The following is a 366,449-nucleotide window of genomic DNA, read 5'->3' on the forward strand; positions in this document are numbered from 1 at the left end:
ACGCCTGCAGCGCTGGCAAATAGTTCGTCGGTGGCACTCCCCATCCCGGCCGCCGTGGCATCCGCTATCGGAGTGCCGGCAGACACGCGAAGACTCGGTGCGGTGACACCAATACTCAAGTAGGACATTACGAATCACACGGCCCCGTCTCCCACGTGATGAGGGGGTGGGTAATGTTCGTATCCCGCTATAAGTGGGAAGGATCGTGAGCAGCACCGACGTGCCTGACAGTTCGATCCCCAGTGGCCGCTCGGGCGGGCAACGGCTCGCTCAATAGGCGCCACTGGAGCCGAACACTGCTTTGGCAGTCTTCGCGAGGATCATGAGGTCCCTCACAGCCGACCAGTTGTCGACGTAGTAGAGGTCGAGACGAACTGTATCTTCCCATGAAAGGTTTGAGCGTCCGGAGACCTGCCACAGTCCCGTCAGTCCGGGGCGAACGTGAAGGCGCCTCATCGTGTCGCTGTCATATTGGGCGACCTCGCGAGGCAGGGCAGGACGGGGACCGACGAGGCTCATGTCGCCGCGAAGTGTGTTCCACAGTTGAGGGAGTTCGTCGATCGAAAAGCGACGGATGAATTTTCCGACAGTGGTGATTCGTGGATCGTTGGTCATCTTGAAAAGGACTCCTGCCCCTTCGTTCTGGGACTGAAGTGCTGCAATCTTCGCCTCTGCGTCAATGCACATACTCCTCAGCTTTAAGCAGTCGAACTCCTCGCCGTTCAAGCCAACGCGTCGCTGCCGAAATATTACCGGCCCGCCGTCTTCCAGTTTGACAGCCACAGCCGTGATCAGGAGTAGGGGCGCCGCCAGCAAGAGCAAAAGAGCGGAGGCCACGACGTCTGCCGCTCTTTTTGACCAGCGAAGCGACTTGAGTGCCCGGGGCCGAGCCACGTGTACGAGCGGGAGGCCGGCCATGGGTGAGAACTCGAGGCGCTCAGCGCTGACATCAGCGAGCGTCGGTACCACCATCATCTGGACTTGACACTCCTCAAGCTGCCACGCCAAGCGGCGGAACTCTTCAGGGCACGTGAATGAGCCTTCTGCAAAGATCACCGTGGCTATACCCTGCGTCGAAATCACCTCTGCCAAATTGCTGAACTCTCCAAGGACGGGGAGGCCGGTGGCTGTAGTAAGGCGACGCTCTCGCGTGACAGCGCCGACGATTTTGTAACCCGCCCAGCGAGCGCGTCTGAGCGCCCTGTGGACCTCGTCGACGTGATGGTCTGCTCCAACGACAAGGACAGGAGTCTGAAGAAGCCCCCGGAGGTGCAGTCGGTGCATTATCTGGCGTCGGGTGTAGCGCACCACCAGGAGAACCAGCAGTCCCATTGCAACCCATACGGCGAATGTCAGACGTGGGTAGTCATATTTGAACAGGAAACAAGCGATGCCGAAGATGCCCGCAGCGATGGCCGTGGCGTTGACCACGCGCTTGTACTCATCCGCCCCGGCTCCCAAGTGTATGACGGAGTAGGCCCCAGTGAGTCGGAGCCCCATCAGCCAGATCAGGATGAGGGCCCCCGTCGCCAGCGTTGCCTCCGTGCTGATCGCCGTCTCAGGGGAGCCGCGGAGTCTGGTGCTTGTGACGTTCGCAAGGATGAAGGTTGCCCCGACCAGAATCGCGTCCACACCAACGAGAATTAGCAGTTGGTACTGGGCAGCCGGCACCCAGCGCACGCTTGGTGCTCCTGTGGTTGCCGCGGTTGGTTTAGAGCGCGCTAAAAAGCCGCTTACGGTCATGAGATCCCCCCGAATCTGATCATGCCCTAGCCATGACAGGGTGGCTTAACGTCCACCTACTGCCATAGTTCGAAGTATTGCTGTCGATTATGTCGCACGATCACGAGGAGCGCAACCCCGCGAACTTGGGAGGAGGAGTGAACAGGCACTGGAGCGCCGTCAAGGCTGCCGGCGAGGCTCAACATCCAGTGCGACCCAACGTGCTAACGTCTTGTCTGTTTAAACCGCCGTAAACCCGGATCCTCTCGTCAAGAGATGGTGCTTCCGGGCGGTGTCAATGTCTCCGGGCGTGCCGATCTCCTAAGGAGGACGCCTTGAGGGTCCGTAGCCGTGCTCCTCGACCCCCGGATCTGTTCGGAGTGGAATATAGTCCACGTGGGAAGGTTCAAACCTGCCACTTTATGGAAAGCTCTCACACAAGCGACCCCGCGGATCGTTGCAAGTTCATCCAGCGCTTCGCTTACTGTCCGGAGGAATGATAGTGATCAATGACCGAACTCGCGCGATGCGCATTGCCATGATCGGTACTCGGGGGGTTCCAGCAGCCTACGGCGGATTTGAGACGGCGGTCGAAGAGGTCTCACGAAGGCTGGTGGATAGGGGCCATGAAGTGACTGTCTACACGCGTGGATCCGCGCAGCGTCAGCCGAGCCACCTCGGGATTCGTTTGGTTCACCTACCTGCGGTCCCTCAGAAACAGTTGGAGACCCTCAGTCACACAGGGATTTCGACCCTGCACGCTGTCCTGGGACGACCGCCCGAGGTTGCATTCGTGTTCAATGCCGCCAACGCGCCATTTCTGCCGTTGCTGCGCGTGCGCGGTATTCCAGTCGCACTCCACATGGATGGTTTGGAGTGGAAGCGCGCCAAATGGGGGAAACGAGGGCGCGAGTACTACCGTTGGGCTGAGGAGTTCGGGGTCCGCAATGCCGACGCGCTTATTGCTGATGCGCCTGGCATCGCCGACTACTACGCACATCAGTTCGGGATAGCAACTGAACTCATTAGATACGGTGCGCCCATCCAAGAGAAGGTGCCGACTGGAGAACTGGACCGCTTAGGGCTGGTGCCGGATGGTTATCACCTTGTCGTGGCTCGGTTTGAGCCTGAGAATCACGTGCTGGATATCGTGCAGGGATATCACTCGTCGTCAGCGTCAAAGGCTCTCGTGGTTGTAGGTTCAGCACCTTATTCAGCCGCTTACAAGCAGGCGATCGAAGCGATTGCAAATTCCGACCGTCGGATCCGGCTTCTCGGTGGTGTATATGACCAAGACGTCTTGGACGCGCTATATTTTCACGCCTACTCGTACCTCCATGGTCATTCTGTAGGAGGGACCAACCCATCGCTGCTGCGGGCGATGGGTGCTGGTACAGCTGTGATCGCCTACGACGTGGTCTTCAACAGGGAGGTGCTCAGTGATCGGGGCTGGTACTTCCGGGAAGCTGAGGGTGTCACTGCCGCCTTGGCTCTGACGGAGTCGGACGAGGATCAAGTTCACTTGCTGGGAGAGCAGTTGAGGGTCTCGGCAAGCCGGGACTTCTCTTGGAACGATGTTGCCCTTGCGTACGAGGACCTCGCGCATCGACTCGCGCAGGGGCAGACCCTGCGATCGGTCGGGAGGCGTCCCCGGCGCGTGAGTGTGGACTGGGATGCTTGAACCTTGATGTCCGTCAGTTTTGGGAACGTTGACCTTGGAATCGAACCAGACTCAGCACAAGGTCTGTTGTCTCCGTCCGCAGGGATCTGAGCATCTTCCCATGGGCAGAAGGGCGACCCAGGTGTGCATCTGGTACGTCAAGCGGGTCGAGGCGCTGTCGCCGGGAGTATCGGGCCGGCGGATGGATGAGCGTGCCCCGGCGGCGGTGGAGAAGGTTTGGAAAGCCCTGTAGCGGGAGTGGGGAACCCTTGGCCTGCTCAGTTTTGAGGATGAAGGCGGATTCGTTGGGGGAGGCGGGCGAAGCGCTGAGAAGGACGGCCTCGCGGAGCGTGAAGGTAACGGTCCGCAGGGCAGGGGCGTAGCGCGCTAGGATGGCTCGCTCTGCCCGCGTTGCTACGATGATCAGATCTGGCTCCGCCAAATCGGAGGGCCCAAGAGGCGCGGACAGATGATCATTCGCAAAACGTCGCCCCTCCTCGGATTCCTGCATCAGAGTGGCGCTCTGCGCGCAGATGCCTTTCCCCGAACTTGCGTTGACGCCGCGGCTCGTTGAGTGGAAGTGTTGCCGTTCGGATTCAGGAAGGCCTTCCGTAAATATCCATTGCATAAACGGCGAACGGCATACATTCATGGAGCATACGAACAGCACGGCGTTGGTCATCTGATTAGCCTCCCGAAAGATCGTCGTCTGGATCATGTCACAACGATGAGCACATCATGGAATGATCGGTCCATGGCAACATGTCTTCTCGTGCACCCGGGTGCTGAACTTTTCGGTGCTGACCGCATGCTCCTTGAGAGTGCTATCGCTGTCAGGGAGTCTGGGATGAGCTGCCTCGTGGCGCTGCCTGAGGGTGGGCCGCTCGTGGATGCTCTCGAGGCTCAGGGGATCCCGACTGTGATCGTCCCCATGTTGGTGTTGAGAAAGGCTCTACTACGACCCCGGAACTGGCTGAAACTGCTCGGCGGGTGGATGGCAGGGCTGGTGTCCAGTTGGAAGCTGATCACCCGGACTGCGCCAGCCTGTATTTATGTCAGCACAGTCACGTTGCCGCAATGGCCGCTGGTGGCGAGGCTCCGTCGGATCCCGTGCATCACGCACGTCCACGAGGCCGAGGGATCGGCGAGGAGGTGGGCCAATCTTGCGCTGTACATCCCCCACCTGGCGTCAACCTCCGTTCTCGTTAACAGTCACTTCAGCCTGCGCACAATCGCGAAGAGCCTGCCGATGCTGGCCGAGCGAGCCCGAGTGGTGGCCAACGGTGTCGCCGGCCCCCCAATCGCACCTACATTGCCCCGCCGAGAACTGGGTGGGTTTCTCCGAGTCCTCTACTTGGGGCGGCTGTCGCCGCGTAAGGGACCGGATCTTATCGTGGAGGCTGCGAAGATTCTGCGTGGTCGCGTCGAACTCGAAATGGTGTTTGCCGGTTCAACGTTCAGCGGATACGAATCCTATGAGTCGGAGTTGCGCTCAGCTCTGAAGGAGGGGGGCTACTCCGACGAGGAAGTCCTTGTGGGGTTCAGACCCGAGATCTGGCCTCTGCTTGAGCACTGCGACGTGCTCGTGGTTCCGAGTCGGCTCGACGAACCTTTTGGAAACACTGCAGTCGAGGGCGTCCTTGCTCAACGCCCGGTCATCGTCAGTGATACCACCGGCCTTCGCGAGGCCGCGGCTGGATACCCCAGCGCGCATCTAGTGCGCAGGAATGATCCCGAAGCCCTCGCGGAGGCACTTCAGGACCTCGTCGACCAATGGGCCACGGTGCGCGGACTTGTGGAGACCAGCGCAAGAATGGCGCAAGAGAGACACGACCCCGTCGCGTATCGTCGAAGGATCAGTGACGCTGTTGCGCAGCAGCTCGTGTCGCTGCTGAATACTGAAAGCTGAAGGGGAAGACATGTCGTTACAGGACTACCTGAAGACCATCCTGCGCAACTGGGTGCTGATTTTCGTGGTTGGCGTGATCGGGGCAGCGGTGGGTTTCGGGGTCGCCTTGACGACTCCGGAGCAGTACAGATCGACGAGTTCACTGTTGGTGACCAGCGACAGGGGTGACAGCCCATCGGAACTCGTCCAGGGCAGTACGTATGCCGAGAATCTGGTCACCACTTACGTGGTACTCGCAAAGACGGAAATTGTTCTGCAACCCGTCATCGACGAGCTAGGACTGGCCAGCACAGTGCAATCTTTGGCGAGCGTGGTCTCCGCTGATTCACCTCTCAATACGGTCATCATCGATATCCATGCAGACAGCCAAGATCCGGCACTCTCACAGCGAATCTCTTCTGCGGTGGCCGCAAGCCTCGTCCGAGTGGTTACGAGCGAAGTCTCGCCCACGGCCGAGGACGGAACTGCGACGATCAAGCTCACGACCATCCAGAGCGCCAACCTTCCCAAGTATCCCTTCGCACCGAATAAGCGACTCCACGTTCTCGTGGGGGAACTACTTGGGCTCGCTGTGGGCGTGATCTTCGCTATCACCCGTTCAGTGTTCCGACAGACGGTGCGCTCACGGGACGACGTCGCCCAGGTGACAGCGGTACCAGTCGTCGGGGAAGTGATTGGATCACCCAAAGGCGTGACTCTACCGGTGAACGTGTTGGGGGATCCGCAAGGAATTCAGGCGGAATCTGTACGAAGTCTGGCTGCGAACCTGAGCTTCCTCAGCATGGGTGAGCAGCTACGTTCTTTCGTCATCACTTCCGCCTCACCTGCAGAGTCGAAAAGCTCCATCGTCTCCTCTCTGGGGCTCGCCGTCGCCGAAACCCAGCGCGTCCTCCTTATTGATGGTGATCTGCGTCGACCGTCCCTCGCCAACCTGACGCAGCTCGAGGGCGCCACCGGACTGACCAATGTATTGCGCGGTGAGATCAGTCTGCAGGATGCTGTGCAGCCGTGGGCGAAGGACGGGTTACACGTATTGACGTCCGGGGCCCTACCGCCGAACCCTGCTCAACTACTGGCAAGCAGCGCTATGCGCTCGCTCATTTCACAAGCACGCGATGAGTATGACCTCGTCATTATTGACTCGGCGCCAGCACTGTCTGTGACTGACGCCAAGTGGTTGGGACACATGACAGATGGTGCACTGATCGCCTCGCGTTACGGAAAGACATCCACCAGGGCCATTCGCAAAGTCATCGAAGCTATGGAGGCTGCGTCCGTGCCGGTGCTCGGAGTCATCATCACCAGCGTGCCTCGGACGTCTCAATCGCGCTATGGCGAGGCGGGGCGTGAGTCAACCGAGACGGTTGTCCGGAGTTTGGAGGAGTCGACCGTTGCGGAGCCAAGGCACCCGTCAGAGCAGGCAGAGCGACCGCCAGGGTCAAAGGCAGAAGCGGCATCGCGCTTGCAATAGGACTGAAGGCAAAGTCCCAAGCCAGCCGAAGCACCAGAAAGGTGGTAATCGTCGTGGCCGCCCCCCGACTCAAGAGGTCACCCAACCCGAAGAGGGCAAACGCTGCGACGGTCACGGCGAGCAGTGCGCCCGCGAAGCCAAATAGGATCCAGAGGTCACCGAGTACCGAGTGAACTTCTATGCCGTATCCAAACATGTACTTCTCGACGTACCCGTTGTTCGGATCGTAGCCGAGCGAATGCATACCCGTCTTGCCCAACATGATGTTCGCATAGGTGGCCAATGTGCCAGCCCCGTAACCCCAAGGCCGGTCTGTTACAAGCGCCAGAGCCGCTCCCATCTCTGGCCGCCCCCCCACGAGTGAGGATCCTGATTGGGAGATTTGGGCGATGGTGCGGTTTCGGGCCGATTCCCCGAGCATCCCATCCAGAATGGCCGACTGGACAATGAGGAACCCGCCTGCGCCGACAAGTGCGACCCGCGCAAGTGCTGTCCATGCACGCCACCCGTCCCTTGTCCCGGGCCATTGGGCTCCGCTCTGGGTGACCGCTCCCCTCTGGGTGACCGTCAGAGCGATCGCCACGAGCAGCAGACCTGCTGCTGATCGTGAGTCGTTGAGCGCTGACACCGCCACCAACATCAGGGCCATTCCCACCTGTCCCCACCTGTGCCGGCTGATCCCAGGGAGACTCAGCAGAATAAGAGTGATGGGAACCGAAAGCGAGAACTTCCAAACGTTGTCTGAGTTCACGCCCGAGACCACGAGGGAGACAAGGCTTCCCAAACCAAATACGAGGATGAGCCGTGGAATGCCAAGGAGGGATCGTGCCCAAAGGAGAGCGGCGAGTACCAGTGCCAGCCCAACCATCCGGGCGGTCTGTACAAGAGCGAGGGATCCGCTGACGTTGCCCAACGACACGTGGCCCATGGTCAGCAGCAGACCCGATATAGCAGATAGAAGGGCGAGGACAGAGATGGTCACAGCGCCGCGATATCGGGAGAGGTGGCGCAGGGTGACGGGTATCACACAAGCGGCCAGTAGGAAGCCGATCGGCACATCCGGAGAGAACCGGTAGCGGATTGCAATGATGAACACGGCCGCATGCGCGGCCGCGACTTCCCAACCGTCCACCGCCTTAGATGGGCGCGATAGAGGGTGCAAGGTCATGCCTCGACGCTACCCTCCGATTCGGCATTGTTTCGGCGGCGTGCCAAGTCGCGCTGCACATATATGAAGTTGGGTACGACCTGACAGACCAGAACGCCCGAGGACACCGCGATCACACTTCCGGCCGCACCGACAATCGGAATCAGCCACCACGACAACCCCAGTGATGTGGGCACCATGACGAGGGTGGGTATCACTTGGAAGGACAGGCCTTTCGCGTCTGTCATGTACATGCCAAGGGGGTACTTGAGCGCCTGGAGAGCTACGAAAAATACGAAGGCACATACAAGAACTACGTCGAGGGATAGTTTTCCGGCCGATGCGATACTCACCAGCCAAGGCGAAACCAGCGCCATCCCTCCCGCGAGCATCAGACCTCCAACGAGGAACCACGCCGCTGGGCGCACCGGCGATTCGATTCTTCCCTCCGCCCGCGCGCGTGCATACAAAGGCCACAGCGCCACTCCGGCAGCTGCCACGGTCTGGGTGGCGATTCCGAACAGCTGGGAAGCAAGATTATATTCGGCGAGTTCTCGGGAGCCCCCCAAATGGCTCACCATGATGCGCGCGGTTTGCATCGCCACTGGCAGCGCGAGCATCTGGACAAGCATTGGGCCTGCAAGATCCATCACCTTGGAACTCGGGTGCGCACGTCGGTGGGGGACCTGTCGGAACATCTCCGACACTTGTGGAGAAATAAGCCTCGCTGCACTGAGCAGGCAGACCGTTGAAACGACGATGCCGGCGATGTAAGTGAAAAGCGCCAAGTAGTCGCTAGCAGGAACCTGCAGGACCACCGTGGCCCCCACGAGTATCAGGACGATGGGTGCTGCGATGCCTTGAAGAGTGATTTGGAGCGTGTTCTTCTGAAGTCCCACCAACAGCCTGGGTCCGATGGTTAGGGGCAGGCCCAAGCCGAAAAGTGCCATGGCTGCACCCGCTGTCCACCCTCCGTCCTCCATCAAGCCCGGTCCGAGGATGACAGGCCACAAATTTAGTGCGGTGATCGCCGCCGATACGAGAACCAGCGTGCCGCCGGATATGAACAGAACGCGGGTAGCACTCAGCAGTGCTCGCCTGAGTCTGGGATCCCGGGCGGGATCCAACGACTCCGCCGCCGCGTTGATGACCACGGCTGCAAGGCCTAGATCCGCGAACGGTAGTAGAGACGGCAGGCTGTTCAGGAGCCCGTATTGTGCATAGGCCGCTATCCCGTAGTGCTGCAAGATGAGGCGGCTCGTGATGAGTCCCAAGAAGCCGGCGATTCCCATGACGACGACTTTGGCAATCGCGGCACTGCCCACGTTCCGCCAGCGGATACCAGCCCGAATCGCCGGGCCAGCGGTCGACTTGCTTGGGGAGTTGGTCAATACGACGGCAGAAGACTTACCGGATCCCTGTCGGCCATTGGTGTCCTCTGTTTCGGCCCCCACATCTCGCTTCGCCGCCTCGTCTGTTCTGGTGCTTCTCACTGACTCCCCGCTCCTTTCACGTCAACCGATGGCTGGGTCGGTGACGGTGATGGTGTCGAAGGAGACGGTAGAGGGTGCCTGGGTGGTGTTGGGGAGGTAGCTGAACACGGAGACGGCGCCGGCAGCTTGCAGGGCTGGATCGACGTTGCTGCTCTGGACCTGCCACGTCGGTTCGGTGCCCCCGAATGGGTAGAACTTGGCTTTGAGTGCAGTGGGGGCAGTGCCGATGGTTTCCAGGACGATTGTGTATTTCTGGCCAGGAGTGATGGTCCCAGCTGGAATGGTCAGGAAGGGTGCGAGAGAAGTGGAATTGTCGAGCAGGTAGAGCTTGGCACCGCCGTCAGATTGAAGGCGCAGCCGAGCAATGTAGCTGTTGGGGCCGATTCGGCGTCCCACAACGGCGACGTACTGTGCCTCAACCAGTTTATCGACGCTGAATACGGCCTCGACCCGGGTTGAGGTGGAGGAGATCTGGTTGAGGTCGGCGTAGAGTGTGCTGGCGGAAGGGACGGAGATGTTCCCGGCGCCGTTGGCGACGTTAAACCGCGATGCGGTGCCGCGCAAAGTCCAGGGGCCACCGATGTTGGCTGTGCCCCATCCTGTTGCGCTGGTTCGTTCGAATTTATCCTGTGCGAGGATCCCGGAAACGGGGTTCACGACGGTAACGCTGTTGGTTCTCGTTGCCGTGGCGTTTGCGTTGTCAGTGACCGTGAGTATGACGCTGTAGCTGCCAGGGCTGGTATATGTGTGTGTAGTTGTCACACCTGCGGCGCTGCTTCCGTCGCCGAGATCCCACTGGTACGTCGTGATGGTTCCGTCGGGGTCGTTGGAGGCAGCGGCGTTGAGAGATACGGACAAGCCGTTGACGGCAGAGGTGAAGGACGCGATTGGCGCTTGATTCGGCCCCACTGCTACCACGTCCTTGGTGGTTGAGCCGGATAGACCCTTGTCGTCTTTCACAATGAGCGTGATGGTGTGGCTGCCCGCTGCCGCATAAGTGTGAGTGGCCGTGGCGGTGGCTGCTGTGGTGCCGTCTCCGAAGTCCCATGCCCATGACGCAATGGAGCCGTCTGGGTCCGTGGATCCGTTGCCGTCGACACTCACAGAGAGGCCGTTGGTGGCGACGGTGAAGGAAGCTGTGGGAGCCACATTGGGGGCGGTTGCTGTGATTTCGCGAGTGGTTGTTGCCGTGGCGGACTTGTCATCCGTGACGGTCAACGTGATGGTGTGAGCACCTGCCGTTGAGTAGGTGTGTGTCGTCGTGATGCCGGTACCGGTGGTGCCGTCACCGAAGTCCCATCCGTAGATATTGACGGAGCCGTCTGAATCAGTTGAAGCGGAGGCATCGACATCCACCTTGAGATCGGTGGCCGTGGCGATGAAGGAAGCCGTCGGCGGCTGGTTGGGAGCCGCAGCGCCGCTCCCAACCGCGAAGTGCGTTGCGGCTTCAGTAGCAGTAAGGGCTCGTCCGTATACCGCAGTCTCATCGAAACTGCCGATCAGGTTGGGGGAGCTCGAACCCCAAGTTGAGTCGCCACCAACCCTCCAGTAACCGATGAAGTTCTGTGCGGCCGTCGCCGGGTTGGTGCCTTGAGAAATGCCGTCGACGTAGAGGTTCATCCCAGAGGCGTCCTGCGTGGCCACAACGTGGTGCCACAGGCCATCGTTCAAGGGGGAGGCTGTGAAGATGGTATTCGTTTGTCCACTCCACGTCCCGAATACGAGCTTGCCATCGTTTTGCATGTATACGTGCCGGTCATAATTCGATGACCCGCCGGTTTGGGCATCCCCAAGCCCGATCAGTTTCCCTCCGGACGTTGTGGTGGTGCGGAACCAGGTCTCGAGGCTGTAGGCGTTGGGGCCTACGAAGTTAATTGTGGAGAACGCATTGCCGCCGTTGGTGGGCGTACAACCCATCTGCCACCAGTTGCACGAGGTTTGCTTGAAGGTGATGGCTTTGCCTGTGCCTCCAACCAGCGCTCCGGGTTCGTTGCGTTGGAAGTCGCCAGCCAACTGTCCGGGTACACCTTGCTCGCCAGCGTCTGAGAGAGCAGGGCCAGAGGATTCGTCATAGCGCCAGTAGAGTTCCGGGTCGGCCTCGTGTACGAGCGCGCCGTAAGCATCAACCGGAGCAGGTGGAACGTCGACGGTCCGACCGGAGGCGACGTAGTGGGCCCGAATGTCGCTCACGGTCAATGGAGCGGCATAGACGGCAACGTCGTCGATGCTTCCCGAGAAGTAGTTGGACGTTGGTTGATTCGTCCACCCATTAAGGTTGTCACCACCGATCCGCCAGTTGCCTGAATAGCTCTGAGCAGAGGTGACGGTAACGTCTTGTCCTACGCGCTTTCCGTCGACATACAGGCGCATCCCTTCGGAACCAAGACTGGCGACTACGTGGTGCCACTGGCCGTCGTTGAAGGAAGCAGTGCTGCTCACTGTCTTCACCGCGCCCGGATAGACGCCGAACAGAATCCGACCAGCGTTGTCCATGTAGACGTGACGGTCGTAGCTGCCTGAGTCGCCGGTTGCTGCCCCGCCGAAGCCGATGATCTTTCCGCCTGACGTCGTCGTGGTCTGGATCCAAGCCTCAACGGCAAAAGAGGAGGGGCCGTCTGTGGTCACACCGGTGGAGGCGTACCCGCCTGCGAATGTAGTCGCCTTGTCACTATCGGCAGCGACGGCGCCGGCAGTGCCGCGCGACGCGCCTCCCTGAATTGTTAGGTCCGTGGAACCGACCCAGTCAACAGCCGTGTCGCCGCTTGCCTCGCCCAGACGCCAATAGGACTGCGCCTCGTCGTTGTAAACAGCAAGGGCATAGGGGGAGAGTGCGGTGGAGGAAACGGTCACGTTGACCCAGTCCGAACGCAAAACGTTGTTCCAGGGGTCAGTTGCCGTGACGCGGTAGCGGTGCGTGCTGGCCGGTGTCAGGTTGCCGTCCATCAAACGAACAGACTCCGGTTTCCAGAACACATTGCTCTTGAGGCGCTCGTCGACGAGTCCGGCGGGGTTCTCAGAGTCGCGATACACGCGGTAGGTGAGATTGAGATCGTCGCGGTCCCAAACTGTTGAATAGCCAATCCTGACCGAACCCGAAGATGCTGATGTGACGGAAGGCGCCCATGACGTCTGATTCCGCAGGAACCGCGGTCCCTGCAGATTAGGTGCCTTGTCCCTCACTGCGTAGCGCACAAGTCCCTGCTGGGTCTTTCCGTTGACACGGGGGAACTCTCCTCCGTAAATGACGTAGTCATCGGTTCCGTCAACGGTCCAGACGGCCTGAGACTTGCCGGTGTAGGTGCCGACGTCAGTCTGCGGGAACCAATTGAGAATGTCTGGGCGTGGCGTACCGGGGTGGTCCGGGTATCCGTAGATGTCGCTCGTGTTGACGCCCTCGACGGTTTTGGTGACGGCTGTCGAATGGTAGAAAGACCAGGGCTCCGTCTGCGGGAAACCGCCACTATTACCGCAGTAATGCTTATGACTGGCCAAGTAAACAACGTCCTTGGTGGGGGCGATGTCGTAGCTGTCCCCGTGGCAGTCTTCGAGCCATTTCAGTGTGCCATCGCTCCAGTTCGCCGAGAAAGCTCCCTCCGAGTTGCCGCCAGAGCCGAAGTGCCAGCCCACGCCGTAGAAGTTTGTGCCGTCGCTCTTCAATCGGGTGATCCCGGAGTTCTGGCCTGCGTTACGTACCTCAGAGTTGACCGGAAGCGGTAACTGGTTCCCGGTAACACCGTCGACGCGAGAGAGGCCGTAACCGGGGTTGGTGGAACCACCTGCAACGGAAGTGAAGCTTCCGGCCAGGACTAACGAGCTGCCGTCTGGACTGGCGGCAAGCGCCTGTACCATCCCGTTGTCGACAATGGGTTTGAATGGTAAAAGCGATCCATTCGATGCTCGGACGGCGGCGATTCGGGCTCGAGCGCTATTGTTGACGGCACTGAAGTACCCCCCAACATAGATGGTGTCGTTGGTAGCTGCCACTGACTGCGTCGTGCCGTTGATGTTGGGCACCACGGTGGAATTCAAGTTTCCGCTGGGCAGGTCGAAGACAGCGATGCGGTTGCGCGTCAGACCGTTGACCGTCGTGAAGTTTCCGACGACGTACAGTTTCGTCTTGTCCGGTGACGCTGTTATGTCGTTGATTCGTCCATTGAAGCTCGGGGCCATTGAAGATACAAGGACCCCGGTGCTGATGCTGAATGCCAAGAAATTGGATCGCGGAATCAGATTTGTACCGACGGCAGCTCCGGCCGGACGGGCGTTGGTGAACTCTCCACCAACGTATGCAATATCACCCACGATCTCACTTGCCCAAATAACGCCTTTGTCAATTTGGACAGTTGGAAGGCCGTCCGCTGAAACCGTCGCAGGCAGAGGAATAGGTTCAGCGGCAGCCGCCTTTTCCATGCTCGCAGCGAATCCCGCGACCAGCGCAGTGGTAGTGATGATGGCGCACATGCGCGCGCAAAATTGCTTTATCGACACGGTTCCAAGCCCCCCAGCTCGTGTCTGAATCCCATGGAGAAACGTTTCTCAGCGACGGAGATTCAGTGACTGGATCATACGGCCGTGGGGGCGAGGATGGCAAGTGTCAATCCCTAATTCACCTTGCCTTGGAACAGAACTATGGGTGTACCAACGGCGAGGTCTACCTCGATGGTGATGTCATCTCGGTCATCTGGCCCCACTGTGAACAGGTAAATGCCCTCCGCTGAGGCCCGGGGCGCGATCTTGTCCGGGAAAGCACGGCTCCCCGGATTGAGCAACGAACCCGCGGGTGAACGAGCTGCTCCCTTGTAGAGATTCACGACTACCGCTGGGGTGTCGAAGTCTTCCGGCGTGCTGTTCGTCACCTCGAGGGTGATGCGTAGGGCTGGTCCGCCCACCTCACCCGGTATCGCCACTTCTCCTGTGACGGACTCGATGCGCACGAGGCTTGCTTGGATCCCCTCCATCGGAGTTGCGACGGCCGTGATCCCGATGGGGTCTCGGGTTTCTCGAGGCGCCGAATCCTCGTTCTCGGTAGGTTGTTCCCGCGGAGTGATGGACGACGTGGCGGTCGGCGAGGTGGTCGGCGAGGCGGTCGGCGAGGCGGGCGTGCTCCCTGGGACTACCTGGATCGTCGGCGATACCGCATCAGAAGGGACGGGGGAGCCTTGGACGGGTCCGGTCGTTCCTGCGATCGTGGGGCTGAGGGGGCCAGAAGGAGTCTGAGCAGGCTGCGGAGTGAGTTGGGGCGCGATAAGCGCCACAGCCAACACGGCAACGGCGGTGGCTGCGGCAGCAACCAGCCAGCCGCGGCGACGTAGGGGCTGACTCGACGGGGGTGTGCTTTCGGTCATGTCTGCCTCTCGGATCCATCATTCTTGAGCGCGAAGGCCGCGAGGGCCATGCCCTCCCGCAGGCCCCGCCAAGCTGCCCGTGCGGGGGCCACTGGATGCAGGAACTGCCGGCGACCGCCTTGGAGTAGAACCGCCCAAGCATTGGTCACCGATGCTCGTCGCCACCGTCTGATGCCCTCGGCGTCCAGGTGTTTGGTGGCGAACATCAGGCGGTTTCGGATCATGTAGTGATAGTAGGTGCCGGACTTCCCGCGGCCTTCCACTTGATCCTTGTGGGTGCCTCCCTCTTCGTGGAGGACTGTTGCCTCCTGCACAACGATGAGGCGTCCTCCCCGGGCGGTGACGCGCCGTGACAGGTCGACGTCCTCCCAATAGAGGAAGTAGGACTCGTCGAATCCCCCGACTGCGTCCCAAAGCTGCATGCTGAGCATCATGCAGGCGCCCGAGATCCACTCCCAAATGCCATCCGTGGCCTCGGGCAATCTTGCAGACCGACCGCTGGTGGCGCCGTCGCTGAGGTGTAGGACAGCACCCGCGAACCATGTTTTACCCTCTGCGTCGACCACGCGCGGTGCCACCAATGCGTCCGGATATTCTGCCGCGACGGTGCTCAGAAGATCGAGGGCTGACGAGTCGATGCGTGCGTCCGGGTTGATGAGGAGCAGTTGGGTGGCCCCTAGCTGGCGGGCCCGCGCAGCACCTGCGTTCATTCCACCTCCGAATCCTCGATTGTCGGGCAGAGACACAAGGTCCCATCCCTCGGCCGCAGATAGCTCGGTCACCCGCTGACGCTCGTCTTCACCAGACCAACAGTCGACAACGACCACAACATCAGGACGGCACTCGCGCACAGCCGGGGCGAGGTTGCGTGCGAGAAGGGTGCTGGACCCAAAATTAACGACGAGGAAAGCAAGACGCGTGTTCTGATTGTTGCCGTTCACAGCTTTTGCATTTCCCGAAACCACTTGACCGATGCCAACAAAAGAAAGCCGGAGGCTGCGAGGAGAAGCAAGCCGTAGAGAATGAAGAAGGGCGACGGCCAGTGCTGCCAGCCAGGGTAGCCCCAGAAGACGAAGACTAGGCAGACCAGCCCGAAGTCGGTCGGCAGCAATAAGAGGGAGCGGATTGCGGTTCCCCCACCCCTTTGATGTGTGCTGGCGCCGCCGTGACTCGATTTGATGAGGTCGTTGAGCAGCATCCCGAAGAACGTGACTGTTGCCACTACAGAGAAAAGAAGTGGCAGTAGTAACCACCACGAGTCACGCAGCGGCATATGGAACCAAGCCGCGATGAGGACAGAAAGGTGGAGCGATGAGATCTTGATGGCATCAACGAAGTGGTCGAGCCACTCGCCCGCAGGCGAACCCTGCCCGGTCAACCGGGCGATTTGACCATCAGCCGAGTCCCACGCGTATCCGAGGACAAGCAAGACGGCCACAACTACACCGGTCAACGGTACGGCTGGGAGGACCATGAGCAATGCGATCCCCAAAAAGGTATGTGCAGCGCTGATGCCGGTGGCCATATTGGGTGTGAGTCCGCGCGTATAGGCCCAAGCGGCCAGTATCCGGCCCAAACGTCGGTTGACGTAGACCGAGTACGCGGGTGCTCCTCGGGCGTGACCCTTCTGCGCGCGAGCCAAGTGCGCGTAAGCCTGACGAACTGTGAGCCGGGACTCATGCATTTTACTGTTCCCCCCAAGGCTGTGGTGCCGGTCAGGTTACACTGTCTCAATATTATCCGTTACGGATGATGTGTCAGATTGGGGACCGGAATGAGCACTCGGGATCCGACCCGCCCACGCGTCCTTATGGGCGCATATGCGTTTGGGCCCTCAGACGAGCCCGAAGCGAGCGCGGGGTGGGCGTTCGCCGCTGCTGCCGCCGTTGACCACGACGTCTGGGTATTGTGCCGCTCTCGTTTCGTCGACGAGATTGCCGAGCGCCTCGGCGCGGACGCAACGCTCGCGGAGCATCTGCATGTAGTTCATATCGATCTTCCTGATTGGGTCTTTCGAGCAAAGCGTCATGCCTGGGACCTGTACTGGTACTACTGTCTGTGGCAGATGTTGGCCGCGCGGACTGCCAAGCGTCTGCACGCGGAGCTTGGCTTCGACCTGGCCCACCACGTCACGTTCGCCAACGACTGGCTTCCTTCGGGGCTTGCCGGTATGCCAGGCGTGCCCTTCGTATGGGGCCCTGTGGGGGGTGCGTCGCGCTTGCCGATCTGGAAGCTGCGTCACTGGCTGGGGGCGCGTGGGGTGGCCATCGAAGTCGCAAGAATCGGGCTCACTTCACTGCCAAGATGGATCTTCGGGGACAGTAGTGCTCGCTCCGCCAGTGTCGTGGTGGCGCAGAACGCTGACGTCGCGCACCGCTTTCGACGTGCTCGCCGGGTGGTCGTTGAGCCGAATGCTTCACTGGATAGGGCATCACTTCCGGAACGCGTCCCTTGCGCAACCGGAGGGCGCAGAGCGGTCTTCGTCGGACGCCTCATCTACTGGAAGGGCGCTTCGTTGGCGCTGGAGGCCATGGCGCGCAAGGACGCGCGTGACTGGACATTGGAGATATACGGTGCAGGTCGCGAACGATCCGCGCTCGATGCGTTGACGTCGCGTCTCGGTCTGGGCGACCGGGTCCTGTTTCTTGGACACCGTCCCCGGCATGAAATTCTGGAATCGATGGCGAGAGCGGACATCTTGTTGTTCCCTTCGATGCACGACCAAGCAGGCTGGGTGGCGGCAGAGGCGAGTTCCATGGGTACACCTGTGGTGTGCCTTCCTCTCGGCGGCCCTCCAACGTTGGCAGAGCCCAATGCATTCACAACGTCGCTTCACGGTGACATTGTCGGGAATCTTGTCACGACGATGAACCGTGCGGCAGCCACGGGGGGCACCCCCCACGACCGTTGGTCGTCCGAACGCTTGCCTGCCCTCATGTCTGATTGGTACAACGATGCTCGAGCCTGACAATGCCCTTTTTGAATCTCACTGTCTTCTCGAGTGTCCGGGATGAGTTGAGCGAGTTCGAAGAGCATCACCTTGGTGTTGCGGGTCCTACATGAGTGCCGCACTCCTAGCGGGTGAGGCGCCTACATCGGCGAGGTGCGACGCTCCTTCTGGGCGCCGGGCTGGCACACTGTAACGATGACGCGAGAGAACACGACGCCAACCACTCGAAGGCTGAGGGTCATGCAGTCTTTCGGTGCGCCGCGCCCGACGACCAATCCTTACATCCACATGCTGGATGAGTCACTGGCCAAGGAACCCGGAATAGAACACCTGCGTTTCGATTACAAGAGGGCACTTCTCGGAAAGTACGATGTTCTTCATTTCCACTGGCCGGAAACCCTCTTGGGTGGAACCACTCGACCCAAAAGGCTTGTGCGCGCGCTGCTGGCCAGTGCCCTGCTGCTTCGCTTGCGTTGGGGAAAGGTGACCGTGGTCCGCACGGTACACAACGTTGAATTACCCAGCGGCATCAGCCGATGGGAACGCTGGTTCCTGCAAGGCGTTGAGGACCACACGAGCTACCGCATCGCACTCAACCAGCATTCTGCATCGTTTGGTCAGCGGTCCTGCGTCATCCCGCACGGACACTACATTGATTGGTTTGCGGGGGTTCCGCCCGTTGAGGCGGAGGACGACACGCTCGGATTTGTTGGTTTGATCCGGCAGTATAAAGGCGTCGAGAGCCTCATAGGGGCGTTTAAGGGCACGCTGGAGAGCCTGCCTGACACCATTTTGAGAATCTGCGGTAATCCCACAAGTGAGTTGATGCGGCAGGAGGTCGAATCACTCGCTCGTGAGGACAGTCGAATCATTTTGGACCTGCGATACCTCTCTGAGGAGGCCTTTGCGACGGCCATCATGGGCATGCGAGGTGTGGTTCTGCCCTACCGATTCATGCACAACTCCGGGGCTGTTCTGGCCGCGTTGTCCCTTGGCCGGCCAGTACTTGTCCCGGACAACGAGATGAACCGCGACCTGGCGTCAGAGGTCGGACCCGGCTGGATCCACCATTTCAGTGATGACCTGACCCCCGGTGACGTGATCGCTTTTCGCGAAGCAGTTTCTGCCTTGCCGGTTGAGCCACCCCGTCTTGGGGCGCGCGGATGGGCTGATGCAGGGCGCCGCCATGCGGAGGCCTACGCCACGGCAAGCAGACGCCGTGCCTGACCGCCATGACATTGGGCGGCTTCGGCTCGCCGTGGCAATTCCCACCTACCGACGTTTGGAATCCTTGGAGAAGCTTCTGGGAGTTCTCGCTGAGCGGGTTTCGGAATTGTCTGACCGCTTCGAGGTCTCAGTCATCGTCGTTGACAACGATTCTGATGCATCCGCGCGCGACATCGTGACTCAGGGGAGTTGGGGTGTTCCTGTTCATTATGCCCACGAGCCCACACCCGGCATCGCCGCGGCTCGGAGCCGTCTCCTAGCGGAGGCTTCGGAGCATGGGCTGCTGGTGTTTATCGACGATGACGAGTGGCCCACCCCGGGGTGGCTGACGGAGCTTGTGCACATGTGGGAGAAGACTGGTGCCACTGCGGTCATGGGAAGGGTGGAGACGATCCTGCCGAAAGACGTCGACCCGTGGGTGCGTGCCGTGGGGATTTTCGAGAGGGCGAAGCGGCTGCCGGGAGAGCGGCTTCCCGCCGCGGCGACCGGAAATCTCCTCCTGGACCTGAATCAGGTTCGGCATTTCAACGTTGACTTCGATCCGACGCTGGGAACCAGCGGCGGGGAAGACACACTCTTCACGCGAACTCTGGTGGCTCGTGGCGGCACGATCGTCGCCTGCCCGGCATCGGTGGCGCTTGATGAGCCCGGGTTGGAGAGGGCGACGCGATCGTTCACCCTGAGGCGGGCTCGCTTCCATGGCGTTACGCAGGCCGACATCGACCTTCGTCTGGCGACAAGTCCCGGCCGGCGACTGTTCTCCCGGCTTCGCTCGACAGCCAAGGGTTCTGTGTGGATCGCACTGGGCTCCCTGCGCGGGCTGAAAAGTCTGGTGAGTCAGTCGCTGGCGGACAGCGCCTGGAGTGCCAGGCGTATTCAGCGAGGCCTTGGTCTGCTCCACGGGGCTTGGGGGTCGCCCCCGGGGGAGTACGCACGCGGTCCGAAGTTGTCGCACGCGGTGCGTCTCTCGCATCTCAAGTCCAAAGTGCGTTCCGCGTCGCCGTTCTTTCGTTCGGTAGTGGGGGTGGATGTCGCCAAACCTGTCGTGGTGCTGACCCTCGACGACGGCCCCGATCCCCACTGGACCCCGCTCATTCTGGACCTGTTGAAGAGCCGGGGCGTCAGTGCAACATTCTTCGTTCTCCTGACACGCGTCCGCCGACACCCGGAACTCTTGGCTCGGATTGTCAAGGAGGGCCACGACGTTGGGCTGCACGGCATCGATCACCGGAGGATCACAACGCTCAACCGGCGGGATCTCGCGGCGCAACTGAACGCAGGGCGCCGTGAGTTGGAGGCAGCCATCGGTGCGCCGGTGCGGTGGTACCGGCCGCCCTACGGGGCAATGACCCCCACGGGATGGTTGGTCGTGCGTCGTGCTGGGTTGACCCCAGTGCTCTGGGCAGCAACAGCCCTCGACGGCCGCGATGCCACGATGGAAGAGCGGATCGGTAGCGCGGTGTGTGTTCGGGCGGGGGACATCGTCCTGGCCCATGACTCGAGGGCTGGACACGAGGATGGTGCCGACGATCCTTTGATCTCGTACATTGACCGCGTCGCACTGATTGAAGCAATCCTTGATGCTTGGGCCGCCCGGAACCTCACGGCGCTGTCTCTAGAAAAAGCCTGGATTGGCGGTCCGCCCCGTCGCGCCATGGTGATGGCGTTGAAAAGGCGTTCCTGAGACCGGGCTGTGCTGGGGCGCGATGTCCTGACCAGCCACCCCTGCCTTTGAGCTTCGGCGTATATAGGGGCCCATCGGCTCTGCCGCCTGCAGCTATATACGGCGCCTGGTTGGGGAGACCCATGCCTGAAGATGAATTCTCATAGTTTGCGGGCGGGTCAGCTCTTTTCGGCAGATGGGCCTGTGGCAGTGTCGGGCATCAGTCCTTCGGGTCGTGCGCTGCCCCACCCCGTCACTCGTCCCACTTCCACGGCGGGGTTTCCAGCCACGACGGCACCTGCCGCAACGTCGCGACGCACAACGGCACCCGCAGCCACCACGGCCCCTCGTCCAACGGTGACGCCCTTGAGGAGCATGGCGCCTGTCCCGACGAGGACGTCACCTTCGATGACAATGGGGCGCGTGTGGGGTCGAATTCGTCCGTCTTCGCCCCGCAACCAATGAAAGTCAGTGTCCAGAATCTGAACGTTCCATGACACCCGCGTATTTGGGCCCAAAATCACTTCGGACTCGACGTTGACGATGCAACGATCGCCCAGTTTGGCGCCCGGCATAAGGGTGAGTGTCGCTCCCTCGCCGACCCAAATCCTCACGTCGTCGGTAATCGTGCTGCCGCGTCGAAGGTCATAGGTTCCTGGACCTCCCATCTTCACACCTCGGCCAACGCGAGCTCCCAGATGCCCCCGCCCGGCCGCCCTCAGATAGGCCCAGAAGTGCCGACGTAGGTTCCCGAGATTGACTTTGTGGATCATTGGTCCCCCGCCTCAAACATCCAGTCCTCCGCAGCCTCGCGTCCGTCCTGCTTCGGCAAGTCTTGAACAACCGACCGCGGACTGCGCTCCTGCATGAGAGCGGCGACGGTCGCCTGGGCGATGGCCGACACGTTCCCGGACTCGGCCACAACCCAATGACCGCGCGTGGAGAGCCACTGCGCCAGACCCGTTTCATCCGTGGTAACAATGACACAGCCCATACTGAGTCCCTCCACGATGGGTAGTCCAACCTGTTCTCGCCACAGCTTGGTGGGTTGCGAGGGGAGAATGAGTACCTTTGCAGCGGACATCTCTTCAAAGATCCTCGGCCTCGCGGGATCCACTTCCACCCGAACCCGGTCATCGCAGGATGCCAGGTGGAGTGCATCATTCACACCAACGCCCTTTCCCAGAAGCACCAACGACGCGTCCGGCACGGCCTCCCGTACCCGTGGCCACGCTGACAACACCTTGTCGAAGCCCTTGCGAGCCGAGAAGTCTCCAACGAAGATCAGGGACCTTGCCCGCGTCGCGTCCCCTCGTCCCGCGATGCGTGCGACGGGGAGGGCGTCTATGGTGCAGTGAGTTGGCCAGCGTCGGCTGTCAGGGAACCATGAGCGGTAAAGGTCATACGAATGTGACGTGCCGAACACCAATCGGTCCAGGTGGCGCCACACCGCCGGAATAAGAAGGGCCTCCAGTCGCCACTTCCATCGTGACTTCATCGGCAGGGCGTTAGCAACAATCCGCGGGTCCTTATTCGCGATCGCATAGGAGACTACTCGGGCACTGGAGGTGCGCAGTACCGCTGCTCTAATCCGGTTGGCAGTCATGATCGCCAAGGCGCGAGGCGCGGCTCTGGCGACGAGCGGTTCATTGATTTCGATGACGTCGACATCATTGGTCAGTCCAAAACAAAAGGCGCCCAGGACACCAGCGGCGCGCAGGTCCACTGTGCTGGCCAGCTCCTTATCGAAGTCATATCGTTGGAACCGGTGGAGGATTGTGGTTGCGGCTCCCCCCCTCACGCGCTCGAGATGTGCAGTGCGGACTACGTCGTACAGCTTCACTATGCGAGGGGGGCCGGGGTCGGAGCCAGAACCCTGCGCTCGAGATGACGATTCAGTGACCGCGTCACCAGTGTCCTTATTGCTCATCCCTCAACATTAGTCTGACAGGCTCGCCTGGCGCCGCGGCTCTCCGCAGTGAAAAGTGGGTACTCGTGCCCGCTCCCTGCTACGGGAGGCACGGCTGCGACCTGGTGAGGATATCGGAATGTGGGACTTAAGATCCTCGACTCTGTACGTTCAGCGGTTGCAAAGTCGAGTTGCCCTCCCATGCATGACGCGGTATCGACCAAGTTTCTCACCGTGGAATAGGCCGTAGGGTCATCCGGTCTTCAGGAAGCTGGAACGAGCACAGGGGGGGTCGACCTGTCGCCCAAAAACCTAAGGCATCGTGACAGACTCCTCATCGAACCGCTAGTGTAGGTACGAGTGCAGTCCGGGGGGGCTGCGCACTGGGGTGAGGGAATCATGACTTTACGCATCGGCTATGCCGCTGGCGGGTACGACCTGTTCCATGTTGGGCATCTGAACATACTGCGTCGTGCCAAGGATCACTGTGATGTTCTCATCGCAGGGGTGGTCAGCGATGAGATGCTCCTTCAGGTCAAGGGGGTTCACTCCGTCGTTCCCACTGAAGAGCGCGCCGAGATCGTCCGCAACATCAAGTGTGTGGATGAGGTCTACATAGAGCGGGTGCCCGACAAATTGGACGTCTGGAGGGAAGTCGGCTTCACGCACTTCTTCAAGGGCGACGACTGGCGGGGCACCGAGAAGGGTCGACGCCTTGAGGACAAGTTTGCAACCGTTGGTGTCGAGATCGTCTACTTCCCGTACACAGCCCACACCTCGAGTACGGGGCTCAGGCGATCGTTGGAACTTCTCCAAGGCGGAGCTCAGGTTCTCAGAGGAAGCGTCAGCTACGCCTGATCGAGGCTTCGGCGCCTCTCTGTCCATCGCGTAGCCGCTTCCCGTGATGTGGCGAAGCCTCTCTCGGCACTGCACATCATGGATATGCGCACGTAATCCAACCACCAGCAGGCAGAGACTCATTCGGTGAACACTTGGGCTCAGCCGGCCGCAGCCTCATCCAACTCCCCTCTGGGAGTCCGGAATCTGTAATAACTCACGGAGGTAGCTGCCGTACCCTGACTTCTCCAACTGGGCTGCACGTTCCTCCAGCTCTGAGTCGGTCAAGAAGCCCTGTCGCCACGCTGCCTCCTCGGGACATCCCACCTGGAGTCCCTGCCGCGCCTGAATCGTTCGGACAAAGCTACTTGCGTCGTTGAGGGAATCGAAGGTCCCGGTGTCCAGCCACGCTGTGCCGCGCGGCAGGATAGAGACCTGCAACCGGCCCTGCTCCATGTACACACGGTTCACATCCGTGATCTCGTACTCTCCACGCGCCGATGGCGCGAGCCCGGATGCGATCTCCACGACGTCGGCGTCGTAGAAGTACAGCCCTGGTACCGCGTAGTGGGACTTCGGGTGGGCAGGCTTCTCTTCTATCGAGATTGCCCTGCCGGAGGCGTCAAACTCCACCACGCCGTAGGCGCCCGGGTCGGACACCCAGTAGCCGAACACGGCAGCCCCGTCGATGTCGATGCACTTCTGCAACTGGGTGCCGACGCCGTGGCCGTAGAAGATGTTGTCACCCAGAACCAGGCAGACCTTCTCGCCTCCCAAGAAGTTGGCGCCGATGGTGAACGCCTGCGCCAGCCCGTTCGGTTCAGGCTGCGTCGCGTACTCGATGGTGATGCCAAACTGGCTGCCGTCCCCCAGCAGGCGCCGGAACGCCTCCTGCTCGTGAGGAGTGGTGATGACCAGCACCTCTCTGATTCCCGCAAGAATGAGGGTTGTCAGTGGGTAATAAATCATGGGCTTGTCGTAGACCGGAACCAGTTGTTTGCTGTTTGCGAGCGTGATCGGGTGCAAACGAGTGCCCGAACCGCCAGCCAGAATGATGCCACGCATAATTGAGTCTCCCACGCCGTTGTTCCCTAGACTGCGCGCATGGCCAAAATGTTGTGCACAGGGGGAGCCGGGTTCATCGGCAGTAATTTCGTCCGGCTGGTGCTCGAGACAACCGACGACCACGTCACTGTCCTCGATGCATTGACCTATGCCGGGCACCGCGAGTCGTTGTCGGATCTCGACCCGAAACGCGTGACGTTCGTGCATGGATCCGTCACTGACGCAGACTTGGTGGACGAGTTGGTGGGCGACCACGACGTCGTGGTCCACTTCGCGGCGGAATCTCACAATGACAATTCCCTCAATGACCCGAGCCCCTTCATCCGGACAAACATCGTGGGCACGTTCGAACTACTGGAGGCGGTGCGCCGACATGGGCGGCGCTACCACCACATCTCCACTGACGAGGTCTACGGCGACCTGGAACTGGACGATCCGCAACGATTCACCGAGACCACCCCGTACAACCCCTCGAGCCCATACTCGGCGTCCAAGGCATCATCAGACCTGCTGGTCCGCGCGTGGGTGCGCTCCTTCGGCGTCCAGGCGACTCTGAGCAACTGTTCCAACAACTACGGGCCGCGCCAGCACGTCGAGAAGTTCATCCCGCGCCAGATCACCAACCTCATCGACGGTATACATCCGCGCCTTTACGGCGCAGGGCTGAACGTGCGGGACTGGATCCATGTGGACGACCACAACCGGGCAGTACTGCGGATCATTGAAGCCGGCAGGATCGGGGAGACATATCTCATCGGGGCCGACGGGGAGATGGACAACAAGTCCGTCATCGAGTTGATCCTGGAGCTGATGGGCGAGGACCGCAGCGCGTACGACCATGTCGCCGACAGGCCTGGGCATGACCTGCGCTATGCCATCGATGCCGCGATGCTGCGGAGGGAACTGGGGTGGGAGCCCCACTTCAAGGATTTCCGCTCCGGCCTGGCGGCCACCATCGACTGGTACCGCGCCAACGAGTCGTGGTGGCGCCCCATGAAGGAGGCCACCGAGGCCAAGTACGCCGCGGCGGGACACTGATGGGCCCCGATCGCACTGCTGCGGTCCGCAGCACGGCCATTCCGGGTCTTCTGGTGGTTGATCTGATCCTTCACGGCGATGATCGGGGCTGGTTCAAGGAGAACTGGCAGCGGGCAAAGATGACACAGCTCGGTCTTCCCGACTTCGGGCCGGTGCAGCACAGTGTGGCCATGAACCACACGGCGGGTGTGACCCGCGGGTTCCATGCCGAACCATGGGACAAGCTGGTGTCGATCGCCTCCGGACGGATTTTCGGCGCTTGGGTGGACCTTCGAGCCGGTGCGACCTTCGGGACGGCGGTGACGATGGAACTTGGTCCGGACACGGCTGTGTTCGTGCCCAGGGGCGTCGCCAACGGCTACCAGACGCTGAACGACGAGACGGTGTACTCGTACCTGGTGAATGACCACTGGAGTCCCGAGAAGCGCGACGCTTACGCCTACGTGAACCTCGCCGACGAGACGCTCGCGATCCCCTGGCCGATCCCGCTGTCCGAGGCGACCATGTCCGACGCCGACGTGGCCCATCCGCGACTGGTTGACGCGCAACCCGCACAGGAGCGCGGAACGGTGGTGATCGGTGCGGGCGGTCAACTCGGCGGTGCGCTCATGGCTCGCCTGCCCAAGGCCGTCGGCGTGACCAGGACGTCGCTCGACCTTGGCGACCCGAACTCGTTCACGTCCGTTGACTGGTCCCAGTTGGACACCATCATCAATGCCGCCGCCTATACCGCCGTCGACGATGCCGAGACCGGCAGTGGTCGCCAGACTGCCTGGGCGACGAACGTCACAGGCGTGGCCCAGCTGTGTCGAATTGCGGCGGAACACCGCATAACGTTGGTTCACGTTTCCAGTGACTATGTGTTCGACGGTACGGCGCAGGAGTACGACGAGTATGAGCCGCCGTCGCCCCTGGGTGTCTACGGGCAGACGAAGGCCGCAGGTGACGCTCTCGTGGGACAACTGGACAGCCACCTCCTGCTACGCACGAGTTGGGTGATCGGGGAGGGCCGCAACTTCGTCTCCACCATGGTGGACCTGGCACTACGCGGCATCTCACCAACAGTGGTGAATGACCAGTTCGGGCGCCTGACCTTCACCGAGGATCTCGCCGCGGGTATCGCGCACCTGCTGGACGCGGGTGCTCCGTCCGGAACATGGAATCTCACCAACGCGGGACCGGTGCAGACCTGGGCCGACATCGCCGCCGACGTTTTCGAGCTGTGTGGACGGGACCGCAAGGACGTACGACCCGTAACGACCCAGCAGTATGCACTTCAGCAGCCACAACGGCTCACGGCCCCTCGGCCCCGCAGGAGCGCCTTGCGACTGGATCGGATCGTCGCGGCCGGATTCCAGCCCCCGGAGGCCCGGGAGCGACTGACAACCTACGTGGCGGCCCTGCTCGGTGCGCGCTGACGGGACGGACCTCTTCGAGTGCCTCCCCACCGGGCGGATACGGTGAGGTCATGCGCACGTTGACGCTGGTTCCGCACCCTGCGAGCAGCCTGCTCGGCGCCACGGCTTCTCCAGAGGACTGACATGAACGACGACGATCCCACCCCCGTCCTGCACCCCGACCTGGACGCTGCACGCTACGGCGCCAAGCACGACGGCGACCGCTTCGTGGGTTTCTGGCTGTCTCTGGTGATGGAAGGCCGGCAGTACCGCCTGCGACCCAATGCCCGCCAGACGCGGCGCATCATGGACCGCTTCTACGCAGGGAAGGACGTGGTGAAGGCGTTCGACACCGTTGGTCAGGATGCCGTGAACGAACAGCTTCGGCTGGCCGCGTCCGTGTACTTCACCTCCTGCCTCACCGACCCCCAGTACGCGAACACTCTGTGGCGCATGAACCGGATCGAACCGGAAAAGCTGCGGGACAAGATGGCTCGCGACACCGTCAACACGCTGGCAATGCTGGGCGGCAGCGGGGGACTGGTGGGGCGAGCCGTGAGGCTGCCAGCTCTGCTGACGGACGGGCTGCTCGACTCACTGGCACCCAAGGGTGCCGAGGAACTGGCCAGAGCGCTGGAGGGCAACCCGGCAGCGATGCGGGCCATGGAGATCACCGAAGGAGCCTGAGGTCCCGCCCCATTCGGCTCCGCTAGGCCGCGTGGTGGCGCGCCACCCGCAGATCGATCAGGGCGTGGGCGACGCACACGACAATGACGCCGAGGGCGGCGCCGCTGATGGATGACGTGACCGTCGTGAACACCATTGCACGACGATCCGTGGGGTCGTGCATGGTGGTCACCCGGAGCGCCACGGCCAGCAGCGCGGCGGCGATCACGATCGCGGGTGCCGCGGCGGCCGTGCCCGGCTGGCGGCGAGGACCGGGGCTCCTCGGGGGTTGACGGAAACCCACCCAGAGCAGCACCGCCAGACCGAGGGCACCGCTGGCGTACTGCAGGTAGCTGTACCCGTGGTGCCGACCGAGTGGGCTGTCGTGGATGGCGGCCAGTGGGCCGATCACGCTCGTCAGGTATCCCGCGTGGGTGAGCGCATCCCACAGGATGTGCGTGGCCGAGCCGACCACCACGGCGGCCACCACCCCGAGCCATGCAGGGTCTTGTCCCGTGGGTGGTGTCCACCGGGTGCGGACAGGGCGTGGTGCCACGTCGTGCACGATGGGCGCCACCCACCGCCACACCAACCACAGGGCCATGCCGAACAGGAGGTCCCATGTGGGGATGCTCCACACGCTGTGCGTGACGTGCCGCGGGATCGATCCGCTGAAGGGCAGGAAATAGGGGAGGTCCGGGCTCATGCTGCCGGCGGCCAGGGCCGCGAATGGGAAATAGGGCCGTCCCCGCAACGGCAGGACGGCGGCGACGTGGGCTGGTGTGAACGGCATTGCTCTGCAGGATAGCCGCGATCCCCGTCCTGCCCCATCTCGCAAGTGCAGTTGGCAGCGAACACCTCGAAGTTGCTGAGGGGTGACGACCTCCCGACGTCACTCAGTCCGGGGTCTTGTCAGTCGCGACCGTAAATGTCGCGCGTGTAGACCTTGTCGGCGACGTCGTCCAGGTCGTCGGTGCGCCGATTGGCAAGAATGACGTCCGAGCGTTGCTTGAACTCCTCGAAATCCGTGACCACTTCAGAATTGAAGAAAGAGTCCTGCTCGAGCGCTGGCTCGTAGATTATGACGTCGATGCCTTTGGCCTTCACACGTTTCATAATCCCCTGAATGGCCGACGTCCGGAAGTTGTCAGAGCCCGACTTCATCACGAGGCGATAGATCCCCACCGTCGCGGGATTGCGACGGAGTACCTCCGCCGCGATGAAGTCTTTGCGAGTCCTGTTTGCATCCACGACTGCGGCGATGAGGTTCTGGGGAACGTCGGAGTAGTTGGCCAGCAGTTGCTTGGTGTCCTTGGGCAGGCAATAGCCGCCGTATCCGAAGGAGGGGTTGTTGTAGTGGATGCCGATCCGCGGATCCAGCCCGACTCCCTCGATGATCTGAGCACTATCCAGCCCACGGGAGGCGGCGAAGGTGTCCAGTTCATTGAAATAGGCCACCCGCAGCGCCAAGTAGGTGTTGGCGAACAGTTTGATGGCCTCTGCCTCGGTGGAACCCGTCAATAAAATGGGTACGTTCTCGGCCAGGGCCCCTTCAGCCAGTAGATCGGCGAACCGCTGTCCCCGTTCAGATCGGTCACCCACAACGATTCGGGAGGGGTGGAGGTTGTCGTACAACGCACGTCCCTCGCGCAGGAACTCGGGCGAGAAGAGGATCGATGCACCGGGGTGCCGCTCACGGAGGTTGGCCGTAAAGCCCACGGGTACCGTGGACTTGATGACTACGGTCGCGTTTGGGGCCACCGCGAAGACGTCCGCAATGACCGACTCCACAGAGTCAGTGTTGAAGAAGTTGGTCTGTGGGTCGTAGTCGGTGGGCGTAGCCACGATGACGAAGTCGGCGCCGCAATAGGCAGCTGCGCCATCGGTGGTTGCCTCGAGATCCAGCGGGATGCTCGCAAGGTATTCTTGGAGTTCCAGATCGTCGATGGGCGACTCTCGGCGACTGATTTGTTCCACTCTCCCCGGATTGATGTCGACGGCGGTCACGGCATGGTTCTGGGCAAGAACCACTGCATTGGACAACCCGACATACCCAGTTCCCACAACAACAATCTTCATCAGTTTGTGCTCCTTCAGGTGCTCCGCGTCACGCTATCCCACTGGCGCGGGTCGAGCCTGAAAGTGATGCACGATTCATGGGGGATTGCCGCTCTGGAGTTCAGCCCAGCCGCTCTGTGATGTCGGATTCGTTGCATCACGCGGTAGTGCATGTGTGAACGCCAGGGAGAGGAGGTTCGGGGTCCGCGATGCTGGCCGCGAGGGCACTGAACTGCATGCGCCACTGTGCCTTCAGTGGCTGGCCCGTCACGCCCCGGATTGTCCCAAGCGCGCCCGTTGTCACAGGAGGGGAGCGAAGACCCGCAGCATGGCCTGCAGCAGCCGCTTGACCATGGTGGTGTCCGTGAGGTCCTCCATGGTGATCCGGCGGGACACGGCGACGGTGGCCTCCACGTCGCTGCGCAACTCCGCGAGGGCTGCGCTCTGATGCATCCAGACGGCGCACTCCTGGTGCAGGTAGAAGCTGCGGAAGTCGAAGTTGATGGTGCCCACCAAGCCCAGTTCGTCGTCGACGAGCATCGACTTGGCGTGGATGAATCCGGGTGTGTATTCGTACACCTCGATGCCCGCCTCCATGAGGGGGCGGTAATAGGAGTGGGTTGCCAGGCTGACGTACCACTTGTCGGGGATGCCGGGCACCACGATTCGCACCCGCACACCGGAGCGTGAGGTGGCGGCCAGTTGCGCCACCATCGAGTCGCTGAGCACCAGGTACGGGGTGAAGATGTCGACGCTGTGCTTGGCCGCCTGCATGAGGTGCTGGTAGATGTCCGAGCCCAGCGACAGGTCGTCGAACGGCGTGTCGTCGAAGGGGGCCACGTGCCCGCGTTCCGGCTCCTCGACGGCGGGGACGTGGGTGAGGGCCTTCGCATCCTCGACGGGGCGGGCCTCGAGGGCATCCTGGGTGGCGGGGAGGAAGCTGGCGTAGTCGACCTGGGCCCTGCTCGCGAGCTCCCACATCTGCAGGAACATCACGGCGAGACCCCACGCGCCGGGGCCCTCCAGCCGCAGCACCGTGTCCTTCCAGTGGCCGAATCGGACGATCTCATTGATGTACTCGTCGGCAATGTTGATCCCGCCCGTGAAGGCGACCCTGCCGTCGATGCTCAGGATCTTGCGGTGGTCCCGGTTCTGAAAGGTGATGGTGAACCCGAGACCCACGGGGTTCACGGGAATTATCGCGATGCCGGCGGCCTCGCACCGCTCCTTGAGGTTCACGGGGAGGGTGAAGAAGCTACCGAGGTCGTCGTAGAGAAACCGAACGTCAACGCCCTCGGCGGCCTTGGCTGCGAGCGCGTCGATGAGTCGGTCCAGCATCTTGCCCCCCGCCACGATGAAGTACTCGGCGAAGACGTAGTGCCGGGCCCGGCCGATGGCCTCGATCATGGCGTCGAAGCCGAGCTCTCCCACGGGGTAGTAGGCCGTGTCGGTGGCGTCGAAGACCCTGTACTGGCTGATGCTCTCCAGGTACGTGAGCTGTCGCCTCACGGGGGAGGGGACCTCGCCCGGCGGCAGGTGGGTGGGTGGGAGCAGCCGGAGGGCGTCGCGGGCGCGCTGCGTGGCCGCGTCGAACCGCTCCCGCTGCGACCGGGTCATCACGGTGGCGCCGTAGAACAGGTAGAAGACGGACCCCAGCAGCGGCAGCGTCAGGACCGGGATGATCCACGCCAGCTTGTAGGTGGTCTCGCGGCGACCGTTGAGGATGAACAGCATCACGATGATGGCCAGCACGCTCTGCGCGGCGAGGATGGCCGAGGACCACTCCGTCAGGAAGGTGAGGACTGCGACGAGCAGCAGCATCTGTACGGAGAACGCGAGAGCGATGATGGCCGCCCTGCCCCACGTCGTCGCCCATCGCCGCAGACGGGAGTGCTTGGATGCACGGACGACTTCGGGCTTCGAGGTCTGGTGCAGGGCCGTGGAGGTCATGGCCCCCATTGTGGCGTCTGCACGGCCCTGAACGACAGTGCCGCCGCCGGACCTGGCGGCGGCACTGACGTTGCCGGGGTCGTCAGGGTGTGAGGACGACCTTGATGCATCCGTCGGACTTCTCCTGGAACATCTTGTAGGCCTCGGGGGCCTTCTCCAGCGGCAGATGATGCGTGGTGAGGTCGTCGACGCCGAACGGGTCGGAGTCCACCAGCTTCTCCAGCAGGTCGGCTGTCCACCGCTTCACGTTGCACTGCCCCATGCGCATGGTGATGCCCTTGTCGAACATTGTCATGAGCGGCATGGGGTCGATGGCCCCGCCGTAGACGCCCGAGAGCGAGACGGTGCCGCCGCGACGCACCGCGTCGATGGCGGTGTGGAGGGCGTCGAGGCGATCGATGCCGGCCTTCTCGATGGCGGGCTGCGCCAGCGGCTTGGGGAGCCTGGACGCCATGGCGATGATCCGCTTGGCGACGGGGTTCCCGTGGGCCTCCATGCCGACGGCGTCCACGACGGAGTCGGGGCCGCGGCCCTGCGTCATCTCCTTCAGGGTGTGTGCGACGTCGCCGTCGCCCAGGTCAATGACCTCGGCACCGAGGCGGCGTGCCCGCTCCAGTCGCTCGGGGACGAGGTCGACGCCGATGACCCGGCCCGCACCCTGCTCCTGCGCGCAGCGCACGGCGAGTTGGCCCACGGGGCCGAGACCGAGGATGGCGACGGTGGAACCCGGCTCCACGTCGGCGTAGGCCACGCCCTGCCAGGCGGTGGGAAGGATGTCGGAGAGGAACAGGAAGCGCTCGTCGGGCAGCCCCTCGGGAACCTTGATGGGCCCGAAGTCGGCGTGCGGGACCCGCACGTACTCCGCCTGCCCGCCCGGCACCTGGCCATACAGGCTCGTGTAGCCGAACAGGCTGGCGCCCTTGTCGTACTCACGCACCTGGGTGGTCTCGCACTGCGAGAAGAGCCCGCGCTGACACATCCAGCACTTCCCGCAGGAGATGGTGAACGGCACGACGACGCGGTCGCCGACGGAGAGGTTGCTGACGTTGGCCCCGAGCTCCTGGACGACGCCCATGAACTCGTGGCCGATGATGTCGCCCGGGGTAAGGTATGGCGCCAGGACGCCGTAGAGGTGCAGGTCCGACCCACAGATGGCCGTGGAGGTGACGCGCACGATGGCATCGGTGGGATCCACGATCCTCGGATCCGGCACCTCCTCCACGCGCACGTCCCCGAGGCCCTGCCAGGTCAGCGCCCTCATGACTGGACGTCAGCGTCGACGACGCCCGATTCCCCGCCATCAGGCTGGGTGTGGGTGATGAGACCCTTCACCATGGAGATCATGGACCCTGCCGTGCTGGGGGTGTCCCAGTAGCCGATGGTGTGGGCCGTGACCTTGATGAGTGACACCTGGGGGTCCTCGGCCTTGCACTGCAGCCAGGACTCCGCGAACGGGTTCCACAGCTCGCGCTGCTTCGCGACATCCTGCACCACCTCGGCGGTGCCCTCCACGGAGAGGTAGTCGCCGTCCGCGTAGGTCACGTTCACCCGGCCGTCGGCCTCGATCTGCTGGGCCTTCTCGGACCCGGTCTGGGTGAAGAACCAGAGGGTGCCGTCCTCGTCGGGTTCCTGCGCACCCATGGGGCGGCTCACGAGCTTGTCGCCGTCGAAGGTGGTGAGCATGGCGGTGTGCTGCTTCTTGAGAAGTTCCATCACGTCGTCAAGGGACTTGCCTGCGTCATTGTTCATGTCTGCACTCTTCCACCACGGCGGCTCACGCGGGCAGAAACATCCCCCACCCCTACGGGTAGGGGTCAGTGGGGGATGCCGATGTCGGTGCGGTGGAAGCCGTCGGCGAAATCCACCTCGGCGAGCTTCGCGTAGGCATGGGCGCGTGCCGTCTCGAGGTCAACCCCGACGCCGACCATGCCCAGCACCCGGCCACCCGTGCTGACGAGCTGGCCGTCCACCTCGGCGGTGCCTGCCTGCAGCGCCCACGCCTCGGGGCTGTCTGCCGGGAGGTGGATGGGGCACCCGGTGCGCGGGGTCCCGGGGTATCCGGATGCTGCCTCCACCACCACGACGGCGCTGCCCGTGTCCCATTCCAGATCGCCGACGGTGTCCAGCTCGCCACGCGCGGCGGCGCGCAGGACGCCCGCCAGGGGTGTGCGGAGCAGGGCCAGGACCGCCTGGGTCTCGGGGTCGCCGAAGCGGACGTTGAACTCCACCACCTGCATCCCCGAGCGGGTGGTCAGGGCGAGGCCGACGTAGAGCAGGCCGATGAAGGGGGTGCCGCGGCGGCGCATCTCGGCCAGCGTGGGTGCCACCACACGCTCCATGACCTCGTCGACGAGACCTTCGGGTGCCCAGGGCAGCGGGGCGTAGGCGCCCATCCCCCCGGTGTTGGGGCCGGCATCGCCGTCGCCCACCCGCTTGAAGTCCTGAGCCGGCAGCAGCGGGAGGCCGCGTTCGCCGTCGCAGATGACGAACAGGGACACCTCGGGGCCGTCGAGGAACGCCTCGATGACCACCCGACCGCAGGATGCTGCGTGGGCGATGGCGGTCTCGCGGTCGTCGGTGACGACGACGCCCTTGCCGGCGGCGAGGCCGTCGTTCTTCACCACGTGGGTGGGGCCGAACTCGTCGATGGCCTCGGTGGTCTGCTCCACGGTGTCGCAGACCCGGGACTCCGCCGTCGGGACGCCGGCGGCGGCCATGACCTCCTTGGCGAACGCCTTGGAGCCCTCCAACACAGCAGCCTCCCGCGACGGGCCGAAGCAGTCGATGCCGGCCTCGCGCAACGCGTCCGCCACACCCGCCACCAGAGGTGCCTCGGGCCCGATGACCACCAGCTCCACTCCCAGTTCCCGGGCCAGCGCGACCACGGCGGCCGGGTCTGCAGGGTCGATGAGGTGGCGCGTACCCAGCGCAGAGAGCCCCGGGTTTCCGGGGGCGATGTGCAGGTGCCCGACGGCGGGGTCCGCCGCCAGGGAGCGGCCGAGGGCGTGCTCGCGGCCACCGGCGCCGAGCAGGAGGATGTCGAATGATCTCACGCGGGCAACCCTAGTGGGGCGCTCGAGGACCACCTGCAGGCGGGTGGTTGCCGAGACGCTCCGTCACGCGGACCCGGGCAGCCGCAGCCCGGTGGCGGCCGGTTCCGCCAACCCGTCGTCGACGAGAGAGGCGGCGCAGCGGCGCCGTTGGTCGTCGTCGGCCCACACGATGTCGGCCAGCGCCACGGTGGCCGTCGATGCACGAAGGGCTGCCATGATCCGGCCCCGGCACTGGCGGTCGGTGCCGTCCCACGGCTGCGCGACGCGCTCGGGACCGTCCCATGCCGGGCGTCCGAGCGCCAGCCAGGTGCAGTGGGTTGCCACGGGACATGCCGGGCAGCGGGGGCTGCGCGCCGTGCACACTGTGGCGCCCAGCTCCATGGCGGCGGCGGACCACGTGGCGGCGTCGCGGTCGCCGTCGGGCACCCACTGCCATGCACGGCGGCGTTCCTGGGCGGTCTCGCTCCGGGCCGGGTGCTCGACGCCACCGTCGAGCCGGGCCAGGACGCGGCGGATGTTGACGTCCAGGACCAGGGATCGGCGACCGAAGGCGAACGCACGCACCGCAGCGGCGGTGTAGCTGCCGATCCCCGGCAATGCCCTCAGAGCGTCCTCGTTGTCAGGGACGTCGCCGCCGTGGTGGTCGACGATGGCGCGGGCAGCCTGCTGCAGGCGCAGGGCGCGGCGCGGGTAGCCGAGCCGATCCCATGCGCGCAGGACGTCGTCGGTGCCGGCCGCCGCCAGGTCGGCGGGGGAGGGCCAGCGCGCCATCCACGCCTGCCACGGCGTCACGACGCGGGAGGCGGGGGTCTGCTGCAGCATGATCTCGCTGACGAGCACACCCCACGCTGTGGTCTGGGGGGATCGCCACGGCAGGTCGCGTGAGGAACGGGCGAACCATGCGGACACCGTGGACGTCACCTCGGCGATCGGGGTCTCGTCGTGCACGTCCGGCATCAGCGTCCCGACGCGTCGAGCTCCCGGTCCAGGCGTTCGGCCGCCTCGGCGGAGCGCTGGACCAGCACACGGAACCCGATGATCGCCAGCACGAACACGCCGCCGATGGGCACGGCCCACCACCAGCCCCATTCGATGTCGTCCTGCATGAGCGCTATGACGACGGTGCCGACCATGAACAGCGACATGAGGGTCACCACGAGGGTGACGAGCGCCTTCGTGGACAACGCGTCAGACCAGGTCGTTGATCATGACTGACTGCTCACGGCCCGGGCCCACACCGATGCCGGAGATGCGGCAGCCGATGAGTTCTTCGAGGCGGTGGACGTAGGCCTGGCAGTTGGGGGGCAGGTCGTCGAAGCGGCGGGCGCCGGAGATGTCCTCGGTCCAGCCGTCCAGGTACTCGTAGATGGGCTTGGCGTGGTGGAAGTCGCTCTGCGTGATGGGCATGAAGTCGTGGCGGACGCCGTCAACCTCGTAGGCCACGCAGACCGGCACCTTCTCCCAGCCGCTCAGGATGTCGAGTTTGGTGAGGAAGATGTCGGTGAAGGCGTTGATCTTGGCGGCCTGCTCCACGAGCACCGCGTCGAACCAGCCGCACCGGCGGGGGCGGCCCGTGGTGGCGCCGAACTCGCTGCCGATGGCACGCAGCTTCTCGCCGTCCTCGTCGAAGAGTTCGGTGGGGAACGGACCCTCACCCACGCGGGTGGTGTAGGCCTTGGCGATGCCGATGGAACGGTCGATCCGGGTGGGGCCGACGCCGGCGCCGATGCAGGCGCCCGCCGCGATCGGGTTGGACGACGTGACGTAGGGGTAGGTGCCGTGGTCGACGTCCAGGAAGTGTGCCTGGGCGCCCTCGAAGAGCACCACCTTGCCGTCATCGAGGCCGTCGTTGATGTAGCGGCCCGAGTCGATGACGTAGGGGCGCAGTCGCTCGGCATGCGACAGGAGGCTCTGGACGATCTCTTCTGAGTTGATCTCGCGACGGTTGTACACCTTCACCAGCAGCTGGTTCTTCTGGTCCAGCGCGGCCTCCACCTTCTGGCGGAGGATGGACTCGTCGAAGATGTCCTGGATGCGGATGCCCATCCGGTTGACCTTGTCCGAGTACGCGGGTCCGACGCCGCGGCCGGTGGTGCCGATCTTCCGCTTGCCGAGGAAGCGCTCCGTCACCTTGTCCATCACCTTGTGGTACTCGGTGATGATGTGCGCGTTGGCGCTGATCAGGGGGTGCGGCACCACGACGCCGCGGGCAGCCAGTTCGTCCAGCTCCTCCTGGAACACGTCCAGGTCCACGACGACGCCGTTGCCGATGATCGTGGTGGTCTGGGTGTTGAGGATGCCGGAGGGCAACAGGTGGAGGACGAACTTCTCTCCATTCACCACGAGAGTGTGGCCCGCGTTGTTCCCGCCGGAAAAGCGGACGCACAGGTCCACCCGCTCCCCGAGCTGGTCCGTCGCCTTGCCCTTGCCCTCATCGCCCCACTGGGCCCCGACCACAACAACGCTTGGCATCTATGCCACCTCCACACATGGATGAAGCCCCGCTCAATACAGGTTGGTAGCAGGGCCTTACGGCACGAGTGTAGTGGGAGGGTGCCGACATCGCGGAACTCTGCCCCGCCGACAACCGTGGCTTCAGCTGGCGCGACCCTCGCGCCAGTACCCCATGATCGCCACCTGCTCCTTGGTCAACCCGGCAGGTCCGAGCAGCCACCGCCGCAGCTGTTTCAGCATCCCCGCCTCACCCGCCACCCAGGCATAGCGTTCCGCAGGGTTGTGCGGGCTCGTCTCCCACAGGATGGTGTCCTCGGCGTCCACCTCGTCGAGGGGATGCCACGGCACCCTGGTGGCCGGCGGCGCGGCGTCGGCCACGGCCCCCGTCAGCAGGGTCCCGCGCGGTGCACCCTCGCGGGGCAGCCACGTGACCTCGACCCCGTCGGGGGCCGTGATGTCCAACCGGTCACCGCGGAGCGGCACCTCCAACAGGGCCTGCCCGCTCCATTCGTGGGCATCCGGCCGGGTCGAGAGGTGGGTGAGGATCCCGGTGATGGCCGGGACGGCCGTCTCATCGCCAGCAAGGAGGATGCGACGTGCAGTGCCGGGGCGCCATTCGATGCCCCCGTAGTCGTTCCCGCGGATCGCGCGGTTGGGTCCGATGACGGCCACGGGTGAACCCGGAGCGGCACTGGCGGCCCACACCGTCGCCGGGCCGCCCTCCGGCCGGCCGTTGCTGACATCCACGTGGAGCACGAAGTCGATGACCAGTTCCGTGCCGGAGGGGGTGTGGCGCAGCTCACGCGCCGTGTAGGTCCGGATGGCGCCACGCTCGAACTCCGGTTTGGCCAGCCAGGACCGGTACCAGCCGGTGTCCTCGCCCGCATCCGCCAGGGGGCGGATGTCGGCGAGGGAGTCCAGGACCGTGCGTGGGGTGGCGCCGGCGTTCGGCAGCACCAGTTTCAGTCGCAGATCGAGCGTGGGGCCGTCGACGCCGAAGTGCATCAGCTCGGGGCCACCGAGCGTGATCCGGCGAAGGGTGGGGCACAAGTCCTCCACGGAGACCACGTGCGCCGCCATGGCGAGTGTGGGGCAGTTGTCGCAGCGGCGAAGCGCGGAGGTCATGCCGCACCACCCATCGGTGCAACCCGCGCCCGGCCGATCGGCACCACGAGCGGTGTGTGGGAGACGGGGTCGGAGATCACCTTCGCTGCGAGGGAGAAGGCGCTGGAGAGAAGGTCCTCGGTGAGGACCTCCGCGGGTGTTCCCTGGGCGATGAGTCGTCCGTCGGCCATGGCCATGAGGTGGTCGGCGTAGCGGGCGGCGAGGTTCAGGTCGTGCAGGACCATGACGACGGTGCAGCCCTGCTGCAGGTTGAGGTCCGAGATGGTGTCCAGCACCTCGACGGCGTGGGCCATGTCCAGGAACGTCGTCGGCTCATCCAGCAGCAGCACCCCCGTCTCCTGGGCCAGGACCATGGCGATCCACGCCCGCTGCCTCTGGCCGCCGGAGAGTTCGTCCACCACCCGATCCGCAAGCTCTGTGGTCCCCGTGAGGGCGAGGGCCCTTTCGACGGCCTGCCTGTCCGCCTTCGACGGCCTGGACAGCCAGCTCTGGTGGGGCGCCCTGCCCAGGGCGACCAGTTCGGTGACGGTGATCCCGCCGGGCGCAAGCGGGGCCTGGGGGAGCAGCCCCAGCTTGCGGGCCAGCTCCCTGGCCCCGAGGCGGTGGATGTCGGTGCCCTCCAGCAGGACGGTCCCGGAGCTGGGCCGCAGCAGACGGGTCAGGCCGCGCAGCAGCGTCGACTTGCCGCAGCCGTTGGGTCCGATGAGCGCCGTGATGCGGCCCTCGGGGACGCGGAGGCTGAGGTCGACCACCACCGGTGTGCGGTCGTACCCAAGGCTGACGTTCTCGGCAGCCAGTCCATGGACGGTCATGCTTGGTCCTTACTCTCATACCCGCCGGGAGCGGATCAACAGGATCATCAGGAAGGGTGCGCCGAGGGCGCCCGTGACCACACCGACGGGTAACACAACGGTACCGAAGGCGGTGTGGGCGACGGTCTCGGCGACCAGCACCAGGGCTGCCCCGCAGAGACCGGAAAGCAGCAGCGACGTGCGGCCGCGATTCAGCAGCCGGGCCAACGGACCGGCCATGAACGAGACGAAGGCCAGCGGGCCGGTGAAGGCCACAGCTGCAGCGCAGAGGGCGGAGCCGAGCACCACCAGGGTCAACCGCGCAGGCTCCACCCGCACCCCCAGGCTGGCGGCGGCTTCGTCGCCCAGTTCGAGGAGCCGGAGCCACCTTCCGGCCAACAGGGCAGCGGGGACCAGGACCAGCAGCGTGGCGCCCAGCAGCGCCAGGTGGGGCCACGTCGAGGAGTTGAGTGAACCCGTCAGCCAGCGAAACGTGTCGCCGACGACGCGCTCATCCGCGCGGGTGAGGACGAACTGGATCACCGCCTGCAGCATGGCAGCCACGGCGATGCCCGTCAGGATGAGTGCTCCACCCACGTCGTGTCCGCGTTTGGAAACCAGGTGGATGCCGAGTGCAACCAGCACGGCGCCCAGAAAGGTGAAGCCGATCAGGGACAGCCCCTGCAGACCCCACACCACCATGGCGAACACGGCGGCGGCGGAGCCACCCAGGCTGATGCCGATGACGTCGGGGCTTGTCAGCGGATTGCGCAGCAGTGACTGGAACAGGGCGCCACCCACGCCGAGGGCCACGCCCGCGAGCAACCCCGTCAGTGCGTTGGGCAGACGGTTGTTCATTACGATGAAGTCCACCCCGCCACGGGCGGTGCCCCGTTGGATGGCGAGGAAGTCGTCGAAGCCCACGAACCGTGACCCGAGCATGACAGCGAGCAGGGTCGCCACCGCAACCACCGCCAGCAGGATCAGGTTCAGGCGCAGCGTTCTCACAGCGACACCCGTCCCCGGCCCCGCACCAGGGCAATCATCACGGGGGCGCCCACGATGGCGGTCATGATGCCGACCTGCACCTCGCCCGGAGGTGCGATGACCCGCCCCACCGTGTCGGCGGCCAGGAGTAGCACGGGTCCCGCCAGCAGGCTCATGGGTAGGAGTGCGCGGTAGTCGGTGCCCACCCACAGGCGCAGCACGTGCGGGACGACGAGGCCAACGAATGCGACGGGACCCACGAGGGCTGTGGAGGTGCCGGCCAGCAGGGCAGCCCCCAGCGCCGATGCTGTCCGCGCGAGCTGGACACGGGATCCCAGTGCGCTGGCGGCGTCGTCGCCCAGCGCCATGAGGTTGAGGGATCGACCGCCGGCCAGGCACAGTGCGGCGCCGCCGCCGAGGAGCCACAGCGTGGCAGGCAGCTCACTGAGGCCGCGGACTCCGAGGGTGCCCACCTGCCAGAAACGGAACCGTTCCAGCGCTGCCGGATGCAGCAGCAACCAGCCGGACGTGACACTCGAGAGCCCCGCGTTGATGGCGGCGCCCACCAACGCCAGCTTGATGGGCTGGGCGCCACCCGGGGCGGCCGCCGCCACCGCATACACCAGCGCGAATGCCCCCAGCGCGCCCAGCGTTCCGGCGACGGCCATCGACGTGACGCCGGAGAGCTGGAACGTGGAGAGCACCAGCACGATGGCGGCGGCCGCACCGGCATTGACGCCGAGGATGCCGGGGTCCGCCAACGGGTTACGGGTGATGCCCTGCATGGAGGAACCGGCCAGACCGAGTGCGGCACCGACGACGAGTGCATCCACCGTTCGTGCGATCCTGGCGCGCACCACCAGATGGTCGCCCAGCGTCGACGTGGGATCCAGCAGCGCCTGCCACACCACGTCCAGAGGTGTGTGACGGGCGCCCACGGCCAGCGACGCCGCCGTCAGCACCCCCACGAGAAGCAGGAGTGCGACGGCGAGCGCCACGGACCGGCGCGCGGTCGGGCGTCGCATGCGTGGGCTCGTCAGCCCTGCGCGACGCGTGCAGTGGCGTCGACGAAGAGCGGAACGATCCTGTCGAGGGCGTACGGCACACTCAGCGGGCTGAGGGCGGAGATGGCCAGAACGTCCGCCTCGTCGGCAATGACCACGAGGCCGCCCTTCTTCACGGCGGGTATCTGCCCCAGGAGCGCATCTGCTGCCACGTCCTTCTCCGTTGTCCCGGCGGGCAGCCAGGTGAAGAAGATGTCGGATTCGATCTCGTTGGCCCGTTCAGTGGACCAATTGAAGAAGAACTGGTCCTTCGGCGCGTTCTCCGGCACGAAGGGCGCCAGTGGGATGCCCAACATGTCCAGGAAGCGGCTGCGGTTGTCCCCGGGACCGTAGATGTTGATACCTCCGACGGCCACGTCGAGATTGCCGGCAATGGCCGTGAACTCTGCGAATTCGGGGTGCGCCGTGACGCCACTCGCGGCCACCAGGTCCTCAGTGGCCGTGATGAGCTGGGACGCCTCGTCGGACTTGCCCAGTGCATCGCCGATCATCTGCGTCGACTGCTGCCAAGGGGTCTGGTAGCTCTCGACGCCGGGGCCGACGACGGGCGCGATTTTACTCAGCTTGTCGTACTCCTCCTGCGTGAGGCCGGAGTATGCGGCCGCGATCAGGTCAGGGGTGGCTTCGGCGATGGCATCGAAGTTGATGCCGTTGGTGGCATCGAAGAGCACAGGCGCGTTCTCGGAGCCGATGGGGGCGCCGAGCTCCTCGAGCTTCGAGTTCTTCCACGCGGTGGAGCCGTCCTCGGTGTTGCCGTAGGTGTCCCTGTCCATGCCGACGGGCACGACGCCCAGGGCCAGGAGAATGTCGGAATTGACCCAGGAGATGGTGGCGACGCGCTGGGGCTGCGACTCGACGACGGTCTCACCGTACACATGTGTGATTCTCACGGGGAAGGCAGAGGTTTCCGCTGTGGTCGCTTCCGTTGGCGAGGAGGCTGCGCCGGGTTCCTGTGTGCCGGAACAGGCTGTGGTGGACAGGAGCAGGGCGCCGCCCAATGCGGCGATGGCGGTGCGACGTGAGAGCTTCATGAGTACTTCCGTGGGACGGCGATGTGGGCTTAGGTTAGCCTTACCTTCCATGATTTCTGCAATCGTCTCGTCAGCCCCGAGGGCTTTGTTGCCCGGCCAAACGCTGAGATGATCGACCCATGAAAACTCCGGCTGCAGACGCGCTCTGCCCGTGTGGAGGCGGTCCGTTCGGCGAGTGTTGCGGCCCCCTTCTGGAGGGCACCGCCCGCGCATGGACTGCGGAGGCGCTCATGCGTTCGCGCTACACCGCTTTCGCGCTCGGTGATACGGATCATCTGTGGCGCACGTGGCACCCCAGCACGCGCCCCGCGAAGGTCATGCCCTCTGGCAACCAGTGGCTGGGGCTGCGGATAGTCGACGTCGTCGACGGGAACCCCGGAGACCCGACGGGCATCGTGGAGTTCGAGGCGACCTTTCGGGAGTCGAACTGGCGGACGAGGCTCCAGCACGAGCGGTCCCTGTTCGAGTTCCGCGCCAACCGGTGGATGTACGTGTCGGCCGAGGGGTCCTGACGGGGGCTGTGCCACCTTCTGGTTCCCAGAAGAGGTGCTGCTTCACCCGGGCGGTGCCCAAGTGCAGGAATTATTTTCATAAAATAGATCACCTGTTCAAAAAATGTCAGTGGTGGTCCGTAGGTTTGGTTCATGGAGCAGGGGTGGCGGGACACGGCGGAGGCGCTGACTGCGCTGGAGGCTGTGATGTCCTCGATCGATCACGATGCGCGGGTCAGGCTGTCTGCGCCGGAGCGGCTGGTGTTGATGAAGAGGGCCCGGAGTTTTGAGGATCGGGCGGTGTCGTTGGCGTGTGTGCTCACCGATGAGGCGTCGCAGAGTTCGGTGGCCGCGACGGGCACCCCGATCACGTCGCTGATCGGGGTGGATGAGGGCCGCGACAGCGGCGACGCGGCACGGCAGGTGTTCCAGGCACGCGACCTCGCCCGGCACAAGGCGGTCAAGGAGGCGGCCCTGGCCGGAAAAGTGTCGTCCCGGCACGCGGCCGCCATCGGCAAAGGGATGGCGCAGTTGCCGTCGGAGCTGACCACCGAGCAGACGTTGCGGGCGGAGCAGGCGTTCCTGGACCGGGCTGCCAGGAACACGCCGAGGCGGTTGGCGGAGTTGGCGCCGCAGGTCCTGGCCGAGGTGGCACCCGAACTGGTGCCCACTGTGGAGGATGAGGCGGCCCGGTTGGAGCGGCAACGCCGACGGGCATTCAGCAAGCGGTCTTTGCGGTGGGGTGATGACGGGGACGGGTCGACGTGGTTGCACGGGTCCCTGCCGCATCTGGAGGCGGCACCGCTGATCAGTCTGGTGGAGGCCTATGTGGAGTCGGATCGCCGTGCGGCCAGGGACAGGGTCAGGTCCACCCGCGCCACCGACCCCGGACCCCGCGTGATGCGGGACCAGGCCGAGGACTTTGGCCGGAGTCCGGGGCAGCGCCGCGCCGATGCCCTCATCCAGATCGTGGTCGACCACCGTGACGCCCCGAGCAGTGTGGGGGACCGGCCCCGGATCGTGGTCACCATCCGGGAGCAGGACCTGAGGGAGCGTGCAGAGCAGGCAGGGGTGCTGGCCAAGGGGGCCACGATCACCGCCGGGGACCTGCGCAGGTTGTGCTGCGACGCTGACCTCATGCCCGTCGTTCTCGGCGGCCCCTCGGAGATCCTGGACGTGGGCCGCACACAGCGCCTGGTGACCCCGGCCATCCGGAAAGCCCTGAGCCTGCGCGACGGTGGATGCGTGTTTCCCCAGTGCAGCGCCCCGGACTCGGCCTGCGAGGCGCACCATCTGCAGCCGTGGTGGGCCGGCGGTGCCACAGCGTTGTGGAATTTGGTGTTGTTGTGTCCGCATCACCACCAACTCGTGGAGCCGGACCGGTGGAGCCGCCCCGGGGACCGCTGGGTCATCCACATCGACCCGGACACCGGTCAGGCTGTGGTGACGCCACCCGGCCGAACCCAGCGATTCACCAGCCGGGCATCCCCGCCCCCCACCACGGACGAGGCGGCCCGCGGATCCCGACCACCACCGCTCCACTCGCCCGCCGAACCGGGAGCCCCGCCCCCCACCACGGACGAGGCGGCCCGCGGATCCCGACCACCACCGCTCCACTCGCCCGCCGAACCGGGAGCCCCGCCCCCCACCACGGACGAGGCGGCCCGCGGATCCCGGCCACCACCGCTCCACTCGCCCGCCGAACCGGGTGCCCCGCCCCTGCGTCATGCCTCCGCATGATTGCTGCGGAGCGCCGAGAGCCCGGCTCGGGGTAGCACTTCATCGAACCGGCAACCAGGTGCGGACTGGCTGGCAGCGGTGGGGGGGGGGGGCGGGTGCGGCGACCGTCGCGTCGCGTCAACCGTCTTCAAGTCCATAGACTGGCGGCCATGACTGTGCCCAACGTGCTCGCCAACCGTTATGCCTCTGCCGAGATGCGCGACATCTGGGCGCCGGAGGCGAAGGTGGTCGCGGAGAGGCGGTTGTGGCTGGCCGTGCTCCGCGCGCAGCGCGACCTGGGCGTCGACTTCGGCGGCGCCGACGCGAACGCTGTCATCGCGGACTACGAGGGCGTCGTTGAGGACGTGGACCTCGGCTCCATCGCGGAGCGGGAGCGGGTCACCAAGCACGATGTCAAGGCGCGCATCGAGGAGTTCAACGACCTTGCGGGCCACGAGCAGGTCCACAAGGGCATGACCTCGCGCGACCTGACCGAGAACATCGAGCAGTACCAGGTGCTGGCCTCCCTGCGCGTCATCCGCACCCGCGTCATCGCAACGCTTGCGCAACTCGCGCGGCTGGCCATCGAGCACGGCGACCAGCCCCTCACCGGCAGGTCCCACAACGTGGCAGCCCAGATCACCACCCTGGGCAAGCGTTTCGCCACGGCCGCTGACGAACTGCTCGTGGCTTTTCGACGCATCGACGAACTGATCCACCGCTACCCGGCCCGTGGCATCAAGGGCCCGGTGGGTACTGCGCAGGACATGCTCGACCTCATGGGCGGCGACGCCGGCAAGCTCGCCGAGCTGGAGCGGCGCATCGCCGCCGAGTTGGGCTTCGAGGAGGTCCTGACCTCCACGGGGCAGGTGTACCCCCGCTCTCTCGACTACGACGTGGTCACCGCCCTGGCACAGACCGCGGCGGCGCCGTCGAACGTGGCCACGACCATCCGCCTCATGGCCGGCCTGGAACTGGTCACCGAGGGCTTCAAGGAGGGACAGGTGGGGTCCTCCGCCATGCCCCACAAGATGAACACCCGGTCCTGCGAGCGGGTCAACGGCCTGTCCGTGGTGATCCGCGGCTACGTTGCGATGGTGGGGGAACTGGCGGGGGACCAGTGGAATGAGGGCGACGTGTCCTGTTCCGTGGTGCGGCGAGTCGCGCTGCCTGACGCCTTCTACGCCCTCGACGGACTGTTCGAGACCTTCCTGACGGTACTCACCGACTTCGGGGCCTTCCCCGCGGTCATCGACGCCGAACTGGAGCGGTACCTGCCGTTCCTCACCACCACCAAGGTGCTGATGGGTGCAATCCGCAAGGGTGTGGGGCGGGAGACGGCGCACGAAGCCATCAAGGAGCATTCCGTCGCCGTGGCGCTGGGCATGCGCAAGGGGCAGGCGCACAACGACCTGCTCGACAGGCTCGCCGCTGACCCGCGCCTCGGCATGAGCCGGGAGGAACTGGGATCGCTGGTGTCCAGCCCACTGGAGTTGGCCGGCACCGCGCAGCAGCAGGTGGCGCAGGTGGCCGAGCACGTTGCGCGCATCGTCGAAGCCAACCCCGAGGCCGCCGCCTACACCCCCGGCGCGGTGCTGTGATGGCGGCGACGTCGCAGTTCGCGTCACTCGGCCTGCCGTTGCGCCACCGTGGCAAGGTACGGGAACTCTACGACGTGACCGTGGACGGCCGGCCCCGCATCCTCATGGTGGCCACCGACAACATCTCCGCCTTCGACCATGTCCTGGAGACGCTCATCCCCGACAAGGGCGCCATCCTGACGCAGCTGTCGCTGTGGTGGTTCAACCAGCTCGACGACATCGTCGACAATCACGTGGTCTCCACCGCCGTGCCGAAGGTTGTGGCGGGCCGGGCCACGATCGTCGAGTTGCTCGACATGATCGACGTCGAATGCGTCGCCCGCGGCTACCTGACCGGATCCGGCTGGGTGGAGTACCAGCAGTCCTCGACCGTGTGCGGCGTGCCCCTTCCTGCCGGGCTGCGCGACGGTGACAAGCTGCCCGAGCCGATCTTCACGCCCGCCATCAAGGCCCCCATGGGCGAGCACGACGAGAACGTCGACTTCGCCACCATCATGCGCATCCACGGCGAGGAGGTGGCCACAACTCTGCGCGACCTGACGCTGGCGCTGTACTCCCGTGCAGCGGGCATCGCTGCCGGGCGTGGCATCATCCTCGCCGACACCAAGTTCGAGTTCGGCCGCCGCCCCGACGACACCATCGTGCTGGCCGACGAGGTACTGACCCCCGACTCCTCCAGGTTCTGGGATGCCTCCCTGTGGGCGCCGGGCGAGGCGCTGCCGAGCTTCGACAAGCAGTACGTCCGCGACTGGCTCGCGCATGATTCCGGCTGGGACCGCGCTTCGGACACCCCACCGCCCGCACTGCCCGCGGACGTCGTCGCCGTGACACGTGGCCGCTACCTGGAAGCCTACGAGCGCCTCACGGGATCCGGTTTCACGTCAGCCTGACGTCCGGCGTGGCCGTTTCGTCGGAAACTGCCTCCGACATCCGGTTGCGCCCCACGGGATCACGGGCGGATCGACGTGGTGATCAAGAACGTCGGCATGTCAGACCAGCAGCCCCTCGACGAACGTGACGTGGCCTCGATCCGTCGCGAGCCGGAGGTCAACGTCCTCTCCCCTGTGGTGCTCAGCCGTTTGGCCATCCCGCTGATGCGAAAGGTGGACGACCCGCGCATCATCAGCACGTCTCCCTCTGCGGCATCTTTCCCCTGGGGGAGACCCCCATCCAGACCGCCTCCACGTTCCTGCGCGGGGCGATGCCCTCCATCGGACTCAACCTGGCCGCCAAGGAAATCAGGGTGTCCTCCGTCCTGCCCTTCGCTACCGACACCCGGATGCTGCGGTGGGAGGCGGTGGAGGCGGCAACGCCCTGCAGTTCCAGGAACCGCCGCCGCCCAGCGCCGTCGCCAAGGCGATGAAGGGCCTTGTGGACAGGCCCCGACGGGAGGCCAACCCGCGGTTTTCGGACTCCTTGCTCGTGCGTTTCGGGACGCTTTGCCCCAACCACCTTCCCCGGCTGATGACGCTGTTCCGCAAGAAGGGTGAGCGCGGACTGGCCACCTACGTGCGTCGGCTGGAGACCGAGGGGCACGTCGTTCGCACAGCCGATGGCCGGGAACTGGCGGAGACCGACCGAGTGATCCGCCATCCCGGAGGAAAGTGATTTTACTCGGGAGGTCCTCTCTGCCATCCTTCAGCCGGGGAGTCGACGTTGACTCCCAGCACTGGCGGCAGGGGGTCGCCACTGCATGTCAGGGGGAACAACAATGAAGCTTCGTCGAATTCTGGTGGCACTGGCTGCTGTGGCCGTGGGTTTCGGCTCCGGTGCCCTCGTCCCGGCCCAGGCGGATGTGGTCACCACCGCACAGCAGATCTACTCCACGCCGGGTGTGCACCTTGTCAACGGCAGGTACTGGCGCACGACCTGCGCGGTCTACTCCTCCACGGTGGTGCGGTGCACCACCGACATCTACGCCACGAAGGTGTTCCTCGACAGGGGACGCTGGTACACCAACAACGACTGGGTCTTCAACAACCTCAGCTACCTGCCATCGCCGCGCGCGAACTGGGCCACCAACAACCTGGGCAACCCCGGTTCCTGGGCGGGAGCTGACGGTCGCCAGTGGCGCTCCGAGTGCGAGACCCCCAAAACCGGACGAGGTGCCTGCCGCAACTATGCATTCGCGACCGTGGCGTCGTTGAAGAACGGCAAGGTGGTGCAGGAGAAGGTTGAGGTGTTCAACAGCGTGGTGCTGTTCGCGACATCCTCATCGCCGTGGGTGAAATCGATCCCCGCCGCGGCCCCGGCCCGCAGCGACGTGCCTGTGGCGACGGCGCCCCGCCCGGTCTTCGTGGCACCGCCTGCAGGTGTCACCCGGCCGGTCACCCCGACCCCGCCGGTCAGGCCGTCCGGCGGCGTGGCGCCGATCTCCAGGAACAGCTGCCCGGCGTCAGCGCCCATCAAGGGCAATGCCGACTCCGGGATCTACCACAAGCCCGGCCAGCAGTTCTACGCGAGGACCAACCCCGAGGTGTGCTTCGCCTCGGACAGCGACGCCGTCCGCGCGGGCTTCCGCAAGTCCAAGCGCTGATCGGCTGAGAGACGACGCGTCGGGGCCTGCCCTCAGGGGTGGGCCCCGGCGTCGGAGGCGATGGCAAAGGTGCCCTGCGCCCGACGAACGCCTTCCACTGCGTGGCGGGGGACGATGTCGTCCATGAACCCGTAGCGGAAGCAGAGTTCCACGGCCTTCGGGTCACCCTCGGCGGCGCGTGCCTTGGCGCAGCGCCACCAGTCGGACAGGTCACCCCAGCCGGGGGCTGCCAGCGACCCGCCGAACTCCCGCACCGCCAGTGACGAACTGAGCGAGGCCAGACGCAGCCGCTGCTCCAACGGCCACCCGGCCAGGGTGCCGAGGAGGCACGACGCTGCGAACACGTCACCGGCCCCCGTCGGGTCGATGGCGTCGACGGTGAGCGCGGGGCAGGAGGTCTCCTCGCCGGTGGTCTGGTCGATGGCGTGGCTGCCGGCGGCGCCGTCGGTGACGATGGCCAGGGGAACGAGGTCGGCCAGCTTGTGCAGGGCGTCCTTCGGTGACGACGTGTGGGTGTAGGCCATGGCCTCGACGGCGTTGGGGGTGAAGGCGTGGCACCGGTCGAGGCCGCCGAGGTCCGCACTGTCCCAGCGTTCCGTCTCGTCGAAGCCCACGTCGGCGAAGACGAGGGTTCCGCGCCGGGCCAGCTCGTCGAGCCACGAGTTGTCGCCTGTGAGGTCGATGACGGCCGCCTTGGAGTGTGGCACCTGGGAGACATCCTCCAGCAATGGCTCGGGGAGTGCGTGCCCATGGCTGACCATGCCCCGGTCCCCCTGGAATGCCAGCGAGACGGTGGTGGCGGAGTGGGAGTCCGCGAACACCCGCGAGGCGGACAGGTCGATGTGCTCCTGACCGGCCAGCGTGGTGCGCATCCAGAAGCCATAGGCGTCGTCACCGAAGCCCGTCACGAGCCCCGTCCGCATACCGAGGCGTGCAGACGCCGTCGCCAGGTTCGCGATACCTCCGGGGCACGATCCCATGCCGGCGCTCCACAGCTCCTCCCCGGGGCGGGGCAGGCGTGGAAGGCCGGTGAAGATGATGTCGAAGAACACCATGCCCGTGGTGATGACGTCGAGCGGCGGGTCGTCATCCTGGCGGATGGACGCGAGCGGATCCCACCGCCAACAGCTGGGGCAGAACTCGTCGTCGTGGTCGTGGTCGTCGTGGAGGTTCTCGGTCATTCCTTGGCCGCCCCTTCGAGCATTCCGTTGATGAAGTACCGCTGCAGGAGTAGGAAGACCACCACGATGGGGGCGGCGATGATCACTCCGGCGGAGGCGATGAGGGCGGAGTCCGCGGTGTACTGCCCCTTGAAGACGGCCAGGCCGAGTGGTGCGGTGCGCCATGTTGCACCGGGTGACATCACCAGGGGGATCAGGAACTCATTCCAGGTCCACATGAACATCAGGACCGTCACCGTCGCGATGGACGGCATCGATGGCGGCACCACGATCCGCCACAGCGTGCGCATGCCGCTGGCACCGTCGATGGCTGCCGCCTCGATCAGGTTGGGGGGCAGGGCCCGGAACTGGGCACGCATCCAGAACGTCCCGAACGCGACGGACTGCGCGATCTGGGGCAAGGACACGGCCCAGATGGTGTCGGTCAGGCCTAGGGCCCGCAGGTCGAAGAACAGGGGAATGATGATGGCCTCGGCGGGGATCATCAGACCGAGCAGGAACAGGTAGAACAGCACGGTGGAACCGCGGAACCGCATGGTGCCGAAGGCGTAGCCGGCAAGGATCGACAGCAGCAGCGCCGAGCTCACCACCAGCAGCGCCACCATCACGGAGCGTCCGAGGGCCGGGCCGAACTGCCCGATGTTCCACGCGTCGACGATGTTCTCGAAGTGCAGCCCGCCGGTCTGCACCCGGGTCTGGGGGCCGAGCGCGGTGAGGATCACGGTGATGATGGGGGTGATGGCGAACAGTGCGAACAGGCCCAGAACGATGTAGTTGAGGGTCTTCTCAGTCGTGGAGACAGTCATCGTGGTGTCCTTCGTTCTTCACCGATGCGGGACACAGCGATGTTGATGAGGAAGACCATGATTGTCAGGACGATCGCCACCGCCGATGCGGATCCGACCTCCTTGAGGTTGAACGCTCGGTTGTACACCTCGTAGCTGGGCACGGTGGTGGACGTGCCGGGCCCGCCGGAGGTGGTGAGGTACACCAGGTCGAAGGTCTTCAGGGCGGCGATGATGGTCAGGACCAGGGCGGTCGTGATCTCTCCGCGGACGCTGGGCAGGGTGATCGCGAAGAACTCCCGCACCGGGCCCGCGCCGTCGAGACGGGCGGCCTCGAACAACTGATTTGAAATCCGTCCCATGCCGGCGAGCAGCAACAGCATCACCAGACCGGTTTCCAGCCAGAAGCCGATGACACCGACGGCTGGCAGGGCAAGGATGGGGTCGCCCAACCATCCCCGGGCCAGACCCCCCAGCCCGATGGCGCCCAGCAGGTCGTTCAGGGTTCCGTTGGGGGAGTAGATCTGGCGCCATGCGACGGCAACCACCACGAGTGCGATCACCTGTGGCATGAAGATCATGACCCTGAAGAAGCCGAGCCCTCGCACGCTGCCGCGGCGCAGCACAGCCGCCAGGACGAGGCCGATCACCAGGGGCAGGATGGAGTAGAACAGGATCAGGATCAGGGCGTGGCTGATGGAGGCGAGGAACCGATCATCCGACAGGAGGTCGATGTAGTTGCCGAATCCCACGAACGTGGAGGGGCCGAAGCCCGGCCAGTCGAACAGCGAGAACTGACCCGCCCGCACGAGCGGGTACAACATGAACGCTGCGTAGACGACAAAGGCCGGGAGCAGGTACAGATACGGGGTCGCGCTGTGACGCACGACCGCCGATGGCCGCTCCCGGCCTCGTCTGGTGCGCAGGTCAGGCACCGGTGAACTTCGTGTAGTCGTCCTCGAATGCCTTCAGAACCTCGGCGCCCGTCTTCTGGGCTCCCAGGACCTCTTGGAGTCCCTGGCCGGCCGTGTCGGAGAACGACGGTGTGGCGTAGTCCAGGTACGGCAGCAGGGTGCCGTTGTTGGAGACGTCATCGAAGGCCTCGAAGATCTCCTTCTGCACGCCGCTGGCCGGAGCGAGTTCCTTGGTGCGCAGCACGGGCATGCCACCGTTGTCGGCGATGATCTGCATGGCGTCATCGTTGGTGATGAAGTCGATGTAGGCCGCTGCAGCATCGATGTTCTTGGCCTTGGCGGGAACCGAGAAGGGGATGCCGGTGCCACCCGTGGTGGCGAGCTTGCCTTCCTTGGAGGGCGGTGGGGCCATGAAGTGCAGGTCGTCCTTCATGGTGGCCTCCATGTCGGTGCCCAGCCAGGAGCCTCCCGGCAGGAACACACCGGTGCCCTTGGTGAATTCGGTCCAGGCCGGGTCGTAGTCGAGGCCGTTGGGGGAGGTGCCGAGGTACTTCTTCTCGCCCCACTCCTGGAACTTGTCCATGGCGGCGGTGTTCGGCTCGTCCGTCCAGCTGGCACCGGCGTTGCCCATGCCGAGCTTCACGACCTCGTCGGCAGCGACGAAGTAGCCCTGCAGTGGCCCGTAGACGTGGAGCGCCGGCCACTTCTCGATGTTGCCGAGCACCATGGGCTGCTCGCCAGCAGCCATGGCCTTGTCGAGGAGGGAGAAGTAGTCATCCCACGTCTCGGGTTCCTTGCCCCCGATGGATTCGAGCTTCTTGGTGGAGTAGAAAATGCCGACGATTTCACCGGTCTGGGGGAGCCCGTAGAGGTTGCCCTCCCCGAAAGTGGTGGAGTCAGCGGAGTAGCGGACCTTGCTGAGTACCGACGGCGAGAAACGCTCCTCCCACTTGTAGGCGGTGGCGTACGGCGACAGGTCGACGAGCTGACCCGCCTTCACGAACTGCCCCATGTCGCCACGGGCGTTGTTGACCTGCACGACGTCGGGTACGTCGTTGCCCGACAGCGCCAGTGTGACCTGCGCCTTCAGGTCGTCGGTCCCCTGGCTGAGTCGCTTGATGGTGATGTTGGGATACTTGTCCTGGAATGCCTTGTTCAGGGCCACCAGCGAGTCGTTCTGGCTGCCACGTACCTCCTGGTCCCACACCACGAGCTCCAGGTCACCCATGGAGGCGGGGTCGGTGGCGATGTCAGAGGGTGCGGGTGCCGAGGGCTGGTCGGTGGGCGTGGAGCCGGGGGCGCAGCCGGAGAGGACTGCAGCCCCTGCGAGGCCGGCGGTCCCCGCCATGAAGAAACGTCGGTTGAAAGGGCGGAGCGTCATTGGTTCCTCCTGGTTGGGTTCGACGAAACAAACTGTGCCAGATCCTGACAGATTCTGCTCTAAGCCGTCCCAAAGTGCGTGGAGATGACGCCAAACTGTTACCGTTTTGAGCATGTTGACCGAGATCCGACAGCAGCATGCCCTGGAGTTGGTCCGCGCCAAGGGCTCGGTTTCCGTGCCGGTTCTTGCCGATTCGCTGGACGTCTCGGAGGCCACGGTGCGCCGTGACCTCGACGTCCTGGCGGGGCAGGGGTTGGTGGACCGCATCCGCGGCGGTGCCTGCACCCCGAGGGCGCAGATCCGTCCGGAGGCTGACGCGCACTCCTTCCGGATCGTCGCCGCCCAGTCATCCGAGGAGAAGAGGCGGATCGCGCGGGTCGCGGCGTCCCTGGTCTCCGACGGCGATGTCGTGGCCCTCGACATCGGCACCACCGTCTTCGCCATGTGCGAGCACCTGCGCCACCTCAACATCACTGTCGTCACGGCCTCGCTGGCCGTGGTGCGTGCCCTGTCCGACGCGCCCACCATTGACCTGGTGGTGATGGGGGGCATGCTGCGGTCCAACTACGAATCCATGGTGGGTGTCCTGACCGAGTCCTGCCTGCGCCAGGTGCGCGCCGATGTCGCCTTCCTCGGTGCTGCCGGCGTGAGGGCAGACTGCTCGGTTCTGGACTCCACACCCAGCGAAGTGCCCATCAAACGGGCCATGCTGGACATCTCGACCCGGTCCTGGTTGCTGGCGGACCATGACAAGTTTCCCGGCTCCGGTTTCCTCGAGATAGCCCCCCTGACGGACTTCACGGGACTGGTCACCGATCAACGTCCCGGAGCACACCAGCTTTCCCTCTCACCCGATTCAACCCTGGAGGTCCTGACCCCATGAAGCTCACCATCCTTGGCGGCGGAGGCTTCAGGGTCCCGCTCATCCACGACGCCGTCGTCACGAACGCACTCGCCGCCGCAGGGCGACCCAGCATCAGCATCGACGAGATCGCCCTGCATGACTCCTCGCCGGAGCGGCTTCGCAGCATCGTCCAGATTCTGGAGGAGCGAACCGCCCAACTGCCCGACCCCTCCGGGGCTCCCCACATCACCGCCACCACCGATGTGCGCGAGGCGCTCCGGGGGGCGGACTTCGTGTTCTCGGCCATTCGCGTCGGCGGCTCGGCGGGGCGTGCCCTGGACGAGCGGGTGGCGCTGGGGCTGGGCCTGCTGGGGCAGGAGACCATCGGACCCGGGGGGCTTGCCTACGCCCTGCGCACCATTCCTGTGATGCACGATGTGGCCAGGACCATCGCCGAGGTGGCGCCGAACGCATGGACCATCAACTTCACGAACCCCGCTGGCATCGTCACCCAGGCCATGCGGGGTGTGCTGGGCAACAAGGTGGTGGGTATCTGCGACACGCCCATCGGGCTGGTGCGGCGGGTGTCGCGACTGCTGGGGGTCTCTCTTGAGAACGACCAGGACCGCGTGGAGTACGACTACGTGGGCCTCAACCACATGGGCTGGCTGCGCTCCGTCAGGATCGATGGCGTGGAGCGGTTGCCGGCGGTGTTGGCGGACGACGCTGCCCTCGAGCACATCGAGGAGGCGCGGCTCATCGGCAAGGACTGGGTGCGGGCCATCAAAGCGTTGCCCAACGAGTACCTGTACTACTACTGGCACACGGACGAGGCCATCGCGAACATTCTTTCGGCGGGACAGACGCGCGGGGAATTCCTCGCCGATGAGCAGCGCCGATTCGAGGAGAGCCTCGCGTGCTGCACTTCGCCGTTGCAGGCATGGCGGGAGGCGCTGCACGAGCGCGAGTCCACCTACATGGCAGAGGCGCGCGACGAGGAACGGCGCGAGGAGGACATCGCGGGCGGCGGCTACCAGGAGGTGGCGCTGCGCCTCATGACGGCGCTGGCAACGGGCTCGCCCGAGCGAATGATCCTCGACGTCGGAAACGATTCCGGCGGCGGGCTCGTCGTGCCGGAGCTTCCTGCAGACCTGGTCCTGGAGGTGGGGTGCCTCGTGGATGACAAGGGCATCCACCCGTTGCCGGTGGCACCGCTGAACCTGTCCCAACTCGGCATGATGGCGCGCCTGCGTGCGTCGGAGGCCGCCATCTCCGAGGCTGCCCTCACCGGGTCCGCAGAGAAGGCGTGGGAGGGCTTTGCCATCCATCCGCTGGTCGATTCCCCCCGGTTGGGGAAGGAACTCCTGGCGGGATATCGGAAGGCGCACCCGTCGATCGAGACGCTCTTCAACCGGTGACGTTTTGTGCAGTTTCAGTCAATATCATGCAAACCCTTGCGGAAGACTGCAGGTTCTTCCTAGTCTGAGCCCGTCAGCGGCACTCACAGGAGCGAACGAAGGCGTTCGCAGTCGGAGGTTTGCACAATGCAACAACGCAATTGGGGACGCAGGGCGCTCATAGCGGCCAGCGCTCTGGTGATAGGGCTCACGACGGCGGTTCCCGCCTCGGGGGCGCCACCCACATCCCTCACGGTCGACGAGCCGTCCATCTCGACGGAGGTCAATCCGAACAAGATCGACGTCATGGGTCTCTGGGCCCACCCGGACGATGACGCAGGCTTCATCACGCCGTGCGGCGTCTGGCATGACCGCTACGGCGTGGACTGCGGCATCATCATGCTCACCCGCGGTGAGGGCGGTTCAAACTCCGTGGGTGATGAGGCCGGCCCGGATCTTGGGCTGCGCCGCGAGAACGAGGACCGGGCATCCCACTACCGCTCCGGCACCGTGGACATCTTCAACATCGACGCCGTCGACTTCTACTACAACACGAGCGCTGCCCTCACCGAGGAGGTCTGGGGCTCCGAGCGCGTCCAGCGCCAGGTGGTGCACGTCATCCGGCAGACCCAACCGGACATCCTCACAGGATTCTCTCCCTCCCTGGCCGTCGGCCACGGCAACCACCAGTACGCCGGCCGCGTGATCTGGGAGGCCGCCGCCATGGCTGCCGACCCGAACGTGTTCCCCGAACAGCTCACCGGCACTGACCCCGTCGACACCTGGCAGGTGAAGATGATCACCAGCGGCGGCTCCACGACGGGGACCGGCGGCCAGCCCGCGCCCGACTGCAATGCAGGATTCATCCCCGCCGCGACAAACCCCTACACCGTCGTCGGCACGTGGACCGGCTACGACTCTCCCTACACCTGGGTGGAGGGCAACATCCAGGGCCAGGCCGCTGGCTCCCCGATGACGTGGGCGCAGGTGGGACGCGAAGGTTTCATGGCCCACGCCACACAGGCGCGGCCCAAGTTCTTCGACCTTCGGGAACCGGCATGCCAGCGTTTCGGCATCGCCCGGTCCATCGTGCCGTTCCAGCCGAACGGCTCCGAGGCGAATGCGCATGACGACGCCATCCTCTTCGGCTCGGTCATTGCGGATCCCGGTGGCATGCCGCTGGGCTCCACCTACACCATCGATGCGGACAACTACTTCCAGGCGCCCGGAGTCCCCTTCCAGGTCACGGTTTCGGCGCGTTCAGGAGCCGGGACGCTCGCCAAGGGCGCTGTTTCCCTCCAGGTTCCGGCAGGCTGGGATGTCACCAGCGGTGTGCAGCTCGGACCCATCACCGGTGCCGCGGATGCCACCTCCACCTTCACCGTCACGCCGCCGGCCGACGCGGCGCTGACTTCCCAGAAGATCTCGGCAAAGTTCAGCAACGGGTCGGTCTCGGCCTACAACGACACGCGCGTCGAACTCGTGGCGGGCGTTGAGGGACGTTTCCAGCGCTGGGGCAACTTCGCCGAATACGAGGAGTGGGCAGCCGACTACACCTGGGTGGGTGGACGTTCCACCGCCGAGCGACAGATCGGCGCCGGTGAGAGCATCACGGTCCCCGTGGTTGTCACCAACCGCACCACCGCACCCCAGTCCGGCAACGTGAGCCTCACCCTGCCGGCAGGACTCGTGGCAGATGCGGCGAGCAAGCCCTACGCGAGCCTCGCGGCGGGCGAGCAGACCACCGTCGACTTCGTGGTCACCCACACCATCCCCACCGATCCCGGTGGGCAGCGCGTGGTGGTCAAGATCACCACCACCGCCGCCCCGGCAGGTTCCACCAGCGAGGAGTCGTTGAACCTCGTGGTTGCACCGAGTACCACCATCCCCGAGGTGGCGACAGCCCCCACGCTGGACGGTACGGCCGACGACGGGTACGGACCCGTTCTGGACATCGGGCGCAAGTGGGAGGGCGCGGACTGCAATCCCAACGGCACCGACTGTGGTGCGGGAAGCACCCTGCAGATGGCATGGAGCGGCGACGATCTCTACGTGATCGCACGCGTCGTCGATGACAAGGCGGGCGCAGCAGCACCCCCCGAGCGTTGCTTCGGCCACTGGCTCGTCGACTCCGTCGAAGTGCTGCTCGACCCTGTGGGTGGTTCACGCGACACCTCCACCACGTACAAGTCCGGCATCATGCCGCTGACGGACGACGCCTCCGGCGCTGCCGGCAACGGTGTCAACGGGCCCTGCTGGAGCCGCGATGCGGACAACCACCAGGGATTCTCCTCCGGGCCGCTGGCCTCCACCATCAAGGATGCGCCCAATGCTCCCGGCCAGAAGGTTGCCGTGCAGATCACGCGCAATGCCGACGGCACCTACGTTGGCGGCGGGTACACCATCGAGACGAAGATTGCACTGGCCGACCTCCCGGCGGCCGTGGTGACTGGTACCTCACCCACGGGTGATGCCACCACCAATGACGTGGACCCCGACTACCTCGGCCTCAACGTGACCCCGTATGACTCGGACACGACCGACTACATCGGCAAGACACGCCTCGCCTGGTCGCCATTCGGCAGCCAGCAGTCCGAGCCCTACCGATGGGGCCATGCCTACCTGGAGGGCTACACCGCACCGGCTGATCGTTCCACGACACCCGACGTCCCGATCATTCCGGACACGGCACTGATGGGTGTGGCTTCGCCGCAGACCGTGGCCCAGTCCGCTCTCCGGGGTGTGACGATTGCGGGCCTGCCCGCAACGAGGGCGCTCACGGTGGATGGCGTCACGATCGGTGACGATGCTGCCGCCATCAAGGTCAAGAGCACCGAAGCAGGGACGCTCCGGGCTTATGCCTGGCACGGTGACTTCGGGATGGTGCCGGTCTGGGCCACGAGTTGCGTCGGTGACGAACTCGGCTTCTCCGTCTGCTCACCGGACGACGTGACGACCGCTCCGTGGGGCGACGACATGGGAGGCCGCCTGCTCGCCAGCGCGACGGCACAGGTGGGAACCGGTACGGGCACCGTGACGCTGCCATTGACGGCGTCGGCCCTGACGAGCCTCGCCGAGGACGGGACGATACTCCTGTCGTTCGAGTCCGCCTCCGGTGCCGTCAACGCCTGGGCGTACCCGGTGGTGGAGGACGAAACACCGCCGAGCAGCCCACCGCCGAGCCCCTCGCCGAGCCCTTCGCCGAGCTCCTCGCCGAGCACGCCGGGACAGTTCGTGCCGAGCGCGCCCTACACGCTGCCAGGTCTGCACAATGTCAACGGTCGCACCTGGTTCACCACGTGTGAGCCGTACTCGCAGACCGTGCGGTGCCGCACCAACATCTGGGCCACCACCGTGGTCCGGGAACGCGGGAGCTTCACCATCAAGCAGGGTTGGGTGTTCAACAACCTCACCTACCTGCCCTACATGAAGCGTGCACAGTGGGCCACCAACCCGCTGGGCCACAACGGTAGCTGGACGGCTGCTGACGGGCGGATGTGGCGCACCGAGTGCGACACCGCCGCCACCGGGCGGGGCGGCTGCCGCTCCTTCGCGAAGGTGACCGTGTACAAGGCCACGGCGAAGCCGGGGGGTGGCTACGCCTTCAGCCAGTCCGATGAGTGGGTCTTCAACAACATCGTGATGTTCAGGCCCAACTGATCCTGATCCCCACCATGCCAGGGCCCCGTCGCACATGCGACGGGGCCCTTGGCGTCTCCCATGGGCCGTGACGGCGATCCGGTGAGAGAACCAGGCGTCGCCTCGACTACGTGAGGGCGCTCGTGCTGCGGACGATCAGCTGGGGCTGCAGGACGATCTGCTGATGGTGGTGCTCGGGGTCGCCGACGGCGTGCTCGAGCAGCAATTGTGCCGCCAGGCGGCCCATTTCCTGCGTGGGTTGCCGTACCGAGGAGAGGGGGACGATCCAGCTCTCCGCGAACTCCACGTCGTCGTAGCCCACGAGGGCGACATCCTCAGGTATGCGAACGCCGTGGCGTCGCAGCTCGCGAAACACACCGAACGCAAGCATGTCGTTGCCGCAGCAGATTCCGCTCGGCAGCCCGTCCTCCAACAGGCGCAGGGCCGCCCTGGTCCCGCTCTCGAGGCCGATGCCCTCCTCGTGGACCGCCACGAGGGCCTCGGCCGGGTCCAGGCCTGCATCGACGATGGCCTCGTGCATGCCCCTCGCGCGGAGTTCGAACTGCTGCAGACCGGGAAGTCCGCCGACGAAGGCCAATTTCTTGTGCCCCAGGGACAACAGGTGCTGGGCGGCGAGACGGCCTCCGGCCACGTGGTCGACGGACACGGAGCATCCCGTGGAGGATTCCTTGTAGTCGAGGTAGACCACGGGGAACCCGTGCAAGCCGTCGACCGTGGGGTCCCCACCTCCGGCAGGGGTGAGCAGTGCGCCCCGGACGCGCTGCGCCGCCAGCATCTGGAGGAGCGTGAACTCCTTGGCATGGTCATTCTCGGAATTGCAGAGGATCACCACGTGCCCCGCCTCGCGGGCAGCCCGTTCGACGGCGTGTGCGATCTCCATGAAGAAGGGGCTCAACACGTCCACCACCACGAGACCGATCACGTTGTTCGGGGCACCCATCAGCACGCGAGCCTGTTGGTTCGGAACGAAACCGAGATCGCGAATGGCGTCGCGCACCACGGCCTGCGTGTCAGGGGACACACGCTCCGGGTGGTTGATGGTGTTGGAGACGGTCCCGACGGAAACGCCTGCACGCTCGGCCACCTCGCGGATGCGCACGCGTGGCGAACCGTCACTGCTGATGGCTCCTGTTCGGTCGGACGTCATGTGGTCTTCCTGTCCCGGCCTTGGGGCCACGTCACGGAATGGTCTCGGTTGTGCCATCACCATGGTCACAGGCCACGTGGGTCCTGTAGTGTCGAGCATAGACAGTTGAAGCGCTTCAATCGAGCAGAGCGGCCCGATTGATGACTCAACACAAACGTTGAAGGACACACCATGAAGCAGCGACGCTTACTCAGCAAGATCGCGGGCCTGACACTGGCATCAGCCCTCGCACTGACCGCATGTGGTGGCGATGGAGCCACAACACCCGGGGACGGCGGCGACACGGGCGACAGCAAACACACCATCGTGATCGTGCCGAAGGACTCCACCAACCCGTGGTTCGTCCGCATGGAGACGGGCGTCAAGAAGTACGCCGCCGACACCGGCCTCGACGTCTACCAGAAGGGTCCGGCGGAGACCGACGCCACGATGCAGGTGCAGGTCATCCGGGACCTCATCGCACAGAAGGTCGACGCCATCGGCGTGATCCCCGTCGACCCCGGCGCCCTGGAGCCTGTCCTCAAGGAAGCCATGGACGCCGGCATCGTGGTGGTGACCCACGAGGGTGCGTCACAGCAGAACACCCAGTACAACATCGAGGCGTTCAACAACAGCGCCTACGGCGGCTTCATCATGGACAACCTCGCCGAGGCCATGGGTGAGGAGGGCACCTACACCACCATGGTGGGTCACGTCACCAATGCCTCCCACAACGAGTGGGCTGACGGTGGTGTTGCCCAGCAGAAGGAGAAGTATCCCAACATGAAGCTCCTGGAGGCGGAGCCCCGTGTCGAGTCCCAGGACGATGGCGAGGTCGCCTACCAGAAGGCGAAGGAACTGTTCAAGAAGTACCCGGACCTCAAGGGCATCATGGGCACGTCGTCCTTCGACGCCCCCGGTGTCGCACGGGCCATCGAAGAACTGGGCCTCAAGGACAAGGTGTTCACAGCCGGCACCGGCCTCCCGGAGGCCAACAAGGAGATCCTGGACAAGGGTCTGGTCCACGCACTGACCCTGTGGGATCCCGCCGACGCCGGGTACGCACTGGCCGAAATGGCACGCAAGGTCCTGGACGGCGAGGAGATCAAGGATGGGATCGATCTCAAGGTCAAGGGCTGGGACAATATGAAGTTTGCTGAGGGTAGCGACAAGGTCCTCGAAGGTGAGGGCTGGATCGTCATCAACGGCGAGAACGTCGACTCGTTCGGCTTCTGATGCCTGGCGGGGGAGTGGTTGGTCCGCAGGCCGGCCACTCACCCGCAACACCGCAGACGCTGTGACCCGTTCGTGGCGCAGCGGGACACGCGCCCAACCGACTTTAAGGATCGTTGATGGTGGAGACAGTCATATCGGTACGGGACCTGAGCAAGTCGTTCGCCGGGGTCAAGGCGCTCGACGGGGTCAACCTCGAGATCAGGGCGGGGGAGATCCACTGCCTCGCCGGTGAGAACGGAAGCGGCAAGTCCACGCTCATCAAGGTCATCTCGGGCGTGTACCAACCCGACGAGGGCACCATCGAACTCAATGGGACACGCCACGACAAGCTCACCCCCATCGAGGCGATCCGCGGGGGTGTTCAGGTGATCTACCAGGACTTCTCCATCTTCCCCAACCTGAGCGTGATGGAGAACCTGGCCCTCAACCATGAACTCTCGCAGGGGCGGAAACTGGTCAACTGGCGGCGGTTTCGCACGATCGCCAAGGAGGCCATCGCGAAGATCAACTTCCACGTGGACCTCGATGCCCGGGTCGGTGACCTGTCGGTGGCCGACAAGCAACTGGTGGCCATCTCCCGGGCGCTCCTCCACGACACGAAGCTCATCATCATGGACGAGCCCACCACCGCGCTGACCAACAGGGAGGTGGAGGCACTCTTCCGGGTCATCCTCGACCTGAAGTCACGCGGCATCGCCATCCTGTTCGTCAGCCACAAACTTGGCGAGGTCTTCGAGATCAGTGAGCGGTTCACGATCATCCGCAACGGCAAGTTGGTTGTCACGAGCCTGCCCGAGGAACTGGATCACAAGAAGTTTGCGCATTACATGACGGGGCGGGAGGTCGACGACGTGCGCTTCGAGCAGCCCGAAACCGTAGGAGAACCCGTGCTGGAGGTGGAGGGCCTGGGGCTCGAGGGTGCTCTGGAGGACATCACCTTCACCCTGCACGCCGGTGAGGTCCTGGGAATCACCGGCCTCCTCGGCTCCGGACGCACCGAGTTGGCGCTCACGCTCTTCGGGCTCTTCCCGACGGATTCCGGGAAAATCCGGGTGAAGGGCAGGGCGGTGAGGCTGGGAGGGATCCGGGACGCCATCGCCAACGGCATCGCCTACGTACCCGAGGACCGGCTGACGGAGGGTCTGATGCTGGAGCGCTCCATCGCCGACAACATCGTGGTTGCGGAACTCGACGAATTCACGTCACCGCTCGGAATGATGGACTCGACCCGTCGGCAGTCGGAGGTCGACCGCTGGGTGGCGGATCTCAAAATTGCCACCGCGAACGCGGAGAATCCGGTGAACACGCTCTCGGGCGGCAACCAGCAACGCGTCGTGCTGGCGAAGTGGCTCGCCACCAACCCGGACATCCTCATCCTCAACGGGCCCACCGTCGGCGTCGACATCGGCTCCAAGAGCGACATCCACCTGATCCTGCAGGATCTCGCGCGCGGTGGCATGGGCATCATCGTCATCTCCGACGACATCCCCGAACTGCTGCAGACGTGCCGGCGGATCCTGATTCTCGACGAGGGACGCGTCACCGCCGAGGTGGACCCGGACACCACGACGGAGCAGGAGTTGTCGGACCTGATCACGGGCGCCATCACCGCAGGGGTGGGGGTCTGACATGGGAGCCATCATGAAGCGCATCCTCAGGAGCACCGAGTTCTACGTGTTCCTCGTGGTGGTGGCCATCAGCATCATCATCCAGGCACGCAGCGGGCAGTTTTTCACCGCCAACAACCTGGTGGACATCGCCAACGCCATGGTGGTGCCGGGACTGTTCGCCATCGGCGCCTACATGGTCTTGGTCTCGGGCGGCATCGACGTCTCCTTCCCGGCGCTGGCGTCCCTTGCCGTCTACGCGGCCACACGATTCCTCGTGGACATCGGCTACGAGGGCAGCATCCTGCTCCCGTTCGCCATCGTGATCGTCCTCGGAGCGTTGCTCGGGGCCTTCAACGGGCTGTTCACGACGTTCCTCGTCATCCCGACGCTGATCATCACCCTCGGCACCGCCAACGTGTTCTCCGGCATCATGCAGGGCGCGCTGAACTCGGTGCAGATCTCGACGCTGCCGCCGTCCATGAACGCCTTCGGCCGAGCGAACCTCTTCGTGGCCACCAACCCCACGTCAGGCCTGACGTCATCGATGCCCGTGTCGTTCCTCATCCTCGTGGCCGTTGCGGTCATCATCTTCTTCGTCATGAAATTCACCATGTTCGGACGTGGCATCTACGCCATCGGCGGCGACGAGGCCTCCGCCATCCGCGCCGGGTTCAAGGTCAAGGCCATCAAGTTCTGGCTCTACGTGGTGGTCGGCGTCATTGCCGCGCTGGCCGGACTCATCCGCACCACTTCCATGGGTCAGATGCACCCCACCAACCTGCTGGGCATGGAGATCATGGTCATCGCCGCGGTGGTGCTCGGTGGTGTGGCCATCACCGGCGGCACGGGATCCCTGACAGGGGTCATGCTGGGGACCCTGCTGATCGTCATCGTCCAGAACAGCATGATCCTCGTCGGGGTCCCGACGTACTGGCAGCGCTTCGCGCTGGGCACCCTCATCATCGTCGGCACCGGTGTCTCGGCCGTGCAACTCATGCGCCGACGCACACGTCAGCGACTCGTGAGTGCGTGAAAGGGATATGACCATGGAATCCACAACCCTCCTCTCCAGGCCCCTCGCTCTGGCACGCCGCGACCCCTACGTCGCTCGACTCTTCGTCATCCTCGTCACGCTCGTGGCCTTCTTCCTGATCGTCCGGACCGACAACTTCCTCAGCTTCGGGACCTGGCAGTCCATGGGCGTCCAGTTCCCCGAGTTCGGACTCATGGCGCTGGGGGTGATGATCACGATGATCACCGGGGGCATCGACCTCTCCGTGGTGGGCATCGCCAACATGACGTCGATAGCTGCAGCATCCATCATGCTGAGCATGGTCCCGCCGGATGCGAGCGGTGGCCAGGCCACCGTCGGCATCCTGGTGGCAGTGGCAGTGTCCCTGGTGACCGGGGCACTGGCCGGCGCCTTCAACGGGTTCCTCGTGTCCGTCGTCAAGATCCCCGCGATCCTTGTCACGCTCGGAACCCTGGAGTTGTTCACCGGTATCGCCATCATCATCACCGCTGGCAAACCCCTGAGCGGGCTGCCTGCGCTGTACGGGCAGACGTTCGGGGCGAGGCTGTTCGGCGTTGTTCCGGTGCCCCTGCTGATCTTCGTCGTGGTGGCCATCGCCATGGGCGTGGTGATGCACAAAATGTCCTTCGGCTCCAAGCTCTACATGCTGGGCACCAATGCCACTGCCGCCCGCTTCAGCGGTCTGCACTCGGCGCGGCTGCTGATCCAGACCTACACGATCTCCGGCGTGTGTGCCGCGATCGCCGGGCTTGTCCTGCTCGCCAACTACAACTCGGCCAAGGCGGACTACGGCGTGGCCTACACCCTGCTGACCGTGCTGATCGTCGTCCTGGGCGGCGTCGATCCCAACGGGGGCAAGGGCAAGCTGCTGGGCGTGGTTCTGGCCATTGTCATCCTGCAGATCCTGTCCTCGGGCCTCAACATGTTCCCGGCCATCAGCAACTTCTACCGGCCCCTCATCTACGGCGGAGTCCTGCTCGTGGTGATTTCCATCAGCGAGGGCAAGGGCAGGTTCTGGAAGCGGCTGAACACCCGAAAGAAGACGAAGGAAGAGGTGGTGGTGTCATGAGGACAGCCCGGGACAAGCAGGTGGTGATCGGCGCCGACTTCGCGGGTTTCCCCCTGAAGGAGTATGTGCGCCTGCACCTCATCGGCAAGGGGTGGGAGGTCACCGACCTCACCCCCATCAAGGAGGAGGCGCCCATGTACCAGCGTGTCGGTTTCGCGCTCGGATCCCGCATCGCCGAGGGCGAGTTCGAGAAGGCCCTCGCATTCTGCGGCACAGGCATGGGAATCCACGTGGCGGCCAGCAAATGCCCCCACGTCCACGCCGCCGTGGCGGAGAGCGTCCGGGCCGCCCGACGCAGTGCCACGGCCAACAGCTGCAACCTGCTCGCCATGGGCGGTTTCTGGATTGCACCGCGTCTGGGAATGGCCATGGCTGATGCCTTCCTGGAGGGATCCCTCGGCGATGGGTACGAGGGTTGGGAGGGATTCGAGGAGTACCACGAGATCGGGTACCGGGAATGCGAGGACTTCGACTACGAGGCGTACAGGGCCAATGGCTTCTCCGTGGTGAATCCGCGTGAGGCGGTGCTGGGTCCCGAACCGGAGGGCCTGGCCTTCTGAGGGGTGGAAATCGACGCCGCGGGCGCGTGCTGCCAAGGTGAGTCGGGCCCGGTAGGCTGTGGGCCATGCCCCGCGTCGTCGTGAACGTCATGCCCAAGCCCGAGATCCTGGACCCCCAGGGCAAGGCCGTCACCGGAGCCCTCGGCCGTCTCGGCTTCGTGGGCATGTCTGTGCGCCAGGGCAAACGCTTCGAGATTGAGGTGGACGGCGACGTCACACCCGAGAAGCTGGCACAGATCGAGCAGGCGGCTGAGCGACTGCTTGCCAACACCGTCATTGAATCCTTCGAAGTGGTGACCGACTGATGCCCCGCATCGGCGTCGTCACCTTTCCGGGTTCCCTGGACGACCAGGACGCCCTGCGCGCCGTGGAACTCTCCGGCGCCGAGGCGGTGCCCCTGTGGCACGGGTCCGACTCCATCGACGGCGTCGACGCCATCATCCTCCCCGGGGGTTTCTCCTACGGCGACTACCTGCGCTGCGGGGCCATTGCGCGGTTCAGTCCCGTCATGGACACGGTCATCGATGCCGCCAACAAGGGCATGCCCGTGCTGGGTATCTGCAACGGATTCCAACTCCTGTGCGAGGCACACCTCCTCGACGGGGCCATGATCCGCAACGCCGGCCAGCACTTCATCTGCCGTGACGAACGCCTCCGCGTGGAGACGGTTGACACTGTGTGGACCTGCGACTTCAGGGCCGGCGACGAGATCACCATCGTGCTGAAGAACGGTGAGGGCAACTACCAGGCCGACCCCGAGACGCTGAAGCGCCTCGAGGACAACGACCAGGTGGTGTTCCGCTACCTCGACAACCCCAACGGTTCCGCCGGAGACATCGCGGGCATCACGAACCTCCGCGGCAACGTGGTGGGCCTCATGCCGCACCCCGAGCACAACGTCGAGGAACTCACCTCACCGTCGCTGGACGGCAAGCCCTTCTTCTCCTCGGTGCTGAACTTCCTCTCCGCCCGGGTCTGACGCCCCGGCAAGGCGGAGCTAGCGCGCTTCCGCGGCCCCCGCGAGCCATGTGACGGCGTTGTCGAACAACCTCGGGTAGCCCTCCCAGTCCATGAACTCCTGTGGTGCCCAGTGGGGTGAGATGTCCGAGGCGTACGCCAGCGTCCGGCCCCGGCCCACAGTCCGGACCGCCAGCAGGGGATGACCGTCGATGCGCGCCAGCACGGTGGCGTCCTCGCGGGCCACCAGTTTCTGGAAGCCCAGAAGGTGGGGCCACTCCTGGTCAAGCCCGTGCGTGACGGGATGGGACTGGTCGGTGAGGACCCCCACCGCACCCTCTGGTGCTTCGACGCGGTCGTCCCACGGGAGGATCTCCACGGGCAGAACGTCTTCGACGGGAGTGCCGTGGTAGTTGGCCTTGGCCTGAAATCCCTGGAAGCTGAGGTATCCGCCAGCCATCATTAGCCCGCCGCCGGCGTGCACCCATTCCCGTAGCAGTTTCAGGCGGTTGGGGGTGCGCTGGCCCTGCTCGAACACCTGGGGTGGAAGGAGGAGAGAGTTCGCTCCGATGTCGGAAAGGATGACGACGTCGTGGGCGGCCAACTCGTCGAGGGTCAGCGGGAAGTCCTCGGCCACGTCATGGGACTTCAGGTGGGTCACCACATGGCCGGCGCCACGCAGCGCCGCCAACAGTTCTGCGCAGCCGATGTGCACCTGGGTGTGGGAGAAGACGTCGTAGCCCTTGTGGTCGTCGACGGCGCTCACCCACGACTCGCCGGCCAGTAGAACCCTGCTCATGGTGCTCCTTGAAGCCCGTGCCGGCACCGTTGCGCAGCATCGTGGCCCAACCCTAGCGGAGGTGACAATCCCGGTGACGCATGTGGAGTAGGTGCCGTTCCGCTGGGATGGCATGGGGCCCTGGTTGGTGGTCATGCACCCCTGACCGCACCCCTGTTGTAGGCCCTGATAGGTTCTCGCGAACGACCCGGAGCCACAGTGGCCCGGGAGTCGAAGAACTCAGGGAGCGCGATGAAGCGCAAGGTCGCATGGGCACTGGCAGCCGTGATGGTGGCAGTCTCTGCCGCGATGGGTGGCACGGTGCCCGCCAGGGCAGACGTCAACCCGTACATCACCGAGGGGACACACCACGTCAACGGACGTGACTGGCGCACAACCTGCGAGCCGTACTCGCAGACGACGCGCTGCCGCACCGAGATCAAGGCCACGCAGGTGTCGGAGGTCGGGGGTCGCTTCGTCGTTAGGACCGGCTGGTACTTCAACAACCTCACGTACCTCCCCTCGTCCCGCTCGCTGTGGAAGAAGAACCCGCTCGGCTCCACGGGCACGTTCACGGGTGCCGACGGCCGCACATGGAGCACCGTCTGCGACACCGCGGAGACCGGTCGCAACGGCTGCCGCACCTACGCCGAGGCGAGGGTCATTGAGCCCTACCAGGTGAACGGCGTGTGGCACTACAAGTGGGTGACCAGATCCATCTTCAACAACATCGTCCAGTTCACCGTCGCCCCGGTCGTGAAGCCGAGCGCCCCGCCCGTCACCACGGCGTCGGTCACGCTGCCGGACGCCAAGCTGCGCGAGTGCATCAATGTGAGCCTGCGCAAGCCCATCACGTCGGCCATCCCTGTGAAGGTCGCCGCAACCATCACGGACCTCGACTGCACCGAGTCCAAGGTGTCCAACCTCACCGGGTTGGAGCAGTTCAAGAACCTGGAGACGCTGTACCTCGACTTCAACCAGATCAGCAACCTGGCCCCCCTCAGGGGACTGTCGAAGCTGCAGAATCTGAGCCTTGCAGGCAACGCCATCTCCGATCTCAGGCCTCTGGGCCCCCTCACGGGTCTGCTCAGCCTCGACGTGAGCGACAACCGGATCGTGGATGCCTCCCCGGTCAGAACTCTCACCTCCCTGGAATTGCTGTCCCTGTCGACCAACCAGGTGCGGAACGTGGCACCAGTGACCGGCCTCATCGCGCTCACCTTCCTGGACCTGAGCGAGAACGACATCTCGGACGTATCAGGTCTCAGGGCGCTCACCCGTCTCGAGGGGCTGTCGATGGCGTTCACCAGCGTCGATTCGTTGGCGCCGTTGGCGGGGATGAAGAAGCTGGGCTTCCTGGACGTGACAAACGCACAGATTTCCGACGTGTCCGCCCTCACATCCCTCACAGCTCTCGAGGCACTCTTCCTCGACGGAAACTCCGTGGAGGATGTCACTGACCTGGCGGGTCTGAAGAAGCTGTCGATGCTGTCGCTCTCGGGGAACGGGATCACGGACGTGGCGCCACTGGCCAAGCTCGTGAACCTGGAATGGCTGATGCTGGCCATCAACGACATCACCGTGGTGAAGCCACTGGCGACTCTGCCGAAACTGCACATCCTCGGGCTGTGGGACAACCCCATCCTTGACAGGGCCTCGCTCGACCCGCTGGTCGCGCGTGGCTGCATGGTCATGTTCGACGAGCCGGACGATCAGGACGACAGCTGGTTGCCCGGCATCCAGGCGGTGTCCCAGATGCCTGCCCGCCGCTGAACTGCCCGACGTCCGCTCTCCGACCTGCGCCCTGCACCCCGCTCCGGGATGTGGGGCGCTGGTCGTGGACCCCGACATGGCCTCCCGGGGAGCGTGGGGCGACGAAGCCGTCTGGTTGGATGGATGGCATGGGAGCAAATCTGACGCGTGAAGAAACAGCGGCCCGGGCCAGGGCCATCCACATAGAGCATCAGCGCGTCAGCGTGGACGTCTGCGACGCTGAGGACCTGTCGCAACCGACCTATCCCGTGGACACCACCATCACGCTCACCACCAGCGAGCCGGAGACGTGGCTGGACTACCAGGGCGATGCCGTCACGGCCGTGCTCGTCGACGGCCAGCCGCGCGCCATCGAGTTCGACGGGGCGCGGATCCGGTTGCGGGACCTCCCCACGGGAGTCCCGTGCGTGATCGACGTCCAGGGCGCCAGCCGCTACTCCCGTTCAGGGGAGGGGATGCACCGCTTCCGTGACCCCGTCGACGGGGAGACCTACCTCTACACACAGTACGAGCCGGCCGATGCGCGCCGCGTCTTTCCGTGCTTCGAGCAGCCCGACATCAAACCCCACTTCACCTTTGAACTCACGGGCCCCTCGGGATGGCAGTTGCTGTCCAACCAGCCCGAAGTTTCACGGCAGCCCGTGGGCAACGGCATGGACCACGTCACCTTCGCCCCCACCCCACCGCTGTCCACCTATCTCACCTGCCTGGTGGCGGGGCCCTACCACCGCGTCGACGGCCAGTGGGCGTCGCGCCGCGGCGACGTCGAGTTGGCGTGGTTGTGCCGCGCTTCGCTGGCGCAGTACCTGGATACCGAGGAACTGTTGCGGATCACGACATCCGGCCTCGACCACCTCGACGTCGTATTCGGTGACTACGTGTGGGGCAAGTACCACCAGGTGATGGTCCCCGAGTACAACCTCGGCGCCATGGAGAACCCCGGCCTCGTCACCTACACCGAGGGCTACGTCTTCCGCTCCCCTGCCACACCCGCCCAGCACCAGGCCCGCGCCAACACGATTCTCCACGAGATGAGCCACATGTGGTTCGGCGACCTCGTCACACCCCGCTGGTGGAGCGACCTGTGGCTCAAGGAGTCCTTCGCCGAATTCATGGGCGCCCACCTGTCGAAGGAGGCGGCCGGCTTCGACGATGCCTGGCTGAACTTCACGGGTGGCCGCAAGGCCCGCGCCCACGTGGCTGACTCCATGCCGACGACGCACCCCATCGTGGCCGACATCACCGACCTCGAGGCCGCCAAGAACAACTTCGACGCCATCACCTACTCCAAGGGCGCATCCGCGCTCACGCAATTGGTGCACTACGTCGGCCTCGAGTCCTTCTTCGCAGGCTGCCGGCTCTACTTCGAGCGTCACGCCTATGGCAACGCCACACTCACCGACTTCCTGGCCGCGCTGACGGAGACCTCCGGGCGCGACCTGCAGTCCTGGGCCGACGCGTGGCTCAAGACCCGCGGCCACGACGAGCTCACCGCCGACGTCCTCGAGTCGGGCGGCCTGCTGGAGACGCTGAGTATCCGGCGAGGACCCGGCCCCATGGATGACGGCACCCGACCCCACGCCACCACCATCGGTCTGTACGACCTCGTCGACGGCCGCCTGCAACTCCGAGCGCGGCACGATGTGCTCATCGAGGCCGACGCCACCGAGGTCCCCGGCGTCGCGGGGCAGCCCGTCCCGGCCGCGATCCTTCCCAACGACACGGACCAGACCTTCGTCCGTGTCCGACTCGACGACGGTTCGAGGCAGGCGCTCCTGTCCCACATCAGCGACCTCGAGCCCCTCGTGCGCGCCACGTCCTGGGCTGCCCTGTTCTCCGATGTCCGCGACACGGGCCTGCACGTCGCGGACTACGTGGCCGCCGTCATCCAGCACGGTCCGCTGGAGGACCGCACCGGGACGCTGGCGGCGCTCATCGGGCACGTGGAGGACGCCCTGGAACGCTTCGTGCCCGACGACGCGGAACTGGCAGAGCGCTGGCGTGACACCTGCCGCGCCGTGGCACAGGACTCCGAGCCCGGATCCATGCGCCAACTGCAGTGGGCCAAGGCCCACATCCGCGCGGCCGCGCTGGCGCCGTCGGACGTCACATGGATCCTGAACGGCGAGCTGGCGGGGCTGCGACTCACCGACGATCTCCGCTGGCTCGCCTGGCAGTCCCTGGCTGTGCAGGGCAGGGTGTCTGCAGACGACCTCGACGGGGCTCTGGCCGCTGACGACACCGCCGCCGGCCGGGTGGCGCACCTGCGGGCGTGGTACTCCCGGCCCGAGCAGTCACTGAAGCAGCAGGCCTGGGATCGAGCCCACGTCGTCGACGGGGAGACCAATGATGACGTCGACGCCCTCCTGGACGGGATCTTCGCCCCGGGCCAGGAGTCGTTGACGGAGGTGTTCGCGGAGCCGTACTTCGCATCGCTGCCCGACGTGTGGCGCGACCATCCCATCGAGATCGCCCGGCGCCTGGTGCTGGGTGGATTCCCCACCGACGTCGCGCACCTCGGCCGTGCACGCACGTGGCTGGACGAGAACCCCGCGGCGCCCCCGGCGCTGCGGCGGTTGGTCATCGAGTGCGAGGCCGAGCTGCGTGTCGCCGCCCACGTCCGCCGAGCCAACGGCTGTCGGGGGGCGGACTCCGGCGCTGTTGCTGGGCTCGATCGGGGACAAGCCACGTCGTTCGATCTCGGAGCCGTTGGTACTTGAACTGGACTTCTCAGCGCCGTTGGCACCCGGAACCCTGGAGCTGCGCAACGCCAACAACACGCTGGTGCGCACCATCGTCACCCCGGCCAGCGCTGACGGGTCGCTGCGTCTGGTGTGGGACGTCCGCGATGACAAGGGTGAGCCTGTATACCCAACGGCAGTTACACCTGGAGGTTCAGGGGCAAGGACACCTCAGGCCGGGAGGTGGCCGGCGCGACCCCGACAACCGACCTCCTGGGCGCCGTCGACGTCACGCGGAACCAGTTCGCCACCACCGGCACGCCCAGATACCTGATCCCGTGCGGCCGCGTCGAGTCACGCCTGGACCTGCCCACCACCACAGGGGTCACCTACGGGTACAGCTACGGTGAGGGCACCGCGACGGTGACGGCTGAGGCGGAGCAGGGCTGGGTGATCACCGGCCAGAGGAGCTGGATGCTGCCGCTGGTCAAGCAGTCCTGCGAGGGCATCGTCTCGGCGCCCACGTTCGTGGACAAGCCCGGCACCTACCACGACAAGTTGGTGATCCCGAAGGCAGTCGACCCCGTCAGAGGGTACGAGGTCAATGGCCAGTACATGCCCGCCGGGGAGCACTCCCTGATGACGGGCACCGTGACCGTGGCAGCCCTCTTCGAGGACGACGTGGCGCCCATGACGTGGCGGCACACGTGCGGCATCGGCGGAATCATCGACGTCTACACCACTCCCGGCGAGCACGTCGTGAACGGGCGCCGCTGGGACACCCGCTGTGAGCCGTACTCCACCACCACCCGATGCTTCACCAACATCTGGGCCACGACGGTGGAGCAGCGGGGCTCCACTTTTCACCAGTCCAACGGCTGGGTGTTCAACAACCTGACCTACATGCCGATTCCACGCAAGCAGTGGGGCAGCAACCCGTTGGCGAACAATGGCGCCTGGACCGCAGCCGACGCACGGCAGTGGCGCACCGAGTGCGACACCCCGAAGACTGGCCGCAACGGATGTCGGAGCTGGATCCAGGCCCGCGTGGTCGTGGCATCGCCCAGGACCGGAGGCGGGTACAGCTACAGGTGGGAAACCAGAGAGATCCTCAACAACATCGTCCGGTTCGGCTGAGCCACTCCCGCTGGCGTGTGGGGCGTTGGGTGGCGGCGGCTCCCGGCGGATACGCTGCGGGGATGGACCGACCCGACCTTGATGATGCCCGCGACAAGGCACACGAGGTGGGCGACTCCACCGCCTACCAATGGCTGGTGCGCGGGGGACTGGTGGCCTTCGGTGTCGTCCACCTCCTCGTGGCGTACCTGGCGGCACGGCTGGCATTCGGGGCCACGTCCGAGGACGCCTCCCAGACGGGGGCGCTGCGGGAGCTCGCCGGTGCGCCACTGGGGCCGTTCCTGCTGTGGGGCACGAGCCTCGGCCTGTTCGTGATTTCGCTGTGGCAGCTGCTCAGCGCGTTCGTGGGTCACCTGCACCTCTCAGGCACGGTCCGCACCCGTCGCAGGGCCGCGTCGGTGGGCCGCGCCGCTGTCTACGGCGCACTGGGCTGGAACGCGGCCAGCATCGCCACGGGCGGTTCAGGGGGCGACGGCGGGGACACAGCATCCGCGACGCTGCTGTCGCTGCCTTTCGGGCAGATCCTGGTGGGGCTCGTGGGCGTGGTGATCGGCATCGTCGGCGTCTCACAGATCATGAAGGGCGTTCGCGACAAGTACGAGGAGGAGTTGAAGGGCTCCCTGTCGGCTGCACAGAAGTGGGTGGCGCGCGTCGGCCACGTGGGCAAGGGCGCCGCCATCATGATCGTGGCGGCACTGTTCGTGTGGGCCGCCTGGACCTATGACGCCACGTCCGCCGGCGGCCTGGACACCGCACTGCAGACGGTTCGGACAGCTCCCTTCGGCCCCGTCATCCTCCTGGCGATCGCGGCAGGGTTTGCCTGCTACGGGCTGTACTGCTTCATCTGGGCGAGGCACGCCCGGTTCCACTGAGGTCAGCGTCGGTACGAAGGCGCCGGCAACACCGTCGGATCAGGGTTGGCCAGGACCCACTGGACACCCAGCTCCGCGAGTCGCAGGACGTCGCCCTCCACCCCAATCCCGGTGCGCAGTCCCACCGCCAGACGTCTGGCCTCGGCGAGCGCGGGGGCGGGCAGGGGCACCCCCGTGCCGAGGTGGATCATCAACGCCGCCAGCATGAGCTGAAAACCCGCGTCCCAGTTGATGCCGCCGTTCTCGTTGATCTCGATGGCCACGCGCCCCGTGATCCTGATCACCTCGCCCTGCACCGTCCTGCTCGCACCGGTCCCCGGTACGAGCAGTCCCCAGAGCTCCTGGTGCTGGTCGGTTGGGTCGCTCCCGGTGACCGTGATGGGGGATATCCCGTCATGGACGCGGTGTGGTCGAGCAGGTGTGGCCCCCACCAGCTCGTACAGAGCCCTCAGCGTCGGCTCCTGGGCGGCGAAATGGGGTTCGTTCTCACCGTGGGAGCGGTAGAACTCCCAGTCCCGGCCCACGGACTCGACGTCGCCGCGCATGATGGCGCTCACCTCTGCCCCAGCAGAGCGCAGCAGTTCCGCGACCGCAAGCGCCTGCTCCAGGCTGGTGGTGGTGGCGATCTCCAGCGCCACGGCCAGCGGTGTCTGTCCGCGTGAGTTCTTCGCGTGCACGTTGGCACCGCGGGACATCAGCATTGTGACCGCGTCGGCATCGAGACTTCTGGCAGCGGCATGCAAGGGCGTGTTGCCGACGTGGTCCTGCGCAGAGATGTCTGCGCCCGAGTTCAGCAGCAGCGCCATGACCTCGAGGTCGCGTCCCCGGTGGTGGAGCGGGGTGTGGCCGCCCCGGTCTGCTGTGTTCGGGTCGGCACCATGCTCCAGCAACCACCGGGCCAGGTCAACGGAGCAGTTGTAGAAGCTGAGTGCGGCCTTCTTGCCGTAGCCGTCATGGGCGTCCACCTCCCGGTTGTCGAAGACCGCCACCAGTTCGTCCGTGGAGGCGGTGGTCAACAAGTCGTGGAAGTCCTTCGGCAGGGTCGTGCGTTTCCGCTGTGCCATGGGAGTCTGCTCCTTCGCTGGTGGGCCTGTCGTGATCCTAGGGAGCGGCCGGTCCCCTTCACCCCGCAGGACCGGTAGATTGGGCGCGTGGCCGACACCGTTGAAGATGCAATCAGCACCCCCGACCTCGCACAGCCGTACGCGGCGCTCGGCGTGAAGGACGAGGAGTACGCACAGATTCGCGAGATCCTCGGACGACGTCCCACCGGCGCAGAGCTGGCGATGTACTCCGTGATGTGGTCCGAGCACTGCTCCTACAAGTCCTCCAAAGTGCACCTGAAGCGCTTCGGAGAGCTCAGCCAGGACACCCCACGCGGTCCGTTGCTCGCCGGGATCGGCGAGAACGCGGGCGTCGTCGACATCGGCCAGGGCTGGGCCGTCACGTTCAAGGCGGAGAGCCACAACCACCCGTCCTACGTTGAGCCCTACCAGGGCGCCGCCACCGGCGTCGGAGGCATCGTCCGCGACATCCTCGCCATGGGCGCCCGCCCCATCGGTGTCATGGACTCCCTGCGGTTCGGTCCGCTGCATGCCGACGACACGGCTCGTGTCCTGCCCGGCATCGTCGCCGGCGTGGGCGGCTACGGCAACTGCCTGGGCCTGCCCAACATTGGTGGGGAGGTCCAGTTCCACGAGTCCTACCTCGGCAACCCACTCGTCAACGCCCTGTGCGTTGGTGTCCTGCGACACGAGGACCTCCACCTGGCCCACGCCTCGGGCGTCGGCAACCAGGTGATCCTGTTCGGCGCCGCGACCGGTGGTGACGGTATCGGCGGCGCCTCCATCCTCGCCTCCGAGACCTTCGACGAGACGGGTCCCGCCAAGAGGCCCAGCGTTCAGGTCGGCGACCCCTTCATGGAGAAGCTCCTCATCGAGTGCACCCTCGAGCTGTTCCAGGCCGGCATCATCAACGGCATCCAGGACTTCGGCGCCGCCGGCATCTCCTGCGCCACCTCCGAGCTGGCCTCCGCCGGGGACGGTGGCATGTTCGTGGAGCTCGACAGGGTGCCGCTGCGCGACCCCTCCCTCGCACCGGAGGAAATCCTCATGAGCGAGTCACAGGAGCGCATGATGGCCGTGGTGGAGCCCCACAACGTGGAGCGCTTCATGGAGATCTGCGCCAAGTGGGACGTGCTTGCCACCGTCGTCGGTGAGGTCATCGAGGGCGACCGGCTCATTATCCAGTGGCACGGGGAGACCATCGTCGACGTCGACCCGAAGACGGTCGCCCATGACGGCCCCGTGTACGAGCGCCCCTTCCACCGGCCCACCTGGCTTGACGCCCTCAACGCCGACCGGGCCGAGGACCTGCCCCGCGACAACACCGTCGACGCGCTGCGTTCGGCGCTGCTGCAGGTGATGGCGCACCCCAACATCGCCGACAAGTCCTGGATCACCAACCAGTACGACCGCTACGTGCGCGGCAACTCCGTCCTGGCCCAGCCCGAGGACGCCGGCATGCTGCGCATCGACGAGGAGTCCGGGCTCGGCATCGCGCTGGCCCTGGACGCCAACTCCCGCTTCACGCACCTGAACCCGTACCTGGGGGCGCAGCTGTCGCTGGCGGAGGCGTACCGCAACGTGGCCGTCACCGGCGCCGAACCCGTCGCCATCACCGACTGTCTGAACTTCGGCTCCCCGGAGGACCCCGAGGTGATGTGGACCTTCGTGGAGGCCATCCTTGGTCTCGTCGACGGCTGCAAGCAGTTGGGCGTCCCTGTCACCGGCGGCAACGTCAGCCTCTACAACCAGACGGCATCCACGCCCATTCTGCCCACCCCCACCGTGGGTGTGCTGGGCGTCATCGACGACGTCACCACCCGTATCCGCTCCGGCTTCACGCACCCCGGCGACGCCATCGTCCTGCTGGGCGCCACGCGCGAGGAGCTGTCCGGCTCCATCTGGGCCGACGCCCTGCACGACGGGCACCTCGGGGGCCTGCCGCCGAAGGTGGACCTGCGCGCCGAGCAGGGGCTGGCCCGCGTCATGGCGGCGTCCGCCCACGAGGGCCTGCTCACCTCCGCGCACGACCTGTCCGAGGGTGGTCTCGGCGTGGCCATCGTGGAGTGTGCGCTCCGCAACGACTGCGGCTTCGCTGTCACCCTGCCCTCCGACGACGCCACCGTGGCGCTCTTCTCGGAGTCGGCGGCGCGTGCCGTGGTGTCCCTCTCGGGCCAGAACCTCAAGCGCTTCGAGTCACTGTGTGTCGAGCACGATGTTGTCGTGGCGCGTCTGGGTGAGGTCACGGGCGACGACGTTGCCGAGTTCGTGGGGACGTTCAGCGTCCCCTTGGCTGAGCTCCGCGACGCCTGGCAGCGCACCCTCCCGGCGGCGCTCGCCGTCTGAACTGCGCGGCCCCGTCCGGGGGTGGTGCACGTTTCCGGGCCCGACGTGGGTGAGGGGCTGGCCGTGTGAGACAGCTGGGGGGCCGCTGTTTCGAGGCATAGGGTTGGTGAGAAATGAGCCGAACATTCGCCAGCCTCCGCATCTACAACTACCGATGCTTCGCTGCGGGCGCCCTGGCGAGCAACATCGGCACCTGGATGGCCCGCACGGCGCAGGACTGGCTCGTCCTCACCGAACTGACCGACCGCTCGTCCATTGCGCTCGGCATCGTGACGGGACTGCAGTTCCTGCCGATCCCCCTGCTGGCCCCCTACGCAGGGTTGATCGCGGACAGGATGAGCAAGGTCCGCCTGCTCAAGATCACTCAGGCTGCCCTCTCCCTGAACGCCCTGGCGCTGTTCATCCTCGTGGGAACCGGTACGGCGCAGCTCTGGCACGTGTACCTGCTGGCCTTCATCCAGGGCATCGCCGTCTCCTTCGACAACCCCGCCCGCCAGGCCTTCGTGAACGAACTGGTGCCGCATGAGTTGGTCCCCAACGCCGTGGGGCTGAACTCGGCGTCGTTCAACAGTGCCCGCCTCTTCGGACCCGCACTGGCGGGGATCGTCATCGGGCTGTGGGGGGTGGCGCCCGCCCTGGCCATCAACGCGGCGAGCTTCGGTGCGGTCCTGTTGAGCCTGTTCCTCATCCGTGAGGCGGAGTTGCTGCTGTCACCGCCCCGCACCACCCGAGGCACCGTCGCGGAGGGCATTGCCTACGTGCGGGCCAGACCTGACCTGGTGCTCATCTTCGCCGTGATCTTCATGCTGGGCACCTTCGGCATGAACTTCCAGATCACCATGGCGCTGATGGCCACCAAGGTCTACGGCAAGGGTGCAGCGGAGTTCGGCCTCCTGGGCTCCTTCATGGCCATCGGCACCCTGGCAGGGGCGCTCATGGCCGCGCGTCGGGGCACGCCGCGCCTTCGCACGCTGCTGGGAGCTCTGGGGGCCTTTTCCGTCGCCTGCTTCCTGGCCGGCCTCGCGCCCAGCTACTCCATTTTTGCCCTCCTGCTCATCCCGTGTGGACTGTTCGCCCTGACCGTCATGACGACGGCGAACTCCACTGTCCAACTGTCCACGCAGCCGGAGTTCAGGGGTCGCGTCATGGCCCTCTACATGGCCATCTTCATGGGCGGGACGCCGTTGGGCGCCCCCATCATCGGGTGGGTGGGTGACGCGTTCGGTCCGCGGTGGACGCTGCTCGTGGGGGCCATCGCCTGCTGGATCACGTTCCTCGCGGTCGGGTGGTTCCTCATCTTCCGGCGCAATCTTCGCGCCCGCCTGCGCCTGCGCTGGCCGCTGCGCCTTGAGGTCTGGCACAAGCAGGACTGAGCCCCAGAAGGGCGGCGGTGCACCGGCTGACCTGCCCACCCGTTAGGTTGATGGCGCCAGCCTGATCTTTTGCACCCGAAAGGCGCATCACCCATGAGCGAGCGTGTCCACACCGACGAGCACGAGGTCATCACACTGCGACTGGGCGAGCAGGGAATCGAGTCCGTGGCCTTCGGCAACACGTGGCGATCGTTCTATCCGGGCGCCGTCGAACTCTCCCGGGCACTCACCGCACTCATCGTCGAGGGGCTGCCACCGGCCACGGATGAGCAGGCGGAGACGCTGGAGGACTTCGGCCCCATGGTTGGCCCCATGCCGGACCAGCAGTGGAACGGCTTCTGGAACGAATTCAGCCTCTGGCGGGAGAAGTCGAAGCGGCTGCGGGCACGAGTGTCGGCCGGGGAGAGTGTGGCGCCCGCACCACTCGACGAGGTCATCGACCCACGGGAGAGGATCTTCGTCGGATACACGGGCGGACGGTTCACCACCCTGGCGTTCCAGCCGGACTGGGTGGAGCGGGCAGGCATCCAGGAACTGAGCGACGTGGCAAGCGAGTTCCTCCGCACCATCGACCTCGTTTCGCCCCGGCCCGTGGCACCCGAGATTGCCGAAATCAACGAGCACAGGCGCAATGCGCTGCGCTTCCTCCGCTGATCCTCCACTGAAGGGAACATCCCATGAGCATCACCACCACGATTTCTCAGATCAACCAGGCGTGCGAGGACCTCCAGGACGCCTACCAGGACCTGGCGGAGGAGGCACTGCCGGCCTACGACCGGCTCAACTCCAGCATCGGCCGTCTCACGCAATGGGAGGTGATGGTCTCCTCGGGCGGTTACGGCGGGGCCACCACCTTCTACCAGGACTCAAAGCCCAGATGGTGGGAGAAGTTCGTGGGTGTGATCACGGTGGGGGAGGTGCCTCATCCCGACGCGGACAAGGCACGCGACGCCGCCAAGGTGTTGTTCGGTGACATCGCCACCAACGACGACGTCTACAGTGCACGCTCGGAAGACATTGCCTCGACGCCGAAGGACCTCGGCGAGATCATGGGTGAGTGGCTGGGGATCGTCGACGTCTTCGACTCCCAGGTGGCACAGGCCATTCCCTCCAGCACCGCCTACATCCCCACGTCGGGGGGCCTGGACGGGTGGCGCAGCCCGCGGGCCAGCAGCGGTTACGAGGCCACGGCCAGCTCGCAGAACTCCGCCGCGGAAACCACAGCAGAGGTTGTCAGGGCGCTCCTGGAGAACTGCGCCGGATTCCTGGAACACCTCAAGTCGAGTCTCGTGGCGTTCGCGACCCTCACCATGGACCAGAACCGTTTCTACAGCGAGACCCTCACGAGCATTCCCACCGAGATCAGCCTGGACGCGGTGCTCGGCCTCATCGAGACAGGGGCCAACATCGTCAACACGCTCAAGGAGGCCGAACTCAAGCAGGCCGAGGCCATGGGATCCGATCTCACGTCCACCATCACGGCGTTGTTGAACATCTCCGCCCTCGACGGGCAGATCACCAGGATGGGGGAGACCAGCGGGGATGGGGGCTGGCCACAGCCGGCGCCCATGGACCCGGCGCACGGTGGGTCGAACGGCCCGGCCGCCCGTGACGAGCTCTCGTACAACACGCAGTACTTCAAGGACCACATCGACTTCTGGGACGGCATCTCGGAGACCATGACACCTCTGGGTCAGCAGGCCACCGGGATCCCGGAGCTGCCGGTGATGTTCCTGAGGCTGCCCAGCTTCTCGGCCAACCAGTCCACGGCCCTGAACTCCCTGGGGGACCGGGTCGCCAGCGACTGCCTCGTCAAGGGCTCGACGGCCACCGCCACAGTTGCCACAAAGCTGGGTGAGACCATCCGTTCCTACGTGAGGACGGAAGCAGCCAACGAGGCCATCGCCAACCGGATCATCAACGACCACTTCGGTGGCTGAGGGCCGCGGCGCCCGGTTGGCGGCGTCGGCTGTCCGCCGGATGAGGTCGACGAGCCCGTCACGGGCTCTGGTGGCCGGCGCCTCTGCGCTGGGATGCCTGATGATGGTGGCGGGGTGCTCACAGGACAGTCCCATCGACGCGGCACGGGACGGGCTCGAGAACCTGCTCCTGCAGGAGCAGAGCCCGGTCTCCCGCGTGGTGGTGTCGCAGGACAGGGTGTTCGTCTCGCTCATCCGGGACGGGCGGGCAACCCCATGGGACGTGTTCCCGGAGCGCGTCCAGCGAGATGCGTTCGACGTTGTGGCGCCCGCCATGGCGGTCGCCGACTTCCCCGTGTCCGATGTTCTGGCACGCGCCGCGCACCTGGTGGAGGACTGCACCGCCGACACCTACGAGGCGGACGCGACGGTTGCCTCGGGCACCGCGATCCTGACCCGCCTCGGATGTGGTGACGAGGCCCCCCGCGTCCTGCTCAACAATCGGCAGCTGAACGCCCTCCCCGGAGACTGGAGCGTTGAGACGCTGCGGATCCTCTGGGAGGAGCTGGCTGAACTCACCACGGCCACGCGTGTGGAGAGCCTCTTCCTCGAGGGGGAAGTGGCATTCGTCGGACTCGTGCCGGAACCCGGCACGAATGCCGAGTGCCGACTCCTGTGGCGTCGCGACGTCGCCGATCCGGCCAACAGCCTGACCGAATGCCGCGGTCAGCGACCCCCCGTCGAGGTGTTCGATCTCCACCGCATGACCCCGGAGCGTCTGGCGGGGACCATCCTGGGCGCCAAGTCAGAGCTCGGGCTGTCCTACGACGCCGCGCTGGACTCGGTGCTGGTGGTCTCGGTGAACGGGGAACCCTCCGTGCAGGCCACCCACGGCGACCAGCAGGTCACGCTCCCCATCCGCTGAGCATTCCATCCGTCGGGGCCGCGTTGCTGTGAGGCAGAGTGCACTGGGGGGTGGTTGCCCACCCCCCCAGTGCACTGCGCCTCGAGGGTTTCGTCAGCTTCGCTTCATCCAGATGGTGGCGTCGCGGGGGAGTTCGCGGTCCACCGCGGTGCTGGCCAACAGGACCTCACCGTCCGGGAGCGACACGGGGGAGCCGCTGACGTTGGTCAGCACCGTCACCTCCCCGTTGGTGAATGCCACGACGTCGTCCCCGAAACCACCGACCCACTCCAGGGCCCCGTCTCCCAGCGCCATGGACTTCCTCGCCGACAGAGCGTCCCGGTACAGGGACCATGTCGATCCGGGTACCCCCACCTGCTGGTCGGCGGCGAGTCCGCGGTAGGACTCGGGTTGCGGCAGCCACGTCTCACCGGTGGGGGAGAAGCCCAGGCCCGGGGCGTCAGCGGACCACGGCATGGGGATGCGGCAGCCGTCGCGACCCACCTGCTCGTGGTTGGAGCGCTCCCACACCGGGTCCTGGCGGTACTCATGCGGCAGGGTGGTGTGCTCGGGCAGGCCGAGTTCCTCGCCCTGGTAGAGGTAGGCCGAGCCGGGCAGCGCCAGCATCATGAGTGAGGCCGCGCGTGCCCGACGCAGGCCCAGCGCGTTGTCGGGTTGCGGCTCCCCGGGGCCGGCGCCGTTGCGGTCGGAGGTGTCGATGCGACCCAGCCGGCTGGCGTGCCGCATGACGTCGTGGTTGCTCAGCACCCAAGTGGTGGGGGCGCCCACGGCGTCGTTGGCTGCCATGCTGTCGGTGATGACACGGCGGTAGGTGGCGGCATCCCACGGCGCGGTGAGGAAGTCGAAGTTGAAGGCCTGCTGCATCTCGTCGGGACGGACGTAGCGGGCGAGGCGGTCGAGGTCCGGTACCCAGGCCTCCGCCGTGAGCGCTCGTTCCCCGTCGTACTCGCCGAGGATCCTGTGCCAGCGGCGGTAGATCTCGTGGACGCCGTCCTGGTCCCACATGGGCCCCATGTTGGTGCCGAGCAACTCGGTGACCTCCTCCTGGTCCGGAAGCCCCTTTTCCTTCACGAGCCCGTGGGCCACGTCGACGCGGAACCCGTCGACCCCGGCCTCGAGCCAGTGCCGCAGGACGTCGTCGAAGGCGACGCGGACGCGCTCATTGGTCCAGTCCAGGTCTGGTTGCTTGATGTCGAAGAGGTGCAGGTACCACTGCTCGGGCGTGCCGTCCGGACGGTGCAGACGGGTCCACCCCGGACCGCCGAACACGCTGCTCCAGTTGTTGGGCGGCAGTTCGCCGTCGGTGCCGCGGCCGTCGCGGAACATGTACATGGCCCGCTCGGGGGAACCGGGGGCTGACGCCACCGCGGCCCTGAACCACTCGTGCTCGTCGGAGGTGTGGTTGGGCACGAGGTCGATGAAGACCTTCAGCCCCTTGTCGTGGGCCTCACTGATGAGGCTGTAGGCATCGGCCGTCTCACCGAAGAGGGGGTCCACCACGGTGTAGTCGGCGACGTCGTAGCCACCGTCAGCCATGGGGGAGAGGTAGAAGGGGGACAGCCAGAGAGCATCCACTCCGAGGTCCTTGAGGTAGGGCAACCGGTCCATGACGCCGGGGAGGTCGCCGTACCCGTCGCCGGAGGCGTCGGCGAAGGAGCGGGGGTAGATCTGGTAAATGACGGCGTTGCGCCACCACTGGTTCTGGGTGCTCAAGGTGTTCCTCTTCATCGTGTCGCTGGTTGTCCGGGGTACCCGCAACCCTACCGACAGGCCAACGGTGGGGGTTGTTGACGAGTACGGTGAGGGCCATGTCGAACCTTGCCTGGGCCGTCGAACGAGTCCTCCCCGAGACCATTGCGGACCTCATCGAACTGGTCAGCATCCCGTCGGTGTCCTCACAGGAGGAGCACGACGGTGACGTGCTGGCCGCCGCGGACCACGTGGCAGGCCTGCTGACGCGCGCCGGTTGCCCCGAGGTGCGGATGCTGGAGGCAGGCGGCAAGCCGGCCGTCTACGGCCACTATCCGGCGCCCGAGGGTAAACCCACGATCCTGCTGTACGCGCACTACGACGTCCAGCCCACCGGAGACCCGGCGGCGTGGACGTCCCCCGCCTTCGTCCCCTCCGAGAGGGATGGTCGCATGTACGCGCGGGGCGCCGCCGACGACAAGGGTGGCATCGCCATCCACCTGGCCGCCCTGAGGGTGTTCAACGGCGAGCCCCCCGTGGGTGTGAAGCTGTTCATCGAGGGTGAGGAGGAGATCGGCTCCCCGTCGATGCCTGCACTGCTCGACGCGTACGCCGACGAACTCACCGCGGATGTCTACGTCATCGCCGATTCCGTGAACTGGGCCGTCGGCGAACCGAGCCTGACCACCACACTGCGTGGTGTCGTCGACGCCGTGGTGCACGTCGACACCCTGAAGACGGGCCTGCATTCCGGCCAGTTCGGCGGTGTCGTCCCCGACGCCCTCACCTCCCTGTGCCGGCTCATGGCCACGCTGCACGACGACCGTGGCAACGTGGCCATCGAGGGTCTCGTCCAGGGCCCGGGGCCGGACCTGGACTACCCCATGGATCGACTGCAGAGGGAGACGGGTCTGCTGGAGGGGGTCGAACTCATCGGCGACGGTTCAGTGGTGGAGCGCCTGTGGACCAAGCCCGCGGCGTCGGTGCTGGCCATCGACACCACGCGCATCGCCGATGCCTCCAACACCCTGATCCCCAGCGCCAGCGCCAAGGTGAGCATTCGGCTGGCACCGGGACAGGACCCCGCCGCCGCCGAGGAGGCGCTCCATCGTCACCTGAAGGCTCACGCGCCGTGGGGCGCGACCGTCAGGGTGGAACCGGGGCAGCGGGGCGGGTCCAGCGCCATCGAACTCAGCGGCCCCCACGCGCAGGCTGCCAGGGACGCGTTCACCGAGGCGTTCGGCGTCGCCCCCGTTGACATGGGGTGCGGTGGCAGCATCCCCATCGTTGCCGAGTTCGCGGAGCGCCACCCGCAGGCCACGGTGTTGGTGACGGCCGTCACCGACCCTGATTCCCGCATGCACGGCATCGACGAGAGCGTCGACCTGGCGGATCTCGCGAAGGCGGCGCTGGCGGAGACGCTGCTGCTCGAGTACCTCGGCCGTTGATCCTGCGGGAGGACGCGTTCAGCCGGTCGGGGAGCCTCCTGTGAGCACCGCCAGGAGGGCGTTGCCGTAGGCGTTCTCCACGTCCTCATCGGCGAACGTGTGCTCCCCGGCGGGATGGTCGATGGTGACGACGAACCCCTCGTCCCCACGCTCCAGTGCGCGAAACGCCGGACCGAGGGCGACGCGGAGGTGGCTCTCACCGGGAAGCCACACCGTCTTGTCCTGGTCCACGGAGTCCAGAGCCCATTCGGTGGTGCCGTTGAAGGCGAAGATGGTGCCCGTCTCCAGGCGGCGGGCCTCGATGACCATGTCTGCCAGGTGGAAGATGTCGCCCGCCATCTCGGGGGCGGTGACGGTGAAGCGGTCGCCCGCCTCGGGCTCCCATTGCAGTCCGGCTTCGCGCAGTGCGAGTGCGAGTGACATGTCGATCATCGGGGCCTCCTGGGCTGTGGTCAGCGTCGTTGTTCAGGGTACGCTGTTCCAGTGCTTCGCCCGGATGGCCGCCTGAGCCTCGACATTGATCCCGACGAGCGCTCGCCCCAAGACGCCTGTGGTGTCTTTGGTGTGTGGGCGCCCGGTGAGGACGTGAGCCAGCTCACGTACTACGGGCTGTTTGCTCTGCAGCACCGCGGGCAGGAGTCGGCTGGCATCGCCGTGTCGAACGGCCGGCGCATCATGGTGTTCAAGGACATGGGGCTCGTGGCCCAGGTGTTCGACGAGGCCACGCTCAGCTCGCTCAAGGGCCGGTTGGCCGTCGGACACACCCGGTACTCCACCACGGGGGCCTCCATCTGGCACAACGCGCAGCCGACGTTCCGCGCCACCGCCAACGGTGGGTTGGCCCTGGCCCACAACGGCAACCTCACGAACACGCATGAACTGGAGGCGTGGCTCGCGGAACTGAACCCCGCAGAGCACGTCCCCGAGAAGAAGACCATGGACTCCACCAACGACACGTCACTGGTGACGGCGCTGTTGGTCAGTGTCAGCGACGATCTCGAGAAGGCCGCGCTGGATGTTCTTCCCCGCCTGAAGGGGGCATTCTGCCTCACCTTCATGACGGAGACCACACTGTTCGCCGCCCGCGATCCCCAGGGGATCCGTCCTCTGGTGCTCGGTCGGCTGGACAGCGGCTGGGTGGTGGCCTCCGAGACCGCGGCCCTCGACATCGTCGGCGCCAGCTTCGTGCGCGAGGTGGAGCCCGGTGAGTTCATCGCCATCGACGAAGCGGGGCTCCGCGCCCAGCGTTTTGCACCGGCGGATCCGAAGGGCTGCCTCTTCGAGTACGTCTACCTCGCCCGACCCGACACCACCATCGCCGGGCAGGGCGTCCACGCCACCCGCGTGGAGATCGGCCGCCAGCTCGCCCGCGAGCACCCCGTGGACGCGGACCTGGTGATCCCGGTGCCCGAATCCGGCACACCTTCGGCCATCGGGTACGCACAGGAGTCCCGCCTGCCCTATGGGCAGGGGCTCGTGAAGAACTCCTATGTGGGGCGCACATTCATCCAGCCCAGCCAGACGATCCGTCAACTGGGCATCCGACTCAAGCTGAACCCGCTGCGCGAGGTCATCGCCGGCAAGCGGCTCGTGGTCGTGGACGACTCCATCGTGCGCGGCAACACCCAGCGCGCGCTCGTGCGGATGCTGCGGGAGGCCGGCGCCAAAGAGGTGCACGTCCGCATCTCGTCACCGCCCGTGCAGTGGCCGTGCTTCTACGGGATCGACTTCGCCACCCGGGCCGAACTCATCGCGCCCGGTCTGACGGTTGAGGAGGTGTGCCGCTCCATCGGTGCGGACACACTCGGCTACGTTTCACTGGAGGGCCTGACCGCCTCCACCCACATTCCGGCCGGGCAACTGTGCCGCGCCTGTTTCGACGGTTCCTATCCCGTGGCGATCCCGCCCGGCCAGGCGGAACTGCTGCACCTGGAGGACTCGTGACCCACAGCCCGCAATCTGCCTACGCCTCCGCCGGCGTCGACATCGAAGCCGGTGACCGTGCCGTCGAGCTGATGAAGGCCTCTGTCATCCGGACACGACGCCCCGAGGTTCTGGGTGGTCTGGGGGGCTTTGCGGGCTTCTTCGACGCGAGCGCGCTGAAGAGTTACCGGCAGCCGGTTCTTGCGACCTCCACCGACGGCGTCGGTACCAAGGTGGCCATCGCCCAGGCCATGGACAAGCACGACACCATCGGTCAGGACCTCATCGGCATGCTCGTCGACGACCTGGTGGTCAGCGGCGCCGAGCCCCTGTTCGTCACCGATTACATCGCCTGCGGTCGGGTGGTACCCGAACGCATCGCGGCCATCGTCTCCGGCATCGCCGACGCCTGCGTGTTGGCCGGCTGTTCGCTCGTCGGCGGCGAGACCGCGGAGCACCCCGGCCTGCTGGGGCCGGACGAGTACGACATCGCTGGCGCCACCACCGGCGTGGTGGAGCGCGACTCCATCCTCGGCCCCGACCGCGTCAAGCCCGGCGACGCCATCATCGGCATGGTGTCCTCGGGTCTGCACTCCAACGGCTACTCCCTGGTGCGCCACGTCCTGCTGAAGCAGGCCGGCTGGTCGCTGGAGCGCCACGTCGACGAGCTGGGACGCACGCTCGGCGAGGAACTGCTGGAGCCCACCCGGATCTACGCCCTCGACGTCATGGACCTGATCGTCAAGGCGGAGATCCACGCCATGAGCCACATCACCGGGGGAGGGCTCGCCAACAACGTCGCCCGCGTCATCCCCGACGGCATGCGCGCCGTGCTGCAGCGCTCGTCCTGGACGCCCCCCGCCATCTTCCAGCTCGTGCAGTCCGTGGGTTCACTCAGCCAGAGGGACGTCGATGCCACCCTGAACATGGGCGTGGGCATGGTCGCGATCCTGCCGCAGGACCAGGTGCCTGCCGCGCTGGCCGCGCTGCAGGCCCGGGGCGTGCGGAGCTGGGTGCTGGGCGAGATCGTCGAGCACGACGGACCGGGCGCCGCCGAACTCGTGTGAGCCACGCCTGGATCGACTCGGCTGAACCCTGACCCTGACAGACGCAGGAAGCCCCCGGCTGAGGCCGGGGGCTTCCTGCGTTGCTCGCTCAGATGATGGCGTCAATCACCTTGTTGAGCGTGGCTGAGGGCCGCATGACGGCGGTCACCTTGGCATCATCGGGGCGGAAGTAGCCACCGATGTCGGCCGGGGATCCCTGCACCGCCAGCAACTCGGAGACAATCTGCTCCTCATGGGCTGCGAGCTGCTCGGCGATGGGGCAGAACGCCTCTGCGAGCGCGGCGTCGGCGTCCTGGGTTGCGAGTTCCTGGGCCCAGTACAGGGCCAGGTAGAAGTGCGACCCGCGGTTGTCGATGCCTCCGACGCGGCGGGTGGGGGACTTGTCCTGGTCAAGGAACGTGCCCGTGGCCCGATCCAGGGTGTCGGCAAGTACCTGGGCGCGTGGATTGTCCTGGGTGGTGGCCAGGTGCTCCAGCGACGCGGCCAGGGCCAGGAATTCGCCGAGGGAGTCCCAGCGCAGGTAGTTCTCGGACACGAGCTGCTGCACGTGCTTGGGGGCCGAGCCGCCGGCACCGGTCTCGAAGAGGCCGCCGCCGGCCATGAGTGGGACCACCGACAACATCTTGGCGGAGGTGCCCAGTTCCAGGATGGGGAACAGGTCCGTGAGGTAGTCGCGCAGCACGTTGCCGGTCACGGAGATGGTGTTCTCTCCGCGTCGGATCCTCTCGATGGTGAACTTGGTGGCGGACACCGGGTCCATGATCTCGATCTGCAGACCGTCCGTGTCGTGCTTGGCCAGTTCCGCCTTCACCTTGTCCGCGATGGTGCGGTCGTGGGCGCGGACGTCGTCGAGCCAGAACACGGTCGGCCACCCCGTGGCCCGGGCGCGCGTCACGGCGAGCTTCACCCAGTCGGCGATGGGGGCGTCCTTGGTCTGGCAGGCCCGCCAGATGTCGCCGGCTGCGACGTCGTGGGACATGAGAACCTCACCGGCGGAGTTGAGAACCTCCACGCGGCCGTCGGACTTCACCTCGAAGGTCTTGTCGTGGCTGCCGTACTCCTCGGCCTTCTGCGCCATGAGGCCCACGTTGGGAACGGTGCCCATGGTTGTCGGATCGTAGGCGCCGTGCTCGCGGCAGTCGTCGATCACGGCCTGGTACACCCCGGCGTACGACGAGTCCGGCAGCACCGCGAGGGTGTCCGCCTCTTCCCCGCTGGGACCCCACATGCGTCCCGAGGTGCGGATCATCGCCGGCATGGAGGCGTCGACGATGACGTCACTGGGGACATGGAGGTTGGTGATGCCCTTGTCCGAGTTCACCATGGCGAGCTTCGGGCCCCGGGCGAGTCCAGCCTCGAACGCCTCGCGAATCTCGGCGCCGTTGTCCAGCGAATCCAGGCCGGCCAGAATGGCGCCAAGACCGTCGTTGGGGGAGAGGCCTGCCGCAGCGAGGTCGTCGCCGTAGCGGGCGAAGACGTCGGGGAAGAAGGTGCGGATGACGTGGCCGAAGATGATGGGGTCCGAAACCTTCATCATGGTGGCCTTCAGGTGCACGGAGAACAGCACGCCGGAGGACTTGGCTGCCGCGATCTGCTCCCGCAGGAACGCATCAAGCTCGGCGACCCGCATCACGGTGCCGTCCACCACCTCGCCGGCCAGAACTGTGAGGCCGTCCTTGAGGATGGTGGGCTCGCCCTGCGTGGGCACGAGGCGGATGGTCAGCACGTCGTCACTCGGCAACACGACGGACTGTTCACCTGCGCGGAAGTCGCCGCTGGACATGGTGGCGACGTTCGTCTGCGAATCCGACGACCAGGCACCCATACGGTGGGGGTTCTTGCGGGCGTAACTCTTGACGGATTCGGGGGCGCGCCTGTCGGAGTTGCCCTCGCGCAGGACCGGGTTCACGGCGGAACCCATGACCCGGCCGTAGCGGGTCAGCACCTCGCGGTCCGCGTCGGTCTGCGGGTCCTCCGGGTAGTTCGGCAGCGCGAAGCCCTGGGACTGCAGTTCCGTGATGGCGGCCTTCAGCTGCGGCACCGAGGCGGAGATGTTGGGAAGTTTGATGATGTTGGCCCCGGGCGTCTTGGCGAGTTCCCCGAGTTCCCCGAGTGTGTCGGGCAGTTGCTGGCCATCAGGCAGGACATCGGCGAACTGCGCAACGATGCGCGCGGACAGGGAGATGTCGCGCGTCTCCACCTCCACATCTGCCCGCGAGGCGTAGGCCTGGATGATCGGCAGCAGCGAGTGGGTGGCCAGCAGCGGTGCTTCGTCGGTCAGGGTGTAGATGATCTTGCCCATGTGAACTCCTCGTCGTCGGACTTCTCATTCAGTCGGGCGCCAGCCTATCGGTTCGCCACCCGGCGCCCTGGCTCCGGGCGGAGCTGACAGACAGCCCGTTTGCGGATTCTTTGGACAACTTGGGTACCTCGGGTAGCCTATGGCCCACGAGTTATTGACACATTTCCGCGGCATGTCCGCGAGGACAAAGCGAGGGGGTCGACCCGATATGGGACGCGGCCGTGCAAAGGCGAAGCAGACCAAGGTCGCACGCGACTTGAAGTATCGCCCGATGGACACTGATTTTGCCTCTCTGGAGCGCGAGCTCCGTGGCGGTAGCTACTCCGGTCCGCCCGAATCCGAAGGGATTCCTGAGGAGTACGCGGACCTGGCAGAGGAGTACGGTGCCTCAGTGAAGCGCCACGACGACGAGGTTCACGACTCGCGTCTTTGACGCGACCACCACCATGACGACGTGGGCTCGAGACACCCTGTTGGCGTCCTTCGAGCAAACCACCATTGAGTTGCCCGACGCCTCCGTGTACGCCAACGAGGACGAGGGCTCCCTGTGTGCCACGCTCGTGCGGCGGAACCCGTCCCGCCGTCGCCAGGCAATGCTGTACATCCACGGCTGGAGCGACTACTTCTTCCAGGCGCACCTCGCCGACGAGATGAACGCGCTCGGCTACGACTTCTACGCCCTGGACCTGAGGCGCTACGGCCGGTCGCTGCGCCAGAGGCAGCTCGCCGGCTTCGTCACGGACCTCTCGGCGTACCACACTGAACTCGACGAGGCCGTCCGGATCATCACGGCCGAGGGGCACGACGAGCTCGTGGTGATGGGGCACTCCACAGGGGGCCTCATCGCCGCACTGTGGGCCGACGAGCATCCCGGGCAGGTCTCGGCCGTCGTCCTGAACTCGCCGTGGCTCGAGCTCCAGGGCTATCCCGCCGTCCGGCCCGCGCTGCTGCCGATGTTCAGCGCTGCCCGCTCACTCTCTCCCACCGCTGTGCTGCCGCTCAGTGAGACCGGGTTCTACCGGCGCTGCATTTCCAGCACGCAGGACGGCGTCTGGGACTACAACCTCAACCTGAAGGGCGACAAGGCCTTCGCCGTCCGCGTGGGGTGGTTGGCGGCCATCATGCAGGGTCAAGCCAGGGTGGGGGCGGGCCTCACCATCGACGCCCCAGTGTTGACTCTGATCTCCGATCGCAGCGACTTCCGCCGCAAGTGGAGCGAGGAACTGCGCAGCGCCGACGTCGTCCTCGACGTGGAGACGCTGGCGTCCCGCACGGCGAACCTGGGGCGCCACACCACCCTGGTGAGGATCGAGGGCGGCATGCATGACCTGGCGCTGTCCGACGAGCCCGCACGCGGCCGGTACTTCTCTGAGATGAGTCGCTGGCTCGCGACCTACGGCCGCCCCTGAGGGGGAAGCGCACAACCCCCGCAGGGCGGTGGCACGATGCATGGACAACGTTGCAGGGTGCGCAATCCGGACGGTGTCGTGGTGATCATGCACCCAGACTCGTCGGGGCAAGAGCAGCGTTGTGCCGGGAAAGCTCCCGTGACGCCCGGAACTCTTCTGCGGATGCTCCGTTGTGTATTCGACGACTGCAACTCTGTGATCACGCAGCGCGGCCAGGACCTCTTCGGGTATGGAGTAGAAGAACGCGCCGGGTCATGCCGATCTTCACGACGTTGGCTCCCATGGAACCCTGATGGCACATGACATGGACGTAGCCCCGCTCGGACGTTGGCAGCACGGTCACCAACGTCCGGGATGGCCCGTTCGATCTCTTCCCGTTGTGATCGGGGCTCCGCCGCACCCTGTTCATCCCCTCGAGTGACCAGGGCATTGAGTGCGTTGGAGTAGTGATCACGGTCCTTGTCGAGCTTTTCTCTTTCACGCCGAAGTTCGTCCTCGGCTCGCTTTGCGTCCCGCGGTTCTTCGACATCTCATGGATGAACTTCGTTCCTTGGCTCCTGGAGTTGTTGACGGTGAAGTCACTGGCCGCCGTGGTGGCTTCTTTGTCAGTCACACAGCGGCGAAATTCACGTCGAACAGCCGACAGGTCGGCGCCCAGTGTTGCTGAAGCCTCGGCGGGGTGTTCGACCTCGTTACGTCAGCCGGATCGAGAGCTCCGATCTGCTCCACCGTGTGCCTGAGTTGGTCGTTTTCCACGTAAAAAAAACCCCGCCACGAGGGCGGGGTTTGGTGGCCAGGGCCGGGATCGAACCGGCGACCTTTCACTTTTCAGGCGAACGCTGCTACCAGCTGAGCTACCTGGCCAGATGGTTGCTGCGCTTGCTGCGCCGCACCAGCGACCCCGACGGGACTCGAACCCGCGACCTCCGCCGTGACAGGGCGGCGCGCTAACCAACTGCGCTACGGGGCCAATTTCTTGACCATGCTGGCTGGGCCAGCGAGGAAACTCTAGCGGTCTTTCCCGGTGATGTGAAATCAGCCGCCAACCACCTTCTTCGAGCGTGGAGAGCGGCCAGAAAACGGTGGCCGGTGCGCCCACTGGGGCTCGAACCCAGGACCCGAGGCTTAAAAGGCCCCTGCTCTACCAACTGAGCTACAGGCGCGCAGAATCAATCTCGCGTGGCAAGTGTAGTGCAACGTGGCGTTGCGCGCCGGTGGCAGGCTTGGGGGCATGGGTGACTGGATGGGTGTCGTTGTTGCGGTGGCCATCGGCGTGCCGCTTCTGCTGCTGGCCGTGTGGGTGGATGCTCGCCGGCGCCGTCGGATGGACGAGGAGTTGGCGTCCGCGCCGCTGAGGGGGGATCCGCGGGTCGATGCACTGATTCCCGGCTACGTCACCCAGGAGGCCGTCGACGCCCTGCCGCGGCCGGGTGGGTCCCAGGCGCCGCCCCCCGGCCCCGCGCACGGAGTGCGGATGGGTTTCGGTCACCTTGACCCCGACTTCGCCACCGACGGTGGCGTGGCCGCTCTGACAGACGCAGCGGTCCTGATGGTGGGTGATGACGTCGAGACAATGCGGGAGTTGTTGGGGCCCTTGGCCACCGCAACCCCTGAGCGACCCCTCGTCATCGTGGCAAGCGCCTTCCATCCCGACGTCCTCGCATCGCTGAAGGCCAACCGGCGGGTGACGCACCTCCCCGTGGTGGCGGTGGCCGCCAATCCTGCGGAGCTCATGCAGTTGCAGGACCTGGTGGGGGGCGAGGTCCTCTCCAGTGCCGATCTGAAGGCGGGATGGCTTCCGTCGGGGGCGTGGGGTCGCGCGCTGTCGTGGCGCAGCGACATGGCGTCCACGCACGTGGTGGGCGACCACCGCCCCAAAGGTTGAACCTGAAGTGCCACTTGAGGTGGACTCGGATGCGGGAGAACCTTGGGGTTCTCAGGTTGCTCTCATACTCCAAATATTTTCTTCGGACGCTGGGTCTGATGGCCACAGGGCCTAGTCAGAGCTACTTGTTCGCGTAAACACGGTGGGAATCCCATTGATGTGATTCCCGCTTCGCGTCGCAGATGCCGCAGCACGCAAACCCGGCTTTCTCTCATCTTGAGGTTGTGGACCCAACGCGCCAGTGCCTACTGTCCGGCAGCGGATGGACGTGTCGGAAGCTCCGGCTTCGAGGAAGCGCCACGTCGATCCATTCCCCCCAGCAAGAAACCCCGAAGGGATCCGACGACGTGAACCCCATTCTGAAGGGCCTGCGAGGCACAGTGATTGCTGTGGCCGTGGCCGGCCTCGTCCAATCCGTCGGCTCCATCGCGCTCGGCCCGTTCGCTGATGCAAGCAGCAGCCAGATGACGGCCACCACCGCCGTCAACGTTCGGGCCGGAGCCTCCACCGGCTCGGCGCGCGTCGGGATCCTGTACCGCGGTGAGCGGGTCCAGGCCGTGAGCGCCAGCAACGGCTGGACTGCCGTCACCCACAGGGGCACCACGGCCTACGTCGCCTCTGCCTACCTGACCTCCAGTTCCGTCGTCGTGGAGAAGCCGTCCACGTCCCAGCCCACCGGGAACGTGTTCGCCGTCGCGACGCTGAACCTGCGTGCGGGCCCCAGCCTCGCCGATACCGTGTCACAGGTGGTGACCAAGGGGACCAAGCTCGGTCTCACCGGCACCATCAGCGGCTCCTACAGCCAGGTGGCTCACAACGGCAGGACTCTGTGGGCCGCCACCTCCTACCTTGCCGCCAGCGTTGGCGCGCCGACCCAGTCGCTGCCCGCCGTCACCGGCAAGGTGAGGGCCACCGCGGCCCTGATGATCCGCACCACCGGCGACCGCAACTTCACGTCGCTGGGCGACGTGCCCACCGGTACGCTCCTCGACGTCACGGGTGTGGTGAGCAACGGCCTGGCCCAGGTGGTCTGGCAGGGCAACGTCCGCTGGGTGAACAACTCCTACGTGACGAAGGTCTCCGGCTCCACGACGTCGCCGGTGGCGCCCGCGCCCCCCAAGACCAGCACGCAGTACGCCACCGCCAATCTCAACGTGTGGCACGCTGCCACGGGGACGGCCCACAGCGGCGAGATCGGTCACGGGTCCGCCGTCGCCGTCACCGGGGTCGTGACCTCCGGGCGCGCCCAGATCGTCGTCAGTGGCGCGGTGCGCTGGGTCACGGCGAAGTACCTCAGCGCCTCGAAGCCCTCCGCGACCCCCGGCGGCGGCACCGGTGGTGGAGGCAGCCTGAACCACGGCTTCTCCAGCGGACTGGACCAGACGAACGCCAACGTCAAGAACGTGGTCCGCCACATCTGGGCCAACTACCCGGCCATCAAAACGATGTACGGCTGGCGCCGTGACGTGACGCCCGACCATCCGGCGGGCCGCGCCGTCGACGTGATGATCCCCAACTACAGGTCCAACAGCGCCCAGGGTTGGGAGATCGCGCGGTACTTCCGTGCCAACGCCAAGCAGTTCGGCATCAGCTACATCATCTTCGACCAGCAGATCTGGAGCGTTGCCCGCGACAAGGAGGGCTGGCGGAAGATGGCCGGCCGCGGCGGTGACACCGCCAACCACAAGGACCACGTGCACATCAACACGCACGGCTGAGTCCGGGCCACCCGGCCCTCCCCACAAGACGAGCGGTCAGTGTCCTGCCCCCACAAGACACTGGCCGCTTCTGTACCCCCGGCGTCACGGCCCGGGTTGTGTCCCGGTGTCTCCGGTGCACTATGCTGGCGAATCGAAAGACAGGTCCCCATCGTCTAGTGGCCTAGGACTCCGCCCTTTCACGGCGGCAACACGGGTTCGAATCCCGTTGGGGATGCAAGTGGCCCACCCGGCTCGGGTGGGCTTTGTGCGTTGCCCCGCAGCTGTGGCTGCGTCAGCGCGCGATCTCACCCAGCGGAAGCCACGGTGGCTCCACCTGGGGCGTGGTGGCGCGTGGCTCGAACGTCCTGAACCAGCGTTCCGCGCCCTGTGGCAGGGCGGCCGTGTCGCACAGCGACACCAGGTCCCGGATCTCCGCCTTGGCCTGCCGGAGCGTGTCCACCAGGGCGCCGGGACCGTCGTGGTGCGCCAGCCACTGCTGCTCGAGGCGTAGGCAGCGCATGCGCAGCACCATGAGTCGGCTGTGGCGGGCAACCTCCTCCTCGTCATGTGCCAGGACCGCTTCGGCTGCGCGCAGCCAGCCGTAGTCCATGTTGATGGCGATGAGACCGGGATCAACCGTCATGGGGTCGTGGATGTCGAGCACGGGTCGGATGACCACGGCGTCGGTTGTGGCCGAGTACTGCAGTTCATCGCGACCGGCCTCGTCGATGAGGATCTCCGTGGAGCGCATCATGATGGCGAACAGGTCGGCGTCGCGCATGGACGCTCGGGTGGGCAACCCCTCACCCATGGAACTGACGACGTAGGTCCTGTCGGCGCCGAGGTGCTCGATGGACAACTGGGTAGGCAGGTTTTCGCGGACGCCACCGTCGACGTACGTCTCGTTGCCCAACGGGATCGGGCGGAACACCGCGGGGATGGAGCAGGAGGCCAGCACTCCCGTGTCGAGCGGATGGGGGCCCCTGTCGTAGACGCGGTCGTAGCGATCGACGAGCACTCCGTCCTGGCGCATGAATCGCAGCTCGCCGGACTCCAACGAGACCATCGCGATGCGCAGGGTCGTGCCCGCTGCCGTGACGCGTTCGGGGTCGAACACCGTGGGGTCGAGCAGTTCGAGCATCACCTTGCCCGGCCGGTACAGGGACTTGCTCGCCTCCATCCCACGGTGAATGGCCCACAGGTCGCTGCCGATGCGGGGGAGTTTGCCGATGTTGCTGAACAGCGACGTGAGTGTCCCGAATGACCACGCCGGATTGACCTCCTCATCCGGTGTCATCGCCATCTCGAGCGCGTCGAGCGGCTGCGGCGGGGAGTTCGGCGACATGGGGGCGTCCGAGTGCAGAAAGGGCAGCTTCACCAGCGAACGGGTGGGTGCGGCGGGTGCAGGGACGGGCGGATTCACGAGGTTGAGCCAGGCGGGTGCCTCGTTCTTGGCGCGTACCAGCCAGGGGCGGGGCGCGAACATCTGCTCCGGGTCCGTGAGCCCGCGCCAGATTTCCGTGAGTTGTCGAACGGATCGGTGCTGCTCATCGCGATCGCTGGACTGGGCCAGCACAGCGGCGAGGATCGCCCCCGCTGATGCGCCGACGAAAATACTTGGGGTGAATTCGGGATCGTGGCGGTAGAGGAAGTCCAGGGCGCCCAGCTGGAAACTGGCGCGGGAGCCACCGCCCGAGAGAACGCAGGACACCGTCGGCGCCGGGCGATCCCGACCCAGCAGGGGGATCGAGAGCCAGTGCGGATGGGGCATGATCCGAGAGTCTACTGTCCACATGTTGCGCCTGCGTGGAAGCCTGTCACCATGGTTGCGTGAACAACGACGCGCCTCGACGCGACCTCAGCATCTTCGGATGGCTGGCCGTGGGTGCCGCGGTCGCCACCATCACCCTCAAGACGTGGGCGTGGTGGGTGACCGGTTCCGTGGGCCTGCTGTCCGATGCCGCGGAATCGGTGGTGAACCTCGTGGCTGCCGTGGTGGCGCTCATTGCCCTGAAGGTGGCGTCCAAGCCTGCCGACAAGAACCACCACTTCGGCCACTCCAAGGCCGAGTACCTGTCGGCCGCGGTGGAAGGCATCATGATTTTCGTGGCGGCCGCCGTCATCATCGTTCTGGCAATCCAGCGGCTGATGGCGCCGCAGGGCCTCACCGAGGTGGGTCTCGGCCTGCTGATCTCGATGGTGGCTGCCGCCGTCAACGGCGTGGTGGCCGTGATCCTGCTCCGGGCGGCACGCACGTACCGCTCCATCACGCTGAAGGCTGACGGCCAGCACCTCATGACCGACCTGTGGACGACGGTGGGCGTGGTGGTGGGTGTGTTCCTGGTGTGGGCCACCGGATGGAACTGGCTCGATCCTGTGGTGGCCATCGGCGTGGGCATCAACATTTTGTGGACGGGATACCGCCTCATCAAGGAGTCCACGGAGGGGCTCATGGACATTTCACTGCCCAAGGAGGACAACGCCCGGCTGCGTGAAATTCTGGCTTCGCATGCGGGGGAGGGTATGGACTTCCACGCCATCCGGACCCGCGAGTCCGGTGCGAAGCAGTTCATGGAGATGCACATGCTCGTGCCGGGGGCGTGGACGGTGCAGGAGGGTCACGACGCCATGGAGGATCTCATCGACGAGATCAACGCGGAGTTCCCGGACCTGCGCGTCACGGGGCACCTGGAGCCCATCGAGGACCCCCGCAGCTACGAGGACATGCACCTCTGAGCCGCCCGCCGCGGGGCAGCCCAGAGGGCGGTGTCAGAGGCGGCGCGCCGGGCCGCCGGAGCGGGTGACGAGCACGCTGGCCCGGCCCTGAACCCCGGGGTACTCACTGGTGTAGCGCGCAAGCCATTCCTCACCGAAGGCCTCGGCGTCGGAGGTGCCCGTCAGCGCCCACACCGACCCGCCGAACCCGGCACCGAAGCTGGAGGCGCCATGCGCACCCAACTCGCGGGCCAATGCCTGCAGACGGTTGGTCTCCGGCACCTGGTTGCCCAACTGCTTGTCGGCGTTCTTCTGCGACAGGTCGGACAGGTGCCCGAAGGTTTCGAGGTCGCCGGTGCGCAGCGCAGCGGTGGCGGCCGGGATGAGATCCTCTGACTCGGTGAGGAAGGCCCGCAAGCGCGACGTCAGTTCGGGTGAGTGACCCACCACGGCGCGCAGACCCTCAGAGGCATCCTCGTCGGAGGCCAGGGCATCCGCGATGGTGACGTCCTCGCGACCCGTGGCATCGTTCCACGCCGCGACGATCTCCCGTGTGCGGATGGATGCCTGATTGTAGGACGCCAGTGCCGCGCCGGTCTTCTCCGCCAGCAGTCCGGAGACCGCCACCACGAACGACAGGTCATCGGGCACCAGCACCGACTCGCCCTCCACGATGGGGCAGAAGCGGAACTGGGTGAGGTGGTCGGCCTTGCAGCACAGCATCGCCGTGTGGTCCTCCGACCCCCCGAACGTGCCGACGCCACGCACGCCATCCAGCGTGCCGAAGGTCATGCCGTTTTCGAAGCACGCCATGTAACCAGCCAGGTCGATGTCGTTGTGGATGTTCTCCCTCCACTGCGGGGTGTCGCGCAAACCGTTGTGGTCGATGAGGCTCAACGCCAGCGCCACCACCAGTGCGGAGGACGACGACATGCCACTGGCCAGGGGCAGATCGGAGTCGACGTGCAACCGTACGGGCCTGATCTCACCGAAGTTGAGACGGAGACGCTCCACCACGGCCGACACGTAGCCGCCCCAGTGCCCGGACGGCAGGTCCGGGGTCTCACCGTTGCGAAGAACGACGTCACCGGAGCTCGCCGTGGTGCTGGCGGTGGTGTGCGCGTCGGCGTCGCTGAGGTCGATGGTGACACCGCGGTCCACTGCAGCCAGCAGCGAGTTCCCGCCTGCATAGTCGGTGTGCTTGCCGAACACCTCCAATCGACCGGGGACGAACCAGCGTGTCACAGGCGGACCGCCACGTCTCCGAGGGCATGCATGACGGAGGCGATGTCCCCACGGCTGGACATGTCGAGCACGCCCACGTCGGCGCGCACGACACGGTAGGGGTCTCCGCCGTCGATGGCGGCGCGGACGGCGTCGGTGATCTCGTACTCGCCGCGGGCCGACTTGGGGATGGCCCGGGCGGCGTCGAAGATGGCGGGGGAGCAGAGCCAGCAGTTCATGGACAGGACGGCGCTGTCACCGAGACGCTCGATGGTGGCGTCGTCCGGCTTCTCGACGAGTTCGTCCAGGTTGCCCTCGGCATCCGCGGTGGCCAGGGCGAAGGCGGCGATCCGGTCGGCGGCGATGTTGGAGCGCTCCAGCATGGCGGTGCGCTCGAACCCGACGAGGGCGGAGCCGGGTACGTCGGCGAGGAGGCGCAGCGCCTCGGCGGGGTAGTAGTTGTCCGAGTTGATGACGAGCACGCGGTCGTCGCCTGCGAACTCCTCGGCGCCGAGCACGGCGTTGGCGGTGCCGAGAGGCTCCTCCTGCACGCCGAAGGAGATGGTGACGCGCTGCTTCTCCACCCCGTTGTAGTAGTCGCGGATCATGTCATGCTCGGGGCCGATCACGAGGCAGACGTCGGTGAAGCCCGCGTCGGCCAGGGCGCTGATGACGAAGTCGAGGAACGGGCGTTCACCGCCCACTGAGATCATGGCCTTGACGCCGGCGTCGGCAGCGGCGCTCTGGCTGGAGTCCAGGGCCACACCTTCGGCCTCCTTGCGCATCCGGGAGCCGAGGCCGCGGGCGAGAATGACCGCCTTGTGCGGGGGGACAGGAGTGTTGTGCGACATGGCTCCGATCCTAGGGCGCGGTACCCCGGAGCGCTGCACGGGTGGCCCGAACCGCGCGAAACGGTTGGGCGTTCAGCTGATGTGACGGGCCGCGCTGGCGAGGATGAGGGCGGAGGAGATGGCCCCCGGATCGAGGTGGCCGATGCTGCGCTCTCCGAGGTAGCTTGCGCGACCACGGCGGGCCAGCATGCCACGGGTGGCCTGGGCGCCATCATGAGCGGCCTGTGCGCCGAGACGCAGGGCCATCTCCAGCGGCAACTGCTTGGCTGCGGAGTCGTCGAGGGACGCCACTGCTGGCGCGAGGGCATCCACCATGGTCTTGTCACCCTCCACGGCCTTGCCGCGTGCCATGACACCCTCGAGTCCGGCGCGAACGGCCGTGGCGATGCCGCTGGTGGTGGAGGGCGTCTCCCAGTTCTGCCCGACGCGGAGGAAGAAGGTGCCGAACAGGGGACCCGAGGCGCCGCCCACGGTACTGACGAGTGCCATGCCCACCCTCTTGAGTGAGTCGGTGGGTGACATGTCCTCGTCGATGGGGATGGTGAGGGCCGTCTCGAGGCCGCGGGACATGTTGGTGCCGTGGTCACCGTCGCCGATGGCGCGGTCCAGCTCGTTCAACTCTCCTGCGTGCTCTGCGAAGACCTCAGCGGCGTCTCGGAGCCATTCCTGCACTGCGTTTCCGGTTCCCATGTGGCGATCCTTCCGGAGTCGATTGCGGGCCGACCGGAATGATAGCCGAGCGACCTGTGTCCACCACCGTTGTTGGGCGTCGTCTCAGCGCAGGCCGCGCAGGAAGTCCTCGTCGTCGTCGGGCCCCAGCGCATGGCGTCGGGGGGTGTTCTCCGGTCGCCCGGCCAGAAGCCATGTGACAGGCCCGATCACGGGCACGCAGATGACGACGAAGGCCCACAACCACTTGGGCATGACCCGGATTCGCGACGGCTGGGACTGGGCGACCTCGACGACGCAATAGATCGTCAACATCACGACTGCGAGGATGATGAGGATGCGGCCCATGGGCCAAGGGTATCTGGTCACCCAACCCCGCCCTTGCTCGGCCCCGGTGGCGGCCCACAGGGCAGGTTGGGCAGAAGGTGCTAGTTTCGATGCTCGCACTGTGTCCGCGGTGCGGAAGGGGATGGCAGTGAGCGAGAACAACCAGGATTCGCAGTGGAACGCTGGCGATGGCGAAGCCCAGCGTGGGCCATCCTTCGAGGACCCCACGCAGCCGGCGACGCCCGCCCCTGCAGCGCCCGAGCAGGGGTTCCAGCAGACATGGGGACAGGGCGGTGCGGTCCAGCCTGAGGGTGGCGCATCCCGGCAGGGTCAGCCGGCCGGCGACCCGGGATGGGGTGGCCAGCCCGACCCGGCCAACCCCAACGGCTCAGCCCCGCAACAGCACAACCCTTACGGCGCCCAGCCGGACCCCTACGCGGCCCAGCAGGGCTCCTACGCGACGCAGCAGAACCCCTACGGCGCCCAGCCGGACCCCTATGCGCAGCAGGGCTCCTACGCGACGCAGCAGAACCCCTACGGCGCCCAGCCGGACCCCTATGCGGCCCAGCAGAACCCCTACGCCGCGCAGCAGTACCCCGGCCAGGGTCTCTACGGACCCACGGACCCCTACCAGCAGCCCTATGGGTCCTACGGCGGATACGGCACCTATGCCTATGCCGGTCCCGCCAAGTCCAAGGTGGCCGCCGCACTGCTGGCGTTCTTCCTGGGCGGGCTCGGCGCCCACAGCTTCTACCTCAACAAGAACAACCTGGGCTTCATCCACCTGGGGTTGGGGATCGGCTCGTTCATCCTCCTGATCATCGTCGGCATATGGAGCGACTCGGCCCCCTATTCGGCGCAGGCAGGTCTCGGAATGCTGGGGCTGCTCGCCGGCCTCATGTCGACGGCCAACGGCATCTGGGCGTTCGTGGAGTTCATCATGATCCTCGTCAAGCCCGAGCACGAGCTCGGGCGCTGACCGCCGGAGGACAGATGGATGTCGGTGGACAGGTCCGGCCAGCCCCCGTCCGGGAATCCCGGGCGTGACCACAGCGCAGGACGCCTCGGCCCGCGTTGCCACCATGCTGGAGGGTGGTCCAGCGTTGTGGTTGGCTGCGGGGCAACCTCCCTCGCCCCTGCCGGACGCGGTGGGGGCCGTTGTGCAGACGAGTGGATCCACAGGGGACGGCAAGCGTGTGGTGTTGTCCCGCGCCGCGTTGCTCGCGGGAGCGCAGGCGTCGCGTTGCGCACTGGGCGCGGACCTCACGTGGCACCTGGTCCTGCCCCACCGCTACGTGGCGGGACTCATGGTGCTCGTCCGCTCGCTCGCGGCCGACCGCAGGCCCGTCGTCTCGTCCACCGACCTGTCGGATCTGCAAGCCACAGGTGATGGTGACGGCGTGTCCATCGTCGCCACCCAGCTGCACCGGGCGCTGGAGGACCCCGTCCTCACCCGGCGCCTCACCCACTTCGACGCCGTACTCGTCGGCGGGGCAGCGCTGTCACCGGAGCTGCGACGGCGCGCCCGGGACGCAGGTATCAACGTCACGGAGACCTACGGCATGAGCGAGACCTGTGGTGGCGTGGTGTGGGACGGCGCGGCACTACCCGGGACCTTCGTCGCTGTTGTGGACGACGAGCGCGCCCCACGGGGCACGGGCCGGATCGCGTTGGGTGGACCCACGCTGTGCGACGGCTACCTTGATGACTCCGGCGCACTCGCACCGGCGGCACACGACGGCCTGCTCGTCACCGCCGACTGGGGAAGCATGCGCGATGGGCGCCTCACGGTGGGTGGCCGTCTGGACGACGTGGTCATCACGGGCGGGGTCAACGTGGATCTGGCAGTCGTGCGTCGCGCCGTCGAGGCCGTGGATCCGGAGGCCGCCGTGCTGGGAGTGGACGACCCGGAGTGGGGGACGCGGATCGTGCTGTTCGCGTCCGAGGGCACCCTCTCGGGTTGGCGTGACCTGCTGGCACCGACCCTTGGTCGCACGGCGTTGCCACGACAGTTCGTGCGCGTGGCGGAAATGCCGCGCACCCCCGGTGGTAAACCGGAGCGCCGCGCTCTCCTAGCATTGGCGGCACGATGACTGACTCCTTCTCCGTGTGGATGGCCGGCGCCCGGCCCCGCACACTCCCCGCCGCACTCGCGCCCATCCTCGCTGGGATCGCGTCCGCGCTCGCTGTGTCGCAGGCCCCCCTCACCGGCCGGTTCTGGGGGATCGCCGCGCTGTGTTTCGTGGTGGCCCTGGCCCTGCAGGTGGGCGTCAACTACGCGAATGACTACTCCGACGGCATCCGCGGCACCGACGATGACCGCGTCGGTCCCACACGGCTCGTGGCCTCGGGCCTCGCGAGTCCTGCAGCCGTGAAGGGGGCCGCGTTCGCCAGCTTCGGTGTGGCGGCGGTCGCTGGACTGGTCGTGGTCCTCCTCACCGGGCACTGGTGGCTCCTGGCCATCGGGGCGGCAGCCATTGTCGCCGCCTGGTTCTACACCGGCGGAAGTCATCCGTACGGCTACCTGGGGCTGGGTGAGGTGTTCGTCTTCGTCTTCTTCGGACTGGTGGCCACCGTCGGCACCACCTACGTACTGCTGGACCGCGCCCCCGCCTGGAGTTGGGTGGCCGCCGTCGCCATCGGTTCGCTGGCCAGCGCGCTGCTGGTCGTGAACAACCTGCGCGACGTCGAGACGGACAGGCGCTCCGGCAAGCGGACGCTTGCCACCAAGCTGGGGGACGGGTCCACCCGATGGTTCTACGTCGCTCTCGTGGCAGTCGCCGTCGGCGGTGTCGTGGTGTTCGCCAGCCTGACCACATGGTGGGCGCTGGTGGCGCTGCTGGCGTTCGGCGTCCTCGTTCTGCCCATCCGTGACCTGCTCATGGGTGCCCGGGGGCGGGCGCTCATCGGCACCCTGCAGGCCACCGGGATGGCGGAGCTCGGGGTGGGTCTCGGGCTTCTCGTCGGCGTCTTCATCGGCTGACCTCGTGCGCCCCCACGTCTTCGACATCCCCCTGACCACGCGATTCCGTGGGATCACGCGCCGTCAGGGCATCCTGCTGGAGGGCCCCCGCGGCTGGGCGGAATGGAGCCCCTTTCCCGAGTACGACGACATCGAGTCGGCGTCGTGGCTGTGTGCCGCGCTGGAGGCAGCCACCACCGACTGGCCACGGGCGCTCCGCGATGAGGTGCCCGTCAATGCCATCGTCCCCGCACTGCCCCCCGCCGCCGCTGCTGCGCGGGTGCGCGCATCCGGCTGCTCCACGGCCAAGGTGAAGGTGGCCGAGAGGGGGGAGACACTCGAGGATGACATCGCACGCGTGGCCGCAGTGCGTGAGGTGCTGGGCAAGGACGGACGAATCCGGGTGGACGCCAACGGGGGCTGGGACCTGCAGCAGGCGGCCACGGCCATTGCCGAACTGGCCCCCTTCGGCCTCGAGTATGCGGAACAGCCGTGCCAGGACGTCGAGTCACTGGCGGCGCTCCGCCGTGTCCTGTCCGCCCGCGGCATCGCCGTCCCCATCGCCGCAGACGAGTCCATCCGCCGCGCCGGTGACCCCCTGCGCGTCCGTGACGCCGGTGCTGCCGACATAGCCATCCTCAAGGTGCAGCCACTCGGTGGGGTGCGTCGGTGCCTGGAACTGGCCGAGGTCCTGGGCATGCCCGTGGTGGTGTCCAGTGCGCTGGAGACATCGGTGGGTTTGCGAGCCGGGGTGGCTCTGGCTGCCGCGCTGCCCTCCCTTGACCACGCATGCGGACTGGAGACCGGTAGCCTGCTGCTCGACGACGTGACGACGGTCCCGCTGCGCGCCCGGCATGGGAGGTTGCCCGTGGAAGACTTCGTGGTGGACCCGGAAGCACTGCTGCGGACCCGCGCCGACGACGACGTGGCGCTCTGGTGGCTGGAGCGGCTGCGTCGTGTGGCCGCGTTGCTGCCGCAATGGCCCTCGACGAAGGACCTGACGTGAACTCGCCCCTCCTGGGTGCCACCATCGTGTCCGCGCTCGTCGCATGCGGGGTGACCGACGTGGTACTCGCCCCGGGATCCCGCAACGCTGCCCTCGCGCTGGCCCTCCACCGGGCCGACGCCCACGGGGACCTCCGGTTGCACGTGCGCATCGACGAGAGGGTCGCCGCGTTCACGGCCCTGGGCCTGGCCAAGGGGTCGGGGCGCGTGGTCGCCGTCGTCACCACGTCCGGCTCCGCCGTCGGCAATCTCGTGCCCGCCGCCATGGAGGCACGGGCCGCCGGTGTGGGGCTGATGCTCATCACGGCGGATCGTCCCGCCGAGGCGATCGGTACCGGGGCCAACCAGACCGGCGAGCAGGTGGGGGCCTTCGGCCCGGCCGCCCTGGCCACGGTCAGGGTGTCCTCCCACGGCAACGAGGCCGCCTGGGGGGCCGCCGTGCAGCGCGCCCACGTGACCGCCGCCGGGCTGCGCACACGACGGCCCGGCCCCGTCCACCTCAATGCCGAATTCAGTCCACCGCTCGTGGGTGCCGTCCCCGCACCCGCTTTCCGTGCCGCGGAGGTCCACGGCAGCCACGGTGTGACCGTGTACGAGACCTCCGACGCCCGCGACACCGTCGTGCTCGTGGGCGACGCGTCCTGGACGGCGGGCGTCGAGGCCCGGGCTCTGGCGGAGCTGGCCGGGCTGCCGCTGCTGGCCGAGCCCAGCAGCAACGCCCGCACCGGCCCCTGCGCCATCGCCCACTACCGCCTCCTGCTCGACTCCGCGGTGGGTCAGCGGATCCGCCGTGTCGTGTGCTTCGGTCACCCCACCCTGTCGCGCCCCGTGAATGCACTGCTGTCCAGGCAGGGGGTGGAGGTGATCGTGGTCGCCGACCGCGCCGAGTGGGGGGACGTCTCGTCCCGCGCCGCCGCCGTGGTGGATCGTGTGCTGATGCCTGAGGGTGACCCCGCGTGGCTGGACGCGTGGAGGACCGCCGACATGCACGTGGCGCAGCGACGCGGACACGGCTGGGACGGGCACACCGTCGCCGCCGCGGTCGTGGCGTCCGTGGGCCGGGGTGACGCGCTCTTCCTCGGCTCCAGCCAGAGCATCCGCGACGCCGACCTGGCACCGATCAGCGCGCGCCCCGCCCGCACCTGGGCCAACCGGGGACTCGCCGGCATCGACGGCACCCTCAGCACCGCCACCGGGGTCGCCCTGGCCACGGGGCTCCCCACCACCGTCCTGCTGGGCGACCTCACGCTGCAGCACGACATGGGCGCGCTCGTGGCCCCCCCCCTGGAGCCGGGCTGCGACATCCGCGTCGTCGTGGTCCACGACGACGGTGGGGCCATCTTCTCCACCCTGGAGCAGGGCGGCACGGCGTACGACGAGGCCTTCGAGCGGGTGTTCGGCACCCCGCAGGGCGTCGACCTTGCAGCCGTCGCCACAGCCCTGGGGTGGCAGACCTCCAGCGTCGCCGACCCGCTCGCGCTGGAGGCTGCCCTCGCAGGTCCCGTGAGTGGGCGACAGATGGTGATCGCCTCCCTCACCCGGGATGGGCGACGCGCCGCCGAGGCCTCGCTGCACGAGTTGGGCCGCGACGCCGGCTGAGCGGGCAGGGAGTCCACGGGGCACCCCGCCGACGTGACGGGTGCGGGCACGCGTTACGGTTCACACCATGCAGATCGGAATCCCCCTCGAGGTGACGCCCGGTGAGAACCGCGTCGCTGCGACCCCGAAGACCGTCCGCCAGCTCATCGCGTTGGGCTATGACGTCGTCGTTCAGGAGGGCGCCGGATCCCGCGCAGCCTTCGACGACGCCGGGTACGCCGAGGCCGGAGCCAGCGTGGCCGACGTGAACGCAGCCTGGCACAGCGACGTCGTCCTGGCCGTCAACCCTCCCACCGACGACCAGATCGCCGCGCTACGCGTCGGCGCCACCCTCATCACGTTCCTCGCTCCCCGGCAGGACGCCGAACTCACCGCGAAGCTGTCCGCCCAGGGCGTCACGGCGCTGAGCATGGACATGGTGCCGCGCACCAGTCGCGCCCAGGCGCTCGACGCGCTCAGCGCCATGGCCAACATCTCCGGATACCGCGCCGTCGTGGAGGCAGCCCATGCCTTCGGTCGCTTCTTCACGGGCCAGGTCACCGCCGCCGGCAAGGTGCCGCCCGCCAAGGTGCTGGTCGCGGGGACCGGCGTGGCCGGTCTCGCCGCCATCGGCGCAGCCAACGCCATGGGTGCCATCGTGCGCGCCACCGACGTCCGCCCGGAGACCGCCGAACAGGTGGAGTCCATGGGCGCCACCTTCCTGCACGTCCGCTCCGAGGACCAGGGCGTCAGCTCCGACGGGTACGCGAAGGAGGTGGGCGCCGACTACGCCGATCGTGCCCGGCAGTTGTACGCCGAGCAGGCCGCCGACGTGGACATCATCATCACCACGGCCGCCATCCCCGGCCGGCCGTCCCCTAAACTCATCACCGCCGACATGGTGGCCTCGATGCACAACGGCTCCGTGATCGTCGACCTGGCCGCCCAGGGCGGAGGCAACTGCGAGCTGACGAAGCCGGGCGAGAGCTGGGTCACGGACAACGGCGTGACCATCATCGGCTGGACGGACCTGGCGAGCCGCCTGCCCGGCCAGTCCTCACAGCTGTACGGCACCAACCTCGTCAACGCGCTGACGCTCATGACGCCCGCCAAGGACGGCCAGCTCGTCCTGGACTTCGACGACGACGTGGTGCGCACCATGACGACGGTGCGCAACGGCGAGATCACGTTCCCGCCGCCCCCCATCGAGGTGTCGGCGGCCGCGCCGGCCGTGGTGGTCCGGGCCGCGCCCGCACCGCCGCCGAAGCCGAAGAAACCCGGGCCGTGGTGGTTGCCCGTGGTGTGGGTGGGGCTCGCCGGCATGGCGCTCATTGCCCTGCTGACGATCTCGCCCAGCAATTTCGTGACCCTGTTCGGCATCTTCGTGCTGGCTGGTGTCGTCGGCTACTACGTGGTCTGGAACGTGACCTACGCCCTCCACACGCCTCTCATGAGCGTCACCAACGCCATCAGCGGCATCATCATCGTGGGCGCCATGACGCAACTGGCCGACGAGAACCCCGTCGTCAAGGGCATCTCCTTCGTGGCGATCGTGCTTGCCGCCATCAACGTCTTCGGCGGATTCACCGTGACCCATCGCATGCTGACCATGTTCCGGAAGGGCTGAGCCGTGCTGAGCAACTTCATCAACGCCACCTACATCGTCTCCGGCCTGATGTTCATCCTCGCGTTGGCAGGGCTGAGCAAGCACGAGACCGCCAAACGGGGCAACGCGTTCGGCATCCTCGGCATGGTGCTGGCCATCGTGGCCACCAACTTCGCCATCGCCTACAAGGACTACGCCAACCACGAGCTGCAGCCGGTCTCGGCGGTGCTGCTCTACGCGGCGCTGGCCATCGGTGCCGCCATCGGCATCTGGCGGGCCCGCAAGGTGGAGATGACGGGGATGCCCGAACTCATCGCCCTCCTGCACAGCTTCGTCGGTGCAGCCGCCGTGATGGTCGGATTCAACGCCTACCTCCAACGCCCCGACTCCACCGGCTTCCAACAGATCGAGGTGTTCCTGGGCGTGTTCATCGGCGCCGTCACCTTCACGGGGTCGCTCGTGGCGTGGGGCAAGCTCAACGGCAAGCTGGCCTCGAAGGCCCTGGCGCTGCCGGGGCGCAACTGGCTGAACCTCGGCGCCGTGATCGTGCTGGGACTGCTCGGCTGGTGGTTCGTGGCCTCGCACTCGCTCCTTCCGCTGCTCCTGGCGACGATCCTGTCGCTGGTGCTCGGCATCCACCTCGTGGCCTCCATCGGCGGCGCGGACATGCCCGTGGTGATCTCCATGCTGAACTCCTACTCAGGCTGGGCCGCCGCCTTCACCGGCTTCACCCTCGGGCTGAGCATCCTCGTCATCACGGGTGCGCTCGTCGGCGCCTCCGGAGCCATCCTCAGTTTCATCATGTGCCGTGCCATGAACCGATCGTTCATCTCCGTCATCCTGGGCGGGTTCGGGGAGTCCATGGTGCAGGGACCCGTTCTCGAGGGCGAGCACAGGGAAGCCTCGACAGCCGACGTCGCCCAGCTGCTGGACGAGGCGCGGAAGGTCATCATCGTCCCGGGGTACGGCATGGCCGTGGCGCAGGCGCAGCACCTGGTGGCGGAGCTGACCACCTCGCTGCAGGCCAGGGGCACCGACGTGCGGTTCGCCATCCACCCGGTGGCCGGCCGCCTCCCGGGCCACATGAACGTCCTGCTGGCAGAGGCCCGGGTCCCCTACGACATCGTCGAGGAGATGGACGACATCAACGGCGACTTCGCCACCACCGACGTCGTGCTCGTGATCGGCGCCAACGACACCGTCAACCCTGCCGCCATGGAGGAGGGCTCGCCCATCTCCGGCATGCCCGTCCTTCACGTTTGGGAGGCCGAAACCGTCGTGGTGTTCAAGCGTTCCATGAACGCGGGCTACGCGGGGGTGCAGAACCCGCTGTTCTTCAACGAGAACACGCTGATGTGCTTCGGCGACGCCAAGGCCTCAGCGCAGGCGATCGTCTCGCAGCTGCCACAGCTGGAGGGTGCTCGCCGCTGACGGATGGGCTCTCGGGGCGAGCTGCCGCCAGAGGTGGCAGGCCCGTGCTGTGGCCCCAACGGGTTCCCACGGGGAGGTCGGCGGTGTTCATGGGTGTCCTCCTCCGGTGTTCTCAGCGACAGCTGGTGGTGGGGCCGTCGAGGGCCAGGTCCGCCAGCACGGTGCTGAGACCTGCGGGCTGGCCGTCGCAGGTGCCCTGGTACTCGATGGTGAACACCGGCTTGCCCAGAGCCACGAGTGGCGCATAGGTGTCGCACTCGTCGTACTGCTGGCACTGTTCGTTGACGGCGAAGTCGATCTCGTCCGCCAGTTGCGGAATCAGTTCCATGGTGTTCTTCAACCCGATGGCGAGTCCCCGGTCGTGGGCGAGGGCGATGAGTGCCCGCTGGTATGCCAGGGCGTCGGCTGCGGTCAGCGGGAAGCCCGTGTCGTTGGCGAACCCGTTGAGGTTGTCGGGATCCACGGCGTCGAAGCCCTTGTCGCGGCACTGGTCCATGCGGAGGCCCATGATGGGAAGCAGCACGTCCAGCCGGCGCACGTCGAGCCATCGCTCGCCCGGCCAGTCGTCCAGGGGGTTGCCCTGCACCTCGTCGGGAAATGAGGTGAAGTCGTCGCGGAAGTCCTCCGAGCCCCCCGCGTTGACGTAGCAGAGGGCGTGCCCGCCCGCGGCGTGCAGGGCTTCCACCTGCGAGGCGGGGGTTCCGACGCCGTCGAGGTTGAGGACGGCCACCTCAGGAGTGCCCATCTCACCCTGGTACTGGATGTGCCAGGCCATGGTGCCGGTGGGCCGCCAGCGATCGGCGGCCGTTGTGACGGCCGCCGATGCGGGACGTGAAGATGCGGTCCGTGGGGGGTCCGCGGGACGTGAGGGTGACGCGGGGACCGTCGTGCACCCCGGCAGTGCCAGGAGCAGGACGGCGACGCCGAGGGTGTCGAGCGTCCTAGTCCTGGTCACGCTTCGAACGTGTCGCCGGACGGCTGGACTGACCAGCTTCGGTCAGCTCGATGAGCTGGCCCGAGATGCGGGTCGACTGCAACTTCTCCCAGGCGCCCGGGGGCAACTGCGCGGGCAGTTCGACGAGGGAGTAGTCCATGCGGATGTCAATGTGCCCGAAGTCCTCGCGGCCCAGACCCCCCTCGTTGGCGATGGCACCCACGATCTGGCGGGGCTCCACCCTCTGCCGCTTGCCTACCTCGATGCGGTAGGTGGCGTAGGACACGTCGGAGCGGCCGCGTCGCGGATCGGCCGAGCGTCCAGGCCTCTCGTCGCGCTGCCACGGCTTGCCGCCGGCGTCGCCGCGGTTGCCATCATCTCGACGGGAACTGCGCTCTCCACGGTCGTTGCGGGGACTCCTGTCGCTCCGGTCCCCGGCGCCGCGGTCGCGATCGAAGGACTGCCGACGCTCGGACTCCGGGTCCAGGAGCAGCGGCTGGTCACCCTGCAGCACCACTGCGAGCGCGGCGGCGACGTCGACCTCCGGCACGTTGTACTCGCCGACGTAGTGCGCCACCACATCCCGGAGGAAGTCGACCTTCTCGGAGGCCAGAGCCTCGGTGATGGCGTCGTCGAAGCGGCTGAGCCGTGTGGCGTTGACGTCGTCGACGGTGGGCAACTGCATCTGCGTGAGTGTGTTCTTGTTGGCCTTCTCGATGGCCCGCAGGAGGTGGCGCTCGCGCGGGGTGACGAACGAGATGGCGTCACCGGCGCGGCCGGCGCGCCCCGTACGCCCGATGCGGTGCGTGTAGGACTCGGTGTCGGTGGGGATGTCGTAGTTGACGACGTGGCTGATGCGCTCCACGTCGAGGCCACGAGCGGCCACGTCGGTGGCCACGAGGATGTCGAGCTTGCCGGACTTCAACTGCCCGACCGTCCGCTCGCGCTGGGCCTGGACAATGTCACCGTTGATGGCCATCGCCGAGAAACCCCGTGCCCGCAGCTTCTCCGCCAGCGTTTCGGTCTCGTTCTTGGTGCGGACGAAGACGATCATGCCCTCGAAGTTCTCCACCTCGAGGATGCGGGTCAGGGCGTCGACCTTCTGCGGGTAGGACACCATGAGGTAGCGCTGCGTGATGTTGGGTGTGGTCTGCTTCGAGGCCTTGACGGTGACCTCGACGGGATCATTGAGGTACTTCTTGGAGATGCGCCGGATCTGGCTGGGCATCGTCGCGGAGAACAGGGCAACGTTCTTGTCCGCGGGGGTGTCGGCGAGAATGGTCTCGACATCCTCGGCGAAGCCCATCTTGAGCATCTCGTCAGCCTCGTCGAGCACGAGGAAGCGGAGCTCGGAAAGGTCAAGCGTGCCCTTGTCGAGGTGGTCCATGATCCGGCCGGGGGTACCGACCACGATGTGGACGCCGCGACGCAGGGCGCTCAGCTGGACGCCGTAGCCCTGACCGCCGTACACGGGCAGCACACGGACGCCGGGCATCTTCGCGGAGTAGCTCTCGAAGGCCTCGCAGACCTGCAGGGCGAGCTCGCGCGTCGGCGCCAGCACGAGTGCCTGGGGCGTCTTCTGCTTGTGGTCGAGCTGGCTGAGGATCGGCAGCGCGAAGGCGGCCGTCTTGCCGGTACCGGTCTGGGCGAGTCCGACGACGTCGCGTCCAGCCAGCAGGTGTGGAATGGTGGCCGCCTGGATCGGCGAGGGGTGCTCGTAACCGAGGTCACGGACAGCGCGGACGAGCCGCTCGTCAAGGCCGAAGGCCGCAAAAGTGTCGTCGTCAACGGCGTCCTGTGGTGCGTCCGTCGCGGTCACTTCGGACTCTTCGGACACCTCGGGCGCGCTGGATGGGATGGTTTCAATCTCGTCGCTCACCCTATGACGGTAGTCGGTGGCCGCTCCCGCCGCCACCACTGACCATGGTGGATGGGTTGTTACGCGTGAATCACTGGTCGAGTGACTCGAGCCAATCACGCACGGCGAGGGTGGCACGCACGTCGTCCTCGTTGTACTCCAGCACCCGGTTCGCGGTGGCGGCGCGCACATCCGGATCGGGCGAGTGCACGGCAGTTTCGTACCATGCCTGCGACGCCAGACCATTGGGCTCCTCGTCGCGCCAGGTGAACCCGGCACCCTTGGTCGCCACCACCTTGAGGCCGAGGCCGTCAACGGCCACCATGGAGTCGCGCACATACTGGAAGAGGTCCACGAAGTGCTCACGCACCAGGGCGCACAGCGCGATGAGGTCGGGGTGCTGGCTGCGGTCCGCCAGCCTGCGAAGGTGCACGGTCTCGTAGTCGCTGTAGTGGTAGACGCGCAGGCCGGGGTGCTCCTCGATGAGGGACAGGAGCCAGCGCGCGAAGGACACTGCCAGTGCCACTTCGCCGTCGGCGTCCATCTCCTGGAAGGAACTGGTGTGGTGGAACTCAGAGCGGCCGACGCGCCGATCCGTCACCAGCGCCCCCCACAGGTACGTGGTGTCGCCCTCGGCCGTCTCGATGTCGAGGTCCACCTCGACGTCTGCCCGGGGTACGCGTATCGGGTCAGAGGAGATGCGCTCCAACGACACCCCGTCAGCCAGCATCCGGGCCCGCTGTGCCGCCTGGCGGAGCCTGGAGGCGGAGCGGTCGCGGTGGGACGTCAACGGCAGGTAGTCCGGCAGCAGGGCATCGACGTCGGCCCCCGCCAGTTCCGTCACGGTCCTGATGCCGAGCGACACCAGAGCCTGCAGCTCGCGGACGTCCAGGGGGGCTTTGGAGATGCGCAGCGACAGGTCGTCGTCGTCCATCTGGCCGCGGCAGACCTCCCACCAGGCACACCACTCGCACTCCTTGACGCGGATGGGTCGCACCACAGGGGCGACGGTGTCGTCATCGCCGCGGCGGAGTGCCTGCTGGGCCACGTGGATGCGGAACCCGTGCTCGTGGTCGTAGCGTTCCATGGCCGAGCGGAGACGGTGGCCGGACGCGGCCGAGCGGGAGAACGTGCGGATGAACCGCAGATCCAGCGGCACCCAGGTCACCACGGTGCCGTTGCCCTCACTGGGCAGCCGGTCCGTGCCGACGACACCGCCGAAGCGATCGGTGGAGGCGTGGCCGCAGGCCTCCAGGAGACGCCAGTGGTGCGCCAACTCCAGCAACGCACCCTCGCGCCGGCCCCGGTAGCGCAGGTCGGGCAGGCAAGCGTGGACTGTCAGGGCCTCCAGGCAGGAGTACTGGAGGTCCGTGCAGCCCAGTTGCTTCTCCAGCACCCGGTAGGGCTTGATGCGAACAGGCAGGTACCCCGGTCGGCCATCCGTGGTGTCGGCGCCGCGGACCAGCAGGTCCGGCCGCCCGCTGCGTCGACCCTCCAGGTCCAGGGGAAGTACACCCCCGATAATGATGGGTGCGCCCTGCTCCATGGCGGCGATGCAGGCGGTCTCCATCACGGTCCAGCCGGCTTCAGTGGCCCGGCGGTGGCGGAGGTCGACGGCGGTGCTGTTGCGGTGGAGGATTGCGGAAAGAGTCAGCTCGAGGAAGTCGTGGCCCCCATCGAAGGATCCACGCAGCGATTCGTCGAGCGGCGCGGCAGGCTTGCTGAGCGTCGGGTTGAACGCGTTGAAAGTCTTGACGGGGCAGCTGCGTGCCGCGTACGCGTCGAGGACGAATTCCTTCATACGCGCTTCCAGCCGCGGTGCAGCGCCACGATCCCTCCCGCGAGGTTCTTCCACTCGACGCGGTCCCACCCGGAGGAGGACATGACATCGGCGAGTCCCCGCTGGTCGGGCCACGCCAGGATGGATTCGGCGAGGTACCCGTAGGCGGCGGGGTTGCTGGAGATTTTCGCGGCCAGCGGCACGATCCGCAGCGCAACCTCCTGGTACAGGAGGCGGAAGGCGGGATGGGTGGGGGTGGAGAACTCGGCGATCACCACCCGGCCGCCGGGCTTCGTGACGCGCAGCATCTCCTCCAGCGCCTGCGACGTGCGCTCCACGTTGCGCAGTCCGTAGGAGATGGTCACGGCGTCGAAGGAGTCGTCGGCGAAGGGAAGTTGCAGGGCATCGCCTGCCACGAAGTCCAGACTGGGGTACTGCCCCTTGCCCACCTTCAGCATGCCCATGCTGATGTCGGTGGGAAACACGGCGGCGCCCGCCTCGGCGAACGGGACCGAGGAGGTGCCGGTGCCGGCAGCCAGATCCAGAATGCGCTCCCCACGCTCCGGCGCGACAGCCGCGGCAGTGTGGCGTCGCCACCCGCCCACGAGGCCGAACGTGAGGACGTCGTTCAGCAGGTCGTAGCGTTTGGCCACGCCGTCGAACATGGCGGCGACCTCGGCGCGCTGTTTGCCAAGGGTTGCCCGGGTGTTTTCCATGACGGTCAGCCTAGCTGCCGACCACTGACGGTTTTCCGGTAACCGTGCCCGGCCTCACTCCAGGGTGGCCAGCACGTCGGAGCGACCCTCGCCGCCGGGCTTCCACGTGCCGACGAGGTGCGCGGCCGCCTCCGGCCAGATGCCGTCCAGCTTGCGCACCACCACGGGCTCCTCGCCGAGCTTCTTCCCGGTCACGCTGCCGGTGCCCTTCACCGCGATGGTGCGGGGGCGGGGGTCCGACTGGCCCTCGGCGACGATGTCGGCGTCGGTGTCGGACTCCCTGATGACACGGGCCAGTTCGGCCACGAACACGGGGTCGCTGGGTGCGTCGTAGCAGTAGCGCGTGCCCAGCACCGAGTGCTCCAGCGTCCCGATGAGGTCGCCCTCCGGCAGGGGAGCGGCACGCCAGGTCACAGGGACGTGGAACACCGAACCGGCCGAGGCGATGAGCATGCCGTCAAGGCCGACTTCGCCGTCGGGGTCGGCGAAGCGGTAGAAGGCGATGCGCTCCAGAAGCCCGGGGTTGCCGTCGAACCACGGCTGGGTGGGCAGCCACGTCGAAAGAAGCTCCATCTTGGTGGGCCGCAGCTGGGCCTCGGGGTGCACGTTCGCCGTACCGGTCATCGGATGGTCCTCTCGTCCTGGCGGCTGGTGCCGTGCCAGGCGCTCACGCTAGCGGGGTGGCAGCGCACCGGCAGACGTATTGCGAACACGGCTCGCACATGGGGGACAATGGGTGCCGTGGCTAAACGCGAGCAGGTACTGAGGGTCGACAAACTGAAAAAGGGCTACGGTCCCGTGACGATCGTCGAAGGTTTCGACCTCACGGTGCATGCCGGTGAGGCCGTGGCGCTGACGGGGCGCAACGGCGCAGGCAAGTCCACCGTCCTGCGGTGCATCGTGGGCGCCGACCGGCCCGACGAGGGCACGGTCACCGTGTGCGGCACGCGGATGAGTGAGACCAACGCCGAGATCCGCCGCACCGTGGCCACCGTCATCGATGACCTCGACTTCTTCCCCGACCTTTCTGTGGTGGAACACCTCGACCTGCTGGCCCGTGCCCACGGCATCCACGACCCCGACGCACTCGTCGATGAGGTGCTCGAGGAGGTCCAGCTGGTCCCGCAGGCCAGCCAACTGCCCAGCACCCTGTCGTCAGGTCAACGGCGACGCCTCGCACTGGCCACGGCGTTCGTGCGGCCCCGCCGGCTGCTGGTGCTCGACGAGCCCGAGCAGCGACTCGACGTCGAGGGTGTGGCCTGGCTGGGGCGCCGGCTCAAGTCGGACCTTGCCGATGGCCTCGCCATCGTGCTTGCCAGCCATGAGCCGGCGCTCCTGGAGGCCATCGGTGCACGCGAAGTGCGCCTGGGGGGGCCCCGGGCATGAGTGTCGACGAAAAGTTCGGCGAGATCGGGCAGGCCGATGAGCGCCAGCTGAAACTCCTGATGCGTGACTGGCGCCGTGGACGCGCCGACCGCAATCTGTGGGAGGCGTTGCAGGACGCCTACGTGATGGTGTTCGCCGTGGTCCTCATCGGCGCCATGCTCATCAGCGCCATCATCCAGGCACAGCAATCGGTCTCTGGCTGCGAGACGGAGCAGTGCCTCGCAGCCCGTGGCCTGCTCCCGTGGGCCGCTGTGGCCTCGGTTCTGGCGTTCACGCTGGTGGCCTGCAGGATGTTCGGGCCCATCGTGGCGTCTGCCGCCGAGGGGTTCTGGCTCATGGACGGCCCCGTTGACAGGCGCCTCCTCCTGACGGGGCGCCTCGTCGGGGCGCTCGGTGCCGCGTTGGGGGCGGGTGCACTCTTCGGGGCGCTCGTGGCTGCGCTCACCGGCTCGGGTGGCTTCTCCATCGTGGTGTGGGCTGCGGCCGCCGGTTTCGGTGCCTTCGGCCTGACGGCCTTTGCGGCCGCTGAACAGGGGGTGGAGCGCCACTGGGTCACCACGACCCTGCAGTACGTGGTGGGTGCCGCCGCCGTCTCTACGCTTCTGGCGCTCGTGGGCATCGCCGCCGGATGGCTCCCCGTGGAGCCGCTGCAGGAACTGAGTGTCGAATTCGCCTGGATCATCGCCGGTGTAGGGCTGCTGCTGGGCCTGGTGTCCATGGTGCTCGCGTGGAGGAGGCTGCGCAACATCCGCCGCCAACGGCTCACCGCGGGCAGTTCCCTGATCGCCGGCATGCAGGGCGCCGCGTTCGCCATGGACTTCGCCCTCGTGCGTGACATCCTCGTGGAGGACAAGGCCAAGCGTCGCGGGCACGTGCGCGCCACGCGGGGCATCGGTCTCGGCACCACTGCGCTCATCATGCGCGACGTGCAGCGACTGTGGCGCGACCCGCTGCCGTTGGTGACGTGGCTGGCCACCATGGTGGTGCCCTACGCGGTGCAAGCACTCGGCATCGCCCAGCTCAACCCGCCGATCTCCGCGCTGGTCCTGATGGTGGCGCTCATCGGCTTCTGCAACTCCCTGCGGGTGCTGAGCCGCACCAAGGGGCTGCAGCGCTGCTTCCCGTTCGATCCCGGGAAGATCAAGACCGCCACCATGGTGGTGCCCGCAGCCCTTGCGCTGCTCTGGGGCATCGGCACCGCCCCCGCGTTCATCGGCGTCCTGGGTGGCGTCCGTGTGGATGCGCTGAGTGGGTTGACCGCTGCGCTCATCACGGCGCTGGCGGGGTTCCTCGCCACCATCCGCTGGGTCTCCGCGAAGCCTGCCGACTACGGCGGCCCCATCGTCGCCATCGGCGTGGGTGCGCTACCCCCCGGCATGATCTTCTCGGTCCTGCGCGGCATCGACATGGTCGCTCTTGTCACCCTGCCCATCGTGTTCGGCTGGCCCCCCTGGATCTCCCTGGCCATCGCCGCCATCGCCTTCGCGTTCCTGCGCAGCGGAATGGATCGCGAATCCCTCATGGAACAGCAGGCCGAGCAGAAGAAGGTCCTGGACGCGGAGAAGTCCAGGCGTCGCGGCGGGGGAGCCCCGGGCGGCGACAAGATCAAGGTGCAGCGCCGCAACTGACCTGCCTCCGACGCCTGCTGCCGAGCCCATGCTCGGCGAGGCGTCGGCGGTGGACGTCAGTCGGCGAGGCCCAGAGCCTGCAGCATGGGCAGGAACTTGGCTTTGGTCTCGGCCAACTCGGCCGCCGGATCCGAGTCCGCCACGAGGCCGCAGCCGGCGAACAGTTGGATCTGCTCAGGGGTCTCCGGCTTGATCTGTCCACCACGCAACGCGATGGCCCATTCGCCGTCCCCGAAGGAGTCCACCCATCCCACGGGGCCGGCGTAGCGGCCGCGGTCCATGGACTCCAGTTCACTGATGACGTCGCGGGCCGCGAACGTCGGGGTGCCGCAGACGGCCGCGCTGGGGTGCAGTGCCGCGGCCAGCGCCAGCGCGCTCGAGCCGGGGTCCGTGACGCCCGTGATGTCGGTGGAGAGGTGCAGCACGTTCGGCAGCCGCAGGATCGACGGCGACTCGGGCACGTTCATGGCGGAGCAGTAGGGCTCCAGGGCACGCGCCACGGACTCGACGGCGAACTCGTGTTCGGCAACGTCCTTCGAGGAGGTCGCCAGTTCCGCGGCCTTCACGAGTGAATCGGTGTTCTGCGGGTCGAGTGAGACCGTCCCGGCCAGCACCCGCGACGTTGCGAGCCCGCCCTGGCGCCGGATCAGCAGTTCCGGGGTGGCGCCGACGAGGCCGTCGACGAGGTAGGTCCAGCATGTGGGGTAGCGGTTCACGAGGCGGTTCACGAGCCAGCGGGCGTCGAGGGGCCCGCCCGCCTTGACGACCAGGTCCCGTGCCAGCACCACCTTGTCCACCTCGCCCGTGCGGATGAGGGCGACCACCTCGCCGACGATGTCCATCCAGATCCGCTCGGACATCGAACCCTCGAGCAGGTCCAGGTGCGTGGGCGCCACCAGCCGTTCGCCGGACGGCGGAAGTTCCAGGGAGCGGCTGCGTGGACCGATGGTCGTCATCCAGGACTGGCCTCCACGCGTACCGATCACCACCTCCGGCACGACGAGCACCGAGCGCTCCTCGGAGCGGTCGGGATCAAACGTGAAGGAGCCCACGGCCAGCGGGCTGGTGCCGTAGGCGCCCGGTAGCTCGGAGTCGTGGTCGATGTGGTCGGCCACCTCGGCCCACCAGACGTCGGCGGCGTCGGGGTAATCCGTCTCGAAGCGGGCCACCTCGCCCAGCGCGACAAACCCCTCACCGCGGCGGATGAACGCTGACGTCGGGCCGGAGGCCGACAGGAAACGTTGCAGCAGCCCGGGGTCGGGAATTGCGACAGTCGTCGCACGCATGCGCTTGGTGGAGAAGTCCAGACTCACCCGAGCGACGATAGCTCAGAGGGGCCTGCGCTCCCAATCATCCTGCCCACGCGCACCCCCGCATTAACGTCATGGAATCGTGCCGAATTGAGCCGTGAGTCCGCTTGTCAGGGTCTTCTTGAGCAGACGCTGAGGTGGGTTGGTGATCGGGTGATTCGAACGCCTACACTGGCACTCGCAATCCCTGACTGATCCCCGTGAGGAGCCCCCGATGCGAAACGCCAAGCCCGACGATGGCGTGGCGACAGCCGACGAGGGAGGCGAGGCCGACGTCATCGTCGTCGGCGCCGGCCCCGCTGGCTCATCCACGGCGGTACACCTGGCCCGTCGCGGCCTGAACGTCGTCATGCTGGAGAAGTCACACTTCCCTCGCGAGAAGGTGTGTGGTGACGGTCTCACCCCCCGCGCAACGCGCGCCCTGACGCGTCTGGGTGTCGACACCTCGCAGGAGAACGGCTGGCTCCACAACAAGGGCCTTCGGATCTACGGCGGCCGCGAGGAGCCCTTCGAGCTGGACTGGCCGGAACTCACGGATTTCCCCCCGTACGGTCTCGTTCGCCCCCGCTCCGACTTCGACGACATGCTGGCCCGCCACGCAGTCTCCTTCGGTGCCCAGTTGGTGGAGGGCGCCCATGTCACCGACGCCATCCTCGACGACCGCTCCGGACGCATTGTCGGTGTGACCACGAAGAACGGGTCACAGTGGCGGGCCCCCCTCGTGGTGGCCGCCGACGGGAACTCGTCGCGGCTGTCGGTCTCCATGGGCATGAACAAGCGCGACGACCGCCCCATGGGCGTGGCCGTGCGCACCTACTACACGTCCCCGCGCACCAACGATGACTACCTCGAGTCCTGGCTGGAGCTGTGGGAGGGCAAGCCACACGCGTCCACCCTCATGCCCGGCTACGGCTGGATCTTCGGGATGGGCGACGGCACCAGCAACGTGGGTCTCGGCGTGCTCAACACCTCCAAGGCCTTCGGGTCGACGGATTACCGGGCGCTGCTGAAGCGCTGGCTCGAGAACACCCCCGAGGAGTGGGGTTTCCGGGACGAGAACATGGTGGGCAAGGTGCAGGGCGCCGCGCTGCCCATGGCCTTCAACCGCCAGCCGCACTACGGTCGTGGCCTGCTGATGGTGGGTGACGCGGGTGGCATGGTCAACCCCTTCAACGGGGAGGGCATCGCCTACGCCATGGAGGCCGCCGAACTGGCCGCCGACGCCATCGCCGAGGCGCGCTCGCGCGGCATCGGCACCACGGGCGCCGAGAAGGCACTGCAGGGCTATCCCACTGCGCTGAAGGCCAGCCTGGGCGGCTACTACCGCCTGGGGACGGTCTTCGTGAAGCTCATCGGAGATCCCCGGATCATGAGTCTGTGCACCACGTACGGCCTGCCGCACAAGACCCTCATGAAGTTCGTGATGAAATTGCTGGCAAACCTGACGGATGCGCGGGACGGTGATGCCATGGACAGAATCATCAACGCCCTGTGCAAAGCCGCCCCGGCGGCCTGAGGAAGACATGCACGACCAAGGAAAGGACGACTCGTGAACCCGTATGTCCCCATTGTTGGGATGGTGGTCCTGGCCACGCTGTTCGTTGCTGTCTCCATCGTTCTCAGTGCGAACGTCGGCCCGGCGCGTTACAACCGGGCCAAGTTTGACTCCTACGAGTGCGGCATCCAGCCCACGCCCCAGCCCGTGGGCGGTGGCCGCTTCCCGGTGAAGTACTACATCACCGCCATGCTCTTCATCGTGTTCGACATCGAGATCGTGTTCCTCTACCCGTGGGCGATTTCCTACAACCAGCTCGGCACCTTTGCCGTGGTGGAGATGGTCATCTTCATTGCCACGGTTTTCATCGCCTACTTCTACGTCCTGCGCCGCAACGGCCTGGACTGGGAATGACCGGAAGGACAACCTGATGGGTCTCGAAGACAAGATTCCGAGCGGAATCCTGCTCACCACCGTCGAAGGCGTCTTCGGCTGGGTGCGACAGGCCTCCTTCTGGCCGGCCACGATGGGTCTGGCCTGCTGCGCCATCGAGATGATGGCCTACGGCACACCCCGCTACGACGCAGGACGCTGGGGCCAGGAGGTCTTCCGGGCCTCCCCACGCCAGGCGGACCTCATGATCGTCTCCGGACGGGTGAGCCAGAAGATGGCCCCCGTGATCCGGCAGGTCTACGACCAGATGCCCAACCCCAAGTGGGTCATCTCCATGGGTGCCTGCGCCAGCTCTGGCGGCATGTTCAACAACTACGCCATCGTGCAGGGCTGCGACCACTTCCTTCCCGTCGACATCTACCTCCCGGGCTGCCCGCCGCGCCCTGACATGCTCATCGACGCCATGTTCAAGCTCCGCAAGGAGGTCCAGAACCTGCCCATCGGTGCCAACATGGACGACCAGATCGAGCGCAATGAGCAGGCGGCCCTGACGGCGCCGGCCACGCACGAGATGAAGGGCATCATGCGATGACTGAAGACAACCTTCCCGTCGAGCCGGAGCACGGCAACTCCGAAGTCGCCCCCACGAGTGGTTTCGCCACGCGTCAGGGCATGTGGTCGGCCGGCTCGGGCGACACGTCCGGTTACGGCCGCATCCAGCGCAGGCTGGAGATGCCCGGACAGACCTCGCCGCCCTTCGGCGACCCGTTCGACGCCATTGTCAACCGCGCCCTTGAAGTACTGCCCGCCCTGCAGGGGGGCCGTGTGCTGCTGGACCGCGGCGAGCTCACCATCCACGTGGACCGTGCGGACCTGCCCGCAGTCGTCGCCAAGTTCCGCGACGATGCGTTCCTGCGTTTCGAGGCGTGCATGTCGGTGTCCGGCGTGCACTACCCGGAGCAGACCGGCGCCGAACTGCACGTGGTCTACGAACTGCTCTCCTACACCCACAACCGTCGGGTGCGGCTCGAGGTCACCTGCCCGGAAGGTGACGCCCACATACCGTCGATCGTCGCCACGTATCCCATGGCGGACTGGCACGAGCGCGAGACGTGGGACATGTTCGGCATCATCTTCGACGGCCACCCCGCCCTCACCCGTATCCTGATGCCCGACGACTGGGTGGGTCACCCACAGCGCAAGGACTACCCGCTCGGCGGCGTCGACATCGAGTACAAGGGAGCCTGGGTGCCCTCGCCCGACAACCGGAGGACCTACTCATGAGCACCACGCACGCAGCCACTGAGGACATCTTCGCGTCACCGGGAGAGGTCAAGGCCGACCGCGTCTACCTCGCCCAGGGTGGCGACTGGGCCGAGATCGCCGGCGAACAGGCCGAACGCGGCGACGAGACCATCGTCGTGAACATGGGACCCCAGCACCCGTCCACGCACGGTGTGTTGCGCCTCATCCTGGAAATGGACGGCGAGACCGTCACGTCCATCCGTCCCGGCATCGGCTTCCTCCACACCGGCATCGAGAAGAACATGGAGTACCGGACGTGGACCCAGGGGGTCACGTTCTGCACCCGCATGGACTACGTGGCACCGCTGTTCAACGAGGCCGCGTACTGCCTGGCCGTGGAGAAGTTGCTGGGCATCACCGACGACATCCCCGAGCGCGCCTCGATCATCCGGGTGCTCGTGATGGAGCTGAACCGCATCGCGTCCCACCTGATTGCCATCGGCACGGGCGGCATGGAGATCGGCGCCCTCACCGTCATGACCATCGGCTTCCGCGAGCGCGAGATGATTCTCGACTTCCTCGAGGCTCTGACGGGCCTGCGCATGAACCATGCCTTCATCCGTCCCGGGGGAGTGGCCAACGACCTGCCCGAGGGCGGGTTGGAACACCTGCGCACCGTCATCGCGTGGTTGAAGAAGCACCTGCCCGAGTACGCCGGCTTCTGCGACGCCAACCCGATCTTCAAGATGCGTCTGCAGAAGGTCGCCACCATGGACCTGACCGCCTGCATGATGATGGGCGTCACGGGCCCGCCCCTGCGCGCCACCGGCTTCGACTGGGACCTGCGCAAGAAGCAGCCGTACTGCGGCTACGAAACCTACGACTTCGAGACCGTCACGCGCGACAGCAACGACGCCTACGGGCGTTTCCTCATCCGCGAGGACGAGATGTGGCAGTCGCTGAGGATTGTCGAGCAGTGCCTGGAGCGCCTCGAGCGCACCCAGGGCCAGCCCGTCATGGTCGCCGACGCGAAGATTGCCTGGCCTGCACAGCTGTCGCTGGGCGCCGACGGCCAGGGCAACAGCAATGAACACATCAAGCACATCATGGGCGAATCCATGGAGGCACTGATCCACCACTTCAAACTGGTGACGGAAGGTTTCAAGGTGCCCGTCGGGCAGGTCTACCAGGCCATCGAGTCCCCCAAGGGTGAACTGGGTGTACACCTCGTCTCTGACGGTGGCACCCGACCCTACCGGGCCCATTTCCGGGATCCCGGGTTCAACCACCTGCAGTCCGTCCCGCTGATGTGCGAGGGCGGCATGATGTCCGACGTCGTGGTGGCCGTTGCCAGCCTCGACCCTGTCCTCGGAGGTGTGGACCGATGAGTGGCCACTTCGAAAGCCATTTCCCCGACTCGGGGCACGTGGACTACTCGGACCAGTCCAGCAGCATCGACGCCACCACCATCGCCGAGCTGAAGGAACTGGCGGGGCGCTACCCCCAGTCCCGCTCGGCCCTGCTGCCGATGCTGCACCTGGTGCAGTCCGTCGACGGCCGCGTCAGCCCCCGGGGCATCGAGGTGTGTGCCGACATCCTGGGCATCAGCACAGCGCAGGTGTCCGGCGTCGCGACGTTCTACACCATGTACAAGCGGCGCCCCGCCGGCACCCACCACGTGGGTGTCTGCACCACCGCGCTGTGCGCCGTCATGGGTGGCGACATCCTGCTGGAGCGCGCCAAGGCGAAGCTCGGCATCGACGAGGGCCAGACCACCCCCTGTGGGAGGGTCTCCCTGGAGCGGCTGGAGTGCAACGCCGCCTGTGACTACGCCCCCGTCGTCATGGTGAACTGGGAGTTCTTCGACAACATGTCCCCGGAGACCACGGACGAACTGCTTGACGCGCTCATGAACGACGACGAGGTGGCCTCCCCCCGCGGAGCCACCCTGACGTCGTGGCGCGCCGCCGAGCGCGTACTGGCCGGGTTCCCGGACGGCCGCGCCGACGAGGGACCGTCAGCGGGTCACGCGTCGCTGCTGGGACTCAGCATTGCTCGCGAGAACAACTGGGGCGCCCCGGATCCCGACAACCTTCCGGCCCCGGCCGAGACGCAGGAGGCGAAGTGACTGATCTGCTCACACCCGTGATGTCGTCCGACTGGGACAGTGACGCGTCATGGAAGCTCTCCCGCTACGAGGAGGTCGGCGGCTACCGCGCCATGCGCAAGGCCCTCGACATGCAGGCTGGCGACGTCATGTCGCTCGTCAAGGAATCCGGCCTGCGTGGCCGCGGGGGCGCTGGATTCCCCACCGGTCTGAAGTGGTCGCTGGTGCCGCAGGACAACCCCAACCCGAAGTACCTCGTGGTCAACGCCGACGAGTCGGAGCCGGGCACCTGCAAGGACATGCCGCTGCTGATGGCGTCCCCGCACACGTTGGTGGAGGGGATCATCATCTCCTCGTACGCCATCGGTGCCAACACCGCCTTCATCTACATCCGCGGCGAGGTGCTGCACATCGTGCGCCGCCTGCAGCAGGCCGTGGAGGAGGCGCGTGCCGCCGGGTATCTCGGCGCGAACGTGCTCGGCACCGGTTTTGACCTGAACATCATCGTGCACGCCGGGGCCGGCGCCTACATCTGTGGCGAGGAGACGGCACTGCTGGACTCGCTGGAGGGTCGCCGCGGTCAGCCGCGTCTGCGGCCGCCGTTCCCGGCTGTGGCGGGCCTGTACGCGTCCCCGACCGTCATCAACAACGTCGAGTCCATCGCGTCCGTCCCGAGCATTCTGGACAACGGCATCGCCTGGTTCCAGTCCATGGGCACGGAGAAGTCCAAGGGCATGACCCTGTACTCCCTCTCCGGCCACGTGAAGCGTGCCGGCCAGTTCGAGGCACCTCTGGGTGTCACCCTGCGCCAGCTCCTGGAACTCGCCGGCGGCGTCCGCAACGGGCACCAGTTGAAGTTCTTCACCCCCGGCGGGTCCTCCACACCCATCCTGACGGGCGACCACCTGGACGTCCCCCTGGACTACGAGGGCATGGCGGCTGCTGGCACGATGCTCGGCACCAAGGCGCTGCAGGTCTTCGACGAGACCACCTCGGTGGTGCGCACCACGCTGCGCTGGGTGGAGTTCTACAAGCACGAGTCCTGCGGGAAGTGCACCCCGTGCCGTGAGGGCACGTGGTGGCTCGTCCAGCTGCTCATGCGGTTCGAGGCGGGCACGGCCGAGCCGGGCGACGTCGACAAACTGTTGGACATTTGCGAGAACATCGGTGGGCGCTCGTTCTGCGCGCTGGCCGACGGTGCAGTGGCGGCAGTCGTCAGCGCTGTGAAGTATTTCCGGGAAGAGTTCGAACAGGGTTACACCACCCCGGCGTGGGAGCTGTTCCCGTACGGGAAGAGCGCACTGTTCGCGACAGAAGGAGACCCGCGGTGAGCCTCGACGCGAAGAGCGCCCCGGCGGAGGTGGCGAAGAAGCCCGATCTGGTCAACCTGACCATCGACGGCACGTCGGTGAGTGTGCCCAAGGGCACCCTCATCATCCGTGCCGCCGAGATGATCGGCACGGCCATCCCACGGTTCTGCGACCACCCCCTGCTGGACCCTGTCGGTGCCTGCCGACAGTGCATGGTCGACATCCCCGACGCCGGCAACGGCCGTGGCTTCCCCAAGCCGCAGGCCTCCTGCACCATGCCTGTGGCCGAGGGCATGGTGGTCAAGACCCAGATGACCTCCGCCGTCGCCGACAAGGCACAGCGAGGCATGCTGGAGTTCCTCCTCATCAACCACCCGCTCGACTGCCCCATCTGCGACAAGGGCGGCGAGTGCCCCCTGCAGAACCAGTCGTTGAGCAATGGCGACGGCGAGTCCCGCTTCGGTGCGCTGAAGCGGACGTTCCCCAAGCCCGTCAGCATCTCCGCGCAGATCCTGCTCGACCGGGAGCGCTGCGTGCTGTGTGCGCGCTGCACCCGGTTCTCCGAGCAGATCTCCGGCGACCCGTTCATTGAACTGGTGGAGCGCGGGGCACTGCAGCAGGTCGGCACCTACGAGACCGACCCGTACGACTCGTACTTCTCCGGCAACGTCATCCAGATCTGCCCCGTGGGTGCGCTGACGTCGGCGGCCTACCGTTTCCAGGCGCGACCGTTCGACCTGGTGTCCATCACCACGTCCTGCGAGCACTGCGCGTCCGGTTGCGAATTGCGCAGCGACCACCGTCACCACCAGATCAAGCGTCGGCTGGCCGGCAACGATCCGGAGGTCAACGAGGAGTGGAGCTGCGACAAGGGTCGCTTCGGCTTCATGTACGGCCGCGGCAACGACCGCATCACCCGCCCGCTCGTGCGTCGGGACGGCGTCCTGCAGCCAGCGAGCTGGCCTGAGGCCATCGACGTCGCCGTGCACGGTCTGCGTGAGGCGGGCAGCCGCGTCGGTGTGCTCACCGGCGGACGTCTGACAGTCGAGAACGCCTACGCCTACTCGCGCTTCGCGCGCGGGGTACTCGGCACCAACAACATCGACCACCGCTCCCGCCCCCAGTCGGACGAAGAGGCGGACTTCATCGCCGCCCACGTCGCGGGCCGCTCCCTGGCGGACTCGGTCCGCTACGCCGACCTCGACGCCGCGGAGCACGTCGTCCTGGTGGCGTTTGAGCCCGAGGACGAGTCGCCCATTGTGTTCCTGCGGCTGCGCAAGGCAGTCCGCAACGGGACCCTCCGCGTGACGACGATTGCGCCGTTCGCCTCCCGCGGGTCGGAGAAGCTGTCCGCTGAACTGGTGGCTGTGGCCCCCGGTGGCGAAGCGGCCGCGCTGTCCGGCCTGGAACTGGGCGCGGGCACGATCATCCTGGTGGGGGAGAGGGCTGCCACGCAGCCCGGGCTCCTGTCCGCGGTGTCCGCTGCCTCCGCACGCTCCGGAGCGCGGCTTGCGTGGATCCCGCGCCGCGCCGGTGAAGTGGGCGCCATCCATGCCGGGTGCATGCCGAACCTGTTGCCCGGGGGGCGCCCGCTCGCGGACGCCGCCGCTCGGGTGGACGTCGCCTCGGCGTGGGGAGCTTCCACGCTGTCGGGACAGGCCGGCCTCTCCGCCGACGAGCAGTTGCGGGCGGCCGCCTCCGGCGAGCTGTTGGCACTGGTCGTGGCAGGCGTGGACCCCGCCGACATGGGACACGCCGACGAAGCCCTCCTGGGGCTCGAGAGCGCCGGGTTCGTCGTCAGCATCGAGCAGCGCGAGAGCGCCGTCACCGAACGCGCCGACGTGGTGTTCCCGGCCGCCCTCATGGAGGAGCAGTCCGGACACTTCCTGAACTGGGAGCAGCGCCAACGCGACGTCGCCATCGTCGTGAAGGACACCCGCTCGCCCATGACCGACATGCGCATCCTCGCGGCCCTGGCCGACGCCATGGGCTCGGATCTGGGGTTCCGCACCCCGGCCGCGGCCCGCGCTGACCTCGCCGAGCTCGGCACCTGGGACGGTCACCGCGCCGCTTCCCCCACCGTCGCCGACCCCGGCCACGTGGTGGGTACCGCAGACGGCCTGGTCCTGGCCAGCTGGCGTCAACTGCTGGACGCGTCCAGCGGCAACGACCACGAGCTCGCCCTGCGCGCCACGGCGCGACCTGCCGTCGCCCGGGTCTCACCGGCCACGGCCAACGCTCTCGGTGCCACCGACGTGGTGTGCGTCACGGATGGGCGGCGTCGACTGATGCTGCCTCTCCTGCCGACGCGCGACATGGTCGACGGTGTCGTGTGGGTGCCCATGAATCCCGGAATCGGCCAGGGTGAGCGTCTCGCGTCGGTTCCCGGCACGGTCGTGACCGTGGACGTCGTCCCCGTCGACGAAGGAGTTGCCTCATGAACGTGTTCTTTTCTGATCCCTGGTGGTTGATCCTCATCAAGGTGGTCATCCTGTTCGTGGTGCTGCTGGTCTGGACGATCTTCAACGTCTGGTACGAGCGCCGCCTCGTCGGCAAGATGCAGCACCGCCTCGGGCCCATCATGAATGGTCCCTTCGGTCTGGGTCAGGCCCTGGCTGATGGTGCCAAGCTGATCGCCAAGGAGGACTTCCGCCCCACCAACACCGACAAGTGGGTCTACAACCTGGCGCCGCTGCTCACCGGGGTGGCCGCATTCACCACCTGGACGGTGCTGCCGTTCGGTGGCGAGGTGGAGATCTTCGGTGTCACCACCCGCCTCCAGGTCACCGACCTGCCCGTGTCGGTGCTGTTCATGATCGCCATCGCCTCCATCGGCATCTACGGGATCGTGCTCGCCGGGTGGGCGTCCAACTCCACCTACTCGTTCCTCGGCTCCATCCGCAGCTCGGCCCAGATGATCTCCTACGAGGTCGCCATGGGTCTGGCCATCGTGGGTGTGTTCGTGCTGTCCGGCTCCATGTCCACGGCCAGCATCGTCGAGGCGCAGGCCCAGAAAATCATCCTGCGGGTCCCGTTCACGCAGATGGAGTTCGACCCCGGCATCCCCGGTTGGTACGGCCTGCTGCTGCTGCCGTCCTTCGTGATCTACTGCATCGCCATGGTGGGCGAGACCAACCGTGCCCCCTTCGACCTGCCCGAGTGCGAGTCGGAACTGGTGGCCGGCTACCTCACCGAGTACTCCGGGTTCCGCTACGCCATGTACTTCCTCGCGGAGTACATCAACATGGCCACCGTCTCAGCCATTGCCACCACGCTGTTCCTGGGCGGCTACCTGCCGCCGTGGCCGCTGAACCTGATCCCGTTCCTGAACAACCCGTGGTTCGGGCCCATCTTCTTCGTCGTCAAGGTCCAGTTGCTGATCTCGGGATTCGTGTGGTTGCGTGGCACATTGCCCCGTTTCCGCTACGACCAGTTCATGGACCTCGGGTGGAAACGCCTGATCCCGATCTCGCTGTTGTGGATCGTCATGATCGGCATAGCACCGCAGTACACCCTCGGCCTGGCCGTCCTGCTGGTGGCGATACTCATCGCGCTGAGCGGGTCCACGGACAAGGACGAGGACGAGGAGGACGACGTGGACCTGGACGCACCGTTCGACGCGTTCGCAGGCGGCTACCCCGTACCCCCCCGACCGGGGCAGATGTTGCCCGAGATGGCTGGCGTCGTCAGGGCGCCACGCACCGATGACACCGAAGTGGAAGTGGAGATCTGATGGGGATCCTTGATCCGTGGGCCGGGTTCGGCATCACGTTGAACACCATCTTCCGCAAGCCCTTCACACAGGGTTACCCGCAGAAGGGCAAAGAGAAAGTCACGATGCCGCGCTTCCACGGCCGGCACCAGCTGAACCGCTGGCCCGACGGTCTGGAGAAGTGCGTCGGTTGTGAACTGTGCGCCTGGGCCTGCCCGGCGGACGCCATCTACGTCGAGGGTGCGGACAACACCGACGACCAGCGCTTCTCGCCCGGTGAGCGGTACGGCCACGTGTACCAGATCAACTACCTGCGCTGCATTTTCTGCGGGTTGTGCATCGAGGCGTGCCCGACGCGTGCGCTGACCATGACGAACGAGTTCAAACTCGCCGACACCTCGCGCAGCAGCCTCATCTACGAGAAGCAGGACCTGCTGGCCCCGCTCGTTCCCGGCATGGAGCAGCCCCCACACCCCCGCCGCCTCGGCGAGGGGGAGAAGGACTACTTCCTGGGGCTGCCCTCCACGGGCCAGCCCGACACCCGCACGGCCGCGCCGAGCAGAGGAGTGACCCCGTGACGACACTCATCCCCCTGGTCTCGGGGGACCAGGTGGCCTTCTGGATCTGCGCCCCCATCATGGTGGTGCTGGCACTCGGCATGGTGATCGCGCGCAAGCCCGTCCATTCGGCCATCTGCATCGCTGGCGTCATGGTGGGCCTCGCCGTCCTGTACGCCGCGCAGGACGCACCGTTCCTGTTCGTGGTGCAGATCATCGTCTACACCGGCGCCATCCTCATGCTGTTCCTCTTCGTGGTGATGCTCGTGGGTGTCGACACCCGTGACTCCGTCGTCGAGACGCTGAAGGGTCACCGCATCGCCTCCGTCGTGGCAGCCGTCGCGTTGGCCGCGATGGTGTTCCTCGCCATCGGCAGCCGCGTCTTCGACGGCATCCCCGCCGGCCTCACAGAGGCCAACGCCCAGTTCGGGGGCAACATCCAGGGCATAGCCGCGCTGTTGTTCACCCGCTACGTCTTCATCTTCGAGGCCACCGCTGCGCTGCTGATCACGGCCGCCCTCGGCGCCATGGTGCTGGCGCACGGTGAACGACTCAAGGCCAAGAAGACCCAGCTGCAGGAGGCAACCGACCGCGTCGAGCGGTACGCCACCGACGGTGTCCACCCCGGCCCGCTGCCGAGCTCCGGTGTCTTCGCCCGGTACAACGCCATCCATGTGCCGGCCCTGCTGCCGGACGGGACCGCCTCCGAGTTGTCCGTCTCCCCGACGCTGCGCGCCCGCGGGGTCATCATGGACGTCGAGAACCTTCGTCGTCCCTCCGATGAGTCCCACGCTGCCATCGAGCAGGCTTCCGCCCAAGCTGAAGGAGATGCCCTGTGACTTCCGAGCCCTATCTGTTGCTCTCGGCGATCCTGTTCGCCATCGGGGTGATCGGCTTCATGCTGCGGCGCAACGCCATCATCCTCTTCATGAGCGTCGAACTCATGCTGAACGCCACCAACCTCGCGTTCGTGACGTTCTCCCGGCAGCACGGAAACCTCGACGGGCAGGTGGCGTCCTTCTTCGTGATGGTCGTCGCGGCCGCCGAGGTCGTCGTCGGTCTTGCCATCATCGTGTCCATCTACCGTGCTCGCCGGTCGGCTTCGGTCGACGACGCGAACCTGCTGAAGTTCTGACAGGGGCAAGAAGCGTGCATCTCCTGGAAATCGTCCCCGCGGTACCGGCATCGGGGCTCTTCAGCCTCGCCTGGCTGGTCATTGCCATCCCCCTTGCCTGCGCGGCCCTGCTCATCGTGCTGGGCAAACGCTCCGACGGGTGGGGTCACCTGCTCGCCACCGTCGCCACCATCGCCTCCTTCGCCATCGGGCTGCTGCTGTTCGTGCAGATGCTGTCGGCGGACGAGGGCTCCCGTGCCGTGTCGGTGCCCCTGTACGAGTGGATCGCCACCGGCAGTTGGAGCATTGAGGCTGGCCTGCTCGTGGACCAGCTCTCCATCCTCTTCGTCCTTCTCATCACGGGTGTGGGTGCACTGATCCACATCTACTCCATCGGGTACATGGCCCACGACGCGAACCGGCGCAAGTTCTTCGCGTACCTCAACCTTTTCGTGGCCGCCATGCTCATCCTGGTGTTGGCGGACAACTACCTCGTGCTCTTCCTCGGCTGGGAGGGCGTCGGCCTGGCGTCCTACCTGCTCATCGGCTTCTGGGCCCACAAGCCCTCAGCCGCCGCCGCGGGCGTCAAGGCGTTCGTCGTGAACCGCGTCGGCGACCTCGGTATGGCCATGGCCATCTTCACCATGCTCGCAATGTTCGGCTCCTCGGCCTTCGCCGACGTCAACGCGGGTGCGCCGCAGCTCTCGGGCACCTGGGCCACGCTGCTCGGCATCATGCTGCTCGTGGGTGCGTGCGCCAAGTCGGCGCAGGTGCCGCTGCAGTCCTGGTTGCTGGACGCCATGGAGGGCCCCACCCCGGTGTCGGCACTCATCCACGCCGCCACCATGGTCACGGCCGGTGTCTACCTCGTGGTCCGCAGCCACGCCATCTACGCCATGAGCGACGTGGCCACCCTGGCCGTCGCCATCGTCGGCACGGTGACGCTGCTCGCGGGCGCCTGGATCGGTTCCAGCAAGGACGACATCAAGAAGGTCCTCGCCGGCTCCACCATGTCCCAGATCGGCTACATGATGCTGGCCGCCGGCCTCGGCCCCGTCGGTGCCGCGTTCGCGATCTTCCACCTCATCACGCACGGTTTCTTCAAGGCCAACATGTTCCTCGGTGCCGGTTCCGTGATGCACGGCATGAACGACGAGGTGGACATGCGCAACTTCGGCGGTCTCGCCAAGGCCATGCGCATCACGTTCCTCACCTTCGGCGCCGGCTACCTGGCCATCATCGGGTTCCCGTTCACGGCAGGGTTCTACTCCAAGGACCACATCGTGGAGGCCGCGTTCGAGTCGAACACGGTCCTCGGCGTCCTGGCCTTGTTGGGCGCCGGTGTGACGGCGTACTACATGACACGCCTCATGGTCATGACCTTCTTCGGCGCCCGCCGTTGGAAGGACGACGCGCACCCGCACGAGTCGCCGCTCACCATGACGGTCCCGCTCATCGTGCTCGGCGTGCTGTCCCTGGTGGCGGGTCTGTTCATGAACAGCTGGATCCAGGGCTGGCTTGCGCCTGCCACGGGCGGCGAGGTCCACGAGACCGAAGTCTTCTCCCTGGCGCTCATCCCGCTGCTCACCCTGGCCGTCGTGATCGTGGGGGTGGCTGTCGGCTGGTTCCTGCATCGCGGCGACATCCCCCGCACGGCCCCTGTCACGAAGAACCCGCTCGTCCTCGCGGGACGCTCCGACCTGTACGGCGACGCCCTGAACGAGTACGCCGTCGTGCGTCCCGTCAAGGGCCTCGTGGCGGGTACGGAAGCGTTCGACCACGGCGTCGTCGACGGTCTCGTCATGGGCTCCGCCAGCATGGCGGGCGGTCTCGGATCGTGGCTGCGCCGCGCACAAAACGGTTATGTCCGCACCTACGGCTTGACGTTCGTGATCGGGGTCGTGGCACTTGCCGCGGTCGTGGTTTTCGGGCAACTGGTCTGAGGAGGAAGGCAACATGTTCAACTCAATTCCCCTTCTGACCATTCTGGCCCTACTGCCACTGGTGGGCGCGCTGGTGTTGCTGTTCACCAAGGGCCACGTCGCCAAGCTCGTGGGCCTCGGGTTCGCACTCACCACCACCGTGGTGGGCGTCCTGGTCTTCGTGCTGTCACGGGGGACCGGGCTCGTCGAGTCCGCCCCCTGGATCCGCCCCATCGGCGCCTGGTACGCGCTGGAGTTCTCCGGCATGAGCGGCATCCTCGTGCTCCTGACGGTCATCCTCGTCCCCGCGGTGTTCATCGCCGAGTGGAACGTCGGCGACCGGCCGGAGGCCCGCTGGAGCACCGGCACCTTCTTCGCGATGGCGCTCGCCATGCAGGGACTGGCCCTCTACGTTTTCATGGCCTCGGACGTCCTGCTGTTCTACATCGCCTTCGAGGCAACCCTGATCCCCATGTACTTCATGGTGGCCGGCTGGGGCGGCGCCCGCCGCACCTCGGCGGCGGTGAAGTTCCTGCTGTACTCGCTGGCCGGTGGCCTCGTCATGCTGGTCGCCGTTGCGGGGCTGTACGCCGTCGGGTCCGATCAGGGCAAGGTCAGCTTCCTGTTCAGTGACCTGGCCACCCTCGACCTCAGCGGCACCGTGGGCAAGTGGCTGTTCGCCGGGTTCTTCTTCGCGTTCGCCGTGAAGGCACCGCTGGTGGGCCTGCACACCTGGCTCCCCGACACCGCGGAGCAGGCCACACCCGGCACCTCCACGCTGCTGGTGGGCGTCCTCGACAAGATCGGCACCTTCGGCATGATCAAGGTCTGCCTGCTGGTGTTCCCCGAGGCCAGCGCCTGGGCCACCCCGGTCATCCTGGTGTGGGCCATCGTGTCGGTGGTCTACGGAGCCTTCATGGCCATGGGGTCGCGCGACCTGATGCGCTTCGTGTCCTACACCTCCGTGAGCCACTTCGGATTCATGGTCTTCGGCATCTTTGCCATGACCACGCAGTCCATCAGCGGCTCCATCTTCTACATGCTCAACCACGGCCTCTCCAGCGCCGCGCTGTTCCTCGTGGTGGGCTACCTGGTCCAGCGTCGCGGCACCGCCGACGTGGCCGCCTTTGGCGGCGTGCAGAAGGTGGCGCCCGTTCTGGCCGGGGTCCTGCTCATGGCTGGTCTGGCGACGCTGTCGCTGCCCGGCTTCGGCAGCTTCGTGGGCGAGTTCTTCACGATGGCGGGAGGCTGGCAGCGCTACCCCGTCCAGACCGCCTTCATCACCATCGGCATGGTCCTGTCCGCCGTCTACGTGCTGGTGATGTACCAGCGCACCATGACGGGCCCGGTCACCCCCCAGGTGGCCGAGACCGTGCGCACCGACCTGGACCTCCGCGAGAAGGCAGCCGTCGTGCCGCTCATCGTGATCCTGCTGGCGCTCGGCTTCCTGCCCAAACCCTTGCTGGAGGTCGCGGATGAAACGTCCGTGGCCATCATGAACTCCAGCGGCGTCACGGACCCCGCACCGCAGATCGAGGAAGGCAACTGATGATCACGGCGCCCACCATCGAATGGCTCCTGCTGTCACCCCTGTTGGTGCTGCTGGGCGGTGCAGCACTGGGAGTGCTCGTCGAGGCACTCGTCCCGCGCGCCAGCCGCTATCTTGCGCAGGTGTTCCTGGCGAGCCTGTCCATCATCGCGGCCCTCGCGCTCACCATTACCAACTGGGTGAGCGCCGAGCCCACCATTGCCGCCATGGGGTCCATCGCGCTGGACAGGCCCGCCTACCTCTTCTGGACGCTGCTGCTGCTGTTCGGCCTGGGCAGCCTGGCGCTGTTCGCCGAGCGTTCCCTGGGCAATGGACAGTCTGCGTTCGCCTCTTCGGCTGCCACGGTGCCCGGATCCCCGCTCGAGCGTGAGGCCGACCGCCTGCATCGCGAGCACACAGAGATCTTCCCGCTGCTGCTGTTCTCACTGTTCGGCATGCTGATGTTTGCTGCAGCCAACGACCTGCTCACGCTCTTCGTGGCACTGGAGGTCTTCTCGCTGCCCCTGTACCTGCTGTGTGGGATGGCGCGTCGCCGCCGCCTGCTCAGCCAGGAGGCCGCGCTCAAGTACTTCCTGCTGGGGGCGCTGTCCTCCGGATTCCTCCTCTACGGCATCGCGATGCTGTACGGCTACTCCGGTGGGTTCCACCTCCATGAGATCGCCGACGCCATCACGGCCGGGACGGGCAGCAACTCGTTGCTGCTGGCCGGCATCGTGCTGGTGGGAGTGGGTGTGCTCTTCAAGCTCGGCGCCGTGCCGTTCCACTCGTGGACGCCCGACGTGTACACGGGTGCTCCCACGCCTGTCACCGCCTTCATGGCGGTGGCCACCAAGACCGCCGCCGTGGCCGCGCTGCTGCGTGTGTTCTTCGTGGCGCTGGGTGGGGCACGCTGGGACTGGCAGCCCATGTTCGCGGTGGTGGCCGTGGCCACCATGCTCGTGGGCTCCGTCATCGGTCTGGTCCAGAGTGACATCAAGCGACTGCTGGCGTACTCCTCGATTGCCCACGCAGGCTTCCTGCTCGTGGGTGTCGTCGGCGTCGTGGCCGCCGGTGAGGGCGTCGCCCTCTCCAGTGTTTCCTCCATCGGCTTCTACCTGCTGGCCTACGGGCTGGCGACGCTGGGTGCCTTCGCGATCGTGACGATGGTCCGCCGCTCGGGTGGTGAGGCCAACAACATCTCGTCATGGCGTGGGCTCGGCCGCACCAACCCGCTCGCTGCAGGGCTGATGACGCTGTTCCTGCTGAGCTTCGCCGGCATTCCGCTGACGGGTGGTTTCGTGGGCAAGCTCGTCGTGTTCGCCTCCGCCTGGGACGGTGGATACGGTTGGCTCGTGCTGGTGGCTGTCGTCTTCAGCCTCGTCGCCGCGTTCTTCTACCTGAAGATCGTGGTGGCCATGTGGTTCTCGGAGCCAGTGGAAGGGGAGACGGCCGAGGTCGGCACCCCGTCCGCCTGGACGTGGGGCGTGCTCGTGGTGGCGACGCTGGGAACAATCATCCTGGGGCTGGTCCCCGGTGGTGTGCTGGACCTGGCCGGCACCGCCGGACAGTTCATCCGCTGAGCCACGCACCCGGCTGAACACGATGACAGAGACGATGACACGACTGAGGGATGTGATGGTCCGTGGTTGACCCCACCACGCTGGAGCGTCTGCACGGGCGCTTCGAGGAGGTCCTCGTGGAGGCGGCCACCTCGGACGCGCCGTTCGTGACGGAGGCGGCCACGCACATCATCTCCGCCGGGGGGAAGCGGTTCCGCCCCACGCTGGTCTTCCTCGCCTCCCAGTTCGGCGGTCCCGTCGACGAGGGCGACCTCATCGACGCAGCGTTGGTGGTGGAACTCACCCACGTGGCGAGCCTGTACCACGACGACGTCATGGACGAGGCCGACCTGCGGCGCGCGGCCCCGTCCGCCAACGCCCGCTGGGGCAATTCCATCGCCATCCTCATCGGGGACTACCTCTTCTCCCGTGCCTCCGCGCGCGTCGCCAAGCTGGGCGTGGAATACGTGGCGCTGCAGGCTGACACCTTCGCCAGGCTCGTGCAGGGCCAGATCGCCGAGACGCGCGGTCCCGGCGAGGGAGAGGATCCGTTGGCGCACCACCTGCAGGTGGTGGCCGACAAGACGGGCTCGCTCATCGCCACGTCCGCGGTGTTCGGCGGTATGGTCTCCGGCGCCTCAGCCGAGGTCATCGAGGCCTTGCGCTCCTACGGGGAGGAGGTGGGTGTCGTCTTCCAACTCAGCGACGACGTCATCGACATCACCTCCGACGAGGCCGGCAAGACCCCGGGCACTGACTTGCGGGAGGGCGTCCCGACGCTTCCTACCCTGATGCTTGGCGCCTCGTCGGACCCCGCTGATGCTGAGCTGAAGACGCTCATCGACGGCGACCTCGAATCCGATGAAGCACTGACCGTGGCGCTCGACGGCCTCCGGGCCCATCCCGTCATGGCGCAGGCCAAGGCTGAGGTGCGTCGCCGTGCTGAGCTCGCGCGCAGCCATCTGGCCGCACTACCGGACGGCGACGCCAAGGACATGCTGGCCCAGGTCTGCACCGACCTGGTGGAACGCTCCACCTGAGCCTGATTCCCGGCTCCTGAGAAGCCATGTCATTGGGTGACGGGTCACTGGCCACCACGTTGGTGCGTGCTGCCTGCGCGTACGCGCGTGTGTGGCGAGCCTATGGGCGGATCAGCGCCCGCAGTTCGTCGGTGACTGCCGGGTCCTGCGGCAACGTGTGCCCGTCGAGCTCGACCATCGGGGTGACACCCCGGATGGAGCTGGCGAGCCAGACTGCGTCCGCCGACAGCAGTTCGGCCACTGCGTAGAGGCGAAGTTCCGTGGGGCGCCCCAGAGCCTGCCAGCCCTCCAGGGCGTGACGGACGGTGATGGAGTCAAGGATCCCCGTGGATGCCACGGGTGTCGAGAACAGCAGGCCGTCCTTCAGGACGAGGACCCCCGACTGCGGGCCCTCGAGGACGACGCCGTCGGTGGAGACGAGGACGGGGTCGGTGACACCGCGCCTGTGGGCCTCCCGCACGAGGGCAAGGTTGGTGCCGTAGGACAGGGTCTTCGCGCCTCCCAGCAGCCACGGGGCGTCGTTCAGCGCTCCTGCAGTGCGTCCTGCTGACAGCGTCACCGCGGTCGCGGACGCACGCGCCGCGATGCGCTGGGCACTGAGTTCCGTGATGGTGATGAACCCCAGCGGGTCCCCATGGAGGGTCTCCTGGCCGCGGGTGCGCACGAACTTGCACACTGCCTCCGGGCCGCGGCGCCGTGCCCACTCGGCGAGCGCCTCCTGCGTGAGGTGCCGCCACGCGTCGATCTCCACAGGGGGCATGCCGAGGATGCGCGACGAATTCCCGAGCCGGTCGAGGTGGGCGTCGACGAAGTCGGCCGTCACGGCGTTGCCGTCGACACGCACGAGCGTGGCGTCGAAGCACCCGTCGCCGCGATTGACGCCGAGGTCGTCGGCGCTGATGAATCCGTCGTCACAGACGCCAACACCCAGCCGTGCCACCAGTTGCTCCATCGATACAGCCTAGTGGGAGTGGCGTGGCGATGCTCATCGTGGTGGAACACTGTGGGTATGGCACAGCGATCACCGACGAACGGGCCGCTCGTTTTGGCGGTGGACTCCTCCACGACAGCGACGAAGACCCTGGTCGTGGACGCCACGGGTGGCGTCCTGGCCCAGGGCCGCGCGACGTACCCCATGGCGACGCCTGCCAAGGACCTCTACGAGCAGGATGCAACGCACTGGCTGGCCGCCGCCCACCGTGCCATCGGTGAGGTGGTGGCTGCGCTGACACCCGGGGAGCGCAACCGCATTTCTGGGATGTGCGTGACGCCCCAGCGACAGACGTTCGTGCTCTGCGACGAGGCCGGGCGCCCGAGCCGGCCGGCCATCCTGTGGCTGGACGGTCGGGCCGGTGAACAGGTGGCCCGACTGGGAAGCGAGTGGGTACACGCCACCTCCGGCATGGTGCCGGATGTGACGCCGTCGCTGTACAAGCTGGCGTGGCTCTCGGAGCACGAGCCCCACACCCTGAGCAGTGCAGCCCGGGTCGTGGGGGTCCACGCCTACCTGGCGCACGCATTCACGGGTGAGTGGGTGGATTCGCGTGCCACGGCTGACAGCCTCGGGCTGTTCGACATGGCCGCACTCACCTGGTCGGATGGCCTGCTGGAGATGGCCGGCGTCCGGCGTGACCAGCTCCCCGAGCTCGGGGACACGGCCACCGTGCTGGGGGAGGTGCGCACCGAGGTCGCCCAGGGATGGGGGCTGCCGGGGCCCATCCCGCTGGTGGCCGGTTGCGGCGACGGTCAGGCAGCCGGAATAGGGGCGGGGGTCACGCGCCCCGACGAGGGCTACCTCAACCTCGGTACGGCGGTGGTTGCAGGGGTGCACGTCCCGCAGTACCGGTGGGGGCGCTCCTACCGAACCGACGCCGCCGGCCTGCCCGGGCACTTCGTGCTCGAGGTGGTCCAGAACTCGGGGGCGTACCTGACGGACTGGTTCAGGGCACAACTGGGCGATGCGGCATTGCTCGGCGCACCTGATCAGGAATTGGAGCGTGCGGCCTCCGACGTGCCGGCCGGCAGCGACGGGCTGTTGACACTGCCGTACTGGAATGCGGTGCAGTCACCGCACTGGGATCCGCGCGCACGGGGGGCGATGGTCGGGTTTTCCGGGGCTCAGACCCGGGCCGCGATGTATCGCTCGGTGCTCGAGGGCATCAGCATGGAGACCGGCCGCAACCTTCGCGCCCTGGTGGAGGACACCGGGACGCCGCTGACGACGCTGCGCATCATGGGTGGTGGACAACGCTCCGCCCTGTGGCGAAGGATCATGGCGGCCTGCGTGGGGGTGCCGCTGGAGACGTGCGCCAGCGAGGAGGTGTCCGCGCTCGGGGCCGCAGCCATGGCGATGGCCGTCGTCACCGACACCGACGTTGCCACCTGCGCCCAGGCCATGGCGGCGCCGGGCGAGATCACCGAGCCGGATCCCGACCTCGTGGAGCGCTACGACGAGATCGGTGCACTGCAGGGAGAGCTCTACGATCGCCTCGCCGACCTTTTCCCACGCCTCCACTGACCTCTGGCCCGCTGTGCCGGGCTACGGCGTGATCAGGACCTTGAGACCCTCGCGTGAGGACGCGAATGTGAAGGCCTCACCGGCGGCACCCAGCTCGAAGCGGTGGCTGACCACCGCTTTCACATCGACGACGCCACGCACCACCAGGTCCACGGACCGGTCGTAGACCTCCGCCATGCGCCGCACCACGGCAATGGTCAGCCCCTTGCGGCGGGCCAGCGATGCAGGGAACCGGGTCTCGTCCTCATCAGGGATGCCCACCAGCACCACCCGGCCACCGGCGCGTGCCACCACCATGGCCTCCCGGACGGGGTCGGGGTTGCCGCAGACCTCGAACACCACGTCGAAGTCCGACGCTGGCAGGTCATCAGGGCTGTGGACGGCATCGGCACCCTGGGCGAGCGCGGCGTCCCGACGGTGTGCCAGCGGCTCGATGACGGCGATGTGGTTGACCAGTGAATGTCGTGCAAGCTGGACCAGAAGCAGCCCGATCGGTCCCGCCCCCACGATGGCGACCCGGTCACCCAGCCCCACATGGCTCAGATCCCAGGCGTGGATGGCGACGCCCAGCGGCTCGAGCACAGCGGCGTCCTCGGCATCCATGCACTCGGGCAGCGGCACGAGCCTGTCGGTGGGCCAGCGCATCATCTCCGCCAGCCCGCCGTCGGTGTCACCGTGCCCCGCGAACCGGACGTGAGGGCAGAGATTGGTCCACCCCTCGCGGCATCGCTCGCAGGTGAAGCACGGTATGGCCGGGTCGACCGCCACCGTGCGGCCGGCGAGGGGGCCGTCGAGGGCCACGCCGCCGATCTCGTGTCCGGGGATCGTCGGCTGGTCGATGCGGGAGTCCCCGATGCCTCCATCAAGGAACCAGTGCAGGTCCGATCCGCACAGCCCAACGGCACCCACCCTCACCAGGGTGAATCCCTCGGCCGGGGTGGGATCTGACTCCTCCCCGACCCGCAGGTCCGAAGGGGCGTGCAATCGGGCTGCGCGCATGGCGTCCCTCTTCCTTCTCGATGATGCTCTGTCCCTTCACACTAGCGAGGTTGCGCATCGAGCAGGGACTTCAGCGACGAGGGCGTGCGGGTCGCGTCACCAGATGACGACGCGCTCCTCTGGTGCCAGCCACAACCCGTCGTCCTCTGTGGTGCCGAACGTCTCGTGGAAGGCGTCGAGGTTGCGCACGATCTGGTTGCACCGGAACTCGGCGGGGGAGTGCGGGTCGGTGGCCAGGCGCTGCTTCATGGCCTCCGGACGCACCCGGCCACGCCACGCCGCCGCCCATCCGAAGAAGAAGCGCTCGCCGGGGGTGAGTCCGTCGATCTCCTCGCCGTTCGGGTCGCCGCCAGCCAGCAGCCACGCCTTCCAGGCGATGCCCAGGCCACCGAGGTCGCCGATGTTCTCGCCGACGGTCAATTCGCCGTTGACCCGGACGCCGTCGGCGCCTTCGGGGGACAACTCGTTGTACTGGGAGATGAGGCGGTGCGTGCGCTGCTCGAACGCCTCACGGTCCTCGGCGCTCCACCAGTCGCGCAGCATGCCGTCGCCGTCGCAGGTGGAACCCTTGTCGTCGAACCCGTGCCCGATCTCGTGACCGATCACCGCGCCGATGGCGGCGTAGTTCACGGCATCGTCGGCGTCGACGTTGAAGAACGGCGGCTGCAGGATGGCCGCCGGGAACACGATCTCGTTGCGCAGCGGGTGGTAGTAGGCGTTCACGGTTTGCGGGAACATGAGCCACTCATGCGGATCCATGGGGCCGCCGAGCTTTTCCAGGGTGTGGTCGAGTTCGAACGAGTTGGCCGCCAGGACGTTGCCGACGAGGTCGTCGGGCGTGACCTGCAGGGCCGAGTAGTCGCGCCACTGCTCGGGGAAGCCAATCTTGGGACGGAACTTCGACAGCTTGTCGAGGGCCTCGGCGCGGGTGGTCTCCGTCATCCAGTCCAGCTTCTCGATGGAGATGCGGTACGCGGCCAACAGGTTGGCCACGAGCTCATCCATGGCCTCCTTGGCGCCGCCCTGGAAGTGGCGCTCCACGTAGATCTTGCCGATGGCCTCCCCGAGGACGCCCTCCACGAGGGAGACTCCACGCTTCCAGCGGTCACGCAACTGCTCGGTGCCCTGGAGGGTTCGCTCGTAGAAGTCGAAGCGGGCGTCCACGAAGTCTGACGAGAGCCACGCGGACAGCGCGGAGACGGCCTTCCAGCGGGCCCAGGACTTCCAGGCATCCAGATTCCCGGTCGCCACGAGGTCCGCCGCCGCCGTGGCGAAGGACGGCTGTCCGACGACGAGGTCGGCCACCTTGTCCACGGGAAGCTCCGCGGCCTCCGCGAAGGCGTTCCAGTCGATACCGCTCGTGGAGGCTGTGAATTCCTCCCACGTCATGGGGTTGTACATCTGGCGCAGGTCGCGGGTGCGGACCTTGTCCCAGTGGTGCGACGCGATGCGGGTTTCCAGAGCGAAGACGGCGTCGGCCTGCGCTGCTGCGTCCGTCATGCCTGCGAGTCCCAGAACGCGTTCCAGATGGGCCCTGTAGGCCTCGCGGATGTGGGCGTGCTCCTCGAGGCGGTAGTACTCCTCATCCGGCAACCCGAGTCCGGCCTGCCCCGTGAACATGACATAGCGCTGCGGGTTGCCGGGGTCCGAGTCCTCCCCGAAGCCGATGAGCGAGGAGAACCCGTTGCGCAGAGACCATCCGAGGTGGGCTGACAGGTCCCGCGCGTCCGTGATGGCGTCAATGCGCGCAAGGACCGGTTGCAGCGGCGTGGCGCCGAGGGCCTCCACACGATCGGTGTCCATGAACGAGGCGTACAGGTCGGCGATCTTGCGTCGTTCACCGTCGGAGGCATCACCGCCCCCGGTGGAGGTGATGATGTCGCGGACAGCTGCCTCGGAGGCGTCGCGGAGGTCGATGAAGGCGCCGGCGCCGGATTTGTCGGCGGCGATGGTGACCTCCTTCAGCCAGGCGCCGTTGGCGTGCCGGAAGAGGTCCTCGGTGGGGGGGACGGAGGTGTCGAAGTGGTCGAAGTTGAGCGCGGTCGTCATGTGCACCACCGTACCCAAGGCTTTCACCGCCCCCATTCCACCGTCACGGCTGATGCGTCACTTCCGAGCATGGTGGCGCTGAGGACGGCGTTGACCCTGACGTCCTTGAACCCGGAATTGCTGCCGTCCGTGTAATCCATGGAGACCCTGAAGGTCAGGGGGAGGGTGGCCAGTGCCACCGTCTGGTCGTCAGGGGACAGCGCGGGGGAGAACGACGTCCACACCGCAGACGCCCCGCTCATGCTCCACTGCACACTGCCCGGTGCCACCGGCTTCGGGGCCCGGATTCCGTTGGGGCAGCCCGCGGGTGTCAGTTCGGCCGCGTCGATGCACCGGGTCAGCGACGTGCGTGCCGACTCCAGGAGCGCGGACGTCCCCGCATCGGTGAGCTCCGGGTTGACGAGGAAGGTACCGGTTTTCGAGCGGGCGAGCGTCAGGATCGAGATGGTGCTCGAGTCGGTGGGGAAGGCGATGAAGGACAGGCCTGTGGTGAGGGTGTAGGTGCCGGGTACCGCCTCGATGGGGCTGGTGTGCTGCACCTCGACCCCGTTGACGAACACCGGCAGGTTGTCGCCACCCGCGACCTGCAACTGGATGGTGACGGTGGCCCGAACCAGGTCGTAGGAACCCGTCTCCGTGCGCTTGACCCGGATGGAGGTGGACACATCCTCGCCAGCGAGCGTGTAGGTGACGGGGATCTCCGTGGCGAGTGGATCGTCGGTGCCCAGCGTGATGTTGCGGGGGCGCGACTCCTCGGGCATGGCCCCGTACGCCTCGGGCGTCAGAAGGGCCTCGGAACCGGTCCCACCCAGGGGGCCGAACTCCAGGGCCTTCTCGATGTCCCCCTCGGCCAGGGCACCCAGATATCCGCGGACGGTCTCCTGGGGTGTGCGAACCAACGCGCCGTCCGTCTGCGTTACGGTCACCACGGTCTCGTCGTCCACGCCGGCGTCACGAAACAGGTTGACCCACACGGCGCCGGCGGTGATTCCGAGGGCTACGACGACCAGTGCTGTCACCACGAGGAGCCGTGCGGGCACACGACGGCCCCGGGAAGCGTCGCCGTCGGCGGTGGGCGGGGCCTCGAAGCGGCTGCTGTCGCGCGCACGGCTCAGCACCGACTGCATGGCGATGGCCTCGAAGGACGGTCCATCCGAGGGTTGCGGCACGGGGCGGATGACGCCGGAGCCCGGCCTCGACGGCGTTGCCGCCGACGACGGGCCCTCGTTGCGGGAGGGGGGAGCGACGGGGTCCTCGCCGGGACCTCGGCCCCGTGACGTGGACCCGTCGCTCATGTGGCCCGGGCCTCCCAGGTGTCGTTGCCTGCGATGACTGCCGCCAGCGCCGCGCCACGGTCCTTGCTCTGGGCGAGGCTGATCTGGTCGCGGACGAGGTCGTCGTACGCGGGCCGCTCCACCTGCCGGAAGATCCCCACGGGCGCCTGCCGCAGCACGCCCGACTCGGTGAGCCGGGAGATGGCGAAGGCCTGCGACGGGTCCTTGCGCGCCACGTCATGCACGACGATGCGTGCCGGGTCCACCTCGGCGGTGTTGGCCACCTCGATCTCGAACGAGTCGTTGCGGGCCACGCAGAACTGACCGTCTCGCCCGAACGTGATGGGCTCCTTGTCCCGCAGCACGATGAGTGCGTCCGCGGCGTCAGGGCCCTTCAGGCCGGCGAAAGCATCGTCGTTGAAGATGGGGCAGTTCTGGTAGATCTCCACGAGCGACGTGCCCCGGTGTGCGGCGGCCGCGGTCATGACCTCGGTCAGCCCCTGCCTGTCGGAGTCGATGGCGCGGGCAACGAACGAGGCCTCGGCCCCGATCGCCAGCGAGATGGGGTTGAACGGGCTGTCAACGGAGCCGTAGGGGGTGGACTTGGTGACCTTGCCCTGCTCCGATGTCGGCGAGTACTGGCCCTTGGTGAGCCCGTAGATCTGGTTGTTGAACAGCAGGATCGTGAGGTTCACGTTGCGGCGCAGCGTGTGGATGAGGTGGTTGCCGCCAATGGACAGTGCGTCACCGTCGCCCGTGACCACCCACACGTTGAGGTCAGGTCGCGTGATGGCGACGCCCGTGGCGATGGCGGGGGCGCGGCCGTGGATGGAGTGCATGCCGTAGGAGTCCACGTAGTACGGGAAGCGCGAGGCGCACCCGATGCCGGACACGATGACGGTGTTCTCCCGGCGCAGGCCGAGATCGGCCATCATCGACTGGAACGTGGACAAGATGGCGTAGTCACCGCAGCCGGGGCACCACCGGACTTCCTGGTCGCTCGTGAAGTCCTTGCGGTTGAGCGGCGTGATCGCCATGGGTACTCCGGTGAGTCCGGAAGGTGAACTCATCTCAGGCCTCCTGGGTGTGCTGGTCGATCTCGGCGATCAGGTCCTGCTCCAGCTCGCTGAGCGAGATGGGCAGGCCCCGGACGCGGGAGTAGCTGTGGACGTCGACGAGGTAGCGGCTCCTGATGAGGCTCGCCAGCTGTCCGAGGTTCATCTCGGGGATGATGACGCGGTCGTAGCGACGCAGGACCTCCCCGAGGTTGGCCGGCATGGGGTTCAGGTGGCGCAGGTGGGCGGTGGCCACGTCGCGGCCACTGAGACGCACGCGACGGGCCGCCGCGGTGATGGGGCCCCAGGTGGAACCCCACCCCAGCACGAGGACGCGTGCCCGGCCCGACGGGTCTGACACCTCGACGTCCGGTATGTCTCGCACGATGCCGTCGATCTTGGCGGCCCTGGTGCGCACCATGGCGTCATGGTTGTCGGGGTCGTAGGAGACGTTGCCCGTGCCGGCCGCCTTCTCGATGCCGCCGATGCGGTGCTCGAGGCCGGGGGTGCCGGGGATGGCGAAGGCTCGCGCCAGCGTCTCCGGGTCACGGTCGTAGGGCAGGAAGGTGGGCTTGTCCTTGGCGTCGGTCCCGTTGGGCTCGGTGGCGTAGCCGGGCTCGATGGGAGCGATGTCGTCCAGGTTCGGGATGCGCCACGGCTCCGACCCGTTCGCCAGGTAGCCGTCGCTCAGCATGATGACGGGCGTGCGGTACTTGATGGCGATGCGGCACGCCTCCACTGCTGTGTCGAAGCAGTCGATGGCGGACTTCGCGGCGATGACCGGGACTGGCGCCTCACCGTTGCGGCCATGGATGGCCTGCAGGAGGTCTGCCTGTTCCGTCTTGGTGGGCATGCCCGTCGACGGTCCGGCACGCTGCACGTTGACGATGACCAGCGGAATCTCCGTCATCACGCCGAGGCTGATGGTCTCCGACTTGAGGAGGATGCCGGGGCCGGACGTGCTGGTGACGCCGAGCGCCCCACCGTAGGAGGCACCGAGCGCGGCGGCGACACCGGCGATCTCGTCCTCCGCCTGGAAGGTGACGACGCCGATGTCCTTGCGCTTGGAGAGCTCGTGCAGGATGTCGGAGGCCGGCGTGATGGGGTAGGACCCCAGGAACAGCTGCATGTCGGCCTTGTGGGCGCCAGCCATGAGGCCGTACGCCGTGGCCATGTTGCCGGACACCTGGCGGTAGCGGCCCGGTTTCATGGGAGCGGGCGCAACCTCGTAGCGGAACTCGAACGACTCCGTGGTCTCGCCGTAGGCGTGGCCGGCCTGGGCCGCCGCGATGTTGGCGTCACGGATGTCGGGCTTGCCGGCGAACTTGCGCTGCAGGAAGGAGATGGTGCCCTCCAGCGACCTGGAGTACATCCAGCTCAGCAGCCCCAGCGCAAACATGTTCTTGGTGCGGGACGCGTCCTTGCGGGTCAGGCCGAAAGGCTTGACGGTCTCCGTGGCAAGGTGCGTCAGGTTCAGCGCGTGCACCTTGTAGCTCTCCAGCGTGCCGTCCTCCAACGGGTTGGAGTCCCACCCGATCTTGCTGAGGTTGCGCTTGGTGAAGTCTGCGGTGTCGACGATGATGACGCCGTCGCGGGGAAGGTCGGCCAGGTTCGCCTTCAGCGCCGCCGGGTTCATGGCCACCAACACGTCGGGTCGGTCGCCCGGAGTGACGATGTCGAAGTCCGCGAAGTGCAGCTGGAAGCTGGAGACCCCGGGCAGCGTGCCCTGGGGGGCCCGGATCTCCGCGGGGAAGTTGGGGAGGGTGGCGATGTCATTGCCGAGGCCTGCGGCTTCGGCTGTGAACCTGTCGCCTGTCAGTTGCATGCCATCGCCGGAGTCGCCGGCGAAGCGGATGACAACCCGGTCAAGGGGTTGCGGTTGTGCCACGGGATGGTGTCCTTGTCTTTGCACGGCTCAGTACTTGGTTTCCCAGCCATTGTAGGCACGCTGATTCCACACCCCTCGCGCCTGACCCCGCCACTGGCCGCCGGAGATGCGGGAGTCTCGTAGGATCGGGGGATGGCTGCGCTCCGGGACTGGTTCGAGGACGTCTCCGTGCCCGTCATCGGCGTGCGGGCCGCCGGCCCGAACAACCGCGTCCACCAGCGCACCAGCCTCCGCTCCCACGGGCAGACGTGAGTCGGCTGCTTCGCGCCCGGGCCGCGCTCCGCGAGGCCGCCGCTGCCAAGGGTGTGCGGGTCGGATTCCTCGGGTCCTTCTGCATCCTCATCGGCACCCTGAGCCCCGCCTACCTGCCGCAGGCCTCCCCCGTGTGGGGAGTGCTGAACCAGCTCAACTGGGACGGTGCCGTCTTCAAGGTGCTGGGCACGGTCTTCACGATGGTGGGACTCGCACTGCTGCTCGAGACGTGGCTGCGCCTTCGCCCCGCCCGACGGCGCGCTCTCGGCCACCCCCAACTGCGGCACTGGGCCGTGCTGGCCATCATCGCGTCCCCACTGTTGCTCGCCCCGCCCGTGTTCTCGCACGACGCGTATTCCTACGCTGCCCAGGGGTGGATGCTCCACAACGGCATCAGCCCCTACGAGGTGGGCCCCAGTGTGCTGCCCGGCTACTTTGCCGACCAGGTGGCATGGGTGTGGCGCGACACCACCGCCCCCTACGGGCCCCTCGCGCTCAAGATGAGCCATGGGATCGTGGTGCTGGCCGGGTTCGACCCGTTCACCGCCACCCTCCTGATGCGAGTGCCCGCCCTGCTGGGAGTGGCACTCATCGGTTGGTGCACGCCGCGGATCGCGCGGCAGGTGGGTGTCGACCCGGCGGCGGCCAGTTGGTTCGTGATGTGCAACCCCATCCTGATCATCGACTTCGTCGGCGGCATGCACAACGACGCCCTCATGACCGGCCTCATGGTGATGGCCATCTGGCTGACGCTTCATCTCAGGCAGTGGTGGTTGGGTGCACTCATCATCGGCGTGGCTGCCGCCATCAAGCAGCCGGCCGTGCTGGCCGCTGTGGCGCTGCCGTTCCTGGTGGTCCCGCTGGAGGGGTGGAGGAAACCAGTCCCCGTGTTCCGTGCCGGGTTGCGCGTGGCGGCGTCGCTGGCTGTGGCCGTGGGCGTGTTCGCGGGCATCAGCGTCGTGACAGGTCTCGGGTTCGGCTGGATCAATGCCGTCAATGTGCCGGGCATGGTCGACACCGTCTCGCCGTTCACCGTGGTGGGCCACATCGCGCAGTGGGTGGTCGATGCGTTCGGCTGGGACCCTTCAGGTCGTGTCGCCATCAACGCGTCGCGCGCCCTCGGGGTGGTGGTGTTCGCCGTCGGGACCCTCTGGCTCGCTGTGCGGCACCTGGGGCAGCGTCCGCTGCACTTCCTGTCCTGGTCGTTCCTGCTGTTCGCGTTCTGCGCCCCGGCCATCCATTCCTGGTACGTGCTGTGGGGTGGTGTGCTGTTCCCCATGACGAAGCCTTCGCCGCGGTGGCTGCGCGTGGCCGTGGTGGTCACCGCAGTGCTGCTGAGCTACTCCGCCATGAACTTTGCCCTGCGCAACGGGTTCTGGCTCCTGGCGCTGCTGGTGATGTTCGCAGCGTGGGAGTCGCTGCGTGGACACACGCTCCGCCAGCGCTGGGAACCCCTGAGTGGTCGCCAGACCCAGCCGGTTCCCTGACGTCAGGAGGCGAGGGCGGCCATGTCGTAGTGCACCACGACAGGGCTGTGGTCACTGATCCGCGAGTCGTAGTCCGCCTCCCGGGCCACGCGCGCCGTGGTGGCTGAGCGTGCGAGTGCGGGGGAGGCGAGGTGGTAGTCGATCCGCCACCCCGCGTCGTTGGTGAATGCCTGGCCACGCCACGACCACCAGGTGTAGGGCCCGTCGACTCCCGGGTGGACGTGCCGCACGACGTCGAGCAGCCGACGTGGCCCCACCACGGAGCTGAACCATTGCCTCTCCTCCGGCAGGAAGCCCTCCGACCGCTTGTTCGTCCGCCAGTTCTTGAGGTCCAGTTCGGTGTGCGCGATGTTGAAGTCGCCCACCACCACGAACTGACGGCCCTCAGCGGCAGCCTCGCGGCGCGAACTGGTGAGCAGGCGCGACAAACCCTTGAGGAAACGCATTTTCCGGTCGTACTTGTCCTTGCCGTCCTCTTCGTGCGGCCAGGCCGCACCCTTGGGCAGGTACAGCGACGCCACCCTGACCGGCGCATCCGACAGGTCCACCTCGATGTAGCGCCCCTCGTGGGAGAAGTGGGCGAGGTCGCGGTTCGGCAGGTGGATGGCCTCCACCTCGCTGAACGCACCGTCGGGTCCCGCCAGCAGCGCACCCCCGGACAGCGTGCGGATCGACGTGGGTGCCAGCCTCGTCATCACAGCCACCCCGTTGCGGCCGGGAAGCGTGCCCGTCTCCAGTGCCGTGTGGTAGCCGGTGAACGCCTCGGTGGGCAGGTCCGCGAGGCGGCACCGCACCTCCTGCAGCGCGATGACATCAGCACCCTCCGAGTCCCAGAACGGCCGGAACCCCCGCCGCATCGCGGCGCGGATCCCGTTGACGTTGTGCGAACCGAGGACGAGTGGGGAGATCATGGGCCCCGATGGTACCGATGACCGCCGCGCTGGAGGACGGCGTGATGGAGCCTGTCGCTCAGGAGGGTGGCTCATCGTCGCGCTGCGCGGCCCCTGACATCGCCGACGTCATCGGGGACAGCTGTCCCGCGCCGGAGCGGGGTACCGCGACACCGACGCCGGGGCACGATCCGTTGCGGCATCGAGAGCGGTTGCCGGCTGGTCACCGTCGGGGAACACCGAGGGACGCATGCCCGCCGGCCTACTGAGGGAAGATCGCTGACGCGGTCGCCATGTCAGGAACCTGACCCGCCGCCAACGCTTCCCCGCAGCGTGCCTCAGCGGTAATTCGTGAACTGCACCGCGAAGTCGTAGTCGGCGCCCTTGATGAGGTTCTGCACGTCCTGGAGGTCGTCGCGGCTCTTGCTGGAGATCCGGAGCTCATCGCCCTGGATCTGGCACTTCACGCCTTTGGGGCCCTCGTCGCGTACGAGCTTGGACACCTTCTTCGCGTTCTCCTGGGAGATGCCCTCCTGCGTCGAGGCGGTGATCTTCCACATCTTCCCCGACACGCGGGCTTCGCCGGCGTCGAGGGCTTTGAGGCTGATGCCGCGGCGCACCAGCTTGGTCTGGAAGACGTCGAGGATGGCTTTCACGCGATCCTCGGAGTTCGCCTCCATCTCGATGTTCTCCCCGGACCAGCTGATGGAGGAGTCGGTGTTCTTGAAGTCGAAGCGCTGGCTGACCTCCTTGGCGGCCTGGTTCAGTGCGTTGTCAACCTCTTGTCGGTCCACCTTGCTGACCACGTCGAACGAGTTCTCGGATGCCATGGGAATCTCCTCTTGAGTGAACGGGGCGTTGGGGCCCAGTCTGCCGTGGGCCCCCGGTGCTGTCCTGACTCATTGTGCCGTGTGGGGTGAGCGAGTACCCGCTTTGTCCTGCGGGGCCCTGCTTTGGTAGTGTTTCGCATCGCTGGCCATGTGCCAGCACGGCAGGTTGCCCGAGCGGCCAAAGGGAGCGGTCTGTAAAACCGTCGGCAACGCCTTCGTTGGTTCGAATCCAACACCTGCCACCAGGCCTCGAATCGTAGTGATTCGGGGCCTGTTGCCGTTCCGGTTGGGTGACACTGGGAGTCGCACAACCGCGAGGGGTCCCCCTGACCCGCACACCCCACGAGACTGATGGGAATCTGACATGTCCACTCCACACATTGCCTGCGAACCCGGTGACATTGCGCCCCTAGTGATCATGCCCGGCGACCCGAAGCGCGCCGAGCGCATCGCCAGAACACGTCTGACCGACGCGAAGCTGGTGTCCGATGTCCGGGGCATCGGTGCCTGGACCGGCCACATCGACGGCACCCCCGTCACGGCCATGGCGTCCGGGATGGGCGTGCCGTCGCTGTCGATCTATGCCACGGAGCTGTACCGCGACTTCGGTGTTGAACGCATCTGTCGGGTCGGTACGTGCGGGGCCATCCCGCGCAGCGTTGCGGTGCGCGACATCATCATCGCCTCCGCGGCACACACGAACTCGTCGGTGGCCACCATCAACGTGCCGGGCGTCGCCCTCTCGCTGGCACCCTCCTTCGACATGCTGCGTGCCGCCGTCGACGCCGCTCGTGGCGGCGAGCGCGCCGTACACGTGGGGCCCGTCTTCACCAACGACTTCTTCTACGGGGGTGGCCCGGACACCATCGGTGCCCTGTCCGCGCTGGGAACCCTGGGTGTGGAGATGGAGGCCGCCGGCCTCTACGCCTGCGCCCTGGCCGCCGGCAAGGAGGCTCTGGCCGTGCTGACCGCGTCCGACCACCTGATGGACGGCTCCGGTGACCTGACTGCAGAGGAGAGGGAGACGCTGTTCTCGGGTGCCCTGGAGATCGCCATCGCCGCACTCCTGGCCTGAGACCGGGCCATGCCTCCGGGGTGCGAGAACCAGGGGCGGGGGCCGATTTGGCACCCCGCCCGCAACCTGTGTATCTTTGGACCTCGGCTGGCCCCTATAGCTCAGTAGGTAGAGCGTCTCCATGGTAAGGAGAAGGTCTGCGGTTCGACTCCGCATGGGGGCTCTGTTCGTTTCCGGAGAAATTCGGGGAAGGACTACTTTGACGGGGTAGCTCAGTCGGTAGAGCAAGCGGCTCATAATCGCTGTGTCGCGGGTTCGATTCCCGCCCTCGTCACCGAACGCTTCATCCAACCGTCGCCATCCAGCGCCAAGCAAGAGGAATGAGATCATGGCCAAGAAGGGACAGGACGTCCGTCCTAAGATCACACTCGCCTGCACCGAGTGCAAGGAGCGCAACTACATCACCAAGAAGAACCGGCGCAACAACCCAGACCGGCTCGAGTTGAAGAAGTTCTGCCCCAGGTGCCGCACGCACCAGGCGCACCGCGAGACCCGCTGAATCACACGTTTGCACACCAACGGCCGCTCCCCGCAACGGGGGGCGGCCGTTGGTGCGTTGCCGGCGAATTGCCCATGGGCAATTCGCCGGGGGCTTCGGTAGCCTTGCGTACATGCCCATCAGCCCAGAGCACGCAGGTCGCACGTACCCACCGGCACCCGCGTACCGCGTCAGCACGGCCAAGATCGCAGAGTTCGCCGCGGCCCTCGGGGACACCAATCCCGCCTACGCCGGCGACGACGCCATCGCCCCACCCACTTTTGCTGCGGTCATCGCGGCCCACGCATGGGGGGCCCTTTTCGACGATGCAGAGCTCGGTTTGGCGCTGCACCGCACCATGCACACCGACCAGACGTTCGAGTTCACGGATCCGCTGCGCGACGGCGACGATGTGGTGGCAACACTGAGGATCGAGAGGGTGCGCAACCGCGGGGCCCTGGACATGGTCACGGTGGTCGTCGACCTCACCGTGGACGGCCGCAGCGCCGTCACCGCGCGGTCGACGCTGATGCACACACGAGAGGTCGCGAATGCCTGAGCAGGTCACAGTAGGTCAGGAACTGCCGGAGGTGCGTGTCACCATCACCCGTGCCGGTGTGGTGCGGTATTCCGGCGCGTCCACCGATTTCAACGAGATCCACTTCTCCGACCGCCACGCCCGTGCCATCGGCCTGCCCGGTGTGGTGGCGCACGGCATGTGGACCATGGGCGCCGGGCTCCGGGTGGTGACCGACTGGATCGGCAACCCGGGCGGCGTCCTGCACTACTTTGTCCGCTTCACCCGCCCCGTCGTGGTGCCTGACACCGACGAGGGTGTGGAGGTGGTCTACAACGCCACGGTCACCGCGGTGGCCGGAGACGTCGCCACCCTCGCCATCACCGCCAGGTGCGGACAGGACGCCGTGCTCGGCGCAGCCAAGGCGCAGGTGCGCATTGCCTGAGTCCGAACAGGAGTGCCCCGTGGAGTTCGTCTCCCACAGCGGCGTGGCCCCGCGCGGGCCCTCATCGGTCCGACTGGCGGATCACACCACCTTCCACGTGGGCGGAAACGCGCGTCGTTTTGTCTCCGCCACGTCCGAGGATGAGCTCATCTCAACCGTCGCCGAGTGCGACGCGGCGGGGGAGCCCGTGTTGGTCCTGGGTGGCGGCTCCAACGTTCTGGTGCCCGACGAGGGCTTCGACGGCACTGTCGTGCACGTGGGCACCCGGGGCGTCACCGCGGAGGTGTCGTCCTGCGGCGGCGCGATGGTGCGCGTGCAGGCAGGGGAGAACTGGGACGAGTTCGTCGCCTTCGCGGTGGCGCGGGGTTGGGTCGGGGTGGAGACGCTCTCCGGCATCCCGGGATCCGTGGGTGCCACCCCCATCCAGAACGTGGGGGCCTACGGGGCTGACGTGTCCCAGAGTGTCAGCTCCGTGCGGACCTGGGACCGTGAGCTGGGGCAGGTGAAGACCCACCCGGCCGTCGACTGCGGGTTCGGCTACAGGACGTCGTTGTTCAAGCGCACACCCGGCCGTCACCTCGTGCTCGACGTGTCGTTCCAGTTCCCCCTGGGCACCCTCAGCGCCCCCATTGCCTATCCGGAGCTCGCCCACGCCCTCGGTGTCGACGTGGGGGAGCGGTCACCGACCACCCGCGTGCGGGACGCCGTGCTCGCCATCCGTCGCAGCAAGGGCATGGTCCTGGACGAGTCCGACCACGACACGTGGAGCGGCGGGTCCTTCTTCACCAACCCCCTGCTCACGACGGAGGCCGCCGCGCTGCTGCCCCCGGGGGCTCCCAGGTTCCCGGCGGGGGACCGCGTCAAGACGAGCGCGGCCTGGCTCATCCAGCACGCCGGGTTCGTCAAGGGGCACGGCACCACGCGGGCGGCACTCTCCGGCAAGCACGTCCTGGCACTGACCAACCGGGGAGACGCCAGCGCCGAGGACCTCCTCGCTCTGGCCCGGGAGGTGCGCGACGGCGTGCGCGCCACCTTCGGTATCACGCTGGAAGCCGAGGTCAACATCCTTGGCAGGTCGCTGTAGGGGCGAGGTCGCCCCGCACGCGTACGCCCGGTCGCCCGGTTCGACGCGGGGGTGGCGTTGGCGTACCATGGTGGCACTGGTGATGCTGGTTGCTGCTCGGGGTTCGCCCCGGGTGAATCTGCAACATCACCGAGGGTAGTAGCTCAATTGGCAGAGCAGCGGTCTCCAAAACCGCAGGTTGGGGGTTCGAGTCCCTCCTGCCCTGCGAAGCAGTATGGCTGTTTCCAGGCGCCTACCGTCCCATGGACGGTGAGGCATTTTGTTTGTAGACCGAAGGGAAACCGCGTGAGCGACAAGACTCCCGATTCGACGGGGGCCTCTGACCGCGAGTACGACGCGCTCGGGGACTCATCTGTCGACCCCATCGAGGCTGACGCCGTCGACGAGGTCTCGGAGCCCACTGACGCGACGCCGTCCTTGGGCGCGACCCGCCGTCGCAGCTCCAACGCGCCGGTGCGCCGCGGGACCGTCGGGCTGGATCAAGACGCCGACGACGACACGATCGCCGAACTCGAGGACGGGTTCACCGAGGACGAGCAGAATGCTGCCTCCTCAGCACGCCGACGCGGCAACGCCCCGGTGAGGAAGACCACTGCCACCCGGAAACGCTCCGAGTCGCAGAAGGTCGAGAACGACCCCTATTCCGCCAGCAACCCCGCCACGTTCGTGAAGCAGTCCGCCAGCGAGATCAAGAAGGTCGTGTGGCCCACCTGGCCGCAGCTGACCGTCCTGTTCGTCTCCGTGCTGATCTTCGTGTTGTTCATGATCGCCTTCGTGGGCGCTCTTGACCTCCTGTTCGGCTGGGGCCTGCTGGCAATGTTTGGAGATTCCTGATGAGTGAGACCACCAACCCGGCCGACGACTTCGAAATCGACCTGGGCGGCCCCGTCGAGCCCGAGACCACCACCGACGACGTCGAGATCGACCTCAGCGGACCCCTCTCCGACGATGAGCCCGAGGCGCTGCCCGAGCTTGCCGACCTGGAGGAGGAGCCCAAGGACGAGGACGACGACGAGGACGACGCCACCGACATCGCCATCGAGGCGCTCCGCCAGGAGCTCGAGGCGAAGTTCGGTGAGTGGTATGTCATCCACACCTACTCCGGCATGGAGAACCGCGTCAAGCAGAACGTCGACGCGCGAGCCCAGTCGCTGGACATGGAGGAGTACATCTTCGAAACGATCGTCCCCACCGAGGACGTCGTCGAGATGCGCAACAACACCCGCAAGACCGTCACGCGTTGCGTGCTCCCCGGATACGTCCTGGTCCGCATGGAACTGACCGACGAGTCGTGGGGCGTCGTGCGTCACACACCGTCCGTCACCGGCTTCGTCGGGCACGGCCAGACACCCGTCCCGCTCAGCGTGGAGGAGGTGCTCCACATGCTCACCCCATCGGTCGTGGCCAGGGTCGCCGCCGAAACCAGTGGCACGTCGGGCCGCCAGCGTGACAAGAAGGTGGAGGTCCTCGATTTCGAGATCGGCGACTCCATCATGGTCGCGGACGGTCCGTTCGCGGGCATGCACGCCACGATCACCGAGATCAACCCCAAGACCGCGCGCCTGAAGGCCCTTGTGGACTTCATGGGTCGCGAGACGCCCCTCGACCTGGAATTCAAGCAGGTCGAAAAGGTCGTCTGACCCCATCCGTCGCACCGGCAACGTCCTTCCGCCAAGGATCGCATCGCCGATACGGCATCACCCATCAACAAAAGGACCCCTCATGCCTCCCAAGAAGAAGGTTGCGGCCCTCGTCAAGGTCGCACTGAATGCTGGCTCCGCCACGCCCGCACCGCCCGTAGGTACCGCTCTCGGTCCGCACGGCGTCAACATCATGGAGTTCGTCAAGGCCTACAACGCCGCGACCGAATCCCAGCGTGGCAACGTCATCCCCGTGGAAATCACCATCTACGAGGACCGCACGTTCACCTTCATCACGAAGACGCCGCCCGCATCAGAGCTCATCAAGAAGGCCGCCGGCCTCAGCAAGGGTTCGGACAACCCGCTGGCCACCAAGGTGGGCAAGCTCACCAAGGACCAGGTCCGCGAGATTGCCACCCAGAAGCTGCCCGACCTCAACGCCAATGACGTCGAGGCCGCCATGCTCATCGTTGAAGGAACCGCCCGCTCCATGGGCGTCGAAATCAACTGACTTTTTCACCCACTCACACCTGGGAGGGGCATCTGCCCCAGAGCGACCAGGAACTGGTGGACCAGCCCGCGAGGCTGGCAGACAACCAAGGAACCAGAATGAAGCACAGCAAGGCGTACACACAGGCAGCCGACAAGCGCGATGCCGACCAGCAGCACCGCCCCGAGCAGGCCATCCACCTCATCAAGGAGATGGCCACGGCGAAGTTCGACGAGACCATCGATGTTGCGGTGCGTCTCGGCGTTGATCCCCGCAAGGCTGACCAGATGGTCCGCGGCACGGTCAACCTCCCCCACGGCACCGGAAAGACGGCACGGGTCCTTGTCTTCGCCACCGGTGACCGCGCGGAGGCCGCACTTGCCGCGGGAGCGGACGAAGTGGGAAGCGACGAACTGATCGAAAAGGTGGCTGGCGGCTACCTCGACTTCGACGCCGTCGTTGCCACCCCCGACCTCATGGGCAAGGTGGGCCGTCTCGGCCGCGTGCTCGGCCCCCGTGGCCTCATGCCGAACCCGAAGACCGGCACCGTCACCATGGACGTCGCCAAGGCAGTCACCGAGATCAAGGGCGGGAAGATTGAGTTCCGCATCGACCGTCACGGCAACCTGCAGTACATCATCGGCAAGGCGTCCTTCACGGCCGAGCAGCTGGCCGACAACTACTACGCCGTCCTCGACGAGGTGGTTCGTCTGAAGCCGTCCGCCTCGAAGGGCCGCTACATTCGCAAGATCGCGGTGTCCGCCACGATGAGCCCCAGCGTGCTCATCGACGGCTCGGTCACCAAGCCCGACGAGGACTGATCCACGCGCAGTAGATCCATCACAGGACGGGGCGGGCGCCACACGGTGCCCGCCCCGTCCTTGCCTGTCCAGGGGGGAGCGACCATGCGGGTGCTGGTGACCGGTTTCGAACCATTCGGGGGAGACGCCCTGAACGCGAGCGGCGCCGTCGTCGAACGCCTGGCCACGTCCTGGCATGGCGATGGTGTGGTGCTGTGCACCGCCATCCTGCCCGTGGAGTTCGACGGTGCCCCCGTCGCGCTGGCAGCGGCCATCGCCGCGGCCCGCCCGGATGCCGTCATCGCACTGGGGGAGGCAGGTGGGCGCACCGAGGTGACGCCTGAGCGGTGGGCCGGCCCGACCGCCCTCGGGCGGATTCCCGACAACGCCGGGCGGGCCCCACGCGGGGAACCGCTGGACGCGGAGCCGGGGCCGCTGGGTTCCCGACTGGACGTCGACGCGATGGTGGCAGCGATCCTGTCGGTGGGAGTGGCGTCCCGTGCGTCCCCGGATGCAGGGAGTTTCGTGTGCAACGCGACGTTTCGCGCCCTCCTGCGGGACCATGCCGTTGCGGGCGGGTTCATCCACGTCCCGGCCGTGCGCAACGACGGAGTCGCGCTCGTGGGGGCGGAGACCGATGAGGTCGTGGGGGAGCAGCCCACGCCGTCGATGGGGCTCGATGACCTCGTGCGAGCAGTGGAAGCCGTCATCCGGCTCCTCGCGGCACACTGAAGAACTTCCGCGCCCACATCTGCCGCGGACACACGCCGCGCAGCAGTGCCCGTGGACCGGTCAGAGCACCTTGGCGAAGAAGTCCCGGGTCCGCGACTGCTGTGGGTTGCCGATGACCTCGGCGGCCGTGCCGCGCTCCACCACGAGACCCTCGTCCATGAAGACCACCTGGTCTGCCACTTCGCGTGCGAACCCCACCTCGTGGGTCACCACCAGCATCGTCATACCGGAGTCGGCCAGCTGTTTCATGACCGCCAGAACCTCCCCGACGAGCTCGGGGTCCAGAGCCGAGGTGGGCTCGTCGAAGAGCATCAGGTCGGGCTCCATGGCCAGCGCCCGGGCGATGGCGACCCTCTGCTGCTGACCCCCGGAGAGCTGCGCCGGATAGTGCTCCATCCGGTCTGAGAGGCCGACCATTGTCAGCAGCTCCTCGGCCTTGGTGCGGGCCCGGGCCTTGTCCCATCCGCGGACCTTGCGCGGCGCCTCCATCACGTTGTCCAACGTGGTCATGTGCGGGAAGAGGTTGAAGCGCTGGAACACCATCCCGATGCGTGAGCGCTGCCGGGCGATGTCCTTGTCGGAGCGGCGGTGCAGCTCAGTTGTTGTGCCCCGCGTGACCTCCCGCAGGCCCATGAGTTCGCCATCGACGACGATGCGGCCGGCGCTGATGCGTTCCAGCTCGTTGATGCACCGCAGCAGCGTGGACTTGCCGGATCCGGACGGGCCCAGGATGACGCACACCTCGCCGCGCTCCACCTCGAGGTCAACGCCCCGCAGCACGTGCAGGTCGCCGAAGAACTTGTGCACTGCTGAAATCTCGACCATCGCGGTCATGGCGTCACATCCAGATTCGGGTTGGTGCGGACCGTTCCGGCGGCCAGGATCGCCTGCTGGCGCCTGGACATGCCCTTGGTGGCGCCCCTCGAGGCGCCTGCGTCGTCGAAGCCGCGCCCGTAGTAGGCCTCCACATAGTGCTGGCCCACCATGAGGATGGACGTGATCACCAGGTAGTAGATGGCCGCCACGATGAGGAGGGGCACTGGAAGGAACTTCTGGTTGCCGAGCGCGTTGGTGACGAACGTCAGCTCCAGTGTGAAGGGCACGGCCAGCACCAGTGAGGTGGTTTTCAGCATGGAGATGGTCTCGTTGCCGGTGGGGGGCACGATCACCCGCATGGCCTGGGGGATGACGATGCGCCACAGCGTCGTGGAACGCTTCATGCCGAGCGCCGTGGCCGCCTCCGTCTGCCCCCTGTCGACGGAGTTGAGGCCCCCGCGCACGATCTCGGCCAGGTAGGCGCCCTCGTTGAGTCCGAGTCCGAGGAGTGCGGCGATGGCAGCGTTGAACACGACGGTGGTCTCGAACGATACGAACTCGGGGCCGAAGGGGATGCCGAGCGACAGGCGGGGATAGAGCACTGACAGCAGGCCCCAGAACACGAGCTGCGTATAGATGGGGGTGCCACGGAAGAACCAGATGTAGACCGTGGAGACGCCCCGCAGGACGGGGTTGGTGCCCTGGCGCATGATGGCCATGAGGACGGCGAGCACGATGCCGATGACCATGGAGCCCACCGTCAGCAGCAGCGTCCAGCCCACGCCCGCGACGATGCGGGGATCGAACAGGTACTGGCCGACGATGTCCCACCGGTAGTTGGGATTGGTGAGGAGGCCGTGGATGAACATGGCCACCAGCAGGAGCACCACGGCGGCCCACACCCACGTGCTGGGACGCGGGACTGGGCGGGCGTTGATGAGTTCAGGCACAGGTGTGGTCATGGGACGGCCCATCAGGACTCGGGGTTGACCTCGGCGGTGGTCAGGGCAGAGTCCTTCGTGCCCCAGCTGTCGAGGATCTTGCCCCACGTGCCGTCGTCCATGAGGTGCTGCACGGCCTGCTGGATCGCGGCGGTCAGCTCGGCGTCATCCTTGGGCAGGACGATCCCCTGCGGGGCGGCGTCGCGCACCCCACCGATCACCTCGAGTTGTCCGGCGGTGAGGGCGGCGGCGTAGCTGGAGACGGTGGAGTCGGCGTACATGGCGTCAGCCTTCCCCCCCACCACGTTGGTGGTGACGTCTGACTGGGACCCGAACTGCAGGATGTCGACGGCGTCCTTGCCGCCGTCGGTGCACTGCGTGGAGAAGGCCTTCAGCTCCTCCTCCTGGAACGTCCCCGTCTGCACGCCAATCGTGCTGCCGCACACGTCGTCCGGGTCGAAGCCGACCTCGTTGCCCGTCTTGACGGCGTAGGACGAACCCACGGAGACGTAGCTGATCATGGTGTAGCTGGCGAGGCGCTCCGGGGTGATCGTGAAGGAGGAGATGCCCACGTCGTACTTGGTGCCGATGCCGGGGAGGATCGAGGCGAATTCCGCCGCACTCACCTCGGTGTCGAGGCCCATCACGCGGCCCAGTGCCTTGCCGAGGTCGACGTCGTAGCCGATGGCGGTCTGCAGGTCGTCGGCGCGGAACTCCGCGGGGGCGTAGTCGATGGAGGCGCCGATGACCAGCTTGCCGCTGTCGCGGATCTTCTGGGGGACCAGCGCGGCGATCTCGTCAACCTTGGCGACGCCGGACACGTCGAAGGAGCGGTCCGTGTCCGAGGTGTCGCCCTGCGGGGTGGAGCAGGCTGCCAGCGTGAGAGCGCTGGCAAGGGCGGCTGCAACGAGAGCGCGTAGGCGCATGAATCCTCCAGGTGGAACGGACGTCAAACGGGTCAATCACGAAGATTAATGCACGCGCCGCGGACGGGGCGCATCGGTGTCAGCCCGGCGGCCCACTCAGTGGAACTGCCACACCGCGCGATCGCCGAAACCGTTCTCGTAGACGAGGTTGGCGTAGTCGCTCTCGGCGGAGAGGTAGTCGAAGGTCAGATAGCCGCGTGCGCACTCGCCCACGGCGTAGTCGGCATCGGAGGGGAACGCCGGCTCGTAGCCGCCCTGCTGTGGCTTCTGGACGTTGCCTTCCGCATCCTGCAGCGACCATGGGTCGGAGCTGATGCGCACTGTGTCGTCACCCTCGAGCGCCAGGGTGGCGCACACCTCCACGAGCAGTCCAGCCTTGCCCTCGATCATGGGGGCGTCCTGGTTGGCGTCATCCTGCAGCACTTCGGCGGTGAAGTGCTCGAATGTCGCCTTGCCCTGCCACATCATTGTCTGAGGCGAGACGGGGGACGCCACGGGCGTGGTGTTGCCGGCGGTGGCGGTGGCCACGGGGCTGGCGGCAGCGGTGGCGGGGATGGTGGAGGCTGGCGCACTGGCGGCGGCCGTCGTCGCGGGTACGGGACTCGGGGCCGCCGTCGTGGGCGGGGCCGTTGTCGCCGTGGGGGATTGCGAGGGCGTCTGCGCTGTGGGGGAGGCGCTGGGTGGTGGGGTGGGGGAGGGCTCCACGGTGGGCGCGGGGCGGCCCCAGATGAGGAACGCGATGAGGGCAGCCACTCCCACGAGTGCGATGCTGAGCGCGGCGATGGCCACGTGCATGGGGTTGCGGCGCCTGGGCTCGGGCTCGCTCATCTGTTCCTCCTGGGGTCGTGAGTCCCCGAACCTATCGGAGACCTGCCGGCGTGGACGATCGCGGTGGGTCTGCGTGTGCAGTTCCCCTTGCCCGTGCGCTTCCCCCGGGCGATTTGGATCCGGGGCGTGCAGCACATTAGAGTTCCCACTACCGAAGACCGCAGGTGATAGACGTCTTGATGCCCCTCAAAGGGGCACCCGCGCAGGTGATCGCTCGAGCTGCTACTCATGCCCCGCGCCCACCGGCGACGGGGCATTTTGTCTCCCACCAGACGTGAATCGGTGCCGGAACCCTCCATCCAGGACGGGATCCGGCGATACACGAGAAGGAAAGGAGACCCAATGGCGAGGCCGGACAAAGCCGCCAAGGTCGCAGAGTTCGCTGAAGCATTCAGCAGCTCCGCTGCCACGGTGCTGACCGACTACCGCGGTCTCACCGTCAAGGATCTGCAGAATCTGCGTCGATCCCTCGGTGAGAACGCCACCTACGCCGTTGCGAAGAACACCCTTGCCGCGATTGCCGCCAAGGAAGCCGGGATCGAGGGCGTCGAAGACACCCTCGTCGGTCCCACGGCCATCGCGTTCATCTCTGGAGACGTTGCAACCGTCGCCAAGAGCTTGCGTGACTTCGCAAAGGCCAACCCCGCCCTGGTCATCAAGGGCGGCGTCATGGACGGCAAGTTCCTTGACGCCACGGCTGTGCTCAAGCTCGCGGATCTCGAATCCCGCGAAGTTCTGCTCAGCAAGATGGCAGGCGCCCTTCTGGCCAACCTGTCCAGGGCCGCTTACATGCTCGCCGCTCCGCTGGCCCAGGGCGCACGCGTCCTCGGTGCACTGGAGACCGCCGCGCAGGCCGACCCCTCTCTCATCGGCGGCGCCGGTGCAGCAGAGACGGCCACGACTGACGTCGCCGATGGTGACGCCCCCGCCGCAGAGGCGGACACCGAAGAAGCAGCAGCAGCTGCGGAATGATCCGTTGCAGCTCGCGCTGCTGACGATTTACCGAAAGGAACACCATTATGGCGAAGCTCAGCCACGACGAACTTCTTGATGCCTTCAAGGAAATGACCCTCATCGAACTCTCCGAGTTCGTGAAGCTGTTCGAGGATGCCTTCGGCGTCACCGCAGCCGCTCCCGTTGCCGCCGCTGCCGCCCCGGCCGCAGCCGGCGAAGCCGCCGAGGAGGAGGAGGTCAGCGACAAGGTTGACGTCATCCTCACCGCCGGTGGCGACAAGAAGATCGCCGTCATCAAGGAAGTCCGCGCGCTCACCTCGCTCGGCCTGAAGGAGGCCAAGGACCTCGTCGAGGGCGCTCCGAAGGCTGTCCTGGAGCAGGTCGACAAGGAGACCGCGGCCAAGGCCAAGGAGGCCCTCGAGGCCGCCGGCGGCTCCGTCGAGCTCAAGTGACCCTGAGTCACTGACTCACCTGACGAAGCGGCCCATCCCCATGCGGGGGTGGGCCGCTTTGTGCTCCGGGGGGGCGAGCGTGGAGGTGAGTGCGGCGGGTTGGTCAGTGGCAGGATCGGGTCCCACGGCGTGTCGGGGGCCCCGGGGCTTGGGATCCGGGTAGTCGTGGCTATGATGACGGCAGATCAACGACGATCGATCCCACGCCTCCGGTGACCCCGGAATCGTTTGGCGGTTGCTCCGGCATGCCCTATAGTGGTTTTTTGCCCTGCTATGCACTGAAGCCCGTGATTTGACACGGGCCTCTTGCCATGCGGAGAACCAGCTTATCGCGTTCTTGGAAGGACCGAATCTTGGCCGCCTCGCGCTCTGCGTCGAAGAACACCAATGTCGTCTCGCCCAGTGGACGGATCTCGTTCGCGAAGATCCCAGAACCTCTCGAGGTTCCCAACCTTCTGGACCTGCAGATTGACTCCTACAACTGGCTGATTGGCAACGAGGATTGGCAACGCGACGTCAAGGAGCGGCTGGATGCCGGCCGCACCGACGTCAATACCCGCTCGGGTCTGGAGGAGATCTTCGAGGAGATCTCACCCATCGAGGACTTCAACGAGACGATGTCGCTGTCATTCCGCGACCACCGTTTCGAGGAGCCGAAGCACACCATCGAGGAGTGCAAGGACCGCGACACCACCTATGCTGCACCCCTGTTCGTCACCGCCGAGTTCGTGAACAACGACACCGGCGAGATCAAGAGCCAGACCGTCTTCATCGGCGACTTCCCGCTCATGACCGACAAGGGCACCTTCATCGTGAACGGCACGGAGCGCGTCGTCGTGTCGCAGCTCGTCCGTTCCCCGGGTGTCTACTTCGAGCAGACCCCTGACAAGACGTCCGACAAGGACATTTTCTCCACCAAGATCATTCCGTCGCGCGGTGCGTGGCTGGAGTTCGAGATCGACAAGCGCGACATGGTGTTCGTGCGTCTGGACCGCAAGCGCAAGCAGAACGTCACCGTCCTGCTGAAGGCGCTCGGCTGGAGCGAGGAGAAGATCCTCGAGGAGTTCGGCCAGTACGAGTCGATGCGCCTCACGCTCGAGAAGGACTCGGTCAAGACCCAGGACGAGGCGCTCCTCGACATCTACCGCAAGCTGCGCCCTGGCGAGCCCCCGGCACGTGACGCGGCGCAGGCGCTGTTGGAGAACTACTACTTCAACCCCAAGCGCTATGACCTGGCCAAGGTTGGTCGCTACAAGATCAACAAGAAGCTCGGCCTGGAGTTGCCGTTCAACAAGCAGGTGCTGACCGTCGAGGACATCGTCGCCGCCATCCGCTACATCGTGGCACTGCACGAGCACCTCGACGACCTCGACGGCGTCATGGTGGAAGCCGACGACATTGACCACTTCGGCAACCGTCGCCTCCGCACCGTGGGCGAGCTGATCCAGAACCAGCTCCGCACCGGCCTCGGCCGCATGGAGCGTGTGGTCCGCGACCGCATGACCACGCAGGACATCGAGGCGATCACTCCGCAGACGCTCATCAACATCCGGCCCGTGACGGCGGCGTTGAAGGAGTTCTTCGGAACCTCCCAGCTGTCGCAGTTCATGGACCAGAACAACCCGCTGGCCGGCCTCACGCACAAGCGTCGCCTCTCAGCGCTGGGCCCCGGCGGTCTCTCCCGCGACCGCGCCGGCATGGAAGTCCGAGACGTCCACTCGTCGCACTACGGCCGCATGTGCCCCATCGAAACCCCTGAAGGCCCGAACATCGGCCTCATCGGTTCGCTGGCGTCCTTCGCCCGGGTGAACGCGTTCGGCTTCATCGAGACGCCCTACCGCAAGGTCGTCGACGGCCACGTCACCGATGAGATCCAGTACATGACGGCCGACGAGGAGGATCGCTACGCGATCGCCCAGGCCAATGCCGCCATGGACGACCAGGGTCGCCTCACTGAGGACCGCGTGCTGGTCCGCATCAAGCACGGCGACGCCGACACCGTTCCGGTCGAGGAAGTCGATTACATGGACGTGTCCCCGCGACAGATGGTGTCCGTGGCCACCGCGCTGATCCCGTTCCTCGAGCACGACGATGCATCGCGTGCCCTCATGGGTGCCAACATGCAGCGTCAGGCCGTCCCGCTGGTCGCGAACGAATCCCCGTTCGTGGGCACCGGCATGGAATACCGCGCCGCTGTCGACGTCGGCGACGTCACGCTGGCCAAGAAGCCGGGTGTGGTCCAGTCCGTGGCCGCAGACCTCATCGAGATCGCGAACGACGACGGCACCTACATCACCTACAAGCTGGACAAGTTCGTCCGCTCCAATGCAGGCACGTGCATCAACCAGCGTCCGCTGGTTGCAGGTGGCGAGCGTGTCGAGGTGGGCACGCCGCTCGCCGACGGCCCCTGCACGGAGAAGGGTGAGCTGGCCCTCGGGAAGAACCTCCTCGTGGCATTCATGCCATGGGAGGGCCTCAACTACGAGGACGCCATCATCCTGAGCCAGCGGATCGTGCAGGACGACGTCCTCACCTCGATCCACATCCAGGAGCACGAGGTCGACGCCCGCGACACCAAGCTCGGTGCCGAGGAAATCACCCGCGACATCCCCAACATCTCCGACGAGATGCTGGCCGACCTCGACGAGCGCGGCATCATCCGCATCGGCGCAGAGGTCTCTGCGGGCGACATCCTGGTGGGCAAGGTCACGCCGAAGGGCGAGACCGAGCTGACCCCGGAGGAGCGCCTCCTGCGCGCCATCTTCGGCGAGAAGGCCCGTGAGGTGCGCGACACGTCACTCAAGGTGCCCCACGGCGAGAGCGGCACCGTCATCGGAGTCCGCGTCTTCGACTCCGCCGAGGACGACGACCTGCCCCCCGGCGTCAATCAGCTGGTCCGCGTCCACGTGGCCCAGAAGCGCAAGATCTCCGACGGTGACAAGCTCGCCGGACGCCACGGCAACAAGGGCGTCATCTCGAAGATCCTGCCCGTGGAGGACATGCCCTTCATGGAGGACGGCACGCCCGTCGACATCGTCTTGAACCCGCTGGGCGTTCCGTCGCGAATGAACGTCGGCCAGGTGTTGGAGAACCACCTCGGGTGGGTCGCCAAGACCGGGTGGGACGTCACCGGTGTCAAGGAAGCCTGGGCGGAGCGCCTCGTTGACGTCGGCCTCGGCCGTGTTGAGGGTGACTCCAAGCTCGCGACCCCCGTCTTCGACGGCGCTGGGGAGAACGAGATCACGGGTCTGCTCGAGAACACGCTGCCGACGCGCGACAACGTGCGCCTCATTGACGCCAGCGGCAAGGCCAGCCTCTTCGATGGTCGCTCCGGCGAGCCGTTCCCGGAGAAGGTGGGCGTCGGCTACATGTACATGCTGAAGTTGCACCACCTCGTGGACGACAAGATCCACGCCCGTTCCACCGGTCCGTACTCCATGATCACGCAGCAGCCGCTGGGTGGTAAGGCACAGTTCGGTGGCCAGCGATTCGGTGAGATGGAGGTGTGGGCACTCGAGGCCTATGGCGCAGCCTGGGCACTGCAGGAGCTCCTCACCATCAAGTCCGACGACGTGCCTGGTCGCGTCAAGGTCTACGAGGCCATCGTCAAGGGCGAGAACATCCCCGAGCCCGGTATCCCCGAGTCGTTCAAGGTGCTCGTGAAGGAGATGAAGTCCCTCTGCCTGAACGTGGAGGTGCTCTCCGACGACGGACGAGTGATCGACCTGCGTGACTCCGAGGAGGACCTCCGGTCCGCCGAGGACTTCGGCATCGACCTGGGCCGCCGCCCCGGTGGTGACCACTTCATGGACGTCGGTGAAGTTTGAGCCCACGGGGGCAGTGCCCCCGTGTACCCCCGGCGGGCGTCGCATGCGACATGAAGCCGGGGGACTCCGTCCCCTCAACGACACAAGACTTATGAATCACCGCGACAGCGCATACGGCGCGGGAGAGAGAGAATCAACGTGCTGGACGTGAACTTCTACGACGAACTGCGGATTGGCCTGGCGAGCGCCGACCAGATTCGCGAATGGTCCCATGGCGAGGTCAAGAAGCCTGAGACCATCAACTACCGCACCCTCAAGCCCGAGCGCGACGGCCTCTTCTGCGAGAAGATCTTCGGCCCCACCCGGGACTGGGAGTGCTACTGCGGCAAGTACAAGCGTGTCCGCTTCAAGGGCATCATCTGTGAGCGCTGTGGCGTCGAGGTCACCCGTAGCAACGTGCGCCGTGAGCGCATGGGCCACGTGGAGCTCGCCGCACCGGTGACCCACATCTGGTACTTCAAGGGTGTCCCCAGCCGCCTCGGCTACCTGTTGGACATTGCCCCGAAGGACCTTGAGAAGGTCATCTACTTCGCCGCGCACATGATCACGGCCGTCGACGACGAGGCGCGTCACCGCGACCTGTCGTCGCTGCAGGCCAAGGTCGAGGTGGAGACCAAGCAGGTCGCGCAGCGTCGCGACGCCGACATCGAGGCACGCACCCGCAAGCTCGAGGAGGACCTCGCGCAACTGGAGGCCGAGGGCGCCAAAGCGGACATGAAGCGTCGCGTCCGCGACGGTGCCGAGAAGGAGATGACGCAGCTCCGCACCAGGACGCAGCGCCAGCTCGACCGCATCCAGGAGGTGTGGGACCGCTTCAAGACGCTGAAGGTCCAGGACCTCGAGGGTGATGAGATCCTCTACCGCGAGATGACGAAGCGCTTCGGCAAGTACTTCGAGGGCTACATGGGTGCCGAGGCGATCCAGCGTCGCCTCCGGACCTTCGACCTGGCCGCCGAGCAGGCTTCGCTTCGCGAGACCATCGCCACCGGCAAGGGCCAGCGCAAGACCCGCGCCCTCAAGCGGCTCAAGGTCGTGGCGGCGTTCCTCAGCGGTGGCAACGACCCCGCCGGCATGGTGCTGGACGCCGTCCCGGTCATCCCGCCGGACCTGCGCCCCATGGTGCAGCTCGACGGTGGCCGCTTCGCCACCTCCGACCTGAACGACCTCTACCGTCGCGTCATCAACCGGAACAACCGCCTGAAGCGCCTGCTTGACCTCGGTGCACCCGAGATCATCGTGAACAACGAGAAGCGCATGCTGCAGGAGGCCGTCGACTCCCTGTTCGACAACGGTCGTCGTGGTCGCCCGGTGACGGGCCCCGGCAACCGGCCCCTGAAGTCCATCTCGGACATGCTGAAGGGCAAGCAGGGTCGGTTCCGCCAGAACCTTCTGGGCAAGCGCGTCGACTACTCGGGACGTTCCGTCATCGTGGTGGGACCGCAGCTGAAACTGCACCAGTGTGGTCTGCCGAAGGCCATGGCGCTCGAGCTGTTCAAGCCGTTCGTCATGAAGCGCCTCGACGACCTCAACCACGCCCAGAACATCAAGGCCGCCAAGCGCATGGTCGAGCGCCAGCGCCCCGTGGTGTGGGATGTCCTCGAAGAGGTCATCCAGGAGCACCCGGTCCTGCTGAACCGTGCACCCACCCTGCACCGCCTCGGCATCCAGGCGTTCGAGCCGCAGCTCATCGAGGGCAAGGCCATCCAGATCCACCCGCTCGTCTGCACCGCGTTCAACGCAGACTTCGACGGTGACCAGATGGCCGTGCACCTGCCGCTGAGCGCGGAGGCGCAGGCTGAAGCCCGCATCCTGATGTTGTCCACCAACAACATCCTGAAGCCGGCAGATGGCCGTCCCGTGACCATGCCCACCCAGGACATGATCATCGGCACGTACTTCCTAACCACCGAGCGCGGCGACGCTGGTGCAGGCAGGGCGTTCTCGTCCCTGTCCGAGGCCGTCATGGCCTTCGACCGTGGCGATCTGGCCGTGGGTGCGCGCATCAAGCTGCGTCTGACCAACGTTGTCCCGGCTGGGCTGCAGCCCCGCCACGACGGCTCGTTCCTGGTGGAGACCACCCTGGGACGTGCACTCTTCAACGAGGCACTTCCTGAGGACTTCGGCTTCATCAACGAGGTCGTCGGCAAGAAGGTGCTCGGGCGGATCGTCAACGAACTGGCCGAGAGCTACCCGAAGATCGTGGTGGCCCACACCCTGGACAACCTGAAGGACCTGGGTTTCCACTGGGCAACCCGCTCCGGTGTGACGGTGTCCATCTCGGACGTCCAGACCCCGCCCAACAAGGCGGAGATCCTGGCCGGCTACGAGGAGCGTGCCACCAAGGTGGACAAGCTCTACGAGCGTGGATCCGTGACGGAGGATGAGCGTCGACAGGAGCTCATCGACATCTGGAACGACGCCACCGCTGAGCTGACGCAGGCGATGAAGGACAACTTCACCACCGACAACCCCATCTTCATGATGGTCGACTCCGGTGCACGAGGCAACATGACGCAGATGCGTCAGATTGCCGCCATGCGAGGGCTGGTGGCCAACCCGAAGGGCGACATCATCGCCCGACCGATCAAGTCGAACTTCCGCGAGGGCCTGTCCGTTCTGGAGTACTTCATCTCCACGCACGGTGGCCGCAAGGGGCAGGCCGACACGGCTCTGCGTACCGCCGACTCGGGGTACCTGACCCGTCGACTCGTCGACGTGTCCCAGGACGTCATCATTCGGGAAGAGGACTGCGGCACTGAGCGTGGCCTCGTGAAGACCATCGCCACGTGGCGCAAGCCGGGTAAGGATGCCTCCGGGAAGCCGATCTCGGAAAAGGTGGAGCCTCTCACCGAGGGCGCCACCGCCGAGATGGTCGTTGACGTCGAGACTGCCGTGTACGCACGGACCCTCGCCGTGGACGCGGTCGACTCCGACGGCACCGTCCTGGTGAAGGCCGGTACCGACCTGGGCGACGCCCACATCGACACCCTTATCGCGGCCGGCATCACGGAGGTCAAGGTCCGCTCGGTCCTGACCTGCGAGGCGACGACCGGGACCTGCGCCCTGTGCTACGGCCGTTCACTGGCCACCGGCCTGCTCGTGGACGTGGGTGAGGCCGTCGGTATCGTGGCCGCCCAGTCCATCGGCGAGCCCGGCACCCAGCTGACGATGCGTACCTTCCACACCGGTGGTGTGGCAGGGGACGACATCACGCAGGGCCTGCCGCGCGTGGTCGAGCTCTTCGAGGCCCGCCAGCCCAAGGGCAAGGCCCCCATCGCTGAGGCCGACGGTGTCGTGCGCATCGAGGACGGCGACCGCAGCCGCAAGATCGTCATCGTCCGCGATGACGGCGGCGAGGACCTGGAGTACCCCGTGGGTCGTCGTACACGGCTGGAGTTCGAGGATGCCAACGGCGTCCGCTACTCCGTTCGGGACGGCGCACGCGTGGTGCTGGGGCAGCAGCTCACCGCCGGTCAGGTGGACCCGCAGGACGTCCTGCGGATCCGCGGTCTCCGGAGGGTGCAGGAGCACCTGGTGGACGAGGTCCAGCGTGTGTACCGCACGCAGGGTGCCCCGATCCACGACAAGCACATCGAGATCATCGTGCGCCAGATGCTCCGTCGCGTGACGGTCATCGACTCCGGCGACACCACGATGATGCCGGGTGAGCTCGTGGACCGTCAGGGCTACGAGGCTGCCAACCGCAAGTCGCTCAACGAGGGCGGACAGCCCGGCGAGGGTCGTCCCGTGCTCATGGGCATCACGAAGGCCTCCCTGGCCACCGACTCGTGGCTCTCGGCCGCCTCCTTCCAGGAGACGACCAAGGTGCTCACCGACGCCGCCATCCAGGGCAAGAGCGATTCGCTCATCGGCCTCAAGGAGAACGTCATCCTGGGCAAGCTGATCCCGGCCGGAACCGGCCTGGAGAGGTACCGCAACATCCGGGTGGAGCCCACCGAGGACGCGCGGGCCACGGCCTACACGATGAGCTATGACCCGTACGACTACTCCTTCGGGAGCGAGGCCAGCGGGCCGGGTGTGCCGCTGGACGACATCGACTTCGGCGAGATGCGCTGACTGCGCAGCTCACCTGAGTGACAACCCACGACGGGGAGTCGGGCACACCGCCCGGCTCCCCGTTGTGCATGCCCAGAGGTGGCCAAAGGCCCTCGCGCGGCGAATCGTTATCAATTCGCAACCCATTCCGCGGGTGTTTCGTTTGTGGATCCACTCGTGGCGTAGGTCTAATGGGGTCGTCCGACCGGAAGTCGACCCCCACGTGGAGGTCGAGGGGGGGAGGGCAATAGGATCCAGTAATGCCGCATTGGTGCGGCCAGTCACAAGGAGATTTTGAATGGACCGCAGGCAATTTCTGGTCGGGCTCAGTGCAGCCGGCGTCATCGGCGCAGCCGCCCTCGCAGGGTGCAGCAACAACGACACCACGACTCCCACGGACGGCGAGTCGCCCGGTGGCGGCGACGGTGCAGGTGCGCTCGTCGGTGTGCTCATGCCCACCAAGACGTCGCAGCGTTGGATCGATGACGGCAACAACGTCAAGAAGGCGCTGGAGGACAAGGGCTACAAGGTCGACCTCCTCTACGCCAACGACGACATCCCCCAGCAGCAGCAGCAGCTCGACGCCGTGCTGGGCAAGAACGCCAAGGCGCTCATCATTGCCTCGATCGACGGTACGACTCTGGCCACCGGGTTGAAGAAGGCCGGTGAGCAGGGCGTCAAGGTCATCGCCTACGACCGACTCATCAACGAAACCCCGAACGTTGACTACTACGTCACCTTCGACAACCAGAACGTCGGCGTGCAGCAGGGCACCTCGCTGCTGCAGGGCCTCGGTGTCTTCGACGCAGAGGGCAAGGAGACCGACAAGAAGGGTCCCTTCAACGTCGAGATCTTCTCCGGCGCAGTCACCGACAACAACTCGCAGTTCTTCTACAACGGCGCCATGAGTGTCATCCAGAAGTACATCGACTCCGGTGTCCTGAAGGTCCAGTCCGGTCAGACGACGCTGGAGCAGACCGCGACCCCGTACTGGAAGCAGGAAGAGGCCCAGAAGCGTTGCGACGCCATCCTGGGTGGCTTCTACGCACAGGGCGAGAAGATGGACGGCGCACTGTGCGCCTACGACGGTCTCTCGCGCGGTGTGCTCACCTCCATCCAGGGTGCGGGCGCCCCGGTCCCGATCATCACCGGCCAGGACGCAGAAGTGCCGTCCTGCAAGCTGATCCTTGATGGCGACCAGTACTCCACCATCCTCAAGGACACCCGTGAGCTCGCCGCCAAGGCCGTCGACATGGTCGACGCCGTGCTGCAGGGCAAGGAGCCCGAGGTGAACGACACGAAGACCTACGACAACAAGGTCAAGGTCGTTCCCGCGTTCCTCCTGGAATCCGTTGTCGTAACCAAGGACAACCTCATGGAAGTTGTGGTTGACTCCGGGTACTACACCAAGGAGCAGGTCGAGTCAGGCAAGTAGGTCCCGACCGGAAGAAGGGGGCTGGGACCGTCAGGTTCCGGCCCCTTCTTCTGACACTCCCTATACGAAGGCGGAATCGTGAACGATCACATCCTGGAGATGCGCAGCATCACCAAGACCTTCCCGGGCGTCAAAGCGCTCTCCGACGTGACCATTCAGGTTGAGCGGGGAGAGGTTCACGCCATCTGCGGCGAGAACGGTGCGGGCAAGTCCACACTCATGAAGGTCCTCTCGGGCGTCTACCCGCACGGGGACTACGAGGGTCAGATCATCCTGGAAGGCGAGGAGGTCACCTTCGGCAGTATCCGGGATTCGGAGAAGGCCGGCGTCGTCATCATCCACCAGGAGTTGGCGCTCAGCCCCTACCTCTCCATCGCCGAGAACATCTTCCTCGGCAACGAACGCAAGTCCGGTCTCCTCATCGACTGGAACGCCACCAACGTGCAGGCGGCGGAGCTGCTGCGGCGCGTGGGTCTGCGGGAGAACCCCGCCACCAAGATCATGGACATCGGCGTCGGCAAACAGCAGTTGGTCGAGATCGCGAAGGCCATGAGCAAGGACGTCAAACTGCTCATCCTCGACGAGCCCACTGCCGCCCTGAATGACGAGGACTCCGCGCACCTGCTGGACCTGATCCGCGGCCTGCGTGACCAGGGTGTCACCTGCATCATCATCAGCCACAAGCTCAACGAGATCCGCGCCATCGCCAATCACGTCACCGTGATCCGCGACGGTCAGGTCATCGAAACCCTGGACCTTCAGTCAGGGGAGGTGTCCGAGGACCGGATCATCAAGGGGATGGTGGGTCGAGAACTCACCAATCGGTACCCCGAACGGGAGTCCCACATCGGTGCGGAAGTCCTTCGTATCGAGAACTGGACCGTCCACCACCCCCAGCAGCACGACCGCGTTGTCGTCGACCATGCCAACGTTGTTGTCCGCGCCGGTGAGGTCGTCGGCATCGCCGGCCTGATGGGTGCCGGCCGCACGGAACTGGCCATGAGCGTTTTCGGGCACAGCTACGGCTCCAACATCTCCGGGCAGCTCTACCTGGATGGGAACCCCATCGAGGCCAAGAGCACCGGTGCCGCGATCCGTCACGGCATCGCGTACGCCACGGAGGACCGCAAGAAGTACGGTCTCAACCTCATCGAGGACATCAAGCGCAACATCTCGCTCGCGGGACTGCCGAAACTCGCCCCGAACGGATGGGTGGACGGCAACAGGGAAACGGTCGTCGCCAACGACTACCGTCGCTCCATGCGGATCAAGGCCCCCAGCGTGGCTGTCAAGACCGGGACACTCTCCGGTGGCAACCAGCAGAAGGTGGTCCTGAGCAAGTGGATGTTCACGGAACCTGAAGTGCTGATCCTCGATGAGCCCACACGTGGCATCGACGTGGGCGCCAAGTTCGAGATCTACGGCATCATCAACCAGCTCGTTGACGCCGGCAAGGCCGTCATCGTCATCAGTTCGGAGTTGCCGGAACTCCTCGGTATCTGCGACCGCATCTACACCCTCGCCGAAGGCCGCATCACCGGCGACTTCCCCGTGGCCGACGCCACGCCGGAAACCCTCATTCGTTACATGACCCTCGAGAAGGACTGAGAAGATGTCGACAGAGACGACAGCGCCCATCAAGAAGGCGCGTGAGAAGGGGATTGTCTCCTACCTCATGTCACAGTTGCGGACCGTGGGTCTGCTCGTGGCCTTCCTTGTCCTCCTCGCCCTCATGCAGTTCCTGACCGACGGCTCGCTGCTCACCCCGCAGAACATCACGTCGGTCCTCAACGGGAACTCCTACATCCTGATCCTTGCCATCGGCATGGTGATGGTGATCATCGCCGGGCACATCGACTTGTCGGTGGGCTCCGTCGTGGCCCTCATTGGTGCCGTGACGGGTGTCATCACCGTCACCTGGGGGCTTCCATGGTGGGTCGCCGTCATCGGCGGTCTGTTCATCGGCTGCGTCGTCGGTGCCTGGCAGGGTATATGGGTGGCCTATGTGGGGATTCCCGCGTTCATCGTGACGCTCGGCGGCATGCTGACGTTCCGGGGTCTGGCGCAGATCACCCTGGGCAACATCCCCATCACGCCGTTCCCGGACTCCTATGTCGCCATCGGTGCCGGGTTCCTCCCGCGTATGGGGGAGCGTGGTGTGGGCGTCGACCCCATCACGATGGCCATCGGTGCGATCGTGGCGGCAGTGCTGGTGGTCCTTGAGGTCCGTGAGCGCATGGGCCGGCAGAAGCTCGGGCTTGAGCAGGAGCCGCAGGCCTGGTTCATCGTGCGCGCCGCGGTGACGGCCGCGTTCATTCTCCTGGTCGCGTGGCAGCTGTCCCAGTACGCCGGCATCCCCATCATCGTGGTGGTCCTCGGTGTGCTCGTGGCGATCTACACCACCGTGATGAACCGCTCCGTCTTCGGGCGCAGCGTTTATGCCCGCGGTGGCAACCTCACCGCGGCGAAGCTCTCGGGCATCAACACCAAGAAGATTGACTTCCTGCTGTTCGTCAACAACGGTTTCATTGGCGCCATTGCGGGCATCGCCTTCACTGCACGCTCCAACTCGGCCGGCCCCAACGCCGGCAACATGTTCGAGCTGGACGCCATCGCGGCGTGCTTCATCGGTGGAGCGGCCGTCACCGGCGGCGTCGGCACGGTCATCGGCGCCATGCTCGGTGGTCTCATCATGGCCACGCTGAACTTCGGCATGTACCTGATGGGGCTGGGCAGCGACGTGCAGCAGTTCATCAAGGGCCTCGTCCTGCTGGCCGCCGTCGCCTTCGACGTGTTCAACAAGTCGCGCGGTGTGCGCAACTGATACCGCCCGCTCATCTTCGCCACGACGGCGGGGTGCCCTCCGGGGCATCCCGCCGTTGTGCTGTCCGGGGTGGGGGACAGCACGCGGTTTTGACCGAGCGGTGGGCGCGAGGTAATCTTGGCAACTGTGTCCGCACTCGCGGGCATTGTGTGCGTGCCTGGCAGGATCCGCGAGCCTTATTCGTTGCGAAGAGTTCGGGATGTTCTCCGAGTCCGCACGGCAGCCAGCAGCACCAGGTGAGTGGAAACGGTGACCCGCTAGCCCAGTTCTACGGCTGCCCGCCCAAGGATTAGCAAATCCAGACAACGAAAGTGATGCCAACAAGGTGCCAACGATTCAGCAGCTGGTCCGAAAGGGTCGGTCCGACAAAACGTCCACGAGCAATACGCCCGCGCTCAAGGGTTCGCCCCAGCGCCGTGGCGTGTGCACGCGTGTGTACACCACCACGCCCAAGAAGCCGAACTCTGCCCTGCGCAAGGTCGCGCGTGTGCGACTGAGCTCCGGCATTGAAGTCACCGCCTACATCCCTGGTGTCGGCCACAACCTGCAGGAGCACTCGATGGTGCTGGTGCGCGGAGGCCGGGTCAAGGACCTGCCCGGTGTCCGATACAAGATCGTCCGCGGCTCCCTCGACACCCAGGGTGTCAAGGGCCGCAAGCAGGCTCGTAGCCGCTACGGCGCCAAGAAGGAGAAGTAATGCCTCGCAAGGGTCCAGCGCCGAAGCGCCCCATCATCATTGATCCCGTCTACGGCTCCACGCTGGTTTCCCAGCTGGTCAGCAAGATCCTGGTCGACGGCAAGAAGACCGTCGCCCAGGGCATCGTGTACGAGGCTCTCGAAGGTACGCGCACCAAGACCGGCACCGATCCCGTGCAGACGCTCAAGCGTGCACTGGACAACGTCAAGCCCTCCGTCGAGGTGAAGTCCCGCCGCGTCGGTGGCGCCACCTACCAGGTGCCCATCGAGGTCAAGCCCGGCCGTCAGACCACGCTGGCCCTGCGCTGGCTGGTCAGCTTCTCCCGCGCACGTCGCGAGAAGACGATGACCGAGCGTCTCCAGAACGAGATCCTCGATGCTTCCAACGGCCTCGGTGCCGCCGTGAAGCGTCGCGAGGACACCCACAAGATGGCTGAGGCCAACCGCGCCTTCGCGCATTACCGCTGGTGATTGTGCCGCCCCCGAACCCCGTCAGGGGTTTGGGGGCGCCTCACCTTCCATTACTTTTTGCAAGAACAAGAATAAGGATTACCAGTGGCGAACATCGACCTGACCAAGGTCCGCAATATCGGCATCATGGCCCACATCGATGCCGGTAAGACCACCACGACCGAGCGCATCCTCTTCTACACCGGCAAGAACTACAAAATCGGTGAAGTGCACGATGGCGGCGCCACGATGGACTGGATGGAGCAGGAGCAGGAGCGCGGCATCACCATCACGTCCGCCGCCACCACGTGCTTCTGGCACGACTACCTCATCAACATCATCGACACCCCCGGTCACGTTGACTTCACCGTCGAGGTGGAGCGTTCGCTCCGCGTCCTCGACGGCGCCGTCGCAGTGTTCGACGGTGTCGCCGGTGTCGAGCCGCAGACCCAGACGGTGTGGCGACAGGCCACCAAGTACGGCGTCCCGCGCATCTGCTACGTCAACAAGCTCGACCGCACGGGTGCGTCGTTCGACTTCTGCGTCCGTACCATTCGCGAGCGCCTCAACACCACTGCTGTGGTGCTGCAGCTGCCGATCGGTTCCGAGGGCGACTTCGTCGGTGTCATCGACCTGGTGCAGATGCGTGCCCTGACGTGGCACGGCGAAACCGAGATCGGCGAGGACTACGACGTCGAGGAGATCCCCGCGGACCTGCTGGACAAGGCGTTGGCGGCCCGTGCCGAGATGCTGGAGAAGGTCTCCGAGATTGACGACGATCTCATGGAGATGTACCTCGAGGGCGAGGAGCCGAACGTCGAGCAGTTGAAGGCCGGCATCCGCAAGGGTGTGCTGAACAACCACTTCACTGCGGTCGTTTGCGGCAGCTCGTTCAAGAACAAGGGCGTGCAGCCCCTGCTCGACGCGGTCATCGACTACCTGCCGTCCCCCATGGACGTTCCCGCCATCGCCGGCTTCAAGCCGGGCAACGAGTCCGTTGTCATGGAGCGGCACCCGTCCAACGACGAGCCGCTGTCGATCCTTGCGTTCAAGGTGGCAGCTGACCCGCACCTGGGCAAGCTGACGTTCATCCGCGTGTACTCCGGTGTTCTCACCGCTGGTTCCTCGGTGCTCAACACCACCAAGGGCAAGAAGGAGCGCATCGGCAAGATCTACCAGATGCACGCCAACAAGCGCGAGGAGATCGACTCCATCGGCGCCGGCATGATCTGCGCAGTGATGGGTCTCAAGGACACCACCACCGGTGAGACCTTGTCCGACCCGAGCAACCCGATCGTTCTCGAGTCCATGACCTTCCCCGCACCCGTCATCGAACAGGCCATCGAGCCGAAGACGAAGTCGGACCAGGAGAAGCTCGGCCTGGCCATTCAGCGCCTCGCCGAGGAGGACCCCACCTTCCGCGTCCACACCGACGAGGAAACCGGTCAGACGATCATCGCCGGCATGGGCGAGCTGCACCTCGAGGTGCTCATCGACCGCATGCGTCGCGAGTTCAAGGTGGAAGCCAACATCGGCAAGCCCCAGGTGGCCTACCGCGAAACGCTTCGCAAGGCTGTCGAAAAGGTGGAGTACACCCACAAGAAGCAGTCCGGTGGTTCCGGCCAGTACGCCCGCGTCATCGTCAGCCTTGAGCCGACGGAGCCGGGCACGGGCTACGAGTTCGTCAACGGTGTCACCGGTGGTCGCATCCCGCGTGAGTACATCCCGGCAGTGGACGCCGGCATCAAGGACGCCATGCAGTTCGGTGTCCTCGCCGGTTACCCCGTGGAAGACATCAAGGTCACCCTGACCGATGGTGCCTACCACGACGTCGACTCCTCGGAGCTCGCGTTCAAGCTGGCCGGGTCCATGGTCTTCAAGGAGGCCGCACGTCGCGCCGACCCCGCCATCCTGGAGCCGGTCATGGCCGTCGAGGTCACCACGCCGGAGGACTACCTGGGCACCGTCATCGGTGACCTGAACTCCCGTCGTGGCCAGATGCAGTCGATGGACGAGGCCCACGGCAACCGTGTGGTCAAGGCACTCGTGCCGTTGTCCGAGATGTTCGGCTACGTCGGTGACCTGCGCTCCAAGACGTCCGGCCAGGCGTCGTACTCCATGGAGTTCGATTCCTACGCCGAGACGCCGCGCAGCGTCTCCGAAGAAATCGTCGCCAAGGCACGCGGCGGCGAGTGACACATGGGGCCTCGGCCCCGTGTGACCGCCCGCTCACCTCGCGTGAGCGATGATGGTTATGAGCAGTTTCGACCGGGCGCCACCTCTCAGGTGGCGCCCGGTCGTTTTTTCGTGTTTGATGGGGGGATCATGCGTGCTGAGAAGTCGTCTCGGTTTGACTATGGCGGATTCCTGCACAAGACTGGTGAGGTTCCCTGTGCCCGGATATCAGGGAAGACCCAAAAACATGTTTGCCTCGCAAGGTGCGGGGTGGAATCCCAGAAGGAGCCCACGTGGCAAAGGCCAAGTTTGAGCGGACCAAGCCGCACTGCAACATCGGCACCATCGGACACGTCGACCACGGCAAGACCACTCTCACCGCGGCGATCACGAAGGTGCTGCATGACGCGTACCCCACTCTGAACGCTGTCTCGGCGTTCGACACGATCGACAAGGCGCCCGAAGAGCGTCAGCGCGGTATCACCATCTCCATCTCGCACGTCGAGTACCAGACGGAGAAGCGTCACTACGCGCACGTCGACTGCCCCGGGCACGCTGACTACGTCAAGAACATGATCACCGGTGCAGCCCAGATGGACGGCGCGATCCTGGTCGTGGCCGCCACCGACGGCCCGATGGCCCAGACGCACGAGCACATCCTGCTCGCCCGTCAGGTGGGTGTCCCCGCGATTGTCGTCGCCCTGAACAAGTGCGACATGATCTCGGAAGAGGACGCTGACCTCATCGAGCTGGTCGAGATGGAGCTCCGCGAGATCCTGGAAGCCCAGGGCTTCGATGGTGAGAACCTCCCGATCGTCCGCGTTGCCGCCTACCCGGCGCTGCAGGGCGATGAGAAGTGGGGCAAGACCATCCTCGAGCTCATGGATGCCGTGGATGAGTCCATCCCGCAGCCCGAGCGCGACACCGAGAAGCCCTTCCTCATGCCCGTTGAGGACGTCTTCACGATCACCGGTCGTGGAACCGTCATCACCGGCCGCATCGAGCGCGGCATCGTCAAGACCGGCGAAACCGTTGACATCATTGGCATCCGCGAAGCCAAGCAGACCAGCACCGTCACCGGTGTCGAGATGTTCCGCAAGATCCTCGACGAGGGTCGCGCTGGCGAGAACGTCGGCCTGCTGCTGCGCGGCACCAAGAAGGAAGACGTCGAGCGCGGCATGGTCATCATCAAGCCGGGGTCGGCCACGCCGCACACCGACTTCGAGGCCAACGTCTACGTGCTGAACAAGGAAGAGGGTGGCCGTCACAAGCCGTTCTTCTCCAACTACTCCCCGCAGTTCTACTTCCGCACCACCGACGTGACCGGTGTCGTTCAGCTCCCCGAGGGCACCGACATGGTCATGCCCGGCGACAACACGGAAATGACTGTCCACCTCAACAAGCCCATCGCCATGGAGGAGAACCTCAAGTTCGCCATCCGTGAGGGCGGCCGCACCGTCGGCGCCGGCAACGTCGTCAAGATCCTCAAGTGATCTGACACCACGTCACACAGGAAGGCCCGCACCCATCAAGGGTGCGGGCCTTCCTGCGTCCTGACGGCCGGGGCCGTTCAACTCCTGGGGGAGGAAGAGGAGTCACCAGCTGAAGGCGTGCGACCCGAGGAGAACGTCCGGCGTCCAGAAAGTTGAACGACGAAGCCACGCGCGCTCACACAGCCAGCCACACAGCCGGCTGGAGAGCCAGCCGTCAGCCCTTGCGCTTCTGGATGGCGGCCCATTCGTCGCGCAATCCCACGGTGCGGTGGAAAAGACCCGGCTGGTCCGGGTCGACGGCGAAGTAGCCGAGCCTCTCGAACTGCACGACCTCGCCGGGGGTGGCGTCCGCGAGCGCCGCCTCGAGGCGGCAGGCAGTCAGCAGTTCCCGCGAATCGGGGTTCAGGTCATCAAGGGCCTCACCTGTGCGCTCGCCCGGGGCCTCGGCTGTGAAGAGGCGGCCGTAGAGCGCGGCTGTCCCGTCGACGGCGTGGTGGGCAGAGACCCAGTGCATGGTCGACTTCACCTTGCGGCCGTCCGCTGCGGTCCCGCCCTTGCTGGCGGGATCGTAGGTGGCGTGCACCGTCACGACGTTGCCGTCGTCGTCCTTGTCCACGGTGGTGGCGGTCACGAGGTAGGCGCCGCGGAGGCGCACTTCACGGCCGGGGGAGAGCCGGAAGTACTTGGGGGGAGGGACCTCGGCGAAGTCCTCCTGTTCGATCCACAACTCGCCGCTGAACGCCACCTGGCGGGTGCCGTCCTCTTCGCGTTCCGGGTTGTTGGCCACCTCGAAGTACTCCACCACGGGGTTGCCGTCGGCGTCGCTGGGCCAGTTGTCCAGCACGAGCCGCAGGGGGTGCAGAACAGCCATGCGACGCTGCGCGCGGACGTTGTGGACCTTGCGGACATAGGACTCCAGCGCCTCGATGGAGTGGCGGCTGTTCGTGCGGGTGGTGCCCACCTCGCGGCAGAAGCTACGGATGGCCTCGGCGGGGTAGCCACGACGGCGCAGGCCGCTCAGCGTCGGCATGCGGGCGTCGTCCCACCCGTCCACCACGCCGTCGGCCACCAAGCGGGCCAGCCGCCGCTTGGAGGTGACGGTGTGGGTGAGTTCCAGCCGCGCGAACTCGATCTGCTTGGGCGGTGCCTGCTCCAGCTCCAGGTGCGACAGGAACCACTCGTAGAGAGGACGGTGGGTCTCGAACTCCAGCGTGCAGATGGAGTGCGTGACACCCTCGATGGCGTCGCTCTGCCCGTGGGCCCAGTCGTAGGTGGGGTAGATGGCCCACGTGTCGCCGGTGCGGTGGTGGGACATGTTGCGGATGCGATACATGATGGGGTCGCGCAGCTGCATGTTCTCGTGCTGCATGTCGATACGTGCGCGCAGCACGCGGGAGCCGTCGGGGAACTTGCCCGCACGCATGCCCCGGAAGATTTCGAGGCTCTCCTCGGGGGAGCGGTCACGGAAGGGGCTCTCGATGCCCGGCTTGCCGTACCCACCGCGACCCGCGGAAATGGTCTCGCTGTCCTGCTCGTCCACGTAGGCCAGGCCGCGGCTGATGAAGTCCTCGGCCCAGGTGTACAACTGTTCGAAGTAGTCCGACGCGTGGCACACCTCGGCGGGCTCGTAACCCAGCCACGCGATGTCGCCCACGATGGAGTCGACGAACGCCTCCTCCTCCGTTTCAGGGTTCGTGTCGTCGAGGCGGAGGTAACAGGTTCCCCCGAAGTCCTGCGCCGTGCCGAAGTCGACGACGATGGCCTTGGCGTGGCCGATGTGGAGGAAGCCGTTTGGCTCGGGTGGGAACCGGGTCTGGACACGTCCGCCATGGGTGCCGCGTTCGATGTCACCGGCGACGATGTCGGAGATGAAATTGGAGGGCGTGGTCCCAGCTTCGGTCATGGGCCACAAGTTAGCATGCAGACGACGATGGCCCGGCGATGGGCCGACGGCGTCGCGACGTCGCCGGGGTCATGTCTCAGCCGCCCGTGACAGCCCTGTCGAGCCACAGCAGCAGAGCCACGGGAACGGCGACGATCACGGCCAGGACGACGAGAACCATCGCGAGGATGCCGATCCAGTACCAGAGGGTCCTTCTTCGGACCTGATCCCGGTCGGCGATGGTGCGCTCCAGAAGCGTGAAGTTCTTGTGGTTGGAGCGATAGGCCGCGTCGAAGAAGGCGCCGATGAAGGGCACGAGGCCGAGGAGCCAGTCGATCACGTAGTTGCCCACCATGCGCGCCACGACAGGGACGGGGGTGCGGAGACGCACGGCGTCCACGAGGATCACCGTCCCCATCACGGCGCCCACCGCGGTGCCCGCGAAGGGTATGAGGGTCACGATCGGGTCGACGCCGAAGCGGATCCTCGTGCCCGGGACACGGATCAGATCGTCCAGCACCCAGGCGATGGTTCGGGACACCCGTGCAGGGGAGCCCGGTGGGAGGGGCAGGAGCGTCGATGGCAGGCCGTCAGCGTCCACGGGTGCACCCGGAACGCGCCCCTCCAGGGCCTCCCGGGCCAGCCGCCGGGCCCGATGCAGCGACGACGTGTCGGGGTCAGGGGCATCGTTCATGACCCAAGGATGCCAGCACCAGGGCGTCAGGTCGGTCCCTGCACGACCGGTAGGGTTGGGCGCACTATGAGCGACTCCCTCACACCTGCCCGCACCCGTGTCGCGCCGTCCCCGACGGGCGACCCCCACGTCGGTACCGCCTTCATGGCCCTGTTCGACCTGGCATGGGCCCGCAAGACGGGTGGCTCGTTCATCCTGCGCATCGAGGACACCGACCGTGCACGGCTGGTGGAGGGTAGCGAGCAGAACATCTTCGACTCGCTCGACTGGCTGGGCCTGAGCCCCGACGAGGGACCCAACAAGGGTGGCGGTCACGGCCCCTACCGTCAGTCGGAGCGGCTGGAGACCTACAGACCCTTCGTGGACAAGCTGCTGGCCGACGGCCACGCATACCACTGCTGGTGTTCCGCCGACCGGCTGAAGGAAGTGCGGGAGGAGCAGGCCCGTACCAAGCAGGCGAACACCGGCTATGACCGGCTGTGCCACGGCAGGACACGTGAGGAGCGGGCCGAACTGCCCGGGTTCGCGGAGCATCCCGTGGTCCGCATGCTGGTGCCCGACGACGCCCCCACACACTTCACCGACATCATCCGCGGCACCGTCAACGCACCGCACCCTGACGATCAGGTCATCCTCAAGGCCGACGGATTCCCCACCTACCACCTGGCCGTCGTCGTCGACGACCACCTCATGGGCATCACCACCGTGGTGCGGGGGGAGGAGTGGATCAGCTCCACACCCAAGCACCTGCTGCTGCACGAATGGTTGGGCTTCGACCTGCCGCAGTTCGCGCACATGCCACTGCTGCGGAACACGGACAAGTCCAAGATCTCCAAGCGCAAGAACCCCGCCGCCCGTCTCCTGTGGTTCAAGGAACAGGGGTACCTGCCGGAGGCCGTCCGCAACTTCCTGCAGCTGCTGGGCTACCCGCCGGCGTCCGACGACGCCGAGGTGTCCACGTTCGACGAGTTCGTCGCGGACTTCTCCTGGGACAAGGTCAACACCGTCGGCCCCGTTTTCGACCTCAAGAAGCTCGACTGGCTGAACGGCCACTACATCCGCAACCTCACGGCCGACGATCTGGCGGACCGGATCGTCGCCCACGCCATCGATGCCGGGCAGCTGCCCGCCGACTTCAACCCTTCGCACGTGGCCATGCTGCGGGCGGCCGTGCCCATCATCCAGGAGCGTCTGACGTTGCTGGCCGACGCGGTGCCACAGCTGCAATTTCTCTTCACCCACGACGAGGACCTCGTGGTGGCCGCGGACGCGTTCGCGTCCCTGCGTGAGGACGCCGCCGCTGTGCTGGACGCCACCATCGACGTGGTGTCCGGTCTCGACCCCTTCGAGCACGACTCACTGCAGGCCGCGCTGCGCACATCGCTCGTGGAGGGGATGGGTATCAAGCCCAAATTCGCCTTCGCCCCGGCACGGATCGCGGTGACGGGAAGCCGTGTGTCACCGCCGTTGTTCGAGTCCATGGAAATCCTGGGACGTGACTCCAGCCTCCGTCGGCTGAAGGCGCTGCGCGCCGCCCTCTGATCGTGGCTGTGGGACACGCCGCATCCCCCGCTGGGTGCGGCGTGTCCGCTCAGGTCAGCCCTGCGTGTCCCGGCCGTGCGGTGTCATCCAGCCGGACTCATCAGGCCCCTTCGGGACGATCTGCAGCGGGTTCAGGTCCTTGTGCACGATGTAGTAGTGCTGCTTGATCTGCTCGAAGTCGACGGTGTCCCCGAAGCCGGGCGTCTGGAACAGGTCGCGGGCGTAGGCCCACAGCACCGGCATCTCGGTGAGCTTGTTGCGGTTGCACTTGAAGTGGCCGTGGTAGACGGCGTCGAAGCGCACGAGCGTCGTGAACAATCGCACGTCGGCCTCGGTGATCGACTGGCCCATCAGGTAGCGACGCTCACCCAGGCGCGCCTCCAGCCAGTCCAGTGCGGTGAACAGCCGGTCGTAGGCGGCGTCATAGGATTCCTGCGACCCGGCGAAGCCGCACCGGTAGACGCCGTTGTTGACCTCCGTGTAGACCCGCTCCATCACCTCGTCCATCTCGGCACGCAGTTCCTCCGGGTACAGATCCGGTGCGCCGGGCTTGTGGAACTGCCGCCACTGCGTGGAGAAGTCCAGAGTGATCTGGGGGAAGTTGTTGGTGACCACCCCGCCCGTTGCGATGTCGACGATGGCTGGCACCGTGATGCCGCGTGGATAGCCCGGGAAGCGCTTCTCGTAGGCGTCCTTCAGCCGGGGGATGCCGAGGACAGGGTCGACCCCGCCGGGGTCCAGGTCGAACGTCCACGAGTCGGCGTCGTGGGTGGGGCCGCAGACCCCCATGGAGATGGCCTCCCCGATGCCCAGGAGTTCGCGCACGATGATGGAGCGGTGCGCCCACGGGCAGGCCCGCGCCACCACCAGACGGTATCGGCCCGACTCAACGGGGTGATCACCCTCCGCGGACGGCGTCTCGACGATGCGGTCGGTGATGTAGTTGCTGTCGCGTGTGAACTCCTTGCCCTGACTGGAGTACACACCGCCCTTGCCGTGTTCCTGCTGCTCGGTGCTCATGCCCGTCACTCTACGTCTGTGTCGGCCTCGGAAGTATGGAGATCCGGAGCGGTGGGCGTCTGGGCGACGATGCGTGAGCGTGCCGTCCGCACGACATCCGCGACGCAGGTGCCGCCGCCACCGGACAACTCGATCCGTGTGGGCTCCCGTCGTCGCAGCAGTAGCCACGCCAGCAACGCGACGACCGCGGCGACAGGCAGTGCTGCCACGACACTCAGCGGGGGGTGCAGTACTGCCACCCCGAGGACTGCAGCCAGTGTGATGACGATCGTGATGGGCATCCGCCAGGGGAGCCCGGCTCCGGGGTGCATCCAGGTGACGTGTGGGATGGCCACGACGGTGACTGCCCGGCCCGGTAACAGTGACTTCGACTGGGCCCCGATCGGCGTCTCCGCGTCGTCCACCACGACGTTGAGCGCATTGGGCCGGGACGCGCTGGCGTTGACCAGTTGCGCAGTCGCCTCTTCCACGCCGGGGCTGCATCGCACGAGCACGGCGTCGTCCTCGTGGTCGGCCATGACCAGGAGCGACGTGGCGAAGAGGTCGCCCAGGGGTGTGGTGGGGGGGATCCGTTCCCAGAGGGTGAAATGCGCGCGTGCATCCTCGGAAACGCAACCGGTGGGGGTTCCGGAACGTGGGGTGGGGGATTGAGGGGGGTACTCCACGACCACAGGATACGGACTCAGTCGTCGGATGTCTTGATCGGGCTCGGCCAGTGTGAGCGATGAGCGGTGAGAATGCGTGTGGACTCCTGGTGTGGCACGCCGGACGTGCTCCTGTGGTGGCACGCCGGACTTGCCAAGCAGGCCGTGCTTGGGAAGAGTCCGTGGGACAGTAGTGCCGCCACGGCCCAGCGCCGGCCAACGAATTCCCGTCTCAAGGATGTGCATCGTGTATCAAGAAATCAGGTCGTTCTCGCCGGGATCCGGCGATCGTGTCCGTCCACGGGGGCACATTGCCACCGATGCGGCATCCATGGACCTGTCCGGTACATGGCGATTCCGCTACTCCGCCCGGCCTGACCTTGCGCCCGAGGGTGCCTCCGACGTCGATCATGACGACGCGGACTGGGACGACATCGTCCTGCCCTGCCACTGGGTCCTGCAGGGACGCGATGACTGGGGCCGCCCCGCCTACACCAACGTGCAGTATCCCTTCCCCGTTGAGGTACCGGATGTCCCCGATGAGAACCCGACGGGCGACCACCGCCTCACGTTCGAGCTGCCGGAGGGTTTCGTGCCCGACGGCGGCCGCGTGTTCCTGCGCTTCGGTGGCGTCGAATCGCTCTGCATCGCGTCGCTGAACGGCATCCGCGTGGGCGTGGTCCGCGGGAGTCGGCTCGCCCAGGAGCTGGACGTGACGGCGCAGCTGCAGCCCGGCACCAACGTGATGCACCTGCGCGTGCACCAGTGGTCCGCGCACAGCTACCTGGAGGATCAGGACCAGTGGTGGTTGCCGGGTGTCTTCCGGGAGGTGGAACTGCTCGCGCGCCCCGCAGCCGGCATCGACGACGTGTGGTTGCGCGCCGACTTCGACCCCGAGACGGGTGAAGGACTACTGATTCCCGAGCTGGTGGCGGACGCCGCCGCGTTCCCCATCACCGTCGCACTGCCAGGACTGGGGGTCGCGGCCACCTATGCATCACCCGAGGAGGTGGAGGCGCTGCCCGTGGGCGAGGTCGACCCGTGGAGCGCCGACCGGCCCACCCTGTACGAGGCGGAGGTCACCAACGCCGCGGAGACCCGCACGCTCCGGGTGGGCTTTCGCCGCGTGGAGATCGTGGGCCATGAGTGGCTCGTCAACGGCACCAAGCTCCGCATCCGGGGAGTGAACCGGCACGAGTTCGACCCCGACCACGGTCGCGTCTTCGACAGGGAGAAGGCCCGCGAGGGCCTGCTGCTCATGAAGCAGCACAACATCAACGCGGTGCGCACCGCTCACTACCCGCCCCATCCCGAGTTCCTGGAGCTGACCGACGAGCTGGGTTTCTGGGTGATCGACGAGTGCGACCTCGAAACCCACGGTTTCGTGTTCGACGACTGGCAGTCCAACCCCACCGACGACGTCCGCTGGCGCGACGCGCTCCTGGACCGGGTCGAGCGTTTCTTCGAGCGGGACAAGAACCATGCGTCGGTGATCTGCTGGTCGCTGGGCAACGAGGCGGGGACCGGCTCCAACTCAGCGGCCATGGCCGCGTGGCTGAACCGACGCGACCCTGAGCGGCCGGTGCACTACGAGCCGGACCACGACGGCACCCACACCGACCTGGTGTCGCGCATGTACGCCACGGTGGAGGAGATGGCCGACATGTCGCAGGGGACGGGCGCGCCCGAGGAGGGCGCCCCAGGCCGCAACGCAGTCCTGGCGGGGCGTCCCATGATCCTGTGCGAGTACGCGCACGCCATGGGCAACGGGGCCGGCGGCCTCAGCGTGTACGAGGAGGCCTTCGACACACTGCCTCAGTGGCACGGCGGCTTTGTCTGGGAGTGGCGCGACCATGGCCTGCGGCACACCACCTCAGGGGGCCAGGAGTTCAACGCCTATGGTGGCGACTTCGGCGAGCAGGTGCACGACGGCAGCTTCGTCTGCGACGGCATGGTGCTCTCCGACGGCACCCCCACGCCCATGCTTGCCGAGTTCGCCGCGGTCGCCTCGCCCATCAAGCTCGACGTGTGGGAGAACGCCATGCTCGTGGAGAACCGTCGCCACGACGGGGACACCACGGACCTGCGTTTCGTCGTCGTCGACGAGCACGACGGCCGCGTGGTCTCGGAGGTCGAGGTGGACCTGCTGCCTGTCGGGCCGGCGGGGGACAGCGGCATCGTCGAACTGCCCGATGCGGCCCAGCCGGAGGCGGGGCAGGCGTGGCGGACGGTGCGCGCCGAACTGGCGCGGGACACGGCGTGGGCGAAGAGGGGCCACGTCGTGGCCTTCGCCCAGGTCCAGACCCACACCGTGGTGGAGTCGCGGACGGCGAAGCCTGCAGGGGAGGCCCCTGCCATCGGCGGGAGCGGACGCATCACGCTGGGCCCGGCCGTGTTCGATGCCCGCACGGGAGATCTCACGTCCCTGCGGGAGGTGGCACTGGAGGGGCCGCGTCTGGACCTGTGGCGCGCACCCACCGAGAACGACGTACTCGGGGACTTCCCGTCGTACGTCGACGTGGAACCCGCCGCGAGCCGTGGTGCCGGGGCGCCGGGGCCCTCCTCTGCCGATCAGTGGCGCGAGGCCGGTCTCGACCGCCTGCAGCGGCGGGTGCTGGCGGTTGACGTCCGGCAGGACGGCGTGCGCGTGCTTCACCGGTTCGCGCCGGCGGCCAGCCAGCAGTCGGTCCTCCTGGAGCTCTTCTGGCAGATGCGTGACGGGGAGCTGGTGCTGTCAGCCGACGCCCAGCCGTCGAGGGGCTGGAAGGGCACGTGGCCGAGGATCGGGCTGCATTTCCTGTTGCCCACCGGCCTCGGGCACGTGGAGTGGTTCGGCACCGGGCCGAATGAGAGCTACCCGGACTCCAAGCAGGCCGCCGTGGTGGGTCGTTTCGGTGGCGACGTCGAGGACCTGGTGGTCAACTATGCGGTGCCGCAGGAGAGCGGCCACCGCGGGGGGCTGCGCGAGCTGTCCCTCCCGGACCTACCCCTGCTGCTGCGGGCCGATGAGGTGAACGGGGAACGCCCCGGGTTCCAGTTGCGTGCCCACAGCGCGCACGAGGTTGCCGCCGCGGCCCATCCCCATGAGTTGCCGACATCCACGGCAACCCACCTGCTCATCGATGCCGCCGTGCACGGCCTTGGATCGCGTTCGTGTGGACCGGACGTCCGGCCTGAGTACCAGTTGCGGCCCCGCGCCGCGCAGTGGTCGCTCCGCTTCACGGCGGAGTGAGGGGGGTCGGCGCGGCGCCTGCGAGGGCGCTGTGCCGGGTGTCGACCGGGTCGGTGAAGCTGATTTGGCGTCGAGGGGAGGGCATGCAAGAATAAGCAGGTTGCTCCGCAGGGGGCTGGTCCGTCGTGGACGCCGACTTTCGAGTCCAAGCGTCGCGTGTGGGCCGCCACCTCAGACGGGGTCGAGCAGATTGCACAGCGCGAATCATGGCATTCCGCAGGGAGAAATCCCTCGGAAAATCGGGATTCGCGCAAGGGAACTGACACGACACTCCCGACCTCGGGGGTCGGAGCAACCAGGGTTGCCAGCCCTATTGCTGGCACGACCGAAGATAGCCATAGGGACGAAGAGTGAGGACAAACTGTGGCGGGACAAAAGATCCGCATCAGGCTGCGGGCATATGACCATGAGGTCATCGACAGCTCGGCGCGCAAAATCGTCGACACCGTGACCCGTACGGGTGCGAAGGTGGCCGGGCCTGTGCCGCTGCCGACGGAGAAGAACGTGTACTGCGTCATCCGTTCGCCCCACAAGTACAAGGACAGCCGCGAGCATTTCGAGATGCGGACGCACAAGCGCCTCATCGACATCCTCGACCCCACCCCGAAGACGGTTGACTCGCTGATGCGCCTCGACCTGCCGGCTGGTGTCGACATCGAGATCAAGCTTCCGTGAGGGAATTGACCATCATGAACCAGAGAATCGTCAAGGGCATCCTGGGCACCAAGCTCGGCATGACCCAGCTGTGGGACGACAACAACAAGGTGGTCCCCGTCACCGTCATCCAGGCCGGCCCGTGTGTTGTCACACAGGTCCGCACGCCCGAGATCGACGGCTACAACGCCGTCCAGCTCGGTTTCGGTGCGATCAAGGCCAAGAAGGTCACCCAGCCTGCGGCTGGACACTTCGCCAAGGCTGACGTCACCCCGCGCAAGCACCTGCTGGAGCTGCGCACCGCCAACGCCACCGAGTACACGCTCGGCCAGGAGCTGACGGCTGAGACCTTCGCCGACGGCGACGTGGTCGACGTCACCGGCACCAGCAAGGGCAAGGGCACCGCCGGCGTCATGAAGCGCCACGGCTTCCACGGTCTGCGCGCCTCGCACGGTGTGCACCGCAAGCACCGCTCTCCGGGATCCATCGGCGGCTGCGCCACCCCCGGTCGCGTGTTCAAGGGCATGCGCATGGCAGGTCGCATGGGCAACGAGAAGGTGACGGTGCAGAATCTCATCATCCACGCCGTCGACGCTGACCGCGGCCTTCTGCTGGTCCGCGGTGCAGTGCCCGGCAACAACGGGTCGCTCGTCGTCGTGCGCAGCGCAGCAAAGAAGGGTGTGCTCTCATGAGTGACGCACGTGTCGTCGACGTCATCGACGCCCAGGGCAAGAAGACCGGTCAGGCCGAACTCCCCTCGGAGATGTTCGACGTCCAGACCAACGTTCCGCTGATCCACCAGGTCGTCACGGCGCAGCTCGCAGCTGCACGCCAGGGCACCCACGCCACGAAGACCCGCGCAATGGTCCGTGGTGGTGGCAAGAAGCCATGGCGCCAGAAGGGCACCGGTCGTGCCCGTCACGGCTCCACCCGTTCACCCATCTGGGTTGGCGGTGGCATCTCCCACGGCCCGCAGCCGCGTGACTACTCGCAGCGCACGCCCAAGAAGATGATTGCAGCCGCCCTCCGTGGTGCGCTCTCCGACAGGGCCCGCGACGGCCAGGTCCACATCATCTCCGAGATCGTGACGGGGGAGACCCCCTCCACCAAGGCTGCTCTCGCCACGCTGTCGACCATCGCAGACCTGAACAAGGTTCTTGTCGTGCTGGACCGCTACGAGGACATCGCGTGGCTCAGCCTCCGCAACGTCCCCCAGGTTCATGCGCTTGCCGTCGACCAGCTGAACACATACGACGTGCTCGTCAACGACGCGGTCATCTTCACCTCCGCAGCACTGGACACCTTCGTCGGTGGCCACGGTTCCTTCGGTGTTGAAGTTGTCGCCACCGAGTCGGAGGCCGCTCAACTGGCCGCCGAGAACGAGGAGGACTCGAAGTGAACAACTTCAAGATTCGCGACCACCGCGACGTGATCCTGCGCCCCGTCGTCAGCGAGAAGAGCTACAACCTCCTCGACGAGGGCAAGTACACGTTCGTTGTCTCGCCCGACGCGAACAAGACTGAGATCAAGATTGCCATTGAGGCGATCTTCAAGGTCAAGGTCACCTCGGTCAACACCCTCAACCGTGAGGGCAAGACCCGTCGCACGCGCTTCGGCATCGGCAAGAAGGCCAACACCAAGCGTGCCATCGTGACCGTCGCTGACGGCGATCGCATCGACATCTTTGCCGGCCAGGGCGACTGACGGCGTCGAGAAGCAAAGGACTGAAATAACCTCATGGGTATTCGCAAGTACAAGCCGACAACGCCGGGCCGTCGTGGCTCTAGCGTGTCCGACTTCGTCGAACTCACTCGTTCCACCCCCGAGAAGTCGCTCCTCGTTGCCAAGCCGAAGACCGGTGGCCGCAACAACACCGGGCGCATCACCACGCGCCACATCGGTGGCGGACACAAGCAGGCCTACCGCCTGATCGACTTCAAGCGCTACGACAAGGACGGCGTGCCGGCCAAGGTCGCTCATATTGAGTACGACCCGAACCGCACCGCCCGCATCGCACTGCTCCACTACGCCGACGGTGAGAAGCGCTACATCATTGCGCCGAACAACCTGACGCAGGGCACTGTCATCTCTGCTGGCCTCGGCTCGGACATCAAGCCCGGCAACAACCTGGAGCTTCGCCAGATCCCGGTGGGCACCACGGTGCACGCCGTTGAGCTCCGCCCCGGTGGCGGCGCCAAGATGGGCCGCTCTGCTGGCGCATCGATCCAGCTGGTTGCCCGCGAAGGCAAGTACGCCACCCTGCGCATGCCCTCGGGCGAAATGCGTCTGGTGGACATCCGCTGCCGCGCAACCATTGGTTCTGTCGGCAACGCCGAACAGTCCAACATCAACTGGGGCAAGGCCGGCCGCAACCGCTGGAAGGGCATTCGCCCGACCGTCCGCGGTGTCGTCATGAACCCGGTCGACCACCCTCACGGTGGTGGCGAGGGCAAGACGTCCGGTGGACGTCACCCCGTGTCTCCATGGGGCAAGAAGGAGGGACGTACTCGCGACAAGAACAAGGCGAGCAGCCGTCTCATCGTCCGCCGTCGCAAGTCCGGCAAGAAGCGCTGATAGGGAGCCTGAGAGAACATGCCACGCAGTCTTAAGAAGGGCCCCTTCGTCGACGACCACCTCCAAAAAAAGGTGGACGTGCAGAACGAAAAGGGCACCAAGAACGTGATCAAGACCTGGTCGCGCCGCTCGATGATCATTCCGGACATGCTCGGGCACACGCTCGCGGTCCACGATGGTCGCAAGCACATCCCTGTCTTCGTCACCGAGGCGATGATCGGACACAAGCTGGGCGAGTTCGCCCCCACACGTACCTTCCGGGGTCACGTGAAGGACGACAAGAAGGCCCGCCGCCGCTGAGGCGAGCAGAAAAGGATGAGGATTAACCAATGAGCAACGAGAACGGCAACAGCCGTCGTCGAGAGGCCCTGCTCGGGGATCGTCCTGGCTCGTACGCCATCGCGCGGCACGTCCGGATGAGCTCGACCAAGGTCCGTCGCGTCATCGATCTTGTCCGCGGCATGCCCGTGGGCGAGGCGCTTGTCGCCCTGAAGTTCGCCCCCCAGGCAGCTTCCGAGCCCGTCTACAAGGTGGTGGCCTCTGCTGTCGCCAATGCCGAGGACACCGAGGACTTGCGCAGCGCTGACCTGTACATCTCCCAGGCGTTCGTCGACGAGGGTGTGACGCTCAAGCGCATTCGCCCTCGCGCCAAGGGTTCCGCAAGCCAGATCCTGAAGCGTGGCGCCCACATCACCGTGGTCGTCGAACCCCGTGTGCAGAAGGGAGCCTGACAATGGGCCAAAAGATCAACCCGATTGGCTTCCGCCTCGGGATCACCACCGACCACACCACGCGCTGGTACGCCGAGAAGCAGTATGCGGAGTACGTGGCAGAGGATGTCAAGATCCGCCAGTGGCTGACCAAGAACCTCGAGCGGGCTGGCATCAGCTCCATCGAGCTTGAGCGCCGCTCCGAGCGAATCACCATCTTCCTGCACGCTGCGCGTCCGGGCATCGTCATCGGCCGTAACGGCGCCGAGGCGGAGCGCGTGCGCACCGAGCTGGAGAAGATTTCCGGCAAGCAGGTGCAGCTGAACATTCTCGAGGTCAAGAACCCCGAGATCGATGCACAGCTGGTTGCCCAGGGTGTTGCGGAGCAGCTCGGCGCTCGCGTCGCGTTCCGTCGCGCCATGCGCAAGGCGCAGCAGACAGCCATGCGTTCCGGCGCACAGGGCATCAAGATCAAGTGCTCCGGCCGTCTTGGCGGCGCCGAGATGTCGCGCTCCGAGGGTTACCGCGAGGGCCGCGTGCCCCTGCACACCCTGCGTGCCGACATCGACTACGGCTTCTTCGAGGCCCGCACCACATTCGGCCGTATTGGCGTGAAGGTGTGGATCTACAAGGGTGACGTGACCGGAACCCGTGCGGAGCGCGCTGCCCAGAAGGCCGCACGCAACGCTGCCCCAGGTGGCCGCCAGCGTCCGGGCCGTCGTCCGGCACGCGGGGAGGGTCGTGGGGATCGTCCCGAGCGCGGTGGCGGACGCCGTCGCACCGATGCAGCCCAGGCTCCGGCTGAGGCTGCTCCCGCAACCGAGAACGCAGGAGCCTAGTCATGCTGATTCCTCGTCGCGTCAAGTTCCGTAAGCAACATCGCCCCGATCGCACGGGCATGGCCAAGGGCGGCACCAAGCTCGCCTTCGGTGAATACGGCATCCAGGCGCTGGAGTCCTCCTACCTGACGAACCGTCAGATTGAGGCTGCACGTATTGCCATGACCCGTCACATCAAGCGTGGCGGCAAGGTCTGGATCAACGTGTACCCGGACCGCCCGCTCACGAAGAAGCCTGCCGAAACCCGCATGGGTTCCGGTAAGGGTTCTCCCGAGTGGTGGATCGCCAACATCAAGCCCGGACGCGTGTTGTTCGAGCTCTCCGGTGTGCCGGAGGACATTGCCCGCGAGGCATTGCGTCTCGCTATCCACAAGCTGCCCTTCAAGGCACGCTTCATCAAGCGCGAAGCAGGTGAAATCTGATGAGCAAGGTCGTTTCCGCCCACGAGCTGCGTGGCCTGTCACGTGACCAGCTCAACGCCAAGGTGGTCGAACTGAAGGAAGAACTCTTCGGCCTCCGTTTCCAGGCGGCCACGGGTCAGCTGGAGACCCACGGTCGGCTGCGCGCCGTCCGTAAGGACATTGCCCGCATCTACACCGTGCTGCAGGAGCGCAACCTCGGCATCGTTGACGAGCCCGCGGTTGAGGAGAAGTGAACATGAGCGAAGAAACCACTGACCAGACGTTGGCCGAGCCCCAGGGCGAGGATCGCGGTCGCCGCAAGGTGCTGCAGGGCGTCGTTGTGTCCGACAAGATGGACAAGACCATCGTCGTCCTCGTCGAGGATCGGGTGAAGCACCCGCTCTACGGCAAGGTCATGACGAAGTCGACGCGGCTGAAGGCCCACGACGAGGAGAACTCCGCCCTCACCGGCGACCGTGTCCGCGTCATGGAGACCCGTCCGCTGTCCGCCACGAAGCGTTGGCGCCTCATCGAGGTCATCGAGCGCGCCAAGTAGGCACTCGCTGCACGCCACAACGGCCCGTCTTCCCCTCGGGGGAGGCGGGCTGTTGTCGTGCGTGGACCCGCGGGGGCTTCAGGAAGGTTCCGAGGGGCCGTTGGTGGCTCGCTGGTGCACTGATGGGAGACGCTCACTGGGCGACGATTTCACGCTGGCGCATGACGTGCTATACGCTTGCAAAGTTGTTCTGGGTCTGTGCCCGCGTGCTTTGTGTGCGTGGGGACCTTTCCCGGACAGCAGAACCCCGCGGCCTCTGGGCCCTGGGCGCCTCCTGGCAAAATCCAGGGGGACCATCGAAGTTCCGGTTCAGGCCTGACAAGGGAACCAGCCGGACGAAGGAGAACAAATGATCCAGCAGGAGTCGCGGCTTAAAGTCGCCGACAACACTGGTGCCAAGGAAATCTTGTGCATCCGTGTTCTCGGTGGCTCGAAGCGTCGCTACGCCTTTCTCGGTGACACCATCGTCGCCACGGTCAAGGACGCGATCCCCGGCGGCAACGTCAAAAAGGGTGACATCGTCAAGGCCGTCATTGTGCGTAGTACCAAGGAACGTCGCCGTGCCGACGGGTCCTACATCAAGTTTGACGAGAACGCCGCCGTCATCCTGAAGACCGACGGGGAGCCCCGCGGCACCCGCATCTTCGGCCCGGTGGCCCGTGAACTGCGTGAGAAGAAGTACATGCGCATCGTCTCGCTCGCACCGGAGGTGATCTGACATGGCAGGTCTTCGCGTGAAGAAGGGTGACCGCGTCAAGGTCATCGCAGGCAAGGACAAGGGCACGATCGGTGAGATCATCGCCGTGTTCATCGAGCAGGAGCGCGTCATCGTCGAGGGCGTGAACCTCATGAAGCGTCACCGCCGCGAGTCCCAGGGCGCCGGCGGCCGTCGCATCGAGGGCGGCATCATCACCGCCGAGGCCCCCATCCACGTTTCCAACGTGCAGCTCGTCACCAAGGTCGACGGCGCTGACGTGGTGACCCGCGTCGGCTTCGAGCGCGTCGAGGTCATGAAGAAGCGTGCCGACGGCACCGAGTACAAGGCGTTCCGCTCGCAGCGTGTCGCCCGCAAGACCGGGAAGGAGATCTGATGAGCACCGAGACAGTGGAGACCACCCACGTGGAAACCGGCGACATCCCGCGCCTCAAGCAGCGCTACCGCGCCGAGATCACTCAGGCACTGCAGGACGAGTTCAACTACGACAACGTCATGCAGATCCCCGGGCTCGTGAAGATCGTCGTGAACATGGGTGTCGGCGAGGCAGCTCGCGACTCCAAGATCATCGACGGCGCCGTCCGCGACCTCACCGCCATCACCGGCCAGAAGCCGTCCGTGACGAAGGCCCGCAAGTCGATCGCCCAGTTCAAGCTCCGTGAGTTCCAGCCCATCGGCTGCCACGTCACGCTGCGCGGCGACCGCATGTGGGAGTTCGCGGACCGTCTGCTGACCCTGGCACTGCCCCGAATCCGCGACTTCCGCGGGCTCAACGGCCGCCAGTTCGACGGCAATGGCAACTACACCTTCGGTCTCAACGAGCAGGTCATGTTCCTCGAGATCGACCAGGACAAGATCGATCGTGTGCGCGGTATGGACATCACGTTCGTCACCTCGGCTGCCAACGACGTGGAGGGCAAGGCGCTGCTGAAGCACCTGGGCTTCCCGTTCAAGGCTGTTGATGACCCGAAGAAGGCCAAGGCCAAGCGCGGTCCGGCGTTCTACGCCAAGAAGAAGAAGTGAGCTGAGTAATGGCAAAGACAGCACTCAAGGTCAAGCAGGCCCGCAAGCCCAAGTTCGGTGTGCGCGCCTACTCCCGTTGCACGCGTTGCGGTCGGCCCAGGTCGGTGTACCGCAAGTTTGGTGTGTGCCGCATCTGCCTGCGCGAGCTGGCACACGCCGGCGAGCTGCCCGGCATCACCAAGTCGTCCTGGTGACCTCGAACTCCCCAACTTTGAACAAACGCGCGTCAGGTCCTGAACAAGGAAACCGACGCGAGAAAGAGGCTCAACAGCCATGACAATGACTGACCCGATTGCAGACATGCTCACGCGTCTGCGCAACGCCAATCAGGCGTACCTGGAAACGACGGCCATGCCGTCGTCCAAGATCAAGGTGGGCATCGCGGAGATCCTGAAGGCTCAGGGCTACATCCAGAGCTTCGAACTGGCAGATGTTGAAGGCCAGGTCGGCAAGACCCTCACGCTCACACTGAAGTACGGCGAATCGCGCGAGCGTTCCATCGCCGGCCTTCGCCGCATCAGCAAGCCGGGGCTCCGCGTGTACGCCAAGGCGAACTCGCTGCCCAAGGTGCTTGGCGGTCTCGGTGTTGCCATCATCTCCACCTCGCACGGTCTGCTGACTGACAAGCAGGCCAACGCCAAGTCCGTGGGCGGCGAAGTCCTCGCCTACGTCTGGTGACCCGGACCAACTGAGAAGGAGAATAGATAAATGTCACGCATTGGCAGGCTCCCGATCACGGTTCCGTCCGGGGTCGAGGTCACACTCAATGGCCAGCAGGTCGACGTCAAGGGCCCCAAGGGCCTCCTGACGCTCACCGTCGCTGAGCCCCTCACCGTCACCAAGAACGAAGATGGCGAAGTACAGGTTTCCCGGCCCAACGACGAGCGTCAGAACCGCTCGCTCCACGGCCTGACCCGCACGCTCGTGTCCAACATGGTCGTCGGTGTCACCGAGGGCTACGAAAAGAAGCTCGAGATCGTCGGCGTTGGTTACCGTGTGATCTCCAAGGGTCCGAAGCAGCTCGAGTTCGCTCTCGGTTTCTCGCACCCGGTGATCATCAACGCTCCCGAGGGTGTCACGTTCACCGTCGAGTCGCCGACCCGTCTTTCGGTCGCTGGTATCGACAAGCAGTTGGTCGGGGAGACTGCGGCCAACATCCGCAAGCTCCGCAAGCCTGAGCCCTACAAGGGCAAGGGTGTCCGCTACGCGGGCGAGCAGGTCCGCCGCAAGGCCGGAAAGGCTGGTAAGTAATGGCTATCTCGCTGGGGGCTCGCAAGGGTCTCGCACCCAAGAGCGCGTCGCGGGCTCGCCGCCAGCTCCGCGCCCGCAAGAAGATCAACGGTTCGGCCATGCGCCCCCGTCTGGTCGTCACCCGTTCCACGCGGCATCTGTTCGTCCAGGTCATCGACGACGTCCAGGGCCGCACGCTGGTGTCTGCCTCCACCATGGAGGCCGACCTTCGCGCAGTACAGGCCGACAAGTCGGGCAAGGCCCGTCAGGTTGGCTCCTTGATCGCGGAGCGTGCCAAGGCTGCAGGAATTGACCAGGTCGTCTTCGACCGTGCCGGCAACAAGTACCACGGCCGCATCGCGGCGCTCGCTGACGCGGCGCGCGAAGCTGGTCTGGACTTCTAACAAACGACGAAAGGAAGGGCAACACGATGAGTGAAACCCAGCAGCGCGGCGCAGGCCGTGCAGGCGGTGAGCGTCGTGGCCGTGACGATCGTCGTGGCCAGGCTCGCCAAGAAGAGAAGAACCAGTACCTCGAGCGCGTGGTTGCCATCAACCGCGTGGCCAAGGTCGTCCAGGGCGGTCGCCGCTTCAGCTTCACGGCGCTCGTCGTCGTGGGCGACGGCGAAGGCATGGTCGGCGTGGGGTACGGCAAGGCCAAGGAGGTGCCCGCGGCAATCGCCAAGGGTGTCGAGGAGGCGAAGAAGCACTTCTTCCGCGTCCCCATGGTCCAGAAGACCATCACGCACCACGTACAGGGTGAGAAGGCAGGCGGCGTTGTGCTGCTGCGTCCCGCATCTCCCGGTACCGGTGTCATCGCCGGGGGCTCCGTTCGCGCGGTGCTTGAGTGCGCAGGCATCGGCGACGTGCTGTCGAAGTCGCTTGGCTCCGCCAACGCGATCAACGTCGTGCACGCCACCGTGGACGCGCTGAAGCAGCTCGAGATGCCCGACGCCATTGCGCGCCGTCGTGGACTTCCCGTGGAAGACGTCGCCCCGGCGGCTCTGCTTCGTGCACTCAAGGAAGGGGCAACTTCCTGATGGCTGAGTTGAAGATCACCCAGTTCAAGTCGGGGGTCGGCGGCAAGCAGAACCAGCGTGACACGTTGCGCACCCTCGGTCTCAGGCGCGTCGGTGCATCCGTCGTGCGTGAGGATCGTCCCGAGGTGCTCGGCATGATCAAGGCCGTCGCCCACCTTGTCACCGTGGAAGAGGTCAAGTAACCATGGCACTGAAAATTCATCACCTGCGTCCCGCCCCCGGAGCCAAGACCGCCAAGACCCGTGTGGGTCGCGGTGAAGGTGGCAAGAGGGGTAAGACCGCTGGTCGCGGTACGAAGGGTACGGGCGCTCGCAAGAACGTTCCCGCAGCCTTCGAGGGTGGCCAGATGCCCATGCACATGAGGGTCCCGAAGCTGAAGGGGTTCAAGAACCCGTTCCGCGTCGAGTTCCAGGTCGTCAACGTGGGTCGCCTCGGGGAACTGTTCCCCCAGGGCGGCACCATCACCGTTGAGGATCTCATCGAGGCCGGCGCAGTGCGCGACGGCTCCCTCGTCAAGGTGCTCGGCAACGGCGACATCTCCGTGGCGTTGAACATCACCGCCCATGCCTTCTCCGCTTCCGCCAAGGCGAAGCTCGAAGAGGCCGGCGGCACGCTCACAGAGCTCGCTGCCTGAACCAGCTGAACCATTGTGGCCGGTGCCCTCACGGGTGCCGGCCACATCTGTTCCTCGGCATGGTGGACATCGTTTGTCCCCACTGCCCTCGTGCGGCCACATGATCACGCGCGGCTCCCGGTTGGGTCCTCCGTGCCGCGCTTGATAGGCTGCGCGGGTTGCCTTGATTGGCAACGCCTTCCTTTGTTGACTCCGTAGGAGAAAGTGGGGCCGGATGTTCTCCGCCTTCGCAAACGCATTCAAGACGCCGGACCTGCGCAAGAAGATCCTCTTCACCCTGGGTGTTCTCGCACTGTTCCGCCTTGGATCGACGATCCCGACCCCGAACGTGAACATCTCACGGATCAACCAGTGCGCGACGCTCGCCACCGAGGGGGCGCAGGCTGGCATCTACACGATGATCAACCTCTTCTCCGGTGGTGCGCTGCTCAAACTGTCGATCTTCGCGCTGGGCATCATGCCCTACATCACCGCGTCGATCATCCTGCAGCTGCTCACCGTGGTGATCCCGAAGCTGGAGGCCCTCAAGAAGGAGGGCGCGACCGGCACGGCGAAGATCACGCAGTACACCCGTTACCTCACCCTGGTCCTCGCCGTCCTGAACTCGACGGCGTTCATCACGCTGGCCCGTACCGGCCAGCTCTTCCAGGGCTGCACGGGCATCCTCAACACCGACGAGCTGCTGCCCCTGGTCACGATGGTGCTGACCATGACGGCCGGCACCGTCGTGATCATGTGGCTGGGTGAGCTCATCACCGAACGCGGCATCGGCAACGGCATGTCCGTCATGATCTTCACGCAGATCGCCGCCAGCTTCCCCGCCGGTCTGTGGGCCATCAAGCAGTCGAGCCCCGGCGCCACCGGTTGGTTCCTGTTCTTCGGCGTCATCGCCATCGGCCTGCTCGTGATGCTCGGCATCGTCTTCGTGGAGCAGGGCCAGCGCCGGATTCCCGTCCAGTACGCCAAGCGCATGGTGGGTCGTCGCCTCGTCGGTGGATCCACCACCTACATCCCGCTCAAGGTGAACCAGGCGGGCGTCATCCCCGTCATCTTCGCCACGTCGATCCTGTACCTGCCCATCCTGTACGCCCAGTTCCGTCCCGAAAGCGCCGTGTCCATCTGGATTGCGCAGAACTTCGCGAACAACGGCGTCTGGTCCTCGGTGGCCCAGTTCTTCCTCATCATCTTCTTCACCTACTTCTACGTCTCCATCACCTTCAACCCGGAGGAGGTGTCGGACAACATGAAGAAGTACGGCGGGTTCATCCCCGGCATCCGTGCCGGCAAGCCCACCGAGCGCTACCTGTCCTACGTCTTGTCGCGCCTGACGGCGCCCGGGTCGCTGTACCTCGCCATCATCGCCCTCGCGCCCACCCTGGCGTTCGTGGGCGTGGGTGCCAACGAGAACTTCCCCTTCGGCGGTACGTCGATCCTCATCATCGTGGGTGTGGCACTGGACACCGTGAAGCGGATCGAGAGCCAGCTCCAGCAGCGCAACTATGAGGGCTTCCTGCGGTGAGACTGCTGATCATGGGTGCACCGGGCGCAGGCAAGGGAACCCAGGCCACGGCCCTGGCCGAGCGGTACGGGATCCCGGCCGTCTCGACGGGTGACATCTTCCGCTCCAACATCCAGCAGGGCACTGATCTGGGCGTGCAGGTCAAGGCCATCATCGAGGCCGGCGAGTACGTGTCGGACGACTTGACGGAGGCCATCGTGGCCGATCGCCTGGCTCAGCCGGACTGTGCCCAGGGTTTCCTGCTCGACGGGTTTCCGCGCACCATGCATCAGGTCCACTTTCTTGACGAACACCTCAGTGCCACGTCCCGTCAGCTCGACGCGGTCGTGTCGCTGCAGGTCAATCCTGACGCACTGGTGGATCGTCTGCTGGAGCGTGCCCGCATCGAGGGCCGCGCCGACGACAACGAGGACACCATCCGTCGCCGGATGGAGGTCTACGCCGGACAGACGGCGCCGCTGCTGTTCCACTACGAACGCCAGGGGATCCTGGTGGACGTGGACGGTACCGGCACGGTTGACGAGGTGCGGGAACGCATGTTCGCCGGAGTCGACAAGCACACCGGGAAGTGATGGGGAGCATGCGGATCGAGATCAAGACCGACGACCAACTCAAACTGATGCGCCGTGCCGGACTTGTGGTGGCGGAAGGGCTGCAGGCCATGCAGGACGCAGCATCACCCGGCATGACCACCCTGGAGGTGGACGCGGTCGGACGTGAAGTCCTGGCCCGCAACAACGCCACCTCGAACTTCTTGAACTACGGCGCCGAGTACGGCGTCGGGTTCGCGGGTGTGGCCTGCATCTCGGTCAACGAGGAACTGGTGCACGGGGTCCCCGGCTCGCGAGTGCTGGCCGAGGGCGACGTCGTCTCCGTGGACTTCGGCGCCATCATCCAGGGCTGGCACGGCGATGCTGCCGCAACGTTCATCATCGGTGAGGCTGACCCCGCCGACGAAGCGCTCTCGGAGGCCACGCGCGGTGCGCTGTGGGCGGGCATCTCCCAGGCGAAGGCCGGCGGCCGCGTGAGTCACGTCTCGCGCGCCATCGACGAGTTCGTGAAGGCCCAACCCCGCCGCTATGGGACGCTTCGGGAGTACACGGGCCACGGGATCGGCTCGTCGATGCACATGGACCCGGACGTCCCCAACTTCCACAAGCGGGGCCCGAGCCCCAAGCTGGACGTCGGCATGGCCCTGGCCATTGAACCCATGCTCACCCGAGGGCTGCACCAGACCTCGGTCTGCGAGGACGACTGGACCGTGGTCAGCCGCGACGGCTCCCGCGGCGCCCACTGGGAGCACACGGTGGCGATCACCCGCGACGGCCTGTGGGTGCTCACCGCACCCGACGGTGGCGAAGCTGAACTGGCAGCGCGTGGCGTCCAGTTCGGACCACTCTCCGACTGATACCCCGTCAACCGGTGACCTACCATGGGGGCATGAGCAGCCTGCCTCCGTCCTCGAAGTACCTGCAACAGGCACAGGCCGACGTCGATGACGTCGAGCGTGAAGCCCTCACCAAGAGGCTTTCGGACGCGTTTGCCGACGGCAGGCTGCAGCAGGACGACTACATGGCGGCGCTGGATGTCGTGTACGGGGCCCAGCATCTGGGTGAACTCGTTCCGGTGATCGAGCGGCTCCCCGCGGCGGCTGTGGAGGTGCCCGGCATCGTGCAGTCCTCCGGGGTCCCGGCAGGCCAGGTGAGTACGTCCCGCAACGTTCTCATCCCCGCACTTTTGGTCACCGGTGTCGTCCTGGCGCTGCTCATCACCCTTGCGGTACTGGTGGTGCTCTTCGCAGGTGTGGCGTGAGCCCTGCCCCGCCGGGTGGTCCACCCGATCACTGGTTGCCACCCGCGACGCGCGCTCAACCCCCTCCACCGCAACCGGCGCACCGTGACGCCCCCGCGCCACTGCAGGGGCCTGCAGCGCACTGGGCACCGCCCTTCACACAGACCGAGGGCCCCGATGGGCCGTGGGTGGTGTCCAGGCCATCAGAGGACTCCCACAGGGCACCCTTGATCGGCCTGCTCGTGTTCCTCCTCGTTGTTGCCATGGCAGCCGCGGGCGTCGTCGTCACACGCTGGCAGAACAACGAGACCTATGGCTTCGATGAGGCGACCCCCTCCGTGGTGACGACTCCCACCGTCGCACCGCTGCCGGGTGGAGCGGCTGCTGAGCCTGAACCGCCGGCCTCCTCGGCGCAGGGAGTTGTGGATCCCGCCACGGGGGAGTGGTTGCTGCCGGAGTGGTCGTGGGACGTCCTCCCGGTTCTCGCGCCGGGTCAGGAGGAGGCCTGGCAGACGATGCAGTCGCCACGACTCGCTGCGATGGCGCCCCCGTCCATCGCGGGGTGCGACATGCCCCACACCATCGACGACGACGCGTCCTACCAGGAGGCGGTCACACGGCAGTGGGAGTGCGTCCACGAGGCGTGGACACCGGTGTTCGAAAGGCTCGGCTGGTCGACGGTGGAGCCGCCCCTGAGGTTCTTCACCGGCATCGGCAGCACGAGCGCCTGCGGTTATGCAGAGGCTCCGGCCTTCTACTGTCCCGACGGCGGGGGCATGGCGTTCTTCGGAGGTGACGACCGCGACCTTGCCATGTACTGGGACCTGACGGTCAATGAGTCCGTTCACCACGAGTACGCCCACCACATCCAGAACCTGGCCGGCATCATCGACGCCATGGAGGGGGTCGACCCCACCGACGACCTGGACCGCCGGCTGGAGTTGCAGGCCACCTGCCTGTCCGCCAGCATGACGTTCCACAACGATGCCGTTGGTTTCGACCAGAGCAGATGGGACGACTGGCAGTACAGCCTGCACGAGAGCGTGCTCGACGACGAACACGGCAGCCGGGAGTCGCTGCTGTACTGGGGCACGCGGGGCCTGTACGCCGACACGGTGGGTGACTGCAACACGTGGTCCGTGGATCCGGCCAGGGTCAACTGAAATGTCCCAACCCCCACGCCCTGGCCCATTCCCGCCACCACACAACGGTCCGCTCGGGCCTCCGGCCTTCGGCCCCTACCAGCCTCCAGCAGCCGGCCCGCCCCAGCAGCCCTGGAGTGGTCCGCCAGCACCCCAGTGGCCCGGGGGCGGGGGTCAGCGACCGCCTGGGGCTCCGCCATGGAACGGGCAGCCGTACACGACGGGAGGGACGCCCGAGCGCCGCTGGGATGCGCCACCGGCGGCCTCGCCTCCACCGCAGCAGAGACCCACCGGCTGGGTTCCCGGCACACCACCAGGTGGGGGCCCGCCCCCCGGTGCTCGGTGGAGGCCGCCGCCCCCGTTCGGGCCACCGACACCGCCCCCGCCGCGCCGCAGGTCGGTGAAGGGCCCCGTGTGGGCACTCATCTCGGCCGGCACAGCACTGGCGGTACTGCTGGGCGTCGCGGGACAGGTGTGGGGGCAGCCGCCAGCTGACCCGAGCATCCCCGGGCCAGCACCCACCACCACGCGGCCGGTGTCCACACCGACGGCAGTGGAGACGCCCCCACCCTCTTCGCCGTCCCCATCCCCTTCGCCCACACCGCCGCCGCCAGCGCCGACCCGGGAGGGCTGGCAACTCCCCGAGCGCGACTGGGAAGCACTGCCGCCCCCCGCCCCACAAAATGATCTGTGGACGGTGCTGCAGGCTGAAGAGCTGATCGGTGAGCCCGCGCCCATCCTGTCCACCTGCCCGGCCGTCCAGAAGGTCACGTCCGAGACGGAGTACCAGGCACTCGTCCTCCAGCAATGGCACTGCGTCCACCGTGCCTGGGTGCCGCTTTTCCAGCTCAAGGGGTGGTCCACCGTGGAGCCCCCCGTGGAGTTCTACCCCGGCACCGGGGCTCCCAGTGAATGCGGATACCTTGAGGCGCCCGCCTTCTACTGCTCCGCAGGGATGGGCACCGTCCATTTCGGGGCGGGGCACCTGGAGATGGCCATGGACTGGGACCTGTCCATCAACGAGATGGTCAACCACGAGTACTCCCACCACGTCCAGAGCCTCGCCGGGATCACCACCGCGAAGATGCAGCTGGTCCAGTCGGACGAGATCGAGCGTCGTGCGGAACTGCAGGCCACCTGCTGGTCCGCCACCATGACCCGCAACAGTGAGATCGTGGATTTCGACGAGAACAACTGGGACAGCTGGCAACAACGACTGGAGACGATGACCATCGACGGCATCCATGGCAGCCGGGAGTCGATCCTCTTCTGGGGGACGCGCGGGCTGTACGCCCAGACCCTGGGGGACTGCAACACGTGGGCGGTCGGCGCAGAAAGGGTGAGCTGATGTCCATGCCGCCTCCCGACCGGTTCACCCACCCATCCGGACCCATCACCCCACCCGGCGCGCGCGGCAGCTCCGGAGGACCACCAAGCGCCGGGCCCTGGGGGCCCCCGCCGCCCGCCGCCCCCTGGGGGCCGCCCGCCTTCCGCGGTGGGCCACCGCCGGGGCCGCCGCCCCGAGGACTCTACGGGCCCCCCTCCAACTGGGGGCCCTCGGGTGGGGGGCCGGGCTGGGCTCCGCCCCCTCGACGCACCTCATCGGGTGCCGTGGTGGGCTGCCTCGTGGCGGTGGTGGGGTTCCTGGTGATCGTGCCGGGCCTCATCGCGGTGCTGGGTGGGCTGGTGGCGTCCTCCGTGGAACCGTACGAGCCGCCCACACCCATGCCCCGGCCCAGCAGTGCCCCACCGGCCCCGCCCACCCCGAAGCCTGAGCCGCCGACCCCGAAGCCGGCACCACCGGAACCCGAGCCCATCCCGAACCGGACAAATCCGCCGCTCCCGCCACCGAACTCGGGGGATCCTGCATGGGTGAGGGTGCAGCAGGCAGCCGTCTACACGGCCTCCTTCCCCTCCATGTCCGGCTGCCCAGCGCCCGCGACGCTGGGAACCATGGCAGAACTGCAGCCCTACGCCACCGCCGAACTGGCATGCATCCAGAACGCCTGGCGCCCCGTACTCGCCACCGTGGGTCTACCGAGCGCAGAGGTGCCGCACTTTTTCTTCTCCGGGTCCGAGGTGACTTCTCCCTGCGGGGTCTCGACGGCGCCCGCGTACTACTGCTCCGCCAATGGGGGAACGATTCACATCGGCGAAGACCTGCTGCTGGACACGTCGTGGGACCCCATCTGGGCGAAGGATGTGATCGGGCACGAATACGGTCACCACATCCAGGGGGTGAGCGGCTTCTTTGACGCCATGGACGACTTGCCCCCGGGCAACGAGACGATCCGGCGCAACGAGATCCAGGCCACCTGTTTCTCCATGGGCATGCTCCGTCGCGACGATTCCGTCACACTGGATCGGCCGTTCTACGACACTCTCGAACCGCACCTTCGCAGCTATCTCGATGACGGTACCCACGGAAGCCCGGACTCGCTGGCCCTGTGGGGAATGCGCGGCTTCCACGCCACTCTTGCAGGCGAGTGCACCACCTGGCTTGTGGGGTCCGACAAGGTCCGGTGAGGCAACCCTCAGGCGAAGATGCCGATGGGCGGGTTCCACAACTGGATGCGACGCCGGGCGATGGCGCCCTGCACCAGAAAGGGGTCCCTCTCCAGCATCGTCGCCACGTCATCGGCGGTTTCCGCCTCGACGATGAGCAAAGCTGCAGGTTCCTCGGCGTCCGGGTAGGCGCCGGCGGCCACCAGTCCCGAGCCCACCAGGGACCGCAGGAAGTCGCGGTGCGCGGGCCGGTGTTCGGCCAGGAGGGTGGCGTCAGAGACGTAGGTGTAATGCACGGCGAAGTGGCTCATGGGGGACCACGATACCGGCACCCGACCGCGCGCCGCAGCGGCCTGCAGGTGGCAGGGATTTGGGTGAAGCCAGCGCCCCGGCATAGAATCCACACAGACAATAATGATCTGACAACTGATTGAGAGCACATGGCGAAGAAAGAGGGAGCCCTCGAGATGGAGGGTACCGTCGTGGAATCACTTCCGAACGCGATGTTCCGGGTGGAACTCGCGAACGGGCACAAAGTGTTGACCACGATCAGCGGAAAGATGCGCCAGCACTACATTCGCATTCTCCCCGCTGACCGCGTTGTGGTGGAGCTTTCTCCCTATGACCTGACTCGCGGACGCATCGTCTACCGCCACAAGTGAGTCCATCAACGACGACGACGCCCGGCTTCTGCCGGGCGTTTTGTCATGTCCGGGGGAGCGCGTCACGCCCTCGATCCGAGGATTTGGGCATTTGCCCGCCGCTGGCGTAACCTTGGGCGTCGGTCGTCCATGCCCGGCGGATCGTTGTGTGCTCGCGCACACGGGATCGTCCGGGACGAGGATTGCCGAGTTCATCCACCACTGATTGGGGCTTGACATGGGCCCCATCGCTGATTGAAAAGGTTGCTCGAATGAAGGTTCAGCCGAGCGTCAAGAAGATCTGCGACAAGTGCAAGGTCATCCGCCGGCACGGTCGTGTGATGGTGATCTGCGAGAACCCGCGTCACAAGCAGCGCCAGGGCTGAGCCCAGACGTTGGACAAAGGCTCGAACAGAGCATCGCGGAACGGGTCGATCGCCCACCCCGCCTGACAATTCAACAACGTGAACGCAAGGGTCCCCACAAGGACCTCCACCCTTGGACGAAGGCCAAGGCCCCGCCGGTCGCCACATGCGGCCGAAAGGCACGGGGACGCGTCACGCCGCACACCTTCTCGGTTCACGACCGGGCCCCTCGGGGCCATGGACCGGAAACACTTTGAAAGGTAACCGCCTGATGGCACGCCTACTCGGTGTCGACCTGCCGCGCGAAAAGCGCCTCGAGATCGCACTCACCTACATCTTCGGCGTGGGCAAGACCCGCGCCGCCGAAACCCTCGCCGCCACTGGAGTCAGTGGCGATCTCCGTGTCCACGAACTCAACGACGAACAGCTCGTCGCGCTGCGTGACCACATCAACGGTGCATACGAAATCGAAGGTGACCTTCGTCGTAGCGTCGCAGCCGATATTCGTCGCAAGATCGAAATTGGCAACTACCAGGGCCGTCGCCACCGCAGCGGACTGCCCGTCCGTGGCCAGCGCACGCGTACCAATGCCCGCACCCGCAAGGGTCGCAAGAAGGCAGTCGCTGGCAAGAAAAAGGTACGCTGACCCGCGCGGTGAGCTGAAACAGGACTGGAGAGAAAAGAACTTATGGCTACTGCAAGCCGAAAGAGTGGCGGCGCCAAGAGCAAGGTGCGTCGCAAGGAAAAGAAGAACGTGCTGGCCGGGCAGGCCCACATCAAGAGCACGTTCAACAACACGATCATCGCGATCACTGATCCCGCAGGTGCGGTTGTCGCCTGGGCCTCCGCCGGCACCGTCGGTTTCAAGGGGTCCCGCAAGTCGACGCCGTTCGCTGCACAGATGGCTGCGGAGGCCGCTGGCCGCCGCGCCATGGAGCACGGCATGAAGCGCGTCGACGTCTTCGTCAAGGGCCCCGGCTCCGGACGTGAGACCGCGATCCGTTCGCTGGGCGCCGTGGGCCTCGAGGTCGGAGCCATCTCCGACGTCACGCCCGTGCCGCACAACGGCTGCCGCCCGCCCAAGCGCCGTCGCGTCTGATCCCCGAGACCAAGTAAGGACTGAAGAGAAGAAATGGCTCGTTACACCGGCCCCATGACCAAGAAGTCCCGTCGTCTCGGGACAGACCTCGTCGGCAACGACAAGGCTTTCGAGCGTCGCCCGTACCCGCCCGGCGTCCATGGCCGCGGCCGTATCAAGGACTCCGAGTACTCCCTGCAGATGCGCGAGAAGCAGAAGGCGCGTTTCTCCTATGGCGTGCTCGAGAAGCAGTTCCGCCGCTACTACCAGGAAGCTGACCGTCACCCCGGCAAGACCGGTGACCACCTGCTGCAAATCCTGGAGACCCGTCTCGACAACGTTGTGTACCGCGCAGGTTTCGCGGGCACCCGTCGTCAGGCCCGCCAGCTCGTGGTCCACGGCCACTTCCTGGTCAACGGCCACCGGGTGGACATCCCCTCGTACCGCGTGAAGGCCCACGACATCGTGGACGTCGCCGAGAAGTCGATGAACCTGCACCCGCTCGTGGTTGCTCGTGAGACCCACGGCGAGCGTTCCGTTCCCGCATGGATGGAGGCACGTCCCAACCGGATGCGCATCCTCATTCACCAGCTGCCGCTCCGCGAGCAGATCGTGATTGACGTGCAGGAACAGATGATCGTCGAGCTGTACTCGAAGTAATGACATGGGGGCTGGCCGAGTAATCGGCCAGCCCCGATTCAGCACCACCGTTGCATCATCACAAGTCGGCCGGGAATCGTTCCCGGCCGGGTTCGCGCCCTCATATATTGGTTGGCGCGGGAAGGACACACATGCTCATCGCACAGCGCCCCTCGCTGTCAGAGGTCTCGATCTCCGAATACCGCTCGCAGTTCGCCATCGAGCCGCTGGAGCCGGGCTTCGGCTACACGCTCGGCAACTCCCTGCGTCGTACCCTGCTGTCCTCGATCCCCGGTGCCTCGATCACGAGCATCAAGGTGGAGGGCAACATGCACGAGTTCTCCACCGTCGAAGGCGTCGTCGAGGACGTCACCGAGATCATCCTGAATCTCAAGGGCATCGTGCTCTCCTCGGAGGAGGACGAGCCCGTCGTCATGTACCTGCGCAAGGCGGGTGCTGGCGCGGTGACCGCCGGTGACATCCAGCCCCCGGCCGGTGTGGAGATCCACAACCCGGAGATGCACATCGCCACGCTGAACGAGACCGGCAAGCTGGAAATGGAACTGGTTGTTGAGCGTGGCCGCGGCTACGTCTCCAGTGTCCTGAACAAGAACCCGGACGCCGAGATCGGACGCATCCCCGTCGACTCGATCTACTCGCCCGTCCTGAAGGTCAGCTACAAGGTGGAGGCCACCCGCGTGGCCCAGCGCACCGACTTCGACCGCCTCGTCATCGACGTGGAGACCAAGCCCTCCATGCTGCCGCGCGACGCCATGGCGTCCGCAGGCCGCACGCTGGTGGAACTGTTCGGCCTGGCCCGTGAACTGAACGTCAACGCCGAGGGCATCGAGATCGGCCCGTCGCCCGTCGACGAGCAGATCGCCGAGTCGCTGTCGCTGCCGGTCGAGGACCTGGAATTGTCCGTGCGCTCCTACAACTGCCTGAAGCGCGAAGGCATCCACACCGTCGGTGAACTCGTTGCCCGCAGCGAGGAAGACCTCCTCGACATCCGCAACTTCGGTTCCAAGTCGATCCTCGAGGTGAAGGTCACCCTTCACGGACTCGGTCTTGCGCTGCGTGACTCCGCCCCGGGCTTCGACCCGATGGAGGCCATCGAGCGCTACGACGAGGACAACGAAGAGCCCGAAGTTGAAGAAGACTTCGCCGAGACCGAGCAGTACTGACGCCCCCATCCGAGCGCTGCTCGGACCACACTGAAAGAACCAACTGATGCCGAAGCCAACAAAGGGTCCCCGTCTGGGCGGTTCGCCCACCCACGAGCGCACCATTCTCCGCAACATGGCAGCGCAGCTGTTCCAGCACGGCCGGATCACCACCACCGAGACGAAGGCCCGTCGCGTCCAGCCGCTGGCCGAGAAGCTCATCACCAAGGCCAAGCGTGGAGACCTCCACGCCCGTCGCCTGGTGCTCCAGGCCATCACGGACCGCGACGTCGTCGACACGCTGTTCACCGAGATCGCGCCGTCGCTGGCCGATCGTGAGGGCGGCTACACCCGCATCACGAAGGTTGGACCCCGCAAGGGCGACAACGCGCCGATGGCCATCATCGAGATCATCACCCAGTCCGTCGCGGACAGCCGCACCACCCGCGCCAAGGCAGGCAAGGCAGCTGCCAAGCCCGCCGCCGCACAGGACGAGGCCGTCGAGGCCGAGGCCACCGAGTCGGAGAACATCGAAGAGGCAGCCTCTCCCGAGGCCGCCGCTGCTCAGGAAGTCGCTGACGAAGCGGTTGCTGAGGACGCTGCAGACGAGGACACGGCCGCCGAGGCCAAGTGACCTCGACACCCAGTCGAGAACAGGAGGGACCCGGTTCGCCGGGTCCCTCCTTTCGCGTTCCAGGGGAGGCTTCGCTGGTTCGTGACTGCTGGGCAGGCATCCCCACCCGCCTGACGTTGCGGTAGAGTCCCGCCGAGTAGACGCACATCCGTGTGACTGGTCACCCCTTCTTCGAGGAGTTCCGCGACATGTCGCTCCGCAAGTTCGCCGTCGCCCTTGGCGCATCGGCCGTCCTGTTCCTGTCCGCCTGCGGTGGTGCCGCCACCCCCGGCGAGCCCGAGGCTCCTGCTGCGGAGAAGGCGCTCGAGATCGGCGTGGTCAACTACGTGTCGCACCCCGCACTGGATGCCGTCCAGAAGGGGTTCATCGACGGATTGGCCGAGGCCGGTTACAAGGACGGCGAGAAGATCACGCTCGACCTGCAGAACGCGCAGGCCGATCAGGCGACGCTCACTGCCATCGCCAACCAGTTCGCGCAGGGCAAGAAGGACCTGGTGCTCGCCATCGCCACCCCCTCAGGTCAGGCCGTTGCCCAGGTGATCACCGACAAGCCCATCCTGTTCGCCGCCGTGACCGATCCGGTTGCCGCTGACCTCGTGGCTGACTGGGACGCACCCGGCGGAAACATCACCGGCGCCTCCGACCTCAACCCGGTGGAGGATCAGCTGAAGCTGATCCAGGAGATTGACCCCAGTGTGAAGACCGTGGGCATCGTGTACTCCTCCGGCGAGATCAACGCCGAGGTGCAGGTCGAGGCCGCAGAGAAGGCAGCCCCGGGGCTCGGGCTGAGAATCGAGAAGGCCGCCGTCTCCAACTCCTCAGAAGTGCAGCAGGCTGCGCAGTCGCTGGACGTCGACGCCTACTACGTTCCCACCGACAACAACGTCGTCTCCGGGATCGAGGCGCTCATCCAGGTGGCCGAGCAGAAGCAGGCCGTTGTCGTGGCCTCCGACGAGGGGTCCGTCGAGCGCGGCGCCGCCGCGTCCCAGACCGTCAACTACGACCAGCAGGGTCGAGACGCCGCCGCCATGGCGGTGCAGATCTTCGAGGGCGCCGACCCGGCGACCATGCCGGTCAAGCTGCAGGACACCTTCGACCTCACCGTCAACCCCGAGGGTGCCAAGCGCATGGGTGCGTCCATCCCGGACGACATGGCCGCGAGGGCCGTCAAGACCTTCTAGGACTTCGGGGCTCAGGCCCCGACCCCACGAGAGCGAACTGGGACAACCACATGGTCATTGCCGCTGAGCTCGGACTGATTTACGCCATCCTGGCGATCGGTGTCTACCTCACATACCGGGTGCTGGACTTTCCGGACCTCACGGTCGACGGCTCATTCACCACGGGGGCTGCACTCTCGGCGGTGCTGATCGTGAGCGGGACGCCCATCTGGGTGGCCCTCATCGTCAGCATCGTCGGGGGCATGGCGGCGGGGGTGGTCACCGGGCTGCTGCACGTATGGGGCAACATCAACCCGTTGCTTGCCGGCATCCTGACCCAGATCGCCCTGTATTCCATCAACCTGCGCATCATGGGCAAGGCCAACGTCCCGCTGCTGCGTCAGAGCACCCTCATGACACCACTGCGCGAGGCCGGTCTTCTGGGCACCTGGGGCGCGGTGGCGATCTTCGCCGTCGTGGTGGCCATCGTCGGCGCCGCCGTCTACGGCTTCCTGGGGACCGGGTTCGGCGTGGCCATCCGCGCCACGGGCGACAACGAACTCATGGCCCGGAGCCAGGGCGTCAACACCGGTGTCACCAAGGTGGCCGGGCTGGCCATTTCCAACGGCCTCGTGGCGCTGTGCGGTGCCTTCATGGCGCAGTACCAGGGCTACGCCGACATCTCCATGGGCATCGGCCTCATCGTGGCCGGGCTGGCATCGGTCATCATCGGCCAGGCCATCTTCGGGATGACCGCCGTGTGGCAGGCCGTGCTGGCCGCGGTGCTGGGCTCCGTCATCTACCGCGCCGTCATTCAACTGGCGCTCAATGCAGGCCTGAACCCCAACGACATGAAGATGATCTCCGCGGTCATCGTGGTCATCGCGCTCGTGCTGCCGCAGTGGAGCGTTTTCAAGAAGATCCGGCATCGGCGTCGCCGCGTCATGGCAGCGGAGGCCGTGTGATGCTGCAGCTCGAGAACATCACGAAGCGCTTCTTCGCAGGCACCGTCAACGAACGCACCGCACTGGACGGCCTGAACCTGAAGCTCGGCGAGGGCGACTTCGTCACGGTCATCGGCTCCAACGGCGCCGGGAAGTCCACGCTACTGAACGTCATCTCCGGCCGCTACACGCCCGACGAGGGCCAGGTCACGATCGACGGACGCAGGGTCACGAGGCAGGCCGAGCACCGGCGCGCATCCCGGGTGGGGCGCGTCTTCCAGGACCCCATGGCCGGGACCAGCCCGCACCTGACCATCGAGGAAAACCTCGCCATCGCCTTCGGGCGCGGCCAGCGCCGCGGACTGGGCCTGGCTGTGACCGGCTCCAAGCGCGAGGTGTTCCGCGAGGAGCTGAAGTCGCTGGAGCTGGGGCTGGAGAACAGACTGCAGATGCGCGTCGGAATGCTCTCGGGCGGCCAGAGGCAGGCGCTGAGCCTGCTCATGGCCACGTACGCGAAGCCCGCCATCCTGCTGCTCGACGAACACACCGCCGCGCTCGACCCGTCGCGCGCCGAGCTGATCACCCGGTTGACGGGGGAGCAGGTGGCGCGCCACCACCTCACAGCGCTGATGGTGACCCACAACATGCAGCAGGCCATCGAGCTCGGGAACCGGCTCATCATGATGCACGAAGGCCGCATCGTCCTCGACGTCGACGAGAAGGCCAAGAAGAACACCACGCCCGAACACCTGCTGGAGGAGTTCGGCAAAATCAAGGGCGCCACCCTGTCCGACCGCACCCTGCTGGACTGAGAACCGTCGCACGTGCGGATGCGTGCCGTGCAGCGCGGGTGCGGATGTGTGCCGGGTTCTTCTCCGCGGCGTTCAGGCGGTGCGCGCCTCCCCCATAGGATGCGGGGGTGAGAATCGCACAGATGGCCAACTTCGTGGGCCCGACGTCGGGCGGCATGAAGGTGGTCATCGACACGCTCGGCGAGGGCTACGTTGCGGCCGGCCACGAACGGATCCTCGTGGTGCCCGGCCGCCGTGACCACATCGAGGAGACGGCATCAGGCATCGTCGTGTCCGTCCGCTCACCGAAGCTGACTCCCCAGTACCGCATGATCGCCACGCCATGGCGTGCGCTGGACGTGCTCGACCGTTTCCGCCCCACCACCATCGAGGTGTCCGACAAGTGGACGCTCTCGCCCGCCGGCAGATGGGCGGCGAAACGCGGCGTGGGATCCGTCATGTTCAGCCACGAGCGGCTCTCCGACATGTTGGCCATGTGGATGCGTCGCTCCTTCGGCGTGGAGGCCGCCGTGGGCGCCCTCAACAGGCGCCTCGCCAAGGAGTTCGACGCCGTGGTGGTGACCAGCCGCTTCGCCGCCGACGAGTTCGAGGACACCGGAGCACGGCTGGAACTGGTGCCGCTCGGCGTGGACCTGCTCACATTCAACCCGTCCGCCGGGACACCCGTCGACGACGGGGTCCTGAAGCTCGTCTACGCGGGCCGGTTGTCGCACGAGAAAAGCCCGCAACTGGCAGTCGCCACCGCGGCCGAACTCCACCGCCGCGGCCGCGCGGTCCGGATGGACCTGTACGGCACCGGACCGGACCAGAAGGAACTCGAGGAGATCGCGGGCGATGCGCCGGTCTTCTTCCACGGCTTCGTGGACGGACGCGCGGAACTGGCCAAGCGGTTCGCCGCCGCAGACGTCTCACTCTCGGTGTGCCCGGCGGAAACGTTCGGGCTCGCGGTGCTCGAGGCGCTGGCGTGCGGGACCCCCGTCGTCACCGCCAACCGGGGCGGGGCGAGGGAACTGGTGGACGCCTCCGCCGGTGCAAGTGGCGCACCAGAGCCTGCCTCGTTGGCGGATGCCGTCGAATCACTGGTGCCCAGGCTGGGGCCCGTTCTGCGCGCCGGGGCAAGGGCTACAGCAGAGAAGTACACCTGGCGGTCCACGATCCAGCGGATGCTCGCGCTGCACGAGGACCTCGTCACCGAGGTGCCGTACCGATCACTGCGGGGCGTCGATCGCTTCCGCCGGAGGGGATGAGAATGAGGAAACTGGTCAGCACCGTCGTGGCGGTCATGAGTGCGGTGGTTCCCGTCGTCGTCATGGCGCCCCGGTCCGGGAAGACCGACGGTGCACGCGGGGCCGACGAGTTGATCTGGGCACTGCGTGACGCGGGCCTCAGGGATCGCGAGCTCGTGGACGCCGCCATGCAGCGAGTGGCGGCCGAATACACCCACGAGTCGCTGTGGCACATGTGGGAGTCGCCGGACACGTCGTTGGCGCGGGGCCGTGGATGGTCCCACCAGTACAACACCGTGTTGTGTGACGTCCTGCGCGGGCTGGGCTTCGAGGCGCACCTCGTCCACGCCGCGCGGGTCCGCGGGTTCCGCCACCCGTGGTGGTACGCCGGACACACGTGGGTGGAGGTGATAATCGACGGCAGGCAGCACCACGCCTGCGCCTCACGGGTCTCCAACAGGCTCGGAGACGTCGGGTTCACCCCGGTGACTGCTGAGCTTCCCTACCGCAACGTGACCCGGTTGGGCGTCGCGCTGGCGCTGACCCCCTTCGTTGCCGTCGGCGTCTGGAGGGCCTGGCTGACGGGCCGTCCCGTGTCGCGCTGGATCTACCGCGAACGCTGAACACTGGTCTGTGTCGTACCCGGTCGGCGTGATTCCGGGACGTCACTCGGTGCGCCGGGCCCCTTTCGGCATGACGGGTCCTTCATCGCGTGTCTGCTCGGGGCGGCCTCGCTCGTCGCGACGACCACTCAGGAAGCGGCAGGGGGGCTCTCAGGCCTCGGAGAGCATGTCCAGCACCATGGGCTTCACCTTGGTGCCGTAGAGCTCCACAGCACGCATCATGTCGGCGTGGGGGAGTGTTCCGTTGCCGTACTTCATGCCGAAGCGGGTCGCGCCCAGGGCGCTGATGGTGGAGGCGACCTTCTTGGCCACCGTGTCGGGGGAGCCGACGTGCAGGGCCCCGTCCCGCACCTCCGCCTCGAACCGCGCCCGTGTCGGCGGTGCCCAGCCCCGCTCCCTGCCCAACTGGCGCATGCTGGCCTCGTAGTGCGGCCAGTACCGGTTCATGGCTTCCTCGTCGGTGTCGGCGATGAAACCGTGGCTGTGGATGGCGATGCGACGCTCACCCTGCCCGAACTCGGCCAGTGCTTCGCGGAACAGCTCGGCGAACGGGGCGAACCGGGCAGGCTGGCCGCCGATGATGGCCAGCTCCAGCCCGAAGCCGTACTTGGCTGCCCGCACCACCGACTCCGGGGTGCCACCCACGGCAACCCACGTGGGCAGGCCGTGCTCGTGGTCCGTGGTGGGGAAGATGCGCTGATCGCTCAGCCCGGAGCGGGTGGTCCCGGACCAGGTGACGGGGCCCTCGGAGCGGAGGTGGCTGAACAGGTCCAATTTTTCGCTGTAGAGCTGTTCGTAGTCCCTGAGCTCGAAACCGAACAGCGGGAAGGACTCGGTGAACGAGCCCCTGCCCAGCGACACCTCGGCCCGGCCTGACGATATGGCGTCCAGGGTGGCGAAGCGCTCGTAGACCCGCACCGGGTCGTCAGAGGACAACACCGTGACGGCGGAGATGAGCTTGATGCGCTGCGTCTGTGCAGCGATGGCGGTGAGGACCACGTCCGGCGCGGAGATGGCATAGTCCGGGCGGTGGTGCTCGCCGATGCCCATGACGTCGAGGCCCACCTGGTCAGCGAGTACACCCTCGGCCACGACGTTGCGCAGCACCTCGGGGTGACCCAGCTTCTTGCCCCCGTCGCCGACCGTGACGTCGCCGAATGTGTGGACACCGAATTCGATGTCCTCGCTCCAACGTTCGGTGGAACGGCGAATTATCTGTATGCTCATGACTCGTTCAACGTTCAACTGTCCCGGTTTTGTTCCCGGGGCAGTCTCGGGCTGGGGGGCCTGAAGGCGCTGAACGAAACACGGCCCCGGGATTGCTCCCGGGGCCGTGCGTCACATTTCGCGGAAACTCAGGCCAGGGCCTTGCCCGCGGCCTGCGCCTTGGTGAGGCGCTGGGCCACGTCGTTCCAGTTCACGACGTTCCACCAGGCGTCCACGTAGTCGCCCTTCACGTTCTTGTACTGCAGGTAGTAGGCGTGCTCCCACATGTCGAGCTGCAGCAGTGCGATCTGGCCGGAGGGCAGGTTGCCCTGCTGGTCGAACAGCTGGTTGATGTTCATGCGCTGGCCCAGGGTGTCCCAGACGAGCATGGACCAGCCGGAGCCCTGCACACCATTGGCGACGGCGTTGAAGTGCTTCTGGAAGGCTTCGAAGCCACCGAAGAACTCCTCGATGCCGGACGCGACCTCGCCCTCGGGGCGGCCACCGCCGTCCGGGGACATGTTCTTCCAGAACACGGAGTGGTTGATGTGGCCACCCAGGTGGAACGCGAGGTCCTTCTCGAGCTTGTTCACTGCCCCGAGGTTGCCACTGGCGCGGGCCTCTGCGAGCTGCTCGAGCGCAGTGTTGGCGCCCTTGACGTAGGTGGCATGGTGCTTGCTGTGATGCAGCTCCATGATCTCCGGGGCGATGTGCGGGGCGAGTGCTCCGTAGTCGTAATCCAGGTCGGGAAGGGTGTAGGTCATAGTCGACTCCTCTAGATGCCGGTGACTGCGCGATCAACCGCGCTTACCCAGCCCATCCTATGCGGAGGTTTGTTCACCGGCTCGGAGAATGAGAACGCGGAAGCCCTTGGCGGAGGCGAGCTTGCTGGTGGTCCATCCCTGATCGGTCAGCCAGGCAGCCAGGGAGTCGCCGCCCAGATTCTTGCTGACCACCAGGTAGGCGGTGCCGTCGTCCTTCAGCCGTGGGAGCCACCGGAGCAGGAGCTCGTGCAGAGCGTCCTTGCCGATGCGGATCGGCGGGTTGGACCATATCTCGTCGTAGGAGACGCCGGCCGCGACGTCGTCGGGTGCCACGGCGTTCACACGGTCGGCCACACCCAGTGCTTCGGCGTTCCGGGCCGTCAGTGCCAGTGCCCGCTCGTTCACGTCGACGGCATCCACCGTGATGCCCTCCGATGCCACTGCCAGGCCCACGGCAATGGGTCCGTACCCGCAGCCCAGGTCCAGGACGTGGCCGGAGGTCGGTGCCGCCACCGTGCGCAGCAGGACGCTGGTCCCGAGATCCAGGCGGGACCCGGAGAAGACACCGTTGGCCGTCTCGAGTTCCAGAGCGTTGTCGAAGATCGTCGCCCGGATAGTGCGGGTGACGAGCGGACTGTCGTCGTTGGTGAAGTAATGGCTCACGAATCCTCCAGGGTCCGTCTCGAACGGGCGAGTTGGGCGCGGGCCGCGAGGCCGTCGTCGGTGGGGTAGCCCACCTCCTCCAGCGTCAGCCCGTGGCCGGGCATCACGAGGATGTGGTGGTGGCGTTGGGGGTGGGAGGCGACGTCAGCGAGCCAGACGCGATCCCGGCGGCCGCCGCCGACGGCGATCAGAGCCCCCACCACGGAGCGGACCATGGAGCGGCAGAACGCGTCGGCCAGCAGGTGGATCTCGATGACGCCGTCGGGGCGCTGCGTGGCGGACAGCTCACTCAGTTCCCGGATGGTGGTGGCACCGTCCCGTGGCTTGCAGAAGGCGGCGAAGTCGCGCAGACCCATCAGGTCCGGGGCGGCGGCATTGAGGACGTCGACGTCCACGGGGTGCCGCACGGCCACGACGTGGCGGCGGTGCAGCGGGTCGGGGATGTGCTGGGAGTCAATGATTCGGTAGCAGTATCGGCGCCAGATGGCGGAGAAGCGGGCGTCGAAGCCCTCGGGGGCCTCGACGACGGCGCGGACGACCACGTCCTTGGGCAGCACCCTGCCCAGCAGGCGGTGCAACTCGGCGGGGGAGGGGTTGCCGTCACCGGAAAGGAAGGGCACGTCCAGGTGGCACACCTGGCCCCGGGCGTGCACGGCGGCGTCGGTGCGGCCAGCGACAACCAGCCTGGCCGGTTGCGGTAGTCGCAGGACCCGCGTGATGTGGAACTCGAGCACCTCCTGCACCGTGCGGTGCCCGGGCTGCGTGGCCCAGCCGCGGAAGTCGGTGCCGTCGTAGGCGATGTCCAACCGCCAGCGCATCACCGAACGCGCTCGTAGGTGAGGTCGTGCGTGGCGCGCCCGGCAGTGAGGCCCCGCTGCTCGTACTTGGTGATGGGGCGCCCCTCCCAGCGCGGGGCCCAGCCGTCGTGCACGTTGACGAGGTGGCCGTGGGAGTCGAGGGCGTCCCGCTGCCAGAGTGCGTAGTCCTCCCAGTCGGTGGCCAGCCGCCACAGCCCGCCGGGCACCAACTTGGAGGCCACCACGTCGCCGAAGGCCGGGGTGACCAGCCGGCGCTTGTGGTGACGGGTCTTGTGCCACGGGTCTGCGAAGAACGTCCAGACCTCCGCCAGGGTGGCGTCGTCGAAGAGCCGATCCAGCCCGCGGGAACCGTCCACCATGGCGATCCGAACATTGGTGATCCCTGCCCGCCCGATCCGGCCGAGCGTGGAGGCGACGGCGGGTTTGAACACCTCGAAGGCCACGAAATCGACGTCGGGCCTCGCCGCCGCCATGGGGACGAGGGAGTCGCCCACGCCGGATCCGATCTCCACGATGCGAGGCGCCTGCCTGCCGAAAGTGGTGTCCCAGTCCACGTGTGCGCCATCGGCCACCGAGGTGGGGACGTCACCGACGGGCAGTGGTAGGACGAACGTGGAGGCGTGACGCGCCCACGCGCCCTTCTGGGAGTCGTTCATGCGCTTGCTGCGCCGCACGAAGCTGACGACGTCGCGGTGCACGCGCTCTTCTGTCTGATCCACCGAGCCAGAGTATCGAGCGTGACGGCAATCACCCTCCTCGTAGACTGGTGAGGTCATCCGATCAGCCCTGGGAGGCCACCATGCGCACCATCCTCAACATCATCTGGCTCGTCTTCGGCGGGATCTGGCTGGCGGCGCTGTACTTCCTGGCAGGCATCCTGGCCTGCATCTTCATCATCACCATCCCCTTCGGCATCGCATCGTTCCGGATGGCCCGCTACGTGTTCTGGCCCTACGGCAAGGCCGTCGTGGCGAAGCCGGGGGCGGGCGTGGCCAGCGGCCTGGCCAATGTCGTGTGGTTCGTCCTGTGTGGATGGTGGCTCGCCATCGGGCACGTGCTCACCGCCATAGCCCAGTCCCTGACGATCATCGGCATCCTGGACGCCATCGTGAACCTCAAGATGATCCCGGTCACGTGCTTCCCGTTCGGGAAGCGCATCGTCGACCGCTCCTCGTTGCGCCCCGACCAGAGGCCCCTGCACTCGCTCTGAATCCCGGGGACGAGGCGCCGTCACCATCGCACGCCATGCGGAGGAGGTGGGCTCTCCAGCCCCCAGGCACCCCCGGCACCCCGACGTCTGGCCGAGGCGTCCCGGCCGGAGCCTGCCCTGCGGGGAATCGCGGCTCCGGTGAGCGTGTCGGGTGATGTCCTCGGCGGTCTGTTTTCGGGCCACCGGGAGCCGACTCGCGGGCGCGCCGCAATGCGGGTAACGTTGCTCAGGTCCACACGTCCTCCCTTGCGGGGGCTTGGGGGGCGGTGTCGTTTTGACCGGCACGCCCTTGGGACATAAGCTATGTAGCTGTTGCGCGCCGACTTGCCGTGCCAAGCACGAGTCGAGGATTCGAGCGCAGCCTTCATGAGAGTTTTAACGAATGGGAAGTTGGTCTGCGTCCGTGTCCACGTACACCCCAAAGCCCGGCGACAACGCCAGGAACTGGCTTGTGATTGATGCTGAAGACATCATCCTTGGTCGCCTCGCCAGCCAGGTTGCCACGCTTCTGCGCGGCAAGCACAAGCCCACGTTCGCGCCGCACGTGGATGGCGGAGACTTTGTCATCGTCGTCAATGCAGCCAAGATTGCCCTCAGTGGCAACAAGCGAACCGACTCGATGCGCTACTCGCATTCCGGCAGCCCGGGCGGCCTGAAGCAGATCGCCATCGGTGACCTGCTCAACAAGGATCCCCGCAAGGCCGTCGAGCGCGCTGTGTGGGGCATGTTGCCCAAGAACAAGCTCAGCCGCCAGCTGATCAGCAAGCTCAAGGTCTACGGTGGCCCCGAGCACCCGCACGTCGCGCAGAAGCCGCAGGCGTTCGAGATCACCCAGATCGCACAGTGAGTCGAGAGAGCCAACAGATGACTGAGACCCCAACCGAAGAGACGGTCGAAGAGACCACCTCCGAGATCAAGCCCTTCACCGACGAGCAGGATCGCGAGATCGCCTACCGCTCCGACGCCAACCCGGCTGCCGCTGCTGGCAGCCAGGTGCGTCCCGCGGTGGTTGCACCCTCCGCCGCCACCGGCCGTCGCAAGGAAGCAATCGCCCGCGTCCGCATCTTCCCGGGCACCGGCAAGTGGCTCATCAATGGCCGCACCCTTGAGGACTACTTCCCCAACAAGGTGCACCAGCAGCACGTGTCGGACCCGTTCGTCACCGCCGGTGTCACCGACTCCTACGACGTCATCTGCCGCATCCATGGCGGCGGCATCACGGGACAGGCCGGCGCCCTTCGCCTCGGCATTGCCCGTTCGCTGAATGCTGTGGATGAAGAGGCCAGCCGCCCCGCCCTGAAGAAGGCAGGCATGCTGACCCGCGATGCCCGCATCAAGGAGCGCAAGAAGGCCGGTCTCAAGAAGGCCCGCAAGGCCCCGCAGTACAGCAAGCGCTGATCTGGCCCAGGCCAACAGCACAACCCCCCACGCATGCGTGGGGGGTTGTTTGCTTCTCTGCGCCGTTGCCCTCGAGTGGCGTGTGCAGGAGACGGTCAGTGGATACACCACTGCTCGTGCCTCGCGGCGGGCACGCCGGAAGCGGTTCGGTGCTGCCCTGCCGGTGCTTCGCGGCGGGTCAGGCGACGAAGTGGGCGCGGCGGGCGGCGCGCCTCAGGATCCGCAGCATGGCGGGACCCAACAAGGCGATGGCGGCCACGTTGACGACGGCGCGCATCAGATTCCAGCCCATGGACGTGGCCACGTTGTAGACCACGAATCGGCGCAGGTTCTCCAGCACGGGCGCTCCTGCGAGGAAGCTGGCGTCGGTGCCGGTCCCCAGAGCGAACGGCCAGAACGCGAGGTCCATGAGCCAGCCGTAGGTGAACGCGCTCACGCAGCACCAGAGGCTCAGCAGCACGATCTCCAGCCATCCACCCACCCGCGGCAGGAGGGCCGCGCCCAGCCCCACGAAGCCGGCTGCGAGCATCTGGTACGGCAACCACGGCCCCACCCCGCCGGTGACGAGGGCGGAGACCAGGAGCGTTGTGTTGCCGAGCAGGAACCCGAAACCGGGCCCGAACACCCTGCCACCCACGATGAGGAGGAAGAAGATCAGTTCAATGCCGGCCGTGCCGGCACCGAGGGGTCGGGTGAGGGTGCCGAGCGCCGCCACCACACCCAGCATGGCCAACGCCTTCGGGGAAATGTTGCCCGAGGTCAGCTCCGTCAGCACGATGACGATGACCACCGGCAGCAGCAGGGCGAACACCAGCGGACCCTGCGACGAGTTGTCGAGCGCAGCGCCGGGCGCCACGAACAGCGGCCACACGAACGCCACCAGCCCTATGAGGGCGGCGACAGCCAGCACCACCGTGGAACGCGCCCGGACGGGGACGGCCGAGGCCGTTCTCACGACGTCACCCTCGCAGCAGAGATCTCTGCGACCGTCATGACGTCGGCCGGGTGGAACACCTTCGTCACCTGAGGGGCGAAGCTGGGGGAGGAACTGCAGACCTGCCTGGTGGTGCCATCTGCCACCACCTCACCCTCGGCCAGCACGATGGTGCGCTCCGCGGTCTGGGCGGCGAACTCCACGTCGTGCGTCGACACGACGACGCACGTCCCCTGGGCTGCCAGCGCGGCGATGATGCGGGTGAGTTCGCGTTTCATGGCGTAGTCGAGGCCCCGTGTGGGTTCGTCGAGGCACACCACGCGCGGGCTGGCTGCCAGCTGGATGGCCAACACCAAGGCGAGCCGTTGACCCTCCGAGAGGTCGCGGGGGTTCCGTTCCCCCGGCAGGTCCGCGCTGAGCCGCAGCAGCAGGGATCGGGCGGTGCCCTCGGCGACGCCGGACTCCCGGTCGGCCTGCGCGCACTCCGCGTCGACGTCGGCCAGGTACAACAGGTCGGCGGGACTCTGGGGCACCAGGCTCACGAGCCGGCGCGCCTCGTCGTCGCCCACCCGCCGCGGGTCGCGGCCGTCGACACTCACCTGCCCGGAGCTGGGGACGGCGCCCTGCAGCGCCCACAGCAGCGATGATTTGCCGGAACCGTTGCGCCCCATGAGCGCGACGGTGGTGCCGGCGTGCAGGTCCAGGTCCACGCCCGCCACCGCGGTGATGTCGCCGTACGTCACGCGCAGGTCGCGCAGCTGCGCCACGGGTGGGTGCCCGTCCCCGCGCCAGGACATGGCCTCCCGGAGCTCGGGGGCAGCCTTCAGATCCAGATGGGGGCCATGGTCGCGGATGCGGCGCCGGGCGGCGCGGACGCTGAGCGGTACCTCAGGCCACCCCATGGCTGTGGCGAGTTCCACGAGAGGGGGTGTGGTGTCGGCCATGGAGAGGATGTCGGAGGCTGTGCCGGAGACCACTCGGCCGTCGCCGGGCAGCCAGAGGGCGGTGTCGGCCTCGTGCATCACGCGTTCCAGCCGGTGCTCCGCCAGGACGACGGTGAGGCCCACGTCGTGGACGAGTGTGGCGATGGCGGCCAGGACATCCTGGGCGGCAGTGGGGTCCAGGGCGGAGGTGGGTTCGTCCAGCACGAGGACGCGGGGCTGGGCCGCCAGGACGGCGGCGATGGCGACCCGCTGCTGCTGGCCTCCCGAGAGTTCCATGAGGGAGCGTCGACGAAGGTCCGCGATCCCCATGAGGTCCAGGGTCTCCTCCACACGCTTTCGCATCACTGATGGCGACAGACCCAGCTGCTCCATGCCGTAGGCTACTTCGTCCTCCACCACGTCGGTGACGAAGCCGGCCAGCGGGTTCTGTCCCACCCAGCCGACGACGTCGGCGAGGTCGCGGGGCCTGTGGGTGCGGGTGGAGCGGCCCGCCACGGTGACGTCCCCGGACAGCGTGGCGCCGCTGCTGTGCGGCACCAGTCCGTTGATGGCGCCCAACAGAGTGGACTTGCCCGTTCCTGTGCGACCCATCACCAGACACAGGTCACCGTCGCGGATGGAAAAGGTGGCGTCCGCGATCACGGGGGTGGTGGCGTCGGGTTGCGTGATGGACACGTGCTCGAAGTGGATCATCAGCGGCCTCCGGCTCTCTGGGGTCGGGGGGTGAGCACCGCCGGCAGGGCCAGCAGCAGGGGCAGCAGGATCGCCGGCAGCGGCAACGCCGGCCAGGTGAGTGTCAGCGGTGGGGGATTGAGCTGGTCGGGATACCCCAGTGGGCTGGTCAGCCACAGGCCGACGGCGACGGCGAGAGCGCCGCATGTGCACACCAGGTTTTCAGGGGCACCCCAGGGGGCCGGCCGGTACCGCGTGACGGACAGGCGTCGGCCGGCGCTGCGAAGGCCCGTCGCGCCGAGTCCGACGCCCACGGCCAGCAGGAAGAGGGCCAGCCAGCGCTCGGGTGCGAGTCCGAGCACGGTCACGGGCGAGGCGGGAACGCCGAGCACGACGAACGCTCCCAGCAGGAGGGACACCAGCGCCGCCAAGAGGGCGACGGTGGTGTGCCCCGGGACCTTCTGCTGGCCGCGGGTGCGGCCGTACCCGCGGGCCTCCATGGAGGAGGCCAACGTCATGGAGCCCTCCACGGCGTCCTCGACGACGGGGACCAGGGTCGCGGCCAGCCCGCGAAGTCCGCGCACGGCGTTACCGCGGAGACGCCGCCCCCGACGGACCCGATGGGTGGAGGCGATCAACTGCGGCAACACGGTGAGCGTAATGACGACGGCCACGGAGATGTCGTGCAGGGCGGCGGGCACGGATTTCAGGGCGGTGCGCGGGTTGGCCAGCGAGTTCGCGGCGCCCACGCAGAGCAGGATGGTGGCGAGGCGGGTGGCGTCCGTGGCAGCCCACACCAGTTCCTCGGCCGTCACGGGGCCGCCCAGCCGGATGCCCGCTGCCCACGCCGGCAGGTGTATCTCGGGGAGCCGGAACACGACGGTCCCGGTGGTGCTGCCCCCGATGAAGAGCCGCACCATGACCCGGCCCACGATGATGAAGGCGCCAAGCAGCAGGTAGAACTTCAGGGACCGCGCCCACAGGCCGTCGTCCCGACGGGCCAGCACCACGGTGACGAGTGCCACAGCGACGAGCGCCAGAACCAGCGGGTTCAGGGTGAGGCTGGCCGTGACACCCGCGCAGAGTGCCCACGCCCACCATGCCCACGGATGGGTGGTGCGCAGCACCGGGGCGGAGCGGGTGACTGCGTCCGGGGGAAGCGGCGCGACGCGGGTGATCAGCCGGGGCATGTTATCGCCCGCCCACCTGGCCAGTGCTGGGGCCACTTCGGCGGCGCCACCACAGCAGCACCAGAACGGCCACCACGATGACGGCGCCGGTGCCGATGAGGGCCCAGGGTGTGGTGGCGGGCACGGCCACGGGCTCGTTGGCCGTGACGGGAGGATCGATGTAGTCGGACGCGTCGGCCCCCGGGACCATGATCTGCTGGCCCTTGGACAGGATTCTCAACAGGGGCGGGGTGCAGGTCTTCTCCTCAGGGGCGTTGTAGCACCACGCCTCGATGCCACCCGGGACGGGACGGCGGCTGGAGGCACCCTCCTGTGAGAACGCATAGGAGGTGCCGGCGGCGCCGAAGTTGTAGTTCCAGTAGGAGCCCGTGAACGTGGCGGGGCACTGCTCGGGGTGCCCGGACATCGAACAGATGAGGCGGCCACCGGAGAAACGGATCTGTATGCCGCCGCGCGCCAGCGCCTCCTCGCCGGAGGCGGGAGTCCCCACACACTGGTTGGCCAGGATCTCGTCATCGACGTCGACGACGAGGAGCCAGACCTGGTTGGCGAGCAGGCACGACCCCACGGCGTTGGCGCCGGGGGATGAAGGTGGGGGTTCGGCCAGGTCATCGGCGTGGGCCACCGCCGGGACCAGCATCAGGGCAAGGAGGATGGCGAGGCCCATCCTGGCGAGCAGGGCGGACCAGGCTCCGGAGCGGGATGCGGGGTGCATGTCAGCTCCCAGCGTACTTGTAGACATGTGGATGCCTCCTCCTGCCCGGAAAGGACGCCGTGCCGGGGACCGGGAAGTCAATCCCGGTCCCCGGCACGGCCGTCGGTGAACTTGTCACGTGTCAGGAGAACTGCACGATGTTGTTGAAGATCTCCTTGGTGACCCAGCCGTAGCGAACGGGCTGGCCGGGCTTTGCCACGTTCTCGACGACCTTGGCCGCAATGTAGGAGCGGCAGCCGTTGCGACCGGTGGCGGGGGTACCGCACTCGGTGCGCCACTGGCGGCCGTCGGTACCGACGAAGGAACCGGTCTCCGCAAGCTTGTTGCCCTTCCAGGCCGACGCGGGAGACGGCAAGTAGGTCAGGTTGTTGAACGCCCATCCCTTGGAGGAGACGAACGTGCCACCGACCTCACGGACGGTGGTGGCCTCGATGAGGGTGCGGCAACGCTGTGTGACGGAGTACGGCTCGCAGGTGGTGAACCAACGGCGGCCGTTGACGTCGTGGTAGCCGGGCGTGTTGTAGACCGTCGCGGGCTGCGAGGGCTTGACGCTCGGTGAAGGGCTGGCCGAGGGACTGACGGTGACGCTCGGAGACGGGCTGGCCGAGGGGCTGATGCTGACGCTGGGTGACGGGCTCGGTGACGGGCTCGCGACGGGCGCCACCGTGAGGATGGCAATGTCGGAGACTGCAAACCCGGCGCCATTGGCGGCGACGGCGCGGACCTTGAGGCCGTTGGAGACGTTGTCCACGTTGCCCAGGGTCAGTGTGGCGCCGGTGACGCCCTGGATGGGGGTCCAGAGGCTGTTGACGTCCTTCTCCCACGTGATGCCCGGAGTGGGGTCGCCAGTGGCGACGACAGTGAAGGTTGCAGTCTCTCCCGCGGTGACCGTGATGGACGACGGCTGGGTACTGAAGGCCGGTGCGATCGAGCACGTGGGGGTGGTGCGGGGCACCTCAAGGGTTGAGGTGCCGTAGCTCCTGCCGGCGACGGCGAAGATGCCCTGCGTCGTGGCCATGTAGTTGGGGGCGGTACGGTCCATGACGCTCTGCCAGGCTCCGACGCCGGTCAGCTTCTGCTGAGCACGCATGAAGGCCTGCGGGGAGCTGATGTCCTCACCGGCCTCGGCGAGAGCGCCACCCAGAATGCCGGTGGAGTTGGCTGCGGAGAAGGTGGCCCAGTAGTGGTTTCCGTTCTTGACCTTCTGGTTGGCCGGGTTGTTGGCCCAGGCAACGGTCTTCTGGATGGCCACGGTGGCTGCCTCGCGCATGGCCTCCGGGTTGAGTGCGTTGTCCCTCGTGCCCACCAGTGCGGACAGGGCCAGGCCGGTGTCATCGGGGGAGCCGAAGCCGCCGTTGGCGACCTGGCGCTTGGCCAGCAGGTCCCACACGTTCTGGGGGACGGGCTTGCCGAGGCGGTTCAGGGCAATGGTGACCAGGTGCGGTCCCCACCAGTTGTTGAGGCTCTTGGCATCGTCAGCGATGAAGGTGTCGAGTTCGGCGGTCAGGTCGCGCTCGCAGCTGAGGAAGTGGTGCGTGTCCTGGCCGGTCATGTCCAGGGCGATGAGCACCTTGGCCAGCGAGTCCGCCTGGGTGATGTAGTCGGCGGCGGTCGTCCTGAGTCCGTCGACCATCTCGGAGACGACGTCCGGGTGTGCCTCGGCTGCGGCGAGCGCGGAGATGCCGTCGGCGAGTCCGGCGGCGAACTGGTCCGCGTCGGCGTCCCACTGGCTGGCGATCCAGTCGGCGGCCAGCGCGGTGCTGGCGGCATTGTCGTACTCGGCCAGAGCCAGGCTGGTGCGCGGCTCCGGGTTGGAGGAGGCGGTGGCGTTCAGCGAGAACGACCAGCCCTCCCATTCGCCGGCGGAGGGTTCGTAACCCAATGCCCCCATGTTCGAGTACTCCCACTCCTGGCCCTGGTCGGTGGAGTGCCAGTAGGACCAGTAGCCGTTTGAGGGGGGAGTGTTGACGCACTTCTCGATGTAGGTGGGGTTCCCGGTGAGGGGTACGACCTCGTCGACGGCGGGGCGGCCGTTGAGCCGGCAGGCGAATCCATCGCCCCAGCGGGTGACCCCGTCGTAGGAGAATCCGGCGGCCCGGACGGCGTCGACGCCCGTCTCGGGGGTTTCGGTGGAGCAGCGGATGTCCGTGCCGCCGCCGAGTGCCTGGTAGTCGAGGACCACCGTGACGCCGGTGTCACCGACGCACGGTCCGGCGTGGTTGGTGGCTGCTGCCACGGCGTCGTCGGCGTGACCTGCGGCGGGGGCAACGAAGCCCAGCAGGAGTCCGACGGATGCGGCGCCTGCGAGCCATCGTGTGATGCGTGACATGTATCGGGGTTCCTTCAGTTGTTCTGCAGAAGCGGGGACGGAGGTCACGAGAACTGGACCATGTTGTTGAAGATCTCCTTGGTGACCCACCTGTAGGTGGTGGGCTGACCCGGCCGGGAGATGATGTCGATCACGCGGGCGGTGGCATATGTACGGCAGCCATTGCGCCCGGTGGTGGCGGTGTCACACTCGGTGCGCCACGTGCGGCCATCAGCAGCAGTCCACGTGACGTCTGCCTTGGGCTTGCCGTTGCCTCCCAGTGGATTGGTCTTCCACAGGGAACGCGGCGACGGCAGGTAGGTCAGGTTGTTGAAGACGTATCCCTTGCTGGTCACGAACCGGCCGTTGACCTGGCTGACGGTGGTGGCCTCGATGAGGGTGCGGCACCGCGTGGTCTTCGAGTACGGCTCGCAGGTGGTGCGCCAGTTGCGGCCGTTCACCGTCCTGTCGCCCGGGGTGTTGTACACGGTCTTCGGGGGCGTCGGCTTCACAGTGGGGCTGGGGCTGGGGCTTGGCTGAGCGACGGGCTTGACGGCGAGGGTGGCGACAGACGACGTGGCGCTACCTGCCGTGTTGCTGGCGACAGCACGGACCCTGAGGCCGTTGACGTCTGCTCCGACCTTGTCGAGGATCAGCGTGGGGGTATTGGCCCCGGAGATGGCGGTCCAAGTGCCTTTGACATCCTTTTGCCACGTGATGGCCGGGCTGGGATCTCCAGCTGCGTAGGCAGTAAAGGTCGCGCTGCTCCCGGAGTCGACAGAAAGTGACTGCGGTTGCGTTTGGAATGCGGGCTTGCCCCCATTCGTGCAGTTCGCCAAGTCCCCGACCTGGGTGCTGTGGGCGGTGCCGTAGCCCTTCCCGATGATGCCGAGGACGGCCTGGGTCGTGGCCATGACATTGGGCTTTGTGTCGTTGAGTTCGGAGCCCCAACCCCCGGCCTTCGTGAGGGTCTGCTGTGCCTTGAGGAATTTCACCGGTGACGTGATGTCCTCTCCCGCCTCACGGAGCGCGCTGGCGAGCATTCCTGTGGAGTTGGCTGGGGAGTACGTGGTCCAGTAGTAGTTGCCGGCGGCGTCGGAGCGTCGATTCAACACGTTCTGGGACCAGTCCACGGCGTCAGAGACGCTCTGGGCTGCCGCAGAACGGTGGGTCGCGGAAACCTTGTCATTCGTGGCCACCAATTGCATGGCTGAAATCCCGACAGCGGTGTAGTCGGGGTCAGCGACGAACTTGTTCCCTTCCCTGTACCCGAAACCCCCGCCCTCCTGATGCGCCTGCATGTAGTCAATGACCCAATCGGGCACCTGCTCTTCCGCCCGCGTGAGCGCGATGGCTATGAGGTAGGGCCCCCAGTACTCGCCACTGCTCACTGGCCCGTCTGTCACCATGGCCTTCAGTTCGGCCACAAGGTCGCGCTGACAGCCGAAGAGGGTGCGCGGGTTCTGACCGGCGACGTCGGCCGTCAGGATCATCTTTGCGAGGCCCGCCGGGTTGTCGGCTGCGTAGGCCGGCCCGCGCCCTTTGAGGTCCAGCAGCATGGAGCGAACAGTGTCTGGCTCCTTGTTGGCGGCGCTCAGCGCGATGACCCCGTCAGCAGTGGTGCCAGCCGCGAAGAACTGGTTGCGCTTGGTCTTCCACGTGTCGGCGATCCACGTCGAGGCGTTGGTGACGCTCGCGTCATCGGTGGCGTCGGCGTGCGCCGTTGACGGCGCCACCAGGGTGAGTGTGAGCAACAGCGCGACGAATACAGCGCCTGTGCGTTTCACGAGGGACAAAGGGACTCCTTGATCAGGAGGCCTGCTGAAAACAAGTATGGGCGCACGCAAATGCACCGAACCCACCGCAGACCACGACGATGAAACCGTTCTTATCCAGGCAGGTGCTCCGACTTCGGTGGGCCACGAGGGCCCTACCGTCACGGTTGCGGGTCAGTTCCGGATTCGCACCGAATTCCCCCACAGCTGGACAGCTCTGACCCTACACTGACCAGCACTTTTCGGCATGGGTGGGGTTCACCAGTTGCGTTCGCCGGAGCCACCATCGACGGGTTCAGAGCCGGAACCCTGCTCCTCGGCGCGCTGCCGTTCCTCCTGGGCCTGCTTCGCGCGCTCATCCAGCTCGTCAGTGCGTTCCTCGGAGGTCGTGGACTTCTCGGGAGGGGTCCAGTTGGCGTTGCCCTCGGATGTCTTGGACTCCACGCGCTGCCTCGCCTCGTTCCACGCGTCGGCCAGGGTGCCACCCCCCGGGGCAGGTTCGTTCGGACATGTGGTGTCGGCGAGCACCACCTGGGCCTGCGTGTAGCGCACCAGGGCGCCCGGGACGTCGTCGGCATCGCGGAGGGCATCGGCACCGGACTCCAGGGCGAGCGACCAGTTGAGCCGTACCGTGCACTGTCGTTCTGCAGGGGCGAGGGAGGCGGCCTGCTGGAAGTCGTCGGCGGCCGCGTCCCAGCGCTGCAGTTCGAACCGTGCCACGCCCCGGTTGTGCACAGGGATCCACTTGTTCACCATCGACACCGACATGGAGCGTGAGTACTGCAGTTCGGCGCCGGTGTTGTCGCGCTCCTGCCAGGAGGTGTTCCCCGCCCGGAGGTACAGCAATTGCAGGGCGAGGACCAGTGCAGCCGCGAGCAGCGACACAGAGATCAGCCCCGGCAGCACGAGCCAGTGGGCTCTGCGTGGTTTCGGGGTCATGCGCGTGCCTCCCTGTGTGCCCGGCGGGCCTGCCGGATGGTGAACCAGCCGTCGACGGACAGGAGTGCGGCCGCGCCGATCGCCAGCAGCCACGCCAACGAGTAGTCGGGTGTGCCGGTCTCGCCCGAGGCAGCACCGGCGCCGTCGGCCCAGAACTGCAGACCCCCGGGGGTGGTGCGGTGGTAGTACGTGCCGCCGAGTTCGTCGGCGATCCTCTGCAGCGTGGTCTCGTTGATGTGGGACAGCTGCGCGACGCCGTCGCGCTCCACGAGTTCATCGGTGTCGGGGCGCAACGCCATGACGCCCCCCTGCTGGGTGCCGTAGCCCAGAACCATGGCGCCGGTGAGGAGTGGGGCCAACGTGTCGAAAGAGGCGGGGACCGCCTCCATCGTCTGTTCCCCGTCGCCGAGATAGACCAGGAATCGGCGGGCCTGGGGCCGGGACCGGGAGGAATCCTCCAGAAGCTGCTCGGCCACGGGTTTGCCCACCGAGATGTCGCTTCCGATGCCGAAGCTCTCCTCACGCCACCCGACCGTCTCCGCGAACGTGACGAGGGCGGTGGTGTCCGTGGTCCACGGAACCGAGATACGGGCGTCGTTGTCCATGACGACGACGCTGTAGCGGGCGCTCGGCATGGCCGCGACCAGGGCGGACACGTCGGCGGCCACGCCGTCCATACGGGGGCGCTGCCCGTCCCAGTCCTGCGCGCCCATGGAGGTGGTGCGGTCGAGGACGATGACGACGTCGGTGGCGGTGGGAGCGGGGGGCTCGTCGCTGCCGGCGATGGCGGGCTGCAGCGCCACGGCGCCCAGCAGCAGGAGGATGCAGAGCCGGCGCCACGCGGATCCCGAGCGCAGCGAGCCGCGCGATGCCCAGAGGTGCAGGGCCAGCACGACGACGACAGCCGCGAGCAGCGGCCACAGCGGAGTCAGGATCATGACGCCACCCTCCGCCGGTGCGACAGTGATGCGCCGGCCAGGCCGAGAAGCGCGAGTGCAGCACCCGGCCACACCAGCGGCACCGACTGGCTGCGGGCGCGACCCGTCATGACGGCGCGCTGTTGGGCCTCGACCGCGCGGGTGATGGACGACAGGTCCGGCTCCGGGCCGAGCAGCATGACGTCCCCGCCCGTGGGCCTGAGGTGTGCGGTGAGGTCGTCGGTGGCGATGACGCTGTTGTCCGACGGGACGATCCCGAAGACGAGCACGCCGCCCTTCACAGCCCGGGCCGCCGCCTGCTCGACGGAGAACAGCGGGGTTCCGCCCACCTGGTTGTCAGTGGCGAGCACCACGGTGCGCGACCGCTGCGCGTCGGTCCTGTCGAAGCGTTGCAGGCAACTGGCGAGGCCGTCGCCGATGAGGGAGGACCCCAGGTCGCCGACGCGGGTGCCGGCCAGTTGGCTGCCCCCCAGCGCCTCGGCGGTCTCCCTGAGGTGTTGCTGGATGTAGGCGGCGTCGTCGGTCAACGGGAAGATGGTGACGGCGGAGGCGTCGAACAGCACGAAGCCGATGCGTTCCCCGTCGAGGTTTGCCGCCAGGTCGGTGAAGCTGTTGATGACGGCGCGGTCCACCTGCGACATGGAGCCCGAGACGTCCAGGCACAAGACGATGTCTCGGTTGCTGCGCTCCTCGGAGACCGTGCTCGCGGACACCGGCCGGGCGGCCAGCAGCGCCACGCCCGCCCCGGCGACGGCGAGGCAGCAGGACTCGATGACGAGCCACCGGAGCTGCGCCTTCGCGAGCTCGGCGAAGCGGGGCAGTGCACGGATGCGGGCGGCGCCGGCCAGTGGCAACGCGCCCGCTGCGGAGCGACGGCGCCCGGGCCAGAACCATGCGGCGATCCCCACGGCGGCCAGGACCACCAGGACTGCGAGTCCGTACCAGGGTTGGGTCAGCGCCATTGCCGGATCACCTCCTCGGCCCCGCCGGCCACGGCGTCGACGTCGGGCTGGGCCGTGGGGGAGAAGCACTGGTCCTGGATACCCGTGACGAAGCTGGCCACGGGCTGCAGCCGGGGGTCACGCCGGGCGGCGGCCGCCAACTGGAGGGCAGTCTCGTAGTCGGCGTCGCCGTCGGAGGCGGTGCCCGCGAACCAGCGTGCCGCCCGACCAATCTGCTGGGCGGCGTCCTGCGCGTTCAGACGACCGGCGTGGTAGTCGGCGGTGGCGGTGCTGATGCGCGACAACGCTGCGGAGCGCAGCTCGCGCAGCGACGTGTCATTGGTGTCTGCGGGTCCCCTCCCCAACGAACGCCAGCGGAGCACTCCGACGGCCATGACCGCGGCGGCGAGCAGTACGAGGAGCCCAACGAGGGCCCACCACCGCCAGTCGAGTCCGATGGGCGGGTTGATCTCCAGCAGGACGTCAGCGGGCATGACGGTGGCTCCTCACCAGGCTGAGGACGGCCGGGACCAGCCCGTCCGTGCCCGAAAGGTGGAGCGAGGAGATGGCGAGGCGAGACAGTGCCGTGGTGCGGCGCGCCGCGCGCTCGGTGCGGTCGGCCTCGATGGCTTCCCGCAGCCGCGGGTCGCGGCGCAACTCCTTGAGCAGCTCACGCTGGTCGTCGAGGCCGACGACGGGGGAGTCGGCGATGGCGGGATCGGTGGGGTCCAGGTCGGCAAGTGTGATCACCATGACCTCGTGCTGCACCACCAGGCGCCGCAGACGGGATTCCAGGTCGGCGTCGATGTCGACGTCGTCGCAGACCAGCACCACGATGCCGCGGCGCCGCAGCGTGGTGGCCGTGACCTCCAGGAGGCGGCCCAGATCGCCCTCGGGCCGGTCTGCGGTGGAGGCGGCCTCGATGTGCCCGAGCATCCGCTCCAGTTCCACGTCCCGGGTGGAGGGGCGTGCCGCACGGATGTCGTGTCCGTCGCACCAGATAAGCCCCACGTAGTCGCCGTGCTGAGTGGCCAGGGAGCCGAACGCTCCGGCCACCTGGATCGCCACGTCGAGCTTGGTCTCGGTGGGACTGGCCATGCCGGCAAGGGACCGCCCGGTGGCCACCGCCACCATCACGGTGGTGCGTCGCTCCGCGACGTGACGCTTCACGAGCAGCGAACCGCCGCTGCGCGCCGAAGCCTTCCAGTCGATCTCGGCGACGTCGTCGCCGCGCACGTACTCACGCAGGTCGTTGAACTCCATGCTGCGCCCGGCGTGCAGCGAGGAGTGGACGCCCTCATACAACCCGCCCACCCGATGCCGGGTGGCGAGCGCGATGGCGCGTCGAACGCGTGTCAGACGGGCCATGGGCTACGGCGTGGGGACAGCGTCGAAGATGGCGTCAATGAGGTCGTCCGGCTTGATCTGCTCGGCCATGGCCTCGAACGTCAGGACGAGTCGGTGGCGCAGGATGGAATGGCGCATGGACACCACGTCGTCGGGGACCACGTGGTTGCGGCCGGCCAGCAGCGCGTTGCTACGCGCCACCTGCATGAACGCGATGGCTCCACGGGGGCTGGCGCCGTACTCGATCCAGCGGGCATGTTCGCTGCCCAGGAAGTCACCGGGGCGCCGGGTGACGTTGATGAGCTCCACGATGTAGCGCTTGATGCTGTCCTTGACGTGGACCCGTGAGCACAACGCCTGCAGGCGGAGGATGTCGGCGGTGGTGGCGACGGGCGGGCCGGGTGTCTCGAAGGTGCCGCGCTCGATGCGGTTCAGGACCTCGATCTCGTCGGCGGGCTTGGGGTAGTCGACGACCTCCTTGATCAGGAACCTGTCCATCTGAGCCTGGGGAAGCACGTAGGTGCCCTCCTCCTCGATGGGGTTCTGGGTGGCCATCACCACGAACGGCGCCGGGAGCGGGTGGCTGGTGCCGCCGATGGTGGTCTGGTGCTCCTGCATGGCCTCCAGCATGGCCGACTGGGTCTTGGCGCTGGAGCGGTTGATCTCGTCGAGGAGCACGAAGTGCGCGTGGACGGGGCCCAGCTCCGTGCGGAAACTGGAGGTGGCAGGGTCGAAGACCTCGGTGCCGATGATGTCGCTGGGGAGCAGGTCCGGGGTGCACTGGATGCGGGCGAAGCTGGCGTCCACGGACCGGGCCAGGGTGCTGGCGGCCAGCGTCTTCGCAAGGCCGGGGACCGACTCCACCAGGATGTGGCCCCGGCTGAGGACGGTCGCCATGAGGGCGCGCCGCAGCCTCGGCTGGCCCACGACGGTGGCGTCGAAATAGCGCGTCAAAGATTCCAGCGTCGCCTCGGCGCCGGCCATCTCGTCGCTGGCCAGCGTCTGACTCGGGAACGTGGCGGCCTGTGTGCTGGTGTCGGCAGTCATTCAATCTCCTGGGTGGTGGGCGTGTTCCAGAGTGTTGTCAGGGTGTCGCTGCGGTGGCGACGGCTCAACGCGGCCGGGGCGACGTCCGGCGGGGGTGTCGCCGATGCGGGCGGCACAGGTGCTGGGGCGCCGTGGGTGTGCCGCAGTGCACGCAGCACGGGCAGGCCCACCGCCAGTATGACGAGGGCGTTGACGGCCGCGCGGGTGAGGTCGAAGGCCACTGAGGTGGCCAGCGTGTAGTCGACCAGACGCTGGAGCGCCTCCAACGGTGGTAGCCCCGGGAGGAAGCCGCCGGTGGTGGCGTCGCGTTCCCCGGTCCAGCCGGTGATGTTGAGCGCCATTCCGGTGAGGACACCGAGTGGTAGGCACGCGAGGACTGCCACCATCCAGGCCACGACGGGACGAAGCAAGCGCAGAAATCCGCCCACGGCGCCCCACATGCCCCACACCAGGATCTGTCCCACCAGAGGCGTGTCGACCAGGCCCATGGCCACCGATGATGCGAGCGCCGCCAACGCACCGGTCAGGAACCCGGCGGGCGCGCCCAGTGCGGCCCCTGCCAGAAGTGGGAGGGCGTAGACCGGCTCGATGCCACTGCCGCCTGGCGACAGCAGCATCCTGACCAGTGCGTCGACGAGCGCAACAAGCAGCACCGGGCCGAACACGGAAGCCCTCCGACCCGCGTCCAGCCAGATCGACGTGGCAAGTACGGCCAGCAGGGACAGGAGGGCGGCCAGCAGGAACGGTGTCTCGGCCTGGAGTGCATCGCGACCGGGAGCGGTGAACGAGGACCAGATGGGCCACGCCAGCCACCCCACGCCCAGCACCCCGAGGGTGAGCAGGGCGGAGCGGGAACGCCAAGCGGCGAGGAGGCGGGTCATGCATGCACCTGCGTCTCGGTGGTGGCCAGGACGTCGGTGAGTCGAAGGTAGCGAGTGGAACCGACGGCGCGGCAGACCAGCGGCTCTGTGGGCAGCAGTTTCGCGACGGCTGAGGGGGAGCCGTCGCCGATGACGTGGTCGTGGGAGACCACGACGAGCCGGTGGCAGGCACGCACGAGGAACTCGACGTCACGGCTCGTCACCAGACGGGTGCCGGCGGGGCGGCGCCGGAGGTCCTCGGCCAGGCTGTGGCGTTCGCGCGGGTCGAGGCCGGCCTGGGGGTGGGAGAGCCACAGCGGCGTGGTGGGGCCGCCGGCAAGTGCCAGCCGGAACAGGGCAAGTTCGCCGGGGCTGAGGTCCACGAGTAGTGCGCGGGGACGCAGCGTCGGGAGGTGCGCCAGGACGGACCCGACGGGCAGGTCGTGCCGGCGCTCCCACGTGCGGGCGGCTGCGCCGATGCGCAGGGTTCCGGGCAGTTGGCTGGGCACCACGTCGCCGCCCGGGAGCTTCGAGATGAGCCTGCGGGCCAGAGCCTCGGGGCGACCACCCGTGTCGATGATGCCCACGCACTCACCGGGGCGGATCTCGATGGCCGTCCCCGACAACCCGACGGTGGCGGCATCCACGAGGGTGCCCGACCCTGTTGGGGCGGCGCTGTCGGCGGTCCGTCGGGGGAACAGGGGCAGGACGATCCCGGACTCCTCAAGGGTCTCGAGCGTCTGCTCCGCCGTGCGGCAGTCGGCGGGTGGGACGTCGAGGGCGCGGGCCAGGGTCAGCAGCGTCGGCTCGGGCAGTGAGTGGGGTTGCCACTCGTCGGGCCGGCCCTGCCAGGCGATGCGCCCGTCCACGAGTTCCACGATGATCTCTGCGTGCTCCCAGACCGCATCGAGGTCGTGCTCCGCCCACAGGACGGTGGCGCCGTCGCGTGCCCTGTCGCGCAGCAGGGTGCAGAAGCGGTCGCGTGTGGCGGCATCGGCCGCGCCCAGCACCCGGTCCACGAGGATGAGGGAGGGTGCAGTCGTACCGGCGCGGGGCAGGAGGCTGGCGCAGTGCAACCGGAGGCGCAGGTCGATGGGCAGTGAGGTGAGGCGACGCGCCAGGTCGTCGGCCAGGCCGAGGTCATCAGCGGCGGAGGTGTCTCCCGTGAGGATGCGCAGGCAGTCGGCGACGGTGCCGCCCGGCAGGGCGTCATCCGAGATCCACAGGGCCGCGGTGGTCAGTTCGTCGCGGGTGGCACCGTCGATCCGTCGTCCGTTGAGGGTGGCGGTACCGCGGATACGTCCGTTGTTCATCGCGCCGGCGAGAGCCCGCACCAACGTGGCACCACCGGAGCCGGAGCGGCCCACAACGGCCGTGATGCTGCCTGGGGCGGCCGTGAGGGAGAGGTCGCCGATGGTGCGGCCCCCGGGGTCCACGCAGCTGAACGCAGCGAGCTCAAGCATGGGCCGCCACCCTCCGGGGTGTCCGCTGCCCGGTCAGGCCCACAGCCAGCGGCAGCAGGACCGCAGCCCCGGCCAGGGCCCACGGGAGAGCGGTGAGATCCCCGGGGGGCGGATTCAGGGCAGCCGTCTGGCCCAGTGGGCCCCTCAGTGCCCATGCGAGCGTGAGCACGAGGGCCGCGGCCGCCTGCGGGACGTCGCTGGCCCGCCACTGCCACACGAGGGAAGGGGTGCCCGGTAGCGCCAGTCCGAGGACGACGGCCAGCACCACCACCAGGGCGATGAGGTCGGTGCCGAACAGATGGGTGGTGACCGCCGTCGGAAGCACTCCCGCGGCCAGCGCGAGCACAGGTCCGGCGGTGAGGAGGAGCAGCATCAGGAGACGGATGATCTCCACGCCGGGGCGGGGTGCCACGCGAGGGCGGTCTGCGCGGGCGATGTCGCGGGCGGCCAACAGCAGTGACGTCAGCCATCCGGCGGCCGCACCGCTGCCCCAGCGCTGCTGCGCCACGCGCTGCCGGGAGGCCAGTGCCTCCACGCTGGCCTCTCCCACGCAGGCCAGCGGGTGGAGTGCGGGGGCCCCTGCACCCAACGTGGAGCGTGACAGTGCCAGCCAGCCCCGGGCACTCACGAGCTGCCCGGCCAGCCCGAACAGCAACACGACTGCCGCCGCACGCAGCGCCCCCACCAACCCGCCGACCACCGACGTGAGGCCCAGCGGGCCCCCGAAGGTGACACCGGGGCCCGGTGACCAGCTGGGAAGCATGAGGAGGGCGTCGGCGGCGGAACCACGCGGGAGAACGAGAGTGAGACCCACCCAGACCAGGGCTGCGGCCAAGGCGGCGCCCAGGGCCGTGACAAAGCTGGCGCGGCGCGGCCCTCCCGCCATGAACCCGGTGGCGCCGAGTGCCACCACCAGCACCAGCAGCAGCACGGGGTTGGTGGTGTTGATGGAGATGGTGCTGCCCACGAGCAGAAGCCACAGCCAGACCAGGGGATGTCCGTCGGTCATCGGAGGCCTCCCCGCCGTCTCAGGCCGGTGACTGCACCCGCGACGGTCACGACCAGGGCCAGTCCGGCCACGCCACCAGCAGCCAGCACCACCGACTTTTCGGGGTGGGTGGCCACGAGGTTTGCCCCCGTGAGGTCCGCACCCACCGGTGGGGGCTGGAACGCCGCAGCGGGTTCGCGGGGTGTGCCGTCAACGGTGGGGGTGGCCAGCCACAACGGCGAGATGGCCGAGTCGCTCACGTTGCGGAGCCGGAATTTGTGGGGCGTCGATGTCAGGCCGCGCGGCACCACGTAGCGCAGCGTGGTGATGGCGTCGGGACGTGTGGCGGCTGCAGTGGTGTTCGCGGGGGCGGCGTCGGCTGTGGCCGTGGTGTCGTGCCAGATGCCGTCAGCGTCGGCATAGTCCACGGCGAAGCGGGTTCCCGGGATGGTGCCGGTGAACTGCAGGTCAAGGACGGAGCCAGCGGGCTTCTCGTCGCCGTACCCATCGCCCAGGATCAGCGGTACGCGGGCACCGAACGGGACGAACTGGCCAACCGTCTGCAGCGTTTCCGTGGTGTCCTGCATGCCGCCGACGCTCACGAGTGCCCACCCGCTGGAGTCGCCACCAGCGCCCAGGGTGGGGATGGCGACGTCAGTGTGTGCCACTCCCGAGGTGTTGGTGATGACGTCGGCCTCACTGCTGATGGGGCGCAGTTCCGTCAGGACGCCGTCGGTGGCGACGGCGAGATAGACGACCACCTGGATGCGCGCATTGGCGTTGCCGATGACGGTGACGGGGAACGTGGCGCCCTCGCGCAGCCAGTCGTTGGTCTCCAATGCGCAGCCGCGTGGGGAGCCGGCGCAGAGGGTGGCTGCCTGGGCGGGGGGTGCAGCGGCCGCGGGACTCACGGCCCACGGGGCAGCGAGCAACAGCGTGGCCAGCGCAAGCGTGGTGGTGCGGCGGATCACTCGTCCTCCACGACCGGCGGCACGGAGGTCTGCAGGCCACGGGCGAAGGCGGTACCGAGCCCGCCCACCACGACAGCAGCACCGGCGACGGCCGCCAGCTGCGACCAGGGTGCGGGCTTGTCGTTGCGTGTGGGTTCGACGCTCTGCCGCTTCACGTCCTCACGGCCCCAGACGCGCGACGGCGACGGGTTGGCCGCGGCCGTGGTCTCTCCCGAACCCGCGGGGCCCGTGGTCGGCTCCTCGATGACTGGTGGTGGTGGTGGTGGTGGTGGTGGCTGCTGCACGGGTGGAACCGGTGGGTTGGCGGGTGGCTGCGGCTCATAGGTGGACCGGCGTGGAGGAGTGGTGCGCCGTGTCGGGCGGCTCGTGGGGCGCCGCGTCCGTGGGGGCGTCGTCGTCCTGCGTGCAGTGGTCGTGGGGGTGGCCGTCGGCGTACTCGAGGTTCCGCCGGTGGGAGTGTTCGTGGCGGTGTTGGTGGGTGAGGCAGTGGCCGACGGGGTCGCCGTCTGCGTGGCGATCCCGCTCGCAGAGGGGACTGGACTCGTCGCCGAGCCACTTGGTCCAGGGCCGGAGGTGCTCTCCGATGCGGTTGGCGTGGGGCTCGCGGGCTCGGTGAGGGTGGGGGTCTCCGTGGGCTCCGTCAGGTCGAACTGGGGCGCGGCGACTGGTTCGGCTTGGCCAGTGGCGGACAGTGTGATGCCCACGAAACTGTCCACAAGTGGCTTAGGTCTCCACTCGTCTCCTGCCAGCCATCTCCCCCCCTCCTCATCGACCTTTCCAAGGATGTAGCGCCACGATCGTCCATCGCCTTCACTGATGCCGTGGATGCTGGTGACAACACCCAAAGGGTCTGCATAAGCGATTTCTGCTGACTCCAGAGGGTTCGTCAAGTCGGAATCCCCCTCTGTTGGGTACGTTTGGTCCGCGCCCAGTTTGATACAGCGAATCAATTGCGTTTCGCTGACTCCTGGGAGTGACTCAGGGGCCTCGTTCCAGTCGATGACAACTGTCTGCCCCTCTTTCGGCCTGCACCAGCCGTCTCGCCAGCCAACACCATCCGCGAGGGCGGCCCCCGGCATCGCCAGCATCCCCACGGCAGCAATGCCGAGCGCGGCAAACCCTGCCATGAGGCGTTGGGGGCGATGTGGATGTGGCACGGGCTGACTTTCTCCTCACGTGGCCCGGCTGCGCGACTCGTGAGTCACGCCACGCAGTCCACGACGTGGGTTACTACGTGGTCCTCCCGGGTATCCCGGCTCGTCCGACAAAAATGTGCGGCATCGCGGTTGCGGGTCAGCGCCGGATTCCCACCGGCTTCCCTCTGGTGAAGGGCCACGCCCGCAGTCTGCGGGCGATCCTCATCATAGCTTCCAGGGTTCGCAGCCCAGCACCGCGGGCAGGCTTCTGTGAGCACGAGGGTGCCCCTCCAGAGTTTTTTGACGTCAAGTGCTGTCAGGGGGCGACGCTGGTTGAAAACAGGAGTACTTTTTCTTTCGACGGGCGAACGACCGCCGGCAGGAAGTCGACAGGGGGCAGGGCATGACCGATCACGCAGCGAAGGGGACCGGACGGCGTCGATGGTTCGGGCTGTTCTTCATCAGTTTGGGTGTCGCGCTCATCATCGTCGACTCCACCATCGTCAACGTCGCCATCCCGTCGATCATCGACGACATCGGACTCACCTCCAGCGGCGCGCAGTGGGTGCAGGAGATCTACACGCTCGTCTTCGCGGCCCTGCTCCTGGTGTGGGGACGGCTGGCGGACCAGTGGGGCCGACGGCGCCTGTTCATCATTGGCGTGGTGATCTTCGCGGGGTCCAGCGTGCTGGCTGCCACGTCGGGAACAGGCACGCTCCTCATCCTCGCCCGTGCTGTCCAGGGCATCGGCGGCTCGATGATGCTGCCCACCTCGCTGTCGCTCCTCAACGCAGGGTTTCGTGGCAAGGAGCGGGGCATTGCCTTCGCGTTCTGGGGCGCGACGATCGGTGGCATGGCCGCCCTCGGCCCGCTGCTGGGTGGCTGGCTGACAACGTCGTTCTCATGGCGGTGGGCCTTCGGTATCAACATTCCCCTGGGTCTGCTGGTGATCGTGGGAATGCTCCTGTACGTGGCCGAGTCCAAGGACGAGCACGCTCGCGCAGGAACCGACATCCCCGGCGCGGTTCTGGCAGCCGTCGGCTTCGGCGGCCTGGTTTTCGGGCTCATCGAGGGCCGCAACTTCGGCTGGATCAGGGCGACGGGGGACTTCTCGGCATTCGGGTGGACCTGGCCGTGGTCGGTGTCCGCGTCGGCCGTGGCAGGGACCGTTGGTGTGGCGGCGCTCGTGACCTTTGTCCTGGTGGAGCGCGGCCGCAACATTCGGGGTGACGCTGCCATGCTCGACCTCAGCCTCTTCACCATCCCGTCGTTCCGCAACGGCAACATTGCTGCGGCCATCGTCAGCCTCGGGGAGTTCGGCGTCATCTTCAGCCTGCCCCTGTGGCTGCAGAGCGTGACCGGCTACTCCGCCTTCGAGACGGGTCTGGCGCTCCTGCCCCTGGCGGTCGGCAGCTTCGCGGCCAGCGGGGTCAGCGCCACCATCGGGCAGCGGTTCACCCCGGTGACCCTCGTGAGGATGGGCATCGCGCTGGAGATCGTCGGCATCGCGGGCTTCGGACTGCTTCTGCGGACCGAGAGTGGCTGGCTCACCACCACACCCCTGCTCTTCGTCTACGGCATTGGCGTCGGACTGGCGACGGCGCAACTCACGGGTGTGGTGCTCGTTGATGTCCCGGTGGAGCGCAGCGGGCAGGGCTCCGGCACGCAGTCCACCGCACGCCAGGTGGGCTCCGCCCTCGGCATCGCCATCCTCGGCACCATCCTGTTCACCACGCTCGGCAGCCGTCTGGACGACGCCCTGCAGGCCATGGGGCAACTCCCCGACGTTGCGCGCCTCAAGTTCGTCGACGCCGTGAAGGACTCCGCAGGCGCCATCATCCCGTCGCTGCGGGCCGACCCGGCAACGGCCCCCGTGGCGGAGGCTGCCCGCAATGCATTCACCGACGCCGCCCGTGCGTCGGCGCTCAGCGCGGCAGCGTTCCTGGTGGTCGGCATGCTGGCCAGCCTCTCGCTGGGTGGCCACAAGCACGACATCCCCCGTCACGCCTCGGACGAGGAGGCGACGGCTGACGTCGTGGCGCCCGACTCCCATCCCCTGCACGCGGCGTCCGACTGACGGCACTCGCCGCGTTGGCTGTGAGTCAGGGCGCTACTGGTCCTCTCGGTTGGACCAGACCTCGCTTGCCCACTGCCACGCGGCGACGGTCGCCGGGAAGCCTCGTGTCGTGAGGCCCAGCAGGATCACCTGCTCGATGGCTTCACGGGTGACCCCGACGTCCAGTGCCTTGCGGACATTGGAGCGCACCGCGCCTTCGGACTGGGCGCCGACGGCGATCCCGAGTTTCACCAGCCGCAACGTGTGATCGTCGAGGGGCCCCGCTGCCTCAACGGCTCCGGCGACCGCATCGTGTCGTTCCACCACGTCGGCGAAACGGGAACGAAATGATCGGTAGATCTCTGGCAGATACTTCCCTGTGTCGTCCATGGCGGAATTGTTCCATGCGCACTGCCCCCGAGTCGGTGACACGTGATTGTTGCGTCGGAGGGGATGGTGGTCAGGTTCGGCCGCCGCGCTGGACCTCGTGCAGGACTTCTGTGCGCCGGAACCCGAACCTTTTGTTCAGGGACAGGATGGCATCGTTGCTCTGGGCGTTGGAGGTGTGGAGGAAGCGCGCTTCGGGGGCCGCAGCCTGAACCAGCGCAAGGTTCTCGGCCTTGAGCCAGGCGCCCATGCGGTGGCCCCGATGCTCGACGTGCACCCAGGTGTCGTCCTGTAGGGCGTGGTCCGGATCACTGGTCTGGATGTAGATGCGCGTGAAGCCGACGGGTTCGCCGTCGGGGGCGGTGAGCAGCGTGACGAACGTGACGTAGCCCCGGCGCGCGAGTCGCCCATCCTGGGCCACCAACTCCTCGACCGTGAGGTTCTGCGGGTCGACGTCCATGTCTCCCGTGGGCACGTCAGCGTTCATGGCGTTCTGGACGGCGGCCATCTGGCCCAGACGATCGGGCGGTGTCGCGCCATGCCAGGAGTGGGCCGCGTAGCCCAGGGCGGGTGCGTCGCTGACGGATCGCCACTGCGCCAGCCGTTCCTCCGGCACCTGGAGGTCAAGCACCTGGTGGTCCTCGGTGAGGACCGTCGAGAACCCTGCACGCCTGGCAAAGTGCAGGCCCGCAGCCTCCGGTGTGACGGCGTTGACCTCGGCGATCAGCGTGGTCAGGCCCGCGCCGTCGGCCTCCTGCGACAGTCGCTCCAGCAACGCCGTCCCGATCCCGGAGCGACGGTGTCGCGGTGGAACGTAGACCTCGATGTTCCCGAGGTGCGCGTTCTGCTCGGTCTCCCACTCGAGTACCGCGGCGCCGAGGCACTCGGACCCGACGAAGACGCCGAAGGCGCGTCGAACGGCCCTGCTCTCCTGGGTCAACTGGTCCAGCATGACCGACTCCGGGAACACGACGGGCGCGTGCCGTCCCGCGGCGTCGCCCTCGTGGTAGGCCGCATACCAGGCGTGGAAAAGTGCCGGGTCATGCGCATCGAGCGCTTCAACGTTGATCACGGCGCCCATGGAACCACATTCGAGGGTCCATAACTCTTCGGTCTTGCTTGGGTGGTGCTCGACCAGAACCCCACCACCCAAGCCCCCATGGTCCGGCGGGGTCCATGCGGTGCTGTGGGGTGGGGGGCTAGCCTCGTGGAACGGATGGGCGAGACGTGGGAAGAGGTGGGGATCATCACTGATCTGCGGTGGTCGAGGAAGCCGGGGGAGGCCGCGGAGCCTCGTGTGGAGAAGGACGGCGACCTGTGGCGCATCCGGTCCATGGAGGTGGCGCGCCAGGTGCTGCGCGCCCGGCATGCCACCACGCAGGCCGGGTTCACGGCCGAGGCCATCCCACAGGGTTTCCTCAAGAACCACCCCATCCTGTTCTCCGATGGGCCACTCCACGACGAGCAGCGCTCCAAGGTGGCGCGGTTCTTCGCCCCCAAGATCGTGGCCACCCGCTACCAGGACCTCATGGACTCGGCTGCGGAGGCCGTGATCGCCGATGCGCAGAGCAGTGACAGCTTCGACCTCGACGAGCTGAGCCTCTACTTCACCGTCGAGGTGACCGCGGAGGTGGTGGGCCTCACGAACTCGAAGGTCCGCCCCATGTCGCACCGCCTCGTCCGCTTCTTCAACCAGCCGGCCTTCGACATCACCCGCAAGGACCTCGGCCGCACCAACAGGCAGTGGATGCAGGCGGCCCTCAACGGTCTATGGCCGGTGGTGCGGTTCTGGTTCTCCGACGTCCGCCCCGCCATCCGTGCACGCCGCAAGGAGCCGCAGGAAGACGTCATCAGCCACCTCATCGCCGAGGGCTACGGCAACATGGACATCCTCGTGGAGGCCACCACGTACGGCACCGCCGGCATGGTCACCACGCGCGAGTACATCTGCATGGCCGCCTGGCACCTGCTCAAGCACGACGCCCTGCGCGCCCGCTACCTCGTCGCCGGCGAGAAGGAACGCCACGCCATCCTGCACGAGATCATCCGGCTGGAACCCGTGGTGGGGCACATCTACCGCCGCGCCCAGGACGACATCGAGATCAGCGACGGCGACCAGACCTGGACCATCCGGGCCGGCGAACTCATCGACCTCTACATCCGGCACACCAACGCCGACCCGCTGACCGTCGGGGACGAGCCCCTGAACCTGTGCCCCGGACGGGAGCTGCCCCGTGGTGTGAACGAGACCGTCCTGAGCTTCGGGGACGGTGCCCACAAGTGCCCCGGCCAGCACCTGGCCATCTCCGAATCCGACGCCCTGCTGCGTCGGCTGCTCGCACGGGACGTCGTCATCCTCCAGGAGCCGGTCATGGGCTGGGACGAGCTGATTTCCGGCTACATGCTCCGTGGTTTCGCGCTGCGGATCGGGCCCGGAACATGGCGTCATGACGGCGCCCCGTCGGAGGCCTGAGGCCGCGCGCCCCATCCGAACATTCGTCGTGCGCAAGTTGCGGCTAGGGTGTTGCAGTGGCTCGACTCTTTGGTACTGACGGCGTTCGTGGCGTCGCAAACGTGGATCTGACGGCAGAACTCGCTCTCGACCTTGCGGTCGCGGCGGCGCACGTCCTTGGCGAGGCCGGTGCTTTCGGCCGACGCCAACCGACGGCACTGGTGGCGCGTGACCCCCGCGCCTCCGGCGAGTTCCTGGAGGCCGCGGTGTGCGCCGGACTGGCCAGCGCCGGTGTTGACGTGATGCGCATCGGCGTGGTTCCCACCCCGGCGGCGGCGTTCCTCGTCAACGAGTACCGCACCGACCTCGGCGTGATGATCTCCGCCTCCCACAACGACATGCCGGACAACGGGATCAAGTTCTTCTCCCGCGGCGGGGTGAAGCTCAGCGACGACCTCGAGGACGCCATCGAACAGCACCTCGGTGAGCACTGGCAGCGCCCCATCGGCGACAAGGTGGGCCGCATCATCTCCGAGCCGCACGCCGTCGACCTGTACGTGGCACACCTCGTGAAGTCGCTGCGGAAGAAGAAGCCGCTGAGCGGGCTCACCGTGGTGCTGGACTGCGCCAACGGCGCCAGCTACCAGACCGCGATGCTGGCCTTCGAGGGCGCGGGTGCCGCCGTCACCACCATTTTCGCCAAGCCCGACGGCACCAACATCAACGCGGGCTGCGGTTCCACCCACCCGGAGACGCTGCAGCGCGCCGTCGTCTCATCCAATGCGGACATGGGCCTGGCCTTCGACGGCGACGCCGACCGATGCCTCGCCGTCGACCACGAGGGTGAGATCGTCGACGGCGACCAGGTGCTCGCCATCCTGGCCCTCTCCCTGCAGGAGGACCACAGGTTGGCCTCCAACACCGTCGTCGCCACGGTCATGAGCAACCTCGGGTTCGTCCAGGCCATGAAGGCCAACGACATCCGCGTCGACCAGACCAAGGTGGGCGACCGCTATGTGCTGGAATCCATGAACGCCAACGGCTTCAGCCTCGGCGGTGAGCAGTCCGGGCACGTCATCATGAGCGAGTTCGCCACCACCGGCGACGGCGTTCTCACGGGCCTGCATCTGGCCAAGCGGGTGGTGAAGACCGGGAAGACGCTGAAGGAGCTCGCCTCCGTCATGACGCGCCTGCCGCAGGTGGTCATCAACGTGGGCAACGTCGACAAGCTGCGCGCGGGCATCGACCCCGAGATCACCAGCGCCGTCTCCGACGCCAACCACGAACTGGGCGAGAGTGGCCGCGTCGTGCTGCGACCCTCCGGTACAGAGCCCGTGGTGCGCGTCATGGTGGAGGCGCCCACGATGGACAAGGCCGAGGAGATCGCCCAGCGTCTGGCGGAGAAGGTCAGGACGCGGCTCGGCCGCTGATCCCGCTCAGACCTTCCGGATGGCGATGGTCTGGACGCTGTGGTTCGGGCCCTTCCGGAGAATGGCGGTGGCCCGGTCACGCGTGGGGACAATGTTGAACCGCAGGTTGGGGCCGTTGATGTCGTCCCACACCTGCGACGCGAAGTCCCACGCCTCCGTGTCGCCGAGCGTCGTGAACTGCTTGAAGTAGCTGCGCTCGTCCTGGAAGGCCGTGTCCCGCAGGGCCATGAACCGCTCCAGGAACCACCGCTTGATGTCGGCCTCGTCGGCATCGACGAACACGGAGAAGTCGAAGAAGTCGCTGACGGCCGGCCCCGAGGTGCCGTCGGGCTCGATACGGGCAGGCTGCAGCACGTTGAGCCCCTCGATGATGAGGATGTCCGGGGACTCCACCACGATCGAATGCTCCGGATCGATGTCGTAGATCAAGTGGCTGTAGACCGGCACCTCGACATGGGGGACGCCGGACTTCACGTCCACCACGAACTGCAGGAGCGCCCGACGGTTGTACGACTCGGGGAAGCCCTTGCGTTCCAGCAGACCCCGGCTCTCGAGCTCCGCGTTGGGATACAGGAAGCCGTCGGTGGTGACCAGGTCCACGCGCGGCGACCCCGGCGCGCGTCGGAGCAGTTCCTGCAGCAGGCGTGACGTCGTGGACTTGCCGACGGCCACGGACCCCGCCACCCCGATGACGAACGGTGTGGGGCGCACACGCAACCGCAGGAACTCGTTGCTGTCGTCACGCAACCGGCAGGCGTTGGCCATGTAGAGGTGAAGGAGCTGCGTCAGGGGACGGTAGATCTCGGCGACGTCCTCCTGGGACGTCGGGTCGCCGAGGCCGCGCAGGCGGGCAAGCGTGGCTTCGTCGACGTCGATCTGGGTGGCGTCCGCCAGCGATGACCACGCTCCGCGTCTCACCACCACAAAGGGTCGGGCCACAGTCGTCTCATCTCGGTTGGCGTCGCCCCCAAGCATGCAGGAGAGCAGGGGGCGGGACAAGCCATGGCGGCGGCGCACACCCCGCCCCACTCATTCCTCACCGAAGGCAGAAGCTGGGGCGCTCGGATGAAACCTCGGGTGACCCTTCCCAGGGTGATGGGGGCGTACGCGCAGAACGTCTCTCGCCCGTCCGTGCGCTAGCGTCGTCCCATGTCAGCCACTTCCATCCTCTGGTTGCGACGCGACCTGCGGTTGCACGACCTGCCCGCCCTCACCGTCGCCGCTGGTGTCGGGACCGTCCTGCCCGTGTTCGTGCTCGACGAGAAACTGCTGGCCGAGTCCAGCGTCCGCACCGTGTGCCTGCTGCGGGCACTGCGGGCCGCCCAGGAGTCCTACGACGGCCGCATCGTCATCCGCAGTGGCTCACCCGAAGAGGTCCTGCCCGAGCTGGCACGGGAGGTGGGGGCGACCACCATCCACGTCTCGGCCGAATCGCAGCCCTATGGTCGCATCCGCGACCAACGGGTCCGCAATGCCCTGGGCGACGACGTGGAGCTCGTCGGCACGTCCAGCCCCTACGCCGTGGACCCCGGGACGCTGCTGAACCAGTCACTCACGCCGTTTCAGGTGTTCACCCCGTTCTGCAAGGCCTGGAACGCCCACGGCTGGCCCTCGCCCGCGACGCTGCCGAGGGGGCTGGAATTCGCCCACGGCGTTGACAGCCTGGAGGTCCCGGAGCCGCAGGACCTTGACGTCGACCTGCCCGAGGTGGGGGAGGAGGCCGCCACGCAGAGGTGGGCCGACTTCCTTGACGTGATCGACGCCTACGACACGGACCGCGACAAGCCCGGCATCGACGGCACGTCCCAGCTGTCCATGCACCTGAAGTACGGCACCGTGCACCCCCGTACCCTCCTGGCGGACCTTGACCAGCGGCACCCAGGGCACAAGCGGTTCGCCACCGAACTCGCCTGGCGGGAGTTCTACGCAGACGTGCTGTGGCACAACCCGGAGTCGGAGTGGCACGACCTCAAACCCGGACTGCAGGACATCATCTATGAGGACCCCGATACCGACGACGACGTCGCCGCCCAGTTCGCCGCGTGGCGCGAGGGCCGGACGGGTTTCCCCTTCGTCGACGCCGGCATGCGGCAGCTGGCCCGCACGGGCTGGATGCACAACAGGGTGCGGATGGTGGTGGCCAGTTTCCTCACCAAGGACCTGCACATCTGGTGGCCGCACGGGGCCCGCCACTTCATGGAGTTGTTGCGCGACGGGGACCCCGCGTCCAACTCCCACGGCTGGCAGTGGACGGCGGGCACCGGGACCGACGCCTCCCCCTATTTCAGGGTGTTCAACCCCGTCACGCAAGGGCTGCGGTTTGATCCGGATGGCCGCTACGTGCGCCAGTGGATACCCGAGCTGGGCCACCTCGCCGGCAAACGCGCCCATGAACCGTGGGACCAGGGAGACGGTTACGACCACGGCTACCCGGAGCGGATCGTGGACCACGCCAGGGAGCGCGACGTCGCGCTGGAGCGCTACGGACAGGCAAAAAACTGACCAAGCCCGGATGTCAAGAAGTGAGCATTTGTGCTGTACGGTTCTCGACGTGTGTGGAATTGTGGGTTACCTGGGACAACGTGACGGACGAGCCGTGGTGCTCGATGGACTGAGGAGGCTGGAGTATCGCGGGTACGACTCGGCGGGTATCGCCGTGGTGGCCAACGGTGCCGTCGACTACCGCAAGAAGGCCGGCAAGATCGCGAACCTCGCAGCTGATCTGGACGCCCACCCCCTGCCCGTGACGGGCACGGCCATCGGCCACACCCGGTGGGCCACCCATGGCGCACCCACCGATGCCAACTCCCATCCCCACGTCGCCAAGCGGGCGGCGGTGGTGCACAACGGCATCATCGAGAACTTCACAGTCCTGCGCGCCGAGCTGGAACGCGAGGGGGCTGTCTTCAGCTCCGACACCGACTCAGAAGTCGCCGTCCACCTGCTGGAGCGTGAACTGGTGGCAGGCTCCGGCCTGGTGCAGGGCATGCGTGCCGTCGTCGCTCAGCTGGAGGGCGCTTTCACGCTCGTGGCCATCGACGCCGAGGACCCTGACCGCATCGTTGCGGCCCGCCGCAACTCCCCACTCGTGGTGGGTGTGGGGGAGGGCGAGTACTTCCTGGCCTCCGACGTGGCCGCCTTCATCGAGCACACCCGCGACGCCATCGAGCTGGGGCAGGACCAGGTGGTGGAGTTGACCCCCGAGGGTGTCAGCGTGACCGGCTTCGACGGGGGCCCCGCAGAGACCCGCGAATTCCGCATCGACTGGGACCTGGAAGCCGCGCAGAAGCAGGGCTTCGACTGGTACATGCGCAAGGAGATCTTCGAGCAGCCCAAGGCCGTGGCCGACACGCTGCTGGGTCGCCTCAACCAGCATGGCGAGCTCATGCTCGACGAGCTGCACATCAGCCCGGAGCTGCTGCGCCGCGTCAACAAGATCGTCATCGTCGCGTGCGGCACCGCCTTCTACGCCGGCCTCGTCGCGAAATACGCCATTGAGCACTGGACCCGCATCCCCTGCGAGGTGGAGCTGGCATCGGAGTTCCGGTACCGCGACCCCATCATCGATCCCGCCACGCTCGTGGTGACGATCTCCCAGTCCGGCGAGACGGCCGACACGCTCATGGCCATTCGCCACGCCCGTGAGCAGCAGGCCAAGGTGATCGCCATCTGCAACACCAACGGTGCCACCATTCCCCGCGAGTCCGACGCTGTCATCTACACCCACGCAGGCCCGGAGATCGGCGTCGCCTCCACCAAGGGCTTCACCACGCAGGTGGTGGCCTGCTACCTACTGGGCCTGTACCTGGCGCAGGTGCGGGGCATGAAGTACGGCGACGAGATCGCCGCCATCCTCGCGGAGCTCGAGACGATGCCGAGGCTCATGCAGGAGGTGCTCGACAACCAGGCACCCGTCCTGGAGTTGGCTGCCGAACTCAAGGACGCACCGTCCGTGCTGTTCCTCGGGCGCCACGTGGGGTACCCCGTCGCACTCGAGGGGGCGCTGAAACTCAAGGAACTCGCCTACATCCACGCTGAAGGATTCGCGGCCGGCGAACTGAAGCACGGTCCCATCGCCCTGGTGTCGCAGGGACTGCCAATGTTCGTGGTGGTGCCGCCGCGCGGCCGCGACCAGCTGCGGGACAAGGTGATCTCCAACATTGCCGAGGTGCGCGCCCGCGGCGCCCGGACGATCGTGCTGGCGGAGGCCGGCGACGACGAAGCCCGCGCCAACGCCGACACGTTCATCGAGCTTCCCAAGGTCTCCACGCTGCTGCAGCCCCTGGTCGCCACCGTGCCGCTGCAACTGTTCGCCTGCGAACTGGCCACCCTGTTGGGCCACGACGTCGACCAGCCCCGCAACCTGGCCAAGTCGGTCACGGTCGAGTGAGCCGTCGGGCCCCAGTTGGTGGGGCCCGGTGACGGTCGGATGACCGTGAGGGGTGGCTGTTGCGGCGCAGAGACTCAGGCGCAGCGGGAGTAGAAGGCCGGCTCTTGGCCTTCGGTGCCGAGTTCGATGAACTCCAGCGTCTTCCAGTCGTCCTTGGTCATCAGTGTGATCTGCGGCGTCAGGAGTGCGTCGCTGTCGTCGTGGTAGGCGAACTGGCCCACCATGCTGTTGGCATCGCTCTCCTTGATCGAATCGAGCTCGAAGAGGAAGGCGAACGAGCTGATCTTCCTGGCATCGATGGTGATGATGGCACCTTCGGCCTCCACCGCCTTGGTGCACTCTCGCGGCGTCTCCCCCTGGCTGACAGTGATCCACCTGCCATGAATCACGGCGGGGATCTGGTCGGTCGACGCGGACTCGCTGCGTGCGGGCTGCGAGGAAGTACTGGGCACCGGCGCAGGGCTTTCGGGCGCGGTCGGTGTCGCCGATTCGCCCGGCGAGGACGGAGACGTCACCGGTGGGGGACTGGTCTGCTCCGGTGTGTTCTGGGGTGAACCGCTGCACGCCGTCAGGAGACACAACAGGCCGATGGGGGCGAGACGCCCCAGTGTTTTCGTCGTCATGGTGTCAGGACTCCCAGGTGCGCGGTGGTCGGATCGTCGGGCTTGGACTGCGTCGACGCACGCCTGTACGCCGTGTCACCAGTCGACCACATTCACGGCTGAAGCAACAGTCGAGACGGCTCGCTCCCGGGCAACGATCACCGTGTCGAATTCGTGGGAGTGCCGGCCCCGGGGGCTGTGGAGCTGACGCGACGAAGGATTCGCCTCGTTGTGTTTCCTGAGTGGTCCCGCGACGAAGGAGCTGGGCGTCGCGAAGGATCTCGTGCACCGGCACGGGGTTCCCTGGCTTTTGATGGCGCCACGGGAGGCGCGACCGGTGGAGCGCCTAGGCTTGGGCCCATGATCGTGGGCATCGGGACGGACCTGTGCGTCGTCGAGCGGTTCGAGGCGATGCTGGAGCGTCGGCCGGGGTTGCTGGGGCGACTCCTGACCCCGGGGGAACAGGAACTGTCCCTGCCGTCGCAGGCTGCACGGTTCGCGGCCAAGGAGGCCCTCGCCAAGGCGCTGGGCTCACCGGGTGGCATGCGCTGGCTGGACTGTGAGGTCACCAAGTCCGAGGTGGGTGTGCCGTCGTTCGTGGCCACCGGCACCGTGGCGGCGCGGATCGCGGCGCTCGGGATCTCCTCGATCCATCTGTCCATCTCCCACGACGGTGGGTACGCAACAGCAATGGTGGTGTGTGAGTCATGAGAACAGTCGCAACAGCGTCCCACCTGAGAGCAGCCGAGGAAAAAGTGTTCTCGGAGCAGCCGGGGGTTGACCTGATGTCACGGGCGGCCGACGCCATCGTCTCCGTCGCGCGGGTGATCGCGCCCAGCGGTCCCGTGGTGGTGGCTGTCGGTCCCGGCAACAACGGGGGGGACGGCCTGTACGCGGCCGCCGCGCTGGCCGGCGACCGGGACGTGCTGGTGTGGTTGGCGATGGGTACGGGGCACGAGGCAGGCCTGCATGCCGCCGATGAGGCGGGTTGCCGTCAGGTGGATGCCGCGGAGGCCACGGAGTCACTCACCGACGCCTCGCTCGTCATCGACGCGGTCCTCGGCATTGGCGGCCGCGCAGGACTCCCTGAGCACCTCGCCATGTTCGTTGACGCCGTCGACGCCCTGGGCGTGCCCGTGCTGGCGGTCGACCTGCCCAGCGGACTCGACACCGACAGCGGTGCCGCCCACCCCAGCTTCCGCGCCGACTGCACCGTGACATTCGCCGCGCCCAAGCCCTGCCACGTCGTGGGCGAGGCCTCCGAGCGTTGCGGCGACCTCGTGGTGGTCGACATTGGCGTCCCCGTCCCCGACACCGGTGTGTTCGTGGCGGAGGAGTCCGACGTCGCCCGCTGGTGGCCGGTGCCCGGCCCGGACAGCCACAAGTACACCCGGGGCGTGGTCGGTCTTGACACGGGGTCCTCGCACTATCCGGGGGCGGCCCTGCTCGGGTGTGCCGGCGCGCTGCACGCCGGCCCAGGCATGGTGCGCTACCTGGGTGGTGCACCGCAGGGACTGGTGGTTTCACGCTTCCCCAGCGTCGTCATGGCGGACGGCAGGGTCCAGGCCATGGTGCTGGGCTCCGGGTGGGGTGACCTCGAGGACGCGGCCGAGCGCCTGGCCGGTGCCCTCAGCCGCGGCGTGCCGCTGGTGCTGGATGCTGACGCGCTGTCGCTCCTGCCCGCTGACCTGCCCCCCGGTAGCCTCCTGACGCCACACGCCGGGGAACTTGCACGCATGCTCGGAGTCCAGCGCCACGAGGTGGATGCCGACCCTATGGGCAAGGCGCGTGAGGCAGCCTCACGTTTTGGTGCCACGGTTCTCCTGAAGGGCGGCACGCAGTACGTGGCCACCCCGTCCGGCACCGTGACCATCGCCGTCCGCGGTCCTGCCTGGACGGGGCAGGCCGGGTCCGGCGACACCCTTGCGGGGGCGTGTGGAACGCTGCTCGCAGCGGGGCTGGAGGCGGACCGGGCGGCGATCCTGGGCGCCAGCCTCCAGGCCATCACAGCCAGCCGACACCCCGGCCCGCACCCGCCCGACGTGCTTGCCTCCTTCTTCCCGGACGTGATCGCCGACCTCGTGGACGTCGCGGACCTGCGCTGACGGAAAACTCCGTCCGGCACCGTTTTCGGCCCGGAGCGCGCCCATTTTCTGGTCTGGAAGCACTTTTTCGTCAGCTGACCACGTGGGGGCGGGAATTGCGTGGATGACTTTCACCTAGACTCCGTACCGTGAGAGTGGCTGTTATTGCGGAATCCTTCCTGCCGCAGGTCAACGGAGTCACCAACTCCGTCCTGCGGCTCTTGGAGCATCTCCGTGCCCATGGGCACGATGCCATGGTCATCGCCCCACAGGACGGAAACAAAACCCCGACCCACTACCTGGGCTACCCCGTGGAGACGGTTCCCTCCATCGGCCTACCCGGATACGGCACCGTGCGCCTCGTGACGACGCCGTCGCACACGGTGGAGCGGATGCTGACCGCCTTCGCCCCGGACATCATCCATCTGGCCGCCCCCTTCGCGATCGGGTTCAAGGCTGCTTCGGTGGCTGCCAAGCAGGGCATCCCCATGGTGGCCATCTACCAGACCGAGGTTCCCTCCTACGCGGCCCGCTACGGTTTCCCGCACCTGGAGCCGCTCCTGTGGCACCAGGTCCGCAAGACCCACCTGCTGGCAACGCTCAACCTGGCCCCGTCCACCTTTGCCCGCCAGCAGTTGAGGGCGCAGGGCATCCCGCGTGTCCGTGTGTGGGGCAGGGGCGTGGACGCCGTGCGCTTCACCCCTCTGAAGCGCTCCGACGCCCTGCATGCTCGTCTCGCTCCCAACGGGGAACTTCTGGTCGGCTACATGGGGCGCTTGGCCAACGAGAAGCAGGTGGAGGACCTGTCCGTGCTGGCCGACATTCCCCACAGCAAACTCGTCATCATCGGCGACGGCCCCGGGCGCTCAGTGCTGGAGCATGCGCTGCCGGGCGCCCACTTCCTCGGACACATGGAGGGTGACGAGCAGGCGACTGCACTGGCCAGCCTTGACGTCTTCGTCCACCCGGGCGAACTCGAGACGTTCTGCCAGTCGATCCAGGAGGCCAAGTCCTCCGGTCTTCCCGTGATCGCACCGCGCCGTGGTGGCCCCATCGACCTCATCGACCATGGCGTCACGGGGCTGCTCTACGAGCCCGGCGACCTTGCCGCCATGCGTGGCCACGTGGTCCGGCTGCTGGCCGACCCCGCCGAGCGGGAGGATTTGGGCACGGCGGCCCGCGCGTCCGTGGCCGACCGCACCTGGGAGAGCATCTGCGAGGAACTGATGGGCCACTACGCCGACGCCATCAAGCTGTCGAAACGCAGTGGCGTCTCCGTGTCCTGAGGGGTTGCTCAGCTGTCCTCGCTGGGCGCGTGCGAGTGGTAGGTGTCCTGCTCCTCGGTGAACTCCTTGACCGGTGCCAGCAGCTCGATCTCCTGGCCGTCGTCAAACGTCAGCGTGCAGGAGATTTCCTCGCCTCCCGCTGGGAGTTCGCGGGTCAGGTCCATGAGCATGATGTGGGGTCCGCCGGGCGCCAGGTGCAGGTGTGACTCCTTCGGCACCACGAGGCCGCCCTTGGCCTCGCGCATCGCCATGCCGCCGTCCTGCTCCACCATTTCGTGCACCTGGATCATCCCTGCAACGTCCCCGCAGTCAGCGGACGTCAGCGTGATGTCGGCGGAGGTGGGGTTCGTCAGATTCACGAAGAGTGCCGACATGTCCGGCTGCTCAGAGCCGTCGGTGGTGCGGACCCAGGGGTCACCGGAAATCACGCCCGTGGTGGTGTCCTGGGCCGGCGTGCTGCAGGCCCCCAACAAGATCGTCGCGGCAACGGCAGGTACCAACCATGTCTTCATGGGACGCGATCCTACAAGCCCGGCTGGATGATCATTTTCTCCTTTCATAGACTGGGCCCATGTCCGATCCCACACCCATGAAGCGCCGCTCCCTCTTCGGGTACGCCGGCGCCGCGGGCGTGGGCGCTGCAGCCGGGATCGTAGGTGGCCGTGTCAGCCTCGGCGACCCGCCCGGCCCCCACGGACTGCCAGTGGGGGAGGGCGTCACCCGTCAGCGGCACGATCCCTACGGGGTGCACCAGTCCGGAATCCTCACGCCGGCCCCCGCCGCCCACCGGCTCCTGGCCCTGGACCTGCTCGGCAAGACCGACGCCGGCGCGCTGGCGCGGCTGATGCGGGTCTGGAGCGGAACCATCGCCGCCTTGATGGCCGGGCGACCGGCGCCCGGGGATGCGACGCCAGACCTGGCGCAGGAGGGCGTGTCCCTGACCATCACGGTCGGCATGGGCCCCGGCGTGTTCCGCCTCCCCGGGCTGGAGGACAAACGCCCTGCTGGGTTCCAGGACATCCCACCCATGGACCACGACAAGTTGCAGGAGCGCTGGGTGGGTGGCGACCTTGTGGTGATGGTGCAGGCAGACGACGAGACCACCGTCGCGCACGCCAGCCGCCGGATGACCGTTGATGCCCGACCGTTCGCGCTGCCCCGCTGGAGCCAGGCCGGCTCGTGGCGGGGGGTGGACCCCAGCGGCAACCCCGTGACGGGCCGCAACCTGTTCGGTCAGGTGGACGGCAGCCGCAACCCGTCCGCCGAGGAACTGGGGCAGGCCCTGTGGTCCACCGACGGGTGGCTGTCCAACGGCACCCAACTGGTGGTGCGTCGCATCCAGATGGACCTCGACGAGTGGGACGCCCTGGTGCGGGACCGGCAGGAGAAGGCAGTCGGCCGGAACCTCCAGGACGGTGCCCCACTGACCGGGGGAAGTGAGAAGGACGACATCGACCGCACAGCCCAGGTCGACGGCGTCCCCGTGGTGGCGCTCGACGCCCACGCCCGGCGCGCGCACCCGGCCGAGAACAGGGGCCGACGAATGCTGCGACGCGGCGTCAACTACAGCCACGTCGACGACGCGGGGCAGGAAACGGCCGGTCTTCTGTTCATGGCCTTCCAGGCCAGCATCGCCGAGCAGTTCATTCCCGTCCAGCAGACCCTGGATGCCTCCGACGCGCTCAACGAGTGGACCACGGCCATCGGTTCAGCCGTCTTCGCGCTGCCACCCGGCTTCTCTGCGGATCACCACCTGGCGTCTGGACTGTTCGACTGAGCTCTGCATCCACGTCTTTGGGGAAATGCGGTAACAACCGGTAAAGTGGCCCACGGCCAGATTGGCCCCCCGCGACCGCGCTGCTCCGGTCCGCGTATTTGCACCGCAGGCCGGGTTCTGGGCCGCTACATTTTTGGAACAGCAGCACCATCGAGGCGCAGAAGCACATTGCGACCTCTGGCCGTCTTGTATTGGGACACCTTCAGGGACGAGACGAGCCACGCCGGGCGCAAACGCCGCCGGGCTCGTGAACCACCCGTTAAGGAAAACCGTATGGCCATGGCCAACAAAAAAGCACCCAAATCACGCAAGGTCGACGGCAAGCCCAAGAAGCGCTGGAGCGCTGCCGAGCGCGCCGCCAAGGGCGTCGCCCCCCGCAAGGGCGGCGGCCACCGCCCCTACGAGGGCTCCCGCCCCTACGTTGACCGCAAGGACGGTGCTGCCGGCGACGACCGCGCACCCCGCTCCGACTCCGGCCGCGACGACCGCGCACCCCGCAGCACCACTTCCCGCGATGACCGCGGCTCCTTCGATCGTCGTGGCCCCGGTTCCGACCGTCCCGCATACGGCCGGTCCGCCTCGTCAGATCGTCGCGATTCGGGTTCGACGGGTCGTCCGTCGTTCGATCGTCGCGATTCGGGTTCCACGGGTCGTCCGTCGTTCGATCGTCGCGATTCGGGTTCCACGGGTCGCCCCTCGTTCGACCGCCGCGATTCCGGCTCCTCCGATCGTCGCGATTCCGGTTCCACGGGTCGCCCCTCCTTCGGCCGTCGCGACTCCGGCTCCAGCTTCTCCAGCGACCGTCGCTCCGAGGACCGCGGCCGCTACCAGGACCGCAACACCTCCAGCGAACGCCCCACGTTCCAGGAGCGCAACGAGCGTCCCCGCTACCAGGACCGCAACACCTCCAGCGATCGCGGCTTCCAGAGCCGTGGGCGCGACGACCGGTCCCGCTCCGATGATCGTGGCCCGCGTCGCACCGATGACCGCGACTCACGCGGCTCAGAGCGTCCCAGGCACTTCGCCTCCGAAGGTGGCCGTGGCGAACGCCGTGGCCCCTCGGGCGACTTCCGCGATCGTGCCTTCCAGCCGCGCCGCGACAATCACCACGACCGTGGCGGCAGCAACTCCGACCACAACGCCGAAGCCGACCAGATGAGCTGGACCGCCCGCGACGTCGTCGACGTCGAGGTGTCGGCCGCACACCAGGCGTCCGGCTTCGCCGAGCTGGGTGTCGCACTCCCGCTCGTGGCGCAGCTCAGCACCAAGGGCATCACCGAGCCCTTCCCGATCCAGAGCGCCACCATCGTCGACGGCATCGCGGGACGCGACGTCCTCGGCCGTGGCCGCACCGGCTCCGGCAAGACGCTGGCCTTCGGCCTGTCCATGCTGACCCGCCTGGCCGACGGCAAGGCCTCGGGCTCGCCCCGGGCGATGATCATCACCCCCACCCGTGAACTGGCACTCCAGATCGCTGACGACCTCTCGCCGCTGGCGAGCACCCTGGGGCTCCACCTGACGCTCATCACCGGTGGCATGTCCTACATCCCGCAGGCCCGCGCCTTCGAGCGCGGCGTTGACATCGTCGTGGCCACGCCCGGCCGTCTCATCGACCTGCTGGAGCAGGGCACCGCCGACCTCTCGCAGGTGGAGATCACCGTCCTCGACGAGGCCGACCACATGAGCGATCTGGGCTTCATGCCCGCCGTCACGACGCTGCTTGAGGCCGTCCCGAGCGACGGGCAGCGCATGCTGTTCTCCGCGACGCTCGACCATCAGGTGGACCGTCTGGTTCGCAAGTTCCTGCACGACGCCGTCACGCACGAGGTGGACTCGTCGAAGAACGCCGTCACCACGCTCACACACCACATGCTGCAGCTGGCTCCGCACCACAAGAACCCCATCACCGCGGAGATCGCGAACCGTGACGGCAAGACCGTCATCTTCGCCCGCACCCAGATGGGCGTGGAGCGCATCGCCGGACAGCTCCGCGAAGTGGGTGTCATGGCTGGTGGGCTCCACGGTGGTCTCACCCAGGGTGCTCGCGCACGCGTTCTGGCCGCATTCAAGGGCGACGATCTGCCCGTCCTGGTGGCCACCGACGTCGCCGCTCGAGGCATCCACGTCGATGATGTCTCACTCGTGCTGCAGGTGGACCCACCCATGAACTCCAAGGACTACCTGCACCGCGCTGGACGTACCGCCCGCGCCGGTGAAACAGGTGCCGTCGTCAGCATTGTCCTGCCGCACCAGCGCAAGGAAATGCGTCGCATCTCCGGTCAGGCCGGTGTGCATGTTGCCCCGCTCGATGTTGCTCCCGGCAGCGTCGACCTGCGCGAGTCCACCGGTGCCCGCGTGCCGTCAGGCACCCCGATCGCCGAGTCGGACTACCAGCGCCTGATTGCCCCCAAGCAGCAGCCGCGTCGTCCGCAGTCGCGTGGCAACAGCGGTGGCGGCGGTGGATTCCGCAAGCGCCAGGGTGGCGGCGGTGGCGGTCGCAACCGCACCTGGAAGTAAGTCAACCAGCGCTAGACTCGGCCAGCCATGAACTCACCTCCACAGGTCAGCCTCAGGCTGGCCGAACTCGTTGATGCACCCGCCATGCTGCAGGTGATCCATGACGCGTTCGCGCACCGACGCCATGTCGACCCACCCCCTGCAGCGCTCAGCGACACGGTCGAGGACATCGAGCAGGCCCTGCGTGAGGGCCACGGGGTCTGCGCCGTGGTCGACACCGAGATCGTCGCCTGCGTCCTCGTCGACATCCACGGACCCGTCGCAACCCTGCGGCGGGTCAGTGTTGTCCCCGGCGCCGCCGGTGGCGGTCTCGCCCGCGCCCTCGCGGAGGCGGCCGGAGACCTCGCGGCCACCCTCGGTGCCCGCCGGGTGGAACTGCTGACCCGCAGGGAATTCCCCGAGCTCCTCGCCTGGTGGGAGCGTCACGGCTTCGACGTGGTGCGTGAGGACGCGGACGGGTTCATCCTGGGCCGTGACCTCCCCGTCATCCTGGAGGTGCCCACGGCGGAGGCCATGCAGGCGCTCGGCGGGCGTCTCGCCGGTGTGCTGCGGGCCGGTGACGTGCTCGTCGTCGACGGGGAGCTGGGCGCCGGCAAGACCACGCTGGCCAAGGGCCTGGGCGCGGGTCTCGGGATAGCCGGCCCCGTGATTTCGCCCACCTTCGTCATCTCACGGGTCCACCGCAGCCTCACCGACGGGCCCCACCTCGTGCACGTCGACGCCTACCGTCTGGGCGACGCTGCCGAACTCTCCGACATCGACCTCGACGCCTCCCTCGAGGAGTCGGTCACCTACATCGAGTGGGGGCAGGGGAAGGCCGAATGGCTCGCCGAGGACCGCCTCGAGGTGGAGATCTGGCGGAGCACCGACCCCGCCGCCGACGGCCGCACCGTCCGCCTGACCGGCATCGGCCGGCGCTGGGCGGGTGCGCTCGAGACCATGCGGGAGCAACCATGACCTGGACACTGGCTATCGACACGTCCCACCACGTCGCCGTCGGGCTCGCGCGGGACGGCGTCGCCGTGGATTCCGAGGTGGTCACCAACACCCGCGCCCACGGCGAGGCCCTCATGCCGTGCGTGGTAGAGGTGTGCCGCCGCAGCGGGCTGACCGTGGCCGACATCGACGAGTTCGTCGTCGGCATGGGCCCGGGACCCTTCACGGGGTTGCGGGTCGGCATTGCGGCCGCCGCCACCCTGGCGCACCTGGCCGGCCGAGACCTGCACCACGTCTGCTCCCTCGACGCCCTGGCGCTGCAGTGGCGGGCAGAGGATGCGCCCACGGAGTTCGTGGTGGCCTCCGATGCCCGGCGCAAGGAGCTCTACTGGGCCCATCACAGGGACGGCGCCCGCGTGGGGGAACCTCAGGTGGGGGCACCCGAGACCTTGCCTGACGTCCCCGTCGCCGGCCCCGTACCCGAAGCAATGCGTGACCGGGTCCGGTTCGATGCGTCCGGGCCCACCACCATCGACGCCGCACTGCTGGCTGCACGCTGGAGCGAGCTGCCCGAGGCCCCGTCGGAGCCGTACTACCTTCGCCCCGCCGACGCCACCGTCGGAGGGCCGCCCAAGTCGGCGCTGCCGCGGCTGAGGCTCCGGTGAGTGACGTGAGCGTGGCCGGACTCACCGACCTGCCTGCCCTGATGTCACTCGAGAGTTCCTTTCCCGCGTCCCAGCGGTGGAGCGCGGACTCGTGGCGCGAGGAACTGATTGCCGTCAACAGGCGCGTCCTGGTGTGCGGCGGGGAGGGCGTCGTGGAGGCTGCGGCCACCTTTGCGCTCTGTGATGACGTCGTTGACCTCCACCGCATCGTCACGTCCCCTGCCGCCCGACGCCGCGGACTGGCGCGCCAGTTGCTGGCGGCCGGTATCGGGTGGGCCGAGGCGCAGGGAGCCTGCCGGATGCTGCTGGAGGTGGAGGCAACCAACGCCGCCGCACTGGCGCTGTACGCCACACAAGGATTCCTCCCGATTGCCGAGCGGCGCGACTACTACGGTCCCGGTGCGCACGCCGCGATCCTGGAGCGGTCGATGAGTGAAGGAGAACAGCCGTGAATGAACCACTGGTCCTGGGCATCGAGTCCTCCTGCGACGAGACGGGCGTCGGCATCGTCCGTGGCCGCGAGCTCCTCGCCAACGAGGTGGCCAGCTCCGTCGACCTGCACGTCAGGTTCGGGGGAGTGGTGCCGGAGGTGGCCAGCCGGGCACACCTCTCAGCCATGGTGCCCGCTCTGGAGCGCGCCGTCGCCGCCGCAGACATCGACCTGCGTCAGCTCGATGCCGTCGCCGTCACGGCCGGCCCCGGCCTCATGGGGGCACTCCTGGTGGGCATCTCCTCGGCCAAGGCTCTGGCCACATACCTCAACAAGCCGCTCTACGGGGTCAACCACCTCGTGGGGCACGTGGCCGTGGACCTCCTGGAGGACGGCGAACTGCCCATGCCCAGCGTGGCCCTGCTCGTCTCCGGCGGCCACACCTCGCTGCTGCACGTCACCGACATGACCCGCTCCATCACGGAGGTGGGCTCCACCATCGACGATGCCGCCGGCGAGGCCTACGACAAGGTCGCGCGACTCCTCGGCCTGGCCTATCCCGGTGGGCCGGTCATCGACAAGCTGGCCGCCGACGGTGACCCCGGGGCCATCGCCTTCCCACGGGGTCTGACGGCCCGCCGTGACATGGAGCAGCACCGCTTCGACTTCTCCTTCTCCGGGTTGAAGACCGCGGTGGCCCGGTGGGTGGAGCTGCGACGCCTGGAGGGCAAGGACATTCCCGTGGCCGACGTGTGCGCCAGCTTCCAGGAGGCCGTCTGCGACGTCCTCACCCGCAAGGCCGTGGACGCCGCCCGCCACTTCGACGTCGACACGATGCTGCTGGGCGGGGGAGTGGCCGCCAACTCGCGTCTGCGCACCCTTCTGGAGGAGCGCACGGCCGCCGTCGGCATCGAGCTGCGCCGCCCGCGACCTGCGCTGTGCACCGACAACGGGGCCATGATCGCCGCCATCGGTTCCGAGGTGGTGCGTGCCGGGGTGGCGCCGTCGTCCCTGGACTTCAGCGCCAACCCGGGGCTGCCCGTCTCCACCGTCGTGGTCTGAGGAGGCCGACACCGTGGACTTGGAGAAGCTGGCCATCGAGGGCGATGCTCTGCAGGAGAAGGGCGATCTCGACGGCGCCATCGGTGTCTGGACCGGTGCGCTGCGCCACCTGCCGGACCCAGCTGTGGAGGACCCTCTGAGCGTGTGGTTCCTCGCCTCGATCGGCGACGCCCAGTTCGAGTCCGGACGCTTTCTCGAAGCCGTCGCCGCAACGGGGCAGGCGTTGCTGGCTGGCGGGGCGGACACCGGCTTCGTGTGGCTGCGTCGAGGTCAGTCACTCGTGGAGTTGGGCGACCTCGACGCCGGCGTCGAGGCACTGACGAACGGATTCATGCTGGAGGGTGAGGCGATCTTCGAGGACGAGGACCCCAAGTACGAGGCGCTGCTGCGGGAGCGCGGCATCATCCCTGACGAATGAGGCACTCTGCCGGAGCAGTGCCCCACGCGTCCGTGAATCTACGGGTGCCAGTCTTCGTCCGGAAGGTGATCGCGCTCGTCGCGACCGATGAGGTGGTCGATGGCTCGGCGGTCCCGCTTGGTGGGGCGTCCGGCGCCGCGGTCACGGCGACCGACGGGTACCGACAGGTGTGAGGGACGCTCGGGGGAGCGGTCGACGTAGGCCTCGATGGCCACGGTGTGCCCCACCCGCTTGGTCAGAAGCTGGACCACCTCGAACTCGCGGACCCAGCCCGGCTCCTTCACCGTGACACGATCGCCGGGTTTGATGACCCGCGCAGGCTTGACGGGGTCGCCGTTGAGGCGCACGTGTCCGCCGCGCACCGCGTTGGTGGCCATGGATCGCGTCTTGAAGAGCCGCACCGACCACAACCACACATCAAGCCTTGCCATGGACGTCCTCACTCCCGGGTCAGCCCTGAGCCTACTGGCGCCGTGCGTCCTCCTCTGTAGGTTGGTCCCGTGGACATCCTCTCCGAGCAGGGCCGGGCCGCGATGGCAGCCGCCAGTGCCGAGGCCGACCCCGGGTCCCTGGGGGCTGCGGGGCGGATGCGGAAGGACTTTCCCCCGGAGCTTGCCGCCGCCGCCCTGTCGCAGGTGACGCTTCGCCGACGCGCACGTCCCAAACTGCCATGGGCCGACGACATGTTTTTCACGCCGGAGGGGCTGGAGCAGGCCACCAGGCACGAGGTCGCCGCCTGGCGTGCACGGCAGTTCCTCGCCGCTGGGATCGCGGACGTGTTCGACCTCGGGTGCGGGATCGGTGCGGACTCCATGGCCTTCCTGGAGGCGGGGCTGGTGGCGCACGCCGTCGAGACCGACCCGGACACTGCCGCACTCGCCACCGCGAACCTGGCACTGATGGGAGGGAACCCCGTCCTGGTGGCGCGCGCCGAGGACGTGGACGTTCCTGAACGGGCGGGGGTCTTCCTCGACCCCGCCCGCCGCACGGATCGCGGCCGGACGTGGCGGGTGGAGGACTTCTCGCCGCCGTGGTCGCTGGTGCTGCACCACCTGGCAGCTCAGGCCTTCTGCTGCGTCAAGATGGGGCCAGGCCTCCCGAAGGGGCTCATTCCCGACGGTGTCCGCGCCACCTGGGTGTCCCACCGCGGTGACGTCGTCGAGGCGTCCCTGTGGAACGGTGCGGGTCCGGCCCGAGCGGCCGTGGTCTTCCCACGTGACGGTGGCGCCCCCGTCGAGCTCGCGGCCGACGTGCCGCGGGAACTGCCGGTGCGCCCCCCGGGCCGTTTCGTCATCGAACCCGACAACGCCGTCGTGCGCGCGGGCCTCGTCACGGAGATTCAACCGCAGGTGGACCTGTGGCTGCTGGACGAGCACACCGCCTACCTCTCCGCCGACGAACCGGTGGACACCCCGCTTGCCGACTGCTTCGAGGTGGTGGACATCCTGGACTACGACATTGCCACCCTGCGCAGGTACGTGGCCCAGCACAACATCGGCACCCTGGAGATCAAGAAACGGGCCATCGACGTGGATCCGGCTGCGCTGCGCAAGCAACTGCGGCCGAGGGGAGCAGCACGGGCGACCCTCATTCTGGCCCGCACGCCCCGGGGGGCGCGGGTCATCGTCGCCAACCGCCTCAGGCTTTGACACCCCCCGCGGGTGGCAATCGGGTAACAAATCGGACTCAAAGGGCTCGGCTTGGTTCCGAATGCGCCAATGAGTCGCTAGTGTCCGCAGCATTGCGTCCCCATTAATTGGGGGCGGGCTTGCTAGGACAAGGAGACAGTATGAAGTTCAGATCAAAGGGTGCAGCAGTGCTCGGTCTGGCCCTGAGCAGTGCGCTGATGCTTGGCGCCTGCACCAGTGGCCAAGATCCCGAGACCACACCCGAGCCGGGCACGAGTGATTCTGCGACGATGCAGACCTCCGAGAGCGCTCCCACGGAGACCGGTGGCACCACTGGCTGCCTGCAGGACGTCGGTATCACCGAAACCACTGACGGTCAGGTCAGCTTCACCGCCGGCCCGGGCAACTGGAGCGGGTACAACTCCGTGACCAGCGCCACCTACTCGACGTACAACAGCGTGATCGCCAACCAGATGTTCTCCGGGTTCGTGTACTTCGGTACCGACGGCACCATCTGTGAGGACAAGGACTTCGGTTCCCTCGAGGTCGTTTCCGAGGATCCGCTGCAGGTCAAGTACACGATCTCCGACGCAGCTGTGTGGTCCGACGGCACCCCCGTCACCATCAACGACTTCCTCCTTGACTACACCGCGCAGAACCCCGAGTGGCTCGTGCCCGGCTACGCCAACGGCAAGGACGAGAAGGCCGAACCGCTGTTCGACCACGTCAGCAACTCCTTCGCGGCCGACGCGCCCGAGGGCCCGGAGGGCGAAGTGGGTGCCAAGGAATTCACGGTGACCTTCGCCAACAAGAACCCCGACTACAAGCTCATCGTGACGGCCCCGCTGCCCGCCCACGTCGCAGCGAAGCAGTCCGGCCTCGAGCCCGACGCGCTGGCCAAGGCGATCCTCGACCGCGACGCCGAGACCGTCAAGAAGGTCGCCAAGTTCTGGAACACCGGTTGGGCCTACAACCCCGGCGAGCTTCCTGACCTGGCGCAGACCCCCTCCAGCGGGCGCTACATCCTGAAGGAAGGCGGCTGGCAGGCCGACACCGCGTTGACCCTGGTGGCCAACGACAAGTACTGGGGCAAGCCCGCAGGCATGAAGAACATGATCTTCCGCTTCATCGATGACGCGCAGATGGCCCAGGCCCTGCAGAACGGTGACGTGCAGGTCATTTCCCCCCAGGCCACGGTGGACACCGTCGCCCAGCTGAAGAACATCGGCGAATCAGTCAAGGTTGACACCAACCAGACGCTGACGTGGGAGCACATCGACTTCAACTTCCGCGACACCAACGAGTTCTCCGACGCCAAGGGCGGCCTTGCGCTGCGTGAGGCCTTCGCCCTGTGCGTCCCGCGCCAGAGCATCGTCGACTCGCTCATCAAGCCGATCAACCCTGACGCCGTCGTCATGAACGCCCGCGAACGCTTCCCGTTCCAGGACGACTACGCCGACGTCGTGAAGGCGTCCTACGACGGCCGCTACGACGCCGTCGACATCGAGGCCGCCAAGGCCAAGATCGCCGAGTCCGGCGTGGCCACCCCGGTCAACGTCCGCATCGGTTACCGTGCCGGCAACCAGCGCCGCGCAGAGACCGTCGCCGCCATCCAGGCCTCCTGCAAGGACGCCGGCTTCAACGTGACGGACAACAGCTCGGCGGACTTCTTCGAGAAGGACCTCGTCAACGGCGACTACGAAGTGGCGCTGTTCGCGTGGGCCGGCTCCGGTCAGATTGCTTCCGGCCAGAACATCTACTCCACGGGCCTGCCGCAGAACTACGGCGAGTACAGCAACAAGGACGTGGATGCTGCCTGGAAGACACTTGCCGGCTCGCTCGACAAGACGGTTCAGGAGGAGCAGGTCAAGGTCATCGAGAAGCTGCTCTGGGACACCCTGTACGGCCTTCCCATCTACGCCCACCCCGGCGTTGTGGCCTACGACTCCCGCGTGGAGAACGTGCGCCCCACCTCCGGTCAGGACGGCGTGAGCTGGAACGGCTCCCAGTGGGTGGTCAAGTGACACCCTGCCCGGTGTCCACACCACGCTGAACAGTGATGGGGGTGGGTGGCCGAACAGGCCACCCACCCCCATCTTTTGCCCCTTGTCGCCACCGCAGAAGTAGGCTGCCGATAGCTTTGACACGGAATGACCCGTGAATGAGTGAATCCGGCAAGGGCCTCCGCTACGTCAGAAGGACCGTTCGTGACCAAGTTCATCGCCAAACGGCTGGGAATTTCCCTGGTCATCCTGTTGTTGGGATCAGCACTGCTGTACATCCTCACCGTCAACTCCGGTGACCCACTCCAGGACCTGCGTGAGTCGAACTCGCCCAACCGCGAGAACCTGATCCGTCAACGCACTCTCAACATGCGTCTCGACGTTCCTTGGTACCTGCGGTACTTCACGTGGCTCGGCGGCGCATCCAAGTGCCTCATCGGCGCCTGTGATCTCGGTAAGAACATCGCGGGTCAGGACGTCACCAGCCTGGTGGTCAACGCTGCCGGCTCCACGCTCCGTCTGGTGGTCCTCGCGACGGTCCTGGCCATCGCGATCGGCGTCACGCTGGGTGTTGTGAGCGCTGTGCGCCAGTACAGCGGCTTCGACTACGCCACCACCTTCATGGCCTTCGTGTTCTTCTCGCTGCCCGTGTTCTGGGCCGCCGTGCTGCTGAAGAACTACGCAGCCATCAAATTCAACAACTGGTTGGTTGATCCCACCTTCAGTCCGGTGACGATAGTGGTCACGGCCCTGATAGCGGCATTCGTCCTGCAGGCCGCCATGGGGGGCAACGCACGACGGCGGCTCATCACCTTCGCTGCCTCCGCAGTGGTGTTCGCCGGGGTGATGTTCTACTTCGACGCCGTCACATGGTTCCGCTACCCGTCCATCGGTCTGCCCATCTACATTCTGGGCGTGTTGGGGGCGGGAGTCCTCGTCCTGTCCATGACGTCGGGCTTCGACAACAAGCGGGTGCGCAACGCTGTCGCCCTGACCGCGGTGGTGGCCATCGGCGGCTACGCCGCCGTGCGAGGCCTCCTCATGGAGTCCCCGAGCACCCCGCTGCTGCTGTTGTGCGGGCTGGCAGGTCTGGTCGTGGCTTTCCTGGCCGGTTGGTTCCTCGGCGGGTTCTCCCGCAAGCAGGCGGTCATCGCGTCATTCGTGCTGGCCCTGGTGGCCGCCTTCATCGCCATCTCCGACCTGCTGTTGAGCAACTGGAGTGGCTACCTGAAGCTGCAGTCCCGTCCCATTCCCACCATCGGTTCGGTGACCCCCAACTTCACGGCCGGGTACTGGGGCCACACCATCGACACGCTGACCCACCTGCTGCTGCCCACCATCGTGCTGACACTGGTGTCCATCGCCAGCTACACCCGCTACACCCGCGCCTCGATGCTGGACGTCCTGAACCAGGACTACATCCGCACGGCACGGTCGAAGGGCATATCCGAGGGCAAGGTCGTCACCCGGCACGCCCTGCGCAACTCCATGATCCCGCTGGCCACCATCGTCGCGTTCGACTTCGCCGGCCTCATCGCCGGCGCCGTGGTCACCGAGACCGTGTTCGGGTGGCAGGGCATGGGCAACCTGTTCAGACAGGGGCTGCTCCAGATCGATCCGAACCCGGTGATGGGCTTCTACCTCGTCACCGGCACCGCGGCCGTGTTCATGAACATGATTGCCGACATCGCCTACGCCTTCCTGGACCCGAGGATCTCCCGATGACCAGCAACGATGACCAGACAAGACCCACGGAGCCCGTCATGGGTGACATGCCCGAGAAGACCGACCCCCTGGATCATCTGCTCTCGGTGGACGAGCCCGAGAAGACCGACCTCCACGACCATCTGCTCACGGTGGAGGAGGACCTGGAGGGCAATACCGACAGGTCCTACTCCCAGGGCGCCCTGGTGCTGCGACGGTTCCTGCGGCACCGCGGTGCCATGGTGGCCGTCGGTGGCCTCGTGATCGTCCTCCTGCTGGCCTTCACCTCCATCGGGGTCGGCCCGCTGCCGGGTTGGTGGCCGAAGAACTACAGCGACCTCTACCCGCTGATGAACGGCGGCGCGCCGACGATGAAGCTGTGGCCGCCGGCGATCGGGGAACACCCGTTCGGGCAGGACACCATCGGCAAGGACTACTTCGCGCAGGTGATGCGCGGTGCACAGATTTCTCTGTTCATCGCTTTCGCGGTGGGCATCATGGCAACGATCATCGGCACGATCATCGGCGCGGCCGCAGGCTACCTGCGCGGCTTCGTCGAGGCGTTCCTGATGCGCACCACCGACCTTTTCATCATCATCCCCACGCTCGTGCTCGCCGCGGTACTGGGCCAGATGGCGTCCAAGGCCGGTGTGATCGCCCTCGCGCTCGTGCTGGGTCTCGTGTCGTGGACGGGGTTGGCGCGTCTGGTGCGCGCTGAGGTCCTGTCGCTGAGGGAGCGGGAGTTCGTGGCCGCGGCCCGAGCCATCGGCACACCCACACCCCGCATCATCATGCGCCACATCCTGCCCAACGCGCTGGGGACAATCGTCGTGAACGCGACGCTGCTGATTTCGGCCGCCATCCTCATCGAGTCGGCCCTGTCCTTCCTGGGCTTCGGTGTCAAGCCACCGGACACCTCCCTGGGGCTGTTGATCTCCAACTACCAGAGCGCCCTGACCACCAGGCCGTGGCTGTTCTGGTGGCCCGGTGTCTTCATCCTGGCCATCGCGCTGTGCGTCAACTTCATCGGCGACGGCCTGCGCGACGCCTTCGACCCGCGTCAGCAGATGGACTGAGGAGCCGGACCATGACCCCACACACCAACACCAACACGCCCGCGTACAACGCCGAGACGGACCCGGTCCTCAAGTTCTCGCAGCTCGACGTGAACTTCAAAACGGAGTTCGGCCGCGTCCACGCCGTCAAGGGGCTCGACCTGCAGGTCATGCCCGGCGAAGTGGTAGCCCTCGTCGGCGAGTCTGGATCCGGCAAGTCCGTCACGGCCACCACTGCGCTGGGCCTGTTGCCCAAGACCGCCCGCATCGGGGGTCAGACCCTGGTGGCTGACAAGATCATCAACGAACTCTCGGAGCGGGGCCTGCGTTCCGTGCGTGGCAACCGTGTGGCCATGGTGTTCCAGGAGCCGATGACGGCGCTGAACCCCGTGATCCGTATCGGCGAACAGCTCACCGAGGCCATGGAGGTGCACGGTATTGCCCACGGCCGCGAGGCCTGGGACCGTGCCGTCGGGCTCCTGGAGGCCGTCGGGATTCCGGCGGCACGCCGCAGGGCACGCGAGTTCCCGCACGAGCTCTCGGGCGGCATGCGCCAGCGCGTCGTCATTGCCATGGCGCTGGCGTGCGACCCCGAGGTCATCATCGCCGACGAGCCCACCACGGCCCTGGACGTGACGGTGCAGGCCGACATCCTCGACCTGCTGCGTTCCCTCAAGGACCAGCTGAACACCGGCATCCTGCTCATCACGCACAACATGGGCGTGGTCGCGGACATGGCCGACCGTGTGGCCGTGATGTTCAAGGGTGAAATCGTCGAGCGTGGCACGGTGGAGGAGGTGCTGCTCAACCCGCAGCACCCCTACACCCGCCGACTGCTGGATGCCGTGCCGCACCTGGGCGCAGGCCATGGCCAGTTCGGGACGTCGCCCCTGCCCGTGGCCGCCGACGCCGGCATGGCGCTGGAGGTCAAGGATCTGGTGGTCGAGTACAAGCGGGAGGGCAAGAAGCCTTTCCGTGCCGTCGATGGCGTCTCCATCGATGTGCGCCGCGGCGAGATCGTCGGCCTCGTGGGGGAGTCGGGCTCCGGCAAGTCCACCATCGGTCGTGCCCTGCTGGGGCTCATTCCTTCGACCTCCGGCGAGGTGCGTGTGCTGGGTACCGACGCGCTCTCCGTGAGGGGCAAGGGCGGCAACGAGCTTCGCAAGCGCATCGGGGTGATCTTCCAGGACCCGGCGGCCTCCCTGAACCCGCGGCTCCCCGTCGGTGACGTGATCGCGGAGCCCATGAGCGTCCACAAGGTGGCCAGGGGCAAGGAACGCGAGAAGAAGGTCCTGGACCTGCTCGAAGCGGTGCAGCTCCCGCGTAGCGCCTACAACCGTTACCCGCACGAACTCTCCGGCGGTCAGCGCCAACGGGTCTCCATCGCCCGTGCGCTGTCGCTGCAGCCCGACCTGCTCATCGCCGACGAGCCCACCTCGGCACTCGACGTCTCCGTGCAGGCCTCGGTGCTGGAGATGCTGATTGGTCTGCAGCGGGAGTTCGGGTTCGCGTGCCTGTTCATCAGCCACGACCTGGCCGTGATCGACTCCTTGGCGCACCGCGTGGTGGTGATGCAGTACGGCAAGGTGGTGGAGCGCGGCAACCGTGACCAGGTGCTGATGAATCCGCAGGAGGAGTACACCAAGAGGTTGCTGGCGGCCGCGCCGGTCCCGAATCCCATTGAGCAGAAGCGCCGCCGCGACGAGCGGCACGCGCTGCTGGCGTCGCTGGGTGATGAGATCGTGACGCTCGACACGCGCGAACTGTCGATGTAGCCACGGCTCACACACGGCAGGGGGCGGATCCGGTCACCGGGTCCGCCCCCTGCGTCGTGCTCGGGAGGATCGGCCTCCGTCCGCGCCGTGGTGCTCAGTCCTCGTAGCTGCACGAGACGGCGCCGTCCTCCTGGACCGTGCAGTTGCCGTGCACTGCCGCCTCCCGGACGTCGGACGGGACGGCATCGACGAGGCGGCGGGAGTGCCTGGTGCCGAGTTCGAGGTCAACACACCTGGGATCCTCGCCCTGCCCGCGCTCGGGCGCGACCTGACCGGCCGCAGGATCGATGACGGGCTCGGTGGCATCCACTGGCCGGTTGAGGGGCGAAGCGAAGGGGTTTCTGGCACTCGGGTTGAGAGAGTGCTAAGACCGGTGTAGTTTGGCCATTGGCACTCGGATGGCTCGGGTGCCAGCGTGGCTGGGCGGACCGCGACGACGTCCAACTGCGAGCTGAACCCACAAACCCACAGAACATCACCGGCTGAAGCCGGACGACTACAGAAAGGGGTTTGACGTGGCAACCACGATCAAGCCGCTCGAGGACCGTGTCCTCGTTGCTCCCCTCGAAGCCGAGAAGACCACAGCCTCAGGCCTTGTCATCCCGGACACCGCCAAGGAGAAGCCCCAGGAGGGCCGCGTCGTGGCCACCGGCCCCGGCCGCATCGATGACAATGGCAACCGCGTGCCCCTGGACGTTGCCGAGGGTGACGTCATCATCTTCTCCAAGTACGGCGGCACCGAGGTCAAGTACGACGGCCAGGACTACCTGCTCCTGAACGCGCGCGACATCCTCGCCGTCGTCTCCAAGTAAGGGAGAACCACATGGCAAAGATCCTGCAGTTCAACGAGGAGGCACGCCGCTCCCTGGAGCGTGGCGTTGACGTCCTCGCCAACACCGTCAAGGTGACGCTCGGCCCCAAGGGTCGCTACGTCGTTCTCGACAAGAAGTGGGGCGCACCCACCATCACCAACGACGGCGTCACCGTCGCCAAGGAGGTGGAGCTCGACGATCCCTACGAGGATCTCGGCGCCCAGCTGGCCAAGGAAGTGGCCACCAAGACCAACGATGTTGCCGGCGACGGCACCACCACCGCCACGGTCCTGGCCCAGGCGCTCGTGCACGAGGGCCTCCGCGCCGTCGCCGCCGGCGCCAACCCCGTCGGCCTCAAGCGCGGCATCGACAAGGCCGTGGAGGCCGTGATCGAGCAGCTTCGCGAGAACGCCCGCGAGGTGGACACCACTGCCGACATGGCATCTGTTGCCACCATCTCCTCGCGTGACGAGACGATCGGTGCACTCATTGCCGACGCCTTCGACAAGGTCGGCAAGGACGGCGTCATCACCGTCGACGAGTCGCAGACCTTCGGCACCGAGCTCGAGTTCACCGAGGGCATGCAGTTCGACAAGGGCTACCTGTCCCCGTACATGGTGACCGACACCGAGCGCATGGAAGCGGTCCTCGACGACCCCTACATCCTCATCAACTCCGGCAAGATCTCCTCGATGAACGACCTCCTCCCGCTGCTGGAGAAGGTCATCGCCGCCAAGGGCACCCTGTTCGTGGTGGCCGAGGACGTCGACGGGGAAGCGCTGTCCACCCTGGTGGTCAACAAGATCCGTGGCACGTTCACCTCGGTGGCCGTCAAGGCCCCGGCCTTCGGTGACCGCCGCAAGGCCATGCTGGAGGACATCGCCACCCTGACAGGTGGACAGGTCGTCGCCCCCGAGGTCGGGCTGAAGCTCGACCAGGTGGGTCTCGAAGTGTTGGGCCGCGCCCGTCGCGTGCTCGTCACCAAGGACGACACCACCATCGTCGACGGCGGCGGCTCTGCCGACGAGGTCGCCGGTCGCGTCGCGCAGCTGCGCGCCGAGATCGAGCGCACCGACTCCGACTGGGACCGTGAAAAGCTCCAGGAGCGTGTCGCGAAGCTTGCCGGTGGCGTGTGCGTCATCAAGGTCGGCGCTGCCACCGAGGTGGAGCTCAAGGAGAAGAAGCACCGCATCGAGGACGCCGTCTCCGCGACGCGCGCCGCGATTGAAGAGGGCATTGTCGCCGGTGGCGGCTCCGCCCTCATCCACGCGGGCAAGGTCCTCGACGGTGACCTCGGTCTGACGGGTGACGAGAAGACGGGCGTCAGCATTGTCCGCAAGTCGCTGGTCGAGCCGCTGCGCTGGATCGCCGAGAACGGCGGCGAGGCTGGCTATGTCATCACCACCCGCGTGGCTGGCATGGAGGTGGGTCACGGCTACAACGCCAGGACCAACGAGTACCAGAACCTCGTCGAGCACGGTGTCATCGACCCGGTGAAGGTGACGCGTTCCGCGCTCGCCAACGCCGCGTCCATCGCCGCGCTGCTCCTCACCACGGAAACCCTCGTGGTGGAGAAGCCGGCAGACGAAGACAACTGAGTCACGCTCACGCAGTAACGAGAAGGACCCCGGGGCCTCGGCCCCGGGGTCCTTCTCGTTTCCAACCCGATCCGTTGCCTGGGTGCCGTCCGTGAGGACGCGTCGCCCTGCGTGCCGCCCGTGAGGAACGAACGGCGGTGTATCGAAGGGAACCGGCGGTGTGGAAGCGGTTGTGAGGTGAAAGGGGGGGGCCCTCGAGACGCACTGCTCCTTCGTCGCGGGGCTACTCAGGAAACGAATTGTGGTGCCCTGCGACTTCGTCACGAGGGCTCTTCTGGAAACGGGATTCCTGTTCGGCGACGTGGCGCAGTCGCGGGAATGGCCGTGGAACATCCCGGCGGTGCTACAGCTTCTCGGCGATGGACTGGATCTCGACGCGGTGCGTCTCCGTCGGCGGTATCTGGAAGTGGCGGGCAACGCAGTGAGGCGAGTCATCGCCCCGCAACCGCTAGACTCATGCAGTCCGACCGACAGGAGTCACCCAACCTTGTCCGCTCTCACTGGTTCCGGCGTACCCGGCCCCTTCGAGGCCCTCGGCCTCACCTTCGACGATGTGCTGCTGCAGCCCAACGAATCCGACGTCATCCCGTCGGAGGCGCGCACTGCCACCCAGTTCACCAAGCGGATCACCCTGAACATGCCGCTGGCCAGCGCCGCCATGGACACGGTCACCGAGACGCGCATGGCGATTGCCATGGCGCGCGAGGGTGGCATCGGCATCCTGCACCGGAACCTGTCCATCGAGGACCAGGCGCACATGGTGGACCAGGTCAAGCGCTCTGAGTCGGGGATGGTCACCGAACCCATCACCATCACCCCCACGGCCACGCTGCGTGAAGTGGATGACCTGTGCGCCAGCTACCGCATCTCCGGCGTCCCCGTCGTGGACGACAACCATATGCTGGTGGGCATCATCACCAACCGCGACCTGCGTTTCGAAAACAACGGCAACCGCCAGGTCAGCGAGGTCATGACGCGCATGCCGCTCGTGACGGCCCACGAGGGCATCACGAACGACGAAGCACTCGCGCTGCTGGCCAGGCACAAGGTGGAGAAGCTTCCCATCGTCGACGGCGCCGGCCACCTCAAGGGCCTCATCACGCTCAAGGACTTCGTGAAGGCCGACCAGTACCCCAACGCAGCCAAGGACGAGGCCGGCCGCCTCCGGGTGGGCGCGGCCGTTGGGTTCTTCGGCGACTCCTGGGAACGCGCCATGGCACTCGTGGAGGAAGGGGTCGACGTCATCATCGTCGACACCGCCCACGGCCACAGCCGCGGAGTGATGGACATGATCCGGCGGCTGAAGGCTGAGCCGTCCGCCGCGGGCGTCGACGTCATCGGCGGCAACGTGGCCACCTACGCGGGCGCCAAGGCACTCGTCGAAGCTGGCGCTGATGGCGTCAAGGTGGGCGTGGGGCCCGGCTCCATCTGCACCACCCGCATCGTGGCCGGTGTGGGCGTTCCACAGGTCACTGCCATCCACGACGCCGCCCGCGCCTGCAAGCAGGCCGGGGTGCCCGTGATCGGCGACGGCGGCCTCCAGTACTCCGGTGACATCGCCAAGGCCATCGTCGCCGGCGCCAACACCGTCATGCTGGGCTCACTGCTGGCCGGGTGCGACGAGAGCCCCGGTGACCTGGTGTTCATCAACGGCAAGCAGTTCAAGTCCTACCGGGGCATGGGCTCCCTGGGGGCCATGGCCGCCAGGGGACGGAAGGCCTCGTACTCCAAGGACCGCTACTTCCAGGGCGACGTCACCTCCGATGACAAGCTGGTCCCCGAGGGCATCGAAGGTCAGGTGGCCTACCGCGGCCCCCTTTCGGCCGTTGCCTATCAACTGGTGGGGGGCCTCCGGCAGTCCATGTTCTACTCCGGTGCCCGGGACATCCCCGAGCTCCAGGACCGCGGCCGGTTCGTCCGGATCACCGCCGCCGGACTGCGCGAATCCCACCCGCACGACATCCAAATGACCGCTGAAGCGCCCAACTACTGGTCGCACTGAACGCCGATCACCTAGGAGCACCACCGAACATGTACGAGCTCGGACGCAGCAAGCGCGCCTCCCGCGCCCACTCCTTCGACGACGTCGCCATCGCGCCCACGCGTCGGACCCGGAGTGAGCACGAGGTCGACCTCTCCTGGCGCATCGACGCCGTGACCTTCGAGGCGCCGATCGTGGCCGCACCGATGGATTCGGTCATGTCGCCGGCCACCGCCATCCGCATGGGCGAGCTGGGGGGACTGGGGGTGTTGAACCTCGAGGGGCTGTGGACCCGCTACGAGGACCCGTCCAGCCAGTACGAGCAGCTCACCGAGCCGATGGACCAGGTCACCGCAACCCGTCGGATGCAGCAGATCTACGCGGAACCCATCAAGGGTGAGCTCATTGCAGAGCGACTCAAGACCATTCGGGACGCGGGCGTTCCCGTGGCGGGTGCGCTGTCGCCGGCCAACACACTGGAGTTCGCGGACGTCATCGAGAAGGCAGCACTGGACTTCTTCATGGTGCGCGGGACCACGGTGTCGGCCGAGCACGTTGACGACGCCGAGGCCACGCTCAACCTGAAGGACTTCATCTACCGGTTCGAGACGCCCGTCATCGTGGGCGGCTGCGCCACCTACCGCACGGCACTGCACCTCATGCGCGCAGGGGCGGCCGGCGTTCTCGTCGGCTTCGGCGGCGGCGCCGCGCACACCACGGCGTCGGTCCTCGGCATCGAGGTGCCCATGGCCTCAGCCGTCGCGGATGTCGCCGAGGCGCGCCGCGACTACCTGGAGGAGTCCGGGGGTCGCTACGTCCACCTCATTGCCGACGGCGCCGTCGGCCGCTCCGGCGACGTGGCCAAGGCCATTGCCTGTGGCGCCGACGCCGTCATGGTGGGCTCGCCCCTGGCGCGCGCCACGGAGGCCCCCGGCCGCGGCTGGCACTGGGGCCCCGAGGCGTGGCACGCGACACTGCCCCGCGGCGAGCGCGTCTTCTTCGACCAGGTGGGTTCTCTGGGGGAGGTCGTCAACGGCCCCTCGCACGTGCCGGACGGCACCATGAACCTGGCCGGTGGACTGCGCAAGGCCATGGCCCTCACCGGCTACACCGACATCAAGTCGTTCCAGCGCATCGACCTGATCCTCCGCTGACATGGATCCCGACGAGGCGCGTCAAGAACTGCACCGCATGCGGGGCAGCATCGACAACATGGACTCGGCCCTGGTGCACCTTCTGGCCGAGCGTTTCAAGATCACCCAGCAGGTGGGGGTCCTGAAGGCTGCGGCCGGACTGCCCCCCGCTGACCCGGACCGGGAGGCTGCACAGATCCAGCGGCTCCGTGCCCTGGCTGTGGACGCCCAGTTGGACCCGGAGTTGGCCGAAAAGTTCCTGAACTTCATCGTGGCCGAAGTGGTGCGCCATCATGAGCAGATCAGGGCGGAGAGCGCCTGAGGGCACACGAAGGGCGCACACACCATGGATGTAGTGATCATTGGAGCTGGTCTGGCAGGGCTGCGGGCGGCGGGCCTTCTGGCCGGCCACGGGCATGACGTCACGGTGCTGGAGGCGTCGGGACGGGTCGGTGGGCGAGTCGACACCGATGTCGTCGATGGTTTCCGCTGTGACCGTGGCTTTCAGCTGCTGAACCCCGGCTACCCCGAGGCCAGACGCGCCCTGGACCTCGCGGCACTCGACCTCCACGCGTGGGGTCGGGGCGTCGCTGTTCGTGACGCGGCGGGCCTGGAGGTGCTGGCCGACCCCAGCAGGCACCCCGCCCGGCTGCTGGGGCTGCTGCGAGGCACCATCTCCATGGCTGACCTGAAGGCTGCCTATCTGTGGACCCAGCTTTCCCGGGACGGCACCAGGACGCTGAAATCCAGCATCGATGCCGCCGGGTTCTCCGCGCCGCTGCGCCGCGTCATCGAGCGGTTCTTCGAAGGTGTGGTCGGGGACAGGAACCTCCAGGTCTCAGCCCCCTTCGCCCGGCAACTCGCGTGGTACTTTGCCAAGGGCTCGCCGTCGCTGCCGTCGCAGGGCATGACGGCCATCGCCCATCAGCTGGCGGAGCCCGTCATGCACCGCGTCCGCTTCGAGCACCGCGCCACCTCACTGGAGAGGGACGGTGCCCGGTGGGTCGTCCACACCGAGGCGGGGACCACCCACGACGCCGATGCCGTGGTCGTGGCTGCTGGCCCGAGGGCCAGCGCAACTCTCGTGGGGCAGGAGGCACCCCCCATGCATTCGCTCACCACATGGTGGTTCGCCACGCGTCGCCGGCCCAGCGACCTGACGTTCCTGCACGTCGACGTTCGCGACGGGGCGGCGCTCACCAATGCCTCCGTCGTTTCCAACGTCTGCCCGTCGTATGCACCCGCAGGTCAGCATCTTGTGCAAGCCACCGCGGCTGGAGACCACGGACTCGACGACGACGCCGCCCGGCACCAGGCGGCCGACATGATGCGCGTGGCGGATCCTGACTGGCGGCTGCTGGTGCGCCACGACATCCACGATGCGCTGCCCGTCATCGCCCCCGGCGAGACTCCGCTGTCCAGCAGCCTGTTGGGTGTCGTGGTTGCCGGCGACACTGCGGAGGCCTCCATCCAGGGGGCCATGGCCAGCGGTGCAGCGGCCGCCCGAGCCGTCGACGCCGGACGGGCGGGCAGAGACCATGCGTGACACCTTCGAGGTGCAGGTCCGCGTCCCGGAGCCCGCGGCCACGGTGTGGGGACGGTTGATCGACCTGGACAGCCACAGCGCGGCCATACCGCTGACCCGTGTGACGCCGGCGGGGGAGTCCATGCGTGAGGGCTTGCGGTTCGTGGGGGAGACGGGGCTGGGTCCGTTGCACTTCTCTGATCGCATGGTGGTGCGCCGCGCTGACTCACCCAGCGGGGATCACCCCGGCCATCTGGTGGTGGAGAAGTTCGGGCCGGTCGCGGGCCGTGTGGAGGCCACCGTCGAGCAGGTGCCCACCGGCACACTCGTCATCTGGCGCCAGAGTCTGCGTCCCGCGTGGTTGCCGCCAGCGCTGCGTCCGCTGGGGGCAGTGGTGGCCAGACTGGCCTACGGTGTGGGGTTGCAGCGGATCGTTCGCTGAAGGTGACAGGGCACAACGGCGCTGTCCCTTCCATCCCCTACTCTTGATCCCGGTCCACACGTCGTGGACGGGGGGAGATTGCCATGGCTTTCGTGTCAGCACACGGCCTGACCAAGACGTACAGGGCGAAGTCGGGCCCGGTCCACGCACTGGACGGTTTGGACATCGAGATCGAGCAGGGCACGGTCCGCGGATTGCTGGGGCCCAACGGCGCCGGCAAGACCACCACGGTGAAGGTTCTGAGCACCCTGCTGCGCCCCGACGGTGGCCAGGCGTTCGTGGCGGGGGTCGATGTGCTCGCGGATCCGGCGGAGGTCCGACGCCGCATCGGGGCATCGGGTCAGTACGCAGCCGTCGACGAGCGGCTGACGGCCCGCGAAAACCTGCTGATGGTGGGGCGGCTCTACCACCTGGGGTCGCGGCGCTCCCGCGAGCGGGCGGAGGAACTCCTCCATGCCTTCGATCTCGTGGAGGCTGCAGACAGACCCCTCAAAGGCTTTTCCGGGGGGATGCGCCGCCGCGTCGACCTCGCCGGTGCCCTCGTCATCAACCCGCCGGTGCTGTTCCTCGACGAACCCACCACCGGCCTGGACCCGCAGGCACGCCTCGGGCTGTGGGACGTGATCCGTGAGCGCGCCGCCGAGGGCACAACAGTGCTGTTGACCACCCAGTACCTCGAGGAGGCGGACCAGCTCGCCGACCAGATCTCGGTCATCGACCGGGGCAAGGTCATCGCCGAGGGCACCGCCGACGAACTGAAGGCATCCGTGGGCGGACGCCGCGTACAGGTGACGCTCGTGAACGAGTCTGACGCCCCCCGCGTGGCAGGGATTCTGGAGCGCCACGGGCGCGGTCCGGCGGACGTGTCGGGTCGCGGCGTGACCGTGCAGGTGGAGAACGCAACGCTCGCCCTGCGGTCCGCGCTTGCCGAGATCGACGACGCTGGCATCGACATCCACGAGGCCGGGGTCCGGCGCCCCACCCTCGACGACGTGTTCCTCACCCTGACCGGCCATGGCGCCGTCGACGACGACATGGAGGCTGCCCAGTGACCACCACCGGAATGAACCCCGACACCACCATCGCCCTCGACCCGGGCCGCACCGCCGTGCGGGACTGGTTCACCGACGTCCACGCCGTCACGATGCGCAACCTGACGCGGCTCAAGCGGAGCCCCGACGTCATCGGGTTCGCACTCCTGCAGCCCATCATGTTCGTGCTGCTGTTCAGTCAGGTCTACGGCGGTGCCATCCGTGTGGAGGGCAGCAACTACACCGAGTTCCTCATGGCCGGCATCTTCGCCCAGACCGTCATTTTCGGTTCCACCATCTCCGGCAGTTACATGGCGGAGGACATCCGCGACGGCATCATCGACCGCTTCCGCAGCCTCCCCATGGCACCCAGCGCCGTGCTGGTGGCGCGCTCCCTCTCCGACTTCATCCTCAACATCGTCTCCATCACCGTCATGCTCTGCACCGGATTCCTGGTGGGATGGCGCTTCAGGGAGGGCGTCCTCGACTTCGTGCTCGGGCTGTTGCTGCTTCTCGTCTTCGCGTGGGCCTTCAGCTGGGTCATGATCTTCATCGGGCTCAGCGTCAAGAGCCCCGAGACGCTCAACCAGGCCGTGTTCATCATCCTGTTCCCGCTGACGTTCATCTCCAACGCCTTCGTCCCCAGCGACACGTTGCCAACGGTGCTGCGCGTGATCGCCGAGTGGAACCCGATCTCGGCCCTGGTGCAAGCGGTGCGGAAACTGTTCGGGAACCTGGGTGACATGCCGGCCCCGGAGGTGTGGCCCATGCAGCACCCGGTCCCCACCGTCCTGGTGGGCATCGCCGTGGTGCTCCTGGTGTTCCCCCCGCTGGCAGTCCGGAAGTTCCGACGCAAGCAGGTGTGACCAACCGCTTCCGGAGCTACCGTGTCGATGGATGCGGTGGTGTGCCGAGGGGAGTGGGCGCTCGATCGAGCGGCCCCCCGACGTGGGCGCAGACGTGCGTCAGGCGATGACGTCGCCCTCGTGGGCCTGACTCGGGACACCGACGATCACGGCGTGGGGGGCCACGTCCTTGACCACCAGCGCGTTGGCGCCGATCTTGGCGTCGTCACCCACATGGATGGCACCGATGACCTTGGCGCCGGCGCCTATGAGGACGCGGTCGCCGATGGTGGGGTGGCGCTTGAACCGCCCGCGGGCGCGTCCTCCGAGTGTGACCTGGTGGTACATGAGGACATCGTCGCCCACCACTGTCGTCTCGCCGATCACGACTCCCATGCCGTGGTCGATGAAGAACCGCCGGCCGATGACGGCACCGGGGTGGATCTCGATCCCCGTGGCGAAGCGCGCCCACTGGCTGATGAGCCTGGCCAGCGGCTGGAGGGCGGGGGAGTGCCGCCACATCAGGTGGGCGACGCGATGGAACCAGATGGCATGGATACCCGGGTAGGCGATCGCCACCTCAAGCCTGCTCCGGGCAGCCGGATCCTCGCGCATGGCGGCGTCGAGGTCTTCGGCCATGCGCGAGGAGACATGCTTGAGGTGGCGAAACAGCATCACTTGTCGATCAGGCCCTCGAACAGGACCGTGGACAGGTAGCGCTCGCCGAACGACGGAATGATCACGACGATGTTCTTACCAGAGTTTTCGGGTCGCGCGGCGACTTCCGCTGCAGCAGACAGCGCGGCACCCGAGGAAAGGCCCACGAGGAGGCCTTCTTCGCGCGCTGCGCGACGAGCCCATTCCACCGACTGGTCAATGTTGCGGGGAATGATTTCGTCGATGATGCTGCGGTCGAGGATTTCGGGGATGAAGTTCGCCCCGAGGCCCTGGATCTTGTGGGGGCCGGGCTTGTTGCCGGACAGGATGGCGGATTCCTCGGGCTCCACGGCGATCATCTGCACGGAGGGCTTGCGCTCCTTGAGTACCTGACCGATGCCGGAAATGGTGCCTCCGGTGCCAATACCCGCCACCACGATGTCGACGGCGCCGTCGGTGTCGTTCCAGATCTCCTCGGCCGTGGTGCGGCGGTGCACGTCGACGTTGGCCGGGTTGGCGAACTGGCGGGCCAGCACCCCTCCCCGCTCCGCTGCGATGGCCTCGGACGTGTCCACCGCTCCCTTCATCCCCAGCGGGCCGGGGGTGAGGACGAGTTCAGCCCCGAAGGCGCGCAGCAGTGCGCGGCGCTCCGTGGACATCGTCTCGGGCATGGCGAGGACCACCTTGTAGCCCTTGGCCGCACCCACCATGGCCAACGCGATGCCGGTGTTACCGCTCGTGGCCTCGACGATGGTGCCGCCGGGCTTCAGGGCACCCGAGGCCTCGGCGGCCTCCACGATGGCGACGCCGATGCGGTCCTTCACGGAATTGGCCGGGTTGTAGAACTCCAGCTTCGCGAGCACCGTGCTGCCCTCGGGGACGATGCGGTTGAGCTTGACGAGCGGTGTGCGGCCCACGAGAGCCGTCACGTCAGGGTAAATGGTCATGAACCCGGAAACGCTCACGGGCGCCTCGATATTCCCGACGCGGGGGATCAGCTTTTCCGGCACGGGGGCCGGGGCCCTAGACTTCACACCATGATCGCTGAGCACGACACCGTCCTGGTGGTCGACTACGGGGCACAATACGCACAATTGATCGCACGACGGGTCCGTGAGGCATCCGTGTACTCGGAGATCGTCGGGTCGAACCTGTCGGTGGCTGAGATCATGGAGAAGCGGCCTGCTGCCATCATCCTCTCCGGCGGTCCCTCGTCGGTGTACGAAGAGGGCGCACCCCAGATCGACCCCGCCCTGTTCGAGACCGGCGTGCCCATCCTGGGCATCTGCTACGGCTTCCAGGCCATGGCCAAGGCGCTGGGCGGCACCGTTGCCAAGACCGGGCAGCGTGAGTATGGCCGCACTCCGCTGTCCATCTCCAACAACGGGTGCCTGCTGGGTAGCATGCCCAACACCCTGAACATCTGGATGAGCCACGGCGACTCGGTCTCCAAGGCTCCCCCCGGGTTCCAGGTGCTGGCACGCACGGCCGGCGCGCCCGTGGCTGCGTTCGAGGACAAGTCTCGTCGCCTCGCAGGTGTGCAGTGGCATCCCGAGGTGAAGCATTCCCAGTGGGGGCAGCAGGTCCTCGAGCACTTCCTGTTCACCATCGCGGGCCTGACGCCCGACTGGACCGCCGAGAACCTCGTGAACGAGTCCATCGAAACGATTCGGAAAACGGTCGGCGACCGCCGGGTCCTGTGCGCATTGTCCGGGGGTGTCGACTCCGCCGTCGCAGCTGCCCTGGTTCAGCGCGCCATCGGCTCGCAGCTGACGTGCGTGTTCGTGGACCACGGCCTTCTCCGCGAGGGTGAGGCCGACCAGGTCAAGAAGGACTTCGTGGACGTCACCGGCGTGGACCTCGTGGTCGCCGACGAGCGCGATCGCTTCCTCAACGCCCTGGCAGGGGTGACGGACCCCGAGGAGAAGCGCAAGATCATCGGGCGGGAGTTCATCCGCACGTTCGAGGCCACCGCCAGCTCACTGGCGGGGGAGCGAGGAATCGACTTCCTCGTGCAGGGCACCCTGTACCCCGACGTGGTGGAGTCCGGTGGAAACGGCAGCGCCAACATCAAGAGCCATCACAATGTGGGTGGCCTCCCGGATGACCTGCAGTTCACGCTCATCGAGCCTCTGCGCACCATGTTCAAGGACGAGGTCCGTGCGGTGGGCACCCAGTTGGGGCTGCCTGATTCCCTGGTGTGGCGCCACCCGTTCCCCGGCCCCGGCCTGGGTATCCGCATCATCGGCGAGGTCACGGCCGAGCGCCTCGACATCCTTCGCCAGGCGGATTCCATCGCCCGCGCCGAGCTGGCGGCAGCACGGCTCGAGCGCGACATCTGGCAGTTCCCGGTGGTGCTCCTCGCCGACGTACGGTCCGTGGGGGTGCAGGGCGACGGCCGCACCTACGGTCACCCCATCGTCCTTCGACCCGTGACGAGTGACGACGCCATGACGGCCGACTGGGCGAAGCTGCCCTACGAGGTGCTTGAACGCATCTCCACCCGGATCACCAATGAGTGCCCGGAGGTCAACCGTGTCGTGGTCGACATCACCAGCAAGCCGCCGGGCACCATCGAGTGGGAGTGAGTCGCGTCGGTTCAGATGGTGAAGTCTGAGCCGTCGCCGCCACCCTTGCGGGACTGGTTCCACTCGCGTGCCTTGTTGATGCCGTCCTGCGCGACGGTGCCGCCGGTGGGGCGGGGCAGGATGGCCCACAGCGCGAGGTAGAGCAGGACCCCGGTCCCGAAGGACAGGACGCCGAGGACCGCGAACACGATCCGCACGATGGTGGAGTCGACTCCCAGGGACTGGGCGAGGCCTCCGGCAACGCCTGCGAGCCACTTGTCGTCGTTGGAGCGGGTGAGTTTCATGTCATTTCCCTTTCGGTTGTTTCGTTGTGTTGCAGGTGTGGTGGGTCGGGTCATGGTCGTGACTTCCTGCTCGAGGTGAGGCTGACCACCAGACCGACGATGCCGGCGATCATGAGGACTGATGCGAACCACATCGATGCCGGTCCCACGAGTTGATGGCCGGTGATGAGCCACGCGGACACGGCCGCGAAGCCCAGCAGGATGAGCCCTGTCACCAGTGCCGGTACGTCCACGCTACGTCTCATGGCGCCACCAGCAGTTCCACGACGCTGAAGTCCCCGTCGATGACCAACGTGAGCCTGCTCGTCGTGGTCGCGCCCCGGTAGGACGGCTGCTCCACGTGCGTGGTGTCGGTGAGGACGTTGACGGTTTCGGGCATGGCGGCCAGCCGTACCTCCACGACGGAGGCCGTGGCGTCGATGGTGACGGTGGCGGGGGTGTCGGACGGCAGTCCTGTCAGGTCCAGTTGCCCATCTGCCTGTCCCACGAACGAGTAACTGGCGGTGCCACCGGCGGTGGGGTCAAGCGGGATGGTTGAGGCGGCTTGCGAGTCACTCACGGCCAGCAGGCCGGAGCCGACGGCGCAGGTCAGGGCAACCACCAGCAGAGCACCGGGCATGCGCCGGTGGCGAGCCACCAGTGCCCACACCAGCAGGGACACCGCTGCGGTGCCGCCTGCTGCGACGCTCGCCCACAGCAGGGTCGGCGTCATGCCCAGGATGAGCGGTACGGTCGCCGCGGCCGCGGTGAGCAGCAGCACCGCAATGGCACCCCACCAACTCGTGGGGTGGGCTGCGCGCTCTGGTGACGCGAGGGCCGTGTCAGGTGTGGGTTCGGGGGCGTAGAGGTCCACCGTCGGCAGGGGGGAGCCCGTGTGGGTCGACAGGCGTGCCCGCCACTGTTCCACGCTCTCACCCGGGCCGGGGGCCACCGGGGCCACCGGGGACCAGGTCGGGGCGGGGGAGGGCGGGGGTCCGGCGGAAACGTCCCCGGAGATCCTGCGCCTGCGGGCCATGGCCCAGGCGAGGGCCCCCACCACAATGACTGGGCCCCAGGCGACGCCCGTCTGTCGGGCGACACTGAGAACGAGCACCAACGACGACACGGCAATGACGATCGCCTGGCTGGTGCGGGACCAGCGGCCGAAGACCGGGAGCCAGCGGAGGATGGGTGCCTGGCCGCCCACGCGTGGTGTGAGGAGGCATCCCCAGGCGTACAGGGCAATACCGACGCCGCCGGCGAGGCTCAGTGCCACGGTGACGAGTCGGACGATCACGGGGTCCACCCGCCACCGCTCCGCAAGTGCGCGGCACAAGCCGCCGCTGAAACCGGTGTGCAGCGGTCGCTGGAGGTCCGCCAGGCGCGGATCCAGCTGGCTGGGGTGGACAAGTTCGGGCATGCCACCAGTCTGGCGGATGCAGAGCCGCCGGGGCATCGGGTGAACCCCTGATCAAGGCCTGAGACAGCCCTGATTCCTCACCCCGGAGGGGGCCATCGGGGGCCAGGGGTGCAAAGCTTGGCATCCTCATGACAATGCTGCCCGACACGCCACCGCCGCCGCCGCCGGCTCCGGTCCCTGAACTCCGCCGCGATCGCGCCGGGAAGGCGATTGCCGGCGTCGCAAGCGGGCTGGCGATGCACCTCGGACTGCCCGTGGGGTGGGTGAGGGTGGCATTCGTCGCGCTCGCCTTCCTGGACGGACTCGGCGTCCTGGCCTACGCAGCGCTGTGGCTGTTGGTCCCTGCCGGGGACCAGCGACAGGCCGCGGGCCTGGAGGCGGCCAGCCGGCTGGGCCTTCGCCCGCAGCAGCGCACGCAGGGTGTCGATGCGGGAATCGTGTTCTCCATCGGCGCCGTCGTGGTCGGCATTTTCTGGGTTCTCGTCACTGGTGGGCTGTGGGTGCCGAGCGGTGTCTTCTGGCCCGTGGTGCTGGGCGGCGTCGGCGTGGTGCTTGTCTGGTTGCAGGTGGACAGGACCGCTGAGCCCCCCACGATGGCCGCGAAGGCCGGCGTGTGGACGCGCCTGACGGCGGGCTCCGGGCCGGCGAGCGTGCTGCGCCTCGTGGGAGGGGTGCTGCTCGTGGGCGTTGGTGTCAGCTGGATCCTCGCCACGCAGGTGGGCATGGGGCAGCTGCCGCAGGTGCTCGGCGCTGCGGCCCTTCTGCTGGCCGGGGTGCTGGTGGTCGCGGCCCCCTGGTTGTATCGCACCCGGCGTCGGTTGCGCTCCGTGGAACAGGATCGTATGCGGGCCGAGGCCCGGGCCGACATGGCCGCACATCTGCACGACTCCGTACTGCAGACCCTCGCCCTCATCCAGCGCCAGTCCACCGACCCGACGCAGGTGTCCTTGCTGGCCCGCCGCCAGGAGAGGGAACTGCGCACCTGGCTGTACGGCGACACAGCGGCGCCCAGCACCCTGCGGGCAGCCCTGGAGGAGATCCGTGGCGATACTGAGGCCAACTTCCCGATCGTGGTGGAGGTGGTGTGCGTGGGCGACACGGAGGTGACCGATTCCCTGCAGGCACTGGTCCAGGCGTCCCGTGAAGCGGTCACCAACGCCGCCAAGCACTCAGGTGCCGAGCGAGTCGACGTGTTCGCCGAGGTCACCGACGAGGAGGTCGAAATCTTCATCCGGGACCGTGGCAAGGGGTTTGATGCCGATTTGGTTCGCCCGGACAGGATGGGCGTGAGAGAATCCATTCGAGCCCGGATGGAACGCCATGGGGGCAGCGCCCGGATACGCACCGCGCCGGGACAGGGCACCGAGGTCACGTTGGAGATGAGCCGATGAGCGAGCAATCAGATGATGCTGTCGACGATCTTTCCGTGGTTCTGGTCGACGACCACGCCATGTTCCGGGCAGGGGTTCGTCACGAGATCGGCGCCCTGTGTCGCATCGTGGGGGAGGGTCACGACGTTGCGAGCGCGGTGGCAGTGATCTGCAGCACCCTGCCTGACGTCGTCCTCCTGGACGTCCACCTTCCCGGCGGTGGTGGGGCCGAGGTGATCAAGCAGGTGATCGCCAAGGCCCCGGACGTGAAATTCCTGGCGCTGTCCGTCTCCGACGCCGCGGAGGACGTCATCGGCGTGATTCGTGCCGGTGCCCGCGGCTACGTGACCAAGTCCATTTCGTCGGAGGAGTTGGTTGAGGGCATGCGCCGTGTCGCCTCCGGTGACGCCGTGTTCTCTCCCCGGCTCGCAGGATTCGTCCTGGACGCCTTCTCCGGCTCCGTGGACATCGCCTCCATTGATGAGGAACTGGACAAGCTCAGCGCCAGGGAACGAGAGGTGCTCAAGCTCATCGCGCGCGGCTATTCCTACAAGGAGGTGGCGCGTGAGTTGTTCATCTCCATCAAAACTGTCGAAACCCACGTCTCCAGCGTGCTGCGGAAACTGCAGCTCAGCAATCGCCATCAGCTCACCAAGTGGGCCACGGACCGCCACCTGGTGTGACGGCCGGGCCCATTGCCCGCCTCATCACGACAAAGAATCAGGGCCGTCCGCATGTGCGGACGGCCCTGATCGGGTAAAGCGGTTGTTGGTCAGGCCTTCTTCTTGGTGACGAGGCCGTAGATGAAGAGGATGAGCAGGGCGCCGAGCACCGAGAAGAGCAGCCCTTCGAGGGTGAAGATCTTGTCGTACTTGACGTTGAAGACGAGCCCACCGAGGAATCCACCCAGGAGGGCTCCGACGATGCCGAGGATCATGGTGGCGAGCCAGCCGCCACCCTGCTCTCCGGGAAGGATGGCCTTGGCGATTGCGCCGCCGAGAAGACCGATGATGACATAAGCAAGAATTGTAAGCATCCGTACATCTTGCACAACCACGAGGCCACTTGTCACCTCGATCCACGCACCACGGCGATCCAATGTGACGGAAAGGCACAATTTCACCCTTTTGGATAGCCTGTGGCGCATGGATACCCTTCACAACGTCTTCGTTTTCTTGCACCTCGTCGGTTTCGCGGCCCTCTTCGGGGGCGCCTTCGTCCAGATGAAGTCTCAAGAGCGCATCGTGAACCCCGCCATGTTCCACGGCGCGCTCACCCAGCTCGTGACGGGGATTGCTCTGGTGGTCATCAACGAGCTCGGCCCCGATCCCGTGAACCACATGAAGATCGGCATCAAACTGCTCGTGCTCATCGTGATCATGGTGCTCGTCATACTCAACCGCAAGAAGTCCCACGTGCCTGACGGCGCATTCTGGTCCATCTTCGGTCTCACACTGGCCAACGCGGCCATCGCCGTCTTCTGGTGATCCCCTAGAAGATGGGGCGCCAGGGGCTCAGCAACAACTCGGTTCCCTTGGCGACCCAGGACCTGGTGCGCCACTCCTCCAGGCTCAACTCGTAGGTGTTGCGCAGGTCCACCTCGAAGATCTCCTCCATCTGGCGGGAGATGTTCTCGTCGAGGATCTCGAGATTGACCTCGTAGTTCCCGCGCAGGCTGAGGCGGTCAAGGTTCGCGGTGCCGATGGTGGCCCAGGTCCCGTCGATGGTGGCGGTCTTCGAGTGCACCATCGCACCGCGATAGAGGAACAGGCGGATGCCGGAGCGCAGCAGGTCGTCGTAGTACCCGCGCGAGAGCCAGTCGGCCACCACATGGTTCGACTGGGCCGGCACGATGATGCGGACGTCGGCACCGCGCTGCACGGCGTCGCGCAGAGCATTGACGAGGTCGTCATCGGGGATGAGGTAGGCGTGGGTCAGCCAGATGCGCTCCGTGGCCCTGTCGATCGCCTCCAGATACATGTTGCGGATGGGAAACACCCGGAGTTTCGGCATGTTGCGGTGCACACGGATTTTGGAGATCCAGCTGCGGCGCAGGTCGTCGGGCAGTTTCTTCAGCCGCCGCCTCTTGACGTGGAGGTTCCAGAAGTCGATGAAGGCATTCTCCAGTTCACTGACGCCGGGGCCGACGATGCGGGCGTGCGTGTCGCGCCATCCCGTGGCATAGAGGGAACCGATGTTGTACCCGCCGATGAACCCAACCTTCCGGTCGACCACCAGGAGCTTGCGGTGGTCCCGCCCCCAGGACTTGGGGCTCCAGGGGACGGGGATCGCCGGATGTCGCATGACGTTGAGGCTCCCGGGCATCCGCAGGAATCGGCGAGGCACCACCAGGTTCGCGAACTCGTCCCACACCACGTTGACCTGCACACCGCGGGCCGCGGCACGTATCAGCGCATCCTTGAAGCGCTGACCCACCTCGTCGGCCTTCCAGATGTAGGTCTCGAAGTGGATCACCTCGCTGGCCCCGTCGATGGCCTCCAGCATGTGGGCGAACAGGTCCTCGCCATAGCTGTAGATGGTCAGTTCGTCCTCGCCCACGTCCATGGGGACGGCGGGGGTGTAGGGGAACCTGCGGACCTTGCGTCGCTTCTTCCGGAAATTCTCGATGGAGACGAGCGTGACAACCGAGACCAGCTGTCCGAGTAGCACCGCTACGCCGAGCCGCTGTACCCACGTGCGCACTGTCCTCAGCAATCGACCCATGCGTCTCAGCCTATGGGGTGCCGCTCGACCCCCGACCCGCCGCGTGAGAAGCGCTCCCTGACAAGACGGCGGTAGGCTGGGCAGCCGATATGACTGACTCGCTGTTTCCTGACCTCTTTGCCGTCTTCGAGCCCAAGGCCACCCCGCGCCGCACTCCCTCCGAGCGGACCGCCGCGCCGCCGTCGGCACACATCATCAGTGAGGACGACCTCCTGGAGGACCTCAACCCGCCGCAGCGCAAGGCCGTCCTGCACGCCGGCTCCCCGGTCCTCGTGGTGGCAGGCGCCGGGTCAGGGAAGACACGCGTGCTGACGCGACGAATCGCGCACCTTGTGGCCCACCGCAACGTGCACCCCGGCGCCGTCCTCGCCATCACCTTCACCAACAAGGCCGCCGCGGAGATGCGCGAACGCGTCGTCCAACTGGTCGGCAACCGCGCGAAGCTGATGTGGGTATCCACCTTCCACTCGGCATGCGTGCGGATCCTGCGGACCGACATCGACAGGTTCGGGATTTCCAAGAGCTTCTCCATCTACGACGACGCCGACTCCAAGCGACTCATGTCGCTGGTGTGCCGTGACCAGGAGCTCGACCCCAAGCGCTACCCGGTTCGGGCCGTCATGACCGCCGTCAGCAACCACAAGAACGAGCTCGTCGACTTCGAGACGGCGCTGGCGCAGTCGGAGGGACCCCGTCAGCGCGTGATCGCCGAGGCCTACACGGAATACCAACGCAGGCTGCGCGCCGCCAATGCCCTGGATTTCGACGACCTCATCATGACCACCGTCCACCTGCTGCAGTCGTTCGGGGACATCCGCGAGAAGTATCGCCGCCGGTTTCGTCACGTGCTCGTGGATGAGTACCAGGACACCAACCATGCGCAGTACGCCCTCGTCAAGGAACTGTGCGGGGAAGGGGCCGAGCCCGTCGTCCCCGGCACGCCGGTGGCGGAGCCCGCCGAGCTCATGGTGGTGGGGGACTCCGACCAGTCGATCTACGCCTTTCGCGGCGCCACGATCCGCAACATCATGGACTTCGAGTTGGACTACCCCGGGGCCGAGACCATCGTGCTCGATCAGAACTACCGGTCCACGCAGAACGTGCTGACCGCCGCCAACGCCGTGATCGCCCGCAACCAGGGGCGCCGGGAGAAGCGACTGTGGTCCGATCTGGGTGAGGGCGAGCTGATCGTCGGCTACGTGGCCGACACCGAGCACGACGAGGCGCAGTTCGTCGCCGGTGAGATCGACCGGCTCGTGGACGAGAAATCGACGCGCTATGGCGACGTGGCCGTGTTCTACCGCACCAACGCGCAGTCGCGTGCCCTGGAGGAGGTGTTCATCCGGGTCGGCCTGCCGTACAAGGTGGTGGGGGGTGTGCGCTTCTACGAGCGTCGCGAGGTGCGGGACGCCATCTCCTACCTGCGGGCGCTCGTGAACCCGTCCGATGACGTGTCGGTGCGCCGCATCCTCAACGTGCCCAAGCGGGGCATCGGTGAGCGTGCCGAGGGGGCCATTGCCTCCATGGCTGCGGCGGAGCGGATCTCCTTCTCCGACGCGATGCGCCGGGTACAGGAGGCCCCCGGCATGGCGGCCAGATCGCTGAAGCAGGTCAAGGGCTTTGCTGACATGATGGACGCCCATCGGATCATGGTGGCCGAGGGGCGCAGCGCCGACGAGGTGCTGACGTCCGTCCTGCAGGCCTCCGGCTACATTCCCGAGCTGCAGAAGTCCACGGATCCCCAGGACGAAACCCGTCTGGAGAACCTGGAGGAGCTCGTCAGCGTCGCCGCCGAGTTCGTGGCAGGTGCCAACACCGTCGACCTCGACGAGGTCGTGAGCGGTCTGGTGGCCGGGATGCCGGAACCCGACGACTCGCTGGCCGCCTTCCTGGAGCGTGTCGCGCTGGTGGCGGACTCGGACCAGGTTCCTGAGAACGCGGAAGCCGGCGTGGTGACACTCATGACCCTGCACACCGCCAAGGGGCTCGAATTCGACACGGTGTTCCTCACCGGCATGGAGGAAGGCGTGTTCCCGCACATGCGTGCCTTCGAGAGCTTCGATGAACTTGAGGAGGAGCGCCGACTGGCCTACGTGGGGATCACCCGCGCCCGGAAGCTCCTCCATCTGAGCCGAGCCGCCGTCAGGGTCACCTTCGGACAGCCGCGCTACAACCCCGGCTCGCGGTTCCTGGACGAGATCCCCGAGAACGTGATCGACTGGCGTCGCACGGGCGAGGCCATCACCACGTGGGCCAGCAGCTCCGCGACGCGCAACCGGGAGACCAGCACCAGCATGGCCAGCTTCGGCTCCGGCAGGGGACCGGTGAAAACCGTGCCACACGTGGTCGCCGGGGACAGGGTCCTGCACGCCACCTTCGGCATGGGCGAGGTGCTGGCCGTCCACGGGAGCGGCGACGCAACGAAGGCCGACGTCGACTTCGGCTCCTCGGGCACCAAGCGTCTCAGCCTGCGCCACGCACCCATGGAGAAGCTCTAGCTGTACTGACCGGACAGGTTGGTTGAAGCAGTGCGATGACACGCGCTGACTGGTGAAGACGAAGGGAGGGCCCTTCGGGTTGGGTGGGAGTTGCGAAACCATCCACCACCAGAAAGGCCCTCTTGTGTCTCACGCTAACGCAGCCCTGACCCCTCGTGCCCGTTTGACCGTCGCCAGGCTCGTTGTCGACGCTGGCGTCCCGATCTCCGAGGTCGCCGCCAGGTTCCAGTGTTCCTGGGCCACGGTGAAACGCTGGGCGGACCGCTACCGGGCCGGGGCGTCGATGCAGGACCGTTCATCACGGCCGAAGTCGTCTCCCAACAAGACCGCCATGCCGGTGGTGAAGCGGGTGGTGTCGCTGCGGTTGCGGCTCCGGGAAGGCCCGGTGCAGCTGGCCGCACGGGTCGGGGTCGCACCCTCGACGGTCCACCAGATCCTGCGCCGTTGCCGGCTGAACCGGCTCGCGCATGTCGACAGGGCCACCGGTGAACCCGTGCGCCGCTACGAACACCCGCACCCGGGATCGATGATCCACGTCGATGTGAAGAAACTGGGCAACATCCCCGACGGCGGCGGATGGCGCTACGTCGGGCGCCAGCAAGGCAAGCGGAACCGGGCCGCAAGCGATCCGGATCGCCGCAAGGGCGCCAACCGGGGCCCCTTGCTCGGTCACGCGTTCGTTCACACCGTCATCGATGACTACTCCCGCGTCGCCTACGCCGAGGTCCACGACGACGAGACGGCTGTCACCGCGGTCGGGGTGTTGGAACGCGCTACTGCCTGGTTCAAAGCCAGAGGCGTCACCGTGGAGCGGGTGCTGTCAGACAACGGCCCGGCCTACCGATCGAACCTGTGGCGTCAGACCTGCACCGCTCTGGGCATCACCCCGAAACGGACCCGGCCATACCGGCCGCAGACCAACGGGAAGATCGAACGGTTCCATCGCACCCTGGCTGACGGTTGGGGCTACGCCCGCTGCTACCAATCAGAAACCCAACGCCGCCACGCCCTCGCAGGGTGGCTGCACCACTACAATCACCACAGACGCCACACAGCCTGCGGGAACCTCTCACCGTTCACCCGGTTAACCAACGTCCCCGGTCAGTACATCTAGCCCTTCCCCGGCACACCACCTGTCGTGGGCCGGGCCACAGGCGCGAGGAACTGTGCGCAGATGGGAACTGTTGCCCATCCGGGACACGCAGAAAGGGCCGGTCCTCGAGGAGGACCGGCCCTTGCTGGCTGTTGCTGTGGTGGGTCAGATGTTGATGCCCAGGCCGCGCATGAAGGTGATCGGGTTGGAGGCCGAGTACACCTTGCCGGGGGTCACGCCCGGAGCGTAGTACTCCATGTGGAGGTGGGGGCCGAAGGAACGACCGGAGACACCGACGTAGCCGATGAGCTGGCCGGCCTTGACAGCCTGCCCGGTGCTGGCCACACGCTTGGACATGTGCGCGTAGAGGGTGGCACCGCCGTTGGCGTGCTGGATGACCACGTTGGTGCCAGCCCAGCCACCGGCCGTGGGGCTCAGGATGATGCCGGAGGCGACCGCGTAGATCGGGGTGCCGATCGGGGCGGGGAAGTCCTGACCGGTGTGGTAGCGCGACCAGGAGCCGGTGGCGCCGAAGCGGGCGCCCACGCGGAAGTTGGACTTCAGCGGCATTGATCCGCCGCTGGAGGAGATGGCGGCCAGGTCTTCGGCCGAAACCTCAATGGCTGCCTCGTTGCCCTGCGACGGCGCATCAGAGGAGCCGGCTGCAGTCTTGGCTGCGGCTGCTGCTGCGGCGGCCTTGCGTGCCTCTTCGAGACGGCGCGCGGCCTCCTCGGCTTCCTTCTTCAGCTTGGCTGCCTGCTTCTCGACGAGCTGCATGTCTTCTGCCATCTGCGCTTCACGCTCTGCAGCGGAGCCGGCGGCGATGGATTTGGTGGCTTCCTCCACGGAGGTCTCCAGCACGGCGTCGCGATCCTTGGCTGCCTCGCCGGCGACCGCCTCGGTGAGGTTGCTGCGGACAGCGCCGCGGGATGCCGCCTGCTCACGGTCGGAGAAGCTCTTCTCAGCAGAGTTGATTGCCGCCTGCGGAACCGCGACATCGGCGGAGACCTGCTCGGAGGACAAGTCCTCGGCTCCGTCGCGGGAGGTTGCGGCCCAGCCGAACAGCCCACCTGCAACGAGCACACCTGCCAGCACGCTGGACACCATTCCGCGGCCCACGCTCGAGGAGCGACGCCTACGGGCGGTACCTGCGGTTTCGGTGGTGACCTCGACGTCGGAAACAGTGATGCTGTCAGCGGCCCTGCGGGGGCTCTTGATGGCGCTGAGCTTGGTCAACGGTACTCCAGACAGATTGATGGCGTGTGCAAGTGAAACCTTAGCATTTCTCAGAAAGCTCTCAAACTCAGGGCTCCTGAGTACGCAATACCATCGAGTCCCCGAGGCGGTCGGCCCCGGTTGTATCGTGGCGATGACCAGCAAAACCAACGATGGGAGCTGAGGGTGGACCTCCTCGAATACCAAGCACGCGAATTGTTCGAATCCTTCGATGTGCCGGTGCTGCCGGGCGTGGTGGCCACCACGCCGGCCGCTGCTCGGGACGCCTTCGGGCAGTTGGACTCGGACGTCGCCGTGGTCAAGGCACAGGTGCGAGCGGGAGGGCGAGGCAAGGCCGGTGGTGTGAAACTTGTTCGCAGCGCGGACGAGGCGGAGACCACCGCTGCCGCGATCCTCGACCTGGTGATCAAGGACCTGCCCGTCGACGCCGTCATGCTGAGCCCCGGCGCCGACATTGCGGAGGAGTTCTACTTCTCCATTCTTCTCGACCGCACCGCCGGCTCCTACCTGGCCATGTGCAGCGTCGAGGGTGGCATCGACATCGAGACCCTCGCCGTCGAACGACCCGAGGCGCTCGTCAAGGTTGCGCTCGATCCGTCCTCGGGCATCACCGCGGACGTGGCGCGCGACATCGTGGAGCAGGCCGGGTTCAAGGAGGCGGACAAGGACGCCGTCGCCGCGGTCCTGCAGAAGCTCTGGACCGTTTTCCATGAGTCCGACGCCACCCTGGTGGAGGTCAACCCGCTCGTGAAGGTGGCGGGCGGCGCCATCCTGGCCCTCGATGCCAAGGTGACCCTGGATGAGAATGCCGAGTACCGCCACGACGACTGGGGCAACTATCACGAGACCTCCGCTGCAGTGGATCTGGAACGTCAGGCCCGCGAGCTGGACCTCAACTACGTGAAACTCGACGGGAACGTCGGCGTCATCGGCAACGGGGCGGGGCTCGTGATGAGCACGCTCGATGTGGTGGAACGCGCGGGCAGGGACCTGCCCGGCCATCCCAAACCCGCGAACTTCCTCGACATCGGTGGCGGCGCATCCTCCACGGTCATGGCCAACGGGCTTCGCATCATCATGAGCGACCCGCAGGTGAAGGCAGTGCTGGTGAACGTGTTCGGCGGCATCACCGCCTGCAACGACGTCGCCCAGGGCATTGTCGCGGCACTCGAGGTGCTGGGCGATGAGGCGAACCTGCCAATCGTGGTTCGCCTCGACGGCAACGCCGTCGACGTGGGCAAGGCCATCCTCAGGGAGGCCAACCACCCATTGATCAGGGTGGAGAACACCATGGACGGGGCAGCAGCCGCCGTCGCCAAGCTGGCGAGCGAGAGGAGCTGAACAACACATGGCCATCTTCATTGATGAGTATTCGCGCGTCCTCGTGCAGGGCATGACGGGCAGGGAGGGACGCAAGCACACCCAGCGCATGATCATGTCCGGCACCCGCATCGTCGGGGGCGTCACGCCGGGCAAGGGCGGGGAATCGGTCCTCTTCGAGGAGGACCCGGTCCCCGTGTACGGGTCGGTCGCAGAGGGTGTGGAGGCCACCGGCGCCAACGTGTCCGTGGTGTTCGTGCCGCCGCGGTTCGCGGGTGCCGCGGTTCTGGAAGCCGTCGAGTCCCAGATCGAGTTGTGCGTGGTCATCACGGAAGGGATCCCCGTGCGCGACGCCCTGGAGTTCCATGCGGCCGCCGCCTCCAGCCGCACCCGCATCATCGGGCCCAACTGCCCGGGGCTCATCTCGCCCGGTAAGTCGAACGTGGGCATCATTCCCGCGCACATCGCAGGCCGGGGCGGCATCGGGCTGGTCTCCAAGTCCGGCACGCTGACGTACCAGATGATGTACGAACTCCGGGATCACGGCTTTTCCACGGCCGTCGGTATCGGAGGGGACCCCGTCATCGGCACGTCGCACATCGATGTTCTCCAGGCGTTCGAGGAGGATGACGACACCGACGTGATCGTGATGATCGGTGAGATCGGCGGCGACGCCGAGGAACGTGCTGGTGCGTACATCGCGCAGAACATCACCAAACCGGTCATCGGGTACGTGGCGGGCTTCACCGCACCTCCCGGAAAAACCATGGGCCACGCCGGTGCCATCATCACCGGCAGCGGGGGCACCGCGGCCGCCAAGAAGAAGGCACTCGAGGCCGCCGGCGTGATGGTGGGGGAGACCCCCAGCCAGACCGCCTCACTGGCCCGCGACGTGATTGCAGACATCCGGCGCCAGCGCGCCTGAGGTCACAGAAAGACTGGATCCGGCGGTACCACTGTTTCCCAGTGGTACCGCCGGTCTGCATGGGTCGCCCGGCCAGGTCCGATGGCGGTGAGGGCCGTTCCCCGGCGGTGGCGCGGGTGCTGCCGCATCACGTTGCCGGGAAAAGGCGCAACCCCTTTGCAGCGACGCTCTGCGCGTGGGTTGTGGTCAGCTCTGGCTGAGGCGTTGCGCCGAACGCATGGCCAGCAGCTTCGCCTGGTCGGCGGAGAACTGGTAGTCGTTGGTGACGCTGGCCAGGAGGTAGCTGGCCCGGTTGTCGGCGATCGAGACCACGAGCTGGTAGCGCACCGAGGAGTTGTCGGAGATGGCCTGATCGATGGTGATCATGCGGGCAGAGACGGCAACGCCGTCGACCCCCACGCCGTTGACGGCGCCGCCGTCGGTCACCTTGGCCGTCAGGACACGGTCCTTGCAGGACAACAGGTTGTTGATGAGCTTGGTGGTGAACGCGCGGGTCTTGGCGTTGTCCTCGAAATCGAAGACCATCTCGTCCATGCCGAACGTGTCAGGGGTCGAGTCGTCCTGCGTCAGGAGATAGGTGCGCTGTGCCCGATTCGTGGGGCCCGGCTCGGTGGCCAGCGGCAGGTTCTCGCAGCCCATCCCCGGCGACGTGACGTCGGCGGGCTCAGTGACGGTCCACCGTCCGTAGCCCGCGCGGAGACGCTCCAGGTCCGAGGCGATGAGCCAACCCCTCGGCTCAGTGGGAGGTGGCACCGCGGCCGCCACGACGGGATTGGCGGGGCATCGGCCGTCGACGCGGGAGCACACGTCTTTGAGCGAACGCAGCAGGGATGTGGCCACGCCCTCGACGTCCACGGCCTTGCCGTTGCGCGCAACATCAAGCATCGTCAGGGCGCGGCCGGTGCGTACCAGCAGGACTGTGTGGAACTCGGCGGGATCGTTCTGGAACGACACCGTGACCTGGGTGACGTCGTCGCCCAAGCCGGTGATGGTGCTGGCGGAGACGATGAAGGCGGGCACGTCGCTGCACTTGGCAAGTGCCGCCGTGCGCTGAGTCTGCACCTGGCGGGCTGCCCCAGCGTTGGCGTACACGTCCATCTGGTGCATCGCCGCCAACTGGTCATCCTGCGTGGTGCCCAACGCCCGTTGGAAGGTCTCTGTAGGATTGACGTCCGGCAGGTCAGCGCCGAGGCAGGCGGCGCGACGTGTCGCCGCAGCCTTGGTCTCTGCGGTGTCGACGACCACCCAGCTGGCGCCGTCGACGATCTTGTCGGCGTCCTTCACGGTGAGCAGATCTTCGCTCGTGACCTCGGGGACGGGGCTCGTGGACGTGCTGGGGCTGGCTGAGGTGGGCGGGATGGGGGAGGTGGTCGGCTCCGCGGAGCGGCGACCTGCGAAGTAGAAGCCCGTCACGATGAGGAGTGCCGCCACCAGGGCGCCCACCACCCAGAGGATGAGGGTGCGGCGGTGGTGCATCACCCAGGAAGGTGATTGTTCGCCGGATGTCGTCTGCGCTTCGTTGTCCCGCTCGGGCGGTGTGGCGGAGCTCACGGCTGAGCGGCGGGGCGCGGGGGTCGGGCCATCGGCCACGGCGCCCATGCGTCGTCCACTGGCGAAGGATTCGGCGCCGTCGAGGTCGCGGACGGGCATGACGGGGCCCGGTGCCGGGACCAGGGGCGGTGGTGCGGGGGCGGTGGAGCTGTCGCTGCCGGGGCGGGCGAAGGGATTGCCCTGCTCTCCGGTCGCGGCCGGATCGGCGTCCGTATGTGCCGCCGGACCCACGTCGGAACCCACGGAATCAGCCGGCGCGGTGGAGCCTTCCGGACTGCGTTCGGCGGGTTGTGAACCCGCCCCGCGTCGCGGCGTTCCCTCAGAAGTCTCTGCGGTATCGTCGGCCGCGATCGGCTCTTCGGAGTTGGTGTCATGGGCGAAAGCTCGTCGAGGACGGTGAAACCCGGACTCTGACATCAACACCTCCGTAGTGGGCGGCACGATGCTCCCTGTGGGGGGCATCGTTCAGACAGATTACCGGGTGCCAGCTGGTGCACCACATATTCGAGGGGAGTCGCCCGTGGCGCAACGCCCAACCAAGCATCGCACGATAGCTGTCGACGTGGATGCGGTACCGGAGCCGACGAGGCGTGAGATGACGTGGCCGTGGTGGCTGGTGAGCGTTGTGGGCACCCTCGCCGTGCTGGCGGGCGGGTGGTTACTGATGGCGGGCGCATCGGCCCTGGGGTGGCTCACCTCGCCCCACAGCGAGCTGGATGCCGCACTGTTCCTGGGCAGCGACGTCCTGCTCCTGGCACACGGTGTGCCCGTTGCCATCGGAGGCCAGCTGGTCTCCATCATGCCGCTGGGCCTCGCCGTCGTCCTGGTGGTGCTGGCGCAGCCCGTGGCAGCACTCGCCGCCCGGCAGGCGGCCCACACCCAGTCCCCGGCTGATGACACCGGCCGGATCTGGGTGGACGGACAGAAGGTGGTCGCCCTGGTGGCCGGGACCATGGCGCTCACGCACGGCGTGGCCGTCGGTGTTCTCGCGGCGGCGCTCGGGGTCCAGGGTGGTGCCCTGCACGGAGTTCTCGGTGGTGTGGTGCTGGGCGCGGTGGCGGGACTGTGGGGCGCGAGCCGCGCCGTCGGCTTCGATCCCCGTGATGCGTGGCCGGCATGGCTCCGCTCCGTGCCCGCCGCCATGGCGTCTGCGCTCGGCGTGTGCCTGGCTGGAGGCGCGGCGGCGTTGACGGTGGCGCTCATCGTCCACCGTGACCGGATCATCGCCATCCATGAGGCGCTGCAGCCGGGCGTGGCAGGTACCGTGCTCCTGGTCCTCGTGCAGGTGCTCTACCTCCCGAACCTCGTCCTGTGGACCACCTCGTGGGTGCTCGGTGCGGGCATCACTCTCGGCGACGGCTCGCTGATGAGCATGTCGATCACCGACGTGGGCTTCGTGCCCGCCATCCCGGTGTTCGGGGCCGTGGGGGAGCCGGGCGTCGGAGGTGGTGCCCTGTACTGGTGGCTGCTCGTCGGCGTGGCCGCCGGCGTGGCGGCTGCCCTGGTGGTGGGATTGGCCAGGCCGCGTGCCCGGTGGGATGAGACGGCGCTGGTGGGGGGACTCTCCGGCGTCGCGGCAGGCCTGCTCGTGACCCTGCTGTGTTCCCTGTCCAGCGGAGGCCTGGGGGCCCTGAGGCTGGCGACCATGGGCGCCGTGACCGGACAGCTCATCATCGTGGCGCCCGCCCTTCTCGGCCTCTCGGGGCTGCTCGGTGGTGCCGTGCTGGGTCTGGTGCGGCGCCCGGAGCGCGCAGCCCGGGCGGTCGCGACGCCACAGGACGAGGCCGAAGAGGTCCCCGACCCCTAGGATTGTGGCCGTGACCAAGGATGTGGTGGTGCTGGTCTCCGGCACCGGAACCCTGCTGCAAGCGCTCATCGACGCCATCGAGTCCGGTGCCGTCGACGCCCGGATCGCGGCGGTGGTCTCCGACCAGTCCGGCGCCCCCGCCCTGGAGCGGGCACGCCGGCACGGAATCGTGGCTGTGGCCCACCCGCTGCGCAAGGGCGGGGACCGTGCGGTGTGGGATGGCGAACTCGCCGACATCGTGGGCGCCCACCACCCCGACCTCGTGGCATCCGCCGGTTTCATGAAACTGCTGGGGTCCGCGTTCCTCGACAGGTTCGGGGGCCGCACCATCAACACCCACCCTTCGCTGCTACCCAGCTTCCCCGGCATGTACGCCGTCCGGGACGCGCTGGAGGCCGGGGTCACGGTGACGGGTGCCACCGTATTCCTCGTGGACGCCGGCATCGACACCGGTAGAATCCTTGTCCAGGCTGCCGTCGAGGTCGCTCCGCAGGACACCACCGACACGCTGCACGAACGCATCAAGACCGTCGAACGACAACTGCTCGTCCGCGCCGTGCGCGAGTGGGAGAAGAGGGAATCATGACCGACAAGCCCGGATTGCAACGCATCACCACGAAGCGTGCGCTGGTCTCCGTCTACGACAAGACAGGGCTGGAGGAACTGGGCCGTGCGCTGCACGCCGCCGGTGTCGAGATCGTCTCCACCGGCTCCACCGCCGCCAGACTGGCCGCCGCAGGCGTCCCCGTCGTCGGCGTCGAAGAACTGACCGGCTTCCCCGAATGCCTCGACGGACGCGTCAAGACGTTGCACCCGTTCGTGCACGCCGGGATCCTTGCCGACCGCCGCCTTCCGGACCACGTCCGCCAACTCGACGAGCTGGGCATCGCGCCGTTCGACCTCGTGGTGGTCAACCTGTACCCCTTCACCGAGACGGTGGCCTCCGGCGCCAGCGTCGACGAGTGCGTCGAACAAATCGACATCGGTGGCCCCACCATGGTGCGTGCCGCCGCCAAGAACCACCCGTCGGTTGCCGTGGTGACCTCCCCTGCCCAGTACGACGACGTCCATGCCGCCCTCACCGCGGGCGGGTTCACGCTGACCGAGCGTCGGGAACTGGCCGCTGCCGCGTTCCGCCACACCGCCTCCTACGATGTCGCCGTCGCCGGCTGGATGACCGAGAACGTCGCAGAGAGCTCCGACGACGGATTCCCCTCCTGGCTGGGTGCCACCTGGCAGAAGCAGGCCACACTCCGCTACGGCGAGAACGCCCATCAGGCAGCGGCGTTGTACGCCGACAACCAGGCGCCGGCCGGCATCACACAGGCGGAACTGCTGCATGGCAAGCCCATGAGCTACAACAACTACACGGACGGGGACGCCGCCCTGCGCGCTGCCCACGACTTCGACGAGCCGTGCGTGGCGATCATCAAGCACGCGAACCCCTGCGGCATCGCCGTGGGCTCCGACATCGCGGAGGCGCACCGCAAGGCCCACGCCTGCGACCCCATCTCCGCGTTCGGCGGGGTCATTGCCTCCAACCGTCCCGTCACCGTGGAGATGGCCCGCGCCGTCGCCGAGGTCTTCACCGAGGTGGTCATCGCCCCCGACTTCGAGGATGGCGTCCTGGAAATCCTCGGCGCCAAGAAGAACATCCGACTCCTGCGCGCCCCGCACTTCAGCCTCGGTGGGCACTCGTTGCAGCCGATCAGCGGCGGGGCCCTGCTGCAGGAGGCCGACCTCATCGACGCGCCCGGCGACGCCCCCCAGCAGTGGCAACTCGCTGCCGGTGAGGCCGTCGACGACGCCACCCTCGCCGACCTTGCCTTCGCGTGGCGCGCCTGCCGCTCCGTGAAGTCCAACGCCATCCTGCTCGCCTCAGACGGTGCGTCCATCGGCGTCGGCATGGGGCAGGTCAACCGTGTCGACTCCTGCAAGCTGGCCGTCGATCGTGCGGGGGACCGTGCCTCGGGGTCCGTGGCTGCCTCCGATGCCTTCTTCCCCTTCAGCGATGGCCCGCTGATCCTCATCGAGGCCGGTGTGAGGGCCATCGTCCAGCCCGGCGGTTCCATGAGGGACGCCGAAACCATCGACCTCTGCCGCGAGCATGGAGTGGCGCTCTACTTCACCGGCACCCGGCACTTCTTCCACTGATAGGCGAGGCCCCCGCATGACAGCAACGAAAATGGCCGGTGTCCCGGTCGCCAGGCACATCAAGGCAGAGCTCAAGGAGCGCGTCGCGCGGCTCAGGGAGGCAGGCGTGGTCCCCGGACTGGCGACCGTCCTGGTGGGCGACGATCCCGGTTCCCATTCCTATGTGGCCGGCAAACACCGCGACTGCGCGGAGGTGGGCATTCAGTCCATCCGGATGGACCTGCCCGCGGAGACCACCGCCGAGGAGTTGCAGGAGGCCCTGGAACAACTCAACGCGGACCCCACGTGCACCGGCTACATCGTGCAGTTGCCCCTCCCGAAGCACCTCGACGACAACTGGGCGCTGTCGCTCGTGGACCCGGAGAAGGACGCTGACGGCCTCCACCCCGTCAACCTGGGCCGGCTCGTCCTCGGGATCCCTGCCGCACTACCCTGCACCCCGCGCGGCATCGTGGCGCTGCTGCGTCACTACGACGTCAACATCAATGGCGCCCACACCGTGGTCGTGGGCAGGGGCACCACGGTGGGCCGCCCTCTGGGGCTGCTCCTGACCCGCAAGTCGGAGAACTCGACGGTGACGCTCTGCCACACGGGCACCCGCGACCTGGCCTCATTCACCCGGCAGGCCGACATCGTCGTGACGGCGGCCGGGATGCCCGGCATGCTCACTGCGGACATGGTCAAGGACGGCGCAGTGCTGGTGGATGTCGGCATCACCCGGACGGACGCCGGCCTCGTCGGCGACCTCAACCCGGACGTGTGGGAGAAGGCGTCGCTGGTGGCACCGGTCCCCGGTGGGGTGGGGCCCATGACGCGTGCGATGTTGCTCAGCAACGTGGTGGACCGTGCCGAAGCACTGCAGGGCGGAGAAGCTGTGCATGGCGGACAGGCGTGACCTCCCGGCCGACGAGTTCCCCAGCAACCCGTGGCCGCTCATGGTGGTCCTCGCGGTGCTGGCCTTCGGTCTCGTGCTGCTGGGACTCGGTCGGTGGCGCAGCGCCTCGCTGGTGATCGCCGCGTCCTCAGGCCTCGCTGCGGTGCTGAGGCTGGTGCTGCGGGCGCGCGTCGCCGGACTGCTGGTGGTGCGGCGTCGGTGGATCGACGTCGTGGGCCTGGCCGCCATGGCGGCGGGTATCGCCACCCTGGCGTTCCTGGTTCCCCCCTCGCGCTGACTCCGCAGGGTTGCGGGGCCCAATCGGGTCCCCCGTGGGTGGTCGTGGTGACGAGGCGATAGTCTCGAAGGGCTAAGAGACCACACATGAAAGAGAGGTCGACAGTGAGCACTGAGGCTCCCGTCAAGATTGCCATCACCGGTGCGGCCGGCCAGATCTGCTACAGCCTGCTGTTCCGCATTGCCAGCGGTTCACTGCTGGGGGATCGGCCCATCGAACTCCGTCTGCTCGAGATCACCCCGGCGCTGAAAGCGCTGGAGGGCGTGGTCATGGAACTGGACGACTGCGCGTTCCCGAACGTGGTCAACATCGAGATCGGCGACGACCCGTCGAAGGTCTTCGACGGCGTGAACCTCGCCATGCTCGTGGGTGCCATGCCTCGCAAGGCCGGCATGGAGCGCAGCGACCTGCTGAGCGCCAACGGTGCCATTTTCACCGGTCAGGGCAGGGCGCTCAACGACGTCGCAGCCGACGACGTGAAGGTGCTCATCACCGGCAACCCGGCCAACACCAACGCGCTCATCGCGCTGAAGAATGCCCCCGACATCCCGGCGAACCGCTTCAACGCGCTGACCCGACTGGACCACAACCGCGCCATCAGCCAGCTGGCGGCCAAGGTGGGGGTGCCGGTCACCGACATCTCCCACATGACCATCTGGGGCAACCACTCCGCCACCCAGTACCCCGACCTGTTCAACACGTTGGTGGGCGACCGTGTCGCCGCCGATGTCGTCAACGACCAGGCATGGATCGAGGGCGAGTTCATCCCCAAGGTCGCCAAGCGCGGCGCAGCCATCATCGAGGCGCGCGGCCTGTCGTCGGCGGCCTCGGCTGCCAACGCCACGGTCGAGCACATGCGCGACTGGGTGCTGGGTACCCCGGCCAACGACTGGGTGTCCATGTCCGTGCCGTCCGACGGCTCCTACGGTGTGCCGGAGGGGATCATCTCCTCGTTCCCGTGCACCGTGACGGACGGCGAGTACACCATCGTCCAGGGCCTTGAGATCAACGAATTCTCGCGCGCCCGGATCGACGCCTCCGTGGCGGAGCTGGTGGACGAGCGCGACGCGGTCACCGAGCTCGGCCTCATCTGAGGCCTCGTGGCCTGAGTGGTCGCCGCGAGGTGTGAGTCGGCGTAGCGAAGGGTGGCCTGACGTCCCGGTCACCCTTCGAAACGACGGCTGCCCTCGCCGCGACTGCGCACCATGTCGGCTTGCCGCTACAGTCGTGCACCATGACAGACCTCGTGGTCACGCTCCAGTGCCCTGACCGCCCCGGCATCGTGCACGCCATCACCGGCGGCATCGTGGAGGCTGCGGGCAACATCGTGGAACTCCAGCAGTTCACCTCCCCGGACACCGGCCAGTTCTTTCTCCGCGTCCAGGTGGAGGGGCCCGACGTGGAGACCCTGCAGTTCGCCATTCGCCGCGCCGCAGGGCCGTACGACGCCGGCTTCGAGGTCCACGATGCGCAACGCCCCACCCGCACGCTGGTGCTGGCATCCAAGGCGGGGCACTGCCTCAACGACCTCCTGTTCCGGCGCCGCAGCGGCGAACTGCCCATCGAGGTGGTGTCCATCATGGCGAACCACGACGTACTGCGATCCATGGCGGAGTTCTACGAGGCACCCTTCACACACCTCCCCGTCGACGCCTCCACCAAGAAGGCGTTCGAGGACGAGGTCCGGCGCACCGTCGTGGAGCGGGACATCGAACTGGTGGTACTGGCCCGCTACATGCAGATACTCAGTCCGGAGTTGTGCTCGTTCCTGGCCGGTCGGGCCATCAACATCCACCACTCGTTCCTGCCCGGTTTCAAGGGCGCGAACCCGTACAGGCAGGCCCACACCCGCGGGGTGAAACTCATAGGTGCCACCGCGCACTTCGTGACGAGCGACCTCGACGAGGGTCCCATCATCGAGCAGAACGTGGTGCGCGTGGACCACAGCATGGATGTGGCCAAACTGATGCGCAAGGGCCAGGCACAGGAGTCGCAGACACTCGCCGAGGCGGTACGGCTTTTCGCCGAGCACCGCGTGCTACCCGACGGGGATCGCACCGTCATCTTCCGCTAGGGCAGCACCACCGACACCTTGTTCCCACGGGGCCCCACTACAGTGGAGCCTTCATGGCAGGACCAGGGAGCCAGGACTGAAGGAGAAATGAAGGTTCTACAAGACGTCGCCCTCATCGGGGTGTTCATCCTGATCGGCGGCACCTTCGCCGCCGCAGAGATGGCCCTGATCAGTCTGAGGGAGAGCCGGGTCAAGCAGCTTGCCAACAAGGGTAAGCGCGGCCGGGCCATCCAGCGACTCGTCGGCAACCCCAACCTGTTCCTCTCGTCCGTGCAGATCGGTGTGACGCTCTCAGGGTTTCTCTCCGCCGCATTCGGTGGCGCAACCCTTGCCGCCAGCCTCTCCCCGGTCCTGGAATCCTGGGGGGTGCCGGCGTCGATCTCCGACCCCATGGCCCTCGTGGTGATCACGGTGATCATCTCCTACTTCTCCATCGTCATCGGCGAATTGAGCGCCAAACGTCTCGCCATGCAGCGCGCCGAAGGTTTCGCACTGGCCCTGGCCCCGCTCGTCTCGGGCATCGCGACGGTGGCCCGCCCCCTCATCTGGTTCCTCGGGGTCTCCACCGATGTCGTGGTGAGAATCCTCGGCGGCGACCCGTCGCTGTCCCGGGACGCCGTGACCGACGAGGAACTGCGCGCCATGCTGAGCGACTCCTCCACGCTCGGCCGGGAGGAGCGCAGCATCCTCGACGAGGTCTTCGACGCGGGCGACAGCACCCTGCGCGAGGTGATGGTGCCACGCACCGAGGTGGACTTCCTGCCCGCAGACATGCCGATTCAGCGCGCCTACCGTGAGGTGCGGGGTGCCCCCCATTCGCGGTACCCCGTGACCGACGGTTCGGCGGACCGCATCGTCGGCTTCCTGCATGTGCGGGATCTCATGGACCTCGACGGCGCAGCCCGCACCGGTGACCTGCGCTCCATCGCGCGGCCCGTGCTGAGCCTTCCGGAGACCGTCAAGATCCTGCGCGCCCTCAGCTCCATGCGCACAGCAGCCTCGCACATCGCGATCGTGCGCGACGAGTACGGCGGCACCGCCGGGATCGTCACCATGGAGGACCTCGTGGAGGAACTGATCGGAGACATCACCGACGAGTACGACGTGGTCGGCGACAACGAGACCAACGAGGTGAACCGGGTTGACGGTCTCACCACCATCGAGGAGTTCGCGGAGGCCACCGGATACATCCTGCCGGAGGGGCCCTACGACACGGTTGCCGGCTACTTCATGGCCCAACTCGGGGCCCTGCCACAGGTGGGGGACATCGTGACCGTTGCCCTGGCCCCCGTGGAAGCGGATGGCGAGCACGACGAACGGGTGGTGTTCACCCTCACCGCGGACGCACTGGATGGTCGCCGCGCCGCCTGGTTCACGCTGCGGCGGGACGGCGTGGCCGACGGCACGACCCTGGAGGGGGCCGACGACGCAGCGTTGGGGCAGAGCGTCGATGGATGACGGGTCCCGGCTGCTGACGAGTCCCCGCGTCGGGCCGTTGCTGACGACGGCTGTCGAGCACGCCGGGGGTGTGCTGGGGGAGTGGAAGCTCGACCACGTCGACACCAACCCCGAGCAGTCCACCACGGCCACCTACATGGCCGAGGTCACCTGGCCGTGGGGGCAGCGCTCCGAACTGTTGGGAGTCAGCGCCCGCTCCGGTGCGTTGTCACCCACCGACCGTGGCGCTGAGATCTTCGCCGACGGCACTCGGGAGGTGGCGGTGTGGCTCTACCCGAACGACCCCGACCTCCCCGGGCTTCCCAGGGCGGCGTTCGCAGACCAACTGGCAGAGATGTTCAACGCCGAGGGTGTGCTGAGCCACCCCGTGACCGCCGAGGAGTTGGCCGTCACCATGATCGGCTACCGTCCACGCAGGCGTGCCGTGGTGGAGGTCGTGGTCCGTGACTCCGGCGAGACGTTCTTCATCAAGGTCCTGCGGGCCCGGCTCTTCGACGACGTCTTGTCCAAGCACCGCCTGTTGCTGGACGCGGGTGTCCCGGCCCCGAACGTGGCATTCGTGACCCCCGACCACCTCATGGTCACACGCAAACTTCCGGGGCAATCACTCGCCAAGGCGCTGTTCGACCCCGGCGACCCCTGCACCGCCGAACAACTGGTGGCCGCACTGGACGCCATGCCTGAGGCCGTCACGCAGCTGGAGCGGCGGCCACCGTGGTCCGACGCCGTGGCGCACTACGCCGCCATGGTCACCCACGCCGTCCCCGAACTGGGCGCCAAGCTGCAATGGGCCGTGGAGAACATCACAGCCGGCCTGGCTGGGGTGCCCCTCGGCATCGAGGCCACACACGGGGACTTCCACGAGGGACAGATCAGGGTTGCCGGCGGCGGCATCGTTGGCGTCCTCGACGTCGACACCATCGGCCCCGGCCGACGGGCGGATGACTTGGCCTGCCTCATGGCGCACTTGTCCACCATCCAGCGCATGAACCCGACCCAGGAGTCCAAGGTGCGCGACCTGCTGGCCCGCTGGGTCCCTGTGTTCGACCAGCGGGTGGACCCCGTCGAGCTACGGCTGAGGACGGCGGCGGTGGTGATCAGTCTGGCCACCGGACCCTACCGGGGTCAGGAACCGCAGTGGCGGGACACGACGGCCGTCATGGTGGACTCCGCTGTCGCGCTGGTGCGCCAGGTCATCTGAATGCTGCCCGTCCGGTGTGCCCGGGGGCGCAGGATGTTTCGGGAAGATAACGATTGCACCCCCAATGGGCATGCGGTTGGGGCACGCAGTATGGTCAGCTATCCCATAGCTCTTCCAGGAGGAACACGCATCGTGAAGAAGTCATTGCTGAAGCTCGCATCGGTGATCGGAGCCAGCGCGCTCGTGCTGGCCGGTTGCGCCGAGGCCCCCAACACCACACCCGGTGAACCCACCGCTGCGGTGTCGCCCACGGACGCGACGTCCATGGCGCCCTCCGACAGCGCGGCACCCGCTGCAGACTTCAAGGCCTGCATGGTCTCTGACGCTGGCGGCTTCGACGACAAGTCCTTCAACGAGACGGCCTACGCCGGGCTCACGCGGGCCAAGGAAGAACTGAAGGTCGACACCGGACAGATCGAATCGAACGCCGAGAGCGACTTCGCTCCCAACGTGCAGTCGATGATCAGCGCTGACTGCGACATCGTCGTCACCGTCGGTTTCGCACTGGCCGCCGCCACGGAGGCAGCCGCCAAGCAGAACCCTGATGTGAAGTTCGCGATCGTTGACAATGGCTCGTTCCCCGTCTCTGAGGGCTCCACCGAACTGGTTCCCAACGCCAAGGGCCTGATCTTCAACACCGCCGAGTCGTCCTTCCTGGGTGGCTACCTGGCCGCCTCCATGAGCCAGACCGGCAAGGTCGGCACGTTCGGTGGCGCCAAGTACCCGACCGTCACCATCTTCATGGACGGCTTCGCCCAGGGCGTCGCGCACTTCAATGAGGTCAAGGGCAAGAGCGTCCAGGTCATCGGCTGGGATGCTGAGAAGCAGGACGGCCAGTTCGTCCCCGGCAACGACCCGTTCGGCAACATCGACGGTGGCAAGAACACCGCCAACACCCTGATCGCCCAGGGCGCCGACATCATCTTCCCCGTCGCCGGTCCCGCCGGTCTCGGTGGCCTGCAGGCCGCCCAGGCATCCGGTGGCAAGGTCAACGCCATCTGGGTGGACACCGACGGCTGCATCTCGGCCGCCGAGTTCTGCCCCAGCATCGTCTCCTCGGTGTACAAGGGCATGGACATCGCCGTGTTCGACGCCATCAAGGCAGCCATGGACGGTGACTTCACCGCCGAGCCCTACGTGGGAACCCTCGAGAATGGTGGCACCGGCCTGTCCGAGTTCCACGACTTCGACGGCAAGGTCTCCGCTGAGACCAAGTCCGAGCTCGACAAGCTCAAGGCCGACATCATCGCCGGCACCATCAAGATCACGTCGAAGGCACAGCCCAGCTGATCTGTGACTGTCAACGGGTGGCGGCTGGTCGGGGGAGACCCGGCCAGCCGCCACCGTCAGTGTCACGACGTCCTCGGGGACGACACGGCACGCGGACGGCACCACCGCGACGTTCCTTCGGGACCGTGGAAGGATGTCAGTCCTACACTCCATTCGTTTCAGGACTATTGCTACAGGATCGGCCAGCGTCGGCCGGAGGGGGAATTACAGTCGTGAGCACCGCCACGCACGAGGTCGCCTCGCAGGCACCCGAGGTTCTGCACCTCGACGGCATCACCAAACGCTTCGGGTCGTTGACAGCCAACGACTCGATCACCCTGGGCCTCGTACCGGGTCGCATCCACTGCCTGCTGGGGGAGAACGGCGCCGGAAAGTCGACGCTCATGAACATCCTCTTCGGGCTGTTGCGCGCCGACGAGGGCACCATCAGCGTCGGTGGGAACGTGCTGCACCTGGAGAACCCGAAGCAGGCCATGGCCGCCGGCATCGGGATGGTGCACCAGCACTTCATGCTCATCCCCGTCTTCACGGTCGCCGAGAACATGGTGCTGGGACGTGAGCCCGGACGGTTCGGGAAACTTGACCTCAACGGCGCCCGCAAACTCGTGCGGCAACTATCCGACCGTTACCGGCTGGATGTGGACCCTGACGCGCTCGTCGAGGACCTGCCCGTCGGTATCCAGCAGCGGGTGGAAATCCTCAAGGCGCTGGCCAACGACGCCCGCTACCTGATCTTCGACGAGCCCACGGCCGTTCTCACCCCGCAGGAGATCGACGAACTCATGGTGGTGATGCGGACGCTGCGCGACGAGGGCCGCGCCATCTGCTTCATCACGCACAAACTGCGGGAGGTGGTGGCCGTCGCCGACGACATCACCGTGATCCGTCGCGGCAAGGTCGTCGGCGAAGCCACCCCCGACGCCAGCGAGGGCGACCTGGCTGAGCTGATGGTAGGACGCGCCGTCAACCTCACGGTCGACAAGGCGCCCCCCACGCTCGGGAAGGAGCGACTGGTCCTCACCGACTTCACCGTGGCCAACGCCGCCGGCACCATCGTGGTGGACCACCTCAACCTGACGGTTTCGGGCGGGGAGATCGTCTGCATCGCGGGCGTCCAGGGCAACGGGCAGACGGAACTGGCCGAGGCGCTGCTGGGGACCATGGCCGTCATCCATGGCACCGCGATCCTCGACGGGGTCGACGTCACCCACATGCCGCCAAAGAAGACCATCGAGGCGGGCCTGGGTTTCGTGCCGGAGGACCGCCAGCGCGACGGGTTCGTGGGGGATTTCTCCATCGCGGAGAACCTGGTCCTCAACCGCACCACCTCCTTCTCCTCCGTCGGCAACCTGGATCTCGGCCGGATCCGCAGCAATGCCGACGAGCGGATCGAGGAGTTCGACATCCGCACCTCCTCCCAGTCCCAGCCGGTGCGGTCCCTGTCCGGGGGAAACCAGCAGAAGGTGGTGCTGGCCAGGGAACTGTCGCGGCCGCTGAGCCTGCTCGTGGCCAACCAGCCCACCCGCGGCGTCGACGTCGGCGCCATCGAATTCCTCCACAACCGCATCGTCAAGGAGCGGGACCGCGACACGGCAGTCCTGATCGTCTCCACCGAGCTGGAGGAGGTGGAGTCGTTGGCCGACCGGATCGCCGTCATGTACCGCGGCAGGATCGTGGGGGTGGTCGAACCCGACACCCCCCGCGACGTCCTGGGCCTCATGATGGCTGGGGTTCCGTTCGAGGAAGCCGCACGCAGTGTCGAGAAGAGCAGGACGGAGCACGCTGATGTCTGAGGAACTCGTCGAGGAGAAGATGATGCCGGCCACGCCGGCACCGGTCCCTGCCAGGGCCCCAGCCTCCCGTCGGTGGGTGAGCCTGGTTGTCACCCTCATCTCGTTCGTCCTCGCCTTCGTGACCGGCGCCATCGTCATGGTGGTGGCCGACCCGGAGGTCCTGGGCAAATTCGCGTACTTCTTCAACGCCCCCGGCGACGCCCTCGGCGCGTCGTGGGACAAGATTTCCACGGCCTACTCCGCGCTGCTGCGGGGGTCCGTGGGGTCCTGGCTCGCCATCACCGAGACGACGGCGCAGGCGGCGCCCCTCATCTGTGCAGGCCTGGGAGTGGCCCTGGCCTTTCGAGCTGGGCTCTTCAACATCGGTGCCCAGGGCCAGGCCATCTGGGGTGCAATCTTCGGTGCCTGGATCGGCTTCACCATCAAGGGCCTCCCCTGGTTCATCCACATCCCCATCGCGCTTGCGTTGGCGATGGTGTTTGGTGCGCTCTGGGGGGCCATCGCCGGTTTCCTGAAGGCCAAGACGGGTGCCCACGAGGTCATCGTCACGATCATGCTGAACTACATCGCTTTGTACATGCTGCAGTTCCTGCTGACCACCCCGATGCTGCAGCAGCCGGGGCGCTCCGACCCCATCTCGTCCGTGGTCGAGTTCTCCGCCACCATGCCCCGGCTCGCCGGGACGCGGCTCACCCTGGGCTTCTTCATCGCCCTGGCAGCGGCTGTCGCCGTGTGGTGGCTGCTGGAGCGCACCACGCTCGGCTTCCGGATCCGTGCGGTGGGCCTCAACCCGCACGCCGCGGCCACGGCTGGCATGAGTGTCTCGAGGACCACCATCGTGGCCATGGCCATCGCCGGCAGCCTGGCCGGCCTGGCGGGGGCGCAGGCGGTTCTCACGCCGACCCTGCTGACGGGTTTCCCCACCCAGCTGTCGCTGGGCATCGTCGGCACCGTCGGCTTTGACGCCATCACCGTGGCGCTGCTCGGTCGGTCAAGACCCCTTGGCGTGGTCCTGGCCGGGCTACTCTTCGGCGCCCTCAAGGCCGGAGGTCTCACCATGGCCGCCGAGGCGCAGACACCGTCGGACCTCACCAACCTCATCCAGGCGCTCATCGTGTTGTTCGTTGCGGCGCCCGCATTCGTCCTCTGGCTCGTACCCGGTCTCCGGGAAAAGCGGCCAGGCGCCGACATCACTGCAAAGGCGGCCACGGCATGAGCACCCCAGTCATCGTCAACAACACTGCCGCGGGAACCCCGCCGCCGGCGTTGCGCAAGGTGGAGGCCCGGGAGAACCGCATCCAGCGGCTCTCCACGGGAGTCCTGCTCGCCGTCATCGGGCTCATGCTGGTGTGGGGCACGTTCGGTACCGCGGGTGACGCAAAGATCGCCCTGTCCGACGCGTTCGACGCCGTCCAGTTGCCCACCATCGTCCTCCCGGGCGCCGTGACGGTGGCGCTGTGCGCGGTCCTGGTCCTGGGGGCGGCCCTCGCCTACCTCTCGGGGAGGTTCAACAAGCGCGCCATGACCATCGCCGGAGTCGTCGGTGGTGTCGCGCTCCTCATCGGTTTCATCACCTGGGCCGCCGCAGGCAGCATGGCCGTCTTCACCATGACGAATCAGTTGCAAGGCACCCTGGCCGTTGCCACCCCGCTCGTGTTCGGTGCGCTGTGTGGGGCACTGTCCGAACGTGCAGGTGTGGTCAACATCGCCATCGAGGGCCAGTTCCTGACGGCGGCCTTCGCCGGCGCCATCACCGGATCGCTCACCAAGTCACTGCTGGCCGCACTGATCGCCGCCATCCTGGCCGGCATGGCCATGGGCGCCCTGTTGGCGTTGTTCACGCTGAAGTACTTCGTGGACCATGTGGTGCTGGGCGTCGTGATCAACCTTCTGGCGGCGGGCCTCACGGGCTTCCTGTTCCACCAGCTGGTCGGCTCGGACACGGCGAAGTACAACGCGGTGCCCATCATGCAGCGCATCCCCATCCCGGGGCTGGAGAAGATCCCGTTCCTCGGCCCCATCCTGTTCAACCAGACAGCCCTCGCGTACCTCGCCATCCTGATGGTGCCGGCCGTGTGGTTCCTGCTGTTCAAGACCAAGTGGGGGCTCCGGGTCCGGGCCGTCGGGGAGCACCCGCACGCGGCGGACACCGTGGGCATCAACGTGGTGGCCACGAAGTTCTCCTCCGTGGTGCTGGGTGGCGCCATGGCGGGGCTCGGCGGTGCCTACTTCACGATCGGCTCCACGGGTGCCTTCCGCCCCGACATGACCGTCGGCAACGGCTTCATCGCCCTCGCCGCACTGATCATGGGGCGCTGGCACCCCGTCTGGGCAGCCCTCATGGCCGTCTTCTTCGGCTTCGTGACGCAGCTGGGCCAGACGCTGAACCCGCTGGGCAGCCCCATCGACAGCCAGTTCCTGCTGATGCTGCCGTACGTGGCCACGATCATCGCCGTCGCCGGTCTCGTGGGGCGCGTGCGTGCCCCCGCCGCCGACGGCGAGCACTTCGTGAAGGAGTGACGTGGACGTCGACTGGGAAAGCCTGAGGACTGCTGCGCGGGAGGTGGCGACGCGGGCCTACGCGCCCTACTCCCACTACCCCGTGGGTGCGGCAGCCCTCGTGGACGACGGCCGCACAGTCGTCGGCTGCAACGTGGAGAACGCTGCCTACGGCGTGACGCTCTGCGCCGAGTGTGGCCTCGTCTCGTCGCTGGTGGCGGGTGGGGGCGGCCGACTGGTGGCGTTCACGTGCGTCAATGGCAACGATGACCTCATCATGCCGTGTGGGAGGTGCCGCCAACTCCTGCACGAGCACGGTGGGCCCTCCCTCCTCGTCGACACCCCTGAGGGCGTGTGGACGCTCGCACAGGTGTTGCCGCAGGCGTTCGGACCACAGGACCTGGCAGATGTGACGGGCCCGATCGACCGATAGGTTGACCCCATGCAACCACCGCCCACGAACCTGCCCAACGGCGGCCCTCCCGGGCAGCCGCCGGACAACGGTGGGGGGCCGGGGCAGCCGTCGCAGGGCCGTCAGGGTGATCAGAGTGCCGGGCGGCCACCCCACCAGGGGCGGCCCGTGCCGCAGGACCAATCTGGTCAGCAGGCACAGCAGCAGCGGTGGCCCGGGCAGCCGCCCCCGCAGGGATGGTCCGGGCAGCCACCCCACGGGTGGCCGGGGACACAGGCCCCGGAGTGGCAAAGGCAGCAACAGCCCTCGCAGGCGTACCCGCCCGGCTTCGACCCGAGGGTGTGGCGGGGTGCCCCGCCCGCCGGGGTGCGCTACCCGCCCCCACCAGCGTTCAATCAGCCGGCGTTCGATCAGCGCCCGCTTGCGCCACAACCCCCCAGGAAGACGCTCGATCCCGCCCAGCGCGAGGAGGTGGCCACCACCTTGTTCTACACGGTGGGCTCGGCCATCCTGATCGCGGGCGTCGTCCTGCTCATCGCCCTGGTGTTCCCTCTGTCCTCCTCGCTGCTGGTCTACGCCTTCGCGCTGGGTGTCAGCGTCGTCTCGCTGGTGTTCGTCCTGCTGAAGCGTGCGTCCCGGGCAGGTATGGTCATCCTCCTGATCGGGGCGGCCCTGGGGCTGGGGGCGGCCACGGTGGCGTGGCAGAACGTTGACGTGGCGCCGGTGGTGGGTCTGGGCATGGCCACGCTCCTGGCATCCATAGCGGCCATGGCCGCCCGGCTGGGGAGCTCACCGGCGACGCTGGTGTGGCTCGCCTGGGCCGCGTTCGTCGTGGACTTCGCGGCTCCTGACGCTTTCACGTCGGCGCTTGTGGGGGCCTGCTGCCTCGCGGCCATGATGGGGCGAGGGTGGCCGCGCCATCAACTGGGCGTAGCCCTTGCCATCGTCTTCTGCGGGTTGCAGGGCGTCAGCGGTCCCGATCCAGCATGGCCGCTCCTCTGGTTGGCCTCCACGGTTGTCCTGACGCTGTGGTTCGTGCATTTCCACCGCGCGACCCCGGCCGTTGCCCGCCCCCACACTGCCAAGCGGCCACCGTGGGCTCTGCCCACGCGGGGTGAGGTGGGCGGGCAGCCGTGGGAGCTCAGTATCATCCTGCTGCCCACGGCATGGTTCGTCTCCTTCCTGGTCCGAGGGGCTCCGGAATGGCTTCCGCTCCTCCTGGCGGGCATCATCCTCGTGTCCGCTCTGGTCCTGCCCGAGCCACCGGAGGCCGTGAATCCCCAGGGACCACTTCGGGACGGTCTTGCACTGGCAGCCGCAGCCGCGGTGGGCATCACGCTCCTGGCCGGACGCATTGACCCGGTGGTGGAGCCACTGGTGCTCCTGGCACTGGCGATCGCGGCGCAGGTGGTTCCCGTGGTCAGGTCCTCAGTGGGGTGGTTGTTCCGCGCCGTCGCTGCGGTCCTGGCGCTCTTCGCCGGCGGCGGCGCCGTCGTGGCCGTCTGGGGTGGGGCATCGGAACTGGTGTCCGATCCCGTCACGATCCTGCAGGGCATCCTGCTCACGGTCCTGGGCGTCACCCTCGTGGTGTTTCGGCACGGCCGCGTCAACGAGGTGCTCGACGGCATCCGCTTCGTGGGTGGTCTGTACCTGTGCGTCCACGCTGTGGTGCTGGTCGCATCCCTCGTCGGTCTCCAGGTGGGTGACCTCGAGGGTGGATTCCTCGTCGGTCACACCCTGGCCTCGCTGGGCTGGATGGGGTTCGCCGCCTTCCTGGCCCTGCGCAAGGGCTCAGCCGCGGACCTGACGCTCGCGGCCGTCGTCGCCCTTGGCGCGGCAACGAAACTGGTCCTGTTCGACATGGCCACCCTTTCGGGCCTCGCCCGGGTGGCGGCGTTCATGGGGTGCGGTGCCATCATGGTCGTCATCGCCTTCCTGCGGCAACGGCGTCGGCCCACCACCGGATTCCCGTCGCCGGACCAGATGCCCCCACCCGTCCCCGCATCGTGGGGATCAGACGCCCGCAACAGCCGATGAGCCCGAGTTCAACTGAGTCACAGATCAACGAGAAGGGAAACACTGCCTTGCTTGGTGTAGAAGAGATCCGCACACTGCCGAAAGTCGCGCTGCACGATCATCTGGACGGAGGGTTGAGGCCGGCCACAATCATCGAACACTGCGCCGACAACGGCGCCCAGTTGCCCACCACGGACCCTGAGGCCCTGCGTCGCTGGTTCTTCGAGGCGGCTGACTCCGGATCCCTGGTGCGCTACCTCGAGACGTTCGACCACACCATTGCAGCCATGCAAACCGCCGACCAGTTGGCGCGCGTGGCCCGCGAGTTCGTGCTGGATCAGGCTGCTGACGGCGTGATCTACGCCGAGGCCCGCTACGCCCCGGAGCAGCACCTCCGCCAGGGACTGGCGCTCCCGGACGTGGTGGAGGCTGTGGGCAGGGGACTGGTCGAGGGCATGGCGGAGGCGGAAGCGCTGGGTCAGGGCATCGTCGCCCAGCAGATCGTCACCTCCATGCGCCACGGCGAACCCACCATTGAGATTGCCGATCTCGCAGTGCGCTACCGCCACGAGAGCGTGTGCGGTTTCGACATTGCCGGCGCCGAGGACGGCTTCCCGCCGTCCAGGTTCCAGGCGGCGTTCGACCACCTCAAACACAACAATGCCTACTTCACCATCCACGCCGGCGAGGCATTCGGCCTCCCCTCGATCTGGGAGGCAGTGCAGTTGTGCGGCGCCAACCGGCTGGGCCACGGTGTCCGGATCGTCGAGGACATCACCGTTGACGAGAACGGTCGGCGGCACCTTGGCGACCTCGCGGCCTACGTGCGCAACGAGCGCATTCCGCTGGAGCTGTGCCCCAGTTCCAATCTGCAGACGGGCATCGCCGACACCATCGCGAACCATCCCATCGGGATGCTCAAGGACCTCGGCTTCCGCATCACCGTGAACTGCGACAACAGGCTCATGAGCGACACCAGCATGAGCCGGGAGTTCGCCAAACTGGTCGACGCGTTCGGCTGGGATCTCGACGACGTGGAGTGGGTCACCATCAACGCCATGAAGTCGGCGTTCCTGCCCTTCGACGAGCGGCTCGCCCTCATCCAGGGCATCATCAAGCCGGCCTACGCGCAGTTCCGCAGCAACGCGGGTCCTACTGCTCGATGAGGGGCACGAACACGTAGAGACCGTGCTGCGTGACGTGGGTGGCGCCGTCGCGGCGTTCCACCCGCGTCATCACGCCGGCGATGGGGATCACCATGACACCGTCGGGCCGCAGCTGGCGCACGAGTCCCCGTGGCAGGTGCGTGGCCTCGGCCGATACGAGGATGCGGTCGAAGGGGGCGTCCATGGGTGCTCCCAGCACCCCGGGCGTCGATACCCGGACCGTTGCCTGCGGCCACGGTCCGGTGGCATCGAGCGCCGCACGGGCGCCGAGCGCCAGGTCGGCGATCCGTTCGATGCCCAGCACGGATCCGTCCGCGCCCACCAGATGCGCCAGCAGTCCCGTCGTCCATCCGGAGCCTGACCCCAGGTCCAGCACCTTGTGGCCGGGCTGGACGTCCAGCAGTTCCAGCATGGCGGCGACGGTGCTGGGCTGGGAGTTCGTCTGTCCATGGATGAGGGGCAGTGGGCGGTCGGAGTGGGCATGGGGTCGCATGCTCGCCGGCAGGAAGGCGGTGCGCGGCACCGCCTCGAAAGCTGATTGCACGGCCGCTCTCATGGCTCCTCCTCCATCACGTCCACAGCAATGTGTCGTCCCAGCCTACGCGGCTGCGTCGCCTCGGTGTCCCATCAATCGGAAGCCGCCCAAGCGGTTGAACGGATCACTACAGTCGGGGCATGCAAACAGTTCGAGGCGTTGTTGCCATGGCCAAGGGTGAGCCTGTCGAGATCACCGACATCCACATCCCCGACCCCGGGCCGGGGGAGGCCGTGGTGGCCATCCAGGCGTGCGGTGTGTGCCACACCGACGTGGCGTACCGCGACGGCGGCATCACTGACGAGTTCCCCTTCCTCCTCGGCCATGAGGCGGCGGGACTGGTGGAGTCGGTGGGTGAGGGGGTCACCAACGTCGCCCCCGGCGACTTCGTCGTCCTCAACTGGCGGGCGGTGTGCGGCGAGTGCCGCGCCTGCCTCCGTGGTGAACCCCAGTACTGCTTCAACACGTTCAACGCCACGCAGAAGATGACGTTGGCCGACGGCACCGAACTCACGCCGGCACTCGGCATCGGGTCGTTCGCCGACAAGACGCTCGTGCACTCCGGCCAGTGCACGAAGGTGGACCCCGAGGCACGCCCGGCCGCCGTCGGGCTCCTGGGCTGCGGCGTCATGGCAGGGTTGGGCGCCGCCATCAACACGGGGCACGTCACCCGTGGGCAGAGCGTCGCCGTCATCGGGTGCGGCGGCGTGGGAGCGGCGGCCATCGCCGGTGCGGTGCTCGCCGGAGCCAGCCGCATCATTGCCGTGGACCTGGAGGACAAGAAGCTGGAATGGGCACGGGGCCTCGGCGCCACCCACACCATCAACTCGTCCAAGGGTGATGTGGTCGAGGAGATCCGCGAACTCACGGGGGGCTTCGGCGCCGACGTGGTGATCGACGCCGTCGGTATCCCGCTGACTTGGAAGCAGGCGTTCTACGCCCGCGACCTCGCCGGGACGCTCGTCCTCGTGGGTGTGCCGCACCCCGACGCAACGGTGCCGGACATTCCGCTGCTGGACGTCTTCGGCCACGGCGGCTCCCTGAAATCCAGCTGGTACGGCGATTGCCTGCCGTCGCGGGACTTCCCGATGCTGGTGGACCTGTACCAACAGGGCCGACTCGACCTCGACGCGTTCGTGAGCGAGGAGATCGGTCTCGATGATGTGGAAGGAGCGTTTACGAAGATGCACAAGGGAGACGTTCTGCGATCGGTGGTGGTCTGGTGAACGCCATCACGCAAGCAGTGACCAGGGGAACCTTCAGCCTCGACGGCCAGACTTTCGACGTCGAGAACAACGTGTGGATCGTGGGTGACGACAAGGAGGTGGTGATCATCGACGCGCCGCATGACGTCGACACCATCCTGAAGGCCGTCGACGGACGCTCCGTCAGGGCCATCATCTGCACCCACGCACACGACGACCATGTTCGTGTGGCCCCCGAACTGTCTGACCGCACGGGGGCGCCCATCTGGCTGCACCCCGACGACGAAGAAGTCTGGGACCTCACGCACCCCGATCGGCACTGGGACAAGGACCTCGCCGAGGGGCAGCAGATCAGCGTCGGCGGCATCGATTTGTGGGTCATCCACACACCGGGGCATTCGCCGGGTGCCGTGTGCCTCTACGCGTCAGATCTCGGCACCCTGTTCTCCGGAGACACCCTCTTCAAGGGTGGCCCCGGCGCCACGGGCCGCTCGTTCAGCGACGAGGACGTGATCCTGGACTCGATCCGCCGGAAGCTGTTCGCGCTGCCTGAGGAGACCGTGGTCCACACTGGTCATGGCGACTCGACGACCATCGGCGCCGAGGTCGACGCACTGGGGCGCTGACGCTCAGCCCAGCGGACGCACGGCCACGTCCAGGGACAGTGTGTGGGAGCCCCCCGCGGGGACGGTCACCGCGCGGTGCTGGACGTTGCCCACCTCCACGCACACCATCTGCGTCCACTCCTCGCCCGCCCAGCCCGTCAACGACCGGGCGCCGTCGGGACCGGGATTCCACACGATGGTGCTGGCGGCGTCCCCCGGGGTGAGGGCGATGATGCGGTCGTCGTCCGTGATGGTGACGTTGCCGGGGGCGTCATAGATGCGGTCGGTGTGCCCGTGTATCCGCAGCACGTCGTCCGCGTCGTGCCACGCGGCCCCGTCGGTGTAGTCGCGATATCGGGTCCCGGCCAGGCCATCGATGACGACATCGGAGATGTGGGAGACGGCGAAGTAGCAGTGGAACGCCTCGTCGAGGACAAAACTGGTGCTGGGTGAGCCTGTCGTGAACGACAGGTGAAGGGTTTCGCCGAACTGTGCCTCGTGGCGGAACCAGATGTCGGAGGGGTAGGCATCGGCGCCCGGGAGGTGTGCGACCTCATCGCCGGAGCACTCCCACACCAGGGTGGTGGCCGCGTCGGACGTGGTGTCCTCGACGAGTCGCCACGGCACCCACCGCACCAGCCCGTGGGGGCGCGGGACGTCCACGTCGTCTCGTCCCCTGCCGAACCACGGTGCGCAGATCGGAATCCCGCCATGCACCTCGTCGTCGATGCCCACGAGGGCCTCGCGGCTCACGAACAGCACGTCACGCTGCCCCCGAGGTTGCCAACTGGTGACGGTGGCACCCAGATCCAGTGCAGCGCCGCGGCAGGTGGAGTTCACTGTGGTGCGCAGTCCGGCGGTGGCCAGCTCATCAGGTGTCGGCATGCGCACAAGATATCGGCTGCGGCTCGGGGCCGTCCGACTGGGCGGTCCAAGGGTGTGAGTAGCATGACCCCATGGCAGAAGAAGCGGTCGCCGCCCCGGAGCGCGAAGTCCTCACCTGGTCCGAACTGGGCGAGGTCACCGACCACCTGGCCCAGCAGGTGGCGGCGTCCGGTTTCCGCCCCGACGTCATCATCGCCATCGCCCGGGGAGGTCTGGTGCTGGCCGGGAGCCTCACCTACGCACTCGACGTGAAACTGGTGGACGCCATCAATGTTGAGTTCTACGTGGACGTCAACGAGACGCGCCCGGATCCCATCCTGCTTGCCCCCATGCTCGACAGCGCCTCGATCGCCGAGCAGAAGATTCTCATCGTCGACGACGTCGCCGACTCCGGGCGGACGCTGGCGCTGGTCATCAAGCTGTTGCGGGGTTTCGGCGCAGACGTTCGCAGCGCAGTGGCGTACCACAAGCCCCGCAGCATCGTGGCTCCCGACTTCTCCTGGCGCCACACCGAAGCCTGGATCACGTTCCCGTGGTCGGCCAACCCGCCCATCGTGCGCAGGGGGGACCGTGGCTGAGATCCGCAAGCACAACCCGGAATCCGGTGACGGCCTCGGCGACCTGGTGCGCCGGGCACTGGGTGAGACAATCCGTCCCACCCCGCCCGGGCAGCAGGCCACATCGGAGACAGGGGACCCCCACCACGGGAGCACGCCGCCCGAGGACGAACCGCGCGCGGATGCGCTGCCGACCTGGCCTTCGGACGGACCCACCTTCACGTTCTGACGTCGCACGTTAGGATCGTCTGCATGACTCTTGACTGGACTGATTCCGACTCCCGCGCGGTCGATGTCGCCCGCATTCTCGCCGTCGACGCCGTGGAGAAGGTCGGCAATGGACACCCCGGAACCCCCGTCTCGCTGGCGCCGTTGGCCTATCTGCTCTACCAGAAGGTCATGCACCTCGACCCGACCGACGACATGTGGTTGGGCCGGGACCGCTTCGTTCTCTCCGCCGGGCACGCCTCCCTGACCCAGTACACCCAGCTCTACCTCGCGGGATGCGACATGGAGCTCGACGACATCAAGTCCTTGCGCACCTGGGGTTCCAAGACCCCCGGCCACCCCGAGTTCCACCACACGAAGTTCGTGGAGTGCACCACCGGTCCGCTCGGTGCGGGAATCTCCAACGCCGTCGGCATGGCCGTGGCAGCCCGCAAGGAGCGTGGCCTCTTTGACCCCGACGCGCCGGCGGGGGAATCCCCGTTCGACCGCACCATCTACTGCATCGCCGGCGACGGCTGTCTCCAGGAGGGCATCTCCAGCGAGGCGTCCTCGCTGGCCGCAACCCAGAACCTCGGCAACCTCGTGCTGTTCTACGACGACAACCGCATCACCATTGAGGGCGGGACCAACATCTCGTTCACCGAGGACGTCTCCGCCCGCTACGCCGCCTACGGCTGGCACGTGCAGCACGTCGACTGGACCAACGGTGGCACTGAGTACGTGGAGGACATGGACGCGCTCAACGCCGCCATCGAGGAGGCCGCGAGCGTCACGGACAAGCCGTCGTTCATCCGGTTGACCACGGTGATCGGCTGGCCGCTGCCGAACAAGGCGGGCGACCACTCGGTGCACGGCTCCAAGATCGGCGCCGACGAGATCTCCGCACTGAAGAAGGAGCTCGACTTTCCGGACGAGCCGTTCACCTTCGACGAGTCCATCGTCGAGGGTACGCGCGCCAACGTGGCCGAGCGGGGCCGCGCAGCCCGCAAGGCGTGGGACGCGAAGTTCGCGACGTGGCAGCAGGCCAACCCTGAGCGCAACGCCCTGCTGGAGAGGGTCCGGGCCAGCAAGCTTCCTGAGGACCTGAGCCTGCCGGTCTTCTCGGACGCGAAGATGTCCACGCGCAAGGCCTCCGGTGAGGTGCTCAGCGCGCTTGCGTCGCAGCTGCCCGAGCTGTGGGGCGGCTCCGCCGACCTCGCAGGCTCCAACAACACCACCATGAAGGGCGAGCCCAGCTTCCTGCCCGAGTCACGGCAGACCCCGGACTGGCAGGGCAACCAGTACGGCCGCACCTTGCACTTCGGGATCCGTGAGCACGCCATGGGCGGCATCGTGAACGGCATCACCCTGTCCGGCCTGACCCGCGCCTACGGCGGCACGTTCCTCGTCTTCTCCGACTACATGCGCCCCGCCGTGCGGTTGGCCGCCATCATGGGGATCCGCAGCACGTTCGTGTGGACGCATGACTCCGTCGGCGTTGGCGAGGACGGCCCCACCCACCAGCCCGTCGAGCACCTCGCCGCGTTGCGCGCCATCCCGAACCTCGACGTGGTCCGACCGGCCGATGCCAACGAGACGTCGGTGGCGTGGGGTGAGATCCTGCGCCGCAACGACAACCCCGCCGGCCTGATCCTGTCGCGGCAGGACCTCCGCAACGTTGATCGTGGCGAGGAGTTCGCTTCTGCTGATGGTGTCGCCAACGGCGCCTACGTGCTGCGTGAGGCCTCGGGTGATGTGGCGCTGATCATCATCGCCACCGGCTCCGAGGTGGAGGTGGCACTCGACGCGCAGGACAAGCTGGAGGCCAAGGGTATCTCCACGCGCGTGGTGTCCATGCCGTGCCAGGAGTGGTTCGACAAGATGGATCCCGAGTACAAGGAGTCCGTGCTCCCGGCGGCCGTGACGGCGCGCGTCAGCGTGGAGGCCGGCATTTCCATGGGGTGGGCCAAGTACGTGGGCACCGCCGGTGCGACGGTGTCGCTGGAGCACTTCGGTGCCTCTGCCTCCGGGGCCAAGTGCTTCGAGGAGTTCGGCTTCACCGGCGCCCACGTCGCCGAGGTGGCCAGCTCGCTCGTCTGAGCCGAACGCGCAGTACGGGGAGGGGGTCGCTTCGGCGGCCCCCTCCCCGTGCGATCCCGTGGTGCCCATCAGGGGCAGGTACCGTGGGGCCATGGTTTTGCGAGAGATTGTTGATCTGTTGACGTCACGTGATGGCCGCGTCGTGCTGGAGTTGGACCTGGCCCGTGGACTGGTGGAGGTCCGGCCGCGGAACCCGCTGGCCGCGCTCCAGATCCTCAATGCCACCGGCATGGCCACCCTCCGTGACCACCTGTCCCGGGCAGCCCGCGACGACAGGGTGGCGGGCCTCATCGTGCACGCCGTCGAGTGCGGACAGCCCATGCCCGTGATGGAGGAGGTGGGCGACCTCGTCGAGGAGTTCGGCCGCCACAAGCCCACGGTGGCGTGGGCCGAGTCCTACGGTGAACTCGGGAACAGCTTGTCGGCGTACCTTCTGGCGACGGCGGCGCACAAGGTGTGGGTGCAGCCCTCCGGCGATCTGGGCATCGGCGGCGCCGAGGTCAGCATCGTCCTCGCCAAGGGCATGCTGGAGAAGGCGGGCATCACCCCGCAGTTCGGGAAGCGCTGGGAATACAAGACGGCAGCGGACCAGTTCGCCGCCGACGACGTCACAGAGGCCAACAGGGAGATGATGACCCGGCTCGGCCAGTCTCTCGTGGAGGAGGCCGTGACCACCATCGCGCGCCGCCGGGGCATCGACGCGGCACGTGTCTGGGAGGGCGTCAACGACTCGCCCCTCACACCGGAGAGGGCGCAGGACCTCGGCCTCGTGGACCGCATCGGCTACCGCGATGAGGTGTACACCGAGGCCCTCGACGAATGGCACGGCGAACCGGAGGACCTCCGCTTCGTGCACCGCTGGTCCCCGAAGCGCGACCTCGCCAAGGTGCTGCGGCGCAGCCCCGGCGGCAAGGTCGCCGTGGTGTCGGTGCGTGGCTCCATCGTGACGGGCCGCGGTGCGGCCAGCCCACTCGGAGGCGAAAGCGTCGGCTCCGACGTCGTGGACGAGCATCTCCGCGCCGTCCTGCGGGACGACGACATCCGCGCCGTCATCCTGGACATCAACAGCCCGGGCGGCTCCGCAGTGGCCTCCGACTTCATGCGCCGCTCCGTGTTGCGCGTGCGTGAATCGGGTCGCCCCGTCATCGCCCGCATGGGGGCTGTCGCGGCCTCCGGCGGCTACTACGCCGCCATGGGCGCCGACGAGATCGTCGCGCAGGCGTCCACACTGACCGGCTCCATAGGGGTGCTCGCCGGCAAGTTCGTCACGGCCGGGCTGTACGAGAAGCTCGGTCTGAAGCGGGAGTCCATTCGTATTGGTGCCCGCGCCGGCATGCTGTCGTCGTCCACTCCCTTCACCGAGGATGACTGGGCGAAGCTCGACGAGAGCCTTGACCGAATCTACGAGACGTTCACGTCCCTTGCGGCGCATGACCGCGGCATGGAGTTGGACGAGCTGAGGGCACTGGCCAAGGGGCGTGTCTGGACGGGGGCTGATGCGGCTGCCAACGGTCTCGTCGACCACATCGGCGGCTGGCGCCTCGCCTGGGAGCGGGCGTGCATCCTCGCCGACCTGAATCCCGAGACGGCCAGCATCACCCGCCTGTCGCACTTCGGGCCCTTCGAGCGTCTCATGCCTGCCACCTCCAGTGAGTCACGCTCCACCACGTCCCTCGTGCCAGCGGTTGGCTCGGAGGATCTGCTGATGCGCGCTGCCACCTGGCTGGGTCTGCCCGTCAACGGTGCGCTCAGTCTCCCCGGACGCATCGACGTGGGCTGAGGTCAACTCCGGGAGATGGCCAGGAACTCCCGGTCCAGGGCGCGGGGGATGAACGCGGCGTACACGGCGCCGGCGAACAGGATCACGCCCCCGATGGCGAAGGCCACCTGGAAGGACCACACGTCCAGCACCACACCCGCCACCAGGGGGCCGAAAATGGAGCCGAGGTCGGTCACCATGGAGAACGCCGCCACCGGTGGCCCGCCGCGGCCCTGGGTGGCGTCGCCGACTGCGGCTGTGGGGGCCGTGCCCTGCATGGCCGCGCCCACCCCGTAGACGCACAGCACCAGCACGAGAACCCAGATGTTGCTCGAGAACGGCATGGCGATGGCGGCCACGCCGCACACGATGCCGGAGACGATCATGACGGGCCGTCGACCGATGCGGTCCGTTGCGTTGCCCGCCGGCAACAGCATGGCGGTCTGCGCCACGGCCGCGATGGCGAAGGCGATGCCCGTCCAGTACGTCTCCAGCAGCAGGGCCTCGGTCACGAACAACGGGATGAACGCATTGCGCACCCCCAGCGACTGCCAGCCCTGACCCAGAGCCACCATGCACGCGGCCTGGTAGCGGATGTCCCGGATCACCTCACGGAAGCGGCGGGGCGTGCGCTTGTGGGCTGCCGGGGGCAGGGTCGCCCGGGCTGGCAGCATGGTCACGGTGAAGCCTGCACACACCACCAGCATCACTGCGTAGAAGTAGAAGGGCGCCTGCAGCGAGATCCCGCTCAGCAGACCACCGAGCGCCGGCCCCGTCATGTTCCCCAGGAGGAATCCCCCCTGGTAGAGGCCGGACGCCCGGCCGCGCAGATGCTCAGGCGCGGTCGCGAGCAGCAGGTTGATGGCGGAGATGGTGAAGGTGGCCGATCCGATGCCGCCCAGACCTCGCGCGATGAGCATGATCTGGAGGGTGGGTGCCAGAGCGGTCGCAACAGTGGAGACGGCCACGATCAGCACCCCCACGGTGATGGCGTTGCGTTCCCCCAACCTGCGCCCGATGGCGGGTGCGAATGGACTGGTCACCAGGCGCGCGGCCGCGAAGAGGCTGACCACGAGACCCAGTTGGAAGTTGGTGGCCTCGAAGGTTTTCGCGAAAGGGGTGAGCACCGGAATCACGACGCCGAAGCCGACGGCCACGAGTAGTGCTGTGACGGACAGCACCCACGTGGTCCTGGGCAGGCCACTGGCATTCAACCGGTTCTTCAATGACAAGGAGGGAGACCCTTCTGGAGGTGCCGCACGCGGGCACGCGCCGATCCTAGCCGCACCCTGAGGCGCGCTTTTGGGCCCACGCGGGGGCTTTACGTACGATTGGGGCCGTGGTCACGCATGTGCCCCACATACGAGAGGCCAGGAATTGAGCGCGAAGAAGACGACCACACGCCGTCGCCGGACGTGGATGTTCGCCGGCATCCTCGGTTTGCTGGTGCTCGTGGGCGGCTCGTGGGTGGGCGCGCACTTCGCCGCTGGGGATCAGGTTCCAACCAATGCGACAGTCGAGGGCGTGGCCATCGGTGGCCTCAGCCCCTCCGCCGCTGAACAAAAACTCAAGGATGAACTGGACCCCAAGTACGCGTCGGCCATCACCGTCGCGGGGGACTCCGACGTCAGCGTCACCCTTGACCCGTTGGAGAGCGGCCTCGCGCTGGACTACGCCGCTGCCGTGCGATCCGCCGGGGGTGGAGCCAGCTGGAACCCCGTCGACATCTGGCGCACCTTCACAGGTGGAACAGACGCGGAGCTGCCGAAGCTCGTGGACCAGGCGCAACTCTCCTCGGTCCTCGAAGCAGACGCCGACGCATTCTCCAGCGATGCCACCGACGCCACCCTGGCCTACGTCGATGGTGCCATCGCCCGGACGGACGGCACCCCTGCCACCCAGCTCGACGTGCCCGCCACCACCACCGCAGTGGCGGCGGTGTTCGAGCAGGGCGGGACCGAAGCGGCCGCCGTCGTGAAGGAGACCCCGCCCTCCGTCACCACCGCCATGGTGGATGACGCCGTCAAGGCCTACGCAGAACCCGCCATCTCGGGCCCCATCACCATCACGTCCACGGACGGCAGCTTCGAGATCACCCCCGAGCAGGTGGCGGCGGTCACCACGTTCGCCGCCGAGGGTGACTCGCTGACGCCCCAGACCGACGCCGAGAAGCTCATGGAACTGACGGCGAAGGCCCAAAGCGGACTCAAGCTCGCCGTCACCAAGGATGCGTCCTACACGATGACTGGCGGTGCCATCACGGTGGTTCCCGCAGTCGACGGATCCACCATCGACCCCGAGGCGCTGGCTTCGGCCATGGCCTCCGCGGCGGTGAAGACCGGCGACGAGCGCACGGCCAGCGTCGAGGTCACGAAGAAGCCGGCTGACTTCACCACCGCCCAGGCGGAGAAGCTGAAGCCCACGGAGGTCATCGGGGAGTTCACCACCAAGTTCCCCTACGCCGCCTACCGCAACACCAATCTCAGCAAGGCCGCCAGCAGCGTCAACGGGACCGTCCTGCTGCCGGATGAGGTGTTCAGCCTGAACGAGACGCTGGGTGAGCGCACGGCCAAGAACGGTTACGTCGACGGCTACGTCATCAACGGTGGCGTGCTCGTCAAGGAGCCGGGTGGCGGTATCTCGCAGAGCTCCACCACCTTGTTCAACGCCGCGTTCTTCGCGGGCTACGAGGACGTGGAACACAAGCCACACTCCCTGTACTTCAACCGGTACCCGGCCGGCCGCGAAGCCACCATCTATTACGGCAAGCTGGACATGCGGTTCCGCAACAACACCGAGTACCCCGCCTACATCCAGGGTTATGTCAGCAAGGCCTCGTCAGGGAATCCGGGCAGCATCACCTTCAAGATCTGGTCCAACAGGACCTGGGACAAGGTGGAGTCCACTGAGCTCGTGAAGTCCGATTACTACACCGGCTCCACGCGTACCCTGAAGGGCCCCAAGTGTGAGCCGCAGGCACCCATCCAGGGCTTCTCGGTGAGCTGGAAGCGCCTCTTCTACAAGGGTGGCGCCGTTGCGAAGTCAGAGGACTGGTTCTGGAAGTACTCCGCCGGTGATCGGATCGTCTGCGAGTAGCCGCGACCGCTAAGCTGATCGACAAGTGGAGAAGGAGTTACAACTGTGACCTACATCATCAGTTTGCCCTGCGTGGACATCAAGGATCGTGCCTGCGTCGAGGAGTGTCCCGTCGACTGCATCTATGAGGGCGACCGCATGCTCTACATCCATCCTGAAGAGTGTGTGGATTGTGGAGCCTGCGAACCGGTGTGCCCCGTCGAGGCCATTTATTACGAGGACGACGTCCCGGCGGAGGAGGCACAGTTCTATGACGTGAACGTGCAGTTCTTCGACGAGATCGGCTCACCCGGAGGTGCCGCGAAGCTCGGCCCCATCCCCGGGGACCACCCCATCGTCGCCGCACTGCCGCCTCAGGAACAGTGATGTCGCTGGCACGCAGCCTGCCGGATTTCCCATGGGATTCTCTGGCAGGTCCCAAGCAGCGTGCCCTGCACCACCCCGACGGGGTCGTGGACCTGTCCGTCGGGACCCCCGTGGACCCGACGCCCCAGCTGGCGCGTGATGCGCTGGCCGCCGCCTCTGATGCACCCGGCTACCCCACGGTGTGGGGTGCCCCCGCCACACGGCAGGCCGTCATCGGTTACCTCCGGGACCGGTGGAACTCCGTGCCGCTGACCCACGAGTGCGTCATGCCCGTCATCGGCACCAAGGAACTCGTGGGTTGGCTGCCGGAGTTGCTGGGGCTCGGTGACGGCGACGCCGTCGTGTTCCCCGAGTGCGCCTACCCGACGTACGGCGTGGGCGCCCAGGTGGCCGGCGCCCGCCTCGTCCCGCTCGACGACCCGGCGCTCCTCCCGGCCGACGCGAAGCTGGTGTGGATCAACTCGCCCGCCAACCCGACAGGCGCCGTGTTGTCCCTGGAGCAGTTGCGAGCCTGGGTTCAGGCCGCCCGGGACCGTGGTGCGGTGTTGGCCAGCGATGAGTGCTACGGCGAATTCGCGTGGGAGCAGGAGGCGATCTCAGTCCTCGACCCACGTGTCAACGACGGTGACCTCACGGGTCTGCTGGCAGTGCACTCCATCTCCAAACGATCCAACGCCGCCGGCTACCGCGGCGGTTTCGTCGCAGGCGACCCATCCGTTGTGGCGGAACTCATCGGCGCCCGCAAACACCTCGGCATGATGCTGCCAGCCCCCATCCAGGCGGCCATGGCGGCGCTGCTCAGCGACCAGGGGCACGTCGAGGAGCAGCGGGAGCGCTACCTGGGGCGCCGTCGTGTTCTGCGCCCGGCACTGGAGGAGGCGGGTTTCAGGATCGAGCACTCTGAGGGCGCCCTGTATCTGTGGGCCACCCGCGACGAGCCGTGCCGCGACACCATTGACTGGCTCGCGGAGCGCGGCATTCTGGCCGCCCCCGGCGACTTCTACGGTGAGGCCTCCAACCGTCACGTCCGGCTGGCCCTGACGGCGCCCGACGAGCGAATCGCCGCCGCCGCTAGCCGACTACGCGCAGCGTGAGCTGGGCGGTCCCGGACGGCAGTGGGGCCCGGGCAGTGTGCCAAGCACCCTTGGGCCCCTGCTCCCACGCCTGATCTTCCACGATCGCCGACTGGATCCCGCCCCCATTGGTGTGGGTCAGGGCCAGTTGGGTTGCAGCCCACAGCGCGGTCCCGTCGTCGGCGGTGATGGTCACGATGTTGCCCTCGGTGGTGATTTCCACACCCGGGACCGCTCGCATGACGGAGTCGAACGCGTCCACGTTGCCCGCCTCCTCGCTGCGGTCCACACACGCCAGTGAGCCGGGTCGGCTGCCGCGCAGCGAACCGGCGAGCGCCACCGCATTTGCCTCGTGCTTGCGGTAGGCCTCGGGGAACCCACTGCGCTGAACCTTCTGGGCCATGTCATTGACGTCGACGGATTCCCATCCGTCGAACTTCACGAGTTCCTCGTAGAAGCGCGCAGACGAGTACCACGGGTCCATGATCTCTGCTTCCGTGCCCCAGCCGTAGCTGGGCCGCTGCTGGAAAAGGCCCAGCGAGTCGCGGTCGCCGTAGTCGAGGTTGCGCAGGCCGGATTCCTGCCAGGCCGTGGCGAGTGCCACCACGGCAGCTCGTTCGGGGAGTCCGGCCTTGAAGGATGCCGCAACGATAATGGCCGCATTGCCGGCCTGTTCCTCCGTCAGGGCCGAGCGCCCCTCATCGAGTGTGACGTAGCAGCGCTCGGCCACGAGTCCGTTCATGAATGATTGGTAGCCGCGCCACGCCCCGAAAGCGGCTGCCCCGAGCAGGACCACCACCACCAGGGTCCAGACAACGGATCTCCGCATCAGTTGGCGTGCAGGTCCGCGTTGAGCGCGATGCCCGCGCCGTGGCGGGTGCGGGCGGTGACCCGGCCGTTGGTGGAATCGCGGAGGAACAGCAGGTCGTTGATGCCTGAGAGTTCGCGTGCCTTCACCACGGTGCCGTCGTTCAGCGTCACCTTGGTGCCGGCGGTGACGTAGAGGCCGGCCTCGACCACACAGTCGTCACCCAGCGAGATGCCGATGCCGGCTTGTGCGCCGAGGAGGCAGCGCTCACCGATGCGGATGACCTCCTGGCCGCCCCCCGAGAGGGTGCCCATGATGGACGCGCCGCCGCCGATGTCGGAACCGTCGCCCACCACCACACCGGCGGAGACCCGCCCCTCCACCATGGAGGTGCCGAGCGTGCCGGCGTTGAAGTTCACGAATCCCTCGTGCATGACCGTGGTGCCGGAGGCCAGGTGTGCGCCGAGGCGGACACGGTCTGCGTCGGCGATGCGAACGCCACTGGGGGTGACGTAGTCGATCATCCGTGGGAACTTGTCGAGGCTGTAGACGATGAGGTATTCGCCGCGGGCGCGCAGCAGGGCGCGGACCCTGTTGACGTCCTCGACGCGGATGGGGCCGCGGCTGGACCAGGCATTGTTCGGAAGCTTCCCGAAGATACCGTCGAGATTCAGACCGTGCGGCTGCACCAGCCGGGTGCTCAGCAGGTGCAGGCGCAGGTAGGCGTCCTCCACGCCAAGGGGCGGCTCGTCGAGCGAGATGCTGGTGCGCACCACCTTGGTCTCCACCTGGCGCATGTCGTCGTCGTACTGCGCCTCGACGAGAGCCGCCGGTGCGTCGTCGGTAACGTCATTGCCCAACGCCGGCTTCGGGTACCAGGTGTCGAGAACGGCGCCGGTGCTGTGGACGGTGGCCAGGCCCCAGGCCCAGGCAGAACGGGTGGTGTCGGTCATGCGGACGAGTCTAGTGGCGACGCCTGACAGCAGACAGTCGGGAGGGCGCGCCGGAGCCTGGCTGGTTCAGTCCCTGCACTCATGGCGGACGGGCTTGAGCCGGTCGGGTGCCCCGCCGGCCGGTGGGAATTCGCAGGTGAAGGTTCCGCTGTAGCCGAAGAGGAAGCCGAAAACGGGGTTCCTGACCTCGAGATGGATGCGGTACAGCGCCGCGGACTCGTCCCAGTTCTCCCGCAGGACTGCCTTGCCGCTGAAGATCATGGGGAAGTTGAAGCCCAGCCACCCCTCGTAAAGGCGTTGTGAGTGTGTGGTCAGGAGGAGGGACCCGTCGGTTTGCACCTTCATGTCGAGGTCGACGGCGAGGTGCTGGTGGGTTCCGAGATAGTCGATGATGCGTTGCCGTCCCTCGCTGTAGATCATCGTGGCGTCGAACCTGCTCGTCCTGTGTGGCCGGGCCTGGAACTCGCGGACAAAGGTGACGGTCTCCCGGCCAAAGGGATCCCGGTACGGGTAGTTCTCGATGGTCAGGGGGACGTCGTGACCGACATCGGGGATGAGGATGTTGCGGATCTTGCCGATGTGCAGGAAAGGGACCGTCCACCACGGGCCTCGGCGGATTTCGTCCATGTGACCGTGGCCGACGCAGGCATAGCCGGCGTCGAGGCCGACGCCGAAGCGCTTCTGCATCATGGGGTGGAGCCGGGTGAAGTCCTCGCCCAGTGCCCGTTCGAAGATTGACGTCACGGAGTTTCCAGCCCTTCCAGTGTGGCGGGCGCATCGTCCATCACGGAGGCGTCGCGGGTCGGCGGTCGGCGGAGGCAACGGGCCGCCCTCGGACGTTGGGAGCGCCACAGCATGAATGTGCTGACGACGGGCCAGCGCCCGGGCTCCTCCCCGGTCTCTGCCCACATGCGGAGACGGTCAAAACTCAGGGCCGTCATCCACCCGATGAGTCGGCGGGTGACGAGCCGGTCCATGAGTGCTCCCACTGCGCCAAAGCCGGGTTCGTAGTCATAGCCGGTGATGAAGCGCGTCCCCGTCGCCGTGGGCACGTAGCGCCAGTAGCCGCGGCCCTCACCCATCGGTGAGAGGCGATCGTCGGTGGCGAACTTGAGGGCCGAGGTCCTCGAGCCGTCCGGCCGGGACCGCTCGCCGACGGAGACTCCGACGCCCTTCAGCGTGTGGAACGGCAGGGAGCGTTCGTAGACGAAGCGGTAGCCGCCCGCCGGGAGCTCCTCCACAGGGGTGATGCGGCTGAACCGCAGATCCCAACGCGGATGGGCGTCGGTGTCCTGCGTCAGTTCCCACACCCGCTCCAGCGGCGCCTGAATCTCCACCTCCACGTAGAGGGGTGTTCGGCGTCGACGAGGGGTACCCATGCCGGAAGCGTAGCGGCGCCAGCATCCACCCCACCCGCGCTCATGCGGGGGGACGGATGAGGGGGCAACCCCGCTCACCCTCAGCACTGGATCAGCTGCAGCCCCACCCGACGCTCCCGTGCGGGGTTGGGCATCGTTGGGCGTCCTCTCCCACAGGAGTGGGTTCACGGTTCCCCCGGCGCCCACATTGGGGAGTGGTTTCACGGTTCCCCCGGCGCCCACATTGGGGAGTGGGTTCACGGTTCCCCTGGCGCCCACGCGGGGAGTGGGTTCACGGTTCCCCCGGCGCCCACGCGGGGGAGTGGGTTCACGGTTCCCCCGGCGCCCACGCGGGGGAGTGGGTTCAGGTTCGCCGGGCGCCCGCGCGGGGGAGTGGGTTCACGGTTCCCCCGGCGCCCACGCGGGGGAGTGGGTTCAGGTTCGCCGGGCGTTCCTCGGGAGTGGAGCAGGGACAGCCAGGCGCCCGCGCTGAGGAGTGGCTCACACGGCGCGCACTCACCCGGAGGCGTGGAGCAGGGGCGGGGCTCCCGGTTCGGCGGGCGAGTGGAGCGGTGGTGGCCGGGATCCGCGGGCCGCCTCGTCCGTGGTGGGGGGCGGGGATGCCCGGCTGGTGAATCGCTGGGTTCGGCCGGGTGGCGTCACCACAGCCTGACCGGTGTCCGGGTCGATGTGGATGATCCAGCGGTCCCCGGGGCGGCTCCACCGGTCGGGTTCCACGAGTTGGTGGTGATGCGGACACAACAACACCAGATTCCACAACGCTGTGGCACCGCCTGCCCACCACGGCTGCAGATGGTGCGCCTCGCAGGCCGAGTCCGGGGCGCTGCACTGGGGAAACACGCATCCACCGTCGCGCAGGCTCAGGGCTTTCCGGATGGCCGGGGTCACCAGGCGCTGCGTGCGGCCCACGTCCAGGATCTCCGAGGGGCCGCCAAGGACGACGGGCATGAGGTCGGCGTCGCAGCACAACCTGCGCAGGTCCCCGGCGGTGATCGTGGCCCCCCGGGCCAGCACCCCTGCCCGCTCCGCACGCTCCCTCAGGTCCTCCTCCCGGATGGTCACCACGATCCGGGGCCGGTCCCCAATGCTGGTGGGGGCGTCACGGTGGTCGACCACGATCTGGATGAGGGCATCGGCGCGGCGCTGCTCGGGTGTGCGGTTGATGTCCTCGGCTGCCTGGTCCCGCATCACGCGGGGTCCGGGGTCGGTGGCGCGGGTGGCCCTGAACCTGTCCCTGGCCGCACGGCGATCCGACTCCACATAGGCCTCCACCAGACTGATCAGGGGTGCCGCCTCCAGATGCGGCAGGGACCCGTGCAACCACGTCGACCCGTCCCCGTCATCACCCCACCGCAAAGACCGCTTGCTGAACGCCCGGCGTCGTTGCCGCTCCAACCGTGCCGCCTCATCCTCACCCGTGGGCACCAGTTCGGGGGCGACCTCGGCCAGGACCTGCGGCGCCAACTCCGCCAGACGCCCCGGCGTGTTCCTGGCAGCCCGGTCCAGGAACGCCTGCTCCGCCCGCAACGTCTGCTCCGCCGTCAGCACCGACGGCAACTGCGCCATCCCCTTCCCGATCGCGCCGCATGCCGGGACGACACCGTGCCAGCCAGGGCAGCCTCCTTGACCGCCGCATACCGGGCCAGGTCGCGGGCCTGGAACACCTGCCGCGCCGCGTCGTGGGAATCCCGACCCTCATCCACCCCGATCAACGACGTGATCGGTGTCCCCGTCGCCGCCACCGAACTCTGCGAGGCCTCATCAGTGAGCACACACGCCAACGACACCGCACGATCCTCAAAACTCCGGGCCCTCTTCATCAACACCAACCGCTCCGGCGCCGAAAGCCTGACCCGCTCATCGTGGTCAATCGAGGACATCACAGCCTCCAGCGCAGTCAGCGCCTCCGCCGTGGTCCGCCACCCCTGCTCCATGAACCAAACCTACGGACCACCACTGACATTTTTTGAACAGGTGATCTATTCTTTGGGCTTTTCTTTTCTGACCCGCGCCCAGCCGCAGTTTCCCTTCTGAACGGGACGGGTGCCGCCTGCGTCATCAGGGTTGTGGGTGGGGCTCCCTGCACCATCAACTCTCCGCGCGTCGGACAAGCTTCTGGGTCGCTTCCTCCTCGGCCGTGTCGATCCCGGTGTGGGCGTAGGCCGTCGGTCACATCGTGCCGTCGTCGAGGGCCGCTTCGTCTCCGCCGGAGCACAAGCGGGTGATACGCCGTGGACTACGCCTGTCAGGGCATGGGGTCGGTGACCCGTCCCACCAGCGAGGGCGCGTCGGAACCGGGGCGCGCGACCGCGAACCGCCACACGCCGTCGGCCTCATCGGCAGCGAAAGTGGCCTTCGTGGGCAGCATCAGCGGCTTCGTGAAGGCCACGTCGACGCTGAAGGTCTGCGGTAGCCGCGGGCCCAGGGAGGACAGCGCCTTCGCGTGGGTCCACATGCCGTGGATGATGGGCCGCTTGAACCCGAACGGACGCGAGGTCAGCGGATACAGGTGGATGGGGTTGCTGTCACGCGACACTTCCGCGTACTGCCGCCCCAGGTCAGCGGGCAGCTGCCACAACTGGCTCGCTGGCACCTCCGGCGGGGACAGTCTCGCCGCGGGCGGGGGAGCGGGGGCATCCGTGGTCGCCCCCATGGCCATGTAGTTGCTGCGTCCCGACCATGCCAGCTCATCCCCGACGTGGATCTCTCCGATGAGGTTGAACGTGACGCCCCGCTTGTGGGGGGCCAGGTTGTCACTCCAGACGGCGATGCGAAGTTCGTCGGTGAGCGTCACTGGACGGTGCAGGGTCATGTGGTTCGTGACGTGCACCACCCCGGCCAGCGGGAAGGGGAAGTCCCGCCCCACCATTAGTGCCGCGTGCAGCGGGAACGTGAGTACGTGCAGCCAGGTGGCGGGAACCTGGTTGCGCAGCGTGAAGCCGCACACCCGGTTGTAGGCCGCCAGCCTTCCCGCATCCTGGTGGTGCTTCTCCACCACTAGGCTGCGCGCAGGCAGACCCGCCTTGGCGCCGGGGCGCCCCACCGCGGTCAGCATCCCCGTGGCGATCAGGCCACCGACGTCGGGGAGTTCCTTGAGTGTCGTAACCGTGCGCATCATGCACCCACCAGGTTCTGCCCGCACACCCGGATCACCTGTCCGTTGACACCGCCGGAGGCGGGGTCGCAGAGGTGCACGATGGTTTCGGCCACATCCACCGGTTGTCCACCCTGCTGGAGGGAGTTCGTGCGGCGGAAGATCTCCCGGGACACGAAGGGGATGGCAGCAGTCATGTCTGTCTCGATGAAGCCGGGAGCCACTGCGTTGGCGGTGATGGGGCGATCCGCCAGTTCCTCGGCCATGGCCCACACCAAACCCATCACGCCCGCCTTCGAAGCCGCGTAGTTGGTCTGCCCCTTGTTGCCGGCCACGCCGGAGGTGGACGCGATGCCGACGATGCGTGCGCAATCGGCGAGGCCACCCGGCAGATCCCGGTCCAGCAGCACCGCGTCGATGCGGATCTCGGCGGCGAGATTGACCTCCAGCACGGAGCCCCACAGCTTCTCGTCGAGGTTGGCGAGCATCTTGTCCCGCGTGATCCCGGCATTGTGGACGATCGCCCAGATCTTCGTGTCTCCGCCGTGGATGGAGGCCACGTGCCTGGCAATCCGTGCACCGGCGTCGTCAGCCGTGATGTCCAACTGCAGTGCGGAGCCACCCAGTTCGTTGGCCACGGCGCTGAGGTTTTCACCGGCAGCGGGGACGTCGACGGCCACCACGGTGGCGCCGTCGCGGGCGAAGGTGCGGGCGATGGCAGCCCCGATGCCGCGTGCAGCCCCCGTCACCACCACGATGCGGCCAGCGAACGGTGCGCCGCGATCGGCGCCGGTCGTCCCCTCGTCCCCGTCCTTGCGTGGTGCGATGCGCCACGCCTGGCCGTCGACGAAGGCGGACCGGCCCTCGAGCAGGAACGACACGCTGGAGGAGAGATCCCCGGCAGTCGCACCCTCTGTGAGGAACAACAGGTTCGAGGTGGACCCCCCGCGCAGTTCCTTGCCGATGGTGCGGTTGATGCCGTCGATGCCTTGGGCGACTGCCTTGGCCTCCAGCCCGTCGACGGCGCTGGCGTCGGTGGCGAGGATGATGATGCGACCGGAGCGCTCAAGCCCCCGCATGGCGGGACGCAGCACCTGCCGCAGCAGTTCCAGCTGGCCGATCTCGCGCACGCCGGTGGCGTCCACCACGAGCGCGCCCGGACGTGTGGAATAAGCAGGGGGAACGTCGCGGCCGCGCTCATCCTTGGTGCGGTGTTCGGGTACGTCGACGAGCGCGGTGGAGGGCGCGATCCCCAGGAGGCTCAGCGTCTCGGCTCCCACCCCGCCGCCCGGCAGGGTGGCCAGGGCTGTGTGGCCGGTGGGTTCTGTGCGTCCGCGACGCAGCTTCGGTGGGTCAGCCAACCCCGCCCTGCGTGCGACTGCGCGCCCCGGGCGGGTGTTGTACAGGGTCTCCAGGAAACTCGTGCCCGTCATGTCAGATCCCCTCCAGAATTGCGGTGACGCCCTGGCCACCGGCCGTGCAGATGGACACCAGCCCCCGGCTGCCCGGGCCCTTGGCGGCGAGCATCTTCGCCAGCGAGGCGACGATGCGCGCGCCGGTGGCGGCGAAGGGATGCCCCGCTGCCAGTGAGCTGCCGTTCACATTCAGCTTCGAGGGGTCGACGACGCCAACGCCGCCCTGTTCCAGCGCCTTGATGGTCGCCAGAGCAGTCGAGGCGAAGGCCTCGTGGATCTCGAGGAAGTCGAAGTCGTCCAAGGTCAGGCCGTTGCGCTCCAGAAGCACGGGAATGGCGCGGGTGGGCGCCAGAAGGAGGTCCTCGGCGCCCGTGACGTAGTCCGCGGCGCCCAGTTGCGTGTCGACGATGCGGGCCAGGGTGGGCCACCCGTGTTCCTTCGCCCACTCCTCCTCGGCCATCAGGACGAGGGCTGCGCCGTCGCTCAGTGCGGTCGAGTTGCCGGCCGTCATGGTGGCGTCGTCGCCGCGTCCGAAGACGGGTTTCAGTGCCGCGAGCTTGTCAGCGGTCGTGTCAGCGCGCAGGACTGTGTCCCGTGTGACGCCCAGGTAGCCGGTGACAAGGTCATCGAAGAACCCCGCATCCCAGGCCTTCGCGAGGTTGCGGTGTGACGCAAGCGCCATCTCGTCCTGCGCCTCGCGGGTGATGCCCCACTTGCGCGTGGTGATCGCCTGGGACTCACCCATGGACAGTCCTGTGCGGGCCTCGTTCACGGTGGGTGGGACAGGTATGAGGTCGGCAGGGACCAGGGAGGCGAAGGCCTTGACCCGGTCAAGGACGCTCTTGGCGCGCGACGCCGTGAGCATGGCCCGACGAAGCGCCTCGCTGACGACGATGGGGGCATCCGAGGCGCTGTCGGCGCCACCCGCGATGCCGTTGTCGATCTGACCGAGCCGGATCTTGTTGGCGATTGTCGCGATGGCCTCCATGCCGGTGCCGCAGGCCATGGCGACGTCCGTGGCGGGTGTGTGGGGCGAGAGGGCAGAGCCCAGGACGGCCTCTCGGGTCAGGTTGAAGTCGCGGGTGTGCTTGAGCACGGCCCCGGCAGTCACCTGCCCCATCTGCTGTCCCGCAAGCCCGAACCTCGCCACCAGTCCGTCGAGGGCGGATGTCAGCAGGTCCTGTGCGGAGGCGGCCGCGAAACGGCCTCCTGCCTTTGTGAAGGGCGTGCGGTTGCCGCCCACCACCACTGCGTTGCGAAGCACCATATTGGGGATCCTCCTCGGTGAAGATTGTCTGAAACCCAGAGTAGCAGGTACTGGGAGTGTGCGGTACGCTGAGTTGCATGAACATGACGGTGACCGATGGCCGGACCACCCGGTGGGACGAACACAACGCCCAGCGTCGACGCGATCTGGTCGAGTCCACCCTGCGCGCCATCCGGCGGCACGGGCCGGGCGTGGGCATGGACGAGGTGGCGGCCGAGGCCGGCACATCGAAGACCGTGATCTACCGCCACTTCGGAGGACGCACGGGGCTCTACACAGCCGTGGTGGAATCGGTCCACGAGTTCATATGGTCGCGGCTTCGCCACCACATCTCCGGCGCCGGTCCACTGGAACCCGCTGAACTCGTGCGCGAACTCACCGACACCTACCTGGCGCTCGTTGAACGGGACCCGCACATCTACCAGTTCGTGGTCACCCGTCCGCTGGGGGAGAGCTCGGTGGAGGACCCCGTCACCGGCATCACAGGTCGCATCGGCAACGAGGTGGCGGAGGCTTTCCGCGCCTGGCTGCGCAGCGAGGGGCTCGATCCCCGGGCCGCCAACACCTGGGGCCACGGTGTCGTGGGCTTCGTGTGGGCCATTGCCGACAAGTGGATCACCACAGGGCACCAGCGACCACGCGCCGACATCGTCGATTTCACCGTTCGCCTGTTCGAACCAGCATTCATCCATCAGCAACCCACACCGCGCAGCCCCGAAAGGACCGCATCATGACCACACCCACCGGTCACGGACTCATGGTGGCCCTCGATGGCCCCTTCCATGCAGTCAAGGACCACTGGCGGTCCAGCATCACCGCGGACGACGTGGTCCGCGACCCCTCCCAGTCCCTTCCCGAGGCGCGTGCCTGGGCCCTCCAGCACCTCGTCGACATCGCCAACCGCGGCTATGCCGTTGCAGGATTCCCGGGGCATCCGGGCAGCGTCGCGGAATCGGTCGCGCACTTCGAGATGATGGCGCTGGGGGACCTGTCGCTCAACATCAAGGCCGGCGTCCAGCACGGACTCTTCGGTGGGGCCATCACCAACCTGGGCACGTCGTGGCACCACGAGACCTTCATCGACGACGTCATCTCGTGTGAGCTGACGGGCTGCTTCGCCATGACCGAGCTTGGACACGGGTCGGACGTGTCGTCCGTGGAGACCACCATCACCTACCTCCCTGACACCGACGAGTACGAGATCCACTCGCCGACGCCCAGCGCCACGAAGGCCTACATCGGCAATGCCGGCCAGGACGGCAAGATGGCCGTCGTGTTCGGCCAGCTCCTGGTGGGTGGCACCAGCGAGGGCGTCCACGCAGTCCTGGTACCCATCCGGGACAGCAACCTCGACGACCTACCCGGCGTCACCACCGGTGACCACGGCCACAAGGGCGGGTTGCTGGGTGTCGACAACGGATTGCTCACCTTCGACCACGTGCGCGTTCCCCGGACGATGCTGCTCAATCGCTACGGCGGCGTTGGCGATGACGGCGTGTACACCTCACCAATCGCCAGCAAGAACGCCCGGTTCTTCACCATGCTCGGCACTCTCGTGCGGGGGCGAATCTGCGTCGGCAGCGGCGCTGCCATGGCCACCCGCAAGGCTCTGAGCATCGCCACCCGGTACGCGTTGCAGCGCAAGCAGTTCCGCAGGCCGGGGATGGGGTCGGAGGTGACCCTGCTGGACTACCAGAGTCACCAGCGCAAGCTCATGCCCAACATCGCCAAGGCGTACGCCTACGGGTTCGCCGTCAACGAGGTCAGCCAGCACCTGCAGCGCGTGACCGACGCCGTCGGGCAGGACCCATCCGCCTCCAGGGAGCTGGAGACGCGGGCGGCCGGGCTCAAGGCCGTGCTGACACGATGGGCCAACGACACCATCCAGGTGTGCCGCGAGTCGTGCGGCGGTGCCGGGTACATGAGCGAGAACGGCATCACGCTGATCCGCCAGGACGCCGACATCTTCGCCACCTTCGAGGGGGACAACACGGTCCTCCTGCAGCTCGTCGCCAAGGCGCTGCTCGTTGACTACAAGAAGACGTGGGGCGACATGGACCTGCGTGGTACCGCGCAGGCCACGGCCAAGCTGCTCGGTGGGCGTTTCATGGAGCGCACCACCGCCGGTTCCACCATCAGTCGTCTGGTGGCCAACGCCAAGGTGAAGCCGGAGTCCGAAAGGCTCCACGCACGCGGCTGGCAGGTGGAGATGTTCGAGTTCCGTGAGCAGCACCTCGTCGAGACGCTGGCGCGCCGGATGCGGGCGGCCTCGAAGGTGCCCGAGGACGCGGTGTTCGACGCCGTGAACGAGTGCCAGGAACACATGTTGGAAGCGGCGCGCGCCCATACGGACCGCACGGTGCTGGAGGCGTTCGTGGGGGGCATCTCGCAGTGCCACGACGAGTACATCAAGGCGCTGCTCATCAAGATCTGCGACCTCTACGCACTGGCCACCATCGAGGAGAACCGGGCCTGGTACATGGAGCACAACAGGATCGACGGCGCCCGCAGCAAGGCGATCTCCGCTGCCGTGGAGTCGTTGAACATGCAGCTCCGTGACAAGGCCCTCGAGCTCGTTGAGGGCATGGGTGTGCCCGAGGCGTGGACCTCATCGGCCATGCTGCGGGACGCGGGCGGTCAGAACGCGTCGGGGTCGTACGTGCGAGTCCACCACCTTCCGGTCACGGAACCCGCGGTGTGACCAGTGGCGCGGGAGGTCGCCGCGGGCAGCGATAGGGTCGCCAGCATGCGCTTGGACCTGACAACTGACCTCGTGACGCTCCTACAGGCGATCACCGACGTGGAGAGCGTGTCCGGGAACGAACGCCAGCTGGCCGACATGGTGGAGGAGGCGTTGAGCGCGCACGACCACCTCGAGGTGCGGCGCGACGGTGACTGTGTCATCGCTCTCACCCACTTCGGCCGCCAGCAGCGCGTCGTCATCGCCGGTCACCTCGACACCGTCCCCATTGCCAACAACCTCCCCAGTTCTCTGGAGGAGACACCGGAGGGGCTGCACGTCGTGGGGCGGGGCACCTGCGACATGAAGGGCGGGGTGGCGGTCCAGTTGAAACTGGCCGCCGAGCTGACGGATGCCACCCGTGACATCACGTGGCTGTTCTACGACCACGAGGAGGTGGGGGCGGAGCTGAACGGGCTGAAGCGTCTGGCCGACAACTCCCCGGAACTCCTCGAGGCCGATTTTGCGGTGCTCATGGAGCCCACGGACGCCACCATTGAGGGCGGGTGCCAGGGAACCTGCCGGATCCGCATCACCGTGCCCGGCAGGGCCGCCCACAGCGCGCGGTCGTGGCTGGGTGTCAACGCCATCCATGGCCTGTCCGACGTGCTCGACCGACTCAATGCCTATGAGGCGCGGGACGTCGACGTCGAGGGCCTCACGTACCGGGAGGGCTTGAACGCCGTTCTGGTCTCCGGGGGGGTGGCCGGCAACGTGATCCCGCCATCGTGTGACATCGACATCAACTACCGTTTTGCACCCGACAAGGAGCCACAGGACGCCATTGCCGAGCTGGCACGTGTCTTCGACGGATATGGGTTCGAGGTCACGGACATGTCTCCGGGCGCACGCCCGGGACTCGACCAGGAGATCGCACAGGACTTTGTGGCGTCCGTGGGCGCCACACCCAGGCCCAAGTACGGCTGGACCGACGTGGCCCGGTTCTCGGCACTCGGCATTCCCGCTGTGAACTACGGCCCGGCGGACCCGTCCCTGGCCCACACCGACAACGAATACTGTCCCGCTGACCAGCTGGACACCTGCGCCGACGGCCTGCGCCGCTGGCTCACCATTGAACAGGAGGCATGATGCGAATCGAACGCAGACAGGGCGCCGTCGTCCTGCGGGGTGCCGAACACGAGGCGCCCACCGCGGACCAGGCGCTGCTCGACAGCCCTGAGCCCGACTGGCAGCACAACGACCCGTGGCGCGTGCTGCGAATTCAGGCGGAGTTCGTGGAGGGCTTCGACGCGCTGTCACAGCTGCCGTCGGCCGTCAGTGTCTTCGGATCTGCACGGACGACGCCGGACCAGCCCATGTACAAGAACGCGGAGTTGCTCGGGAGGAGACTGACCGAAGCCGGCTTCGCCGTGATCACGGGCGGCGGCCCCGGGGTGATGGAGGCGGCCAACAAGGGCGCGCTGGAGGCTGACGGCCTGTCCGTGGGGCTCGGTATCGAGTTGCCGTTCGAGCAGGGTCTGAATGCCTACGTCTCCCTGGGCGTGAACTTCCGGTACTTCTTCGCACGCAAGACGATGTTCCTGAAGTACTCGCGCGGTTTCATCGCCATGCCTGGCGGTTTCGGCACCTTCGACGAACTGTTCGAGGCGCTGACGCTGATCCAGACGAAGAAGGTCACCCACTTCCCCGTGGTGCTGTTCGGCACGGAGTTCTGGTGCGGACTCCTGGACTGGGTGCGGGGCAGCGTGCAGCAAGGCGGCTTCATCTCGGACGGCGACCTGGACCTCGTGACCATCACCGACGACATCGACGAGGCAGTGGCCGCCATGGGCCTTCCCAACGGCAGCGTGGGCTGACTCGATAGGCTTGCGCACATGGTGTGGGCGATAGTGGTGGTGGCGATAGCGGTGCTCGGCGTTGCAGCCTGGGCGGGAACCGGACGGCTGGGCGAGATGCCCGAGCCGGTGACCGATCGACCGAAGGCCCACATCCCGGACGGGGAGGTGGACCAGGAGTTCCTGGATGAGCTGCGCCTCCCCGGTGCCGTCACTGGTTACCGTCGCGCCCAGGTGGACGAATACCTCGCCGCCCATGCTGCGGGCACTGATTCCCTCATCACCGATCCAGTATTTGATGTGGTGCGCGGGGGCTACGACATGCAGTCCGTCGATGTTGTTGTGGACCGGCTGCGACCGGCTCCCACGCCGCTTTCGCGCGAAGAGTTCGGCCCCGTCGTGCTCACAGGCGATGCACCGGGGGATCGCCAGGATGTTCTCGTCGACGCCGTGTCCGCCGACGATGAACCCGAGGTTCACGACAATTTTTCCGTCGACGATTCCGCGCAGGAAAAACCCGATTCTCCGCGCCGGGACGGTGCAGAAGAAGGCTTTATGGGGGAGTTGCGTGCGCCCTGATTGCCCCATACGGAATAATGGAACCCAACCACAGCAAAACGGACAAGATAGAGGTCGGTAAAATGGCAGCGATGAAGCCCCGCACGGGTGACGGTCCCATGGAAGTCACGAAGGAGGGTCGAGGCATCGTGATGCGTGTTCCTGTCGACGGCGGAGGCCGCCTGGTGGTGGAGATGAACGCCACCGAGGCCACCGACCTGCTGATGGCACTCACCGGCGTGGTCGGCTGACCACCACTTCCAACAACTGAGTAGACAGCAGCGCCCGGGACCGCAAGGTCTCGGGCGCTCCTGTCGTCCCGGCAGTGGTGCCGGGAGCGCAAACTCAGGCGTGGTACTCGATGGCGGCCCGGTAGACGTCGATGGTCTGCTTCGCGATTTCCGCCCAGGAGAACTCGTCGATGCAGCGCTGACGGCCTGCCACGCCGAAGCGCCTCGCAAGGTCGGCATCACGGGTGACGCGGTTGACCTTGTCGGCGAACTCGGTCTCGAAGGCATCCACGAACGCGGGGTCGTTGGCGCGGGGGGGGTCGTAGGGCACCAGCAGTCCTGTCTTGCCGTCCACCACCACCTCCGGGATCCCACCGACGGCGCTGGCCACGACAGCTGTCTCGCAGGCCATGGCCTCGAGGTTCACGATCCCCAGCGGCTCGTAGATGCTGGGGCAGGCGAACACGGTGGCGTGCGTCATGACCTGTCGCACGGCGGATCTCGGCAGCATCTCCCGCACCCACACGACGGGGGCGGTGCGGCTCGCCTGCAGTTCGGCGAAGGCGGTCTCGAACTCGGCGGCGATCTCCGGGGTGTCCGGAGCCCCGGCGAGCAGAACCACCTGCGTGTCGGGGTCGAACTCCTGGGCGGCGCGCACGAGGTGCACGAGACCCTTCTGACGGGTGATGCGCCCCACGAACACCACCGACGGGCGGCCGCGTTCCATTCCCAGCGAATCCACCACGTCGGTCCCGTGGTCGGGCTGGAACTCGTCGGGGTCGATGCCGTTCTTCACCACGTGGACCCGGGCGGGGTCCAGGTTGGGGTAGCTGTCCAGCACGTCGCGGCGCATGCCCTCGCTGACGGAGATGACGGCGTCGGCGGCCTCGAAGGCCGTTTTCTCCGCCCAGGAACTGACCGCGTAGCCGCCTCCCAGTTGCTCGGACTTCCACGGCCTGTGGGGCTCGAGTGAGTGGGACGTGACGACGTGCGGCTTGTCCAGCAGCAGGCCCGCCAGGTGTCCGCCCATGTTGGCGTACCAGGTGTGCGAATGCAGGACGTCCACGTCGGGTGAGACGGCGGCCGCCATGGACAGATCGGCGCCCAGCACGCGCAACGCGGCGTTCGCGTTCGGCGGGTAGGTCTCCGGGTGCGCTGTGGCGCCATCGCGTGGCTCGCCCATGCAATGGACCTCCACCTCGATGAACTTGCGCAGTTGCGGCACCAGCTGCGCGACGTGGACGCCGGCTCCGCCGTAGATCGATGGGGGGTATTCCCGCGTCAGCAGTGACAGTTTCAGGTTCATGAGTCCTGATCGTGTCACATCCGGGTGCGCGCCGTGGTGAGACTTTCAAGGGTTTCCACGGCAGTGCTCACCTGCATGCAATAGGTTCGTGGCATGGTTGGTCGTCCTAAAGTTCTGTCCATCGTCCTCGCTGGTGGAGAGGGCAAGCGTTTGATGCCCCTCACCGCTGACAGGGCCAAGCCCGCTGTGCCCTTCGGCGGTAGTTATCGGCTCATTGACTTCGTCCTGTCCAACCTCGCAAACTCGGGCCTGAACCGAGTCGCGGTGCTGACGCAGTACAAGTCGCATTCGCTGGACCGCCACATCTCGCTGACGTGGCGCTTCTCCACATTGCTGGGCAACTACGTGACCCCGGTCCCCGCCCAGCAACGGCTCGGCCCCCGGTGGTACCAGGGTTCCGCCGATGCCATCTACCAGTCGCTGAACCTGATCCGCGACGACGACCCCGACTACGTCGTGGTGTTCGGTGCCGACAACATCTACCGCATGGACGTCTCCCAGATGCTGCAGGCGCACATCGACTCCGGTCTCGGCGCGACGGTGGCCGGCATCCGTGTCCCTCGCCACGAGGCCAGCGCGTTCGGGATCATCGACGCGGCCGAGGACAACAAGATCAAGAGCTTCCTCGAGAAGCCCGCAGACCCACCCGGCCTTCCCGACTCGCCGGAGGAGTCGTTCGCCTCCATGGGCAACTACATCTTCAACAGGCGGGAGCTCGTGGAGGCGCTGCGCGCCGATGCGGAGAACCCGACGTCCAAGCACGACATGGGCGGCGACATCGTCCCGTGGTTCACGGACCAGGGACGCTCCCAGGTCTACGACTTCAAGTCCAACTACGTTCCCGGCGCCACGGAGAAGGACGTCAACTACTGGCGTGACGTGGGCAGCATCGACGCCTACCACGAGGCGCACATGGACCTGGTGTCTGTGGATCCCGAGTTCAACCTGTACAACTCCGACTGGCCCATCCTGACGAATCAGGCTCAGGCTCCCGGCGCCAAGTTCGTGATCCGGGGGCGGGCGGAGGATTCCATCGTCAACCCGGGGTGCATCATCTCGGGAGGCGAGGTGGACCGCACCGTGCTGGGCCCGAACGTGCACGTCGACAAGTGGTCGCAGGTGTCGGACTCGGTGCTCATGGACGGCGTGCGCGTCGGCCGGGACGCAGTGGTGCGTCGCGCAATCCTCGACAAGCACGTGGTGGTGCCCGACGGTGTGCAGATTGGTGTGGACCACGCACATGACAGGGCACGTGGGTTCGACATCTCCGAGGGTGGCGTCGTCACCATCGGCAAGGACGTGACAATCCCCAGGGACTGATCCCACGGGGCACCCCCGTGTTCCCCGAAAGGAACGACTCTCACCCGGTGCTGTTGGCGGGAGAGGGCTCTCTTCGGGGAACACGGAGCAGGGCTGTGCGCAGGTCCTCCGGGCACGACGCACCGTGTGCGTGGTGTTCCGGGGTCCACAGGGCAGAGCCCCGCAGGTGTGGTGCTCCTGGCTTCAGGGTGTGTGGCCCCGAGTTCTTCAGTGCTTGACAGCCACCAGCAGCCCGTTGCCGACCGGCAGCAAGGACTGGGTGTAGGACTCGGACTGGGTGACCGCTTCCAGGGCCTCGCGGATGATGATGGTCTCGTCGCCCTCAGCCGAGGGGTCGGCCACGGTGTTGTTCCACAGCACGTCATGGACGATGAGCAGGCCGCCGTGCCGCAAAAGGCGCAACGCGCCAGCGACGTACTCCACGTACTCCAACTTGTCGCCGTTGATGAACACGATGTCGTAGGCGCCGTCGCGGAGCTTCGGCAGCACCTCGAGCGGGGTGCCTGCAATGAGACGGAAGCGTGACGACGGGTGGCCCGCCGCAGTCAGGAATCGACGGGCGGCCAGTTGATGCTCAGCGTCTGCGTCGATGCTCGTGAGGATGCCGTCCTTGCCCATCCCGTCAAAGAAGGCGAGGGCGGAGGCACCCATGAGGGTGCCAACCTCGACGACGGCCTTGGCGCCGGTGGTGGCGGCCAGAACGGTCAGGATTGCGGACACACCGGTGCTGATGGGGACATGGCCGGCCATGAACGCCTCTTCGCGCGCCTGGCGCAGGGCATCGGACGGAGCAACCCAGTCCTCGGTGAGGGCCCAGGACTCGGTGGTGGGCGCGTCCACATTGCGCGCGGGATTGCTGTTCACGATCTCACCCTACCCATTGTCCTAAGATGTGCGCATGAGCCATGTCGTAAGCGCCGAGATCGTCGGGAACGTCCTCTCCGTGTCGGTGGGGGCCGGCCAGCGGGTCGGCGTCTCCGAAGCAGCCATCGCTTCGGGGTTCCTGATCATGGAAACCCCCGCCAGATGAGCCGGGACGCCGCGCGCAACGACGCAACCCCCCTGGAGCCGGTCTTCGGACGTCTGCTGACCGCCATGGTCACCCCCTTCGATGACGGCGGAGACATCAACCATGCCGAGGCTGCCCGGCTGGCCACGCACCTCGTGGACGAGCTCGGCCACGACGGTCTGGTGATCAACGGCACCACGGGAGAGTCACCTACCACCACGGACGCCGAGAAGCGTGCCCTCGTGGCCACCGTGGCGCGCGCCGTCGGTGACAGGGCGCACGTGGTCGCGGGCGTCGGCACGTTCTCCACGGTCCACACCACCCAGTTGGCACGGCAGGCGGAGGACGCCGGTGCCGACGGACTGCTGGTGGTCACCCCGTACTACTCACGCCCCCCGGCAGATGCACTCGAGGAGCACTTCGTCGATGTGGCCGACTCCACGGCGCTGCCGTGCATGCTCTACGACATCCCGCATCGCGCCGGCATCGCGATCCCGGAGGCCGTGCTCGTCTCGTTGGGGCAGCACGCGCGCATCGTGGCGGTGAAGGACGCCAAGAGTGATGTCGTCTCCTCATCGGCTGTCATCGCAGCCACGGGGATGCACTACTACGCCGGCGACGACGGCTATCTCCTGCCGTTGCTGGCCGTCGGGGGCGTGGGGGTCGTGGGTACCTCGACGCATTTCTCGGGTCTCCAGGCGAAGGCAATCATCGAGGCGCACCTTGCCGGCGACCCGCGCCGGGCCACGGCGCTCCACGCCCAGGCGTTGGGCGTCTTCCGTGGAGTGTTCGCCACCCAGGGCTGCATGATGGTCAAGGCCGCACTCCAGGCCCGCGGCTGGGCCATGGGGCCGTGTCGCAAACCCATGGGGGTCGTGGCGCCGGATGTCCTGGACCGCTTCCTGCGGATCCTCGACGAACTGGGGTCCGGGAACAATCTCTGAGCCCTGATCGTTGTACCACTGACAGGCGTTCACAGGTTCCCCACAGGTGAGCCTGAGATGATTCGATCATGGAAGGAACGCGAGTGTTTCGAGGCAGAGTGAAGCAGGCGGCGCAGCCCGTCACCTTCACCACGCCCACATGGAGTGAACTTGTCGCCAACCACACCGAGCAGGTGTATCGGCTGGCCTACCGCCTCACCGGCAACAAGCATGACGCCGAAGACCTCACGCAGGACGTCTTCGTGCGAGTGTTCAAATCCATCCACGCCTTCCAGCCGGGGACGCTCGAGGGATGGCTGCACCGCATCACCACGAACCTGTTCCTCGACGGTGCGCGCCGCAAGCAGCGCATTCGCATGGACGCCCTCAGCATCGCCCCGGACCACGTGTGGGGTGCTGCTGCCGGGCCGGAGGACCTGCACCTTGACGGTGAGCTCGACAGCGACGTCGCCCATGCGCTGGAGGTCCTGAATCCCGAGCAGCGCGTCGCCGTGGTGCTGTGTGACATCGAGGGACTGTCCTACGAGGAGATCGCCGAGGTGCTGGACATCAAGCTCGGTACCGTCCGCAGCCGCATCGCACGTGGCCGCGCCCAGCTCCGCCAGAGCCTGTCGCACCGCGCCCCCGTGGAAGGCCACACCAGGTACCTCGGGGTGTCATAAGTGGCAGAGGCTCCCAGCTCGGATTGTGACCGCTTCAGAGGAGATCTCTCAGCGTTCGCGGATGAGACGCTGCCTCGGAAGCGCTGGGAGCAGGTGGGCTACCACGTCGCCGGATGCCCACTCTGCCGTGAAGAGCTGGCTGAAACCCGCAGGGTGCGACGCACGTTGGGCGAGCCGTCCGTGGGGGCGGCGTCGGCCCCGCACACCCTGACACAACGGCTTCACGGCATAGCCGGCGATCACGTGGACACCCCGCTCTACATGGCCGCGGGCGGCCCGAAGTGTTCCCTGCCCTCGAGACGGAAACGCCGCACCAGGCGAATGTTGCAGAGCAGCGTGGCAGCCATCACCATCCTCGCGTCCGTGTTGGCCATCGCCTTCCTCGTGGCGCCGGAACCGCAGATGGTGGCCAGCGCCGTCAAGCAGGCGCGGGAGCAGTTCTCCCTGTCCGCCACCGCCGTCAGCGTGAACGAATCCGTGGGCGCCGTGCTGTTCGCCCACGAACGGGGCGCCTCCTTCGGGCCGTCGCGCCACCAGTCGGCTCGTCCCATGATGGTCAGTGACGCCCTACCCATCACCAGGGCCGCGGCCAGTGCCATGCTCGAGGGCGAGGGTCCCACCCACTCCGGGATGCAACGGGTCTACATCTCCGCAGGCGATGGCGGCTTCCACGAGGCACAAGTGCGGGTGGATGAGGTGGAAGGCGAGGGAACCAGTCTCGTCGTCCTCGACGCCACGGGTCAGCGGTTCATGTCGTGGTTCGTTCCCTCGGGTTCGTGTTGCCAGGCGGGCGAGGGGCCACCCTGGACGTTCTGGAAGTACAGGGGGAGCGACCAGGTGGCCGGGCGCTGGGCCGACGTCATCGAGGCCCGTGACGAAGAAAAGCACCGCGTCGCCCGATGGTGGGTTGATCCGGGCAGCGGACTCGTGCTCTGGTCGGAGCGCTACGGAGCCGACGGGGCCCCCACCATCATGTCCGGGTTCAAGGACATTCAGATCGGCAAGGCACACCTCGCGCAGGACCACGTTCAACTCGTCAGCATGAATCCGGTCTCCTCCACAGGCTCGAAGGGTTGGTGCACCGGTCTTCCCCAGTGTCCCGCCAGCCTGGCGGGTCTGCCCCTGGTGACCCACGCCTCCTCCTCCTCCGTCCGCGGGGAGAGGTCCATGCGGTTGTTCTACTCCGACGGATTTCGCAGCGTGAGCGTGGTGTGGTCCGAGGGCCAATTGCCGGGCGCCAAGCCCATCCAGGACCATGCCGCCGGGTTCCCGGACGTGGCCGTGTGGCAGGTGGGCGACGGGATCGTCTCGGTGGCCTCCAACGGTTCACCGGAAATGTTGCAGGAAGCCAGCAGTCAGCTGCCCGGCGAACAGCTCTGGGACCCATCGGTGCTGGAGCGGATCGGTCGGGGCCTGTCCCGGTTGGCCGGAATTAACTGAACACCCCAACAGCGGGTAGCCTGATCGCGTGTTTGGCATCGACGCAATCGAGCTCATCCTGCTCATTGTGCTGGGAGTCCTGCTCTTCGGGCCGGAAAAGCTCCCCGAGTTCTCGCGCAAGGCTGCGCGAGTGGTCGTGGCCGTCCGCGACATTGCCAACAACGCCCAGACGCAGTTGCGCCAGGAACTGGGACCTGAGTACGCGGACCTCGACATCAAGGACCTGAACCCCAAGGCGTTCATCTCCAAGCACATGAGCGCCGAGGTGGCGCTCATCGAGGAGACGAAACGGGAACTTCGGGGTGCCAGGGACACGGTCAAGGAGGCCCAGGCCAGCATCAAGGATGCGGCCACGCTGGCCCGTTCCGAGACCAAGGGCATCGAGTCGGCCGTGAAGGGCAAGGTCTCGACGCCGGACGTGCCCATCGAACTTCCGTTCGACCTCGAGGCCACCTGAGCCCTCTCACGACAATTGCCGGGGCCCGAGGGCCCCGGCATTCGTGTTCACCCCTCAGCTGGTGGCCAATGGCAGGCGCGTCCCCACGAGGCTGCGCTTGCGGCTCGCAACGATCCGGCCGAGTTCCACGAGCGCCTGTGCGGCTGGGTGGTCCGGCGCAGAGGCGACGATGGGTTCACCGCGGTCGCCGCCTGCCAGGAGTGCCTCGTCGAAGGGCACCTGCGCCAGCAGTGGTACGTCGTAGCCGAAGCGGTCGGTGAGTGCCTCGGCCACCAGCACGCCGCCGCCGGCGCCGAAGAGCTCCATCCTGTGGGGTTCGTGGCAGTGGGGGCACACGGTTTCGAGCCAGCTCATGTTCTCCACCACGCCGATCACGCGCTGTTCCATGATGTGCGCCATCGTCCCGGCGCGCTCGGCCACCTCGGAGGCTGCCTGCTGCGGGGTCGTGACCACGAGGACTTCGGAGGAGGGGATCTTCTGCCCCAGGCTCATGGGCACGTCACCGGTGCCGGGCGGGAGGTCCAGCAGCAGGTAGTCCAGGTCGCCCCAGTAGACATCGGCCAGGAGCTGCGTCAGCGCGCGGTCCAGGATGGGTCCACGCCATGCCACCACCTGGTCACGGCTGGGCTTCAGCATGCCGACGCTGATGACCTTCAGTCCGTCCAGTGCGGGCACGGGCATGATCATGTCGTCGACGACGGTGGGCCGGGCGTCACCCAGTCCCAGCAGGTCGGGGATGGAGTGGCCGTAGATGTCGGCGTCCAGGATGCCCACGTGCAGGCCTTGGCGGACCAGGGCAAGAGCGAGGTTGACGGTGACCGATGACTTGCCGACACCACCCTTGCCGGAGGCCACCGCGATCACGCGCGTCAGGTTGCCCGGCTGCGCGAACGGGATGACACGCTCCGCCTGGCCACCGCGGAGCATCTGTCGCATGGCGCCCCGCTGCTCGTCGGACATCACGCCCAGCTCGACGTCGACTCCGCTGACACCGTCGACCGCCCCGACTGCCGCGGACACGCGGGTGGTGATCTCGGATTTCATGGGGCAGCCGGAGACGGTCAGGAGGACACGGACGAACACGTGTCCCGTGTCGTCTGCTCGCACCTCGTCCACCATGCCGAGGTCAGTGATGGGGCGCCGGATCTCCGGGTCCTCAACGCCGTGGAGTGCGGCGCGGACGAGCGGGAGCAGCGGATTCTCGGTAGTCACACACCCTTGATACGGGGCGGGTGGTGTCAAATCAAATCGGGGGCCGAACCGCCCACTGCTGGATGACGGTCGCGCTCGTTGAGTGCGTCGCACATGATGACCGCGCTGAGCGCCACGATCATGGGCAGCCACACCCCGGCGAGGCTCCCCAACACCACCACCACAGGACCGGCGATGAGGTGCACGGTGAGGCGTTCCTTGAAGGCCAGCCGCCGGTCCGAGCCGGGTGCGAGCCACAGCCGCCACCCCAGGGCATAGAGGAATACAAAGACTCCGGCGGAGATCCCCGCCACGAGTTCCTCGCCGGCGATCAGCCACAGGGACCAGGCGCCCAGCGCCATCAGCGCCACGTAGGCCAGCAGCAGGACCACGCCGAACCAGCGAACCCCCCCGGGGCGGCCCGGCTCGTCGCTGTCCGTGATGTCGGTGACGCCGGGCAGGTCCTCAGCCATCTCGCCTCCCATTCGCCTCAAGTCGCTCGGCCAGTTCGCGGAGTTCGATGCGCAGTTCGCCCCGGACGAAGTCGCGCGTGGCGAGTTCGCCGAGGTTCATGCGGATGGCGGAGATCTCCCGCGCCAGGAAATCCATGTCGGCCCGCGACTGCGCCGCCAGCCGGCGGTCCTCGTCGAGGCTCAGCTTGTCCCGGACCTCCTGCCGGTTCGTGGCCAGCAGGATCAGGGGTGCCGCGTAGGAGGCCTGCGTCGAGAAGAAGAGGTTGAGCAGGATGAACGGGTAGGGGTCCCACTTGTACCCGTAGATGCCGATCACGTTGAGGGAGATCCAGATGATGACGAACACCGTCATGTAGACGATGAACTTGCCCGTACCCATGAACCGGGCGGCACCCTCGGCGAAGGCGCCGAAGGTGTCGGGGTCCAGGGACACCCGGGGGATGTGGGAACGACGTCCGGGCTCCGACAGGGTCTCGCGTTCAGTACGCGGCATTGCTCACCTCCGCGGCGGGTTCGTCCATGTGTTCCCCGCGCCAGTCGTCGGGCAGCATGTGGTCCAGCACGTCGTCGACCGTGACGGCCCCGATGAGTTGGCCACGGTCGTTCACCACGGGCGCGACCACCAGGTTGTAGGTGGCGAAGAACCGGCTCACCTGGGCGAGCGGGCTGCTGGGGGACAACGGCTCCAGGCTGTCGTCGAGCATGGTGGCCACGAGGAGCGTGGGCGCGGCGCGCAGCAGTTGCTGAACGTGGCAGGCACCGATGTAGCGGCCTGAGGGGGTTTCCACGGGCGGGCGGCACACGAACACCATGGAGGCCAGGGCCGGGGTCAAGTACTCCTCCCGGCACCGGGCCAGCGCGTCGGCCACGGTGGCGTCGGTGTCGAGGATGACGGGCTCGGGCGTCATCATGCCGCCGGCCGTGAATTCTTCGTAGAGCAGGAGGCGGCGCACGTCGGAGGCTTCGTCGGGCTCCATGCGCTGCAGCAGGTCCTCGGCCACGTCACTGGGCAGGTCGCGGATGAGGTCGGCGGCGTCGTCGGGATCCATCTCGCCGAGCACGTCCGCGGCACGTTCGGTGTCCAGCGCCGAGATGAGCTCGATCTGCTCATCCTCGGGCAGTTCCTCCAGCGCCTCGGCCAGCGTCTCATCGTCCAGGGCCGCGACGACAGCCGCGCGGCGCTCCGGGTCCAGGTCGTGCAACTCCTTGGCCACGTCCGCCGGTTTCATGTCGGAGAGTTCCGCGACGATGTGGGCTGCCGTGCGGCCCTTGAGCATCACCAGGTCCGACACCTCGCTCCACCGCACCACCTCGGTGGTGCTGCGGCCACCGAAGCCGAACCGGCTGACGCCGGACTTGCTGCGGAGGGCGACGCTGCGCAGTTCCCACTCCCTGTTGCGCACCTGGACCATCGACACATCGAAAATGCGGGTGGGACGGTCACGGGAGACGGCCCTGTCGAAGAGGTCAGCCGCCACGAGGTACTCGGTGTCACGCTTCGTGAAGCGACGTGTGTCCACCTGTCCGAGGATGGCAACCTGGTTCGCGCTGATGTTGTGCACGCGGATCATGGGCACGAAGATGCGCTGCCGCGCGAAGAGTTCCACGACGAGCCCACGAACTCGTGGGGCCAGCGTGTTCACGCGCAGGTGGTACACGACGTCCTTGACGCGACCCACCTGGTCACCTGCGGCATCGACGATGGGGAGGCCAATGATGCGCGAGATGAAGACCTGCGTATCTTTGGCGTTCATGCGCCGCAATCTACACTCCCCGCGCGGGGGTTTGGCGCCTCCGCGTCGGGTGGACGTGCTCAGCCCCGCCGCCGCCATCCCGCGACGTGTACGGCACCCTGGGTCCCGCCCTGCGTAGGCTGGATCCCATCAGTCGTGCGGCGGATCCGGACGACGCGCACAGGAGGCCACCATCATGAGTACCACCCCGGTTCCCGGACGTTCATTCGAGCTGGACTACCCGCAACTGGTGGGCCAGTACAAGAAGTACGAGGAGGCACAGGCCGCCGTCGACTTCCTGTCCGACCAGCAGTTCCCCGTGGAGAACCTGCTCATCGTGGGGGCCAACCTCAAATCGGTCGAGCGGATCACGGGTCGACGCACATGGGGCACCGTCCTGGCCCAGGGGGCCATCTCCGGCATCGGCACCGGCATTTTCGTGGGCCTGATGCTCTCGCTCTTCACAGGCGGCCAGGCAGCCTTCCTGCCTGTCCTTCTCGTGGGTCTGCTGCTGGGTGTGATCATCGGCACCCTCACGACGGCGATCGGGTATGCACTCAGCCGCGGGAACCGGGACTTCAACTCCATGCGGCAGACGGTGGCCACCAGTTACGAAGTGCTGAGCGAACACAAGGTGGCAGCGCGCGCCCGCGAGTTGCTCTCCGCGCGCCCTGAGGAGCGTGCTGCACAGTTTGAGTGAGCCGGTGCACACCGGACTCCCCGCCTGAGTATGTTGGAGTCGGTACTCCGACATCGAGGTGGACATGGAACTGACATACGACGTTTACGATCCGGCGGGCACAGCCGAACGGGTGCTCGTGGTTGCCCCGAGCCTCGGCGGCAATGCGACCCATCAGTGGACCCCGGTGGCCGACGCTTTGGCCGATGAGGCCCGCGTGGTGTTCGTCGACCTCCCGGGGCACGCGGAAGCCACCCTGTGGGACGAAGCCGATGAGCCCACTCTGCAAGCGCTGGCCGGGGGAGTCGCCGACGTCATCCGCCGCGTCCGCGCCGACGTCGGGGACCTCCCCATCTTCTTCGCGGGGCTGTCCATCTCCGGCGCCATCGGGTTGCACCTTGCGCTGGAGCACCCCGAGGACCTCTCCGGCGTGGCGGTGTTGTGCTCGTCAGCCAAGGTGGGGGAGCCCGATCGCTGGCTGGAGCGTGCCGCGCAGGTGGAGTCCTCCGGGACCCAGCAGTTGCTGGAGGAGACCGAGAAGCGCTGGTTCACCCCGAACTTCCGTGCCCAGAGCCGCAGCACCGTCGACACCATCATGGAGGGGTTGGCGGCCACCGACGACCACTCGTACGCGCAACTGTGCCGGGCATTGGCAGCCCACGACATGCGCGGGGACCTCGCTGACATCCGCATGCCCCTGATGGTCATTGCCGGGGGCCGGGACAGCTCCACGCCCATCGAGAACGTGGAGCTTGTGGTCGAGACCGTCCCGGAGGCTGAACTCCATGTGCTGCCGGAGGCGTCGCACCAGGTGACCGTGGCGAGCCCGGGCGACGTCGCCACCCTGCTGCTGAATTTCATGCAGCGAACGGAGACGCCGTTCCGCAAGGAACAGGCCGACGACTGAGGGTCAGCGACCCTGCTGCTGCGCCAGCCAGGCCTCGACCTCGTCGGCGTCGCGTGGGAGCGACGCCGACAGGTTCTCCGGATCCCCGTCGGTGATGAGGATGTCGTCCTCGATGCGCACGCCGATGCCGCGGTACTCGTTCGGCACCCGCAGGTCCGTTGACTTGAAGTAGATGCCCGGCTCCACCGTGATGATCATGCCCTCGGCGAGTTGACCGCCGCGGTAGACCTCGCGACGGGCCTGGGCGCAGTCGTGGACATCCATGCCGAGGTGGTGCGACGTCCCGTGCACCATCCAGCGGCGCCACTGCCCACCGTCTTCGGACAGCGCCTCCGCCGCGGTGCCCGGCAGGATGCCCAGTTCCTCGAAGAAGTCCGCCAGAACGGTGATGGCGGCCGTGTGGGGGTCCGTGAACGCGGCTCCCGGGCGGCAAGCCTCGATGCCGGCGGTCTGCGCCGCCAGCACCACGTCGTAGACGCGGCGCTGGGCAGGGGAGAAGCGTCCCCCCACGGGCAGGGTGCGGGTCACGTCAGCGGTGTACAGCGAGTCGACCTCGACACCGGCGTCCAGCAGGATGACGTCGTCGTCGGCGAGGTCGCCGTCGTTGCGGATCCAGTGGAGGGTGTTGGCGTGGTCGCCTCCAGCGGCGATGGTGTCGTAGCCGACGGTGTTGCCGAGGTGCCGGGCATGCAGTCCGAACACCCCCTCCACCCAGCGCTCCCCGCGACCCTTGAGCACCGCGTTCGGGAGTTCCCTGGCGACCGCCTCGAACCCGACGCGGGTGGCGTCGCAGGCGCGACGCATCTCGTCGATCTCGAACTGGTCCTTCACCAACCGCATCTCGGACAGGGTGGTTTCCAGCAGGGCATCGTCGACGGCGTGGTCGCCGTCGCGCAGACCGTCCACCATGGCGGTGACGGATGCGTCGACGTCGCGCAGCACGAGCAGGTCATGCCCGGCGAGGGCGTCCTCCAGGTCACGGATGTCGCGGCACGGCAGGTGCAGACGAGCGCTCATCTCCTCCAGGGAGTCGCGCTGGCCCACCCACATCTCTCCGTAGCGGGAGGAGGCGTAGAACTCCTCGTCGGTGCGCGGACAGCGGGGGCGGAAGAACAAGGTGGCGGGGTCGTCGGCGAACAGCACCAGGACCGCGTCGGGTTCGCTCTCCTGGCCCAACCCGCTCAGCCATGCGAACGCCGTGTGGGGGCGGAAGCGGTGGTCGGTGTCGTTGGAACGGACCCGGTGGGTTCCAGCCGGAACCACCAGGGTTCTGCCGGAGAAGTGGCCGATGGCGGCTTCGCGGCGGGCACGGGTCCATGCGGCGGCTGGCAGCGCCTCGGGCATCTGGGACTCATAGGGTGCCCAGTCCTCGACGATGAACTCCTTGAACGCCTGGGAGAACGGTGATTTGCGGCTCGCGCCGTCGAGAGCGGATGCCTTCTGTTGCGCTGCGGTCATGGCAGCGAGTGTAGACGCCGGGTGGAACCCTTGTAGATTGGCCCCGAAACGCTAACGGGAGGACCCCTGCGATGCTTGCTGAGCCCGCTGACCAGCAGAAACTGCTGAATCTCGCCGATCTGGATGCCGAGATGGGACGGCTGCAGCACACCGCTCGCTCCCTGCCCCAACACCAGAGGATCGCCGAGCTGATGGCCGAGCGCCAGAGCGTGGCCGACTCGCTCGTGGAGGCCACCACCATCGTCGACGACCTCGGCGTTGCCCTGCGCCGCGCGGAGGCGGACCTTGTCCCGGTGCGGGCACGCCTCGAGCGTGACCGGACCCGCGTGGGTGACGGCTCCATCAGTGACGGCAAAACGCTGAAGGGGCTCATCGACGAGGTGGCGCGACTGGAGCGGCGCGTCAACGAACTGGAGGATGCCGAGTTCGAGGTCATGGCGCGGCTGGAGGACGCCGAGAGCACCGCCAAGGAGATGTCCGCGCGTCGCGACGAGATCGAGGCGACGTTGCGTGACGAGGTGGGGATCCGGGACCAGAAGGTCAAGGGCCTCAGTACCGAGGCGCAGGGCGTCACGGCGGCACGCAAGGGCGTGGCGAGCACCGTGCCTCCGGCCCTGCTGGTCATGTACGACAAGATTCGCGCCCAGCGCGGTCTGGCCGCAGCGAAGCTGCACCGTGGACGGTGCACCGGTTGCCAGTTGGAGATCACCGTCGCCGACCTTGACAGTTACAGGAAGGCACCCGCCAACCAGGTGCTGCGGTGCGTCGAATGCGACCGCATCCTGGTCCGGACAGCCGATTCGGGGCTCTGATGATCAGCCGTCACGTCCTCATTCCGGGTGTGCCCGACGAGGTCGTGCGCGGCCTGCACCGTCTTCAGAGTGAACTGGGCCTGCCAGCCGGGTTTCCCCCTGCGGTTCTTGCCCAGGCGGAGGCGTTGCGGGCCGATCCGCCGTCGTTCGAGGGGCACAGGGACCGCACGGACATCGAGTTCCTGACCATCGACCCGGCCTCGTCAAGGGACCTGGACCAAGCGCTCCACATCGTCCGCGACGGTGACGGCTACACCGTCCACTACGCCATAGCCGACGTGGCGGCCTGGGTGGAGCCCGGTTCGCCCATCGCCGACGAGGCGTGGAAGCGTGGACAGACCATGTACGCACCCGGCGCCAAGGTGTCGCTGCACCCGCCGGCACTCAGCGAGGATGCGGCGTCCCTGCTGGCCGACGGCAGGCCCCGGCCGGCCATGTTGTGGACGCACAGGCTGGATGCGGCCGGCACCCTCGTCGGCTCGACGCTGGAGCGGGCCATGGTCCTGAACCGGGCGAAGCTCAGCTACGCGGACGTGGCTGCCCAGCTCGCGGCGCCGGATCCCTCGGAGACGGCCGTGCTCCTGCGCGAGGTCGGCACCCTGCGCGTCGCCCTTGAGGTCGAGCGGGGGGGCATCAACCTCAACCTCCCCGATCAGGAGATCGTGCCCGAGAACGGGACGTGGCGGCTGGAGTTCCGCTCGATGCTCGACGTGGAGGAGTGGAATGCCCAGGTCTCACTCATGACCGGCATCGCCGCAGCCCACATGATGGTGGATGGGAAGGTGGGGATCCTGCGGACCCTGCCGCCCGCTGAGAAGTCTGCCGTCGCGAAGCTGCGCCGGGTGGCGGCATCCCTCGACGTCGACTGGCCCACCGACCTTCCCTACCCGGACTTCGTCCGCTCCCTGGACCCGACGGAGCCCAAGGAGCTCGCCGTGATCGTGCAGTGCACGTCGTTGTTCCGTGGTGCCGGCTACCTTGCCTTCCATGACGGGCTGCCGGAGGCCGACCTCGGCCACGCCGCGGTCGCCTCCGTCTACGCCCACGCGACGGCGCCGCTGCGTCGGCTCGTGGACCGATTCGTCCTCGAGACGTGTCACAGCCTGTCCACGGGTGCGCCTGTCCCCGGCTGGGTCATCGAGGCCCTCGACGGCTTGCCCTCGGTGATGCAGGAGACCGGGCAGAAGGCGAGCGCCTACGAACGGGGTGTCATCAACCTGGCCGAAGCCCTGGTCCTGCAGTGCAGGATCGGGCAGGTTTTCGACGCCGTCGTCATCGACGTCAATCCCAGGAACGGTTCCGGAACATTCCAGATCACGGAGTTCGCCATCGAGGCGCGCATCACCGGCACCGACCCCGCAGTGGTGGGCAAACGCGTGCGTGTCAGGCTCGACGGAGTTGACCTGGTGGAGGGAAACGTCACCTTCAGCATAGAATCAGCGTCGGACGAGTCGGCCAGATGATCGCGGTGCGCAAGCGCTGAGGAAAGTCCGGACTCCACAGAGCAGGGTGGTGGGTAACGCCCACCCGGGGTGACCCGCGGGAAAGTGCCACAGAAAACAGACCGCCCGGCTTCGGTCGGGTAAGGGTGAAACGGTGGTGTAAGAGACCACCAGCACACCGGGTGACCGGTGTGGCTCGGTAAACCCCACCTGGAGCAAGACCAAGAAGGCCAGCCCCGGTTGGCTGCGGACGCTGTCTGAGCGCTGCTCGCGCGAGGCGTCCGGGTGGGTTGCATGAGCCCGTCGGCAACGGCGGGCCTAGATGGATGATCATCCTTCGACAGAATCCGGCTTACCGGCCGACTCGTCCTTCATCTGTGTTCCTGGCCACCGCCGTTGGGGGTTCATGGCTCGCATCCGGCCGATCGTCCCCGGTGGTATCGACGGGCGCCGCACTCCGCTGCGTGGTGATGCCCCTCAGTGATGAGTGGCCAGGAACTGTTCTCGAACCTGTGTGCGCAGGACCTTGCCGAGCATGGAGCGGGGGAGATCGTCGACTGCAACGATGCTGCGGGGCACCTTGTACGCGGCCAGGCGTTCCTTGCACCAGGAGCGCATGGCGTTCTCATCCAGGTGTGAACCCTCCGCAAGGATCACCACCGCAGCCACTCGCTCGCCTCCTGTGGGTGCCGGGACACCGACCACGGCGACGTCCGTGATGTCGGGGTGAGCGCGGAGGACCTCCTCGACTTCGGAGGGGGAGACGTTGAAGCCTCCTGTGATGATCAGTTCCTTCACCCGATCCACGATGGTCGTGAAGCCGTCAGCATCAACGGTGACCACGTCCCCCGTGCGAAGCCATCCGCCGGGGAGGAGGGTCTTCTCGGTCTCGGACTGGTTGTTCCAGTAGCCGCTGAAGATTTGCGGGCCCTGAAGCAGCAACTCGCCGCGTTCGCCCTGCGCCACTTCCCGGGTGGGGTCGTCGGGATCGACCACCTTCATGCGGGTGCTGGGGAACGGGACGCCGATGGTACCGCTGCGTCGGCTCGGCGCGAAGGGGTTCCCCAGACACACCGGAGAGGCCTCCGTCATGCCGTATCCCTCCACGAGAAGTCCACCGGAGACGCTTTCCCACAGCTCGACAACCGCTTCAGGCAGATTCATCGCCCCGGAGATGCAGTATTTGGCGCTGCGCAGGCTGATCCCACGCTCCTTGGCGCGCGTCGCCGTGCGCTCATAGATTGGCGGTACGGCGCAGTAGACCGTCGGCGGGGTCTTTTGTGCCGCGTCCAGCACCATGTCGACGTCGAAGGCGGGAAACAGCACCAGGCGGGCCTGTTTGAGGATGCCGTAGGTGAGGAAGAGGGTCATCCCGAAGGCGTGGAACAACGGCAGGACCGCGTAGAAGTTCTCCTCGCGGAGTTTGGCGCCGTGCATCCATGCCTCGCCCTGACGGGCATTGCTGAAGAGGTTGTAGTGACTCAACATTGCACCCTTGGGCTGGCCGGTGGTGCCAGAGGTGTACTGGATCACTGCCACATCGTGGACGCCGGGCCGCGGATGCGCCGAATCGATCGGCGGCCCGTCCAGGAACTTCTTCCACGTCAGGGTGCCCACGCTCGGCTGTGTGAGTTTGGCCCTGGCTGCCCGCAGCTTTGCCAGCGGCAGGCCCAGCGCCAGGCGTTTGGTCGCGGGAAAGGCGTCGAGAAGGTTGACGGAGATGATCGTGGGCACCGGGATGTCATCGGGCATCGCCTGGAGTTTGGGCACGGCCACGTCCCAACAGATCGCCACGCGCGCTGAGTGGTCCTCGAACATGTGCCGCAGCTCACGCTCGGTGTACAACGGGTTGTGTTCCACCACCACTGCGCCGATGCGCAGCACGGCATAGAAGGCGATGACGTGTTGGGGGCAGTTGGGTAGCACCAGTGCCACACGGTCCCCGCGTCGAACGCCGAGTCGCCGCAACCCCTCGGCAGCGCGGCTGATCCGGTCACCGAGTTGCGCGTAGGTGGTTGTTCTGCCGAAGAATTCGGTGGCCACCGCATCGGGGGCCTCGGCCACCGATCGTTCATAGAGTGCGACGAGCGACTCGGTGGGGAGTTCGATCTCGGCCGGAACGCCCGGCTGGTAGTGCTTGATCCACGGTGCATTCACGGCTTCTGACTCTAGCGGCTGCACGACGTGATCGCTGGGTGGTGCGCCGCGCCCCCCGCATGCGGTGGCCAGCCCTGGTCCACGTGGTCAGCCCAGCGGTTTGGTCCCCCGCACCAGATGGAGGATCCCGTGCTGCCAACCGCCGACGGAGCGGCTCTCCACGGTGGCGAAGCCGGCAGCGATGATGCGCTGGGCCAATTCCTGCACGCCCATGAAGTCGTCGACGGAGCGGTGAAGGTACTCGTAGAGGTCGCGGTTCCGGGCGATCACGGATGCCAGCGGCAGGATGATGGTCTGGTTCACGGCGGTCCAGCGTCGACGCGAGGACTCCGAGTCGGCCACGGAGTAGTCCTGCGCCACGAAAGTGGCACGCGTACGCAGCTGGGTCTGAATGGCTCGCAGCGTGGCGTCGACGTCGGTGACGTTGCGCAGCAGGTAGCAGGCGAGGACGCCGTCGGCAGGCGGAAGGTCGAGGTCGGACAGTTGCTCGGCCCGTCCGTGCCGGAACGAGACAGTGTCGTCGAAGCCGCGCCGCTGGGCCTGCTCGAGCATTCCACCGGAGGCGTCGACGCCCACGATGGTGGGATCCATGCCCCGTCGGCGGGCCGCCGCAAGAAGTGCGGCCGTCGAGAGACCGGAGCCGCATCCGAGATCCAGCAGGACCGGCTTCTGGGTGTGCACGTGCGACAGCAGGGACTCGGCGGCCAATTGCAGATGTCGCCTGTACCCCGGATTCAGGGAGACCATGGCGTCGTAGGTGGCGGCCACCTCGTCGAAGCCGGCTGAAACCTGGAGCTTGTTCAGTCCTTCACGCAACATGTGGGTCCTCTCGGGTGTGATGCTCCCCAAGAGTGGCACACCGGCAGTGGCGCACGTCGAAACTCCACGCCGGGGACGCAGCACCGTGGCGAACCGAGGGGGGATATGCCGGGCCGATGCACGAGCGCATAAGGTTTGGCCATGGCACACGGTGTGGAGAACGGCACGGCAGGGTTCCAGGGGCGCGACAAGCGGGCAGAGCGGCATGCAGGACCTGCCGGAGCAACCTGGACAGAGGGGCGCCACGTCGTGGTGGTGGGTGGCGGCATCGCTGGCATGTCCGCCGCGGCGACCCTGGCGGAGCGCGGTGTGAAGGTGACGGTCCTGGAGCGCGAACAGCAGCTCGGTGGCCGCGTACGGTCATGGCCGACGACGCTGGACAACGGCGACAAGGTGCCCATGAGCCGCGGCTTCCATGCGTTCTTCAAGCAGTACTACCAGCTGCGCGCACTGCTGCGCCGGGCAGATCCGATGCTTGCGGGCCTGCGCCCTGTGGAGGACTACCCCCTGACATTGCGCGACGGACCCCGCGACTCCTTCGCCCGGATCCCCCGCACACCACCGTTGAACCTGATCGGGTTCGTGGCGACGTCGCCGAGCTTCCCGGTGCGCGACCTCACGAAGGTGAACGTCGACGCGGCACTCGGACTGCTGGATGTGGAGTTCCCGAAGACGTTCGAGGACATGGACGGGCGCTCAGCCTCCGACGTCCTCGACGACCTGCGCTTCCCGGACACCGCCCGCCACCTGGCGCTGGAGGTCTTCGCCCGCAGCTTCTTTGCGGACCCGGACGAGTTCTCCGGTGGCGAACTGGTGGCCATGTTCCACACGTACTTCGTCGGGTCCGCCGAGGGACTGCTGTTCGACGTGGCTGCCGACGACTTCGGCACGGCCCTGTGGGATCCGCTCACCCAGCATTTGGAGCGTCAGGGCGTCGAGTTCCGACTGGGGACCAGTGCCACGGAGCTCGAAGTCCGCGAGGACGGCGTCACCGTGATGACCGACGGCGAACCGATCGAGGCGGATGCTGCAGTGCTCGCCACTGAGTTGCGACCGCTGCAACGCATCGTCGGGGCCAGCCCCAGCCTTGGCGATGAGCACTGGCGCGAGGGTATTGGCGCGCTTCGCTCGGCCCCTCCCTTCGTGGTCTGGCGACGCTGGCTCGACAAGCCGGCAGCCGCCGGATCGCCGGACTTCCTCGGAACCAGCAACTACGGCCCGCTGGACAACGTGTCGATGATGCACCAGTTCGAGGATTCCGCCCGGCGTTGGGCGGCTCGTCGCAACGGGAGCGTCGTGGAACTTCACGCCTACGCCGTCGACCACCATGTCGATGAGCAGGCATTGCGTGCGGAACTGGCGGCCATGCAGGACCTCATCCACCCCGAGCTGGCGGACGCCACCACGCTGGGGGAGGAGTGGCTGGTTGCTGACGACTGCCACCTCGTGGACACCTCCCCGTGGCGCAACAGACCCACGGTTCAGACCCCTTCGGGCAACGTCGTGCTCGCGGGCGACGGCATCCGCTGCGACTACCCCGTGGCCCTCATGGAGCGCGCGGCCACCACGGGCGTGCAGGCTGCCAACCATCTCCTGGCGTCGTGGCAGGTGGCAGGGCAGGACATCTTCACGGCACCCACGAGTCCCCGCTTCGGCTGGGTGCGTCCGTTGCGCAAGGCCTTGGCCAAGCGTCGCTGAGCAGTCTCTGGGTGGGGTTGGTAGGTTGTGCGCCATGACAGTCGATGACGATGTGGTGGTCCTGGTCGATGACATGGGAAACCAGTTGGGTACTGCCCCCCGCACCACATTCCACACGCACGAGACCCCGCTGCACCTGGCTTTCTCGGTCTACCTGCGCGACGCCCTGGGGCGCGTGCTCATGACCCGACGTGCGCTGGACAAGGTCACGTGGGCCGGGGTGTGGACCAACGCCGCATGTGGCCACCAGCGCCCCGATGAAGGCCCGCTCAAGGCGGCCATGCGTCGCGTGCCGGACGAGATCGGGGCCCTGCCGCTGAACCTGCGCCTCGCGCTGCCGAACTTCCGGTACCGCGCCGTCGACGCCTCAGGTGTGGTGGAGAACGAGTTGTGCCCCGTCATGGTGGCTGAGGTGGATCCCGAGGACCTCGTCTTCGACCCCGCCGAGGTTGCTGAGCACGCCTGGGCCGACTGGGGGGACCTGCGAGCCACCGCGGCGAACATGCCGCACCTGCTCAGCCCCTGGAGCGTCGAGCAGATCAACGCACTGGGTGACGACCCCTGGGCGTCCCAGCCGGCGTCCTGATCGGTGTGACACTCTTCGACGTCGCCGTCGTCGGTCTGGGTCCCGCCGGGCGTTCGCTTGCCCACCGGCTCGCTGCCGCTGGCCTGGAGGTGCTGGGTGTTGACCCCCATCCGGGGCGGTCGTGGGCGCAGACGCTCGGTGGCTGGCGGCGCCAGCTTCCCGCATGGCTCCCCGCCGACGTGGTGGCCACCACCGCCCACGACCCACAGATCCGCGCAGCGGACTCCTACCCGATCCGGGACGAGTACGCCATCCTCGACAACGATGCCGTGCGGCTCGCCACCACGCTCGAGCGAGTGACCGTGGAGGAGCAGGTCCTCGGCGACGACGACGTGGCTGCGTTGCGCCAGCGGGCGCGGATGGTGGTGGATGCACGTGGAGCGCGCCCCGCCGGAAGTGGCGGGGACGTCCCGCACCAGACGGCGCACGGCATCCTTGTACCTCCGGAGGTTGCCGAGAAGGTCTTGTGCGGCGCGGAGGCCGTCCTCATGGATTGGCGTCCGTTTGATGGCGCGGCCCGTTGGGGCGTCACGTCACCCACCTTCCTCTACGTCATCCCCATGCCCGATGGGCGTGTGCTCCTGGAGGAGACGTGCCTCGCCGGTGCCCCGGGTCTGTCGCAGGGCGAACTTCGGCGGCGACTTCTCCGGCGCCTCGAGCTCTCCGGTCTGGGGGGTGACCAGGTCTCCGGGGCGGAGGTTGAGCGGGTGTCGATCCCGCTCGTGAGGCGCGGGGGTCACATCCAGGGCGTCATGCGATTCGGTGCCGCCGGCCAGCAGAACAATCCGTTCAGCGGGTACACATTCTTCGCGTCGCTGTCAGCGGTCGACGGTGTGGTGGCGCAGGCGGTGCGGGGCGAACTGCCGGGGCGTGACCAGCCCCTGTTCGTTCGTCGGCGGGCCCTGCACGGCGTGCTGAACCTGTCACCCGACGACACCTACGCACTTTTCGACGCGTTCGGGCGACTGTCGCCCGCGCACCAGCGCGCTGTGCTCGATGCAGACACCCCGGGGGCGAACCTCGTGGCGGCCATGGCACGACAGTTCACCCTCATGCCGCTGGCCCGCGGACTGGGTCTCGCGCGGGCCACCCTGCTGCCCTGAGTCTCAGCCGAGCTCGTGGCTGGCGACTGTCAGTACCTCCGCGCCGGTCTCCGTGACCACCAAGGAGCTCTCGAACTGGGCGCACCGGGACTTGTCGAGCGTGACGACGGTCCAGTCGTCGTCCCACACTTCGGCCTCCGGCGAGCCGAGAGTCAGCATGGGCTCGATCGTGAACGTCATGCCGGGCTCCATGATGGTGTCCAGGCGGGGCTCGTCGTAGTGCAGGATCACGAGCCCGGAGTGGAAAGCAGTGTGTACGCCATGGCCCGTGTAGTCCCGCACCACTCCGTAGCCGAAGCGCTTGGCGTAGGACTCGATGACGCGGCCGATCACCGAGACGGGCCGTCCCGGCCGCACGGCCTTGATGGCCCGCGTCAGTGCTTCCTTGGTGCGCTCGGTGAGGAGTCGGGACTCCTCATCCACGTCCCCGCAGTAGAAGGTGCCGCAGTTGTCGCCGTGCACGCCGTTCTTGAAGGCAGTCACGTCGATCTTGACGAGATCGCCGTCCTCAAGGGGGCGCTTGTCGGGGATGCCGTGGCAGATGACCTCGTTGACGGAGGTGCACACCGACTTGGGGAAGCCCCTGTAGCCGAGTGCGGAGGGGTAGGCGCCATGGTCCAGCATGTACTCGTGGGCGACGCGGTCCAGCTCGTCGGTGGTGACGCCGGGGGCAATGGCCCTGGCAGCCGCATGCATGGCATCGGCAGCTATGCGTCCGGACTCCCTCATCCGTTCGATCACGTCGGCGCTCTGCACGTGGCTGCCCGTGTAGGGGCGGGGTGCCGCTCGTCCGACGTACTCGGGGCGGGCGATGGTGGAGGGGACGGTGCGTTGGGGGGTGATGGGATGCGCAATGACTGGATTCACACCCCGAGTCTAGATCTGTCACCACCCGTCCCGGCAGGCGGTCCCCACGCTCGGGTGTCGTCAACTGCGGCCACTCGCATGCCGTGTGACAGCGGGTGCGCACGGCTCAACAGGGCCCCACTAGGAACAACGCCTCGGTGAGGTGGCGAGGGGCCAGGGGCCAAGACACTGCAGGGCCCCACGATTTGCACCCAGATGGATCGGGGAGTAGTCTTCTCTAGCTGCCTGAGGGAGACCGCAGGATAGCAAAAACAACTGAAACTGGGGCTGAAACCGGCAGAAACGCCAAGTTGACAGCCGGAAAAGTCCCCAGTAAGGTTTACCGAGTTGCCCCGAATGCAACAGGAACTTGTTCCTGGGAGTGAGGGATGCACCCGAAACTTGAGAACTCAACAGCGTGCTTAAAGTCAATGCCAAAAATGCACTATTGCAGCTGACATTCGTGTTG

338 protein-coding genes, 8 tRNA genes, 1 other RNA gene, 3 pseudogenes and 2 riboswitches are annotated in these 366,449 nt (G+C 66.8%); of the genes and pseudogenes, 225 read left to right on the forward strand and 125 right to left on the reverse strand.

The window, feature by feature from the left end:
* Window positions 1-270 precede the first annotated feature (270 nt).
* Window positions 271-1,632, reverse strand: a complete 1,362-nt coding sequence (locus EAX62_RS13055; protein WP_199711297.1) for a sugar transferase — start codon at window positions 1,630-1,632, stop codon at window positions 271-273.
* Window positions 1,633-2,260: 628 nt separating this feature from the next.
* Here EAX62_RS13055 and EAX62_RS13060 point away from each other — a divergent pair.
* A complete protein-coding gene (locus EAX62_RS13060; protein WP_121902486.1) occupies window positions 2,261-3,403 on the forward strand; it encodes a glycosyltransferase in 1,143 nt (380 codons plus the stop codon).
* A 13-nt stretch (window positions 3,404-3,416) separates the two neighbouring features.
* Here the strand turns inward: EAX62_RS13060 and EAX62_RS13065 are convergent, their stop codons facing one another.
* A complete protein-coding gene (locus EAX62_RS13065; RefSeq protein ID WP_121902181.1) occupies window positions 3,417-4,100 on the reverse strand; it encodes an arsenate reductase/protein-tyrosine-phosphatase family protein in 684 nt (227 codons plus the stop codon).
* A gap of 36 nt (window positions 4,101-4,136) precedes the next feature.
* Between EAX62_RS13065 and EAX62_RS13070 the strand changes: the two genes are divergently transcribed.
* Both EAX62_RS13070 and EAX62_RS13075 read left to right on the forward strand, forming a co-directional pair.
* On the forward strand, window positions 4,137-5,291 hold the full coding sequence (locus EAX62_RS13070; RefSeq protein WP_121902182.1) for a glycosyltransferase: 1,155 nt from the start codon (window positions 4,137-4,139) through the stop codon (window positions 5,289-5,291).
* A gap of 10 nt (window positions 5,292-5,301) precedes the next feature.
* Window positions 5,302-6,762, forward strand: a complete 1,461-nt coding sequence (locus EAX62_RS13075; RefSeq protein ID WP_121902183.1) for a polysaccharide biosynthesis tyrosine autokinase — start codon at window positions 5,302-5,304, stop codon at window positions 6,760-6,762.
* Window positions 6,763-7,926: 1,164 nt separating this feature from the next.
* Here EAX62_RS13075 and EAX62_RS13080 read toward each other — a convergent pair.
* The 5 genes from EAX62_RS13080 to EAX62_RS13100 all read right to left on the reverse strand — a co-directional run bounded on the left by EAX62_RS13080 (window position 7,927) and on the right by EAX62_RS13100 (window position 16,272).
* The gene (locus EAX62_RS13080; protein ID WP_199711298.1) at window positions 7,927-9,402 is read right to left on the reverse strand and encodes a lipopolysaccharide biosynthesis protein; all 1,476 of its coding nucleotides are present in this window, start codon (window positions 9,400-9,402) and stop codon (window positions 7,927-7,929) included.
* A gap of 21 nt (window positions 9,403-9,423) precedes the next feature.
* Window positions 9,424-13,863 (reverse strand): PKD domain-containing protein, encoded by a 4,440-nt coding sequence (locus EAX62_RS13085; RefSeq protein WP_121902184.1) that lies wholly within the window; start codon window positions 13,861-13,863, stop codon window positions 9,424-9,426.
* Between the two features lie 140 nt (window positions 13,864-14,003).
* Window positions 14,004-14,336, reverse strand: coding sequence for a DUF4352 domain-containing protein (locus EAX62_RS13090; protein WP_121902185.1), 333 nt, complete (start codon window positions 14,334-14,336; stop codon window positions 14,004-14,006).
* Between the two features lie 407 nt (window positions 14,337-14,743).
* A complete protein-coding gene (locus EAX62_RS13095) occupies window positions 14,744-15,712 on the reverse strand; it encodes a glycosyltransferase family 2 protein (protein WP_199711299.1) in 969 nt (322 codons plus the stop codon).
* Window positions 15,685-16,272, reverse strand: coding sequence for a CDP-alcohol phosphatidyltransferase family protein (locus EAX62_RS13100; RefSeq protein ID WP_233557958.1), 588 nt, complete (start codon window positions 16,270-16,272; stop codon window positions 15,685-15,687). Before EAX62_RS13100 ends, EAX62_RS13095 begins: the two co-directional genes overlap by 28 nt.
* Window positions 16,273-16,557: 285 nt before the next feature.
* Between EAX62_RS13100 and EAX62_RS13105 the strand changes: the two genes are divergently transcribed.
* From EAX62_RS13105 to EAX62_RS13115, 3 genes are all read left to right on the forward strand, one after another.
* Complete coding sequence (locus tag EAX62_RS13105; RefSeq protein WP_233557959.1) at window positions 16,558-17,715, forward strand: glycosyltransferase; 1,158 nt, start codon at window positions 16,558-16,560, stop codon at window positions 17,713-17,715.
* Window positions 17,716-17,937: 222 nt separating this feature from the next.
* Window positions 17,938-18,924, forward strand: coding sequence for a glycosyltransferase (locus EAX62_RS13110; protein ID WP_199711300.1), 987 nt, complete (start codon window positions 17,938-17,940; stop codon window positions 18,922-18,924).
* On the forward strand, window positions 18,884-20,608 hold the full coding sequence (locus EAX62_RS13115; RefSeq protein WP_233557960.1) for a polysaccharide deacetylase family protein: 1,725 nt from the start codon (window positions 18,884-18,886) through the stop codon (window positions 20,606-20,608). The genes EAX62_RS13110 and EAX62_RS13115 overlap by 41 nt, the downstream gene beginning before the upstream one ends.
* Before the next feature lie 158 nt (window positions 20,609-20,766).
* Here the strand turns inward: EAX62_RS13115 and EAX62_RS17330 are convergent, their stop codons facing one another.
* Both EAX62_RS17330 and EAX62_RS13125 read right to left on the reverse strand, forming a co-directional pair.
* A complete protein-coding gene (locus tag EAX62_RS17330; protein WP_121902191.1) occupies window positions 20,767-21,360 on the reverse strand; it encodes an acyltransferase in 594 nt (197 codons plus the stop codon).
* A complete protein-coding gene (locus tag EAX62_RS13125) occupies window positions 21,357-22,430 on the reverse strand; it encodes a glycosyltransferase (protein ID WP_233557961.1) in 1,074 nt (357 codons plus the stop codon). Before EAX62_RS13125 ends, EAX62_RS17330 begins: the two co-directional genes overlap by 4 nt.
* A gap of 465 nt (window positions 22,431-22,895) precedes the next feature.
* Here EAX62_RS13125 and EAX62_RS13130 point away from each other — a divergent pair, with 465 nt between their 5' ends.
* Window positions 22,896-23,354, forward strand: a complete 459-nt coding sequence (locus EAX62_RS13130) for an adenylyltransferase/cytidyltransferase family protein (RefSeq protein ID WP_121902488.1) — start codon at window positions 22,896-22,898, stop codon at window positions 23,352-23,354.
* Between the two features lie 156 nt (window positions 23,355-23,510).
* Here the strand turns inward: EAX62_RS13130 and rfbA are convergent, their stop codons facing one another.
* The gene (gene rfbA, locus EAX62_RS13135; protein WP_121902193.1) at window positions 23,511-24,398 is read right to left on the reverse strand and encodes a glucose-1-phosphate thymidylyltransferase RfbA; all 888 of its coding nucleotides are present in this window, start codon (window positions 24,396-24,398) and stop codon (window positions 23,511-23,513) included.
* 39 nt (window positions 24,399-24,437) lie between these two features.
* Here rfbA and rfbB point away from each other — a divergent pair, with 39 nt between their 5' ends.
* The 3 genes from rfbB to EAX62_RS13150 all read left to right on the forward strand — a co-directional run bounded on the left by rfbB (window position 24,438) and on the right by EAX62_RS13150 (window position 27,520).
* Window positions 24,438-25,436 (forward strand): dTDP-glucose 4,6-dehydratase, encoded by a 999-nt coding sequence (gene rfbB / locus EAX62_RS13140; protein ID WP_121902194.1) that lies wholly within the window; start codon window positions 24,438-24,440, stop codon window positions 25,434-25,436.
* Window positions 25,436-26,854 carry a sugar nucleotide-binding protein gene (locus EAX62_RS13145; RefSeq protein ID WP_121902195.1) on the forward strand — a complete coding sequence of 473 codons (1,419 nt, stop codon included), beginning with the start codon at window positions 25,436-25,438 and terminating at the stop codon, window positions 26,852-26,854. The genes rfbB and EAX62_RS13145 overlap by 1 nt, the downstream gene beginning before the upstream one ends.
* Window positions 26,855-26,932: 78 nt before the next feature.
* Window positions 26,933-27,520, forward strand: a complete 588-nt coding sequence (locus tag EAX62_RS13150; RefSeq protein ID WP_325048837.1) for a DUF6553 family protein — start codon at window positions 26,933-26,935, stop codon at window positions 27,518-27,520.
* Window positions 27,521-27,542: 22 nt separating this feature from the next.
* Here EAX62_RS13150 and EAX62_RS13155 read toward each other — a convergent pair whose 3' ends face one another.
* From EAX62_RS13155 to EAX62_RS13220, 14 genes are all read right to left on the reverse strand, one after another.
* Window positions 27,543-28,292: a DUF4184 family protein gene (locus tag EAX62_RS13155; RefSeq protein WP_121902197.1), complete on the reverse strand. Its 750-nt coding sequence runs from the start codon at window positions 28,290-28,292 to the stop codon at window positions 27,543-27,545.
* Between the two features lie 119 nt (window positions 28,293-28,411).
* Window positions 28,412-29,578 carry a nucleotide sugar dehydrogenase gene (locus tag EAX62_RS13160; protein WP_121902198.1) on the reverse strand — a complete coding sequence of 389 codons (1,167 nt, stop codon included), beginning with the start codon at window positions 29,576-29,578 and terminating at the stop codon, window positions 28,412-28,414.
* Window positions 29,579-29,857: 279 nt separating this feature from the next.
* Window positions 29,858-31,507 (reverse strand): phospholipase D-like domain-containing protein, encoded by a 1,650-nt coding sequence (locus EAX62_RS13165; protein ID WP_158600676.1) that lies wholly within the window; start codon window positions 31,505-31,507, stop codon window positions 29,858-29,860.
* Between the two features lie 82 nt (window positions 31,508-31,589).
* On the reverse strand, window positions 31,590-32,768 hold the full coding sequence (locus tag EAX62_RS13170; protein WP_121902200.1) for a zinc-dependent alcohol dehydrogenase: 1,179 nt from the start codon (window positions 32,766-32,768) through the stop codon (window positions 31,590-31,592).
* The gene (locus tag EAX62_RS13175) at window positions 32,765-33,256 is read right to left on the reverse strand and encodes a pyridoxamine 5'-phosphate oxidase family protein (RefSeq protein ID WP_121902201.1); all 492 of its coding nucleotides are present in this window, start codon (window positions 33,254-33,256) and stop codon (window positions 32,765-32,767) included. The genes EAX62_RS13170 and EAX62_RS13175 overlap by 4 nt, the downstream gene beginning before the upstream one ends.
* A 65-nt stretch (window positions 33,257-33,321) precedes the next feature.
* On the reverse strand, window positions 33,322-34,560 hold the full coding sequence (purD, locus tag EAX62_RS13180) for a phosphoribosylamine--glycine ligase (RefSeq protein ID WP_199711301.1): 1,239 nt from the start codon (window positions 34,558-34,560) through the stop codon (window positions 33,322-33,324).
* Window positions 34,561-34,623: 63 nt separating this feature from the next.
* Window positions 34,624-35,508, reverse strand: a complete 885-nt coding sequence (locus EAX62_RS13185; RefSeq protein ID WP_407703343.1) for an HhH-GPD family protein — start codon at window positions 35,506-35,508, stop codon at window positions 34,624-34,626.
* Between the two features lie 8 nt (window positions 35,509-35,516).
* Complete coding sequence (locus EAX62_RS13190; protein WP_121902203.1) at window positions 35,517-35,744, reverse strand: hypothetical protein; 228 nt, start codon at window positions 35,742-35,744, stop codon at window positions 35,517-35,519.
* 4 nt (window positions 35,745-35,748) lie between these two features.
* Entirely contained in the window at window positions 35,749-37,032 is a 1,284-nt protein-coding gene (locus EAX62_RS13195) for an adenylosuccinate synthase (protein ID WP_121902204.1), read from the reverse strand.
* A 123-nt stretch (window positions 37,033-37,155) separates the two neighbouring features.
* Entirely contained in the window at window positions 37,156-38,139 is a 984-nt protein-coding gene (locus tag EAX62_RS13200; protein WP_121902205.1) for a siderophore-interacting protein, read from the reverse strand.
* Window positions 38,136-38,951 (reverse strand): ABC transporter ATP-binding protein, encoded by an 816-nt coding sequence (locus EAX62_RS13205; protein WP_121902206.1) that lies wholly within the window; start codon window positions 38,949-38,951, stop codon window positions 38,136-38,138. Before EAX62_RS13205 ends, EAX62_RS13200 begins: the two co-directional genes overlap by 4 nt.
* A 15-nt stretch (window positions 38,952-38,966) precedes the next feature.
* Entirely contained in the window at window positions 38,967-39,938 is a 972-nt protein-coding gene (locus EAX62_RS13210) for a FecCD family ABC transporter permease (RefSeq protein WP_121902207.1), read from the reverse strand.
* Complete coding sequence (locus tag EAX62_RS13215; protein WP_121902208.1) at window positions 39,935-40,942, reverse strand: FecCD family ABC transporter permease; 1,008 nt, start codon at window positions 40,940-40,942, stop codon at window positions 39,935-39,937. The genes EAX62_RS13210 and EAX62_RS13215 overlap by 4 nt, the downstream gene beginning before the upstream one ends.
* Window positions 40,943-40,953: 11 nt before the next feature.
* Window positions 40,954-42,012 carry an ABC transporter substrate-binding protein gene (locus tag EAX62_RS13220; RefSeq protein WP_121902209.1) on the reverse strand — a complete coding sequence of 353 codons (1,059 nt, stop codon included), beginning with the start codon at window positions 42,010-42,012 and terminating at the stop codon, window positions 40,954-40,956.
* Window positions 42,013-42,131: 119 nt separating this feature from the next.
* On the opposite strand from EAX62_RS13220, the gene EAX62_RS13225 reads away from it, so the two are divergent.
* From EAX62_RS13225 to EAX62_RS13250, 7 genes and pseudogenes are all read left to right on the forward strand, one after another.
* Window positions 42,132-42,524 (forward strand): YchJ family protein, encoded by a 393-nt coding sequence (locus EAX62_RS13225; RefSeq protein ID WP_121902210.1) that lies wholly within the window; start codon window positions 42,132-42,134, stop codon window positions 42,522-42,524.
* A gap of 132 nt (window positions 42,525-42,656) precedes the next feature.
* On the forward strand, window positions 42,657-44,243 hold the full coding sequence (locus tag EAX62_RS17335) for an HNH endonuclease signature motif containing protein (protein ID WP_121902211.1): 1,587 nt from the start codon (window positions 42,657-42,659) through the stop codon (window positions 44,241-44,243).
* A gap of 149 nt (window positions 44,244-44,392) precedes the next feature.
* The gene (gene purB / locus EAX62_RS13235) at window positions 44,393-45,823 is read left to right on the forward strand and encodes an adenylosuccinate lyase (RefSeq protein ID WP_121902212.1); all 1,431 of its coding nucleotides are present in this window, start codon (window positions 44,393-44,395) and stop codon (window positions 45,821-45,823) included.
* Window positions 45,823-46,692 (forward strand): annotated as a pseudogene (locus tag EAX62_RS13240) (phosphoribosylaminoimidazolesuccinocarboxamide synthase); the annotation flags it as partial. The gene purB and the pseudogene EAX62_RS13240, both read left to right, overlap by 1 nt.
* Before the next feature lie 48 nt (window positions 46,693-46,740).
* Window positions 46,741-46,968 (forward strand): annotated as a pseudogene (locus EAX62_RS17550) (SDR family NAD(P)-dependent oxidoreductase); the annotation flags it as partial.
* 142 nt (window positions 46,969-47,110) lie between these two features.
* Window positions 47,111-47,431 (forward strand): hypothetical protein, encoded by a 321-nt coding sequence (locus EAX62_RS17190; protein ID WP_233557962.1) that lies wholly within the window; start codon window positions 47,111-47,113, stop codon window positions 47,429-47,431.
* Between the two features lie 103 nt (window positions 47,432-47,534).
* Window positions 47,535-48,359 carry a sunset domain-containing protein gene (locus tag EAX62_RS13250; RefSeq protein WP_147454106.1) on the forward strand — a complete coding sequence of 275 codons (825 nt, stop codon included), beginning with the start codon at window positions 47,535-47,537 and terminating at the stop codon, window positions 48,357-48,359.
* A 32-nt stretch (window positions 48,360-48,391) separates the two neighbouring features.
* Here EAX62_RS13250 and EAX62_RS13255 read toward each other — a convergent pair whose 3' ends face one another.
* From EAX62_RS13255 to EAX62_RS13270, 4 genes are read right to left on the reverse strand one after another with little or no spacing between them, the layout of a single operon-like run.
* On the reverse strand, window positions 48,392-49,540 hold the full coding sequence (locus EAX62_RS13255) for a carbohydrate kinase family protein (protein ID WP_121902215.1): 1,149 nt from the start codon (window positions 49,538-49,540) through the stop codon (window positions 48,392-48,394).
* Window positions 49,537-50,346 carry a carbohydrate ABC transporter permease gene (locus EAX62_RS13260; RefSeq protein ID WP_121902216.1) on the reverse strand — a complete coding sequence of 270 codons (810 nt, stop codon included), beginning with the start codon at window positions 50,344-50,346 and terminating at the stop codon, window positions 49,537-49,539. Before EAX62_RS13260 ends, EAX62_RS13255 begins: the two co-directional genes overlap by 4 nt.
* The gene (locus EAX62_RS13265) at window positions 50,343-51,260 is read right to left on the reverse strand and encodes a carbohydrate ABC transporter permease (RefSeq protein ID WP_233557963.1); all 918 of its coding nucleotides are present in this window, start codon (window positions 51,258-51,260) and stop codon (window positions 50,343-50,345) included. The genes EAX62_RS13260 and EAX62_RS13265 overlap by 4 nt, the downstream gene beginning before the upstream one ends.
* The gene (locus EAX62_RS13270) at window positions 51,253-52,620 is read right to left on the reverse strand and encodes an extracellular solute-binding protein (protein WP_121902217.1); all 1,368 of its coding nucleotides are present in this window, start codon (window positions 52,618-52,620) and stop codon (window positions 51,253-51,255) included. The genes EAX62_RS13265 and EAX62_RS13270 overlap by 8 nt, the downstream gene beginning before the upstream one ends.
* Window positions 52,621-52,732: 112 nt before the next feature.
* Here EAX62_RS13270 and EAX62_RS13275 point away from each other — a divergent pair, with 112 nt between their 5' ends.
* From EAX62_RS13275 to EAX62_RS13285, 3 genes are all read left to right on the forward strand, one after another.
* Window positions 52,733-53,503 (forward strand): DeoR/GlpR family DNA-binding transcription regulator, encoded by a 771-nt coding sequence (locus EAX62_RS13275; protein ID WP_121902218.1) that lies wholly within the window; start codon window positions 52,733-52,735, stop codon window positions 53,501-53,503.
* Window positions 53,500-54,882: a family 4 glycosyl hydrolase gene (locus EAX62_RS13280; protein ID WP_121902219.1), complete on the forward strand. Its 1,383-nt coding sequence runs from the start codon at window positions 53,500-53,502 to the stop codon at window positions 54,880-54,882. The genes EAX62_RS13275 and EAX62_RS13280 overlap by 4 nt, the downstream gene beginning before the upstream one ends.
* A 126-nt stretch (window positions 54,883-55,008) precedes the next feature.
* A complete protein-coding gene (locus EAX62_RS13285; protein WP_121902220.1) occupies window positions 55,009-58,521 on the forward strand; it encodes a PIG-L family deacetylase in 3,513 nt (1,170 codons plus the stop codon).
* Between the two features lie 106 nt (window positions 58,522-58,627).
* Here EAX62_RS13285 and EAX62_RS13290 read toward each other — a convergent pair whose 3' ends face one another.
* Window positions 58,628-59,668: a LacI family DNA-binding transcriptional regulator gene (locus EAX62_RS13290; RefSeq protein ID WP_121902221.1), complete on the reverse strand. Its 1,041-nt coding sequence runs from the start codon at window positions 59,666-59,668 to the stop codon at window positions 58,628-58,630.
* Between the two features lie 171 nt (window positions 59,669-59,839).
* On the opposite strand from EAX62_RS13290, the gene EAX62_RS13295 reads away from it, so the two are divergent.
* The 7 genes from EAX62_RS13295 to purQ all read left to right on the forward strand — a co-directional run bounded on the left by EAX62_RS13295 (window position 59,840) and on the right by purQ (window position 66,134).
* Window positions 59,840-60,883 (forward strand): autoinducer 2 ABC transporter substrate-binding protein, encoded by a 1,044-nt coding sequence (locus tag EAX62_RS13295; protein WP_121902222.1) that lies wholly within the window; start codon window positions 59,840-59,842, stop codon window positions 60,881-60,883.
* 116 nt (window positions 60,884-60,999) lie between these two features.
* Window positions 61,000-62,511 (forward strand): sugar ABC transporter ATP-binding protein, encoded by a 1,512-nt coding sequence (locus EAX62_RS13300; RefSeq protein ID WP_121902223.1) that lies wholly within the window; start codon window positions 61,000-61,002, stop codon window positions 62,509-62,511.
* Window position 62,512: 1 nt separating this feature from the next.
* Window positions 62,513-63,526, forward strand: a complete 1,014-nt coding sequence (locus tag EAX62_RS13305; protein WP_121902224.1) for an ABC transporter permease — start codon at window positions 62,513-62,515, stop codon at window positions 63,524-63,526.
* Between the two features lie 13 nt (window positions 63,527-63,539).
* Window positions 63,540-64,595 carry an ABC transporter permease gene (locus EAX62_RS13310; protein ID WP_121902491.1) on the forward strand — a complete coding sequence of 352 codons (1,056 nt, stop codon included), beginning with the start codon at window positions 63,540-63,542 and terminating at the stop codon, window positions 64,593-64,595.
* Window positions 64,592-65,155 (forward strand): RpiB/LacA/LacB family sugar-phosphate isomerase, encoded by a 564-nt coding sequence (locus EAX62_RS13315; RefSeq protein WP_121902225.1) that lies wholly within the window; start codon window positions 64,592-64,594, stop codon window positions 65,153-65,155. Before EAX62_RS13310 ends, EAX62_RS13315 begins: the two co-directional genes overlap by 4 nt.
* A gap of 65 nt (window positions 65,156-65,220) precedes the next feature.
* The gene (gene purS / locus EAX62_RS13320) at window positions 65,221-65,460 is read left to right on the forward strand and encodes a phosphoribosylformylglycinamidine synthase subunit PurS (RefSeq protein WP_121902226.1); all 240 of its coding nucleotides are present in this window, start codon (window positions 65,221-65,223) and stop codon (window positions 65,458-65,460) included.
* On the forward strand, window positions 65,460-66,134 hold the full coding sequence (gene purQ / locus EAX62_RS13325; RefSeq protein WP_121902227.1) for a phosphoribosylformylglycinamidine synthase subunit PurQ: 675 nt from the start codon (window positions 65,460-65,462) through the stop codon (window positions 66,132-66,134). Before purS ends, purQ begins: the two co-directional genes overlap by 1 nt.
* Before the next feature lie 18 nt (window positions 66,135-66,152).
* Here the strand turns inward: purQ and EAX62_RS13330 are convergent, their stop codons facing one another.
* Window positions 66,153-66,911: a glutamine amidotransferase gene (locus EAX62_RS13330; protein WP_121902228.1), complete on the reverse strand. Its 759-nt coding sequence runs from the start codon at window positions 66,909-66,911 to the stop codon at window positions 66,153-66,155.
* Window positions 66,912-67,142: 231 nt separating this feature from the next.
* Here EAX62_RS13330 and EAX62_RS13335 point away from each other — a divergent pair, with 231 nt between their 5' ends.
* From EAX62_RS13335 to EAX62_RS13350, 5 genes are all read left to right on the forward strand, one after another.
* Entirely contained in the window at window positions 67,143-68,663 is a 1,521-nt protein-coding gene (locus EAX62_RS13335) for a leucine-rich repeat domain-containing protein (protein ID WP_121902229.1), read from the forward strand.
* A 128-nt stretch (window positions 68,664-68,791) separates the two neighbouring features.
* Window positions 68,792-71,383, forward strand: coding sequence for an aminopeptidase N (pepN, locus tag EAX62_RS13340; protein ID WP_121902230.1), 2,592 nt, complete (start codon window positions 68,792-68,794; stop codon window positions 71,381-71,383).
* Window positions 71,268-71,678 carry a FlgD immunoglobulin-like domain containing protein gene (locus EAX62_RS17555; RefSeq protein WP_407703340.1) on the forward strand — a complete coding sequence of 137 codons (411 nt, stop codon included), beginning with the start codon at window positions 71,268-71,270 and terminating at the stop codon, window positions 71,676-71,678. Before pepN ends, EAX62_RS17555 begins: the two co-directional genes overlap by 116 nt.
* The gene (locus tag EAX62_RS16755; RefSeq protein ID WP_158600678.1) at window positions 71,588-72,481 is read left to right on the forward strand and encodes a hypothetical protein; all 894 of its coding nucleotides are present in this window, start codon (window positions 71,588-71,590) and stop codon (window positions 72,479-72,481) included. The genes EAX62_RS17555 and EAX62_RS16755 overlap by 91 nt, the downstream gene beginning before the upstream one ends.
* 62 nt (window positions 72,482-72,543) lie before the next feature.
* Window positions 72,544-73,353, forward strand: a complete 810-nt coding sequence (locus EAX62_RS13350) for a DUF1206 domain-containing protein (protein WP_158600679.1) — start codon at window positions 72,544-72,546, stop codon at window positions 73,351-73,353.
* Between the two features lie 2 nt (window positions 73,354-73,355).
* Here EAX62_RS13350 and EAX62_RS13355 read toward each other — a convergent pair whose 3' ends face one another.
* A complete protein-coding gene (locus EAX62_RS13355) occupies window positions 73,356-74,417 on the reverse strand; it encodes an ankyrin repeat domain-containing protein (RefSeq protein WP_121902233.1) in 1,062 nt (353 codons plus the stop codon).
* Window positions 74,418-74,504: 87 nt separating this feature from the next.
* Between EAX62_RS13355 and purL the strand changes: the two genes are divergently transcribed.
* From purL to EAX62_RS13380, 5 genes are all read left to right on the forward strand, one after another.
* A complete protein-coding gene (gene purL, locus EAX62_RS13360; RefSeq protein WP_121902234.1) occupies window positions 74,505-76,763 on the forward strand; it encodes a phosphoribosylformylglycinamidine synthase subunit PurL in 2,259 nt (752 codons plus the stop codon).
* 113 nt (window positions 76,764-76,876) lie between these two features.
* Complete coding sequence (locus EAX62_RS13365) at window positions 76,877-78,136, forward strand: MFS transporter (protein ID WP_121902235.1); 1,260 nt, start codon at window positions 76,877-76,879, stop codon at window positions 78,134-78,136.
* Window positions 78,137-78,229: 93 nt separating this feature from the next.
* Window positions 78,230-78,790 (forward strand): hypothetical protein, encoded by a 561-nt coding sequence (locus EAX62_RS13370; protein WP_121902236.1) that lies wholly within the window; start codon window positions 78,230-78,232, stop codon window positions 78,788-78,790.
* Window positions 78,791-78,813: 23 nt separating this feature from the next.
* Entirely contained in the window at window positions 78,814-80,076 is a 1,263-nt protein-coding gene (locus EAX62_RS13375) for a hypothetical protein (protein ID WP_121902237.1), read from the forward strand.
* Complete coding sequence (locus EAX62_RS13380; protein WP_147454107.1) at window positions 80,069-80,980, forward strand: spermidine synthase family protein; 912 nt, start codon at window positions 80,069-80,071, stop codon at window positions 80,978-80,980. The genes EAX62_RS13375 and EAX62_RS13380 overlap by 8 nt, the downstream gene beginning before the upstream one ends.
* Window positions 80,981-81,073: 93 nt before the next feature.
* On the opposite strand, the gene EAX62_RS13385 is transcribed toward EAX62_RS13380, so the two are convergent.
* Window positions 81,074-82,693 (reverse strand): glycoside hydrolase family 13 protein, encoded by a 1,620-nt coding sequence (locus EAX62_RS13385; protein ID WP_233557964.1) that lies wholly within the window; start codon window positions 82,691-82,693, stop codon window positions 81,074-81,076.
* Window positions 82,694-82,788: 95 nt separating this feature from the next.
* Here EAX62_RS13385 and EAX62_RS13390 point away from each other — a divergent pair, with 95 nt between their 5' ends.
* Window positions 82,789-84,117 carry a dipeptidase gene (locus EAX62_RS13390; protein WP_121902240.1) on the forward strand — a complete coding sequence of 443 codons (1,329 nt, stop codon included), beginning with the start codon at window positions 82,789-82,791 and terminating at the stop codon, window positions 84,115-84,117.
* Window positions 84,118-84,135: 18 nt separating this feature from the next.
* Here EAX62_RS13390 and EAX62_RS13395 read toward each other — a convergent pair whose 3' ends face one another.
* Window positions 84,136-84,549: a pilus assembly protein CpaE gene (locus EAX62_RS13395; RefSeq protein WP_121902241.1), complete on the reverse strand. Its 414-nt coding sequence runs from the start codon at window positions 84,547-84,549 to the stop codon at window positions 84,136-84,138.
* A 51-nt stretch (window positions 84,550-84,600) separates the two neighbouring features.
* Between EAX62_RS13395 and purF the strand changes: the two genes are divergently transcribed.
* Entirely contained in the window at window positions 84,601-86,061 is a 1,461-nt protein-coding gene (gene purF / locus EAX62_RS13400) for an amidophosphoribosyltransferase (protein ID WP_121902242.1), read from the forward strand.
* The gene (gene purM, locus EAX62_RS13405) at window positions 86,058-87,107 is read left to right on the forward strand and encodes a phosphoribosylformylglycinamidine cyclo-ligase (RefSeq protein WP_121902243.1); all 1,050 of its coding nucleotides are present in this window, start codon (window positions 86,058-86,060) and stop codon (window positions 87,105-87,107) included. Before purF ends, purM begins: the two co-directional genes overlap by 4 nt.
* An 88-nt stretch (window positions 87,108-87,195) precedes the next feature.
* Here purM and EAX62_RS13410 read toward each other — a convergent pair whose 3' ends face one another.
* Window positions 87,196-89,409: an NADP-dependent isocitrate dehydrogenase gene (locus EAX62_RS13410; protein WP_121902244.1), complete on the reverse strand. Its 2,214-nt coding sequence runs from the start codon at window positions 89,407-89,409 to the stop codon at window positions 87,196-87,198.
* Between the two features lie 208 nt (window positions 89,410-89,617).
* Here EAX62_RS13410 and EAX62_RS13415 point away from each other — a divergent pair, with 208 nt between their 5' ends.
* Together EAX62_RS13415 and EAX62_RS13420 are read left to right on the forward strand one after the other, a co-directional pair.
* Window positions 89,618-89,842, forward strand: a complete 225-nt coding sequence (locus tag EAX62_RS13415) for a DUF3073 domain-containing protein (protein ID WP_121902245.1) — start codon at window positions 89,618-89,620, stop codon at window positions 89,840-89,842.
* A gap of 13 nt (window positions 89,843-89,855) precedes the next feature.
* Window positions 89,856-90,818, forward strand: a complete 963-nt coding sequence (locus EAX62_RS13420) for an alpha/beta hydrolase (protein WP_121902246.1) — start codon at window positions 89,856-89,858, stop codon at window positions 90,816-90,818.
* A gap of 787 nt (window positions 90,819-91,605) precedes the next feature.
* On the opposite strand, the gene EAX62_RS13425 is transcribed toward EAX62_RS13420, so the two are convergent.
* The 3 genes from EAX62_RS13425 to EAX62_RS13435 all read right to left on the reverse strand — a co-directional run bounded on the left by EAX62_RS13425 (window position 91,606) and on the right by EAX62_RS13435 (window position 91,981).
* Window positions 91,606-91,682 (reverse strand) — tRNA-Phe (locus EAX62_RS13425).
* A gap of 32 nt (window positions 91,683-91,714) precedes the next feature.
* A tRNA-Asp gene (locus EAX62_RS13430) sits at window positions 91,715-91,788 on the reverse strand.
* A gap of 120 nt (window positions 91,789-91,908) precedes the next feature.
* Window positions 91,909-91,981 (reverse strand) — tRNA-Lys (locus tag EAX62_RS13435).
* A gap of 68 nt (window positions 91,982-92,049) precedes the next feature.
* Here EAX62_RS13435 and EAX62_RS13440 point away from each other — a divergent pair.
* From EAX62_RS13440 to EAX62_RS13450, 3 genes are all read left to right on the forward strand, one after another.
* A complete protein-coding gene (locus EAX62_RS13440; RefSeq protein WP_121902247.1) occupies window positions 92,050-92,703 on the forward strand; it encodes a hypothetical protein in 654 nt (217 codons plus the stop codon).
* A 347-nt stretch (window positions 92,704-93,050) separates the two neighbouring features.
* The gene (locus EAX62_RS13445; protein WP_158600680.1) at window positions 93,051-94,421 is read left to right on the forward strand and encodes an SH3 domain-containing protein; all 1,371 of its coding nucleotides are present in this window, start codon (window positions 93,051-93,053) and stop codon (window positions 94,419-94,421) included.
* Window positions 94,422-94,565: 144 nt separating this feature from the next.
* A tRNA-Glu gene (locus EAX62_RS13450) sits at window positions 94,566-94,638 on the forward strand.
* A 57-nt stretch (window positions 94,639-94,695) separates the two neighbouring features.
* On the opposite strand, the gene EAX62_RS13455 is transcribed toward EAX62_RS13450, so the two are convergent.
* A complete protein-coding gene (locus EAX62_RS13455; protein WP_158600681.1) occupies window positions 94,696-96,174 on the reverse strand; it encodes a patatin-like phospholipase family protein in 1,479 nt (492 codons plus the stop codon).
* A gap of 59 nt (window positions 96,175-96,233) precedes the next feature.
* Here EAX62_RS13455 and EAX62_RS13460 point away from each other — a divergent pair, with 59 nt between their 5' ends.
* On the forward strand, window positions 96,234-97,139 hold the full coding sequence (locus EAX62_RS13460) for a cation diffusion facilitator family transporter (RefSeq protein ID WP_233557965.1): 906 nt from the start codon (window positions 96,234-96,236) through the stop codon (window positions 97,137-97,139).
* Between the two features lie 33 nt (window positions 97,140-97,172).
* On the opposite strand, the gene EAX62_RS13465 is transcribed toward EAX62_RS13460, so the two are convergent.
* From EAX62_RS13465 to EAX62_RS13480, 4 genes are all read right to left on the reverse strand, one after another.
* Window positions 97,173-98,363 carry a GHMP family kinase ATP-binding protein gene (locus EAX62_RS13465; protein WP_121902250.1) on the reverse strand — a complete coding sequence of 397 codons (1,191 nt, stop codon included), beginning with the start codon at window positions 98,361-98,363 and terminating at the stop codon, window positions 97,173-97,175.
* Window positions 98,360-99,193, reverse strand: coding sequence for a nucleotidyltransferase family protein (locus EAX62_RS13470; RefSeq protein WP_121902251.1), 834 nt, complete (start codon window positions 99,191-99,193; stop codon window positions 98,360-98,362). Before EAX62_RS13470 ends, EAX62_RS13465 begins: the two co-directional genes overlap by 4 nt.
* Window positions 99,194-99,265: 72 nt before the next feature.
* Entirely contained in the window at window positions 99,266-99,883 is a 618-nt protein-coding gene (gene dhaL / locus EAX62_RS13475) for a dihydroxyacetone kinase subunit DhaL (RefSeq protein WP_121902252.1), read from the reverse strand.
* A gap of 84 nt (window positions 99,884-99,967) precedes the next feature.
* Window positions 99,968-100,210 carry a PLD nuclease N-terminal domain-containing protein gene (locus EAX62_RS13480; RefSeq protein ID WP_121902493.1) on the reverse strand — a complete coding sequence of 81 codons (243 nt, stop codon included), beginning with the start codon at window positions 100,208-100,210 and terminating at the stop codon, window positions 99,968-99,970.
* A gap of 127 nt (window positions 100,211-100,337) precedes the next feature.
* Here EAX62_RS13480 and EAX62_RS13485 point away from each other — a divergent pair, with 127 nt between their 5' ends.
* The 7 genes from EAX62_RS13485 (at window position 100,338) to EAX62_RS13515 (ending at window position 108,771) form a co-directional block, all read left to right on the forward strand.
* On the forward strand, window positions 100,338-101,168 hold the full coding sequence (locus tag EAX62_RS13485; protein WP_158600682.1) for a TM2 domain-containing protein: 831 nt from the start codon (window positions 100,338-100,340) through the stop codon (window positions 101,166-101,168).
* 64 nt (window positions 101,169-101,232) lie between these two features.
* Window positions 101,233-102,282 (forward strand): AMP-binding protein, encoded by a 1,050-nt coding sequence (locus EAX62_RS13490; RefSeq protein ID WP_121902254.1) that lies wholly within the window; start codon window positions 101,233-101,235, stop codon window positions 102,280-102,282.
* Window positions 102,279-103,172: a 1,4-dihydroxy-2-naphthoate polyprenyltransferase gene (locus EAX62_RS13495; RefSeq protein ID WP_121902255.1), complete on the forward strand. Its 894-nt coding sequence runs from the start codon at window positions 102,279-102,281 to the stop codon at window positions 103,170-103,172. Before EAX62_RS13490 ends, EAX62_RS13495 begins: the two co-directional genes overlap by 4 nt.
* Before the next feature lie 4 nt (window positions 103,173-103,176).
* A complete protein-coding gene (locus tag EAX62_RS13500; protein ID WP_121902494.1) occupies window positions 103,177-104,157 on the forward strand; it encodes an o-succinylbenzoate synthase in 981 nt (326 codons plus the stop codon).
* Window positions 104,154-105,755 carry a 2-succinyl-5-enolpyruvyl-6-hydroxy-3-cyclohexene-1-carboxylic-acid synthase gene (gene menD, locus EAX62_RS13505; RefSeq protein ID WP_233557966.1) on the forward strand — a complete coding sequence of 534 codons (1,602 nt, stop codon included), beginning with the start codon at window positions 104,154-104,156 and terminating at the stop codon, window positions 105,753-105,755. The genes EAX62_RS13500 and menD overlap by 4 nt, the downstream gene beginning before the upstream one ends.
* A gap of 67 nt (window positions 105,756-105,822) precedes the next feature.
* Window positions 105,823-107,361, forward strand: a complete 1,539-nt coding sequence (locus tag EAX62_RS13510) for a Re/Si-specific NAD(P)(+) transhydrogenase subunit alpha (protein ID WP_121902257.1) — start codon at window positions 105,823-105,825, stop codon at window positions 107,359-107,361.
* A 3-nt stretch (window positions 107,362-107,364) separates the two neighbouring features.
* Window positions 107,365-108,771, forward strand: coding sequence for an NAD(P)(+) transhydrogenase (Re/Si-specific) subunit beta (locus EAX62_RS13515; RefSeq protein WP_121902258.1), 1,407 nt, complete (start codon window positions 107,365-107,367; stop codon window positions 108,769-108,771).
* Window positions 108,772-108,883: 112 nt separating this feature from the next.
* Here EAX62_RS13515 and EAX62_RS13520 read toward each other — a convergent pair whose 3' ends face one another.
* The 5 genes from EAX62_RS13520 to EAX62_RS13540 form a co-directional block, all read right to left on the reverse strand.
* Window positions 108,884-109,726 carry an endo alpha-1,4 polygalactosaminidase gene (locus EAX62_RS13520; protein ID WP_199711305.1) on the reverse strand — a complete coding sequence of 281 codons (843 nt, stop codon included), beginning with the start codon at window positions 109,724-109,726 and terminating at the stop codon, window positions 108,884-108,886.
* On the reverse strand, window positions 109,713-111,584 hold the full coding sequence (locus tag EAX62_RS13525) for a DEAD/DEAH box helicase (protein ID WP_233557967.1): 1,872 nt from the start codon (window positions 111,582-111,584) through the stop codon (window positions 109,713-109,715). Before EAX62_RS13525 ends, EAX62_RS13520 begins: the two co-directional genes overlap by 14 nt.
* 70 nt (window positions 111,585-111,654) lie before the next feature.
* Window positions 111,655-113,364, reverse strand: coding sequence for a TM0106 family RecB-like putative nuclease (locus EAX62_RS13530; RefSeq protein ID WP_121902260.1), 1,710 nt, complete (start codon window positions 113,362-113,364; stop codon window positions 111,655-111,657).
* Window positions 113,361-114,059: a demethylmenaquinone methyltransferase gene (locus EAX62_RS13535; RefSeq protein WP_121902261.1), complete on the reverse strand. Its 699-nt coding sequence runs from the start codon at window positions 114,057-114,059 to the stop codon at window positions 113,361-113,363. The genes EAX62_RS13530 and EAX62_RS13535 overlap by 4 nt, the downstream gene beginning before the upstream one ends.
* A 54-nt stretch (window positions 114,060-114,113) precedes the next feature.
* The gene (locus EAX62_RS13540) at window positions 114,114-114,683 is read right to left on the reverse strand and encodes a maltokinase N-terminal cap-like domain-containing protein (protein WP_121902262.1); all 570 of its coding nucleotides are present in this window, start codon (window positions 114,681-114,683) and stop codon (window positions 114,114-114,116) included.
* Window positions 114,684-114,791: 108 nt separating this feature from the next.
* On the opposite strand from EAX62_RS13540, the gene EAX62_RS13545 reads away from it, so the two are divergent.
* Both EAX62_RS13545 and EAX62_RS13550 read left to right on the forward strand, forming a co-directional pair.
* A complete protein-coding gene (locus EAX62_RS13545) occupies window positions 114,792-115,445 on the forward strand; it encodes an ABC transporter ATP-binding protein (RefSeq protein WP_121902263.1) in 654 nt (217 codons plus the stop codon).
* Window positions 115,442-117,073 carry a DUF6297 family protein gene (locus EAX62_RS13550; protein WP_121902264.1) on the forward strand — a complete coding sequence of 544 codons (1,632 nt, stop codon included), beginning with the start codon at window positions 115,442-115,444 and terminating at the stop codon, window positions 117,071-117,073. Before EAX62_RS13545 ends, EAX62_RS13550 begins: the two co-directional genes overlap by 4 nt.
* 56 nt (window positions 117,074-117,129) lie before the next feature.
* Here the strand turns inward: EAX62_RS13550 and EAX62_RS13555 are convergent, their stop codons facing one another.
* The gene (locus tag EAX62_RS13555; RefSeq protein ID WP_121902265.1) at window positions 117,130-118,386 is read right to left on the reverse strand and encodes an isochorismate synthase; all 1,257 of its coding nucleotides are present in this window, start codon (window positions 118,384-118,386) and stop codon (window positions 117,130-117,132) included.
* Window positions 118,387-118,597: 211 nt separating this feature from the next.
* On the opposite strand from EAX62_RS13555, the gene EAX62_RS13560 reads away from it, so the two are divergent.
* The 16 genes from EAX62_RS13560 to EAX62_RS13635 all read left to right on the forward strand — a co-directional run bounded on the left by EAX62_RS13560 (window position 118,598) and on the right by EAX62_RS13635 (window position 136,365).
* Window positions 118,598-119,899, forward strand: a complete 1,302-nt coding sequence (locus EAX62_RS13560) for a geranylgeranyl reductase family protein (protein WP_121902266.1) — start codon at window positions 118,598-118,600, stop codon at window positions 119,897-119,899.
* Between the two features lie 33 nt (window positions 119,900-119,932).
* Window positions 119,933-120,292, forward strand: coding sequence for an NADH-quinone oxidoreductase subunit A (locus EAX62_RS13565; protein ID WP_121902267.1), 360 nt, complete (start codon window positions 119,933-119,935; stop codon window positions 120,290-120,292).
* A gap of 16 nt (window positions 120,293-120,308) precedes the next feature.
* On the forward strand, window positions 120,309-120,863 hold the full coding sequence (locus tag EAX62_RS13570; protein WP_121902268.1) for a NuoB/complex I 20 kDa subunit family protein: 555 nt from the start codon (window positions 120,309-120,311) through the stop codon (window positions 120,861-120,863).
* Window positions 120,860-121,555 carry an NADH-quinone oxidoreductase subunit C gene (locus EAX62_RS13575; protein ID WP_121902269.1) on the forward strand — a complete coding sequence of 232 codons (696 nt, stop codon included), beginning with the start codon at window positions 120,860-120,862 and terminating at the stop codon, window positions 121,553-121,555. The genes EAX62_RS13570 and EAX62_RS13575 overlap by 4 nt, the downstream gene beginning before the upstream one ends.
* Entirely contained in the window at window positions 121,552-122,904 is a 1,353-nt protein-coding gene (locus EAX62_RS13580) for an NADH-quinone oxidoreductase subunit D (protein WP_121902270.1), read from the forward strand. The genes EAX62_RS13575 and EAX62_RS13580 overlap by 4 nt, the downstream gene beginning before the upstream one ends.
* The gene (gene nuoE / locus EAX62_RS13585) at window positions 122,901-123,644 is read left to right on the forward strand and encodes an NADH-quinone oxidoreductase subunit NuoE (protein WP_121902271.1); all 744 of its coding nucleotides are present in this window, start codon (window positions 122,901-122,903) and stop codon (window positions 123,642-123,644) included. Before EAX62_RS13580 ends, nuoE begins: the two co-directional genes overlap by 4 nt.
* Window positions 123,641-124,954 (forward strand): NADH-quinone oxidoreductase subunit NuoF, encoded by a 1,314-nt coding sequence (gene nuoF, locus EAX62_RS13590; protein ID WP_121902272.1) that lies wholly within the window; start codon window positions 123,641-123,643, stop codon window positions 124,952-124,954. The genes nuoE and nuoF overlap by 4 nt, the downstream gene beginning before the upstream one ends.
* Entirely contained in the window at window positions 124,951-127,374 is a 2,424-nt protein-coding gene (locus EAX62_RS13595) for an NADH-quinone oxidoreductase subunit G (RefSeq protein ID WP_121902273.1), read from the forward strand. Before nuoF ends, EAX62_RS13595 begins: the two co-directional genes overlap by 4 nt.
* Entirely contained in the window at window positions 127,371-128,666 is a 1,296-nt protein-coding gene (gene nuoH, locus EAX62_RS13600) for an NADH-quinone oxidoreductase subunit NuoH (protein ID WP_121902274.1), read from the forward strand. The genes EAX62_RS13595 and nuoH overlap by 4 nt, the downstream gene beginning before the upstream one ends.
* Window positions 128,666-129,223 (forward strand): NADH-quinone oxidoreductase subunit NuoI, encoded by a 558-nt coding sequence (gene nuoI / locus EAX62_RS13605; RefSeq protein WP_121902275.1) that lies wholly within the window; start codon window positions 128,666-128,668, stop codon window positions 129,221-129,223. The genes nuoH and nuoI overlap by 1 nt, the downstream gene beginning before the upstream one ends.
* The gene (locus EAX62_RS13610) at window positions 129,220-130,041 is read left to right on the forward strand and encodes an NADH-quinone oxidoreductase subunit J (RefSeq protein ID WP_121902276.1); all 822 of its coding nucleotides are present in this window, start codon (window positions 129,220-129,222) and stop codon (window positions 130,039-130,041) included. Before nuoI ends, EAX62_RS13610 begins: the two co-directional genes overlap by 4 nt.
* Window positions 130,038-130,337, forward strand: coding sequence for an NADH-quinone oxidoreductase subunit NuoK (gene nuoK, locus EAX62_RS13615; protein ID WP_121902277.1), 300 nt, complete (start codon window positions 130,038-130,040; stop codon window positions 130,335-130,337). Before EAX62_RS13610 ends, nuoK begins: the two co-directional genes overlap by 4 nt.
* A 14-nt stretch (window positions 130,338-130,351) precedes the next feature.
* Window positions 130,352-132,259, forward strand: a complete 1,908-nt coding sequence (gene nuoL / locus EAX62_RS13620) for an NADH-quinone oxidoreductase subunit L (RefSeq protein WP_121902278.1) — start codon at window positions 130,352-130,354, stop codon at window positions 132,257-132,259.
* Window positions 132,260-132,272: 13 nt separating this feature from the next.
* A complete protein-coding gene (locus tag EAX62_RS13625) occupies window positions 132,273-133,787 on the forward strand; it encodes an NADH-quinone oxidoreductase subunit M (RefSeq protein WP_121902279.1) in 1,515 nt (504 codons plus the stop codon).
* Window positions 133,787-135,346 carry an NADH-quinone oxidoreductase subunit NuoN gene (gene nuoN / locus EAX62_RS13630; RefSeq protein ID WP_121902280.1) on the forward strand — a complete coding sequence of 520 codons (1,560 nt, stop codon included), beginning with the start codon at window positions 133,787-133,789 and terminating at the stop codon, window positions 135,344-135,346. The genes EAX62_RS13625 and nuoN overlap by 1 nt, the downstream gene beginning before the upstream one ends.
* Window positions 135,347-135,408: 62 nt before the next feature.
* Window positions 135,409-136,365, forward strand: coding sequence for a polyprenyl synthetase family protein (locus EAX62_RS13635; protein ID WP_121902281.1), 957 nt, complete (start codon window positions 135,409-135,411; stop codon window positions 136,363-136,365).
* Window positions 136,366-136,465: 100 nt separating this feature from the next.
* On the opposite strand, the gene EAX62_RS13640 is transcribed toward EAX62_RS13635, so the two are convergent.
* Complete coding sequence (locus EAX62_RS13640) at window positions 136,466-137,317, reverse strand: aminotransferase class IV (protein WP_121902282.1); 852 nt, start codon at window positions 137,315-137,317, stop codon at window positions 136,466-136,468.
* 57 nt (window positions 137,318-137,374) lie between these two features.
* Here EAX62_RS13640 and EAX62_RS13645 point away from each other — a divergent pair, with 57 nt between their 5' ends.
* Window positions 137,375-138,883, forward strand: coding sequence for a xylulokinase (locus tag EAX62_RS13645; RefSeq protein WP_121902283.1), 1,509 nt, complete (start codon window positions 137,375-137,377; stop codon window positions 138,881-138,883).
* A gap of 21 nt (window positions 138,884-138,904) precedes the next feature.
* Here the strand turns inward: EAX62_RS13645 and EAX62_RS13650 are convergent, their stop codons facing one another.
* The 5 genes from EAX62_RS13650 to EAX62_RS13670 all read right to left on the reverse strand — a co-directional run bounded on the left by EAX62_RS13650 (window position 138,905) and on the right by EAX62_RS13670 (window position 146,172).
* On the reverse strand, window positions 138,905-139,882 hold the full coding sequence (locus EAX62_RS13650; protein WP_121902284.1) for a zinc-dependent alcohol dehydrogenase: 978 nt from the start codon (window positions 139,880-139,882) through the stop codon (window positions 138,905-138,907).
* 96 nt (window positions 139,883-139,978) lie between these two features.
* Window positions 139,979-141,931 carry a M13 family metallopeptidase gene (locus tag EAX62_RS13655; RefSeq protein ID WP_121902496.1) on the reverse strand — a complete coding sequence of 651 codons (1,953 nt, stop codon included), beginning with the start codon at window positions 141,929-141,931 and terminating at the stop codon, window positions 139,979-139,981.
* A gap of 23 nt (window positions 141,932-141,954) precedes the next feature.
* Window positions 141,955-143,226: a hypothetical protein gene (locus EAX62_RS13660; protein WP_121902285.1), complete on the reverse strand. Its 1,272-nt coding sequence runs from the start codon at window positions 143,224-143,226 to the stop codon at window positions 141,955-141,957.
* Window positions 143,223-144,275: a 2-oxoacid:ferredoxin oxidoreductase subunit beta gene (locus tag EAX62_RS13665; protein WP_121902286.1), complete on the reverse strand. Its 1,053-nt coding sequence runs from the start codon at window positions 144,273-144,275 to the stop codon at window positions 143,223-143,225. The genes EAX62_RS13660 and EAX62_RS13665 overlap by 4 nt, the downstream gene beginning before the upstream one ends.
* 1 nt (window position 144,276) lies before the next feature.
* Window positions 144,277-146,172, reverse strand: coding sequence for a 2-oxoacid:acceptor oxidoreductase subunit alpha (locus tag EAX62_RS13670; protein ID WP_407703341.1), 1,896 nt, complete (start codon window positions 146,170-146,172; stop codon window positions 144,277-144,279).
* Window positions 146,173-146,396: 224 nt separating this feature from the next.
* Between EAX62_RS13670 and mptB the strand changes: the two genes are divergently transcribed.
* Complete coding sequence (mptB, locus tag EAX62_RS13675) at window positions 146,397-147,887, forward strand: polyprenol phosphomannose-dependent alpha 1,6 mannosyltransferase MptB (RefSeq protein WP_121902287.1); 1,491 nt, start codon at window positions 146,397-146,399, stop codon at window positions 147,885-147,887.
* A gap of 2 nt (window positions 147,888-147,889) precedes the next feature.
* On the opposite strand, the gene EAX62_RS13680 is transcribed toward mptB, so the two are convergent.
* Complete coding sequence (locus EAX62_RS13680) at window positions 147,890-148,798, reverse strand: exodeoxyribonuclease III (protein ID WP_121902288.1); 909 nt, start codon at window positions 148,796-148,798, stop codon at window positions 147,890-147,892.
* A 317-nt stretch (window positions 148,799-149,115) separates the two neighbouring features.
* Window positions 149,116-149,607 (reverse strand): YajQ family cyclic di-GMP-binding protein, encoded by a 492-nt coding sequence (locus EAX62_RS13685; RefSeq protein ID WP_121902289.1) that lies wholly within the window; start codon window positions 149,605-149,607, stop codon window positions 149,116-149,118.
* Between the two features lie 160 nt (window positions 149,608-149,767).
* On the opposite strand from EAX62_RS13685, the gene EAX62_RS13690 reads away from it, so the two are divergent.
* The 14 genes from EAX62_RS13690 to EAX62_RS13755 all read left to right on the forward strand — a co-directional run bounded on the left by EAX62_RS13690 (window position 149,768) and on the right by EAX62_RS13755 (window position 156,868).
* Window positions 149,768-149,852 (forward strand) — tRNA-Tyr (locus EAX62_RS13690).
* Window positions 149,853-149,971: 119 nt separating this feature from the next.
* Window positions 149,972-150,682: a purine-nucleoside phosphorylase gene (locus EAX62_RS13695; protein WP_121902290.1), complete on the forward strand. Its 711-nt coding sequence runs from the start codon at window positions 149,972-149,974 to the stop codon at window positions 150,680-150,682.
* Between the two features lie 90 nt (window positions 150,683-150,772).
* Window positions 150,773-150,845 (forward strand) — tRNA-Thr (locus tag EAX62_RS13700).
* 38 nt (window positions 150,846-150,883) lie between these two features.
* Window positions 150,884-150,956, forward strand: a tRNA-Met gene (locus EAX62_RS13705).
* A 54-nt stretch (window positions 150,957-151,010) separates the two neighbouring features.
* Window positions 151,011-151,181, forward strand: a complete 171-nt coding sequence (gene rpmG, locus EAX62_RS13710) for a 50S ribosomal protein L33 (RefSeq protein WP_121902291.1) — start codon at window positions 151,011-151,013, stop codon at window positions 151,179-151,181.
* A gap of 112 nt (window positions 151,182-151,293) precedes the next feature.
* Window positions 151,294-151,719, forward strand: a complete 426-nt coding sequence (locus EAX62_RS13715; protein WP_121902292.1) for an FAS1-like dehydratase domain-containing protein — start codon at window positions 151,294-151,296, stop codon at window positions 151,717-151,719.
* Entirely contained in the window at window positions 151,712-152,122 is a 411-nt protein-coding gene (locus EAX62_RS13720) for a MaoC/PaaZ C-terminal domain-containing protein (protein ID WP_121902293.1), read from the forward strand. Before EAX62_RS13715 ends, EAX62_RS13720 begins: the two co-directional genes overlap by 8 nt.
* A 19-nt stretch (window positions 152,123-152,141) precedes the next feature.
* Complete coding sequence (locus tag EAX62_RS13725) at window positions 152,142-153,206, forward strand: UDP-N-acetylmuramate dehydrogenase (protein ID WP_233557969.1); 1,065 nt, start codon at window positions 152,142-152,144, stop codon at window positions 153,204-153,206.
* Between the two features lie 132 nt (window positions 153,207-153,338).
* Window positions 153,339-153,411 (forward strand) — tRNA-Trp (locus tag EAX62_RS13730).
* A gap of 80 nt (window positions 153,412-153,491) precedes the next feature.
* Window positions 153,492-154,040 (forward strand): preprotein translocase subunit SecE, encoded by a 549-nt coding sequence (gene secE, locus EAX62_RS13735; RefSeq protein ID WP_158600683.1) that lies wholly within the window; start codon window positions 153,492-153,494, stop codon window positions 154,038-154,040.
* Window positions 154,040-154,846 carry a transcription termination/antitermination protein NusG gene (nusG, locus tag EAX62_RS13740; RefSeq protein ID WP_121902295.1) on the forward strand — a complete coding sequence of 269 codons (807 nt, stop codon included), beginning with the start codon at window positions 154,040-154,042 and terminating at the stop codon, window positions 154,844-154,846. Before secE ends, nusG begins: the two co-directional genes overlap by 1 nt.
* Window positions 154,847-154,928: 82 nt before the next feature.
* The gene (gene rplK / locus EAX62_RS13745) at window positions 154,929-155,357 is read left to right on the forward strand and encodes a 50S ribosomal protein L11 (RefSeq protein WP_121902296.1); all 429 of its coding nucleotides are present in this window, start codon (window positions 154,929-154,931) and stop codon (window positions 155,355-155,357) included.
* A gap of 98 nt (window positions 155,358-155,455) precedes the next feature.
* On the forward strand, window positions 155,456-156,157 hold the full coding sequence (rplA, locus tag EAX62_RS13750; protein ID WP_121902297.1) for a 50S ribosomal protein L1: 702 nt from the start codon (window positions 155,456-155,458) through the stop codon (window positions 156,155-156,157).
* Window positions 156,158-156,241: 84 nt separating this feature from the next.
* Complete coding sequence (locus EAX62_RS13755; protein WP_121902298.1) at window positions 156,242-156,868, forward strand: pyroglutamyl-peptidase I family protein; 627 nt, start codon at window positions 156,242-156,244, stop codon at window positions 156,866-156,868.
* A gap of 60 nt (window positions 156,869-156,928) precedes the next feature.
* Here EAX62_RS13755 and EAX62_RS13760 read toward each other — a convergent pair whose 3' ends face one another.
* The 4 genes from EAX62_RS13760 to EAX62_RS16760 all read right to left on the reverse strand — a co-directional run bounded on the left by EAX62_RS13760 (window position 156,929) and on the right by EAX62_RS16760 (window position 160,379).
* On the reverse strand, window positions 156,929-157,693 hold the full coding sequence (locus EAX62_RS13760; RefSeq protein ID WP_147454127.1) for an amino acid ABC transporter ATP-binding protein: 765 nt from the start codon (window positions 157,691-157,693) through the stop codon (window positions 156,929-156,931).
* 5 nt (window positions 157,694-157,698) lie between these two features.
* The gene (locus tag EAX62_RS13765) at window positions 157,699-158,658 is read right to left on the reverse strand and encodes an amino acid ABC transporter permease (RefSeq protein WP_325048834.1); all 960 of its coding nucleotides are present in this window, start codon (window positions 158,656-158,658) and stop codon (window positions 157,699-157,701) included.
* A complete protein-coding gene (locus EAX62_RS13770) occupies window positions 158,658-159,551 on the reverse strand; it encodes an ABC transporter substrate-binding protein (RefSeq protein WP_121902301.1) in 894 nt (297 codons plus the stop codon). The genes EAX62_RS13765 and EAX62_RS13770 overlap by 1 nt, the downstream gene beginning before the upstream one ends.
* A gap of 96 nt (window positions 159,552-159,647) precedes the next feature.
* Window positions 159,648-160,379, reverse strand: a complete 732-nt coding sequence (locus tag EAX62_RS16760) for a hypothetical protein (protein ID WP_158600684.1) — start codon at window positions 160,377-160,379, stop codon at window positions 159,648-159,650.
* 342 nt (window positions 160,380-160,721) lie between these two features.
* Between EAX62_RS16760 and rplJ the strand changes: the two genes are divergently transcribed.
* From rplJ to tuf, 11 genes are all read left to right on the forward strand, one after another.
* Window positions 160,722-161,351: a 50S ribosomal protein L10 gene (gene rplJ / locus EAX62_RS13785; RefSeq protein ID WP_121902304.1), complete on the forward strand. Its 630-nt coding sequence runs from the start codon at window positions 160,722-160,724 to the stop codon at window positions 161,349-161,351.
* Between the two features lie 47 nt (window positions 161,352-161,398).
* The gene (gene rplL / locus EAX62_RS13790; protein WP_121902305.1) at window positions 161,399-161,785 is read left to right on the forward strand and encodes a 50S ribosomal protein L7/L12; all 387 of its coding nucleotides are present in this window, start codon (window positions 161,399-161,401) and stop codon (window positions 161,783-161,785) included.
* A 353-nt stretch (window positions 161,786-162,138) separates the two neighbouring features.
* Complete coding sequence (rpoB, locus tag EAX62_RS13795; RefSeq protein ID WP_158600685.1) at window positions 162,139-165,612, forward strand: DNA-directed RNA polymerase subunit beta; 3,474 nt, start codon at window positions 162,139-162,141, stop codon at window positions 165,610-165,612.
* Between the two features lie 138 nt (window positions 165,613-165,750).
* On the forward strand, window positions 165,751-169,689 hold the full coding sequence (locus tag EAX62_RS13800; RefSeq protein WP_121902307.1) for a DNA-directed RNA polymerase subunit beta': 3,939 nt from the start codon (window positions 165,751-165,753) through the stop codon (window positions 169,687-169,689).
* A gap of 277 nt (window positions 169,690-169,966) precedes the next feature.
* Window positions 169,967-171,103 (forward strand): multiple monosaccharide ABC transporter substrate-binding protein, encoded by a 1,137-nt coding sequence (gene chvE / locus EAX62_RS13805; protein ID WP_121902308.1) that lies wholly within the window; start codon window positions 169,967-169,969, stop codon window positions 171,101-171,103.
* 78 nt (window positions 171,104-171,181) lie between these two features.
* Window positions 171,182-172,711 (forward strand): multiple monosaccharide ABC transporter ATP-binding protein, encoded by a 1,530-nt coding sequence (gene mmsA, locus EAX62_RS13810; RefSeq protein ID WP_121902309.1) that lies wholly within the window; start codon window positions 171,182-171,184, stop codon window positions 172,709-172,711.
* A gap of 4 nt (window positions 172,712-172,715) precedes the next feature.
* On the forward strand, window positions 172,716-173,927 hold the full coding sequence (mmsB, locus tag EAX62_RS13815) for a multiple monosaccharide ABC transporter permease (protein WP_121902310.1): 1,212 nt from the start codon (window positions 172,716-172,718) through the stop codon (window positions 173,925-173,927).
* Between the two features lie 325 nt (window positions 173,928-174,252).
* Window positions 174,253-174,624 (forward strand): 30S ribosomal protein S12, encoded by a 372-nt coding sequence (gene rpsL, locus EAX62_RS13820; RefSeq protein WP_121902311.1) that lies wholly within the window; start codon window positions 174,253-174,255, stop codon window positions 174,622-174,624.
* Window positions 174,624-175,094 (forward strand): 30S ribosomal protein S7, encoded by a 471-nt coding sequence (gene rpsG / locus EAX62_RS13825; protein WP_121902312.1) that lies wholly within the window; start codon window positions 174,624-174,626, stop codon window positions 175,092-175,094. The genes rpsL and rpsG overlap by 1 nt, the downstream gene beginning before the upstream one ends.
* Before the next feature lie 84 nt (window positions 175,095-175,178).
* Complete coding sequence (fusA, locus tag EAX62_RS13830) at window positions 175,179-177,269, forward strand: elongation factor G (RefSeq protein WP_121902313.1); 2,091 nt, start codon at window positions 175,179-175,181, stop codon at window positions 177,267-177,269.
* Window positions 177,270-177,541: 272 nt separating this feature from the next.
* Window positions 177,542-178,741 (forward strand): elongation factor Tu, encoded by a 1,200-nt coding sequence (tuf, locus tag EAX62_RS13835; RefSeq protein ID WP_121902314.1) that lies wholly within the window; start codon window positions 177,542-177,544, stop codon window positions 178,739-178,741.
* A 214-nt stretch (window positions 178,742-178,955) separates the two neighbouring features.
* Here tuf and EAX62_RS13840 read toward each other — a convergent pair whose 3' ends face one another.
* Entirely contained in the window at window positions 178,956-180,644 is a 1,689-nt protein-coding gene (locus EAX62_RS13840) for a glutamine--tRNA ligase/YqeY domain fusion protein (protein WP_121902315.1), read from the reverse strand.
* 76 nt (window positions 180,645-180,720) lie between these two features.
* Window positions 180,721-181,317: a DUF4112 domain-containing protein gene (locus EAX62_RS13845; RefSeq protein ID WP_121902316.1), complete on the reverse strand. Its 597-nt coding sequence runs from the start codon at window positions 181,315-181,317 to the stop codon at window positions 180,721-180,723.
* A gap of 144 nt (window positions 181,318-181,461) precedes the next feature.
* Between EAX62_RS13845 and gltX the strand changes: the two genes are divergently transcribed.
* A complete protein-coding gene (gltX, locus tag EAX62_RS13850) occupies window positions 181,462-182,859 on the forward strand; it encodes a glutamate--tRNA ligase (RefSeq protein ID WP_233557990.1) in 1,398 nt (465 codons plus the stop codon).
* 54 nt (window positions 182,860-182,913) lie between these two features.
* Here gltX and EAX62_RS13855 read toward each other — a convergent pair whose 3' ends face one another.
* Both EAX62_RS13855 and EAX62_RS13860 read right to left on the reverse strand, forming a co-directional pair.
* Window positions 182,914-183,879 carry a glutathione S-transferase family protein gene (locus EAX62_RS13855; RefSeq protein WP_121902318.1) on the reverse strand — a complete coding sequence of 322 codons (966 nt, stop codon included), beginning with the start codon at window positions 183,877-183,879 and terminating at the stop codon, window positions 182,914-182,916.
* A 5-nt stretch (window positions 183,880-183,884) separates the two neighbouring features.
* On the reverse strand, window positions 183,885-184,544 hold the full coding sequence (locus tag EAX62_RS13860) for a hypothetical protein (RefSeq protein ID WP_147454109.1): 660 nt from the start codon (window positions 184,542-184,544) through the stop codon (window positions 183,885-183,887).
* A 226-nt stretch (window positions 184,545-184,770) separates the two neighbouring features.
* Here EAX62_RS13860 and EAX62_RS13865 point away from each other — a divergent pair, with 226 nt between their 5' ends.
* The 29 genes from EAX62_RS13865 (at window position 184,771) to EAX62_RS14005 (ending at window position 205,108) form a co-directional block, all read left to right on the forward strand.
* A complete protein-coding gene (locus EAX62_RS13865) occupies window positions 184,771-187,755 on the forward strand; it encodes a glycoside hydrolase family 2 TIM barrel-domain containing protein (protein ID WP_233557970.1) in 2,985 nt (994 codons plus the stop codon).
* Window positions 187,756-188,118: 363 nt separating this feature from the next.
* Window positions 188,119-188,430, forward strand: a complete 312-nt coding sequence (rpsJ, locus tag EAX62_RS13870) for a 30S ribosomal protein S10 (protein ID WP_040284687.1) — start codon at window positions 188,119-188,121, stop codon at window positions 188,428-188,430.
* A gap of 11 nt (window positions 188,431-188,441) precedes the next feature.
* Entirely contained in the window at window positions 188,442-189,101 is a 660-nt protein-coding gene (gene rplC / locus EAX62_RS13875) for a 50S ribosomal protein L3 (RefSeq protein WP_121902499.1), read from the forward strand.
* Complete coding sequence (rplD, locus tag EAX62_RS13880) at window positions 189,098-189,808, forward strand: 50S ribosomal protein L4 (protein ID WP_121902321.1); 711 nt, start codon at window positions 189,098-189,100, stop codon at window positions 189,806-189,808. The genes rplC and rplD overlap by 4 nt, the downstream gene beginning before the upstream one ends.
* The gene (rplW, locus tag EAX62_RS13885) at window positions 189,805-190,113 is read left to right on the forward strand and encodes a 50S ribosomal protein L23 (protein ID WP_121902322.1); all 309 of its coding nucleotides are present in this window, start codon (window positions 189,805-189,807) and stop codon (window positions 190,111-190,113) included. Before rplD ends, rplW begins: the two co-directional genes overlap by 4 nt.
* Before the next feature lie 33 nt (window positions 190,114-190,146).
* Window positions 190,147-190,983 (forward strand): 50S ribosomal protein L2, encoded by an 837-nt coding sequence (gene rplB / locus EAX62_RS13890; protein ID WP_121902323.1) that lies wholly within the window; start codon window positions 190,147-190,149, stop codon window positions 190,981-190,983.
* 18 nt (window positions 190,984-191,001) lie between these two features.
* A complete protein-coding gene (gene rpsS / locus EAX62_RS13895) occupies window positions 191,002-191,283 on the forward strand; it encodes a 30S ribosomal protein S19 (RefSeq protein ID WP_121902324.1) in 282 nt (93 codons plus the stop codon).
* A gap of 29 nt (window positions 191,284-191,312) precedes the next feature.
* On the forward strand, window positions 191,313-191,714 hold the full coding sequence (gene rplV / locus EAX62_RS13900) for a 50S ribosomal protein L22 (protein ID WP_121902325.1): 402 nt from the start codon (window positions 191,313-191,315) through the stop codon (window positions 191,712-191,714).
* Between the two features lie 2 nt (window positions 191,715-191,716).
* Window positions 191,717-192,532, forward strand: coding sequence for a 30S ribosomal protein S3 (gene rpsC, locus EAX62_RS13905; RefSeq protein WP_121902326.1), 816 nt, complete (start codon window positions 191,717-191,719; stop codon window positions 192,530-192,532).
* Between the two features lie 2 nt (window positions 192,533-192,534).
* Window positions 192,535-192,954: a 50S ribosomal protein L16 gene (gene rplP, locus EAX62_RS13910; RefSeq protein WP_121902327.1), complete on the forward strand. Its 420-nt coding sequence runs from the start codon at window positions 192,535-192,537 to the stop codon at window positions 192,952-192,954.
* Window positions 192,954-193,187 carry a 50S ribosomal protein L29 gene (gene rpmC / locus EAX62_RS13915; RefSeq protein ID WP_121902328.1) on the forward strand — a complete coding sequence of 78 codons (234 nt, stop codon included), beginning with the start codon at window positions 192,954-192,956 and terminating at the stop codon, window positions 193,185-193,187. The genes rplP and rpmC overlap by 1 nt, the downstream gene beginning before the upstream one ends.
* 2 nt (window positions 193,188-193,189) lie before the next feature.
* The gene (gene rpsQ, locus EAX62_RS13920) at window positions 193,190-193,489 is read left to right on the forward strand and encodes a 30S ribosomal protein S17 (RefSeq protein ID WP_121902329.1); all 300 of its coding nucleotides are present in this window, start codon (window positions 193,190-193,192) and stop codon (window positions 193,487-193,489) included.
* A 349-nt stretch (window positions 193,490-193,838) separates the two neighbouring features.
* Window positions 193,839-194,207, forward strand: a complete 369-nt coding sequence (gene rplN / locus EAX62_RS13925) for a 50S ribosomal protein L14 (RefSeq protein ID WP_121902330.1) — start codon at window positions 193,839-193,841, stop codon at window positions 194,205-194,207.
* Window position 194,208: 1 nt separating this feature from the next.
* Complete coding sequence (rplX, locus tag EAX62_RS13930) at window positions 194,209-194,580, forward strand: 50S ribosomal protein L24 (RefSeq protein ID WP_121902331.1); 372 nt, start codon at window positions 194,209-194,211, stop codon at window positions 194,578-194,580.
* Window positions 194,580-195,227, forward strand: coding sequence for a 50S ribosomal protein L5 (gene rplE, locus EAX62_RS13935; protein WP_121902332.1), 648 nt, complete (start codon window positions 194,580-194,582; stop codon window positions 195,225-195,227). Before rplX ends, rplE begins: the two co-directional genes overlap by 1 nt.
* Before the next feature lie 8 nt (window positions 195,228-195,235).
* Window positions 195,236-195,421 (forward strand): type Z 30S ribosomal protein S14, encoded by a 186-nt coding sequence (locus tag EAX62_RS13940; RefSeq protein ID WP_121902333.1) that lies wholly within the window; start codon window positions 195,236-195,238, stop codon window positions 195,419-195,421.
* A gap of 79 nt (window positions 195,422-195,500) precedes the next feature.
* Window positions 195,501-195,905 carry a 30S ribosomal protein S8 gene (gene rpsH / locus EAX62_RS13945; RefSeq protein WP_121902334.1) on the forward strand — a complete coding sequence of 135 codons (405 nt, stop codon included), beginning with the start codon at window positions 195,501-195,503 and terminating at the stop codon, window positions 195,903-195,905.
* A gap of 30 nt (window positions 195,906-195,935) precedes the next feature.
* Window positions 195,936-196,478 carry a 50S ribosomal protein L6 gene (rplF, locus tag EAX62_RS13950; protein WP_121902335.1) on the forward strand — a complete coding sequence of 181 codons (543 nt, stop codon included), beginning with the start codon at window positions 195,936-195,938 and terminating at the stop codon, window positions 196,476-196,478.
* Window positions 196,478-196,861: a 50S ribosomal protein L18 gene (gene rplR, locus EAX62_RS13955; protein WP_121902336.1), complete on the forward strand. Its 384-nt coding sequence runs from the start codon at window positions 196,478-196,480 to the stop codon at window positions 196,859-196,861. Before rplF ends, rplR begins: the two co-directional genes overlap by 1 nt.
* A gap of 26 nt (window positions 196,862-196,887) precedes the next feature.
* A complete protein-coding gene (rpsE, locus tag EAX62_RS13960; protein ID WP_121902337.1) occupies window positions 196,888-197,496 on the forward strand; it encodes a 30S ribosomal protein S5 in 609 nt (202 codons plus the stop codon).
* Window positions 197,496-197,678 carry a 50S ribosomal protein L30 gene (gene rpmD / locus EAX62_RS13965; RefSeq protein ID WP_121902338.1) on the forward strand — a complete coding sequence of 61 codons (183 nt, stop codon included), beginning with the start codon at window positions 197,496-197,498 and terminating at the stop codon, window positions 197,676-197,678. Before rpsE ends, rpmD begins: the two co-directional genes overlap by 1 nt.
* Window positions 197,679-197,680: 2 nt before the next feature.
* Window positions 197,681-198,130 carry a 50S ribosomal protein L15 gene (gene rplO, locus EAX62_RS13970; protein ID WP_121902339.1) on the forward strand — a complete coding sequence of 150 codons (450 nt, stop codon included), beginning with the start codon at window positions 197,681-197,683 and terminating at the stop codon, window positions 198,128-198,130.
* 214 nt (window positions 198,131-198,344) lie between these two features.
* A complete protein-coding gene (gene secY / locus EAX62_RS13975) occupies window positions 198,345-199,649 on the forward strand; it encodes a preprotein translocase subunit SecY (RefSeq protein WP_121902340.1) in 1,305 nt (434 codons plus the stop codon).
* Window positions 199,646-200,221: an adenylate kinase gene (locus EAX62_RS13980; protein WP_121902341.1), complete on the forward strand. Its 576-nt coding sequence runs from the start codon at window positions 199,646-199,648 to the stop codon at window positions 200,219-200,221. Before secY ends, EAX62_RS13980 begins: the two co-directional genes overlap by 4 nt.
* Window positions 200,218-201,057: a type I methionyl aminopeptidase gene (map, locus tag EAX62_RS13985; protein WP_121902342.1), complete on the forward strand. Its 840-nt coding sequence runs from the start codon at window positions 200,218-200,220 to the stop codon at window positions 201,055-201,057. The genes EAX62_RS13980 and map (EAX62_RS13985) overlap by 4 nt, the downstream gene beginning before the upstream one ends.
* Before the next feature lie 32 nt (window positions 201,058-201,089).
* A complete protein-coding gene (locus EAX62_RS13990; RefSeq protein WP_121902343.1) occupies window positions 201,090-201,461 on the forward strand; it encodes a DUF1707 SHOCT-like domain-containing protein in 372 nt (123 codons plus the stop codon).
* Window positions 201,462-201,631: 170 nt separating this feature from the next.
* The gene (locus tag EAX62_RS13995; protein ID WP_147454110.1) at window positions 201,632-202,603 is read left to right on the forward strand and encodes a neutral zinc metallopeptidase; all 972 of its coding nucleotides are present in this window, start codon (window positions 201,632-201,634) and stop codon (window positions 202,601-202,603) included.
* 391 nt (window positions 202,604-202,994) lie between these two features.
* Window positions 202,995-203,930: a neutral zinc metallopeptidase gene (locus EAX62_RS14000; RefSeq protein WP_147454111.1), complete on the forward strand. Its 936-nt coding sequence runs from the start codon at window positions 202,995-202,997 to the stop codon at window positions 203,928-203,930.
* A gap of 266 nt (window positions 203,931-204,196) precedes the next feature.
* Window positions 204,197-205,108 (forward strand): hypothetical protein, encoded by a 912-nt coding sequence (locus EAX62_RS14005; RefSeq protein ID WP_158600687.1) that lies wholly within the window; start codon window positions 204,197-204,199, stop codon window positions 205,106-205,108.
* 8 nt (window positions 205,109-205,116) lie between these two features.
* On the opposite strand, the gene EAX62_RS14010 is transcribed toward EAX62_RS14005, so the two are convergent.
* Entirely contained in the window at window positions 205,117-205,398 is a 282-nt protein-coding gene (locus EAX62_RS14010) for a YciI family protein (protein ID WP_121902347.1), read from the reverse strand.
* Between the two features lie 129 nt (window positions 205,399-205,527).
* Between EAX62_RS14010 and infA the strand changes: the two genes are divergently transcribed.
* From infA to EAX62_RS14070, 12 genes are all read left to right on the forward strand, one after another.
* On the forward strand, window positions 205,528-205,749 hold the full coding sequence (gene infA / locus EAX62_RS14015; protein ID WP_121902348.1) for a translation initiation factor IF-1: 222 nt from the start codon (window positions 205,528-205,530) through the stop codon (window positions 205,747-205,749).
* A 251-nt stretch (window positions 205,750-206,000) separates the two neighbouring features.
* Complete coding sequence (gene rpmJ / locus EAX62_RS14020; protein ID WP_020575560.1) at window positions 206,001-206,114, forward strand: 50S ribosomal protein L36; 114 nt, start codon at window positions 206,001-206,003, stop codon at window positions 206,112-206,114.
* 250 nt (window positions 206,115-206,364) lie between these two features.
* Complete coding sequence (gene rpsM / locus EAX62_RS14025; protein WP_121902349.1) at window positions 206,365-206,739, forward strand: 30S ribosomal protein S13; 375 nt, start codon at window positions 206,365-206,367, stop codon at window positions 206,737-206,739.
* A 42-nt stretch (window positions 206,740-206,781) separates the two neighbouring features.
* Window positions 206,782-207,192: a 30S ribosomal protein S11 gene (rpsK, locus tag EAX62_RS14030; RefSeq protein ID WP_121902350.1), complete on the forward strand. Its 411-nt coding sequence runs from the start codon at window positions 206,782-206,784 to the stop codon at window positions 207,190-207,192.
* 33 nt (window positions 207,193-207,225) lie between these two features.
* Window positions 207,226-207,831: a 30S ribosomal protein S4 gene (rpsD, locus tag EAX62_RS14035; protein ID WP_121902351.1), complete on the forward strand. Its 606-nt coding sequence runs from the start codon at window positions 207,226-207,228 to the stop codon at window positions 207,829-207,831.
* A 131-nt stretch (window positions 207,832-207,962) separates the two neighbouring features.
* On the forward strand, window positions 207,963-208,994 hold the full coding sequence (locus EAX62_RS14040; protein WP_121902352.1) for a DNA-directed RNA polymerase subunit alpha: 1,032 nt from the start codon (window positions 207,963-207,965) through the stop codon (window positions 208,992-208,994).
* Window positions 208,995-209,040: 46 nt separating this feature from the next.
* Window positions 209,041-209,607 (forward strand): 50S ribosomal protein L17, encoded by a 567-nt coding sequence (rplQ, locus tag EAX62_RS14045; RefSeq protein ID WP_121902353.1) that lies wholly within the window; start codon window positions 209,041-209,043, stop codon window positions 209,605-209,607.
* 152 nt (window positions 209,608-209,759) lie between these two features.
* The gene (locus EAX62_RS14050; RefSeq protein ID WP_199711306.1) at window positions 209,760-210,788 is read left to right on the forward strand and encodes an ABC transporter substrate-binding protein; all 1,029 of its coding nucleotides are present in this window, start codon (window positions 209,760-209,762) and stop codon (window positions 210,786-210,788) included.
* Between the two features lie 50 nt (window positions 210,789-210,838).
* Window positions 210,839-211,732: an ABC transporter permease gene (locus EAX62_RS14055; protein WP_121902355.1), complete on the forward strand. Its 894-nt coding sequence runs from the start codon at window positions 210,839-210,841 to the stop codon at window positions 211,730-211,732.
* Window positions 211,732-212,523 (forward strand): ABC transporter ATP-binding protein, encoded by a 792-nt coding sequence (locus tag EAX62_RS14060; protein WP_121902356.1) that lies wholly within the window; start codon window positions 211,732-211,734, stop codon window positions 212,521-212,523. Before EAX62_RS14055 ends, EAX62_RS14060 begins: the two co-directional genes overlap by 1 nt.
* A gap of 122 nt (window positions 212,524-212,645) precedes the next feature.
* On the forward strand, window positions 212,646-213,770 hold the full coding sequence (locus EAX62_RS14065) for a glycosyltransferase (protein WP_121902357.1): 1,125 nt from the start codon (window positions 212,646-212,648) through the stop codon (window positions 213,768-213,770).
* A 2-nt stretch (window positions 213,771-213,772) separates the two neighbouring features.
* Complete coding sequence (locus tag EAX62_RS14070) at window positions 213,773-214,372, forward strand: transglutaminase domain-containing protein (RefSeq protein WP_121902358.1); 600 nt, start codon at window positions 213,773-213,775, stop codon at window positions 214,370-214,372.
* Window positions 214,373-214,522: 150 nt separating this feature from the next.
* On the opposite strand, the gene EAX62_RS14075 is transcribed toward EAX62_RS14070, so the two are convergent.
* The 5 genes from EAX62_RS14075 to trmB form a co-directional block, all read right to left on the reverse strand.
* The gene (locus EAX62_RS14075; RefSeq protein ID WP_121902359.1) at window positions 214,523-215,599 is read right to left on the reverse strand and encodes an LLM class flavin-dependent oxidoreductase; all 1,077 of its coding nucleotides are present in this window, start codon (window positions 215,597-215,599) and stop codon (window positions 214,523-214,525) included.
* 128 nt (window positions 215,600-215,727) lie between these two features.
* On the reverse strand, window positions 215,728-216,342 hold the full coding sequence (locus tag EAX62_RS14080; RefSeq protein ID WP_121902360.1) for a superoxide dismutase: 615 nt from the start codon (window positions 216,340-216,342) through the stop codon (window positions 215,728-215,730).
* Between the two features lie 57 nt (window positions 216,343-216,399).
* Entirely contained in the window at window positions 216,400-217,005 is a 606-nt protein-coding gene (locus EAX62_RS14085; protein WP_121902361.1) for a class I SAM-dependent methyltransferase, read from the reverse strand.
* Window positions 217,002-217,826 carry a tRNA pseudouridine synthase A gene (locus EAX62_RS14090; protein ID WP_121902362.1) on the reverse strand — a complete coding sequence of 275 codons (825 nt, stop codon included), beginning with the start codon at window positions 217,824-217,826 and terminating at the stop codon, window positions 217,002-217,004. Before EAX62_RS14090 ends, EAX62_RS14085 begins: the two co-directional genes overlap by 4 nt.
* Complete coding sequence (gene trmB, locus EAX62_RS14095; RefSeq protein WP_233557971.1) at window positions 217,823-218,542, reverse strand: tRNA (guanosine(46)-N7)-methyltransferase TrmB; 720 nt, start codon at window positions 218,540-218,542, stop codon at window positions 217,823-217,825. Before trmB ends, EAX62_RS14090 begins: the two co-directional genes overlap by 4 nt.
* A gap of 80 nt (window positions 218,543-218,622) precedes the next feature.
* On the opposite strand from trmB, the gene EAX62_RS14100 reads away from it, so the two are divergent.
* The 3 genes from EAX62_RS14100 (at window position 218,623) to rpsI (ending at window position 220,431) form a co-directional block, all read left to right on the forward strand.
* Window positions 218,623-219,033: a YccF domain-containing protein gene (locus tag EAX62_RS14100; RefSeq protein WP_121902500.1), complete on the forward strand. Its 411-nt coding sequence runs from the start codon at window positions 218,623-218,625 to the stop codon at window positions 219,031-219,033.
* A 403-nt stretch (window positions 219,034-219,436) separates the two neighbouring features.
* The gene (rplM, locus tag EAX62_RS14105; protein WP_121902364.1) at window positions 219,437-219,880 is read left to right on the forward strand and encodes a 50S ribosomal protein L13; all 444 of its coding nucleotides are present in this window, start codon (window positions 219,437-219,439) and stop codon (window positions 219,878-219,880) included.
* A 17-nt stretch (window positions 219,881-219,897) separates the two neighbouring features.
* Entirely contained in the window at window positions 219,898-220,431 is a 534-nt protein-coding gene (rpsI, locus tag EAX62_RS14110) for a 30S ribosomal protein S9 (RefSeq protein WP_121902365.1), read from the forward strand.
* A 178-nt stretch (window positions 220,432-220,609) separates the two neighbouring features.
* Here the strand turns inward: rpsI and EAX62_RS14115 are convergent, their stop codons facing one another.
* From EAX62_RS14115 to EAX62_RS16570, 17 genes are all read right to left on the reverse strand, one after another.
* Window positions 220,610-221,386, reverse strand: a complete 777-nt coding sequence (locus EAX62_RS14115; protein ID WP_121902366.1) for an ECF transporter S component — start codon at window positions 221,384-221,386, stop codon at window positions 220,610-220,612.
* A complete protein-coding gene (locus EAX62_RS14120) occupies window positions 221,383-223,002 on the reverse strand; it encodes an ABC transporter ATP-binding protein (RefSeq protein WP_121902367.1) in 1,620 nt (539 codons plus the stop codon). The genes EAX62_RS14115 and EAX62_RS14120 overlap by 4 nt, the downstream gene beginning before the upstream one ends.
* The gene (locus tag EAX62_RS14125; RefSeq protein WP_121902368.1) at window positions 223,002-224,171 is read right to left on the reverse strand and encodes a CbiQ family ECF transporter T component; all 1,170 of its coding nucleotides are present in this window, start codon (window positions 224,169-224,171) and stop codon (window positions 223,002-223,004) included. Before EAX62_RS14125 ends, EAX62_RS14120 begins: the two co-directional genes overlap by 1 nt.
* 1 nt (window position 224,172) lies before the next feature.
* Window positions 224,173-224,913: a hypothetical protein gene (locus EAX62_RS14130; RefSeq protein ID WP_147454112.1), complete on the reverse strand. Its 741-nt coding sequence runs from the start codon at window positions 224,911-224,913 to the stop codon at window positions 224,173-224,175.
* Between the two features lie 94 nt (window positions 224,914-225,007).
* Window positions 225,008-227,215, reverse strand: coding sequence for an immunoglobulin domain-containing protein (locus EAX62_RS14135; RefSeq protein WP_121902370.1), 2,208 nt, complete (start codon window positions 227,213-227,215; stop codon window positions 225,008-225,010).
* A gap of 44 nt (window positions 227,216-227,259) precedes the next feature.
* The gene (locus tag EAX62_RS14140; RefSeq protein WP_147454113.1) at window positions 227,260-228,981 is read right to left on the reverse strand and encodes a hypothetical protein; all 1,722 of its coding nucleotides are present in this window, start codon (window positions 228,979-228,981) and stop codon (window positions 227,260-227,262) included.
* A 91-nt stretch (window positions 228,982-229,072) separates the two neighbouring features.
* Window positions 229,073-229,210: riboswitch (cobalamin riboswitch) on the reverse strand.
* Window positions 229,211-229,227: 17 nt separating this feature from the next.
* The gene (locus EAX62_RS14145) at window positions 229,228-229,908 is read right to left on the reverse strand and encodes a hypothetical protein (protein ID WP_147454114.1); all 681 of its coding nucleotides are present in this window, start codon (window positions 229,906-229,908) and stop codon (window positions 229,228-229,230) included.
* Window positions 229,905-230,846: a vWA domain-containing protein gene (locus EAX62_RS14150; protein ID WP_121902373.1), complete on the reverse strand. Its 942-nt coding sequence runs from the start codon at window positions 230,844-230,846 to the stop codon at window positions 229,905-229,907. The genes EAX62_RS14145 and EAX62_RS14150 overlap by 4 nt, the downstream gene beginning before the upstream one ends.
* A complete protein-coding gene (locus EAX62_RS14155; protein ID WP_121902374.1) occupies window positions 230,843-231,808 on the reverse strand; it encodes a VWA domain-containing protein in 966 nt (321 codons plus the stop codon). Before EAX62_RS14155 ends, EAX62_RS14150 begins: the two co-directional genes overlap by 4 nt.
* Entirely contained in the window at window positions 231,799-232,281 is a 483-nt protein-coding gene (locus tag EAX62_RS14160; RefSeq protein ID WP_121902375.1) for a hypothetical protein, read from the reverse strand. The genes EAX62_RS14155 and EAX62_RS14160 overlap by 10 nt, the downstream gene beginning before the upstream one ends.
* The gene (locus EAX62_RS14165; protein WP_121902376.1) at window positions 232,271-233,155 is read right to left on the reverse strand and encodes a DUF58 domain-containing protein; all 885 of its coding nucleotides are present in this window, start codon (window positions 233,153-233,155) and stop codon (window positions 232,271-232,273) included. Before EAX62_RS14165 ends, EAX62_RS14160 begins: the two co-directional genes overlap by 11 nt.
* Before the next feature lie 3 nt (window positions 233,156-233,158).
* Window positions 233,159-234,181: an AAA family ATPase gene (locus tag EAX62_RS14170; RefSeq protein ID WP_121902377.1), complete on the reverse strand. Its 1,023-nt coding sequence runs from the start codon at window positions 234,179-234,181 to the stop codon at window positions 233,159-233,161.
* Window positions 234,178-235,062: a hypothetical protein gene (locus EAX62_RS14175; RefSeq protein ID WP_121902378.1), complete on the reverse strand. Its 885-nt coding sequence runs from the start codon at window positions 235,060-235,062 to the stop codon at window positions 234,178-234,180. Before EAX62_RS14175 ends, EAX62_RS14170 begins: the two co-directional genes overlap by 4 nt.
* Window positions 235,059-236,504 (reverse strand): ATP-binding cassette domain-containing protein, encoded by a 1,446-nt coding sequence (locus tag EAX62_RS14180; protein WP_121902379.1) that lies wholly within the window; start codon window positions 236,502-236,504, stop codon window positions 235,059-235,061. The genes EAX62_RS14175 and EAX62_RS14180 overlap by 4 nt, the downstream gene beginning before the upstream one ends.
* Window positions 236,497-237,513, reverse strand: coding sequence for a hypothetical protein (locus EAX62_RS14185; protein WP_121902380.1), 1,017 nt, complete (start codon window positions 237,511-237,513; stop codon window positions 236,497-236,499). The genes EAX62_RS14180 and EAX62_RS14185 overlap by 8 nt, the downstream gene beginning before the upstream one ends.
* Window positions 237,510-238,463, reverse strand: coding sequence for a hypothetical protein (locus tag EAX62_RS14190; RefSeq protein WP_121902381.1), 954 nt, complete (start codon window positions 238,461-238,463; stop codon window positions 237,510-237,512). The genes EAX62_RS14185 and EAX62_RS14190 overlap by 4 nt, the downstream gene beginning before the upstream one ends.
* Complete coding sequence (locus EAX62_RS16570) at window positions 238,460-239,167, reverse strand: hypothetical protein (protein ID WP_147454115.1); 708 nt, start codon at window positions 239,165-239,167, stop codon at window positions 238,460-238,462. The genes EAX62_RS14190 and EAX62_RS16570 overlap by 4 nt, the downstream gene beginning before the upstream one ends.
* A gap of 542 nt (window positions 239,168-239,709) precedes the next feature.
* Window positions 239,710-239,783: riboswitch (cobalamin riboswitch) on the reverse strand.
* Window positions 239,784-240,002: 219 nt separating this feature from the next.
* On the opposite strand from EAX62_RS16570, the gene EAX62_RS14200 reads away from it, so the two are divergent.
* Window positions 240,003-241,676 carry an MFS transporter gene (locus EAX62_RS14200; RefSeq protein ID WP_121902383.1) on the forward strand — a complete coding sequence of 558 codons (1,674 nt, stop codon included), beginning with the start codon at window positions 240,003-240,005 and terminating at the stop codon, window positions 241,674-241,676.
* 33 nt (window positions 241,677-241,709) lie between these two features.
* Here EAX62_RS14200 and EAX62_RS14205 read toward each other — a convergent pair whose 3' ends face one another.
* Window positions 241,710-242,045, reverse strand: coding sequence for a carboxymuconolactone decarboxylase family protein (locus tag EAX62_RS14205; RefSeq protein ID WP_121902384.1), 336 nt, complete (start codon window positions 242,043-242,045; stop codon window positions 241,710-241,712).
* A gap of 70 nt (window positions 242,046-242,115) precedes the next feature.
* Entirely contained in the window at window positions 242,116-243,123 is a 1,008-nt protein-coding gene (locus EAX62_RS14210; protein ID WP_233557972.1) for a GNAT family N-acetyltransferase, read from the reverse strand.
* Window positions 243,124-243,258: 135 nt separating this feature from the next.
* Between EAX62_RS14210 and EAX62_RS14215 the strand changes: the two genes are divergently transcribed.
* Window positions 243,259-244,515, forward strand: coding sequence for a cytochrome P450 (locus EAX62_RS14215; RefSeq protein WP_121902385.1), 1,257 nt, complete (start codon window positions 243,259-243,261; stop codon window positions 244,513-244,515).
* Window positions 244,516-244,571: 56 nt separating this feature from the next.
* On the forward strand, window positions 244,572-245,924 hold the full coding sequence (glmM, locus tag EAX62_RS14220) for a phosphoglucosamine mutase (protein ID WP_121902386.1): 1,353 nt from the start codon (window positions 244,572-244,574) through the stop codon (window positions 245,922-245,924).
* 6 nt (window positions 245,925-245,930) lie between these two features.
* Here the strand turns inward: glmM and coaA are convergent, their stop codons facing one another.
* Complete coding sequence (coaA, locus tag EAX62_RS14225; RefSeq protein WP_121902502.1) at window positions 245,931-246,899, reverse strand: type I pantothenate kinase; 969 nt, start codon at window positions 246,897-246,899, stop codon at window positions 245,931-245,933.
* Between the two features lie 174 nt (window positions 246,900-247,073).
* Between coaA and EAX62_RS14230 the strand changes: the two genes are divergently transcribed.
* Window positions 247,074-248,426: a cryptochrome/photolyase family protein gene (locus EAX62_RS14230; protein WP_121902387.1), complete on the forward strand. Its 1,353-nt coding sequence runs from the start codon at window positions 247,074-247,076 to the stop codon at window positions 248,424-248,426.
* A gap of 49 nt (window positions 248,427-248,475) precedes the next feature.
* Window positions 248,476-250,314 (forward strand): glutamine--fructose-6-phosphate transaminase (isomerizing), encoded by a 1,839-nt coding sequence (gene glmS, locus EAX62_RS14235; RefSeq protein ID WP_121902388.1) that lies wholly within the window; start codon window positions 248,476-248,478, stop codon window positions 250,312-250,314.
* A 74-nt stretch (window positions 250,315-250,388) separates the two neighbouring features.
* Here glmS and EAX62_RS16575 read toward each other — a convergent pair whose 3' ends face one another.
* Entirely contained in the window at window positions 250,389-250,937 is a 549-nt protein-coding gene (locus EAX62_RS16575; protein ID WP_147454116.1) for a hypothetical protein, read from the reverse strand.
* A 339-nt stretch (window positions 250,938-251,276) separates the two neighbouring features.
* On the opposite strand from EAX62_RS16575, the gene EAX62_RS14245 reads away from it, so the two are divergent.
* The 3 genes from EAX62_RS14245 (at window position 251,277) to EAX62_RS14255 (ending at window position 254,286) form a co-directional block, all read left to right on the forward strand.
* Window positions 251,277-251,627 (forward strand): holo-ACP synthase, encoded by a 351-nt coding sequence (locus EAX62_RS14245; protein ID WP_121902390.1) that lies wholly within the window; start codon window positions 251,277-251,279, stop codon window positions 251,625-251,627.
* Window positions 251,624-253,021 (forward strand): NAD(P)H-hydrate epimerase, encoded by a 1,398-nt coding sequence (locus EAX62_RS14250; protein ID WP_121902391.1) that lies wholly within the window; start codon window positions 251,624-251,626, stop codon window positions 253,019-253,021. Before EAX62_RS14245 ends, EAX62_RS14250 begins: the two co-directional genes overlap by 4 nt.
* Window positions 253,022-253,149: 128 nt before the next feature.
* Window positions 253,150-254,286 (forward strand): glycosyltransferase family 4 protein, encoded by a 1,137-nt coding sequence (locus tag EAX62_RS14255; RefSeq protein ID WP_121902392.1) that lies wholly within the window; start codon window positions 253,150-253,152, stop codon window positions 254,284-254,286.
* 8 nt (window positions 254,287-254,294) lie between these two features.
* Here the strand turns inward: EAX62_RS14255 and EAX62_RS14260 are convergent, their stop codons facing one another.
* Window positions 254,295-254,798 (reverse strand): copper chaperone PCu(A)C, encoded by a 504-nt coding sequence (locus EAX62_RS14260; protein ID WP_121902393.1) that lies wholly within the window; start codon window positions 254,796-254,798, stop codon window positions 254,295-254,297.
* Window positions 254,799-254,857: 59 nt separating this feature from the next.
* Here EAX62_RS14260 and EAX62_RS14265 point away from each other — a divergent pair, with 59 nt between their 5' ends.
* From EAX62_RS14265 to EAX62_RS14295, 7 genes are all read left to right on the forward strand, one after another.
* The gene (locus EAX62_RS14265) at window positions 254,858-256,063 is read left to right on the forward strand and encodes a Dyp-type peroxidase (RefSeq protein WP_121902394.1); all 1,206 of its coding nucleotides are present in this window, start codon (window positions 254,858-254,860) and stop codon (window positions 256,061-256,063) included.
* Between the two features lie 279 nt (window positions 256,064-256,342).
* The gene (locus tag EAX62_RS17195) at window positions 256,343-258,580 is read left to right on the forward strand and encodes a DEAD/DEAH box helicase (protein ID WP_147454117.1); all 2,238 of its coding nucleotides are present in this window, start codon (window positions 256,343-256,345) and stop codon (window positions 258,578-258,580) included.
* Window positions 258,581-258,607: 27 nt separating this feature from the next.
* The gene (gene tsaE / locus EAX62_RS14275) at window positions 258,608-259,537 is read left to right on the forward strand and encodes a tRNA (adenosine(37)-N6)-threonylcarbamoyltransferase complex ATPase subunit type 1 TsaE (RefSeq protein ID WP_199711307.1); all 930 of its coding nucleotides are present in this window, start codon (window positions 258,608-258,610) and stop codon (window positions 259,535-259,537) included.
* Window positions 259,534-260,181: a tRNA (adenosine(37)-N6)-threonylcarbamoyltransferase complex dimerization subunit type 1 TsaB gene (gene tsaB / locus EAX62_RS14280; RefSeq protein ID WP_121902396.1), complete on the forward strand. Its 648-nt coding sequence runs from the start codon at window positions 259,534-259,536 to the stop codon at window positions 260,179-260,181. Before tsaE ends, tsaB begins: the two co-directional genes overlap by 4 nt.
* The gene (locus EAX62_RS14285) at window positions 260,178-260,633 is read left to right on the forward strand and encodes a GNAT family N-acetyltransferase (protein WP_121902397.1); all 456 of its coding nucleotides are present in this window, start codon (window positions 260,178-260,180) and stop codon (window positions 260,631-260,633) included. Before tsaB ends, EAX62_RS14285 begins: the two co-directional genes overlap by 4 nt.
* Window positions 260,630-261,673: a tRNA (adenosine(37)-N6)-threonylcarbamoyltransferase complex transferase subunit TsaD gene (gene tsaD / locus EAX62_RS14290; RefSeq protein ID WP_121902398.1), complete on the forward strand. Its 1,044-nt coding sequence runs from the start codon at window positions 260,630-260,632 to the stop codon at window positions 261,671-261,673. The genes EAX62_RS14285 and tsaD overlap by 4 nt, the downstream gene beginning before the upstream one ends.
* A gap of 13 nt (window positions 261,674-261,686) precedes the next feature.
* Window positions 261,687-262,091: a hypothetical protein gene (locus EAX62_RS14295; RefSeq protein ID WP_121902399.1), complete on the forward strand. Its 405-nt coding sequence runs from the start codon at window positions 261,687-261,689 to the stop codon at window positions 262,089-262,091.
* Between the two features lie 38 nt (window positions 262,092-262,129).
* Here EAX62_RS14295 and EAX62_RS14300 read toward each other — a convergent pair whose 3' ends face one another.
* On the reverse strand, window positions 262,130-262,522 hold the full coding sequence (locus tag EAX62_RS14300) for an RNA-binding S4 domain-containing protein (protein ID WP_121902400.1): 393 nt from the start codon (window positions 262,520-262,522) through the stop codon (window positions 262,130-262,132).
* A 69-nt stretch (window positions 262,523-262,591) separates the two neighbouring features.
* On the opposite strand from EAX62_RS14300, the gene EAX62_RS14305 reads away from it, so the two are divergent.
* From EAX62_RS14305 to EAX62_RS14325, 5 genes are all read left to right on the forward strand, one after another.
* Window positions 262,592-263,740 (forward strand): THUMP-like domain-containing protein, encoded by a 1,149-nt coding sequence (locus EAX62_RS14305; RefSeq protein ID WP_199711308.1) that lies wholly within the window; start codon window positions 262,592-262,594, stop codon window positions 263,738-263,740.
* Window positions 263,741-263,880: 140 nt separating this feature from the next.
* The gene (locus EAX62_RS14310; RefSeq protein ID WP_121902401.1) at window positions 263,881-265,743 is read left to right on the forward strand and encodes an ABC transporter substrate-binding protein; all 1,863 of its coding nucleotides are present in this window, start codon (window positions 263,881-263,883) and stop codon (window positions 265,741-265,743) included.
* 183 nt (window positions 265,744-265,926) lie between these two features.
* Window positions 265,927-267,447, forward strand: a complete 1,521-nt coding sequence (locus EAX62_RS14315; protein WP_121902402.1) for an ABC transporter permease — start codon at window positions 265,927-265,929, stop codon at window positions 267,445-267,447.
* Window positions 267,444-268,502, forward strand: a complete 1,059-nt coding sequence (locus tag EAX62_RS14320; protein WP_233557973.1) for an ABC transporter permease — start codon at window positions 267,444-267,446, stop codon at window positions 268,500-268,502. The genes EAX62_RS14315 and EAX62_RS14320 overlap by 4 nt, the downstream gene beginning before the upstream one ends.
* Window positions 268,503-268,513: 11 nt before the next feature.
* On the forward strand, window positions 268,514-270,256 hold the full coding sequence (locus EAX62_RS14325) for an ABC transporter ATP-binding protein (RefSeq protein WP_121902403.1): 1,743 nt from the start codon (window positions 268,514-268,516) through the stop codon (window positions 270,254-270,256).
* 94 nt (window positions 270,257-270,350) lie between these two features.
* Here the strand turns inward: EAX62_RS14325 and EAX62_RS14330 are convergent, their stop codons facing one another.
* Entirely contained in the window at window positions 270,351-270,566 is a 216-nt protein-coding gene (locus EAX62_RS14330; protein WP_121902404.1) for a hypothetical protein, read from the reverse strand.
* A gap of 205 nt (window positions 270,567-270,771) precedes the next feature.
* On the opposite strand from EAX62_RS14330, the gene groES reads away from it, so the two are divergent.
* The 9 genes from groES (at window position 270,772) to EAX62_RS14375 (ending at window position 279,644) form a co-directional block, all read left to right on the forward strand.
* Complete coding sequence (gene groES / locus EAX62_RS14335; RefSeq protein ID WP_121902405.1) at window positions 270,772-271,068, forward strand: co-chaperone GroES; 297 nt, start codon at window positions 270,772-270,774, stop codon at window positions 271,066-271,068.
* 11 nt (window positions 271,069-271,079) lie between these two features.
* Window positions 271,080-272,666: a chaperonin GroEL gene (gene groL / locus EAX62_RS14340; protein ID WP_121902406.1), complete on the forward strand. Its 1,587-nt coding sequence runs from the start codon at window positions 271,080-271,082 to the stop codon at window positions 272,664-272,666.
* A gap of 487 nt (window positions 272,667-273,153) precedes the next feature.
* Window positions 273,154-274,668, forward strand: coding sequence for an IMP dehydrogenase (gene guaB / locus EAX62_RS14345; protein ID WP_121902506.1), 1,515 nt, complete (start codon window positions 273,154-273,156; stop codon window positions 274,666-274,668).
* A 29-nt stretch (window positions 274,669-274,697) separates the two neighbouring features.
* Window positions 274,698-275,801, forward strand: coding sequence for a GuaB3 family IMP dehydrogenase-related protein (locus EAX62_RS14350; protein ID WP_121902407.1), 1,104 nt, complete (start codon window positions 274,698-274,700; stop codon window positions 275,799-275,801).
* Between the two features lies 1 nt (window position 275,802).
* Window positions 275,803-276,102: a chorismate mutase gene (locus EAX62_RS14355; RefSeq protein ID WP_121902408.1), complete on the forward strand. Its 300-nt coding sequence runs from the start codon at window positions 275,803-275,805 to the stop codon at window positions 276,100-276,102.
* Window positions 276,103-276,135: 33 nt separating this feature from the next.
* Window positions 276,136-277,326 (forward strand): FAD-dependent oxidoreductase, encoded by a 1,191-nt coding sequence (locus tag EAX62_RS14360; RefSeq protein ID WP_158600689.1) that lies wholly within the window; start codon window positions 276,136-276,138, stop codon window positions 277,324-277,326.
* Window positions 277,319-277,747: an SRPBCC family protein gene (locus tag EAX62_RS14365; protein ID WP_121902410.1), complete on the forward strand. Its 429-nt coding sequence runs from the start codon at window positions 277,319-277,321 to the stop codon at window positions 277,745-277,747. The genes EAX62_RS14360 and EAX62_RS14365 overlap by 8 nt, the downstream gene beginning before the upstream one ends.
* Window positions 277,748-277,830: 83 nt before the next feature.
* Complete coding sequence (locus EAX62_RS14370; protein ID WP_121902411.1) at window positions 277,831-278,799, forward strand: ATP-binding cassette domain-containing protein; 969 nt, start codon at window positions 277,831-277,833, stop codon at window positions 278,797-278,799.
* Complete coding sequence (locus tag EAX62_RS14375; RefSeq protein ID WP_233557974.1) at window positions 278,796-279,644, forward strand: ABC transporter permease; 849 nt, start codon at window positions 278,796-278,798, stop codon at window positions 279,642-279,644. The genes EAX62_RS14370 and EAX62_RS14375 overlap by 4 nt, the downstream gene beginning before the upstream one ends.
* Before the next feature lie 99 nt (window positions 279,645-279,743).
* Here EAX62_RS14375 and cysE read toward each other — a convergent pair whose 3' ends face one another.
* Both cysE and cysK read right to left on the reverse strand, forming a co-directional pair.
* A complete protein-coding gene (cysE, locus tag EAX62_RS14380) occupies window positions 279,744-280,298 on the reverse strand; it encodes a serine O-acetyltransferase (RefSeq protein ID WP_121902412.1) in 555 nt (184 codons plus the stop codon).
* A complete protein-coding gene (gene cysK / locus EAX62_RS14385; protein ID WP_121902508.1) occupies window positions 280,298-281,227 on the reverse strand; it encodes a cysteine synthase A in 930 nt (309 codons plus the stop codon). The genes cysE and cysK overlap by 1 nt, the downstream gene beginning before the upstream one ends.
* 90 nt (window positions 281,228-281,317) lie before the next feature.
* Here cysK and guaA point away from each other — a divergent pair, with 90 nt between their 5' ends.
* Window positions 281,318-282,868 (forward strand): glutamine-hydrolyzing GMP synthase, encoded by a 1,551-nt coding sequence (gene guaA / locus EAX62_RS14390; protein WP_121902413.1) that lies wholly within the window; start codon window positions 281,318-281,320, stop codon window positions 282,866-282,868.
* Between the two features lie 11 nt (window positions 282,869-282,879).
* On the opposite strand, the gene EAX62_RS14395 is transcribed toward guaA, so the two are convergent.
* The 3 genes from EAX62_RS14395 to EAX62_RS14405 are packed head-to-tail and all read right to left on the reverse strand — an operon-like array spanning window position 282,880 to window position 284,551.
* Window positions 282,880-283,152 carry a PspC domain-containing protein gene (locus tag EAX62_RS14395; RefSeq protein ID WP_121902414.1) on the reverse strand — a complete coding sequence of 91 codons (273 nt, stop codon included), beginning with the start codon at window positions 283,150-283,152 and terminating at the stop codon, window positions 282,880-282,882.
* 50 nt (window positions 283,153-283,202) lie between these two features.
* A complete protein-coding gene (locus EAX62_RS14400; protein WP_147454118.1) occupies window positions 283,203-283,397 on the reverse strand; it encodes a hypothetical protein in 195 nt (64 codons plus the stop codon).
* Entirely contained in the window at window positions 283,394-284,551 is a 1,158-nt protein-coding gene (locus EAX62_RS14405; protein WP_158600690.1) for a PspC domain-containing protein, read from the reverse strand. Before EAX62_RS14405 ends, EAX62_RS14400 begins: the two co-directional genes overlap by 4 nt.
* 134 nt (window positions 284,552-284,685) lie before the next feature.
* On the opposite strand from EAX62_RS14405, the gene EAX62_RS14410 reads away from it, so the two are divergent.
* On the forward strand, window positions 284,686-285,942 hold the full coding sequence (locus EAX62_RS14410) for an ATP-binding protein (RefSeq protein WP_158600691.1): 1,257 nt from the start codon (window positions 284,686-284,688) through the stop codon (window positions 285,940-285,942).
* Window positions 285,939-286,604 (forward strand): LuxR C-terminal-related transcriptional regulator, encoded by a 666-nt coding sequence (locus EAX62_RS14415; RefSeq protein ID WP_121902418.1) that lies wholly within the window; start codon window positions 285,939-285,941, stop codon window positions 286,602-286,604. Before EAX62_RS14410 ends, EAX62_RS14415 begins: the two co-directional genes overlap by 4 nt.
* A gap of 89 nt (window positions 286,605-286,693) precedes the next feature.
* On the opposite strand, the gene EAX62_RS14420 is transcribed toward EAX62_RS14415, so the two are convergent.
* A complete protein-coding gene (locus EAX62_RS14420; protein ID WP_121902419.1) occupies window positions 286,694-286,957 on the reverse strand; it encodes a GlsB/YeaQ/YmgE family stress response membrane protein in 264 nt (87 codons plus the stop codon).
* A gap of 109 nt (window positions 286,958-287,066) precedes the next feature.
* Here EAX62_RS14420 and EAX62_RS14425 point away from each other — a divergent pair, with 109 nt between their 5' ends.
* On the forward strand, window positions 287,067-287,408 hold the full coding sequence (locus tag EAX62_RS14425; RefSeq protein WP_121902420.1) for a hypothetical protein: 342 nt from the start codon (window positions 287,067-287,069) through the stop codon (window positions 287,406-287,408).
* A 4-nt stretch (window positions 287,409-287,412) separates the two neighbouring features.
* Here the strand turns inward: EAX62_RS14425 and EAX62_RS14430 are convergent, their stop codons facing one another.
* Window positions 287,413-288,645, reverse strand: a complete 1,233-nt coding sequence (locus EAX62_RS14430; protein ID WP_233557975.1) for a phospholipase D-like domain-containing protein — start codon at window positions 288,643-288,645, stop codon at window positions 287,413-287,415.
* Between the two features lie 89 nt (window positions 288,646-288,734).
* Between EAX62_RS14430 and pcrA the strand changes: the two genes are divergently transcribed.
* Window positions 288,735-291,143: a DNA helicase PcrA gene (pcrA, locus tag EAX62_RS14435; RefSeq protein WP_121902422.1), complete on the forward strand. Its 2,409-nt coding sequence runs from the start codon at window positions 288,735-288,737 to the stop codon at window positions 291,141-291,143.
* Between the two features lie 124 nt (window positions 291,144-291,267).
* Window positions 291,268-292,257, forward strand: a complete 990-nt coding sequence (locus EAX62_RS14440) for an IS481 family transposase (RefSeq protein ID WP_121902423.1) — start codon at window positions 291,268-291,270, stop codon at window positions 292,255-292,257.
* A 144-nt stretch (window positions 292,258-292,401) separates the two neighbouring features.
* Here the strand turns inward: EAX62_RS14440 and EAX62_RS14445 are convergent, their stop codons facing one another.
* Window positions 292,402-293,472, reverse strand: a complete 1,071-nt coding sequence (locus EAX62_RS14445) for a M23 family metallopeptidase (protein WP_121902424.1) — start codon at window positions 293,470-293,472, stop codon at window positions 292,402-292,404.
* 165 nt (window positions 293,473-293,637) lie between these two features.
* Between EAX62_RS14445 and sucC the strand changes: the two genes are divergently transcribed.
* Window positions 293,638-294,813 (forward strand): ADP-forming succinate--CoA ligase subunit beta, encoded by a 1,176-nt coding sequence (sucC, locus tag EAX62_RS14450; protein ID WP_121902425.1) that lies wholly within the window; start codon window positions 293,638-293,640, stop codon window positions 294,811-294,813.
* Window positions 294,814-294,820: 7 nt separating this feature from the next.
* Window positions 294,821-295,717: a succinate--CoA ligase subunit alpha gene (gene sucD / locus EAX62_RS14455; protein WP_121902426.1), complete on the forward strand. Its 897-nt coding sequence runs from the start codon at window positions 294,821-294,823 to the stop codon at window positions 295,715-295,717.
* A gap of 186 nt (window positions 295,718-295,903) precedes the next feature.
* Here sucD and EAX62_RS14460 read toward each other — a convergent pair whose 3' ends face one another.
* Window positions 295,904-297,511: a hypothetical protein gene (locus EAX62_RS14460; RefSeq protein WP_147454119.1), complete on the reverse strand. Its 1,608-nt coding sequence runs from the start codon at window positions 297,509-297,511 to the stop codon at window positions 295,904-295,906.
* A 277-nt stretch (window positions 297,512-297,788) separates the two neighbouring features.
* Here EAX62_RS14460 and EAX62_RS14465 point away from each other — a divergent pair, with 277 nt between their 5' ends.
* From EAX62_RS14465 to EAX62_RS14540, 16 genes are all read left to right on the forward strand, one after another.
* A complete protein-coding gene (locus EAX62_RS14465; RefSeq protein ID WP_147454120.1) occupies window positions 297,789-299,075 on the forward strand; it encodes a cell division protein PerM in 1,287 nt (428 codons plus the stop codon).
* Between the two features lie 10 nt (window positions 299,076-299,085).
* A complete protein-coding gene (gene purN / locus EAX62_RS14470; protein ID WP_121902509.1) occupies window positions 299,086-299,661 on the forward strand; it encodes a phosphoribosylglycinamide formyltransferase in 576 nt (191 codons plus the stop codon).
* Window positions 299,658-301,229 carry a bifunctional phosphoribosylaminoimidazolecarboxamide formyltransferase/IMP cyclohydrolase gene (purH, locus tag EAX62_RS14475; RefSeq protein ID WP_121902429.1) on the forward strand — a complete coding sequence of 524 codons (1,572 nt, stop codon included), beginning with the start codon at window positions 299,658-299,660 and terminating at the stop codon, window positions 301,227-301,229. Before purN ends, purH begins: the two co-directional genes overlap by 4 nt.
* Window positions 301,230-301,245: 16 nt before the next feature.
* On the forward strand, window positions 301,246-302,124 hold the full coding sequence (locus tag EAX62_RS14480; protein ID WP_121902430.1) for a bifunctional methylenetetrahydrofolate dehydrogenase/methenyltetrahydrofolate cyclohydrolase: 879 nt from the start codon (window positions 301,246-301,248) through the stop codon (window positions 302,122-302,124).
* Window positions 302,108-302,401 carry a DUF3017 domain-containing protein gene (locus tag EAX62_RS14485; protein WP_121902431.1) on the forward strand — a complete coding sequence of 98 codons (294 nt, stop codon included), beginning with the start codon at window positions 302,108-302,110 and terminating at the stop codon, window positions 302,399-302,401. Before EAX62_RS14480 ends, EAX62_RS14485 begins: the two co-directional genes overlap by 17 nt.
* A gap of 104 nt (window positions 302,402-302,505) precedes the next feature.
* Window positions 302,506-303,495 carry a malate dehydrogenase gene (locus tag EAX62_RS14490; RefSeq protein WP_233557976.1) on the forward strand — a complete coding sequence of 330 codons (990 nt, stop codon included), beginning with the start codon at window positions 302,506-302,508 and terminating at the stop codon, window positions 303,493-303,495.
* Between the two features lie 140 nt (window positions 303,496-303,635).
* Window positions 303,636-304,475 carry a formyltetrahydrofolate deformylase gene (gene purU / locus EAX62_RS14495; RefSeq protein WP_121902433.1) on the forward strand — a complete coding sequence of 280 codons (840 nt, stop codon included), beginning with the start codon at window positions 303,636-303,638 and terminating at the stop codon, window positions 304,473-304,475.
* A gap of 87 nt (window positions 304,476-304,562) precedes the next feature.
* Complete coding sequence (locus tag EAX62_RS14500) at window positions 304,563-305,933, forward strand: hemolysin family protein (protein WP_121902434.1); 1,371 nt, start codon at window positions 304,563-304,565, stop codon at window positions 305,931-305,933.
* A complete protein-coding gene (locus tag EAX62_RS14505; protein WP_121902435.1) occupies window positions 305,926-307,134 on the forward strand; it encodes a phosphotransferase in 1,209 nt (402 codons plus the stop codon). The genes EAX62_RS14500 and EAX62_RS14505 overlap by 8 nt, the downstream gene beginning before the upstream one ends.
* 132 nt (window positions 307,135-307,266) lie before the next feature.
* Entirely contained in the window at window positions 307,267-308,424 is a 1,158-nt protein-coding gene (locus EAX62_RS14510; protein ID WP_121902436.1) for a BMP family lipoprotein, read from the forward strand.
* A gap of 203 nt (window positions 308,425-308,627) precedes the next feature.
* Window positions 308,628-310,217: an ABC transporter ATP-binding protein gene (locus tag EAX62_RS14515; RefSeq protein WP_407703344.1), complete on the forward strand. Its 1,590-nt coding sequence runs from the start codon at window positions 308,628-308,630 to the stop codon at window positions 310,215-310,217.
* A complete protein-coding gene (locus EAX62_RS14520) occupies window positions 310,210-311,433 on the forward strand; it encodes an ABC transporter permease (RefSeq protein WP_233557978.1) in 1,224 nt (407 codons plus the stop codon). Before EAX62_RS14515 ends, EAX62_RS14520 begins: the two co-directional genes overlap by 8 nt.
* Complete coding sequence (locus tag EAX62_RS14525) at window positions 311,430-312,737, forward strand: ABC transporter permease (protein ID WP_121902437.1); 1,308 nt, start codon at window positions 311,430-311,432, stop codon at window positions 312,735-312,737. The genes EAX62_RS14520 and EAX62_RS14525 overlap by 4 nt, the downstream gene beginning before the upstream one ends.
* 1 nt (window position 312,738) lies before the next feature.
* Complete coding sequence (locus EAX62_RS14530; RefSeq protein ID WP_121902438.1) at window positions 312,739-313,149, forward strand: cytidine deaminase; 411 nt, start codon at window positions 312,739-312,741, stop codon at window positions 313,147-313,149.
* Between the two features lie 9 nt (window positions 313,150-313,158).
* Window positions 313,159-315,165 (forward strand): proline-rich domain-containing protein, encoded by a 2,007-nt coding sequence (locus EAX62_RS14535; protein ID WP_147454121.1) that lies wholly within the window; start codon window positions 313,159-313,161, stop codon window positions 315,163-315,165.
* A 47-nt stretch (window positions 315,166-315,212) separates the two neighbouring features.
* A complete protein-coding gene (locus EAX62_RS14540) occupies window positions 315,213-316,310 on the forward strand; it encodes an adenosine deaminase (RefSeq protein ID WP_233557979.1) in 1,098 nt (365 codons plus the stop codon).
* Here EAX62_RS14540 and EAX62_RS14545 read toward each other — a convergent pair.
* A complete protein-coding gene (locus EAX62_RS14545; RefSeq protein WP_121902441.1) occupies window positions 316,297-316,866 on the reverse strand; it encodes a protein-L-isoaspartate O-methyltransferase family protein in 570 nt (189 codons plus the stop codon). The genes EAX62_RS14540 and EAX62_RS14545 overlap by 14 nt on opposite strands.
* 119 nt (window positions 316,867-316,985) lie before the next feature.
* Here EAX62_RS14545 and EAX62_RS14550 point away from each other — a divergent pair, with 119 nt between their 5' ends.
* On the forward strand, window positions 316,986-318,071 hold the full coding sequence (locus EAX62_RS14550; protein WP_121902442.1) for an S-(hydroxymethyl)mycothiol dehydrogenase: 1,086 nt from the start codon (window positions 316,986-316,988) through the stop codon (window positions 318,069-318,071).
* A complete protein-coding gene (locus EAX62_RS14555; RefSeq protein ID WP_407703342.1) occupies window positions 318,068-318,676 on the forward strand; it encodes an MBL fold metallo-hydrolase in 609 nt (202 codons plus the stop codon). Before EAX62_RS14550 ends, EAX62_RS14555 begins: the two co-directional genes overlap by 4 nt.
* Before the next feature lie 3 nt (window positions 318,677-318,679).
* On the opposite strand, the gene EAX62_RS14560 is transcribed toward EAX62_RS14555, so the two are convergent.
* Window positions 318,680-319,540 carry an aldose epimerase family protein gene (locus tag EAX62_RS14560; protein WP_121902444.1) on the reverse strand — a complete coding sequence of 287 codons (861 nt, stop codon included), beginning with the start codon at window positions 319,538-319,540 and terminating at the stop codon, window positions 318,680-318,682.
* Window positions 319,541-319,611: 71 nt separating this feature from the next.
* Here EAX62_RS14560 and EAX62_RS14565 point away from each other — a divergent pair, with 71 nt between their 5' ends.
* The 4 genes from EAX62_RS14565 to sppA all read left to right on the forward strand — a co-directional run bounded on the left by EAX62_RS14565 (window position 319,612) and on the right by sppA (window position 324,184).
* The gene (locus EAX62_RS14565; RefSeq protein ID WP_121902445.1) at window positions 319,612-320,118 is read left to right on the forward strand and encodes a phosphoribosyltransferase; all 507 of its coding nucleotides are present in this window, start codon (window positions 319,612-319,614) and stop codon (window positions 320,116-320,118) included.
* On the forward strand, window positions 320,111-320,326 hold the full coding sequence (locus EAX62_RS14570; protein ID WP_121902446.1) for a hypothetical protein: 216 nt from the start codon (window positions 320,111-320,113) through the stop codon (window positions 320,324-320,326). Before EAX62_RS14565 ends, EAX62_RS14570 begins: the two co-directional genes overlap by 8 nt.
* A gap of 23 nt (window positions 320,327-320,349) precedes the next feature.
* Window positions 320,350-322,404: a transketolase gene (gene tkt / locus EAX62_RS14575; RefSeq protein ID WP_121902447.1), complete on the forward strand. Its 2,055-nt coding sequence runs from the start codon at window positions 320,350-320,352 to the stop codon at window positions 322,402-322,404.
* A gap of 91 nt (window positions 322,405-322,495) precedes the next feature.
* Complete coding sequence (sppA, locus tag EAX62_RS14580; protein WP_121902448.1) at window positions 322,496-324,184, forward strand: signal peptide peptidase SppA; 1,689 nt, start codon at window positions 322,496-322,498, stop codon at window positions 324,182-324,184.
* Between the two features lie 2 nt (window positions 324,185-324,186).
* Here sppA and EAX62_RS14585 read toward each other — a convergent pair whose 3' ends face one another.
* Window positions 324,187-325,395 carry an MFS transporter gene (locus EAX62_RS14585; protein WP_233557980.1) on the reverse strand — a complete coding sequence of 403 codons (1,209 nt, stop codon included), beginning with the start codon at window positions 325,393-325,395 and terminating at the stop codon, window positions 324,187-324,189.
* Between the two features lie 145 nt (window positions 325,396-325,540).
* On the opposite strand from EAX62_RS14585, the gene EAX62_RS14590 reads away from it, so the two are divergent.
* The 3 genes from EAX62_RS14590 to dapC are packed head-to-tail and all read left to right on the forward strand — an operon-like array spanning window position 325,541 to window position 328,719.
* Complete coding sequence (locus EAX62_RS14590) at window positions 325,541-327,259, forward strand: VanW family protein (RefSeq protein ID WP_147454122.1); 1,719 nt, start codon at window positions 325,541-325,543, stop codon at window positions 327,257-327,259.
* Window positions 327,260-327,304: 45 nt separating this feature from the next.
* On the forward strand, window positions 327,305-327,625 hold the full coding sequence (gene fdxA, locus EAX62_RS14595) for a ferredoxin (RefSeq protein ID WP_121902451.1): 321 nt from the start codon (window positions 327,305-327,307) through the stop codon (window positions 327,623-327,625).
* Window positions 327,625-328,719 carry a succinyldiaminopimelate transaminase gene (gene dapC, locus EAX62_RS14600; protein ID WP_121902452.1) on the forward strand — a complete coding sequence of 365 codons (1,095 nt, stop codon included), beginning with the start codon at window positions 327,625-327,627 and terminating at the stop codon, window positions 328,717-328,719. The genes fdxA and dapC overlap by 1 nt, the downstream gene beginning before the upstream one ends.
* Here the strand turns inward: dapC and EAX62_RS14605 are convergent.
* The 9 genes from EAX62_RS14605 to EAX62_RS14645 form a co-directional block, all read right to left on the reverse strand.
* Window positions 328,697-329,527: a hypothetical protein gene (locus EAX62_RS14605; protein WP_147454123.1), complete on the reverse strand. Its 831-nt coding sequence runs from the start codon at window positions 329,525-329,527 to the stop codon at window positions 328,697-328,699. The genes dapC and EAX62_RS14605 overlap by 23 nt on opposite strands.
* A complete protein-coding gene (dapD, locus tag EAX62_RS14610; RefSeq protein WP_121902454.1) occupies window positions 329,527-330,459 on the reverse strand; it encodes a 2,3,4,5-tetrahydropyridine-2,6-dicarboxylate N-succinyltransferase in 933 nt (310 codons plus the stop codon). Before dapD ends, EAX62_RS14605 begins: the two co-directional genes overlap by 1 nt.
* A 66-nt stretch (window positions 330,460-330,525) precedes the next feature.
* Window positions 330,526-331,203, reverse strand: a complete 678-nt coding sequence (locus tag EAX62_RS14615) for a DUF4166 domain-containing protein (RefSeq protein ID WP_121902455.1) — start codon at window positions 331,201-331,203, stop codon at window positions 330,526-330,528.
* Complete coding sequence (locus tag EAX62_RS14620; RefSeq protein WP_121902456.1) at window positions 331,200-331,838, reverse strand: SRPBCC family protein; 639 nt, start codon at window positions 331,836-331,838, stop codon at window positions 331,200-331,202. The genes EAX62_RS14615 and EAX62_RS14620 overlap by 4 nt, the downstream gene beginning before the upstream one ends.
* A 495-nt stretch (window positions 331,839-332,333) precedes the next feature.
* Entirely contained in the window at window positions 332,334-333,404 is a 1,071-nt protein-coding gene (locus EAX62_RS14625) for an HNH endonuclease signature motif containing protein (RefSeq protein WP_121902457.1), read from the reverse strand.
* Window positions 333,380-333,772, reverse strand: a complete 393-nt coding sequence (locus EAX62_RS14630; RefSeq protein WP_121902458.1) for a hypothetical protein — start codon at window positions 333,770-333,772, stop codon at window positions 333,380-333,382. Before EAX62_RS14630 ends, EAX62_RS14625 begins: the two co-directional genes overlap by 25 nt.
* A gap of 311 nt (window positions 333,773-334,083) precedes the next feature.
* Window positions 334,084-334,956: a MaoC/PaaZ C-terminal domain-containing protein gene (locus EAX62_RS14635; RefSeq protein WP_121902459.1), complete on the reverse strand. Its 873-nt coding sequence runs from the start codon at window positions 334,954-334,956 to the stop codon at window positions 334,084-334,086.
* Window positions 334,953-336,365, reverse strand: coding sequence for a 3-oxoacyl-ACP reductase (locus EAX62_RS14640; protein WP_121902460.1), 1,413 nt, complete (start codon window positions 336,363-336,365; stop codon window positions 334,953-334,955). Before EAX62_RS14640 ends, EAX62_RS14635 begins: the two co-directional genes overlap by 4 nt.
* A 1-nt stretch (window position 336,366) precedes the next feature.
* The gene (locus EAX62_RS14645) at window positions 336,367-337,614 is read right to left on the reverse strand and encodes an acetyl-CoA C-acetyltransferase (protein ID WP_121902461.1); all 1,248 of its coding nucleotides are present in this window, start codon (window positions 337,612-337,614) and stop codon (window positions 336,367-336,369) included.
* Window positions 337,615-337,691: 77 nt separating this feature from the next.
* On the opposite strand from EAX62_RS14645, the gene EAX62_RS14650 reads away from it, so the two are divergent.
* The 6 genes from EAX62_RS14650 (at window position 337,692) to EAX62_RS14675 (ending at window position 342,959) form a co-directional block, all read left to right on the forward strand.
* Window positions 337,692-338,348 carry a TetR/AcrR family transcriptional regulator gene (locus tag EAX62_RS14650; RefSeq protein WP_121902462.1) on the forward strand — a complete coding sequence of 219 codons (657 nt, stop codon included), beginning with the start codon at window positions 337,692-337,694 and terminating at the stop codon, window positions 338,346-338,348.
* A complete protein-coding gene (locus EAX62_RS14655; RefSeq protein ID WP_121902463.1) occupies window positions 338,345-340,315 on the forward strand; it encodes an acyl-CoA dehydrogenase family protein in 1,971 nt (656 codons plus the stop codon). The genes EAX62_RS14650 and EAX62_RS14655 overlap by 4 nt, the downstream gene beginning before the upstream one ends.
* 45 nt (window positions 340,316-340,360) lie before the next feature.
* Complete coding sequence (dapE, locus tag EAX62_RS14660; protein ID WP_121902464.1) at window positions 340,361-341,443, forward strand: succinyl-diaminopimelate desuccinylase; 1,083 nt, start codon at window positions 340,361-340,363, stop codon at window positions 341,441-341,443.
* The gene (locus EAX62_RS14665; RefSeq protein ID WP_233557992.1) at window positions 341,443-342,171 is read left to right on the forward strand and encodes an LOG family protein; all 729 of its coding nucleotides are present in this window, start codon (window positions 341,443-341,445) and stop codon (window positions 342,169-342,171) included. The genes dapE and EAX62_RS14665 overlap by 1 nt, the downstream gene beginning before the upstream one ends.
* An 18-nt stretch (window positions 342,172-342,189) precedes the next feature.
* Window positions 342,190-342,729 carry a hypothetical protein gene (locus EAX62_RS14670; protein ID WP_147454124.1) on the forward strand — a complete coding sequence of 180 codons (540 nt, stop codon included), beginning with the start codon at window positions 342,190-342,192 and terminating at the stop codon, window positions 342,727-342,729.
* 62 nt (window positions 342,730-342,791) lie between these two features.
* Complete coding sequence (locus EAX62_RS14675; RefSeq protein WP_121902467.1) at window positions 342,792-342,959, forward strand: DUF3117 domain-containing protein; 168 nt, start codon at window positions 342,792-342,794, stop codon at window positions 342,957-342,959.
* Between the two features lie 94 nt (window positions 342,960-343,053).
* On the opposite strand, the gene glgA is transcribed toward EAX62_RS14675, so the two are convergent.
* Window positions 343,054-344,238 (reverse strand): glycogen synthase, encoded by a 1,185-nt coding sequence (gene glgA / locus EAX62_RS14680; protein WP_121902512.1) that lies wholly within the window; start codon window positions 344,236-344,238, stop codon window positions 343,054-343,056.
* Window positions 344,239-344,337: 99 nt separating this feature from the next.
* Here glgA and glgC point away from each other — a divergent pair, with 99 nt between their 5' ends.
* A complete protein-coding gene (gene glgC / locus EAX62_RS14685) occupies window positions 344,338-345,564 on the forward strand; it encodes a glucose-1-phosphate adenylyltransferase (RefSeq protein WP_121902468.1) in 1,227 nt (408 codons plus the stop codon).
* Between the two features lie 207 nt (window positions 345,565-345,771).
* Here glgC and EAX62_RS14690 read toward each other — a convergent pair whose 3' ends face one another.
* Window positions 345,772-346,428, reverse strand: coding sequence for an O-methyltransferase (locus EAX62_RS14690; RefSeq protein WP_233557981.1), 657 nt, complete (start codon window positions 346,426-346,428; stop codon window positions 345,772-345,774).
* Between the two features lie 34 nt (window positions 346,429-346,462).
* Here EAX62_RS14690 and EAX62_RS17340 point away from each other — a divergent pair, with 34 nt between their 5' ends.
* From EAX62_RS17340 to EAX62_RS14710, 5 genes are all read left to right on the forward strand, one after another.
* Window positions 346,463-346,594: a hypothetical protein gene (locus EAX62_RS17340; protein ID WP_267897990.1), complete on the forward strand. Its 132-nt coding sequence runs from the start codon at window positions 346,463-346,465 to the stop codon at window positions 346,592-346,594.
* Window positions 346,591-347,517, forward strand: a complete 927-nt coding sequence (gene dapA / locus EAX62_RS14695) for a 4-hydroxy-tetrahydrodipicolinate synthase (protein ID WP_121902469.1) — start codon at window positions 346,591-346,593, stop codon at window positions 347,515-347,517. The genes EAX62_RS17340 and dapA overlap by 4 nt, the downstream gene beginning before the upstream one ends.
* 83 nt (window positions 347,518-347,600) lie before the next feature.
* Complete coding sequence (gene sigE, locus EAX62_RS14700; RefSeq protein ID WP_233557982.1) at window positions 347,601-348,179, forward strand: RNA polymerase sigma factor SigE; 579 nt, start codon at window positions 347,601-347,603, stop codon at window positions 348,177-348,179.
* 153 nt (window positions 348,180-348,332) lie between these two features.
* Window positions 348,333-349,619 carry a LolA-like protein gene (locus tag EAX62_RS14705; RefSeq protein WP_147454125.1) on the forward strand — a complete coding sequence of 429 codons (1,287 nt, stop codon included), beginning with the start codon at window positions 348,333-348,335 and terminating at the stop codon, window positions 349,617-349,619.
* A 28-nt stretch (window positions 349,620-349,647) separates the two neighbouring features.
* Window positions 349,648-350,076 (forward strand): sec-independent translocase, encoded by a 429-nt coding sequence (locus EAX62_RS14710; RefSeq protein WP_121902472.1) that lies wholly within the window; start codon window positions 349,648-349,650, stop codon window positions 350,074-350,076.
* Between the two features lie 54 nt (window positions 350,077-350,130).
* On the opposite strand, the gene EAX62_RS14715 is transcribed toward EAX62_RS14710, so the two are convergent.
* The 4 genes from EAX62_RS14715 to EAX62_RS14730 are packed head-to-tail and all read right to left on the reverse strand — an operon-like array spanning window position 350,131 to window position 353,494.
* Window positions 350,131-351,288: an Mrp/NBP35 family ATP-binding protein gene (locus EAX62_RS14715; RefSeq protein ID WP_121902473.1), complete on the reverse strand. Its 1,158-nt coding sequence runs from the start codon at window positions 351,286-351,288 to the stop codon at window positions 350,131-350,133.
* Window positions 351,289-351,314: 26 nt separating this feature from the next.
* On the reverse strand, window positions 351,315-351,740 hold the full coding sequence (locus EAX62_RS14720; RefSeq protein WP_147454126.1) for a hypothetical protein: 426 nt from the start codon (window positions 351,738-351,740) through the stop codon (window positions 351,315-351,317).
* Complete coding sequence (locus EAX62_RS14725; RefSeq protein WP_121902475.1) at window positions 351,733-352,233, reverse strand: DUF1003 domain-containing protein; 501 nt, start codon at window positions 352,231-352,233, stop codon at window positions 351,733-351,735. Before EAX62_RS14725 ends, EAX62_RS14720 begins: the two co-directional genes overlap by 8 nt.
* On the reverse strand, window positions 352,220-353,494 hold the full coding sequence (locus EAX62_RS14730) for a magnesium transporter MgtE N-terminal domain-containing protein (RefSeq protein ID WP_121902476.1): 1,275 nt from the start codon (window positions 353,492-353,494) through the stop codon (window positions 352,220-352,222). Before EAX62_RS14730 ends, EAX62_RS14725 begins: the two co-directional genes overlap by 14 nt.
* A 175-nt stretch (window positions 353,495-353,669) precedes the next feature.
* Between EAX62_RS14730 and EAX62_RS14735 the strand changes: the two genes are divergently transcribed.
* Both EAX62_RS14735 and EAX62_RS14740 read left to right on the forward strand, forming a co-directional pair.
* A complete protein-coding gene (locus EAX62_RS14735) occupies window positions 353,670-354,173 on the forward strand; it encodes a general stress protein (protein ID WP_121902477.1) in 504 nt (167 codons plus the stop codon).
* A gap of 64 nt (window positions 354,174-354,237) precedes the next feature.
* Entirely contained in the window at window positions 354,238-355,059 is an 822-nt protein-coding gene (locus EAX62_RS14740) for an alpha/beta fold hydrolase (protein WP_121902478.1), read from the forward strand.
* A 3-nt stretch (window positions 355,060-355,062) separates the two neighbouring features.
* On the opposite strand, the gene EAX62_RS14745 is transcribed toward EAX62_RS14740, so the two are convergent.
* Window positions 355,063-356,517 (reverse strand): aminopeptidase P family protein, encoded by a 1,455-nt coding sequence (locus EAX62_RS14745; RefSeq protein WP_121902479.1) that lies wholly within the window; start codon window positions 356,515-356,517, stop codon window positions 355,063-355,065.
* Between the two features lie 71 nt (window positions 356,518-356,588).
* On the opposite strand from EAX62_RS14745, the gene EAX62_RS14750 reads away from it, so the two are divergent.
* The 3 genes and pseudogenes from EAX62_RS14750 to rnpB all read left to right on the forward strand — a co-directional run bounded on the left by EAX62_RS14750 (window position 356,589) and on the right by rnpB (window position 359,142).
* The gene (locus EAX62_RS14750; protein WP_121902480.1) at window positions 356,589-357,329 is read left to right on the forward strand and encodes a zinc ribbon domain-containing protein; all 741 of its coding nucleotides are present in this window, start codon (window positions 356,589-356,591) and stop codon (window positions 357,327-357,329) included.
* A pseudogene (locus tag EAX62_RS14755) lies at window positions 357,329-358,750 on the forward strand (RNB domain-containing ribonuclease); the annotation flags it as partial. The gene EAX62_RS14750 and the pseudogene EAX62_RS14755, both read left to right, overlap by 1 nt.
* Before the next feature lie 26 nt (window positions 358,751-358,776).
* Window positions 358,777-359,142, forward strand: an RNA gene (gene rnpB / locus EAX62_RS14760) — RNase P RNA component class A.
* 106 nt (window positions 359,143-359,248) lie between these two features.
* Here the strand turns inward: rnpB and EAX62_RS14765 are convergent.
* Together EAX62_RS14765 and EAX62_RS14770 are read right to left on the reverse strand one after the other, a co-directional pair.
* Window positions 359,249-360,928 (reverse strand): long-chain-fatty-acid--CoA ligase, encoded by a 1,680-nt coding sequence (locus EAX62_RS14765; protein ID WP_121902481.1) that lies wholly within the window; start codon window positions 360,926-360,928, stop codon window positions 359,249-359,251.
* 87 nt (window positions 360,929-361,015) lie between these two features.
* The gene (locus EAX62_RS14770; RefSeq protein ID WP_158600692.1) at window positions 361,016-361,747 is read right to left on the reverse strand and encodes a class I SAM-dependent methyltransferase; all 732 of its coding nucleotides are present in this window, start codon (window positions 361,745-361,747) and stop codon (window positions 361,016-361,018) included.
* 141 nt (window positions 361,748-361,888) lie between these two features.
* Between EAX62_RS14770 and EAX62_RS14775 the strand changes: the two genes are divergently transcribed.
* Genes EAX62_RS14775 through EAX62_RS14785 form a run of 3 tightly spaced genes read left to right on the forward strand, consistent with a single transcriptional unit; the run spans window position 361,889 to window position 365,134 of the window.
* Window positions 361,889-363,445: an FAD-dependent oxidoreductase gene (locus tag EAX62_RS14775; RefSeq protein ID WP_121902482.1), complete on the forward strand. Its 1,557-nt coding sequence runs from the start codon at window positions 361,889-361,891 to the stop codon at window positions 363,443-363,445.
* Window positions 363,446-363,479: 34 nt separating this feature from the next.
* Window positions 363,480-364,031 carry an isopentenyl-diphosphate Delta-isomerase gene (idi, locus tag EAX62_RS14780; RefSeq protein ID WP_121902483.1) on the forward strand — a complete coding sequence of 184 codons (552 nt, stop codon included), beginning with the start codon at window positions 363,480-363,482 and terminating at the stop codon, window positions 364,029-364,031.
* A 5-nt stretch (window positions 364,032-364,036) separates the two neighbouring features.
* Window positions 364,037-365,134, forward strand: a complete 1,098-nt coding sequence (locus EAX62_RS14785; RefSeq protein WP_158600693.1) for a lycopene cyclase family protein — start codon at window positions 364,037-364,039, stop codon at window positions 365,132-365,134.
* 3 nt (window positions 365,135-365,137) lie between these two features.
* Here EAX62_RS14785 and map (EAX62_RS14790) read toward each other — a convergent pair whose 3' ends face one another.
* Complete coding sequence (map, locus tag EAX62_RS14790) at window positions 365,138-366,001, reverse strand: type I methionyl aminopeptidase (protein WP_121902485.1); 864 nt, start codon at window positions 365,999-366,001, stop codon at window positions 365,138-365,140.
* Window positions 366,002-366,449: the final 448 nt, after the last annotated feature.

Origin of the sequence: Tessaracoccus antarcticus (genome assembly GCF_003688855.1) — a bacterium.
Taxonomy (GTDB): domain Bacteria; phylum Actinomycetota; class Actinomycetes; order Propionibacteriales; family Propionibacteriaceae; genus Arachnia; species Arachnia antarctica.

Excerpts from the sequence above, each read along its gene's own strand:
- EAX62_RS13765 (WP_325048834.1), bottom strand. The coding sequence starts at position 158,658 with ATGGGCCGTCCCATGACCACACCTGTGCCTGAACTCATCAACGCCCGC.
- EAX62_RS13225 (WP_121902210.1), top strand. The coding sequence starts at position 42,132 with ATGAAAACTCCGGCTGCAGACGCGCTCTGCCCGTGTGGAGGCGGTCCG.
- EAX62_RS14725 (WP_121902475.1), bottom strand. The coding sequence starts at position 352,233 with ATGCCGCGTACTGAACGCGAGACCCTGTCGGAGCCCGGACGTCGTTCC.
- EAX62_RS14310 (WP_121902401.1), top strand. The coding sequence starts at position 263,881 with ATGAAGTTCAGATCAAAGGGTGCAGCAGTGCTCGGTCTGGCCCTGAGC.
- EAX62_RS13205 (WP_121902206.1), bottom strand. The coding sequence starts at position 38,951 with ATGACCGTCCATGGACTGGCTGCCGAGAACGTCAGCCTTGGGTACGAC.
- EAX62_RS13495 (WP_121902255.1), top strand. The coding sequence starts at position 102,279 with ATGACTGACTCCTTCTCCGTGTGGATGGCCGGCGCCCGGCCCCGCACA.
- EAX62_RS13720 (WP_121902293.1), top strand. The coding sequence starts at position 151,712 with ATGCCTGAGCAGGTCACAGTAGGTCAGGAACTGCCGGAGGTGCGTGTC.
- EAX62_RS13455 (WP_158600681.1), bottom strand. The coding sequence starts at position 96,174 with ATGCCCCATCCGCACTGGCTCTCGATCCCCCTGCTGGGTCGGGATCGC.
- glgC (WP_121902468.1), top strand. The coding sequence starts at position 344,338 with ATGGTTGGTCGTCCTAAAGTTCTGTCCATCGTCCTCGCTGGTGGAGAG.
- EAX62_RS13160 (WP_121902198.1), bottom strand. The coding sequence starts at position 29,578 with ATGAAGATTGTTGTTGTGGGAACTGGGTATGTCGGGTTGTCCAATGCA.
- rplP (WP_121902327.1), top strand. The coding sequence starts at position 192,535 with ATGCTGATTCCTCGTCGCGTCAAGTTCCGTAAGCAACATCGCCCCGAT.
- purS (WP_121902226.1), top strand. The coding sequence starts at position 65,221 with ATGCCCCGCGTCGTCGTGAACGTCATGCCCAAGCCCGAGATCCTGGAC.
- EAX62_RS13580 (WP_121902270.1), top strand. The coding sequence starts at position 121,552 with ATGAGCACCACGCACGCAGCCACTGAGGACATCTTCGCGTCACCGGGA.
- rpmG (WP_121902291.1), top strand. The coding sequence starts at position 151,011 with ATGGCCAAGAAGGGACAGGACGTCCGTCCTAAGATCACACTCGCCTGC.
- EAX62_RS14745 (WP_121902479.1), bottom strand. The coding sequence starts at position 356,517 with ATGACCGCAGCGCAACAGAAGGCATCCGCTCTCGACGGCGCGAGCCGC.
- EAX62_RS14065 (WP_121902357.1), top strand. The coding sequence starts at position 212,646 with ATGGCCAACTTCGTGGGCCCGACGTCGGGCGGCATGAAGGTGGTCATC.
- EAX62_RS14060 (WP_121902356.1), top strand. The coding sequence starts at position 211,732 with ATGCTGCAGCTCGAGAACATCACGAAGCGCTTCTTCGCAGGCACCGTC.
- EAX62_RS14055 (WP_121902355.1), top strand. The coding sequence starts at position 210,839 with ATGGTCATTGCCGCTGAGCTCGGACTGATTTACGCCATCCTGGCGATC.
- rplX (WP_121902331.1), top strand. The coding sequence starts at position 194,209 with ATGGCAGGTCTTCGCGTGAAGAAGGGTGACCGCGTCAAGGTCATCGCA.
- EAX62_RS14365 (WP_121902410.1), top strand. The coding sequence starts at position 277,319 with ATGCGTGACACCTTCGAGGTGCAGGTCCGCGTCCCGGAGCCCGCGGCC.
- dapE (WP_121902464.1), top strand. The coding sequence starts at position 340,361 with ATGCGCTTGGACCTGACAACTGACCTCGTGACGCTCCTACAGGCGATC.
- guaA (WP_121902413.1), top strand. The coding sequence starts at position 281,318 with ATGATCGCTGAGCACGACACCGTCCTGGTGGTCGACTACGGGGCACAA.
- EAX62_RS14320 (WP_233557973.1), top strand. The coding sequence starts at position 267,444 with ATGACCAGCAACGATGACCAGACAAGACCCACGGAGCCCGTCATGGGT.
- purH (WP_121902429.1), top strand. The coding sequence starts at position 299,658 with ATGACCGACAAGCCCGGATTGCAACGCATCACCACGAAGCGTGCGCTG.
- EAX62_RS13085 (WP_121902184.1), bottom strand. The coding sequence starts at position 13,863 with ATGTGCGCCATCATCACTACCACTGCGCTGGTCGCGGGATTCGCTGCG.
- EAX62_RS13130 (WP_121902488.1), top strand. The coding sequence starts at position 22,896 with ATGACTTTACGCATCGGCTATGCCGCTGGCGGGTACGACCTGTTCCAT.
- EAX62_RS13175 (WP_121902201.1), bottom strand. The coding sequence starts at position 33,256 with ATGAACAATGACGCAGGCAAGTCCCTTGACGACGTGATGGAACTTCTC.
- EAX62_RS13840 (WP_121902315.1), bottom strand. The coding sequence starts at position 180,644 with ATGACCGAAGCTGGGACCACGCCCTCCAATTTCATCTCCGACATCGTC.
- EAX62_RS13250 (WP_147454106.1), top strand. The coding sequence starts at position 47,535 with ATGAAGCTTCGTCGAATTCTGGTGGCACTGGCTGCTGTGGCCGTGGGT.
- EAX62_RS13560 (WP_121902266.1), top strand. The coding sequence starts at position 118,598 with ATGCGAAACGCCAAGCCCGACGATGGCGTGGCGACAGCCGACGAGGGA.
- tsaE (WP_199711307.1), top strand. The coding sequence starts at position 258,608 with ATGAACTCACCTCCACAGGTCAGCCTCAGGCTGGCCGAACTCGTTGAT.
- EAX62_RS14010 (WP_121902347.1), bottom strand. The coding sequence starts at position 205,398 with ATGAGCCACTTCGCCGTGCATTACACCTACGTCTCTGACGCCACCCTC.
- gltX (WP_233557990.1), top strand. The coding sequence starts at position 181,462 with ATGGCCCTGTTCGACCTGGCATGGGCCCGCAAGACGGGTGGCTCGTTC.
- rplN (WP_121902330.1), top strand. The coding sequence starts at position 193,839 with ATGATCCAGCAGGAGTCGCGGCTTAAAGTCGCCGACAACACTGGTGCC.
- nusG (WP_121902295.1), top strand. The coding sequence starts at position 154,040 with ATGAGTGAGACCACCAACCCGGCCGACGACTTCGAAATCGACCTGGGC.
- EAX62_RS13390 (WP_121902240.1), top strand. The coding sequence starts at position 82,789 with ATGTCGAACCTTGCCTGGGCCGTCGAACGAGTCCTCCCCGAGACCATT.
- EAX62_RS13295 (WP_121902222.1), top strand. The coding sequence starts at position 59,840 with ATGAAGCAGCGACGCTTACTCAGCAAGATCGCGGGCCTGACACTGGCA.
- EAX62_RS14640 (WP_121902460.1), bottom strand. The coding sequence starts at position 336,365 with ATGACGGGCACGAGTTTCCTGGAGACCCTGTACAACACCCGCCCGGGG.
- nuoN (WP_121902280.1), top strand. The coding sequence starts at position 133,787 with ATGATCACGGCGCCCACCATCGAATGGCTCCTGCTGTCACCCCTGTTG.
- EAX62_RS14545 (WP_121902441.1), bottom strand. The coding sequence starts at position 316,866 with ATGAGAGCGGCCGTGCAATCAGCTTTCGAGGCGGTGCCGCGCACCGCC.
- EAX62_RS13685 (WP_121902289.1), bottom strand. The coding sequence starts at position 149,607 with ATGGCATCCGAGAACTCGTTCGACGTGGTCAGCAAGGTGGACCGACAA.
- EAX62_RS14405 (WP_158600690.1), bottom strand. The coding sequence starts at position 284,551 with ATGCCCGAACTTGTCCACCCCAGCCAGCTGGATCCGCGCCTGGCGGAC.
- EAX62_RS13290 (WP_121902221.1), bottom strand. The coding sequence starts at position 59,668 with ATGACGTCCGACCGAACAGGAGCCATCAGCAGTGACGGTTCGCCACGC.
- EAX62_RS14355 (WP_121902408.1), top strand. The coding sequence starts at position 275,803 with ATGGATCCCGACGAGGCGCGTCAAGAACTGCACCGCATGCGGGGCAGC.
- EAX62_RS13350 (WP_158600679.1), top strand. The coding sequence starts at position 72,544 with ATGGACCGACCCGACCTTGATGATGCCCGCGACAAGGCACACGAGGTG.
- secY (WP_121902340.1), top strand. The coding sequence starts at position 198,345 with ATGTTCTCCGCCTTCGCAAACGCATTCAAGACGCCGGACCTGCGCAAG.
- purB (WP_121902212.1), top strand. The coding sequence starts at position 44,393 with ATGACTGTGCCCAACGTGCTCGCCAACCGTTATGCCTCTGCCGAGATG.
- EAX62_RS13650 (WP_121902284.1), bottom strand. The coding sequence starts at position 139,882 with ATGCGCGCAGCCCGATTGCACGCCCCTTCGGACCTGCGGGTCGGGGAG.
- chvE (WP_121902308.1), top strand. The coding sequence starts at position 169,967 with ATGGACCGCAGGCAATTTCTGGTCGGGCTCAGTGCAGCCGGCGTCATC.
- EAX62_RS14480 (WP_121902430.1), top strand. The coding sequence starts at position 301,246 with ATGACAGCAACGAAAATGGCCGGTGTCCCGGTCGCCAGGCACATCAAG.
- coaA (WP_121902502.1), bottom strand. The coding sequence starts at position 246,899 with ATGCTTGGGGGCGACGCCAACCGAGATGAGACGACTGTGGCCCGACCC.
- rplV (WP_121902325.1), top strand. The coding sequence starts at position 191,313 with ATGAGCAACGAGAACGGCAACAGCCGTCGTCGAGAGGCCCTGCTCGGG.
- EAX62_RS13375 (WP_121902237.1), top strand. The coding sequence starts at position 78,814 with ATGAGCATCACCACCACGATTTCTCAGATCAACCAGGCGTGCGAGGAC.
- EAX62_RS14410 (WP_158600691.1), top strand. The coding sequence starts at position 284,686 with ATGCTGCCCGACACGCCACCGCCGCCGCCGCCGGCTCCGGTCCCTGAA.
- EAX62_RS13410 (WP_121902244.1), bottom strand. The coding sequence starts at position 89,409 with ATGGGCAAGATCATCTACACCCTGACCGACGAAGCACCGCTGCTGGCC.
- rplR (WP_121902336.1), top strand. The coding sequence starts at position 196,478 with ATGGCTATCTCGCTGGGGGCTCGCAAGGGTCTCGCACCCAAGAGCGCG.
- EAX62_RS14230 (WP_121902387.1), top strand. The coding sequence starts at position 247,074 with ATGTCAGCCACTTCCATCCTCTGGTTGCGACGCGACCTGCGGTTGCAC.
- rplQ (WP_121902353.1), top strand. The coding sequence starts at position 209,041 with ATGCCGAAGCCAACAAAGGGTCCCCGTCTGGGCGGTTCGCCCACCCAC.
- EAX62_RS14485 (WP_121902431.1), top strand. The coding sequence starts at position 302,108 with ATGGCGGACAGGCGTGACCTCCCGGCCGACGAGTTCCCCAGCAACCCG.
- EAX62_RS13270 (WP_121902217.1), bottom strand. The coding sequence starts at position 52,620 with ATGACGCTCCGCCCTTTCAACCGACGTTTCTTCATGGCGGGGACCGCC.
- EAX62_RS13195 (WP_121902204.1), bottom strand. The coding sequence starts at position 37,032 with ATGCCAAGCGTTGTTGTGGTCGGGGCCCAGTGGGGCGATGAGGGCAAG.
- EAX62_RS14300 (WP_121902400.1), bottom strand. The coding sequence starts at position 262,522 with ATGGCAAGGCTTGATGTGTGGTTGTGGTCGGTGCGGCTCTTCAAGACG.
- EAX62_RS13220 (WP_121902209.1), bottom strand. The coding sequence starts at position 42,012 with ATGAAGCTCTCACGTCGCACCGCCATCGCCGCATTGGGCGGCGCCCTG.
- EAX62_RS14370 (WP_121902411.1), top strand. The coding sequence starts at position 277,831 with ATGGCTTTCGTGTCAGCACACGGCCTGACCAAGACGTACAGGGCGAAG.
- EAX62_RS13530 (WP_121902260.1), bottom strand. The coding sequence starts at position 113,364 with ATGAAGGAATTCGTCCTCGACGCGTACGCGGCACGCAGCTGCCCCGTC.
- EAX62_RS14155 (WP_121902374.1), bottom strand. The coding sequence starts at position 231,808 with ATGGCGCTGACCCAACCCTGGTACGGACTCGCAGTCCTGGTGGTCCTG.
- EAX62_RS13510 (WP_121902257.1), top strand. The coding sequence starts at position 105,823 with ATGCAGATCGGAATCCCCCTCGAGGTGACGCCCGGTGAGAACCGCGTC.
- EAX62_RS14075 (WP_121902359.1), bottom strand. The coding sequence starts at position 215,599 with ATGAGCATACAGATAATTCGCCGTTCCACCGAACGTTGGAGCGAGGAC.
- EAX62_RS14535 (WP_147454121.1), top strand. The coding sequence starts at position 313,159 with ATGCAACCACCGCCCACGAACCTGCCCAACGGCGGCCCTCCCGGGCAG.
- EAX62_RS13545 (WP_121902263.1), top strand. The coding sequence starts at position 114,792 with ATGGGTGCCGTGGCTAAACGCGAGCAGGTACTGAGGGTCGACAAACTG.
- EAX62_RS14625 (WP_121902457.1), bottom strand. The coding sequence starts at position 333,404 with ATGGCGCAGTTGCCGTCGGTGCTGACGGCGGAGCAGACGTTGCGGGCG.
- EAX62_RS16575 (WP_147454116.1), bottom strand. The coding sequence starts at position 250,937 with ATGACGACGAAAACACTGGGGCGTCTCGCCCCCATCGGCCTGTTGTGT.
- EAX62_RS14325 (WP_121902403.1), top strand. The coding sequence starts at position 268,514 with ATGACCCCACACACCAACACCAACACGCCCGCGTACAACGCCGAGACG.
- rpsK (WP_121902350.1), top strand. The coding sequence starts at position 206,782 with ATGGCTACTGCAAGCCGAAAGAGTGGCGGCGCCAAGAGCAAGGTGCGT.
- EAX62_RS13105 (WP_233557959.1), top strand. The coding sequence starts at position 16,558 with ATGGGCGCATATGCGTTTGGGCCCTCAGACGAGCCCGAAGCGAGCGCG.
- EAX62_RS13115 (WP_233557960.1), top strand. The coding sequence starts at position 18,884 with ATGCGGAGGCCTACGCCACGGCAAGCAGACGCCGTGCCTGACCGCCAT.
- EAX62_RS14565 (WP_121902445.1), top strand. The coding sequence starts at position 319,612 with ATGGCAGAAGAAGCGGTCGCCGCCCCGGAGCGCGAAGTCCTCACCTGG.
- pcrA (WP_121902422.1), top strand. The coding sequence starts at position 288,735 with ATGACTGACTCGCTGTTTCCTGACCTCTTTGCCGTCTTCGAGCCCAAG.
- rplD (WP_121902321.1), top strand. The coding sequence starts at position 189,098 with ATGAGTGACGCACGTGTCGTCGACGTCATCGACGCCCAGGGCAAGAAG.
- EAX62_RS14550 (WP_121902442.1), top strand. The coding sequence starts at position 316,986 with ATGCAAACAGTTCGAGGCGTTGTTGCCATGGCCAAGGGTGAGCCTGTC.
- EAX62_RS14525 (WP_121902437.1), top strand. The coding sequence starts at position 311,430 with ATGAGCACCCCAGTCATCGTCAACAACACTGCCGCGGGAACCCCGCCG.
- rplK (WP_121902296.1), top strand. The coding sequence starts at position 154,929 with ATGCCTCCCAAGAAGAAGGTTGCGGCCCTCGTCAAGGTCGCACTGAAT.
- EAX62_RS13100 (WP_233557958.1), bottom strand. The coding sequence starts at position 16,272 with ATGGCCACCGGCATCAGCGCTGCACATACCTTTTTGGGGATCGCATTG.
- infA (WP_121902348.1), top strand. The coding sequence starts at position 205,528 with ATGGCGAAGAAAGAGGGAGCCCTCGAGATGGAGGGTACCGTCGTGGAA.
- EAX62_RS14720 (WP_147454126.1), bottom strand. The coding sequence starts at position 351,740 with ATGGCTGAGGACCTGCCCGGCGTCACCGACATCACGGACAGCGACGAG.
- EAX62_RS14645 (WP_121902461.1), bottom strand. The coding sequence starts at position 337,614 with ATGGTGCTTCGCAACGCAGTGGTGGTGGGCGGCAACCGCACGCCCTTC.
- EAX62_RS13165 (WP_158600676.1), bottom strand. The coding sequence starts at position 31,507 with ATGACCTCCACGGCCCTGCACCAGACCTCGAAGCCCGAAGTCGTCCGT.
- EAX62_RS13315 (WP_121902225.1), top strand. The coding sequence starts at position 64,592 with ATGAGGACAGCCCGGGACAAGCAGGTGGTGATCGGCGCCGACTTCGCG.
- rfbB (WP_121902194.1), top strand. The coding sequence starts at position 24,438 with ATGGCCAAAATGTTGTGCACAGGGGGAGCCGGGTTCATCGGCAGTAAT.
- EAX62_RS14160 (WP_121902375.1), bottom strand. The coding sequence starts at position 232,281 with ATGCCCGCTGACGTCCTGCTGGAGATCAACCCGCCCATCGGACTCGAC.
- EAX62_RS14080 (WP_121902360.1), bottom strand. The coding sequence starts at position 216,342 with ATGACCTACACCCTTCCCGACCTGGATTACGACTACGGAGCACTCGCC.
- EAX62_RS13070 (WP_121902182.1), top strand. The coding sequence starts at position 4,137 with ATGGCAACATGTCTTCTCGTGCACCCGGGTGCTGAACTTTTCGGTGCT.
- EAX62_RS14395 (WP_121902414.1), bottom strand. The coding sequence starts at position 283,152 with ATGAAACTCACCCGCTCCAACGACGACAAGTGGCTCGCAGGCGTTGCC.
- EAX62_RS13640 (WP_121902282.1), bottom strand. The coding sequence starts at position 137,317 with ATGGAGCAACTGGTGGCACGGCTGGGTGTTGGCGTCTGTGACGACGGA.
- tkt (WP_121902447.1), top strand. The coding sequence starts at position 320,350 with ATGACTCTTGACTGGACTGATTCCGACTCCCGCGCGGTCGATGTCGCC.
- EAX62_RS13695 (WP_121902290.1), top strand. The coding sequence starts at position 149,972 with ATGTCCACTCCACACATTGCCTGCGAACCCGGTGACATTGCGCCCCTA.
- rpsD (WP_121902351.1), top strand. The coding sequence starts at position 207,226 with ATGGCTCGTTACACCGGCCCCATGACCAAGAAGTCCCGTCGTCTCGGG.
- EAX62_RS14770 (WP_158600692.1), bottom strand. The coding sequence starts at position 361,747 with ATGTTGCGTGAAGGACTGAACAAGCTCCAGGTTTCAGCCGGCTTCGAC.
- EAX62_RS14730 (WP_121902476.1), bottom strand. The coding sequence starts at position 353,494 with ATGAACGCCAAAGATACGCAGGTCTTCATCTCGCGCATCATTGGCCTC.
- dapA (WP_121902469.1), top strand. The coding sequence starts at position 346,591 with ATGAGCCGGGACGCCGCGCGCAACGACGCAACCCCCCTGGAGCCGGTC.
- EAX62_RS17195 (WP_147454117.1), top strand. The coding sequence starts at position 256,343 with ATGGCCAACAAAAAAGCACCCAAATCACGCAAGGTCGACGGCAAGCCC.
- EAX62_RS14665 (WP_233557992.1), top strand. The coding sequence starts at position 341,443 with ATGCGAATCGAACGCAGACAGGGCGCCGTCGTCCTGCGGGGTGCCGAA.
- rpsE (WP_121902337.1), top strand. The coding sequence starts at position 196,888 with ATGAGTGAAACCCAGCAGCGCGGCGCAGGCCGTGCAGGCGGTGAGCGT.
- EAX62_RS13330 (WP_121902228.1), bottom strand. The coding sequence starts at position 66,911 with ATGAGCAGGGTTCTACTGGCCGGCGAGTCGTGGGTGAGCGCCGTCGAC.
- purQ (WP_121902227.1), top strand. The coding sequence starts at position 65,460 with ATGCCCCGCATCGGCGTCGTCACCTTTCCGGGTTCCCTGGACGACCAG.
- EAX62_RS14775 (WP_121902482.1), top strand. The coding sequence starts at position 361,889 with ATGGCACACGGTGTGGAGAACGGCACGGCAGGGTTCCAGGGGCGCGAC.
- rpmD (WP_121902338.1), top strand. The coding sequence starts at position 197,496 with ATGGCTGAGTTGAAGATCACCCAGTTCAAGTCGGGGGTCGGCGGCAAG.
- EAX62_RS14200 (WP_121902383.1), top strand. The coding sequence starts at position 240,003 with ATGACCGATCACGCAGCGAAGGGGACCGGACGGCGTCGATGGTTCGGG.
- nuoE (WP_121902271.1), top strand. The coding sequence starts at position 122,901 with ATGAGTGGCCACTTCGAAAGCCATTTCCCCGACTCGGGGCACGTGGAC.
- sucD (WP_121902426.1), top strand. The coding sequence starts at position 294,821 with ATGGCCATCTTCATTGATGAGTATTCGCGCGTCCTCGTGCAGGGCATG.
- EAX62_RS14210 (WP_233557972.1), bottom strand. The coding sequence starts at position 243,123 with ATGGGCGCCGTGATCAACGTTGAAGCGCTCGATGCGCATGACCCGGCA.
- EAX62_RS14750 (WP_121902480.1), top strand. The coding sequence starts at position 356,589 with ATGCTTGCTGAGCCCGCTGACCAGCAGAAACTGCTGAATCTCGCCGAT.
- EAX62_RS13335 (WP_121902229.1), top strand. The coding sequence starts at position 67,143 with ATGAAGCGCAAGGTCGCATGGGCACTGGCAGCCGTGATGGTGGCAGTC.
- tsaB (WP_121902396.1), top strand. The coding sequence starts at position 259,534 with ATGACCTGGACACTGGCTATCGACACGTCCCACCACGTCGCCGTCGGG.
- rpsQ (WP_121902329.1), top strand. The coding sequence starts at position 193,190 with ATGAGCGAAGAAACCACTGACCAGACGTTGGCCGAGCCCCAGGGCGAG.
- EAX62_RS13075 (WP_121902183.1), top strand. The coding sequence starts at position 5,302 with ATGTCGTTACAGGACTACCTGAAGACCATCCTGCGCAACTGGGTGCTG.
- EAX62_RS13645 (WP_121902283.1), top strand. The coding sequence starts at position 137,375 with ATGGCACAGCGATCACCGACGAACGGGCCGCTCGTTTTGGCGGTGGAC.
- EAX62_RS13845 (WP_121902316.1), bottom strand. The coding sequence starts at position 181,317 with ATGAACGATGCCCCTGACCCCGACACGTCGTCGCTGCATCGGGCCCGG.
- EAX62_RS13625 (WP_121902279.1), top strand. The coding sequence starts at position 132,273 with ATGTTCAACTCAATTCCCCTTCTGACCATTCTGGCCCTACTGCCACTG.
- rpsG (WP_121902312.1), top strand. The coding sequence starts at position 174,624 with ATGCCTCGCAAGGGTCCAGCGCCGAAGCGCCCCATCATCATTGATCCC.
- EAX62_RS14505 (WP_121902435.1), top strand. The coding sequence starts at position 305,926 with ATGGATGACGGGTCCCGGCTGCTGACGAGTCCCCGCGTCGGGCCGTTG.
- EAX62_RS13215 (WP_121902208.1), bottom strand. The coding sequence starts at position 40,942 with ATGCGACGCCCGACCGCGCGCCGGTCCGTGGCGCTCGCCGTCGCACTC.
- EAX62_RS13760 (WP_147454127.1), bottom strand. The coding sequence starts at position 157,693 with ATGGTCGAGATTTCAGCAGTGCACAAGTTCTTCGGCGACCTGCACGTG.
- EAX62_RS14350 (WP_121902407.1), top strand. The coding sequence starts at position 274,698 with ATGTACGAGCTCGGACGCAGCAAGCGCGCCTCCCGCGCCCACTCCTTC.
- EAX62_RS14180 (WP_121902379.1), bottom strand. The coding sequence starts at position 236,504 with ATGCTTGAGCTCGCTGCGTTCAGCTGCGTGGACCCCGGGGGCCGCACC.
- EAX62_RS13260 (WP_121902216.1), bottom strand. The coding sequence starts at position 50,346 with ATGACTGTCTCCACGACTGAGAAGACCCTCAACTACATCGTTCTGGGC.
- rpsS (WP_121902324.1), top strand. The coding sequence starts at position 191,002 with ATGCCACGCAGTCTTAAGAAGGGCCCCTTCGTCGACGACCACCTCCAA.
- EAX62_RS14430 (WP_233557975.1), bottom strand. The coding sequence starts at position 288,645 with ATGGGTCGATTGCTGAGGACAGTGCGCACGTGGGTACAGCGGCTCGGC.
- EAX62_RS13420 (WP_121902246.1), top strand. The coding sequence starts at position 89,856 with ATGACGACGTGGGCTCGAGACACCCTGTTGGCGTCCTTCGAGCAAACC.
- EAX62_RS13990 (WP_121902343.1), top strand. The coding sequence starts at position 201,090 with ATGAGCAGCCTGCCTCCGTCCTCGAAGTACCTGCAACAGGCACAGGCC.
- EAX62_RS14150 (WP_121902373.1), bottom strand. The coding sequence starts at position 230,846 with ATGATCCTGACTCCGCTGTGGCCGCTGCTCGCGGCTGTCGTCGTCGTG.
- EAX62_RS17340 (WP_267897990.1), top strand. The coding sequence starts at position 346,463 with ATGAGCCATGTCGTAAGCGCCGAGATCGTCGGGAACGTCCTCTCCGTG.
- EAX62_RS14635 (WP_121902459.1), bottom strand. The coding sequence starts at position 334,956 with ATGATGCGCACGGTTACGACACTCAAGGAACTCCCCGACGTCGGTGGC.
- dhaL (WP_121902252.1), bottom strand. The coding sequence starts at position 99,883 with ATGGGAACCGGAAACGCAGTGCAGGAATGGCTCCGAGACGCCGCTGAG.
- rpmC (WP_121902328.1), top strand. The coding sequence starts at position 192,954 with ATGAGCAAGGTCGTTTCCGCCCACGAGCTGCGTGGCCTGTCACGTGAC.
- EAX62_RS14265 (WP_121902394.1), top strand. The coding sequence starts at position 254,858 with ATGTCCGATCCCACACCCATGAAGCGCCGCTCCCTCTTCGGGTACGCC.
- EAX62_RS14185 (WP_121902380.1), bottom strand. The coding sequence starts at position 237,513 with ATGACCGACGGACATCCCCTGGTCTGGCTGTGGCTTCTGCTCGTGGGC.
- EAX62_RS14205 (WP_121902384.1), bottom strand. The coding sequence starts at position 242,045 with ATGGACGACACAGGGAAGTATCTGCCAGAGATCTACCGATCATTTCGT.
- EAX62_RS13065 (WP_121902181.1), bottom strand. The coding sequence starts at position 4,100 with ATGATCCAGACGACGATCTTTCGGGAGGCTAATCAGATGACCAACGCC.
- EAX62_RS16760 (WP_158600684.1), bottom strand. The coding sequence starts at position 160,379 with ATGAGCGAGCCCGAGCCCAGGCGCCGCAACCCCATGCACGTGGCCATC.
- EAX62_RS13540 (WP_121902262.1), bottom strand. The coding sequence starts at position 114,683 with ATGACCGGTACGGCGAACGTGCACCCCGAGGCCCAGCTGCGGCCCACC.
- EAX62_RS14165 (WP_121902376.1), bottom strand. The coding sequence starts at position 233,155 with ATGGCCCGTCTGACACGCGTTCGACGCGCCATCGCGCTCGCCACCCGG.
- rplF (WP_121902335.1), top strand. The coding sequence starts at position 195,936 with ATGTCACGCATTGGCAGGCTCCCGATCACGGTTCCGTCCGGGGTCGAG.
- EAX62_RS13655 (WP_121902496.1), bottom strand. The coding sequence starts at position 141,931 with ATGACGACCGCGCTCAACTTCGACCACTTCGACACCTCCGTCCCCCCC.
- cysK (WP_121902508.1), bottom strand. The coding sequence starts at position 281,227 with ATGACCATTTACCCTGACGTGACGGCTCTCGTGGGCCGCACACCGCTC.
- EAX62_RS13365 (WP_121902235.1), top strand. The coding sequence starts at position 76,877 with ATGAGCCGAACATTCGCCAGCCTCCGCATCTACAACTACCGATGCTTC.
- EAX62_RS13440 (WP_121902247.1), top strand. The coding sequence starts at position 92,050 with ATGGGTGACTGGATGGGTGTCGTTGTTGCGGTGGCCATCGGCGTGCCG.
- EAX62_RS13480 (WP_121902493.1), bottom strand. The coding sequence starts at position 100,210 with ATGGGCCGCATCCTCATCATCCTCGCAGTCGTGATGTTGACGATCTAT.
- groL (WP_121902406.1), top strand. The coding sequence starts at position 271,080 with ATGGCAAAGATCCTGCAGTTCAACGAGGAGGCACGCCGCTCCCTGGAG.
- EAX62_RS13310 (WP_121902491.1), top strand. The coding sequence starts at position 63,540 with ATGGAATCCACAACCCTCCTCTCCAGGCCCCTCGCTCTGGCACGCCGC.
- EAX62_RS13715 (WP_121902292.1), top strand. The coding sequence starts at position 151,294 with ATGCCCATCAGCCCAGAGCACGCAGGTCGCACGTACCCACCGGCACCC.
- idi (WP_121902483.1), top strand. The coding sequence starts at position 363,480 with ATGACAGTCGATGACGATGTGGTGGTCCTGGTCGATGACATGGGAAAC.
- EAX62_RS14650 (WP_121902462.1), top strand. The coding sequence starts at position 337,692 with ATGAACATGACGGTGACCGATGGCCGGACCACCCGGTGGGACGAACAC.
- EAX62_RS13200 (WP_121902205.1), bottom strand. The coding sequence starts at position 38,139 with ATGACCTCCGCGCTTCGCCGCTGCGACAACTGCCCCACACTCGCCATG.
- EAX62_RS14605 (WP_147454123.1), bottom strand. The coding sequence starts at position 329,527 with ATGCGGAGATCCGTTGTCTGGACCCTGGTGGTGGTGGTCCTGCTCGGG.
- EAX62_RS13060 (WP_121902486.1), top strand. The coding sequence starts at position 2,261 with ATGATCGGTACTCGGGGGGTTCCAGCAGCCTACGGCGGATTTGAGACG.
- EAX62_RS13570 (WP_121902268.1), top strand. The coding sequence starts at position 120,309 with ATGGGTCTCGAAGACAAGATTCCGAGCGGAATCCTGCTCACCACCGTC.
- EAX62_RS13170 (WP_121902200.1), bottom strand. The coding sequence starts at position 32,768 with ATGAGGGCGCTGACCTGGCAGGGCCTCGGGGACGTGCGCGTGGAGGAG.
- EAX62_RS14400 (WP_147454118.1), bottom strand. The coding sequence starts at position 283,397 with ATGAGACGTAGCGTGGACGTACCGGCACTGGTGACAGGGCTCATCCTG.
- EAX62_RS17330 (WP_121902191.1), bottom strand. The coding sequence starts at position 21,360 with ATGATCCACAAAGTCAATCTCGGGAACCTACGTCGGCACTTCTGGGCC.
- EAX62_RS14040 (WP_121902352.1), top strand. The coding sequence starts at position 207,963 with ATGCTCATCGCACAGCGCCCCTCGCTGTCAGAGGTCTCGATCTCCGAA.
- EAX62_RS13470 (WP_121902251.1), bottom strand. The coding sequence starts at position 99,193 with ATGTCGCACAACACTCCTGTCCCCCCGCACAAGGCGGTCATTCTCGCC.
- EAX62_RS13370 (WP_121902236.1), top strand. The coding sequence starts at position 78,230 with ATGAGCGAGCGTGTCCACACCGACGAGCACGAGGTCATCACACTGCGA.
- EAX62_RS14125 (WP_121902368.1), bottom strand. The coding sequence starts at position 224,171 with ATGCCCCGGCTGATCACCCGCGTCGCGCCGCTTCCCCCGGACGCAGTC.
- dapD (WP_121902454.1), bottom strand. The coding sequence starts at position 330,459 with ATGACCGACACCACCCGTTCTGCCTGGGCCTGGGGCCTGGCCACCGTC.
- cysE (WP_121902412.1), bottom strand. The coding sequence starts at position 280,298 with ATGCTGTTTCGCCACCTCAAGCATGTCTCCTCGCGCATGGCCGAAGAC.
- rplB (WP_121902323.1), top strand. The coding sequence starts at position 190,147 with ATGGGTATTCGCAAGTACAAGCCGACAACGCCGGGCCGTCGTGGCTCT.
- EAX62_RS13550 (WP_121902264.1), top strand. The coding sequence starts at position 115,442 with ATGAGTGTCGACGAAAAGTTCGGCGAGATCGGGCAGGCCGATGAGCGC.
- EAX62_RS13680 (WP_121902288.1), bottom strand. The coding sequence starts at position 148,798 with ATGATCTCCCCACTCGTCCTCGGTTCGCACAACGTCAACGGGATCCGC.
- EAX62_RS13395 (WP_121902241.1), bottom strand. The coding sequence starts at position 84,549 with ATGATCGACATGTCACTCGCACTCGCACTGCGCGAAGCCGGACTGCAA.
- pepN (WP_121902230.1), top strand. The coding sequence starts at position 68,792 with ATGGGAGCAAATCTGACGCGTGAAGAAACAGCGGCCCGGGCCAGGGCC.
- rpmJ (WP_020575560.1), top strand. The coding sequence starts at position 206,001 with ATGAAGGTTCAGCCGAGCGTCAAGAAGATCTGCGACAAGTGCAAGGTC.
- rpsI (WP_121902365.1), top strand. The coding sequence starts at position 219,898 with ATGACTGAGACCCCAACCGAAGAGACGGTCGAAGAGACCACCTCCGAG.
- EAX62_RS14215 (WP_121902385.1), top strand. The coding sequence starts at position 243,259 with ATGGGCGAGACGTGGGAAGAGGTGGGGATCATCACTGATCTGCGGTGG.
- rpsH (WP_121902334.1), top strand. The coding sequence starts at position 195,501 with ATGACAATGACTGACCCGATTGCAGACATGCTCACGCGTCTGCGCAAC.
- EAX62_RS14740 (WP_121902478.1), top strand. The coding sequence starts at position 354,238 with ATGGAACTGACATACGACGTTTACGATCCGGCGGGCACAGCCGAACGG.
- dapC (WP_121902452.1), top strand. The coding sequence starts at position 327,625 with ATGTCGCTGGCACGCAGCCTGCCGGATTTCCCATGGGATTCTCTGGCA.
- EAX62_RS14130 (WP_147454112.1), bottom strand. The coding sequence starts at position 224,913 with ATGTCTACAAGTACGCTGGGAGCTGACATGCACCCCGCATCCCGCTCC.
- EAX62_RS14135 (WP_121902370.1), bottom strand. The coding sequence starts at position 227,215 with ATGTCACGCATCACACGATGGCTCGCAGGCGCCGCATCCGTCGGACTC.
- EAX62_RS13285 (WP_121902220.1), top strand. The coding sequence starts at position 55,009 with ATGCAACAACGCAATTGGGGACGCAGGGCGCTCATAGCGGCCAGCGCT.
- rplL (WP_121902305.1), top strand. The coding sequence starts at position 161,399 with ATGGCGAAGCTCAGCCACGACGAACTTCTTGATGCCTTCAAGGAAATG.
- EAX62_RS14175 (WP_121902378.1), bottom strand. The coding sequence starts at position 235,062 with ATGACCCGCCTCCTCGCCGCTTGGCGTTCCCGCTCCGCCCTGCTCACC.
- EAX62_RS14500 (WP_121902434.1), top strand. The coding sequence starts at position 304,563 with ATGAAGGTTCTACAAGACGTCGCCCTCATCGGGGTGTTCATCCTGATC.
- EAX62_RS14250 (WP_121902391.1), top strand. The coding sequence starts at position 251,624 with ATGAGAACAGTCGCAACAGCGTCCCACCTGAGAGCAGCCGAGGAAAAA.
- EAX62_RS13770 (WP_121902301.1), bottom strand. The coding sequence starts at position 159,551 with ATGCGCCTACGCGCTCTCGTTGCAGCCGCCCTTGCCAGCGCTCTCACG.
- EAX62_RS14415 (WP_121902418.1), top strand. The coding sequence starts at position 285,939 with ATGAGCGAGCAATCAGATGATGCTGTCGACGATCTTTCCGTGGTTCTG.
- EAX62_RS14145 (WP_147454114.1), bottom strand. The coding sequence starts at position 229,908 with ATGACCCCGAAACCACGCAGAGCCCACTGGCTCGTGCTGCCGGGGCTG.
- EAX62_RS13145 (WP_121902195.1), top strand. The coding sequence starts at position 25,436 with ATGGGCCCCGATCGCACTGCTGCGGTCCGCAGCACGGCCATTCCGGGT.
- EAX62_RS17335 (WP_121902211.1), top strand. The coding sequence starts at position 42,657 with ATGGAGCAGGGGTGGCGGGACACGGCGGAGGCGCTGACTGCGCTGGAG.
- rplJ (WP_121902304.1), top strand. The coding sequence starts at position 160,722 with ATGGCGAGGCCGGACAAAGCCGCCAAGGTCGCAGAGTTCGCTGAAGCA.
- EAX62_RS14425 (WP_121902420.1), top strand. The coding sequence starts at position 287,067 with ATGGATACCCTTCACAACGTCTTCGTTTTCTTGCACCTCGTCGGTTTC.
- EAX62_RS14670 (WP_147454124.1), top strand. The coding sequence starts at position 342,190 with ATGGTGTGGGCGATAGTGGTGGTGGCGATAGCGGTGCTCGGCGTTGCA.
- EAX62_RS13300 (WP_121902223.1), top strand. The coding sequence starts at position 61,000 with ATGGTGGAGACAGTCATATCGGTACGGGACCTGAGCAAGTCGTTCGCC.
- EAX62_RS13305 (WP_121902224.1), top strand. The coding sequence starts at position 62,513 with ATGGGAGCCATCATGAAGCGCATCCTCAGGAGCACCGAGTTCTACGTG.
- EAX62_RS13660 (WP_121902285.1), bottom strand. The coding sequence starts at position 143,226 with ATGAGCGACGGGTCCACGTCACGGGGCCGAGGTCCCGGCGAGGACCCC.
- EAX62_RS13355 (WP_121902233.1), bottom strand. The coding sequence starts at position 74,417 with ATGGCACAGCGGAAACGCACGACCCTGCCGAAGGACTTCCACGACTTG.
- EAX62_RS14120 (WP_121902367.1), bottom strand. The coding sequence starts at position 223,002 with ATGATCCACTTCGAGCACGTGTCCATCACGCAACCCGACGCCACCACC.
- EAX62_RS14655 (WP_121902463.1), top strand. The coding sequence starts at position 338,345 with ATGACCACACCCACCGGTCACGGACTCATGGTGGCCCTCGATGGCCCC.
- EAX62_RS14620 (WP_121902456.1), bottom strand. The coding sequence starts at position 331,838 with ATGGGTACCCCTCGTCGACGCCGAACACCCCTCTACGTGGAGGTGGAG.
- rplO (WP_121902339.1), top strand. The coding sequence starts at position 197,681 with ATGGCACTGAAAATTCATCACCTGCGTCCCGCCCCCGGAGCCAAGACC.
- EAX62_RS14170 (WP_121902377.1), bottom strand. The coding sequence starts at position 234,181 with ATGACTGCCGACACCAGCACACAGGCCGCCACGTTCCCGAGTCAGACG.
- EAX62_RS13275 (WP_121902218.1), top strand. The coding sequence starts at position 52,733 with ATGTTGACCGAGATCCGACAGCAGCATGCCCTGGAGTTGGTCCGCGCC.
- EAX62_RS13940 (WP_121902333.1), top strand. The coding sequence starts at position 195,236 with ATGGCAAAGACAGCACTCAAGGTCAAGCAGGCCCGCAAGCCCAAGTTC.
- EAX62_RS13755 (WP_121902298.1), top strand. The coding sequence starts at position 156,242 with ATGCGGGTGCTGGTGACCGGTTTCGAACCATTCGGGGGAGACGCCCTG.
- rfbA (WP_121902193.1), bottom strand. The coding sequence starts at position 24,398 with ATGCGTGGCATCATTCTGGCTGGCGGTTCGGGCACTCGTTTGCACCCG.
- rpsC (WP_121902326.1), top strand. The coding sequence starts at position 191,717 with ATGGGCCAAAAGATCAACCCGATTGGCTTCCGCCTCGGGATCACCACC.
- nuoH (WP_121902274.1), top strand. The coding sequence starts at position 127,371 with ATGAACGTGTTCTTTTCTGATCCCTGGTGGTTGATCCTCATCAAGGTG.
- EAX62_RS14630 (WP_121902458.1), bottom strand. The coding sequence starts at position 333,772 with ATGGAGCAGGGGTGGCGGACCACGGCGGAGGCGCTGACTGCGCTGGAG.
- EAX62_RS13415 (WP_121902245.1), top strand. The coding sequence starts at position 89,618 with ATGGGACGCGGCCGTGCAAAGGCGAAGCAGACCAAGGTCGCACGCGAC.
- nuoI (WP_121902275.1), top strand. The coding sequence starts at position 128,666 with ATGGGGATCCTTGATCCGTGGGCCGGGTTCGGCATCACGTTGAACACC.
- EAX62_RS13535 (WP_121902261.1), bottom strand. The coding sequence starts at position 114,059 with ATGGAAAACACCCGGGCAACCCTTGGCAAACAGCGCGCCGAGGTCGCC.
- EAX62_RS14520 (WP_233557978.1), top strand. The coding sequence starts at position 310,210 with ATGTCTGAGGAACTCGTCGAGGAGAAGATGATGCCGGCCACGCCGGCA.
- EAX62_RS14560 (WP_121902444.1), bottom strand. The coding sequence starts at position 319,540 with ATGCCGACACCTGATGAGCTGGCCACCGCCGGACTGCGCACCACAGTG.
- EAX62_RS14260 (WP_121902393.1), bottom strand. The coding sequence starts at position 254,798 with ATGAAGACATGGTTGGTACCTGCCGTTGCCGCGACGATCTTGTTGGGG.
- EAX62_RS13855 (WP_121902318.1), bottom strand. The coding sequence starts at position 183,879 with ATGAGCACCGAGCAGCAGGAACACGGCAAGGGCGGTGTGTACTCCAGT.
- EAX62_RS13280 (WP_121902219.1), top strand. The coding sequence starts at position 53,500 with ATGAAGCTCACCATCCTTGGCGGCGGAGGCTTCAGGGTCCCGCTCATC.
- EAX62_RS13155 (WP_121902197.1), bottom strand. The coding sequence starts at position 28,292 with ATGCCGTTCACACCAGCCCACGTCGCCGCCGTCCTGCCGTTGCGGGGA.
- EAX62_RS13255 (WP_121902215.1), bottom strand. The coding sequence starts at position 49,540 with ATGACCGAGAACCTCCACGACGACCACGACCACGACGACGAGTTCTGC.
- EAX62_RS14070 (WP_121902358.1), top strand. The coding sequence starts at position 213,773 with ATGAGGAAACTGGTCAGCACCGTCGTGGCGGTCATGAGTGCGGTGGTT.
- EAX62_RS13110 (WP_199711300.1), top strand. The coding sequence starts at position 17,938 with ATGCAGTCTTTCGGTGCGCCGCGCCCGACGACCAATCCTTACATCCAC.
- EAX62_RS13575 (WP_121902269.1), top strand. The coding sequence starts at position 120,860 with ATGACTGAAGACAACCTTCCCGTCGAGCCGGAGCACGGCAACTCCGAA.
- EAX62_RS14420 (WP_121902419.1), bottom strand. The coding sequence starts at position 286,957 with ATGCTTACAATTCTTGCTTATGTCATCATCGGTCTTCTCGGCGGCGCA.
- rplA (WP_121902297.1), top strand. The coding sequence starts at position 155,456 with ATGAAGCACAGCAAGGCGTACACACAGGCAGCCGACAAGCGCGATGCC.
- EAX62_RS13665 (WP_121902286.1), bottom strand. The coding sequence starts at position 144,275 with ATGAGTTCACCTTCCGGACTCACCGGAGTACCCATGGCGATCACGCCG.
- purU (WP_121902433.1), top strand. The coding sequence starts at position 303,636 with ATGACAGACCTCGTGGTCACGCTCCAGTGCCCTGACCGCCCCGGCATC.
- rpsM (WP_121902349.1), top strand. The coding sequence starts at position 206,365 with ATGGCACGCCTACTCGGTGTCGACCTGCCGCGCGAAAAGCGCCTCGAG.
- sppA (WP_121902448.1), top strand. The coding sequence starts at position 322,496 with ATGGTTTTGCGAGAGATTGTTGATCTGTTGACGTCACGTGATGGCCGC.
- mmsB (WP_121902310.1), top strand. The coding sequence starts at position 172,716 with ATGTCGACAGAGACGACAGCGCCCATCAAGAAGGCGCGTGAGAAGGGG.
- EAX62_RS14100 (WP_121902500.1), top strand. The coding sequence starts at position 218,623 with ATGCGCACCATCCTCAACATCATCTGGCTCGTCTTCGGCGGGATCTGG.
- EAX62_RS14675 (WP_121902467.1), top strand. The coding sequence starts at position 342,792 with ATGGCAGCGATGAAGCCCCGCACGGGTGACGGTCCCATGGAAGTCACG.
- EAX62_RS14245 (WP_121902390.1), top strand. The coding sequence starts at position 251,277 with ATGATCGTGGGCATCGGGACGGACCTGTGCGTCGTCGAGCGGTTCGAG.
- rplE (WP_121902332.1), top strand. The coding sequence starts at position 194,580 with ATGAGCACCGAGACAGTGGAGACCACCCACGTGGAAACCGGCGACATC.
- EAX62_RS14735 (WP_121902477.1), top strand. The coding sequence starts at position 353,670 with ATGAGTACCACCCCGGTTCCCGGACGTTCATTCGAGCTGGACTACCCG.